The organism is Xanthomonas citri pv. mangiferaeindicae (genome assembly GCA_002240395.1).
Classification (GTDB): Bacteria; Pseudomonadota; Gammaproteobacteria; order Xanthomonadales; family Xanthomonadaceae; genus Luteimonas; species Luteimonas citri_A.
This window is the reverse complement of record CP016836.1, coordinates 2,272,254-2,733,626: the sequence shown is the minus strand read 5'-3', so window position 1 is coordinate 2,733,626 and position 461,373 is coordinate 2,272,254. Positions and strand designations below refer to the sequence as shown.

The window sequence follows — 461,373 nt, the reverse complement described above, 5'->3', positions numbered from 1 at the left end:
CCGCCGACGCACCGCAGACGGCCCAGGCGCCGACGTTCCACCTCGACGAGGCCGCGTTGCCGCCCTACAACCGTTTCCTGATCGACGACCTGGACACCACCAAGAACGCCTGCGCCGACTTCGGCGGCTACGTCAACGGCAAGTGGCTGGCGGCCAACCCGATCCCCGGCGACCGCAGCTCGTGGGGCGCGTTCGAAATGCTCGACGAGCGCTCGACCGCGGTCCAGCACCAGCTCGCGCAGCAGGCGGCCGAACACACCGACGCGACCGGCATCGAGAAGCTGGTCGGCGATTTCTGGGCGACCGGCATGGACGAGGCCGCGATCGAGGCCCAGGGGCTGGCGCCGCTGCACGATGACCTGGCCGCGATCGATGGCCTGACCGACAGCGCATCGATCGCGCAATGGCTGCGCGCCAGCGCGGCCAAGGGTCAGGGGTTCCTGTGGGGCATCGGCGCGATGCCGGACTTCAAGGATTCCTCGGTCAACATCGCCGCGACCGGCCAGGGCGGCCTGGGCCTGCCCGACACCACCTATTACAGCACCGCCGACAAGGCCGGCATCCGCGAGGCCTATGTCGCCCACATCGCCAAGGTGCTCGAACTGTCGGGCGTGCCGGCCGAGCAGGCCCAGGCGCAGGCCAAGGACGTGATGGCGTTCGAGACCCGCATCGCCAGGGTCTCCAAGTCCCGCGAGGCGTTCTCGCGCGATGTCGGGCTGTACTACAACCCGATCACCGTGGCCGAGGCCGACAAGCTCACGCCGAACTTCCCGTGGACGACGTTCTTCGAATCGCAGGGCATCGCGGTGCCGCAGACGCTGTCGCTGTCGGTGCCCGAGTTCCACCAGGAAGTCGACAAGATGCTGGTCGACGTGCCGGTCGAGCAGTGGAAGGCGTACCTGCGTTTCCACCTCGTCGACGGCGCTTCGCCGTACCTGTCGGACGCTTTCGTGCAGCAGCACTTCGCGTTCTATGACCGCACGCTCGGCGGCCAGAAGGAAATCGAGCCGCGCTGGAAGCGCGTGCTCGGCACGGTCGACAACGAGATCGGCCATGCGATGGGCCAGCTGTACGTGCAGGTCGCGTTCCCGCCCGAGTCCAAGGCCAAGATGGAAGCCTTGATCGCCAACCTCAGCGACGCCCTCAAGCAGCGCATCGAGAACCTGGAGTGGATGAGCCCGGAGACCAAGCGCAAGGCGCTGGCCAAGTGGGAGACGTTCGAGCCGCGCGTGGGTTACCCCGACAAGTGGCGCGACTGGAGCGGCCTGACGACCTCGCGCGACAGCTACCTGGGCAACGTGCTGGCGGCGACCGAGTTCAACTACAAGTGGGACCTGGGCAAGATCGGCAAGCCGGTCGACAAGTCCGAGTGGGGCATGCGCCCGCAGACGGTCAACGCCTCCTACAACCCGCTGGCCAACCAGCTGACGTTCCCGGCCGCGATCCTGCAGCCGCCGTTCTTCGATCCCGAAGCCACCGACGAGATGAACTACGGCGGCATCGGCGCGGTGATCGGCCACGAGATGACGCACGGCTACGACGACCAGGGCGCGCGCTTCGGACCCACCGGCAACATGGAGGACTGGTGGACGCCGGAGGACTTCGCCGGCTTCAAGGCGCGGACCGGCAAGCTCGTCCAGCAGTTCAACGACTACCGCCTGTCGGATGGCCGCGCGCTCAACGGCAACCACACGCTCGGCGAGAACATCGCCGACCTGGGCGGCCTGGCGACGGCCTATGACGCAATGAAGAAGGCCACCGCCGGCACGCCCGACCCGATGACCGACGGCATGACCCGCGACCAGCGCTTCTTCCTGAGCTGGGCCACGGTGTGGCGCCGCAACTTCACGCCCGAGCAGCTGACTCAGCGGCTGGCGACCGACGAGCACGCGCTGTCGTCGTTCCGCGCGATCGGCGCGCCGTCCAACCTGCCGGCGTTCGCAGCCGCGTTCCAGTGCAAGCCGGGCGACCCGATGGTGCGCGACGGCGACCGCCAGGTGGTGATCTGGTAACGCCCCGGCCAGCCCTGATCGGCTGACCAGCGAGGCCCGGTGGCGACGCCGGGCCTCGTCTTTTCCGGGCGCTGGCATCTCGGCGATGCGGGCCCACCCACCGGTGCACCGCACCCTGCATGCGTCTGCACGTCGCGCACTTGCGCGCTTGCTAGACTTGCGCGCATCACGCCGAACGGAATCCGCAATGCCGATTCATGCCACCCTCGCCCGCCCGGCGCTGCTTGCCGCGTCGATCGCCCTGCTCGTGGGCCTGAGCACCGATGCCGACGCCCAGCGCCGGCGCGCAGCCGCGCCCAAGGGCCCGCCGCCGGTGACTGCCTGCAGCGACCTGTACGCCGTCGTCAACAAGGACTGGCTGGCCGCCAATGTTCTGGTCGCCGGCCAGGGCACGCGCTCGGCGCTCGGCGAACTGCAGGCGCTGGCGCAACAGCAGCAGTACGACCTGCTCGATGCCGCGATGCAGGCGCCGCAGAACAATGTGCAACAGTTGCTGGGCGACTTCTGGGCCAGCGGCCTGGACGAAGCCGCCGTGGAGGCCGATGGTGCCAAGCCGATCGCACCGCTGATCGCGCGCATCGACGGCATCCGCCGGACCCGCGACATCGCGCCGTCGATCGCCGCGCTGCATTCGGTCGGCATCCCGGTGCTCTTCAACTTCGGTGCCGAGGTCGACGTGGCCGACCTCAACCGCAACATCGCCTACTTCGTCCAGGGCGGCCTGGGTCTGCCCGACCCGGCGTACTACAGCCGCGGCGATGCCCAGACCCAGGAGGTGTTCGCCCAGTACACCCAGTACGTGCGCAACATCCTGGCGCTGACCGGCACCACCGAGGACCGGCTCGAAGCCGACACCGCGCTGGTGCTCGACCTGGAGCGCCGCATCGCCGCCGCCTCCAAGCCCCTGGCCGACATCCGCGACCCGCGCACGCAGTACGCGCTGGTCGACGTCGCCGGCCTGGGCAAGCAGTACCGCCGCCTGCAACTGGAGGATTTCCTCCAGGCGCAGCACGTGACCGCGCAGCAGGTCTCGCTGGCCGATGCCGCGCTGTTCCAGCAGCTCGACACGCTGGTCAATACGCTCAAGCCCGAACAGTGGAAGGCCTATCTGCGCTTCCATATCGGCAATGCGATGGCGCCGTACCTGTCCAAGCGCTTCCGCGATGCCGAATTCGATTTCCACGGCCGTATCCTGCGCGGCGAAGCCGCCCAGCCCGAGCGCCGGCAGCAGGTGCTGGCGGCGATCAACCGCGCCGCCGGCCCGATGGTCTCGCGCGAGTACATCGGCCGTCACCTGCCCGACGCCACCCGTGCGCGCGCCGAGACGATCGCCGGCCAGGTGCGCGACGCGCTGGGCCGCGGCATCGACCGCAGCACCTGGATGAGCGAGCCGACCAAGGCCGAAGCACGCGCCAAGCTGGCGAAGCTGCGGATCGAGATCGGCGCACCGGTCCAGGACATCGACTACACCGTGCAGCCGATGGGCCGCGGCAGCTTCGGCAGCAACATGCTCATCGCCGCGACCTGGCGTCATGGTCAGGAAATGCGCCGCATCGGCCAGACCAATGCCGCCCGGCGCTGGGACGTGTTGCCGCAGACGCCGGCCCTGGCCTACGACCCGGCGCAGAACCGGATCATCGTGTCGGCCGCGGTGCTGCAGGCGCCGGTGCTGGACATGACCCAGGACGGCGCGGCGCACTACGGCACCTTCGGCGCGCTGGTCGGCCACGAAATGAGCCGCGCGGTCGACATCAAGGGCAAGTCCGTCGACAGCAACGATGCCTTGCGCAGCTGGTGGACCCCGGCCGACGACGCGGCGTGGCTGCAGACGACCGACCGCCTGGTCACCCAGTACAACGGCTATCCCTATCCCGGCCTGACCGGAGTCAACGTCAACGGGGCACTGACCCGCGACGAGAACGCCGCCGACCTGGCGGGCGTGGAGCTGGCCTGGGATGCGCTGCAGCAGGCCACGCCCGAGGTCGCCAAGCCGGCGCGCGAGGCGTTCTTCAACGCCTGGGCGCAGCTGTGGCGGCAGCAGTCGGCGGTCGATACCGCGACGCGCAACGCCGCGACCAGCCAGCAGGCCCCCGGCCAGTGGCGCGCCAACGGCCCGGTCGCCAACCTGCCGGCCTTCGCCGAGACCTTCCAGTGCAAGGCCGGCGATGCGCTCAACCGCAAGGCCGAGGATCAGGTCCGGATCTGGCGATAAGCCGGGCCAGGGGATTCGGGCGTCGGGATCCGTCGACGCGGCGCGGGGTCAGAGTGCAATTTCGCAACGCGAAATTGCACTCTGACCCCCGGTTTTGGGGCCGGCTTCGAGAAGAATCAAAAAGAAGGCCGCATCTTGTGCGGCCTTCTTGGTTTCCGAGCGGTGCGCTGTCGGCCGAGGCATCCGCGTCTAACGCATCCTCAATCCCGATGCGCGGAATGCCTCCCCGCTCACAACCTCCGCACGTGGCGGCGGCTGCGGTTGAACGGCGGGCGACCGCGCCAGTGCTGGATCAGCAGCCAGCCGAACAGCATGCCGCCCAGGTGCGCGAAGTGCGCCACGCCCGAGCGCGTGCCGGTGATGCCGAGCACCAGCTCGACCAGGCCGTAGACGATGACCAGCGTGCGCGCCCGCATCGGGATCGGCGGGAACAACAGCATGATCCGCTGGTTCGGAAACAGCATGCCGTAGGCCAGCAGCAGACCGAACACGCCGCCCGACGCGCCGAGCGTGGGATACGGGAATGCTCCCTGCGTCAGCGACCAGGTCACCACCGCGAGCTGGCACAGCCCGGCGCCGACCACGCACACCAGGTAGTAGGTCACAAAGCGCCGTGTGCCCCAGGTGTACTCGAGCTGGGAGCCGAACATCACCAGCGCCAGCATGTTGAAGACCAGATGCGCGAGATTGCGCGGGTCGTGCATGAAGCCGTAGGTCAACAACTGCCACGGCTGGAAGCCCAACCCGCCGGCATCGGCACCGCCCAGCGGCCAGAGCATGAACGGCGCGAGCAGGCCCCCGATCACCAGTTGCAGCAGGAACACCACGACATTGATGGCCAGAATCACTTTGACGGCCTGCGGCAACCTCGGAAACATCGGCACTCCTCGTTATGCGCGCCCATGATACCGGCGTGCCGTGTCGACTGCGTCGCCGTCAGTCGCGCGCGTCCGGCCCCCACAACGCCGCATCGAGCCCGTCCTCGGCCGGCATGCGCACGCGCCCTCGCACGACCGTCACGCCTTCGGCGCGCAGCCGGCGGACCTGTTCCTCGAAGCCGGGCGAGCCGTCGGGAAATGCAATGCGCCCATCGCTACGGACGATGCGATGCCAGGGCAGCGCCGGCCCATCGTGGTCACGCAATACCCGCGCCACCATCCGTGCCCGGCCAGGCAATCCGGCGCGGCGTGCGATATGGCCATAGCCGGCGACCCGTCCGGCGGGTACGGCAAGGATCGCAGCCACGATGCGGGCGTGCGGGCTCTCGCCCGGCGCCGGGGATGGCGATACGGGCCGGTCGGCCCGTGCGGTCTTCGCTTGGCGGGCCGGCGTCACACCCAGCCGAAGTGGTGGAACACCCGGAACAGCCCGTAGGCGATGCCACCCGACATCGGGATCGTCAGGATCCAGGCCCAGATCATCTTGTTGACCACCGACCACTTGATCGCATTCAGCCGCTTGGCGGTGCCCACGCCCATGATCGCCGAGGAGATGTTGTGGGTGGTCGAAACCGGAATGCCCAGCGACGACGCCGCGAGGATCACCGACGCGGCGCTGGTTTCGGCCGCGAAGCCGTGGATCGGGTGCAGCTTGACCAGCTTGTGGCCCAGCGTCTTGATGATCCGCCAGCCGCCGGCGGCGGTGCCTGCGGCCATGACCAGCGCGCAGGAGATCTTGATCCACAGGTCGATGTCGCCCTCATTGAGCGCGGCCTCGGACGGGTGCAGGAACGCCAGCCAGCCCGGCAGATTGTCCAGCGTGCCCACGCTCTGCGCACTGACCAGGGTCAGCGCGACGATGCCCATCGTCTTCTGCGCATCGTTCATGCCGTGCGCGAAGCCCATGCCGGCGGCCGAGACGATCTGGCTCTTGCCGAAGAACGCATTGACCCAGCGCGGCCGCGCGATGCGCGCCAGCACGCCGCCGCTGCGCGCCATCATCGAGATCACGAAGAACAGCACGCCCATCATCAGAAAGCCGGCCGCAAAGCCCAGCACCGGCGAGCTGACCATCGGCACGACCACTTTCCACAGCACGCCGGCACTCTGCCAGAACGGCGTCGCCGGCTCCGACCACACGACCACGTCGAAGTTGTTGGACGCGGCGGCCAGCGCGGCGCCGATCAGGCCGCCGATCAGCGCATGCGAGGACGACGACGGCAGGCCCCACCACCAGGTGATCAGGTTCCAGATGATGCCGCCCAGCAGCGCGCACAGGATCAGCTGCGAGCCGACATCGATGACGCCGGCATCGATCAGGCCCGAGGAGATCGTCTTGGCGACCGCGGTCCCCATCAGCGCGCCGATCAGGTTCATCGACGCCGCCAGCCCGACCGCCTGCATCGGCGAGAGCACCTTGGTGGCGACGACCGTCGCGATCGAGTTGGCGGTGTCGTGGAACCCGTTGATGTATTCGAACACCAGCGCGGTCGCGACCACGATCAGCACGAGGGTCAGCATGGTCGGCGGCCCGTCAGGAGTTCTTGAGCACGATCTCGTAGGCCACGACCCCGGCCTCGCGGCAGCGGTCGATGGCCTTCTCGAGGATCTCGAAGAACTCCTTGAGCAGGAACATCTGCAGCGGATCGAGCTTGCCCGAGTAGATATCGCGGTAGAGCTCGAGCATCAGCCGGTCGGCCTCGTTCTCCAGCGCGCGCAGCTCGTCGTTGAGCGCCTTCATCGGCTCAAGCTTCATGCTGCGCAGGGTCTTGACCATCTTTACCACCACCGCCGAGGCCTGTTCGAGCATCGCCGCGCGCGGCGCGAAGTCGATGTGCTCCAGGTGCTGGGTGGCCAGCGAATAGCGATCGGCGAACTTCTCGATCTGCTTGGGAATCTTGTACAGCGCCGACCCCAGTGCCTCGATGTCCTCACGCTCGATCGGGGTGATGAAGCTGTCGACCAGCGCCTGGCTGATCTTGTCGGAGGCCTCGCGCTCACGCATGCGCGCCAGCTTGAAGGCGTCGAGCGCGGGCTGCCGATCGGCTTCCTTGAGCATCGCGTGCAACGCGATGGCGCTGTCGTGCGCGGCGACCGCCGCCTCCTCGAGCAGGGTGTAGAACTGGTTGCCTTGGCCGAAGATGGTTTGCAGGGAGAACATGCCGACGCCTTTGTCCGCGCACCCGCGGGGCCGGGCGCTTGCGCAAGGGCGAATTATGACGGCTCCATGACGCCTGCGACCACCCCGGACGTGCCCGGGGTCCTCACGCGGGCACCTGCTATAGTCCGGCCCGCGCCCTTCTGCGCTGCCCGCCCCCCATGGACGACGACCCTAGACCGCCCTCCGCCCGCCGATGCCCTCGCCTGCCGGCCTTCACCCCCGGTCTTGGCCTGAACCCGGGCGCCGTCGATGCTTGAGCTGATCCTCATCGTCCTGGCGCTGATCGCCTGCAACGCGTTCTTCGCGCTGTCGGAAATGTCGGTCGTGACGTCCCGCAAGCCGCGTCTGAAGCAAATGGCCGAGCGGCGCGGCGCACGCACGGCCCTGGAGCTGGCCCAGCATCCCGAGCGCTTCCTGTCGACTGTCCAAGTCGGCATCACGCTGATCGGGGTGCTCACCGGCATGCTCGGCGGCGATGCGCTGGGCAGCGCCATCGGCAGTTGGCTGGCGTCCAGGCTGCCGGCGCTGGGCGCCTATGCGACCACCGCCGGCACGGTGCTCGCCGTTGGCCTCATCACCTTCCTGACCATCGTGCTGGGCGAACTGCTGCCCAAGCGGCTGGCGCTGCTGGCGCCCGAGCGCGTCGCCAGCGTGGTCGCGCTGCCGATGCATTGGCTCTCGCGCATCGCGACCCCGGCGGTGTGGCTGCTCAGCGCTTCGGTCCGTGGCCTGCTGCGGCTGCTGCGGCTCAACGACACCGAAGCGGCCCAGGTGACCGAAGAAGAGATTCGCATGCTGGTGAGCGAGAGCCACGAGCAGGGCGTGATCGACGCCGACGAGCGCAACATGGTCAACCGCGTGCTCACGCTGGGCGACCGCGATGCCGAGACGCTGATGACGCCGCGCACCCGCATCGCCTGGCTCGATGTGTCGGCCAGCTTCGAAGAGAACCTGGCGCGGATGCGCGACACGCCCTATTCGCGCTACCCGGTACTGCGCGGCAACGACGCCGACGTGGTCGGAATCATGGAGATCAAGTCGTTGATCGACCGGCTCGATGCCGGGGCCTTCGACCTGTTCAAGTACCTGCGCGAGCCGCTGTTCGTGTCCGAGTCGACGCCGGCGATGAAGCTGCTGGAGATCCTGCGCGAGAACCAGCAGTCGCTGGCGCTGGTGGTCGACGAGTACGGCGACATCACCGGCATGGTCACCGTCAACGATGTCATGGAAGCGGTGATCGGGCGCACCCAGAGCAGCGGTGTGGACGCCTCGCCGCTGGTGGTCACGCGCGACGACGGCTCGCTGCTGGTCGACGGCAGCCTGTCGGTCGAGGCGGTCCGCGAACTGCTCGGCGGGGGCGAGCTGCCGGGCGAGGACGAGCACATCTTCCACACCGCTGCCGGTATGACCATCGCCCAGTTCGGGCGCATCCCCAACGTCGGCGAGCATTTCGACGCCAACGGTTGGCGCGTGGAGATCGTCGATCTGGACGGGCCGCGGGTGGACAAGCTGCTGCTGCAGCGATTGCCCGAGCACGAGGCCGACGATGCGGCCTGAACGGCCGGAGCTGCGTTCGCGCGAGGAAGCCTCGACCCGGGAACTGCTCGCGGCGATGGCGGCGGGCGATCCTGGCGACCAGTTGCGCTTCCGCGACCTGCTGGCCGGCCTGGACAAGCGCGTGTTCGGCATGATGCTGTTCGTCGCCACGCTGCCTGCGTTCATTCCGATTCCCGGCGTCGGCGGTGCGGTCGGCGGCCCGCTGGTGATCTTCGTCGGGCTGCAGTTGTTGGTCGGGCTGCGCAAGCCGTGGCTGCCCGGGTTCATCGCCGAACGCGGCCCGCACCGCAGTGCCGTGAAGCGCTTCGAGACCGTGCTCGAGCCCTGGTTCCGACGCCTGGAGCGGGTCAGTCGCCCACGCCTGCCCGGCGTCCTCGACCACCGTGCAGCGACGATGTTCACCGGCCTGCTGCTGGTGCTGCTGGGGATCTTGCTGGCGCTGCCGATCCCGTTCACCAACTATGTCTTCGCCGTGCTGCTGCTGGCCTATGCACTGGCGCTGCTCGAACGCGACGGCGCCCTGCTGCTGGTCGCCTGGGCCGCCGGCCTGCTGGCGATCGGGGTGTTCGGCGTGCTCAGCGGCGCATTGGCCACCGCGGCGACAGACTGGATCTCGCGGCTCACCTAGCCTGGCAACGGCGCCGGCGGATCAGCGCGCGCGCTGGCCGGCCAACTGCGCCATGCGCTGGGCATCGGCCAGGATGCCACGCAGCAGCCGGACCTCCTTTTCGTCGAGTCCGGTGCGTACGAACAGCCGGCGCAGCTTGCGCATCGCCGAGTCGGGCGCCCGCCCCTTGTGGAAGTCGATCGCCTCGAGCGTGTCGGCCAGCTGGGCGAAAAACCCTTCGAGCTGGGCGTGCGGCACCGCGTCGGTGGAGACCGGCGCGACCGCCGAGGGGGCCGCTGTCTCACCCAGCAGCGCCAGCCGCAGCTCGTAGCTGAGCACCTGCACCGCGGCCGCGAGGTTCAGCGAGCTGTAGTCGGGATTGGCCGGGATGTGCACGGCGGCATGGCACAGCTGCAGCTCCGAGTTCTCGAGGCCAGTGCGCTCGCGCCCGAACACCAGCGCCACCTCGCCGCCGTCCAGTGCCTGCGCATGCGCCGCGGCCGCGGCGTCTCGCGGACGCAGCTCGCGCAACTGCACCCGCCGGCTGCGTGCGGTGCAGCCGAGCACGAACCGGCAATCGGCGACCGCCTCGGCCAGGGTGTCGAAACGCGCGGCCGAGGCCAGCACGTCGTCGGCGCCGGCGGCCATCGCCTCGGCATCGGCATGCGGAAACTTCTGCGGCGCGACCAGCACCAGACGGTGCAGTCCCATCGTCTTGAGCGCGCGTGCGGCCGAGCCGATGTTGCCGGGATGCTGGGTGCCGACGAGCACGATGCGCAGGCGCGCAGCGACCGTGTCGGGCGAAGAGTCAGGATTGAGGGGCGCTTGCATGCCGCGAATGGTAAACTGCTCGACCGGCCAAGCGCCGGCACCGCTCTTTTTCCCCTCGAACCCGCCCGCGCCCGGAGTCGTCCGCGATGCTTCAACCTGCTGTCAACATCATGGTCAAGGCGGCGCGTGCCGGCGGCAACGTCCTGCTGCGCAACATGCACAAGCTCGACGCGCTCAACGTCGTCGAGAAAGCCCGACTGGACTACGCCAGCGAAGTCGACGGCCTGGCCGAAGAGGCGATCGTCAAGGAATTGCGCCGGGCACATCCCGATTACGCCATCCTCGGCGAGGAAGGCGGCGCCAAGCCCGGCCGCGGCGGCGCGAGCCGCTACACCTGGGTCATCGACCCGCTCGACGGCACCAGCAACTACCTGCGCGGCTTCCCCCACTGGTGCGTGTCGATCGCGCTGGTCGAGGGCGGCGAGCCGCTGCACGGCGTGATCTTCGATCCGCTGCGCAACGAACTGTTCACCGCCACGCGCGGCGCCGGCGCCCAGCTCAACGAACGCCGCATCCGCGTCGCCGACCGCAAGGACCTGTCGGGCGCGATGATCGCCACCGGCTTCGCCCCGCGCGAGCGCAAGCGTGCCGGTGCGCAGCTGCGCGCGGTCGACGCCCTGCTCGAGTCCGCCGAAGACGTCCGCCGTGCCGGCTCGGCCGCACTGGACCTGGCCTACGTCGCCGCCGGTCGCTGCGACGCCTACTTCGAGGCCGGCGTGCACCCCTGGGACATCGCGGCCGGCGTGCTGCTGGTCCGTGAGGCCGGTGGTCGCGTCAGCGACTTCAAGGGCCGCGCCACCGGGCCGCTCAATGTCGCCTTTGCCGGCGGCCGCCCGATCCTTGCCGCCAACGTCCGCCTGATCGAGCCCCTGCAGCAGGTGCTGGTGTCGTCGGGATACGCAAAGGAATTCGACTGACCCATCGGGCCAGTCGCAGGATCCGCAGACGCGGATCCCAGCCCCCGGAAACAGAAAAAGCCACGCATTGCGTGGCTTTTTCTTCGTCCCGGCCCGGACAAGAACCGGGGTCAAAAACCGGGGTCAGAGTGCAATTTCGCCAGGCGAATTGCACTCTGACCCCGGTTTTGACCCGGCCGCCGCCTTACGGACGGCGTGCCAGGGCCGCCTCGTCCTTGGCCTTGGGCAACAGGTCCTGCTTGGTGACGCGCAGTACGCCGTAGGTCAGCAGCGGACAGGCGATGAAGATCGACGACAAGGTGCCGACGACCGCGCCCATCATCTGCGTCAGCGCCAGGCCTTCGAGCGAACCGCCGCCATAGAGGAACAGCGCCAGCACCGACAGGAAGAACACCAGCGAGGTGATGATCGTGCGCGAGAGCGTCTGGTTGATCGAGCGGTTGAAGATCTCCAGCGGCTCGGCCCTAACGCCGCGGAAGTTCTCGCGCACGCGGTCGAACACCACGATCGTGTCGTTGATCGAAAAGCCCATGACCGACAGCAGACCTGCGAGCACGGTCAGATCGAACTCGCGGCCGGTCAGTGAAAACAGCGCAGCGACCACCAGCACGTCGAACAGCGTGGTCACGCTGGCCACCACCGCGAACTTCCACTCGAAGCGCACGCTGATGTAGAGCAGGAAGCCCACCAGCACGAAGATCGCCGCGTAGATCGCGTTCTTGCGCAGGTCGCCCGAGACCTGCGACCCGATCGCCTCGGTGCTCAGGATCCGGCCGGGGTTGCCATCGCTCGAGGCCGCCGCAAGCACCTGCTGCGCCAGCTGCGTGTTGCCGTCCACGTTCGCCTGCTCATCGCCGCGCACCCGGATCAACAGATCGTTGCCGCTGCCGAAGGTCTGCACCTGAGCGTTGGCGATGCCGGCGGTCTCGAGCCGCTCGCGCACGTCATCGACACTCACCGGCTGTTCGAAGCGCACGTTCACCGCGGTACCACCGGTGAAGTCGAGCGCGAAGTTGAAGCCCTTCAGGCCGATCACCGCGATCGAGGCCACGAACAGCAGGGCGAACAACGAGACCCAGACATGCCGCAGCCGCATGAAATCGATGCGGGTATCGCTGGGAATGAGGGTCAACGGGAAAATTTTCATAGGGTCTCTCCCGTCAGATCGCCAGGGACTTGAGTTTCTTGCGCGGCGCATAGATCAGCGTGACCAACGCGCGCGAGACGACGATCGCGGTGAACATCGAGGCGACGATGCCGATCACCAGCGTGACCGCAAAGCCCTGCAGCGGGCCGGTGCCGAAGGCATACAGCGCGATGCCCGCGATGATGCCGGTCAGGTTGGAGTCGAAGATCGTGTCCGACGCCTTCTCGTAGCCGGTCACGATCGCCGCCTTGGGCGGCATCCCGGCCCTGAGCTCCTCTCGGATGCGCTCGTTGATCAGCACGTTGGCGTCCACCGACAGGCCGATCGACAACGCCAGACCGGCGAAGCCGGGCAGCGACATCGTGGCGCCGAACAGCGACATCACCGCGACCACGATCAGCAGGTTCAGCATCAGCGCCAGACAGGTGACCACGCCGAACATGCGGTAATAGAGCATGAAGAACAGCAGCGTGAACAGGAACGCGTACAACACGGCGGTGACGCCGCGCTCGACGTTCTCCGCGCCCAGGCTCGGGCCCACGACGCGCTCTTCGACAAAGTCCATCGGTGCGGCCAGCGCGCCGGCCTTGAGTTGGCGAGCGAGGTCGTTGGCCTCGTCGCGGCTCAGACCGGTGGTCTGGAACTCGCGTCCGAACACGCCGCGGATCGTCGAGGAGCTGATCACGCGCTCGACGGTCCTGGCCGAACGCACTTCCTCGCCATTGACCACGCGCACCGTCGGAATGCGCTCGACGTAGACGATGCCCAGGCGCTGGCCGACGTTCTCCAGCGTGTGGTCGAGCATGCGCTTGCCGCCCGCGCTGTTGAGCGTGATCCCGACCGACGGCATGCCGGTCTGCTGGTCGGTCTGCGGATTGGCGTTGATCAGTTGGTCGCCCGAGACGAGGATACGCCGGGAGAGCAACAGCGGACGGTTGTTCTCGTCGTAGTAAACGCGCGAGTCGGCCGGGATGCTGCCCGAGGCCACCGCAGCGGCGGCCTGATTCTCGTCGCCGGTCACCGCGCGGAACTCCAGCGTCGCGGTCGCGCCGATCAGGCGCTTGGCCTCGGCGGTGTCCTGCAGGCCGGGCAGCTGAATGACCAGGCGGTCCTCGCCCTGGCGCTGCAGCACCGGCTCGGCGACGCCGATCGAGTTGATGCGGTTGGAGATCACGGTGCGGTTCTGCTCGACCGCGTCGGTCGCGATACGGGCGATCTCGCTCTGCGACAGGCGCACGGTGATGCGGTTACCGTCGACGGAGATCTGCGGGCCGCTGCCGGCAACGCCCTGCCCCGATGCGCTCGCCAGGCTGGTGGCGATGTGCTGGCGTGCCTGGTCGACGTTGGCGCCCTCGTTGAGGACCACGCCGATGCTGTTGTCGGCACGGCGCTCGACACTCGAGTAGCCGATGCGGTTATCGCGCAGCACAGTGCGGATGCCGTCGGCGTAGCCGTCGACGCGCTTCTGCAGCGCGGCGGCCTGGTCGACCTGCATCACGAAATGCACGCCGCCCTGCAGGTCCAGACCCAGCGACATCGGCCGGGCGCCGAAGCGCGACAGCCAGTCGGGCACGGTCGACGCCAGGTTCAGTGCGACCGAGTAATTCTCACCCAGCGCCGGACGCAGCGTGTCGGCGGCCGCGGTCTGTGCATCGGCATCGTGCAGGCGCACCAGCAGGTGGCTGTCGTCGACCTCGGTGCCGACCGGCGTCACGCCGGCGTCCTTGAGCAGGCCGTCCACCTGCTGACGCAGCGCATCGTCGATGCGCGCCTCGCTGGTGCTCGGGGTGATCTGTATCGACGGATTCTTCTGGTAGGCGTTGGGCAGCGCGTACAGCGCGGCCAGCACCAGCACCAGCAGGATCAGGACGTATTTCCAGCGCGGGAATTCGAGCATTGGCTTGCCTCGGGCGCCGCGCAGGCGGCGCCGGGAGAGTTGCCGGGGCGGGCCCCGGCAGAATCAGGAAATCAGGCCGACTTCAGGGTGCCCTTGGGCAGCACGTTGCCGACCGCGCCCTTCTGGACTCGGATCTCGACGCGCTCGGCGATCTCGACGGTGATGAAGCTCTCGCCGATCGCGCGCACCACGCCGGCGATGCCGCCATTGGTGATCACCTCGTCGCCGACCGACAGCTTGTCGAGCATCGCGCGGTGTTCCTTGGTCCGCTTCATCTGCGGGCGGATCATCAGGAAGTACATGATCGCGATCAGGATGATCGGGAAAGCCAGCGTCGACAGCATGCTCGGCGCGGCGGGCGCCCCGGCGGCGGCGTGGGCGGGGGCGATCAGCAGGTCCAGCAGATTCATCTGGGCATCCATCAGGGTCGAAAAGGCAGCAGGCGATTATGCCACGGCCGGCCGGAGGCGCAGGCCGGGGCGTGGACGGGGGTGAAAATCGGGCGATCCGGGCCGCCAGGCCCGGCTCAGGCGTCCGGATTCCCGGTCCGGGCGCGATAGAAGGACTCCCGAAACGCGGCGAAGGTTCCCGCCTCGATCGCGGCGCGCATGGCCGCCATCAGGCGCTGGTAGTACCAAAGATTGTGCAACGTGCCCAGCATCGGCCCCAGCATCTCCCCACAGCGGTCCAGGTGACGCAGATACGCGCGGGTGTAGCCGCCGGCGCAGGCCTCGCAGCCGCAGCCTTCCTCGATCGGGCGCAGGTCCTTCTCGAACTTCGCGTTGCGGATGCGGATCGTGCCGGTGGAGGTGAAGAAATGCCCATTGCGGGCGTTGCGGGTCGGCATCACGCAGTCGAACATGTCCACCCCGCGGGCGACCGCCTCCACTAGGTCCTCCGGGCGCCCCACCCCCATCAGATAGCGCGGGCGGTCACCCGGCAATTGCGGACAGGTGTGGTCGAGCATCGCGTTGCGCTCGGCCTCGGTCTCGCCGACCGCCAGCCCGCCGATCGCATAGCCGTCGAAGCCGATGGCCTGGAGTCCTTCGGCCGAGCGGGTGCGCAGGTCGTGGTGCACGCCGCCCTGGACGATGCCGAACAGCGCGGCGTCGTTGCCCTCGTGCGCACGCTTGGACCGCGCCGCCCAGCGCAGCGACAGTTCCATCGAGCGCTCGATCACGCGCGGGTCGACCGGCTTGCCGTCGATCTGCACTGGCGGGCACTCGTCGAAGATCATCACGATGTCCGAGTCGAGCGTCTTCTGGATGCGCATGCTCTCCTCGGGCCCCAAGAACACCCGCGACCCGTCGGTCGGCGCCGAGAACGTGACCCCGTCCTCGGTGATCTTGCGCTTGTGCGCCAGCGAGAACACCTGGAAGCCGCCGGAGTCGGTCAGGATCGGCCCGTCCCAGCGCGCGAAGCCATGCAGGCCACCGTGCGCCTCGATGACCTCCAGGCCCGGGCGCAGATACAGATGGAAGGTGTTGCCCAGGATGATCTGCGCGCCCAGCGCACGGATCTGATGCGGCAGCACGCCCTTGACCGTGCCATAGGTGCCCACCGGCATGAACGCGGGCGTTTCGATGGTGCCGCGGGGGAAGGCGATGCGGCCACGCCGGGCCGCGCCGTCGCTGCCGAGCAGCTGGAAAGACATTCTGGACATCCCGCTAGTATGACCGGTCCGTCCGTTCCCGGCCCTGACGCCATGACGCGCTGCAATCTGCTCCTGCCGCTTCTGCTCGCCGCGCCGCTGGCCCTGCAGGCCGCCGGCCGCACCGATCCCGATGCGCTGTGCGCGCCGTGGCAGGCCGTGCCGGTGCCAGCGGCTGACGCGGGCGCAGCGGCGCCGGCCTGCGACACGATGGCGTTGTACTACGGGGCCGACGGCACCGGTGGCGACCCGATCGCCGCACGGCACTGCGCGTATCAGGAGCGCGACCGCGATCCCACGGTCCCGTTCGGTGGCAGCGGTGTGCTGATGATGCTCTATGCCAACGGCGAGGGCGTCGCACGCGACCTGCCGCTGGCACGCCGTTTCGCCTGCGAGTACGGCGGCGCGCCGGCCGAAGTGCGGTTTCGCCTCGACCACCTGGCGCGTATCGAGGCGAACCCGCAGGCCGCGCGCATCGACCTCTGCAACGACATCACCAGTGGCCACATGAGCGGCCTGTGCGCGGGCCGCGACGCGCACTTCGCCGCGAACGGGCGTGCGAAGGCCTGGCAGACGCTGCAGGCCGACTGGACGCCCGACCAGCGCGCCGCCTGGCGACGGCTCCGCGACGCGGCCGATACCTACTTCGAAAAGACCAGCGCCTACGAGATCGACCTCAGCGGCACCGCGCGCAACGTATTCCTGGTCGGCGCGCGCGAACGCCAGGAAACCCAGCTCCTCGAGGATGTCCAGCAGTTCGAGCGCGGCGCACGGCCCGAGCAGAGCAGCGCGTCGCTGGCGCCGCTCGACGCCACGCTCAATGCGGTCTATCGCGACGTCCGCGCGCGCCTGCAGACCGGCGCCTCGCCACATGAAACCGCCTTGCTGGGCACGATCGATGCCGACGGCGTACGCGATACCCAGCGTGCGTGGCTGCGCTACCGCGACGCCTTTGTCGCGTTCGCCGTCACGCGGTGGCCGGATGTCGAAGGCGATGCCTGGCGCGCCTGGCTGACCGACCGGCGCACCGGCGATCTGGAGGCGATCCTCGACAGCCCCTGAGCCGTCGCGCGTGTCCTGCCGGTATGCGATCGTCCGCGCCCGGCCCGTCCGCTCAGCCAGCCACTGCCTGCGCAGGTGCCTCCGCGCTCCACAGCAGCATCGCATCGCCGTAGGAGAAGAACCGGTAGCGCGCCGCGACCGCATGCGCATAGGCGGCGAGGATGCGCTCGCGACCGGCGAAGGCCGAGACCAGCATCAACAGCGTCGACTCAGGCAAGTGGAAGTTGGTCACCATCGCATCGACGCTGCGGATGCGGTAGCCGGGGAAGATGAAGATCCGCGTCTCGCCGGCGAACGGATGCAACTCGCCGTCCACGCTCGCGCTCTCGAGCGCACGCACGACCGTTGTGCCGACCGCAATCACGCGGCCACCGGCCTCACGGGTGCGCCGGATCTGCGCGACCAGCTCGGCGCCGACATTGAGCCATTCGCTGTGCATGCGATGCTCGCGGATGTCGTCCACGCGCATCGGCTGGAATGTACCGGCGCCCACATGCAGGGTCACGTGGCCAAAGTCCACGCCCCGCGCGCGCAGCCGTTCGAGCAGTGCGTCGTCGAAATGCAGACCGGCGGTCGGCGCCGCGACCGCCCCGACCTCGCGCGCGAACACGGTCTGGTAGCGCTCGGCGTCGTCCTGCCCCGGTTCGCGCCGGATATAGGGCGGCAGCGGCATGCGCCCGACCTTGAGCAGCCAGGACTCGAGCACGTCGCCGACCTCGAAGCGCAGGTGGTAGAAGCCCTCGTCGCGCGACAGCACCTCGGCGCTGCCACCGCCGTCGAGCATGATCCGCCCGCCCGCCTTGGGCGCCTTGCTGGCCCCGATCTGCGCGCGCGCCTCATTGCCGGGCAGCAGCCGCTCGATCAGGATTTCCACGCGTCCGCCGCTGTCCTTGTGCCCGAACAGCCGCGCCGGGATCACCCGGGTGTCGTTGAACACCAGCAGATCGCCCGGCTGCAGCAACTCGGGCAGATCGCGCACGTGACGATCGTCGAACGCGCCGTCGGCAGGCGGCACGACCAGCAGCCGGCTGGCCGAACGTTCGGCCAGCGGCGCCTGCGCGATCAGCGCGTCCGGCAGGTCGAAATGGAAATCGGACTTCTTCAAGAGGCGCCGGCCATCGGAAGGGGCGGCCATTGTAGGTCGCGGCGAGGCCAGGTCAGCGCCCTGCCATCAGCTCACCGCCCGATAGGCCGACTGGGAGCACGGGCTGACACGAGATGCCCCCCATTCCAACCTTTCACCCGTGAAGGGCGCAATGCCCCGCCTTGCGGGAAATAAGCCAAGCGCAGCGCGCGAACTGTTACCTCCCCCGCCCGCGGGGAGGTCGGCGCCAACAGGCGCCGGGTGGGGGCACGGGCCGTCCCAGCCATCTTCCGACCGAATGCGCATCGCCCGGTCACGCCCCCCTGCCCACCATCGGCGCGGCCGATGCCCCCGCCCCCGTCGACGGGAGCGGGACGGATGCGCCCTCCGCCCAGGGGCGGACCACGCTTTACCTTTCGAACTTGGTCGACAGAATGATCGACGAGGTCGTGCGCTCGACGCCTTCCAGGCAGCCGATCCGGTCGGTCAGCACGTCCATGTCGGCGACGGTCGGCACCACGCCGAGCGCAATCAGATCGTAGGGGCCGCTGACCGAATGCAACGTGCGCACCGCATCGATCGCGCGCAGCGCAGTCACCACCGGGGTCATCTGCCGGGGCCGGACGCTGATCATGATCTGCGCACGGATGTGTCCCTGCTCGAAGTCATCGCGGACGCGCACCGTGTAACCACTGATGACGCCGTCGCGCTCGAGCCGCTCGATCCGGCTCTGCACCGTGGTACGTGACAGGCCGAGCCTGCGCGCGATCTCCGCAGTCGAGAGCCGTGCGTTCTCGCGCAACAGCATCAGCAGGCGGACGTCGGCAGGCTCACTGGACATTTTCACGGATAGATTCGGCGATTCGCCGAAATCCTAGCAGCGATTCGGCGATCCGTCGCTACCGGGCGACACAATCGTCCAGATAATAGAAGAGACGTACCGGCTGGGGAGCCGGTCTCGCCCATCGCCGCGAGTCCATGCCCGCCACCGGCCCGCCTGCCGACTTGGGAGTCCACCGTATGTCCGTGACACGTATTCTCGCCCCGCTCCGTGCCCATGCCGGCGCCCGCCGCACGACCGGCCTGTCCGACGAGGTCGTCGAGACCTACGCCGCGCGCCACCCCGCACTCGGCGAGGCGCTGCAGGCCGCCGCCGACGAATACGCCCGGATCCGCGACGAATTCGCCGACCTGCTCGACCTCGACGAGGATGCCCAGGCCCGCACGGTGCAGGCCGGCTACGTGAACTTCTACCCCGGCGACGCGGTGAACCCCTACGTCGCGCTCGCCGCGCGCGGCCCGTGGATCGTCACCCTCAAGGGCGCGGTGCTGCACGACTCGGGCGGCTACGGCATGCTCGGCTTCGGCCACACGCCGACGCCGGTGATCGAGGCGATGGCGCGGCCGGTGCCGATGGCCAACATCATGACCCCGCACCTGTCGCAGTTGCGGCTCGATCGCGCGCTGCGCCGCGAGATCGGTCACACCCGCGACGGCGGCTGCCCGTACAGCCATTTCCTGTGCCTGAACTCCGGTTCCGAATCGGTCGGCCTGGCCGCGCGTATTGCCGACATCAACACCCGCGTCCAGACCGATCCGGGCGGCCGTCACGCGGGACGCACGATCAAGCGCATCGTGGTCAAGGGCAGCTTCCACGGCCGCACCGAGCGCCCAGCGCTGTACTCCGACTCATCGCGCGCGACCTACAAGAAGTACCTGGCCAGCTTCCGCGACGAGAACTCGCTGATCACCATCCCGCCTTACGACGCCGACGCACTGCGCCGGGCGTTCGCCGATGCGGACGCGAACGGATGGTTCGTCGAGGCCGTGTTCCTGGAGCCGGTCATGGGCGAAGGCGATCCCGGTCGTGCACTGCCGCCCGCGTTCTACGCCGCCGCGCGCGAGCTCACCCGCGCCCACGGCAGCCTGCTGCTGGTCGACTCGATCCAGGCCGGTCTGCGCGCGCACGGCGTGCTGTCGGTCATCGACTATCCCGGGTTCGAAGGCCTCGACGCGCCGGACATGGAAACCTATTCCAAGGCGCTCAACGCCGGCCAGTATCCGCTGTCGGTGCTGGCAGTCTCGCAAGACGCCGCGCAGTTGTATCGCAGCGGCGTCTACGGCAACACGATGACCGCCAATCCCCGTGCGCTCGACGTGGCCTGCGCGGTGCTCGAACAGCTGACGCCCGAGATCCGCGCCAACATCCGCAAGGCCGGGCGTCGTGCCATCGAGCGGCTGGAAGCGCTGCGCGCCGAAGCGGGCGGCGCGATCACCCAGGTCCAGGGCACCGGCCTGCTGTTCTCGTGCGAGCTCGATCCCCGGTACAAGTGCTACGGCGCCGGCTCGACCGAGGAATGGCTGCGCGAGCGCGGCATCGGCGTGATCCACGGCGGCGCGAACTCGCTGCGTTTCACCCCGCACTTCGCGATCGGCGACGACGAACTTGCGTTGCTGGTGGACATGGTCGGTAAGGCGCTGCGCGAAGGTCCACGCCAGACGGACGCTGCCGCGGCCTGATAAGGTCGGCGCCCCGCGCGGCCGGCACCGGTCTGCGTCCGCCCGGGCGCAGACGCGGCCACCGAGCTGTCCGATGCGCCTGGAAGACGTCGCCCGTCGCCACCGATCCGCGCGCTTCTTTCCGACAGCGTGGTGACCATGATTCGACGTTTCGTCCTGCTCGCTCTGCCGTGTGCGGCGCTTCTTTTCTCGGCCTGCGGCCACGACAGCGCCGCGCCTGCCGTGGAACCGCCGGCAGATGCCGTCCTGCTCGGCCGCCTGTTCGACGCGCGCGCCGGCACGGTGCTCGAAGAGGGTGTCGTGGTGATCGCCGGTGCGCGCGTGCGCTGCGCCGGTGCGCGCCAGGCCTGCGAATGGGACGACGCGACCGCACAGCACGATTACGGCAACGCCCTGCTGCTGCCCGGACTGATCGACCTGCACGTGCATGCACGGCCGCATTTCATCGGCGCCTTCGTGCCGTCGGGCGTCACCACGATCCGCGATGCAGGCAACACCCTCGACATGCTCGCCGACCTGCGCGCGACGCCGGGTGCGCCGCGCCTGTTCGCGACCGGCCCGCTGCTCGACGGCGCGGTCAGCGTCCTGACCCCCGACGGCCCTGCGCCGTTCGATGCGGCGGCCCTGGGCACCCAGCCCGCGATCACACTGACCTCGCCGGACGACGCCGACACCGTCGTCGACGCCTTGGCCGCGGCCGGCGTCGACTGGATCAAGCTCTATGAGCAACTACCGCCCGCAGTCTTCGACGCCGCGACACAGGCCGCCGCGCGTCACGGCCTGCCGGTCATGGCCGACCTCGGCACGGTCCTGACGCGCGGGCTGTCGGGCGCCCATGTCGATGCGCTGCAGGCCGCCACCGCAGGCGTCGGCACGCTGGAACATCTCGGCGGCGCCGCGCTGGCGTACCAGCGACTGGGCGGCGATCCGGCCGCGGACGCGCTGGATCCGGCCCTGCTCGACCGGATCGTCGCCGACCTCGCGCAGTCCGGCGTCGCCCTGGTGCCGACGACGGCCAACGGCATCCAGTTCGCCACGCCCGACAGCCTGACGCGCGACGATCTGCCCGGCGCAGACCGCCTGGCCGTCGACGTCGCCGGGCATTGGTCGGCACTGTCGGGCATCCTCGCCGAGCCTCGAGTGCAGGCCCGTGCGCGTGCCGACCAGACCCTGATGGCCGCCCTGTTGCCGCGTCTGTTGGCAGCCGGCGTCCGCGTCGGGGCCGGCTCCGACCTGCCCGCTGCGCCCTACATGCTGCCCGGTCCGGCGCTGCACCAAGAGCTCGAGGCGCTGGTGCGCATGGGCCTGACCCCGGTGCAGGCGCTGCAGGCGGCAACCCATGTGGCCGCCGACATTCTGGGCCAGTCCGATCTCGGCCGGCTCGAAGCCGGTGCACGCGCCGACGTGCTCGTCGTCAGCGGCGACCCACTGGCCGACATCCGCGCCACCCGCGCCGTCCAGGCGGTCTGGACCGACGGCGCAGCGGTCGACCTGCCCCAGGCATGGGCATCGGTCGACGCCGCGCTGCGCATCGCGCGCGAGGCCCACGCCGCGGACGCCGAGGGCTGAGCCGGTAGACCACGCTGGCCGGCAACGCGTCCCGATTTGCAGCGGGGCCATCAACGGCCCCGCCCGTTCTCTGCCGCGCCACGCGGCCCCGGCCCTCGATTGCGCCTCAGCGCCCCGCAGCCTCGATCGCGTCATCGATCAGCGCGCGCGCGGCGGCTGCGTCGCCCCAGCCGTGCAGGGTCACCGCACTACTGCCCTCGGGCAGGTCCTTGTAGACACGGAAGAACGCCTCGATGCGCGCGCGTTCGGCGGACGGCAGATCGGCAAGATCGCGCACCCCGGCATAGGTCGGGTCGACGTCGTCGACCGGCACGCCGACGATCTTCTCGTCGGCCTGTCCGGCATCGCGCATGCGCAGCACGCCCAGCGGCCGGAACCGGAGCAGCGCGCCAGGATGGACCGGTACGCGTGTGAGCACCAGCGCATCAAGCGGATCGCCGTCGCCGGCGCGCGTGCCCGGCATCGCGCCGTAGTTCGCCGGATACGCGACCGGCATCGACACGAAGCGATCGACGTGCAGCAGGCCGTCCTCGGCGCCGATCTCGTACTTGACGCTGCCACCGGCGGGGATTTCCACCACCAGCAGTGCGTCATGCGTCGACGGGTCGGGCTGGCGCGCCTGGAAGGGATGACCCGCGGGGCCGGTCGCCCAGGTCGCTGACCCCGCCAGGGTCAGCCCTGCCCCGAGCATCAGCGTGGCCACCGCCGTACCCAAGCGCGTGCCGTGCATCGCGCTCATTCCCAGCACCGGTCGGCGCGACCCTTCAGCGAGCCCTCGCGCGTGCAGCGCCGCGTGTCGATCCTGCCATCCTCCCGTTCGACCAGCCGCTTGCGGCCATCGTGGTCATGCAGCTCGAACGCGTCATACAGCCGGCCGGTCGCCGTACGCGCCTCATAGCGCAACACCGCGCCGTCGACGCGCAACACCTGGAACAGCTGGGTGTCCTCGGCAATCGGCGCCATCGTCGCCAGCGCCTGCGGGCCGATACGGTATTGCTTGGCGCCGACCACGCTGACCAGGAGCTGCGGTGTATCGCCATCCGCATGCAGCGCGCGGCGGCCGTAGCCGTGGTCATGCCCCTGAAGCACCAGGTCCACGTGGTGCTTGCGCAGCACCGGTGCCAGGTGCGCGCGCAGCGACGCGTAGTCGCGGTCGGCACGCAGCGCGTACAACGGTTGGTGGATCTGCACCACGCTCCAGCGGTGCGGGTTGTCGGCCAGCACGCGGTCCAGCCACTGCGCCTGCGCCGGGCCGGTCCCCAGATCCAGGATCGAAGTACCGTCGAGCACGACGAAGCGCACGCCCTGGTAGTCGAACCAGTACGTCGTCGCCTCCACGCCGGGCGCGCCGTTGCGCGGCAGTGCGAACGTCACCGGCCAGTGTGGCGACAGCACCCGGCGTGCCTGCGGCGTGTCCTCGTGCTCTTCGTGGAACTCGTGGTTGCCTGCCGCCGGCGCGGTTGCGATGTCTTCGGGCAGACCGCTGGCGGCCTCGAACCATTCGGCCCATTCGTCGTCATCGGCGCCCTGCCCGGCCCCACCGCCCGACACCAGGTCGCCGGCGAACAGCGCCAGCTTCGCGTCCGGCGCCCAGCGCCGCGACTCACGGATCACCCGGGTCACCAGGGCGGTGTTCTGGTTCTGGGTGTCGCCGAAGTACAGCAGCGTCAGCGGTGCGGCCTCTGCGGCCGCGGTGCGGAAGTGGAACCAAGGGCTCCAAGTGCCGTGACCCTGCACGCGCCAGGCATACAGCGTATCGGGCGTCAGGCCGTCGACATCGGCGCGGTGCTGGTGCGCGGTGCCGTTGCGCGTCTGCAGCGACTGGGTGGTGGCGACGATCGTGCGTGCGCGCCCGCCGGTGATGTCCGGCGTGTCGTCGGCCGGCGCGATCTGCAACTGCGGCGCGCGCACGTGTGCATCGGTGCGCCAGGCCACCGCGAACCCGGTCGCCGCATCCTGCGCGGGCGAGGCCGCGATGCGGTCCGGATATGCGGTTGCGGCGTGTCCCCGATCACCCTCGGGCACGCGGGTGTTGGGCTCGGGCTGCCGCGGCGCCTCGGCCTGCGCGGCGGGTGCGAGCAACACCAGCGCGAGCAGCGCCGCACGCAGGCAACCGGTCATGTCGATGCGGGTCCGCATGCTCACAGCCTCCCGCACGCGGGCAGCGACAGCGCCTGCGCAATCGCACGCCAGTCGAACGCGACCAGTCCCTGGTCGTCATGCACCGCATAGAGCACGCCGTCGGGGAATGCCGCCGACGGCGCGTCGTGCAGCCAGATGCCATCGGTGTTGGCGACGGTCTTGCCGGCCACCGCGCCGACGTGCGCCAGCGAGCGGCGGTCGAACAGATGGAACGCGGTCCGACCCTTGCCCTGCTCGGTCGTGATCCACCAACCGCTGCCATCGGCGCAAGTCTTGAGCATGATGCCCTCGGCCTGCGCCTGGAACACGTCGCGGCCGAGCGTGCGCCCGGTGTAACGGCCCGCCAGGTCGTAGACCTTCAGCTCGTTGGCGTAGGTCTCGTCTTCCTCGGCGATCAGCAGCCGGTCGTGCGCCGGGTCGCCCCAGATCGACTCGACCACGCGCAGCGCGCCGTCCGGCGTGGTGTCGCCGAACGCACCCAACGCTTCAACCGCGAACGTTCCGTCATTCGGACGCAGCGCATAGCGGTGCACGCGCCGGTCGAGCCTGTCGAGCGGCGGCAGCACATCGTGGCCCTGCGCATCCTCGCCGTCGTGATAGGAGTCGGTGACGTAGAGCGTGTAGCCATCGCCGGCCCGGTCGATCCACAGACCGTAAGGTTTGACCAGGTCCTGCGCGGCGAACGCGAGCACCGGCGCGAAGTCCGGCAGTCGCAGCACCTGCACACGGTGATTGTCGCGCTCGACGACGAACGCCAGATCATCGATCACCGCGATGCCATTGGGGCGCCGGAACTGGCCCGCCCCGCTGCCCGAAGTGCCGAATGTGCGCAGCGTCTCGCCGGTCACCCCGTCATAGACGACCAGACGGTCGGTGGACTTGGCCGTCGCGATCACCAGCACCTGGCCATCGGGCGCGGTCCACGCCGCCGGCGAGTCGATGTTGTCCTCGGGCGTCAACGCACTGACGAAGGCTTCCCCGACGATCGGCAGATCACGCCCGGCGGTCTCCGGCGCGCCCTGGGCGGCCACGGCAGATGGGTCGGTGGCATCGGGCGCGGACGCCGAACAGGCTGCGATACACAGCGCAAGCGACGCAATCGCCCACGTTCGGGAAGGGACGGGAGAAGGCCGTGTCATGGATCACCAGGAGTCGTGTCATCGGGGAAGCGCGCAACGGTCACGCGATGGTCATGCCGGACTGCAGCGACCGCGCATTGTGTGGACCAACGATGACATCGCCATGTCACCGCGATGGCGCACTTGCAGCGTCGCCATCATGAATCCGCAACACAACCGACCCAGACTTTTCGAAACGTTCGCGAGGCACTCGTGAACACCGGTCTGCGCCAAGCCAAGGGGGCGCGCAGGCCGACGCGCCCCTGCCACTTTCCGGAGTTCCGATGACATCGACCCAGACCGCGATCGCCGTGGCGATCGCCGCCGCGCTGTTCGCAGCCACCCCGTCCGCCGCCCACGCACAGACCGCCGCTGACGGCGTCGCCGCGATGGCCGGCACGATCGTCGGCCAGGTCCGTGAAGCATCGCGTGGTATCGCCCTCGAAGGCGCGCGCGTCACCGTCGGCGGCCGACAGGCCAGCACCGACGGCGAAGGTCTGTTCCGTGTCGTCGGCCTGCCCGCGGGCCGTCACACGCTACGTGTGGATTATCTGGGCTACGGCGCCTACGAGACCGAGGTCATGATCGGCGACAGCCGCGGCACGCGCCTCGATGTCGCGCTGACCAGCACCGCCGGCGCGACCGACTTCGGCGTCGTCGAGGTCCGCGCCAGCCGCGACGCCCAGGCGCGCGCGCTCAACCAGCAGCGCACGTCCACCCATTACGTCAATGTCGTGTCGGCCGACCTGCTGGGCCAGTTCCCCGACAACAATATCGCCGAATCCACCCAGCGCATTTCCGGCGTGTCGATCGAGCGCGACCAGGGCGAGGGCCGCTACGTCACCGTGCGCGGCGCGCCCAAGGAGTACACCACCGTCTCGATCGACGGCGTGCAACTGGCCAATCCCGATGCCGGCAGCCGCGGCGTGGAACTGGACACCATTCCGTCGGATGTGATCTCCGCGCTCGAGGTCACCAAGGCGCTGACGCCGGACATGGACGGCGACGCGATCGCCGGCAACATCAACATCCGCACCCAGAGTGCGCTCGACCGCGACGGCCTGACGCTGCGCGCCTCGGTCGCCGGCGGCGCGTACCAGTTGGGCGACGGCGAGAACGAGCGTTACAACGCGACAATCGGCAACCGCTTCGGCGCCGATCGCAACATCGGCGTGCTGATCTCCGGCTCGCTCAGCAAGCAGGGGCGATTCACCGACAATGTCGAGAGCCTGTACGAGCGCGTCGACGCGGGCTTCGCGCCCACCGAGATCCAGATCAAGGACTACGAGGGCACGCGCACCCGCAAGGGTCTGACCGGCCGCTTCGACTTCCGCATCGATCCCGATAACCTGGTGTACCTGGTGGCCTCCGATGCCAACTTCGTCGATCACGAGTTCCGCGACAATCTGACGATCACACTCGACCGGCACACCGCGGGCTCGGACGAAACCGCCGGCACCGCGCGCGCGACCTTCGACAAGGAACTGCGCGAACGCACCTACGACAAGACGATCCGGACCTACACCCTGGGCGGCGAGCATTATCTGGGCGAGACCTGGAAGCTCGACTGGCAGGCCTCGCGCAGCGAGGCGACCAAGGTCACCGATCCACGCCAGCAGTACATCTTCCGCGCCACCGTGCGCCCGCAGCTCGACTACGACTACGCCAACCCCGACTTCCCGGTCTGGACGATCCGCGGCCGGGACGATGCGCCGGCCACTGGCGTGAACCTGCCCGAGGACTGGTATGCGTTCCGCCGCCTCAACGACCGCTTCGAGTACAGCGAAGAGGCGGAAACCGGCCTGCGGCTGGACCTGGCGCGTCCCCAGTCCTTCATCGGCGAGACCGGCGACCTGCGCGTCGGCGTGCGCGCGCGGCTGCGCGACAAGCAGTTCGACGACGAACGCTACCGCAATGGCGAGCGCGACGACTTCGATGCACTGGGCATCGCCTACTCGGACATGCTCTGCGACAGCCTGTCCAACAACTTCGGTTACTTCCTGACCGGCCGGCGCTTCTGCCGCGACATCTTCGACCGCTACGCCGGGCCGCTGAAGGACAGCGACGCCTACGAGCGTCTGATTCCCGATTCGCTGACCGGCGACTACCGCGCCGAAGAGGATGTGTACGCAGGTTACGCGCGCCTGGACGCGACCTGGAACGCGCTGACCATGGTCGCCGGCGTGCGCTACGAGCGCACCGAGACCACAGGCATGGCGACCGCGTTCGACGAGGACACCGGCGTCGCGACCCCGGTCTCGGCCGGCCGCCGTTACGGCAACGTGCTGCCCAGCGTGCACCTGCGCTACGAGCTCACGCCCGACAGCATCGTGCGCGCCTCGTACTCGACCGCGCTCAACCGCCCGGACTTCATGCACACCGCGCCCTACCGCATCCTCGGCGAGGCTGACGACCGCAACGTCATCGCGATCGACGAGGGCAACCCGCAGGTGCGCGAAGCCTATGCACACAACCTCGATCTGTCGTTCGAACGCTATCTGCGCCCGCTGGGGCTGGTGTCGGGCGCGCTGTTCTACAAGCGCATCGAGGACCCGCTGTTCCTCGCCTCGCACGACGAAGCCGCCGGCGGTGGTCAGACACTGCGCATCACCCGCGCCGAGAACGGCGACCACGGCCGGATCTACGGCGCGGAACTGACCTGGCAGCAGACCTTCGACCGGTTGCCCGGCGCGCTCGCGGGTCTGGGCATCTACACCAACTACACCTATGCCAAATCCGAGGCGCAGTTGCCGTTCGGCCTGGGCGAAACCGAGCTGCCGGGCACTTCGCGCAACAACTACAACATCGCGCTGACCTACGCGCGCCCGGGCCTGGATGCGCGTCTGGCCTACAACTATCGCTCGCGCTTCATCCAGGCATTCGACATCAGCAATCCCGAACTGAACATCTACTGGGACGATCGCGCGAGCCTGGACTTCTCGGCGAGCGTGGCGCTCGGCGCGGGCTGGCGCGTGTTCGGCGAGATCAACAACCTGCAAGACACGCGCCAGGTCCGCTTCCAGGGCCAGCGCAACCGAGTACTAGAGATGGAAGGCTTCGGCCGGTCGTGGCTGGCGGGCGTGCGCTACCAGTTCTGACCGCCCGGCGCGCGGCTGCACGACACCGGCACCGGACCTTGCGTCCGGTGCCGAGCGGACCCAGAGACCCGCGTGCCCTATCCTGTCGGCATCGCCCGTTCCGTTCCCGATGCCCATGAAGATCGTCGAAGTCCGCCACCCACTGGTCCAGCACAAGCTCGGACTGATGCGCCGCGCCGACAACAGCACCAAGACCTTCCGCGAACTGTCCGCCGAGGTCGCCACGCTGCTGACCTACGAGGCCACCTCGGACCTCGAGACCGAGGACGCGTCGGTCGATGGCTGGGCCGGTCCGGTGCAGGTGCGACGCATCAAGGGCCGCAAGATCACCCTGGTGCCGATCCTGCGCGCCGGCATCGGCATGCTGCCCGGCGTGCTCGAGCTCATCCCGGCAGCCAAGGTCAGTGTCGTCGGCATCAAGCGCGACGAGACCTCGCTGCAGGCAGTGCCCTACTACGAGAACCTCGTCGGCGACATGGCCGACCGCACCGCGCTGATCCTCGACCCGATGCTCGCCACCGGCGGCACGCTGATCGCCACGGTCGCGATGCTCAAGGCCGCGGGCGCCAGCCGGATCAAAGGCCTGTTCCTGGTCGCCGCGCCCGAGGGGCTGCGCGCGCTCGAGGCCGCCCATCCCGATGTCGAGGTCTACACCGCCTCGATCGACCAGCGCCTCGACGAACGCGGTTACATCCTGCCCGGCCTGGGCGACGCCGGCGACAAGATCTTCGGCACCCGGGTCGACTGAGCGACGCGGCGCGCGCTCGCGACCTCAGGTCCTATCCGGCCAGCGCCGGAGGAGCTGCGGCGATCTCCCGACGCGCCGACACGCGCGCGGCGCGATGCCGTCGGGCAGCGCCATGCGGAACAGCGGCGCCAGGCCGCGCAACACACGTGCGCAGGCGCGGTTGCGGATCCGCTGCAGCGGTGTGATCTGCAGCAGCGCCTCGGCCCAGGGCGGCAGCAGTGCGGCACCGGCGCCGATGAACAGCCCGCGCAACAGCGCCCCGCCCGGCACCGGCAGGCGGGTCGTGCGCAGCACCGCCAGCACTTCGCGCGAGCGTTCATCGAAGTGCAGTTCCGGGCGCACCCGGGCGAAGTAGTCGATCATCGCCGCACCGCTCGTCGGCACCTCGCGGGCGCCCAGGGCTTCGGCGACCCGGCGCGACTCGTCGTAGTAGCGGTCGTCGACCCAATCGGGCGTGGGCAGCCCGGCATAAGCCCGAAAGCCCTGCAGGAACGCATAGGCCTCGGTCGCATGCACCCAGGTCAACAGCGCGGGATCGTCGGCTGCGTAGGGCACGCCGTCGGCGGTGGTGCCGCGCACCTGGCCGTGGATGGCGGCGACCCGCGCGACCAGCTGGTGCGCCTGTGTGGTGCCGGCATAGGTGGTACCCGCAACGAAGGCCGTGGTGCGGCGCAGCCGCCCGATCAGGTCGGTGCGGAAATCGGAGTGGTCCCACACGCCCGCCAGCGCGCGCGGATGCAGCGCCTGCAGCACCAACGCGCACAGACCGCCGGCGAGCATGCCCGGGAAATCGCCGTGGATCCGCCAGGTCACCGCCTCCGGGCCGAACATGCCCGGATCGCCCAGCGGCGCGTCGTAGTCGATCCCGCTCTGCCCACGTGGGAACACGCCCAACACCCAGCGGCGGAGCGCGGCGGTGAGCGGAGCGGCAAGGCCGGGGCGAGGTGCGTCCATGCCCGCCAGGCTAGCCGGCCAGCATCGACGATGGCGTCGATGCTGGCCACGTCGCATGCGACAATCCGCACTCGCCGCCGACGCTTCACCTCCGTCCGCGCCGCTTCCGTCAGCCAGGGGCCCCGGCCCTCAGCCAGCCGCGCCGCCTCCCCCCTGCTGACAGGACTGCTTCGCCATGCCCGCGCTTCCGTTTTCCGACCCGGCCGCGTCGTTGCGCACGCGCCGTGCCCCGCTCGCGCTCGCCCTGCTCGCCTGCATCGCGGCGACACCCGCGCTTGCCCAGGACCTCGCGCCCGACGCGCAGACCCGCACGCTCGACACGGTGCTGGTGACCGCCGACGGCTCGCAGGTCGAACTGCCACCCGCCTATGCCGGCGGCCAGGTCGCCACCGGCGGGCGCGTCGGCCTGTTCGGCAACCTCGACCTGATGGACACGCCGTTCAACAGCCTCAACTTCACCGCCGACCTGATGCGCGACCAGCAGGCGCGCAGCGTCGCCGACGTCGTGCAGAACGACCCCGCGGTGCGGGTCGCGCGCGGCTTCGGCAATTTCCAGGAGCTGTACGTCGTGCGCGGCCTGCCCGTGTACTCCGACGACATGAGCTACAACGGCCTCTACGGGCTGCTGCCACGGCAGTATGTCGCCGCCGAGTTCCTGGAGCGCGTGGAGGTGTTCCGCGGCGCCAACAGCTTCATCAATGGCGCAGCGCCCGGCGGCAGTGGCATCGGCGGCGCGTTCAATCTGGTGCCCAAGCGCGCCGGTGACGACGACCTGACCCGGCTGACGCTGGGCTACGAGAGCGACGGCCAGGGCTACGCCGCGGCCGACGTCTCGCGCCGCTTCGGTGCCGAGCGCGCCTGGGGTGTGCGCGCCAACGCCGTGCGCCGCGACGGCGATACCGTGCTCGACGAAGCCCGCGAGCTCGGCGTGCTGGCGCTCGGCATCGACTATCGCGGCGAACGCGCGCGCTTCTCGGCCGACCTGGGCTGGCAGGACCACCGCATCGATGCGCCGCGACCCAGCGTCACGCCCACTGGCTTGATCCCGAAGGCGCCCGCAGCCGACGTGAACTTCGCCCAGCCGTGGACCTTCACTGACGAGGAGGATCTGTTCGGCGTGGTCCGCGGCGAGTACGACATCAGCGACACCGCGACGGCGTGGGCGGCGGTCGGCATCCGCGACAGCCGCGAACACAACGTGCTGGCCAACCCGCGGGTCGACACCGCCGGCAATCTGACCGCGTCGCGTTTCGACAACGTGCGCGAGGACCTGCTGCGCACCGGCGAGGTCGGGCTGCGCACCGAGTTCCGCACCGGCGCGGGCGGTCACCGCGTCAGCGTGACCGGCGCATTCTTCGATCTCGACTCGCAGAACGCTTATGCGACCGGCACCCGCCGCCCGGCAGGCACGCTGTACGCGCCGGTCGCAACCGCGTTGCCGCCGACGAGCCCTGCGGTCGGCGACATGGCCGACCCGCTGACCACCAGCCGCACCCAGACCGCGAGCGTCGCGATCGCCGACACCCTGCGGCTGGCCGATGAGCGCGTGCTGCTGACGCTCGGCGCACGTCGGCAGACCTTGCGCCAGTCGAGCTACGACTACACCACCGGCGCCGCGCTCGACCGCTATGACGACAACGCGGTCACGCCGGTGGCGGCGGTCGTGTTCAAGCTCGGCCGGCAGGTCTCGCTGTACGCCAATTACGCCGAAGCGTTGCTGCCCGGCCAGACCGTCGCGCAGACCAGCGCAGACGGCACCCCGATCGTCAACGCCGGCGAGATCCTCGACCCGTTCCGCTCCAAGCAGTACGAGGTCGGTGCCAAGTACGACGCCGGCGGCTGGGGCGCGAGCGCCGCGCTGTTCCGCATCGCCAAGCCGAATGCGATCGAGCAGGACTACCGGGTCAGTGCCGACGGCGAGCAGCGCAACCAGGGCTTGGAACTGAGTGTCTACGGCCAGCCGGCCGATGGCCTGCGCGTGCTCGGCGGCCTGACCTGGCTCGACGCCACGCTGCGCCGCACCCAAGGCGGCATCAACCAGGGCAACGACGTGATCGGCGTGCCCGACGTCCAGGCCAACGCCGGGATCGACTGGGACGTGCCCGGCGTGGCCGGGCTCACGCTCGATGCGCGTGCAGTGCACACCGGCCGCCAGGCGGCGCGCGCGGACAACGCGCTGGAACTGCCGTCCTGGACGCGGTTCGACCTGGGCACGCGCTACGCGTTCGAGGCCGGCGGCCGCGACTGGACGCTGCGCGCGCGCGTGGACAACGTCTTCGATCGTGCCTACTGGGCCTCGACCGGCGGCACCGCCGGTGCCAACTATCTGGTGCTGGCGGCGCCGCGCACGGTCACGTTGTCGGTCTCGCTCGCGCTGTGATGCGGCCCGCCCCGCCTTGCATCGGTGTGCGCTCGCGCGCAATGGGATCGTTTGCCCGATCCCATTGCGTCGGAGGGTGCCGCTGAACAACACCGCACGCTTTGCCATCTGTGCCGATCTCGCCTCCGACCGGTACGGCGCGCGCGCGCGATACGAGCGGAACGATAATCGCCAGTCCAGGCTGATCCACCCAAGCCGAACGCATCGAGGATCGACGCATGCTGATCGTCTTCAGCGGCCTGCCCGGCACCGGAAAGACCACCATCGCCAAGCCGCTGGCCGCCAGACTCCAGGCCGTCTATCTGCGCATCGACAGCATCGAGCAAGTGCTACGTGGCAGCGCTGCGTTCGAGCAGGACATCGGCAGCAGCGGCTACCAGGTGGCCAATACCGTGGCGCTGGACAACCTCAACGCTGGACACCACGTCATCGCCGATTGCGTCAACCCGGTATCGGAAAGCCGCCAAGCTTGGGCCGACACTGCCGCACAGGCGCGATGCCGCCTGCTGAACGTGCAGATCGTCTGCTCGGACAAGGCGCAGCATCGCCAGCGCGTGGAGGCGAGAGTCAGCGACGTGCCTGGACTGATCGTCCCGAACTGGCCATCGGTCGTGGCCCACGAGTACGAGCCTTGGCCGCAAGCGCCATTGACCCTCGATACCGCCTGGGTATCGGCCGAGGCGGCGCAGACGCTGATCGCCGACCATGTCTGCGCGTGCTTGCGAGCGGACGCCTGAACGCGCCTACGGGGACGAGGTCGTCATCTACTGGCGCGTCCGGCTCCAGGCCTACTCGAGGGGAATGCGGACCACGCTTTCCAGTGCGCTGGCGGTGTAGTCCTTGTTGAAGGGCGCCTTGACCGTCACGTACAGCGCCTTGCCGTCGGGCGCGAGCTCGAGGCTGTTGGGATTGGGCGGCAGCGTCCAGGTGCGGCGCACGGCGTAGCTGTCGGCGTCGAGCTCGCTGACCGTGCCCTGGTCGCGATGGGTCACGTAGAGCGCCTTGCGCTCGGGGTGGAGCACGATGCCCATCGAGTCGCCGACCGGCAGGCTGCGCTCGACCTTGCCGGTGCGCGTGTCGAACACCAGCACGGTCGCGCCCTTCGAGTGGTCGGTCACGAACAGGCGGTGCGTGGCCGGATCGTGGGCGAGGTTGAGCAGCAGGTACTCCTTGCCATCGCCGGGCGTCCAGCGGTGCTGAATCGCATGGGTCGCGGTGTCGATCACCAGCACCTCGCCGTCGCCGTTGGCCGCGTACAGCCGGCTGGCTGCCGGATCGAGCAGCAGGCCGGTCACCCACTTGCCGGCATCGCCGATCGTCGCGCGCAGCGTCAGCGTGGCCGCATCCACCACCCAGATCAGCCCCGGCGCGCCGACGCCGCCGACATACAGCGTGCCGCTGGCCTCGTCGAGAATCACCTGCCGCGGACCGTAGAAGGTGCCGTCCGAGGCCTTGTCCTCGAAGCGCAGCCGGCCTCTGACCTCGCCGCTGACCGCGTCGACTGCGGTGAGCCCACGCTCGACGCTGTTGGTCACGTACAGCGTCTCGCCCTTGGCGTCGGTCGCGATGGCGAAGTTGCGCAAGTCGGTGTGGGTCTGGCCGCGGGTCTCCAGCGTAAGCGGATCGAGCCGGTAGATCACCCCGCCCTTGGTGTCGGGTGCGGCCTCCGACGACGCGACGAACAGCGCGCTCGCGGCTTGGCTGTAGCGCGCTTCGTAGACCCCGCGCGCGAGGTCGCGGCGCAGCACGCCATCGGGCAACGCGTTCGCGGTGGCCGCAGGCGTTGCGATTGCCGGTGCCTGCTGGGCATGCACAGGCGACGACAGGCCGAGCGCGAGTGCGGTCGCAGCAGCCAGCAAGGTCAGGGCGCGGGAGGACGGGATCATGGGCATGGACTCGGCTGGGCGGACGATGGGAGGAGTGCCCGCATCGGAGCCTGGCGACATGGCCGCCGCAGGCACGGGCCGGCGCTGGGCCGAACCGCAGGTGCCGTCGAGCCCGCTGGCTCGCGACCCTTCATTATCGGGAACGATTCTCATTTTCCTGATGAAGGGAAGGCTTGTCCATGGCCGCCCACTCTCACGGCAGCCGCAGTGGTCCCACCGCATCGAGAACGCGGGCGTCGTGCCGGCCATCCCCGCCCCGAACGCCGATCCGCTCGCCTGCGGCTGCAGGGGGCGGAACCCGTCGTCGTAGTCCCAGGTCACCGCATGCACGCGGGCGCCGGCGAGCGACGTCGGATCGCCCAGCGTTGAGGCCGGCAACGTGAAGCGGATCGTCGCCGCGTCCGAATCGACGTCGATTCGCGCGGGCTGCGCCTGCGGCGTGCCCTCGGTGTCGGCATCTGCGCCTTCCGCCGAGAACAGCGCGTTCGACCAACCGTGGGCGCGGATGCGGTAGTGCCAGCGCATCCCGTCCGGCAGGCGCGCGTTCTGCTGCGGCATCACCTCGCTGCCGCCTTCGCGTTCCGGCAACTCGATGAACACCACCGGCGCGACATGATCGAAGCCATTGGGCGGATTCCAACCCTGGGTGACGCTGGCCATGCGCAAACTGACGCGAAGCGCGCCGCCGCTGGTCTCGACGTCCAGCCCGCGCAAGTCGCCCTGCCGCTGCGTCCGCCACTGGCCGCCGGTGGGATAGACCACGCGCCCGTCCAGGCCGTGATCGTCGCCGGCCGGATCGTCCACGCGCGCCACCGCTTGCCACTGGCGTTCGACCTGGAACGGCTGCGCTGTCGACGCAGTCCGGTCGGCCTCGCGCCACAGCACCAGGCGATGCCTGCGCGCCGGATCGATCCAACTGTCGGTGCGCAGCGTCGCCGTCCAGCGACCGTCGGCACCGGCCACGACGCGCGGGGCGCGCTGCAGATCGCCATCGATCACGACCTGCAACACGTCGCCGGGCGTCGCACGTCCGTGCAGCACCACGTCGTCGCGCCACGGGGCTGGCGGCAGCGCATCGAGCGTCGGCGCCGCGGACTGCGGTGCCTCCGGCGGCGCCTCACCGCCGCGCTGCCGCCAGACCAGCCCTGCACGCGGCGGCAGCACCAGCGTCAGCCGGCCATCGGCGGCGACGGTCAGCGGCGCAGGATCGCCATCGAGTCCGAACACGCCCTCCAGCCGCGTGCCGCCCGGCAGCCCTGTCTCCAGCGCATCGACCAGCACCGGCGCATCGGCGGTGTTGAACGCAACCAGCGCAAGCGCCGCCTCGTGGCGCGTGGCCCACACCAGCGCGCCGGGCCCGCCCCCACTGTCGCGCAACACCTCGGGCACACCCCGCGAAAACAACCGGTCGTCGAGCCGCAATGCCGACATCGCCGCGATCTCGCGATACAGCGGTGCGGCGGTGTCGAACGCGTCGCCTTGTGCGCCAACACCGCCGGCGAACATCGCCGTGCGGCGCCCCGAAAAGCCCTGCTCGGTGCCGTAGTACAGCGTGGGAATGCCCGGCAGGGTCATCATCGCCAGCAGTGCCTGACGCAAGGCGCGCGTATCGGCGCCGGCCAGGAACCGGTCGACGTCGTGGTTGTCGACGAAGCTCGGCATCCAGTGCAGGCGCGGATGCAGCGCGACCATGCTGGCGATGCGATGGCCGAGCACCGCAGTCGGCTCGCCGCGCGCGAACACGTCGCCGAGACTGCCGTAGAGCGGGAAGTTGATCATGCCGGGCAAGCGATCGCCGCCGGCCTCGGTGCGCATATAGGCTTCGAGCCGGCGCGCCTGGCTGTCCTCGAACGGCTTGTCGATCGCAAAGCCCTCGCCGAAGACGTGGAAGTCCTCGCGGCCGGTCGCGCGTGCGGCCGCAGCGATGCCCGGCGCATCAGGATCGTCGGCGTGCAGGAAATCGTCGAAGAAATCCGCCGGCACATGCAGCGCGGTGTCGACACGGAACGCATCGACGCCGATGTCGTGGATCCAATCGCCATAGCTGCGCCGCAGCGCGCGCCGGACTTCGGGATGCTCGGTATTGAGATCGTCGAGGCCCGCGAGCTGGTAGGTCAGCTCCTGCGTGCGGTCGGTGAAATCGACGATGTCGGGCGTCCAGTGGTAGATCGCATCGCGGCGCTGGGTCGGATCGCGCGCATCGTTGCGGTCGAACGGCGGCTGCACCGGCGCCTGGCGGCCGCGCGCGTCAGCAAAGCGCACGAATCCGGCTGCCGGATCGTCCGCGCGCCAGCCGTCGGGATAGCCGAAATAGTTCGCGGTGTGGTTCACCACGATGTCCTGAATCAAGTACATACCGCGGCCGTGCAGACCGCGCGACAGGGCGCGGTAGTCGTCACGCGTGCCGAAATGCGGGTCGATGGCCGAGAAGTCGTCCGCCCAATAGCCGTGATAGCCACCGTAACGCGTCGCCTCGTTCCACCACTGGTGCGCCACCGGTGGGGTGATCCACACCGCCGTCGCGCCCAGTCCCTGCACGTAGTCGAGCCGGCGCGTCACACCCGCAAGGTCGCCGCCGCTGTAGCGCGCCGGATCGTTCGGATCGTACTCGCCGGTGCCCTGGTCGTTGTTGGACGAGTCGCCATCGTCGAAGCGGTCGATCATCAGGAAGTAGACGATCTGATCGCGCCAGTCGGGGGACGGCACGTGCAGATCGCCCGCGCTCGCCGCACCGGCAATCAAGGACAGGCACGCGAGTGCGATGCCCCGCACGCACACGCGTGTGCACCGCTGCATGTAATCGTTTTCCATCGCCGCCTCCCAGCGCCATCGATGCCCCATCGTCGACGAGCGCCACCGCATTGCGCCATGAATACGTATGCAGTGCGCCGCCGGGCCCGAACCCCGGGACTACCATGGCCGCCAATCGCGGGGCCGGTCCGATCCATCGCGTTCCGATGCCGACGGCTCGCCCCGAACACTGCCTGCTGGACACCCTTGGGAGGGGAGATGTCGAAGCTCGATCGCAACCTGCTCAGCGTTGCGCTGTCGTCTGCGCTGCTGATGCTCGCAACCGGCGCACACGCGCAGACCACCACGTCGACGTCCACGAACAACATCGAAACCGCCTCGACGCAGACGCCGGCCTCCGGCGGCGACGCCGTGCAGCTCGACAGCGTGCGTGTCACCGGCATCCGCCGCGGCATCGAACTGTCGATGGATACCAAGCAAGCCGAGGACACCATCGTCGAGGCGATCTCGGCCGAGGACATCGGCAAGCTGCCCGACACCAGCATCGCCGACTCGCTGTCGCGCCTGCCCGGCATCTCTGCGCAGCGTTTCGGCGGCCGCCCGCAGGAGCTCAACATCCGCGGTTTCGCCGGCGATTTCTCCACCGCGTTGCTCAACGGCCGCGAGCAGGTGAGCTTCGGCAACAACCGCGGCGTGGAGTTCGACCAGTACCCGTCCGAACTGATCAGCCAGGTCGTGGTGCACAAGACCACCAATGCGCAGCTGGTCGGCCAGGGCCTGTCGGGCACGGTCAACATGAAAACCGTCCGCCCGTTGTCGTTCGGCGAGCGCGCGATCGCGGTGAACGTGCGCGGCGATATGAACAAGCTCGGCGACGATAAGGAATACGGCAGCCGCGCCAGCATCTCGTACATCGATCAGTTCGCCGACAACACCGTCGGCATCGCCGTCGGTTACGCGCGCCTCGACAGCCCGAACCTCGGCCACCAGTTCGAGTCGTGGAACTTCAACAAGGAGTACCCAGGCTACGCGGGCAACGCCGTGCTCGGCGGCACCGCGGCCTATGCGATCGAAGGCAGCAATCGGCGCGACGGCTACATGGCGGTGCTCGAGTTCCAGCCCAACGAGCGCCTGCACTCCACCATCGACCTGTTCTACTCGCAGTTCGATCGGCAAGAGAACAAGTACGGTCTGCAGACCGGCCTGGCCTATGGCCGGGCAACCCTCGACGACGCCACGCTGAGCCCCAACGGCACCACGATCGATTCGACCTGGTCGCAGATCGCACCGATCGTGCTGCGCAACGACAGCAACACGATGGACGACCGCCTGCTGTCGTTCGGCTGGAACACCGAGCTGGAGGTCAACGCGAACTGGACGCTGACCACCGACGTCAGCCACTCGCGCGCGCGCCGCGCCGAGCAACTGTTCGAGGTCTACGCCACGCCGCCAGCCGGCGTCACCAGCTCGGGCCGCTACGTGTTCAATCCCGAGGGCTGGTACGACATCGACCTGGACTACGACCTCGGCGCACCGGGCGGCTTCGTCCTGCGCGATCCCGACCGCTGGGGCGGCGAGCGCGACCAGGCCGGCTACCTGAAGAACTTCGAGGTCCGCGACCAGATCAGTGCGTTCCGGATCGACCTCGAGCGTCGCTTCGATGCCGGCTTCGTGTCCGCCCTGCGCTTCGGCGGCAACATCACCGACCGCCGCAAGAGCCGCGCCTCGACCGAGTACACCCTGTGCGTCACCGACGCCTGCACCGGCGATCTCAGCGTCGCGATCCCGGGACAGTACGTGCGCAACAGCGCCTTCGGCTTCGCCGGCATTCCGTCGATTCTCGACCTCGACGAGCGCGCGATGCTTGCCGCCGGCGTCTATCGCCCGTGGCGCAAGGACGATGCGGCGATCAACGACAAGAACTGGGAGATCCACGAAGAGATCGCCACGCTCTATGTCCAAGCCGACATCGACACCGATCTCGGCCCGGTGCCGCTCAAGGGCAACGTCGGCGTGCAGGTGGTCAACGCCAGCCAGCGCTCGACCGGCGTGGCGACGTTCGAAGGCGCGGCGCTGGAAGCGCCCAGCGAGCGCGGCGCCGACCACGTGCACTACCTGCCGAGCATGAACCTGTCCTTCGGCCTGCCGGCCGAGCAGTTCGTGCGCGTCGGCGCCTCACGCCAGATGGCGCGCCCGCGCATGGACGAACTCACCGCCGGCGGGAGCTACAGCATCGACCGCAGCCGCGACCGCTGGACCGGCAGCGGCGGCAACCCCGAGCTCGATCCGTGGCTGGCCAATGCCTACGACCTCTCGTACGAGAAGTACTTCGGCAACGAATCGATCGGGCGCGGCTACGTCAGTGCGGCGTACTTCTACAAGGATCTCAAGACCTACATCTACCGTCAGACGACCGCGTTCGACTTCAGCCAGCTGCCGTTGCCTCCCGAACTGCCGGGCAACCTGCCGCCGTCGTGGATCGGCGAGTACAGCCAGCCGGTCAACGGCGAGGGCGGCACGATCAAGGGCTGGGAGTTCGCCGTATCGCTCCCGCTGGGCCTGCTGTGGGCGCCGCTGGAAGGCTTCGGCTTCATGGGCAACTACTCCGACACCGAGAGCGACATCGCGCCCAACGGCCCCGACAGCTCCGAGCCCCTGCCCGGCCTGTCGAAGTACGTCTCCAACGTCGCGCTGTACTACGAGCGCTACGGCTTCTCGGCCCGTGTGTCGCAGCGCAGCCGCTCGGACTTCCTCGGCGAGGTCCAGGGCGCCGGCGGCGATCGCACCAAGGTGATGTTCACCGGCGAGACCGTGACCGACCTGCAGCTGGGCTACGCGTTCGAAAGCGGACGCCTGGAGGGCCTGTCGCTGCTGCTGCAGGTCAACAACCTGGAGAACGAGCCCTTCCGCTCGACCTTCGACGGCCTGCAGGAGCGCCCGAACCAGTTCTACGACTACGGCCGCACCTATCTGATGGGCGTCAACTACCGCTTTTGACCCATACCGGCCGCGCGGCGTCCTGCGCGCGGCCGGCGGCCCACGTCAGGCGCAAGGCATCTGAACCTGGAGACGCTTGTGCACCTCCGATGACTGGGCTAGAATGCGCGACCTCGCCGAAGCGGCGGGCAGCAACATCGGGCGGTTAGCTCAGCGGTAGAGCACTACCTTGACATGGTAGGGGTCACAGGTTCGAACCCTGTACCGCCCACCACGTAAATGCCTTGTTTCTAAGGCTTTTCGTGACAAACAAGAAGCGTGGCGTCGAGGCACTGACCCCATACTGACCCCAAAGATGCCGGCCCAAGAGCCGGCATTTTTGTGCCCGCAGGATGGTCTCGCTGAAGACGCCGGCCGGAGCGCGGTCTATCGCCCTACAGCGCCCGTGTACCGGGCGCAATTCAACCGCCCTTGATAACGCGCTCTGCCAAGGCGCGGGCTTGGATCGCCTAAACGCACTGGGCGATCCGACCGTGGCGGCAAGCCGTTACCGATCGGGTGCGACCGGCGCCGAACGCGCTGCGCCTACGCTCATCGGCGCCGGCTCGGGCGCAATCGGACCGCCACCGCCACCGCCTCCACCACCTCCACCGCCGCCTGGACGATAGATCTCGCACAGGTAGATCGGCTCATCGCTGTCGGGATCCAGGCCCCTTGCGTCTCGAGACAGAACGCATTGCATTGCTGCACATCAGAGAACAACGGGCCCGGCGCGACGCGACACATCCAGGTCTGCGCGGCCATGGCGGGCGTGGTGATCGCGCCTAGCGTCAGCGCAGCGGTTACGAACAGTGCACGGTTCATCTTGGACTCCTTCCAGGGTGAACCTCGCTTCTAACATGGCGCCCGCAGTGGCGCCAGGCCAAAACCGACGGTGACGCATGCAGGCGCGACACGCTCCGCGCTCACGGGGCAGGCTGCCCCTCCCCCCCGCACTGCAGACCTCGCGCCGACCAAGACGCAACATGCAGGCGACGCTCGCTTGCTTCGCTTAGCCCAGCGCAGCCGCCTTGATCTTCTGGATCTGGTCGCGCAGGCGCCCGGCCTCTTCGAACTCGAGATCGCGTGCGTGCTGGTACATCTGCTGCTCGAGCGTCTTGAGCTTGGCGGCGAGCTTGTCGGGCGACAGCGCCGCGTAGTCCTCGGCCGGCTCGGCAACCTTGCGGCCCTTGCCGCGGCCTTTCTTCTCAAGCTCGGGCTCGGCGCGCGCGCCTTCCATGATGTCAACGATCGCGCGTGCGACAGACTTGGGCGTGATGCCGTGCTCGGCGTTGTACTCGACCTGCTTCTGGCGCCGGCGGTCGGTCTCGTCGAGCGCGGTCTGCATCGAATTGGTGATGCGATCGGCATACAGGATGGCCTTGCCGCGCAGGTTGCGAGCGGCGCGTCCGATCGTCTGAATCAGCGACCCACCCGAACGCAGGAAGCCTTCCTTGTCGGCATCGAGGATCGCGACCAGCGACACCTCGGGCATGTCCAGGCCCTCGCGCAGCAGGTTGATGCCCACCAGTACGTCGAACTTGCCCAACCGCAGGTCACGGATGATCTCCACCCGCTCGACAGTATCGATGTCCGAGTGCAGATAACGCACCTTGACGTCGTGTTCGCTCAGGTACTCGGTCAGGTTCTCGGCCATGCGCTTGGTCAGCGTCGTGATCAGCACCCGGTCGCCCATCGCCACGCGCTCGCGGATCTCGCCGAGCACGTCGTCCACCTGGGTCGCGACCGGCCGGATCTCGACCACCGGGTCGATCAGGCCGGTCGGACGCACGACCAGCTCCACCACCTGACCCTGTGACTTCTCCATCTCGTAGCTGCCGGGCGTGGCCGAAACGAAGATCGCCCGCGGCGAGCGCCCTTCCCACTCCTCGAACTTCAGCGGCCGGTTGTCCAGCGCCGACGGCAACCGGAAACCGAAGTTGACCAGCGTCTCCTTGCGCGAGCGGTCGCCCTTGTACATCGCCCCGATCTGCGGAACGGTGACATGCGACTCGTCGATGACCAGCAGCGCATCGGGCGGCAGGTAGTCGAACAGGCACGGCGGCGCCTCGCCCGGCATCCGCCCGGTCAGGTGGCGCGAGTAGTTCTCCACGCCATTGCAGTAGCCGACCTCGGCCATCATCTCCAGATCGAACTGGGTGCGCTGCTGCAGCCGCTGCGCCTCCACCAGCTTGTTCTCCGCGTAGAACTGCTCCAACCGCGGCGGCAACTCGGCCTTGATCGCCTCGATCGCATCGAGCGTCGTGCGCCGCGTGGTCACGTAGTGCGACTTGGGGTAGATCGTGTAACGCTGCAGCGTGCGCCGGGTCTCGCCGGTCAGCGGGTCGAACTGGGTGATGCGCTCGATCTCGCCGTCGAACAGCTCGATGCGCAGCGCCTCGGCGTCCGACTCGGCCGGGTGCACGTCGATCGTCTCGCCGCGCACGCGGTAGGTACCGCGACGCAGTTCATGGTCGTTGCGACTGTACTGCATCTCGGTCAGACGGCGGATCAGCTCGCGCTGATCGATGCGCTCGCCGCGCACCATGTGCAGCACCATCCGGAAGTACTCATTCGGATCGCCGAGGCCATAGATCGCCGAGACCGTGCACACGATGATCGCGTCGCGACGCTCGAGCAGCGCCTTGGTCGCCGACAACCGCATCTGCTCGATGTGCTCGTTCACCGAGCTGTCCTTCTCGATGTAGGTGTCCGACGACGGCACATACGCCTCGGGCTGGTAGTAGTCGTAGTAGCTGACGAAATACTCCACCGCGTTGTGCGGGAAGAACGATTTGAACTCGCCATAGAGCTGGGCGGCCAGCGTCTTGTTCGGCGCCATCACCAAGGTCGGCTTCTGCACCCGCTGGATCACGTTGGCGATGGTGTAGGTCTTGCCCGAGCCGGTCACGCCGAGCAGTGTCTGGTGCGCTAGGCCGGCCTCGAAGCCCTCGACCAACTGCTCGATCGCCCGCGGCTGATCACCCGCCGGCTGGTAGGGCGAGACGAGCTGGAATCCGGCAGGTTGGATGGCGTCGTTCATGGCGTCTGCGATACGAGGGAGCACTTGAAATGGGGGCGACCGGCGCTGGCAACAACCGCCGGCGCGGGTAACCCCTGACGATAGCAGCCGGAGGTTCCCGACCCGCGGAGGCGGCATACACCGAGGGGCGCCACCACCCGGACTGGCCATGCTGACCGTTCCCGTTCAGGAGGATCGGCCATGCACCGCGAACGCGGCGTCACTTTGCTCGAACTGATGTGCACGGTCGGCGTGCTGTTGGTACTCGCGCTGGTCGCAGTGCCCGCCTTTGCGCAGGCAGTGGCGGCCTACCGCGCGATATCGGCTGCCGAGGGCCTTAGGGCTGATCTAGCCCTGGCCCGCAATGCCGCCGTCACCGGCGGCAAGAGCGTTGTCGTTTGCCCGCGCACCGAGGACAACCGATGCCGCGACGATGGCGCCTGGACGCTGGGCTGGCTGGTGCTGCGGGACCCGGATCGCGATCTCGCCGCCGACGTCGACCACGACCTACTGCGCATCGCCAGCCCGACCGGGCTGGCGAACGGCGACCTTGCCTTCGAGGCCAACCGCCCCTTCGTGCGCTACCGGCCCGATGGCCGCAGCGTCGGGACCAACCTGACCATCGCCATCTGCAGCGCCGGCCGCGTCCAGCGCCGACTTATCGTCAACAATGTCGGGCGTGTGCGGACCGAACGGGCCGGGGACGCCGCGCCGTGCGGCGCCGGCTGAGCCCCACCCCGCCCGCACCCGCCTGCAGGACGAGACGCGCACTCTGGGCGCTTGACCTCCCGCGACGAACCCTTAAACTACGCGTCCCCGCCCGAATAGCTCAGCCGGTTAGAGCACTTGACTGTTAATCAGGGGGTCGTTGGTTCGAGTCCAACTTCGGGCGCCAAATTCAAGAGGTCCGCAGCAATGCGGGCCTTTTTTGTGTCCAATACTATTGCGGCTGTCCAATACGACGGTCATCTGCGACTGGCCGAACTGCCCCGTGAGACGTCACCGGCGTCGCCATCGCACGCACCCCAAACTCGTCTCAGTACGACATGACGCTGGCGTCGTGCAGCGCCATCACCAACAACCGGACGTCGTGGGCGTACGCGCGCCCTTGTGGTCGATGGTCAACGTGCCACACGTCTTGTCCTGATTCTCCTGCCCCCCTTGGGCGCCGCGCTGAGCTTGTAGGTTCTGGCACCAGCGGAGCCCGTCACCTGGCTCACGGTGTAGTACGTCGCCGCGTCGTTGTCGCAGGGGAAGCTGGACGGAGAGCCCGTGTACGTTAGGTTGGTGGTGTAAAAACGCTCCATCTGCTGCACCGCCTGCATCAGACAGGCAGTGCCCGCCGCGCGGCGGGTCTTGACGATGTGCTGCATGTAGCTCGGATAGGCGATCGCGGCCAGGATGCCGATGATCGCAACAACAATCATCAGTTCGATCAGCGAGAAACCCGTCTGCGCGCGACGGCGCGCATGCCAGCGGGCGAAGAACGCGTGCGTCATCGTTAGTCTCCTCGGAGCTCGCGCCACGATACGCGATCCCAGCGCGGAGACGCGGTTTTAAACGAACGTGAAGCGTCGTCGGACCCAGTACTGCTCAACCCGGTACCACCGACCACGAGGAGGCCGCGCATTAACCTCGGCAGCGTCGGCATGCCAACGCCGGGATTGAACGACCCTACTGGCAAGCCCCCTGAAATCGCGTTGTCGTCTGTCTGCCCATTACCGTCCAGGTCGAAGTACGAGCTACCAGCACTGGTACCGGTAAACGCATCGAGTGCGTTAATGAACCCCGAGCCGCCAGCGTCGCAGGCATTGCCCGAAGGCATCATGCTGGCCGTGACCAGGAACGAGGACACGATCTGCGCATCCTGGACGATCCGCTCGCCGCTGCCTGGCAAGTCGATGTACCACCCCTTCGAGTTGGCCGGCAAGGCACTGCGAGTCTCGAATGCACGCGCTTCGAACCCGCTGACGGTTGTGCTCTGGACAGCGATGGTGCGCCGCGTGAGGGTGGCGCGGGTGGACGATGTCGCAGGATCGTCGTCAACCAGGCCATAGAGCGTCTGCACAGCGGTATTCCGGGCATCCGCATCCTCGGCCGTGAGGTAGCGCCCGGTACCGAAAAACACCCAGCGCTTGCGGGTCGTCGGGTTGGTGGCGACAGTTGGCGCACCCGTGATCGGTTGCGCGGTGCCGTTCGCATCCTGGGCCGTGAACAGCAGTTTGGCGCTCCACTGCGTCGCATTGGTGCTGGTCAGGTCGAACTTCCAGACGTTGCCGAGCATATCGCCCGCATAGACGTAGGCGAGCGTCTGCCCGTCGGCACTATAGACCCCGACTGGAGCCGACAACCCATTCGGCGCCTGCGACGAACCTACGCCTGTATCGATCTGTCGGATGATGTTTCCGTTCTCGACGTCAAGCACGATCAACACGGCCTTATCGCGCGAACTGTTAACCCCGTTGCCCAGCACCGCGGCCACCCGGCCACCGGTGACCTTGGAGAGCAGCGGCTTGCTCATCACCAGTCCCATATTGCCGTCGCTGCCGGTGGTGGTGTCCTTCAATTCCCACTTGTAGACACTTGTCGCGGTCGCCGTTCGGGGTGTACTCACGTCGAGTGCAAACACGCCCTTGCCACCGCGGCCAAGCGTTCCGATCAACAGATTCTTCCCCGGTGTCAGGGCTCGAGACGTGACCGATACGGGCCCATCGACGAAGTAGCGATGCGTGTAATCGGGCCGGCTCAGCGTCGACAGCGCGGAGATGTCGATGATGCCCGGCACGTAGGCGAACAGCTCCTGCCCATTGGTCGCATCAAAGGCATGCAACATGCCGTCGTTCGCTCCGACATACAGTGTGTCGGTGTCGCCGACATAGGCAGGAGACGAGCCCACGATATCGCCCAGAACGGCGGCGCGGTTGCGTAGAACCCCGCCACGGTTGTTCTCGAGCGTTCGCTGGCCTCTGAGGTAATTCGCATTGTCGACGCCCGTGACCGGATAGCTCGTCGGGCCGCCCTCGCGCCCCAGTGCAGTGACCTGCGCCGTGCTGGGGAAGTCCGCGCCGGCGCCCCCACTGACAGTGAAGACTTTGCGGTTTGCCCAGTCCTCGGGACGGAAGAGGTCCAACTCAGGTCACTCGCCACGCCCGACGAGGTCACAGCGCGCGCCGTGACTGCTCCGCTCCAGGTCCCTGAGACGTAACTGGCATTGAAGATCTTGCTGCCTGTATCGAGCGATACCGAATTGGAGGCCACGTTGGAGTAGGAACTCGTACGTGCCGAGATCACAGCGAGGGCGCTCTGCAGGCCCGCACTGAATTCCTCGGGATTGGAGGCGGCGACGAACGCACCACGACCATTGACGGCCGCGTGCAGCAGGTCGTCGATGCGGTCAGCATCCTCGCGATCCGTTGGGTCTTCCCAAGTGGCATTTGACGGCACGGCAGCCACGCTCGACCAGGGCTTTTTGCCATTGAGACCGATCGAGATGCCGAAGGTCACCATGTGCTGCCAGAACGCGGGATTGATCGAATTGTTGGGGACGTTGTTGGTGAGATCCGTCCGCAGATCCGCCTTCCAGTAACGCATCGCGACGTCGGCCAGCGTGTCCGAGTAACTGTCCGTGTAGGGCGCACTTGGACTGTAGCGGTAGCTTTGATTGTTGATACCGGTGATCTTCACGCCAGGGTCGCCATCCTGGTTACCGACCTTGACGCTGTAATTGTTACTGGTGTCGTTCCAGTAACCATCGGTGGTGAGGATCGCGAAGTTCTGACGGCACGAGAATTGCCCGGACGTCGCCTGCGGCCCGTAAGGGCCCTGCGCATCCGTGCGGCTGAAATAGCGGCCGGCCGAGTCGAGCGCGCCATGCAGCGGCGTGCCGTTGAAGCCGATGGCGCCCTGCATTCGGCTATACCAGGTCGAGCGCGAGGTCGTGGCGGCCGCGCCTTGGCCACTTGGATTGTCGACGAAGCGACCATCGTTCCCGTCGGCGACGGGGATATCGAAGCTGTTGCGATCCCAGATGGTGCGAAACCCCACCCGGACGTTGCTATCGAGATCGTTGAAAGCCTCCGACGCACCCGCTTTCGCCGCTTTCATGCGCGTGCGATGGTAAGAAAACCAGGTCGCGTAGTTAATTTGCTCGTCTTCAACCGTGCGCCCGGTAGGAGTCACTGATTGACAATTGATCCAGTCGCGTGACCCCGTCCCAGACGAACACCGGTTATTGGTGCTCAAGAAGACATCCAGCGTGACATTGTTAAATGCACTGTCGGCGTAGACGCCGATGTAGTACGTGTCACCAGCCACCGGCGAGTCAAAGGTGCAGCTCTCGTTGTTGCCGTTTCGATAGGGCCTGCAGTTGTAAGCCGATGTGGTGGGCTGTGAATTGAGGCGAACGTACAAATCCGCATCGCCCGTTCCGCCACTCGTCGTGACAGTGAGCTGCGAGATACCCGAAGGCACAGTGACGTTGTAGTACACCCATTGCCGCCGTGACGCTGAGAGCCGCGAGACGGGAAAGCCGGGCGCATTGGACGAGCCTGCGCTCACTTGCCCGTACTCACTGCGAATTACGTCATCACCTGTGATCTGGTAGCGATAATAGTTCTCGCCATTGCCCAGATAGGCCGCTGATGCCTGGGACCTGTCTTTTGGCACATAGAACGTCTGCACGCCGCCGCACACCTGCGTGCCGCCCGACGAGAACTCATCAGTTGTGGCATTGGAGTTGTTGCGGTTGTAGCGCCGGCAGCTTGACCCGCTCGCAAGGTTGATCGTGCCACCGCCCACGAGGTTGAAGCTGCCGTAGACCGCGTTGAAGCTCGTACCGCCCGTCATGCGACTGCCGTCGGCCCGGCGCCAGGTGAGGTAGTTCCGCGCCGGGTCGTAGGCCAGCGAGTTCCGTGTGTACGCGTAGTCAGAGACATCCGGCGTCGATGTGCTCGGCGGGTTGTCGGGCATCGACTCGAACGCCATCGACCCCGAATCGTCGAGGATGAACAGGATGTTCGGCGCGACGCGGCTGGCGGTGGTCAGCGGGTCGTCGGGGATGGTGATCCCCGCGCTGGCAGGCAATGCCAGCAACGTCACCAGGCAAGCTGCCGGCCCGGACCACCAACGGCGCTGCGAAGTGGCCGCGCGACGACGGACAGGAAGGGAGACGGACATGCTTCAGGCTCCCGGCTGCGGAATGCGGCTGACGACATTGGCCTGCAACACGACCTCTGCACGCCCTTCAGCCTGGCTCTTCGCGGTGATGCGGAAAATCGGGCTATGGCAGTCGAGCGGCACGGGCACCACCTCGCAGCTGCCTTGATAACCCGGCCCCGTCCCCAGGTATTCGATCCAGTATTCCGGTTGCGACACCAGACCCTTGTTGTCGAATGCACCACTGGGCACGGGCTTCCAGGCAGGGGCGGCCCCCGTCGGGCACACGCCCAGGTCGGCGCAGTGCGTGGCGGTCGGCACGATGCTGGCCCAGGTCAGGGTGGGCGCCGTGGCATCGGGTGCGACGCCCAGTACGTTCTGCTGCGCATAGCGCAGGGCCGCTTCAGCGGCTTCGAACGCGAGCCCACGGTCGCGGGTATTCGCACTCATGCGCTCCTGCAGCGTGGCGCTGCGCAGGATCGCGATGCCCAGCAGCGCGGTGATGACCAACAGCACCATCACCACGATCAGAGAAATGCCGCGCTCGGAAGCGCGGCCGGACGCAAGGCGGACACCTGGCGGCATCCATCGTCCTGAAACTGTCATAGGGTTCTCCCACGCACGCTGATCACACTCGATGCGCGACGCAGCAGCGGGCTGCCATCGACGGCCGCGCCCTGCAGCACGAGTTCGACCCGAACTGCGATCACGTTCGCGAAATTCGGCGTTGCCGAGTAGAGGCCGGTGCTGCTGTCCAGATACGAGAAGGCGACCGATTGCACGCCTTCGATCACTTCCTCGGCCGCGCCGCCGCCGCGCTTGACGAACAGCGACGGCTTGCCGTTGGCGTTGTTGGCGACAGACCAGGTGACGTCGCGGAACCGCGCCAGTGCCACCGTCGCCAGCGACGCATAGGGGTCGGCCGCAGGATCATATCCGGATGGCAGCGCAGCGAAGCTGATGGTCTGGTCGCCAACCGCGGTCGCGGTGACCACGAAGGTCTTGCGCGCATTGCAAAGCAGCAGCACATCTCCCGCACTGAACACGTTGGAGGCCTTCGAAAGCTGGCCGGGCGCCAACGTCAGGCCCGATGCCGATGCGGCCGCGATCTTGTATGCAGCATCCTCACCCGACGCAACTCGCAACGTGCTGGCATTGCCCGTGATCGGGGTATCGCGGAACAGCAGCGCATTGGTGCCTCCGCTGGCCATCTCCGATGCGCTCGAACAGGCGGAGCCACCGGCAGCCCGGATATCGCGTGCGATCAGGTCCAGCGCGATCCGCGCATTCTCCTGGATCCGGTTCAGATCCTCGTTGGCGGTGTAGCTGCGCTGGTTGGACAGGAAGATCGCGAATGCGGCGCCGACGACCAGCAGGCCCAGCACCATGGCGATCATCAGCTCGACCAAGGCCATGCCGGCGTCACGGTGGCGCGCCTGGAAACCGGGTCGGATCATAGCCGTGTCACCGTTTCGACCTGACGCTGCGCATTGCCACCTGCACGCGTGTCGTCCCATTGCACGACGACTGCGCAGGCATCCGGGCAGCCGCTGATGCTGGCACAGGTGGTCTTGTCCAGCGCCGCGGCCGTCGCGCCGCCGGCGGCGCTGGCCGCACCGGCGCCGACGGTGGTTTTGACTGCGATCATCCAGTCGCGCAGGTCGCGCTGGGCCAATGTGCCAGCCTCGGTCGGAACATCACACGTCATCGCCATGTTGTAGCTGCTGGCCTGCGCAATGTTCGCGCGCATCGCCTCGATGATGGAGTTGGTCTGCACCACCGCCATGCTGCTCGCCAGCGAGCTCTGGCCCGCACGCATCGCGACCGCCTGCAGCGCCGCAGTCCCGAGCAGGCCGATGCCCAGCACGACCACAGCGACCAGCACCTCGATCAGGCTCACACCGCGCTGGCCGCGCGGCGGCACCAAGGCGCGTCTCGGGTATCCGATCAAGCGCATTGTCCCTTCCCGTCCTTGCTGCTGCTGCGCGCGCTCCCGCTGATGTTGATATTGATCACGCGCTGGTTGCTCGAGGGATTGGTAGTGGGCATGCACACGGTCAACGACGATGCCGCCGACAGCAGGCCCGAGGGCCGGAACACGACGCCATTGGCCGGGCCACTGATCTGGAGGCTCTCCGGCGCGACCAGTGCGCGCAACACCTCGGGCTTCGCGCCGCTTTCGTCGATGACGAGCCAGCCGGACCACGCCGCCGCCTTGGTGCAGGTCGCCCCGTCGGCGGTGCCGCACAGCTTGACCCGGACATTGCGGCGGACGGCCTCCGAGCGCGCGAACTGCACGGCGGCCACCAGCTCGCTCGATGTGCTCGACAGCCGGTTGGCATTGATCAGGCCGGTCATCGACGGCACGGCGACGGCCGACAGGATCGCGAGCACCGCGACCGTCACCATCAGCTCGACCAGCGAGAACCCGTCCGTTCCGATGCGCCCCTGCGGGCCGCGTCTACCACTGCGCATAGCACCCCCGATTCGATCGGCCGCACAGTAGAGGGCGTCGGTCCCGGATGCCAGCGGTGGCCGACCAATGGTCGCTGCGGCGCCCCGAACGGTCACGCCAGTGCTGTTTGCGGCACGATGGCGGTCCCGCCCGGTCCTCAGCCCCCCAATGCCCGCGCCCCGGCCTCATCCGCTGCTCGCCCTGTTCACCGCGCCCGTGCTGGTCGCCGTGGTGCTGTCGAGCCAGGCGCTGGCGGCGATGCTCAGCCTCGCCCGGCCGCTGGATGCCGACTGGCCGATCCGGTTCGGGCTCACGTCGCTGGCGGTGCTGTGGATCGTGCTGGTGCTGCTCGGCGCGGTGCGGCTCGCGCGCCCACTGCTACTGCGCCTGCCGCCACAGGCCTGGACATGGGCGATGCTCGTGCTGCTGGTGGCGGTCGCCTCGACCGTCGGCTGGGCGGGCTGGCAGCTCGCCGGCGGGCCGGTGGCCGCCGAGTCGCCGCTGCGGTTTCTGGTGCGGGTCGTGACGTTGGCAGCGATCGCGGGACTGCTGGCGCTGCTGATCTACCAGAACTACTGGCGGGCGCTGCAGTCGTCGGCCCGCGCCGATGCCGCCGAGCTCGAGCTGCTGCGCGCGCGTCTGCATCCGCATTTCCTGTTCAACACGCTCAACACCGGCGCGGCCCTGGTCCACGACCGCCCGGAGGAAGCCGAGCGCCTGCTGCTCGACCTGGCCGACCTGTTCCGTGCCGCGTTTAGCGGGCCGGGCGTGATTCCGCTTTCGGAGGAGCTGGCGCTCGTGCGTCGCTACCTGGAGATCGAGTCGCTGCGCTTCGGCAGCCGGCTGGTGGTGCGCTGGACACTGCCCGAGGACATGGCCGTGGTCGCGGCCACGCCCGTCCCGGCGCTGGCGATCCAGCCGCTGGTCGAGAACGCGATCAAGCATGGCGTCGAGCCGCGCCTGGTAGGCGGCACGGTCCAGATCGAGGTGTCGGCGCAGCCCGGTCAGGTCACGATCCGGATCGGCAACCCGCTCGCGGCGCAGGTGCAGGCCGCATCGAGCGGCCACGGCATCGGGCTGGACGCGGTGCGCGCGCGGCTCACCGCGCTCGCACCGGGAGCTTCGCTGGTCACCCGCCCTGAGACCGACGGCTTCTGTGCGACGGTCACGCTGCCGACCGGCGCCTGAGGCGCCGGACGGCGACCGCCGGGATCAGGCGATGACTTCGTAGCAGGGGCGGTACTCGCCGGAGATCTTCATGCGCCGCTGCTCGACGAACGCGCGCAGCAGCGCGTCGAGCGACTGCATGATGTCGCTGTCGCCGTGGATCTGGAACGGCCCGTACTCTTCGACCCGGCGCAGGCCGTCTTCCTTGACGTTGCCGGCCACGATCCCTGAGAACGCCCGGCGCAGGTCCGCTGCCAGCTCGTGCGGGCGCCGGCCGTGGTGCAGGTCGAGTGCGGCCATCGCCTCGTGGGTCGGCACGAACGGGCGCTGCAGGTCCAGCGGGATCGTCAGCGACCAGTTGAAGTAGAACGAGTCCTTATGCGCGACCCGGTACTCCTTGACCTTGCGGATGCCGGCCGACATGCGCTTGGCGACCTTCTCGGGATCGGCGACGATGATCTCGTAGCGCGACGCGGCCTCTTCGCCCAACGTCAGGCGGATGAACTGGTCGATCTGCTCGAAATATGGCGCCGAGGCCGTCGGCCCGGTCAGGATGAACGGGAACGGGATGTCGCGGTTCTCCTCCTGCAGCAGCAGACCCAGCAGGTAGAGGATTTCCTCGGCGGTGCCTACGCCGCCGGGGAACACGATGATGCCGTGGCCCAGACGCACGAACGACTCGAGGCGCTTCTCGATGTCGGGCATGATCACCAGCTGGTTGACGATTGGATTGGGCGACTCGGCGGCGATGATGCCCGGCTCGGTGATGCCGATGTAGCGCGCCGGGTACTGGCGCTGCTTGGCGTGGGCGACGTTGGCGCCCTTCATCGGGCCCTTCATCGCACCCGGGCCGCAGCCAGTGCAGATGTCCATGCCGCGCAGGCCGAGCTGGTAGCCGACCAGCTTGGTGTAGTCGTACTCGGCGCGGCTGATCGAGTGGCCGCCCCAGCACACCACCATGTTCGGGTCGCCGGGCTGCAGCAGGCGCGCATTGCGCAGCAGGCCGAACACCGCATTGGTGATCCCAGACGACGACTCGAGGTCGGCCGCGTACTCGGGCCCGAGTTCGATCGCGGTGTAGGCAAGGTCACGGACCACCGCGAACAGCAACTCGGCCACGCCGAGGATGATCTGGCCGTCGACGAAGGCCATGCCGGGCGCATTGATCAATTCGATCCGGATGCCGCGGTCCTGCTGCAGGACCTGGATGTCGAAATCGGGGTAGAGCTCCTGCGCCGCGCGCGGGTCGTCGGAGGCGCTGCCGCTGGTCAGCACCGCCAGGGCGCAGCGCCGCAACAGGTCGTGCATGCCGCCACTGGAGGCGTCCTTCAGGCGCGCGACCTCGTCCCGGGACAGCACATCCAGCCCGCCGCGCGGGTACACGTAGGCATTCACCACCGGCAGCCCCGTCGCCGCCACGCTCGTCTCGCTCATCTGCTTCTTCTTCGGCTTGTTTTCACAGGTGCGGCACTGTAGCGCAGCCGCCCGCACAAACGGAAACGGCCGGGTTTCCCCGGCCGTTTCCCTGACGCCTGACGGCGCGTCGGATCAGAACTTGTAGCGGAAGCCCAACTGCAGCGACCACTGCGACACGCCGGTGTTGCCGATGCTGTTGGAGTTGTTGGCGATGGTCGGCGGCTCGACGCGGCTGGGATCGAAGTTGCTGTAGACGTACTTGCCGTCATAGATCCCGGCGGCGGTGAGCACACGACGGTTGGCGAAGAAGCCGTAGTCGTAGATGTGACCCCAATCGGAATTGATCAGGTTGCCGACGTTCATGATGTCCAGCCAGATCTCCGACTTGTGGCCGTTGAAGAAGCCGGGCAGCTCCTGGCTCACACGGATGTCGAAGCTGTTGACCCAGCTGGCGCGACCGCCGTTCTTGTCGACGTGACCGCCGCGGTAGCGCTGCAGGTCCTGGTTCTGCTCCAGCCACTCGAAGAACCGGTTTTCCATCGCCGGATCCGGCGTGAACACGCCCGACGAGCTCAGGCTGCCGAACAGCACGTCGCCCGGTGCGTTGGGGACGTAGAACAGGTCGTTGCCGCTGCGGCCGTCGCCGTTGGCGTCGTTGGTGAAGACGTAGCTGAAGGGACGACCGGTGCGGCCTTCGTAGAACACGCCGACCGAGGTCTTGTAATCACCGAAGAAGTTGTGACGCCAGTTCAACGACGCCGAGAAACGATCGCGGATCTCGTAGCGCGAGGTCGAGGCCACGTCTTCGTTGGCGTTGAAGATGTAGTTGTAGTTCCAGGTCGAGCTCGCGGTCGAGCTGGTCATGTCGCTGACCGAGTTCGAGTTGGTGAACGTGTAGCCCACGTTCCAGGACCAGTGGCCGTCAGGCGACCAGGGCTTTTCCAGCGACAGCGTGAACTGCTGGCTCTCGCCCTTGTCGGTGTTGTCCAAGAAGAACACCTGACCGAAATCGGTGTTGCGACGATAGCGGTTCGAGCCCGAGGTCCAGCTGCGGCCGATGCGCGCCGGGTCGTAGTACATGTCGCGCCCATCGGGGCCCTTGAAGACCGACTCACCGATGTTGATGCTGCGGTAGAACAGCGCGCTCTTGACCTGGGTGGCCAGCAGTTCGGCCGACGCGACCAGCCCGTACCACGGCAGTTCGTGGTCGATGGCGAGGTTGGCCTTCCACACCGAGGGCTGCTCGAAGTCGGGGCCGACGAAGTTGACGTTCATCTCGCCGCCAGCACCCGCGCCGGTCGGACGCGTCTGGTCGAGGCCGTTGGGCTCGAACGGCAGCGTGCGCCAGTCGACATCGTCGCCGAGCTCGAGGTCGTAGCGGACGTAGTTCAGGCCGGTGTTGCTGTAGGCGTTGCCGAACCACACCTGCGGCGAGGTGCCGCGGAACAGGCCGATGCCGCCGCGCAGCTGCGTCGGACGCTCGCTGTCGAAGGTGTAGTTGAAGCCGAAGCGCGGCTGCACCAGCCACTCGTCCTTGCCCAGCGCGTAGCTGTTGTCGTAGCCGAAGGCGTCGAGCGCGGCCTGGTTGAAGCCCGGACGGCCGCCGACGCTGGGCTTGTCGGCGCGCAGGCCGAAGGTCAGGGTCAGGTTGTTGTTGACGAACCAGGTGTCCTGCACGAACAGGCCCAGTTCCTTGTACTTGAACGCCGCGCCGACCGAATCGATGCTCGCGCCCGGCTGGGGGGCATGCAGCTGGTAGGTGCTCCAGCGACCGCTGGCGAAGTTGCCCTCTTCGAGCAGACCGCTCTCGTAGAACTCGTAGGTGCCGTAGGCGTTCTGGACGAACATGTTGTAGACGTCGTTGGTGCTGTAGTCGACGCCGAACTTCAGTTCGTGATCGGCGAACGCGAGCACGCCGGCGCCGTAGCCGGTCCAGGTCTCGGTCGTGAGCAGGTTCAGCGGGGTGCTGACGTCCTGGCCCATCTGGATGAAACGCCCGGTCGGGTTGGCCTCGTCACCCTCGAAGTAGATCTTGATGTTGGCGAGCGTGTTCGGGCTCACGCGCTCGGACGAGTAGTCGCGGTAGGACACCTTGAACTCGGTCGAGAAGTTCTCGCTCCAGTCGCTGAACATCTGCGCGACGTAGTTCTTGATCGACTTTTCCTGCTGGTAGTGCGTCGAGCTGAGGTTGACGATCGTGCCGCTGGTGGACGGGGTCCGCAGCTGGCTCTGGTCAACCTCGCTGTAGCGGAAGCTGGCGCGATGGTTGTCGGTGATGTTCCAGTCGATCTTGACCGCACGCTCTTCCATCGTCGTGCTGCCGTCGGTGTCGCCCAGGCCGCCGGCGTCGAAGCCGTGCACGTCACGGGCGATCCGGACCGCCTCGTCAACCTGCGCCTGCGAGATCGCACCGGTGCCCACGGCACTGTCGGCCAGGCTCGAGCCCGGCGCCTTCCATTCCTGCTTCTCGTAGTTGGCGAAGAAGAACAGGCGATCCTTCAGGATCGGGCCGCCGAACGTCACGCCGTAGGTCTGCTCCTTCTCGAAGCCGTCGAACTCGAAGCCCTCGGGATCCTTGCCGAACCAGTCGCCATCGCGATAGGCGCCGTAGACCGAGCCGCTGAACTCATTGGTACCCGACTTGGTGACCGCATCGATCACCGCGCCGGTCGCGCCGGCAATGGTCACGTCGTAGTTGGAGATGTCGACGTTGATCGCTTCGAGCGCATCCATGGCGACGGGCTGGCGGCGCGTCGGCAGATTGTTGTCTTCCAGGCCGAAGGTGTCGCTGACCGACACGCCGTCGACACGGATGGCGTTGTAGCGGGGATTCTGACCACCCACCGAGATCTGGCCGTCCGCCTTGTTGACCTGGGCGACGCGGGGGTCGAGGCGGATGTAGTCCTGGATATTGCCGCCGACCGAGGGCAGCGCCTCGATGACGTCACGGTTGACGTTGGTGCCGGTGCCCATCTTGGTGGCGCTGAAGACTTCCGAGCCGCCGCCGATCGCCGTGGCGACCACGGTACCGAGCGTCGTCATGTCGTTGTCCAGCGCGGCGTTGACCGTGCTGATCTGGCTCAGCGACAGGTAGACGTTCTCTTCGGTCTTGGTGCCCTCGCCCGCCTTGGTGATCGTGATCGTGTACGGACCGCCGACGCGCAGGCCGCGGGCGTTGTAGCGGCCGCTGGCATCGGTGGTGGCGCGGCTGACCGTGCCCGACTCGGTATGGACGATGGTCACTTCGGCGCCCGTGACGGGCTGGCCGCCAGCGCCCGTGACCTGGCCGCCGACGCCGGCGGAGGTGCTCTGCGCGAAGGCAGGGGCAGCGGCGAGTGCGACGATCAGGCCCAGCGACAATTTGGAAAGTCGGGCGCGATTCGGGTGTTTCATGGGTGGTTAGCCTCGATGCGTGGATAGCGGCGCGCGCCTTGCGGCGCGGCGACGGTCAGGTCGGTAAGCGAGTGGGGTCCCCTGCCACGGCGCGCGCTACCGCGCGAGTGGTTAAGAACAGGTTAACACGGTAGCGGGGCTCAGTGACAGTGCCATGACACCGGGCCGATCCCGCAAACGGCTGAATCCGTTGGCTTTTCTCCACGCACGGTGCGACGCGCCGGACCGCCCGTCGCGATCCGGTCACATCGCCGGGTCCTTAGACCGCCGGTGCGTCGCGCAGGAAGCCGACGATGCCGTCGAGCAGCATCTGCACCGAGATCGCCACCAGCAGCATGCCCATCAGCCGTTCCAGGGCGGTCAGCGCGCGGGCGCCGAGCAGCTTGTAGAGATAGGTGGCCGAGAACAGGATCGCGGCAGTCGCGCCCCAGGCGATCAGCAGCGCCAGGCTCCACTCGCCCAGCCGGTCGGGCTCGTTGCTGCCCATCAACATCACCGCGGCCATGCCCGAGGGGCCGGCAACCAGCGGGATCGCCATCGGCACGATGAAGGGTTCGCCGTCGGGGATCTCGCCCATCAGTCCGCCGGTCGGCGGAAAGATCATGCGGATGCCGATCAGGAACAGCACGATGCCGCCAGCGATCGCGACTGACTCCTGGCGCAGATGCATGATCTCCAGCGCGTACTTGCCGCCCCACAGAAACAGCATCAGCACCAACAGCGCGATCAGCAGTTCGCGCGCGAGCACCACGCGCTGGCGCTGCGGCGTGAGTCGCCGCAGCATGCTCAGGAACACTGGGATGTTGCCCAGCGGATCGAGGATCAAGAACAGCAGCAGGGCGGCCGAGGCGACAGTCATGGCGCGACTCCGTCGGGCGACCAGACTTGGCCGCGATGGGCGACGCCGGCCGCCGACAGCAGGGTGACGCAATGCGGCGCGACGCGCGCCGGATCCTGCGCCAACCGGTCGTCCTCCTCCACATGCGCACGGCTGCGCAAGCCGGTGCGCATCGGCGGCGGAGACAGGCCGCTCACGCGCACCGGCGAGTTGGCGAGCTCGGCATGGAGCATGCGCACCAGCGTCTCCAGGCCAGCCTGGGCGACGCCATAGCCGCCCCAGTAGGCGCCGCCGGTGCGGGCCGGCGGATCGATCGCGAACACCACCGCACTGTCGGCTGCCCTTCGCAGCAACGGCAGGCAAGCCTGGGTCAGCCACCAGCGCGCAGTCAGGTTGACGTGCAGCGCACGCGCGAACGCCGCCGGATCGGTGTGCTCGAGCGGGGTCAGCCCGGAAAACTGGGCCGCTACGTGCAGCACGCCGTCCAGGCGTCCGGTGTCGGCCTCGATGCGCTCGGCCATCTGCGCGTAGTCGTCGGGCCCCGCACCTTCGAGATCGAGCGGATACAGCGCCGGCGCCTGGCCCTGCGCCTGCAGCCGGTCGTGCAGCCGGTTCAGGCGCGGCACCTTGCGGCCAAGCAGCACCAGCGAGGCACCGGCCTGAACACACGCCATCGCCGCGGCCTCGCCCAGGCCGCCATGGGCGCCAACGATCAGGATCGTGCGCCCGGCGAGCGCGGCAGGGCGCACCGGAATATCCAGCACCGGCGCGCTCACGGCTTCAGCACCTCGGCCAGGATGCGGGCCAGCTCGCCCGATTCGTGCAGCTCAAGCGTGATGTCGCAGCCGCCGATCAGCTCGCCGCGGACGAACAACTGTGGGAAGGTCGGCCAGTTCGAGAACCGGGGCAGATTGGCGCGGATCTCCGGCTCCTCGAGCACGTTGACGGTGCGGAAATCGTGCGCCCCGGCCGCGGCCAGAGCGTCGGCCGTGCGCGCGGAATGGCCGCACATCGGGAACTGCGGGGTCCCTTTCATGAACAGCACGACGGCATGGCCGTCGATTTCGGCCTGGATGCGTTCGAGGATCGACACGAGGCGACTCCGAAAGGGGCGCGTCGCCAGCGGTGGCGGCGACGGTCGGGGTTAGAATCCGCTCATTCTATCGCGTCGCACCCGACGCCATCGCCCCACGGAGCTGTCCGCGCCCCATGCCTGTCGAATTCGCCGCCCTGCCCTACGATCGCACCGCGCTCGAACCGCACCTGTCCGGCGAGACGCTGGACCAGCATCACGGCCGGCATCAGCTCGCGCACATCGAGCGCGTCAATGCGTTGGTGGCGGGTACCGATCTGGCCGAGGCCTCCCTGGAAGCGATCGTGCGTAAGGCGCATGGCGAGCTGTTCGACCATGCCGCGCAGGCGTGGAACAACGCCTTCTACTGGCATTCGCTCAAGCCCGCGGCGGCCGGCGGCGGCGCGCCCAAGGGCAAGCTGGCGGAGGCGATCGCGCGCGACTTCGGCGATGTCGCCACGCTGCGCACCCGCTTCGACATACTGGCCCAGCGTCACTTCGGCGCCGGCTGGGCGTGGTTGCTGCAGCGTCGCGATGGCCGGCTGGGCCTGGCGGTCACCGCCAATGCGGCGACACCGCTGACCGGCGACGACACGCCGCTGCTGGCCGCCTCGCTGTGGGAGCATGCCTGGTATCTGGATTACCGCGATAACCGCCAGCGCTATCTCGATGCGTTCTGGCAACTCGTGAGCTGGGACAGTGTCGCGGCACGGCTGCGCAGCTAGTCTCACCACCATGCCTGCGGCGCCATCCGCTCGCGGATTGTGCGCCTCCCCTACCGAGACGCCCGATGACGCCCGCCGCCAAAGCCCAGTGGCAGATCCACCTGTGTGTGTTGCTGTGGGGCTTCACCGCGGTCCTCGGCAAGCTGATCAGCCTGCCCGCACTGCCGCTGGTGTGGTGGCGAATGCTGCTGGTCGCGGGCACCTTGCTGTTGCTGCCCCGCGTCTGGCGCGGGCTGCGCGCATTGCCTGGCCGCCTGCTGCTGGCCTACTCTGGCGTCGGCGCCCTGGTCGCGCTGCATTGGCTGACCTTCTACGGTGCGGTCAAGCTGGCCAATGCCTCGGTCGCGGCGACCTGCATGGCGCTGGCGACAGTATTCGTGGCGCTGATCGAACCGCTGGTCGCGCGCAGCCGCTTCTCCTGGCGCGAACTCGCCCTGGGTCTGGCGGTGTTGCCCGGCGTGGCGCTCGTCGTCGGTGGCGTGCCGGACGGCATGCGGGTGGGCATCGCGGTCGGCGCCCTGTCGGCGCTGTTCGTGGCGTGCTTTGGCGCGATGAACAAGCGCCTGGTCGAACGCGCCGACCCGCTTACAGTCACCGCGCTCGAACTGGGCGCCGGCACGTTGACGCTGACTGTGCTCGCGCCGCTGATGCCGCTGCTGTTCCCGGCGTTCGCCGGCAGCCTGCTGACCCTGCCCGGTGCCCGCGACGGCGCCTGGCTGCTGCTGCTCGCCTTCGCCTGCACCCTGTTGCCGTTCGCGCTGTCGCTGGTCGCGCTGCGCCACATGAGTGCGTTCGCCGCGCAACTGGCGGTCAATCTCGAGCCGGTCTACGCGATCGCGCTCGCCATCGTGCTGCTGGGCGAGCAGCGCGAGCTTGCGCCGGGCTTCTATGTCGGGGTCGCGATCATCCTGGCGGCGGTGCTGGTGTATCCAGTGCTGGCGCGCCCGCGCCGCATCGTGCACGCCGAGAACATCGGCACCGGCGAGGCGAAGTCGATCACCCGCTGAGTGCATCCCCGTCCGCCGACAGCGCACACACCCGGTTACGGCCGCTGCGCTTGGCCTGATACAGCGCCGCATCGGCGCGCGACAGCAGCGCAGCCGCATCGTCGTCGTCGGCCAGATCGGCGACACCGATGCTGACCGTCAGGGCGAAGGGCGACTGCATCGCCGCGACCGAGGCGCGCATCGCGTCACAGACCTCGACCGCCTGCACCAGGGTGCACCCGGGCAACAGACGGACGAACTCCTCGCCGCCGAGCCGAGCGATGCGGCCGCGCGCAACCTCGGTTTCGCGCAACAACGCGCCCAGCAGTTGCAGCACCCGATCCCCCTCGGCATGCCCGTAGGTATCGTTGATCGCCTTGAAATGGTCGATGTCCACGACCGCGATCGACAAGGGCGCGCCCTGGACATGCGCATGCACGATGGTTTGCTCGAGCTTGCAGGAAAAGCCGCGCCGATTGGCCAGCCCGGTGAGCGGGTCGGTGGTCGATTGCTCGGCAAGATCCGCATTCTGCATTTCCAGCGCCTGCTGGTACTGCAGCAACTGCTGCTCGTACCAGGCCCGCTCCTCGAGTTGCAGGTGCAGCGCACCGCTGACCCGGTGCAACTCCATCAAACGCGAGGCCTGCCGCGATAGCGCCTCGAGCGCCTCGCGCTGGGGCACATCGAGCGCCCGCGGATGGGCGTCGACGATGCACAGCGCCCCCAGCGCATGTCCGTCTGCCGAACGCAACGGCGCGCCGGCGTAGAAACGCACTCCAGGCGCCCTGGTGACCATGGGCAGGTGGCGGAACCGCGGATCGCGCGTCGCGTCCTCGACCACTAGGGTCTCGTCGGGCGTCAGGATCGTCTGTGCGCAGAAGGACTCATCGCGCGGCGTCTCGACCGCCTCGATGCCGGTTACCGCCTTGATCCACTGCCGCTCGCGGTCGATCAAGGTGATCGCGGCGATCGGGGCATTGCAGATCGCGGCGGCGATCCGCACCAGATCGTCGTAGGCCGCCTCGCGCGGCGTGTCGAGGATGCGATAGGCATCGAGCGCGGCCTGGCGCTCGGCTTCGTTGGCCGGCCGGTCGGGGCGGATCATGCCGCGACGATCCTGACCACAGTGGCGAGAGAATCGAACATCGAGGACTCCCGAGCATTCCGTTGCTGGCACCCTAGCGCAGCCCGCGCAAGCCGATGTCGACGACCGCGGACGATGGGCGCTCGCGCACAGCAATCGCTGCTCGCATGGCCACCCGCGCATGACGATAATGACCGCCCCTTCCGGAGGATCCCGATGCCCGCACCCGTCGAATTCCAGCTCGAAGGCGAGCATGTCGAACTCAACCAGTTGCTCAAGCTCGAAGGGCTGTGCGAGAGCGGCGGCGCGGGCAAGGCGCTGGTCGCCAGCGGCGCGGTCCGCGTGGATGGCACGGTCGAACTGCGCAAGACCTGCAAGATCCGCGCGGGCCAGACGGTACAAGTCGGCAATCACGCGATTCGCGTGGTCTCAGCCTGAACGCGCGGTACCCAAAGCCCTCGGCACGCGGGCAAGTCCGAAGTAGAAGGGCCGCCTGACGCGCCGCGGCATTGCTTGGACAGTGCCGCAGTATCGGCAGCGACGCGATGCGAACAAGCGCCCACGTGCGGCCGCCTGGACCGGTTGGCCGGGACGCGTCAATCCGCCAAGTAGATCTCCACGCGCTCCTTGTGGGCGCCGATGTTGTTGCGCTTGAGGCGGATGCGTCCGACTTCGGCCGTGCTGCGTAGATGCGTGCCGCCGCACGGGACTTCGGCGAAGCCCGCGATGGACCAGCAACGACGCAGGCGCGCGACATCGGTGAACCGGCTTTCGATCGGCAGGTCGGCGGCGACCAATTGCGCCACGTCCCGCTCGATTTCGGGAAAGTGCTGGCTGATGTTGCCCTCGAAGGCGAAGTCGATCCGTGCCTTGCTCTGGCCGATGTGGGCGCCGACCTTTTCCATGGCCGGGAACATCTTGTAGAACAGTTCGAGCACGATCTCGGCGGCGAAGTGCAGCCGCATCAGTGCGTAGCGGCGTGGCCAATCGATCGCCACAGCAACTCGGTCGCCGACCGTGAAATCCGGATCAGCGGCGAGGCGATAGACGATCCGATCGTCGACAATGCGCGCCTGTTCGACCTCGATGCCACCAATGGTGCCGTGGTCCGACTCCTGGCCGCCGGATTCGGCGAAGAAGATGGTCGGATTGATCACGACCTCGCGCCCGTCGATGGCGAGTACATCCGCATCCAGGTTGGCGAGGTAAGGGGTATTCCAGAACGCACGTTCCATAGCGAGTGGCCTTGACACGGGTCGGGCAAAAAATCTCGGGGCAGAGCGGCGAACGATGCCGAACATATCGGATCACACGCAACGCTGCGCTGCAGATCGATGCGCCCGACGAGAGCACGCGACCTGGGCAGACGGCCTTGACCGGATTGTGGGCGGTGGCCGTTTCTCCACCGCCCGGCCGCCCCCTTGCGGGGCCGCTTAGCGCACGCTGTAGCCCGACACGCGCCAGGTGCGGTCGTCGTCGAAGCGGAACGACACCAGTTCGCGGATCGGCTGGGCGTGGTTGGCGAACTTGGTCGGCGAGGCGACGTTGAGATAGATCCCTTCGGGCACGGCCTCGCCGGCCCCGAACCGCGACCGGCTCACCACCGGACGGTCGCGCGAGGCCGGTGCACCCAACCGACTGCGGTCGGCGGCGACCTGGCGCACGAAGTCCTCGCGCGACACCAGACCCTTCATCGTCGCCGAGGCACCGTCCCAGACCTCGCCGGCGCGGTTGGCATCGATCATCTGCATGATCTGCAGTGCGGCGGCGCTGATCTCGGCATCCTGTCGCGCGATCTGCGCCTGCTGCTCGGCGGTGAGCGCCGGCTGCTGCGCGGGCTGTTGCGCCGCTGCCGGCTGCGCCGCCGGGGCGGGCTGCTGGGCATGGGCGGCGTACACGGCCGCGGCGAGCATGGCGATCGACAGGGACAGGCGCAGCTTGTTCATGGGCGTGACGCTCCAGGCGGCAGACGGGTCGAAGGGCTCGAGTGTACGCCTCGGGCCGGGGCCGGCAAGCGGGCGGAGCGACGCTTGGCGCGGGTATGCTCGGGGTTTGACCGCCCTGCCCACCATGCCCCGCAGCCCCCGCCGACCGAGCGCCGCCGACGACACGATGCCGCCCGCCCCAGCGCATCGGGACGCGGTCTGCTCCGGCGCCCCGACGGCAAGACCTGCGCCACGGCGGGCCATGCCCGCGAGCCGGTCACCCGGGCGCTGGCGGGGCTGGGCGCTGCGATGCCAGCTACTGGCGTGGCTGCTCGCGGTGCCGACGGCCTGGGCGCAGGAGCGCATCCTGGCCGACGACATCGAAGTCCGGGTTCTCGCCGACGGCCGCCTCGACGTCACCGAACGCATCGCGATCCGCGCCGAAGGCCGGATCTTCCGCCATGGCATCGTGCGCGACATTCCGGTCCGCTACCGCGACCCGACGGGCACCCGCGTCGTTGTCGAGCTGGACGTGTACGAGGTGCTGCGCGACGGCCGACCGGCGCCCTGGACGGCCGAGCGCACTGGCAACCGCATGCGCGTGCACGTCGGCGATGCCAGCCACCTTCCGACTCCGTCCACGCCGGTCTATACCTTGCGCTATCGGACCACGCGCCAGCTCGGCTTCTTCGACGATCACGACACGGTGTATCTGCCGGCGCTCGCCCCGCACGGGGCGTGGAGATCGAACGCGGCAGCATCTCGATCGCGCTGCCGGATGCGGTGCCGGTCGAGACGCTGCGCGCCGATGGCGCCACCGGCACTGCGAACGCGCCGGGCCGGGACTTTCACGTGGCACTGTCGGCCGCCGGGAGCGCCCGCTGGACGCTGGCACGGCCGCTGCCGCCGGAAGCGGGCTGGACAGTCTCGCTGGCCTTCCCCAAGGGCCTGATCGCGCCGCCCAGCCGACAGCAGCGCCTGGCCTGGTGGCTGCACGATCACCGCGGCCCGCTGATCGCGCTCGTCGGACTGGCGGCCCTGCTCGTCTTGTACGCCCTGCAAAGACGCCGACACAGCTGCGATCAGGCCAACGACGACACGATACGCCACGATGCCCCGCCGCCGGGCTTCTCGCCGGGCGGGCTGCGCTACCTGCTGCGCATGCGTTACGACGCGCGCTGTCTGTCGTCCGATCTGCTGGCGGCCGCAGTCGACGACCATGTGCACCTGGTGCGCGAACGCGCGCGCGGGGGCATGCACTGGCGCGTGCTGCGCACCCGCAGCGGCGCACACCGCCTGCCCACCCTGGAACAGCGCGCGCTGCTGACCGCACTGCTGCCAGGCCCGCAGGACGCGATCGTGCTCGCGCCGGAGCAGGCCGATGCCGTCGGCGCAACCTGGCGGGCGCACGAGCGCGCGCTGCGTCGCCGCTTCCAGCCGGCGTTGTTCAGCGCCCGCGGCGGCGGCATGCTCACGGCGCTTGCGATCGCGCTGATCTCAGCAGCGGGCGCGCTGTGGCTGTCCCTCGATGCCGACCTTTGGGCGACGACGCTCGCCATCGTCGCGGCGATGGGCCTGGTGCTGATCGCCTTCGCGGTGCGCGCGCGGGCACCCACGGCCGAGGGGCGCCGCCTGCTGGCGCACGTCCAGGGCCTGCGTCGCTATCTGGCCGGCGACGACGGCTCCAAGGGGGCCGTTCCCGAGGTCGCGCCGCTGCAAGATGTCCACCACTACGAACATCTGTTGCCCTATGCGGTCGCGCTCGATGTCGAGGCGGCCTGGACCCGCAGGTTCGCCATGGCGGCCGGGCCTGCGGTCGCGAGCGCATTGGTCGCTGGTCTATCTTGGTACCAGGGCGTGACGGTCACCGACCTGGATCGCTTCTGCCGATCGGTCGGCCAAAGCCTGGCCCGGTGCATCGCGGCGGCACGCACACGGGCCCACAGGCATCGTCGTGGCGCCGAGGACGGCGCGCCGCCGTGATCGCAGCGGCCGTACTTCACCCTCCGAGGCCGACGCAGGGCACCAGGCCCCGTCTCGCGGATCACGGCTCCAGATACGGTGCGCCCGGACCCTGCGTGCCGGCCACATCGCCCGGATTGCGCAAGGGACACACCCGCAGCGACAGACATCCGCAGCCGATGCAGCCATCGAGTTGATCGCGCAATCGCGTGAGCTGGGCGATGCGGGCATCGAGGTCGGACCGCCAGTGGCGCGACAGGCGCGTCCAGTCAGCCTGGGTCGGCGTCCGCCCGTCGGGCAGGGTCGCCAGCGCCTGGCCGATGGCGGCCAGCGGGATGCCCGCCCGCTGCGCGACCCGGATCACCGCGACCCGCCGCAACGCATCGCGCCGATACCGACGCTGATTGCCGGCATTGCGTGTGCTGTGCAGCAGTCCTTGGCGTTCGTAGAAATGCAGCGCAGAGATCGCCACACCGCTGCGTTCGGCCAGTTCGCCGACCGACAACGTGTCGTGGTTCCCAGCCCCAACCTGGCCCATCTCGCATCCTCTTGACCTCAACATTTGTTGAGGTTTTACCCTGCCCGGCATTGCCCCGCAATCCGACAGGAGCCCGTATGACACTCGAAACTCTCGCCTCGCCCTTGATCCAGGCGTCCTGCGCCTGGTCGCATGCCGACGCCGAGCCGGAGACGATGCAGGCGGTCGCCTGCGCACCGGGCGCACCGGGCGCGTGGATCGACGTGGAAACGCCGATTCCGCTGCCCGGCCCCGACCAGGTGCTGATCCGCGTGCTGTCGGCCGGTTTCGGCCACTGGGACATTCTCGAGCGCGACGGCCGCCTGCCCGGCACCGCGTCGCGAACCCCCGGCCCTTGGATCGGCGGCGCGGAAGGCGCCGGGACGGTGGTCGAGGTCGGCGCGGGCGTGCAACGGCTGCGCGAGGGCGATCGGGTCTGCGGCCTGGCGCTGCCGGGCGCCCCACGCCACGGGTTCCACGCGCAATTCGCACTCGTCGATGCCGATCGTGTCTGGCGCATTCCCGCGCGCCTGCCGCTGCCGCATGCCGCCGCCCTACCGGTCGATGGCGGCCTGGCGATGCACGCCGTCGCCCAGGTACTGGGGCTGGGCGCCGGCGATACCTTGGTGCTGCTCGGCGCCAGCGGCGGCATCGGGCACATGGCGCTGCAGTTCGCCCGTCAGCGTGGCGCACGTGTGCTGGCGGTCGTCTCGGGTGCCGATGGCATCGCGCTGGCCGAGCGGCTCGGCGCGGACATGGCGATCGATGGCCGGCGCCACGACCTCGCCGCCACGCTGCGCATCTTCGCCCCCGAACGCCCGACCGCAGCCCTGCTGACCGCGAGCGACGCCGTGCTCGCCCAACGCGTGGTCGATGCCCTGCAACCCGGGGGCCGGATCGCCTGGCCGCATGGTGTGACGCCGCCACCAGCGCGCGCGGACATCGCCGCGACCGGCTTCGGCGCGCATGCCGGCGCGACCTCGGTGCAGGCCGCCTGCCGCGCGATCGAGCGCGGGCCTTTCCACCTGCATATCGGGACCCGCCTGCCGCTATCGCGGATCGCCGATGCCGAGCGCGCGCTCACCGCCCATCACCTGGGCCGTGTCGTGCTCGACATTCCGTAGCGGCGCGCCCGGGCCGCCACGCACGTCGGCTGAACGCAAGCGGGCTCCCACGCCGCGACAGCCGCAGGCGCATCGCCGACAATGCCCCTCTCCCCCGACGACGCCCCGCGCGCGCTCGCGTGCCGCACTGGATCGCCCATGCTCCGCTGGTTCGAAAACCGCATCGCCCCATTCCCGTCCGCCCCGCCCGAACAGCCGCCGCGGACGCTGTTCGCGTTCTGCATGCACTACGTGCGCGGCAGCGGCCGCTGGCTGCTGCTGATGGCGCTGTTCACCGCGGCCATCGCCATCGCCGAGGTCGTGCTCTACGCCTACGTCGGCTCGCTGGTCGATCGCCTGGCGGCGCACACGCCCGCCTCGTTCCTCGACGCCGAGGGCGGTCGCCTCGCGGCGATGGCCGTGCTGGTGCTCATCGGTCTGCCGGTGATGACCTTGTTCAGCTCGTTGATCATCCACCAGACGCTGCTGGGCAACTTCCCGATGCGGATCCGCTGGAACGTGCATCGCTACCTGCTGCGGCAGTCGATGACTTACTTCCAGGAAGAGTTCGCCGGCCGCATCGCGACCAAGCTGATGCAGACCTCGCTGGCGGTGCGCGAGACGGTCATCAAGCTGCTGGACGTCGGCAACTACGTGCTGGTCTACCTGACCGGCGCGCTGGTGGTCGCGGCCTCGGCCGACTGGCGGATGATGCTGCCGTTCCTGGGTTGGGTGCTCTGCTACGCGGCACTGATGCGCGTCTTCGTGCCGCGGCTGAGCAAGATCTCCGAGAAGCAGGCCGACGCCCGCGCGGTGATGACCGGCCGCATCGTCGACAGCTACACCAACATCGCCACGGTCAAGCTGTTCTCGCATTCCTCGCGCGAGCAGTCCTATGCCTATGAGGCGATGGACGGCTTCCTCGACACCGTGCATCGGCAGATGCGCCTGGTAACGATCATCAACGTCTGCAACTACGTGCTCAACATGTTGCTGGTCGCCTCGGTCGGCGGACTCGGCCTGTGGCTGTGGCATGGCGGGGCGATCAGCACCGGCGCGATCGCGGTGGCGATCGCGCTGGCGCTGCGCATGCTGGGCATGTCGCAATGGATCATGTGGGAGCTCTCGGCACTGTTCGAGAACATCGGCACGGTGCGCGACGGCATCAACTCGATCTCGCTGGCGCCCACGGTGGACGATGCCCCCGCCGCACAGGTGCTGCCGCCGGTGCGCGGCGACATCCGCTTCGAGGGTGTCGACTTCCACTACGGTCAGGCCGAGCGCAGCGTCATCGAAGGCCTGGATTTGCACGTGCGACCCGGCGAGAAGATCGGCCTGGTCGGACGCTCGGGCGCGGGCAAGTCGACCCTGGTCAACCTGCTGCTGCGCTTCTACGACCGTGAGGCCGGGACGATCCGCATCGACGGTGTCGACATCGCGACCGTCACCCAGGACTCGTTGCGTGCGCAGATCGGCATGGTGACCCAGGACACCTCGCTGCTGCACCGCTCGGTACGCGAGAACATCCTCTACGGCCGCCCGGACGCGAGCGAAGCGGAGATGATCGAGGCCGCGCGGCGCGCCGAGGCGCACGAGTTCATCCTCGGCCTCAGCGATGCCAAGGGCCGCACCGGTTACGACGCCCAGGTCGGCGAACGCGGCGTCAAGCTGTCGGGCGGCCAGCGTCAGCGCATCGCAATCGCGCGCGTGCTGCTCAAGAATGCCCCGATCCTGGTCCTCGACGAGGCCACCTCGGCGCTCGACTCCGAGGCCGAGGCCGCGATCCAGGAGAACCTGTACCGGCTGATGGAAGGCAAGACGGTGATCGCGATCGCGCACCGGCTGTCGACGATCGCGGCAATGGACCGGCTGATCGTCATGGAGCGCGGCCGGATCGTCGAACAAGGCACGCACGAGGCGCTGATCGCGGCCGACGGCATCTACGCGCAGCTATGGCGGCGGCAATCGGGCGGTTTCCTGCAGGACGACGCGCCCTGACCTCACGACGCGACGGGCCGCGCCCGTCGCTCAACCCGGCGTCGGCGCTGGGCTCTCGGTGCGATCATCGCCGTCGGTCGGCGCGGCCGCCTCGCTGTCGTCGGCCGAGGCCTCGGACGGCCGGGCGGGCGTGTCGCCACCCTGTGCGGTCGGCGTGCGCGCATCGCGCGGCGCCGGCGCGGTGGGGGCCGACTCGGCGGTGCGCCGGGCCGTCCCGGTGGGCACGCCAAGAATGCGCAGCCGGCTGGCGATGCCGGCGGCCGCGGTCATCTCCCCGACGAGGTCGAATTCCGACAGCGGGCTCTCCGACGGGCACTGCGCGTCCGGAAAGCCGAAGCGCCCGCGCAGCTCCAGGCCGCAGGCCGTCATCGCCTCGACGTCGCGGTCGGGCGCATTGCAGGTCGCATCGAATGCGCGGATGTAGGAATCGCGGCGCGCGACGAAGTCCTGGCCGCATTTGCGCATCAGCCGCAGCCGGTCGAGGTCGTCCTGCGCCGGATTCACTCCGTCCAGGCCATAGAGCTTGAGCTCTTCGGGGGTGAGAATGCGCAGGCTGCGGTTGGGCACGGCCATCATCAGATCGGCGACCGCGACGGCAGCGCCGTTGCGCTCCAGGTAATCGCGCACCCGGCCGTAGACCGCCCGCAGTTCGCGATTGAGCTCGGCCCGCGTCGACGCACTCGAGCTCATACGGATGATCCGGTGGATGCCGACCCGCCCGCCGATCAGCCGGGTGTCGCCGCCGGCGAGCAAGAACACACAGGAACTGTGGCAGGCCGCGCCCTCGCGCACCCAGATGGTCCAGCGCGACTCGGCGATCACGTCGCCGGCGCGGATCGCTTCCTCGACCATGCCGCCGCTCGAGTCGAGATCGAGCACCCGCTTGTCGATCTTCAATTCGTCGGCGACCGCGGCCAGGCGCTGCATCAGCCGGGTGAAGTCCTGGGTCACACGGCCCTTGAAGCGCAGCCGGAACACCCCGCGCTCGGCGCACGGCGCCATCGCCTCGCGCAGCGCTGCGCGGTCGAACGCCTTGAGCACATCGCCGTCGCCGGCATTGGCATAGTCCAGCTCGCAGCTCAGTGACGCGGTCGCGCCTTCGAGCGTCATCGGCGACCAGTCAACCTCGGCCGGATTGGCCGTTTCGGCAGGCAGCGGCGCCACCTCGGGCAGATCCTCGGTCGCGAGCGGCGCGGTACTGACCGCCCCGCCCTCCTCCGGACTGGACACCTCGACGGTCTCCACCGCCTGGTCGACGGGCGCAGGCGCGCGCTGGCAGCCGACCACGGCCAGGCACAGGATCAACGGCAGGCACGAACGCCAGGACGACATGGACGCAATGGACTCCGGCTAGGGGGCGCGAAATGATCCGTCCAGTGTAGGGACTTGGCCGACGACCGTCCGAATGCGATGTGAATGCAACCGGAGCGCCGGCGCCCAGGGCACGCTCAGCGGGCCAGCCGCGGCAGCAGCGCCGCGTGGAACTGCTCGGGCGCCTCGACCTGCGGCGAATGCCCCAGCGCCGGAAACTCGACCAGTTCGGCATCGGGGATGACCTGGACCGCGCGCCGACCGAGCGCCGGGTAGTCGCCCAGCCGCGCGGCGATGGGCGGCGGCGCGCGTTGGGCGCCCGGCGCGGTGCGGTCCTTGCCGCCGATCATCAGCAGCGTCGGTACGCGCAGCGTCGCGAACTCATGCACCACCGGCTGCGTGAACAGCATCTCCGAGGTCTGGGCCTGGTTCCAGGCCACGATCTCGCCGTCGGGGCCGGCGTACAGGCCGGCCAGCATCTCGACCCAGCGGTCATAGCGCGGGTCCCAGTGGCCGTCGTAATAGAACTTGCGCTGATAGGCGCGGATGCTCTCGGCGGTGGTCCCCCGCTCGCCTTCCATCAACTGATCGACAGTCGCGTACGGCACACCCTCGGCCTGCCAGTCCTCGAGCCCGATCGGATTGACCAGCACCAGCTGCGCGACTGCATCGGGATATTGCAGCGCGTAGCGGGTCGCCAGCATGCCGCCCATGGAATGGCCGATCAGCACCGGGCGCTCGACGCCCAGTGCCTGCAGCAGCCCGTGGGTGTTGGCGGCAAGCTGGGCGAACGAGAACTGGTAGCCGCGCGGCTTGCTCGATGCGCAGAACCCGATCTGGTCGGGCGCGACGACTCGCCAGCCGTCGGCGACCAGCACCGCGATCGTGTCTTCCCAGGTCGCGGCGCAGAAGTTCTTGCCGTGCAGCAGCACGGCCGTGCGCCCGTTGCCCGAGCTCGCCGGCCGCACGTCCAGGTAGGCCATCGACAGCGCCTGGCCCTGGGAGGTCAGCGCCTGCGCCTGGCGTGGATACGGGGACTCCAAGCCCTGCAACTCGCCGCCGTCGGACGATGCGCAGGCCGACCCGGCCGACAATGCGGCGAGCAACAGGACGAGCGAACACGGGCGCGGCATGGGAAACCTCGTACGGGCGTGCGTCGACGATGATGCCATCGGCTGCCGGCAGTGCGACCGGCTCAATGCTCGGGCACCGTCCACAGGTAGATGCGCGTGCCGTCGACCTCCTGGGTGGCCTCGGGCGTCCACTGGTCGGCCATGTCGAAGGCGTGGCTGACGATCCGCGTGCCGGGCTTGAGCTCGGCGAGCAGCTTGGGGCGCAGTTTCACGTTGAGGCTCTGCAGCAGATACAGCGTAACCACGCTGGCCTCGCTGATGTCCTCCTGGAACAGATCGGCCTCCTTGAACGTGACCAGGTTGGTGACGCCGGCCGCCTCGGCATTGGCGTTCGCCTCGCGCACGCGCACCGGGTTGATGTCGATGCCGACTGCGCGCACGCCGAAGCGTTGCGCCGCCGCGATCGGGATGCGGCCATCGCCCGAGCCCAGGTCGTAGAGCACATCGCCCGGGCCGACCTTGGCCAGGTTGAGCATCGCATCGACCACCGGCTCTGGCGTCGGCACATAGATCACGTCGGGTTCGCGCGACGGAGGCGGCGCACCTTCGGCGAACGGCGAGTCCGGGCCGATCTGCGCGGTGACCGTCGGCACCGCGGTCGGCGCGCTGCCTGCACGCGCCGCTGCGGGGAGGTCGGCATCGGCCGTGGTCTGCGGCGGCTGCGGATCCTGCGCGCAGGCGGTCATCAAGGCGGGCGCCAGCACGCACAGTGCGAGCGCGACACGGGACGGGATCGATCGGATCATGGCGAGGTCTCCTCGGGGCGGATGGACGACGGTCGAAGCCTAAGCAACAGCAGCCCGCCGATGGCGAGCACGACCACGCCGACCAGCGCGCCGCGCCCGGTGTAGGCCAGGCTCGCGTACAGGAGGTAGGCGCTGGTCGCGCAGAACAGCAACGGCAGCGCGGGATACAGCGGCACCCGGAACGGGCGCGGGCGGTCGGGGTCGCGCCGGCGCAACACGAACAGCGCAATGCCCACCAGCAGAAAGAACAGCCAGAACACCGGCGCGGTGTATTCCACCGCGACCTCGAAGCCATCGCGCGCAAAGGCGCCCAGCACCACCAGGGCCAGTGCCAGCACGCCCTGGACCAGGATCGCCGCACGCGGCGCGCCGCTGCGCGCATCCCAGCGGCCGATGACGCCCAGTGCCGGAAAATCGCGCCCGACCGCATACACGCTGCGCGCGCCGGTGATCAGCGTCGCGTTGGCCGAGGTCAGTGCCGCGGCGACCACGATCGCGCTCATCAAGGCCGCACCGCTCGGCCCGAACACCCGGCCCATCACCTCGGCCGCGACGGCGTTGTGCTCGGCCATACCGCCCAGGCCGAGTACGCGCAGATAGGCCAGGTTGACCAGCACGTACAGCGCGGCGATCGCGATCAGGCTGAGCACCAGCACGCGCGGCATCCAGCGGCGCGCGTCGCGGACTTCGGCGGTGATGTAGACCGCCTCGTTCCAGCCCCCATAGGTCAGCAGCACGAACACCAGCACCAGACCGATCGCGCTGTCGCCGCCGCTGCCGGGCACCGGCGCGATACCGGTCGGTGCAAATGCCAGCCCCGCCACGACGATCACCAGCACGCCGGCGATCTCGATGATCGTCAGCCACGTCTGCACCGCCGCGCTCTGCCGCGTACCGACCCAGTTGATCGCCGACAGCGCGATCACCGCCGCCGCCGCAACCAGCGCCGATGCGCCGGCGCCCAGATCGAACAGCTGCGCCAGGTAGTCGCCGACGATGAAGCACAGCAACGCGATCGATCCGGTCTGGATCACCGCCATCCGCGCCCAGGCGAACAGGAAGGCCATGCGCGGCCCAAAGGCGCGGCGCAGGTAGGCGTAGTCGCCGCCCGCCTGTGGGTAGGTCGTGGCCAGTTCGGCGTAGCACAGTGCACCGACGATCGACAGCGCACCGCCGGCGACCCAGGCGAGCAGCAGCATCACTTCGCTGCTGGAGGCGCCGGCCACCAGCGAGGGCGTGCGGAAGATGCCGGCGCCGACGACGATGCCGATCGTGATCGCGAACGCATCGCGCGCACGCAAGGTGGCACGCGGGGGCGCAGGGTCGGCCATCGCGGGCCGGCGTTCGCTTGCGTCCATGAGGGTCCAGAGTGACGGCAGGTCACCGACGGCGAACCGACGGCGCGGAACTGCTGGGCGATTGGATTCAACCACTGCGGCGATGGCAGGCATGTGAACGCGGCCGCAGCACCGCACGCTTCTGCGGACGCGTGCACACCAAGGCGCGACGCGCGATCCCACGCACAAGTGGCCGCCCGCGGTAGCGCCGCCGCGCGCTGTGGCAGCGGCGCGCACTGGGGCGAAGGACTGAGGACCGCCTCCAAGTCGGTGTGCGCGTGTCTCCCTCGCCCGCTTGCGGGGGAGGACCGGGGTGGGGGCGAGCCGCCGACGGCAGGCGTGGCGTCAGCGGTCGCGCATCGCCTCGAGCACGCCGAACAGACTGCGCAGATCCTGCGCGTTATGCAGGCCGACACGGCGCAACTTGTCGGCGCTGCCGCCGCGCAGATAGCTCAGCCATGCCGCCGGCGCCTCGCTGCCCGGCAGATCGTCCTCGCGCAGCACGCCGAGCAGTTCGCGCTCGACGGTCGCCAGCCGGCAGTTGGCCCAGACGCCGCGATAGCGCCGCCGCACCGGGTGCAGCAGGTCGACGTGACGCAGGTCGATCAATGGATCGCGCATCCGCGCCAGGCGGTAGCGCGTGGTCAGCAGCGGACGGTCGTAGCAGCGCCCGTTGTAGCTCACCAGCACGGTCTCACGTCGCAGCCAACTGGCGAAGACCTTCAGCATCTCGCGCTCGGCGCCGAGCGTGGTGATACACAGCTGACGGATGCGCAGCCGGCCGTCGACGAAGTCCGCCGCGCCGATCATGAAGGCACGCGTGCCGGTGCCGCCGGCCAGGCCGGTAGTCTCGGTGTCGAACGCCAGCAGGTCGCCGCGCTGCACGGTGTCATGGCGGATGTCATGCAACGCCAGTTCGGCATCGTCGTGCGGCCAGGCCGCGACCTGCTCGAGATAGCGCAGGCCCGGTGCGATCTCCTCGCCCGGCAGCGTGCGATCGACCGGTGCGGCTGGGCGCGGCGCCATCGCCGGGGTGCGCAGCTTCATCAGCTTGCGCAGTTGCTCGGCCACGAGATCCGGCGAACGCTGCGCATCGGCGCGTGGCCACTGCGCGCGCGGCGGCAGCGCGGGCGCCATCGGCCGGGCCGGCGCGACGCTCGGAAGCACCGTGCCGGCCTGGCTGCGCAGCAATCCCAGCCGCTTGGCCAGCGCGCTCATGGGCGCGCGCTCATGCGGCCACCAGCAGGTCGAGCACACGCGCGGCCAGTTGCCGCGGCGTGCGCTCGGCGTCCTCCTCGGACGCGAGGATCGGCCCGACGCAGGCCGGGCAGCCGGCGCGACAGCCGCAGCCGCCGATCAGCGCCGCGGCCTGCGCCAGCAGCTCGGCGCGGCGCTCGAACAACGGCGAAGACAGGCCGACGCCGCCGGGGTAGTTGTCGTAGAGGTAAAGCGTCGGCGCGAAGCGGCCGATGTGGGCGATGTCGAGCGCCGCGCCCTCGCCGTCGCGCAATTGCCCGCGCCCGCGCTGGTCGGCGGTCGCGAACCACGTGCCGTCGCCGCTGCCCACGGCTTTCTGCAGATCGCGGCTCTCGGCCATCACCGCGACCTGGGCCACCAGATGCAGCGCGTACGAAGCGCCAAGGAAGCCGTCGAGCGCCTCGTGACGCGCGTCGAACGCAGCATCGAGCGCGCGCTGCGGCAACTGCCACCACACCGCGCTGGTGTGCAGTTCCTGGTCGGGCAGGTTGACCGGCCCGTAGCCGATGTTCTCGTGGGTGTGGAAGCGGATCTTCTTGTAGCCCGACACCCGCCGCACCACGTGCACCTCGCCCAGGTGCGCGCTGCCCTGCCCGGCATCGGCCTGTTCGGCGTCGTCGAGCACCTTGAGCTTGGTGTAGTCGATCGCGTCGGTGTAGTAATCGACATGGGTGCGCTGCACATAGGCCTTGCGGCCCTCCCAGTCCAGGCGTTCGACCTGGAACGGCTCGGACTGGATCATGTGGATCGCGCCCTCGTAGAGCGTGAGTGCGGCCGCCGAGTAATCGACCTCGGCGATGATCGTCTGCCGGCCATCGGTGCGGTCGACGACGACGAAGTTGCCGTCGGCGACCGAGCGCAGGTTCACCGCCTGCGCCGGGTAGCTGTCGGCAATCCATTCCCAGCGGTCGCCCTCGTGGTGCAGCACGCCCGACTCGGCCAGCACCTCCAGCCACGGCAGCGGCGCGATGGGGCCGAACATGTCGCCGTCGACGAACGGCAGCTCGAACGCGGCGCAGCGGATGTGATCGAGCAGGATCAGCGGCTGGTCGGGCTCGATGCGCGCGTGCTCGGGATTGGCCTGCGCGAAGAACTCGGGGTGCCGCACCACGTACTGGTCCATCGGCTCGGAACTGGCGACCAGCACGCCGACCGAGGGCTGCTGCCGGCGCCCGGCGCGACCGAAGCGCTGCCAGGTCGCCGAAATGCTGCCCGGATAGCCGTTGAGCACGACCACGTCGAGGCTGCCGATATCGACCCCCAGCTCCAGCGCCGAGGTGCTGACGATGCCGTCGATGCTGCCCGCGCGCATCTCGCGCTCGGCCGCCCGGCGTTCGGTCGGCAGGTAGCCGCCGCGGTAGGCGCGGATACGGCGCGGCTTGCGCGGGTCGTGGTCGAAGACTTCCTTGAGGTATTTGGTCAGCACCTCGACCATCAGCCGGGTCTGGCAGAACACCAGCGTCTTGAGGCCGGAGCGGATCGCCAGCCGCGCGATGCGGTTGGACTGCGAGCGCGCCGACGCACGCAGGCCCAGGTCCGGGTTCACCACCGGCGGGTTCCACAGCAGCACGTGCTTGTCGCCGCGCGGCGCGCCGCCGTCGTCGATCGCCTCGAGCTGCGCGTCGTCGACCTCGACCAGCGCGCGCCCGTGCTCGCGGGCATTGCCGATCGTCGCCGAGCACAGGATGAACTGCGGGGTCACGCCGTAGAACGCGCACACCCGCTTGAGCCGGCGGATCACATTGGCCACGTGCGAACCGAACACGCCGCGGTAGGTATGGATCTCGTCGATCACCACGTAGCGCAGGTTCTCGAAGAACTGCGCCCACTTGGTGTGATGCGGCAGGATCGCCTGGTGCAGCATGTCGGGATTGCTGACCACGATATCGCCATTGATGCGGATCGCCTGACGCGCATCTCCGGGCGTGTCGCCGTCGAAGGTCGCCGCGCGCAGGCCGAGTTCGCCGGCGGCATTGAGTTCCAGCAGGTCGGCGACCTGATCCTGCGCCAGCGCCTTGGTCGGGAACAGATACAGCGCCTTGCTGCGCGCGGTGATCGCCGCCGACAGCACCGGCAGCGTGTAGCACAGCGACTTGCCCGACGCGGTCGGCGTGGCGACGACGACGTGGCGGCCGGCCTGGGTCGCGGCCCAGGCCTGGGCTTGATGGCTGTAGAGCCGGTCGATGCCGCGGCTGCGCAGCGCACGCGCCAGCGCCTCGGGCACGTCGGCGGGCATCGGCGCGTAGCGGCCCGGCTGGCCGGGCAGTAACAGGCTGCCGGTGATACGCCCGGGATACTTGGCCGACAACTTGGTCGCAAGCGCCGTGCCGGGCGCGGTACCGGCCGGGGTCGCGGGCAGCGTGTCGGGTTTGAGAATCGCGTTCAGACAGCACGCTCCGGGCGGCAGGCGGGGCGCGAGCGTGCCCGCGCGTCGTCTCACGACGCGAGACTGCGGCTGCAGGCGCCTGTGTTCACGGGCGCAGGACCGTTCGCGCCCTAGCATCGGCCACTCCTGATCCCCCGTTTGGAGACCCCGATGCAGACCCTGGACGGCAAGACGATCGCCATTCTCGCCACCGACGGCTTCGAACAGTCGGAGCTCGAAAAACCCCTGCAGGCGTTGCGTGAGGCTGGCGCCCGCGTCGATGTCGTGTCGCCCGGCGATGCCAAGTCGATCAAGGGATGGGACCAGAAGGACTGGGGCCGCAGCGTCGATGTCGACGTATCGCTGTCCAAGGCCGATCCCGGCCGCTACGACGCGCTGGTGCTGCCCGGCGGGCAGATCAACCCCGACAACCTGCGCAAGGACGCCGACGCGGTCGCGTTCGTGCGCACCTTCGGCCAGAGCGGCAAGCCGGTCGCCGCGATCTGCCACGGCCCCTGGCTGCTGGTCGAGAGCGGTCTGGCGAAAGGCCACAAGGTCACGTCCTGGGCGTCGATCAAGACCGACCTGGTCAACGCCGGCGCGGACTGGCAGGACGCGGAGGTCGTCGTCGACGGCAACCTGATCACCAGCCGCAAGCCCGACGACATCCCGGCATTCAACGCCGCGATCGTCAAGGCGGTCGCAGGCTGATCCTCGAGACCATGCCTGAATGCCGGGCTCTGAACGCCCGGCTCTGAACACCAAGCTGGAGACCACGCCGATGACGATCGAATTGCAGATGCTGGCCGGGTCGATCGTCCTCGGCCTGGTTCACGTACTGATCGCGGCCGGATTCTCGACTGCGCAACGCGGCCTGGCCTGGAACGCAAGCAACCGCGATGGCGCAGTGCCGCCGCTGACAGGCGCCGCGCAGCGGCTGTCGGCCGCGAGCCGCAACTTTCTCGAGACCTTTCCGTTCTTCGCCGCCGCAGTGCTGGCGGTGGTGCTGGCCGGTCGCGCCGGCGCCACCACCGCACTGGGCGCTCAGCTCTACCTGTGGGCACGTGTGGCCTATCTGCCGGTTTATGGCATCGGCATTCCTTATCTGCGCAGCGCCATCTGGACGGTCGCGATCGTGGGGCTGGTGATGGTGCTCGCGGGGCTGTTCTGAACGCGTCCGCGCTGTCATCGAAATCCAACATTGGATTCACGGAAAACAGACGATCCGCGCCGTAGCCTGCGCGCTCCCCAGTTCCTGGCAACACGCAGATGGCCCGTTCCGAATCCGATCACATGCTCGTGCTTTCGCTGGGTCGCAATGGACGCGCGTCATACCCCGAGCGTCCCTGGGAGGAGATCGAGCCGGTGCTGCGGCGGGTCTGGGAGTTCGATGGCCGCCTGCGTGCCTGGCACGACGTCCGCGCCGAAGTCCAGGCGGCCTGGCATGCGCACGAGACGCGCCCGCGTCGCGAACGCCGTCGTACATCCGCAACCGACCAAGTCAGCCGCGCGGTCTGACGCCTGCGCGGCATCGCCTCGACGACAAGGCGTCGCGGTACGCCATCACGCATGATGCCATGCATGACCGGTCACCACCGACTGGTCACCACGTGGCGCACACACCCTCTTGCCGCGCGCATGACGTGGTCACGTCGATAGTGTCTCCACCGTAGACCGGAGACCATCATGAGCAAGGCCAACCCCACCCGCCCCAATGCGCCCAGCGAAGAATCGTCGCTGCGCGACCGCGAGGATCTGCCGCCCACGCGCGGGCCGGCACTGAAGGATCCGCGCTCGCAGTCGGCGATCGACAACATCGGACTCGACGACCAGGCCGATCTGCTCGACCCGGAACTCGACGACCAGATCGGCGACCGTGACGCGAACGGGCATTCGTTCGCCGACGACGTGCGCAGCGATACCGGTGCGGAGAACGGCGAGCCGAAGTGAATGCATGTGTGCCCGGTGCCGTCCTCGGCCCGGGCACAGCGCATGGCGCGTGGTCAGACCCCAGGACGGCGGTACAAGGCCGCGTTGATGCACGAGAACACGCTGACGATGAACCAGCCGAAGGGCAGCAGCGAGACGGTCAGCAGCCAGGTGATCGCGAATGCGATGCAGCCGGCCAGAAACCACAGCACCGCCGACAGCAGCCGACCCTGAACCAGTTGCCCGAGGCCGGGCACGATGAAACTACAGATGGCGGCGATGACATTGCCGGCCGAACCCTGTCCACTCATGAAGCGATCTCCTGCACTTGGAATGGACGCGATGGTCCACGACGGGTGTGCGGTGCGATGTGAATGCGCCTTGCCGCGTGCGTGAAGGCCGGCTTGCCACGAACGCAGGCGAAACCCGATCGCAACGCGCCACGCCGCGCCTGACAGGCCCCAAGCCGACACCATGACCAAACGCGGAACCCGAAACGACAACGGGCGCATTCGACCAAGAATGCGCCCGTTGCGTGGTGCCTGTCGATCGACGCGTCAGCGGACCCGGAAGCGGTCGTTGTCGTCGCGGCCGCTGCCGGTGTACTCGCCGCTGGTGTAGCGGTCATGCGACACGTAGGCGTCCTCCACCGCGGCCTTGGCGCGGTCCCAATCCAGGCGCGAAGTGCCGCGACGTGTCGCCCAGTCACGCTCCAATTCGCCTGCAAGCGTGTCATCCCAGCCGCGATCGGCATGCCGCGAACGTGCATAAGCGCCATAGCGATACGCCGGCTGGTAATCCTCGTAGCGGTCGTCGGCATTGCGATACGGCGCGTTCTCGAATGCCTTCGCGTAATAGTCGTCGCTGCGCTGGTACAGATCGTAGGTCCGATCCGTCCGCTCCCAGGCATCGCGGACCGCCGGCTGCGCGTCTTCCCACGCTAGCTTCGACTCGGCCTTGGCCGACTCCCAATCTCGGCGCAGCTGTGCCTCCGATTCGTCCCAGCCGCGGGTCCGGTCCGCCTCGCGGGCCTGCAGGCCGAAGCCGTAGGCGGGCGCGTAATCGCGGTCGTAGTCATGCCCCGGCTTGACGTAAGGGCGGTCGCGATGCGCCTCGCGCCAGTATTCCACCTCGCCGGTCGGATCGATCCGCTCGGCAACGCCCTTGCCGATCGCCGCACCGGCGACGACGCCGACCGCCGCACCGATCAAGGTTCCGACCGGCCCGAACACAGTACCGGCCGCAGCGCCGGCCGCCATGCCGCCCGCGGTGCCGCCCACACCGACGCCGATCGGATGGGCGCCGGGCGTCTTGGTGATCGGGTCGCGATTGAGATCGCGTCCGCCATCGCGGATATCGTCGTGCTTGGTCATGGGTTTGGCTCCGTTGCTCGAATGAACAATCACCGTGCGGGTCCGGCGATGAAGCCGCCGTGGCGAAATCGGGAATGCGCGCCCGTTGCGTTCAGCTGTCGCGCCCCGCCATATCGATATTGCGTCGGCCCGCACCAGCACGCGGGCGCTGCAGCCGCGGCAGCGCGCCGACCACCAGCAACGCGACGAGCGTAGTCGCCAACGCCACCATCTCCTGGCCCATGCCAGCCGCCATGCCGATCGCCGCGGTCATCCAGACGCCGGCCGCCGTCGTCAGACCTTCGATCCGCTCGCCCTTGTCCAGCTTGAGGATCGCACCCGCGCCCAGAAAGCCGATGCCCGACACGATGCCCTGCATTACCCGGGTCACCTCAGCGCCGTCGATGTCCGACAGCAATGGCGCAAGCACGAACAACGCTGAGCCGATCGAGACCAGGATGTGCGTCTTCAAGCCCGCGGCGCGGCCCTTGTGTTCGCGCTCCCAGCCGACCATGCCCCCCAGCAGCGCGGCTACCAGCACGCGCACCACGATGGTGGTCAAGGTGTCGGGATCAGGCAGCGCCAGTTCGCGCGCCGCGGCATCGAGCACTTGGTCGGCCACGCTCATTGCGCATGGCCTCCAACGACGACAAGGTCAGCGAGGCGGGTCGCGATCGGCATCGGAGCACTCCGTATTGGGACGTGCGCAGGACGCTAGCGCGCGGCGGGTCTGGCCGTGGTGATGGTGTGTGCTGCACAGGGCGACCAGATCGCCCCTCGCATCGCCGGGGAACTCGCCCGCCCGCCTCGACGGCCCTCACGCGCGGCGATCACCCCGCACCGGCCAAGGCGGCAGCAGCGGCCCGGGCACGCAAGTCGATTGCCTGCCGCCCTCTCCGATCGCGGCGGCCGGAACGTAAAACGGGGACGGCGCCACGCCGTCCCCGCTGGTCAGATCGCGTCGATCCATGCGCGCCGGATCAGTCGACGCAGATCGTCCACGCCACGCCGTCGCGCACCCGCTGCTGGCAGCCGAACGGGTTGGTGTCGACGCTGCACTGGCCCTGCACGCGCGCGCTGTCGACGGTGCCTTCCGGCGCCAGGCACTGGCCCTGGCACTGCTGGCTGTCGGTACAAGCCTTGCCGGCATCCACGGTCTGCAGCAGGCACTGCGGCACCGGCGCCCGCCCCAGCTGCTTCCACTCGCCGCCACGTTGCAGACAGTCGGACTCGTTGGTCACCGATGCCACCGCGGGACCGGCCTTGGGCTGGACGGTGTCGCGCTCGGCCGGCGCGCTGCAGGCAGCCAGCAGGGCGATGAGCAGGACGGGAACGATGCGCTTGAACATGGGTGGGCTCTCGCCAGACGAAGGAAGGCCGAGTCTAGAACCGTCGATGTGAATCCGGCAGCAGAGCGGCCTCAACTCCCTCCCCCGCCTGCGGGGGGGAGGGCTGGGGTGGGGGCACGCCGTCGCCTCAGCGCCCGCCCTGCCCGCGGTCGCGCATCGCGTGCGCGTCGTCGAGCCAGTTCGCGCCCTTGTTCCTGAGGAAGAACACGTAGACCACCAGCGACACGGCGATCACCGTCGTCGCATAGATCACGAACGCGGTGACCTGGTCAGACTTGAGCGCAGCCTGGTAGAGCACCGGGGCGGTTCCGCCAAAGGCCGAGTTGGCCAGTGCGTAACCCAGGCCGACGCCCAGCGCGCGCACGTGGGTGGGGAACAGTTCGGCCTTCACCACCGCGTTGATCGACGTATAGCCGGTCAGGATCACAAAGCCCACGCCCAGGATCAGGAATGCCGACAGTGCACTGGTCTGCTGCGGCAGCGCGGTCACCATGTAGCCGGTGTAGAGCACGCCCCCGATGCCGAAGAACACCAGCAGCGACTTGCGTCCGATGATGTCCGACAGCCAGCCGCCGACCGGCTGCAGCACCATCAAGAAGGCCAGCAATGCCAGATTGATCCAGGTACCGGTGATCGCATCACCACCGGCAAACGCGGTCTGGATCATCTTCGGACCGTTGACCGAATACGTGTAGAACGCGATCGTGCCGCCGGCGGTGATCAAAAAGCACAGCAGCAGCGGACGCCACTGGTTGACGAACAGTTCGCGCAGTGACCCCGAGGCGCGTGCGCCGCCGGTCTTGGCGGCCTCGATCGATTCGGTCTCCAGCGACTCGTCCATCGTGCGCCGCAGCCAGAACACCACGATCGCCGCGACGCCGCCCAGCGCAAAAGCCAGGCGCCAGCCCCACTCGGAAATCTGCGTGGTGTCGAGCGACAGCAGCATCGCCAGCAACGTGGCCTGCGCCAGCACATGGCCGCCGACCAGGGTCACGTAATGGAATGAGGACAGGAAGCCGCGACGGCCGGGAATCGCGGCCTCGGACATGTAGGTCGCGCTGGCGCCGTACTCGCCGCCCGTCGCGAAGCCCTGTACCAGGCGCGCGAGCAGCAGGATGATCGGCGCGGCAATGCCGATCGTGGCGACGGTCGGCGTGATCGCGATGACGAACGAACAGCCGGCCATCATCGACACCGAGACCGTCAGCGCCAGGCGCCGGCCGTAGCGGTCGGCGAAACGGCCGAAGTACCAGGCGCCGATCGGACGCATCAGGAAGGTCATCGCGAAGATGCCCCAGACGTAGAGCGTGGCGTTCTTGTCCTCGGGCGAAAAGAACTGCGACTCGAAGTACGCCGCGAACACCGAGTAGACGTAGACATCGAACCATTCGACGAGGTTGCCGGCCGAGCCCTTCAGCGTATTCGACACCGACCGGCGCAGGCTGGCGGGATGGGTCGCGCTGGGCGCGGCAGAAGACGCGGAATCGCTGGACACACGCATGGGCAAGGCTCGCCGGGTCGGGGGGCGGCGAGTATAGAGGTCCGGGGCGGAAGCACATGTCGGCAAGCGCGACGCGTCCGTGGTCCACGCCATCGCGTGACCTGGCCGCAGCCGCCCTCGCCTACACGTGGGGCGATCAGGCCGGCGCCGCCTCCGCACCGCCGCGTGCCAGTGGGTCGGGCAGCGGCGCGCCGGTCGCGACGAACGACAGCGACACCGAGTTGAGGCAATGCCGCTCATAGGTCGGCGGCGGCCCGTCGGGGAACACGTGCCCCAGGTGGCTGCCGCAGCGCGCGCAGACCTCCTCGACGCGGATCATGCCATGGCTGGTGTCGCGGATGCGGCCGATATGTGCTTCGTCGATCGGCGCGAAGAAGCTCGGCCAGCCGGTGCCCGAGTCGAACTTGGCGCTGGAGCGGAACAGCGGCAGGCCGCACAGCCGGCAGCAATAGGTGCCTTCGCGCTTGTTGTCGAGAAACACGCCGCAGAACGGCGCCTCGGTGCCGTGGTGCAGCAACACGCGGCGCTCGTCGGCGGACAGGCCCGCTTCCAGGGCGGTGCGCTCGGCGGCGCTGGGCGGACGCAGATCAAACGAGGACACGGCACGCTCCGGTGGCGATCGACCTTCCACAAGCTGGCGATGCACGGGCGGCATTGCAAGCCCTGGCAAGTGCGCCGCGTCCCGCCGCTCGGCGGCCCACGCAGGCCCACGCAATGCCTGCGGCAGGCTACTCCGTCCGCAGGTCGAGCCCTGCGTCCACCAGCGGTTTGAGCACCCCGACATCCTCGACCGGCGACTTCGCCAGCCGCAGCGTGCGCAGCCCGTGCATGGCGCGCAGCGGCGACACATCGCGCACCCGCGTTTCCTCCATCGTCAGCCAGCGCAGCCTGGGCAGGCCGGCCAGTACCGAGACATCGTCGACCGGGGTGCGCGACAGGTTCAGCGTCTCGAGCGACCGCAACGGGGCGAGCACGGTCATGTCATCGAACGCGGTATCGGTCAGGTCCAGCGTCTGGAGTGCGGTCAACTGTGCGATGACCGAGAAATCGGTCACTGACGTCCCGCGCAGGCCGAGATCGATGAGGTGGACATGACCGGCGAGCGCAGAGAGATCCCCCACCGGTGCGTTGACCAGCGACAGCCGCTCGAGCTGGCGCAGGCCCGCGACCGGCCCGAGCGAGGCGACCCGGGTGTCGTGCAGATGTAACAGGCGCAGGGCGGGCATCCCGGCGACCACATCGATGCGCTCGACCCGGGTCGAACCCAGCGCCAGTGCTTCGAGCTGCCGCATGCCGGCCAGCGGCGCCAGGTCGGCGATCGTGCTGCCGGCAAGTCCGAGCTCGGTCAGCCCGGTCAACCCGGCCAGCGGCCGATAGTCCACGACCTGGCTGTTGGCCAGCGACAAGGTCTTGAGCGTCGTGAGCTTCGCCAACGGCGCGATGTCGGTGAACGGGTTGTTGTTGAGCAACGCGCTTTCGAGCGCGGGCAGGCCGGTGATCGGCGACAGGTCGTCGATCGCGTTGTCTCCCAGGTCCAGCGTCCTGAGTGCGGGCTTGTCGCGCAGGAAACCGATGTCGCGCACACCCGCACTGGCGAGATTGAGCAGGCGCAGTTCGCCGAGCTTGGCCAGCGGCGAGACGTCCTGGATCTCGGTCTGCGACAGCGTCAGCACGCGCAGATCCGGCAACGTGACGAGCGCGGAGACGTCGCGCACCAGGCTGTCCGTCAGATATAGCGTGCGCAGCGCGGGCAGGCCCGACAGCGCATCCAGGTCGCTGACCCGCGTGCCGTGGAGGTTGAGGGTCTCCAGCGTGCGCAGCGCCGAGAGCGGCGCAATGTCGTGCACCGCGGTCTCGTACAGGCTGAGGGTCTTGAGCGCGCGCAGGCCCGCCAGCGGCGCGACATCGACCACGCCCGACCGGCTGAGGTCGATCGACTCGAGTCCGTCCAAGGCCGCCAGCGCGGACAGATCGTGCAACTGCGGCAGTTGCATCAGATCGAGCGTCTTGCCGTCGAAGCCGGCATTGACCGCGAGGATGTCGGCGGCGGCGATGCCGGGGTTGTCGGCTGCCAGGGCGGCCGCGAGCCGCGCGAGCGCCGCATCGGGCGCCGACGGCAGGTCGCATCGCACCTGCACCGTCTGGTCGTGCACATAGCCGCTGCGCAGGGTGCCGCCGCGCGCGTCCAGCAGGCTCACGCGATGGTAGCCATACCCCTCCGGCGTGGTGATGGTGTCCTCGATGCGCAGGCGCTGCCCGTTGGGCATTCGCGCCGTCGCCGGATACTGGCGCGCGCTCGGCCCGTCGCGCAGGTGGGTATAGGAGCTAGCGGCGTTGCAGACCTGCACGAACGTCCCGCGTTCGGCCGGCGCCGCCAGGGCCACCGGCACCACGCCCACGAGCCACGCCGCGCACGCGGCCAGACACTCGATTCGCTTCATTGCCGCGCTCCCCATTGTCGGATCTTGCTTCTGACCTGGTGTCAGACCCGCCGCACGATACGCCCGGCGCACGCCCCATCCCCTGCGCGGCCAAGGCCCTCGCCGCGCGATTCGCCTCAGCGTGACACAGTCAGGCGAGCATCGGCAGATCGAGGCCCTGCGCCCTCGCGCACTCGGCGGCGATGGCGTAACCGGCATCCGCATGCCGCATCACGCCGGTCGCCGGGTCGTTCCACAGCACGCGCTCGATGCGCCGGTCGGCGGCCTCGCTGCCGTCGCAGACGATCACCACGCCCGAGTGCTGCGAGTAGCCCATGCCGACGCCGCCGCCGTGATGCAGCGATACCCAGGTCGCTCCACCGGCGACATTGAGCATCGCATTGAGCAGCGGCCAGTCGCTGACCGCATCGCTGCCGTCGCGCATCGCCTCGGTCTCGCGGTTCGGGGAGGCGACCGAGCCCGAATCGAGATGATCGCGGCCGATCACGATCGGCGCCTTGAGTTCGCCATTGCGCACCATCTCGTTGAACGCCAGGCCCAGCTTGTGGCGCAGGCCCAGCCCGACCCAGCAGATCCGCGCCGGCAAGCCCTGGAAGGCGATGCGCTCTGCGGCCATGTCGAGCCAGCGATGCAGGTGCGGATCGTCGGGGATCAGCGCCTTGACCTTGGCATCGGTCCTGGCGATGTCCTCGGGGTCGCCGCTCAGCGCGACCCAGCGGAACGGGCCGATCCCGCGGCAGAACAGCGGACGCACGCAGGCGGGTACGAAGCCGGGAAAATCGAAAGCGTTCTCCAGCCCCTCATCCTTGGCCATCTGGCGGATGTTGTTGCCGTAGTCGACGGTCGGGATACCCTGCGCGTGGAAAGCCAGCATTGCCTCGACATGGACGCGCATCGACGCCTTTGCCGCGTCGCGCACCGTGTCGGGATGGGCGGACTGCTCAGCCAGCCAGCGCTCGACCGTCCAGCCGATCGGCAGATAGCCGTGCACCGGGTCGTGCGCGCTGGTCTGGTCGGTCACGCAGTCCGGACGCACGCCGCGCCGCACCAGTTCGGGCAGGACCTCGGCCGCATTGCCCAGCAGCGCGATCGATTTCGCCTCGCCTGCCTGGGTGTAGCGCGCGATGCGCGCCAAGGCGTCGTCCAGGTCGGTGGCCTGCTCGTCGACATAGCGGGTCTTGAGCCGGAAATCGATCCGGCTCTGCTGGCATTCAACCGTCAGCGAACACGCACCGGCCAGGCTCGCGGCCAGCGGCTGCGCGCCCCCCATGCCGCCCAGCCCCGCGGTCAGGATCCACTTTCCGGTCAGGTCGCCGCCGTAGTGCTGACGGCCCATCTCGACGAAGGTCTCGTACGTGCCCTGCACGATGCCCTGACTGCCGATATAGATCCAGCTGCCGGCGGTCATCTGGCCGTACATCGCCAGGCCCTTGCGGTCGAGTTCGTGGAAGTGTTCCCACGTCGCCCAGTGCGGCACCAGATTGGAATTGGCGATCAGCACCCGCGGCGCGTCGGCATGCGTGCGGAACACCCCGACCGGCTTGCCCGACTGCACCAGCAGGGTCTGGTCGTCCTCGAGCGTCTTGAGCGTCTCGAGGATGGCGTCGTAGCAGGCCCAGTCGCGCGCGGCGCGGCCGATGCCGCCGTAGACCACGAGATCCTCCGGGCGTTCGGCGACCTCGGGATCGAGGTTGTTCTGCAGCATGCGGAACGGCGCTTCGGTCAACCACGAGCGGCAGGTCAGAGTGCTGCCGCGGGGCGCGCGGATCATGCGGGACGGGTCGTGGCGCGAGGCGTCGGTCATGGCGGCACTCGATAGGGCGATGGCTCGATTATCGCACCGGTGCGGCGGGCGGCCTGACGCGCTGCGGCGTGAACGCCGCGGCCGGCGGCCGCTATGCTCGCGCGCATGCGTCCCGTCTCGCTCGCCATTGCCGCCATGCTCGCTGCCTCCACCGCCGCCGGTGCGTCGCCCGTGCCTGCCCCCGTGACGTCTGCCGCCGATACGAGCGTCCCGCGCGTGCTGGTGTTCACCCGCACTGCGGGCTATCGCCACGACGCGATCCCCACGACGATCGAGACCCTGCGCGCGCTCGGCGCGCAGGTCGGCGTCGAGATCGAGGCGAGCGAGGACCCCACGCATTTCGACGACGCGACGCTGGCCGGCTACCGCGCGGTCGTGTTCGCGCACACCACGCGCGAGGTGCTCGACATTGAGCAGCAGGCGGCCTTCGAACGCTATGTCGGCCACGGCGGCGGCTACCTGGGCATCCACGCCGCCGCCGACAGCGGCTACACCTGGCCGTGGTACGGCGCGCTGGTCGGCGCCTGGTTCGCACGGCACCCCGAGGGACTGCAGGCGGTGCGCGTGGTGTTCGAACAGGACGCGGCGCCGCTGGGCCGACGCGACTGGCGGGTCGTCGATGAGATCTACGACTACCGCCGCAACCCGCGTGCGGACGTGCGGGTGATCGCGTCGGTCGATCCGCACTCGCATGCCACCGGCGGTATGGGCGACGACCACCCCATCGCGTGGTGCCACACGCGCGCCGGCGGCCGCGCCTGGTACACCGGCCTGGGCCACGACCCGGCGCTGTATGCCGACCCGGTGTTCCGCGCGCACCTGCTGCAAGGACTGCGCTGGACGACCGGCCAGTCCGACGACTGCTGAGCCCGGACACGAGAACGCCCGGACATGCCGGGCGTTTCGCGCACTGCGGTACCGCCGGCCTCGTCAGAACACCGACGGGTCCAGGCGACGCAGCGCGTCCTTGACGTCCACCGAACCGGTGCGCTCGATGTCGCTGCGGGTGTAGACCCGGCCGCCTCCATCGACGCATTCCTGCTCGGCGCGCTTGGAACGTGCGTTGCGGGCCGCGGTCAAGCGCGACCCGGTCTCGCGAATGCAGAAGCGATCTGACGGGCTGGCGCGCTGGCCGCGCTCGCGCATCGCTTCTTCCTCTTCCTCCTGCTGCTGCGCCAGGGCGCCATGCGACACCGCACCAAGCGCCAGACCGGCGCACAGCGCCGCCATCCACCATCTGCTGTTCATCGCGCACTCCCGGTTGCTGATCCTGCTACGCACCATACGCGCCCCGCCCGACCACATGGTCTGCGCCCGCTGAACGTTCAGTTTTCCACCCCCCGAAAACCGGGGTCAAAGTGCAATTCCCAGACAACGGGATCACAGTGCATGACCACTGAAATTGCACTCTGACCCCGGTTTTCGGGCTCTGGCTTTGGGCTGTCATCTGGGCTCGGTATCCTGTGGGGATGATCGATGTCGCGCTTGTGCGCCGGATGGCGCCGTCTGTTGTTGTCTCCTTGGTGCTTTGCAGCGTGCTCGTGCTGGTGGGCTGCGCGACCCGCGCCGCGTCGCCCACTGCCGCAGCTCCGCGGCCCACGCTGCTGCTGATTTCGCTCGACGGCGTGCGCCCCGACTATCTGGGGCGCGGTGAGACGCCGCATCTCGACGCGCTCGCGCGCGGAGGGGTGCAGGGGTGGATGCGGCCGTCGTATCCGTCGCTGACCTTTCCCAACCACTACACGCTGGTCACCGGCCTGCGCCCCGACCGCCACGGCATCGTGCACAACTCGATGCATGACGCTGCACTGGGCGACTTCAGACTGTCCGACCGCGCGGCTGTCGAGAACGCGGCCTGGTGGAACGAGGGCGAGCCGTTGTGGGTGACCGCCGAGAACGCCGGGCTGGCGACGGCCACGCTGTCGTGGCCCGGCAGCGAGGCGCCGGTGCGCGGCGTGCGGCCGACGCGCTGGCTGCCATTCGACAAGGCCCGCCCGCTCGACGCACGCGTGGACACCGTGCTCGGTTGGCTGTCCGAACCCGATGCCACGCGCCCACGGCTGGCGACGCTGTACTTCGAGCATGTGGACTCGGCCGGTCACCACGATGGCCCCAACGCCCCGCAGACGCATGCGGCGTTGCGCCAGGTCGATGCTGCAATCGGCCGGCTCGTCACCGGCCTGCGCGCGCACGGCGTGTTCGATCGCACGAACATCGTCGTCGTCTCCGACCACGGCATGGCCGAAGTCGCGCCCGGGCACGTCATCGCGGTCGAAGACATGGTGTCGCCCGAAGAAGCGCGCGTGGTCTCGGTCGGTCAGGTCGTGGGCATCGCGCCCAATCCCGGTCACGAGGCCGCAGTCGCCGCGCGCCTGCTCGGCGCGCACCCGCGCTACGACTGCTGGCGCAAGGAGGCATTGCCGGAACGCTGGGCCTACGGCCGCCATCCGCGCGTGCCACCCATCGTCTGCCAGATGCACGAGGGCTGGGACGCGCTGCCGCGCGAGACCGTCGCCACGCGCGATGCTGGGCCGCGTGGCTCGCATGGCTTCGATCCGGCGCTGCCGTCGATGCGCGCGGTGTTTATCGCGCACGGCCCGGCATTCCGCGACGGCGTCGTCCTGAACGGCTTCGACAACGTCGATGTCTACCCATTGTTGGCACGGCTGATCGGCGTGACGCCAGCCGAGCACGACGGCAAGGCAGCGACACTGCTGCCTGCGCTGCGATCCGAAGAGCGCCGTTAATCGCAACGGTCGCCCCCGCTGCCGGACGCGCCGCATTCGTGTCCGAAAACGGCCAGTCCCGCGCCGGGCGCGGTGCTAGCCTGCGGGCATGTCATCGCCTCCCGCCCTGCCCGATCCCGCCGTCTGCGAGCAGGCGCGCCTGAGCCGCGACGCGCGCTTCGACGGGGTGTTCTTCACCGCGGTGCGCACCACCGGCATCTACTGCCGCCCCGTGTGTCCGGCGCCGCCGCCACGGGCCGAGAACGTGACCTACTACGCCAATGCGGCCGCGGCCCAGGCCGACGGCTTCCGGCCCTGTCTGCGCTGCCGCCCGGAACTGGCTCCGGGCGACGGACACTGGCACCGCGGTGACGATGTCGTGGCGCGTGCCCTGGCGCTGATCGATCGCGGGGCGCTCGACGATGCGCCACTGGCATCGCTGGCGGCGCAACTGCACCTGGGCGAACGCCAGTTGCGGCGGTTGTTCGTCGAGCGCCTGGGCGCGCCGCCGATTGGCGTGCGCGGGACGCGCCGTCTGCTGTTTGCCAAGCAACTGCTGACCGAGACCGCACTGCCGATCACCGAGGTCGCGCTGGCGGCCGGCTTCGCCAGCCTGCGCCGGTTCAACACCGCATTCCGCGAGGCCTATCGCATGGCGCCGCGCGATCTGCGTCGGCAGCCCGCGGCCCCCGTGGCCGGCGACGGGCTGGTGCTCCGGCTCGGCTACCGCCCGCCGTACGACTTCGCCACGATGCTGGACTTCCTGCGCAGCCGCGCGCTGCCGGGCATCGAACGCATCGAGGAAGCCGGCTACACCCGGGTCGTCGGCGACGCGTCTGCCGCGGGTTGGCTGCGCGTCTCGCAGTGGCCGGCCACGACGGCCGGACCGGCGCATGCGTTGCGGCTCGAACTGCACGGCATCGCGCCGACGCGGCTGCAGGACACCGTGCGGCGCGTGCGGCGGATGTTCGATCTCGACGCCGAGCCGAACGCGATCGCCGCGCACCTGGCGCAGGATCCCCGACTGGCGCCGCTGCTGCGCGCGCGGCCGGGCCTGCGCCTGCCCAGCGGCTGGGACGGGTTCGAGATCGCGGTCCGCGCGGTGATTGGCCAGCAGGTCAGCGTGGCCGCCGCGCGTACGCTGACCGCACGGCTGTCGCAGCGCTTCGGTCATCCGTTACCCGAGATGCTGGCCGCCCAGGGATTCGCCCATCTTTTCCCGACGCCCGAGGCACTGGTCGATGGCGACTTCGACGGCCTCGGCCTGATCGGCAGCCGCATCGCGACGATCCGCGCGATCGCCGCGGCGCTGCTCGATGGCCGCGTGGATTTCGACCCGGCGCGCACGCTCGACGAGACCGTCGCCCGCTGGACTGCGCTACCCGGCATCGGCCCTTGGACGGCGCAGTACATCGCGCTGCGCGCGCTGGGCCATCCCGACGCGTTTCCCGCGCAGGACCTGGTGCTGCAGAAGGCCGTGCCCACCGATGGCAGCCGGCTCGACGCGCGCGCACTGCAGGCACGCGCACAGGCCTGGCGGCCCTGGCGCGGCTACGCGGTCTTCCACCTGTGGCGCGATGCCACGCTGTCGGCCGCACCCGCCGCCTCTCGTTCCCGGAGCTCCCGATGACCATCCCGCCTGTCTTCACTGCCGTGCTCGACACCCCGATCGGTCCGTTGCAGCTCGCCGCCTCCGATGCCGGCCTGCACGCGATCGACTTCCCGCAAGCGCGGCCGCCGCTGCGCGGGCGCGCGCACTGGCAGGCCGGCGACCACGCGCTGCTGCGCGAGACGGCGGCACAGCTGCGCGCCTACTTCGCCAGGCGGCTGCGGCGCTTTGATCTGCCGCTGGCCGCCGACGGCACCGCGTTCCAGCGCGAGGTCTGGCAGGCGCTCGCGCGCATCCCCTACGGCACCACGACCAGCTACGTGGGACTGGCACGCGAGCTCGGCCGGCCGACCGCCAGTCGTGCGGTCGGCGCCGCAAACGGGCGCAATCCGATCCCGATCGTCGTGCCCTGCCACCGGGTGATCGGCGCCAGCGGTGCGCTGACCGGCTTCGCCGGCGGCGTGCCGACGAAACAGTTCCTGCTCGAGCTCGAAGGCGCGCTGCCGGCCGCCGACGGCCTGTTCGCCGCGCAAGCGGCAGCGCCGGCCGGGTAACCGGCCTGCCTGGATCGACCAGCGCTGCGCGCGACGATCGCAGGCCTGCGGCCGCGTGCGTCTCAGCGCAGCGCCGGCCGTTCCTGGGTGAGGTGCGCGGCAATCAGACGCCGGAACGGGGTGAGCTGCTGCGCGATGCGCAGCGTGGCGCTGCGGACCAGGCGCGCTGGTGCGCGGTCATCGGTGTAGAGGCTGGCGACGATGCCGGTCGCGGCGAACAGTGGCCAGGTCGCCACCCGGTGCTGGCGCTGGAAGCGTGCGAGCACCGCGCGTCCGGCGATGTCGCGCCCGGCGTCCTGCGCCCGGCGGATCCCGTCGGCCAGGCGCTCGGCGCCCTGCAGGCCGAGGTTGAACCCGTGGGCGGTGACCGGATGCATGCCGACGGCGGCATCGCCGATCAACGCCGCGCGCTCGGCGACGAAGCGATCGGCATAGACGCCGACCAGCGGATAGACATGGCGCGTGCCGACCGTGGTCATCGTGCCCAACCGGTCGAGGAACCGGCGCTGGATGTCGGCCGCGAACGCGGCATCGTCCATCGCCTCGACCTGCGCCATCGCCTCCGGCGGCAAGGTCAGCACCACTGACGCCTTGCCCGGGTCGAGCGGCAGCAGCGCCATCGTCTGGCCATGCCCGAACCATTCCCAGGCGACGTGGTCGTGCGGGCGCTCGTGGGCGACGCGGCACACCAGCATGCGCTTGCCGAAGTCGCGCATGCGCGCGCCGATGCCGAGCATGCGGCGCACGTCGGAGAACCGGCTGTCGGCGGCGACCAGCAGGCGCGCCGCCACGGTCTTACCGCCATCGAGCGCGAGCTCGACGCCGTCGCTGCGGTGGGTGACGCCACGCACCGCGGTGTCGCAGACCAATTCGACATCCGCCAGGCCATCGACCGCATTGAAAGCCGCTTGCCTGATCTGGTGATTGGGCACCAGCCAGCCGAGCTGGCGGCCGTTACCGTCGCCGGCGGTGATCGTCAGACCGGTGTCGGCATCGCCGTTGAGGATGCGGGCATCACGCAGGTCGAAGATCTGCGCCGGATCGATCCGAGCCCACAGCCCCAGGGTCTCCATGATTCGGCGTGAGCCATGGGTCAACGCGATCTCGCGGCCGTCGAACGCGGGCTTGGCGATCGCCTCGCGCGACTGGCGCTCGATCAGCGCGATCTTCAGCCCCGTACCGGCCAGCGCGCGGGCGAAGCACAACCCGGCCGGCCCGGCTCCGACGATGGCGATATCGACCTGCATGCGCACCACTCCAGCAACGAACGATGCGGGCAGGATACCGACGCCGGCCAGCGCCTCGCGTTGACCTGAATCAAGCTGCGAGGCGGCACCCGGCTGTCACTGCGCCAGCAGCCGGCGCATCGCTTCGGCGTAGCCCTGCGCCGCTTGCGCGTGCAGTCGGTGACGTCCGTCGACGACCAGCCGCTGGCCGGCGACCTCGACCTCACGCACCAGCGGCCGGTTGCCGGCGAACAGCCAGCGGTCGGCGACGTCGGCCGGCGTCGCGCCGGCGAGCAGCGGGGTATCGGCATCGAGCACGACCGCATCGTCGCGCTGCGCGAATCCGGTCGCGGACGAGGCGCTGGCCGCCACGCCAGCGAGCAGGGTCGCACCGACGCTTGGCGAAGCCGACCCGACCGCGATGTTGCGCCGGCGCCCGACCAGACGCTGGCCGTACTCCAGCCAGCGCAGCTCTTCGACCGGCGAGACCGAGATGTGCGAGTCGGAGCCGATGCCCCAGGCCCCGCCTGCATCGAGATAGGCGCGCAGCGGGAACAGGCCGTCGCCGAGATTGGCCTCGGTCGTCGGGCACAGCGCGACGGTCGCGCCGCTGCGCGCGATGCCGGCGATCTCGTCCGCATCCAGATGGGTCGCGTGGACCAGCGTCCAGCGCGCATCGACCGGCGCGTGATCGAGCAGCCAGGCCACCGGGCGCGCCCCGCGTACCGCGACGCAGTCTTCGACCTCGGCGGTCTGTTCGGCGATGTGAATGTGCACGCGCGCCTGCTGCGGCAGCGCGCCCAGCACCGCGTCCATCGCCTCGGCCGGAACCGCGCGCAGGCTGTGCAGCGCGCAGCCCACGCGCAGGCCCGCGCCCTGGCGCGCATGCAGATCGGTGAACAACCGCAGATAGCCTTCGACGTCGTGGCCGAAGCGCTGCTGACGCGGGCCCAGTGGCCGCCCGTCGAAACCGCCCGTCATGTACAGCACCGGCAACAGTGTCAGCCGGATGCCGGTCGCCTCGGCGGCCTCGATCAGTGCATCGGCCATCGCCGACGCAGGCGCGTACGCGCGGCCGTCGGGCGCGTGGTGCACATAGTGGAACTCGCAGACCGCGGTGTAGCCGGACTCGAGCATCTCGACGTAGAGCTGGGTGGCGACCGCGCGCAGTGTGTCCGGATCGAAGCGCGCGGCCATCCGGTACATCGTCTCGCGCCAGGTCCAGAACGAATCGGCCGGATCGGTCTGTACCTCGGCCAGCCCCGCCATCGCGCGCTGGAACGCATGCGAGTGCAGATTGGCGATGCCCGGCAGGCGCCAGCCTGCGGACGTGCGCTGGATCGGGACCGGTGGAAGGTCTGACATCGGGGCGACTCCGGAAGCGAGTGCGCTAGGCTAGCCTGTCTGCCGGAGTGGGACATTGCATGCACGATTCCTGGATCGGCCAATTGGCTTCTTTCCTCACCGTGGGCCTTGCCGGTATCGCGTTGCTGGCCGGGCTGTGCGTCTGGCTGCACAGCCACCTGGCGCGTAGGCGCCCCCCTCGGCTGACAGCGGAACGGGAACCGAGGGCGCGGTCCTGCCCGGCCACGCCGGAAGCGACGTCTGCGTGGGAAGCGGCGGCGACTGCGGAGGCGGCGATGGCGGCGACTGAACGCTGGGATGGGCTGATCGTCGGGCCGACGCTGGTCACGCTGGCCGACGACACCGGCTATGGGCTGATCGAGGACGGCGCGCTGGGTTGGCGAGACGGCACGATCGTGCACGTCGGCCCGCGCGCCGCGCTGCCCGCGCCGGCGGCGCAGTTGGCCGAGCGGGTGATCGAGGCCGAGGGCCTGCTGACCCCGGGTCTCGTCGACTGCCACACCCACTTGGTGTTCGGCGGCGACCGCGCTGCGGAGTTCGAGCAACGCCTGCAGGGCGTGAGTTACGAAACCATCGCGCGCAGCGGCGGGGGCATCGTCTCCACCGTGCGTGCAACCCGCGCCGCCGACGAGGATGCGCTGCTCGTGCAGTCGTTGCCGCGTGCGCGTGCGCTGCTCGCCGACGGCGCCACGACGCTGGAGATCAAGTCCGGCTACGGCCTGGACTTCGCCCATGAGCGCAAGATGCTGCGCGTCGCCCGACGCATCGGCCAGGCGCTGGGCATCAGCGTACGCACGACGTTCCTCGGCGCGCATGCCCTGCCGCCCGAGTACGCCGGGCGCAGCGACGCCTATATCGACGCAGTCTGCGAGTGGTTGCCGCGCCTGTACCACGAAGGCCTGGTGGATGCGGTCGACGCGTTCGCCGAGCGCATCGCCTTCGATGCGGCGCAGACGCGCCGGGTGTTCGAGGTCGCGCGCGCACTCGGCGTGCCGGTCAAACTGCACGCCGATCAGCTCAGCGACGGCGATGGCGCCGCGCTGGTGGCCGCGTTCGGCGGCCTGTCGGCCGACCATGTCGAGCACACCTCCCAGGCCGGCGTCGACGCGATGGCGGCGGCCGGCACGGTCGCAGTGCTGTTGCCCGGCGCGTTCCACGTGCTGCGCGAGACCCGGCTGCCGCCGCTCGACGCCTTCCGCGCCGCCGGTGTGCCGATGGCCGTGGCGACCGACTGCAATCCCGGCACTTCGCCGCTACTGTCGCTGCGCCAGGCCATGCAGCTGGCGGTCACCCATTTCCGACTCACGCCCGAAGAAGCTCTGCGCGGGGCGACTGTGCACGCGGCGCGTGCGCTGGGGTTGTCCGATCGCGGACGCCTGGTGCCGGGCCAACGCGCCGACTTCGCCTGCTGGCGCCTCGCGCAGCCAGCCGAACTCGTCTATTGGCTCGGCGGCCCGATGCTCGAGATGGCCTTCGCCGCCGGCCACCGTCTGCCCTGACCCTCAAGGACCCACCCGTATGCGCCTGCTTCCACTCGCCCTCGCTCTTGCCCCGCTGCTGACCGTGGCCGCTGCCCAGGCGCATGCCCAGACCGATGAGGCCGCACGCCGGCTCGCCCAGGACGCGATCATCGTCGACACTCACATCGACGCGCCCGGCGTGCTGCTTGAGCGCTGGGCCGACCTCGGCGAAGCCGCGCCCGACCGCGAATTCGACTATCCGCGTGCGCGCGCCGGCGGTCTGGATGTGGCCTTCATGTCGATCTATACCTCGGCCGGGCAGGACGCTGCCGGCACCGCACGCGAGATCGCACACCGGCAGATCGACGCGGTCGAGGCGCTGACCGCGCGCCATCCCGATCGCTTCGCGGTGCTGCGCTCGCCACGCGATGTCGAGCGCCTGCGCACCGCAGCGGACGGCAGCCAACGCGTGCTGTTGCCGCTGGGCATGGAGAACGCCGCGCCGATCGGCGACGACCTGGCGCAGCTCACGGCCTTCTTCGACCGCGGCGTGCGCTACATCACGCTCGCGCACAGCGCGGCCAACCGGGTCGCCGACTCGTCCTACGGCAAAGCGCGCCGCTGGAACGGGCTGAGTCCGTTCGGGCGCGAAGTCGTCGCCGAGATGAACCGGCTCGGGATCATGGTCGATGTCTCGCATATCTCCGACGCGGCGGCCGAGCAGGCGATCGCGCTGAGCACGGTCCCGGTGATCGCCAGTCACTCGGCATTCCGGCACTTCACCCCGGGCTTTGAGCGCAACATCAGCGATGCGCTCGCCCGCGCCATCGCCGCCAAGGGCGGCGTGGTGCAGATCCCGTTCGGCACCGCGTTCGTCGATGCGCAGACCGCCGCCGACACCCAGGCCTGGTTCGACGCGGTCGCGGCCTTCGATGCCGACAACGCCGAGCGCGTCGCCGCCGGGCAGCCGGCGCTCGATGCCGCCCAGTTCCAGCGCGACTGGGCCGCCGCTCACCCCGCACGCCAGACGCCGCTCGAATCGGTGCTGCAGCAGATCGACCATGGCGTCCGCCTGCTCGGCGTCGACCACGTGGGCCTGGGCTCGGACTTCGACGGCGTCGACGGTGCGCTGGCGCAGGGCCTGCGCGACGTGTCCGACTTCCCCAACCTCGTGGCCGGCCTACAGGCGCGCGGCTATACCGAGGCCGACATCCGCAAGATCCTCGGCGGCAATCTGCTGCGGGTCTGGACCGAGGTCGAGGCCGGCGCCGGCCGCTGAAGCGGCAGGCCGGCCCGTGACACGCGAAAGCCCCGCCTGGGCGGGGCTTTCGGCATGACCGGCGTCGCCGCCGGTCGCGTCCTGCAGTCGGCCCGGTCCGGGCGCCAAGCGCCGGACCTGGGGCCCGACGTCAGGAGGCCTTCTTGGCGACGGCCTTCTTGGCCGGGGCCTTGGCCACGGTCTTGGTGCCGGTCTTCTTCGCGACCGGTGCGGTCGCGGTGCCTGCGGCCTTGACGACGCCCTTCGAACGGGAATTGCCGTAGCTCGCGTTGTAGCGCTTGCCCTTGAGGGTTCTGCGATCGCCCTTGCCCATGAATCTGCTCCTGATGTCCTGCGAGTATTGAATGCGGTAGACGCGAATGTGCGCCCGACGGGCGCACAAGACCGCGGATTCTAGCATGCAGCAAACGCTGCGGCGACGCGTCAGCGCGCGCCGTGAAGATGGGTCAGCCGCAGGTTCAGCAGGTGCGCGCCGGCCAGCAGCAGCCCACCGATCGTCATCACCACCGCATGGGTGAGTGTGTGGTCATGCAGATGGGTGAACGCACCCGCCCACACCAGCGCCAGACCCGGCAACAGCAGGAACCAGGCGCGGAACACGCGATGACGGCGATACCCCAGTGTCAGCGTGGTCAGCCCCAACAGCGTGGCGAACACCACGAACGCCTGGTCGATGTCCACCCAGCCGCCCAGGTTCAAGCCCAGCGCAGGCAGCAACGCAAGCGCCAGCGGCAACAAGGCGCAATGGATTGCGCAGAGGAATGAAGCGGCGAAACCGACGCGGTCGGCCCGTCGCAGGGCGGAATCGTGTGCAGGCATGTCTTTTGGGGGATACGAAGGACGATGTAACATTATAACATCCGTGTCTTGGCCACCAGTGTACCCCATCCGCATGAACGACCTCCCCACCTCCCCCGCCTGCCCCGCCGCGCCCGTCTGACCGTCGCGATCGCCCTGCTGCTGCCCGCCACCGCGGCGTTCGCGCAGAACCAGACCCATGCCCACCCGACCACGCTCGACCGTGTCCAGGTCACCGCGACCCCGCTCGGCGGTGATGCCGAGGATCTCGCGCACCCCATTGAAGTGTTGTATGGCGACGCGCTGGACGACCGCAAGGCCGGCAACCTGGGCGACACCGTGTCCGCACTGCCCGGCGTGCAGAGTGGCTTCTTCGGCACGGGCGTCGGCCGCCCGATCATCCGCGGCCAGGAAGGCCCGCGCGTGCAGATCCTTTCCGGCGGCATCGGCAGCATGGATGCCTCGACCGTCAGCGCCGACCATGCGGTCAGCATCGAGCCCTTCCTCGCCGACCAGATCGAGGTGCTCAAGGGGCCGGCCAACCTGCTCTACGGCAGCGGTGCGGTCGGCGGCGCGGTCAATGTCGTCGACGGCCGCATCGCCCGCGCGGTGCCCGACCGTCCGATCAGCGGCCGGGCGGAACTGCGCGCGGCCAGCGGCAATGGCGAACGCAGCGGCATGTTCCGGCTCGACGGCGTCAACGGCGACAACCTGGTGCTGCATGTCGATGGTCTGGTCCGCAACACCGGCGACTTCGACATCCCGGGCTACGCCCAGGTGCCGGGCGACCACGATCACGATCACGGCGACCACGACCAGGATCATGACCACGAGGCCGAGAACGCCTACGGGCGCCTGCCCAACAGCTCGATCCGCACGCGCGCTGGCGCCGTTGGCGCGACCTGGTTCGGCACGCGCGGCCATCTGGGGCTCGCAGTCAGCACCTATCGCAGCAACTACGGGCTGCCCGACGGCGCACACGTGCATGCCGAGGACGACCATGGGCATGGGCACGACGACGATGGCCACGATCACGATCACGACCATGGCCACGACGACCACGATCACGACCACGGCGAAGAAGGCCACGACCACGGCTCGGTGCGCATCGACATGGTGCAGAACCGTCTCGACCTGAAGGGCGGCATCTACGATCCGCTGCCGTTCCTGAGCGCAGTGAACCTGCGCGCGGCCTACAACGATTACGAACACGTCGAGCTCGAGGGCGGCCTGGCGGCCACGCGCTTCACCAACAAGGGCACCGAGGCCCGGCTGGAAGCGGTGCAGAACGAGATCGCCGGCTGGCGCGGTGCATTCGGGCTCCAGGTCGGCCACGTCGATTTCAGTGCCGTCGGCGAAGAGGCGTTCGTGCCGCCGAGCGTCACCGACACGCTCGGGCTGTTCGTCGTGCAGGAGAAGGAGTTCGGGCCGGTGAAGCTCGAGTTCGGCGGCCGCCACGAACGGGTCGAGATCGATCCTGTGGCAGGGACATCGCGCAAGTTCGACGCCAGCAGCCTGTCGGGCGCGGCGATCTGGCACCTGTCCGAGGTCTTCGACCTGCGCCTGGGCGCCGACATGTCCGAACGCGCGCCCACGAACGAGGAGCTGTTCGCCGCCGGCCCGCATATCGCCACCCGCTCCATCGAGATTGGCGATGCGGAGCTTGGCACCGAACGCGGGCAGCGTCTGGAGGTCGGCCTGCATGCGCATACCGACCGCGTCGAGTTCAAGGCCGCCGTCTATCAGACGCGGTTCGATCGCTACACCTATCTGGCCGACACCGGCGTCGCCGAGCAGGGCTTCCCGGTGCGCTTGTGGACCCAGGGCGATGCGACATTCCGCGGCGCCGAGGCCGAGGCGAAGTTCCACCTGGTCGAATCGGACGCGGGCGATTTCGACCTGCGCGTGTTCGGCGACCTCGTGCGCGCCGAGCTCGACGGCAGCGGCACCCGGCACGTGCACTTCGACGTGCCGCACGGCGACCATGCCCACCACTACCACGCCGACATTCCGCTCGGCGGCAACCTGCCACGCATCGCACCGGCGCGCATCGGCGCCGACCTCAACTGGAGTCTCGGCGGCTGGCGCGCGAACATCGGCGCGGTGCGCTACCAGAAGCAGGACCGCGTGGCCGCGCTCGAGGATCCGAGCCCAGGCTACACCCTGGTCAACGCCGGCGTCGCCTGGCGTGTCGGCGAGGCCGACGGCACGCAGTGGGAACTGTTCCTCGATGGTCGCAACCTGACCGACCAGGAGGCGCGTGCGCACACCTCGTTGCTGCGCGACTACGCGCCGCTCCCCGGCCGCACGATCGCCGGCGGCATCCGCGTGTACTTCTGACGCAGTTTTGACTCACCCGGCACCTTGTGCCCAGGTCCCGCCCCGGTTGATTGGGGCGGGACATCGCGCCCCCCGTTGCGACACACGCCAGCCAGCATCGGCCCGCACCTGCATCGCAGGCAGACCGGCAGCCCTATCGGCTGTCGCGGCTCAGTGCGCGCCAATGTCGACGCACCGGGCGCACAGGCCGTGCACTTCCAGCGTCTGCGCCTGCGGCATGAAGCCCAGCGTGCGGGCACGCGCATCGAGCGAGGCGACCACCGCTTCGTCCTCCAGCTCCACCGCGCTGTGGCACTGGTCGCAGATCAGAAACGGCACCGAATGCTGCGCAGTGCTCGGATGGTGGCAGGCGACGAAGGCGTTGACCGACTGCAGCTTGTGGATGAAGCCGTTGGCCAGCAGGAAGTCGAGCGCGCGGTAGACGGTCGGCGGCGCCGCGGCGCCTGGCCCGCCACCATCACGCACCTGGTCGAGCAGATCGTAGGCCTTCAGGGGCTTGCCAGCCTTGGCGATCAGGCCCAGCACGTGGCCCCGGATCGGCGTCAGCCGCAGTCCGCGCTCATTGCAGGCGCGTTCGACCGCACGGACGAAACCGGCGGCGTCGTCAACGTGATGATGCGGATCCGTGCAGGCGTTGATCTGTCCCATCGGTAGATGATGGAGGCGCCGCGACGCGGACTCAAGTCGGACGCACGGGGACCGACGGCGCGGCCCCCGTCGCGCATTGGCACGCGATTCGCCTTGCGTGCAGCTTCGTGATGAGTGCCTCGACGCCCTCAGGCGTCGGGGATCATCGCAATCGCGGCCTCGATCCGGCGCACGGCCTCATCGCGGCCGGCCAGATACACCGTGTGTCCGATGTCGGGGCTGACCTGGGTGCCGGTGATCGCCACCCGCATCGGCTGGGCGACCTTGCCCATGCCCAAGCCGAGCGCCTCGGCGGTCTCATGCAACGCCGCGCCGATCGCCTCGGCTGTCCAGTCCGGCAGCGCCACCAAGCGCGCACTCGCGTCGGCCAGCGGCGCCCGCGCTTCGGCCTTGAGGTGCTTGGCCACGGCCTTGTCGTCGTACTCGGTCAACGGGCGGTACCAGACCGCCGCGCGCTCGGACATTTCCTTGAGCGTCTGCACCCGGTCGCGCAGCGCGACCACCACATCGGCCGGCGCGGGGCCCATCGACAGGTCGTAGCCATCGCGGCGCAGGTGCCACTCCAGATGCGCGGCGACGGCGGCCGGATCGTCGGACTTCAGGTACTGCTGGTTGAGCCAGCCGAGCTTGGCCGGGTCCAGGCGCGAGGCCTTGGCGTTGACGTCCTTGAGGTCGAACAGCGCGCGCATCTCGTCGATCGAGAAGATCTCCTGATCGCCATGCGACCAGCCCAGCCGCACCAAGTAGTTGAGCAGCGCATGCGGCAGGTAGCCGGCATCGCGGTACTGCATGACATCCGCCGCGCCGGTGCGCTTGGAGAGCTTGGCGCCCTGTTCGTCGAGGATCATCGGAAGGTGCGAGAACGCTGGCGGCTCGGCACCGAGCGCGCGATAGATGTTGATCTGCCGTGGAGTGTTGTTGACATGGTCGTCGCCGCGTACGACATCGGTGATGCCCATATCGAGGTCATCGACCACGACGGCGAAGTTGTAGGTCGCATAGCCATCCGGGCGGAACAGCACCAGATCGTCGAGCTCGCTGTTGGCGATCTCGATTCGACCTTTGACCTTGTCCTCCCAGACAACCGTGCCTTCGAGCGGATTCTTCAGGCGGATCACCCGGTTCGGGTCCTCGCGGCGCGGTTCGCCGCGCTCGCGATAGGCGCCGTCGTAGCGCGGCTTGTCGCCACGGGCCATCGCCGCCTCGCGCATGGCATCGAGCTCGTCCTTCGACTCGTAGGCGTAATAGGCCTTGCCGTCGGCGACGAGTTGCTCGGCGACCTCGCGATAGCGGTCAAGGCGATGGGTCTGGTAGATCGGGCCTTCGTCGTAGTCCAGGCCTAGCCAGTCCATTGCTTCCAGGATCGCGTCGATCGCGGCCTGCGTGCTGCGTTCGCGGTCGGTGTCCTCGATGCGCAACACGAACTGCCCGCCGCGGCGGCGCGCTTCCAGCCAGCAGTACAGAGCGGTGCGAGCGCCGCCGATGTGCAGATAACCGGTAGGACTGGGCGCGAAGCGGGTACGGCAGCTCATGCGGAACGCTCGAAACGGGAAACCGCGCATTCTACCCGTGCCGCCCCCGCCGCCGGGACGCGCCGTGGGGCGGGCGGGCTTCTACAATGGCGCGATGACGACCTACTTCCTGTCCGACCTCCACCTCGACCCGGCGCGTCCGGCGATCACCGAGCTGTTTGCCGCGTTCCTCGACGGCGAGGCGCGACAGGCGCAGGCGCTGTACGTGCTCGGTGATCTGTTCGAGTCGTGGGTCGGCGACGACGATCCGTCCGAAGCCGGCGCGCTGGTCGCCGACCGCCTGCGCGCGCTGTCGGACGCGGGCGTGCCGGTGGCCTTCATGCACGGCAACCGCGACTTCCTCGTCGGCGACACCTGGGCGCAGCGCGCGGGCCTGCGGATCCTGCCCGACCCGGCAGTGATCCTGCTGTACGGCCGCCCGGTGCTGCTGACCCACGGCGACCTGCTGTGCACCGACGATGTCGAGTACCAGGCGATCCGCGCCCAGACCCGCGACCCGCGCTGGCAGGCACAGATGCTCGCCCAGCCGCTGGCCGCGCGGCTGGCGTTCGCACAGCAGGCGCGCAATGCCAGCCAGACCCGCGCCGCCGCGCTGCGCGAGGCTGGCACGATGGAGACCGTGACCGATGTCGCGCCGGCCACGGTCAGCGAGTGGTTCGTCCGCTACGGCATCGACACGATGATCCACGGCCACACCCACCGCCCCGCGATCCACGAACTGCAGATCGCCGACCGCGCCTGCCGCCGCATCGTGCTCGGCGACTGGTTCGAACAGGGCTCGGTACTGCGCGCGAGCGCCGACGGCCGCTTCGAGCTTTCGGCGCTGTAGACAGCCGGCGCCGCAGGCGTTGCCCACCGCAGTGGCGTGGGAGGCATAACGCCACCCCCGGTGCACCAGCCTAGCTCGGCGTGGCCTCCGCCTCCGCTGCCGTGTCCGCGCGATCAGACTCCGGACGCGGTGCCGACATCGGTGTGTCGAGCCCGCACTCCAGCAGCAGGGGCGAAGGCAATCGGCAGTCGGGATGCAAGCGGTTGAGAAAGTGGAGCGATCCCGACACGCCGCTCATCAGCCCCGGTGTATAGGTATCGCGCGCCAGCCCGCCGACTGCGCCGCTGCATTCCTCCATCGCCGAGACGATACGCGCGCCGGCCGGCAATCCGTCATCGCGCCGTAAGCCCGGATCCAGCACTGCTGCGCGCTCGAGCAGCTCCCACAGGCTCAGATCGCCATGGCATAGCGTATGACTGATCCCCCAGCCGCGTCGCTCGGCCGCGCGAACCGCCCGCCGCAAGGTGTCGAGATAACGCGCTCCGCCGGTGCGAGCATAGAGGTCGCAGGCCGCCAGCCCGATGCCGACGCTGCCGTGGCACCACGTATCGGGAAAATCCTTGGATTCCGGCTTGCGGACGTCGATCCAATCGCCTGCTGCATGATCGTAGAGTCCGTCTTCGAACACGAAGGCCTGCTCGGCCAACGCCGCCCACCGATCGCGCTCCTGCTGCGTCCCCGCGCGACTCAATGCGAGCCTTGCGAGCGCCCATCCGCTGCCCGTCGCACCGTGCGCGAAACCGCCCAGCGGCTGATGGAAAATAGCACTCGACCATCGCGCCCCCTGGGCATCGACGATCGCGGTGGCCTCCAGTTGGCGCCCAGCCTCGGCGGCCGCTTCCAGCCACGCATCGTTTCGGTCCAACTCGGCCAGCTGCAGCAACGGCACGATCGCACCGCTGACACCCTCGAGCAGATCGAGATTGTCGTCCGGACGGAACCCTCGCCGCGCCAGCGTCGTCGCGCTGCGGCGCGCGCGTTCGAGCATCGCCGGATCGCCGTCCAGGCGGTACAGCGTCGTCCAGGTCAGCACCTGCGATCCCAACCCGATGAACCCACCGACCGCATCGATCGGCTCTTGCAGCTCGAGTGTCTCAACGACTCGGGTAGCACCTGCGATCGCCCTATCCAGACCATCCACAGCGTCGGCCCGCCCCCGCCTGACTTCGTGACGATAACCAGCCAATGTGATGGCGATCCCTCCTAACCCGATGTAGAGATCAGAATGGAGCGTGCGCATCGTCCAGCCCTCTGCGCCAAGCACAGGACTGATCCAGGTGATCGTGTCATCGTCGCCAGCCACCGACAGTTGCAACAGCTTCTCAAGCGTTTCTGTGGCCAGCCTGCGACGCCTTCGGTCGAGGTCACCCGCATGCGGTCTGCGGGCAACGACGTCGCGCGGCACGCTTTGCCGGTCAGCGAGCTTGCCATTGAGATAGGCGGTTACCAGGGCGCCCCGAATTGTCAGCTCTTCCATCTCAAGGCGCATGACGCGCCAGTTGTCCAACGCGGCATCGATGTCGACGGCCGACAGCCTCCCCGAAAAGACGGGAATGTCCCCATAGCGCATGTCTTCGACCTCGCTGGCGATCGTATCCAGATCGCCGGGGGCAACCGGCAAGACGTCTGCATTACGTTTCAGGATGTCCCGGGCGCGTTCGAGCGCAGGGCGTTCATCGTGCAGCGATGCAGGATGCCAGAGCATGCGCATCACCTCGGCGTACGCCTGTGTCGGCCGCCGGATCTGCCTGGCTTCGCACCCGACGAAAGGCGCCAGCAAGGGGCGTAGGAGCCCGTCTTGATCGAGACGCTGGAAACGTACTGTCAACTCCGAGAAGCCACCGATGACGTGGTTCCAGTGCTGGGAAATGTCAGGTCTTGCGCAGGGATGATTGCGTGCAGGTGGCAGCTCGACATCCGCCACCTGCATGCGGGCCGAGGCCGTGCCGCCATCGACGATCAATGGCACCCGAATTTTTGGCTGCTCATCCGGGAGGGCGCCCGCCCCGAGATGTCGACCCCGTACAGGCCGAGCATCGGTGCGCGAAACGGCACGAGTCCGGTCCGCAGCACCGAGGTCGTGATCAATGCAGTCGCCACATCCACCGCCGCACCCAATCCCGTCGATGGGACAGCGACCTCGGGCGCAAACAGGCTCTCGACGTCCACTGCCACAGGGACGGGACCAACGGCGATGATATTCTCGTGGTGCAGATCGGTTCCACCCAAGAGGCGCATCGCGGCCAACCAATGGCCGATGTTGCGATAAAAGGTGCTCAGCTCCTCGTCATCACTGCAGTAGCGGTGCACCTCGAATGCAGACCATCCGTAACCTGCCTGCATCAGCGAGCCCGGCACACGGATGCGCAAGGGATCGCTCCCCAGCACGTGCTCTAGAAAGCCCTCCAGCGCCAGATCGATCGCCACCGAACGCGGCTTGTACATCACACTGCCGCCCTCGAACTCCAGGCGCGCGACCGCCTGTCCACCATTGTGCACATCGCCTTGCCCAAGATGGAGGGCGCACAGAAGGCCGGGCGATTCACCAATGAGGGTGTGCAACTGCGCGCGATCGGCGACCAACCGTTGCACCATCAAGGCCAGCGCCGATGCCTGTTGCCGCAGTGCACGGTCCAGCCGGGGCTGCAGCGCAGGGTAGCGATTCGAGAGATGCCCCACGAATTCGCGGGTGCTAGCGCGCTCGACAAATTCCCTGAAACGCTCGCGTTCGTCGCTTTGACGCAACTGGCCGGACAACTGTGCAGCATGCAGTTCCAGCAGCAGTACCCGATTGAGTTTGCGCCGCGCGTTGGCCAATAGTGCATGTTGCGCCGCAACGACCACAACACTGCGTTCCTCAGCTGCGAGCCCCTGTGCGGCGGACGCCATCTGAACGTCCAAGTTCTCGCACGCATTCGAAACAATCACGTCGATGACTCGGTCAAACTCCGTGCCGCTCGCTGCATCGTCCATGCTGAACTCCAACTCCTGTTCCTGGGCACCACTGAATCTGCCTTCGCTGGGTTGGCTCCGGCAATTTCACCACTACTGCGACTAGCAAAACGACAACAACAGACCACGCGAAGCGGACCCGCATCGCGGGTCCGCTTCGTGGCACGGTCTCAGCAACAGTGCGCAGGGAGGGACGCGGTGCAGGAACTGCATCGCGTCATCAGACAAAGACTTTTGTCCGTCATCGCTGCCTCTGTCGCCGCGACGCCTTCAACATACAACGATCCAGCGGGGTTCTCATGCCCATCCACGCTGTCCGCGCCGCTGAGCCAACCACCTACGATGTCTTCGTACTGCATATTCGAATCTCCTTATTGAATGCGTATCCGACCACTGCTTTCGACACAAAGAGGCCCTTACTGGGCCACATGCTCAGCAACAGATCGTCGGTGCAGAGGCGGTACAGGAACTGCACTGCGTCAACAGAAAGAAATTCCTGTCGGTCATCGCCGCTTCGGTCGCGGCAATGCCCTCCACGTACAACGCCCCAGCCGGGTTTTCGTAGCCATCTACGGTGTCGGCCCCGCTCAGCCAGCCGCCAACGATTTCGTCGTGCTGCATGTCGTCTCTCCTTGTCGATTGCATCAACTGCGAATGCCGCTTGCACGTCCGCCAGAACACATGCTCGACATGCCCGTCGAATGCACGCACGGCACCTGGACGGGGCCTTGGCGTTGTAGCACTCCGGCCTACGGACGTCTTGCCCCGGGGGATACTGGCCCGGTGCGACCAGACTGTCTTTGATGAACGTCACAGTCCGCCCCCGCGTGCTACGGCGACAGATGCGGCGCATGGTGGCTCGTGATTGCAATGCAGTCGGCGTCCTTGCCGCCAAGGTGAGCCCCCAACTGGGCGTAGAACCTGCTGCCCTAGCCTTGGGCGACCGCCTGCAAGGCCGCGAGTTCTTCGGCGCTGAAGCCGGCGGCGGCGCGGGCGTCCAGATTGAACGGACCGTGCAGCACCGTGCGCGCGTAATCGGCCAGCAGTTCGCGGAATCTGGGTTCGGGATCAATGCCGTCGCGCGCGCAGTACCAGCGAAACCACCGGCTACCGGCTGCGACATGCGGGATTTCCTCGCGCAGGATGATCTCGAGGATGTCGGCGGTCGCCTCTTCGCCAAGCGCGCGCAACTTGACGATCATGCCGGGGGTCACGTCGAGGCCGCGGGCTTCGAGCACGCGCGGCACCAACGCCATGCGCGCCAGGCCGTCGTGCGCGGTCTTCTCGCACATCTCCCATAGCCCGTTGTGCGCGTCGAAATCGCCATAATCGCGGCCGAACGCCCGCAAGCGGTCGCGCAGCAGCACGAAATGCCGGGCCTCGTCGTCGGCGATCGCCACCCAGTCTGCGTAGAACGCATCGGGCAGGCCGCGGAAGCGGTAGACCGCATCCCAGGCCAGGTCGATCGCGTTGAGCTCGATGTGCGCGATCGCATGGAGAAACGCCGCGCGCCCCTCGTCGCTGCCCAGTCCACGCCGCGGCAGGTCGCGCGGATGCACCAGCCGCGGACGCGGCGGGCGGCCGGGCATGCGGATCGGGTCGGGCGGCGGTGGCGAGATGGGCAGCGACAACCGCCCGGCGCGGTGCTGCGCGGCATATCGGCGGGTCAGCGCGACCTTCGTATCGGGATCACGGGCGTCCAGGCATTGACGCGCCGCGGCCAGCAGGTCGAGCGCGTCGGCCACCACCGCGCTCACGCGCGGCGCTTGTTCTTGGCTTCGTCGGAGCGCAGCTGGCGCAGTCGCTCGAAATAGCCCGGCTCAATGCCGGTGACGTACTCGCCGCTGAAGCACGAGCTGTCGAAGCGCAGGTCGGGGAACTTGGGCCCGGCGACGGCCGCCTCGAGATCGGCCAGGTCCTGGTAGATCAACCAGTCGCAGCCCAGGAACGCCTCGATCTCGGCCTCGGTGCGGTTGTGCGCGACCAGTTCGTCCACCGACGGCATGTCGATGCCGTAGATGTTGGGGTAACGGACCGGCGGCGCCGCGGACGCCAGATAGACTTTCTTGGCGCCGGCATCGCGCGCCATCTGCACGATCTGCTTGGACGTGGTGCCGCGCACGATCGAATCGTCGACCAGCAGCACGACGCGGTTGCGGAATTCGAGCGGGATCGGATTGAGCTTGCGCTTGACCGACTTCGCACGTTCGCCCTGCCCCGGCATGATGAAGGTGCGGCCGACGTAACGGTTCTTGATGAAGCCCTCGCGGTACTTCACGCCCAGCACGTTGGCGATCTCCAGCGCAGAGTCGCGCGAGGTGTCGGGGATTGGGATCACGGTGTCGATGTCGTGATCCGGGCGCAGCCGCAGGATCTTCTCGCCCAGGGTCACGCCCATGCGCATGCGCGCCTTGTGCACCGAGATGTTCTCGATCATCGAGTCGGGGCGCGCGAAGTACACGTACTCGAAGATGCAAGGCGCGTGCGCCTGCTGCGGCGCACACGGGCGATGGTGCAGCTCGCCGCGCGCGGTGACGACGATGCCCTCGCCGGGCTCGACGTCGCGCAGCCGTTCGAAGCCGAGGATGTCGAGCGCGACCGATTCGGACGCCACCGCGTACTCGGTGCCCTCCTCGCTCTGTCGGCGGCCGAGCACCAGCGGACGGATGCCGTGCGGATCGCGGAACGCGACCAGGCCCAGGCCCAGCACGGTCGCCACGACCGCGTAGCCGCCACGCGCACGTCGATTGACGCCCTCGATCGCGCGGAATGCGGCCTCGGGGGTCAATGCCTTCTCGCGGTCGAGCTCGTGCGCGAACACGTTGAGCAGCACTTCCGAGTCGGACTCGGTATTGACGTTGCGCCGATCGGTCTCGAACACCTGCTGGCGCAACTGGTCGGTGTTGACCAGGTTGCCGTTGTGCGCGAGCGCGATGCCGAACGGCGAATTGACGTAGAACGGCTGCGCCTCGTCGCTGCCCTCACTGCCCGCGGTCGGATAGCGGCAATGGGCGATGCCGACGCGGCCGCGCAACAGCGCCATCGTCTTGGCGTCGAACACGTCGCGCACCAGGCCGTTGCCCTTCTGCACACGCAGCGCGGTGCCATTGGCGGTGGCGATGCCTGCCGCATCCTGCCCGCGGTGCTGCAGGACGGTCAGACCGTCATACAGCGCACCCGCGACTTCGGAGGTTCCGACGATCCCGACGATCCCGCACATGGCGATTCCAGTCCTGCTGGGCGCGCGGTGCGCGCCGTTGAAAAGAGAAAAAGAGGAGAGCCCGTTTCGGCTCTGGCCTCAGGGGTGCGACCGCACCAGGCCGTCGATGCCCACCTTGGCGCGCACCTGCGCCTTGAGCTGATCGGCCTCGCCGCGGCTGGTGACCGGACCGGCCTTGACCCGGGTCAGGCGCCCCTTGTCGGTGGTGACGCTGTCGGTGAAGGCGGTGATGCCGGCGCTGCGCAGACGATCGCGCAGCCGCTCGGCCTCGGCGGCCTGGCTGAAGGCGCCGAGCTGCACCACGAAGCCCACATCGGCCGTGCGCGCCGGGGCCGGTGCAGGCGTTGCGGCAGGCGCCGGCTTGGTCGGCGGAGGCGGCGTCTGCGCGGTGCGCGTGGGCTCGGCCGGCGGCGTCGCAGGCTGGGGCCGGGCCGGCGGCGGTGTCGGCGCCGATGCAGGCGGCTGCGTCTGCGCAGGCGCCGTAGCGGTGGCGTCGAGCGCGACCACGCGCGGGTTGACGTCGTCGCGCACCTGGGCCGCGCGCAACCGCACGATCTCGGCCTCGGCACGGCTCGCGTAGGGCCCCAGCCGCACGCGCTGCGCCGGCCGACCGTTGAGCGTGAACGCTTCGCGATAGCCGGTCAGCGACGACTGGCGGAGCTGACGCAGGATCGCCTCGGCATCGGCCTCGCTGGCGAACGCACCGTAATGCACGGCGTAGCCGCCACCGGCGGTGGTCGGCGGCAGCGGTTCGTTCTGCGCGCCGGTCTCCACCGTCGGCAGCGCGTCGCCTGCGCTCGGCGCAGCGACCGTTGCCGGCGCGGCGGGCGTGCGCGGGGCGCCTTCGGCGAGCACACCGCCTGCCGGGGCCGGCGACGGCGCGACCAGCGGCAAGTCGACGGTCTTGTACTGCCCGTCCGGCGCGTCCGGCAGCTCGAGCGGCATGTCGGGCAGGCCGCTCGCGGGCGCCGGGCCTTTGACCAGCATCGGCAGGAAGATCACCGCCAGCGCGATCAACACGGCGGCACCGATCAGGCGCTGTTTGAGTCCAGGCGTCATGCAGAGGGCGCAGGCGGAGGGAACGCGGCGATTATACGCACCGGCGCCGTCGGGGCCTTAACCCGGGCCCTGCAACCGCGCGAGCGCAGCGGCGGCGGTGTGGAAAGAGCCGAACACCAGGACCCGGTCGCCCGGGCGCGCTTGCGCCAGCGCCGCCGCCAGCGCGCCGCCCACGTCGGCCGCCACCGGGGCCTGCTCGGCAGCGGTGCCTGCCAGCCGCGCGCGCAGCGCCTCAGCCGATTGGCTACGCGCACCGGCGTCGGCTAGCCCTGCCAGCCACCAGCCGTCGACCGCAGCCGCCAGCGCCGCGACGACGCCCGTCGCATCCTTGTCGGCCAATGCGGCATAGACCGCCCACGTCCGGCCTTGCGCGGGCGCGGCCCCCAACCACTGCGCCAGCGCCTGGGCGGCCTGTGGGTTGTGCGCCACGTCGACGACGAGCTCGACCCCACCCTGCTCGAACCGTTGCAAGCGCGCGGCGACGTGCGCGCCGGCAATCCCCGCCGCGAGCGCGGTATCGGGCACATCAACGTTGAGCGCACGCAGGGCCGCCACCGCGACGGCGGCGTTGCGCAGCTGCACAGGCGCGGCCAGGGCGGGCAGCGGCAGTTCGACTTCATAGCCGACCTCGCGCCAGATCCAGCGCCCTTCGCCCGCAGGTGCGAACAGGAAATCGCTGCCGGCGCGGATTGCGACCGCGCCGATCCGGTAGGCATGCCGCAGCACGCTTGCCGGCGGATCGTCGTCGCCGAGTATCAGCGGCCGCCACGGGCGCGCGATGCCGGCTTTTTCCAGACCGATCGCCTCGCGGTCGTTGCCCAGCCAATCCTGGTGATCGAGATCCACCGTGGTGACCACCGCGACATCGGCATCGACCAGGTTGACCGCATCCAAGCGACCGCCGAGCCCGACTTCGAGAATCGCCAGGTCCAGCCCCGCGCGCGCGAACAGCCACAGCGCGGCCAGCGTGCCGGTCTCGAAATAGGTCAACGGCGTGTCGCCGCGCACGGCCTCGATCGCCTCGAACGCCGCCACCAGCGCGGCATCGTCGGCATCGGCGCCGTCGATGCGCACGCGCTCGTTGTAGGCCAGCAGATGCGGCGAGGTGTAGGCGCCCACGCGCCAGCCGGCCGCACGCGCCGAGGCCTCGATCAAGGCGACCGTCGAGCCCTTGCCGTTGGTTCCGGCCACGGTGATGACACGGGCGGCCGGCGGGCCACAGTCGAGTCGCGCATGGACCGCAGCAACGCGCTCCAGCCCCAGGTCCACCTCGACCGGATGCCGCGCTTCGAGGCGCGCCAGCCAGTCGGCGAGCGATGCGGATGCGGTCATAGCGCGCGGTGGACCGCCTCGCCGAAGAACGCGGTGTGGTGCGCGCAGTCGTTCAGACGGACGACGTCGAGACGATCGACATCGGGGCCCTCGAGCAGATTGAGCGTGGTCGGCGCCTGACGGAAGGTCCACAGACGCGCGAGCGGCAGGCCGAGCACGCGGCACAGGATCACCCGGTTGACTGCGTCATGCGCGACGATCAGCGCCGTGTCGTCCGGGCCCAGGCCCGCGAGCGCGCGTGCGAACGCCGGCCACGCACGATCAAGCACTTGCTGCAGCGATTCGCCGCCCGGCATCTGCACCGTGTCGGGGGCGTCGCGCCACGCTGCCAGACGCTCGGGGTCGCGCTCGCCGATCTCAGCCGCAAGCAGGCCTTCCCAGGTGCCATGCGCGATCTCGGCCAGGCCGGGATCGGTGGTCAGCAGGGAGGCGCGATCCACGCCCAGGGCCAGACGTGCGGTGTGGTTCGCACGCGCCAACGGCGAACTGACCGCCCGGTCGATGCGCACGTCCGCCAGCCGCGCACCGAGCAAGGTCGCCTGGCGCTCGCCGACCGGCGAGAGCGGGATATCTTCCTGCCCCTGGTAGCGGCCTTCGGCGTTCCACGGCGTTTCGCCATGGCGGGCAAGCAGGATTCTCATGCGCGGTCCTCGACAATGCGGCGCGCCTGCACGGCTGGGCGCGGCGCGACAGTCTACCTGCCGAGGCGGGCGCCACGCGCACGCCCGACACTTGGAATGCGCAGGCGATCGTGCCGCAACCCGCGGCGACGCGCAGTGCTCAGCCCCGTCTTCCGAGCATCATGACCAAGCCGAACAGACCGCCCAGGCCGCCGATGAAGGCGAGTGCGACGCTCGGTTCGCGCAACCGCAACGCCATCACCACGCAGGTGATCCCGAGCGCCAGGATCAGCAGCCCCACCAGCCGGCCCCGCGCGCCGCCGTAGAAATGGGTGAGCACGGCGCGGCGTTCGGCCACGGGTCGACGCGCCTGCCAGGCCCGAACGCGGCCTGGAACTCCCCGAGCAGACGATCCCGCCCTGGCCCGTCGAGCGCGCTCACCAGGACGGTGGGCGCGCCGCGTCGGACCAGCTTCAAGTAATCGTCGGTGCCCCACTGGACAATCTCAGCGAAGCGCACGGCTTCGCGTCGCGCGAAGACGAGGCCGTCCGGCTCGATCCGCACGTCGTCGCGGGTGGGAAAGCCCTGAAAGGCGATCAACGGGGGGCCCACGAGCGCGACGATCGCCACCCCGATCGCCAACAGCGGCTGGTTCAACCCGAACACGATGCCGATGAAGCCCGTCGATGCCAGCACGATGCCCAGCGGCGTCGACCACTGGTGCCAGCGGGTGAAGGCTTTGACGGGGATGGTCGAAGACGGTCGCATCGTTGGTTCCCGTGGAGCGCGTACAGGTGCGTCACCGGTCGCGTGCTGACACACGCGCCCGCATCCGAGGAAAGACGCCAGCGCAGGCGGTCAGCGTCGCCGGTTCGGTCCACCGCGCAGGAGGCCAGCGGACCACCCGACGTCGTGAGGCCCGCGCTCAGCGCGCCGCGCCCATTTCCCGGAGCAACCGCGGCGCCGGATCGACCTCCTGCATCACCCAGCGGATGTAGCGCTGGTCGACCGAGATCGTCCGCGTCATCGTCGGGTCGAACACCCAGTTCGATACCACCGCGTCCCACGTCATGTCGAACAGCAGTCCGGTCAGGCGGCCGTCGGCATCGAGAACCGGTGAGCCGGAATTGCCGCCGGTCACATCGAGGTCGGCCAGGAAATTCACCGGTACCGAACGCAGGCGCCGGTCGGCCAGGCCCCCTTGGCGGCCGGCGGCGATCGCGTCGAGCTGCGCCTTGGGCGCATCGAACGGCTCGGTCCCCGTCGCCTTGGCGGGAATCTCCTCGAGCCGGGTAAACGGTGTCTGCGTCCGACCCGCACGGTCGGTGTAACCGACGACGTTACCGAAGGTGATGCGCAGTGAGGAATTGGCATCCGGATAGACCGCCTCGCCGCGACTGGCGCGATAGTCGGCGACCGCCTGCAGCACGGTTGGCTGCAGCACCAGCAGGTCGCCGGCGCGCGCCTTGGCCTCCTGTTCGATCCGCACGAGCTCCGGCACCACCCCGGCCGCGTACTGCAGCGCCGGATCGTTGCTGCGCAGGAAGGCATGGCGGTCGGCGGCGAACCACTTCAGGCGCTCCTCGCTGTCGCCCAGGCGGCTGCGCGCGAGCCGGTCGAGCGCGCGCTCGATCGCCGCCGCGTCGCGGCCGCCCAGGAACTGGTCGATCGCCGCGACTCGCTGGCCTGCCGGCAACTGCACGTATTGCTGCAAGGCGTAGCGGGTCAGCGCGCGGTCCATCGCCGGCACATAGCGCCGGTCCATCTGTCGCAGGCTGCCCTCGATCACCGGCAGATCGCGCTGCTGGTAACCCTGCTCGCGCATTGCGTCGGGCCGTTCCTTCTCGATCGCCAGCCGGTACAGGCGCACCGCGGTGGACAGCACGCCGCTGTTGTCGAGCAGCGACAGCACCAGGTCGCGCTCGCGGGTGGCCTGCGCCTGGGCCTCGAGCGCAGCGATGCGCGCCTGCGCCTCGAGCGCCGGCTGCCCTGCTTCCCCTTGGCCCTGCAACCAGGCCTGCACTGCGGCGGCCTCCTGCTGCTTGCGGGCGAGCGCACCGATGCGCTCGAAGCCCTGCAGCTGCCCCTCGTAGTTCTTCAGCGTGTTCTGCCAACCGCGCACCGCGCTGGCATAGCGCACTTCGATCTCGGGGTCCTGCTTGCCCTGCGCTTCGACCAGATCGATCAGCGCACGGTAATGGCGACTGACCTGCGGATAGCGCCAGGCGACGGTCTCGGCGAACTCGCCGGCCGATGCATATCGGCTGGTGCGCCCCGGATAGCCGGCCACCATCACGAAATCGCCCTCGCGCAGCGACTTGTCGGCCAGGCGCAGGAAACGCCGCGGGGTGTAGGGCACGTTGTCGGGCGCGTACTCGGCCGGGCGCCCGTCGCGACCGACGTAGGCGCGGTAGAACGCGAAGTCGCCGGTATGGCGCGGCCACATCCAGTTGTCGACATCACCGCCGAAGCTGCCGATGCCGCCGGCCGGCGCGTAGACCAGCCGCACGTCGCGGATTTCCAGATTGCGGAACAACCGGTAGCTGTTGCCGCCCAGAAAGCTGTAGAGCCGGCAGCGGTAGCCGGGCTCGGCCTCGCAGCGCGCAACCAGCGACTTCTCGATCGCATCCAACGCCGTGGTCCGGCCCAGCCCGTCGGCGGCTGCATCGATCGCCGCCCGCACCTCGGCGGTGACGTCCTGGATGCTGTCGAGCGCGTAGATGCGGGCGTTGGGGCCGGCCGAGATCTCGTCGCCCAGCGCTGCGGCGTTGAAGCCGTCGCGCATCAGGTTCTTCTCGGGCGTGGAATTGAGCTGGATCGCGCCATAGGCGCAGTGGTGATTGGTGATCGCCAGCCCCTGCGGCGAAACGAAACTGGCCGTGCAGCCGCCCAGCGACACCACCGCTCCCAGCGGGTCGCCGGTCAGGTCCGCCAGTCGGTTGGCATCGAGCCGCAGGCCCGCCTTGCGCAGCGCCGGCGAGATCTCGGGCAGTTGTTGCGGGACCCACATCCCCTCTCCGGCGACGGACGAATGACTGCAGCTGAGGAAGACGCCCAGCAGCGTCGCGGCCAGAAGCGGATGGCGCATGGTGGTCCTGTCGGTCGTTTCGGGGCGCCAAGTCTAGAACGTGGCACCGCCGCGGGGCCAACCCCAGGCCCCGGCCGCCGGCTCCGATGCCGACCCCGGCGACGATGCGCTGCAGCAGGGGCGGTCATCGTCCGGCCCGTATAATCGCGGCTCTTTTCTGCCAGCAGGCACGACGACGATGACCCGGACGATGAAGGCGCTGGTCAAGCGCGAAGCCACCAAAGGCATCTGGATGGAAGAGGTGCCGGTGCCGACCCCGGGCCCGAACGACGTGCTCATCAAGCTCGAGAAGACCGCAATCTGCGGCACCGACCTGCACATCTACCTGTGGGACGAGTGGAGCCAGCGCACCATCAAGCCCGGCCTGGTCATCGGCCACGAGTTCGTGGGCCGCATCGTCGAACTGGGGTCGGCGGTGACCGGCTACACGGTGGGCCAGCGCGTGTCAGCCGAGGGCCACCTGGTCTGCGGCCACTGCCGCAACTGCCGCGCCGGCAAGCCGCACCTGTGCCCGAACACCGTCGGCATCGGCGTGACCCGCGATGGCGCGTTCGCCGAGTACATCGCGATGCCGGCCACCAACCTGTGGCCGATCCCCGACCAGATCCCGTCCGAGCTGGCGGCATTCTTCGACCCCTACGGCAACGCCGCGCACTGCGCACTGGAGTTCGACGTCGTGGGCGAGGACGTGCTGATCACCGGCGCCGGCCCGATCGGGGTGATGGCCGCGGGCATCTGCAAGCACATCGGCGCGCGCAACGTCGTGGTGACCGACGTCAACGACTACCGCCTCAAGCTGGCCGCCGACATGGGCGCCACGCGCGTGGTGAACGTCAGCAACACCTCGCTCAAGGATGTCATGGCCGACCTGCACATGGAGGGCTTCGACGTCGGCCTGGAGATGAGCGGCAACCCGCGCGCGTTCAACGACATGCTCGATTGCATGTACCACGGCGGCAAGGTCGCCCTGCTCGGCCTGCTGCCCAAGGGCGCGGGCATCGATTGGGACCGGATCATCTTCAAGGGCCTGACCGTCCAGGGGATCTACGGCCGGAAGATGTACGAGACCTGGTACAAGATGACCCAACTGGTGCTGTCGGGCTTCCCGCTGGGCAAGGTGCTCAGCCACCAGTTGCCGGTCGACGAGTTCCAGAAGGGCTTCGACCTGATGGAATCGGGCAAGTCGGGCAAGGTCGTCCTCAACTGGACTTGATCGGCGCCTGAGGCGCGCGCCCGGCAAGTCCGGGCGCACAGCGGCCGGATGACGTCCGGCACGTTCGGCGATCGTCGACCCGTTGCAGGCTCGCTGGAATCGACAACCCACAGGAGCTGGTACATGCGGCATGGACACACGTGCGCCCGGCTTTTCGCGGCATCGGCGCTCGCACTCATTGCCCCCGCCACCTTCGCCGCCGACATGCCGATCTGCCCTGAGGTTGTCGCACCGCCCGCACCGGTGTGCCTGGCCACCGCGCATGGACTTGCCTACGCCGACACCCAGGCTGACGCGCAGATGGCGGCGGAGGCGATCGAAGGCGCTGTCACGCAATTCATCGCCGCATTCGGACGTGCGCTGCCGCCCGGCATGCTGGTGCTCAGCAGCACGTTCGAAGGTGACCAGGCCAAACGCTTCGCCCGTGATCACAGCCTTGGATTCTGGCAGGTCTGGCTGTCCCCGGCCGACAAGCGGGCCCAGGTCGAGGCGGTGATGCGCCGCACCGATCCGAATCCCGATGCAAACCGCGTTGCCAAGGTCCTGGGCCATCTACAAGCGCAGCATTTGAATACCCTGCGCCACGAGCTCGGTCACGCGCAGTACCGCGCCGCCTACTGGCCCGATGCCGAGTCCGTCGACGGCCAGTACGGCACGCCCGCACCGGACTGGCTCGATGAAGCGGCCGCTGTGCGCATGGAAGGAGAGGCAGCCCGTGCGCAGTACGAGCACAGCTTCTTCGCCGCTCTGCGGACAGCGTCACCGGCCATCCTGCCACTCGCGCAGTTTCTGGCACAGCCCCACCCGGTCGTTGCGCAACGGCAAGCGTTGATGCAATCGAGCGGCGTCCAGACCCAGTCCGGCATTCAGGTGATGACGATGTCCGGCGACGGCGCGCTCGCCGCCGGCCTGTTCTACGCACAGTCGATGCTGTTTGCCGATTTCCTCGAGCAGACCAGCCGCCAGCCTCACATCCTCGGCACCATCAGCGAGGCGATCGCGGCGGGCGCGGATTTCGAATCCTGGCTTGCCGACACCGGCGCGGCCCATGGGCTGCCGAGCGATATCGCTGCCTTGCAGACGGCCTGGGACGCGTGGTGCACGGCGCACCCAGGCGGCGCGCACGCGCCTGCCGGGTAAACTGCGCGCATCGTCTCTTCCGGATCGCCCGATGTCCCTGACCGACCGCTACGCCGCCACCCTCGACGAGATCCGCGACGCCGGCCTGTTCAAATCCGAGCGCGTGATCACCGGCCCGCAGTCCGCGCAGATCACGCTGGCCGACGGGCGCACGGTGCTGAACTTCTGCGCCAACAACTACCTGGGCCTGGCCGATCACCCGGATATCATCGCCGCCGCCAAGGACGCGCTCGACACCCATGGCTTCGGCATGGCCTCGGTGCGCTTCATCTGCGGCACGCAGGACCTGCACAAACAGCTCGAGACGACGATCGCCGACTTCTTCGGCAAGCAGGACACGATTCTCTACGCCGCCTGTTTCGACGCCAATGGCGGGCTCTTCGAGCCGCTGCTCGGCGAGGACGACGCGATCATCAGTGACGCGCTCAACCACGCGTCGATCATCGACGGCGTGCGGCTGTGCAAGGCCAAGCGCTATCGCTACGCCAACTGCGACATGGCTGACCTCGAAGCGCAACTCAAGCAGGCGCGCGCCGACGGCGCGAAGACGATCCTGATCACCACCGACGGCGTGTTCTCGATGGACGGCTTCATCGCGCCGCTCGACGAGATCACCGCCCTGGCGCACAAGTACGACGCGCTGGTGCACATCGACGAGTGTCATGCGACCGGCTTCCTCGGCGCCACCGGTCGCGGCTCGGCCGAGGTCAAGGGCGTGCTGGAGAAGATCGACATCATCACCGGCACGCTCGGCAAGGCGATGGGGGGCGCGCTGGGCGGCTTCACGACCGCCAAGGCCGAAGTCATCGAACTGCTGCGCCAGCGCTCGCGTCCCTACCTGTTCTCCAACTCGCTGCCGCCGCACGTGGTTGCCGCCGGCGTCAAGGCCTTCGAGATGCTGGATGCGGCCGGTGAATTGCGCGAACGGCTGGTCGAGAACACCCGCTACTTCCGCGAGCGAATGACTGCGGCCGGCTTCGACGTGCGCCCCGGCACCCACCCGATCAGCCCGGTCATGCTTTACGACGCCAAGCTGGCGCAGCGCTTCGCCGAGCGCCTGCTCGAGGAAGGGATCTACGCGATCGGATTCTTCTTCCCGGTGGTCCCCAAGGACCAGGCCCGGATCCGCACCCAGATCAGCGCCGCACACACGCGTGAGCATCTGGACCAGGCGATCGACGCGTTCACCCGCATCGGCCGCGAACTGGGCGTGTTGCCAGCCTGAGCCGTCGCGCGTGGCGCCCCCTCGGCGCTAGGCCGGCTTGACGGCCGGCGTCGGGCGCGGCGCCAGACGTTCGATTTCGTGGGGCGCGAGTTCGCGCCACGCGCCCTTGGCCAGTTCGCCCAGACCCACGCGCCCGATCGCAACACGCACCAGCCGCAGCACGCCGACCTCGTGCGCGGCCAGCAGCCGGCGGATCTGCCGGTTGCGGCCTTCGTCGAGCACGATCTCCAGCCACGCATTGCGCCCCCCCTCGCGCAGTACCCGGGCGGAGGCGGCACGCAGATGCTGGCCGGCGTCCTCGATGCCGGCATGCAGGCCGGCGAGCAGCGCGGCGTCGGGCCGTGTATCGATCTGCACGTGATAGGTCTTGCTGGGGCCGCGCTCGGGGTCGGCGATCGCCGCCGCCCAGGCGGGGTCGCTGGTGAACAGCAGCAAGCCCTCGCTGGCCTTGTCGAGCCGCCCAACCGGCGCGATCCATCCCAACTGCGCACCGTCGAAGCACCGGTAGACGGTGTCGCGCCCGCGCTCGTCGTGGGCAGTCGTCACCAGGCCCCGCGGCTTGTTGAGCATCAGATAGCGGTGCACAGCACCGGACATGGTCACGCCATCGATGACGATGCGCGCCTCGTCGAGTGCGACCGGATACTCGGGATCTCGGACCACACGCCCGCCAATGCGGACCCGCCCGTCGCGTACCCAGCGCTCGGCCTCACTGCGCGAGCACAGGCCGCGCTTGGACAGGATGCGCGCAATCCCGTAACGAGGCGGAGCGGGGCCGCGCGATGGTCTGCTGCTCATCGCCCTGCGACCACATGGACGAACGGCCCGCTCACGCGGGCCGTCGTCATCGACGCGTCGGGGAGAACGACACTCACTCGGTCGGCGTCGGGGTTGCCGGGGCGGCCGCCGCTTCGACCGGTGCGTTGGGGTCCACGCGACGCCCGACGCTGTAGCCATTGGCCTTGAGCCAGGCGTCGAAGTCATCGGCGGTCATGCGCTTGCCGCCTTGGGTCATGTTGAACCGATACGGCGTGTTGTCGAACTCGGTCTGCTTGACGTAGGCCGCCGGATCGCCAGGCTGCACCACGCCCGCCGCTGCGGCGGCCATCGCGACGTTCTGGCAGCGCTCGATCTCCATGCGCAGCAGCACCTGATCGACGGACTGCGCATCGTCATAAGCGCGGGACAGCACGGCGGTGGTCCCGAGCCGATAGCTGGGCGCCGCCAGTTCCGGTGACAGCGGCATCAGTGCGGTGGCCTGCAGCGGGCGCGCAGCGCGCGTATCGGCGCAGTCTGCCGCCTGGCCGGCAAGCGGAAGGGCCAGCAGGGTCGTCAACACGATAGCGCGCATGGCAAAGAGTCCCGGAGTCGAATTGGCCTGAAGTGTATGCGCCAAGTTACCGGCCGACAAGGGAAATTCTGCTCTCTCGCATTCACTTCGGTGAGTGTCGGCTCCCGGCTGCGGCGATCGCGCCGCGAGGTCGGGACGTCTGTGCACTCGATCGAAACGCTCGGCGCATGGATGCGAGCCGCACCGGTCGTCCATTTCGCCTTCGAGGACTGGGTCGGCGGCCCGCAATACACGAGATCGCGCAACAGTGGCGCGCGATCGGCTTGCCATTCCTCGGTCGTAAAGAAGACAAAAAAAAGAAGCCCGGCATCAGCCGGGCTTCTTCGTGTTGCTTCGCTGGCGCCAGAATTAGTTCTGGACGTTCAGCTCGGTGCGACGGTTGCGTGCGCGACCTTCCGGATTGTCCGAACCATCCGGGTTGGTGTTCGGCGCAATCGGACGGCTCTCGCCGTAGCCGACCGGACCGACCAGGCGATCGGCAGTGATGCCGTTGCTGGTCAGGAAGTCGTACACGGCCTTCGCACGGCGCTCCGACAGGCGCTGGTTGTAGGCGTCCGTACCCTTAGAGTCGGTGTGGCCTGCAACCTCGACGCGCAGTTCGGGGTAGCGACGCAGGATCTCGACGGCCTCGTTCAGGATCGCCACCGCGTCAGGACGCAGCGTCGAACGATCGAAGTCGAAGTTCACACCGTTCAGATCGATGGTGATCGGAGCCGGCGGCGGCGGAGCCGGGGCGGGAGCCGGCGGCGGCGGCGGCGGAGCCGGGGGAGCCGGAGGCGCCGGCGGCGGGCCGAGCGGCACCACGACACCGACCGAGGCCAGCACGTCGCCGAAGTAGCTCTCGTTGGCGTTGTGCGGGTAGCCGGCCCAGTCACGCGAACCGTTGGCGGCGATGCTGCTGTCGTCGAAATCAGCGCGGTAGGCGATTTCGGCGCGCACGGCGACGCGCTTGTCGAAGGTGGTCTGCAGACCGGCACCGACCTTGGCAGCGAAGTTGCCGTCCTTACGCTCGCCAGGCGAGTTCGGGCTCGGGAACGCGTTGAACTCTTCTTCCGAACGCTGGTAGCCGACACCTGCGAGCAGGTAGGGGTTCCAGCCACGGCCTTCGGAGATGAAGTGGTAGCGGAAATCGATCGAGGCGCCGTACTGGCTCCAGTTCAGGTCGGGGTTCGCACCCTCGACGCTGCTGTCGAAACCGGGGTTCTGATAGTTCAGCTCACCGTCGATCGACCAGTTCGGGCTGATGAAACGACCGAAACCGATGGTGCCGAACGGGGTGTCGTCGGTGCGGCGATCTTCGGCCTGGAAGTTGTAGCCGACGGAGCCGGTCAGATACCAGCGGTCGTCGAACTCCTGGGCATTGGCGGCCTGCACCAAGCCGAGGCCGCCGAGCAGCGCGGCGCAGAGGAGTTTCTTATTCATGTTGTATCAGCTCCTGTTCTAGGGGGAATGCGTCATGGCATCGGTTTGAGGCGTCAAACGCACACGCCTTGGACATAGCCTAAAGTCAGCTGTGTGAAGGCGTCGTTAACACTAAGCTAACGGTTGAAAGATTCCAACAGAACGACGCCTTACCGTTCATCCAGCCTTGGGCTATGGCGGGAACTCCCAACGGCGCGCATTGTCTGGATTCGACGTCGTCGTGGCGTCAAGACGCGCTTAACGCTTACTGCTATCCAGCGCCGCGGCGTATTCCGCGGCAGCCGCCCAGGGCGGCGAGCGGCCCAGGGCCTCGACCAGGAAATCCACGAAGGCGCGGGTGCGCGGCGGCACCAGCCGACGCTCGGGCATGACCGCATGGATGCCGGTCGTCGGCGGGGCGTATTCCGGCAGCACGCGGACCAGACGCCCCGCACGCAGATCGTCGGCGACATGCCACACCGAATGCATCGCGATGCCCTCGCCTGCGAGCGCGGCGTCGCGCAGGATCTCGCCCAGCGTGCTTTCCATGCGCCCCGACACCGCGACCTCGGTGCGGACGCCATTGCGGTCGAGCAATGGCCAGTGGTCCTGGCGCCCGCGGCTGCCGACCAGCAGCAGGCACGCGTGATCGGCCAGGTCGGCCGGCACGCGCGGGTGACCGCGCCGATGCAGATAGTGCGGCGAGGCGACGAGCACGCGCTCGTTGGCGGCAATCGGACGTGCGACCAGGCGCGAGTCGTCCAGTTCGCCGATCCGGATCGCCAGGTCGAAGCCCTCCCGGACCAGATCGACCAATTGGTCGCTCATGTGCACGCTCAGCCGCAGCGCGGGATGCCGGGCCAAGAACCGCGGCAGCAGCGGCGAGACGTGCTGGCGCCCGAACGAGGCCGACATCGTCACCCGCAACGTGCCCGCAATCCCGCGCCCGCCGCTCTCGCGCAGACCCGCGGCGAGGCTGTCGAGATCGTCGACCAGCGCGCGCCCACCCAAGGCCAGCGCGCGGCCCTCGGCAGTGGGATGCAGCCGGCGCGTGGTCCGATGCAGCAGCCGCACGCCCAGCGCGCTCTCCAGGCGCTTCAGGCGTTGGCTGGCCACGGCCGGCGACAGGTCCAGAGCGCGCGCGGCAGCACTGATCGAGCCCAGATCGAGCACGCGCAGGAACAGGGCGATGTCATCGAGCCGCGTCATCGATCTTCAATATCCGGTTGAAAGTATTTGTCGATCCTAAACCTGTTCCTCCGGATCGCCGCTTTCGAGAATGGCCGCCCTCCCGCACCGATCGCGACCATGCCCCGCTCCTCCGCTCCCTCCTCCCGCACGCCAGCGGCCCTGTATGCACTGACCGCAGGCGCATTCGGCATCGGCACCACCGAGTTCGTGATCATGGGCCTGCTGCGCCAGGTCGCGGCCGATCTGCAGGTGAGCCTGCCCGCGGCTGGACTGCTGATCTCCGGTTATGCGCTGGGGGTGTTCGTCGGCGCACCGCTGCTCACGCTCGCGACTGACCGGCTGCCGCGCAAGGCGGTGCTGGTCGGCCTGATGGCGGTGTTCACGCTCGGCAACCTGGCCTGCGCGCTGGCGCCCGACTACGGCTGGCTGATGGCCGCGCGCGTGATCACCTCGCTCGCCCATGGCACCTTCTTCGGCGTCGGCGCGGTGGTCGCCGCAGGTCTGGTACCTGCCGAGCGGCGCGCCCGCGCGATCTCGGTGATGTTCACCGGTCTGACCGTCGCCACCCTGCTCGGTGTGCCGGCCGGCGCGTGGCTGGGCTTGCACGCGGGATGGCGCGCCACGTTCTGGGCGGTGGCCGCGATCGGGGCGCTGGCGACCCTCGTGATCGCGGCGCTGGTGCCGACCGACCGCGCGACCGGCGCGGCCGGCAGCGTCCGTCGTGCGCTCGCAGCGGTATCACGGCCGCCGGTCGTGCTCGGCCTGCTGACGACGACGCTGGGGTATGCCGGCGTATTCACGGTCTACACCTTCATCCAGCCGGTGCTGGTGCAGGTGAGCGGCTTGCCCGATCGTGCGGTCTCGCCGGTGCTGCTGGTATTCGGGGTCGGCATGATCGCCGGCAACCTGCTCGGCGGCCGGTTCGCCGATCGCGCACCGATGGCCGCAATTCCGGCGACGCTGCTCGCGCTCGCCGCCGTGCTCGCACTGCTCGGCGCGGCAATGCACCAGGCGCCGGCGATGGTGATCGCCACCGGCCTGCTCGGCGTCGCCGCATTCGCGACCGTCGCGCCGCTGCAGGCCTGGGTGCTGCAGCGCGCCGGCGACGACGGCCGCAACCTGGCCTCGAGCCTCAACATCGGCGCGTTCAACCTCGGCAATGCGGCAGGCGCCTGGCTCGGGGCCTCGTCGTCGGCCATGGCGGCGGCCTGGAGCGGTTGGGCACGGCCGGGGCGCTGATCACGCTGGCCGGTGTCGCCGTGTCGGCGCTCGCGCTCCGCCGCGCACGCCCGGCCGCCATCCAGCCCTGCTGATGCTTTGCGGCATCGCCCTTCCTCATCTCTGCCACGGACATTCCCATGGACACCCGCTTTCTCGGCCGCTCCGGCCTGCGCGTTCCCGTGCTCGGCTTCGGCGTCGGCACCTTCGGCGGGCGCGGCCCGCTGTTCGGCGCCTGGGGCGACACCGATGCGGTACAGGCGCGTCGCCTTGTCGACCTGTGCCTCGACGCCGGCGCTGGTTTCTTCGATACCGCCGATGCCTATTCCGATGGCGCATCGGAGACGATCCTCGGCGCGGCGATCCGCGGCCGCCGCGACCGGGTGCTGCTGTCGACCAAGGTCGGCCTGCGAGTGGGCGCGGATGCCAACGCGGTCGGCGCCTCGCGCACGCACCTGCTCGACGCCGTCGACACTGCCCTGCGCCGACTCGATACCGACTACATCGACCTGCTGCAGTTGCACGCCTTCGATGCGATGACGCCGCTGGAGGAAACGCTGTCGACGCTCGACGGCCTGGTCCGCGCCGGCAAGGTGCGCTACCTCGGCGCGTCCAACCACGCGGGCTGGCAGCTGATGAAGGCGCTGGCGATCGCCGACCGCGACGGACTGACACGCTATGTCGCGCACCAGGCGTACTACTCGCTGGCCGGTCGCGACTACGAATGGGAGCTGATGCCGCTCGGCCTCGACCAGGGCGTCGGCGCAGTGGTGTGGAGTCCGCTGGCGTGGGGTCGGCTGACCGGCCGGATCCGTCGCGGCCAGCCGCTACCGACGACCAGTCGGCTGCACGCGACTGCCGCCTTCGCCCCGCCGATCGACGACGCGCGGCTGTACCGGATCGTCGACGCGCTCGACGAGGTCGCCGCCGACACCGGCCACAGCGTGCCGCAAATCGCGCTGAACTGGCTGCTGCAGCGTCCCGGGGTCTCGACGGTGCTGCTGGGCGCGCGCAACGAGGCGCAGTTGCGCGAGAACCTCGGCGCGGCCGGCTGGACGCTGGACCCGGTGCACATGGCGCAGCTGGATGCCGCGAGCGCGGTGCCGACGCCCTATCCCTACTACCCTTACTGGAACGGGCAGTTCGCCGAGCGCAGCCCGGCGCCAGTCCCCACCCCCGATCAGGAGAGTCCCGCATGAAAGCCATCGCCACCACCCGCCCGCTGCCGATCGATGATCCGCACGCGCTGGTCGAACTCGAGCTCGACATTCCAGCGCCCGGCCCGCACGACCTGCGCGTGCGCATCGAGGCGGTCGGGGTCAATCCGGTCGACACCAAGCTGCGTCGCGCGCCGTTGCCCGAGGGCGCACCGCATCGCGTGCTCGGCTACGACGCTGCCGGCGTGGTCGACGCGGTCGGTGATCAGGTGAGCGGGTTTTCGATCGGCGACGCGGTCTACTACGCCGGCGATGTCACCCGACCCGGCAGCAATGCGCAGTTCCAACTGGTCGATGCGCGGCTGGTCGCGCGCAAGCCCGACACGCTGGACTTCGCCCAGGCGGCCGCCCTGCCGCTGACCGCAATCACCGCCTGGGAACTGCTGTTCGAACGCATGCCCTACGCCTTCGAGGACGGCGGCGCCGGCAGGACGCTGCTGGTGATCGCCGGCGCCGGCGGCGTGGGATCGATCGCGATCCAGTTGGCCAAGCTGGCCGGTTTCACCGTGATCGCCACTGCCTCGCGCGAAGACAGCATCGCGTGGTGCCGGGACCTCGGCGCCGACCATGTCATCGATCACCGCCAGCCGCTGGCGCCGCAGTTGCAGACGCTCGGCTACACGCAGGTCGACGCGGCGCTCAATCTCGCCGACACCGATCGCTACTGGGACGCGTTGGGCGAGGTGCTCGCGCCGCAGGGGCATGTCGGCCTGATCGTCGAACCGGCCGGCGCGCTGAAGATCGGCGATCCCTATAAGGCCAAGTGCATCGGCATCCATTGGGAATTCATGTTCGCGCGGCCGCGCTTCCGCACTGCCGACATGGATGCGCACGGGCGCATCCTGGCGCGCGTCGCCGCGCTCGTCGACGCCGGGCAACTGCGCGGCACGCTCGGTCGCACGCTCTCGCCGATCGGTGCCGACACCCTGCGCGAAGCGCACCGGCTGCTCGAGTCCGGCGCGACCATCGGCAAGGTCGCCGTCGCCGGCTGGCGCTGATCGCGATCGTCGACGCCCAGCCCCGGGCGCTGGGGACCGGCCAGCCTCGCCCGGCCTGCACCTGAGAAACCGCGGCGCTTGCGCCGCGGCGCCGGTCACGGCACCCTGCGGCATCCATACGCCAGCGTATCCAGGTCATGTCGCCAGTCATGGGCCAGCCCGTCGACCCCACGCCCTATCCGCACCTGCTCGCCCCGCTCGACCTCGGCTTCACGACGCTGCGCAACCGGGTGCTGATGGGCTCGATGCACACCGGGCTGGAGGATCGCGCCGCCGACTTCCCGAAGTTGGCGCGTTACTTCGCCGAGCGTGCGGAAGGCGGTGTGGCGCTGATCGTCACCGGTGGCTTTTCGCCCGACATCGCCGGCTGGCTCAAGCCGTTCGGCGGCAAGCTGTCGTGGCGATGGGAGACGCGGCGCCATCGCCCGGTCACCGACGCGGTGCACGCCCATGACGCGAAGATCTGCCTGCAGTTGCTGCATGCCGGCCGCTATGCCTATCACCCGCTGCAGGTCGCGCCGAGCCGTCTGAAAGCCCCGATCAATCCGTTCACACCCCGGGCGCTCGGCGCACGCGGGGTCGAACGCACGATCGACGCCTACGCCCACGCCGCCAAGCTCGCGCGCGAGGCCGGCTACGACGGCGTCGAGATCATGGGCAGCGAGGGTTACCTGATCAATCAGTTCCTCAGTGCGCGCACCAATCGTCGCCAGGACCGCTGGGGCGGCGATGTGCTGCAACGCATGCGCTTTGCGACCGAGATCGTGCGCCGCGTGCGCGAGGCCGCCGGGCACGACTTCATCCTGATCTACCGCCTGTCGATGCTTGAGCTGGTGCCAGGCGGCTCGGGCTGGGACGAGATCGTGCAGCAGGCCCGCGCGATCGAGGCTGCCGGGGCAACGCTGCTCAACACCGGGATCGGTTGGCACGAGGCACGGGTGCCGACGATCGCCACTTCGGTCCCGCGCGCGGCCTTCGCCGGGGTGACCGCCAAGTTGCGCCCGCATGTGAAGCTGCCGTTGGTCGCGACCAACCGCATCAACATGCCCGACGTCGCCGAGCGCGTGCTCGCGGCCGGTGGCGCGGACATGGTGTCGATGGCGCGGCCGCTGCTGGCCGATCCGCACTGGGTCGCCAAGGCGCGCGCCGGCACGCCCGCACGCATCAATACCTGCATCGCCTGCAACCAAGCATGTCTCGACCACGTGTTCGCGAACCGCACCGCGAGCTGCTTGGTCAATCCGCGGGCGTGCGCGGAGACCGAGCTCAATTACTTCCCGGCGGCCGCGCCGCTGCGCATCGCGGTGGTCGGCGCCGGCCCGGCCGGGCTGGCGTGTGCCACGGTCGCCGCCCAGCGCGGCCATCGCGTGGTGCTGTTCGACGCGGCCGACGCGATCGGCGGCCAGTTCAACCTGGCGCGGCGCATTCCCGGCAAGGAGGAATTCAACGAGACGCTGCGCTACTTCGGCCAGCGCATCGCCGAGACCGGGGTCGAGGTGCGGCTCTCGACCCCGGTGACGGCGGACGACCTCGCCGGCTTCGATGTCGTCGTGCTCGCGACCGGCGTACGTCCGCGCGCGATCGACATCCCCGGACACGACCATCCCAAGGTGGTCGGCTATGTCGATGTGCTCGAGGGTCGGGTCGTGCCGGGCGCGCGGGTGGCGATCATCGGCGCCGGCGGCATCGGCTTCGATGTTGGCGAATTCCTGGCCGAGGGCGACGGCCCGTCACCCAGTCTCGATCCGGCGGCGTGGATGCGCGAATGGGGCGTGGACCCGAGTTTCGAAAGTCCGGGCGGCCTGGTCCCGGCCACACCGTCGCCGCCGGCGCGCGAGGTCTGGCTGCTGCAGCGCAGTCCCGGACGCCCGGGCGCTCGGCTCGGCAAGACCACCGGCTGGATCCACCGCAGCATGCTGAAGGCCAAGGGCGTCCAGATGCTGGGCGGGGTCGCGTACTTGGGCGTCGACGACGCGGGCCTGCGCATCCGGGTGGACGACAGCGAACAGCTGCTGCCGGTCGATCACGTGGTGGTGTGCGCGGGCCAGGAGCCGCGACGGGACCTGCTGGACGCATTGCAGGCGGCCGGCCGTGTCGTGCATCTGGTCGGCGGCGCGGACGTGGCCGCCGAACTCGACGCCAAGCGCGCGATCGCCCAGGCCAGCGCGCTGGCGGCGCGCCTATAACGCACCTGCGCGATGGCGCCGCATGCCCCTCGGCACCGCCTCTTGGCGGACGCTGGCAGTTGCACCGCAGGTCGTTGCGGAAAATAGGTGTGCCCATGTGCCGGACTGAATGTGGGCCCTCCCTGCACCGCGCCATCGCAATAAAAATGAACGGATATTCATAAAGCGAAGGGCTACGCGATCCCGCTGGCGATCCCGCCTCGGACTGAATACGAGCCCATTTTGGCCGTTTCCAGCCACAGATCGACCGTCGGCACCAGTGCCGCGCATTCACGTTCGATTCGAAAAACCACCGATACCGTGCCGCCACATCGTTCCGCCCGCCTTTGGCGGAACACCGGCCCAGCTGCGATCCCGCGGCTCGGAGCCCGGGCGAAAGCGCCATAGAGTCGCCGCCCTCCCCAAGACGCCATGCCGACGTCGTCGCCGCGCCTGCCTGACCCGGCATCGCGCAGCGCGACACGGCGCAACGGAGCAAGGAGTCAACGATGAAACTGGAATGGGTGATGTGGCTGGCCTCCGTGCTGCCACCGCCGGCCGCCGATTCGCTCTGTCTGAGCACGACGGTCTATCTCGAAGCCCGCGACCAGTCGGTCCGCGGACAGGAAGCCGTCGCTGAAGTCGCATTGCGCCGGCAGGAAAGCGGGCTGTGGGGCGACTCGATGTGCGAGGTGGTCACCGCGCGCAAGCAGTTCGCACCGACCATCCTGTCGCCCCAGACCCGGCTGGCGAACACCAATGCGTGGACCCGGGCGGTCAACGTGGCCCTGGCCTCGGAGCGCAACTGGTCGCTGCCGCGCGCCGAGCGCCGCGAGATCGTGCCCGGCGCAAGTCACTTCATGGCCCACGGCATCGCCGCCCCCGCCTGGCGCCATGCGCCGCCGGTCGCGACGATCGGCGACCACACGTTCCTGCGCGTGCAGCCGTTGCGTCCCCAGCCCGCGGCCCCCACGGCGACGACCGCCCGCGGCTGAGATTTGACGCCGATCGCGCCGGGCGCATGATGGCCGCCCGTCCCGAGTCCGGAGGCTGCATGCTCACGCTCTACACCAAACCCGGCGCCTGTTCGCTGGCCGACCATATTGCGCTGCGCTGGATCGGCACCCCGTTCGACGTGCGCGTCGTCGACGCGACTTTGATGAAGGCGCCACCTTTCCTGGCGCTCAATCCCGCCGGCGCGGTCCCGGTGCTGGTCGATGGCGACTGGGTACTGACCCAGAACGCGGCAATCCTGAACTACCTGGCCGATCGCTTTCCGCAAGCCAAGCTGGGCGGGGACGGGACGCCCGAGGGCCGGGCCGAAGTCAATCGCTGGCTCGGGCTGCTCAATGCCGACCTGCATCCTGCCTTCCATCCGCTGTTTGGCAGCACCAAGTACCTCGAAGATCCCGACGCCATCGATCGCACGCGCAAGCAGGCCATGCAGAAGATCCGCGGTCTCTATGAACGCCTCGACGCGCAGCTCGACGGCCGCGACTTCCTCGCTGGCGAGCGCTCGATCGCCGACCCCTATCTGTTCGTGACCCTGCAATGGGCCAAGCGCCTGAAGCTGGACCTGGGCGGCCTGGACCATCTGCACGCTTTTGATGCGCGGATGCTGGCCGATCCGGGCGTGCGCGCGGCCATGGCGGCCGAGGGCATTCTCTAAGCCCCCGGCCATGGCGCTGCCCGGTGTCAGCCGGGCAGCGCGTCGGCAGGCACGCGGACCGCACCGTCCATCAACACCCGCGCCGAGCGCGACATGATCGCCCGGGCTACGGTCCAGCGGCCGTCGACCTGCACCGCTTCGGCGCCGACCCGCAGGGTGCCCGACGGGTGCCCGAAGCGCACCGAGGTGCGCGCGCCACCGCCGGCCGCGTCGCTGACCAGCGTGCCGGGAATCGCGGCGGCCGTGGCGATCGCGACGGCCGCCGTGCCCATCATCGCGTGATGCAGCTTGCCCATCGACAGCGCGCGCACCAGTAGGTCGATGTCGCCCGCAGCGATCGCCTTCCCGCTCGACACCACGTGATCGTGCGGCGGCGCCACGAACGCGACCTTGGGCGTGTGCTGGCGCTTGGACGCCTCGGCGAGATCGCCAATGAGTCCCATGCGCAGCGCACCGTGCGCGCGGATCGTTTCGAACATCGCCAGCGCTTTCGCGTCGCCGTTGATCGCATCCTGCAACTCGCTGCCGGTGTAGCCGATCGCGGCGGCGTCGATGAAGATCGTCGGGATGCCGGCATTGATCATCGTCGCGCGCAGCGTGCCAATGCCCGGGACCTCGAGATCGTCGACGAGGTGGCCGGTCGGGAACATCGCCCCGCCCTCCCCTTCGCCCTCGTCGGCGGGATCGACGAACTCCAGCACGATCTCGGCCGCCGGGAAGGTCACCCCGTCGAGTTCGAAATCGCCGGTCTCCTGCACCTGGCCGCCGGCGATCGGCACGTGGACCACGATCGTCTTGCCGATGTTGGCCTGCCACACACGCACCGCGACGGTGCCGTCTTCGGGGATGCGCGCAGGATCGACGAAGCCGTTGGCGATCGCGAACGGGCCGACCGCCGTACTCAGGTTGCCGCAGTTGCCGCTCCAGTCGACGAACGCGCTGTCGATCGCCACCTGGCCATAGAGGTAGTCGACGTCGTGATCGGGCTGCGTGGACTTTGAAATGATCACGCACTTGCTGGTCGACGACGTTGCGCCGCCCATGCCGTCGGTGTGCTTGGCATAGGGGTCGGGCGACCCGATCACCCGCATCAGCAGCGCATCGCGCGCCGCGCCCGGCACCTGCGCCACGGCCGGCAGATCCTCGAGCCGGAAGAACACGCCTTTGGACGTGCCGCCACGCATGTAGGTGGCGGGGATACGGAGTTGCAGGGCATAGGTCATGGTGTTCACTCGCTCTGTATTGTTCCGGCTCTCCTCATCGGACGAGCTGGCGTCTGCTTGTCTCCCCGCTCCCCTTGCGGGAGAGGGGTGGGGGGAGAGGGGGGCTTCCCGCAACGCATTCCAAATCGCTTCGAGCACCGCATCCGTGCGCTGCAGGATGTCGTCATTCCAGAAACGCAGCACGCGGAAGCCTGCTGCTTCAGCCAAGCATCGCGTGCAACGTCGCGTGATGAATCAAGATGCTGACCTCCATCCGCCTCGACGATCACACGCGCACCGAAATGCACGAAGTCGACGATATAGGGGCCGATGGGCTGCTGCCGTCGGAACTTCTCTCCTTCAAAGCGGTGGGCGCTAAGGTGATACCAGAGCAGTTGCTCGGCGTCGGTCATGTTGCGGCGGAGCTGTCTGGCGAATGCGCGTTGATTCATCCCCTCTCCCCAACCCCTCTCCCGCGAGGGGAGAGGGGCTCGTGATACTGCGATCTTCAGCATTTCCTGGAGATCGCTCAGCCGGCCTTGTCCGACCTTTTCGCAGGAGGCCTCCACGCACATGCGCTTCGGCGAGACCCCCGTTTGTCTCCCCTCTCCCCTGCAGGAGAGGGGCTGGGGGAAAGGCGCGCTTTCATGCCGCCTTGTTGGACGCCAGGAAATCCTGCGCGAAGCGCTGCAGCACGCCGCCGGCCTCGTAGATCGAGACTTCTTCGGCGGTGTCGAGACGGCAGGTCACCGGGACCGCGAGTTGCGTGCCGTCCTTGCGATGGATCGCCAGGGTCAGCATCGCGCGCGGGGTGCGCTCGCCGATCACGTCGAAGGTCTCGGTGCCGTCGATGCCCAGCGTCAGCCGCGTGGTCCCGGGCTGGAACTCCAACGGCAGCACGCCCATGCCGATCAGGTTGGTGCGGTGGATGCGCTCGAAGCCTTCGGCCACGATCGCCTCCACACCGGCCAGGCGGACGCCCTTGGCGGCCCAGTCGCGCGAGCTGCCCTGGCCGTAGTCCGCGCCGGCGACGATGATCAGCGGCTGGCGCCGCGCCATGTAGGTCTCGATCGCCTCCCACATGCGCACGACCTGGCCCTCGGGTTCGATCCGCGCCAGCGAGCCCTGCTTGACCTGGCCATCGACGACGGCCATCTCGTTGATCAGCTTCGGATTGGCGAAGGTCGCCCGCTGCGCGGTCAGGTGGTCGCCGCGGTGGGTGGCGTAGGAATTGAAGTCCTCCTCCGGCACGCCCATCTTCGCCAGGTACTCGCCGGCCGCACTGCTGGCGAGAATCGCATTCGACGGCGACAGGTGGTCGGTGGTGATGTTGTCGCCCAGCACTGCGAGCGGGCGCATGCCGCGCAGGGTACGTTCGCCGGCCAATGCGCCTTCCCAGTACGGCGGGCGCCGGATGTAGGTGCTCATCGGCCGCCAGTCGTACAGCGGCGCGACGCGCTCGCCGGTATCGACGTGCAGCTTGAACATCGGGCCGTAGACACTGCGGAACTGCTCGGGCTTGACGCTGGCCTTGACCACCGCGTCGATCTCCTCGTCGCTGGGCCAGATGTCCTTGAGCGTGACCGCGTTGCCGTCGGCATCGATCCCCAACACGTCCTGTTCGATGTCGAAGCGCACCGTGCCGGCGATCGCGTAGGCGATCACCAGCGGCGGTGAGGCCAGGAAGGCCTGCTTGGCGTAGGGATGGATGCGGCCGTCGAAGTTGCGGTTGCCGCTGAGCACTGCCGTGGCGTAGAGATCGCGGTCGATGATCTCCTGCTGGATCGCCGGGTCCAGCGCACCGCTCATGCCGTTGCAGGTGGAGCAGGCGAACGCGACGATGCCAAAGCCCAGTTGCTCGAGTTCGGGCAGCAGGCCACTCTCGCGCAGATACAGCTCGACCGCCTTCGACCCGGGCGCCAGCGACGTCTTGACCCACGGCTTGCGCAGCAGGCCGCGCGCGTTCGCGTTGCGCGCCAGCAGGCCGGCGGCGATCACGTTGCGCGGGTTGGAGGTGTTGGTGCAGCTGGTGATCGCGGCGATGATCACCGCGCCATCGGGCATCGTGCCCTCAAGCGGCATCTCCCACGCACCGGCGATGCCGCTGGCGGCGAGGTCGCGGGTCGCGACCCGCTTGTGCGGGTTCGAAGGGCCGGCCATGTTGCGCACCACGCTCGACAGATCGAAGTGCAGCGTGCGCTCGTACTGCGCGCCATCGAGGGCATCGGCCCACAGGCCGGCGGCCTTGGCATAGGTCTCCACCAACTGCACCTGGGCATCGTCGCGACCGGTCAGACGCAGATAGTCGAGCGTGTTGTCGTCGATGAAGAACATCGCTGCGGTCGCACCGTATTCGGGCGCCATATTGGAGATCGTCGCGCGATCGCCGATGGTCAGCGCCGCTGCGCCGGGGCCGCGGAACTCCAGATACGCGCCGACCACCTTCGACTTGCGCAGGAACTCGGTCAGCGCCAGCACCACATCGGTCGCGGTGATGCCCGGACCCGGACGACCCGCGAGCTCCACACCGACGATCTCGGGGGTGCGCATCCACGACGCGCGCCCGAGCATGACGTTCTCCGCCTCCAGGCCGCCGACACCGATCGCAATCACTCCCAGCGCATCGACATGCGGGGTGTGGCTGTCGGTGCCGACACAGGTGTCGGGAAACGCGACGCCGCGTCCCTGGGCGGCCTGCTGGGTGTAGATCACCGGCGACATCTTCTCCAGGTTGATCTGGTGCATGATCCCGTTGCCCGGCGGAATCACCTCGACGTTGCGGAACGCCCGCTTGGTCCAGTCGATGAAGTCGAAGCGGTCGGCATTGCGCCGGTCCTCGATCGCCCGGTTCTTGGTGAACGCATCGGGATCGAAGCCGCCGCACTCCACCGCCAGCGAATGGTCGACGATCAGTTGCACCGGCACCACCGGATTGACCTTGGCCGGGTCACCGCCCTGCTCGGCAATCGCATCGCGCAGGCCCGCCAAGTCCACTAGCGCCGTCTGGCCGAGGATGTCGTGACAGACCACGCGCGCCGGATACCACGGGAAGTCGAGGTCGCGGCGCAGCTCGATCAACTGCCGCAACGCATCGTCGAGCAGCGCCGGATCGCAGCGTCGCACGAGGTTCTCGGCATGCACACGGGCGGTGTAGGACATGCGGGCGTAGGCGCCGGGCGACAGCGCCTCGACCGCCTCACGTGCGTCGAACCAATCGAGGTCGGTACCGGGAAGGGGCTTGCGGTGCTGGCTGTTCATGGCTGGCTACTTCGAAGAAGGGCGTTTGATGCCGAAGGCGGATGGGGCGCTTACTTGCGCTCGGCCAGCGGCACGAACGGCTGGTCCTCGGGACCGGTGTAGTTGGCGCTGGGGCGGATGATCTTGCCGTCGATGCGCTGCTCAATGACGTGCGCGCTCCAGCCCGCGGTGCGGGCGATGACGAACAGCGGGGTGAACATCGCCGTCGGCACGCCCATCATGTGGTAGCTCACCGCGCTGAACCAGTCGAGGTTGGGGAACATCTTCTTGATGTCCCACATCACCGTTTCCAGGCGCTCGGCGATGTCGTACATCTTGCGGCTGCCGACCTCGTCGGACAGTTCCCGCGCGACGTCCTTGATGACCACGTTGCGTGGATCGCTGACGGTGTACACCGGGTGGCCGAAGCCGATGATCACTTCCTTCTTCTCCACGCGCGCGCGGATGTCGGCCTCGGCCTCGTCCGGCGTGTCATAGCGCTTCTGCACTTCGAAGGCGACTTCGTTGGCACCGCCATGCTTGGGCCCGCGCAGCGCGCCGATGCCGCCGGCGATGCACGAATACAGGTCGCTGCCGGTGCCTGCGATCACGCGGCTGGCGAACGTCGAGGCATTGAATTCGTGCTCGGCGTAGAGGATCAGCGAGGTGTGCATCGCCCGGACCCACGACTCGCGCGGCGGGACGCCGTGCAGCAGATGCAGGAAGTGCCCGCCGATCGAGTCGTCGTCCGTCTCCACGTCGATGACACGGCCGTTGTGGCTCCAGTGGTACCAGTACAGCAGCATCGAACCGAGGCTGGCCATCAACTTGTCGGCGATGTCGCGCGCGCCCGGATGGTTGTGGTCGTCTTTCTCGGGCAGCACGCATCCGAGCACCGACACGCCGGTGCGCATGACGTCCATCGGATGCGCCGACGGCGGCAGCTCTTCCAGCGCCGCCTTGACCGCCGCCGGCAGGCCGCGCAGCGACTTGAGCTTGGCCTTGTAGCCACGCAGCTCGGCTTCGTTGGGCAGCTTGCCGTGGACCAGCAGATAGGCGATCTCCTCGAACTCGCTGGTGCGCGCGAGATCGAGAATGTCGTAGCCGCGGTAGTGCAGGTCGTTGCCGCTGCGGCCGACCGTGCACAGCGCGGTGTTGCCGGCGGCCGTGCCGCTCAGCGCGACGGACTTCTTCGGCTTGAAGCCGGGGGCGGTGGTGGCGGTGTCGCTCATCTGGGATCTCCGGTGAATGCCTGGATGGATCGCTTACTGCTTGTTGGATGCGAACAGCGCGTCCAGCCGCTGCTCGAAGGCGTGATAGCCGATGCGCTCGTACAGTTCCTCGCGCGTCTGCATCGCATCGACGACGTTCTGCTGGTGGCCGTCGCGGCGCACGGTGGCGTAGACGTTCTCGGCCGCCTTGTTCGCGGCGCGGAACGCCGACAGCGGGAACAACTGGATCGCCACCCCCGCCGAGGCCAACTCGTCGCGGGTGAACAGCGGCGTCTTGCCGAACTCGGTGATATTGGCCAGCACCGGCACCTTCACCGCATCGACGAACCGGCGGTAGGTCTCGAGGTCGTAGGCCGCCTCGGCGAAGATGCCATCGGCGCCGGCCTCGACGCAGGCGATCGCGCGTTCGATCGCGGCATCCACGCCGTCGACCTGGATCGCATCGGTGCGCGCGATCAGAAAGAAATCGGGATCGGTCTTGGCATCGGCCGCCGCCTTGACCCGGTCGACCATCTCGCCCTGCGACACGATCTCCTTGCCCGGCCGATGGCCGCAGCGCTTGGCGCCGACCTGGTCCTCGATATGGCAGGCCGCAGCGCCGGCCTTGATCAGCGATTTGACCGTGCGCTCGATGTTGAAAGCGCTCGGCCCGAACCCGGTATCGATGTCGACCAGCAACGGCAGATCGCAGACGTCGGTAATCCGGCGCACGTCGATCAGCACATCCTCGAGCGTGTTGATGCCCAGATCCGGCAGGCCGAGCGAGCCAGCAGCGACGCCGCCGCCCGACAGATAGATCGCCTGGAACCCGGCGCGTTTGGCGAGCAGCGCGTGGTTGGCGTTGATCGCACCGATCACCTGCAACGGCGACTCGGCGGCGAGGGCGGCGCGGAACCGGGCGCCAGCGGACAGGGTGCTCATCGATGCGACTCCGGGACTGCGGTGTACCGCGATGACGCGCAATGTGTCACTGTACGAATGGTTGATCAATCTTGATCGAATCAATCAATACATCGGAATTCACAGTGAATGCGAACGATGGCGATCTGATGTCCGCCGCCGAGGCCTGCGCGGCACTCGGCATCAGCACCGCGACCCTGTACGCCTACGTGAGCCGCGGCCTGCTGGAATCGCGCCCGGGGCCGGACCATCGCAGTCGCGTCTATCTGCGCCAGGACGTGGAGCGCCTGCGCCAACGCAAGCGCGCCGGGCGCGGCGCGGCCCGCGGCGCGGCGCAGAGCCTCGACCGCGGCCTGCCGGTCATGGAGACGCGGATCTCGCTGATCCGGCCCGACAGCCCCTACTACCGGGGGCGCTCGGCGGTGGCGATGGTCGAAGCCGGGGCGACGCTCGAGGACGCGGCTCGACTGCTGTGGGACTGCGGCGACAGCGACCCGTTCGATGCCGCCGTCGACCCGTGGCCGGCGCGGGTCGCGACGATCGCCGGCGATGCCACGCTGCCGCCGATCGAGCGCGCGATGGCGGTCCTGCCGCTGCTCGCGCCCGATCTGCGCCACTCCCTGAGCGCGGCGCCGGCCGCCAAGCGCGGCATCGCAGCGACGCTGCTGCGGCAGAACGCGGCGCTGCTGGTCGCCGGCCAGCCCGATGCACGGCCCGTCCACGTGGTGCTCGCCGAGGCCTGGTGTCCGGGCGATGCGGTCTTCGCGGACCTGGTCCGGGCCGCCCTGGTGCTGTGCGCCGATCATGAGCTCAACGTCTCGGCCTTCGCCGCGCGCGTGGTCGCGTCCACCGGCGCGCACCTGCACGCGACCGTCTGCGCGGGTCTGGCCGCCCTGTCGGGACCGCGCCATGGTGGCGCGACGGCACGTGCGCATGCGCTGATCCGCGAAGCCTGCGACACGCCCTCGCCGGCCGGCTACATCGCCGAGCGCTGGCAGCGCGGCGACGACCTGCCCGGCTTCCACCATGTGCTGTATCCAGACGGCGACCCGCGCGCGGCGCATGTGCTGGCGCGGCTGCGCGCCACGCGCGGAGACACGCCGCGGATGCGCCAGGTCGAGACGGTCATTGCCGCGGCCGCCGAGACCAGCGGCCGACCGCCCAACATCGACGGCATGCTGGCGGCGATCTGCTTCGTCCATGACCTTCCGGCGACGCCTGCGCTGGCGATATTCGCGGCCGGGCGATTGTCGGGCTGGCTGGCGCACGCGCTGGAACAGCAGGCGCTGGGCCGGCTGATCCGGCCCCGCGCGCGCTACACCGGTATCGAGCCGGAGTGAACGCACGGCAGCCGGGGCTGGCCCCGGCCGCACACCTGGGGTCGCTTCGACGTCAACGGAAGGACGCGGCCACGCTCATCCGGCATCGGCGCCGCGCGCGAGCACCCGGCGCACCTCCTCCAGCGCGTTCGGGTCGTCCAGCGTCGACAGGTCGCCGGGGTCGCGCGATTCGGCCAGGGCCTGCAACGAGCGCCGCAGCAGCTTGCCCGAACGCGTCTTCGGCAGCGCACTGACCACGTACACCCGCGCGGGCCGCGCGACGGCGCCGAGCTGGTCGGCCACCGTGCGCATCATCTCCCCGGCAGTGGCGTGCTGGGCCTGGGGATCGGACGCGGCCTGCTTGAGCGTCGCGAACACGATCGGCACCTGCCCCTTGATCTCGTCGGCCACGCCGATCACCGCGGCCTCGGCGACGGCCGGATGGCTGGCCACCGACTCCTCGATCTCACGCGTCCCCAGGCGGTGGCCGGCGACGTTGATGACGTCGTCGGTGCGCCCGAGGATGAAGGTGTAGCCGTCCTCGTCCTGGATCGCCCAGTCCAGCGAGCTGTAGACCAGCGCCTTGAAATGCGAGAAGTAGCTCGACACAAAGCGTGCATCGTCATTCCACACCGTGGTCATACAGCCCGGCGGCAACGGCGGCTGGATCACCAGCACGCCCTTGGTGCCCGGCGGCACCCGCTCGCCGGTCGCCTCGTCGATCACGCGCAGGTCGTATCCAGGCGTCGGCAGCCCGGGCGAGCCGAACTTCACCGGCTTCATTTCGACGCCGGGCATCAGCGCCAGCACCGGCCAGCCGGTCTCGGTCTGCCAGTAGTTGTCGATGATCGTCGTGTCGCCCAGGCCTGCGTTGATCCAGCTCGCGGTCGGCTCGTCGAGCGGCTCGCCGGCCAGAAACAGATACCGCAGTGCCGACAGGTCGTACTGGCGCAGGAACTTCGGGTCCTGCTTCTTCAGCACGCGGATCGCAGTCGGCGAGGAAAACATCGTGCGCACGCCATAGTCGGCGCAGATCTTCCACCAGATGCCCGCGTCGGGCGCCGTCGGCAAGCCTTCGTAGAGGATCGCGGTGGCGCCGGCGATCAGCGGGCCATAAACGTTGTAGGAGTGGCCGACCGCCCAGCCGACGTCGGACGTCGAGAACATCGCCTGGCCCGGACGCACGTCGTAGATCGCCCACATCGACAGCGCCATCGCAACCGCGTAGCCGCCGACGTCGCGCTGCACGCCCTTGGGCTTGCCGGTCGTGCCCGAGGTGTAGAGCAGGTAACTGGGTTCGTTGGATTCCAGCCATTCGACCGGCACATCGCTGCCGGCGTGCGCGGCGCGCAGCGTGGCGTAGTCGACGTCGCGCCCCTCGACCCGCGACCCGCCGGGCGCAAGCCCGCGGTCAACGATCAGCACGCGCGGCGGCGGCGAGGTCGCTTGCGCCAGCGCCGCATCCACCAGCGGCTTGTAGGGAATGACCTTGCCACCGCGGCTGCCGGCATCGGCCGCGATCAGCAGCGCAGGCTTGGCGTCGTCGATGCGCAATGCCAGGTTGTGCGCGGCGAAGCCACCGAAGACCACCGAATGCACCGCACCGATGCGCGCGCAGGCGAGCATCGCGAACACCGTCTCGGCCATGTTGGGCATGTAGATGACCACGCGATCGCCGCGCCCGACGCCGAGCGCGACCAGGACTGCGGCGAAGTCGACGACCTCGCGATGCAGTTGGCGATAGCTGAGCTCGCGCGTTTGCCCCGTCTCGCTCGAGATCGCGACCAGCGCGAGCCGATCGCCGCCGGTCTCGAGATGGCGGTCGACCGCGTTGTAGCAGAGATTGGTCAGGCCGCCGACGAACCACTTGCGAAACGGCGGCTTCGAATCATCAAGGATTCGCTCGGGCGCCTTGTGCCAGTGGATCGCCTGCGCCTGCTCGCCCCAGAAACCCTCGGGGTCCTCGATGGAGCGGCGATGGAAGTCGTCGTAACGCATGGCCCTGCCTACGGATGGGAGGATCCCGAAGGCTAGACCGTGGAGCGCGCCGGCCGCGCTACGACGTTGGTCTAGTACGCGCGCATCCATGGCCTGCGACGGCCAGGATCGCGTCATGGCGGCGCGTGCGCGGCATCGCCACTGCCGGGCGGACGTCGCCTGCACCGGATACGACAAGGCCGGCCCAAGGGCCGGCCTTGCGAGGCAAACGCGGTGCCGGTCAACCCAGCAGGTGCGCGACGCCCGAACGCTCTTCCTCGAGCTCGGCCAGGGTCTTGTCGATGGCCTTCTGGCTGAAGTCGTCGATCGGCAGGTCGCGGACGATCGTGTACTCACCGTTCTCGGTGGTCACCGGGAAGCCGAAGATCACGCCTTCGGGGATGCCGTAGGACCCATCGGAGGGAATGCCCATCGTGGTCCACTTGCCGTTCGAGCCGAGCACCCAGTCGCGCACGTGATCGATGGCAGCGTTGGCGGCCGAGGCGGCCGACGACAGACCACGGGCCTCGATGATCGCCGCGCCACGCTTGCCGACCTGCGGGATGAAGGTTTCGGCGTTCCAGGCGTCGTCGCCGATCTTGTCCTTCAGCGATGCGCCGCCGACGGTCGCAAAGCGGTAGTCGGGGTACATGGTCGGGCTGTGGTTGCCCCAGACGATCAGCTTCTCGATCTCGCCCACGGCCACGCCGGCCTTGGTCGACAGTTGGCTCAGTGCGCGGTTGTGGTCCAGGCGCAGCATTGCGGTGAAGTTCTTGGCCGGCAGGTCGGGCGCGGACTTCATCGCGATGTAGGCATTGGTGTTGGCGGGGTTGCCGACGACCAGCACCTTGACGTCGCGCGAGGCGACCTTGTTCAGTGCGGCGCCCTGGGCGGTGAAGATCTTCGCGTTTTCCAGCAGCAGATCCTTGCGCTCCATGCCCGGGCCGCGGGGACGCGCACCGACCAGCAGCGCGATGTCGGCGTCCTTGAACGCGACTTCAGGATCGTCGGTCCCGACGGTACCGGCCAGCAGCGGGAACGCGCAGTCCTCCAGCTCCATGATCACGCCCTTGAGCGCGGCCTGCGCCTTGTCGATCGGCAGTTCGAGCAGCTGCAGGATCACCGGCTGGTCCTTGCCCAGCATCTCGCCGGAGGCGATCCGGAACAGCAGCGCATAGCCGATCTGGCCGGCGGCGCCGGTCACGGCAACACGGACGGGCTTCTTCATCGTCAATCCTCTCGTATCAAATCGAACGGTTACGTGGGTGGGGGCGAACCAGGCGGCGGCGCCGTCGGCTCAGGTCAATTCCGCGAAGAACTCGCGGATGCGGGTCAGCCCGGGCACCAGTTGCGCCTCCGGGCAGGTGTAGCTGATACGCAACGCCCGCGGCTCGCCGAAGGCCGAGCCGGGCACGCAGGCCACGCCCTTGGCCTCGAGCAGCGCATTGCACAGGTCGACATCGTTCTCGATACGCAGGCCGCCATGCGACTTGCCGAACGCGACGCTGATGTCGGGAAACACGTAGAAGGCGCCGGCAGGTTTGGGGCATACGACGCCCGGAATCTCCGCCAGCGCGGCCATCACCACGTCGCGACGCGCCTGGAACTCGGCGCACTTGGCCCTGGGCACGTCCTGGGGACCGGACAGGGCGGCGACCGCGGCCGCGGTCACGACCTCCGGCACGTTGGTGATGTGGTTGGAATTCATCGTCACAAAGGCGGTCGCCACGCGCTCGGGGCCGGCCAGCAGGCCGACGCGCCACCCCGGCATGCCGTAGGTCTTGGACAACGAGTCGACGAAGATCGTGCGCTCGCGCAGTTCGGGGCGGGCCTGCGTGACGTGGTGGTAGCCGATACCGTCGAACACCATCGCGTTGTAGATGTCGTCGGTGACGATCCAGGTGTCGGGATGGCGCGCCATCACATCCGCCAGCGCGGCGATCTCGGCCTGGGTGTAGACCATGCCGGTCGGGTTGGACGGGTTGTTGAACAGGAAGACCTTGGGCCGTTGCGCCAGCGCGGCGTCGAGCTGGGCCGGGGTCAGCTTGTAGTCCTGTTCCGGCGGGCACGGCAGCAGCCGGATGTCGGCGCCGACGATCTGCGCGATGTCGAGATAGGTCGTCCAGTACGGCGTGGCGAACGCGAACCCGTCGCCTTCGTCCAGCAGCACTTCGGCCAGCGTGTAGAGGATGTGCTTGGCGCCGATGCCGCTCGCGCAATGGGCGCGCGTATAGCCCGGCAGGCCGATGCGATCGAGATGGCCGATGAAGGCGTCGAGCAGCGCATCGCCGCCACGGTTGCTGCCGTACTGGCCGCTGTCGCGGTCGAGCGCATCGCGCGCGGCGGCATAGACGTGCGGGCCGGGCAGAAAGTTCGGCACGCCGATCGAGAAACTGATGATGTCCCGCCCCTCGGCCTTCAGACGCTTGGCCTTCTCGGCGACCTGCATGATGGCGCTGGGCTTGGCGCGACCGGTGCGCGCAGCGAGCTGGAGCATCGCACAACCTCGTTTGGGGAGGGCTGGCCGGCAGCTGGAGAGAGCGGTTTTTCCGGCGCGAAATGGTATCACGGCACTTCGGTGCGACCGCGCCAAGGGGCCGCCCTACCCGCTGCACGGCGGTGCGCGGGCGTCAGGCCGGGGCATTGGCGCCTACAGATAGTCCAGCACGTCGCCCAGGTCGTAGTTCTCGTCGAAGTAGGCCTGCCACTTTGCGTAGACCTCGCGCAGGCAGGCCGGCGTGGTACAGGCGTCGAGTTGCTGGACCACCACCGCCGCGGTGCGGTCGCCGTCGGGGTAGCGCGCCGACAGCTCGACCAGTTGCGCGTGCAGGTTGCGGTCGAGCGCGGCGAAGTCGTCGCGGTTGCAGACCAGCGTCGCCCGCAGGCTGCCCTGGGCGGCGTCGGTATCGCAGGCCACTGCCGGGACCTGGTCGGCCTGCGAGACGGCGAGCGTGATCTCCTGGCGATCGCGCGGGGTGAGGCGGCGCACGAAGCCCAGTTCCTCGGTCTGCCCCTGCGCCCAGGTCAGGCGCAGCGTGAAGCCGTCGCCGGCGGCCGGATCGCGCACCTTGCGCAGTGTGGCGGTCTCGTCAGGCCCGTCTTGACGGTCGATGCGGAAGGCCAGGGTCTGGTTGTCGAGGTCCACGTCCTCGACAGCGCCGTCGAGCCAGGCACCGTCGCGCAGAATCCGCAGGCCCGCGCCGGCCTGGTATTCGATGGCGTAGACCGTCTGCGCATCGTCGCCCTGCGCGCCGCCGGTGCTCCAGATGCCCTCCAGGCTCTGTTCGAACGCCGGATCCTGGGGCTGCGATGCCGCCGGCGACGGTGTGGACGGGGCCAGCTGTGCGTCCTCGGATGGGCGATCGCATGCGCCCAGGCCCAGCAGCAGGGCCGGCAGCAGCGCGAGGGATCGCAGGCGGGCAGGCGATGTCATGGCGTCCCTCACAGCAGGCAGGCCGGCAATGCGCCGGCCTGCCGATTGCATCACGCCGCGAGGGTCTTGTTCCACTCCGCGACGCGATCGGCCTTGGCGGCCAGCACGGCCTCGGCGTCGCCTTCGATCTTCACCGACTTGATGACGTCGCCCTGCTTGATCGCATCCACCACGTCCAGGCCCTGCGTGACCTTGCCGAACACGGTGTGCTTGCCGTCCAGCCAGTCGGTCTTGATGTGGGTGATGAAGAACTGGCTGCCGTTGGTGTTGGGACCGGCGTTGGCCATCGACAGCACACCGCGTTCATGCTTGACGCCGTTGTTCGTTTCATCTTCGAAACGATAGCCCGGGCCGCCGCGGCCCGAGCCCTCGGGGCAGCCGCCCTGGACCATGAAGTCGGCGATGACGCGGTGGAAGTTCAGCCCGTCGTAGAAGCCGCGCTTGGCCAGGTTGACGAAGTTGGCGACGGTCAGCGGGGCCTTGTCGGCGAACAGTTCGACCTGGATCTGGCCACGGTCGGTATCGAATACGGCGTGCAGGGACATCGGGAATCCTGGGTTGGGGTGGTCCGACAGGCTGGATGCGGCCCCAATGGCCGATTTCAAGCCGCCTGTCGCGCGCGGCGCGCGACAAGGTATGATAGCCGGCTTCCTCCACTGCCCTAGCGCGCCAGGTCAAAGCCAGGTGCGGCCTTGCCCATGTCTCTCGAACGCCTGCGCAACATCGCCATCGTCGCCCACGTCGACCACGGCAAGACCACCCTCGTCGACCAGTTGCTCAAGCAGTCGGGCACCCTGTCCGAACGCACCGTGCTCGCCGAGCGCGTGATGGACAGCAACGACCAGGAAAAGGAACGTGGCATCACGATCCTGGCCAAGAACACCGCCATCAACTGGCAAGGCAACCGCATCAACATCGTCGACACCCCCGGCCACGCCGACTTCGGCGGCGAGGTCGAGCGCGTGCTGTCGATGGTCGACTCGGTGCTGATCCTGGTCGACGCGATGGACGGGCCGATGCCGCAGACCCGCTTCGTGACCCAGAAGGCGTTCGCGATGGGCTTCAAGCCGATCGTCGTCGTCAACAAGATCGACCGCCCCGGCGCGCGCCCCGACTGGGTCATCGACCAGGTGTTCGACCTGTTCGACAAGCTCGGCGCGACCAACGAGCAGCTCGACTTTCCGATCGTCTACGCCTCGGCGCTGCACGGCTATGCGAGCCTGGACGACAGCGTCCGCTCGGGCGACATGACCCCGCTCTACGAAGCGATCATGCAGCACGTGCCGGCCCCGAAGTCGACATCGACGGCGCGTTCCAGATGCGCATCAGCCAGCTCGACTACAACAACTTCGTCGGCCTGATCGGCATCGGCCGCATCCAGCGTGGCAAGCTGAAGAAGAACATGCCGGTGAGCGTCGTCGACCGCGAAGGCAAGAAGCGCCAGGGCAAGGTCGTGCAGGTGCTGGGCTTCCTGGGCCTGGAGCGCGTGGAAGTCGAGGAGGCGCAGGCCGGCGACATCGTCGCGATCGCCGGCGTGCAGGACCTGTCGATCTCCGACACCGTCTGCGCGCTCGACACCCCCGAAGCACTGCCGGCGCTGACCGTCGACGAGCCGACGATCTCGATGACCTTCCAGGTCAACAACTCGCCGTTCGCCGGCAGCAAGGAGCACAGCGGCGGCAAGTTCATCACCAGCCGCCAGATCCGCGAGCGCCTGGAGCGCGAGACGCTGCACAACGTTGCGCTGAAGGTCGAGGAGACCGCCGACGCCGACAAGTTCCTGGTCTCGGGCCGTGGCGAGCTGCACCTGTCGGTGCTGATCGAGAACATGCGCCGCGAAGGCTACGAGTTGGCCGTGTCGCGCCCGGAAGTGATCATCAAGGAGATCGACGGCCAGCTGATGGAACCGGTCGAGCAGCTCGTGGTGGACATCGAAGAGCAGCACCAGGGCGGCGTGATGGAGAAGCTCGGCACCCGCAAGGCCCAGCTCAAGAACATGGAGCCCGACGGCAAGGGCCGCGTGCGTCTGGACTACATGATCCCGGCGCGCGGTCTGATCGGCTTCCAGAACGAGTTCAAGACCCTGACCCAGGGCTCGGGTCTGCTGTTCCACGTCTTCGACCACTACGGTCCCAAGGAGACCGGCCCGATCGCCAAGCGCAACAACGGCGTGATGATCGCCAATGCGCCGGGCATGACGCCGGCCTACTCGCTCGGCCCGCTGGAAGAGCGCGGCCGGCTGTTCGCGGCCGAAGGCGACAACGTCTACGAGGGCCAGTTGGTCGGCATCCACTCCAAGGACAACGACCTGACAGTCAACGTCATCAAGGGCAAGCCGCTGACCAACGTCCGCGCCTCGGGCAAGGACGACGCGATCAAGCTGACCCCGGCGCTGAAGTACTCGCTGGAACAGGCCCTGGATTTCATCGAGGACGACGAGCTGGTCGAAGTCACCCCGAAGGAAATCCGGCTGCGCAAGAAGCTGCTGACCGAAAGCGACCGCAAGCGCGCCTCCCGCGCCGCGTGAGCCAGGCGCTGTTCCCGGGGTGGCGGCCCGACGCTGCCGGTCGGGCGGCGCTCGCGACGCTGTCGCAACGCCTGCAGGAGGCGCGTCCATCGGACGCGCCTTCTTTGCAACTGCGACGCGCCGATCAGTGGCATGCCACGCTCTGCTTCATCGGCCACGACGTGGGCCATCTCGCAACGCCCGCACTGCTCGATGCGTTCGCGGCTGTCGGGGCCCGGATCCCGCCGCACACGTGCACCCTCGAACGGCTCGTCTACTGGCGCCAGTCGGGAGCGGTCGTCGCGTTGCCGCACAACTGTGTGGCCCTGCAGGCGCTGTGCGATGCGACGCGTGATGCGATCCGCCGCTGCGGCATCACGCCGGCGCAGGTGACGACCCAACCGCACGTGACCCTGGCCTATCTGCCGAAGGGACTCGACGCGCAGTCCTGGCTCGACACCGTCGACTGCGACATCGGCCCGCTGACGGTCGATACCTTCGAACTGCTGTTCAATCCCGGCGGTCGCTACGACGTGCTCGGCAGCTGGCCGCTGACTGGCGCTCCGCTGCCCCCGCCGCCGCGCCAGGATGCGTTGTTCTGATGGCCGACGACCTCACCCCTGCACACAACGGCCTGCGCGCAATCGCGCTGTTCGAGGCGAGCAAGGGCGCCGTCGCCCTGCTCGTCGCCGGCGGCCTTGCAGCAATCGGGCCCGATGCGCTGCAGCACCAGGTCGAGCGCGTGCTCATGCGGTTTGGCGCGGATGCCGATCGCTTCGGCACGGATCTGCTCGACGCGATCACGCCGCAGACGCTGCATATCGCGATTGCCGTCGCGTTGATCTATGCGGCCATGCGCCTGCTCGAAGCCTGGGGTCTGTGGTGGCACCGCGCCTGGGCCTCGTGGCTCGGCGTCATCGGCGCCGCCGCGTATCTGCCGTTCGAGATCTACGCGCTCTGGCACCACCCCGACTGGATGACCTGGGGTGTGTTCCTGCTCAATCTGCTGATCGTGCTGGTGCTGGCCCGCGATCTGTACCGGCGACGCGCGGGCGGCTGAAGCAACCCTAGAAACGGTCAGATCTCAGACGCGAGCACCACTGAGCCTTTATTTCGGCGAAAGCTGGATTCTGACGACTTCGTTCTCTCACACCGAAAGACTCAGGCCCTGAAGCACGCCGACTTCGGATGGGCATCGGCCTGCCGGCCGGAAGCAGCTCTCCCCTCGGTCAAGGCATCCTGCCTTGACTCGGGCGCACGCCATCCATGGCGTGCTAGACGCAGCCACCGGCCGTCAGTCCGCCGCCTCGAACTTCCAGCCGCAGTGCGTTGTGCCGGCTGGGGGTTGCGCAGAGCGGGCCATGGATGGCCCGCGGCGGCGAGTCAGCCATGGATGGCTGCCGAGCCGAGGAGCAACCCCCGGTCGGCGCAACGCTGTCTCCGAAGCCAGGCACTGGTGCGGCAACGAGCTGCACTAGAGCCTTATAGGCAGCTGGCCTCTCTCAGCTACGCCAACGCAGCTCACCCCACCGCGCGGCCGACCTGTGCGCGCTTGCGCACGATCAGCATCGCCGTCTCCAGCGCCTGCTCGTAGTTGAGCCGCGGATCGACCTGGCTCTTGTAGGCGCGCTCCAGATCGACCTCGGTCAGCGCCCGTGCGCCGCCCATGCACTCGGTGACGTCCTCGCCGGTCAGCTCCAGGTGCACGCCCCCCAGGCGGGTACCGGCCGCGGCATGCAGATCGAACGCCTGCTCGATCTCGCTGCGGATGTTGTCGAAGCGCCGGGTCTTGAAGCCGTTGCGGGTCGACTCGGTATTGCCGTGCATCGGGTCGCAGATCCACAGCACGCGGCGGCCGGAGCGCTTGACCGCATCGAGCAGTGCCGGCAGGCGCTCGGCGATCTTCGTCGCGCCCATCCGGTGGATCAGGCTCAGTCGCCCCGGCTCGTCGTCGGGATTGAGCAGCTCGATCAGACGCAGCAGCTCGTCCGGCGTCGAGGTCGGCCCGACCTTGACCCCGATCGGATTTCGCAGGCCGCGGAAGTACTCCACATGCGCGCCGTCGAGCGCTGCGGTGCGCACGCCGATCCAAGGGAAATGCGTGCTGAGGTTGAACCAGCCCCACTGGCGCGGCACCTGGCGCGTCTGCGCCTCCTCGTAGGGCAGCAGCAGCGCTTCGTGAGAGGTGTAGAAATCGACACGCTTGAGCGTGTGCACCTGGGTGCCGGCCAGCGTCTCCATGAAACGCACCGCATCGCCGAGCCCCGAGACCATGCGCTGGTACTCCTCGGCCAGCGGCGAATGCCCCACCCAATCCAGCCCCCAATACTCGGGGTGATGCAGATCGGCAAAACCACCGTCGATCAACGAGCGGACGAAGTTCATCGTCATCGCCGAGCGCGCGTGCGCCTTGATCATGCGGCGCGGATCCGGGGTCCGCGCCTGCGCGGTGAACCCCGGCGCATTGACCACATCGCCGCGATAACTCGGCAAGGCGACGCCGTCGCGCACTTCGGTCTCGGCCGAGCGCGGCTTGGCGTACTGGCCTGCGAACCGGCCAACCCGCACGACCGGCAGGCGCATGCCATGCACGAGCACCAGGCTCATCTGCAGCAGCACCTTCAGGCGGTTGGAGATGATCTCGGAGGTGCAGTCGCCGAAATGCTCGGCGCAGTCGCCGCCCTGCAACACGAAGCGCTGGCCGTCCTGGGCTTCGGCCAACTGCTGCTTCAGGCTCAGGATCTCCCAGGAGGTCACCAACGGCGGCAATGCCCGGAGCTCGGCCTGCACTTCGCTCAGTGCCTCGGTATCGGGATACACCGGCAGCTGCGCAGCGGGACGGCTGCGCCAGCTCTCGGGGGCCCAGTCTTCAGGCAGGGTCACAGGGCGCAGACTGCGTTCGGCGGAAGCGGGCATCGGAACATCCTCGTGCGAGCGCACATCATCGCAGCTTGCTGCGCTGCGTCAATTTCGGCTGCCAGAAGGCGCGCTGCGCTGCGGGCGCCACGCGGCATACACCGCGACCGCACCCAGCAACAAGAACCACAGCAGGCTCCAGGCGGGCATCGACAGGCCCAGAAAGGTCCAGTCGATCGTGCCGCAGTCGCCGCTGCCGGTCAGGACCTTCTGGATCAGCGTGGGCGTGTCCATGGTCTGGCGCATGAAGGCGAACGGCGCGCCGCAGGTCACGAAGCCCGGCGGATGCATCTGCAGCCAGACATGCCGCCCGGCGATGCCGATGCCGACCGCGGCGGCGGCCAGACCCAGCACGCCGTAGACGCGCCGCCCGCCCTGCCTCTTGGGCGCATGCACTCCGGCGATCAGCAGCACCAGGCCCAGCGCCGCGAACGCGATGCGCTGGAAGATGCACAGCGGGCATGGCTGCAATCCCCACTGCAGCTGCGAGTAGATCGCAAAGCCGATCAGCGCAAAGCAGGCGACACCACCGACGAGCATCAGGGTGCAGAACGACCAGCGCAGTGGATTCATGGAAATGGGCCAGAAAGGGAGACGGCGATTATCCCGCCGCAGCGGCGAAAGCCAAAGACCTGCTGCGCAACGCGCCGGATCTGGACTCGCAACGATGCCCCCAGACGCAGAAAACCCCGGCATGGGCCGGGGTCTCTGGGAGACACGGATCGGGCGATGCCCGACCGGTCGGAATCACTCGGCGGCGTCGGCCTGCGGGCGATCGACCAGTTCGACGTAGGCCATCGGCGCGTTGTCGCCGGCGCGGAAGCCCGCCTTCAGGATGCGCAGGTAACCGCCCGGACGCGACTGATAGCGCGGGCCCAGCGTCGTGAACAGGGTGCCGACCGCTTCCTTGTCGCGCAGACGCGCGAATGCGAGGCGGCGGTTGGCGACGCCATCGACCTTGGCCAGGGTGATCAGCGGCTCGGCCACGCGGCGCAGTTCCTTGGCCTTGGGCAGGGTGGTCTTGATCAGCTCGTTCTTGATCAACGAGGCGGCCATGTTGCGGAACATCGCTTCGCGATGGGCGCTGGTGCGGTTGAACTTGCGACCGGCTTTCTGGTGGCGCATGGGTTGGATCCTTCAGTGGAATGGTGGGTCGTTGGACATCGTTGTCGCCTTCCTGGCGTTGTGACTTGGACTGCGGATGGTCCGAAAAACCGGTGATCCATCACCGGCGATCGCCGCGGGCCTCGAAGCCCGTCTGGCGATGCGCGAAAGGCGCGTCCTGATAGGACGCGCCTTCCACGTGTTGCATCAGCCAAGCATGCCGTGGCTGGAGACACCGGCCGGCGGCCAGTTCTCGAGCTTCATGCCCAGGGCCAGGCCGCGCTGCGCGAGCACTTCCTTGATCTCGGTGAGCGACTTCTTGCCCAGGTTCGGCGTCTTGAGCAGCTCGACCTCGGTCTTCTGGATCAGGTCGCCGATGTAGTAGATGCTCTCGGCCTTGAGGCAGTTGGCCGAACGCACCGTCAGCTCCAGATCGTCGATCGGGCGCAGCAGAATCGGATCGACGCCCGGGGTCTGCGGCTTGGCGGCGCCGCGGTCGCGGTGCGTGAAGTCGCCGAACACCGACAGCTGCTCGGTGAGGATGTCGGCGGCGGTGCGCACGGCTTCCTCGGCATCGATCGTGCCGTTGGTCTCGATATCGATGACCAGCTTGTCGAGGTCGGTGCGCTGCTCGACGCGAGCGGCCTCGACCTCATAGGCGACGCGGCGGACGGGCGAGAACGACGCATCGAGCATCAGACGACCGATCGCACGGGTCTCCTCGTCGGGACGACGACGGGCGGCGGCCGGCTGGTAGCCGAAACCGCGCTCGATCTTCAGGCGCATGTTGATCGACGCATCCTTGGTCAGATGGCAGATCACGTGCTCGCCGTTGAGGATCTCGACGTTGTGGTCGGTCTTGATGTCGGCGGCAGTCACCACGCCCGGGCCCGACTTCGACAGCGACAGCGTCGCGCTTTCGCCGGTGCCCATGCGGATCGCGACGTCCTTGAGGTTCAGCAGGACTTCGAGCACGTCCTCCTGCAGGCCCTCGATGGTGCTGTACTCGTGCAGCACGCCGTCGATCTCGACTTCGGTGATCGCGAAGCCCGGAATCGACGACAGCAGCACGCGACGCAGGGCGTTGCCCAGCGTGTGCCCGTAACCGCGCTCCAGCGGCTCGATCACGACCTTTGCACGGTTGCCGGCAAGGCGTTCGATCTGCGGGCCACGGGGACGCAGTACCTGGTTGGCGGTAGCCGTCATGTTTGTGTGTCTCCTGGAGACCGTCCGCGCCGGGGGCGCGGAGGCCTGAATGAATTACTTCGAGTACAGCTCGACGATCAGCGCTTCGTTGATGTCCGCCGGCAGGTCGCCACGATCGGGCACGGCCTTGAACACACCACTGAACTTCTTCGAGTCGACCTCGACCCACGACGGCGACAGGTCCATCGACGAGGAGACGGTCAGAGCCTCCTGGACGCGGAGCTGCTTCTGGGCCTTCTCCGACAGCGCGATCGCGTCGCCGGCCTTGACCTGGTACGACGGCAGGTTGACCGGCTGGCCGTTGACCGTGACGCCGCGGTGCGACACCAGCTGGCGCGCGGCCGGGCGGGTGACGGCGAAGCCCATGCGGTAGACGACATTGTCGAGGCGGGTCTCGAGGAGCTGCAGCAGGTTTTCACCCGTGTTGCCCTTCTTGGTCGAGGCCTTCTTGTAGTAGTTGCGGAACTGACGCTCCAGCAGACCGTAGATACGCTTGACCTTCTGCTTCTCGCGCAGCTGGGTGGCGTAGTCGGACAGCTTGCCGCGACGGGTGTTGCCGGCGCCGTGCTGGCCGGGCTTCTGCTCGAGCTTGCACTTGGAATCCAACGCGCGCGTCGGGCTCTTGAGCGACAGGTCGGCGCCTTCGCGGCGCGCGAGCTTACAGGTAGGACCGATATAACGAGCCATTTCTTGATCGCTCCTTTAGACGCGACGCTTCTTCGGCGGACGGCACCCGTTGTGCGGGATTGGCGTCACGTCGATGATGTTGATGATCTTGTAGCCCACGTTGTTGAGCGAACGCACGGCCGACTCACGACCCGGACCCGGGCCCTTGATGCGAACTTCCAGCGACTTGACGCCGTAGTCGAGCGCGGCCTTGCCGGCCTTCTCGGCAGCCACCTGGGCTGCGAACGGGGTCGACTTGCGCGAACCGCGGAAGCCGGCACCGCCGGAGGTCGCCCACGAGAGCGCATTGCCCTGGCGGTCGGTGATCGTGACGATCGTGTTGTTGAACGAAGCGTGGACATGCGCGATGCCGTCAGTGACGACGCGCTTGATCTTCTTCTTGGTCTTGGTTGCGGACGGCTTGGCCATGAATAGGATTCCTTACTTCTTGATGGCCTTGCGCGGACCCTTGCGGGTACGAGCATTGGTCCGGGTGCGCTGGCCGCGCAGCGGCAGGCCGCGACGATGGCGCAGGCCGCGGTAGCACGACAGGTCCATCAGACGCTTGATCGCGATACCGACCTCACGACGCAGGTCGCCCTCGACCACGAACTTGCCGACTTCGGCGCGCAGGCGCTCGACTTCCGGCTCCGACAGGTCGCGGATCTTGGTGGTGGCCTCGACGCCCGCGGATTCGCAGACCTTCTTCGACCGGGTACGGCCGATGCCGTAGATGCTCTGAAGCCCGACCCAGACATGCTTCTGGGCAGGCAGGTTCACGCCTGCAATACGCGCCATGCGCGGATCTCCAACTGTTGGGGCTGCCGGGGGTTCAATCCCGACAAAAGGGAACATGAAATGATAGCAAGGCCTCGGAACTGCGTGCAGTCGCGCCCTGAACAAGCGGCTCGACCCGGCATGGGGAGTGTGCCCATGCTCCGGCGACGGTACCGGGGCGGCAACCGGGGACGACTCCCCAAAAGCCCCGCGCGCTACTCTGGCGTGCGGATCACCCTGCACCACCCGCGCCCGAGACCGCCGCGCGAGTCGCCCATCCTGGGGTCCGGCGCGTGTGTCCGGCCCCCGTGCCCCACCCTGCCGGGCGAGACGTGCGATGCCGGGGAGAGTCCCGGACCGCGAAGAATTCTGTGCCGGCGCACGAGGCAACCGGCGGCAGCAGAACAGCATACCACCAAGTGACGCCCGCCGCACGCCATCGGCGCAGGGCGGCACCACGCACCGCCCCGGACTGCGAGGCGGCGCCGAACGACGAACCGTCAGCGGGGGCGCGAGCCGCCCTTGAGGTTGGCCTTCTTGAGCAGGCTCTCGTACTGGTGCGACATCAGATGCGACTGCACCTGGGCAATGAAATCCATCACCACCACCACCACGATCAGCAGCGACGTGCCACCGAAGTGGAACGAACTGCCGAACTCGGCGCGCATGAACTCCGGCAACAGACAGACCAGCACCAGGTAGCCAGCACCCACCGCAGTCAGCCGGGTCAGCACGCCGTCGATGTAGTCGGCGGTGGCCTTGCCCGGACGGATGCCCGGGATCAGCGCACCGGACTTCTTCAGGTTGTCGGCGGTTTCCTGCGAGTTGAACACCAGTGCGGTGTAGAAGAACGCGAAACCGGCGATCAGACCACCGAACAGCAGCACGTACAGCGGCTCACCGGGCGACATCGCCTGTGCCAAGCGCTGCAGCCAGGTCGCCGATCCGGCCTCACCGAACCAGGTCGAGACCGTCGCCGGGAACATGATGATCGACGAAGCGAAGATCGCCGGGATCACGCCCGCCATGTTGAGCTTGAGCGGCAGGAACGAAGTCTGGTTCATGTACGCGTTGCGACCGCCCTGGCGGCGCGCGTAGTTGACAGTGATCCGACGCTGGCCACGCTCGACGAACACCACGAAGAACGTCGCCGCCAGCACCACCGCCACCAGCAGAATCGCCGCGATCGGGCTCATGTCGCCATTGCGCAGCGACTCGATCGTGCCGAACACCGCACCCGGCAGGCCGGCGACGATGCCCGCGAAGATGATCAGCGACACACCGTTGCCGATACCGCGCTCGGTGACCTGCTCGCCCAGCCAGACCAGGAACATGGTGCCGGCGGTGAGCGCGACGATCGCGGTCAGCACGAAGCCCATGCCCGGCGAATAGACGACCGGGATGCCGTTGTTGGCGCCCGAGCTCTGCAGCGCCACCGCGATACCCGCCGACTGGAAGATCGCCAGCGGGATCGCACCGATGCGCGACCACTGGGTGATGCGGCGCCGGCCCGACTCGCCTTCCTTCTGGATGGCCTTCAGGCTCGGCACCACCTGCACCAGCAGCTGCATGACGATGGACGCGGAGATGTACGGGATCACGTTCAGCGCAAACAGGCTGAAGCGCGACAGCGCACCACCGGAGAACATGTTGAACATGTCCACGATCGTGCCTTCCTGCTGCTCCATCAGCTGCAGCATGGCCTCGGGATTGACGCCCGGGACCGGGATGAAGCACCCGATGCGATAGACGATCAGGGCCCGAGCACGAACAGCAGGCGCTGGCGGAGCTCGGTGAACTTACCGAGCCCGGCGCCAACCCCACCCATTGCGCTGCCGCTCCGCGACATCGGCGATTACTCCTCGACCTTGCCGCCGGCCGCTTCGATCGCCGCACGGGCGCCAGCGGTGGCCAGCAGGCCCTTGAAGGTCAGCGCCTTGCCGATCTCGCCGTTCTTGACGATCTTGGCGCGCTTGGCGGTCGCCGGCACCAGCTTGGCGGCGCGCAGCGCGGCGAAATCGACCGTGCCTTCGAGCTTCTCGAGCTGGTACAGGAAGACTTCGGCGGTGTCGTTCTTCAGGCGCGAACGGAAGCCGACCTTCGGCAAACGCTTGCGCAGCGGCATCTGGCCGCCTTCGAAGCCGGCCTTGATCTTGCCCTTGCCCGAACGTGCAAACGAACCCTTGTGGCCGCGGCCGGCGGTCTTGCCGAGGCCCGAGCCGATACCGCGACCGACGCGGGTGCGCTCGGTGCGGGCGCCCGGTGCGGGCTTGAGAGTGTTGAGCTTCATATCGATTACTCCTCGACCCGGACCAGATAGTGGACCTTGTTGATCAGGCCACGGACCTGCGGGCTGTCCTTCAGTTCGCGCACGTCGTTGAGCTTGTTGAGGCCCAGCGCCTTGACCGACAGACGGTGCTTGGCCTGCGAACCGCGCAGACCCTTCACCAGGCGCACCTTGACGGTGCCGCCAGCGGCTTCGTTCTTAGCCATGGGTGATGTCCTCCAGCTTCTTGCCGCGCTTGGCCGCGATCTGTGCCGGCGAATGCATCTCCGACAGGCCGCGGATCGTCGCGCGCACCAGGTTGATCGGGTTGCGCGAACCCACAGCCTTGGCCAGCACGTCCTTCACGCCAACGGCCTCGAGCACGGCGCGCATCGCGCCACCGGCGATCACGCCGGTACCCTCGGAGGCGGGCTGCATGAACACGTTCGCCGCACCGTGGCGCGACTTGACCGTGTGCCACAGGGTGCTGCCGTTGAGATCGACGGCCTTCTGGTTCTTGCGGGCCTGCTCCATCGACTTCTGGATCGCGACCGGCACTTCGCGCGCCTTACCGTAACCGAAGCCGACCTTGCCGTTGCCGTCGCCGACGACCGTCAGCGCGGTGAACGTGAACTGGCGACCGCCCTTGACGGTCTTGCTGACGCGGTTGACCGTGATCAGCTTCTCGATCATGCCGTCGTCGAGTTCTTCGCGGTCGCGATTACGGTCGCGCCCGCGGTTTTCCCTTTCGTTTGCCATCTTGGATGCCTGTATTGGAGAAATGATGTACGGCTTAGGCCGCTTGGCGTTGTGATCTGGTGCGGTGGAACGCGGACGCGGCGCAGAAGGCCGCGGGCGTCCGGCACATCGCGTGCCGGCGCGTCAGGCGACGCCGCGCACAGGGCGCGGCGCCGACAGCATGAATCAGAACTGCAGGCCGCCTTCGCGCGCAGCGTCAGCCAGCGCCTTGATGCGACCGTGGTAGCGGTAGCCCGAACGGTCGAACGCAACGCGCTCGATGCCCGCAGCCTTGGCCTTCTCGGCGATGGCGCGGCCAACCTTGGCTGCGGCGTCGGCGTTCTTGCCGTTCTTCAGACCTTCGCGGACATCGCTCTGGGTCGTGCTGGCCGAAGCCAGGACCTTCGAGCCGTCCGAATTGAACAGTTGGGCGTAGATGTGCTGACCGGTGCGCAGCACCGACAGGCGCGGCACGCCCAGTTCGCGGATGCGCGCGCGGGTCGATTTGGCACGACGCAGGCGGGCGGTGTTCTTGATGCTCATGATGGTGACCTCGTGGAAGCGGATCGGCCTGGACACAGAAGTCGGGGGTGAGGACTGGGAAACCGCGGCGGTGCAGGCGCGCACCTGACGGTGGCTCGCATGCATCCGGATTTCCCCATCCCGATTCCCGGCCTTTACGCCTTCTTGGCTTCCTTACGGATGATGGTTTCGTCGGAGTACTTCACGCCCTTGCCCTTGTAGGGCTCCGGCGGACGGAATCCGCGGATCTTCGCGGCGACCTGGCCGACCATCTGCTTGTCCGCGCCCTGGACCAGGATCTCGGTCTGGGTGGGAGTGCTGAGGGTGATGCCTTCGGGCGCCTGGAACACGACCGGGTGCGAGAACCCGAGCGAGAGGTTCAGGTCCTTGCCCTGCACTGCGGCACGGTAACCGACGCCGACGAGCTCGAGCTTGCGCTCGAAGCCTTCGGACACGCCGTGGACCATGTTGGCGACGATCGCGCGCAGGGTGCCGGTCAGGGCGATCTGCGACGGGTCAGCGGCCGACAGCAGCGCAGTGCCGTCCTCGACCTTGACCTCGATGGACGCCGGCTTGGCGAGCGACAGGGTGCCCTTCGGGCCCTTGACGCTGACCAGCTCGGGCTGGATGTTGAGTTCGACGCCCTTGGGCAGGGCGATGGGCTTCTTGGCGACGCGGGACATTGTGCGCTTACTCCCTTAGGCCACGAAGCACAGGACTTCACCGCCGACGCCCTGCTGGCGCGCCTGCGCATCGGTCATGATGCCCTTCGACGTGGAGATGATGGCGATGCCGAGCCCATTGAGGACCTTGGGCAGCGCATCCTTGCCGCGGTACTGGCGCAGGCCCGAACGCGAGAAGCGCTGCAGGCGCTCGATCACCGGGCGGCCTTCGTAGTACTTGAGGACGATCTCGAGCTCGGCCTTGGCGCCGTTCTCGGTCACGCGGAAATCGCCGATGTACCCCTCGTCCTTGAGGACGGTGGCAATGGCGACCTTGATCTTGGAGGACGGCATCTTCACCGTCTGCTTGCCAACCGCTGCCGCATTCTTGATGCGGACCAGCATGTCGGCGATGGGATCAGTCATGCTCATGATGATTACCTTCTGAGTGCACCGATATCCGCTTTCGCGAATTCTAGTTTTGAACCGACCGGTGGCCCGGCCGGGGTACAGCGTGAGGGGCGGTATTGTACAGGCCCGGCGCCGGAACGCCAGACCCGTACCCCGCCCGCTCGATTACCAGCTGGCCTTGCGCAGGCCCGGCACGTCACCGCGCATCGTGGCTTCGCGCAGCTTGTTGCGGCCCAGGCCGAACTTGCTGTACACGCCACGCGGACGGCCCGTGAGGGCGCAACGGTTGACCTGACGCGAGGGCGACGAATCGCGCGGCAGCTTCTGCAGCTTGGTCGCGGCCTCGATCTTGTCCTCGTAGCTCGCGGTCTGGCTGCTGATGATCTTCTTCAGCGCCGCACGCTTCTCGGCGTGCTGCTTGGCCAGCTTGGTCCGCTTGACCTCGCGGTTGACCATGGACGTCTTTGCCATGTGCTTTCCTCAGTTGCGGAACGGGAAGCGGAAGGCTTCGAGCAGTGCCTTGGCTTCTTCGTTGGTGCGTGCGGTGGTGGTGATGGCGATATCCATGCCGCGGATCGCGTCGACCTGGTCGAAGTCGATTTCCGGGAAGATGATCTGTTCCTTCACGCCCATGTTGTAGTTGCCGCGGCCGTCGAACGAACGACCCGACACGCCACGGAAGTCGCGCACGCGCGGCAGCGAGACGTTCACCAGACGGTCGAGGAACTCGTACATCCGGTTGCGGCGCAGCGTGACCTTGCAGCCGATCGGCCAGCCGTCGCGGATCTTGAACGAGGCGACCGACACGCGCGACTTGGTCACCAGCGGCTTCTGGCCGCTGATCTTGGCCATGTCGGCGGTGGCGTTCTCGAGGATCTTCTTGTTCGCGGCCGCCTCGCCCACGCCCATGTTGAGCGTGATCTTGGTCAGGCGCGGGACCTGCATGATGTTGTCGTAACCGAACTGCTCCATGAGCTTCGGTACCACTTCATCCTTGTAGAACTGTTCCAGACGGGTCGTCATTTTGAGCATCCTCAGGCGTCGAGCGCCTCACCGCTCGAGCGGAACACGCGCAGCGTGCGTCCATCCTCGAGCTTCTTGGTTCCGATGCGCTCGCCCTTGCCGGTGGCAGGGTTGAACGGCATCACGTTCGAAGCGTGGATCGGAGCTTCGCGCTCGATCACGCCACCGGCCTGGCCGGCTTGCGGATTGGGCTTGGTGTGGCGCTTGACGAGGTTGACGTTGGAGACGACGACCTTGTCGCCGACCACGCGCACCACATCACCGCGCTTGCCCTTGTCCTTGCCGGCGATCACGATGACGTGGTCGCCCTTCTTGATTCGATTGGCCATGTTCGTTCTCTCCGCTCAGAGCACTTCGGGAGCGAGCGACACGATCTTCATGAACTTCTCGGAACGAAGCTCACGGGTCACGGGCCCGAAGATGCGGGTGCCGATCGGCTCCTGCTTGTTATTGAGCAACACCGCGGCGTTGCCATCGAAGCGGATCAGCGAACCGTCGGGACGGCGCACACCCTTGCGGGTACGCACCACGACGGCGTCGTAGACCTCGCCCTTCTTGACCTTGCCGCGCGGAATCGCTTCCTTCACGGACACCTTGATGATGTCGCCGATCGCGGCGTAGCGGCGCTTGGAGCCGCCGAGCACCTTGATGCACATCACTTCCTTGGCACCGCTGTTGTCGGCCACGTCGAGGTGGCTCTGCATCTGGATCATTTCGAGCTCCTCGTTATTCGGCCGCGCGCGCGACGATTTCCGTCACACGCCAGTTCTTGGTCTTGGACATCGGCGCGATCTCGACGACCTTCACCAGATCGCCTTCCTGGCAGGCGTTCTCGGCGTCGTGGGCGTGGAGCTTGGTCGAACGCTTGATGTACTTGCCGTACAGGGCGTGCTTGACCTGACGCTCGACCAGCACCGTGACGGTCTTGTCCATCTTGTTGCTGACCACGCGGCCCTGGACCGTGCGCTGCTTCTTCTCGGTATTCATGGTCGGGTCCTTACTTCTTCTGGCCGATCAGGGTGTTGACGCGCGCAATCTCGCGGCGCACCCGACGGGCTTCGTGCGTCTTGGTCAGCTGACCGGTCGCCTTCTGCATGCGAAGCGAGAAACGCTCCTTGTGCAGCTCGAGCAGATGCGACTGCAGTTCTTCTGCCGACTTCTCGCGGAGTTCCTTGGTCGTAGCCATCAGCGCACCGTCCGGGTCACGAATTGGGTGGTGACCGAAAGCTTGGCGGCAGCCAGGCGGAACGCTTCGCGTGCCACCGTCTCCTCGACGCCCTCGATCTCGTAGATCATGCGGCCGGGCTGGATCTGGGCGACCCAGTACTCCACACCGCCCTTGCCCGAGCCCATTCGGACTTCGATCGGCTTCTTGGTGATCGGCTTGTCCGGGAACACGCGGATCCACATCTTGCCGCCGCGCTTGACGTGACGGCTGATGGTCCGGCGGCCGGCTTCGATCTGACGCGCGGTCAGCTGGCCGGTCGCGGTCGCCCGCAGGCCGTACTCGCCGAAGCTGACGGCGTTGCCGCTCCACGACAGGCCTTCGTTACGGCCCTTGTGCATCTTGCGGTATTTGGTTCGCTTGGGTTGCAGCATGATTAGTCCCTCGCCTCGCGTTCACGACGCGGACCACGGCGCTCGCGGTCTCCGCGGTCACCACGCTCGCCGCGCGGCGTGTCGTCCTGCTTCTCCTGGCCGACCTGGGAGAAATCGAAGATCTCGCCCTTGTAGATCCAGGTCTTGATACCGATGATCCCGTAGGTCGTCTTGGCCTCGGCGAAGCCGTAGTCGACGTCGGCGCGCAGCGTGTGCAGCGGCACGCGACCTTCGCGGTACCACTCCGAACGTGCGATCTCGGCGCCGTTGAGGCGACCGGCGACGTTGACCTTGATGCCCAGTGCGCCCAGGCGCATCGCATTGCCGACCGCACGCTTCATCGCACGGCGGAACATGATGCGGCGCTCGAGCTGCTGCGCGATCGACTCGGCGACCAGCTGCGCGTCGAGCTCCGGCTTGCGGACCTCGGTCACGTTGATGTGCGCCGGAACGCCCATCATCTGGCTCACGTCCTTACGCAGCTTCTCGATGTCCTCGCCGCGCTTGCCGATCACCACGCCCGGGCGGGCGGTGTGGATCGTCACACGCGCGGTCTTGGCCGGACGCTCGATCAGGATCTTGCTGATGCCGGCCTGCGCCAGGCGCTTGCGCAGCATCTCGCGGACCTTGAGGTCAGCGGCCAGGTACTCGGCGTATTCCTTCTTGCCGGCGTACCACTTGGAGTTCCAGTCCTTGGCGATGCCCAGACGGATACCGGTGGGATGAACTTTATGACCCATTTACTTGCCCTCTCCCACGACGACGGTGATGTGGCTGGTGCGCTTGAGGATGCGGGTACCGCGTCCCTTGGCGCGCGCCATGAAGCGCTTCAGCGTCGGACCTTCGTCGACCGTGATGGTGGCGATCTTCAGCTCGTCGACATCGGCGCCGGCGTTGTTCTCGGCGTTGGCGATGGCCGATTCGACGACCTTCTTGATCAGGTGCGCGGCCTTCTTGTCCGAGAACTTCAGCAGACCGACGGCGCGCTCGACCGGCAGACCGCGGACCTGGTCGGCGACCAGGCGGGCCTTCTGGGGCGAGATGCGCGCGGTCCGCAGGATCGCGGTGCGCTTGTTGACCTCGGTGCGAGCGCGCTTCTGCTCTTCGAGGCGGGCTTTCGTTGCCTTGTCCATTGTGCGCTCCTTACCTGCCCGACTTCTTGTCGCCGCCGTGACCCTTGAACGTCCGGGTCAGGGCGAACTCGCCGAGCTTGTGGCCAACCATGTTCTCGTTGACGAGCACCGGAATGTGGTTCTTGCCGTTGTGGATGGCGATCGTGAAGCCGACCATTTCCGGCAGGACCATCGAGCGGCGCGACCAGGTCTTGATCGGCTTCTTGGTGTTGGTGCCGGCGGCCTCGACCTTCTTGATGAGGTGGTGGTCGACGAACGGACCCTTCTTGAGTGAACGTGCCATGGTCTATCAGCTCCTACGGTCGCGCACGATGAACTGCTGCGTCCGCTTGTTATGGCGGGTCTTGTAACCCTTGGTCGGCACGCCCCACGGGGTGACCGGGTGCGGGTTGCCTTGTCCGGCGCGGGCCTCACCACCGCCGTGCGGATGGTCGACCGGGTTCATCGCCGCACCGCGGACGGTGGGCTTGACGCCGCGCCAGCGCTTGGCGCCGGCCTTGCCGAGCTTCTCGAGGCTGTGCTCGTCGTTGCTGACCTCGCCGATCGTGGCGCGGCACTCCGACGGCACGCGACGCACTTCGCCCGAACGCAGACGCACGGTGGCGTAGACGCCTTCGCGCGCGATCAGCTGGACGGCGGCGCCGGCGGCACGCGCGATCTGCGCGCCCTTGCCCGGCTTCATCTCGATGCAGTGGATCGTCGAACCGACCGGGATGTTGCGCAGCGGCAGCGTGTTGCCGGTCTTGATCGGCGCATCGGAACCCGCGATCACCTGGTCGCCGGCCTTCAGGCCCTTGGGGGCGATGATGTAGCGGCGCTCACCGTCGACATACACCAGCAGCGCGATGTGCGCGGTGCGGTTGGGGTCGTACTCGATACGCTCCACGCGCGCCGGAATGCCTTCCTTGTCGCGCTTGAAGTCGACGATGCGGTAGTGCTGCTTGTGACCGCCGCCGATGTGGCGCGTGGTGATCCGGCCGTGGTGGTTGCGACCACCCGACTTGCTCTTCTTCTCGACCAGCGCGGCATGCGGCGCACCCTTGTGCAGCTCGGGGTGCACGACGCGGACCGCGGAGCGGCGACCGGCGGACGTGGGCTTGAATTTCATCAATGGCATCGGGGCTTCCTCAGACCTTCGCGTTCATGACGTCGATCGACTGGCCGTCGGCCAGCTTCACGTAGGCCTTGCGCCAGTCGCCGCGGCTGCCCTGACGCTGACGGAAGGACTTGTTCTTGCCCTTCACGTTGACGACGTTGACCGCCTCGACCTTGACGTCGAACAGCTTCTCGACCGCGGCCTTGATGTCGGCCTTGGTGGCGACCGTCGACACTTCGAACGCGTACTGGTTGGACAGTTCCTGCAGGCGCGCGGTCTTCTCGGACACGCGCGGCGCACGGATCACTTCATAGAGCTTGGCGTCGTTCATGCCAGCCACTCCTCGATCTTCTTCACCGCATCGGTGGTGATCAGCACGGAATCGGCGCCGACCAGCGCGACCGGATCCAGGCCCTGCACGTCGCGGATCTCGACGTACGGCAGGTTGCGTGCCGACAGGTACAGGTGCTCGGACGCGTCTTCGGTCACGATCAGCGGACGCTTGCCCAGATCGAATTCCTTGAGCTTGGCGACCATGCCGCTGGTCTTGGTCTCGGTCAGGTCGAACGCCTCGACGATCGTCAGACGGCCCTGGCGGTTGAGTTCGGACAGGATCGCCGACATCGCCGCGCGGTACATCTTGCGGTTGACCTTCTGCTCGAAGCTGCGCGGCTTGGCCGCGAAGGTCACGCCACCGCCGACGAAGATCGGAGCGGTCAGGGCGCCGTGACGTGCACCGCCACCCTTCTGCTTCTTCGACTTCTTGGTCGTGCCGTTGACTTCCGAACGGGTCTTCTGGGCCTTGGTACCGGCGCGGCCGGCGTTGCGATAGGCGACGACGACCTGGTGGACCAGATCCTCGCTGAAATCGCGGCCGAACACGGCGTCGGAGACCGACAGCTTGCTGCTGCTGTTGTTGATTGCGAGTTCCATCGTGCTACTCCTTATGCCTTGCTCGACGGACGCACGATCACGTCGCCGCCCGGCGCGCCCGGCACGGCGCCCTTGACCGCGATCAGGCCGCGCTCGGCGTCGACCTTGACGATCTGCAGGCGCTGCGTGGTCTGCTGATCGGCGCCCATGTGGCCGGACATCTTCTTGCCCGGGAACACGCGGCCCGGCGTCTGGCGCTGACCCAGCGAACCGGGCTGGCGGTGCGACAGCGAGTTACCGTGCGTCGCGTCGCCCATCTTGAAGTTCCAGCGCTTGATCGTGCCCTGGAAGCCCTTGCCCTTGGTGACGCCCTGGACGTCGACGAGCTGGCCCACTTCGAAGATGTCGGCGCGGATTTCGCCGCCAACGCTGAAGTCGGCGATCTTGTCGTCGGCCACGCGCAGTTCCCACAGGCCACGACCGGCTTCGACCTTCGCCTTGGCGAGGTGACCGGTTTCGGGCTTGTTGACCAGCACGGCACGCTTGCTGCCGGCGGTGACCTGCACGGCGCTGTAGCCGTCGGTCTCGGGGGTCTTCACCTGGGTGATACGGTTGGGGGTGGCTTCGATCAGCGTCACCGGCACGGACTTGCCGTCTTCGGTGAACACGCGGCTCATGCCGGCCTTGCGGCCGACGATGCCCAACGAATGAATCTTCGCGGTCATGGTGGCGGCCCTCAGGTCAGCTTGATCTGGACGTCGACGCCAGCCGCGAGCTCGAGCTTCATCAGCGCGTCCACGGTCTTGTCGTTGGGGTCGACGATGTCGAGCACGCGCTTGTGCGTGCGGGTCTCGTACTGGTCACGCGCATCCTTGTCGACGTGCGGCGACGTCAGGATGGTGTAACGCTCGATCTTGGTCGGCAGCGGGATGGGGCCGCGCACTTGGGCGCCCGTCCGCTTGGCGGTTTCGACGATCTCGCTGGCCGAACGGTCGATCAGACGATGATCGAACGCCTTGAGGCGGATCCGGATCTTTTGGTCCGTCATGACGGAAATATCCTTCGTTAAAAGAGCGACGGGCCCGCGGCTGGGTGCGCGGAACCCCTGTGAAATCGTGGCTGGCCGGAGCATTCACCCGCGCCCCGGGGCCTTTCCCTGGAAAAACGAAAGGCAGACCGGTTGCCCGATCCGCCCAGACCTGGAATTGCAGACGCAATGACCCGCTCCATCCCATCGTGCTCCGAAGACCTTCGGAACGGGTGGAGCGCAGCCTCGCGACATTTCCGTGTCTGGCGAAGACGAGGGCATCCTGCACCTCATTTCGCGATTTCGCGGGCAGCCTTGAATCGACCAACCCGCGAGGGTCTTGCATTCTAGCGGGTCCCGCTGGGCCAGCGCAAGCCCTGCCCTGCGGAAAAGCGAGCGGACCGGCAGGACCGGTCCGCTCGCTGGTACCACCGCCCCGACACGCGAAAGCGCGCGAGCCGTGGGATTACTTGATGATCTTGGCCACCACGCCGGCGCCGACGGTCCGGCCGCCTTCGCGGATCGCGAAGCGCAGGCCTTCGTCCATCGCCACCGGGTTGATCAGCGTGACCACCATCTTCACGTTGTCGCCCGGCATCACCATCTCGGTGCCTTCCGGCAGCTCGACCGCACCGGTGATGTCGGTGGTGCGGAAGTAGAACTGCGGACGATAGCCCTTGAAGAACGGCGTGTGACGACCACCCTCATCCTTCGACAGCACGTAGACCTCGGCCTCGAAGTCGGTGTGCGGCTTGATCGAACCCGGCTTGGCCAGCACCTGGCCACGCTCGACGTCGTCACGCTTGGTGCCGCGCAGCAGCAGACCGGCGTTGTCGCCCGCCTGACCCTGATCGAGCAGCTTGCGGAACATTTCCACGCCCGTGACGGTCGTCTTCTGCACCGGACGGATACCGACGATTTCGATTTCGTCGCCGACCTTGATGATGCCGCGCTCGATACGCCCCGTGACCACCGTGCCGCGACCCGAGATCGAGAACACGTCCTCGACCGGCATCAGGAACGCCTTGTCGATGTCGCGCTCCGGCTCCGGAATCCAGGTGTCCAGCGCGTCGACCAGCTTCAGGATCGCAGGCACGCCGATCTCCGACTGGTCGCCTTCCAGCGCCAGGCGCGCCGAACCCGAGATGATCGGGGTGTCGTCGCCCGGGAACTCGTACTTGCTCAGCAGCTCGCGCACTTCCATCTCGACCAGCTCGAGCAGCTCGGCGTCGTCCACCATGTCGGCCTTGTTCAGGAACACGACGATGTACGGCACGCCGACCTGACGCGACAGCAGGATGTGCTCGCGCGTCTGCGGCATCGGGCCGTCAGCGGCCGAGCACACCAGGATCGCGCCGTCCATCTGCGCCGCGCCGGTGATCATGTTCTTGACGTAGTCCGCGTGGCCCGGGCAGTCGACGTGCGCGTAGTGGCGCGTCGGGCTCTCGTATTCCACGTGCGCGGTCGAGATCGTGATGCCGCGCGCCTTCTCTTCCGGCGCCGCGTCGATCGCGTCGTAGGCCTTGAACTCGCCGCCGAAACGCTCGGCGCCGATCTTCGTCAGCGCCGCCGTCAGCGTCGTCTTGCCATGGTCGACGTGACCGATCGTGCCGACATTGACGTGCGGCTTGGTGCGCTCGAACTTACCCTTTGCCATCGTAATAACTCCGTAATTCGTGATTGGTGATTGGTGATCGGTGAAAAGCGGGACCCGTGTTCTTTCAAATCACGGATCCCGCGTCACGAATCACGCTTACTTCTTGGTGACGGTCTCGGCGATGTTCGCCGGCGCTTCCGCGTAGTGGTCGAACTCCATCGTGAAGGTCGCGCGACCCTGCGACATCGAACGCAGCTGCGTGGCATAACCGAACATCTCGCCCAGCGGGATCATCGCGTTGATGATCTTGCCCGACGGGCTGTCGTCCTGGCCCTGCAGGATGCCGCGACGGCGGCTGACGTCGCCCATCACGTCGCCCAGGTAGTCCTCGGGGCTGACGACCTCGACCTTCATGATCGGCTCGAGCAGCACCGGGCTGGCCTTGTTGAAGCCTTCCTTGAAGCCCATCGAGCCGGCGATCTTGAACGCCATTTCCGACGAGTCGACTTCATGGTAGGAGCCGTCGACCAGACGGACCTTGACGTCCACGATCGGGTAGCCGGCCATGATGCCGTTGGCCAGCACTTCCTGGATGCCCTTGTCGACCGCCGGGATGTACTCCTTGGGCACGACGCCGCCGACGATGGCGTTCTCGAACTCGTAGCCGGTGCCCGGCTCCTGCGGCGAGATCTCCAGCCACACGTGACCGAACTGGCCCTTACCGCCCGACTGGCGCACGAACTTGCCTTCGGACTTCACCGACTTGCGGATCGTCTCGCGGTAGGCCACCTGCGGCTTGCCGACGTTGGCCTCCACGTTGAACTCGCGCTTCATGCGGTCGACGATGATGTCCAGATGCAGCTCGCCCATGCCCGAGATGATCGTCTGGCCCGATTCTTCGTCGGTGCGCACGCGGAAGGACGGATCCTCCTGCGCCAGGCGACCGAGCGCCAGACCCATCTTCTCCTGGTCGGACTTGGTCTTGGGCTCGACCGCCATCGAGATCACCGGCTCGGGGAAGCTCATGCGCTCGAGCACGATCGGCGCGTCCTGCGCGCACAGCGTGTCGCCGGTGGTGACGTCCTTCAGACCCACCGCCGCAGCGATGTCGCCGGCCAGCACTTCCTTGATCTCTTCGCGGTTATTGGAGTGCATCTGCAGCAGACGGCCGATGCGCTCCTTCTTGCCCTTGACCGAGTTGTAGACCTGGTCACCGGCGTTGAGCGTGCCCGAGTAGACGCGGAAGAACGTCAGCGAACCCACGAACGGGTCGGTCATGATCTTGAACGCCAGCGCCGAGAACGGGGCCTTGTCGCTCGACTCGCGCGACAGCTCCTTGGTCTCGTCGTCGACATCCACGCCCTTGACCGCCGGCACGTCGACCGGCGACGGCAGCAGCTTGATGACGCCGTCGAGCATCGCCTGGACGCCCTTGTTCTTGAACGCCGTACCGCAGAACATCGGCACGATCTCGGTCTTGAGCGTACGCTCGCGCAGGCCGTTGACGATCTCGTCCTCGGACAGCTCACCGCTCTCCAGGTACTTGTCCATCAGCTCTTCGCTGGCCTCGGCGGCCGACTCGACCATGAAGGCACGCGCCTCTTCGGCCTGCGCCTGCAGCTCGGCCGGGATGTCGCGGTACTCGAAGTTGAGCCCCTGGGACGCGGTGTCCCAGTGGATCGCCTTCATCTTCAGCAGGTCGACCACGCCCTCGAAGCCATCCTCGGCACCGATCGGCACCTGCATCGGCACCGGCACCGCACCCAGGCGCGCCTTCAGCTGGTCGCGAACCTTGAGGAAGTTCGCGCCCGTGCGGTCCATCTTGTTGACGAACGCGATGCGCGGCACGTGGTACTTGTTGGCCTGGCGCCACACCGTCTCCGACTGCGGCTGCACGCCACCGACCGCACACAGCACGAACACCGCGCCGTCGAGCACGCGCAGGCTGCGCTCGACCTCGATCGTGAAGTCGACGTGTCCGGGGGTGTCGATGATGTTGAAGCGGTGCTCGGGGAAGGACTTGTCCATCCCCTTCCAGAACGCGGTGGTGGCTGCGGACTGGATCGTGATGCCACGCTCCTGCTCCTGCTCCATCCAGTCCATGGTCGCGGCGCCGTCGTGCACCTCGCCGATCTTGTGGCTCTTGCCCGTATAGAACAGGATGCGCTCGGAAGTGGTCGTCTTGCCGGCATCGATGTGAGCCATGATGCCGAAGTTGCGGTAGCGTTCGATGGGAGTCGTGCGAGCCACGTCAGTATTCTCGTTTGGATGGAAGGACCCGACAGAGCCTGGGCGCCTTCGCGATGAAATCGCTTGAATGGACGAATGCCGCCTTGCGGCGGCTTGTCGGTCCTGCGTGCGGTCGATGACCGCCTGGAGGCACCTGAAATGGTGCCAGCGGGCCCCGGGTTCAACCGGAGCCCGCGGGTCCGCTTACCAGCGGTAGTGCGCGAACGCCTTGTTGGCGTCGGCCATGCGGTGGGTCTCTTCACGCTTCTTGATCGCGCCGCCCCGGTTCTCGGAGGCGTCGATCAGCTCGGCGGCGAGCTTGCGCGGCATGCTGTTCTCGCCGCGCTTGCGCGCCGACTCGATCAGCCAGCGCATCGCCAGCGCCATACGGCGCGAGGCGCGCACTTCGACCGGCACCTGGTAGGTCGCGCCGCCGACGCGGCGGGACTTGACCTCGACGGCCGGCGAAACGTTGCCCAGCGCCTTCTCGACCAGCTCGAGCGCTTCGGGGTTCTTCTCGCCGATGACGTCCATCGCTCCGTAGACGATCTTTTCGGCGACCGACTTCTTGCCGCTCTTCATGACCATGTTGATGAAGCGGGCGATCGTCTCGCTGCCGTGCTTCGGGTCGGGCAGCACCGAGCGCTGCGGGGTGTTTCCTTTACGCGACATTCTCTAATCCTCAGCCCTTCGGACGCTTTGCGCCGTACTTCGAACGTGCCTGCTTGCGCTTCGCGACGCCGGCAGCGTCGAGCGAACCGCGAACGGTGTGGTAACGCACACCCGGCAGATCCTTGACGCGACCGCCGCGGATCAGCACCACCGAGTGCTCCTGCAGGTTGTGGCCTTCGCCGCCGATGTACGAGATGACCTCGTAGCCATTGGTCAGGCGGACCTTGGCGACCTTGCGCAGCGCCGAGTTCGGCTTCTTCGGGGTCGTGGTGTAGACGCGGGTGCAGACGCCACGGCGCTGCGGGCAGTTCGCCAGCGCGGGCGAAGTGCTCTTGTAGGTTTCGGGGCTGCGCGACTTCCGCACCAGCTGGTTGATCGTTGCCATCAGTCTCTGGTCTGTGGATCGGGCCTGGGCCCGGTGAAAACGAAGGCAGACGGAACGTGCCGTCTGCCAGACGAAAAAGTATAGCCCGCGCTGACGCAACGCGTCAACGCAAGCTCTACTGCCGCCGGCCGCCCACAGGGTCGACCCGGCCTACAACGCGTCCCGTCCGTCCTGGACCGAATACGAGCCGCGTCCTGCGCCTCATTTCGGAGTCTGGGCGGCCCCGAAGGGCCGCCAAAGGTGGGCTATCTTAGCCTGCGTTCTCGTCGCTGTCAGCCACCTGGGACACCGGAGCGTCCTCAAGCATCACCTGATCGGGCGACAGCGCCACCGGCGCCGCCGTCTCGACCACGTCCTCGGCCACCGAACCGCCCGACAGCGTGTCCATCTCGGACTCGGTCAGACCCGACGCCGCCCGGCGGCGCTGGGTGTGGTAGGCCAGGCCGGTACCGGCCGGGATCAGGCGACCGACGATCACGTTCTCCTTGAGACCGCGCAGGCTGTCGCGCGTGCCGCGCACGGCCGCCTCGGTCAGCACACGGGTGGTCTCCTGGAACGAGGCCGCCGAGATGAACGACTCGGTCGCCAGCGAGGCCTTGGTGATGCCCAGCAGGACCGGATCGAACTTGGCCGGCAGCTCGTTGCGTGCGATCAGCTTGGCGTTGTCCTCGATGACGCGCTGGCGCTCGGCCTGCTCACCATGGAGGAAGCGGCTGTCACCGGGATCGGTGATCTCGACCTTGCGCAGCATCTGGCGAACGATCACCTCGATGTGCTTGTCGTTGATCTTCACGCCCTGCAGCCGGTAGACGTCCTGGATTTCCTTGGTCAGGTACGACGCCAGCTCCTCGACGCCCTTCAGGCGCAGGATGTCCTGCGGACTCGGCTCGCCGTCCACCACGGTCTCGCCCTTCTCGACGTGCTCGCCCTCGAACACGATGATCTGGCGGTACTTGGGGATCAGCTCCTCGTGGTCCTCGCCGTCGGCACCCTTGATGATCAGGCGCTGCTTGCCCTTGGTGTCCTTGCCGAAGCTGACGATGCCCGACTTCTCGGCCAGGATCGCCGGGTCCTTCGGCTTGCGGGCCTCGAACAGGTCGGCCACGCGCGGCAGACCACCGGTGATGTCGCGGGTCTTGGACGCTTCCTGCGGCACCTTGGTCACCACGTCGCCCACGCCGACGGCATCGCCGTCCTGCAGGTTGACGATCGAGCGCGGCGGCAGCAGGTACTGCGCCGGCAGGTCGGTGCCCGGGATGTTGAGGTCGTTGCCGGCCTTGTCGACGATCCGCACGATCGGACGCAGGTCCTTGCCCTGCGAGCCGCGGCGCTTGGGATCGGTGATCTCGCGCGACGCCAGACCAGTCAGTTCGTCGGTCTTCTCGATGACGGTGACGCCCTCGACGAAGTCCACGAAGCGGATGAAGCCCGCCACTTCCGACACGATTGGGTGGTTGTGCGGATCCCAGTTGGCGACGGTCTGACCGGCCTTGATCGCATCGCCATCACGGACCGTGATCATCGCGCCGTAAGGCAGCTTGTAGCGCTCGCGCTCGCGGCCGTGGCCGTCGAGCACCGACAGCTCGCCCGAACGCGAGACCGCGACCAGGTTGCCGCTCTCGTGGGTCACGAACTTGAGGTTGTTGAACTTGATCGAGCCGGTGGTCTTGACCGTCACGTTGTCGATGGCGGCCGCACGCGACGCCGCACCACCGATGTGGAACGTGCGCATCGTCAGCTGGGTACCGGGCTCGCCGATCGACTGCGCGGCGACCACGCCCACGGCCTCGCCCTGGTTGACCAGGTGGCCACGGCCCAGGTCGCGGCCATAGCAGCTCGAGCACACGCCGAACGCGCTTTCGCAGGTGATCGTGGAGCGGACCTTGATCGACTGCACACCGGCCTCTTCCAGACGCACGACCCACTGCTCGTCGAGCAGCGTGTTGCGCGTGACGATCGGATCCTCGTCGTTGCCCGGCAGGAACACGTCCTCGGCCACGACACGACCCAGCACGCGGTCGCGCAGCGGCTCGACCACGTCGCCGCCTTCGACGATCGGGGTCATGGTCAGGCCGTCGAGCGTGCCGCAGTCGACTTCGGTGATCACCACGTCCTGGGCCACGTCGACCAGGCGACGGGTCAGGTAACCGGAGTTCGCGGTCTTGAGCGCGGTGTCGGCCAGACCCTTACGGGCACCGTGCGTGGAGTTGAAGTACTCCTGCACGTTCAGGCCTTCGCGGAAGTTCGCGATGATCGGCGTCTCGATGATCGAGCCGTCCGGCTTGGCCATCAGGCCGCGCATACCGGCCAGCTGACGGATCTGCGCCTGGCTACCACGCGCGCCGGAGTCGGCCATGATGTAGAGCGAGTTCATCGACTTCTGCGCGACCGTCTCGCCCTTGGCGTTGGTCACATGGTCGGTGCCGATCGCGTCCATCATCGCCTTGGCGATGCGCTCGTTGGTGCGCGACCAGATGTCGACGACCTTGTTGTAGCGCTCGCCGGCGGTGACCAGACCCGACTGGTACTGCTGCTGGATCTCCAGCACCTCGGTCTCGGCCTCGGCCAGGATGCCCTTCTTCTCGTTGGGGATCGTCATGTCGTTGATGCCGATCGACACGCCGGCACGGGTCGCGTTGCCGAAGCCGGTGTACATCAGCTTGTCGGCGAACACGACCGTGTCCTTGAGCCCCAGACGACGGTAGCAGGCGTTGATCAGCCGGCTGATGTTCTTCTTGTTGAGCTCGACGTTGGCCAGCTCGAACGGCAGGCCGTCGGGCATGATCTCCAGCAGCAGCGCACGACCCACGGTCGTTTCGACGATCGAGGTCACCTTCTCGCGCGAGCCGTCCTCGCCGATCACGGTCTGGTTGATGCGGACACGGATCTTGGCGTGCAGGCCGGCGGCCTTGTTGTCGAACGCGCGACGCACCTCGGCGATGTTGGCGAACACCATGCCCTCGCCCGGGATGTTCTCCAGCGCACGGGTCATGTAGTACAGGCCGAGCACGACGTCCTGCGACGGCACGATGATCGGCTCACCGTTGGCCGGCGAGAGGATGTTGTTGGACGCCATCATCAGCGCACGCGCTTCGAGCTGGGCCTCGAGGCTCAGCGGGACGTGCACGGCCATCTGGTCGCCGTCGAAGTCGGCGTTGAACGCAGTACACACCAGCGGGTGCAGCTGGATCGCCTTGCCTTCGATCAACACCGGCTCGAACGCCTGGATGCCCAGGCGGTGCAGCGTCGGCGCACGGTTGAGCATGACCGGGTGCTCGCGGATGACTTCCTCGAGGATGTCCCAGACTTCCGCCTCTTCGCGCTCGACCAGCTTCTTGGCCGCCTTGATCGTCGTGGCCAGGCCACGGCGCTGCAGCTTGGCGAAGATGAAGGGCTTGAACAGCTCGAGCGCCATCTTCTTCGGCAGGCCGCATTCGTGCAGGCGCAGCGTCGGGCCGACCACGATGACCGAACGGCCCGAGTAGTCGACGCGCTTGCCCAGCAGGTTCTGGCGGAACCGGCCCTGCTTGCCCTTGATCATGTCGGCCAGCGACTTGAGCGGACGCTTGTTGGTGCCGGTGATGGCACGGCCGCGACGGCCGTTGTCCATCAGCGCATCGACCGATTCCTGCAGCATGCGCTTTTCGTTGCGCACGATGATGTCGGGTGCATTGAGTTCGAGCAGGCGACGCAGGCGGTTGTTGCGGTTGATGACGCGGCGGTACAGATCGTTGAGATCCGAGGTCGCGAAGCGGCCGCCGTCCAGCGGCACCAGCGGGCGCAGATCCGGCGGCAGCACCGGCAGCACGGTCATGATCATCCACTCGGGACGGTTGCCCGAATCGATGAACGCCTCGACCAGCTTGATGCGCTTGGTCAAACGCTTGAGCTTGGTCTCCGAGCCGGTCGCGGCGATCTCTTCCTTCAGGCGGGCCATCTCGGCCTGCAGGTCGATCGTGCGCAGCAGGTCGAACACCGCCTCGGCGCCCATCGCGGCGTCGAAGTCGTCGCCGTGCTCCTGGCGCATCTGCAGGAACTGCTCTTCGTTGAGCAGCTGACCGCGCTCGAGCGGGGTCAGGCCCGGCTCGGTGACGACGAACGCCTCGAAGTACAGGATGCGCTCGATGTCGCGCAGGGTCATGTCCAGCATCAGGCCGATGCGCGAGGGCAGCGACTTGAGGAACCAGATATGGGCGACCGGCGAGGCCAGGTCAATGTGGCCCATGCGCTCGCGGCGCACCTTGGCCAGCGTGACCTCGGTGCCGCACTTCTCGCACACCACGCCGCGGTGCTTCATGCGCTTGTACTTGCCGCACAGGCACTCGTAGTCCTTGATCGGACCGAAAATCGCCGCGCAGAACAGGCCGTCGCGCTCGGGCTTGAACGTACGGTAGTTGATCGTCTCGGGCTTCTTCACTTCGCCGAACGACCACGAACGGATCAGGTCGGGCGAGGCCAGCGCGATCTTGATCGCGTCGAAGTCCGGGATCTGGCGCTGCTGGTTGAAGAGGTTGAGCAGGTCTTTCATGTCTTTACTCCGGGAATGGGGAACCTGGGGCGGGATGGATCGTTGTCGCGCGCGGCGCGCTCACATGCGCCGCGCGACGAGACGCCCTGCCTCAGTGCTCCTCCAGCTCCATGTTGATCGCCAGCGAGCGGATTTCCTTGACCAGCACGTTGAACGACTCGGGCATGCCGGCGACCATCTCGTGCTCGCCGTCGACGATGTTCTTGTACATCTGGTTGCGGCCCTGCACGTCGTCGGACTTCACCGTCAGCATTTCCTGCAGGGTGTAGGCCGCGCCGTAGGCTTCCAGCGCCCAGACTTCCATCTCGCCGAACCGCTGACCGCCGAACTGCGCCTTGCCGCCCAGCGGCTGCTGGGTGACGAGCGAGTACGGACCGGTCGAGCGCGCGTGCATCTTGTCGTCGACCAGGTGGTTGAGCTTGAGCATGTGCATGTAGCCCACGGTCACCTCGCGCTCGAACGCTTCACCGGTGCGGCCGTCGAACAGGCGGGTCTGGCCGCTGGTCGGCAGGTCCGCCAGTTCCAGCATCGCCTTGATCTCCGACTCGGCGGCGCCGTCGAACACCGGGGTCGCCATCGGCACGCCGTCGGTCAGGTTGCCGGCCAGCGTCAGCAGCTCCTCATCGCTGAACTGCGACAGGTCGACGCGCTGTGCGGCCACCGACTTGTCGTGGTTGTAGATCTGGTCGAGGAACGCACGCAGCTCGTTGACCTTGGCCTGCGCGTCGAGCATCCGCTGGATCTTCTCGCCCAGGCCCTTGGCCGCCAGGCCCAGGTGCACTTCGAGGATCTGGCCGATGTTCATACGCGACGGCACGCCCAGCGGGTTCAACACGATGTCGACGGTGTTGCCGTTGGCCATGTAGGGCATGTCCTGCACCGGCACGATGGTCGACACGACACCCTTGTTGCCGTGACGGCCGGCCATCTTGTCGCCCGGCTGGATGCGACGCTTCACGGCCAGATAGACCTTGACCATCTTCAGCACGCCCGGTGCCAGATCGTCGCCCTGGGTGATCTTGCCGCGCTTGTCAGCGAACCGGCGCTCGAATTCCTTCTGGTGCGCGTCGATCTGCTTCTGCGCGCGCTCGATCGCGTCGGCCGCGTCCTCGTCCTTCATGCGGATCTGGAACCAGTCGGACTTCTTCAGGCCGTCGAGCACCAGCGAGGAGACCGTGTCGCCCTTCTTCAGGCCCGGACCGCCATTGGCGACCTTGCCCTGGATCTGCGAGCGCAGACGCGCGTAGATCGCCGACTCGAGGATGCGGAACTGGTCGTCGAAGTCCTTCTTGACGCGCTTGATCTCGGACTCTTCGATCTGCTTGGCGCGCTTGTCCTTCTCGATGCCGTCGCGGGTGAAGACCTGCACATCGATGACAGTGCCGTCCATGCCCGGGGGCACGCGCAGCGAGCTGTCCTTCACGTCGGAGGCCTTCTCACCGAAGATCGCGCGCAGCAGCTTCTCTTCCGGCGTCAGCTGGCTCTCGCCCTTCGGCGTGACCTTGCCGACCAGGATGTCGCCGGCGCGCACTTCGGCACCGATGTACACCACGCCGGACTCGTCGAGACGGTTGAGCGCGTTCTCCGACACGTTCGGGATGTCGGCGGAGATTTCCTCCGGCCCCAGCTTCGTGTCGCGAGCGACCGCGGTCAGCTCTTCGATGTGGATCGTCGTGTAGCGGTCTTCCTTGACGACGCGTTCCGACAGCAGGATCGAGTCTTCGAAGTTGTAGCCGTTCCAGGGCATGAACGCGACCAGCATGTTCTGGCCCAGGGCCAGCTCGCCGATGTCGGTCGAGGGACCGTCGGCCAGCACGTCGCCACGCGCGACCACGTCGCCCACGTTCACCAGCGGACGCTGGTTGATGCAGGTGTTCTGGTTGGAGCGCGTGTACTTGATCAGGTTGTAGATGTCGACGCCGGCATCGTGCTCGCCGGAGATCTCGTCCTCGTTGACCTTGACCACGACGCGACCGGCGTCGATCTGCTCGATCACGCCGCCGCGACGGGCGTTCACGGTCACGCCCGAGTCGCGCGCCACGGCGCGCTCGATGCCGGTCCCGACCAGCGGCTTCTGCGCACGCAGCGTCGGCACGGCCTGGCGCTGCATGTTGGCGCCCATCAGTGCGCGGTTGGCGTCGTCGTGCTCGAGGAACGGCACCAGCGCCGCTGCGACCGACACCGTCTGCATCGGCGAGACGTCCATGTAATGGATCTCGGCCGGCGGCTTGAGCAGCGACTCGCCCTGGAAGCGGCAGTCGACGAACTGCTGCGTCATCACGCCCTTCTCGTCCTGGACGGCGTTGGCCTGCGCGATGACGTAGTCGTTCTCTTCGATCGCCGACAGGTACTCGATCTCGTCGGTGACGCGGCTGTCGACGACCTTGCGGTACGGGGTCTCGAGGAAGCCGTACTTGTTGGTACGCGCGAACGTCGCCAGCGAGTTGATCAGGCCGATGTTCGGGCCTTCCGGCGTTTCGATGGTGCACACGCGGCCGTAATGGGTCGGATGCACGTCGCGCACTTCGAAGCCGGCGCGCTCGCGGGTCAGACCGCCCGGGCCCAGAGCCGAGACGCGACGCTTGTGCGTGACTTCCGACAGCGGGTTGTTCTGGTCCATGAACTGCGACAGCTGCGAGGAGCCGAAGAACTCCTTGACCGCGGCCGCGACCGGCTTGGCGTTGATCAGCTCCTGCGGGGTCAGGCCATCGGCCTCGGCCATCGTCAGGCGCTCGCGCACGGCGCGCTCGACGCGGACCAGGCCCACGCGGAACACGTTCTCGGCCATTTCACCGACCGAGCGCACACGGCGGTTGCCCAGGTGGTCGATGTCGTCGACCACGCCGCGACCGTTACGGATCTCGGTCAGCACGCGGATCACGTCGAGGATGTCGGACGTCTGGCCGTACTGCTCGCGCAGCTTGACCGAGTCCTCGTCCTTGCGCTCGGCGAAGTAGCGCGCGTCGTAGAGCACCGGCGCACCGGTGACTTCCTTGCGGCCCAGACGGCGGTTGAACTTCATCCGGCCCACGCCCGACAGGTCGTAGCGCTCGAAGGTGAAGAACAGGTTGTGGAACAGGTTCTGCGCGGCGTCCTTGGTCGGCGGCTCGCCGGGACGCATCATGCGGTAGATCTCGACCAGCGCGTCGAGCTGGGTCTTGGTCGAGTCGATGCGCAGGGTGTTGGACAGGTACGGACCGCGATCGAGGTCGTTGACCCAGATCGTGCCGATGGTCTCGATGCCGGCCTTGCGCAGCGCCTCGAGGGTCTCGAGCGAGATCTCGTCGTTGGCGGTGGCGACCAGCTCGCCGGTCGACGGATCAATGACGTCGTGCGACAGGATCTGCCCGACCAGGTAGTCGTCCGGCACTGCCAGCGCGGTGATGCCCGAGGCCTGGAGCTGCTTGACGTGGCGCGCGGTGATGCGCTTGCCGGCCTCGACGATGACCTTCTCGCCGTCGAGCAGGTCGAAGTTCAACGTCTCGCCGCGCAGACGCTCGGAGACCAGCTCCAGCTGCACACCCTCGCCTTCGGGCAGGATGTGGTAGCTGTTGATCTCGAAGAACTCGTTGAGCATTTCTTCGTTGTTGTAGCCGAGCGCGCGCAGCAGCACCGACACCGGCAGCTTGCGGCGGCGGTCGATACGGGTGAACAGCGCGTCCTTCGGGTCGAACTCGAAGTCCAGCCACGAGCCGCGGTAGGGAATGATGCGGGCCGAGTACAGCAGCTTGCCCGAGCTGTGGGTCTTGCCGCGGTCGTGGTCGAAGAACACGCCCGGCGAGCGGTGCAGCTGCGAGACGATGACGCGCTCGGTGCCGTTGATGATGAAGGTGCCGTTGTCGGTCATGAGCGGAATCTCGCCCATGTAGACCTCCTGCTCCTTCACGTACTTGATGGCCTTGCTCGACGACTCGCGGTCGTAGATCACCAGGCGCACGGTCACGCGCAGCGGGGCGCCGTAGCTCAGGCCACGGTTGCGACATTCACGCTCGTCGAACCCCGGTTCCCCGAGCTTGTAGCCGACGTACTCCAGCGCGGCATAGCCGTTGTAGCTGACGATCGGGAACACGGATTTGAGTGCGGCATGCAGGCCGCGGTCCTCGCGCTTGGCGGGGTCGCGGTCGGCCTGCAGGAACTCGCGATAGGAGTCGACCTGGATGGCCAGCAGGAACGGCACCTCGAGAATCTGCCGGCGCTTGCCGAAGTTCTTGCGGATGCGCTTCTTCTCGGTGAACGAGTAGTTCGCCTGGTGCGGGGTCGACTGGAGCTGGGACGTCGTCATGGGGAGTACGCCTCGATGGATCGGTGGACCGACTGGCGATCCGGGAACATGAGTTGCCACTGGGTAGTCGCTGGTATTGCCGGCACCAGCACGCCTTCTCCCGCTACTACCCACTGACAACTGCGTCGTTGTCTGTTCAGGCCGTCCGGTTTCCGGAACGACCAAGGGCCGGGAGCTTTCGCCCCCGGCCCCGGCGCATCGTCAGCATGTGCTGCGATGCCATGGTGCCGCTTACTTGATCTCGACGGTCGCGCCAGCGGCTTCGAGATCCTTCTTGATCTTCTCGGCTTCTTCCTTGGTCGCGCCTTCCTTGATCTCCTTCGGCGCGCCTTCGACCAGATCCTTGGCTTCCTTCAGGCCCAGGCCGGTGATGGCGCGGACGACCTTGATCGACTCGACCTTCTTGTCGCCGGCAGCCTTCAGGATGACGGTGAACTCGGTCTGCTCTTCGGCAGCGGCGGCCGGGCCGGCAGCGGCGGCAGCGGCGGCGACCGGGGCGGCAGCGGAGACGCCGAACTTCTCTTCGATGGCCTTGACCAGCTCCATCACTTCCATCAGGGACTTCTCGGCGATGGCGTCGACGATCTGCTCAGTGGTAAGGGACATTGTGATTACCTTTGAAAAGTTTTCTGGGATTGGGTTCGTTGGACCAGCAGATCGGGCTTACGCCGTCGCTTCGGTCGCGCTTTCAGCAGCAGCTTCGGCCGGCGCGTCCTCGCCACCGCCTTGCTTGTCGCCGACGGCCTTGACGGCGCGGGCGAACATCGCGGCGGGCTCGGAGAGCACGCGGGCCAGCATGGACAGCGCCTGCTCGAGCGTCGGCAGCGACGCCAGCACGTCGACATGGCTGGCCGGATACAGCTGGCCTTCCACGACGACCAGCTTGGGCAGCAGCTTGTCGTTGGTCTTGGCGAATTCCTTGATCAGGCGACCGGCAGCGCCGGGCTCCTCGGTCGAGAACGCGTACAGCAGCGGGCCGGACAGCGAGTCCTTGGCGCACTCGTACTCGGTACCTTCCACGGCACGCGCGGCCAGGGTGTTCTTGACAACACGCAAGTACACACCGGTCTCACGAGCCTTCTTGCGCATCGCGGTCAGCTGACTGACCGAGGTGCCCAGGTACTCGACGGCGATCAGGGAGTGGGCGTTCGCGGCGACCTGTGCCAGCTCGGCGACAACTTCCTGCTTCTGGGACAGATTGAGAGCCATTCATCACTCCTCGTTGTGAACTCCGCTCACGGCTCCTGCCGCTTGCGGTCCTGAGCGGCCCCCGTCCCTGGGAGACCGGGGATGCGCGAAGCATCCCGGTGGTGGCCTTTCCCGCCTGGCTGGACGCATGTCGAACCAGAAAACTCCAGAAAGGGCATCACCATCTGCGCAGGCCCTTCGGTGCGGACACCTCGGGATTAAGCGCTCTCGATCCTCGGTGGCGGCGATTCCCTGCCAGTTGGACGCATCCGATGCCCGTCGCCACGTCGATCCAGACCGCGCCTGCGGTCTTTGACGGCGCCGCGCTGGACCAAAGGTCCGTCGCGATGCCCCAAAAGTGGCGTCGCCCCGCGGACGGGGCGACGCGCGATATCACCACTCGATCAGCGCGCGATGCTCAGCGTGGACTGGTCGACGATCACGCCCGGGCCCATCGTCGAGCTGAGCGAGATCTTCTGCAGGTACTGGCCCTTGGCGGTGGCCGGCTTGGCCTTGACCAGGTCGGCCAGCAGCGCCTGCAGGTTTTCCTTGAGCTTGTCGGCGTCGAAGTCGGCCTTGCCGATCGTGCAATGGATGATGCCGGCCTTGTCGGTGCGGTAGCGGACCTGGCCGCCCTTGGCGTTCTTGACCGCCTCACCCGGGTTCGGCGAGACCGTGCCGACCTTCGGGTTGGGCATCAGGCCGCGCGGGCCGAGCAGCGTGCCGAGCTTGCCGACGACGCGCATCGCATCCGGGGTGGCGATCACGACGTCGTAGTTGATGTCGCCGGCCTGCATCTTCTCGGCCAGGTCGTCCATGCCGACGGCGTCGGCACCGGCAGCCAGCGCCTCGTCGGCCTTGGCACCGGCCGGGGCGAACACCGCGACGCGGACGCTCTTGCCGGTGCCGGCAGGCAGCACGGTCGAGCCGCGGACCTGCTGGTCGGACTTGCGCGCATCGACGCCCAGGCGGACGGCGACGTCCACAGCCTCGGCGAACTTGGCGTTGCTGTTGTCCTTGACGATCTTCAGCGCGTCATCGATGCCGTAGCTCTTGCCCGGCTGCACCGCGGCCTGCAGCCGCTTCTGTCGCTTGGTCTGTGCCATGGTCTCAGCCCTCCACCGTCAGGCCCATCGAACGGGCCGAGCCCGCGATGGTGCGCACTGCTGCATCCAGATCCGCTGCGGTCAGATCCGGCTCCTTCGCCTTGGCGATGTCCTCGAGCTGGGCGCGCGTGACCTTGCCGACCTTCTCGGTATTGGGACGCTTGGAGCCCGAGCTCACGCCCGCCGCCTTCTTCAGCAGCACCGTGGCCGGCGTGCTCTTGGTGATGAAGGTGAACGTACGATCGGAGTACGCAGTGATGATGACCGGGGTCGGCAGACCCGGCTCGAGCTTGGAGGTCGCTGCGTTGAACGCCTTGCAGAACTCCATGATGTTCAGGCCACGCTGACCCAGCGCGGGACCGACCGGCGGCGAGGGGTTGGCCTGACCGGCCTTCACCTGCAGCTTGATGTAACCGACGACTTTCTTTGCCATTGTGTGCTCTCCGGGTGCGAACGCCTGGTGCTCAGGCTCCCCATCGGGCCGGGAAAATCACGTGTCCCGGCTTCACGTTGTCCATCCGCGACAAAGGCCGCCCATTCGGCGGCCTGTGCGCTTGCCCGGCTCGACCGGACAGTGAGCCGTGCACTATAGCAGGGTTTTGCGCGCTCGTCACATCCGGGCGCGACGGGGGTCAGGCCTTCTCGACCTGCCCGAATTCCAGCTCGACCGGGGTCGAACGGCCGAAGATCAACACGGCGACGCGCAGCCGGCTCTTCTCGTAATTGACTTCCTCGACGACGCCGTTGAAGTCGTTGAACGGGCCGTCGATGACGCGGACCATCTGGCCAGCTTCGAACAGCACCTTCGGACGCGGCTTCTCGACGCCTTCCTGAACGCGATCGAGGATCGCGGCAGCTTCTTCGTCGCGGATCGGCAGCGGGCGGTCGGCGGTGCCGCCGATGAAGCCCATCACCTTCGGGGTCTCCTTGACCAGGTGCCAGCTCTCGTTGTCCATGCGCGGGATGCCGCCCTCGTCTGAGGTCAGGATCTGCACCAGGACGTAGCCGGGGAAGAACTTGCGCTCGGAACGGCGTTTCTGGCCGGAGCGCATTTCGATCACTTCCTCGGTCGGCACCAGGACATCGCCGAAACGGTCTTGCATGCCGGTCCGCGCGATGCGATCGCGCAGCGCCTGCGCCACCGACTTCTCGAAGCCGGAATAGGCATGCACGACGTACCAGCGCTTGACGCCTTCGGTTTCCATCAGGTTCGTTACTCCGTCACTGCCGCAGGATGAGCTGAATGAGCCACTGGATGACCCGGTCGAAACCGGCCAGGATCAGGCTGATGAGGATCACCGCGACGATGACGATCCAGGTCAGGCGCATCGCCTCCTGGCGCGTCGGCCAGACCACCTTGCGCATCTCGAAACGGGTTTCCGAGAAGAATTCGCGGGTCTGATGGCCCTTGCCGGTGGTCAGGAAGATCGCCGCAGCGCCGACGACGCACAGACCGACGATGATGCTGCGCACCGGCGTGGCCATCTGCGCCTGGAACCAGTAGAAGGCGAACACGCCGGCCACGACCAGCAGCGCGGCGGCGGCGTACTTGGCGAAATCCGCGGAGGATGCGCCTTTCGAATGTTCCACTCTGCTGTTCAAGTCCCGGCGACTCATCGGTTGCGACTGCTCGTTTGGCAGGCCAGGCCGCGCTGCGCCAGGGCCCGTGCGGAAAAGTCTCCGCAAAAATGGCACGCCAGGAGGGACTCGAACCCCCAACCTGCGGTTTTGGAGACCGCTGCTCTGCCAATTGAGCTACTGGCGTGTGGCTGTTGAAACACGCCGCCCAGGATACTCCTTAGACGACGAAGGCGGACCGGGTTGCCGGCCCGCCTTTGAATCGTCACCCCCGCGAGGCGAAGAGTGATCCGGCTCCGCGCGCGAAAGCGCGCGGGCCGTGGGATTACTTGATGATCTTGGCCACCACGCCGGCGCCGACGGTCCGGCCGCCTTCGCGGATCGCGAAGCGCAGGCCCTCGTCCATCGCCACCGGGTTGATCAGCGTGACCACCATCTTCACGTTGTCGCCCGGCATCACCATCTCGGTGCCTTCCGGCAGCTCGACCGCACCGGTGATGTCGGTGGTGCGGAAGTAGAACTGCGGACGGTAGCCCTTGAAGAACGGCGTGTGACGGCCACCCTCATCCTTCGACAGCACGTAGACCTCGGCCTCGAAGTCGGTGTGCGGCTTGATCGAACCCGGCTTGGCCAGCACCTGGCCACGCTCGACGTCGTCACGCTTGGTGCCGCGCAGCAGCAGACCGGCGTTGTCGCCCGCCTGACCCTGGTCGAGCAGCTTGCGGAACATTTCCACGCCCGTGACGGTCGTCTTCTGCACCGGACGGATACCGACGATTTCGATTTCGTCGCCGACCTTGATGATGCCGCGCTCGATACGGCCCGTGACCACCGTGCCGCGACCCGAGATCGAGAACACGTCCTCGACCGGCATCAGGAACGCCTTGTCGATGTCGCGCTCCGGCTCCGGAATCCAGGTGTCCAGCGCGTCGACCAGCTTCAGGATCGCAGGCACGCCGATCTCCGACTGGTCGCCTTCCAGCGCCAGGCGCGCCGAACCCGAGATGATCGGGGTGTCGTCGCCCGGGAACTCGTACTTGCTCAGCAGCTCGCGCACTTCCATCTCGACCAGCTCGAGCAGCTCGGCGTCGTCCACCATGTCGGCCTTGTTCAGGAACACGACGATGTACGGCACGCCGACCTGACGCGACAGCAGGATGTGCTCGCGCGTCTGCGGCATCGGGCCGTCAGCGGCCGAGCACACCAGGATCGCGCCGTCCATCTGCGCCGCACCGGTGATCATGTTCTTGACGTAGTCCGCGTGGCCGGGGCAGTCGACGTGCGCGTAGTGGCGCGTCGGGCTCTCGTATTCCACGTGCGCGGTCGAGATCGTGATGCCGCGCGCCTTTTCTTCCGGCGCCGCGTCGATCGCGTCGTAGGCCTTGAACTCGCCGCCGAAACGCTCGGCGCCGATCTTCGTCAGCGCCGCTGTCAGCGTCGTCTTGCCATGGTCGACGTGACCGATCGTGCCGACATTGACGTGCGGCTTGGTGCGCTCGAACTTACCCTTTGCCATGGCTGCCTTGTCTCGCTGAACGTTTGTGAATTGACTGCCTTTATGAAGAGTCCGGCCATGGATGGCCGGGCTCTTCGCGGAAGGATCCGCATAGATGTGGTGCTCACGAAAGGAATCGAACCTTCGACCTCCTCCTTACCAAGGAGGTGCTCTACCGACTGAGCTACGTGAGCAACGATTTCAACCTCTGGATGCGGCCGGAGCCGTCAATGGAGCGGGAGACGGGGATCGAACCCGCACCATCAGCTTGGAAGGCTGAGGTTCTACCATTGAACTACTCCCGCACCGGGATCCAGCCTGCCGCACAACCTGTCGCACTGCTTGTTCGTTCCACCGGACCGCAAAATGGTGGAGGGAGGTGGATTCGAACCACCGAAGGCGTAAGCCAGCAGATTTACAGTCTGCCCCCGTTGGCCGCTTGGGTATCCCTCCGGCGATTCCGCGTTGCCGGTGAAAACAGCCCGCGATTTTGGGGCCAGTTTTCCTTCCTGTCAACGCCGCGATGCGGTGGAGCCAGGCTGCCCCGCCCCGGTACTTGCAGTACGCGATGGCGGGGCGCGCATAGTACCGGTCAACGCGCCGGCGCGCCATCCTCCTGGGCGACATCGTCGCGCCCGATCGCGACATGCGGCACACCATCGGCGCCGATCCAGCCCCGGTACATGCCCTCGGTGTTGAACGGCATGGCGATGTTGCCGTCGGCATCAAGCGCGATCGCGCCGCCATTGCCGCCCATCGCCGGGATGTCCCGGTCAATCACCGCAGCCGCCGCCTCCTCGATGCCCTCGCCCAGCAGCCCGACGCGGCTGCAGATCGCGTGCGCGGCGGCGCTGCGGATGTAGAACTCGCCCCAGCCGGTACCCGAGACCGCACATCGCGCATCGGCCCAGGTGCCGGCACCGATGATCGGCGCATCACCCACACGCCCCCAGCGCTTGTCGGTCATGCCACCGGTCGAGGTCGCCGCGGCCAGCGCACCACGCGTGTCGAGCGCGACCGCACCGACGGTCCCGAAATAACGCAGCGGGTCGTCGGCGACGACCGTCGCCGCGCCCTCGGCTGCCGCGCCCTCGGCGCGGGCTTTCTGCAGCTGCTGCCAACGCTTCTCGGTCCGGAACCAGGCCGGATCGATCAGTTCGACGCCCTGCGACTGGGCGAACGCTTCGGCGCCCTCGCCGATCAGCATCACGTGCGGGGAGTCCTCCATGACCCGGCGCGCGAGCTGGATCGGGTTGCGGATCCGGCGCACGCCCGCGACCGCACCGGCGGCGCGCGTGGCGCCGTCCATCAACGCAGCGTCGAGCTCGTTGTGACCCTCATGGGTGAACACTGCACCGCGACCGGCATTGAACGCCGGATCGTCCTCGAGCACCGTGACCGCTGCGACCACCGCATCGAGCGCCGGCCGCCCCTCGCGCAGCAGAGCGTGGCCGGTGCGCAGCGCCAGCGTCAGCGCCGCGCGCGCCGAGGCCTCTTCCTCGGGTGTGAGGTTGCCGCGCACGACCCCGGCGCCGCCGTGGATCGCCAGCACCGGGCCGGGGGCGACCTGATCGGCCGCCGCACGCGACGCGACGGCCGGAGATGAGGCGATGGCTGCGCTCGACAGCAGAACGCAGGCGGACAGGGCGAGTACGCGCATGGAAACTCCGGTGACGTGACGAAGCCTGGAGTGTAGGCGCTCCGCCCCACCGGGCCGCAGCACATTCGACCGGCGATGCGTCGCCCCCTCGCCCCCCGACACACGGCGTCGCGCCCCTGGTGCCAGAAACACGAAAGGCGCCCCGAAGGGCGCCTTTGGCGGAACGAAACCTCCAGTGGACTCAGATGGTGCCACGCACCCGCCAAGGCCCACCGGGTGCCGATCAGACGTTGAAGCGGAAGTGCATCACGTCGCCGTCCTTGACGATGTACTCCTTGCCTTCCAAGCGCCACTTGCCGGCCTCCTTGGCGCCCGATTCGCCGCCGTAGCGGATGAAGTCGTCATAGCCGACCACCTCGGCGCGGATGAAGCCCTTCTCGAAATCGGTATGAATGACCGCCGCGGCCTGCGGCGCAGTCGCGCCGATCTTCACCGTCCACGCGCGCACTTCCTTGACGCCAGCGGTGAAGTAGGTCTGCAGCGCCAGCAAGCCATAGGCGGCGCGGATCACCCGGTTCAGACCCGGCTCGTCGAGCCCAAGATCGGCCAGGAATGCGTCACGGTCGGCGTCGTCGAGCTGCGACAGCTCCTCTTCGATCGCCGCAGACACCGGCACGACCTCGGCCCCCTCGCCTGCAGCACGCGCGCGCACTGCGTCGAGGTGCGGATTGTGCTCGAAGCCGTCCTCGAGCACGTTGGCGATGTAGAGCACCGGCTTGGCGGTGAGCAGGAACAGGTCGCGGATCGCCGCACGGTCGTCGTCCGACAGCGCGAGCGAGCGCACCGGCCGGCCATCGGCCAGCCCCTTGTGCACGCGGCCGAGCACCTCGGCACGGACCTTCGCGTCCTTGTCGCCGGTCTTGGCCGACCGCTCAGCGCGCTGCAGCGCGCGCTCGACCGAATCGAGATCGGCCAGCGCCAGCTCGGTATCGATCGTCTCGATGTCGGCAATCGGATCGACCTTGTTGTTGACGTGGATGACGTCCGGGTTCTCGAAGCAGCGCACGACATGCGTGATCGCATCGACCTCGCGGATGTGCGACAGGAACTTATTGCCCAGGCCCTCGCCGCTGGCCGCGCCGGCAACCAGCCCGGCGATATCGACGAACTCGACCGCCGTCGGCAGGACCTTCTGCGGCTTGACGATCGTCGCCAGCGCGTTCAGGCGCAGGTCCGGCACCGGCACGATGCCGACGTTCGGCTCGATCGTGCAGAACGGGAAGTTGGCCGCAGCGATACCCGCCTTGGTCAGCGCATTGAAGAGAGTCGACTTGCCGACGTTCGGCAGGCCGACGATGCCGCATTTGATGCCCATGGCGCGTCCGTGATTCGTGATTCGTAATTCGTGATTGGGGATTCGAACACGCCGGCGCATGCCGCAACGAATCGCCAATCACCAATTACGGCTTCGCCGTATGCAGCCGCGTCATCGCGTCCATGAAATTGCCCGCCAGTGCGAGCGGCAGTGCATCGATCGCGTCGTCCACGGCGCGGCCGATCAGGATGTCGTCGTCGGCGCTCGGCCGGCCCAGCACCCAGGGCGTGACCTTGTCGCGGTGGCCGGGATGGCCGATACCGATACGCAGGCGATGGAATCGACCGTGACCCAACAGCCGCATCGTGTCGCGCAGGCCGTTCTGGCCGCCATGGCCGCCGTCGAACTTGAACCGGGCCACGCCAGGCGGCAGGTCCAGCTCGTCGTGGGCGATCAGCGTGCGCTCGGGGTCGATCTTCCAGAACCGCTGCGCGGCCAGCACCGACTTGCCACTGAGGTTCATGAAGGTCGCCGGCTTGAGCAGGCGCACGTCGTGCCCATCGATGCGCACCCGCGCGGTCTCGCCGAACAGCTTGGCATCGATGGCGAACGCCTCGCCAGCACGTGCGGCAAGCGCGTCGACGACGCGGAACCCGGCGTTGTGCCGGGTCCGCGCGTACTCGGGGCCGGGATTGCCCAGCCCCACGATCAATTGCAGACCGGTCGTCATCGCAATGCCGCCGGGACGCGCGCGCCAACAGGCGCGCACGCCCGCGACGGGATTACTCGTCCTTCGCGGCCTTGGTCGCCGGCACATCGGCCGACGCGCCCTCGCCCTCTTCAGGCTCGGCTTCGACGCGACCGTGCTTGGCGACGACGACGGCAACGTCGTGGTCGGGACCGAGCGCCAGTTCGGGAATCTCCACACCCTTGGGCAGCTTCAGCGCCGAGAGGTGGATGATGTCGCCGACCGCCAGATTGGCCAGGTCGACCTCGATCGAGGACGGCAGGTCCTTGGGCAGACAGGTCACGGTGACTTCGGTGAGCTCGTGCATCACGATCACGTCGGCCGCCTTGCCGGCCGGCGAGGTGTCCTCGTTGAGGAAGTGCAGCTGCACCGCCGTCTTGATCACCTCGTTGTCGTTCACGCGCTGGAAGTCCAGGTGCAGGATCTGCTGCTTGAACGGGTGACGCTGCATATCGCGCAGCAGCACCTTCTGGACGTCGCCGTTGAGGCTCAGGTCCAGGATCGATGCATAGAACCACTCGTGCTGGCTGGCGAGCCAGACATCGTTGTGGCTGAGCTTGATGCTCACCGGTGCGAGGTCGCCGCCGTAGACGACAGCAGGCACTTCACCGGCGTGACGGAGGCGGCGGCTCGCACCCTTCCCCTCGTCCTCGCGGCGCTGCACCTTGATTTCATGCGAAATGGCCATTGGATTCACTCTTGATGTTGCGATGATTCCGCCTCGCGGCGGTTGGATTGACTCTTCCGCGACCAGAAGAGCCGGTTGGGTTGGGATCAATCGACGTACAGCGAGCTGACCGACTCGCCGAACGCGATCCGGCGGATCGTCTCGGCGAGCAGTTCGGCGACGCTGAGCTGGCGGATGCGCGCGCAGTTGCGTGCAGCCTCCGACAGCGGAATGGTGTCGGTGACGACCATCTCGTCGAGTTGGGACTTGTTGATGTTGTCGATCGCAGCCCCCGACAGCACCGCGTGCGTGCAATAGGCAACCACCTTGATGGCCCCCTGGGCCTTGAGCGCGGCAGCGGCGGCGCACAGCGTGCCGGCGGTATCGACGATGTCGTCGACCAGCACGCAGGTCTTGCCTTGCACGTCGCCGATGATGTTCATCACCGTGGCGACGTTCGCGCGCGGACGGCGCTTGTCGATGATCGCCAGATCCGCATCGTCGAGCCGCTTGGCGATCGCGCGCGCGCGCACCACGCCACCGACGTCCGGGGACACGACGATCAGGTTGTCGGTGCCGTGCGCGCGCCAGATATCGGCCAGCAGCAACGGCGAGGCATAGACGTTGTCGACCGGGATGTCGAAGAAGCCCTGGATCTGGTCGGCGTGCAGATCCACCGTCAGCACGCGATCGGCGCCAGCGGCGGTGATGATGCGCGCGGCGACCTTGGCGGTGATCGGCACACGGCTCGAGCGCAGCCGGCGGTCCTGACGCGAATAGCCGAAGTACGGGATCACCGCAGTGACGCTCGACACCGATGCGCGCTTGAGCGCGTCGATCAGCACCAAGAGCTCCATCAGGTTCTCGGCAGACGGCGCGCAGGTGGGCTGCAGGACGAACACGTCCTGGCGACGCACGGTCTCCTCGATCTCGACCTGTACCTCGCCGTCGGAGAACGTGGACACCAGTGCCCGCCCCTGGCGCACACCCAGCTCGCGGCAGACGGACTTGGCGAGCGGGCGATTGGCGTTGCCCGAGAAGATCAGGAGATTGCGTTCTTCTTTCATGTCGGAGATTCCGCGTCGCTCTGACCGAGCGGATGGAAGGACCGTGCACGCACGCGCGCACGGGCATGGCAGGGGCGGCAGGATTCGAACCTGCGAATGCCGGGATCAAAACCCGGTGCCTTAACCACTTGGCGACGCCCCTATGGCGAACAGCATTGGATTTGAGAGCGGGGATTCGGCAAGCGCCGGACCACGCATCTTCAACCCTAATCCCGAATTCCTATTTCAAGTGCCTCGAGCAGCGGCGAGCGGGCGGCGCCGGCGACCACACGGGTCTGGACCCGCGATGCGACCTGCGCCTGGGCGGCCTCGGCGGATTCGCGGGTCGCGAATTCGACGAAGCAGCCGCTGCCCGTCCCGGTCAGGCGTGGCGTGCCGACCGCTGCGAGCGCAGCAAACACCACCTCGACGGCAGGTTCGCGGCGCCGCAGGACCGGCTCGAACGCGTTGCCGAGCGAAGCACCTGAAACGAAGTCGACCATTGTCGCGGGCTGGGCATTTCGCGTCAATTCAGGGGCCTGGAACAGGCCAGCGGTGTTCACGTGCACGCCGGGGTCGGCGAGCAGATACCAGGCCGGTTCGAGCGCCACCGGGCTGAGCGTTTCGCCCACGCCCTCGGCCCAGGCGTTGCGGCCGCGGACGAACACCGGCACATCGGCCCCTAGCGAAAGGCCCAGTGCGGCCAGCCGGTCCTCCCCCAGATCCGTGCCCCACAGGCGGTCGAGTACCCGCAGCACAGTAGCCGCATCCGACGACCCACCGCCGAGCCCGGCCCCGGTTGGAATCCGCTTTTCGACGGCGATCTCGGCACCTTGTCTACAATTGGCTGCCTTTTGAAGCAGGCGCGCCGCACGCACGACAAGATCATCGTCCTCCGCCAATCCGGGAACCGAGGGGCCAACCCGGCGGATCAGACCGTCGTCACGAAGCCGCAGGCGTACCGTATCGCCCCAGTCGAGCATCCGGAACACCGTCTGCAAGGCGTGGTAACCGTCCGCACGCCGGGCGGTGATCCTGAGGAACAGATTGAGCTTGGCCGGGGCCGGCCAACCGGACCAGCCGGCATCGTCCAGCGGCGTCACGGCGCGACAGGCGCTGCGGACGCAACGCCGGGAAGCGTCCAGGCATCGACCACCAGCCGCACCCGCGCCGTGCCGCGCGCGGCATTCACGCGAGTGGGCAGCGCCAGCGCGCCGTCGGTCTCGGGTTGCCACTCGAGATAATCGATCGTCCAGCCGTCCTGGCGCAGCCGCGCCAGGCGTCCCGCGGCGTCGTAGTCGACCTCGGCCTCGCCCGACAGTGCAGCGTCGGCGCGCGCGCCGGCCGCCCAGGCAGCCATCGCCGCGACCGGAATCTCGAACCCGGTGGTCTCCCACAGCAATTGCCCGACATCGGCGCTTTCGTGCGGGCCGCCGTCCAGGCCGTCGATCCGCGCGCCGTCCGGCCCGCCCTGCAGTTGCCAGCTCTGGCGCGTGACCGGCGCACTGAGCACGACCCGATAGCGCGCGCCCTGCTGCTGCCACTCGATGCGGCCGCTGCCGCCATCGCGACCGTTGGACATCGCGACGCGCCCGGTGAAGCCGAACTCGGACAGGGCGCGCACCGCCGCCTCACGCGCGGCGAGCCGGGCGTCGGCCGCCGCCCGCGCGTCGGCGTCGAGCCGCGCGACCTCCGCAGGCGGCCGGACCGGAACGCTGGTGCAGGCCGACAGCGCGACCATCGCCGCGAACATCACCATCCCACGCCAGCACCTCATGCGCCGGTGACCTCCAGCGCACGCAGCAGCGACCGGTTCTCCGGATCGATGGCGCGCGCCTCGTCGAAGTACTTGCGCGCCTCATCGCGGCGCCCCATCGCCCAGAGCACCTGGGCGATGTGCGCGGCGACTTCCGCGTCCTTCATCATCGAATAGGCCCGGCGCAACTCCACCAGCGCCTCGGCATTGCGGCCCAGGCGGTGCAGCACCCAGCCATAGCTGTCGACGATCGCGGCGTTGTCGGGCTCGGCCACGCGCGCGCGGTCGATCAGTTCCAGCGCCTCGGTATAGCGGGTGGTGCGATCGGCCAGCGTGTAACCCAGCGCATTGAGAGCAGCGACGTTTTCCGGCTCGGCGACCAGCAACCGGCGCAGGTCGGCCTCGGCGCGCGGAATGTCGTCGCGGCGCTCCCACATCAGCGCGCGTGCGTAGAGCAGCGCCGGGTCGTCGGGCATCGCCGACAGCCCGCGGTTGTAGGCGTCGAGCTCGGCCGGATCGTCGGCCGACTGGCGCAGCTCGGCCTCCAGCAGATAGGCGCTGCGGCGGAACTCGTCATCGGCGGTGCCGTCGGCCTGCAGCGCGCGCAAGCGCGCCCAGGCCTCGTCGTGGCGCCCCAGCTCGTGCAGCACCCGGGCGCCGCGCAGCCTGGCCTGGAAGCGCTCCTCGCCGCCCGGCACCGCGTCGTACCAGTCCAGCGCCTCGTCGTATTGCTCCAGGTACTCGGCCATCTGCCCCAGCAGCAGCCGCTGGGCAGGATTGGGCGCCAGCGCCACCGCCTTGACCTCCTCGTACAGCGCCGCCAGCCGCGCCTTGTCCTGGGCGCGGGCGAGCAGCGAGGCCCGCAGCACATAAGTGCGGCCATCCTGCGGACCTGCCGCCAACGTGGCTTCGGCGGCGTCGAGATCACCCATCGCCTCGTACTCGCCCGCGATCGCCAGACGCAGATCGGGCGCGGCCAGCGCCGCCTCGGCCATCGCCGCCAACGCCGCGCGGGCTTCGTCGGTGCGACCTGATTCGCGCAATTGACTGGCGCGCAGCAGCGCGACCCGCGGCTCGCCCGGGAAGCGCGCGACGATGTTGTCGAGCACGCGCTCGGTCAGGTCGGGACGATCGAGGCGCTGGGCCAGGCCACCGAAGGCCATCCACGCCTGCAACTCGTCGGGAATCGCGCCGTCGGCGACGATCCGCTCAAGCAGCCGCGCCGCCTGGCGCGGGTCCCGTCCGCCGCCCGACAGCACCGTGAAGGCATGCCGCCAGCCGGTCGGATCATCACTGCGCAACAGCGCTTCGAGCTGCCGCCGCGCGGCGCGATCGCGCCCGTTGCGCAACGACAGCGTCGCCTCCGCGGCCCGCATCGGCAGCGACTCGGGCGCGTTGCGACGCCACAGGTCCAGCGCCTGGCCCGCGCGACGGTCGTCGCCGGCAAGCAGCGCGATGCGGGTCGCCCGCTCGGCCAGCCCGGCATCGCCGTCCGAATGGCGGGCCGCGTCCAGATACCAGTTGGCGGCCTCGTCCAGACGCCCGGCCTGCACCGCGAATTCGCCGGCCAATGTGGCGCCGAGTACGTCGCGCCTGAGCGGGTCGGCAGCCTCGACCGCAGGCTGCGCCTGCGCCGCGCAGACGACGCCGAGCAACGGCACCAGCAGGGCCGCGCGCAATCGGGCGACCGGAATGGAATCGAAAACGGGCATCTGGGGCAACCGGGCCGTAAAATGGGCGCTTCACCGGAAGCTTATCGCAAGCGCCTGAACGGGATGAGCCATCCCGGGAGAGCCCGCCAGCCCATGAGTCTGTACGCCCTCGGCATCAATCATCAGACCGCGCCGGTCGCCCTGCGCGAGCGCGTCGCGTTCTCCGGGGATACGCTGCAGACGGCGCTGGCCGAACTCAAGTCGCTGCCCCAAGTGCGCGAAGTCGCGCTGCTGTCGACCTGCAACCGCACCGAGCTCTACGCGGTCGCCGACGACGACGGCAGCGCACTGGCGCACTGGCTGGCTGCCCATCCCGACCAGGACGGCGGCACGGGCGGCGGCTCGCTCGACGCCTATCTCTACCGCCATCGCGACGACGATGCGGTGCGCCACCTGTTCCGGGTGGCGACCGGGCTGGACTCGCTGGTCCTCGGCGAGCCGCAGATCCTGGGCCAGGTCAAGCAGGCCTGGGCCACCGCACGCAGCGCCGGCACGCTGGGCGGCGAGCTCGACCGCGTGTTCCAGCATGCCTTCGTGACCGCCAAGCGGGCGCGCAGCGAGACCCGGATCGGCAACAGCCCGGTGTCGGTCGCCTCGCTCGCCGTGCGGCTGGCGCAGGAATCGTTCGCACGCCCCTCCGATTCGGCGGTGCTGCTGGTCGGCGCCGGCGAGACCATCGAGCTGGCAGCCCGGCACCTGGCGCAGGCCAAGGTCAAGCGGCTGCTGGTCGCCAATCGCACCTATGCCCACGCCCAGGAACTGGCGGCACGGCACGGCGGCATCGCGTTGCCGCTCGACGAGATCGACCGTCACCTGTTCCTGGCTGACATCGTGTTCTCGGCCACCGCCAGCCGCGAGCCAGTGCTGACCCGGCCCCAGGTCGCCGCCGCGCTGGCCGCACGCAAGCACCGCCCGATGCTGCTGATGGACCTCGCGGTCCCGCGCGACATCGCGCCCGATGTCGCCGAACTGCGCGACGTGTTCCTGTACACGGTCGACGACCTCGAGCGCACGCTCGACGACAACCGCCGCAGCCGGCGCGAGGCTGCGAGCGATGCCGAGGCGATCATCGACCTGCAGGTCAGCCGCTACGGCGAGACCCGTGCGGCGAGCGCGCGTCTGGCTCCGGTCAAGCGGTTGCGTGCGCACGGCGACGCGATCCGCAGCGAATCGCTGGCACGCGCGCGCCAGCAACTCGCGGCCGGCCAACCCCCCGAGGCGGTGCTCGAACTGCTCGCCCACACCCTGACCAATCGGCTACTGCACCTGCCCACCGCTGCGCTGCGCGAGGCCGCGCTGCGCGGCGACGACGCGCTGGCCGACAGCCTCGACCGGCTGCTGCCACCCGCTCCCGCCCGGACCGATGCCGATGCTGCCGACCCTGCGCGTTAAGCTCGAGGCCCTGGCCGAGCGTCGCGACGAGGTCGAACGCCTGCTCTCCGATCCGACCACGGTCGCCGACCAGGGCCGCTACCGTGCGCTGTCGCGCGAGTTCGCCCAGCTCGAACCGCTGTCGGCGGCGCTGACGCAGGAACGCGCGGCGCATGCCGACCTCGCCGCCGCGCGCGCGATGCTCGACGACGCCGATCTGCGCGAACTCGCCGAGGAAGAAATCGCTGCGGCGACCGCGCGCATCGAGTCGCTCGAAGCCGAACTGCTGGCGCTGCTGGTCCCGCGCGATGCGCGCGACGAGGGTGGCCTGTACCTGGAAATCCGCGCCGGTACCGGCGGCGACGAGGCCGCGATCTTCGCCGGCGACCTGTTCCGGATGTACCAGCGCTTCGCCGAGCGCAACGGCTGGCGGGTCGAGGTCGAATCGGCCAACCCGGGCGAGCACGGCGGCTTTCGCGAGATCGTCGCCAGCGTGGAAGGCGCCGGCGCCTACGCGCGGTTGAAGTTCGAGTCAGGCACCCACCGCGTGCAGCGCGTGCCCGAGACCGAATCGCAGGGCCGCATCCACACCTCGGCGGCGACCGTGGCGATCATCCCGATCGAGGACGAGGCCGCCGACATCGTGCTCAACCCGGCCGATCTGAAAGTCGACACTTTCCGCTCCTCGGGCGCGGGTGGCCAGCACGTCAACAAGACCGACTCGGCGATCCGCATCACCCACGTGCCCACCGGCACCGTGGTCGAGTCGCAGACCGAGCGCAGCCAGCACGCCAACCGCGACAAGGCGATGAAGCGGCTGCGCGCGATGCTGGCCGAGGCCGAAGCCGAACGCCGCGCGGCCGCGACGGCGCAGATCCGCCGACTGCAGGTCGGCAGTGGCGACCGTAGCCAGCGCATCCGCACTTACAACTACCCGCAGGGCCGGATCACAGACCACCGGGTCGACGGCCTGACCCTCTACGACCTGCCCAACGTGCTCGAGGGCCAACTCGAGCCGCTCGTCGACCGCTTGTCGCAGGAACACCAGGCCGACGCACTGGCGCAACTGACCGCGCAATAAGCCCCCCCACCCGACGCCTCTGGCGTCGACCTCCCCCGCGCGCGGGGGAGGTGCGATGCTGGCGTCCTGACGTCCTGGCGTCCTGGCGAATCAGTTCGGCGCCCGACCTCCCCGCGCGCGGGAGGTGCCACTGAAGCGTCGGCGTCGCGACCATGCGTCACACCCGGCGGCCGGCGGGTGCGTGTGTGCCGGTGGTAATCTGACCGCATGAGCGCATTGAACGAACGTATTCCGCTGTCCATCTGCGTGTTGACGGTCTCCGACACCCGCACGGCCGCCAACGACACCTCGGGCGACTACCTCGCCGAGGCGTTGCGCGCCGACGGCCACCGCGTCGCCGAGCGCGCCCTGTTGCCCGACGACCGCTACGCGATGCGCGCGCTGGTCTCGCGCTGGATCGCCGATCCCGATGTCGACGGCATCCTGGTCACCGGCGGCACCGGCTTCACCGGTCGCGATTCGACGCCAGAAGCGCTGCTGCCCTTGCTCGACAAGGAGATGCCGGGCTTCGGCGAACTGTTCCGCGCAGTGTCGTTCGAGGAGATCGGCACCTCGTCGCTGCAGTCGCGCGCATTCGCCGGCCTGGCGAACGCGACCTTCGTCTTCGCCCTGCCCGGCTCGACCTCGGCCTGCACGACGGCGTGGGAGCGGATCATCCGCCACCAGCTCGATTCGACCACCCGGCCCTGCAACCTGGCGACGATCCGTCCGCGCCTGAAGGAGTGACGGCGCGCGTGCGCGCCGACTGCGGCTACGAGGCCTCGGCCAGCACCTGACGCACGAACGGGACGGTGAGCCGGCGCTGCGAGGCCAGCGAGGCGCGATCGAGCCGGTCGAGCAGTGCGGTCAGCGCCGGCAGGTCGCGATCGACCCGGCGCAACAACCAATCGATCGTCGCCGCGTCGACCTGCAGGCCGCGGCGTTCGGCCCGCAGGCGCAGCAGCGTATGCCGGCCCGTGTCGTCGAGCGGCGCCAGGGCCACGCGCACACTCTGCGCAAGCCGCGAGCGCAGGTCGGGCAAGCGCAGCGCCAACCCCTCGGGCGGCTGGTCGGCGGTGTAGAACACGCTGCGGCCGGCATCGTGCAGCCGGTTGTGCAGGTCGAACAGCGCGACCTCGTCATCGCGATCCCCGGCGATCGCCTCCAAGCCATCGACCGCGACCAGATCATGCCCCTGCAAGGCCTCGGCGGCCGCGCGCACGCGCCCGGCCAGGCTGCGCAAGGGCAGGTAGACCGCGCTGCGGCCAAGTTGCTCGGCCTGCGCGCACAGCGCGATCGCCAGGTGGGTCTTCCCGGTACCGGCCGGGCCGGCGACGTACAGCGCCCGGCGTGCACCAGCCAGCGCGAAGTCACGCAACTGCGGCATCAGCGCCGGGTCGTCGGCGACGAACGTGTCCAGCCGCTGGTCCGGCGGATAGCGCAGCGCCAGCGGCAATTGCGGCGATGGCGCGCTCATCGCGTCGGATCGACCGGGTCGTCGGTCCGGCTGTCGTGCGGCACTGCGATGCTGCTGCCTGCCAATGCAATCGTCGGCTTGTCGCCCGCGTAGAGCTTGCTCTGGGTGTAGCGCTCGTGTGCGTAGCGCAACAGCACATTGGCCACCGCGGCCATCGGCAACGCCAGCAGCATGCCCAGGAAGCCGAACAACTGGCCGCCGGCCAGCACTGCAAAGATCACCGCGGCCGGATGCAGGCCGATCCGGTCGCCGACCAGGCGCGGGGTCAGCACGTAGCTTTCGACGAGCTGGCCAATCGTGAACACCACGCCGATCAGGATCAGCAGCGTCCAGTCGAAGCCCTGGACTTGCACGATTGCCGCGATCAACGCCATCAAAATGCCGACGGTCGCGCCCAGGTACGGAATGAAGCTGATCAGCCCGGCGATCATGCCGATCAGCAGACCCAGGCGCAGACCGACCAGCGACATGCCCACCGCATAGATCGCGCCCTGTCCCAGCATCACCAGGAACTGGCCGCGCAGGAAACCGCCAAGCGATTCGCTGGTCTCGCGCGCCAGCCGATTCGCGGTGCCGATGTGGTCGCGCGGCACCAGCGAGGCGCAGCGCTCGACCAACAGGTCCCAGTCGCGCATGAAATAGAACGTCAGGATCGGCACCAGCACCAGGTTGATCACCACCGCGAGCAGCGCGAAGCCCGAGCGCGACAGGTAGCCCAGCACCGCCGCGGCGACGCCGCCGGCCTGCTGCCAGTGTTCACGGATCAGCTCGATCAACCGGTCGGTATCGAGCCAGGCGACGACCTCGTAGCCGGTGCGCTGCTCGATCCAAGGCAGCGCGGTGCCGATGATCCAGTCGCGGTAAGCCGGCAGGCTGTCGACGAGGGTCACGATCTGCCGTTCGATCATCGGCACCAGGATGATCAGCACCAGCGCCAGCAGCAGCGTCATCAGCGCGAAGACCAGCGAGACCGCCAGCGTGCGCGAGTGACCGCGGCGCTCGATGCGATCGACCAGCGGGTCGCCCAGCCAGCCCAGCAGCGCGGCCAGCACGAACGGCGTGAGCACCGGGCCCAGTTGCCCGATCACCCAGGCGACCGCGACCAACGCCAATCCCCATTGCAGGCGCCGGAGGAAACGCGCGATGTCGGCGTTCGCGGGATCGTGCTCGGTCATGGTCGTCCTGGCGCGATCAGCGCAGGTGGAAAGTGGGGGTCACGCCCTCGGGGGCGCCGTCGGCCTCGACCAGCACGTTCTCGTCGGCCATGCGGCGGAAACCGCTCAGCCCGGTCAGCAGGTCGAGCTGCACCTCCAGCCCGCGCGGCGTCGCGCGCAGCGGACGGATCGCACGGACCACCGACATCCGCTGCAACTGCGCCGACAGGCGGATGAAGTCGGCGCTGCTGTTGATGCCGGTGAACAGGATCGCTTCGGTCGAAGGCGTGCCGGCCGGGCTGGCCTTGGCGTAGCGGCGGGTCAGCGCGTCGGCCGCGCCGTCGGCGCCGGTCGGCAGGATCCGCCGGGCGTCGTCGCCGGTTTCGCTCCAGCGCGCCAGCACCCGGCCGCCATCGACGAAGATCCAGTCGGCCTTCCAGCCGCTGCCGTCGCGGTAGAGCTTGCCGACCAGTTGCATCGGTGGGTTGTAGCGCGCCGAGATGCGGGCGATCGCGGCGGTGTCGCCCCGCCAGATCGCGCCGACGGCGGCCTGCTCGGCGGCGCTGCCGCCCGGCAGCCCGAGCCGGTAACCGCGCTCGATCGCGCGCTGAAGCACCGGCCGGGCGACGTTGTTCTGCTGCAGGCCGACCAGCCGCGGCCCGGAGCCGTCGTCGATGGCTAGCCACAGCACCGGCTTGGGCCGCGGATCGGGCCATACCGGCAGGCCGAGCGCGGCCGCCACGCCGTCGACATCCTCGGGACGGAAGCGCACCACCAGGGTCGTGGTGAAGGTCGGCGAGCCGCGCGAGGACACGCCCTCGTCCTGGCGGTAGTCGTAGCCCTCTACATATTGTTCTGCGCGCCGCAGTTCCTGCGACACGCCCGGCCGCTGGGCGACCCCGCGGTCGCCCGACAGCTTGCCCAGCACCTGGGCCAGCGCGCGCGAGAAACCCGCGGTACGTTCGTTCTCGTTCTGGCTGCGCACCGGGATCTCGGCCGCGTACAGGCCGGTGCCTTCAGCGCGGTCGCCCTCCATGCGCTGCGCGGCCGCCTGGCCGGCGGACAGCAGCAGGGCGGCCAATAGCCACGCCATCATTCCCAACGAGCGCTTCGGGCGGTGCATCCGGTTGATCCTGAGTCGGGGGGACATCGACGCGGGATGGTGCCACAAACCGCGCGAGCGGTTCGTGGCGATACGCCGACGCGCCGACCGCGGCAGGCCGGCCGCGGCTGCTAGAATCCCCGGTCCTTTCCGCTTCGCGACGGCCGCCGTGACCGCCCCCACTCCCCTGACCTACCGCGATGCCGGCGTCGACATCGACGCGGGCAATGCACTCGTCGAACGCATCAAGCCGCTGGTCAAGCGCAGTTTCCGGCCCGAGGTCATGGGTGGCCTGGGCGGATTCGGCGCGCTGTTCGACCTGTCGGGCAAGTACCGCGAGCCGGTGCTGGTCTCGGGCACCGATGGCGTGGGCACCAAGCTCAAGCTCGCCCAGCAGCTGGGCCGTCACGACACCATCGGCATCGACCTGGTCGCGATGTGCGTCAACGACGTGCTGGTCCAGGGCGCCGAACCGCTGTTCTTCCTCGACTACTTCGCCACCGGCAAGCTCGACATCGACACCACGGCCGCGGTCATCGGCGGCATCGCCCGCGGCTGCGAACTGTCGGGCTGCGCGCTAATCGGCGGCGAGACCGCCGAAATGCCGGACATGTATGGCATCGGCGAGTACGACCTGGCCGGCTTCACCGTCGGCGCGGTCGAGAAGTCGGAACTGCGCGACGGCGGCAAGGTCCAGGCCGGTGACGTGCTGGTTGGCATCGCGTCCAGCGGTCCGCATTCGAACGGCTATTCGCTGATCCGCCGCATCTTTGATCGGGCCGGCAGCCCGGCCGAGGTCGAAGTCGGCGGCGTGAAGCTGGTCGATGCGCTGATGGCGCCGACCACGCTGTACGTCAAGCCGGTGCTCGAGCTGCTGCGCGGGCCGCTCGGACCGCAGTTGCATGCGATGGCGCACATCACTGGTGGCGGCCTGACCGAGAACATCATCCGAGTGGTTCCAGACGGCCTCGGCCTGACGATCGACGCGTCGTCGTGGCCGCTGCCACCGGTATTTGAATGGCTGCAGGGCGAAGGCGCGGTCGCCGACCACGAAATGTGGCGCACCTTCAATTGCGGCATCGGTTTCGTGCTGGTGGTGCCGGCCGACAGCGTCGGGGCGTTCGGCACCGCGCTCGATGGCCTGGGCCTGGCCCACTGGTCGATCGGCGAGGTCGTCGCGCACAGCGACGGCGAGCGCGTACGTATCGGCTGAGCCGGCCGCATGCACGCCGAACCCGACCACGTGCCCTACGCGCCCCCCGGGTCCCGAGCCCGGCCGCGCCCGCATTGTCGCCGGCGCAGATCGATGGGCAACTGCGCACGCTCTCGGTCCTGCACCATGTCCTGGGTGCGCTGTCGCTGGCCGGGAGCCTGCCGCTGCTGGTGCTGCTGGTGTTCGGCGTCGTCAATGAAGCTGCGGACGACTTCGCTGATCCGGGCGGGGTCAGCACGATCGCGGTGGTCGGCGCGCTGGTCCTGGCCGCGCTGGCCGGCGGCGCCCTGTGCATCCGCGCCGGCTTCGATCTCGCACGCCGTCGACGCCACGGCTTGTGTGTGGCGGTCGCCGCGCTCGTGTGCCTGAACTTTCCGCTGGGCACGGCACTTGGTGTCTACGCGCTGGTCGTGCTGTCGCGCCCCGACGTGCACGCCGCATTCTCTGCCACCGGCCCCACTCGATGACGCTGCGCATCGCGGTGCTCGCCTCGGGTCGGGGCAGCAACCTGCAGGCGATCCTCGACGCGATCGCCGCCGGCACGCTCGACGCGACCGTGGCCGGCGTCTGGTCGGATCGCGGCGATGCCGGCGCGCTGGAACGCGCGCGCGCTGCCGGGATCCCGGCGCAGGCCGTGCGCCCACGCGACCACGCCGACCGCCACGCGCACGACGCCGCACTGTTCGCAGCGATCGACGCCGCCGCGCCCGAGCTGATCGTCTGCGCCGGTTATATGCGCCTGATCGGCGCCGCGGCTGTCGAAGGGCGCGCCGGCCGGATGATCAACATCCATCCCTCGCTGCTGCCGGCCTTCAAGGGCCTGCACACCCATCGCCAGGCACTGGCGGCCGGGGTCGACGAACATGGGGCCAGCGTGCATTTCGTGACCGCCGACCTCGACGGAGGGCCGGTGATCGCCCAGGCGCGCGTCCCGGTGCACCCCGGCGACGACGAGACCGCGCTCGCCCAGCGGGTCCTGACGCGCGAACATCCGCTGCTGCTGGAAACCCTGCGCTGGATCGCCGCCGGGCGGGTCCAGCTGAACGCGGCCGGCGCGGTGCAGATCGACGGCCGGATCGCAGTGGCGCCGCTTCAGCTGGCAGCCAACCAGCGCTTCCCATGATGGCCGCCGAATGCGCCCTCTCCTCGCCCTCGTTGCCGGCCTGCTGATCGCCTGGATGCCCGCCGGCCGGGCGGCGCCGCTGCAGCCGTTCGTCGCAACCTACGAGGCCTGGTACCAGGGCCGCCAGGCGGGCACCGCAACCATGCGGCTGCAGCCCGACGGGCCGAATTGGCAGATCGACTTAAGCATCCGCGGCAATCGCGGGTTCGCCGGCATTCTCGGGCTGAACGTCGAGCAGGGCACCCGCTTCGACGTCGTCGGCGAGACCTTCCGCCCGCTGACTCAGCACACGCTGCGCAAGGCGGCGGTGCTGTTCAACCGCCGCACCGAGGGCATCTACGACTGGGCACGGGGCCTTGCGACCTGGACCGGCGACATCAGCAAGCGCCGCCGCGCCCCGGTGCCACTGCAGCCCGGCGACATGAGCGCGCTGCTGATCAACCTGGCGATCGTCCGCGACGCCGCCCCGGGCGCGGCGCTGCAGTACCGCTTCGTCGACGGCGGCCGCGCACGCGACTATGCCTACCTCACCGCGCCCGAGCCGGAGATCGTCCAGGTCGCCGACGTCAGTTATTCGGCGTTGCGGGTTTCACGGACCAACGGCGGCAATGACGAGATGATCGTCTGGATCGCCGATGGCGTTCCCACCCCCATCCGCATCCTGCAACGCGAAGACGGCGAAGACGCGATCGACCTGCGCCTCGTCGAATACCAAGGAGTTCCCTAAATGCCCCAGACGACCCGCCGCCCCCGCCTGCTCGCCGCCTGCGGCGCCGCCCTGCTGTCGCTCGCCGCTCTGCCGGCGCTGGCGCTCGAGCCCTTCACCGCGAGCTACCAGACGACCTTCATGGGTCTGCGTGGGCAGGCCGACATGAAGCTCGCCCGCGAAGGCAGCGAACGCTGGAAGTACAGCCTCAATGTCACGGGTGCCGGCGCCCGGCTCGAACAAAGCACGGTGTTCGAAGCCAACGGCGACCAGTGGCGGCCGATCAGCAGCACCGACTCCCAGCGCGGCGAATCGGGTCTGGCGGCGATGCTGGTCAAGCGCCGCAGTGTCAACGCGACCTACGACTGGAACGCCGGCGAAGCGCGCTGGAGCGGGGACGTCAAAGATGACCAGGGCGGCCCGGTGAAGCTGCAGCCCGGCGACCTGGACGGCATGCTGATGAATCTGGTGCTGGTGCGCGACGTGCAGGCCGGCCGTTCGCCGCTGCGCTATCGCCTTGTCGAGGACGGCCGCAGCAAGCGCCAGGTGTTCGAGCGCCAGGGCACCGAGGCGGTGACGGTCGGCGGTCGGACGCTGCAGGCGACCAAGGTGGTGCGCACCGACGGACGGCGCGAGATCGTGGCCTGGATCGTCGACGATCTGCCGGTCCCGGCCCGGCTGCTGCAGCGTCGCGACGGCAGCGACCATATCGACATGCGCCTGCAGTCGGTGAACTGAGCGCAACTGGCGACAGAACGAACAAGGCCCCGCATTGCGGGGCCTTGTTTTTGGCGTGATGACGGCAGACCGCCTAGGTCAAAACCGGGGTCAGAGTGCAATTTCGCGAGGCGAAATCGACTCTGACCCCTGGCTACGGCGCGGCGGGCGTGGTCCGGCACTCGACGCGGATCGACTCGCCCGAGCCGCGTCGGCGGTAGTCGACGCAACTGCGGGCGCCGTCGGTCGTGCGCACGGCGACGATCGTGAAGAAGCCCTGCAACACTTCGCTGCGGGTCAACTCACCGTCCTCGTTCCAATCCATGTCCTTGAACGCGATGCCGCTCAAGGCCGCCGCGCCGGTGTAGCGCATCCAGCCCAGCGCCAGCAACACCACGGCGAGCGTCGCGAACAACGCCACCCGCCGGCTCGACATGCGACCGCGGAACGCCATCGTCAGCGTACCCGCCGGATGTTCGCGCCGAGGCCGCCGAGCTTGCGCTCGATGTGCTCGTAGCCGCGGTCGAGGTGGTAGATGCGGTCGATCGTGGTGTCGCCCTCGGCGACCAGACCGGCGAGGATCAACGATGCCGAAGCGCGCAGATCGGTCGCCATCACCGGCGCACCGCTCAGGCGCTCCACCCCGGTGACCGAAGCCCGCGGCCCGTCGATGTCGATCTCCGCGCCCAGGCGCATCAGTTCGTTGACGTGCATGAAGCGGTTTTCGAAGATCGTCTCGTCGATCGTGCCACGCCCCTCGGCGATGCAGTTGAGCGCCATGAACTGGGCCTGCATGTCGGTCGGGAACCCGGGATGCGGGGCGGTGACGATGTCGACCGCGCGCGGGCGGCGGCCGTGCATGTCGAGCGTGATCCGATCACCGTCGATCGTGATCTCGGCACCGGCCTGGCGCAGCTTGTCGAGCACCGCGCCGAGCGTATCGGGACGCGTGGACGTGGCGGTCACCCGTCCGCCGGTCATCGCCGCGGCGACCAGGAACGTGCCCGTTTCGATGCGGTCGGCGACGACCGCATGCTGCGCGCCGTGCAGCGTCTCCACGCCGCGGACCTCGATGCGCGAGGTGCCGGCGCCGCGGATGTCGGCGCCCATCGCGACCAGGCACTGCGCCAGGTCGACGATCTCCGGTTCGCGCGCAGCGTTGTCGATCACCGTGTCGCCCTCGGCCAGCGTCGCGGCCATCAGCACGTTCTCGGTCGCGCCGACGCTGATCGTCTCGAACGCCACGTGCCCACCGCGCAGGCGCTGCGCGCGGGCGCGGATGAAACCGTGCTCGACGGTGATCGTCGCGCCCAGCGCCTCGAGCGCCTTGATGTGCAGGTCCACCGGCCGGGCGCCGATCGCGCAGCCGCCGGGCAGCGCCACTTCGGCCGCGCCAAAGCGCGCCAGCAGCGGCCCAAGCACCAGCACCGAGGCGCGCATCGTACGCACCAGTTCGTACGGCGCGACGTGGCTGTGCACCCCGCGCGGATCGACGATCACCCGCGCGCCGTCGACGTCGTGCTCGACGCCGGCACCGAGGCCGGCCAGCAGCTTGGCCGTGGTCAGCACGTCGTGCAGATGCGGGACATTGCCGATCTCGACCGGCGCGTCGGCCAGCAGCGTCGCGCACAGGATCGGCAGCACCGCATTCTTGGCGCCGGAGATGCGGACCTCGCCCTGCAGCGTGGCGCCGCCGGAGACGATGATGCTGTCCATCAGCCCTGCCCCGTCTGCCGCGCGTGTTCGTCGGGGGTCAGCGTGCGCAGCGCCAGCGCGTGGATCTCACCGCCCATACGCGCACCGAGCGTGGCGTACACCATGCGATGGCGGGCCAGCGGCAGCTTGCCGGCGAAGGCGGGCGAGACGACCAGCGCTTCGAAATGGACGCCGTCGGCGCCCTCCACATGCACATGGGCGTCGGGCATGCCCTGCTGGATGAGTGCGGTGATGGTGCGGGTATCCAAGTCTTCGATCCTGTGGGCGCCGCAGGACGGGGCCGGGCGCCGCCTCGCGTGAAGCGGGGATGAGCCGTCTTCGACGCCGCCGACGGTCGCGGGCATTCACGCCGGGAAGCGCATAAAATGAACGGCTTAGCCTAACGGAAAAGACCCTTGCCGGATACGTTCGACGACGCGGCCCAGGCCGTCTCCGCCCGCCCCGCCACGCGTAGGGTGGCGTTCGCCGACAGCGGGCGTCAGGTGTTCGAGGTCGAGGTCCAGGGCCTGCACGCCGTGGCCGCCCGACTCGACGGCGCCTTCACCGCCGCCTGCACGCGCATCCTCGAGTGCCGCGGCCGGGTCGTGTGCACCGGCATGGGCAAGTCCGGCCATATCGCGCGCAAGATCGCCGCGACCCTGGCCTCGACCGGCACCCCGGCGTTCTACGTGCATCCGGGCGAGGCCGGGCACGGGGATCTGGGCATGATCACCGACGCCGACGTGGTGTTGGCGCTGTCGTACTCGGGCGAATCGGACGAGATCCTGATGCTGCTGCCGGTGCTCAAACGCCAGGGCAATGGCCTGATTGCGATGACCGGCCGCCCGGCGTCGACACTGGCCACGGCCGCCGACATCCATCTCGACATCAGCGTGCCGGCCGAGGCCTGCCCGCTGGCGCTGGCGCCGACCAGCAGCACGACCGCCTCGCTGGTGATGGGCGATGCACTGGCGGTGGCGCTGCTGGACGCGCGCGGCTTCACCGCCGACGACTTCGCCCGCTCCCACCCGGCCGGCGCGCTCGGCCGCCGATTGCTGCTGCACATCCGCGACGTCATGCATGGCGGCGACGAGGTGCCGGCGGTGCGTGCGGACGCCTCGCTGGCCGATGCGCTGATGGAGATGAGCCGCAAGCGGCTGGGCATGACCGTCGTCGTCGACGAGGCGCAGCGGCTGATCGGCCTGTACACCGACGGCGACCTGCGGCGCACGCTCACCGACCCGAACATCGATGTGCGCGATGCCCGCATCGCCGACGTCATGACCCGCGACCCGATTGCGATCGACGCCGACGCGCTGGCGGTGGAAGCCGCACGCCTGATGGAGACGCGCAAGATCACGATGCTGCCGGTGCTCGACGCCGAGCGCCGGGTCGTGGGCGCCCTCAATATTCAGGACCTGTTGCGCGCCCGCGTGGTGTAACCCCACTCTCCATTCATGGACAGAACGACACCGATGCCCGCCTCCCTTTTCGACCACGTGCCGCCCGATGTGCTCGCGCGCGCGGCGCGCGTGCGCCTGGCGTGCTTCGACGTCGACGGCACGCTGACCGACGGCGGGCTCGGCTTCGACAGCGAGGGACGGGAGATCAAGACCTTCCACGTCCACGATGGCCAGGGCCTGGTGCTGCTGCGCAAGGCCGGCATCACGGTGGCGATGGTCACGGCGCGTCCCGGCGGCATCGTGGAGCGCCGCGCCGCCGACCTGGGCGTGCAGGCGCACGTGCATGTCGCCGACAAGCGGGCCCGGGTCGTCGCGCTGTGCGCCGAGCTCGGCCTGGATGACGACCAGGTCGCGTTCATGGGCGACGACCTGGCCGACGTCGGTGCGATGCGCGAGGCCGGCCTCGCCGTGGCCCCGGCCGACGCCAACGCCTGCGCCGTTTCGGCGGCGCACTGGCGCACGCGCGCACCCGGCGGGCGCGGCGCGGGCCGCGAGCTGTGCGACCTGATCCTGCATGCGCAGGGGCGTCTGGCGACGATCCACGCCGACGGGCGGATCTCGTGAACTGGCGTCTGGGACTGACGCTGTTGCTGCTCGCCGGCGCGCTGGTGTCGGGCTGGTCGGCCTGGCGCCAGAAGGACCGGTTGGCCGTCGACGGCCCCGCCGATACCCGCACTGACTATCTGCTGCGCGATTTCGATCTCGTCGCGCTCGACAGCGACGGTCGCGAGGCATTCGCAGTGCAGGCGCCGCAACTGCAGCAGACCCCGGGCGCGCGCACGCTGGAACTGGTCACTCCGGTGTTCAACATTCCTGCCGAATCCGGCGGCCACTGGCAGGTCCGGTCCAAGACCGGCTGGGTGTCGGAGGACAACGAACTGGTGCGCTTGCGCGGCGAGGTCACCGCGACCAGCCCCGACGGCGCGCCGCGCCCCACGACGATGCGCACCGAGGCGCTCGACGTGTTCCCGCAACGCAACCAGGCCGCCTCCGACGCGCTCGTGGACGTGGTCCAGCCCGGCTCTACAATGCAGGGCACGGGCATGCGCGCCGATCTCGAGTCGGGGCGGATCGAACTCCTTTCCCAGGTCAAATTCCGCAATGAACCCAATTCCCGCCGCTAGCCTGCTCCTCGTCCTGGCCCTTGCGCCCGGCGCCGTCCTGGCCAAGGCAGCCGACCGCAACCAGACGCTGTCGGTCGACGCCGGCGGCAGCGACTGTTCGGTCAGCAACGAGCAGTTGCCCTGCCTGTTCACCAACGGCGTGACCATCAGCCAGGGCACGCTCGAGATCCAGGCCAGCCGCGCCGACGTGCGCCGCCACGGCGGTGAGTTCCAACGGGTGATCCTGACCGGCGGCCCGGTCAAGATGAAGCAGCAGATGGACGACGGCGGCTGGGTCGACGCCACCGCCGCCCAGGCCGACTACAACATGCCCAACGACACGGTCGTGCTGACCGGCAACGCGATCGTCAACCAGCCTGGTCGCGGCCGCATGGAGGGCGAGCGGATCGTCTACAACATGTCCACCGGCCAGGTGCAGGGCGGCGGCGAGGGCCAGGGCCGCGTGCGCATGCAGTTCGAGCCGCGTAACCGCCAGCCGGCGCAGCCGTCCGCCACGCCCGCCACGCCCGCCACGCAGCCTGCGGCCCAGCCGGGAACCGGAGGCGGCCGCTGATGCTCGTCGCCGAGGGGTTGCGCAAGCGCTACAAACAGCGCGAGGTCGTCAAGGAATTCGGGCTGACGCTCGAGGCGGGCGAGGTCGTCGGCCTGCTCGGTCCCAACGGCGCCGGCAAGACCACCTGTTTCTACATGATCGTCGGCCTGGTCCCGGCCGATGCCGGACGCATCGTGCTCGACGGTCACGACATCACCGCCGAGCCGATGTACACCCGGGCCAAGCGCGGCGTCGGCTACCTGCCGCAGGAACCCTCGGTGTTCCGCAAGCTCAGCGTGGCCGACAACATCATGCTGGTACTCGAACTGCGCGAGGACCTCGATAAGCCGGGCCGCGACAAGGCGCTGGCCGATCTGATGGACGAATTGCAGATCAGCCACGTCGCCGACCAGGCTGGCGCCAGCCTGTCGGGCGGTGAACGCCGCCGGGTGGAGATCGCGCGCGCGCTCGCCGCCAACCCGCGGATGATCCTGCTCGACGAACCCTTCGCCGGTGTCGACCCGATCTCCGTCGGCGAGATCCAGCGCATCGTCACCCATCTCAAGGAACGCGGCATCGGCGTGCTGATCACCGACCACAACGTCCGCGAGACCTTGGGAATCTGCGACCGCGCGTATATCCTCAGCGATGGCGGCGTGCTCGCGCAGGGAGCGCCCGAGGCGCTGTTGGCCGATCCGGACGTGCGCCGCGTTTACCTTGGGGATTCCTTCCGTCTGTAACGTGCTCGCGTATCCGGCCATGGAGATCCGGGGACGATGAAGCCACGGTTGCAGACATCGCAGGGCAGCACTTGGTCCTGACGCCGCAGTTGCGTCAGGCGCTGCATCTGCTGCAGCTCTCGGCGGTGGAACTGGAGACCGAGATCGCGGCTGCGGTCGAGAGCAATCCGTTGCTCGACTGGGACGATGCCCCGATGCCGGCCCCATCGAGCGCGGGCGAGCGCAGCGATGGCCAGGCCGCTGGCGACGACACGCCCGACGCGCCGGACCGGGCACACGACGACGAGGCCGCCGCTCCCGCCTGGGACGGCGACGATGGCTGGCAGGCCGCCGGCGGACAGCGCAGCGACGCCGACAGCGAAGGCGACGGCGATCCGGCCGATCGCATCATCCAGTCCGAAGACCTGCGCGACCACCTGTCCTGGCAGTGGCATCTGAGCACGGTCTCGCCGCGGGATCGCAATATCGGCATCGCACTGATCGATGCGATCGATGACGATGGCTATCTGCGCGAAACGCTCGCGGGCATCGCCGAGGCGCTGTTGCCCGAGACCCGCGCCACCGAGGCGGAGATCGCCGCGGTGCTGTACCGGATCCAGCGCTTCGACCCGCCGGGGGTTGGCGCGCGCGACCTGGGCGAGTGTCTGCGGCTGCAACTCGAGGCGCTGCCTGCCGACACCCCCGGGCGCGCCATCGCGCTGCAGGCGGCGACCACGCATATCGAGCGATTGCCCAGGCTCGGCCCGCAGGGCCTGGCCGATGCACTGGGCCAGACGCTGGAGCAGGCACAGACCGCGCTGCAGTTGCTGCGCAGCCTCGACCCGCGGCCCGGCGCACGCATCGGCGGCGTGCCGCAAGACAACTACGTCACCCCCGACTGCGTGATCAGCCGCCACAACGGCGTCTGGCGCGTCACGCTGGCCGGCCGCCAGCATCCACGGCTGACGATCCATCGCGGCTACGAACGCATGATCGAGCACGCCTGCAGCAGCGACGCGGGCTACCTGCGCGGGCGGCTGCAGGAGGCGCGCTGGCTGCTGCGCAACCTCGAGGCGCGCGGCGACACCCTGCTCAAGGTCGTGCGCTGCCTGGTGCGCCAGCAGTCGGGATTCCTGGAGTTCGGCGAACGCGCATTGCGGCCGCTGACCTTGCGAGAGGTCGCCGAGGAGATCGGCATGCACGAATCGACCGTCTCGCGCGCGGTCGCGCGCAAGTACGTGCATACCCCGCGCGGCACCCTGCCGCTGAAGGCGTTCTTCGCATCGGGCATCGGCACCGAAGGCGGCGGTGAGGCCTCGAGCACCGCGATCCAGCAGATGATCCGCGGCCTGATCGACGCCGAGGATCCGCGCAAACCGCTGTCGGATGCGCGCCTGGCCGACCTGCTCAAAGCCGCCGGGGTGCCGGTCGCACGCCGCACCGTGGCCAAGTACCGCGAGGCGATGCAGATCGCCTCATCCCACGAACGCGTTCGCATCGCCTGAACTTCCCGCCCCGCACGATGGTCCCTAGGGGTGCGACCGGTGGCCGCTTGTCAGCCACGCCGGCCGCGCTACTCTGAACCCGACCGCCGGCACATCGACCGACGGTCCGTTTCCTACCTTGAAGGAGGTTGCCGATGCACGTCGAGACCCATGGCCATCAGATCGAAGTGACGCCCGCCCTGCGCGAGTACGTGGAGACCAAGCTGCAGAAGCTCTCCCGGCATTTCGACGGCCCGCTGGAGGTCCGCGTCCAGCTCAGCCTGGAGAAGCCCGACCACAAGGCCGAGGCAACGCTGACGATCGCCGGCAAGACCCAGCACGTCGATGCCAGCGCAGTCGACATGTACGCCGCGATCGACCTGCTGACCGACAAGCTCGACCGGATCGTCGTCAAGCATCGCAAGAAGATCGTCGACCATCATCGCGGTGAGAACCCCGCCCGCGACGGTACGTTCGGCTGATCGTTCCCTGGCCGGCCGCGGCGACGCGGCCGGCCGACACCGACGGGCCGGAGACATCGCCCGTATTCCCTTCCCCAGGCCGCAGGCGACGTGCCCGCCGCGACCCGGACCGCGCGCTGCGACGACCCCGCGTCGAATCGGGCTAGACTGCTGGCCCCACGCCCCGTCCTCGAGCCCGCTCGGCATGCCTCTTTCCGATCTGCTCTCGGCCGACCGCATCGTGATGCTGGTCGCGCCTGGTTCCCGCGACGCTGTGCTGGATTCGGCCGCGCGCCTTTTGTCCGGCAATTCGCCCACCATGACCCCGCTGCTCGGCCGCGCCCTGCGCGAACGCGAGCAGTTGGGCAGCACCGGCATCGGACGCGGCGTCGCGATTCCCCATGCACGCAGCGGCGCGTTCCACGAGCCGCGCGCGGCGTTCCTGCGGCTGTCGTCGCCGGTCGACTTCGGCGCCGCGGACGGCGAGTCGGTCGACCTGGTCTTTGCGATGTGCGTGCCCGAACACCTGGTCGAGCAGCACCTGCAGTTCCTGTCGGGCCTGGTGGAGCGCTTCTCCGATGGCGCCTTCCGCGACGCGCTGCGCGGTGCGCACGACCGTCACGCGCTGCAGGCGCTGCTGCTCGACGATGTCGGACAATCGACTGCGGCCAACGCATGAACGCGACCATCGAAGCGCAGGAACTGTTCGCGCAGTTGCACGATCGACTGGGGCTGCGCTGGCTGGCCGGCCAGCATGGCGCGCAACGCTCGCTCGAGGCGGTGGAGACGATCGCCCGCCGCCCGTCGCTCGCCGGCTACCTCAACATCATCTATCCCAACAAGGTGCAGATCCTGGGCACCGAGGAGCTGGCCTGGCTCGACGGATTGGATTCGCGGCTGCGCTGGGAGACCATCGAGCGCATCGTCCAGTACCGTCCGCTGGCGCTGGTCATCAGCAAGGACCAGCCCTGCCCCGAAGATCTGCGCGAGGCGGCCGAGGAATCGCAGACCCCGCTGTGGAGCTCGCCCAACCGCGGCCACGAATTGCTGAACCTGTTGCAGTACCACCTGGCGCGCGTGCTCGCACCCCGGATCACGCTGCACGGGGTCTTTATGGAGATCTATTCGATCGGCGTGCTGATCACCGGCGAATCGGGATCGGGCAAGAGCGAACTGGCGCTGGAGCTGATCACCCGCGGCCACCGCCTGGTCGCCGATGACGCGCCCGAGTTCACCCAGATCGCACCGGACGTGCTCGACGGCACCTGCCCCGAGCTGCTGCAGGACCTGCTGGAACTGCGCGGCCTGGGTGTGCTCAACATCCGCGAGATGTTCGGCGACACCGCGGTCAAGCGGAACAAGTATCTGCGGCTGATCGTGCACCTGAGCCGGCCCAACGCCGATCCCCTGGCCGGCGACAGCGACGGCATGGTGCGCTTGACCGGCGACCTGGGCATCCGCCGCGTGCTCGACCTGGACGTGCCGCTGATCACGCTGCCGGTCATGCCCGGCCGCAACCTCGCGGTGCTCGCCGAGGCCGCGACCCGCACGCATGTGCTGCGCACCAAGGGCCTGGACCCGGCGGCAGCGTTCCTGGCCCGGCATTCGCAGTTCCTCGAGCGGGGCGCGCCATGACCGATGCCCCGCTGCTGTACGTGGTCAGCGGCCTGTCGGGCGCCGGCAAGTCGGTCGCGCTGCGCACGCTCGAGGACCTGGACTTCTACTGCGTCGACAACCTGCCGGCCGGCATGCTGGCCGAGTTCGTCGGCAACGTGACCCGCGCCGACGAGCCGCCGCGGCGGCTCGCGGTCGGCATCGACGTGCGCAACCGGCATACCGACCTGTCGCGGATCCCGACCTGGCTGGCAGAGGTCGGCCGCATGGGGCTGGATCCGCGCCTGGTGTTCTTCGAAACCGGCGACGAAATCCTGCTGCGCCGCTACGCCGACACCCGCCGCCGCCATCCGCTCAGCCGCGTCGGCGTGTCGCTGGCCGATGCGATCGCGTTGGAGCGCACCTTGCTGCGACCGTTGCGCGCGCTGGCCGACACGGTGATCGACACCAGCGACCTCAACGTCCACCAGCTGCGCCGGCGCGTAGTCACCGAACTGCAACTCGCCGACGACGACGCGCTGTCGCTGCTGTTCGAATCCTTCGCCTACCGGCGCGGCGTGCCGCCCGATGCCGACTTCGTGTTCGACGCCCGTGCGCTGCCCAATCCGCATTGGGATCCACGCCTGCGGCCGCTGTCGGGGCGCGATGTGGATGTGCGGACCTGGTTCGAGGCCCATGCCGAGGTCGGCGAGTTCGTGGCCCAGGTCACGCAGTTCCTCGACACCTGGCTGCCGCGCATGCGCAGTGCCACGCGCAGCTATGTCACCGTCGCGTTCGGATGCAGCGGCGGCCGGCATCGCTCGGTCTACCTGGCCGAGGCGCTCGCGCGCCATGCCCGCGAGACCGGTTGGCCGGACGTGGCGACCTGGCACCGCGAGCTCGACTGAGCGCCCCGCAGCGCGTGGCGGCGCACGGCTGCGCGGCAGGCGCGGACGCTGTATCGCGGCCGCGACGCTTCCGGGCGGTCCCCTCGCTCTGGTAACGTCCACGCATGGCCGTCGGCGTACTCCTCTTGACCCACGAAGGCATCGGCACTGCGATGCACGCGGTGGCCGTGCGCCTGTTGACGCAGCTGCCGCTGCGCACCGCGGTGTTCGAGGTGCCCTTCGACGAGGCGCTCGAGGTCTCATTGCCCAAGGCCAGCGCAGCGATGCGCACGGTGGACGATGGCGATGGTGTACTGATCCTCACCGATCTCTACGGCGCCAGCCCCAGCAATGTCGCAGCTCAGCTCGCGCGTCTCGGCACACCTGCCCGGCGCATCTCCGCACTCAGTCTGCCAATGCTGCTGCGGGTGATGAATTATCCTGAGCAGGCGCTCGACGCGTTGCCGGCCACAGCCGCGGCGGGCGCCCGCAACGGCGTCGTGCTCGACGACGCCTGATGCGCCGCCATCTTTTCGCTTCCAGGACAGGCCCCGCCCCCGATGATCGAACGTGAACTGCTCGTCGCCAACAAGCTCGGCCTGCATGCGCGCGCCACCGCCAAGCTGGTGCAGGTGCTGTCGGGCTTCCGCTGCAATGCGACGCTGGTCGCCAAGGGCCGCGAGGTCAACGCCAAGAGCATCATGGGGGTGATGCTGCTGGCAGCCGGCCACGGCACGCGGGTGGTGCTGCGGCTCGATGGCGACGACGAAGCCGCCGCGATGGAAGCGGCCGCCGCGCTGTTCGAACGCCGGTTCGACGAGGAGGGGTGATGAACGCCTCGCCGCCCGCCCGCGCAACCTGCCGTCCGGCGGCGGGCGAGCACGCCTGATGCGGCAGTCGCTGCACGGGCACGGCGCCTCGCGCGGGAACGCGCTGGGGCGCGCGCGCGTCCGCGAACCGCACGCGCTCGAAGTCGCCGAAGAGCGCATCGGCCCGGACCAGGCGCCGGCCGAGCTGGCGCGACTGCACGCCGCGATCGCCCAGGTGCGCGGCGAGATCCGCACGATGCGCGACCAGCTGCACGGCGCGCTGGCCCACGAGGTCGGCGAGTTCCTCGACCTGCACACGCTGCTGCTCGACGATCCGGAACTGCTGCAGGGCCTGGACGAGCTCGTCGGCACCGGACTGTACGGCGCCGACTACGCGCTGCGGCTGCAGCGCGACCGCCTGGCGGCGGTGTTCGAAGGCATGGACGATGCCTACTTCCGCAGCCGCATCGAGGACATCGACCACGTCATCGGCCGGGTGCACGCGGCGCTGCATGCGCACGAGGCCGAGTTGCAAGGCGTGGCCGGCGAGATCCTGGTGACCGATGCGATCGCGCCATCGGAGATCGGTCGGCTGCAGGCCCAGGGCGTGTTGGCCATCGTCACCTCGACCGGCAGCACGCTGTCGCATTCGGCGATCCTCGCCCGCAGCCTGCAGTTGCCGCTGATCGTCAACGCGCCGCAGGCGCTGGCCCAGATCAACGACGGTGCAGTGCTGGTCGTCGATGGCGGCACCGGCGAGATCGTCGTCGAGCCCAATGCCGAGGACCTGCGCGCCTATCGGGCGCGGTTGCGCGAGGAGAAGCGCGAGCGCAAGCAGTTGCGCCGGCTGCGGCGCGAGCCGAGCAAGACGCTCGATGGCGTCGACATGAAGCTGTGGGCCAATGCCGAATCGCGCGAGGACGTCGCCGAGGCGCACGCGCTGGGCGTGGCCGGCGTCGGCCTCTACCGCACCGAATTCCTGTTCCTGCAGAGCCGCGAAATCCCCGACGAGCACGCGCAGTTCCGCGCCTATCGCGACCTGGTGCTGGGCATGACCGGTCGCACGGTGACGATCCGCACGCTCGACATCGGCGCCGACAAGGCCGACGACACCGGGCTGGCCCTGCGCCACGAGCCCAATCCCGCGCTGGGCCTGCGCGGGGTGCGGCTGTCGATGGCGCGCAACGGCTTGCTGGAGACCCAGTTGCGGGCGATCGCGCGGGCTTCGGGTTACGGCCCGGTGCGGGTGCTGGTGCCGATGGTCAGCGGGCGCGAGGAGATCGTCGCGGTGCGCCGGTTGCTGGACCGGGTCCAGCGCGACCTGCGCGCCGAGGGGCACGAGACCGCCGAGCGGATCGCGTTGGGGGCGATGATCGAGGTGCCCTCGGCGGCGATCGCGCTGCCCACGTTCGTGCGCGAGCTCGACTTCCTGTCGATCGGCACCAACGACCTGGTGCAGTACCTGCTGGCGGCCGATCGCAACAACGACGCGCTCGGCGACCTGTACTCGCCGTTGCACCCGGCGGTGATCCGCCTGCTGCACGGCATCGTGCGCGTGGCGCGCGCGCGCGGCATCCCGGCCTCGGTCTGCGGGGAGATTGCCGGCGATGCGCGCTTCACACCGCTGCTGCTGGCGCTGGGCATCGAGGAACTGAGCCTGCACCCGTCGCCGCTGCTGGAAGTGCGCCGCGCGATCCGCGGGATCGACCTGCGCGCGCTGCGATCGCGGACGCCGGCGTTGCTGCGCGCACGCGACCGCGCGTCGATCGAACGCTGGCTCGACGCCGCGCAGCCGGCACGCGCGGCCGGCTGAGCCGATGCCGGCCGCGCCGGCACCCAACGCGCGCGAACCGATACGCTTGACCGGGGTGTGCAGATCGGCGGGCAGCGCGGATAATGCAGCGATGCATATCTGACCCAGTCGCGCCGCGTGCGTCGCGACGCGCAACGGAGCCGTTCATGGCCGAAGCCGTCCGCCACGACAAGACCGCGCGCCAGCTGCGCCTGCTCTCCGATGCCCTCGACAGCGGGCGGCTGGGGCCGGTACGGCGCATGGTCAACACGCTGGCGCCGGCCGAGATCGGCAACCTGCTCGAGTCCTTGCCCCACGACAAGCGCATCGTGGTCTGGGGGCTGGTCGATGCCGACGACGACGGCGAGGTGCTGGTCCACGTCGGCGACGAGGTCCGCGAGAGCCTGATCGCGGACATGGATCCCGACGAGCTGGTCGCAGCAGTCGAAGATCTCGATATCGACGACCTCGCCGACCTGGTCGAGGACCTGCCCGATGCGGTCATCGACACGCTGCTGCGCTCGATGGACCGGGAGAACCGCGAGCGCCTGGAACAGGTGCTCTCCTATCCCGAGGACACCGCCGGCCGATTGATGAACCCCGACGTGGTGACGGTGCGCGCCGACACCACGGTCGACGTGGTGCTGCGCTTCCTGCGCCTGCGCGGCGAACTGCCCGATCACACCGACCATCTGTATGTGGTCAACCGCCGCCACCAGCTGATCGGCTGGGTCGCGCTGCAGGATCTGGTGACCCGCGATCCCGGCACCCCGATCAACCGGCTGATCGACGACGAGCTCGACTCGATCCACGTCGACGAATCGGCCGATCAGGTCGCGCGCCAGTTCTCCGACAACGACTGGGTCTCCGCGCCGGTGGTCGACGACGGCAACGTGCTGCTGGGCCGGATCACCGTCGACGACGTGGTTGACATCATCCGTGAGCAGGCCGAGCACCAGGCCCTGGGCGCGGCGGGTCTGGACGAGGACGAGGACCTGTTCTCGCCGATCCGGCGTGCGGTGCGCGGCCGCGTGGTGTGGCTGGGCATCAATCTGCTGACCGCGTTCATGGCCGCTTTCGTGATCGGTCGCTTCGAGGCGACGATCGAAAAAGTCGTGGCGCTGGCGGTGTTGATGCCGATCGTCGCCGGCATCGGCGGCAATGCCGCGGTGCAGGTGCTCACGCTGATGGTGCGCGGCCTGGCGCTGGGCCAGGTGGGCGCCAGCAACGCCCGCATCCTGATGTGGAAGGAACTGCGCGTGGCGCTGATCAACGGCATGTTGATCGGCACCCTGGTCGCGCTGGTCGCGCTGGTCTGGTTCCACGACTGGGTGTTGTCGCTGGTGATCTTCACCGCGCTGGTGATCAACTTCTGCTCGGCCGCGACCGCTGGCGTGCTGCTGCCGTTGCTGCTCAAGCGGATGCGCGTCGATCCGGCGGTCGCCGGTACGGTCGTCGTCACCGCGGTGACCGACATCATGGGCTTCTTCAGCTTTCTCGGCCTGGCCACTGCGATCATGCTGCGCTGAGGACCGCACAAATGCCGCCGACCTCGCAACCGGGAAAGATCGCCAGTTGGGACGACGGTCGCGGCTACGGCTTTGTCGAGCCGCTCGATCCTGCCGACGGGCCGCGCGCGTTTTTCCACATCCGCGACTACGACCAGGGCGGCCGCCGGCCGGAAGTCGGCGAGATCGTGCGCTACACGCCCGAACGCCAGGCCGATGGCCGTTGGCGCGCCCATCGGGTGGTGCGGGTGTCGCTGGCCGCCACACGCGAACGCCGATTGCGCCAGGCACCGCCGGCCCCAAGGCCGCGCGCGCGCGGCCCGGTCGGCGCGCTGGCGATGCTGCTGACGATCGCGCTGTGGGCCGCGGCGCTGGCCTGGGGCATCGACGCCGGCTGCCTGCCCGCCATGCTCGTGCCAGGGCTGGGGGTCCTCAACTTGGTCACGTTCGGGATGTATGCGGTCGATAAGCGCGCCGCGCAGGCCGGACGCCGACGCACGCCCGAAGCCCAGTTGCACTTGTTCGAACTGCTCGGCGGCTGGCCGGCTGCCTGGCTCGCGCAACGCCTGCTGCGGCACAAGAGCGTCAAGCGCGCCTACCGTCATGTCTTCGTGGCGATGATCGCGCTGCATGCGATCGCCCTCGCCCTCGTCCTGCGGCCCGCCCTCTGAGCGCGCCCCCGTCCTGGAGCCACCGATGTCCCTGCCCCCCGATTCCACGTCCCGCCGCCGCGTGCTGCGCGGTCTCGCACTCGCTGGCGCCGGTGGCGCAGCCTGGCTCGCCGGCTGTCGCTCGTCGCCGTCCGCGCAGGCACCGGGCCGCTTCGTGCGCCGTACGGTCGAGGTCGGCGGACACCGCTACGCCTACCAGGTTTTCGTGCCGACGGCGGCCGTGCCCCGGCCACTGCCGGTGGTGTTGTTCCTGCACGGTTCGGGCGAACGCGGCAGCGACGGCGACAAGCAGACCCACGCCGGCCTGGGGCCGTACGTGCGCGCGCACGCGGCCGATTTCCCGGCCCTGGTGGTATTTCCGCAATCGCCCGAAGGCACGTCATGGGAAGGCGACGTGGCGACGATGGCGCTGGCCGCGCTCGATGCCGCCACCGTCGAGTTCGACGGCGACCGGCGCCGCACCTCGCTGACCGGCATGTCCCGCGGCGGCTACGGCACTTGGTCGCTGGCCCTGCGTGCGCCCGAGCGCTTCGCGGCCCTGGTGCCGGTGTGCGGCGGCATCACCCCGCCCGGCACGCGCCCCGATCTCGACAGCCTGCAAGTCGAATCGACTCGCGAGGCGCCCGACCCGTTCGATGCCGCCGCGCAACGGCTGCGCGACATTCCCAGTTGGCTGTTCCACGGCGCCCGCGACGATGTCGTGCCCCCCGAGCAGTCGCGCCGGATGTACGCCGCGCTGCAGCGCGTCGGCGCCGACGTGCGCTACACCGAGTTCCCCGACGCCAACCACAACAGCTGGGACGCAGCCTACGCCACGCAGGCGCTGTGGGATTGGCTGTTCGCGCAGCGGCGCTGAGCGACACGTCGCCCGGGCCGAGCGCGGGCCGGGGCGTCGTCGACCGCGCGCGACACGCGACTAAGGCGCGGGGCGCGCGCCCGTCCGCAGCCGTCGCGCCAGCGCGCCGAGCGCGGCGATCACTGCGACCAGCAGCACCATCGACAGGAACTGCGCGCGGGTGTCCGGGGAGACGATCAACAGCACGAAGATCAGCCCCAGGATCGCCAGCGCGGCCAGGGTCGGCACCGGGAACCCGCGCATCCGGTACGGCAGCGCAGTGCCTGCCCGATCGGCGCGGCGGCGCAGGATCAGCTGCGAGACCAGCGCGATCGTCCAGACCAGCAGGCAGGTCGCGCCGACGATGTTGAGCAGCACCGGCAGCACCCGCTGCGGGAACAACAGCTCCAGGCCCGCCGCGAGGAAACCGAAGGCGACACTGGCCAGCACCGCGGCGACCGGCACCTGACGGCGGTCGCTGCGACCAAGCACCGCCGGCGCCTCGCCGCGCCGGGCCAGCGACCAGATCATCCGCGACGCGCCGTAGAGGTTGGCGTTGAGCGCCGACAACAGCGCGATTACCGCAACCAGGGTGATCGCGGCGGCCGCGCCGGGAATGCGCGCCACCTGCAACACCGCCGCGAACGGCGAGGCCAGCGCCGGGCTGTTCCAGGGCACGACGGCCACGATCACCGCGATCGAGCCCAGATAGAACAACAGGATGCGCCAGGCGACGGTGCGGATTGCGCGTGCGAGGCTGCGCGCCGGATCGTCGGTCTCGGCAGCGGCGATGGCGACAATCTCGGTGCCGCCGAACGCGAACACCACGACCAGCAGCGCCGCGCCGACGCCCATCAGCCCGTTCGGCGCGAAGCCGCCATTGGCATGGAAATGCGCCAGCCCCGGCGATGCGACGTCGGGCAGCCAGCCCAGCAGCAGCACGATGCCGACCGCGATGAAGGCCAGGATCGCAACCACTTTCAGGATCGCGAACCAGAACTCGAACTCGCCGAAATTGCGCACGCCCAGCAGATTGATCGCGGTGAATACCGCCATGAACGTGAGCGCCAGCCCGGGCACCGAGAGGCTAGGCCACAAGGTCGCCAGCAGGCCAGCCGCGCCGACCGCCTCGGCGGCGATCACGATCACCACCTGCAGCCACCACAACCAGCCGACCGTCGCGCCGGCAGTCGCGCCCATCGCGTCCTCGGCATAGACCGAGAACGCACCGCTGGCGGGCTTGGCCGCGGCCATCTCGCCGAGTGCATGCATCACCACGATCACCAGCGCGCCGGCGATCAGATAGGACAGCAGCACGGCGGGACCTGCGACCTGAATGCCGACGCCCGAGCCCAGGAACAGACCGGCGCCGATCGCGCTGCCCAGGCCCATCATCACCAGTTGCCGCGGCTTGAGCGCGTGCGCGGGCGCCGCGACCGGCCGTGTGGTCTTTGGACTGGACGTAGAGGTGGGCTGCATCGGGGCCGGCCTGGTCGAAAGCCAGGCAAGATACCGGATTCGCGTCGCCGTAACCGGCCCGCGCCCGGGCTCAGGCCAGCAACGCCTCCAGCGCGGCCATGCGCACCGCGACCCCGTTGTGGACCTGACGCAGCACCTGCGACTGCGGGCCGTCGGCGACGTCGTCGGCGATCTCCACGCCGCGGTTCATCGGCCCGGGATGCAGCACCACCGCATCGGGCGCCGCCAGCCGCAGCCGGCGTGCGTCGAGCCCGTAGTCGCAGTGGTAGTCCTCAAGCGAGCCGACCAGCCCTTCTTCCATGCGCTCGCGTTGCAGCCGCAGCATCATCACCGCGTCGACGCCTTCCAGTGCCGCGTCGAGATCGTGCGAGACGGTGCAGCCGGCGAGCGTCGCCTCATCGGGCAACAGCGCCGCCGGTCCACAGACGCGGATCTCGCCGGCACCGAGCGTGCGCAGCGCCTGCAGGTCGCTGCGCGCGACCCGCGAGTGCTTCACATCGCCGACGATCGCCACGCGCAGGCCCGAGAAATCCGTGCCCTTGGCCTGGCGCAAAGTCAGCATGTCGAGCAGGCCCTGCGTGGGATGCGCGCTGCGCCCGTCGCCGGCATTGAGCAGTGCGGTGTCGGGCGCGGCGGCCTGCGCCAGCGCGGCGACCGCGCCGTCGGCGCTGTGGCGCACGACGAAACCGCGCACGCCCATCGCCTCGATGTTGCGGAAGGTATCGAGCGCGGTCTCGCCCTTGGTCGTCGACGAAGTCGAGGCGTCGAAGCCGAGCACGTCGGCGCCGAGTCGCTGGGTCGCGCGCTGGAAGCTCAGACGGGTCCGCGTCGAGGGTTCAAAGAACAGCGTGCAGACCGCGACGCCGGCCAGACGCGCATTGCGTTCGTCCCCATCGAGAATCGCCTGGGCGCGGTCGAGCAGCGTCTCCAGCGTCGCACGCGGCAAGCCGTCGAGGGTCAACAGGTGGCGCAGGCGGCCGTTGGCGTCGAGTTGCGCGGAAGATGCGGTCTGGGACATCGCAGTGAGCGGGCAGCGGCGGGATCTCGATTGTCCCGCACCCGGTACCCGCGCGGATAGCGCGCGTCGGTCAGCGCGTCACCGGCGTGGCGGTGTCCGGCGCGGCGAGCCAGCGCTCGACGATGACCGCCGCGGCGACCGCGTCGAGTGTCGCGGCATCGCGGCGGCGGCGGCGTCCCTCGGCCCGGTCGACGGCGAAGCGGCGGGCCGCCTCGATCGAGCTTGCGCGCTCGTCGATCAAGACGACCGGCAGGCCGAAGCGGGCGACGAGTTCGCGCGCGAACGCATGCGCCCGGACCCGCGCCGGCTGGTCGCCGCCGTCCAGGGTCAGCGGGTCGCCGACGATCATGCCGTCCGGCCGCCACTCTTTGTGCAACCGCGCGACTGCCGGCCAGTCGATCTGGCCGCCGTGCACGTCGACGACAGCCAACGCACGCGCGCCGTTGCCGAACGCGCTGCCCACGGCCACGCCGATGCGTCGCGCACCCACGTCGAAACCGAGCACGGTGCCGTCGCGGCGGATCGCCGGAGCGGCGGGCGCAGCCTCGCTCACGCCCGCCCGCCGTGGCTGACGACGAGGGTCATGTCGACGCCGATCCGGCCGGCCGCGGCCTGCCAGCGCGCATCGAGCGGGGTATCGAACAGCAGTGGCGCATCGGCAGGCACGGTCAGCCAGCTGTGCTGGGTCAGTTCCTGTTCGAGCTGGCCGGCGCCCCAGCCGGCACAACCCAGCGCGACGATCGCGTTGTCCGGACCTTCGCCGGCCGCCATCGCCTCGAGCACGTCGCGCGATGTGGTGACATTCAGGTCCTCGGCAATCGCCAGGCTCGAATCCCAGCGCGCCTGGCCGTCGTGCAGCACGAAACCGCGCTCGGGATGCACCGGGCCGCCGGCGAGCACTCGGTGGTCGCGCAGGCGTTGGTCGATGAGCACGATGCCCATCTGCTCGAACACTTCGCCCAGGGTGTACTCCGAAGGCCGGTTGACGACCACGCCCATCGCGCCCTCGGCATCGTGTTGGCAGATCAACGCGACCGAACGCGCGAAGTCGGGATCCTGCAGCGCCGGCAGCGCGACCAGCAGGTGATTGGCAAAGAACGACATGGCGGCATTCTAGCCGGCCGCGCTGCACGCCACCTGTGCATGACCTGCAGGCCGGCGCCGTAGGCAACGCAATCCGCTTCACGCAGCCTCCGCCGCCGGTCGCCAAGCTCGTTTCCCATGGCGGTCCGCATCGGCATCTCCGGCTGGCGTTATGCCCCCTGGCGCGGGGTCTTCTATCCCCAGGACCTGGTCCAGCGCGAGGAACTGGCCTTCGCCTCGCGCATGTTCCGGACCATCGAGATCAACGGGTCGTTCTACTCGCTGCAATCGCCCAAAAGCTGGCGCAGCTGGCGCGATGCGACCCCGCCAGGCTTCGTGTTCGCGGTCAAGGGGCCGCGTCTGGTCACGCACATGAAGCGGCTGCGCGACGTGGAGATGCCGCTGGCGAACTTCTTCGCATCCGGCGTGCTGACACTCGATGACCGCCTCGGCCCATTGCTGTGGCAATTGCCGCCGAACCTGGCGTTCGAGCCGGCGCGCATCGACGCCTTTCTGCGCGCCTTGCCGCACGATACCGCTGCAGCGCTGGCACTGGCCCGGCGGCGCGAGCGTGACCGGATGGCCGGCCGCACCGCCTTGCCGCGCCTGCGCGAACGGCCGATCCGGCATGCGCTGGAAGTGCGGCATGCGAGCTTCTGCGACCCTGCGTTCATCGCCCTGCTGCGCGCGCACGGCGTTGGTCTGGTGGTTTCCGACAGCGCAGGGCGGCACCCGGTGCTCGAGGACGTCACCGCCGATTTCGTCTACATCCGCCTGCACGGCGATACCGAGCTCTACACCAGCGGCTACGGCGAGCCCGCCCTCGATCGCTGGGCGCGCCGGATCGCCCGCTGGGCGGCCGGCGGCGAGCCGCGCGATGCCGCGCGCAGCGCCCCGCGGGCGCCGCCGGCGGCCTCCGGTCGCGACGTCTACTGCTACTTCGACAACGACGCCAAAGTCCGTGCGCCGTTCGACGCCCAGGCCCTGGCGACGCGTCTGGACGGCCGCACCCAGCCGGGCTGAGCCGGCGACCGGCTCACAGCCCGAACTGGATTTCCTGCGGCGTCGCCACCCGCACGCCGACGACCTCGACCTCGGCGCGCAGCGTGCGCCCGGCCAGCGGGTTGTTGCCGTCCACGGTGATGCTGTCGGCATCGAGCGCGGTGACCGTGACGTCCAACGGACCCTTCTCGGTCTGCGCGCGCAGCTTCTCGCCGACCGCCGGCACGGTGTTGCCGGTGAACACGCTGCGCGGCAGGCGCTGCACCAACCCATCGTGGCGCGGCCCGAAACCGGCTTCGGGCGGGATCTCGACGGTGAACGTGTCCCCGGCGCTGCGCCCCTCGAGTGCCTCCTCCAACCCGCGGATGATCGAGCCGCTGCCGTGCATGTAGACCAGCGGATCGTGGCCACGGGTCGTGGCGATCTGCGCGCCGGAGGTGTCCGACAGCGTGAAGTGGACCGTGGCGACACGACGGTGTGCGATTTCCATCGACGGTTCCTGCTGGGCGATGGCGCATGGTCGCGCGGCCGCCGTGAAGGGCGCAAGCCGGCACCTGGCGCCAGGCCGCGGCCCTGCCTATGCTGCGCGCATGAGCGGCTACTGCGACATCGCCCCCGGCCATCCGCTGCACGGGCCCTACCACGACACCGAATACGGCTTTCCGCAGCGCGAGGAGGCGGTGCTGTTCGAGCGCCTGTTGCTGGAGATCAACCAGGCCGGGCTGAGCTGGGAGACGGTGCTGCGCAAGCGCGCGGGCTTCCGCGCGGCCTACGACGGCTTCGACGTCGATGCGGTCGCCGGCTACGGTGAGGCGGACCGCGCGCGCCTGCTGGCCGACCCGGCGATTATCCGCAACCGGCTCAAGATCGACGCGGCGATCCACAACGCCCAGGTCGTGCAGGGCCTGCGAACGAGTCATGGCGGCTTCGCCGCGTGGCTGGACGCGCACGCCAACGAAGACGGCAGGCCGCGCGACAAAGCCTCGTGGGTGAAGCTGTTCAAGCGCACATTCCGGTTCACCGGCGGCGAGATCACCGGCGAGTTCCTGATGAGCCTGGGCTACCTGCCCGGCGCGCATCGCCCCGACTGCCCGGTTGCGGTCGAACTGCGACGGCGCGCCACGCCATGACATCCGGTGGCCTGCGCGGGCTGCTGGTCGCAGCTCTCGCGCTTGCGCCCGTCCTGGCGGCGCAGGCCGAGCGACCCGTCGACACACTGCGCCAAGCGATTCTGGACGCCGCCACCGCAGGCGCTGTCGACCCGCTGGCGGCGGCCCTCTCCCCGCTCCAGGCCGTGAGCACCACGGAGCTCGACATTGCACTGGCCGATGCGACAGACGAGCCGCTGGCCGACTGCCTGGCGCACATCGGCCGGCCCCCAGGCGTGCCGCTGGCCGACTGGCAGGCCCTGGCGCGCTGGCCGGGCACCTGCGATCGCGGCGATGGCGAAGGACGCGGCGCCCACCTGCAACTGGTCGATCTCGATGGCGATGGACGTCTCGACCTCGTACGCGAGACCTATGTCGGCGGTACCGGCCTGTTTTCGCAGATCGAGCTGATCCGCCAGCGCCCGGACGGCTTCGCGTGGCCGCTTGCGGATGTCGGCGACGCCGACGCGCGCGACGCCATGACCTTTTCGATCAACGGCCGGGGCGGCGACCAGGCCTTCGACCTCATCGCGATCGACGGCCGCATCTGGACCGTCTACCGCGACAGCGTCTATGCGCAGGACACGCTCACCCTCACCCGTCCGTTCAACCCTGAGCCCGCGCAGGACGGACTGCGCGTGCGCTATGCGATGCGCCACCGGGTCGCGCCGCAGCAGGGCAGCCACCCGTCAGCGCCATCGCTGCTGGCCGCGGTCGATCGGGGCCTCGGCGCACTTGCCGAGCGCACCGACCCGCCCCCCGCGTGCCCTGAACGCAGCGACGATGCCCCCCGGCCCTGGCATGGCGCCGGGCATTACACCTTCGAGTTCGCGGCGACGTTTGCGCTGCACCATGACGGTGACTGCAGCGAGGTCACCGTGATCAACCTGCTCAACAGCTATCACGCAGCCGGCAGCCAGAGCTGCTGCATGGCCTGGGTGTACGACCGGCAGGCCACGCAGATCGCCGAGATCGCGCTCACGACCGAGCGCCGTGTGCTCGCGGTCGACATCGTTCCGGCGTCCGATATCGCGACGCCTTGAACGCAAACGCCCGCCGGTACGACCGGCGGGCGCTGCGGGGACCGCAGTGGCTGTGGGCTCAGCCCTTGACCGCGGCCTGATAGCGGCGCTCGACCTCGTTCCAGTCGACGACGTTGTAGAACGCGGCGATGTAGTCGGGACGACGGTTCTGGTACTTGAGGTAGTAGGCGTGTTCCCAGACGTCCAGGCCCAGGATCGGGGTGTTGCCCGAGCCGATGCCCTGCATCAGCGGATTGTCCTGGTTGGCGCTGCTCTCGACCTTCAGCGTGCCGGCCTTGTCGACCGACAGCCAGGCCCAGCCGCTGCCGAAACGGCTGATCGCGGCCTTGGTGAAGGCCTCCTTGAATGCATCGAAACCGCCCAGGTCGCTGTCGATGTGCTTGGCGACATCGCCGACCGGCGCGCCGCCGCCCTTGGGCGACATCACCGTCCAGAACAGCGAGTGGTTGGCATGGCCGCCCGCGTTGTTGCGCAGCGGACCGCGCTTGTCCTCGGGCAACTTGTCGAGATTGGCCACCAGTTCCTCGACCGGGCGATCCGCCCACTCGGTGCCTTCGAGCGCAGCGTTGGCGTTGTTGATGTAGGTCTGGTGGTGCTTGGTGTGATGGATCTCCATCGTCTTGGCGTCGATATGCGGCTCGAGCGCGTCATAGGCGTAGCCAAGTTCGGGAAGGGTGTAGGCCATCAGCGAGACTCCTCTTAGATGAATGCGCCATTGTCCTCCGACGGAGGTCAAACTGGCGACAAGGCCCGGCCACGATACGCGCAGCACGGGTCGGATCGGAACAACGCAGCGTTTCGCGGCGCGCGCAGCGCGCAAGACCCGCGAGCGCGTGCCCGACGCGCTTAGCGCAGTTGCGCCTGGATGCGCTGCGCGCGGCGCGCCGGATCGGGGTGGCTGGACAGCATGCCGGCCTTGGGGCCGCCGTCGTCGAGCTTCTGCAATGCGGTCACGGCCGCCTGCGGGTTGAAGCCGCCGCGCTGCAGCAGCCCCAGGCCGTAGCCGTCGGACTCGAGTTCGTTGGACTGTGAATGCTGCGCCTTGACCACCTCTTCGACGACGCCGCCCAGCTCGGACGCCGCCAGGCGGCCGGCTGCGTTATTGGTGCTCGCCACACCCTTGCGCGCGGCCTGGGCGAGATAGGCGGTGCGGAACCGGGCCTTGCTGTGTCCGTGCTTGACGTGGCCGATCTCGTGGCCGATGACGAAGCGCAGTTCGTCGTCGTCCATCGCGTCCATCAGGCCACTGAACACCCGCACCGAGCCGTCGGGCAAGGCGAACGCGTTGATCTCGGGCGTGCGATAGACCTTGAAGTTGAGATTCAGGCCGGCATCGTTCTCCCAGCCCGCGACCAGGCGCGCCAGCCGCTGCGCGTAGGGATCGCTGGCAGGCGCGACCAGATTCTCGGCATCGTAGGCGACTGCGGCCTCGGCGCCGAGCGTGGCGATGTCGGCATCGCTGAGCGTCAGCCCCTTGACGACATCGCTGCCGACATCCAGCGCAGTCTGGGCGCGGCCGCCGCCCAGCCCCTTGAGGCGATCGAGAGCGCTCTGCGCGTGCGCGGCGGAGACCGCCGCGGCCAGCAGCGAGACGGCCAGGACGCAGCGGGGAACGAAGTGATGCATGGTGCTTCCTTGTGATGGGATGGGCTGGCGACGCGCACCGGGCCCGTCGCCGCGCGCGGATTTTCGGCCGCACGCACCTCGCCGATCAAGCGTCCGGCTGCATGCCCTCAGCGGACCTCGGCGACTTCCACCCCATCCAGGCCCTGGGCCAGCGTGCGCGCATCGCCGCCCTGCGCCAGCTTGATGCGCAAGCGCACCTCGTTGGCCGAATCGGCGTAGCGCAGGGCGTCCTCGTAGGAGATCTCGCCGGCCTGATAGAGCTCGAACAACGACTGGTCGAACGTCTTCATGCCCAGGTTGGTCGACTCCTTCATGATCTCCTTGAGCTTGGGGATCTCGCCTTCGCGGATGTAATCCTGCACCAGCGGGGTCCCGAGCAGGATCTCCATCGCTGCGCGCCGGCCCTTGCCGTCGGGCGTGGGGATCAACTGCTGGGCGATGACGCCCTTGAGATTGAGCGACAGGTCCATCAGCAACTGGCTGCGCCGATCCTCGGGGAAGAAGTTGATGACCCGGTCCATCGCCTGGTTGGCGTTGTTGGCGTGCAGGGTGCACAGCACCAGATGCCCGGTCTCGGCGAAGGCGATCGCGTGGTTCATGCCCTCGCGGGTGCGCACCTCGCCGATCATGATCACGTCGGGGGCCTGGCGCAGGGTGTTCTTGAGCGCGGCCTCCCAACTGTCGGTGTCGATGCCGACTTCGCGCTGGGTGATGATGCAGCCGGCGTGCCGGTGCACGAACTCGATCGGATCCTCGATCGTGATGATGTGCCCACTCGAGTTCTGGTTGCGGTAGCCGATCATCGCCGCCAGCGACGTGGATTTGCCGGCACCGGTGCCGCCGACCATGATCACGATGCCGCGCTTGGTCATCGCCAGCGTCTTGACCACTGCCGGCAGGTTCAGTTCCTCGATCGTCGGGATGTGCGTCTCGATGCGTCGCAGCACCATGCCGACCTGATTGCGCTGGTAGAAGCACGAGATGCGGAACCGGCCCACACCGGAGACGCCGATCGCGAAGTTGCATTCGTGCGTGCGCTCGAACTCCTCGCGCTGCGGCGGGGTCATCACGTTGAGCACCATGTCGCGCGCCTGCTGCGGCGTGAGCGGCGTCTGGGTGATCGGCGAGATCTTGCCGTGTACCTTCATCGACGGCGGCAGGCCGGCGGTGATGAACAGGTCCGAGGCCCGCTGGTGGGCCATCAGCTTGAGGAACGAAGTGAAGTCGAGGCTGCTCATCTGTGCTCCTGCGGAGCCCTGATTGGTCAAGGGTGATTCGGGAGTCGGACGAGCAGCCGCGCTTGACCTTGACGAATCACTGTTCACGAATCCTGACATCAAGACTCATTCGAAAAGTCGCTTGTCTTTCGCATGTTCCTTGGCCTGGGCGCGCGCGACGACGCCGCGCCGGACCAGGTCCTGGAGATGCTGGTCGAGGGTCATCATGCCCGACTGCTGTCCGGTCTGGATCGCCGAGTACATCTGCGCGACCTTGTCCTCGCGGATCAGGTTCCGGATCGCCGGGATGCCGACCATGATCTCCCAGGCCGCCGTGCGGCCGCCGCCGACCTTCTTGAGCAGGGCCTGGGAGATCACCGCGCGCAAGCTTTCGGACAGCATCGAGCGCACCATCGCCTTCTCGCCGGCCGGGAAGACATCGATGATGCGATCGATGGTCTTGGCCGCCGAGCTGGTGTGCAGGGTGCCGAACACCAGGTGGCCGGTCTCGGCGGCGGTCAGCGCCAGACGGATGGTCTCCAGATCGCGCAATTCGCCGACCAGGATGTAATCGGGGTCCTCGCGCAGCGCCGAGCGCAGCGCCTCGTTGAAGCCATGGGTGTCGCGGTGGACTTCGCGCTGGTTGACCAGGCACTTTTGCGAGGTGTGCACGAACTCGATCGGATCTTCGACCGACAGGATGTGCGCGTACTCGTTCTTGTTGATGTGGTCGAGCATCGCCGCCAGCGTGGTCGACTTGCCCGAGCCGGTCGGCCCGGTCACCAGGATCAGGCCCTGCGGCTGGTCGATCAGCTGGCGGAAGATCGGCGGACAGTTGAGGTCGTCGAGGGTCAGCACCTCGGACGGAATCGTGCGGAACACCGCACCGGCGCCGCGGTTCTGATTGAACGCGTTGACGCGGAACCGCGCCAGGCCCGGGATCTCGAATGAGAAGTCGACCTCGAGGAACTCCTCGTAATCGCGCCGCTGCTTGTCCGACATGATGTCGTAGATCAGCGCATGCACCTGCTTGTGGTCGAGTGCGGGAATGTTGATGCGCCGCACGTCGCCGTCGACGCGGATCATCGGCGGCAGGCCGGCCGACAGGTGCAGGTCGGAGGCCTTGTTCTTGACCGAGAACGCCAACAGTTCGGCGATGTCCATGGTGTCCCTCGTTGGTGGTCCGGCGGCGGCGCGGGCCGGCGGCGACTGGCGCCTCCCGGTGTCCGGCGGCAGTATAGACCCCGCCGTCGCAGCCCCGATGCGGCCGCGTCGCCGGACTGCGCGGCGCGGCATTGGCGGCGGCTCCCTTCCTGCCGTTCCGGACTCCTCATGCCCCAAGCCTCCGTCTTCGATCCCGACGCCACGACCGCTTTTGTGGGCGGCGGCAACATGGCACGCAGCCTGATCGGCGGGCTGCTCGCGCGCGACGCCGACCCGCGCACGATCCGCGTCGCCGATCCCAATGCCGGCACCCGCGACGCGCTCGCCCGCGACTTCGGCATCCTGACGTTCGAGACCGCCGCCGAGGCCGTCGCCGGCGCCAGTACCTGGGTACTGGCAACCAAACCGCAGGTGCTGCGCGAGGTCTGCGAAGCGCTCGCGCCGCTGGCCGCCGAAACGCGTCCGCTGGTGCTGTCGATCGCGGCCGGCATCACCGCCGCACAGCTCGAGCGCTGGCTCGGCGGCGGGGTCGCGGTCGTGCGCACGATGCCCAACACCCCTGCCCTGCTCGGCGCCGGCGTGACCGGCCTGTTCGCCAACGCACAGGTCGACCCTGCCGGGCGCCAGCGCGCCGATGCCTTGCTGCGCAGCGCCGGGCCCACGGTCTGGATCGAGGACGAAGCACGCATGGACGCGGTCACTGCGGTCTCGGGCAGCGGCCCGGCCTATGTCTTCCTGCTCGCCGAGGCCATGGAGGCGGCGGCCATCGCCCAGGGCCTGCCGGCTGCCGACGCGCGCACGCTGGTGCTGCAGACCGTGCTCGGTGCGGCGCGCATGCTCACCGAGAGCGACGAAGCGCCCGCCGCACTGCGCCAGCGCGTGACCTCGCCAGGCGGCACCACCCAGGCGGCGATCGAGACCTTCGAGGCCGGCGGGCTGCGCGCCCTGGTCGCCGAAGCGATCGCGAGCGCGGCGCGCCGCGGCGCCGAACTGTCGGCCGCCAATGACTGAGCGCCGGCTGCCGCTCGCGGCCATGCTGGCGCTGGCGTTCGCCGCCTGCGGCACCGAACCGTCCCCCCCGGTCGTCAGCGGCGGCGGCAACACCCTCGCGATGCCCGAACGCGCCATGCTCGGCACCGCCGAAGTCGAGGCCAGCGTCGTGCCGACCGCGCGCATCTCGGAGGCCGCCGCGCGCCAGTACGGCATCGACCGCGGCGACGAGCGTGTGCTCGTACTGGTGAGCGTCCGCGACGGCGACGCCACGCCGCCAGTGACCGTGACCGGTCATGCGCGCGACCTGCGCGGTGTGCGTCAGCCGCTGGCATTCGCAGCGGTCACCGTCGACGGACAGGTCGAGCATGTCGCCATTGCACATGCGTCCGGCCCCGACACCCTGCGGCTGGAGATCGCGGTCGCGGGCGCCGACGGCATCCGCACCGTGCTGCGTTTCAGCCGCGAGATCCCGCGCTGACGACACGCCAAGGTCCACGGGCGCCGCGGCAGGGCCGCGACCCCGTGCACGCGGCCTCAGTAGCCGACGCTGATGCGCTGACGCGGGTGTGCGGGACGTTCGATCTCGTCGGCGAAGGCGATGGCGTAATCCTCCATTGAGATCGCACTACGGCCCTGGGCGTCGACCGGCAGGCTGTCGCCGCCGACCCGGAACACGCCGGTGCGCTCGCCGGGCTCGAACACGGCCGCCGGCGAGACGAAGGTCCAGTCGAGGTCGGCGACGTCACGCAAGGCCTGCAGAAACGCACGGCCGGCAGCGGCCTCGGCGCGATAGGCCTCGGGAAACTCCGGGGTGTCGATCAAGGCGACGCCCGGCGCGACCTCCAGGCTGCCCGCGCCGCCGACGACCAGCAGCCTCGGCACACCGGCCGCGCGGACCGCGTCGACGACGACCTGCGCACTCGGCCCCCCGTCGAAGCGGGCGGCGCTGACCACGACGTCGTGCCCGGCCAGCACCGGCGCAAGCGACTCGCTGCGCGAGGCATCGGCGGACTGCAGGCGCAACCCCGCCTGCGGCGGGACATCGGCGGTGTTGCGGGCGATGCCGGTGACGCGGTGGCCACGCGCGAGCAGTTCGCGCGCAAGGCGCGAGCCGACCCGACCGGTCACGCCGACAATGGCGATGCGTTGCATGGGGGCACTCTCGAAGCTGGGGGCCTGCATGCTAGTGCGCGGGCTGCCACGGGGGATGACGCCCGTGCAAAGCAGCGTTCCGCCCCGTGACCGGGCGCCGCCGGTGCCGGTCTACGGATACAGCATCCGCTTGCGGCAGTTGCCGGCGGCATCGCATTCGTAGAGCCAGCGCTCGTGCAGGCGATAGTCGGCGCCGTACCAAAACTCCATGCGGTCGGGACGGACGCGCAGGCCCGACCAGCGTGGCGGGCGTGGCACGTCGCGCCCTTCGAACTCGCGGGCGACATCGTCGAGCCGCTGCTCGAAGGTCGCGCGGTCGTCGAGCTCCTCCGACTGCCGCGACGCCCAGGCGCCGAGCTGGCTGCCACGCGGACGCGACGCGAAGTACGCGTCGGCCTCCTCGTCGCCGACGATCACCACCGGCCCCTCGATGCGGACCTGCACGCCGTGGCGCACGCGTGGCCAATGGAACAGCAATGCCGCCTGCGGGTTGTCTTGCAGCTCGCGGCCCTTGCGGCCATCGAGATGGGTGTAGAACACGAAACCGCGCTCGTCCCAGGCCTTGAGCAGCACGACCCGCGCCGAGGGGCGCCCGTCAAGGGCGGCGGTAGCGACGGTCATCGCGGTGCGGTCGGGCTCGCCGGCCGCGGCGGCCTCGTCGAACAGCACGGAGAACGTGGACAGGGCTTCGGTCAGCAGGGCGGCGCAGGGCGTGGTCATATGCCGATCATCGCGCCGCCGCGCCGCGATGTCGAACGTCGGCGCACCATTCGTCACTGGCGGCGTCGACGCTCGGGTATCGTGCCGCGATGGCCGCCCCGCCCTCACCTGCGCAATGGTCCGACGCGCTCGTCGCGCGCGTGCTCGACGACGCCTTGCGGCAAGGGGCGCGCGTGCTCGGCATCAGTGGCCTGCAGGGCACAGGCAAGTCGACGCTGGCCACCCAGCTCGCCGCCGCCGGTCGGGCGCGCGGCCTGGCGATCGCGGTGCTCTCGCTCGACGACCTCTATCTCGACCACCGTGCCCGGCAGCGCCTGGCCCGCACCGTGCACCCGCTGCTCGCCACCCGCGGCCCGCCGGGCACGCATGAGGTCGCGTTCGGCTGCGCGCTGCTCGATACGCTGCGAGCGGGCGGCAGCACCCGGTTGCCGCGCTTCGACAAGGGACGCGACGACCGGCGGCCGGCCGCGGACTGGGCGAGTGCCGGCCCGGTCGCGCTGACCGTGTTCGAGGGCTGGTGCCTGGGCGCGACACCTGAGCCTGCGGAGGCGCTGGCCGCGCCGATCAACGCCTTGGAGCGCGACGAAGATCCCGACGGCACCTGGCGCCACTGGTGCAACACCGCGCTCGCCCGCGACTACCCCGCACTGTGGCGGCGCGTGGACCGGCTGCTGTTCCTGCAGCCGCCAGGTTTCGAGGTGGTGCCGACCTGGCGCTGGCAGCAGGAGCAGGCGCTGCGCAGTGCGGCGCCCGATCGGGCGGGCATGGACCGCGCCCAGGTCGAACGCTTCGTGCAGCACTACGAGCGCGTCAGCCGACGACTGCTGCGTACCTTGCCGGATACCGCCGATGTCGTGATCGCGCTGGACGCGCAGCGGCGCGTACGCCTGCCCGGCTGATCGGCCGCGCAGGCAATGATGTGCGGCCGGCATCGATGCGGTGCGGCCCGCTGCTAGGATTCGGCCATGCACTGTGCTCCCAACCTCGTGCTCGTCGGTCCGATGGGCGCCGGCAAGTCGTCGATCGGCCGCCGCCTGGCTGCCCGCTTCGGGCTGGCGTTCGTCGATGTCGACCACGAAATCGAGGTCCGCACCGGCGCGACGATCGCCACGATCTTCGACTGCGAAGGCGAGGCGGGCTTCCGCGCGCGCGAGCAGGCGGCGCTGGCCGCGGTGCTCGAGGGCACCCGCCAGATCATCGCGACCGGCGGCGGCGCGGTCCTCGACGCCGAGAACCGGCAGCGCATGCGCGCGCGCGGCTTCGTGGTCCATATGCATGCCGATGTCGACACCCAGCTTGCACGCCTGGCCCGCGACCGGGCACGGCCGTTGATCGCTGGCGACGATCGCAGCGAGGTGCTGCATCGGTTGGCCCAGGTGCGCGCGCCGCTGTATGCGCAGGCCGCCCATCTGCGCTTCGACACTGGCGCCTACGGTTGCGCGGAAGCCGCTGCCGCGCTCGGCCACCTGGTCGAGACCCATTGGCGACCCGCCACGTCCCCGACACCGGACCCGCCGGCCGCATGAGCGCCGCCTTTCCATCCCACGCCTCCCGCCTGACCTGCCACGTCGATGCCACGGGCCAGGCCCCACGCGCAACCGAGCCATCCCCCATGTCCTTACCGCTTCGTGAAGTCGCCGTCGCCGGCGAACGCCCCTACACCATCCACATCGGCCCGGCGCTGCTCGACGATGGCGCGCTGCTTGCCCGACACGTGCGCGGTGGCGAGGCGATGCTGGTCAGCGATCGCCACGTCGCCCCGCTCTACGCCGACCGGGTCGCCGCCGCGCTGCAGGCCGCCCGGCCGGACCTGCGCGTGCATCGCCATGTGTTGCCGGCCGGCGAGTCGGCCAAGACCCTGGCCCATTTCACCCAGGTCGTCGATGCGATGGCGCAGGCGCGGCTGCGCCGCGATGCGACCCTGTTCGCCCTGGGCGGCGGCGTGATTGGCGACCTGGCCGGCTTCGCCGCCGCGTGCTGGATGCGCGGCATCGACTGCGTGCAACTGCCGACCACGCTGCTGGCCATGGTCGATTCGTCGGTCGGCGGCAAGACCGCGGTCGACCTGCCGCAAGGCAAGAACCTGGTCGGCGCCTTCCATCCGCCGCGCGCGGTGATTGCCGATACCGCGGCGCTGCGCACTCTGCCGGCGCGCGAACTGCGCGCAGGGCTCGCCGAAGTGGTCAAGTACGGCGCGATCGCCGATGCGCCGTTCCTCGACTGGCTCGATGCACAGGCACCGGCGCTGCTGGCCATGGACGAGGCCGCGCTGGCCGAAGCGGTCGCGCGCAGTTGCGCGCACAAGGCTGCGATCGTCGCGCGCGATCCGTTCGAGCACGGCGAGCGCGCCCTGCTCAACTTCGGCCACACCTTCGGCCACGCGATCGAGACCGAGCAGGGCTACGGCGGACTCAACCACGGCGAGGCGGTCGCGGTCGGCATGGTGCTCGCCGCGCGTCTGTCGGAGGCGCTGGGCCTGTCGCCGGCCGACGACACCGCACGCCTGATCGCGCTGCTGTCCCGCCTGCAGTTGCCGGTCGCGCTGCCGGCAGGCCTCGACTCCGAGCGCCTGCTGGCGCATATGCGGCTCGACAAGAAGGCCCAGGCCGGCGGCCTGCGCTTCATCGTCTGGTCCGGCGCCGGCCGCGCCCAGGTGCTGGCCGACGTGCCCGAAAGCGCGGTCATCGGCGTGTTGCGCGCCGGCTGACGCCGCTGCGCCAACGCGTTGTTCGGGCAAGCAGGCCCGCGCTTGGCCTGCGCCCCGTACAATGCCGCCCCATGCGACTGCTGCTGCAACAACCGGCCCAGGGCCACGAGGCCGCGCGTTTCGTCCAGCTGATGCTGCAGCCCGACCTGCTCGGCGGCTGGACGCTCGTGCGCGAGTCGGGGCAGATCGGCGGCCGCAGCCAGTTGCGCAGCCAGCAGTACGCCGACGAGCCCAGTGCGCTGGGCGCGCTCGAACGCGCGCGCGACACCCAGCTGCGTCGCGGTTTCCACCTGGTCGGCACGCACGCAGCAACGATGCCGTCCGCTCCTGATGCCCGCACGGCCCACGCCGACGCCACCGAGTAAGGAAGACCCCCTTGTCCGCACCTCTGAAGAACGACCGCTTCCTGCGCGCCCTGCGCCGCGAGCCCGTGGACCGCACGCCGGTCTGGCTGATGCGCCAGGCCGGGCGCTACCTGCCCGAGTACCGCGAGACCCGTCGCCAGGCCGGCAGCTTCCTGGGCATGGCCAAGCAACCGGACATCGCCTGCGAAGTCACGCTGCAGCCGTTGCGCCGCTTCCCGCTCGATGCGGCGATCCTGTTCTCCGACATCTTGACCATCCCCGACGCGATGGGCCTGGAGCTGTACTTCGTCGAAGGCGAAGGTCCCAAGTTCCGCCACCCGGTGCGCGACGCCGCGGCGATCGCCCGGCTCGGCGTGCCGGACATGGAGACCGAACTGCGCTACGTGATGGACGCAGTGCGGCTGATCCGTCGTGAGCTCGACGGCGCGGTGCCGCTGATCGGCTTCTCGGGCAGCCCGTGGACGCTGGCCTGTTACATGGTCGAGGGCGGTGGCAGCAAAGACTTCGCGCGCATCAAGGCGATGGCGCTCAACGACCCGCAGGCGCTGCACGCGCTGTTGTCGGTCAACACCGACGCGGTGATCGCCTATCTGGCCGCACAACGCGCCGCGGGCGCGCAGGCGCTGCAGGTGTTCGACACCTGGGGCGGCGTGCTGAGCCCGGCGATGTACCGCGAGTTCTCACTGCCGTACCTGGCGCGCATCGCCAAGGAACTCGAGCGCGGCGACGGCGCCGACCGCGCACCGCTGATCCTGTTCGGCAAGGGCACCGCCGCCTATCTCGAGGACCTCGCACAGACCGGCGCCGACGGTGTCGGCGTGGACTGGCTGATCGAGCTCGGCGATGCCGCGCGCCGGACCGGCGGCCGCGTCGCCCTGCAGGGCAACCTCGACCCGGCGACGCTGTACGGCGCGCCCGATGCGATCCGCAGCGAAGTGCGGCGAGCGCTCGACAGCTACGCCGCCGGCAACCAGGGCTCGCGCGACGGCCACGTGTTCAACCTCGGCCACGGCATGTCGCCGGACATGAATCCCGATCACGTCGCGGTGCTCGTCGACGAGGTGCACGACTACAGCGCGCGCTGAGACCGGACGCGCGCGCCGTCCTTCAACGGACGGCGCTGCACCGGTCCGACGCTGGATTGCCCACGCCGACGGCCGACGGCGGCGTCGAGCGCGCGATGGGCGCGCCCGCCCTGCTTGCCCGCTCGCAAAACCAGGATCCAGAAAACCGGGGATGCGAATGGCACCTCAGACCTCCAACGCGGGTTTGGCCAGCTGCTTCTGGACGTCCTCGCGCAGCCGCGCCAGTTCGCCCTCTGCCTGCCGGCGCTGCTCGATGCCTTCGCGGTGGACCTGACGGACTTCCTCGACCGTGTGGATCAGCTGGTCGTGGACGTGGCGCAGGGTCGCGATGTCGATCACCGCACGCTGGTTCGCACGCGCCGTTCCCACCGATGTCTCGCGCAGCAGATCGGCGTTTCGGCGCATCAACTCGTTGGTGGCGTCGTCGATCGCATTCGACAGCGCGACTGCGTTCTTCTGCTCGCCCAGCGACAGCTGGATCGCGAACTGCCGCTTCCACGACGGGATCGTGACGTTGCGCACGGTGTTGAACTTCTCGATGAGCTGAATCGCGTTGGCCTGGATCAAGCGGATCATCGGCAGCGACTGCTCAGCGGCGTGCTGCATCACCGCCAGGTCGCCGACGCGCTTGTCGAGCAACCGGACCGCGTTGTCGATCTCCGCGCGCCGGGTACGCGACTGCGGGTCGTCGAGCCCATCGAGCGCGCGCAGGTCCTCGGCCAGTTCGGCCAAGCGCTGCCGGCCCGCCGCGACGTGGACGCCCAGCGCACGGCGCTCCTCGACGACGATGTCGAACATCCGGTCGAACTCGGACACGCGCCGGTGCTGGCCGTCCTGCTGGCGGCCGATGTCCTGCATCAGTCGCTCGATCTGCTGGTTGGTGGTACTGAACTTCTGCACCAGTTCGTCACGCGAGCCACGCAGCCGGTCGATCAGTGGGCCGATCACCGGCAGCTTCGATCGCCCGGCGACACTGCCCAGGTCGAGGCCGCGCGCGATGCGTACCACCTCGCCGAGCTTGTCGCCGGAGGCGTCGAGGTCGCTGTTGCGCACCTGATCGAGCAACTGGCTGGAGAAGGCGGCCGTCTTGCTCGCCGCCTCGCGGCCGAACACGTGCAGATTGCCGGGCGAGATGTCCTGAAGCGCCTTGCCGGCCGCGGCGATCTCGCCGCGGTCGTCTGCGGTCAGGCCCAGGGCCTGCAGCGCGGCATCATCGAGCACACCGGCGGCGGGCAAGAGGGCGTGGTCGGGGGTGTCCTGGCTCATGCGACGGTCTCCTGATCGGCGGCCCGGTCGGACGGCCGTGGGTCGAGTGTAGCGGCCATGCCGGCGAGTTCGGCAGCGATCTCGGCCTCGATCGCCGCGGCCGCCTCGGTTTGCGCGGCGCCGTCGATGGCGCCCGTCCCGAGGGCGCGCTGACGCCAGACCGGCACCAGCACCTCACGGATGTTGCGGTAGCGGTCCAGTAGCGACAGGCCCTGCGCGTGCAGCAGTGCGAGCTGGCGCGCGCTCAGCGCATGCGCCGCCTCCACGTCGCGCAGATGCTGCCGGCGCCGGTCGAGCGCCAGGCGCGCTGCATCGTCTGCAGCGCCGAGCGCCGGACCGGTGTCCGCAGCAGCGGCGCGCAGCGCCGCCAGCGCTGCGTCGAGCCGGTCGAGGCAGGCGCGCTGGCCGTCGAGATGCGCGGTCAGCCCGTCGGCGGCGCGATCGGCATCGCGCAGCAGTACGCCCAGGCGTGCGGCCAGCGCGCTGGCCTCTGCCTGCAGCTTGACGTCTCGCCCGAACAGGCGTCCGAGCAACCCGGCACTACGACGCAGGGCGCGCGGTGCGTCCGCGCGCATCGCCAGGTGCACCGCGCGCAGGCGTTCGACCAGCCCGGCGGCGGCAGCGGCATCCAGCGCCGCCTCGAGCTCGATCGCATCGAGCGCGTCGAGTGCCCCTGCGCCGTGCGCCATCGCGGCGCCGACCCGATCCGCCGACGTGTTTGTCTTCGCTGCGTCGTGCGGCGCCTGGCGGCTCATTCCGGCGGTGTCTCCCTGCGCCCGTCCAGTAGCCCCAACTGGTCGAGCGCCTCGTCAAGCCGGCGCTCGGCAGGCGTGCGCTCGCGTCGCGCCCGGGCCGTCGCAGGCGCGGCGTCGTTCGCCGCCACACGCAGTTGCAACAACTCGATCAGTTGCGCGAGGGCAGCATTGAGGCCGGCCTGCCCGGCCAGCGACTCGCCGAATCGCTCGAGCAGCGGCGCGATCGTGGCCTGCATCGCGGCCGGCGCGGCCTCGATAGGTTCGCTTCGCACGGCCGGTACGTCCGCCTCGCGCGCGGCGATGCGCTGCAGGGCGTCCAGGATGTCCTGCCACGGCACCTGCGGCGGTGCCGGCGGTGGCTCGCCGCCGCCCATCGCCTGCAGGCCCTGGGCGATGTCGGCCAGTTGCGCCACCACGCGCGCGCCGGTGTCGGCGTCCTCGCCGCCCATCGCCTTGTCGCGCAGGAAGTCGCGCTTGATCTGCGCCCAGCGTGCGGCCTGGGCCTCGGTCATCGTGCCACGCAGCTCGGCCAGCTTCAGCAGGTTCTCCTCGGCGCCGGTGGTCAACAGCTGGGCCTCGCCCAGGTAATGGTCGGCGATGAGCTGCTGCAACTCGGCAGTGTTCATCACTGGCGAGATTTTCTCGGCCAGCTTGTTCATATTGCGATAGCTGCCTTGCAAGCGGAACGCCGGCTCGGTGCGGTAGCGGTCGGCCTGTGCGGCGCTGGCGATGTACTGCTGATTGACCCGGTAGACCACGTCGCGCACCTGCATCAGCCGCTGCAGGGTGGCGACGATCTCGTTGACCTCCGCGCCGCTGTAGGCATGCGACAGGTCGTTGGTGGAGACCTCCTTGCCCGCAGCGCGGTCGGCCAGCAGATACAGATCGCGCATGTCGCGCGTGGCCAACGGTGCCAGCACCGGGTTGGAAGTCAGGCTGTTCTCGATATAGCTGAGCTTGAACGCATCCTCCATGCCGCCGAGCACATCGCCCAGGTTGTAGATGTCGGCGCGGTTGGCGAGCATGTCCGGAATCTTGAACACCTCGCCCGATTCGGTATACGGGTTACCGGCCATGACCACACAGAACTTCCGCCCGCGCATGTCGTAGGTCTTGGTGCGGCCTTGCCACACGCCTTCGATGCGGCGTGTGCCGTCGCACAACGAGATGAACTTCTGCAGGAACTCGGGATGGGTGTGCTGGATATCATCGACGTACAGCATCGTGTTGCTGCCCATCTCCAGCGCCAGGTTGAGCTTGTGCAGCTCCTGGCGCGAGGTCGCATCGGGCGCCTGGTCGGGATCGAGCGAGCGCACCTCGTGGCCGAGCGCCGGGCCGTTGATCTTCATGAAGACCAGGCCAAGCCGGCTGGCCACGTACTCCATCAACGTGGTCTTTCCGTATCCGGGTGGCGAGATCATCATCAGCAGGCCCATCAGGTCGCTGCGCTTGTCCTCGCCGACGGTACCCATCTGCTTGGCGAGGTTGTCGCCGATCAGCGGCAGATAGACCTCGTCGATCAGCCGATTACGCACGAACGAGGTCAATGGCCGCGCCTTGAACTCCGATAGCCGAAGCGCCTCGCGTTCGCGCGTGGCGATGCGCTGACGCACCGCCTGGTAGCGGTGGAACGCAGGCACGAAGGTCTCGCGGTGCGCGCGCAGCCGCGACAGGAAATCGTCAACCGCCAACCGCAGGCGGCCCTCCTCGATCCGCGGGTGCTCGCCGAGCAACCCCGCGACCTCGGCGATCAGCGCAGCCTCGCGCACCCGATGGCGCAGCGTGCGGCCGGCCAGCAACAACACGATCGCCTCGGGCACGTAGCCGGCCAGCGGCGCGTGCTTGGGATCGCCGCACAGGCCGTACAGCCACTGCGCCGCCAACGCCCATTGCGCCGACGGCCGCTCGACCAGACGCTGCATCGAGGCGTCGAAGGTGGCGGCCAGGTCGGCCGCATCGAGTGCTTCGCGCAGGGCGTCGACCAGGCGTCGGGCGTAGTGGCTGATGCCGAAGGTCGGATCGCCCTCGCGCAGTTCGTCGATCAGGTACGTCGCCGCATCCACGGCCAATGCCGGATCAATCGGCAGCGCGTGTCGCACAAGGAATCCCGACAGCGCTTCGGCGATCTCCGCGCGCAGCGCGTCCACGCCGTCGATGGAGCCGAACAAGCGTTCGATCGCCAGTGCGCCGGCGGTACGCGCCGGCCACTGCGCAGCGTCACCGTCGTCGCCAGCGTGCGCCCAGAACAACATCGCCAGCGCGCGTGCAGCCGGCGGGTGGACCAGCGGACCTGCGGCGGCGTAGAGCGGCAACAGCGCGCGCAGGATCAACGCCGCGTCGTGGTCGTGGATCCCCTTCTCATAACCCTCTCGGTAGCGCGGCGCGGCGAAGGTCCGCACTGTGCGCTCGAGCGCATCCGGGTCGCCGACCTGCGCAACCATTTCTTCCAGACGCAGATCGTCGCGCCCGGCGATCGCCGCCTCCAGCACACGTCCGGCCAGATACTCGCCGCGCGCGATCGACGGCGATTCGGAATCCAGCGTCACCTGCCAGTAGTCGCGCAGTGCGTCGAGCTCGGCGTCGTGAATCGCCTCGTAGAAGTCAGTCCCGGTCAGGTGCACCGCCAGGCCGTCGCCGCGCGGCAGGATGGTCAGGTCCAGCGGCTGGACGTTAACGCTGAAACGGTGCCTTCGCCCGAGCCGGATCACCTGGCCACCGCCCTCGAACAGGTCGCTGCGATCACGCAGGCTGCGCACCGCCTCGTCGCGCACCCCCTTCAGGCGCGCCTCGACATCGTCGGCCTTGACGTTGTCGCGGTACCCGCGCAGCCGGCCGGCGAGTTCGCGCAACTTCAGGATCAGCGCATCGCCGGCGAAGAACGCGTTCAGCTCGTCGGCGCTAGTGAACCGCTCGGTCCGCCGCGGCAGGCCGTCGAGGATGCGCGCCGCGGCGTCGAACACTGCCTGGGCCTTGCGCTGGCGATCGTCGAGCAGCGCCTGCCGGTGCGCCTCGAACGTCTCCACCAGCTCCTCGCGCTTGGCAAGAATGTCGGCCAGAAACTGCTCGTGCTCACCGAACTGGCTCTCCAGTTCCTCCAACTGCACGGTCAACCGCGACAGCTGTTCGTCGGCACGCTCGGGGTCGGTCGCCAGCGCCAGCGCGCCGGCGATCGCCTGTCCGAACAGCGCGAACTGGGCGCCGAACTGGGCGACAGCCTCGGCCGAGCCCAGGCTGCGCCGTCGCTGGTCGGCACGCGCGCGCGACTGGTTGAGCCGGGCGTACAGTCCAGAGATCGCCTCGACCACATGCGTGCGCTCTGTCGCATCCTCGACCTTCAGCGTGGCCATCAGCTCCGAGAGCATGTCCAGATCGCCCGCCAACGCCTGCATCGCGTCGATACGCTCGGTCAGCGTCCGCGCGGTCTGGGCAGCTTGCGCCTCGCCGTCGAGTGCGTGCAGCCGCTCGGCCAGCGGCTGCAACGCGGTCTCGCCCGCCAGGAACACGCCCGTCGCGGCGCCCACGCGGTCCTGGGCTGCCTGCAGTGCCTCGCCCATGCGGTCGATGGCCGCAGTGTCGATGTAGCGCAGGTCGCGGATCGTCAGCAGGTGACCGCGCAGTCGCCCGATCGCACCGAGCGCCTCGACGAAGTCCTCGATCCGATCCCAGTCGTCGGTCTGCAGCCGGCCCAGCAAAGTGCGGTGCTCGGCTTCGGCCTCGCGCATCGCGAGATCGGACTGCTGCCGGATTCCCTCGACTTTCTCGTACTCATCGAGCACCGACTCGCCGGTCGCGGCGATCTCGTGCAGCAGCGGCCCGGCCCCTTCGCTCGCCTCGTCCTCGAGCCAGTGGTGGGCGTCGAACAGGCGCCGGGCGTTGTGCACCAGCAGCTGGTAGCGCTGGACCGACACCTCACGGCCGTCGATCTCGCGCGCGAGATCGAACAGGTTGGAGATGCCGCGCACCAGTTCGGGATTGCCGATGCGCCCCATGAAATTGTTGCCGGTCGGCACGCGAGCGGCGTACTCGTCGCTGGTGAACGGCGTTTGCCAGACCTGCATCGGGTGGATCCGGGTCGGCGCATCGCCCTCGGCATGGAACAGCACCATGCGTCCGTCGGCCAGGATCGCATAGCCGTGCCCGAACACCGGATTCTGCAGTGCGCGCTGGATCGTGTTGTAGACGAACAGCGCCGAGCGCCCAGCCTCGCGATCATAGAAGACGTACATGACGTCCTCGCCGTTGGGCGAGCGGATCGCGCGCTTGAACTGCATACCGTCCATCTGCGCGTCGAAGGCCTTGTGCTCGCCGCTTTGCAGGTAGTAACCGCCCGGGAAGATGATCCCGTGGTCTTCGGGCAGTTGCACGCAAGCCTGGACGATGGCGTCGTTGCGCACGATCGTGCCGGTCAAGGTGTTGTAGATCAGTCCGCGCCAGGCCTGTTCGCGGTAGGGCAGCACCTTAAGCAGGATCAGCGACCCGACCTTGGCGAAGTCGAAGATCGCATCGTCGATCGACTGCGTGCGGTCCTCGACCGCCTCGGCATAGATCCCCTGCCCGGTCTGCGTGTTGTTCTCGATCTTGACGGTCAGGTCGCCGCCGGTCGTCTCCACGAAGATCGTGTCGAGGATGTTGAGATGCGGGTGGCGCCCATCGACCGCCAGCTCACGGGTCGCGCGAGTCCACTCGAAGTCGAACGGCGGCGGCAGGGCGATGTCGCGCTCACCGCGCGAGTCCAGGTAGCGCAGCTCCCCGGAGTTGGCGATCTGCCAACGGAACACGCGCACGTCGGTACTGCGTTCGCCGATCTGGAACGCGGCCAGCAACCGGCCCTCGCGCACGATCAACTGCAGCAAGCGGGCGTGCTTGTAGTAGGCGTAGAGTTCGCCGAAGTCGCGGACGAAGCCGGCATCGCCGAGGAAGCTGCCGGTGGGGTCGACCGGTACCACGTCGTAGCCGTCCGCCTCCTCGGTCAGGCGGTAGAGCGCGAAAACATCCTCGACGCGCGTCTGGGTCCGAAGGCCGATGTAGACGTTGTAGCCAAACAGCAGGTGGTCGCCGAGCACCTGGACGATGTCGCGACCGACGCAATTGTTCTCGGTGCGGATGCGGAAGCGTCCGGCGACCTCCATGCGGCTGTCGCCAAACTCCTGCAAGCGGCGTGTGTTGAGCGACTCGGCCAAGCTGCGCAGGCGTGCGCCCTGCTCGGCCAGGCGCCGTCGCAGCACCTCGTAAGCACCGCCCTGGGCGACCGCCTCGTCAACATGGCTGGCCGTCGTGGGCGCCTGCTGCCCGGCGTCGGGCGTGGGTTCTGACATCACGACTCATCCTGCGCTGTGACGGGCATGCACTGTGCGCATGCCCGGTGGATCTCGGCGCGTCACCGGCGGCCGGCGACCGCCTCTGCGACGTTGCGGAGCGAGTGCGGCCTCAGGCCGCGCCGTCCTCGACGAGCGCGCGGCGCTCGGTGTCGGCACTGGAGGCAGCGACGCCAAGGTAGCGCTGCATCAGGTCCTGCACGATCGGGCTCTTGCCGGCCAGGCCCTCGATCGACCGCCCCAGCGAGACCGCCTTGACCAGGTTCTCGAACATGCCGCCATCACCGCCGACCAGATCGATGTCGGCGTTGCGCAATGCGCTGGCGATGACCTCGGCATTCTCGCGCGAGATGTCCTTGCCTGCCTCGATCGACGCCAGCGCCTGCCGGAGCCCTGTGTCGAGCGCCATGCGGAACTCCTCGTGCCCGCGTGCGGTATCGCTGAGCGCATCGATCGCCTGGAACTTGCGGGTCAGCCCCTCGGCCTCGGCCGAGAGCTTCTTCTCGACCACGGTGGCCTCTGCGCTGCCGATCGACTCGACCGCTTCGGCCTTCGCACGGCCCATCTGCGACTCGCCCTGGGCCTGCGCCGACAAGGTCTCGGCCAGCACCCGCGCCTCCGCCGTCCCCTGCTTGAGATTGGCATCCGCCTTCGCCTCGATGACGCGCGCCTCGGCAACGCCGACCTTCTCGATCGCGACCGCACCGGCCTCTTGCACCTGCGCCTCGGCCAGACCCGGCGCGGCACGCTCGGCACGGACGCCTTCGGCGAGCAGCTTCTTGGCTTCGGCCTGCTTGCCGGCTGCCTCGAAATCGGCCTGTGCGAGCGTGGTGACCTCGACCGCACGGTGCCGGGCGGCGGTCTCGCGCGCCTCGGCTTCCTTGACCTGACGCACCAACGCCTCCTGCGCCTTGGCCTCGGCGTCGAGGATCGTGACTTGCTTGAGACGGTCCGCTTCCGACACCTCGCGCACTTCCTTGATCCGTTCCTCCTCCTGGGCCACGGTCTTGTCGATGGCGATGCGTTCGCGGGTAATGTTGGCCACGTCCATCCGGCCCTGCTCGACGACCTTGTCGCGCTCCACGCCCTGCAGTTGCACTTCACGGTCGGTGGTGACCTGCTCAAGCTGGCGGGCGCGCTCGACGCGCTCGGCTTCGATCGCGACCGCGCGCTGGCGATTCTGCGCTGCGACCTCGACCTCGCGCAGGCGGTTCTCCTCACGGATGTCGATCAGCTGCTGGGCTTCGATGCGGGCGTTCTCGGCGACCTGCCGCTGTTCCTCCTGCACCTTTGCGGTCTCGGCTTCCTCACGCGCGCGGATCGTCTCGATCTCGCGCTGCTGGCGCGCCTCGGCCTCGGCCTGCTGACGTTCGAGCGACAGGGTCGCCTCGCGCGTCTCGACATTCTTCTTGGTGATCGCCAACCGCTCGTTCTGCTCGAGCTCGTTGGTGACCACGTTCTGCGAGGCGGTCAGCTCCGTGATCTTGCGGATGCCCTCGGCGTCGAGGATGTTGTGCGGATCGAGCACGCTCTTGGGCGTCTGCTCGAGGTAATCGATCGCCACGTCCTCGAGCACATAGCCGTTGAGGTCGTTGCCGATGACGGCGATGATCTCGTCGCGGAACTCCTGGCGCTTTTCGAACAGGTCGGTGAAGTCGAACTTCTTGCCGACGGTCTTGAGCGCCTCGGAGAACTTGGCGTTGAACAGCTCGTCGACTGCATGCTTGTCCGAGGCGCGATCGGCGCCCAGGGCCTTGGCCACCCGCAGCACGTCGGCCTGGGTCTCGTTGACGCGCAAGTAGAACGCCACCGCGATGTCGGCGCGCATGTTGTCGCGGCAGATCAGCCCCTCCTTGCCCCGGCGATCGATCTGCAGCGTGATCAGGCTGATCTTCATCAGCTCGGCGCGGTAGAGGACCGGGATGATGAGCGCACCGGTGAAGCGCACCTTGGGCTGCGTGCTCATGTCGTTGACGATCAGCGCGGTGCCCTGGTCGACCTTCTTGTAGAAGGCCTTGAACAGGCCGGCCGCGCCGAGCAGCACGACCATGACGATGCCCAGGCCGATCAGGAACGGGGCGAGCGTGGCGACACTCATCGGGTGTTTCTCCTTCGCTTGGGGTCCGCATTCCGCGGACCGTACGGATCAGATGTGACGGTAATCGGCTTCGGGCACGACCCGATAGCAATGCCCCACAGGATCGAACTCGACCAGCACCACCCGCTCGCCGCGTTGGTGGACATGGGCCCCTTCGGCGCGCACCTGCAGGACGAGGCCGGCACCGCCGTCGTCGACATCGGCCATTCCGGCGGACGCCGACACCGTCGGCGTCCGCACGACGGCCACCCGTCCCAGCAGCGAGGGTTCGGCGACCGGTTGCAACTTCGACAGCCAGCGCCGCAACGGTCGCAGCGCCGCGGTGGTCAGCAGTGCGCCCGGCAGCAGTGCGAGCAGCGCAGTGAGCGTGCCCAGCGTCCAGCGCAGCCAGCCCCACAGCGGCGCGAGCAGGAACAGATGGATGAAGTAGGTGCAGAACCAGCCGAAGAACACCACCAGTGTGAGCACCAGCATGATCGGCAACCGATCGAGCCCCAGCCGTGCGAGCACGCCGGCCAGTCCATGCGCGTCCGCGCCATCGGGCAGGTCGAGGTCGAGATCGAGGCCACCGATGTCCACCAGCCCCAGCGCCGCGATCAGCCAGTAGAGCGCGCACACCCCCAGCAGCACGCTGTAGACGAGCGTGGGGTATCCGAGCGCGGTGGCGACGAATTCGGGCATGTCGGCGAAGCACTCCTGTGTCCTGGCCAGCCCACACTCCCCGCGCAGGCCGCTCCCGCCGAACATCCGGTCGATGGGCCCGCCATCATGCCAGCCCGGCTACGGTCGCCGTCAAGCCAGCGGATGGATGCGAGCGACGGATGCGCTCAGAGCGTCGCCGGCAGCGCCACCACGGCCCCCGGCGCGCAGGGGTACAGCCGCATGCCGGGCGACGGTGCGATCGGCAGGCCGCCAGCGAACGCGGTGAACGCCGGCAGCAAGCCGGCATCCTGCGCGAACACGAAAGCCGGCAAGCGCGGCAGGCCCGGCAGGCGCACCACCGGATGCAGATGCCCGCCAAGCCGGTAGCCCGCGACATCGGCCGCAACCGCGTCGTCGACGTCATGCACGAACACGAAGGGGGGCTCGTGCAACAGCGCGCCGTGCAGGCGCAGGCCGAGCGTGCATGCCAGCTCGGGCGCAGCGCGCAGGGCGCGATCGTGATTGCCGCCGACCAGGTCGACCGACAGCGCGGGACGGTCCGCCCGCCAGGCCCGCCAGGCCGTGCGCCACGGCGCGTCGCGCGCACCGGCGTGCAGCAGGTCGCCGAGCACCAGCAATCGCGTCGCGCCGCTGGCTTCGATCAGCCCGTCGAGCCGTTCGAGATCGTGCTCGGTGCCGCCACGCGGCAGCGCGATGCCGGCCTCGCGAAAGTGCTGCGCCTTGCCCAGATGCACGTCGGCCACGACCAGCGTGCGCTGCCGCGGCCACAGCAGCGCACGCTCGGCGAACAATCGCAGCGCCTCGCCGGCAATCTCGATCTCCAACGCGCCGTCAGCCACGATTGCGCCGCTCCAGTTGCGCCGCCGCGCGCTGCACGCGTGTGCGCCAGTCCTCGGTGCTGAGCTGGCCACGCATCGACTCGGCCCACAGCGGGAACGACAGCGGGGTGAACGTGCGCAGCGGATGCAGGTCGAGCCTGCGGGCACTGCAATCCTCCAGCGTGGTGCGCAGTTGCACCACGTCCAGTTGCGCGGCGAACACCTCACGCTCGGCCAGCGCCAGCAGCATGTGGTCGGGATCGTGCCGGCGCAGCACGTCGAACAGCAGGCCGCTGGAGGCCTGCAACTGGCGCATCGAACGTGGCGCGCGTCCGGGCAGCGACGGCGGCAGCAGACCGGCGACGCGGGCGATGTCGCGAAATTGGCGGCGGGCGAGCTCGGCCAGGTTCAGGCTCTCGCGCAGGTCATCGATCAAGGCCTCGGGCGAGAGCATCGCTTCGACATCGAGCGCATCGAGCTCCACTTCCTGCGCGGGCGAGAGCACGAAGCCGTAATCGTTGGCGGCGAACGAGAAGCTGTTGGCGCGCAGGCGGCCCCAGCGCAGCGCCAGCAGCGCGGCCAGGCCCTCGTGCACCTGACGCCCGGCGAACGGAAACACGAACAGGTGGCGCGCGCCGCGCGCGCGGATCCATTCCACCAGCAGGCGGCCCGGCGCCGGTAGTGCAGACAGCCGCTGCTGCAGATCGAGCAGCCGACCGATCGCACGCAGCTCCGGTGCATCGCGCGGGCCGGCGAACAGGCGCTCGACCTCGTGCGCCAACGTGCCCGACAGCGACATCCGGCCGCCCTGCCATTTGGGCACCGTGCCGCTGCCGGCCTTGGCGACGCGCACGTACGCGGTCATGTCTTCCAGCCGCACCAACTCCAGCGTGCGGCCGGCGAACTGGAACCGGTCGCGCGGCCGCAAGCGACCGACGAAACTCTCCTCGACCGAGCCCAGGCCCCCGCCGCGCAGCAGCTTCACGCGCACCGCGCCATCGCTGGCGATCGTGCCGATCGACAGGCGATGACGCAGCGCGATGCGTCGGTCCTCGACCCGATAGACCCCGTCCTCGCCGCGCACCACGCGGCGGAAGTCGGGGTAATGCGCCAGCGCCGCGCCGCCCTGGACGATGAAATCGAGCACCGCGCGCCAGGCCAGTGGGTCGAGCGCGCGGAACGCATGGGTCCCGCGGACTTCGTCGTAAAGCGCATCGGCCTCGAAGCCGCCGCCCAGCGCCAGCGTCACACAGTGCTGGGCCAGCACATCGAGGCTGAGCACAGGCGGCGGGCGCGATTCGATCGTACCCGCGGCAACCGCGGCGCGAGCCGCGGCGTACTCGACCAGTTCCAGCGCGTGCGTCGGCACGCAGACCACGTGCCCCGCTTCGCCCGGGCGGTGGCGTGCGCGCCCGGCACGTTGCAGCAAGCGCGAGACGCCTTTCGGGCTGCCAATCTGCAGTACTTGGTCGACGGCGGGAAAGTCGACACCGAGATCGAGGCTGGAGGTCGCAACCACGCAGCGCACGCTGCCGGCGCGCAGGCCCTGCTCAGCGGCCGCGCGCAGCTTCGGATCGAGCGAACCGTGATGCAGTGCCAGCGTTTCGGGCGCCTCCGGCCAGACCGCCGACAGCGCGCGATGCCACAGTTCGGCCTGCGAGCGGGTGTTGGCGAACAGCAGGCTGGTGCGTTCGGCCATCAGCCGCTCCAGCACACGCGGCAACTGCGCCAGGCCCAGATGGCCGGCCCACGGAAAGCGCTCGTCCTCGCCGGGCAGCAGCGTGTCGAGCGTGAAACGCTTGGGCGCCACCCCGGCGACCACCTGCGCCTGCGGACAATGCGGCAGCAGCGCATCGCGCGCCTGCGCCAGGTTGCCGAGCGTCGCCGAGACGCCCCAGATGCGCAGCGCCGGTGCGAGCCGGCGCAGCCGCGCAAGCGCCAGCTGCAGCAGCACGCCGCGCTTGTTGCCGAGCAGTTCGTGCCATTCGTCGACGACCACGCAGCGCACCGAGGCCAGCAGCGGCGCGGTGTCGGCATAGGAGAGCAGCAATGACAGCGATTCGGGCGTGGTCACCAGCACCTCGGCCTGGCCGCTGCGCGCCAGCCGCCGGTCGCGTGCGCTGGCATCGCCAGTGCGCATGGCGACCGTCCAATCCAGACCGAGCGCCTCGATCGGCGCGCGCAATGCGCGCACCGTGTCGACCGCGAGCGCGCGCAGCGGGGTGATCCACAGCACCTGCAGCCTGCGCCCGGCGTCTTTGCCGGCACGCGCGGCTGACTTCGCCGGGGTCGTGCGTGGACCGGCCTTCGCACGCGGGCGCGCGGCCAGCGCTTCGAGCAGGGGCCCGCCGAAGGCGGCCAGTGTTTTGCCGCTGCCGGTCGGGGTATGCAACAGGCCCGACTCCCCGGCCAGATACCGGCGCCAGACCTCGCGCTGGAACGGTGCCGGACGCCAGCCCTGCGCCGCAAACCAGGCGCGCAGCGGCGCATCGGGGCCGCGAAGACGAGTCATCGCCACCGGCCGGGCCACGTCCCTGCGCACCGCGGACGGCCGCGCTCGCCGGACGCCGCCGTCACCGTGCGAGCGCCCGCAAGGTCTCGAGCCGATCGGCCTCGGCGATCGGCTTGTCGCGGCGCCAGCGCAGGATGCGCGGAAAGCGCACGGCGATGCCGGACTTGTGCCGGCTCGAGCGGTTGACCGCCTCGAAGCCGAGCTCGAAGACATGGTGCGCGGTGACCGAACGCACCGGCCCGAAGCGCTCGAGGGTGTGCGCGCGGATCCACTTGTCGAGCGCGAGGATTTCGCGGTCGTCGAGCCCCGAATAGGCTTTGGCGACCGGCACCAGGGTGTCGCCATCCCACAGTGCGAAGGTGTAGTCGGTGTAGAGCGTGCTGCGCCGGCCGTGGCCGGCCTGCGCATAGATCAGCACCGCGTCGATGGTCAGCGGATCGATCTTCCACTTCCACCAGTCGCCGCGACGCCGGCCGGCCTGGTAGCGGGCATCGGCGCGCTTGAGCATCAAGCCCTCGACGCCGCGCGCGCGGGCATCGGCGCGCAGCGCGGCGGCCTGCGCCCAGTCAGCGGCGTCCACACGCGGCGAGATCACGATGCGCGGATCGTCGTACTGGGCGACCAATGTCTCGAGCATCGCCCGGCGCTCGGCCTGCGGCCGGTCGCGCCAGTCCTCGCCGTCGAGCTCGAGCAGGTCGTAGACCTGCACGCGCACCGGCGTGTCGGCGAGTGTCTTCGGTCCGGGCTTGCGGCGCTGGATGCGGGTCTGCAGCGCGGTGAACGGCATCGGCGCGGGTTCGCCCGGCCGCCAGGCCAGCAGCTCGCCGTCGAACACACAGTCGCGGGGCAGCGTCAGCGCCGCGGCTTCGATCTCGGGAAAGCGTCCGTCGAGGCGTTCTTCGCCGCGCGACCACAGCGCGATGTCCGCGCCGCGGCGGATCAGTTGCAGGCGGATGCCGTCCCACTTCCATTCCAGCAGCCAGTCTTCGATCGGGCCGAGCGCACGCGCGACCGCGTCGGGATCGTTGGCCAGCACCGGCGCCGCCACGTCCATATCCGGCTCCGCATCGGCGGCCGCCTCGACATCCGTGCCCTCGCTCACCGTGTCGGGACGCAGCGCCTGCTCCAAGGGCGAAGCAAGGAAGAACGGATACGGCTGACGCCGGTCGCTGGGCAGTTCGTCGGGCGAGAGCAGGTCGCGCAGGAACTGCGCGCTCGGCGTCCAACTGCCGAGCATGCGTTGGGCGATACGCGCGATGTCCAGCCCGCTCATCTCCGCCAGCGCCTGCTGCACCAGTCGCTGCGAAACGCCCACGCGCAGCGCGCCGGTCAGCAACTTGTTGAACACCAGCCGCTCGTCGAAACACAGCGAAGCCCAGGCCTCGACCACCAGCGCGCGCCGGACCGCCGGGTCGCGATTGGCGACCGGGATCAGCCGCCGCTCGATCCATTCGGCCAGCGAGACGTCGTCGGCCGGCGCGACGGGATCGTCGAGCAGCAGCGCGAGCGTCTCGGCCAAGTCGCCGACCTGGTCGTAGCTGTCGTCGACCAGCCAGTCGGGCAAGCCCGCGGCCTCACCAATCCATTCGCGCAGTTCGCGGGTATTGGCGATGCGTCGCCCGGCCCCGGCGACCTTGCCGCCGGCCAGCAGGAACAGCGCCCAGGCGGCATCGTGCGGCGGCGCGTCGCGGAAGTAGGCAACCAGTGCCGCGCGCTTGTCGAGCGTGGCGGTGCTGCGATCGAGCTCGCGGTACAGCCGGGCGAAGCGCCTCATGCGCAGGCCCTCGAGCGCCGGGCGCTCATTCCTCGTCCCCGAAATCGGTGCGGAAGGCTTCGGCCGCGATGCCATCCTCGCGTAGCGCACGGATGATCGCATCGGTGTTGCCATGGGTCGCGATCACCCGCGTGGCACCGGTCTCGCGCACGGTCCGCATCAGATCGGGCCAGTCGGCGTGGTCGGACACCACGAAGCCGCGATCGTAGTTGCGACGGCGTCGATTGCCACGAATGCGCATCCAGCCCGATGCGAAGCCCTGCTGCGCGCGGCGGAACCGGCGCATCCACGCGCTGCCGGCCGCCGATGGCGGCGCGATGACCAACCGGCCGGCAAAATCGCCGCCGCGATCGGTCTCGGCGACCGGCAGGGTGTCGAGCATCGCGATGCCGGCCCGCCGGTAGACCTCGACGCCGGCGGCGACCGCCCCGTGCAGCAGCGCCGGCTGGTCGGTATGCGCCGCCAGTTCGGCCAGCACGCGCTGGGCCTTGCCCAGCGCGTAACAGAACAGCACCGCCACCTCCCCGCGCGTCTCGCAGTGCGCGCGCCAGGCCTCGATCTCGGCGGCGACCAGTGCGGTGTCGGGCCATCGGTAGACCGGCAGGCCGAACGTGGCCTCGGTGATGAAGGTGTCGCAGCGCACGACCTCGAACGGTGCGCAGGTCGGATCGTGCTGGCGCTTGTAGTCGCCCGAGGCGACCCAGACCTCGCCGTCGACCTCCACCCGCACCTGGGCCGAGCCCAGCACGTGGCCGGCCGGATGCAGCGACACCGTCGCCGCGCCCATCTGGAATGGCGCGCCGTAATCGTGTGCGACATAGATCTGCTCGCCCAGGCGCCACTCCAGGATCGGCAGCCCCGCACGCGTGGTGTGGTAGGCGCCCATGCCAGTGCGCGCATGGTCGCCGTGGCCGTGAGTGATCACCGCACGCGGCACCGGACGCCAAGGATCGATATGGAAATCGCCGGCCGGGCAGTACAGGCCCTCGGGGCGCAACTGGATGAGGTCGTCGCGCCGCCCTTTCGGCATGCGGGCGGTGGAGGACGGACGGGAGGCGGCCATGGCGGCAGTCTGGCGACGCCGCCGTGCAGGCGGTGCCAAGCCGCCGTTAGTCCTCGCGGTCGTCCAGACCGCCGCCTTCGTGGACCGGCCGCCAGCTTTGGGCCAGCACGTCGGCCAGCATCTCGCCGGTCAGCGGCTTGCGCAGGAAGCCGTCGAAACCGGCCGCGCGCGCCGCCGGCTCGGCCTCGGCATCGGCGCGCGCGGTGACCGCAACCAGCGGACGGTCGAAGCCTTGGGCGCGCAGCATGCCGGCCAGGGTCAGACCGTCGATGCCCGGCAGGTCCAGATCGAGCAGGGCGATGTCGAACGTCTGGGTCCGCACTTCGGTCAGCGCAGCGAGCCCATGCATCGCGTGAGCGACCTGGTGGCCCTGCGCCTCGAGCAGGCCCCGGATCACGTCGGCCACGGTCTGGTCGTCCTCGACCAGCAGCACCACCAGTCCGACCGCCGCGGTGATGCGCTCGTGGCCCTCGAAGCGCGTGCGCCGCGGCGGGGTGGCGACCTCGGCCAATGGCAGCACGACCGTGAACCGGGTGCCCGCGCCAAGGGTGCTCTCGACGTCGATCCGGCCGCCCATCGCCAGCGACAGTTCCTGGCTGATCGCCAGCCCCAGGCCGCTGCCGCCGTAGCGCGCGGCGGTGCGTGCGCCGTCGGCCTGCTCGAAACGCCGGAACAGCCGCTGGCATTGCTCGGCGCTGAGCCCGGGGCCGGTGTCGCTGATCTGGAAACACAGGCCTTCGGGCGGACGCGCGATCCGCAATCCGACCCGCCCGTCGTCGGTGAACTTGATTGCATTGCCGATCAGGTTCAACAGGATCTGCCGCACCCGCACCGCGTCGCCATGCACCCAGGCCGGCACGCCCTCGTCGAAGGCGACATCGAAGCCCAGCGCCTTGTGCCGGGCCATCGGCGCGGACAGCGAGACGATGTCCTCGATCAATGCGCGCAGCTCGAACGGCTGCGGATCGAGCTCGAGCTTGCCGGCCTCGATCCGCGCCAGATCCAGTGCATCGTTGACCAGACGCATCAGGTGGTCGCCGGCGCGGCGGATGGATTCGGTGTAGCTGCGCTGCCGCGCGTCGAGCGGGGTGTCGAGCAGCAGCTCGCTCATGCCCAGCACGCCAGTCATCGGTGTGCGGACCTCATGGCCGAGCGTGGCCAGGAAGCGGCTCTTGGCCAGCGACGCCTGCTCGGCAAGTTCGCGCTGGCGCCCGGCCAACTGCAGTTCCGCGCGCCGCCGCACGCGCCGGCGGTAGATCGACGCGCCCCACAGCGCGACCAGTCCCATGGCGCAGATCAGCAGCGTGAGTGCCCACCAGGTCTGCCACCACGGCGGCAACACCCGGAATCGCAGTTCCTGCATCGGCGCGGCATTGCCGTAGGCGTCGCTGGCGCGGATGCGCAGCACATAGTTGCCGGGCCGCAGGCCCGAGAACACCCGGTCGCCATTGGCGCCCTGGTCGACCCAGCCGGTGTCCAGGCCCTGGAGCCAGGTCCAGTAATGGTTCGATCCCGGATCGTCATAGGCCAGCAGCCGGGCCGAGACGCGCAGCTCGCGGTCGTCGGGGAACAGTTCGGGATGAGCGCCCTCGAGCGGTTGCCACAGCCCGTCGCGGCGCACGTCCAGGCCGAGAACGCGCAGCTTCGGTTCCTCGACCCGACCGGTCTCCTCCGACGCGGTGTTGATGATGGCCACCGAGTCGACCGCGGTGCCGGCAGCGAGCAGGCCGCTGCTGCTCACCGCGATCGAGCGGAACAGCATTTCCTGCGACGACAGGCCGTGCTCGCTGCCATAGCGGCGCATGCGCCGGGCCTGCGGATCCCAGCGGTAGAGACCACGCCGGGTGGAGACCCAGACCCGTCCGCGCACGTCGACCGCCAGCCCCATCGGCATCACCGACGGCAGCCCCTCGCGCGTGCCGATCCGCTCCTGCCGCGCCCAGGTGTCGTCCTCGAGGCGCCAGCGCTCCAGGCCGTCGCGCCCGGCCGCCCAGACCGTGTCTTCGCCCTGCACGGCGACCGCGTAATAGGGCTGCTCGCCGCTGACGATCACGAACCGACCAGCCTGCGGGTCGAAGTAGCCCAGCCCCGGCACCGAAGCCGCCCAGGCGGTGTTGTCGGGTGCGACGTCGAAGCCGTAGACGCCCTCATGGACCAAGGGATCATCGCCGGCTTGCCACAGCATGCGGCCGGTGTCGCCATCGCGGTGCTCGACCCCATAGCCGCCCATGCTGCCGGTCCACAGCGTGCCGTCAGGCGCAGCGCGCACGATGTTGTAGCCCACGCCGTGCGCGACCGAGGTGCCCGGCTCGCCTTCCCACTCGCTCAGCGTACCGTCGCGTCCGTGCCGGAACAGGCCGCCGACATGGCCGATCCACAGCACGCCGCTGCGCGTCTCGGCCATGCCCAGGATGCGCTGGTTGGCCAGGCGCGCGCGCGCCTCCCCGTCGAGCCGGGAGACCTGCAGCGCCTGGTCCACATGCTCGACGACGCCGGTTTCCGATCCCAGCCACAGACCGCCGTCGTTGGCCGGTGCGATCGTCGCGTAGCCGTGGCCCTGCAGCCCGCGTTCGCCGCGCACCAGCTCGGCGACATGGCGCCAGTCCGAGCGCAGGAAGCCGACGCCCTCGCCCGGCGCCGATGCCCACAGCGCGCCGTCGGGCTGCAGGAACATCGCTCGGGCCGGGAACGGCCGCGACGCGTCCCGGCCGACCGGCACCGGGGTCGGGATGCCGTCCTCAGACAATCGCCACAGGCCGCGCCGGGTGCCCAGCCAGTAGCCGCCACGCGGATCGGCAAGCATCGACAGCACGCTATTGGGCCGGGCGAACATGCCCGACCACGGGCGCCAGTGCCACTGGCCGTCGCGCATGCGCACGAACAGCCCGCGCGCGCTCGAGGCCCAGACTTCGTCGCCCATCGCCTGCACGTCGGTGACCGTCAGCGGCATATCGCCGCCGGGCAACGGCTCGCGCCAGACACGGCGGCCGTCGTAGCGGGCCAGGCCCGCCATCGTCGCGATCCACAGCATGCCGTCGTTGTCGAACGACAGGCTGACCACGTTGTCACTGGGCAGCGTGCGCGGGTCGTTGGGATCGTGGCGCAGATGCACAAAGCTGCCGTCGGCGCGCAGGCCGTAGACCCCGTCGGTGCCCAGGCCCATCCAGATCTCGCCCGGCCGGCTGGCGAAATCCCAGACATCACCGAGCCGCGCTTCTGGATGCGCGTCGATCCGATAAGGCCGGAAACCTGCCGAGCGATCACGGTCCATCACCGCGACACCGCCTTCCTGGGCCGCGACCCAGACGCGGTCCTCGTGGTCGACATGCAGCGCCTGCAGATTGTTGCCGGGGAAGGCATCCGCCGCTTCTGGATCGTGCTGCCAGACCATGAATCCGGCGCCGTCGTAGCGGGCCAGACCGTCGGCGGTCGCGATCCAGACGAAGCCGTCGCTGTCCTGGGCGATGCCGGTGACATCGGACGTGGGCAGGCCATCGGCGACGCCGAGCACCCGCAACCGCGGCATCTCCGGCGTCGCGGCCAGGACACCGCAGGCGAACGTCCAGATCAGCGCCAGAGCGGCAACACGCTTCCACATGGGCCCGACATCCCTTTCCCCGCGGCCTTGCCCGCAACGCGCGATGCTCGCAACGCATCGTCCCGGATGCAAGCGCCACCGCGGCTGCGCGACCATGCGATTCGTGCCTAGAATCCCCGCATGCCGCCCGCGGCGACCGGAACTCAAGACGATGCGACTGCCGCGGCGCCTGTTCGTCCCCTGCCTGCTGCTGGCATTGGCCTGCGCGCCGGTGGCCGCGCGACCGGCGCAGTACGCGCTCGATCCGGTGCACACCCGGGTGATGCTCGAGATCGAACACGCCGGCCTGTCGAAGGCGATCGGCACGGTGTCGGGCAGCCAGGGCACGCTGGTCTTCGATCCCGCGGACTGGTCGAGCGCGCGGGTCGAGGTCTCGGTGCCGCTCGAGCGCATCGACTTCGGCGACGACCGTTGGAACCGCGCGGTCCGCGCGCGCAATCTGCTCGATACCGAGCGCCATCCCTCCGCAACCTTCGTCTCCAACCGTATCGAGCCTCGCGATGCCACGCATGCGATCGTCCACGGCACGCTGACGCTGCACGGCGTGTCGCGCGAGGTCGCGCTCGATGCGACGTTCAACGCCGCACGCCGCCACCCGATGCCGCCGTTCAGGCGCATGGTCGGATTCTCGGCCACCGCGCAGCTGTCGCGGGCGGACTTCGGCATCGACGCCTGGCCGTCGATGATCGGCGACACGGTCGGCCTGCGCATCGAACTCGAAGCGGTGCGCGAGCGCGGCACGGGCCGCGACGATGCGGGCGATGCCGACGACACAGCGGTCGGCACCGACACACCCGGAGACGAGACACCATGACGCTGAAGAATGTCGAGCGCTGGGGCGCGGTGAGCCAACTGCTGCATTGGACCGTCGTGGTGCTGATCCTGGCGGTCGGCATCATCGGCCTGACGATGGGCGACATGCGACCCAGCCCGACCAAGGTCCAGGTCTACGCCCTGCACAAGTCGCTGGGCCTGACGATTCTTGCGCTCGCGGCGCTGCGGCTGGCCTGGCGGCTGTTCGCCGGCGCGCCGCGCCCGGTGCCCGGCACCCCGCGCTGGCAGGACCGCATCGCCACGCTCACGCACTGGCTGCTGTATGCACTGCTGCTGGCGATCCCGCTCAGCGGCTGGACCTTCAATTCGGCCGCCGGCTACCCGCTGCAGTGGTTTGGCCTGTTCAATCTGCCGGCGCTGGTCGCGCGCGACCCGGATCTGCGCGGCCTGGCCGGCCAGGCGCACGAATGGCTGTTCTGGACGCTGGTGGCGTTGGCGCTGCTGCATGCGGCCGCGGCGCTATACCACCACCTGTTCCTGCGCGATGCCACGCTGGCACGGATGCTGCCACGCGGCTGGTTGCGCCCTGCCCCCCACCCTCACTCCAGGACTGACCGATGCCCCACGCCCCCCGCTTCCTGTTCGCGGCCGCGCTCGCCGTCGCGATGCCGCTCACCGCCTCCGCTGCCGATTACGTGCAGGCCGCCGGCTCGTCGCTGGCCTTCGCCGGCAAGTACCAGGGCGAGGTGTTCACCGGCACGTTTCCCGACTTCCGCACCACGCTCGCATTCGACCCGACCGACCTGAGCGGCGCCAGGCTGGAAGTGGCAATCCCGATCGCGACCGCGACCACCCGCAACGACGACTATGACGGCGAGATGCGCGGCGCGGCGTTCTTCGACGCCGCCCGCTTCGCCCAGGCCACCTATACCGCGACCCGGTTCCGCGACCTCGGCGACGGACGCTACGCGGCCGACGGCGAGCTCGCGCTGCGCGGCGTGCGCAAGCCGGTCACGTTGACCTTCACCTGGATCCCAGGCCCACGTCCGCTGCTGTCGGGCAGGGCGACAGTGCGTCGCCTGGATTTCGGCGTCGGCGGCGGCGAATGGGCCGACACCGGCACGATCCCCGACGAGATCGCGGTCGCCACGCGGGTGTATCTCAAGCCTGCGAACTGACGTCGCTGTCGGCGGGTCAGGCCAGCAGCCGCCGCACCGCGTCGGCGTCGAACGGCCACTCCAGTTCGACGTCGCGCCCGGCATCGCGGAGCACCGGCACACGGCAGCCGTAGCGCACCTCGAGCGCGGCGTCGTCATCGATGAAGACACTGTCGAACGCAGGCGCGCGCGCCTGCGCCAGCACCTCGAGCGCGAGGTCGCACAGATGGCAGTCGTCGCGCTGGTACAGGATCAGGGCCGGGGGCGTCATGCGGCGTCGCGTCAGGCATGGAACAGGGGGCGGGCCGTAGAATAGCGCGATGGCAGTCAGCACCTTCGACCTCTACAAGATCGGCATCGGGCCGAGTTCCTCGCATACCGTCGGGCCGATGCGCGCCGGTGCCCGCTTCGTCGCGCGCTGGCTCACCGAGCCCGGGCGCCTGCACGAGGTCGTGCGCGTCCGCGCGGAGGTCTTTGGTTCGCTGGCGCTGACCGGCCGCGGCCACGGCACCGACAAGGCGCTGATGATGGGTCTGGAAGGGCACATGCCCAACCGCATCGACCCGGACATCATTCCCGATGCGCTGGCGCGTATCCGCGGCGAGCGCCGGCTGCGGCTGGGCGGCACCCACGAGATCGGCTTCGACGAAAAGCGCGACCTGGTGATGAACAAGCGGCAGAAGCTGCCGTTCCACACCAACGGCATGCGCTTCACCGCCTATGGCGCCGACGATGCGGTGATCGCCACACGCGACTATTACTCGGTCGGTGGCGGCTTCGTCGTCAACCAGGACGAGGCGGCCGAGGACCGCATCGTCGCCGACACCACCCAGGTGCCCTATCCGTTCGCCAGCGGCGACGAGTTGATCCGCCAGGCGCAGGACAGCGGACTGGGCATCGCTGGGCTGATGCTGGAGAACGAAAAGGTCTGGCGCAGCGAGGCCGAGATCCTCGACGGGCTGCGCGAGTTGTGGGCGGCGATGCAGTCGTGCGTTGCGCGCGGCATCCGCGAGGGCGGCACGCTGCCCGGCGGCCTGCACGTCACCCGCCGCGCCCCGGCGCTGCATGCCGAGCTCGCCGCCAAGCCCGAAGCGGCGATGCGCGATCCGCTGACCGTGCTCGACTGGGTCAACCTCTACGCACTCGCGGTCAACGAGGAAAACGCCGCGGGTGGGCGCGTGGTCACCGCGCCGACCAACGGTGCGGCCGGCATCCTGCCGGCGGTGCTGCACTACTACGACCGCTTCATCCCCAATGCCAACGAGCAGGGCGTGTTCGACTTCCTGCTGACCGCAGCGGCCGTGGGCATCCTCTACAAAGAGAACGCCTCGATCTCCGGCGCCGAGGTCGGCTGCCAGGGCGAGGTCGGCGTGGCCTGCTCGATGGCGGCCGCCGGCCTGACCGCCGCACTGGGCGGCACGCCGAGCCAGATCGAGAACGCCGCCGAGATCGGCATGGAGCACAACCTGGGCCTGACCTGCGATCCGATCGGCGGCCTGGTGCAGATCCCGTGCATCGAGCGCAACGCGATGGGCGCGGTCAAGGCGATCAACGCCTCGCGCATGGCCTTCCGCGGCGACGGCAAGCACAAGGTCAGCCTCGACAAGGTCATCCGCACGATGCGCGAAACCGGCCGCGACATGCGCGACAAGTACAAGGAAACCTCGCGCGGCGGCCTGGCGGTGAACGTCATCGAGTGCTGAGTTGACCCAGACCTGATTTCGGACCAGAATTCAGACTAGATCGGGCGTGGAGAGCTTTCATGAAGACTTGGCAAGTTCAGGAAGCAAAGGCGCGCTTCAGCGAGCTTCTGCGCGCCAGCGTGGAGGACGGCCCGCAGATCGTCAGCCATCATGGCAAACCGACCGCAGTCGTCGTTCCGATGGAGCAGTGGCAACGGTTGCAGCAGCGGCCACGCAGCCTGAAGGCGCTGCTGCAGGCGCCCGATGGCCCGGATGGCCTGCCCCTGCCGCCGCGAGGCCGTCTGCGGCGGCACGATCCCGAGGCGCTCGACTGACCGCATGTTCCTGCTGGATACGAATGTCGTTTCGGAGTTGCGCAAGAACAAGCCGCACGGCGGCGTACAGGCCTGGATTGGACAGGCGCCCGAAAGCGGTCTTTACCTGTCGGCAGTGACGATTGGTGAAATCCAGGCCGGCATCGAGATCACCCGCGGCCTCGACCCGGCCAAGGCGTCGGACATCCAGGTCTGGCTCGACGAGCTCGCCGACTCATACGCCGTGTTGTCTGCCGATGCTGCCGTCTTCCGGCAATGGGCGCGGCTCATGCACGGCCGTCCAGACCATCACCTTGAGGATGGGCTAATCGCTGCGACGGCCCTCGTCCATGGGCTGACCGTGGTCACACGGAACCTCAAGGATTTCCGCCCCTTCGGCGTGCCGTTGTTCGACCCCTTCGGGTATCGAGGCTGAAGCCGCGCATGGCGACGGCGAGCAACGCCGCGCACCCAGGTGATCCAAAGAAAAACGGCGCGCCGTGGTCGCGGCACGCCGTTTTTGGGGACATGCGCCAATCAGGCGCTGATCGTCAGCGTCAGGCTGAACTGCCACGGCACCGGCTGGGCGGTCGGCTCGGGGTCGCGGTTGGGATTGTCACTGCCCAGCGACAGCCCGCCGTTGAAGCCGATCGACATCAGGCCGGTGAAGAACGAGAAGATCTCGGCGAAGTGGGCCAGGAAGTCCGGGCCGCCGTTCTTCAGTTCGTCGGTGGCATTGATGAAGGCCTGGTCGACATTCTGGATGTTGCCGTTCTGGTCGACGGCGATGAAGCCGCTGCCGTTCTCGTTCTCCAGCAGCACGTTGCCGTCGCGCACGGCGGCATCGAGCAGACGGCCGCCGCCGGCGAACTCCTGGAACGCCAGGTCGCCATAGGTGTTGCTGTCGACACCGGAGATCTGCACGCCGTAGTCGCCGTCGGTGATCGTCACGACCGAGGCCACCGTCGCACCATTGCCGCCCTGCTCCCACGGCGTGGTCTCGATGGTGACCTTGGTCCCGTCGTCGAGCAGGAAGGTGGTCTGGCCCCAGAAGTCGAAGGCGTGCTTGCCGTCGATCTCGACGTGGGGATCGCCCCAGATGCGGTAGTTCTCGCCGGTGTTCTTGTTGAACACCACCACCTCGTCGTTGTCGCCGGCGGTGATGCGGTAGTTATCGTTCTCGAACTGCACCCGCCCGTCGGATGTGCGCTGGGTGCTGGCCGAGCTCTGCACCGACGGCAACTGGCCGCTGACGCTCAGCGAGACGGACATGCTCAAGGAAGATGTGTTGGACATGATGGAGACCCCCGTGATCGACATGGAAACTGAATGACGCCATTTCAGCGCGCCGTTCAGCTTCCTGCCATCGGGGTGCACCCGATCTAGGGTTTGCCCCAGGCTCGGGCGGGTCAGGGTCGCGCGCAGGCCAGGACGTCGTCGAGCAATGCTGCTGCTGTCACTTCCGCACCGGCCCCGGGGCCCTGGATCACGAGCGGCTGTTCGCGATAGCGATCGCTGTGGATCGCAACCCGGTTGTCGGTTCCGCCGCCGGCGCACAGCGGGTGATGCGCCGGCAATGCACGCAGACCGACGCTGGCACCGCCGAGCGCATCGAAACGTCCCACCACGCACAACCGCAATCCTTCCGCGGACGCTGCGGCCCAGCGCGCGGCGAGCGCGGTGTCGAGCTCGGCGAACCCGCCCTCGAGCGCCCCAACCTCGCGTGCGGCCAATGCCGGCGGCACCAGCGATTCGACTGCGACCTGATGCGCCGACAGCGGCAGCCCCGCCGCCCGCGCCAGGATCAACAGCTTGCGGCGCACGTCCTCGCCTGACAGATCGATGCGCGGATCGGGCTCGGTGAAGCCGGCAGCGCGGGCCTCCTGCACGAGAGTCGAAAACGGCTGGCTGCCGTCGAACCGGGCGAACAACCAGGCCAGCGACCCCGACAACACCCCTTCGACCGCGTGGATGCGGTCGCCGCCGGCGACCAGCGCGCGCAGGCTGCGCAGCAACGGCAATCCCGCACCGACCGTGGCGCTGTCGCCATAGCGGCCGCCACCTTCGCTGCCGACCGCCTCGGCGATCGCTTGCGCCCGGCCGAGTTCGCCGCCGGTACCGAGCTTGTTGGCGGTGACCACGTGGACTCCGCGCGCGAGCCACTCGGGATGCCAGTCGGCGACTGTCTCGCTGGCGGTCGCATCGACCACGATATCGCCCGGCCGCGGACTCTCGCCCTCGGCCCAGGGCGGAAAGCCGTTGCGTCGGGTCGCCGCGACACGCGCCTGTTCGAGCACCGCCACCGGATCGTCGCCGCAGGCGATCTGCGTGCGCGAATTGCAGATCCGCGCCAAGGCCGGCAGCGCCAGGCCCCGCGCGGCCAGCCCCTGGTAGCGCGCGACGAAGGCACTGCCGACAGTACCGGTGCCCAGCAACGCGAGCCGAGCGGGCTGCGGTTGCGTCCGGCGCGCACGGCGCAAGGCGACGACCGTGCTCATGCGTCGGCTCCGGCGCGGATTGCCGGCGCCTGGTCGGCGACGGTGGCCGCTCGCGCCAGCGCTGCCTGCAGGTCGGTAAGCAGGTCGTCGAGCGCCTCGATGCCGACCGACAGCCGCAGCAGACCCTCGGAAATGCCGGCCGCCTCGCGCGCCTGCGCGCTCATCGCGGCATGGGTCATCGTCGCTGGATGCGCGACCAGGCTCTCGACGCCGCCCAGCGACTCGGCCAGCGTGAAGTACTGCAGGCCCTCGACGAACGCACGCACGGCCGCGCGCGGGTCGCGCCCGGCCAGTTCGAACGACAGCATCGCGCCGAAGCCCGATTGCTGGCGCGCGGCGACCGCATGCCCGGGGTGCGAGGTCAGGCCCGGGTAGTGCACCCGCGCCACCGCGGGATGCGAATCCAGCAGCGCGACGATGCCGGCGGTGTTCTCCTGATGCACGCGCAACCGCGCATCGAGCGTGCGCAATCCGCGCAGGGTCAGGAAACTGTCGAACGGCGAGCCGGTGATGCCCAGCGCATTCGCCCACCATGCCAGTTGCGCATGCACCTCGGCATCGCGCGCGACCACCGCGCCGCCGACGACATCGCTGTGGCCGTTGATGTACTTGGTCGTCGAGTGCAGCACCACGTCGGCGCCGAACGCGATCGGCCGCTGCAGCGCTGGCGACAAGAAGGTGTTGTCGACCACCGTCAGCGCACCGGCGCGCTGCGCGGCCTCGATGACGAAACGCAGGTCGGTGATGCGCAGCAAGGGATTGGAGGGGGTCTCGATCAGCACCAGCTTCGGGCCGCAGGCCAGCGCATCGGCCAGCGCACGCGGGTCGGTGAGATCGGCGGTGACCAGCTCGAAATGCCCCTTGCGTGCCAGCGCATCGAACAGCCGCCAACTGCCGCCGTAGGCGTCATGCGGCACCACCAGCCGGTCGCCGGGCTGCAGCAGCGCGTTGAGCACCAGCGTGATCGCGGCCATGCCGGTCGACGTGACCACCGCGCCGGCACCGCCTTCGAGCGCGGCCAGCGCCTCGCCGAGCAGGTCGCGGGTGGGATTGCCGCTGCGCGTGTAGTCGTACTCGCGCTTGCGCTCGAAGCCCTCGAAGCTGAAGTTGCTCGACAGCACGATCGGAGGGGTCACCGCGCCGTAGGCCGGATCGCGGTCGATGCCGGCGCGCACCGCACGCGTGCTGGGGCGGCACGCGGCCGGATCGAAGGACGGGCTCTGGATGCTCATGCGGTATCTCCGTGGTCGGTGTCGCGCAGTGCGACGGCCAGGATGGCGTCGATGCGATCGGTTTCCTTGAGGAAGGCGTCGTGGCCGTAGGGCGAGCGCAGCACGCGCAGCCGGCCGTTCGGTCCGAGGCCCTCGAGCAGCGTCACCGCGTCGGCCAGCGGCACCAACCGGTCGCCCTCGACGGCGACGACGGTGGTCGGCACCCGGACCTGGGTCGGCTCGATCCGGTGCAGGTCGATCGATTCGGACAGCCGCAGCCACGCGGCAACCGGCGTGCGCGCGACATAGCGCGCGCCCGCGGCGTCGAGATAGTCCTCGGCGGCGACACGCACACGGCCGTTGACGACTTCGGGTGCGGCGTCGAAGCGCTCTGCGAATTCTTCAGGGGTGCGATAGCTGAGCATCGCGAATTGCCGGGCCAGCGACAGGCCTTGCGCATCGGCGCACTGCAGCTGGCCCAGTGCGACGGTCTGGCGCTGCAGCGCACGCCACGCCGCGGCGTAGGGATGCGCGCGATGCGCGCCGCTGACCGCGACCAGCCGCCGCAGCCGGCCGCCGTGGCGCACCGCGAACTGCAGCCCGACCAGCGCACCGTAGGAGTAGCCGACGAAGGCGTGCAGCACCGGGATGTCGAGCGCGTCGAGCAGCGCGGCGACCGCATCGGCCTGGTCGGTGGTGTCGATCGGGGCATCGAGTGCGCCGTCGGCGCCGATGAAATCGAAGGCCAGCACCTGCACGCAGGCAGGGTCCAGCGCACGGCCCGCACCAAGCAGCGCCTCGGACCAGCCCGGCTCGGGATACGAGGCACTCGAGGCGACATGACGGTGCGCGGAGATCCCGCCGGCTACGAACACCACCGGCGCACCTGGCGTGCCGCGCAGTTCATAGCGCAGACCGACGTGGCGCAAACCGGCGTGGCGCATCGGCAGCGCGACATCGATGCGGCCGCGCAGAGCGCGGTCTCCGGTCGCGGCGTTCGATGGCGACGTGGGCACGAACGCCGGATCGGGGCCGGCGTCGGAATGGCGGGGCGCGGTGTCGACAAGACTCATGGCGATGTCCAGATGGGAACGGACCATCGCGTCTTGCGGGGGGATGCCGGAAGCCGCCGACTCGGCGGATGCATCGCCTCGATGCCGAAGCGACGCATGACCATCTTCCGGTGGACGCACAGGTCCCCGCAGGACTTGGCACCGCGACGGGGCCCACGCGACGCGCGGATCCCATCAGGTTGCCCCGGCATCAAAGGGCCTGTCCCTCCGCCGGTCTCGATGGATGTCACGCAGGTTGCCAGCCCCTGCACGCCATGTCAATCGCTTCATCCGGATGCAGCGATGAACTATCGTGCAAGCGCCCCGGCGGATCGTCGCTGTATCACCAGCGGGCCGATACCACGGCGCATCGGGCCAATGGAGGGCCGGCATAATCGCGGGCATGCGCTGCCGCCCCCATCCCCGTCATGCCCGGCACGCCAGCCAGCGCGGCTCGGCGATGGCTGCCGCGCTGATCGGCGGCTTCGCGGGTCTGATGCTTGTGCTGTCGCCGGGCACCGCGGCCCAGACGCCTTCCATTGGCGCATGGCCGGCGTCGCCGCCCGCGCCCGCGCAGTGGTCGCCGGCAACAGCCTCGCCTCCAGCGGTCCGGCTGCTTCGGCAGCCTGCCGCCGGGCGTGTGGGCATCGTCGCGGAGAACACCCTGGCCGGTCCGGTGGAAGTGCTGCTGACCGCCGATGGCGCGACACCGGGCAGCGACCCGCCATTGCCAGCCCGCGCGACCGTTCCGGCCCATGGCCGCACGCTCGTTGCCTGGCTGCCCGATGCCGCCGACGGCGCGGTCGACCTCGCGCTGCGGGCCGTGCCCGGCCATCCCAGCGCTCGCCCGCGCGATGTCGAGTACACCTATCCGCTGCGCGGCGCCCCGCTGCGGATCGCCCAGGGCTTCGGCGGCGGCTTCAGCCATCGCGATCCCGAGCACGCCTACGCCGTGGACTTCGCGGTCGACGCAGGCACGCCGGTGCTGGCCGCACGCGACGGCACGGTCATGCAGGTCGAGGCCGGGATTTCGGGCAGCACGCGCCTCGGCACAGCGCACGACGACCCGGCCCGCGCGAACTTCGTGCGGGTGCTGCACGACGACGGCACGATGGCGCTGTACGCGCACCTACAACGCGGCGGCGTGATCGTCGCGCCGGGCGAACGCGTGCGCCGCGGCCAGATCCTCGGCTTTTCCGGCGACACCGGCGCCAGCACCGGGCCGCACCTGCATTTCGCGGTCCAGGCCAACCGCGGCCTGCGCCTGGAATCGCTGCCGTTCCGCATGTTCGGCCCCGGCGGGGTTCTGCGCTTCGCCCGCCCCCCGCCGGACTGAGCCGACCCGCCGCGTATAATCGCCGGCTTCCCGAAGCCTCGAGACCGCACGCGTGCGCGTGCGCCGCCAGCATGCCCGACGTCGCCACCGAAGCCGCCCGCCGCCGTACCTTCGCGATCATCTCGCACCCGGACGCCGGCAAGACCACCCTCACCGAGAAGCTGCTGCTGTTCGGCGGCGCGATCCAGATGGCCGGCTCGGTCAAAGGGCGCAAGGCCGCCCGTCACGCGACGTCCGACTGGATGGCGCTGGAGAAGGAGCGCGGCATCTCGGTCACCAGCTCGGTGATGCAGTTCCCCTACGAGGGCCGCATCGTCAACCTGCTCGACACGCCCGGCCACGCCGACTTCGGCGAGGACACCTATCGCGTGCTGACCGCGGTCGACTCGGCGCTGATGGTCATCGACGTCGCCAAGGGCGTCGAGGAGCGCACGATCAAGCTGATGGAGGTGTGCCGCATGCGCGACACGCCGATCATGACCTTCGTCAACAAGCTCGACCGCGAGGGCAAGGACCCGGTCGACCTGCTCGACGAAGTCGAGCGCGTGCTGGGCATCCAGTGCGCCCCGGTGACCTGGCCGATCGGCATGGGCCAGCGCCTGAAGGGTGTCGTGCACCTGCTCACCGGCGAAGTGCATCTCTACGAACAAGGCCGCAACTTCACCCGCCAGGACTCGACGATCTTCCCCTCGCTGGATGCGCCCGGCCTGGCCGAGCGAATCGGTCAGGCGATGCTGGCCGACCTGCGCGATGAGTTGGAGCTGGTGCAGGGCGCCAGCCATCCGTTCGACCTTGCGGCCTATCGCGCCGGCCGGCAGACGCCGGTGTTCTTCGGCTCGGGCGTCAACAACTTCGGCGTCCAGCCGCTGCTCGACTTCTTCGTCGAACACGCACCGCCGCCGCAACCGCGCGCCACGACCACGCGCACCGTGGCGCCGCAGGAGGACAAGCTGACCGGCTTCGTGTTCAAGATCCAGGCCAACATGGATCCGCAGCATCGCGACCGGGTCGCGTTCATGCGTGTGTGCTCGGGCCGGTTCGCCGCCGGCATGAAGGCCTTCCACCCGCGTAGCGGCAAGGAGCTCAAGCTCGCCAACGCGCTGACCTTCATGGCCAGCGACCGCGAGATCGCCGCCGAGGCCTATCCGGGCGATGTGATCGGCATCCACAACCACGGCACGATCTCGATCGGCGACACCTTCACCGAAGGCGAGCCGATCGCCTTCACCGGCATTCCCAACTTCGCGCCCGAGCTGTTCCGCCGCGCACGTCTGCGCGACCCGCTCAAGCTCAAGCAGTTGCAGAAGGGGCTGGCGCAGCTCAGCGAGGAAGGCGCGACTCAGTTCTTCAAGCCGCTGATGAGCAACGACCTGATCCTTGGCGCGGTCGGCGTGCTGCAGTTCGACGTGGTCGCCTACCGGCTCAAGGACGAGTACGGCGTGGACGCGATCTTCGAACCGGTGCAGGTCTCGACCGCGCGCTGGATCCGCTGCGCGGACGCCAAGAAGCTTGAGGACTTCCGCGACAAACACGCAGGCAATCTCGCGATCGACGCGGCCGACCAGTTGGTCTATCTCGCACCGACCCGGGTGAACCTGCAACTGGCCGAGGAGCGCGCGCCGGGTGTCGAATTCCTGGCCACGCGGGAGCATGCGCACGCGATGCCGGCCGCCTGACCGCCGGCTCGACCGGTGCGGTCTGACAGGACCGCGCCGCGGGGGTCATAATCCGACCAGTCCCTCCCCCGTCGGACGCACCAACATGGCCTCCCCTGTCCCGTCCCTGCGCGAGAAGCGCGAGGAATTCGCGAGTGCGCTGACCCACGGCCTCGGCGCGACCGCGGCGCTCGCCGCCGGCGCGGTATTGATCACGCTCGCCGCGCTGTACGGCAACGGCTGGCAACTCGGCGCCTCGATCGTCTTCGGCATCACGCTGCTGCTGCTCTACCTGGCTTCGACGCTCTATCACGCCGTCCACCACCCGGTCCTCAAGGGCCGGCTGAAAGTGTTCGACCACTGCGCGATCTATCTGTTGATCGCCGGCACCTATACACCGTTCACGCTGATCGGGCTGCGCGGCACATTGGGCTGGTGGCTGTTTGGCACCATCTGGACCCTGGCGCTGGCCGGCGTGGTCTTCAAGCTGTTCTACACCGGGCGCTTCCGTGGCCTGTCGACCGCGATCTACGTGGCGATGGGCTGGCTGGTGGTGATCGCGATCGGCCCGGTCGCCGCCGCGCTCGACACCTGGACCTTGAGCTGGATCATCGCCGGCGGCGTGTTCTACACCCTGGGCACGTTCTTCTACATGCGCGAGTCGATCCCTTACGCGCATGCGATCTGGCACCTGTTCTGCATCGCCGGCAGCGTCTGTCACTACGTTGCGGTGCTCGCCCAGGTCGTGCCGGCGCGCTGATGCCAACGCGCGCGGTGGCGTCGAATCCGCGGACTGAACGCGCCACAACGGATTCACCCGGGCTTGATCGAGCGGGCGGGATGGTGCCTCGCAAACAGGACGCGAGCCGCGATGACCGATCCCACGCCCACTGCCGTACCGCCCCCGCGCTCGCACGCCACGCGCGTGCGCGGCGCATTCTTCGGACATCCGGGGCGCGTCGTGCTGGCGGTGATCGCGGTCCTGGTGCTGCTGCTGATCCTCTTCTGGGACTGGAACTGGTTCAAACGCCCGGTCGAGCGCATCGTCCACGCGCAGACGGGGCGCGTGCTGCAGATCGGCGGCGACCTCGATGTCGACCTGGGCCGGGTGACCACCGTGCGTGCGGATCGCCTGCGCTTCGCCAATGCCGACTGGGCCAAGGACAGGACGATGGCGGCGGCGGACCGGCTGGAACTGCAGGTCGAGGTCTTCCCGCTGCTCCGCGGCCGCATCCGCCTGCCCGAAATCCGCCTGGCACGCCCGGTGCTGCTGCTTGAAACCAACCCGGACGGGAGCGGCGGCAACTGGACGTTCGACATGGGCGATGGCGACGGAGAGCCGATGCAGATCCGCCGCCTCTGGGTCGACGATGGGCGCCTGCGTTTCGTCGACGCACCGAGCAAGACCCGCGTGGACGTGCGCCTGGCCAGCCGGCCCTCGCGCGCGGGGGCCGACGCGGCGCCTGCGATCGCGATCGAGGGCGATGGCCAGTGGAGCGGCAACGGCTTCACGCTTGAAGGCGTGGCCGAGTCTCCGCTCGCGCTGCAGGACGAAGACAAGCCCTACCACCTCGACCTGCGCGCGTCTGCGGGCACGACCCACGCACACGCGCGCGGCAGCCTCACCGCGCCGTTCGAACTGCGCGACTTCGACCTGCAGTTCGCACTGTCGGGGCGCAATCTGGAACATCTGTATCCGCTGGTCGGGGTCGCCCTGCCCGACACCCCGCCTTACGCCCTCGACGGGCGCCTGACCCGCGACGGCCAGACCTGGCATTACGATGGCTTCACCGGCAAGGTCGGCCAGAGCGACCTCGGCGGCTCGGCCGCTTTCACCGTGGGCGGCGAGCGGCCCTTCCTGAAGGCCGACCTGGTGTCCAGGCGTCTGGATTTCGATGATCTGGCCGGCTTCATCGGCGGCACGCCCGATAGCGAAGGCGATGCGCCGCTCGATCCCGAGCTCGTCCGGCGCGAACAGGCCCTCGCCGCCCGGGGCAAGGTGATCCCCGATACCCCCTACGAGCTGGGCAAGTTGCGCTCGATGGACGCCGACGTGCGCCTGCGCGCACAACGCATCAACGCACCGAAGCTGCCGATCGACGACATGGACGCCCATCTCAAGCTCGAGGCAGGGTTGCTGCGGCTCGATCCACTGAACTTCGGCGTCGCGGGCGGCAATATCCGCTCGACCATCCGCATGGATGCGCGCAACGACACCATCGACACCCGGCTCCAGGCCAGCGTGCGCCGCGTCGACCTGGGCGGCCTGTTCCCCGATACCGCGCTCGCCAGCCAGGCAGTGGGCAAGATCGGCGGCGACTTCAATCTCGCCGGCACCGGCAACTCGGTCGCCGCAATGCTGGGCAGCGCCAACGGCGATATCGCCGTCGGAATGGGCAGAGGCCGGGTCAGCAATATGCTCGTCGAGCTGGCCGGGATCGACATCTACGAGACGCTCAAGTATCTGATCGGCAAGGACAAGCAGATCCCGGTCCGCTGCGCATTCGCCGATTTCGGCGTGCAGAAGGGCGTCATGCAAAGCCGTGCACTCGCATTCGACACCACCGACACCCTGATCGTCGGCGACGGGCGTATCGACCTCGGCCAGGAGACCCTGGATCTGGAGCTGCGCCCGCGGCCCAAGGACCGCAGCATTCTCGCGCTGCGCTCGCCGCTGGTGATCGGCGGCACCTTCGCCGACCCCAGCTTCCGCCCCGACATGGCCCGTCTGGGCCTGCGCGGCGCGGTCGCACTCGCGCTCGGCTCGATCGCGCCGCCCGCCGCGCTGCTGGCGACCCTGGAACTGGGCGGCGGCGAGGACAGCAGCTGCGGCGGCGCCTACGCCAAGTGAGCCTCAGCGGCTGTGGTGGTGGCCGATTGGATTCTCGAGCGCAGGCGTGGCAGTGCCCGCCGGATGCCAATCGCGCACGAAGTAGAGCGGCCGCTGCTTGGACTCCTCGTACAACCGGCCCAGGTACTCGCCGATCACGCCCAGCGCCACCAGTTGCACGCCGCCCAGGAACAGGATCACCGCCATCATCGTCGGCCAGCCGGCCACACGATCGCCGAACAGCATCGCCTTGGCGATGACCCACAGGGCGAACGCGAACGCGCCGAACGCGGTGAACACACCGACGTAGGTCGCCAGCCGCAACGGCGCGGTCGAGAAGCTGGTCACGCCCTCGAGTGCGAAGTTCCACAGCCGCCAGAAGCCGAACTTCGTGCGCCCCGCCAAACGCGCATGCCGCTCGTAGGGCAGCGCGACACGATTGAACCCGATCCAGCCGAACAGGCCCTTCATGAATCGATGCCGCTCGCGCAACTGGCGCAACGCGGCCAGTGCGCGCGGCGACAGCAGCCGGTAGTCGCCGGTATCGGCCGGCACTGGCGTCTTGGCCAGCCGCTGCATCACCCGATAGAACACGTGCGCGGTGAGCTTCTTGAACCACCGCTCCCCTTCTCGGCTGAGCCGGGTGCCGTGGACGTCGTCGTAGCCCTGGCGCCAGAGCGCGACGAAGCTTGGGATCAGCTCCGGCGGATCCTGGCCATCGGCATCGAGGATCATCGCCGCCCCCTCGGTCACCAGATCCAGGCCCGCAGTCAACGCGATCTCCTTGCCGAAGTTGCGCGACAGCCGCAGCAGCGACACCCGCCGATCCGATACCGCCAGTGCCTGCAGCACCTCCCAGGTCCCATCGGTACTGCCGTCGTCGACGTACAACACGCCCGCGTCGATGCCATCGTCGGCAAGCGTCTCCATGACCGCGGCGATGCGGGGGTGCAGCAGCGGTAACGACCGTGCTTCGTCGAAGGCGGCGATGACGATCGTCAGGCGCTCGGCCGGCGCGCCGGCGCTCATCGCAGCGTGTCCAGATAGGCCTCGCCGCCGATCTGGCGCGCATTGCGTTCGATCCACTGCGCCCGGCGCTGGACATAAGGCCCGGGATGGGCGGCGTTGTAGCGCCGTGGGCTCGGCAGCACCGCTGCCAACCTCGCACTCTGCGCACGCGACAGTTGGGCGGCGTCCTTGCCGAAATGCGCACGTGCAGCAGCCTGCGCGCCATAGATCCCGTCGCCGAACTCCGCGACGTTCAGATACACCTCCAGGATCCGGGTCTTGGGCCAGAGCAGTTCGATCAGCACCGTGTACCAGGCCTCCAGGCCCTTGCGCACCCAACTGCGCCCGCTCCACAGGAACAGATTCTTCGCCGTCTGCTGACTGATCGTGCTTGCGCCCCGGGTCGAGCGGCCACGGGCGTTGTGCGCGCGGGCGCGCTCGATCGCCTCGAGATCGAAGCCGCGATGCCGCGCGAAGTTCTGGTCCTCGGCGGCAATGACCGAGACCGCAAGCGAGGGCGCGATCTGGTCCAGATCGCGCCACTGGTGGTAGAGCACGAAGTCATCCTCTCCGCCGGTCCAGGCCTCGATCTGGCGGAGTGCCATGACCGTCGAGAACGGCGGATCGATCACGCGCAGCACCAGGACCTGCAACACGGTGAACCCGATCGCCAGCACCGGCAGCCACAGCAGCCTGCGCAGCCATCGGCGCCGACGCGGCGCCACGCGGCGATGTGCGACGCCTGCTTGCGCAGCGCCGCCCTCGCCCCCATCTTCTCGAACCGACTGCATCATGGCGGCCACTGTATCGGGCACGCCCGATGCCGCCAATCGCCGCCGCCTCACGACGACCTCATGACCGAAACCTCCGCTCCCGACAGCGACCGGCTGTCCCGCTTCCTGCTCCAGCGCGCCGGCGTGCGCGGCGTCCGCGTGCACCTGACCGAGACTTGGCGCCGGGTCCTGGCGAACGCACGCTACCCCGCCTCGGTCGAAGTCCTGCTGGGCGAGGCCTGTGCTGCCGCCGCGCTGTTCACCGGCCATGCCAAGGTCGACGGCCGGCTGTCGGTGCAACTGCGCGCATCCGGGCCGCTGCGGGCGCTGTTTGCCGAGTGCACCGCGGCCGGCACCATCCGCGGCATTGCGCGGATCGCCGAGGCGGGTGCGGAGACCATCTCACGCGACCTGCGCACGCTGGGCGATGACGCGATCCTGGCGCTGACGATCGAAAACCCCGCACAGGGCCGTGACCCGATGCGGTACCAGGGCTTGGTCGGCCTGCAGTCCGAATCGCTGTCGGGCGCGTTCGAGGACTACTTCCGCCAGTCCGAACAGTTGCCGACCCGCGTGCTGCTTGCAGTCGAGGGCGACCACGCCGCCGGACTGATGCTGCAGAAGCTGCCGGGCGACGAAGGCGACGAGGACGGCTGGAACCGGGCGAGCATCCTGTTTGACACGCTCTCGACCAGCGAATTGCTTCGATGGCCCGTGGAGACGCTGCTGACACGGTTGTTTCCCGACGACGATCCACAGGTGCTCGGAGAACGTCCGTTGGCCTTCGCCTGCTCGTGCTCACGCGAGCGCGTGGAGGCGATGCTGGTCTCGCTGGGCGAAACGGAGGCCCGCGCGGCCGCCGTTGACGGCGAGGCCTCGGTCACCTGCGAGTTCTGCGGTCGTGTCTACCGGTTCTCCGAGGACGAGATCGAGCACTTGCTGGCGGCCCCGGTGGCCAGCGGCGAGGCGTCGGACCGGTTGCAGTAGGGGCCCTGCCGGGACAGTGGCAGGATTGTTAAATAAACATAAACCCTCTAGAGTAGGGTCGGTGAATCTGGGGAACTTCCCGGCAACGACCGGGTCACATCGGCCATGCGACTGTCTTTGACGCCACTGCTGCTCGCCTCGTCCCTCGCGCTCTGCGTGGCGGCGGGTGCGCATGCGCAGGAAAAGCGCAACCAGACCGTACTGCCGGTCCTCGATACTTCCGGCAAGGTCGAAGCCTTCCTCGTCCTGGAACCGGCCACGCCGCACCAGGCGGGCGGCCGCTGGCGCATGGGCGAGAACCGATTCGACGCCGCCTTCGGCCTCGAACCCGGCAGCTCGCTCGCCTTGTTGTGCAGCCCCGGCAGCAGCTTCAACGGTGCCGTCAGCAGCCTGGCGCGCAATTGCCAGCTCGCCTCGCTCGACGATCCGGCCCCCGGTAACCGTCGGGCCACCGCGACCGCCTCTTTCAGCCGACCCGGCGGTGGTGCCGGCGTGACCTTCGGCGAAGGCCGCGACACGCTGCCGGGCTGGCTGACGCCTGCACGTGGCGGCTCGGCCGGCCGGGTCGACGTCCACGACCTGACCGTGTTCGCCAGAAAGAACATTGGCGACGACGCGTACGTCTCGCTGGCCGGAACGCTCGCCAAGGCGACCCTGATCCCGTCGGCAACCGCACCGCCCGACCTCAGCGACCAGTGGACGAGCAGTAGTGTCAGCGTCGGCGGCGGCATCGGGCGCTTCAGCGCCAATATCGTCGGCCAGGTCGTCGACACCCCCGGGCTCCCCAAGTGGGAAGGCCTGGGCGTGGGCGTGAGCTGGCGCACGCCCTGGAGCGGCCAGCTCACCGTCGGCGCCGAGAACGTGGTCACCCGCGGAAAGAATCCGTTCTCTCGCATGGCCGACCTGCCCGACGACGACGGCGCCGTGCCGTACATCCGGTACCAGCAGGATCTGTGAAGGGCGCCATTGGCGCCCTTTTTTTGTCTTGATCCAAGCGCGGCGCACGGGCCAAGCCTGAACCCCTATTCAGCTTGAAAGGCTTGGTGTCGCCGCCCGGAATGAATTCACGTCACGTAGGCGCGCCGTTAACGGACCTTTAATTTTTCTCTCGCCCTCGCTAGTATCGGCTGCAACCTTGCCGGATTTGGCGTTTCGATTGACGCCTGCAGCAGGTTCCTTTCTTGGGGGCAACCCCAAGACTCACCTTGGAGAGAGAGATGTCTTTGAAGACCAGTAAGCTCCGTGACGCGGTAACTCTTGCGCTCATCGCAGGAACAGGTGCCATGGCCAGTGCGGGCTCGGCCGTTGCACAGGAAGGCGATGCCACTACGCTCGATCGCATCCAGGTGACGGGATCGCGTATCCGCTCGGTCGATATCGAGACCCAGCAGCCTGTGCTCGTCTTGTCGCGTGAAGCGATCGAGCAGACTGGCCGTACCAGCATCGCCGACGTGCTGCAGCAGATCGCGGTCAACGGCGCAGCGATCAATACGCAGTTCAATAACGGCGGTGACGGCTCGGCCGGTGTCGACCTTCGCAACCTGGGTTCGGCACGCACGCTGGTGCTCGTCAATGGTCGCCGCTGGGTGTCCGCACTCGACGGCACCGTGGATCTCAATACCATCCCCGCTGCAATGATCGAGCGCGTGGAGGTGCTGAAGGACGGCGCTTCGTCCATCTACGGCTCCGATGCAATCGCGGGCGTGGTCAATATCATCACGCGCGACAACTTCGAGGGCGTCGAGGCCCATACCTACTACGGGCAGTTCAGCCAGGGTGACGGCGAACGCGAATCCCACGACATCACTATCGGTGTCGGCAACGACCGCGGAAACACCGTGTTTGGTGCGTCCTACACCAAGGAAAGTGCCGTGATGGCCGGCAGCCGCGCGATCTCGCGCGACCCCGTGTTCGGACTCGGCTCGTCCCAGTACAGCGCCACGAGCAAATTCGGGCGGCTTTGGGACCTCACGGTCAACGGCACCCCAACCGACGATATCGATGCGTGGTCGCGCGAAGCGGCCATCGATGGGCAAACCGGTCGCACGCCCGTCGCCGGCATCGACCAGTGGGTCATCAACGAGGGTGCCGACGGCCGCGACCTCGGTAACTATCATCGATTCACAAATGCCGACCGCTATAACTTCGCACTGGATAACTACCTGCGCACACCGCAGGAACGGCGTTCTGTCTTTCTGCAGAGCCGTTACGACCTGTCTGACACCATTGCCATTCGCACGGACGCGCTCTTCAATCAGCGCGTGTCGGCCCAGCAGCTGGCCGGATTCCCGCTGGGCGAAGGCAACTACCTGAGCGGCGACCAGGGCTTGCTGGCCAGCAGCTATTACAACCCCACGAAGGGCACCGCGAATGCGCGCGAGCTCAACTGGAGTCGTCGCCTGGTCGAGCAGGACCGCTTCTATGAGCAGGACGTCAAGACCTTCCACTGGTACGGCGGACTTGAGGGCTCGTTCGAAGTCGGCAAGAGGTTCTTCACCTGGGACGTGGGCTTCAACTACAACAGCACTGACCAGATCGACACCCAGGTTGGCGACATCAACATGGGCAACCTCCGCCTCGCCACCGGGGCGTCGTTCCTCGATACCGATGGCGTCGTGAAGTGCGGCGCACCTGGTGCGGTGATCGACGGCTGCGTGCCGTTCAATCCCTTCTCAAGCCCGGGTGAACTGTCTCAGGCACAGATCGACTACATCCTGTTCACTGCGAAGGACAAGTACCACAACAAGAGCCGCAGCGTGACTGCGAACATCTCTGGCGATGTGGTCGAGCTGCCTGCCGGCATGATGGGGTTCGCAGCGGGCATCGAGCGTCGTAAGGAGTCTGGTTATGACAATCCCGACGCGTTTGTTTCGGCAGGCCTCAGCTCGGGCAATGCCCGCCAGCCGACTTCCGGTGGCTACGATCTCAACGACGCCTACTTGGAGCTGCTGATCCCGCTCTTCAAAGATCTCCCGGGCATGGACCTGCTGGAGCTCAACCTGGCGACGCGCTATTCCGATTACAGCAACTTCGGCGATACGCTCAACAGCAAGGCAGGCTTCAAGTGGAAGCCGTTTGCTGACCTGATGGTGCGCGGCAACTGGGCGCAAGGCTTCCGCGCACCTTCCATCAGCAACTTGTTCGGCGGTGCCGGTGCTTCGTACGACACCTATGGTGATCCCTGCTCGATCGATAGTCCGTATTACAACAATGCAGGCGTTGCCCAGCGCTGCGCCGCGGCCGGCGTCCCCATGTACACCCAGCGCGACGGTTATGGGTCGCAGACTGCATATCCGCTGGACTGGGTGTCCAATGTCGACCTGCAGCCGGAAACGGCAATCAGCAAGACGCTGGGTTTTGTCTACAGCCCTGCTTACGTCCGCAACTTCGACGTCTCGTTGGATTGGTGGAAGATCAACATCGCCGATGCGATTTCCCGCCCGACCATCACGTACATGCTGGATCAGTGCTTCGTGGAGAACGACGCGGGTTGGTGCTCGATCGTGAACAACAGTCAGATCACCCGCAACGCATTGGGTGAAATCACCTACTTTGCTCGCGGCCTGCAGAACCTTGGCGAAGTGGAAGTTGAGGGCTACGACTTTACGGTTCGCTACGGCCTCCCGGAGACGAACTTCGGTGCGTTCAACTTCGTGTGGGATAGCTCCTACATGTCCTCGTACCGCAGCAAGTCCACGCCCGAATCCGACTGGGGGACTCCGAAGTCGGCCTGTACAGCGACCGCTCGCCGATCTGGCGCGTGCGATCCAACTTGAACGCCAACTGGACGCTGGGTGACTTCGGCATGAGTTGGAGCACCCGCTACTACTCGGGCATGTACGAGAGCTGCAAGTTCCCCTCCGTGGCGGCCCTGTGCAGCGATCCGAACCGTGTTATCGAAAGTGGTGCCTCACCGCGCCACCGCCTGGGTTCGGTCACCTATCATGACGTGCAAGGCCGTTACAAGCTGCCTTGGAATGGTCAGGTTGCGCTCGGCGTGAACAATCTGTTCGAGAAGGAACCGCCGGTCTCGACGCGCGCGGCGTACAACTCCTACGACCCGCAGTACGAAACCCCCGGCCGTTACTACTACATGGAGTACCGCCAGAACTTCTGATTCTGGCGAATGCGTCAAAACTACGGCCCCTTACGGGGCCGTAGTTTTTTCCGTGGTCGTCCTTTTCGAAGAACGCCATCGACGATCGGTCACTGCCAGCATCACTACTGGGTCAGCAATTACGCACGACGAGGGCGCGCGGGCCTATCGGGCAGTTGAGCGCGTTCAAAGCACATCAAAGCATCCGACGGTCTGAACGAAGACTTCCGCCATCGGCAGACTACTTCCTACCTCGGCACCAGCGTCTGCGCCAAGTGCTCGACATAGGCATCGAATTCTTCCTGCTGCATGCGGGCCTGATGCAGTTGCAAATTCAGCTGCAAGAAGCCGACATAGGCAGCGTAGGTGAGGCGGGCGCGGTGCTGGGCGTCTTCGCGGCCGAGGCCGGCCTGGCGGAAGGACGCGGTCAGGTAGTCGAGGCGACGCTTGGATACGCGCTCGATGACCGGCTGCACCGTGGCGTGGTCCTGCGCTTTGAGCAGGGCGCTGTAGATGACGTGCGACTTGTACTCGCGCGCGACCATGTGGAACAGCGCGCGCAGGCGTTCGCGGGCATCGGGCATCGACTCGAGCGCGCCGAACAGGGCCTCCTGCTCGACGTTCTCCCAGCGCTCGAGTGCGGCCTGCAGCAAGGCGTCGCGGGACGGGAAGTGCCAGTAGAAGCTGCCCTTGGTCACGCCGAGACGGCGGGCCAGGGGCTCGACGGCGACGGCCTGCACGCCGGCTTCGGCAATCAGGTCCAGCGCCGCCTGGGCCCAGTCGTCGGCGCTCAGTCGTCCCTGGCGTTCGGTCGCAGCGGTGCCGGTCCGGGCGGTGCCCGCGGCGGGCGATGAAGCGGATCTGCTCATCGCGACAGTCTATCCATACGCCTGCGTCGACAACAGTATCGACGTGGCGAAGACGCGCCGCGGCGCAGCATTGACTTCGGTCGTTCGCGTTACCATACTCGACCGTACGGTCAAGATCGGCCCATCGCGCGACGTCCTCCGTCGCCTTCCTGCCTGCCACGCCGATTGTCGGAGTCCATGATGAGCGTTGCGATCCCCTTCCTCGCCTTCCTCCTAGCCGGCGCGTTCGCCGCCTACCACCGGCTGCGGCTCGCCTACTGGGCCGCGATCACCATCACGTTGTTGCTGGCCTGCTGGCTGCTCGGCGCCAATGCCACCGCTACCGTCGTCGCGGCCGCCATCGTCGCGCTGATCGCGGTGCCGCTGCTGATCGCACCGGTGCGCAAGGCGCTGATCACCACGCCGCTGCTGACGTTCTTCCGCAAGGTGCTGCCGCCGCTGTCGAAGACCGAGCGCATCGCGCTGGAAACCGGCTCGGTCGGTTTCGAGGGCGAGCTGTTCACCGGCGATCCGGACTGGAACATCCTGCTGAACTACCCCAAGCCGCAGCTGACCGCCGAGGAGCAGGCCTTCCTCGATGGACCGGTCGAGACGCTGTGCGCGATGGTCGACGACTGGGAGCTGACCCATGTCCATGCCGACCTGCCGCCTGAACTGTGGGCCTACATCAAGGAGAACCGCTTCTTCGGGATGATCATCCCCAAGGCCTACGGCGGTCTGGGCTTCTCGGCGCTCGCACACCACAAGGTCATCCAGAAGCTGGCGTCGGTCTCAAGCGTGGTCAGCTCCACGGTCGGCGTGCCGAACTCGCTCGGTCCTGGCGAACTGCTCAATCACTACGGCACCCAGGAGCAGAAGGACTACTACCTGCCGCGCCTGGCGGTCGGCCAGGAAGTGCCCTGCTTCGGGCTGACCGGTCCGTTCGCGGGCTCGGATGCGACCTCGATCCCCGACTACGGCATCGTCTGCAAGGGTGAGTGGAACGGCGCCAACGTGCTCGGTGTGCGGCTGACCTTCGACAAGCGCTACATCACACTGGCCCCGGTCGCCACCTTGATCGGCCTGGCCTTCCGCATGTACGACCCCGAGGGTCTGATCGGCGATACCCAGGACATCGGCATCACGCTGGCGCTGCTGCCGCGCGATACGCCCGGGGTCGAGATCGGCCGCCGCCATTTCCCGCTCAACTCGCCGTTCCAGAACGGCCCCATCCGCGGCAAGGACGTGTTCATCCCGTTGAGCCAGTTGATCGGCGGCGCCGAGATGGCCGGCAAGGGTTGGAACATGCTCAACGAGTGCCTGGCGGTCGGGCGCTCGATCACGTTGCCGTCGACGGCCAGCGGCGGTGCGAAGGCCGGTGCGGTGATCACCGGCGCCTATGCGCGCATCCGCAAGCAGTTCGGGCTGTCGGTCGGGCGCTTCGAAGGCGTCGAGGAAGCGCTGGCGCGCATCGGCGCCAAGGCCTACGCGATCAGCGCGCTGTCGCAGGCCACGGCGGCCGCGGTGGACCGTGGCGATGTGCCGTCGGTACCGTCGGCGATCGCCAAGTATCACTGCACGACGATGAGTCGCGAAGTCATCAGCGATGTCATGGACGTGATCGGCGGCAAGGGCATCATCCTGGGCCCGCGCAACTTCGCCGGCCGCAACTGGCAGGCCGCGCCGATCGCGATCACCGTCGAGGGCGCGAACATCATGACGCGCAGCCTGCTGATCTTCGGACAGGGCGCGATCCTGTGCCATCCGTGGGTCATGAAGGAGATGAAGGCTGCACAGGACCCCGATACCGCGGCGGGCCTGGAAGCGTTCGATCGCAGCCTGTTCGGGCACATCGGTTTCGCGATCTCCAATGCGGTGCGCTCGTTCTGGTTCGGCCTGACCGGTGCGCGCATTGGTGCCGCGCCTGGCGATGCCTACACCCGACGCTACTTCCGCAAGCTCGACCGCTACTCGGCCAATCTTGCGCTGATGGCCGACGTGTCGATGCTGATGCTCGGCGGCAAGCTGAAGTTCAAGGAGTCGCTGTCGGGCCGGCTGGGCGACGTACTCAGCCACATCTACATAACCAGCGCGATCCTCAAGCGTTATCACGACGAGGGTGCGCCCGAAGCCGACAAGCCACTGCTGGCCTGGGCATTCCACGACAGCGTGCACAAGATCGAGACCGCGCTGTCGGCGGCGCTGCGCAATTTCCCGATCCGTCCGGTCGGCTGGTTGATGTGGGCACTGATCTTCCCGCTCGGCCGCCGTGCCGAGGCGCCCGGCGACCGCCTGGGGCACCGTGTGGCGGCGTTGCTGATGAGCCTCAACGATGCGCGCGAGCGACTGGCCGACGGTGTGTTCCTGCAGCCGACCGAGCACAATCCCGGTGGCCGCATCGCCAGCTACCTCGCCAAGGCGGTCGCGGCCGAGCCGGTGGAGCGCAAGTTCCTCAAAGCGCTCAAGAGCAAGGGCATCGAGGCGCTGGACTACGACGCCCAGTTGGACGAGGCGGTGCGCGAGGGCCACATCAGCGCCGAGGAACGTACGCTGCTCGAGGAACTGCGCACGCTGACGCTCGACACGATCACCGTCGACGATTTCGACCCGGAGGAGCTGCGCTCGGCCGGCTACCGCGACCTGGTCGCACGACGTCGGGAAGACGGGTCCCGCGAAGCGGCCTGAGGCCGCGATCCGCGTCCCGAACGGGCACGGTCCTCCTGCAGGCCGTGCCCGTTTTCGTATCTGGAGTCGCGTATGCCATCGAGCAGCCTGTCCGCTGTCGACGCCGCCCTGCTGATCGCGTGCGGCGTGCACAGCCTGGCCTTTGCAGTCTTCCACCTTGCGTTCTGGCGCTTGTTCGGCTGGCCGCGCACGCTGCAGACGACGACGGTCGCCAACCGCGCGATCTTGCAGATCGCCAATGCGCAACTGGTGCTGGTATTCGCCGGCGTCGCGTGGCTGTGTCTGGCGATGCCGGACGCCCTCGCCGGCACGCCGCTGGGGCATGCCGTGCTCGTCGGCATGGCGGCGTTCTGGTGGCTGCGGCTGACGCTGCAGTTCGTCTGGCTCCGCGTGCACAATCGACTGGTGCATGTACTGAGCGCACTGTTCCTGCTCGGCGCGCTGATGTTCACCACACTGGCGGTGGGTGGGCTCGCATCCGGCTGAGGCCGGTCAAGCGCCCCTTACACCGGCGCGTCTAAACGATGGGGCCCTGCCCGCGATCGGGCAGCCGCCGCTCGGCGCGGACGACACGCCAGGCCCCCGCGAGCATGCCTGCGGCGATGCCCACGCCGGCCAGGAACACCACCTGCGAACCCAGTGCGGCCAAGGCCTTGTGCACCCACACGAAAGTGACATCGCCGCCGCGATAGACCGCGGTGTCGATGACCGCCTTGGCCTTGTAGCGCGACTCGCGGTCCACCCGGGTATAGAGCGTCTCGCGCGCGGGCTTCGACAGCGAGAACTCGCTGGCCCGGGTCGCCACCTGGACCACCGCCACCAGCAGCGGATAGGGCGAGGCCGCGAGGAGCGAGAAGCCGACCAGGATCGCGCAGGCAGGCAGCAGCAGCAACGGCGCCACACCGTAGCGGCGCAGCAGCCAACGGGTGAGCAGCAACTGGACGACGATCGTCAGCCCGTTCACGGCCCAGTCGATCGTCGAGTAATAGCGCGTGGCCGCCTCGGCGGTCGCGTACGACGCGCGCACGATCGCCGCCTGTTCGTTGTAGAGCAGCGTGCCCACGCCGACGCCGAAGAACATCAGCAGCGCCAGCCCACGCAGTAGCGGATCGCGGACGATCAACTTCAGCCCGGCCCAGACCGAGCCACCGATCGCACGCTCGTCATGCGCGGCGCGGCGCGCCTCGTTGCGGCGTGCCCAGGCCCGCAGCTTGAGGATGCACAGCAGGCACACGGCGAGGAAGCCTGCGCTGATCAACGGCAGGGTCTGCACCCCGAGACGCCCGACCAGCAACGTCGTGATCAAGGGTCCAAGGAACGCGCCAATCGTGCCGCCCGCGCCGATATAGCCGTAATAGCGCTTGGCGTGCGCATCGTCGAACACGTCAGCCATGAAGCTCCAGAACACGCTGACCGCAAACAGGTTGAACACCGCGATCCAGATGAAGAACAACGCGCCGCGCCCAGGCAAGGCGCTGTCGAAGGCCCACCGAAACGCCATGAGACACGCGATGAAGATCAGGTAGACCACCGGCAGGAACACCCGCCTGGGAAAGCGCGAGACCAGCGCGCCATAGAGCGGCTGCAACACCAGCATCACGAAGAAGGTGCCGGTGAACAGCACCTGGAGCGTGAACTCGCCCAGTGCGATCCCGCGCGCGGCGGCCCAGTCGAGCATGAAGCCCGGGAAGATGGCGACCGCGTCGGTCGAGGCGCCCATCGCATCACGCACCGGGCGCAGCACGTAGTAGCCGCACAGCAGGCAGAAGAAGTACAGCAGCGCCCACCACAGCGGCGGCGACTCGCGCAGCGCACGCCGGAACTGGCCGCGCCCGTGGGGAGCATCGGCGTCAACGTCGGTCATCGGGACACGTGCGGGAGGCGGCTGTCGACGCGCACGTTAGCCGATGCCCCGAGCCACCGCCAGCGCTGGACACCGCGCCCGCCTATCCTTGTCGCCCCGCCCTGCCCACGCATCCGATGCCCCCAACGCCTCCGCCCGTCTACGACTACATCATCGTCGGCGCCGGTTCCGCCGGCTGCGTGCTCGCCCACAGGCTCAGCGCCGACCCGCAGGTCAGAGTGTTGCTGCTCGAGGCCGGCCCAAACGACACCCACCCGTTCCTGCACATGCCCGCGGCGGCGGCCAAGCTCCCCGGCCGCGGCATGACCTGGGACGACACCACCGCGCCGCAGCCGCAGCTCGCCGGGCGCACCCTGCGGTGGCCGCATGGGAAGGTGCTGGGCGGCTCGAGCGCGATCGACGCGATGTGCTACACCCGCGGCGCCCCGGCCGACTACGACGACTGGGCCGCCCACGGCGCCGAGGGCTGGGCCTGGCGCGATGTGCTGCCGTGGTTCCGGCATGCGGAAGGCAATGTGCGCGGCGGCGACATGTTGCATGGCGGCGAGGGGCCGTTGACGGTCTCCGAGCTGCGCCATGTTGACCCGCACACGCGGCGATTCATCGAGGCAGCGCAGCAGGCCGGGCTGCCGGCCAACGCCGACTTCAACGGCCCCCACCCGCTCGGCGTGGGCCTGTACCAGGTGACCCAGCGCGACGGCGCACGCTGCTCGGCGGCGACCGCGTACCTGGACCGTGCGACCCGGGCACGACCCAACCTCACGATCGTGACCGGCGCGCGGGTCAACCGGGTGACATTCGAGCACGACCGTGCGACCGGCGTGGTCTACGCGAGCGCGCGCGGCGCGTTCCATCAGCCTGCGACGCGCGAGGTGCTGTTGTGCGGTGGCGCGGTCAACTCACCGCAACTGCTGATGCTCTCGGGCATCGGCCCGGCGCTGGCGCTGCGCCGGCATGGGCTGCCAGTGGTGCACGACGCGCCGGAGGTCGGGCGCAACCTGCGCGATGCGCTCGGCATCCGCATCGCGCTCCCGAGCGACAGTCCCCCGCGCCGCCGCATGCGTGAGGCGGCGATCGCCTGGGACTACTTCGTCCGCGGCCGGCGCGGTGCGGGGACCAGCAATGGGTTCGAGGCGGGCGGCTTCTTCCGCTCACCGCTCGCCGGCGACGACCGCGCCGACATCCAGCTCCACTTCGCACCGGCACGGCTCGATGGCCACGACCCGCGGTCGTTCGATGCGGGCTGCAGCCTGCGCGCCTGCGTCCTGCGACCGCGCAGTCGCGGCGACGTGCGACTGACCGGCAACCGGATCTCCGACCGGCTGCTCATCGATCCCGGCTACCTCACCGATCCGGCAGGCTTCGACCTGCGGATGCTGGTCGAGTGCGCGCGCATCGCGCGCACGATCCTGGCGCAAGCCGCCTTCGATGGCATCCGCAACGCGCCGCTGCCACCGGGCGACGCAGCCTCGGACGCCGACCTCGCCGCGTTCGTGCGCGACCAGGCCGAGTCGGTCCATCGCGCGGCCGGCACCTGCCGCATGGGCACCGACGCCCAGGCCGTCGTCGATCCGCAACTGCGGGTCCGTGGGGTCGCCGGCCTGCGTGTCGTCGATGCCTCGGTCATGCCGACGCTGCCCGGCGGCGACCTCAATGCGCCGGTGGTCATGCTCGCCGAACGCGCCACCGCCTTGATCCAGCAGGCCTGATCCAACAGGCCTGATCCAGCAGGCCTGGTCCAGCAGGCCTGGTCCGGCAGATCTGCTCAGGCAGAATTGATCAGGCAGCACCGAACAGCCGATCCGGCGCCGGCTCGAGCGCGGCGGGCAGCGGACAGTGCAGCACGCCGCAGATCGTGCGCAGCAGTTCGGATTCGGCGACGCCGATGCGGCCATCGTGGCTGGCGGCCGCGGTGATGGCCTCGACCATCACCTGCTTGGCCAACGGGTCGAGCGCGTCGAGCGGCGCCCAGACCGTATCGAGTGCCTGCACGCCGGCGACCGGCGGCGCGTACGGCAAGTGGTCGCCCGGTAACACCCGCAGCATGCCCGCGAGATAAGCGCGCCGGGCCGCCGCTGGATCATCGGGATGGCCGGCCTGCGCGACCACCGCGAGCAAGGTCGCGAACTCTTGCTTGACGTCGCCAGGCTTGCGACGCCCGAAGCGGACATGGCGCGCCGGCGCGAGCGCCTCGCGGACCTGCGCGTTCAGCAGCCGCCCCAGGCAGTACTCGAACAGCGAGACGTGGTCGTCGGCGTGCACCACCGCGTGGATCGTGTCCAGGAACGCGGCGAGTGCTGGCCTCGCCTGGCGTCGCAGCACCGGGAAGGCGAGTGCGGCCAACGGCAGGCGCAACATCGGGTGGAGCGTGCGCAGATGGGCCTGGCGCAGGTGATCGGCCTCGATCGCGGCGGCCTGACCGAGCCGGCTCGCGATCGCCTCGTGCTGCAGACCGCGCACGCCCGCATCGTCGTCGAGCAACAGTCCTAGCAGCAGCGGCATCACCGAGTCCCGATGCAGGGCCACCGCACGCAGGTCGTCACCGATCGCCGACACCAGCGCATGCGCCCGCGCGTAATCGTCCTGGTGCGGCTGGGCGACCTGCGCCGACACCCCGCGCGGGTCCAGGGCCATCGAGCCGCCGGCCTGCGGCAAGGCCTGCGCCGCGGGCAGCAGGCCCAGCGCGGCGTCCTCTCCCAGTCCGTCAGGCGGCGACTGCCACCACTGCAGCTGCAGCCGCGTCAGCTGCTCGGCATCGAACCCCGGTTCGAGCGCCTGGATGCGCTGCAGCAGCGGCGGGTGCGTGGCGAACAACCCGCGCAGGCCCAGCCCATCGCCGAACAGCATGTGGCTGGCTTCTTCGGCCGCGTCGCGGCGCTCGAAGCGCGAGCCGCCTGTCGTGCCCGCGATCTTCTTCAAGGCGCCGGCGATGCCGGCGGTCTGGCGCGTGAACTGCACGGCCGAGGCATCGGCCAATTCCTCGCGGCTGCGGCTTATGCCCGCCTTGATCATGCGTGCGAAGAACGTACCGACGCTGCCAACGACGATCGCCACGAACGCCAGCCCCATCCATGCAGTGACCAGGCTGTAACGCGCATGGCGGCCGTGCACCAGTACCTTGCGACCGGCGACGCCGATCATCAGCACGCCGAACAGCACGCCCATCAGCCGCACGTTCAAGCGCATGTCGCCGTTGAGGATGTGGCTGAACTCGTGCGCGACCACGCCCTGCAGTTCGTCGCGGTTGAGCCGGTCGAGCGCACCGCGGGTCACCGCGACTGCGGCGTCGGAGGCCGCGTAGCCGGCGGCGAAGGCATTGATGCCGGGCTCGCCCTCGAGCACGTAGATCTTCGGCACTGGGATGCCCGATGCGATCGCCATCTCCTCGACGACGTTGCGCAGCCGGCGCAGTTGCACGTCCTGAGTGTCCTCAACGACCGGCGTGCCGCCGAGTTGGCGCGCGACCCGGTCGCCACCGCCGCGCAATGTCGCGATGCGGTACAGCGAACCGATCACGATCGTGCCGGCCGTCAGCGCCGTCGCCCAGGCCAGCGTCGCGACGTGCGGCCCGACCAGCCACCACACCGCAACGTCGACGAGCGCGACAATCCCGAGCACGGCCAGCGACAGCAGCACCACCAGCCGTGTCGACTGTCGTCTGGCCTGGGCCTGGCGTTCGAAGAAGTTCATGGCAGCCCGGGATCAGGGCAACGGGACCGCAGACAGGCGGCGCGCCTCGTCCCGTCCCCGATGCGCAAACCCCGCTCCCCGTGGCTCAGAAGCGCACCTTGGGCGCGTCGCGGACCTCGGCGCGATCGGCGGGGATATCGAGCAGCGCCGCCGGCCGGAAGCGGAAATTGTTGGCGACCAGGCTCGACGGGAACACCTCGCGCCGATTGTTGTAGGCCATGACCGCATCGTTGTAGGCCTGGCGCGCGAAGGCGACCTTGTTCTCGGTGCTGGTCAGTTCCTCGGTCAGCTGCTGCATGGTCTGGCTGGCCTTGAGATCGGGGTAGGCTTCCGACACCGCCAGCAACCGGCCCAACGCGCCGTCGAGCGCGCTCTGCGACTGCGCGAGTCTGCCCATCGCGGCCGGGTCGCCGGGGGCTGCCTTGGCCGCTGCGAGTCCGGCCTGGGCCGCGCTGCGTGCGGAAATCACCGCCTCGAGCGTCTGCCTCTCGTGCTGCAGATACCCCTTGGCGGTCTCCACGAGGTTGGGAATCAGGTCGAAGCGCCGCTGGAGTTGCACGTCGATCTGCGCGAACGCGTTGCGGTAGGCGTTGCGGGCGGTGATCAGCCCGTTGTAGATCCCCACACCCCACAAGACCAGTGCGAAGAGCACACCGATAAAAGCCAGCAGGATCAGCAGGCTACCCATCAAACTTCCCCTTGTTCATGCAAACCGGATTTGACGCGCTATATCATCCCCGCTATCGCCGGAGCATACGCAGGGGGAAGGCCCGATGAAAAGCCGACATCCAGCTCGTCGCCCGCTCGCCCGGATCGGCCTGATCGGTCTGCTGTTGCCCGCCGCGCTCGGCTCGGCGGCGCAGAGCCCGCCTGCGGAGAGCGAAGCCGCCGACGACATTGCCGAGGTCGCCTCGGTGGTGCCATTGAACGAACGCCCGTTGGCCCGCAGCCGCGAGGACGCAGTCAAGCCCAAGCCGTTGATGCCGGTGCGCCAGCCCAAGCCCCTGGCCGGTGGCTTCGATGTTGCGCTGTTCGAGGCGATGGCGCAGGACCTGGTCGCCAATCAGCGCGTGCCCGGCCTGGCGATGGCGATCGTCCACAACGGCCAGGTGCTGAGCGCGCGCGGCTATGGCATCACCGACGTTAAGTCGGCCGAGCCGGTCGATGCGCACACCGTGTTCCGGCTCGCCTCGCTGTCGAAGTCCTTCGCCGGCACCATCACCGGCCTGCTGGTATCCGAAGGCGCACTGCGCTGGGACAGCCACGTGGTCGACTACATGCCGTCGCTGCGCTTCTCCGATCCCTCGGCCGCGCAGCAGCTCACCGTCGCCGACGTCCTGAGCCATCGCGTCGGCCTGGGCCGCAACACCTACGACCGCGACATCGAGCGCAACGCCGACTATCACGATCTGGTGCAGCGGCTCTCGGCCGCGCCGATGACCTGCCAGCCCGGTAACTGCTACGCCTACCAGAACGTCGCTTTCAGCCTGATCGGCGACGTCGTGTTCGCGACTTCCGGCCAGTTCTTCAGCGAGGCGGTGTCGCGGCGGATCTTCAAGCCGCTGGGCATGAACGACGCCAGCTATGGCCTGGAGGGCATCCAGGCCAGTCCGCGCTGGGCCAAGCCGCACGTGCGCGCGGGCGGCGGCTGGACCTCGCTGATGCCCAAGCCGACCTACTACCGGCTCGCCCCGGCTGCGGGCGTCAACGCCAGCATCGCCGACATGGCCCAGTGGATGCTCGGCCAGACCGGGCACCGCCCCGACGTGTTGCCTGCACCGCTGCTGGCGACGCTGCAGGCCCCGATCGTCGGCACCCCACCCGAGATGCGCAACTCGTCCTGGCGTCGCGACCGGCTCGAGGCGGCCGGCTACGGGCTGGGCTGGCGCGTGTTCGATTACTCGGGCGAGCGCGTGGTCTTCCACGGCGGCGCCGTGCAGGGCTACCGCGGCCTGATGGCGATGATGCCCGAGCGCGACCTGGGCATCGTCGTGCTGTGGAACAGCGAGAGCAGCCTGCCGTCCGGCCTGATGCCGACGATCCTCGACCGCGCCATCGGCCTGCCGCCGCAGCGCTGGCTCGACGTCGACCCGAACATCGAGCTGCTGCACGCCCAGCGCAGTCCCGCACCGACGCATGCACCCAGCGGCGGCAGCACCACGCACCGCGCCGCCGCCACGCCCGAATGATCCCGACGCCCCGGCACGTGCCGGGGCGCGTCGCGCAGCTCAGCCGACTGCGGGCCCGCCCGCCTGCGCGATCAGTTCCTCGAGTCTCGCAGCAGTGACCGGCCCGAGGATCTTCTCGACCACCCGACCGTCGGGCCCGATGAGATAGGTCATCGGCAGGCCCTTGGGCGTCTCGAAATCGGCCGGCGGCTCGAAGGTGTCGACGATCGCGATCGGATAGACCACCGGGCGTGCCTCAAGGAACGTGCGCAGATCCTCGGCGGTGGTGTCCTCGTAGGCCAGTCCCACGACCTGCACATGCTCGCGCATCGCGTCGAGTGCCGACAGCTCGGGCATCTCCTTCAGGCACGGCGCGCACCAGGTGGCCCAGAAATTGACGACGACCCATTGCCCGCGGTGCTCGGCCAGATCGAACGTACCGCCGTCGATCGTCTCGACCCGTAGCGCCGGCTGCTCGCGCGACGATGCCGGCGCGGTATCGCCAGCAGGCGTGGCCGCGGCGCGATCGTCGACCGGGGCGGCAGCCTCATCGCCGCGCTGGCAGGCGACGAGGGCAGCGGCGAGGGCGAGGCAGGGAACGAGGCGGCGGATCATGCGGAAGTCTCCGGTGGGGCGTAGACGCTGGCAACCCGGCGCTTGAGCAGGTCGCGCAAGGGAATGCGCAGGTCGTCGAGGGCGGCCGACGCGGCGACGCCCAGAGGGTCGTCGCGGCACGGCAGGAGCGCTTCCTCGATCGGGATGCGCAGATGGCAGGCTTCGTAGAGCTCGGCCAGGCTCAGGCCGTCGAGGTCGCGGGCCAGCAGCCATTCGCCGGTCTCGGCGCGACGCAGCAGCTGGATCTCCTCCAGTTGGGCGAGCATCTGCTGGACCAGGGCGTCGGTCAGCATCGGCTCCAGCGCCTGGATCTCGTCGCTGTGCAGGCCGCGCCCGGACGGGCGCGCCTCGGCGAAGCGGCCGAGCATGCGCAGCAGGCCATAGAGTTCGTAGCCGCGCGGCAGGCGCAGGTGCGCCGGTTGATAGCGGAAGGCCGAGATCGACGACGCGAACGAGGCGCCGAGCAGGATCGCGACCCAGCCCAGATACACCCACAGCAGGAAGATCGGCAGGAACGCGATCTGACCGTAGATCTTTTCGTAGGCACTGAAGCTGCCCAGATACAGGCCGATGCCCCACTTCACCAGTTCCGACAGCAGCACCGACAGCGCGGCGCCTGCGAACGCATGCCGCCACTGCACGGTGCGGTGCGGGACGACCCGGAAGATCGTCGCGAATGCCGTCAGTTCGATCAGCATCGGCGCCGCCCACAGCATCGCGCCGCGCAACCAGCGCCCCGACTCGGTACTGAAGATCTCCAGCGCGAAGAACCGCGCCGACACCGCCAGGCTCGCGGTCGCGATCAGCGCGCCAAGCGTGAGCACGGTCCAGTACACCAGGAAGCGGCCGACCGTCGGCCGCGCCGACTTCACCCGCCAGATCCGATTGAAGGTGCCCTCGATGCTGAGCAGCGTGACCAACACCGAGATCACCAGCGCCACCACGCCGATCGTCGTCAGTTGCCCGGTATTGGCCGACAGTTGCAGCAGCACCGCTTCCACCGCGCGCGCGCTGCTGGGCACGAAGTTGGAGAAGATGTAATCGCTGAGCTGGTCGCGCCACTGGCCGAATGCGGGGAACGCGGTCAGCACGCCGAACACCACCATCGACAGCGGTACCAGCGCAAACACAGTCGTGAAGGCCAGCGCACCGGCCGCCTCGAACAAGCGGTCGTCGAGAAAGCGCCGCCACAAAAAACGCGCGAACGACAGCGCCCGTGCGCGGTCGGTGATGCGCTCGCTCCAGCGGCTCAGGGTGTCGAGCGGTTCCATCGGCGCAGCGTAGCAAAGCGATGACGCGGGCAGCGCGGAGGGTCCCGGTGCCCGCGGCCGGACACCGCCGCCTGGGCCTGTCACACTGAACGTCCTGCACCGCAGATCGTATCGATGCCCGAAATCCTCGTTCTTTACTACAGCCGCAACGGCTCGGTTGCCCGCCTCGCCCGCCAGATCGCGCGGGGCATCGGCGAAGTCGACGGCATGCAGGCCCGGCTGCGCACCGTGCCACCGGTCGCCGCCATCACCCAGGCCGCCGCGCCGCCGGTGCCCGAGGACGGCGCACCTTACGTCGAACGCGCCGACCTGGCCGAGTGCGCCGGCCTGCTGCTTGGCAGCCCGACCCGGTTCGGCAACATGGCCGCCCCGCTCAAGCACTTCCTCGACGGCCTGGGCGCCGAATGGGCGAGCGGCACGCTGGTCGGCAAGCCGGCCGGGGTATTCACCTCGACCGCGACCCAGCATGGCGGCCAGGAGGCGACGCTGCTGACGATGCTCGTGCCGCTGCTGCATCACGGCTGCGTGATCGCCGGCATTCCCTACACCGAGCCCGCGCTGACCAGCACGCGCGGCGGCGGCACGCCGTACGGCGCCAGCCACGTCGCCGGTCAGCAGGACGACCCACAGCCGAGCGACGACGAGGCCGTGCTCGCCCGCGCGCTGGGCCGGCGGATCGCGATGCTGGCCGGCAAGCTCGCGGCATGAGGGCCGGAGGTTCGCGCCCCGTGCTCGCCGGCGCGCTCGCCGCGATCGCGCTGCTGTACCTGGCCTGGCACTGGGGCGATGCGCATTTCGGCGCGGCCTTGCTGGTATTCGTGCTGCCGCCGCTGCTGCTGCTCGCCGGCGTGCTGCGCGGCGCGCCCAGCGCGCCGTTGTGGTCGGGCATTGCAGCGCTGTTCTGGTTCTCGCACGGGGTGATGTACGCCTGGTCGCAGCCCGAGCAGGGGCACTTTGCCTGGGCCGGCATCGCGCTGTCGCTGATCGTCGTGTTCTCGGCCAGCCTGCCGGGCATGCGCGCGCGCTTCTCGCGCAAGCGCAGCGACGCATGAGCGGCGACGGCGCAAGGCCGGGCACCGCGTGCCGAGCATTGGATCGCTGATCGCGCAGTCACGATCGGCCCCGCTATCATTCCCCCCACTCCACACAGATGTCATGGCAATGGACGAGCTGCTGATCGTCACCACCGGTGGCACGATCGACAAGATCTACTTCGACGACAAATCGGACTACCAGGTCGGCGAACCGCAGATCGGACGCATGCTCGAGGAGTTGGGCGTCGCGTTCCGGTTCCGGGTCATTCCGATCATCCGCAAGGATTCGCTGCACATCACCGACGACGACCGCGAGCTGATCCGCGCGACGATCGCCGCGCAGCCTGCACGCCACGTGCTACTGACCCATGGCACCGACTCGATGGTCGAGACCGCGAAGGTGCTGGCCTCGATCACCGACAAGACCATCGTGCTGACCGGGGCACTGAGCCCGGCGCGCTTCCGCGGCTCGGACGCCGAATTCAATATCGGCACCGCAGTGGGGGCCGTCCAGTCCAAGCCACCGGGGGTCTACGTGGCGATGAACGGCCGGATCTGGGACCCGCTCAAGGTCCGCAAGAATGTCGAGGCCAACCGCTTCGAGCCGGTGGCCTGAGGAAGCGCCCCGCCCTTCAGCGCTGGATGGTCATGACGCCGTCGGGTTCGGCGTAGTCGACATCGGCATCGGCTTGCAACGCCTCGAGCAGGCGGCGTGTGCCGGCCGCGTCGAGCGCGGGGTCGACCGAGAACACATCCGCCCCGACGGCCAGTCGGCGCAGCCACGACAGCTTCGGCGCCGAAGCCGCCTTGCCAGTCTGCGGCAGGGCCTCGGCCACCTGGTCCAGGTGCGTCTGCACGGCGTGCGGGTCGCGCGCCGGCTCGGTGCCGGCCCGATACTTGACGATGAAACGCTGCTGCATGGCGGGCTCATTGTGCGGCGCGGGCGCGTCGGGGCCACGCGAGGCCATCAGCGCCGCGACCGGTGCGCACAGCACCGCCACGGCCAGAATGGCGTAGCCCATCGAAATCGGACGCATGACCCTGCCCTGTCGAAACCGCGGACTGCGGCGTGGTCGAGCATGCCTTCATGCTGGCGATGCCGGGATGAAGGCCGCAAGACGATTGCGCGACATGCTGCACTGTCCCGCCAGACAGCCGCCGGCGCCGCATCGCACGCTCGATCCACGGCGGCTACAGGCATCCCTGCCTGCAACCGCCGCCGATCAGGCATTCACGATCAGTATTCGGCCGTCAAGGTGACGCCCGAAATCGCCGAGTAGGCGTGCACCATCACATGCCATGTGCCGGGCTGCGGATTGACGAATGAGCAGCTTTCCTCGTTGCCGAAGCGATAGGGTCGGCAGTCGTAGGCACTGGTCGTGGGCTGCTCGCCGTAGCGCACGTACAGGTCGCCGTCGCCGGTGCCGCCGCTCATCGTCACATCCAGGCTCATGGTGCCGGCTGGCACCTGCACCGTCCAATACTGCGCGCTGCCCGCTTCGCCTGAGATGCCGGTCACCGGCACGCCGTTGCGCAGCGATCCCTGGCCGCCGCCGTCGCTGGGCTCGGCATGGCGCGCCTGGAGCCTGACGTTGGCGAAGGCCGCGGTGCCCACCAGCTTGATGTAGTAGGTGCCGGCTTCCGGGTCGACGATCCGGATCGACTCGTTGTTGCCGGGCCGCTGGGAGCGGAAATCGGCCGCGTCCGGGCCAGGCTCGGCGTCGCGGCTGACGTACAGCGAGACGTTGCCGGTGCCGCCCGAGGTCGTGATCAGCAGCGGGCCGCTGACGCCTTCGGGCACGACCAGGCTGTAAAGCTGCTCGCTGCCCGCCGCGCCACTCAGGCCCGGAACGGCCACGCCGTTCTCGATCGCGATTGCGTCCGGACCGGTGTCCCCAACCTCCAGGGACTCGCTATGGCTGTGGCTGCGGCCCTCGGTGTCGGTCACCGTCAGCGTGACCGTATAGGTCCCGGCTTCGGCATAGGTGTGCACCGGGCTGGCCTGGGTCGAACTGGCGCCATCGCCGAACGTCCACGACCGGCTGTCGATCGCGTCCTCGCCTGCAGTGGAGGCGTCGGTGAAGGTCACGGTCAGCGTGTCGGGATCGATCGCATAGGTGAAGTCTGCGGTCGGCGCACCCGGTTCCACGCCGCCGTCGGCGGTCAGGGTATCGACGAACTGCGCACCGGTGCCGCCCGCATCGAGCCAACTCGCCAGCGAGGTCGCTGCGGTGCCGCCGCCGGTCCAGGAGGTGAACAGCCGGCCGTACCAGTCGACGTGGTCGGCGCCGGTCGTCGTGCAGGAGGCGTAGCCGCCATGCAACTGGCCGATCACACGGCCCTCGGGGCTGTAGAGCGGCGAGCCCGAGGATCCGCCTTCGGTGGTGCCACGCGGGTTCCACTGCACCCACAGATGGCTGTTGCCACTGGCGCCCAGGTAGCCCTCGACGCGCAACGGATTGTCGGAATGGGTGATGCGCTTCTCGGCCACCCGCGGATGGTGGATGCCGGTGGCGCCGCTCGGTGCGAGATCGCGGCGGTCCCAGCCCGACCAGCTCAGTGCGAACGCCGGGTCGGCCGGGGTGTCGAGCTCGAGCAGGGTGAAGTCAGAGCCGGCATGGGTCGCGCGCACGACCGCGCCAGTCTGGTTCTGCGCCAGGCTGCCATCGCCGTTGGCCCCACTGGCGGAGCTGCCCGGCGTGCGGCAGGTCGAATTCTCGTAGTTCCAGTACACGACGATGCTGGCCGCCGCGTCCGCGGTGCCCATGCTGCAATGGTGCGCGGTCAGGAAGTACATCTTGCGATCGCCGGCGGTGTTGTTGAGCAACGAGCCGCTGCAGTAGAACGTACCGAAGCGCGAGTACGCGCCGACGGAAGGGATCTCCTCACGGAAGTCGTCGCCGTCGGGGCAGACCACATCGACGTTGCAACTGCCCGACACGCCCTTGGTCTGTGCCAGCGCGCCTTCGCGCGCGAGCCGACCGAAGCCGACGTAGTCGTGGTTGACGCTGGTCAGCCGCAGCTTGAGTTCGGGCAGCTTGGCCTTCGGCACCACGACTTCCAGCACCGCACTGTCGCCCGGCACGATCGGCGTCCACAGCGCGCCGTGCGGCTTGTTGTCGGCGGCGTCGAAGGCGCGGATCGCCTCGGGGTCGGCGTTGCGGTCCAGCCCCGCCGGATAGATCAGCAGGCGCCCGCCCTCGGGCATGTGGTACTCGGAGAAACCGAAGTTCAGCGACAGCGCATCCTTCGATTCCACACGCAGCCGCCAGACGAGGTTGCCGCCGGCGATCTCGTCCCAGTCGCCGGCATCGGCCGGCGTCAGGTCCACGGCCAGCGGCGCGGCGAACCGCACCGGGCGCAGGCCCTGGGTGCGCGATTGCCGGGCGTCCTCGGCGCGCAGCCGGGCGACGTCCACACCCGGCATGCGCTTGAGCTCGACAGTGTGTTCGGCCGGCAACCGATTGGCGAACGCCGCGGGTCGCGCGTCGCGCGGCGCCGCCGTCGCGATGCCGAGCGATAACGCGCCGGCGGTGAGGCTTGCGATCAGAGTCTTCATCCCTTTCTACCCCTGGTTGGATTGCACCGAAAAAACGGAGCACGCCGAAGACCGGTGTGCTCCGCCGGCGACACGCGCGACGATCACGGCGTGCCGCCTGCCCTCTATCCCCGAGCCCTGCATCCCCGCCGCGCTAGTTGTGATCGGCGCGCAACGTGACCCCCGAGAACGATGAATAACCGCGCACCAGGACGTGGTACGTCCCGGCTTGCGGCGCGGCGAACGCGCAGCTTTCGTTGTTGCCCGACCGGTAGGGACGGCAGTCCCAGGTCGAGGTCGTCGGCTGCGCGCCGCGCCGGACGTACAGGTCGGCATCGCCGCTGCCCCCAGACAGTGCGATGACGAGGTTGGTCGCCCCCGACGGCACGTTGACCGTCCAGAACTGGCTGCTGCCGGTGCCGCCCGACAGCCCGGTGATCGGCGTGCCCACGACCAGACTGCCGTCGCCCGGATCGGGTCCCGGGCCGGTACCGCCGCCCGACGCGGCATCCACCGCGGCCTTCGCATCGACGATGCCCGCGCCGATCGGCTGGGACGGGGTCGATGGGAACGCGCGCGCCGTGCTGATCAGCAGGGCCTTGATCTGGGCCGGCGTCTTGGCCGGATTGGACACCGACTGCACCAGCGCGACCACACCGGCGACATGCGGTGCGGCCATCGAGGTGCCGTCGTAGGAGGCGTAGCTCTCGCTGCCCGGCGTGGTCTGGCCGCTGTTGAGCGTGGAGACGATGCCCGAGCCGGGCGCCGAGAGCGTGATGCCGGTGCCGTAGTTGGAGAAGCTCGACCGCGCACCGGTGCTGGTATTGGAAGCGACCGCGATGACATCGGCGCAGTTGGCCGGCGAGAAGCCCGAGACGTTGGCGTTGCTGTTGCCAGCGGCGATCACAAGCGTGGTACCGCGGCCGATCGCACCATTGATCGCACTTTGCATCGTGTTGCCGCAGGTGCCGCGTCCGCCCAGGCTCAGGTTGATGACCTCGGCCGGATTCTGGTTGGCGGGCACCCCGGAGACCGTACCGCCCGAGGCCCAGATCACCGCGTCGGCGATGTCGGAGTCGTAACCGCCGCCCCGGCCAAGGACGCGGACGGGCACCACCTTGGCCAGCGGCGCGGTGCCGGCCACGCCGACGCCGTTGTTGGTGACCGCCGCGACCGTGCCCGCGACGTGCGTGCCATGCCAGCTCGAGGCATAGATGCCGTCGAAATCGCCCGGATCGCTGGGATCAGCATCGCGGCCATTGCCATCGCCTGCGATCGTCGGATCACTGATGAAGTCGTAGCCGGGCAGGATGTTGGCATTCAGGTCGCTGTGCGAGGTGATGCCGGTATCGAGCACCGCGACGACGGTGCCAGCACCGCGGGTCACGTCCCAGGCGGTGGTCGCGCGGATGCCTCCGGCTCCGGTGCCGAACCCGTACTGCTGGCTGAAGCGCGGATCGTTGGGCGTCCACAGCACGTGGTTGCGCTTGTCGACCTCGACGTACTCGACATCGGGATCGGCGGCGAGTTGGCGCATCACCGATTCGGCATCGGCCCGATCCAGCTTGCGGCTGGTGCGCACGACATCGGCGCCGACCGCGGTGCGTCGCAGGTGCTCGAGCCGCAGCTGCTTGCCGCCGCCGACGGCCAGGCGACCGGCCACGGTCCCCAGCGCCGCATTGATCGAGGCCGGCTGCGCCTGCGCGGCGCTGCCGTCCCGATATTTGACGATGAAGCGATCGTGCTGCTCGGCCGATTGCAGCCCGGCGAGATCGAGCCGCTCGACCGCCTGCGCCGCGGCCAGCGGCGCTGCGAGCGCCAGCAGCGTTGCCGCCACAAGGGCGCGGCGCTGAAGGCGACGGGAGGGAATGGACATCTTCGACATGGGAAACCCCGAAACGGTGGGCGCGCCGACGCTGCGGCGCGGGGCCGGAGTCGGACACATCGCGATGGGCGATGGCCGACCCGCAACGTATGCGGCATGACGAAACTGACCGCAAACTGACGCTACGCGACAGTCATGTTCGCGTGCAATGGCCGTTCCCGTTAATTTTTAGATAATAAATGCGGCGAGCATCACACTTTCGCATGATGCTCTGCGTTCAGCCATGTGAGCGGCGCTGCATATGCCGCACAACGGGGACGTGGGCGCGGGCAAGTCACGCGCAAAAAACAGCACGCGATCACGGCAGAACGCATTGAAGCGGATGCCCGGCATGCCAGCAGCGCCGTGCGGTCGGCGTCGAACAGCGCGTCCACCGGCACGCAATCGCACGCCCTGCGCGCCTGCGCCGTGGATCTGAGGATGGACGGCGCGGCGGCGCCGTCAGAGCATGCCGGTCTCGAGTTGCGCGGCTTCGGACATCATCGACCGGTTCCACGGCGGATCGAACACCAGTTCGACATCGGCCTCGTCGACCGTCGGGATGAGTTCGAGCTTGCTGCGCACGTCGTCGACCAGGATCTCGCCCATGCCGCAGCCCGGCGCGGTCAGCGTCATCCGCACCTCGACCTTGCGGTGCCCGTTGTCGACCGGAATCACCACGGCCTCGTAGACCAGACCCAGATCGACGACGTTGATCGGAATCTCGGGGTCGAAGCAGGTCCGCAACTGGTGCCAGACCATGCGCTCGACCGCGGCATCGTCGGCGTCGTCGGGCAGTTCCAGCGGCACCGGCGGCTCCTTGCCGATCGCATCGGCGTCGCGGCCGGCAATCCGGAACAGATTGCCCTCGACGAATACGGTGTAGCTGCCGCCCAGTGCCTGAGTGATGTAGCCGGCGCTGCCGGCCGGCAGCGTCACCTCCTCGCCCTGGGGGACGAGGACGGCTTCGCAATCGCGTTCGAAACGGACGGGTTCGCTGCTGCGGGAGTACATGGCCCAGGACATGAGGGCCGGAAGCGGCCGCGACAAGGCTGTCATTGTATCGCTGCCCGCCGGTATGCTGACCCACCATTCCCGCGATGCTGTCTTCCATGTCCGAACCCGCCCGCGCCCGGCGCTGGCCGCTGGCGATCGGTCTGCTGCTGCTCGGCAGCGCCGGCATTGCCGCCGCCTGGATCCTGCTGGCCGATGCGCTGGGCGCGCAAGGCGCCTGGATGGCCGTGGTCGCCGCGCTCGACGCAGCACTGCTGGTCCGCCTGGCCCGGCTCCGCCCCGGCCTGGTGCGCGCGCTCGCGGGCACAGCCGCGACGCTGCTGGCGATCGTCATCGCCAACTGGGGCATCGTCGCCACCCAACTCGCCCGCCCGATGGGGCTGATGCCCTGGGAGTCGGCACTCAAACTCGGCCCGCACCACGCCTGGACCCTCGCCGGCCTGGCCAACACACCGGCCGATCTGGCCTGGCTCGGCGCCGGGCTGGTGATCGCGGCGGTCCTCGCCCGCTAGACCTGTGATGCGGTGTCGGACACGCAAGCAGACCGGCCTGCGTAGCGTGAGAGCATCAGCGTCCGGCCCTTCGTTTCAGCAACCAGGGCAGCGCGACACCGGCCCCGAACGCCGCATACACGGCGAACAGGTCACGGTCGCGCAAGCGTTGGTCGAATCCGGGCGACAGGCGCGCCGGCACGACCTTGTAGTCCACCACATACGCCGCCACTGCCATTGCCGCCGCCAGTGCGGCGACCCGCCCCGGCGTGCGGCGGCCGCGCCGGGCGTACTCGAAGCCCGAGGCCCAGAACAGGGAACACGCATGATGAATGCCGTAGCCCATCCCGGTGTACGTCCATGACGGCCGGTCCTGGCGATGCGCCGCCTGTCCCCAGACCCATTGGCTGGTGGCGTTGGTTCCCGCAGCCGGTGCGCGGGTGCGCCGGTGACTGAGCCAGGACACGACCACAGTGGAGAGCAGGCTGGCCGCAGTCCCGGAACGCAGCGCACGCACGAAGGCAAGACGCCAGCGCAGCCGCTGACCGTGCTGGTGGTGGGCGCCAATGGGCTGATCGGCAGTGCGATCGCGGAACGGCTCGAGCGGGCAGGCCATGCGGTAGTCCTCGCCATGCGGCATGTGACGGAGGATGCCGGCCCCGGGCGACGCGTCGCGCTCGACCTCGCCCGACCGTGCCAGGATCAGTGGATGGACGTGTTGCGGACGGTCGATGTCGTGGTGAATGCCGCGGGCATCTTCCGGGAAACGGACGGGGCCAGTTTCGAGCAGGTGCACGTGAGCGGGCCGTGCACGCTGTTCGCGCTGGCGGCAGCGGCCGGCGTGACACGGATCGTGCAGATCTCGGCGCTGGGCGCCCACGCGCAGGCCGCGACGGCCTACTGGCGCAGCAAGGCGGCGGGCGATGCCTGCGTGGCGGCCTTTCCCGGCCGCAGTGTCGTCGTTCGCCCGTCGCTGGTCTTCGCCGAGTCCGGCACAAGCACGCGCCTGTTCCTGGCGCTGGCTGCGCAACCACTCATCGCCCTGCCAGACGGAGGCCGGCAGCGCGTCCAGCCGATTCACCTCGACGACCTGCTCGATGGCGTGACCGCTCTGGTCGAGCACCCCGACCCGCCACCGGTGATCGAGGCGGTCGGGCCCGCACCACTGTCGTTCGCCGACTATCTGCGGACCCTGGCGACGCAGATGGGCCAACGGCTGCGCGTGCTGTCCGCGCCGGCCTGGGCAGTGCGCATGGCGGTGCGGTGGCCGATCCCGGGGCTCGCCCAGGTCCTAGACGCCGATGCGCTGCGCATGCTCGAGGCAGGCAATCATGGCGACGCAGCCCCCTGGCAGGCGTTGCTCGCCCGGCCGCTGCGCCCGGCGACCCGCTTCCTCGCGCCCGGCGCGCGCGCCGACGTGCGCCGCGCTGCCCACCTGCGCGTGCTGCTCCCGATCCTGCGAACAGGCAACTCACTGATGTGGCTGGTCACCGCCTGGGTGTCGGCCTTCGTCTATCCGGTGCAGGCCAGCCTGGAGCTGCTGCAGCGCGCGCATGTGCCCGATGCGCTCGCCCTGCCCTCGCTCTACGGCGCAGCGACGCTGGATGCGCTGCTCGGGTTGGCGGTCTGGCGGCCCCGCTGGCGGCGCGCCGCTTACTGCGCGCAACTGGGGCTGATCGCGTTCTATACGTTGATCATCAGCCTCTGGCTGCCCGAGTACTGGGCGCATCCCTATGGACCGGTGCTCAAGAACCTGCCGGTGCTCGCGTTGATCTATGCCCTACTGAAACTGGACGCCCCCGATGGACATCGCCCTCGTTAAGTTCCTGCACATCCTGTCATCGACGTTCCTGTTCGGCACCGGGGTGGGCACGGCGTTCTACCTGCTGTTCGCAAGCCGCCAGCGCGATCCGGTGGTGGTCGCCGCGGTGGCCCGGCTGGTGGTCATCGCCGACTGGCTGTTCACGGCGACCACGATCGTCGTGCAGCCGTTGACCGGCCTCTATCTGGCGCACCGGCTGCACATTCCACTGTCGACGCCGTGGCTGTACTGGTCGATCGTGCTGTTCGTGATCGCCGGGCTGTGCTGGCTGCCGGTCGTCGGCATCCAGATCCGGCTGCGCGACATCGCGCAGCGGGCCGTCGCCAGCGGCCAGCCGCTGCCGCCGGCTTACGACCGGCACCTGGGGACCTGGGCAGCGATGGGCGTGCCGGCGCTGTTCTCGTTCCTGGCGATCTTCTACCTGATGACCGCCAAGCCGGCGCTCTGATCGGCACGGACGCCGCGGCGGTCACCCGTCGATGTCGGGCAGCGGACCGGCCCCCAGGTGGACGAGCAGGTCGCGCATCGGCGGCGCCAGGCCTCGCCAGTCGCGAACACAGACGCACAGCCGGCGACATGCCCAAGCCTCGCGCAGCGTGATCGCGCGATGGGGATGGCGGCGACGGTAACGCTGCGCGGCGCCAGCGGGCACGATGCCAACGCCGACGCCGCGCGCGACCAGCAGGCACAGGTCCTCGAAGGTCCGGACACGGATGCGGAACGCGAACGCGCGTCCGGCGTCCGCCGCGTGCGCGTCGAGGTGATCCTGCAATGCACTGCCCGGCGCCAGGCCGATGAACGGCAATGCGAGCGCATCGGCGAATGCCGCCTCGCGTACAGCGGCGAGCGGATGGTCGACCGGCACGATCAGCACCAGTCGGTCGTCCGCCACCGGCGCCAGATGCAGATCTCCGGCATCGACACTGTCGGCGACCACACCGGCCTCGATACGGCCCGAAGCGACCGCACGCACGATCTCTGCGCTGGTACGTTCTTTCAACTCGATGCGGACTGCCGGACGCGCCGCCAGCCACGGCGCCAGCGCCTCCGGCAGAAAACCGGTCGCCGCTGCGGTATTGGCGTACAGCCGCAAGGTTCCGCGCGCGCCCGCCGCGAAGGCCTGCAGTTCGTCGCGCAGCATGCCGTGCCGTCGCAGCATGCGCCGCGCATGGTGCGCGAGCGCCTCGCCGGCCTCGGTCGCGCGGACACCGCGGGCGTGCCGCTCGAGCAAGGCGATGCCGGCATCGGCCTCGATCCGCCGCAGCCGCTCGCTGGCCGAGGCCAGTGCCAGGTGCGCACGCGCCGCCCCCTGGCTGATGCTGCCGGCATCGACAATGTGCAGGAACAGGCGCAGGTCGGACAGGTCGATTCGCACGAGACCTCCAGGACACGACCTTCGGTCCATCCGAAGGGGCGCGCGGTCAAAACCGCATTGTGCCCGGCCCCGCCCCGGCGCCCAATGGCGCCATGGACACGGCGATCGCTTTCCCCCTCGCAGCACTGGTCGGCATCTTCCTGCTCGCAGGCGCGGTGAAGGGCCTGACTGGGATGGGCCTGCCCACGATCGCCATGGGACTGCTCGGGCTGGGCATGCCGCCCGCAGCGGCGGCGGCGATGCTGGTGGTGCCCTCGATGGTGACCAATGTCTGGCAACTGGCTGCCGGCCCCGACCTGGGACCGCTGACACGCCGGCTCTGGCCGATGCTGCTGGCGATCGTGGTCGGCACAATCGCCGGTGCCGGCGCACTGGCCACGACCGATCCGACCTGGTCGGGGTGCGCGTTGGGGCTGGCGCTCATCGCCTACGCCGGCCATGCCCTGCTCGCTCCGCCGCTGACCGTGCCTGCACGCCATGAGCGCTGGTGGTCGCCGACGGCCGGTCTCGCGACCGGACTGGTCACCGGCGCCACCGGCGTGTTCGTGATTCCAGCCGTACCGTACCTGCAGGCGCTGGGGCTGCAGCGCGATACGCTGGTGCAGGCACTGGGACTCTCGTTCACGGTCTCGACGCTGGCGCTGGCGATCGGGTTGGGCGCCCATGGCGCGTTCCGATTCGAACAGGCCGGTCTGTCGACGCTGGCGGTCGTGCCCGCGCTGGCCGGCATGTGGCTCGGCGGACGGCTGCGCCAGCGCATCCCGCCAGCGCGCTTTCGCGTCTGGTTCCTGGTCTGCCTGCTGCTGCTCGGCCTGGAACTCGCCTCGCGCCCTTGGCGCTGACCGATCCCATTGCCGCCATCCATCGCGCACCCGCTGACCTGCAGCAGCATTCAGGCTAGGATCGACACCGGCAACAGCGTGTCCGGTTCGGACGGCATCGTCCGGTGTCCTTGACCCACGGGGAGTGGTGATGGCGGTCGTCGTGCTTGCGATAAAGGAAACCGCACCTGGCGAACGCCGGGTGGCGCTGACGCCGGAGACGGTCCGGAAACTGACCGCCGCCGGGGCCACCGTGCTCGCCCAGCGCGGCCTGGGCGAAGGCGCGCATTTCGCCGATGCCGCCTATGCCGAGGCCGGCGCGCATCTGGTCGGCGACGAGGCGCTGCCGCAGGCCGACCTGGTGCTATGCGTGCAGGCCCCATCCAGCGACGCGATCACTCGGCTCAAGCCCGGCGCCGCCCTGATCGGCACCTTGCAACCCGATGCCGAGCCGGCACGCGCCGAGGCGCTGCGCACACGCGGCATCCTCGCCTTTCCGCTCGAACGGCTGCCGCGCACCACGCGCGCGCAGGCGATGGACGTGCTCAGCTCGCAGGCCGGCATGGCCGGCTACAAGGCGGTGCTGATCGGCGCGCAACTGGCGCCGCGGTTCTTCCCGATGCTGACCACCGCCGCCGGCACGATCCGGCCCTCGAAGGTGCTGGTGGTCGGTGCCGGTGTCGCCGGACTGCAGGCGATCGCGACCGCGCGGCGCCTGGGCGCGCAGGTCGAGGGCTTCGACGTGCGGCCCGAAACGCGCGAGCAGATCGAATCGCTGGGCGCACGCTTTCTTGACCTCGGCGTGAGCGCCGCCGGCGAGGGCGGCTATGCCCGCGCCCTGACCGATGAAGAGCGTGCCGAGCAGCAACGCCGCCTGGCCGCGCATCTGGCCGGCATCGATGTCGTGGTGTGCACTGCCGCCGTGCCTGGCCGGCGGGCGCCGACGATCATCGACGCCGACATGGTCGCCGGCATGCGGCCGGGCAGCGTGATCGTGGATCTGGCCGCCGAAACCGGCGGCAACTGCGCGGTCACCGTGCCCGGTCAGACCGTCGAGGTCGCAGGCGTCACGGTCACAGGCCCGTTGGATCTGGCGAGCCTGGGCGCGACCCACGCCAGCGAGATGTACGCACGCAACGTCCAGCACTTCGTATCGCTGCTGCTCGTCGATGGCGCTCTCGCGTTCGACTGGACCGACGAACTGCTGGCCCGGACGGTGTGGCCGCAGGTGCCGGCCACCGCCCCCACTTCCGGAGCTCCCGCATGATCGATGGATTCGTGGCGCTGTACATCGTGATGCTGGCCGCGATCGCCGGCCACGTGATCATTTCGCGCGTGCCGGTGATCCTGCACACGCCGCTGATGTCGGGGTCGAACTTCATCCACGGCATCGTGCTGATCGGTGCGATGGTCGTGCTCGGCCATGCCGACACGACGCTCGAGAAGGCGATCGGCTTCCTCGCGGTGCTGATGGGCGCGGGCAACGCCGCCGGCGGCTATGTCGTCACCGAGCGGATGCTGGAGATGTTCAAGCCCACCGCCAAGCGGAGCGACGCGCCGTGACCGACCTGCCCGTCTTTCCACCGTCGCGGCGCCTGCCCTCGGCCCGTAGCGTGTTCCAGTGGCTGAGCTACCTCCAGTACCCGGCATTACTGGTGGCGCTGTACTACGCCGTGCGCGCCGGCCTCGCCGCCGGCGCCTCGGGACGGGCCGGCTGGGGGCCGGTCTACGAGGCGGCGAACATGGTGTTGCTGCATGCCGGCATCGGCATCGGCCTGTCGTCGCTGCAGGACCCGACCAAGACTCAGAACGCATTCTCGCGTCGGGTCTGGGAAGACCCGCGCAAGGGGCGCTGGATGCTGGGACTGCTGGCCGTCTATGCGCTCGGCGCGATGGCGCTGGGCCTGATCGGCGCCTATGTGGCCGGCGACCCGGTGGTCGGCCAATTGTCGCTAGGCCTGCTCGCGTTCGGCTTAGGGATGATCGGCCTGCTCAAGACCGCGATGGAAATGCGTGAGCACCATCGACTCGACCGCATCCCGTCTCCGATGACGGGCGCCACGATGGTGACGACACGATGAGCGGCCTCGATCTGCGCGCAGGACTGATCGCGGCAAGTTACTTCATCGCCGCAACGCTGTTCCTGCTCGGTTTGCAGCGCATGGCCTCGCCGAAGACCGCGCGCTCGGGCATCCAGTGGGCCGGCGTGGGCATGCTGCTGGCGACCGCGGCGACGTTCTTCGTGCCGGGCCTGCACAACCTCGGCCTGATGGCGACGGCGATCGCGCTGGGCACCGTGCTGGCCTGGGTGTCGGGCAAGAAAGTCGCGATCACCGACATGCCGCAGATGGTCGCGCTCTACAACGGTCTGGGCGGCGGCTCGGCGGCAGCGATCGGCGCGGTCGAGCTGCTGCGCTGGTCGCAGCATGCCGGCGCACCCGCCTCGGTGCCGCTGGTGCTGGCGACGCTGGGCGCACTGATCGGCGCGATCGCACTGTCGGGCTCGGTGATCGCCTGGGCCAAGCTCGACGGGCGCATGGACAAGCGCTACGCCTTTCCCGGGCAGCAACTGTTCAACCTGGCGGTGTTCGTCGCCGCGCTCATCATAGGCGGGCTGGTCGTGCATGCGCTTGAGCTGCCGGCGATCGTCGCGTTCTTCGTCTTGGCGCTCGCGTTGGGCGTGCTGATGACGCTGCCGATCGGCGGCGCCGACATGCCGGTGGTGATCTCGCTGTACAACGCGCTGACCGGCCTGGCGGTGGCCTTCGAAGGCTACGTGCTGGGCAATGAGGCGCTGATGATCGCCGGCACGATGGTCGGCGCGGCCGGCATGCTGTTGACCCGGCTGATGGCCAAGGCGATGAACCGCTCGATCCGCAGCGTGCTGTTTTCCAACTTCGGCCCCGGCGCGCAGGCGCAGGCGATCGAGGGCACGCAGAAGCCGATCGAGGCCGGCGACGTGGCGGCGATGATGGCCTATGCCGAGCGGGTGGTGATCGTGCCCGGCTACGGCATGGCCGTGGCCCAGGCGCAGCACAAGATCCGCGAACTGAGCCAGCGCCTGATCGAGCGTGGGGTCAAGGTCAAGTTTGCGATCCACCCGGTCGCCGGGCGCATGCCCGGGCACATGAACGTGCTGCTGGCCGAAGCCGGGGTGCCCTACGACCTGATCGTCGACATGGACGACATCAACCCCGAGTTCGCCAACACCGACGTGACCCTGGTCATCGGCGCCAACGACGTCGTCAATCCGGTCGCCAAGACCGACCCGGCGAGCCCGATCTACGGCATGCCGATCCTGGACGTGATCGATTCGAAGCATGTCGTGGTCATCAAGCGTGGCAAGGGCACGGGCTTTGCCGGCATCGAGAACGCGCTGTTCTACGCCGACAATACCCGCATGCTCTACGGCGACGGCGCCGAGGTGGCCGGCGCCCTGGTCACCGAGCTCAAGGCGCTCGACGGCGGGCATTAGCCCCGCCGTTGGCGTGCGGCCGTTCGTTTCTGCCCCGACCGTCACACCTGACCAGAGGTCGTGATGGCCGCATGCCGAGCCGCCCGGCGTAATCGGCGATGAACCGTGGCGCCTCGCCCAACGATCTGCCGGGTCCGCGTCAACCGTCGACGCCATGAGGCGTTGTTCAGGACGACCCCGCCCGTGGCGCAACGACCCGACGATGGATGGCAGCCGCCCGTTCGACCCGCAGACGCATGCCGTGCACGGTAGGCTGGCGCCGGTGAGCGCTCCCCTGCCCGCGGCGACGGCCGCCCCCGACCCCGGGCCGCCGGCCACAATCGAAGCGTTCCTGGCGAGCGTGGAGCGTCGGGCGTTCCGTTTCGCCGAACTCGGCCTGCGCCATCGCGACGACGCGCTCGACGTGGTGCAGGACGCGATGATCCGGATGCTGGGCTATCGCGACCGGCCGGCGTCGGAATGGACGCCGCTGTTCTGGACCGTGCTGCGCAGTCGGATCGTCGACACCCAGCGCCGGCGCACCTTCCGGCTGAGCTGGCTCACCGACGCACGCACACCTGATGGCGAGGAGATCGACTGGGCCGATGCCGGCCCCGACCCGTCGCGTTCACACGACGGCCGAGAGGCCTGGCAGCGGCTGGCCGAGGCGCTGCGCCAGCTGCCGCGCCGCCAGCGCGAGGCGTTCACGCTGCGAGTGCTGGAGGAATTCGACGTCGGGACCACCGCCCGCATCATGGGATGCGGCGAGGGCTCGGTGAAAACCCATCTGTTCCGTGCCCGCGAGGCGCTGCAGACGCAATTGGAGGAGTTTCGATGATCCGCCCGAATCAACCGCACACCGCCGCAGACGGGGACGCCGCACTGCGTGCGCTCTACGGCCATGCGCAGGCGCAGATCTCGGCCGGCACCACCGCGCGCCTGCATCGCGCGCGTCATGCCGCCACAACCGCCACGTCGGCGCGACGTCGCTGGGCCTGGCCGGCCGCCGCCGGCTTCGCCGCGCTGTTCGCGCTGGCGATCGGCATGCAGTCGCTTGCCCCGCCGCCGCACAGCGCCGCGCCCACACCGGTCCTGGCCGAGGCCGAAGGCGCTGCCGCGCTCGACGACGGCATGGCCGATGCCCTGGCGACGTACGAGGAATCGCCGGATTTCTACCTGTGGCTCGCCGCCAACGAGTCCACCTTGCTTGCGATGGAGTGACCCATGCACCTGCCTTCCCGCTTCCTGCGCACGGTCCTGCTGCTGGGCAGCCTGTCGGTGACCGGCCTTGCGGCCGCCCAGCCCGGCCCGGCCCTGCCCGACTGGGACCGGCTCACGCCCGAACAACGCGAGCAGCTCGTGGCGCCGATCCGGGACCGCTGGAACCACGCCGACGCTGACGAGCGTCATCGGATGATCGAGCACGCCCGGCGCTGGCAGGCGATGACGCCGACCGAGCGCACGAACGCCCGCCACGGCATGCACAGCTGGAAGCGCCTGCCGCCGGAACAGCGCGAGGAAGCCCGCGCGTTGTACACCAGGCTGCGCACGCTGCCCGAGGCCGAGCGCGCCGCGCTGCGCGAACGCTGGCAACAGATGACGCCCGAACAGCGCCGCCGCTGGGCGCAGGCCAATCCGGCACCCGAGCCGCGCGAGGGGGCAAGGCCCCCGCACTGACACCGACTCCGGCCTGCGTGTCGCTGCCGGACGCGGCGATCAGCCCACAGCCATGCTGTCGCCGTCGTCGTTGGCCGCACTCAGGTGCTGCCAGAGATGCTTCATGGCCTCGTCGAACGGGGCATCGATCGAACGCACGAGCGCACGCCCGGCCCCGACCAAGGCGGCCAGTTCCTCGGGCGAGACGACCATCCGACGCACACCGCGCCGGTTGACGATCAGCAGCCGCGAGGTCAGCGGACTGATCCATGCCACCCGGGCCACCGATTGGCGTCCGTGCTCGTCGATCAGCCGCAGGCCCTGGCCGGGGCGCAACTGGCGCATCCGTGCCGCGATGGTCGGATCGAATGCCGGCGTCGCAGTGCCGTCCACCAGGCGCAGCAGCGGATCGGACGGCTCGTCCAGCGCCTCGTCCTCCGGCAACGGTGTGTGCATGCGCCGGGGCGCATCGCAACGCGCGAGTGCGGCGACGATGCGCGTGACCTCCTCGCGCGCGGCGGCCGCATCGAGGCCACCGCTGGCGTAGCAATCGGCCAGCGGCCCCTGCAGCGCGCGCAGGGACGCGGCCACCGCGGCGCCATCGGCCGCGGCGGCATCGAGGTCGATGCCGATCATCGCGTCGCCGATCGCGACCGCGGCGCGGTGACGCGGCGAATCGGGGCCGTCGCGCAGCCAGGTCTGGGTCAAGTGGTGGCGCCAGTGCTGGTCGAGAAAGCGAGCGACGGCTTCGGTCAGCGGTTGCGCGCTCATGCGCTCGGCCACGAGGTCGGCCACGCCGCGGCGTGCCTGTTGCAGGCGTTCGCGACCATGGATCGCTTCGGCGGCGCGTCGCTCGGCGACCTCCGTACGACGGCGTTGCTGGTCCAGCCGCTCGCGCAATTCCTCGGCCGCGAGCGCAAACACCGCCTGGTCGGTTTCGTATTCCTCCACAACCCGGTCGACGAGCCGCCCAGCATGCTCGAGCAGGTCGCGGTCGAGCGCGGTATCGCCGGTATTGCCGTCGCAGGCCTCGGTGACCGCATCGAGCAGCCGGCGCGCCGGATGGCCGCGCTGGCTGAACATCGATTCGTCGGTCAAGGCCACCTTGAGGCAGGGCATGACCAGTCGGCCGTAGAGATCGCGCGCCTGCTGCATCAAGTCATTGGCCTCGAACAGCGCCTGGAACAGCAGGCCGACCAGGTCGATCGCGTCCTCGTCGTCATCGCTCAGTGGTGCGCGGTCGGGATCGACGCCGACACCGCGCAGACCGCGCGCGAGCTCGAGCCGGATCACTTCGCCCAGCCGTCGGCGGTCGTCCCCGGCCAGCACGCGGGCATACGGCGAGGGGTCGTCGCCCTGCAGCAGCCGCGCAACGCTGAGCAGCTTCGCTGCCTCGACGGCCGGTATCGCGAGGGGTGGCACATCGCGCGCGGGCGCTTCCTCCGAGTGGGGCGCCGGCATGCGCGCGAGCTGCGCCCGCCAGCGATGCAACTGCGCCCGCACCAGCGCAAGCTCAGCGCCCTGCGGATCGGGATCGGTCGTGTCAGGACCACCGGCAGCCAACAGCCGTGCCAGATCCGCAGACAATGGCCCCTGCGCCGGCTGGGCGGTCGCGCGCGCGACGTCGGCCGCATCGACCCGCGCCTCGGCCAGCCCGCCCTCGGGTTGCCACGCGGGTGCGCGATCACCACGGTCGGCAGCCGGTGTCATCGGCACCGGCCCGAACGCGGCGTCGAGCAGGGCATCGGCGCGAGCGTAGAGACCGGCCAGAACCGCCGGCAGCCGTGCACCGAGTTGCTGGAACAGCTGGGCGCGCAGATCGCGTGGCAGCACATCGGGATCGAGCAGACCGGCGAACGCCTGGACCGGCACGGCCGGACGCAGCGGATGCGCCGCGCCGTCGGCGAGCCCGAGGCGCGATGCCAGCATTGCCATCCGGCCGTCGAGTACGGTCAGCGGGCCCAGCCACTGGTGTTCGAGCAGGTCGACCTGCTGCTGGACCGCCAGATGCAGCTCCAGTTGCCCCTCGGACATCAGCGCCATCGCATCGTGCGCCGGCCGCGACGGCGCCGCGCCGCGCCAACGCTCGAACGCCGCCTCGATCGCGGCACGGAAGCTCGCCGCCAGCACCGGCGCCCGCATGCGCAGTGCGCGCGCAGCCAATCGTGCGTCCTGTGCGGCCATGTAGTCGGCGGCGGCGCCAAGCGCATCGCGTTCGACTTGCGTCTCGACCTCGTCCCACAGCGTTGACAGCACCTCGCCCAGCGCCGTCACCGCGTCGCGTCGCAGTGCGTCGAACACCGCCTCGGGCTCGCCCGGCGTAGGTCGGCGCGAAGGCGGCGCCGGACCGATGTCGTGGGGATGCGTCATCTTGGGGGAGAATCGGGGGATGGGGCACAGCGCCCCCGCACTTAGCTTTCCGAAACCAGAGGCACAAGTCCGTGACGATACTCCCAAATGCTGAACGCCTTCTCGACGCGCTCGATGCGCGGCGCTCGGTGCCGGCGCGCCAGCTCAATGCGCCAGGACCCGACGACGCGACCCTGCAGCGCATGCTGCGCTCGGCGGTGCGGGTCCCCGACCACGGCAAGCGGGTGCCGTTCCGGTTCCTGCGCATCGCCGGCGATGCGCGCCACACACTCGGTGAACGGTTGGTGGCCCGCGCCCGTGCGCGCGATCCGGAGATCGGCGCCGCCGCGCTCGACAAGGACCGCCACCGGTTCTCGCACGCGCCGCTGGTGATCGCGGTCGTCGCGATCCTGGACCCGCACGACACCGCGATCCCCGACATCGAGCGCCTGCTGACCGCCGGCAGCGTGTGCTTTGCGCTGCTGCAGGCCGCGCAGGCCTGTGGCTTCGGCGCCTCCTGGCTGACCGGCTGGCCGGCTTACGACGGCGAGATCCTCGCCGCGCTTGGCCTGGGCGAGCACGAGCGCATCGCCGGCTTCATCCACATCGGCAGCCCGCGGTTGGATCCGCCCGAACGCGAACGCCCGGACCCGGCCGCGCTGCTGCAGGACTGGGTCGCACCGTGAGCCTGACGCCCCCCGCCGTCCAGTCGCCCGCCACGCCGCCGACCGCCCCGCTGTACCTGGTCGACGCCAGCCTCTACGTGTTTCGCGCCTGGCACTCGATGCCCGACGAGTTTCACGACGCCGAGGGCTGGCCGACCAATGCCGTGCAGGGCTTCGCACGGTTTCTCGCCGAACTGATCGAGCGCGAGCGCCCGCGCCACATCGCGGTCGCCTTCGACGAAGCGCTCGACAGCTGTTTCCGCAATCGCCTGTACCCGGCCTACAAGGCCAATCGCCCGCCCGCGCCCGACGCGCTGCGCCGGCAGTTCGCGCACTGCAAGGCGCTGTGCCGCGCGCTCGGCCTGGTCGTGCTCGCCGACACCGAGTACGAGGCCGATGATCTGATCGGCAGCGCGCTGCAGGCCGGTCGTAACCGCGCGCACCACGGCGTCATCGTCTCGGCCGACAAGGACCTGTCGCAATTGCTCCAGGGCGCCGACGAGCAGTGGGACTACGCTCGCGGCCAACGCTGGACGGCGGCCGGCGTACGTGCGCGCCATGGCGTGGAGGCGCACCAGATCGCCGACTACCTCGCGCTGTGCGGCGACGCGATCGACAACATCCCCGGCGTGCCGGGCATCGGCTGCAAGACCGCGGCCAGCCTGCTGCACCACTTCGGCACGCTTGACGCGCTGCTGGCGCGCAGCGACGAGATCGCGTTCCTGCGTTTCCGTGGTGCCGCCCAGGCGGGGGCGAAGTTGCGCCAGCATGCCGAAGCCGCGCAGTTGTATCGACAGCTGACGACGATCGCCTGCGATGCGCCACTGGGCGAGGGCGCGGACGGCTTCGCGCGGCGCGACGGCGATGCGCAGGCGTTGTCGGCGCTGTGCACCGCGCTGCGTTTCGGCCCGCTGACCCGGCGGCGCCTGTACGCCGCGGCCGGGCTGACGTGGGCGCCGGTGGCCGAAGCCTGACCGGCGCGCCGCAGCGTGCTACCGGCACTGCGGCCGGGCGACTACCATCGACGCATGACGAATCCGGATGCAGGACCCGCCGACGCGGCGGAAGTGCTTTACCAGGGCGACTGGCTGCGGCTGGTGCGCCGGGGCACGTGGGAATCGTGCGAACGCACCCACGGCGGCAACGGCATGGCGGTGCTGATCATTGCGGTCACGCCGGACGACGAGGTGCTGTTCGTCGAGCAGTACCGGGTGCCGCTGGGTGCGCGCACGATCGAGATGCCGGCCGGCCTGGTCGGCGACCACGGCAGCTCCGATTCGCTCGAGGACGCAGCCCGGCGCGAGCTGATTGAGGAGACCGGCTGGTCGGCCGGGCGTGTCGATGTGCTGCTGACCGGCCCGACGACGGCAGGCATGAGCAACGAGCGCGTGGCCTTCGTCCGCGCCCGCGAGCTGACCCGGGTCGGCGCCGGCGGCGGCATCGACGATGAGGCCATCATCGTCCACACCGTGCCGCGCGCCACCGCGCCGGCCTGGCTGATGCGCAAGCATGCCGAAGGCTACGAGCTCGACCTCAAACTCTGGGCGGGGCTGTGGATGATCGACCACCAGCCCGACGGCATGCCGGTCGACTGACGGTCACGGTGCCGGGCTACGCCGGGCACCGTCTGCACTCAGGCTTTCTTGAGGAACTCGGTGCGCAGCACCAGGCCCTTGACCTTCTCGGCGTTGCACTCGATCAGGTCGGCGTCGTCGGTGAGACGGATGTTCTTGACCAGCGTCCCGCGCTTGAGCGTGACGCTGGTGCCCTTGACCTTGAGGTCCTTGATCAGCGTGACCGAGTCGCCGTCGGCGAGCGTGGTGCCGTTGCTGTCCTTGACGACGAGGGTGTCTTCTTCCGACATGGTGCGATGTCCCGTGGTGCGCGCCGGCGTCCGGCGCATCGATGGAGGCACGCCACACGCGGATGCGTGGGCGCGGGTACTCGCGCCCGCGTGCGCGGGCGCAGTGGATCAGGCGAAGCGGTCGGTCGCGCGGACCAGCGCGTCGATGTTCTCGGCCTCGAACGCCGAGTGGCCCGAGGCCGGCGTGATCACCAGTTCCGCCTTCGGCCAGACCTGGTGCAGGTCCCAGGCGTTCTGCACCGGGCAGACGACATCGTAGCGGCCATGCACGATGACGCCCGGGATGTCGACGATGCGGTAGGCGTCGCGCAGCAGCTGGTCGTCGACTTCGAAGAAGCCCCCGTTGACGAAGTAGTGGTTCTCGATGCGCGCGAACGCGAGCGCGAACCGGGCATCGGCATGGCTGTCGGCGAAGTCCTCGTCGATATGCAGGAAGCTCGTGGCGCCTTCCCAGACGCTCCACGCGCGGGCGGCGTCCAGGCGCACGCCCTCGTCGTCGCTGGTCAGGCGCTTGTGGAACGCAGCGATCAGGTCGCCACGCTCATTGTGCGGAATCGCCGCGATGTACTGCTGCCAGGCTTCCGGGAACAGACGCGACGCACCCTCCTGGTAGAACCATTCCAGTTCCCAGCGACGCAGCATGAAAATGCCGCGCAACACCAGTTCGGTAACCCGGCGCGCGTGGCTCTGGGCATAGGCCAGCGCCAGCGTCGACCCCCACGAGCCGCCGAAGACCTGCCACTGCTCGATGCCCAGGTGCTCACGCAGACGCTCGATGTCGGCGACCAGATCCCAGGTGGTGTTGGCGACCAGATCGGCATGCGGCGTCGAGCGTCCGGCACCCCGCTGATCGAACAGTACGATGCGGTACTTCGCCGGATCGTGGAAGCAGCGCATCTTCGGGCTGCAACCGCCGCCCGGACCGCCATGCAGCAGCACGACCGGCTTGCCCTTCGGGTTGCCGCACTGTTCGTAGTACAGGACGTGTCGATCGTCGACGGCCAGCGAACCGGTGTCGTAGGGTTCGATGGCGGGATAGAGCTGTCGCATGCACGGGCATCCGAAAGGAACCGGCCGCCATTCTAACAGCCGCGGTCAGGCGCCCCCGGCGCGTCCGAAGGTCACGCGGTCGCGCTGCTCCAGATCGCACGCGGTCTCCACATCGCCAAGGCCTGCCGCTTCGAACAGCGCGCGCACCGCCGCGCCTTGCGCCAGCCCGTGTTCGACCAACAGCCAACCACCGGGCCGCAGGTGCGCGCAGGCCCCGCCGGCCAGCACGCGGATCGCGTCGAGGCCGTCGTCGCCCGAGGCCAGTGCGGTCGGCGGCTCGAAGCGCAGATCGCCCCGCGCCAGGTGTGGATCGTCCGCCTCGATGTACGGCGGGTTGCTGACCAGCACATCGAAGCGGCGGCCTGCGAGCGGCGCGTACCAATCGCCGGCCAGGAACGTCACGCGCGCGAGCCCCAGCTCGGCGGCATTGGCGCGCGCAACGGCGAGCGCGGCCTCGCTCAGGTCGGTGGCGACCACGTCGACGTCCGGGCGCTCGACCGCAAGCGCGAGCGCGACCGCACCGCTGCCGGTGCCCAGGTCGGCAACCGCGGCACCGGGGCCGGCCGGCAGCCGCGCCAGCGCCAGTTCGACCAGCCGCTCGGTCTCGGGCCTGGGAATCAGCGTGGCCGGCGATACCGCCAGGTCGAACCGCCAGAAGCCGCGACGCCCGATCAGGTAGGCGACCGGCTCGCCGGCAGCGCGACGCGCCACCAGTGCTTCGAAACGCGCAGCCTGCGCCGGCTCGATCGGGTCGTCGCCATGCGCGAACAGCCAGCTGTGCGGACGCCCGAGGGCGTGGGCGAGCAGCCAGCGCGCATCGGTGGCGTCGATGCGCGACGCGGCGGCGCGCAGCGCTGCATCGAGTCGGGGGGAAGGCGTATCCATGGCTTCACATCGTAGCGGTGCGGGCGTCGTGCATGGTGGTCGCCTTTTCCGCTCGAACGACTGTCGATGCTTTCCACCTTGCGCATCTGCGTTGCGGCGCTGTTCGCGCTCTCGCTGTCCGCCTGTCAGAGCGCGTTCTTCGCAGTCGTCAACCGGCACAGCGACCGACCTGCGATCAGCGTGGTCTACGACGCCGACCGCGCATTGTCGCTCGACGTCTATCGGCCGGCTGCACCGGTCAGCGGCGCCCCGGTCGTGGTGTTCTTCTACGGCGGTTCGTGGCGGCGTGGCAGCCGCGCGCAGTATCGCTTCGTCGGCAGCCGGTTGGCGCAGCACGGCGTCGTCGCGATCGTCGCCGACTACCGCACGTATCCGGCGGCCGGCTTTCCCGATTTCGTCGGCGATGCGGCGCAGGCGGTGCGTTGGACGCGCGACCATGCACAGGTCTACGGCGGCGATCCGCGCCGTCTGTTTGTCGCCGGGCACTCGGCCGGGGCGCAGATCGCAGCATTGCTAGGCACCGATGCGCGCCATCTTGCGGCAGTCGGCATGGTGCCGCGCGATCTGGCCGGGGTGATCGGTCTGGCCGGTCCCTACGATTTTTCGATCGGACCGCGCCTGGCGCCGGTGTTCGGGCCGCGCACGCAATGGCCCGACGCGATGGCGCTGCGGTTCGTCGATGGCGACGAGCCGCCATTCCTGTTGGTGCACGGCGATGCCGACCGCACGGTCGACGTGGACAACAGCCGGCGCCTGGACGCCGCGCTACGCGGTCACGGCGAGGCCTCGACGCTGCGGGTCTTGCCCGGCGCGCATCATTTCGCGCCCGCAGCGGCGTTCTACAACCCGGCGCGATCGCCAACGGTGCTGCCTGCGGTGCTGGACTTCGTGTCCACGACGGGGCCCACATCAGCGTCCGGACCAGATGCAGCCCGCAACGCGGCGCGCGCGCTGACCGACTGAGGGTCTTCTTTTGGGGTAGAGGGAAGACTGATTCTCCAGTTCGGACAGGCTGCTGCCCGCCGACAGAAGCCGCCTTCTCCTCTTTCACGGCCGTTACGCGGTCCGGCCACGCGACGCACGCCTCGCGTTCGCATGCCTTGACTCGACCGCGCGCACCTCACAACACCGGGGTCAGAGTGCAATTTTCGTCCCGCGAAATTGCACTCTGACCCCGGTTTTATGCTGACTGATCGAGCCGGGTCGTGTTCGGCGGCCACTACGACACACTGAGGCCGACGGCCAGCGACTCGTCCAGCGGGCGACTACGACGTCCATCCGAAGTCGGGTTGCAAGCGTTCATGGCAGCGGACTGGTGACCGGTGACCGCGTCAAGCGCGCCATGGATGGTGCGCGCCCGAGTCAAGGCAGGGAAAGCATGGATGGTGTGCGCGGCATTGCCGCGCATCCATGCGAGCGCCACGCGCGCTTTGCGTGGCCGGACCGTGCAGCGGCCTTGCAGAGGGGAGAGCGGTTTCCGGCCAGCAGGCGGCTGCCCATCAGCCCGTCCTCGCACTGCAGATAGACAAAATGAAGGCGGCCGAAGCCGCCTTCAAAGATTCCGTGACACGTGTGGGAGGGAGGTACGGACACGGAACGGGGTGTGCGGCCTGGACCGCCTGGGCTGGGCGGCGATAGCACGTCGACCAGCCCCTTGCGCCTGATATTGCTGCAGTGCAGCAGTCATTGCAAGCGTTTTCATTGTCGTACTCGCCGCACCCACAATCGATAGCCTGAACCTATCGATAGGATTCGACTTATCGATTTTACATATCGATAGAGCGCGCCTAACCTATGCGCAGCCGGTCTCTCCGGCCGCCGGCCGTCCACGGCCGCACCCTCTTCACCCAAGGAGTTTTCATGTCCCTCATCAACACCGAGATCAAGCCGTTCAAGGCCACCGCGTTCCAGAACGGCGAGTTCGTCGAAGTCAGCAACGAGAGCCTGAAGGGCAAGTGGTCGGTGCTGATCTTCATGCCGGCCGCCTTCACGTTCAATTGCCCGACCGAGGTCGAGGACGCGGCCGAGCATTACGCCGAGTTCCAGAAGGCCGGCGCCGAGGTCTACATCGTCACCACCGACACGCACTTCTCGCACAAGGTGTGGCACGAGACTTCGCCTGCCGTCGGCAAGGCGCAGTTCCCGCTGGTCGGCGACCCCACCCACCAGCTGACGCGCGCGTTCGGCGTGCACATCGAGGAAGAAGGCCTCGCACTGCGCGGCACATTCATCATCAACCCCGACGGCGTGATCAAGACGCTGGAAATCCACGACAACGCGATCGCCCGCGACGTGACCGAGACCCTGCGCAAGCTCAAGGCCGCCCAGTACGTTGCCGCCCATCCCAACGAGGTCTGCCCGGCCAAGTGGAAGGAAGGCGAGAAGACCCTCGCACCGTCGCTGGATCTGGTCGGCAAGATCTGATCCGCGTGCCGGCCGCGGCGCCTGCCGCGGCCGCCTCCGTCCCCGTTTCGGGGATGGAGGCGAACCGGAGCCCGTGTGCGCTCGCGCGGTCTCCGGTTCGCCTCCCTCCCGCCGTCCGATGTGCCATCACGGCACGTCGCGTACCGCCCCACCCTGCCTCCAGGAGCCGACCATGTTGGAAGCCGACCTCAAAGCCCAGCTCAAGGGCTACCTGGCCCGCGCCGTGCGCCCGATCCACATCGTGGCCTCGCTCGACGACGGCCCCAAGTCCGCCGAGCTGCGCAGCCTGCTCGACGACCTCGCCGAAGCCAGCGATCGCATCACGATCGACCTGGACGGCGACGACGCGCGGCGTCCGTCGTTCGCGCTGACCTCGCCCGGTCACGACATTTCGCTGCGCTTCGCCGGCCTGCCGATGGGGCATGAGTTCACCTCGCTGGTGCTGGCGCTGCTGCAGGTCGGCGGCCATCCGTCGAAGGCCGCGCAGGAGACGCTCGAACAGGTCGCCGCGCTCGAGGGCGACTACCTGTTCGAAACCTATTACTCGTTGTCGTGCCAGAACTGCCCGGACGTGGTGCAGGCGCTGAATCTGGCGGCGGTACTCAATCCACGCATCCGCCACGTGGCCATCGACGGCGCCCTGTTCCAGGACGAAGTCGAGGCGCGCGAGATCATGTCGGTGCCCACCGTGTTCCTCAACGGCGAAAAGTTCGATCAGGGCCGGATGACGCTCGAGCAGATCGTCGCCAAGCTCGACACCGGTGCGGCGAAACGCGAGGCCGCAAAGATCGCCGACAAGGCGCCGTTCGAGGTGCTGGTCGTGGGCGGCGGTCCGGCTGGCGCGGCCGCGGCGATCTACGCCGCGCGCAAGGGCATCCGTACCGGTATCGCCGCAGAGCGTTTCGGCGGCCAGGTGCTCGACACGATGGCGATCGAGAATTTCATCTCGGTCAAGGAGACCGAGGGCCCGAAGCTCGCCACTGCACTCGAGCAACACGTGCGTGAGTACGAGGTCGACATCATGAACCTGCAGCGCGGCACGCGGCTGGTGCCGGCCGGCGACGACGGGCTGATCGAGGTGCAACTGGAGAACGGCGCGTCGCTGCGCTCGCGTACCGTCGTGCTGGCCACTGGCGCGCGCTGGCGGCAGATGAACGTGCCGGGTGAGGACCAGTACCGCAACAAGGGCGTAGCCTACTGCCCGCATTGCGACGGACCGCTGTTCAAGGGCAAGCGCGTGGCGGTGATCGGCGGCGGCAACTCCGGCGTCGAGGCTGCGATCGACCTGGCCGGCATCGTCGCCCACGTCACGCTGATCGAGTTCGACGCGCAGCTGCGCGCCGACGAGGTGCTGCAGCGCAAGCTGCGCAGCCTGGCGAATGTGCGCATCGTCACCAGCGCGCAGACCACCGAGGTGCTCGGCGACGGCAGCCGGGTCAATGGTCTGGTGTACCGCGACCGCGTTGGCGGCAGCGACCATCGTGTCGAGCTCGAAGGCGTGTTCGTGCAGATCGGCCTGCTGCCCAATACCGAATGGTTGAAGGGCGTGGTCGAGCTGAGCCCGCGCGGCGAGATCGTCGTCGATGCCCGCGGCCAGACCAGCGTGCCGGGCGTGTTCGCCGCCGGCGATGCGACCACAGTGCCTTACAAGCAGATCGTCATCGCGATGGGTGAAGGGTCGAAGGCGGCGCTGAGCGCGTTCGACCATCTGATCCGGCACTCCGCGCCGGCCGCTCAGGCCGCGGCCGCCTGAGCATGGGCGCGCCCGCAGACCATGCGGCCTGCCCGGTCGTCGCTTCGCGGCGACCGGGCAGCGCGTCGGCGCGGGGCACGCAGCGATGAATCTGCGGGATCTGCGCTACTTCGTCGCATTGGCCGAACATCGGCATTTCGGCCGCGCCGCGGCCAGCTGCTTCGTCAGCCAGCCGACGCTGTCGACGCAGATCCGCAAGTTGGAGGAGGAACTGGGCGTGGCGCTGGTCGAACGGGCGCCGCGCAAGGTCATGCTGACCCCGACCGGCCAGCAGATCGCCGAGCGCGCGCGGCGGATCGTCGCCGACATCGAGCAGATGAAGGACGTCGCGCGACGTAGCGCCGATCCTGAGGCCGGCTCGATCCGACTCGGCGTGTTTCCCACGCTCGGCCCCTACCTGCTGCCGCACGCCGTGCCGCTGGTGCGTGCACGGTTCCCCGAGCTCGAGCTGCTGCTGATCGAGGAGAAGAGCGACGTGCTGCTGTCGCGCCTGCACGACGGCCGGCTCGACGCGGCGATTCTTGCGTTGCCGCTCGACGACGAGCAACTGCACACGCAGTTCCTGTTCGAGGAGCCGTTCGTGCTCGCCGTGTCCGACCGGCATCCGCTGGCCGCGCAGGACCGGCTGGACCTGCCGGCGCTGTCGCAGCAGAAGCTGCTGCTGCTCGAGGACGGCCACTGCATGCGCGAGCAGGCATTGGACGTGTGCCGATTGTCCGGCGCCGCCGAGCATGCCGAATTCCGCGCCACGAGTCTGGAGACGCTGCGCCAGATGGTCGCCGCGAACGTCGGCGTGACCCTGCTGCCGGTGCTCGCGACCAAGCCGCCGGTGGCGCCGTCACCGCATCTGCACCTGCTCGACTTCAGCGACACCCGCCCGACACGGCGGATCGCGATGGTATGGCGGCGCAGCTCGGCGATGCACGATTTCCTGCTGCGGCTGGCCGAAGCGCTGCGTGCGCTGCCGGCAGGCTTGCTCGACCCGGCGGCGCCACGCGCCGCCTGAGCCAGCCGCGCATCGGCGACGCTACAGCGCCACACCCACCGGGCAGGCGACGCCGGTACCACCCAGCCCGCAATAGCCGCCAGGGTGCTTGTGCAGGTACTGCTGATGCTCGTCCTCGGCGTAGTAGAACGTCGGCGCGGGCGGTCCCGCCAGCTCAGTGGTGATCGCCGGGAAGCCCGCGGCCTGCAACTGCGCCTGGTAGGCATCGCGGCTGCGCACCGCCAGCGCGTGCTGGTCGGCAGTGGTGCAGTAGATCGCCGAGCGGTACTGGGTGCCGACGTCGTTGCCCTGGCGCATGCCCTGGGTGGGATCGTGGCCTTCCCAGAACAGCTGCAGCAGATGCTCGAAGGCGACCTGCGCCGGGTCGTAGACCACCAGCACAACCTCGGCATGGCCGGTCTGGCCCGAGCACACCTCGCGATAGGTGGGATTCGGGCTCAGCCCGCCGGCGTAGCCGACCGCCGTCGTCACCACGCCCGGCAGCGACCAGAATTTGCGCTCCGCGCCCCAGAAGCAGCCCATGCCGAACTGCACCTGCTCAATACCGTCGAAGGCATCGCGCAGCGGTCGCCCGTGCACGGCATGCACGTTGTGCAGCGGCAGCGGCGTGTCGCGGCCGGGCAGCGCGTCCTGCGCCCGCGGCAGGCGCTGCTTCCACGCTCCGATTCCCAGCATCATCGAACCCTCCTGCGGATGCGGCCGGTCGCCGCCTCTCATGGATGCGGCATGCCGACCCGGGGTTCAAGGGCGCTGCGGCTCAGATGCCCGCGCGCGATCGCTGCCCTTCAGCCCGGCGAGGAAGATGCCCGCCAGCGTGCAGGCCAGCCCCAGCCATTCGCGCGGCACCGTCGGCCGCTGCAACACCACCAGATCGAGCACGAACGCGCACACCGGCTGGGCAAGCAGCAACAGGCCCACCAGTGCGACCGGCAACTGCTGCATCGCCCGCGAGATCAGCATCCAGCTCAGGCAATGCCCGAGCCCGGCCAGCAACAGCAACCAGGCCAGGGCACGCCAGCTCGGGATCGCGAACGACACGCCCTCGGCCAGACCCGCCAGCCCCAGCAGCACCGCGCACAGCAGCGACACCAGCGCCAGCACCTGCGCGATCGGCGCGGCGCGCAGCGGCGCCAGCCGCTGTCCGGCGCGCTGCACCTGGCGCAGACCGACGTTGTAGACCGCGTAGCACAGTCCGGTTCCCAGCCCCAGCCACACGCCCCAGCGGTAGTCGGCCGGCAGCGCGGCCCAGTCGGCACCCAGCAGCAGCCACAGCCCCGCGAAGGCGAGCACGATGCCGCCCAGAAAGCGCGGTCCCAGGCGTTCGCCGAACAGCACCATCCCGGCAAGCGCCATGAAGAACACCTGCGCATTGGCCAGCAGCGTTGCCAGGCCGGGGCCGATCAGCAGGATGCTGCGATGCCACAGCCACAGGTCGGCCGCGAACGCGGCGGCGGGCAACAGCGCCAGCCACCATAGCCGTGCCGGAATCGGCCGCCAATCGCGACGCAGCGCGACCCAGAGCGTGAGCAGGGCGCCGGCGAACAGCATGCGGTAGAACGCCGAGATCGTCGGCGGCGTGCCGGCCAAGCGCACCATCAGGCCGTTGCTGCCGATCAACACGGCGCCGGCCAACATGCTCGCGAGTGCAGCGCGGCCGGCGGGAACGTCCTGCATGGCACCGATCCAGCGATGGGGGAGCGGCAGCGTAGCAGCGCCCTGCCCCCGGCCGGCACCTCAGGCGAAGACGGCCGGCGCCATCCGGACGCGATTCCTGCCCTCGTGCTTGGCGGCGTAGAGCGCCTTGTCGGCGCGCGCCAGCGTCTCGGCGGCGGTGCGTTCGCCGCGACGTCGGGTCGCGATGCCGATGCTGACCGACAGCCCGACGCGCGTGCCCTCGTGGCGGACATCGACCTCCTCGACCGCCATGCGCATGCGCTCGCCGATGACCCGCGCCCGCGCGCCCTCCAGGCCCGGCAGCACGACCATGAACTCCTCGCCGCCGTAACGGCCGAACACCGCGCCGTCGCTCAATGCGCCTTGCAGCGCGGCCGCGACCCGGCGCAAGCAGTCGTCGCCGCAGGCGTGGCCGTAGCGATCGTTGACCGACTTGAAGTGGTCCAGGTCGACGAACAGCACCGAGACCGGCCGTTCGTCGCGTTCCGCATCGGCGAAGATCCGCGCCACCCACTGGTCAAGCATGCGGCGGTTCATGGTGCCAGTCAGTGCGTCCATCTCGGCCGAGCGGCGCAGCTTGAGCGCGGCCGCCGCCTGGTCGACGTGCTGCTGCACCAGCCGCAGCAGTTCGGCGATCAGCGCCATGTCCTCAGGCAGAAACCCGGCGTCGCCGGCACGGCGCATCACCAGCACGCCCCAGACCGGCGTGCGCATCTGCAGCGGCACCCACGCCTCGACCGCCGGCCCGCGCCCCTCGTCCGGCGCAGGTTGCTGGGTCGCCACGCCGGCAACCGCCAGCCGGCGCAAGGCCTGCTCGCGCGAGGCCAGGCTGCGTTCGACGCGCCCGGCCACGCCGGCCGGCTCGACGAAGACCTGGTCCACACCGAGATAGCCGCGCAACAGCACCGCACACGACTCGGCGGGCACCAGCGGCATCAGGTGCTCGACCAGCAAGCGAAAGCCGCAGGCCGGCAGCTCCCCCGCATCCAGCCCGTCGAGCTGGGCCTGCAGGGCCGCCGACAGATTCGCGCGGGCCGCCTCGCGGCGCATGCGGCGCTCGGTCTCCATCCGCGCGATCCGGTCGCGATCGCGCTGGTCGCGGTAGTCGCCGATCCGCTGCACCAGGGCCAGCCCCAGCACCAGGACGAACGCGACCGCGCCGCCCTGATACCCCAGGTGGACGAGCGGCACGTCGGCGGCGAGCCCGTGCCGGACCAGGGCGGCCCAGGCAGCGGCGATGACTGGCACGAATGCGGTCACCAGCAACCAACCGGCCAAGACGACGCCGCGGCGTGCACCATCGACCAGCATCGCCAGCCCCGCGATGCCCGCCAGCAGCCAGCCGTAGGCAGTGATGCGCTCGATGACGCCATCGAGCGCCGGCAAGCGCAGGGCGCAGACCGCAGCCAGCGCCGCCAATACCATCGCCAGTACGCGGACGATACGCACCAGACGGTCGTCACGTCCGGGCATCGCGTAGGCACGCACAAGTGACAGCCAGACCGCGGCATAGAGCAGCGCCAGTGCCGAAACGCCCTGCTCGCGCCACGCCCCCAGCAGCGATGCGCCGGGCAGCCCGTACAGATGCCCGTTGCGGGCCTGCAGCAGCAGCACCAGCACGACCACATAGCCGAAGAACCCCACGAACAGGCGGTCGCGCGAGGCGTGCGCCAGCGCCAGCGCCATCGCCGCCAACGCCAGCAACCCACCATAGACGGCGCCAGCCAGCGCGACGCCCGAGCGCTCGATCCGCCGCACGTCGACGGCGCGGGCCAGCACCGGCCGCATCGTCGCCGGAAGCGGCCGGTCGGCATGCAGCGTCAGTTCCACCGGGCCCTGCCACTCCGGCAGCACGAAGCCATAGCCAGTCGGCAACATGCCCTCGTCGTCGCCGACCTGGAAAAAGCCACGCGGCTCGCTGCGCCAGCCATCGGCGGCTTGCAACTGCAGCCCCTCGACCATCTCACGGGGAAACCACAGTGCCCAGCGCCCACCGGCGGCATCGCCGCTCGGCAGCGTGAAGCGCAGGCGTGCCTCTGCCCCGGGGGACGCGTCGGGCGCCGGTGGCAGGACCTCGACCGCGCGGCGCTCGCCCGGCCGCAACTGGGTGGAGGCGACCAGCGCGACGAACAGGCCCAGCAATACCAGCAGGCAGCCGGCCAGCACCCAACCGTGGCCGGGAATCGCACGCGCACGTTCGCTGCTCGTCATCGGCGGGCCCTCTCGCACACGTCGGCGCGCGGCCGACACATCGTCGCCCACGCGCCGCCCGCGCGCCTTGTCGCTGTCGCGCTGCATCCTGCTCCTTCCCGTCGGAAATCCGTACTCCGTCACAACATTATGTCATCGGCGGTCACACAAGCGCCGCGCCCCGGGCAGGCTCGGCCACCGCCGGCCCTGCCGACCGGTCCGCTACACTGCGCAGTTCATTCCGCCTTTCCCGAGCCGTCCGCCCCATGTCCGCAGGTCCGATCGAATCCGCCGCCCCGCCCACCGACGCCGCCGCTCCGGTGCGCCAGGACTTCATCCGGCAGATCGTCCGCGAGGACCTCGCCAGCGGCCGGCACACGACGGTCCGGACCCGGTTCCCGCCTGAGCCCAATGGGTATCTGCACATCGGCCACGCCAAGGCGATCTGCCTGGACTTCGGCATCGCCGACGAGTTCGGCGGGCGGTGCAACCTGCGCTTCGACGACACCAACCCGGAAAAGGAAGACCTGGCGTTCGTGCGTGCGATCGAGGACGACGTGCGCTGGCTGGGCTTCGACTGGGCCGAACTGCGCCACGCCTCGGACTACTTCGAGGTCTATTACCTGGCCGCCGAGAAGCTCATCGCGCAGGGCGATGCCTTCGTCTGTGACCTGACCGCCGAGCAGGTCCGCGAGTACCGCGGCACGCTGACCGAGCCGGGCCGCAATTCGCCGTTCCGCGACCGCAGCGTGGACGAGAACCTGGACCTGTTCCGGCGCATGCGCGCCGGCGAGTTCGCCGACGGCACGCGCACGCTGCGCGCGAAGATCGACATGGCCAGCGGCAACATGAATCTGCGCGACCCGGCGCTTTACCGGATCAAGCATCTTGCCCACCAGAATACCGGCGATGCGTGGCCGATCTATCCGATGTACGACTATGCCCACGCGCTGGGCGACGCGGTCGAAGGCATCACCCACTCGCTGTGCACGCTGGAGTTCGAAGACCATCGCCCGCTCTACGACTGGGTCGTCGACCGAGTCGACCTGGCCGGACATCCCGAACTGCTCGCATCGTTGACTGCGCGTGGCCTGCCGGTCGTCGCGGCCAAGCCGCGTCAGATCGAGTTCTCGCGCCTGAACATCAACTACACGGTGATGAGCAAGCGCAAGCTCACCCAACTGGTCGCCGACGGCCTGGTCGACGGCTGGGACGACCCGCGCATGTACACGCTGCAGGGGCTGCGTCGCCGCGGCTATACGCCTGCGAGCCTGCGGTTGCTGGTCGATCGGGTGGGCATCAGCAAGCAGAACTCGGTGATCGACTTCTCGGTGCTCGAAGGTGCGCTGCGCGACGACCTCGATGCACGCGCGCCGCGGCGCATGGCGGTGATCGACCCGCTCAAGCTGCTGCTGACCAACCTGCCCGAGGGGCATGCCGAAACGCTGACCTTCCCCAACCATCCCAAGGACGAGGCGCAGGGCACGCGCGAGGTGCCGTTCTCGCGGCAGCTGTGGATCGAGCGCGAGGATTTCGCCGAAGTGCCGCCCAAGGGATGGAAGCGCCTGGTGCCCGGCGGCGAAGTGCGCCTGCGCGGCGCCGGCATCGTGCGCGTCGATGAGGTGATCAAGGACGCCGACGGTGCGATCGTCGAGTTGCGCGGCACGCTCGATCCCGAGTCGCGGCCCGGCATGGAAGGCGCCAACCGCAAGGTCAAGGGCACGATCCACTGGGTCAGTGCGGCGCATGCGGTCCAGGCCGAGGTGCGGCTCTACGACCGCCTGTTCGTCGTCGAAAAGCCTGATGACGAGTCCACCGGCAAGACCTACCACGACCATCTCAATCCCGAGTCCAAGCGCAGCACCACCGGCTACGTGGAGCCGGCCGCCGCGCAGGCCGCACCCGAGCAGGCGTTCCAGTTCGAGCGCCTGGGCTACTTCGTCGCCGACCGCTACGACCACGCCACAGACAAGCCGGTGTTCAACCGCAGCGTCACCTTGCGCGACGTCTGGACCTCGGCCAAGCCCGGCGGCTGATGGCCGACACGCCCACGTCGGCGCCGGACATGCACATGGGTCCGTCGTGGATGACGCACCCGCTCGTTCGCCTGGGGGCGATCGCAGTGGTCCTGTCGCTGGCCTACGTCCAGTGGCTGCCGTTTCCCTGGCGGATGCCGATCGTCGGGGCGCTCGGCGTGACCTGGGTGTTGGTCGAGACACGCCGGTGGCGGGCCGCCGGCTTCGGGCGACAGAGCCTGTGGGCAACACTCGGCTGGACGGCTGCGCTGGTCATCCTGGTCGCAGGTATCATCGGCCCGGTGCTCGAGCCGCTGGTCGACCGGCTGACCGGAACGCCGGTGGACTACAGCGGTTACGGCGCGCTGCGCGGCAACGTTCCGATGGCGCGCGATCTGGTGCTGGGGGCCTGGCTCAGTGCCGCGCTGGGCGAGGAGCTCGTCTTCCGTGCGTTTCTGGTCCATCAGCTGGCGGCATTGTTCCGCGCCACGCCTGTGCGCGGCGCCCTTGCGACGCTGGTCGGCGGCGTCGTGTTCGGCCTGATGCATGCAGATCAAGGACTGGCGGGGATCGTGTTGACTGGCCTGGTCGGCGCGCTGTTCTGTGCAGCCTATCTGCGCTCGGGACGCAACCTCTGGGCGCTGGTGCTCGCCCACGGCCTCATCGATACCTGGGGCGTGTTCACTTTGTACCAGGGCTGGGTCTGACACCGGCGCCTCCCTCCCCCAACCTGCGCGTGCCGACATGCGCCCGCAGCGCGCGTTCGACACGGCCGACGCGCCAGGGCGGTACCATCGCGCCGATGAATCGTTTGCGCCCCTTCCTGTTCGGCCTCTGCGCCCTCGTGTCGGTCCTCATGCTCGCGGCCTGCGCCGCGCCGCACACACCGAGCACACCGCCGGCGGGCGTGCCGGCCGGCGCGCCCCCGGCCCTGTCGGTCGGCACCGGCAATCCGCTTGCCCCGGACACCGGCTGCGAGGTCGACGCCGACTGCGTGGTCAAGAATGTCGGCAACTGCTGCGGCGTCTATCCGGCCTGCGTCCATCGCGACGCCGCGGTCGATCCGCAGGCCGTCGCGGCCGACTGCGCCGCGCGCGGGCTGGCCTCGGTCTGCGGTTTCCGGCAGATCGAGGCCTGCCGCTGCGTCTCCAACCGCTGCGAAGCGGCGCCGATGGGCGTGCACACGCGCTGACCGCGGCTTCGCCGCCTGGCTTCTTCCAAGGTATCTGCAATGCTGTACGCACAAGTCCACCTCACCCTGCCCGCCTGGGTCCACGAGCATGTCGACACGGCGCGCACCTATCCCGGCGACGAGGCCAAGGTCGCGCTCGCGATCGCGCTGTCGCGGCGCAATGTCGAGGCCGCCAGTGGCGGCCCGTTCGGCGCGGCGGTCTTCGACGGCCAGGACCGCATCGTGGCGGTCGGCGTGAACCGGGTGATGCCGCACACCTGCTCGGTCGCCCACGCCGAGACGATGGCCTACATGCTGGCGCAGCAACGGCTGCAGACGCCGCGGCTCAACGAGCGCATCGGCCCGGTAACGCTGGCGACCTCGTCGCAGCCCTGCTGCATGTGCTACGGCGCCACCGTGTGGGCCGGCATCGACCGGCTGCTGATCGGCGCGCGCGCCGAGGACGTCGAGGCGCTGACGCCCTTCGACGAAGGCCCGTTGCCCGAAGACTGGGTCGGCGCCCTGACCGGCCGCGGCATTGCGGTCGTGCGCGACCTGTTGCGCGACGAGGCCTGCACGGTGCTGCGCACCTACGGCGAATCCGAAGGAGCGAAGTACTGACATGCACGACATCGACCCGGTCCAGTCGGACCTCGGCACGGCCGCGCCGGTCAGCGGCCTGCTGTGCTATTGCCGCCCTGGCTTCGAATCCGATCTCGCCGCAGAGCTGACCGAACGTGCCGCCGGCGTGCGCGTCGCCGGCTATGCGCAGGCCAGGCGCGGCGATGGCTACGTGCTGTTCCATTCCGACAATGGCCCGGCCCTGACCCACGAACTACCGTTCCGCGAACTGATCTTCGCGCGCCAGAAGCTGATGTTGCTGGCCGAGTTGCGCGATCTGGACCCGACCGACCGGATCACGCCGATCTTCGAGGCGCTGGCCGGCCGCGGACGTCATGGCGAGCTGATCGTCGAGCATCCCGATTCCGACGACGGCAAACAGCTCGCCGGCCTGGCACGCAGCTTCGGCAACGCGCTGCGTCCGGCGCTGCGCAAGCGCGGTTTCCTGAGCCAGAAGGACGAAGCGCGTTTCCCGCGCCTGCACGTCTTCTTCGTCAGTGGCACCCACGCCTTCATCGCGCAATCGATCGTCGGCGACAGCGCCCCTTGGGCGATGGGCATCCCGCGCCTGCGCACGCACACCGAGGCGCCGTCGCGCTCGGCGCTGAAGCTCGAAGAGGCCTTCATGACCCTGCTGACCGAGCGCGAGCGCAATGCCCGCATCAAGCCGGGCATGCGCGCGGTCGACCTTGGCGCGGCCCCCGGTGGCTGGACCTGGGTGCTGACGCGCGAGCACATGCGCGTGGTCGCAGTCGACAACGGGCCGATGCAGGCCGACCTGCTCGACACCGGCCTGGTCGATCACCACCGCGTGGACGGCTTCCGCTACCAGCCCGTCGGCCCGGTCGACTGGCTGGTGTGCGACATGGTCGAACAGCCGCGCCGCGTGGCCGAACGCATGGCCACCTGGTTCCGCGAGGGCTGGTGCCGGCACGCGATCTTCAATCTCAAGCTGCCGATGAAGAAGCGCTGGCAGGAAACGCTGCTGGCGCTGGACCTGTTCGCCAACAACGCCGGCGAGCATGCGACGCTGACGCTGCGTGCCCGCCAGCTCTACCACGACCGCGAAGAGATCACGGTCTACGCCAGCGTCGAGTAGACGCGCACCGGAGGACATGCCATGGCCGCAGGCTGGATCACCGCCGTCGCCCCCTACCTGCCCGAGATCGTCCGGCTGGCACGGCCGATCTTCACCCGCACGCCGCCCCAGATTGACCTCGGCCAGCAGCGGCGACTCGACGTGATCGACGCGCAGATCGGCGAACTGCAGGATGCGGCGAGCCAGAACGCCGACTCGATCACCAAGCTCGCCGTCGACATGCAGAAGACCATCGAGGTGCTGCAACTGGGTGCCGAGCGCCTGGAGCGGCGGCTGGTGCTGTCCAACCGGCTGGCCGTGGCCGCCGCAACCGCCGCGGCGCTGGCCTTCGCGCTCGCCGCCTACGCACTGGCCCGGTGATGTTCCGGGGCGCGTGATTGCGCGCTCACCGCGCTGACGGATACTGCGCGCCGACCTCTCCTTTTTCGGCGCCCTTGCGATGGCCTTCAGCCTGCTGACCCTGCTCGACGACATCGCGACCGTGCTCGACGATGTCGCGTTGATGACCAAGGTCGCCGCGCGCAAGACCGCAGGCGTGCTCGGCGACGATCTGGCACTCAACGCGCAGCAGGTCACCGGCGTCCAGGCCGACCGCGAGCTGCCGGTGGTCTGGGCGGTCGCCAAGGGCTCGGCGCGCAACAAGCTGATCCTGGTGCCCGGCGCCTTGGCGATCAGCGCCTGGCTGCCGTGGCTGGTCACCCCGCTGTTGCTGGTTGGCGGCCTGTTCCTGTGCTACGAGGGCTTCGAGAAGGTCCTGCACAAGCTCGTGCACCGCGCGCGAGACGATGCCGACAAACCCGCGCGCACCGCGGCGCTGGCCGCGGCCGATGTCGACCCGGTGGCATTCGAGCGCGACAAGATCCGCGGTGCGGTGCGCACCGACCTGATCCTGTCGGCCGAGATCATCGCGATCGCCCTGGGCACCGTCGCCGGTCAGCCCTTTGCGACCCAGTTGGGCGTGCTCGTCGGCATCTCGGCGCTGGTGACCGTCGGGGTCTACGGCTTGGTCGCGGGCATCGTCAAACTCGACGACGCCGGCCTGGCGCTGACCCGTCGCGCCTCGGCGGCGGCGCAGGCGGCAGGCCGCGCGATCCTGCGCGCCGCGCCCTGGTTGATGAAAGGCCTGGCGATCGTCGGCACCGCGGCGATGTTCCTGGTCGGCGGCGGCATCATCACCCACGCCATCCACGACCTGGCGACCTGGATCGACGAGACAGCAACCGGCCTGGGCGCATTGCCAACGGTCGGCACCGTGCTCGGCGCGCTGCTGCCGACGCTGATCAATGCGGTCGTGGGCGTGGTCGCCGGCGGTCTGGCGGTCGCGGTGGTGTCGGGCATCCGTCGGCTGCGGACGGGCAAGGCGCAGCCCCCGGCGGGCTGACGCGACAGCGGGCCCAGCGCGGTCAGCAGCGCATGACCGCCCAGGCGCCCCAGACCCAGAGACCCGCGACCCAGATCGCCAGCATCGCGATGATCGCCAGCAGCAGCCCGAGGACGACCGCGACGGCCGGCTGCCCGCGGAGCCTGCGGAACGTGATCCAGGGCAACGCGCCGCCGACGACGACCGCCAGCACCAGACAGGCGACGCCGAGGAACGCGAACAGGCCCGCATCGTCGCTGACCGCAGGACACTGCCGCAGCGCGAACGCGGGCGCCGCGCCCAGCCAAGCGGCCACGCAGGTCGCCGCCCGCAGGCAGGCGACGCCGCGCCGGCTCAGCGACCGGCGGCGCGCGCCCACAGCAGGTTGCGCAGCGGCGGCAGCGCCTGCGCGATGCCCAGCGCATGGCTGCGCAGCAGCGTCGGTGCCAGCGCGTCGGTCGAATAGACGCGATTGATGGTCTCGAACGCGTAGGCCGCGACGGTGTTATCGCTGCGCCGGGTACGCGCCCAGCGCGCCAGCCGGTGCGGCGCATCCCAGACCGCGCCGCGGCGGCGGGCCTGCGCCACCGTCTCCACCAGGCCGGCGACATCGCGCAAGCCCAGATTCACGCCCTGTCCGGCCAGCGGGTGAACCACATGTGCAGCATCGCCGACCACCAGCACACGCCCGGCGTGCTGGCTGTCGACCAGTTGGCGGCGCAGCGGAAAGGCCGCCCGCGTCGAGACCGGCGTCAGCCGCCCGAAGCGTCCTTCCGCGGCGCGCGTCAATGCGTCGGAAAAGGCGGCATCGTCCAGGCTGCGCATGCGCGCGGCCTCGTCGGCCGGCAAGGTCCAGACAATCGAACAACTGCCGTCACCGCAGGGCAGCAGCGCCAGCGGGCCGGTCGGCAGAAAGCGCTGCCAGGCCGTGTCCTCGTGCGGCTGCTCGCCGCGCACATACCCCACCACACCGCTCTGGCCGTAGTCGTGGGCCTGCGCACCGATCCCAGCCAAGCGGCGAAGCGCCGAGCCGGCACCGTCGGCGGCGATCGCCAATCGCGCCTCGATCCGGGGCCCGTCAGCCAGCCGCAGCGCGACCGAGTCTGCGGCAGTCTCGAGCGCCTCGACCGTCGCCGGGCTGCGCACCTCGACCCCGGCCGCAGCCAACCGTGCCCAGAGCCGATCCACCAGCAGGCCATGCTCAACGATCCAGCCCAGCTCACGCATGCCCAGCGCATCGGCGTCGAAGTCCAGTTCGCTGCCACCGCCGGCATCCCAGACCCGCATGCGTCGGTAGGGATGCGCGCGTGCGGCGCGCACCGCGTCCCAGACGCCGACCTGCGCCAGCAACCGCGCGTTGTCGTGCGCGAATGCGTAGACGCGCAGGTCCGGCTCGGCCGCCGTCCAGCCGGCCGGCGGCCTGGCCTCGACCAGCACCACGTCCAGGTCCTGGCCAGCGAGCGCCAACGCACAGGCCGCACCGACCACGCCACCGCCGACGACCATGACATCGCGCACGCCGCGCCGGCTCATGCCGTGGCTCCGCGACACAGCGCCGGCACGTCGCCGCGGTAGCCCATCGCGCCGCCGGCGAGCATCGCCTGCAGGCCGCGGTCGGCGTCGAGCGCCAGCAACCCGGCGCTGCGCAACGGGCGCAGCAGCGGCGAGGGGTTGGCGGTCAGCCGCGCCAGGCCATCGGAGAACGCCAGCGTGCGCGTACGGTCCTCATGCCGGCGCGCCGCCCAGGCCGCCAGCAATGCTGGCGCGCCGGGATCGCCACCGTCGGCGACCAGTTCGGCCAGCGTCAGCGCATCGCGCAAGCCGAGGTTGAAGCCCTGCGCGCCGATCGGATGCAGGGTCTGCGCCGCATTGCCGACCAGCACCACGCGCGCAGCGGTGGTGCGTTCGGCGACGACGCGGCGCAGCGGGTAGCGGCTGCGCGGGCCGACGGCCTCGAACCGTCCCGCACGCCAGCCGAACGCCGTTTGCACGCGGGTCAGGAACGCGGCCTCGTCGAGTGCGGCGACCGCGTCGGCGGCGTCGCGATCGACGCCGTGCACCAGACCGTAGTGGCGATCTCCACGTGGCAGCAGCGCGGTCGGGCCGCTGTCGGTCAGGCGTTCGAACGCGCCGCCGTCCGGCGCCCGCGCCGTGCGCAGCCGCGCGACGAACAGATCCTGGCGATAGTCGTGTTCCAGAGTGTCGATGCCCAATGCCGCACGGACGGCAGACGCCGTGCCGTCGGCGGCGACGACCAGGGCCGCGCCGATCCGCTGCTCGCCCACGCTGCCCGCGATGCGCACGATGCGCCGGCCGTCGGCCTCCGGCTCCAGCCCGACGAAGCGCGCGGGCCGATAGCGGGTCAAATGCGACAGTTCGCCCAGCCGCGACTCCAGCGCCTGACCGAAGTCGCGGGCGACCACGACCTGCCCGAACTGCTCGCGGCCGTAGTCGGCGGCGTCCAGCCGCAGGCGGCCGAAGTCGCCCTGGCGGCTGACATGGATGCGGCGGATCGGGCCCGGCGGCATCTGCAGTTTCTGCAGCACACCCAGCGCGGTCAGCGCGTTGACCGTGGCCTCGGCGAAGCTGAGATTCCGCTCGTCGAACACCGCCGGCATCGACTCGGGCGGCGTCGCCTCGACCAGCCCGGTGTCGACGCCGGCGCGATCGAGTGCGATCGCCAGACTGGCACCGACCAGCCCGCCACCGACGATCAGGACCTGATGTGCATGGTTCATGGCGCGATGATAAGCGTTCGGCATGGGCCGCCGTGCCACGCCGCCTGACCGACGCTCCGATAGAATGACCGTCTCATCCGTCTCCGCCGGGAGTCGCAGCATGTCCGCCACCGCCCGTCGCGCCACGATCCTCGCCTCGCTGGCCCTGCTGATGGCTGCCACCCGCGTGCACCATTTTGCAGCGGTCCCCGATGCCTCCTGGGCGGTGTTCTTCCTCGGCGGCCTCTACTTGCGGCCTTGGACGCGTCTGGCATTTCCGGCACTGATGGTCCTGGCGGTGGCGATCGATGCCCTCGTCATCCAGGCCCAGGGCCTGTCGTTCTGGCAGCACTACTGCGTATCGCCGGCCTACTGGTGCCTGATCCCGGCGCATTTTTCGCTGTGGATGGGTGGGGCCTGGCTACGCCGATACCGCGGTGGACGTGCGGCTGTGGCGCTGGCCAGGCTCGCAGCCGCGCTGATCGTGTCGGTCGCGCTCTGCCACCTGGTAGCGCAGGGCAGCTTCTACTGGATCAGCGACAGCATCATGGCGCCGACCTTGGCCGGCTGGTGGAAGAACTACACCGACTGGTTGCCGGCCTACCTGTGGACGACAGCCCTCTATGTCGGTGCCGCGGTCATGGCCCACCTGGTGCTGGCGCGCGTCGCGCCGCGGTTCGCGACGGCCCGCGCGCTGGGCGCCGACTGAGTACGCGATGGGCCATCGCCTCTCCAGGATCTACACCCGCACCGGCGACGACGGCTCGACCGGCCTGGGTGACGGCAGCCGGACCGGCAAGGACGCGCTGCGGGTGGCGGCCTACGGCACTGTCGACGAGGCGAACTCGGCCCTCGGCCTGCTGCTCGCCACGCCGCTGCCCGAGGACGTGCGCACGCTGCTGACCGCGCTCCAGCACCGGCTGTTCGACCTGGGCGGCGAGTTGTGCATCCCCGGCCACGCTGCGATCGAGGATGCGGACGTGGCGGACCTAGAGGCGCAGTTGGACCAGCACAACGCCGCGTTGCCGCCGCTGCGCGACTTCATCCTGCCCGGCGGCGGCGAGGCCGCGGCGCGCTGCCATCTCGTCCGCACCATCGTGCGCCGCGCCGAGCGCGAGGCTGTCGCGCTGTCGCGCGTGGAGACGGTCCGGCCGCAGGCACTGCGCTATCTCAACCGCCTGTCTGACCTGCTGTTCGTGCTGGCCCGGGTGATCGCCCGGGGCGACGGCCACGGCGAGGTGCTGTGGCAACCCCGGCGGCGCGCCTGACATGCACCACCCGATCGGCTTCGGCGGCGACGACCGGCAGGTGCCGGTGTTCTCACATGCCGCGTGCCTGGACCACGACACTGGCCCCGACCACGCCGAGCGGCCGCAGCGGCTGGTCGCGGTGATCGAAGCACTGCGGGCCGCGTTCCCCGACCTCGATCTGCGCCAGGCCCCGGCCGCCACCCGCGGACAATTGCTGCGGGTGCACGACGAAACCCTGCTGCAGACCGTGCTCGAATCGCAGCCGACCGGACGCATTCCGCTCGACGCCGACACCGTGCTCTCGCCCGGCTCGGCCCAGGCCGCGCTGTATGCCGCGGGCGCCGGTGTCGCCGCGGTCGATCTGGTCTGCAACGGCGAGTTGCGCCGGGCCTTCTGCGCCGTACGCCCGCCCGGTCATCACGCCACCACCGACATCGCGATGGGCTTTTGCCTGTTCAACAACATCGCCGTCGCCGCGGCCCATGCGCTGGAGCGCTACGGGCTGATGCGGGTGTCGATCGTTGATTTCGACGTGCACCATGGCAACGGCACCCAGGCGATCTTCGAGCAGGAGCCGCGGGTGCAGTACCTGAGCTCACACCAGTTGCCGCTGTTTCCCGACACCGGCCTGCGCCGCGAGCGCGGGGTCGGTAATATCGTCAATATCCCGCTGGCGCCGGGCACTGGCAGCGCCCGCTTCTGCGAGGCCTGGCGGGAGCGGATCCTGCCCGAGATCGACGCGTTCGCCCCGCAGCTGGTGCTGGTGTCGGCCGGCTTCGATGCCCATCGCCTCGACCCGCTGGCCCAACTCGAGCTTGAGGCCGAGGACTTCGCCTGGCTGACCCGCGAGCTGGTCGTGCTGGCCGACCGCCACGCCGAAGGGCGCCTGGTGTCGATGCTCGAGGGCGGCTACGACCTGCAGGCGCTGCGCGAATGCGCCGTCGCTCACCTTCAGGCACTGGCCAGCTGAGCGCCGGGCCGCGCCTGCGGACGTGAACGGAAGGCCGAGGGGCTGCATTGCCGCTGCACAAGGGATGCGGCATGCTGGCGCCCGTTTTGGCCGAACGGATCGACCGTGCGCCCCGCCCTCCGCCTGCTGCCCCTTCCGTTCTGCATCGCGCTGTCGCTCACGGCCCAGGCCGACGACCTGCCACGCCCCAACTACTGGGCGCTGTGCCCGGTCGAGGATGCCGTCCCGGCCTTCGCCGACGCCCAGGCACCGGTGGGCTCGGTCGAGGATCGCGAAAGTCAGCCGACCGATATCGACGGCGACGCCTTCGAAGGGGTCACCGGCGAGAGCAGCAGCTTCTCGGGCAATGTGACGCTGCGGCGTGGCGACCAGTTCCTGGGGACAGACGACCTCGACTATTCCGAGGAAGATGGCACGTTCGTGGCCGATGGCAACGTGCGCTACCAGGACGCCGGCATGCGGGTGGTCGCCGACAAGCTGCAGGGCGACACCATTGCCGAGGCCTATCGCATGGACAACGTGCGCTACCAGCTCACGGCCCGGCGCGGCAACGGCGGCGCCGACCACATCCGCATGGAGGGTGCCCAGGGCGCATTGTTGGGCTCGACCTACTCGACCTGCCCGCCGAGCGACCGCTGGTGGGAACTCAAGGCCCGGCAGATCGACGTCGACACCGACCTGGGCATGGGCACAGCCCGCAGCGCGACCCTGCGCGTGGGCAAGGTGCCGGTGCTGTACGTGCCCTGGTTCCGCTTCCCGATCGATGAGCGCCGTATCTCCGGCCTGCTCTATCCACGGATCTCGCAGTCCAGCCGTAACGGCTTCGACTACTCGCAGCCGATCTACCTCAACCTGGCGCCGAACTACGACATGACGCTCGAGCCGCGCTGGATGAGCAAGCGCGGCCTGCAGTTGGGCACCGAATTCCGGTTCATGACCGACGCCACCCGCGGCGTGCTCGACGTGGCCTATCTGCCGTCCGACAAGCTCGCCAGCCGCGAGCGCGAACTCGAGCAGATCCAGGTGCCGATCGCCGAGAACCGCCGCAAGAACGACCGCGGCTTCCTGGCCTTCAGCGGCTCGGCCGATCTCAATCCGACCTGGCAGGCGCGCGCGAACCTGACCTGGATGAGCGACCCGCGGTATCTGGAGGACTCCAGCAACAACGTCGACGGCATCTCGTCGATCAGCGGCGTCAGCCAGCTCGGCGTCTTCGGCCAGGGCAGATCAGGCCCGCAGGGCTACTGGAATGCTGGCGTGCTGGCCGACTACCAGTTGCTGACCGACTACACGCTGCCCGAGTCGATCCTGCCCTACAACCGGCTGCCGCACGCCTACTTCACCTGGGAACGGCCGTACGGGCGCTGGTTCACCGCGGGCGTCAACGCCACCGCGACCCGGTTCTCGCACGTCGACGATGTCGCCAAGCCCGGCGGCAGCCGGGTCGACCTCAAGCCCTACATCTCGATGCCGCTCGAGGGCCCGAGCTGGTTCCTGCGCCCCACTCTCGCCTGGCGGCATACCGCCTACGGGCTGGACCGGGAGCTGGCCGACTCGATCGCCGACCAGCGCGCGCGCGGGGCGCTAGGCCTCAACGCCAACGAACCGATTCCCGCCGAGTTGCAAGGCCCATACCAGGCGGCCTTCGGCCAACTGCGCGACACCGCGCCCAGCCGCAGCCAGCCGATCACCTCGCTCGATGCCGGGCTGTTCTTCGACCGCAACACCCGGTTCCGCGGCGAGGACTACCTGCACACGCTCGAGCCGCGGATCTACTACCTGCACTCGCCCTATCGCGACCAGTCGGCGCTGCCGCTGTTCGACACCAGCCCGCTGACCTTCGGCTGGGGCCAGCTGTTCCGCGACAACCGCTACTCGGGTGCCGACCGCCAGGCCGACGCCAACCAGGTGACGCTGGCAGTGAGCACGCGCCTGATCCGCGAGTCCGACGGCCGCGAGAAGCTCAGCGCGAGCCTGGGCCAGATCGTCTACCTGGACGATTCGCGGGTGACAGTCGGCAACGAAACCCAGATCGAGCGCGGACGCTCGGCCTGGGTCGCCGACTCGACGTACGCGATCAACGACCGCTGGACGATCAGCGCCGGCTACCAGTGGGACCCGAAGTTCCGCCGAGAGGACCTGGCCAGTGTCCGCACCCGGTATCTGATCGGCGACGACGGCATCGTCAACTTCGCCTACCGCCGCCGCAGCAACCTCATCGAGCAGGCCGACCTGTCATTCCTGTATCCGATCAACCCGACCTGGAGCCTGGTCGGGCGCTACTACTACTCGCTCGCCGACAACCAGTTGCTCGAAGCGGTGGCTGGCGTGCAGTGGGACAGTTGCTGCCTGGCCGCTCGCGTGGTCGGCCGGCGCTACCTGCGCAACCGCCAGGGTGATCTGAACAACGCCATCATGTTCGAGATCGAACTCAAGGGCCTGGGGTCGGCCGGCCCCGACACGGAGGGCCGTCTGCGCCGTGCTATTCTCGGCTACTACCGTGACGACCTCTATCTCGTGCCGCCGTCGGAGCTGCGCAACAGCGACGACGATGAATCCATCACTCCCGGCCTGAGCCAATGAAGACACTGATCCGTTCCCTCGCGGCCGCCATCGTGCTGTGCGCCGCCGCCGCGCATGCCCAGACCCTGCAACCGCTCGACCGCATCGCTGCGGTCGTGGACGAGGACGTGATCCTCGCCAGCGAACTCGAGCGTGCGGTGAACAACATCCGTACCCAGTACGCGACCCGCCAGGACCAGTTGCCGCCGCAGGATATCCTCGAGCGCCAAGTGCTCGAGCGGCTGATCACGCTGCGCCTGCAGACCGCGCGTGCCCAGCAGACGGGCGTTCGCGTGAGCGACGAAGAAGTCGACCAGGCGATCGCGGCGATCGCGCAGCAGAACAACTTCTCGATGGACCAGTTGCGTCGTCAGCTGGCTGGCGACGGCATGTCGTTCGACGACTTCCGTGCCTCGCTGCGCGACGAACTGCTGATCCAGCGCATGCGCCAGCGCTTCGCACAGACCCGCATCTCGGTCAGCGATGCCGAGGTCGATGCCGCCCTGTCGGCGCAGGCCACCGGCGCTCAGTACCGCCTGGCGCACATCCTCGTCGCGCTGCCCGAGGGCGCCACGCCCGAGCAGATCCAGACCGGTCAGCAGAAGATCGATGGCATCAAGGGCCTGATCGACCGTGGCGAGATGGAATTCTCGGCCGCGGCGGTGCGCTACTCCGACAGCCCGAACGCACTGGAAGGCGGCGACCTGGGCTGGCGCCGGACCGACGAGATCCCGGCCGCGTTCGCGACCTCGGTCACCTCGCTGCAGCCGGGCCAGGTCATCGGCCCGATCCGCGGCCCCAGCGGCTTCCAGCTGCTGCAGTTGGTGGACGTGCGCGACGCGAGCCAGAACGGCGGCGCCGGCACGGTCACCGAGTACCAGGCCCGTCACATCCTGATCCGTGCCCAGGGCGACGACGACAGCGCCGCCAAGGCGCGTGCCGATTCGCTGCGCGCACGCATCGTGGGTGGCGCCGACTTCGCGCAGATCGCCCGCGACAGTTCCGAGGACAATGCCACCAAGGCCAACGGCGGCGACCTGGGCTGGTTCACGCAGGACGAGTTCGGCCCGGACTTCGGCGGCCAGGTTGCCGCGCTCGGCAACGGCGATGTCTCCCAGCCGTTCCGCACGCAGGCCGGCTGGCACATCGTCCAGCGCATGGCCAGCCGCCAGTCGGCCGGCAACGACAACAACAGGCGTGCGCAGGCGCGCGAGGCCATCGGCCAGCGCAAGCTCGAGGACGAGTGGGATCGCTACGTGCGTGAGATGCGCGGCGAGGCCTATGTCAGCGTCCGCATCGGCCCCAACCCCGATCCTGAGATCGGCGGCGGCGGCTGAGCGATGACCCGGCCCAGGCTGGCGCTGGTGCCGGGCGAGCCGGCCGGCGTCGGCCCGGAGCTGTGCGTGCGCGCCGCCTGGCGCGCCTGTGAGGCCGACCTGGTCGCGATCGGCGATCGTGAGGCCTTGCGTCGGGCCGCCGACGCGATCGCGCTGCCGATCGCCTTCGCCGATGCCCAAGCACCGCAGGTGCCCCCCGGTACGCTGCGCCTGATCGAGCTCCCGCATGCGCATGTCCCCGCGTTCGGCACGCCCGACCCGCGCAACGCGCGCAGCATTCTCGATGCGCTCCTGCACGCTGCCGCCGGTTGCCGCGAAGGCCGCTTCGACGGCCTGGTGACCGGCCCTGTGCACAAGGCCGCGATCAATGCCGGCGGCGTGCCCTATACCGGCACAACCGAACTGCTGGCCGACGACGCCGGCTGCGATGTCGTGATGATGCTCGCCAACCCGCAACTGCGCGTGGCGCTCGCGACCACCCATCTGCCGCTGCGCGCCGTCCCCGATGCCATCACCGCGCCCGTGCTCGAGCGCGTGTTGCACATCCTCGACACCGCATTGCGTCGCGACTTCGGGCTGCAGGCGCCGCGGATCGTGGTGCTGGGCCTCAATCCCCATGCCGGTGAAGACGGCCATCTGGGCTTCGAGGAGCGCGACATCATCGCCCCGGTGCTGGCGCGGCTGCGTGCCGAGGGGCTCGCCCTCGATGGCCCGCTGCCGGCCGATACTGCGTTTCTGCCGACGCGTCTGGCCGATGTCGATGCGGTGCTGGCGATGTACCACGACCAGGGCCTGCCGGTGCTCAAGCACAGCGGTTTCGAATCGGCGGTCAACCTGACCCTGGGCCTGCCGTATCCCCGCGTCGCGGTGGACCACGGCACCGCGCTCGCGCTCGCCGGCAGCGGCCGCGCCGACCCGTCGAGCCTGTTCTGTGCGATCGACCAATGCGCCGCGCTCGCTCGCCATCGCCGGGCCGTGGCATGAGCGCCGGCGCGCCGATCGGCTGGGACGATTTCCTGCGCATCGACCTGCGCGTGGGCCGCGTGGTGTCCGCCGAGGCGTTTCCCAAGGCGCGGCGCCCGGCCTATGTGCTGCAGGTCGACTTCGGTCCCGAGATCGGCGTGCGCAAGTCCAGCGCGCAGATCACCGACCACTACGCACCCGAGGCCCTGGTCGGCCGGCTGGTCGTGGGTGTGGTGAACTTCCCCCCAAAACAGATCGGCCCGCTGATGTCGGAGTGCCTGATTACCGGCTTCCACGACACCGAGGGCAAGGTCCGGCTGTGCGTGCCCGACGGCGACATCGCGCCCGGCACCCGGCTGCTGTGACCTCTCTTCTTTTTCTGCGACCCGCCCCATGATCCGATCCTCCGCCGCCTCTGGCAGCTTCACCGAACCGCCGAAGAAATCGCTCGGCCAGAACTTCCTGCACGAGCGCGGTGTCGTCGACAAGATCGTGCTGGCGATCGACCCCAAGCCCGGCGACCGCCTGGTCGAGATCGGGCCCGGCCAGGGCGCGATGACGTTCCCGTTGCTCGACCGCCACGGCAGCCTGACGGCGATCGAGTTCGACCGCGACCTGTTGACGCCACTGACCGCGCAGGCGGCCGCGCACGGTGCGTTGACTCTGGTGCATGCCAATGTGCTCGATGTCGATCTGACCGCGCTCGCAGACGGCACGCCGATCCGGCTGGTCGGCAACCTGCCCTACAACCTGTCCTCGCCGATCCTGTTCCACGCGCTGGCGCATGCGGCCGCGATCGTGGACATGCACTTCATGCTGCAGAAGGAAGTCGTCGAGCGCATGGCCGCAGGCCCTGGCAGCAAGGTCTACGGACGGTTGAGCGTGATGCTGCAGGCCTACTGCGACGTCACTGCGCTGTTCGTCGTTGGACCAGGCGCGTTCCGCCCGCCGCCGAAGGTCGACTCGGCGGTCGTGCGGCTGGTGCCGCGTGCGCCCGAGCGCATCGGCATCATCGACCCCAAGCGCTTCGCCGATATTGTCCGCGCCGCATTCGGCCAGCGCCGCAAAACCCTGCGCAACGCACTGGGCGGCACGATGGACGCCGAAGCGATCACGGCAGCCGGCATCGATCCCCAGCAACGCGCCGAGCAGCTGTCGGTGGCCGATTTCGTGCGTCTGGCCAACCATACGGCCACGCCATAGTCGAAGCATTCATTGCCGCCCGCTACACTGAGCGCGCCATGGACGAGACTGCCGACTACACCCTCGAAATCCAGATCGCGACGCGCTTCCTCGACGAGGAATCGACGCCCGACGACGATCGCTACGTGTTCGCCTACACCATTCGTATCCGCAATGTCGGCCGGTTGCCGGCCCAGCTCGTCTCGCGCCACTGGATCATCACCGACGCCAATGGCCGCGTCGAGGAAGTGCATGGCGACGGCGTCGTCGGCGAACAGCCGCGGCTCGAGCCCGGCGAGGCCTTCACTTACACCTCCGGCGCGGTGCTGTCGACGGCGGTCGGGACGATGGAGGGCAGCTACGACATGGTCGGCGACGACGGCGCGCACTTCGACGCCCCGATTCCGCCGTTCACGCTGTCGGTTCCGCGTACCCTGCACTGATGGCGATCTGGGCGATCGGCGACCTGCAGGGTTGCTACGGTGCGACCGCGCGATTGCTCGAGGCGATCCGCTTCGATCCGGCCGTCGACCGGCTGTGGTTCTGCGGCGACCTGGTCAATCGCGGCGGCGAGTCGGTCGAGACGCTGCGGCTGGTGCATTCGCTGCGCGAGAACGTCGTCAGTGTGCTGGGCAACCACGATCTGTCGCTGCTGGCGATCGCCGAGCGTCGCGAAGAAGACCAGCGCAAGGTCAATCCGGATCTGCGCGGCGTGCTGTTTGCGCACGACCGCGATGTGCTGCTCGACTGGCTGCGCGCCTGTCCGCTGTTGCACGTGGACCGCACGCTGGGCTGGATGATGCTGCACGCCGGTCTTGCGCCGCGCTGGACTACCCAGTTGGCCGAGAAGCACGCCGCCGAGATCGAACGCAAGCTGCGCAGCCCTGGCTATCGCAAGCTGCTGCGTAACATGTACGGCGATCGCCCCGCATGGTCGCCGAACCTGACCGGGCCCGACCGCGATCGCGCGATCATCAATATCTTCACCCGCATGCGCTATTGCGCGCCCAAGGGCCGCATCGCGTTCGAGGAGAAGGGCGCCCCCGGCACCCAGCAACCGGGGCTCTATCCCTGGTACGAGGTCCCGGGCCGTGCCGAGCGCGACCTGAAGATCGTCTGCGGCCACTGGTCGACGCTGGGCCTGTTCATCGGCCACGGCATCCACGCGCTCGACACTGGCGCGGTCTGGGGCGGCAAGCTGACCGCGCTGCAGCTCGACGCCGAGACCCTGCGCATCGTGCAGGTGCCCGGACGCGACGTACCGCCGCCGGCCAGATGAACCGGCGTCCGCGCCTGCAGCCCCGGCTGGCAGCGCTCGTGCTGATCGGCCTGGTACTGTCGGCGAGCGCGATCGCGCATCCGCTGGCAGACGCCGCCCGGCGTCAGGTCGGCGTCACCGTCCGCTACGATCCGGCCTACGTCCGCCTGGACTATCCCGGCGGCGACGTGCCGGCCGATCGCGGCGTCTGTACCGATGTCGTGGTGCGCGCACTGCGCACGCAGGGGATCGACCTGCAACAGCGCATCCACCAGGACAAACGCGCCCATCCGCAGGCTTACCCTCGCCAGTGGCGGCTTCTGGCCGCCGACCCGCACATCGACCATCGACGCGTGCCCAACCAGACGACCTGGTTCACGCGCCAGGGCTGGTCGCGTCCCGTCGTGCAAGCCCGCGGCGATTACCGAGCGGGCGACATCGTCGCCTGGCGCCTGGACAACGGCCTGCTGCACATCGGCATCGTGTCCGACCGCAAGGCCGACGACCGTACGCCGCTGGTGCTGCACAACATCGCCCGCGGCACGCGCGAGGAGAACGTCTTGTTGCGCTGGCGCATCATCGGCCATTACCGACCGGCGCTCGTGCCGGAGTCGGCCGCTCAGGCGCGGCGGTAATCGACGAACACGAACGCGTGCGCGTGGCGCGCGTCGGCAGCGTGCGCCTGCCGCGCGGTCTCGATCCAGTCGCCGGCGTCGAAGGCCGGAAACCAGGCGTCGGCACCGTCAGCCTCGGTATCGACGCAGGTCAGCGCCAGGTGTGTAGCGCGTGCCAGCGTCAGCGCGTAGACCTCGCCGCCGCCGATCACGCACAGCGCCTGGGCGCCATCGCCCGCGGCCAGCGCGAGCGCCGCATCGAGCGACGCGACCGCTTCCATCCCGTCGAATGGCACGCGGCCCGAGCGCGTCAGCACCAGATTGCGGCGACCGGGCAGCGCGCGGCCGATCGACTCGGCGGTGCGTCGCCCCATCAGCACCGGCTGGCCCAGCGTCAGTGCCTTGAAGCGCTTCAGATCGTCGGGCAGATGCCACAGCAGCGCATTGCCGCCGCCGATCGCGCGATTGCGATCGAGCGCTGCGATCAACACGATCCGCGGCGCACCGCGTTCGCCGACACGGTCCCCCGCGGCCGACTGCCGCGCCGTCATACCGCGACCGGCGCCTTGATCGCCGGCCACGGGTCGTAACCGTCGAAGGCAATGTCGTCGTAGCCGAATGCGAACAGGTCGGTCACGTCCGGATTCAAGCGCAGCCGCGGCAGCGAGCGCGGCGTGCGCGTGAGTTGCTCGCGGGCCTGCTCGAAGTGATTGGCGTACAGGTGCGCGTCGCCGAGCGTGTGCACGAAATCGCCGACGCCCAGGCCGGTGGCCTGCGCGACCATGTGCGTGAGCAACGCGTAGCTGGCGATGTTGAACGGCACGCCGAGGAAAATGTCGCCGCTGCGCTGGTAGAGCTGGCAGCTCAGGCGGCCGTCGACCACGTAGAACTGGAACATCGTGTGGCAGGGCATCAGCGCCATCTGCGGCAGATCGGCGACATTCCAGGCGCTGACGATCAGCCGGCGCGAATCGGGGTTGCGCACGATCTCGTCGACGACCCAGCGGATCTGATCGATCTCGCGACCGTCGCTGCCGGTCCAGCGTCGCCACTGCTTACCGTAGACCGGCCCCAGTTCGCCGTCGGCATCGGCCCACTCGTCCCAGATGCCGACCTTGTGGGCCTTGAGATACCCGATGTTGGTCTCGCCCTTCAGGAACCACAGCAGCTCATGGACGATCGAGCGCAGATGCAGCTTCTTGGTCGTGACCAGCGGAAAGCCGTCGGCCAGATCGAAGCGCATCTGCCAGCCGAACACGCTGCGCGTGCCGGTGCCGGTGCGGTCGGCCTTGTCGCTGCCGTGCTCGAGCACATGGCGCAGCAGATCCAGGTACTGGCGCATGCTCAGCCCGCCTGCACGGGCGTGGCCGGCTGCAGCACCGGCGCGCTGCGCGAACGCCACAGCAGGAACAGGCCCAGCGCGACCAGCGGCAGCGACAGCAATTGGCCCTGGGTGACCCAGCCGAACGCCAGATAGCCGATGTTGGCATCGGGCACGCGCACGAACTCGACCAGGATCCGGAACACGCCGTAGAGCAGCGCGAACATCCCCGAGACCGCGTAGCGCGCACGCGGCTTGCGTGAGAACAGCCACAGGATGACGAACATCGCCAGTCCCTCCAGGCACGCCTGGTAGAGCTGCGATGGGTGGCGTGCGAACTGATCCAGCGCGCCGGTCGCGAACTCGGCCTGCAGGCGCTCGGCCGACCAGCCGGCGAACGCCGGATCGGTCGGAAACACCACGCCCCAGCCAGCCTGGGTGTACTTGCCCCACAGTTCGGCACCAATGTAGTTGCCCAGCCGGCCGAAGCCCAGGCCCGGCGGCACCAGCGGGGCCACGAAATCCATCACGTCGAAGAAGTGCAGGCGCTGGCGCCGCGCCCACCACCAAGCCGCCACCAGCACCCCGAGCAGGCCGCCGTGGAAGCTCATGCCGCCGTCCCAGACCTTGAACAGCATCAACGGGTCGGCCATCAGCTCGCCCGGCGTGTAGAACAGCACGTAGCCGATGCGGCCACCGAGGATCACGCCGAGGATGCCGTTGAACAGCAGATCGCCGAAGCGCTCGACATCGACGCCGGGCAGGCGGCCGGCACGGATGCGCAGCCGCCCCAGCCACCAGGCCATGCCGAAGCCCAGCAGGTACATGACGCCGTACCAGTGGACCGACGGATGGAACGGGCCGATCTGCGGCAGTTGCAGCGCGATCGGATCGATCTGGTGAAGGATGATCATCGAATCAGCGCGGCAGCGGATGCGTGGGCTCGTCGACCGGCGGCGTCACTTCGCCGCGATTGCGCATCGCATTGCGCTTGGCCCACAGGTTGAGCATCTCGACGAACGCCGAGAACCCCATCGAGCCGTAGATGTAGCCCTTGGGAATGTGCAGGCCGAACCCGTCGAGCAGTAGATAGACACCGATCAATACGATGAAGGCCAGCGCCAGCATCTTGACCGTCGGGTTGGCGTCGATGAATTTGCCCAGCGGCTGCGCGGCCAGCAGCATGACGGTCACCGCCAGCAGGATCGCGCAGACCATCACCGGCACGTACTCGCCGGCCATGCCGACTGCGGCGATCACCGAGTCGAGCGAGAACACGATGTCGATGACCGCGATCTGCGCGATCACCGCACCGAACGACGCCGTCGCCTTGCCGACGCTGCCATGGGCTTCGGGATCCTCGCCCTTGAGCTGCTCGCGGATCTCCATCGCGCCCTTCACGATCAGGAACAGGCCGCCGAGGATCAGGATCAGGTCGCGCACCGAGATGCCGCGGCCGAACAGCTCGAACAACGGATCGGTCAACCGCGCCAGCCAGGCCAGCGTCAGCAGCAGGCCGATGCGCGTGATGCAGGCCACGGCGATACCGAACTTGCGCGCGAACTCGCGCTTCTCGACAGGCAGCTTGCCGACCGCGATCGAGATGAAGACCAGGTTGTCGATGCCGAGCACGATCTCGATCGCACTGAGCGTGATCAGCAGGATCCAGACCTGGGGGTCGGTCAGCAGTTCCATCATGGGGAGGGCTTCCTCGTTTGGGGTCCAGCCACCGCGGGGCTCGCGGCGGCGTCTACAGCCAGCGCGGCAGCAGGATCAGCGTCCATACCGCCACCACATTGATCATCGTCACGAACACTGCGGCCGATCCCATATCCTTGGCCCGCCCGGCGAGCTCGTGATGCTCGGCGCCGTAACGCTCGATCACCGCCTCGATCGCCGAATTCAACAACTCCACCGCCAGCACCAGCAGGCAGCTGCCCAGCAGCAGCGCCCGCTCCACGCCCGTCGCGCCCAGCCACAAGGCCAGCGGCGCGAGCACCACCAGCAGGCAGACCTCGAGCCGGAACGACGACTCGTGCAACCAGGCGGCGCGCAGGCCCTGGCAGGACCACACCGTGGCCTTGAGCATCCGTACCGGCCCGCGCGGCCAATGTCCGGTCTCGTCGGCCATCGCTCACGCCCGCGCCCGATGGGTCATCGCCGAACGCCAGATGCGCACCGGCGGGACTCGGCGCACGGGCCGCGGAGGGGTCGAAAGCATTGGCAGACCGGATCGGAAGGACTGTCGCGACCGGGCGATTCTGCCACATCCCGGGCCTCGGGCCGGCCGTGGTTTGCATCGCGCGACAGGGGCTGTTTGACTGGCGGCTCGTTCGAACCTGGTCCTGTCCCTGATGCATGCCCCGCTTTTCGCCCGTTTCCGCGCCGCTGCCGTCCTCTCGCTCGCTGCCCTGCTGCTGGCTGCCTGTGCCAGCAGTCCGCGCAATTTCACCGCCGGCCTCGACCCGGTGTCGTCGCCCGAATGGGCGGCCGACATGGCCCGGTTCGCCGCCCAGGACGCCGCGACGCCGCCGCCGGAGCGGCCGGTCGTGTTCACCGGCAGCTCGTCGGTGCGCTTCTGGGACACGCTGGCGACCGACTTCCCCGACGTGCCGGTGCTCAACCGCGGATTCGGCGGCTCGCAGGTGCGCGATTCGGTGTGGTACGCCGACGAGATCGCATTGCGCTACCGCCCGCGCCAGATCGTGCTCTACGCCGGCGACAACGACACCGCCGACGGCCGATCCGCGCAACAGGTGCTGGCCGACACGCAGGTGTTCGTCCGGCGCATCCATGCCGAACTGCCCGGCACCCAGATCGCGCTGCTCGGCATCAAGCCCAGCCCGTTACGCGCAAACCTGCTGGGCGTCCAGCGCGAGGCCAACGAGGCGCTGCGCGCCTGGGCCGCGACCCAGCGCAATGTCGCCTACATCGACGTCTTCACCCCGATGCTGGATGCGAACGGCGTGCCGCGCGAGGAGTTGTTCATCGAAGATCGCCTGCACATGAACGCCGCCGGCTACGCGCTGTGGCGCGAGATCATCGGCCCCTACCTGGTCCGCTGACGCCGGGCTTTCACCCGGCCCGAATGCGTGCCCGGCGAGACTGCGCCGGGTATCGATCCGGAGCACGGCCATGCGCCTCCGCCTCGCCGCCGGCCTGCTGGCCGCGCTGACCCTGGGAGTTCCCATGTCGCATGCGTTCGCACAATCGACCGTCGCGCCGCAACACCCCGGCGCACCTGGCTACGACGCGCTGCTCGACGCCGCCACCGCGCCGCTGCGCAGCGCACTCGGCGACCGCGTGGCTGTCGACGTCGAACGTCTGGATCGGCTGGGCGATTGGGCGTTCCTGCAAGGCACGCTACGCGCCCCCGGGGGCGGTCGCCCGGACTACGCCGGCACGCCGTATGCGGAGCGTGCCGCGGCCGGCGGCATGTCCGATGTCTATGTGGCGCTGCTGCGCGTCGAGCCCGCGCAGACCCATGCCGCCGACGCAGCGTCGGAAGCCCCGCCCCACGACGGGACGCCAACGGCCGCGAAGCCCGCCGCGACGCAATGGACGGTGCTCGACCATGCGATCGGGCCATCCGATGTGGCGTGGCTGACCTGGCCGCAGACGTACGCGGCGCCCCGCCAGTTGTTCGGGTTCTAGCGTCGGCGCCATCCTTGCGCCGCAAGGCGCGCGGCGCTCGCACGATGTCCGCACACATCAAAGAGGCCGGCGAATGCCGGCCTTGATGCATCCGCGACCAGGCCTCAGCGCGGCGGCGTGATGATCTCGTAATTGCCCGAGGCACCGCCCCAGCTGATGCGCTGCGAGCCATCGGCATTGACGTTGTTGGAGCCGATGAACTGCGGTTTGCCGCCTTCGAAGCCGGCGAACAGCACCACGTGCGACTGGCCGTTCTTCTGCATCAGCACCACATCGCCAGGTCGGGCATCGGCCAGCGACACCGTCTGCCAACCGTCGCCCTTGAGGTTGTTGGCCAACTGGTCGACCGATGCGCTGGCCTGGCTGGCGTCAATGACGCCCGCCTTCTGCAGCACCGCCGAGACGAAGTTCGCGCAATTGACGTTGTTGGGCACCCACGACTGCATCGGGAGTTCGTCGCTGTACTTGAGTTCGCCCGCATTGCGGCCGATGAACTGCTCGGCGATCGCAGCTGGGTTGCGTGCATCGACCGCCCCGGTATCGCCGACCGCGCCGGTGCCGCCGACGCCGCCGGCCCCCTGGTTGCCGGTCGCGCCGCCTGCGCCACCCGGGATGAGGAGCGTGTCGCCAGCGTAGATCTTGTTGGGGTCGCGGATCTGGCTGTTGGCCGACATCAGCGCATCGACCGACGTGCCGTAGCGCACGGCCAGTGCGCTGAGGGTATCGCCCCAGGCGATGTGGTGGGACGAGGTGCTGCCGATCGCGGTCATCGCTGTGCCTCCGGAAGGACGTCTGGCAGGCCCCGGTGACCGGGGCGACGTATGCACTGTCGCCGCCCTGGCCTGCCCGCTCAATCTGGGATCGACCCTAGCCGGGACGCAGGTCCTATTCATCGCCCGCTCCGGCCACGTCCGTGGTCACGTCGCCGGCGACGTGACGCCCACGTGATGCGACGGGCGATCGGCCTGCGCGCACAAGCGCAGGCCGTCTGTCCGCGGTTCGACCGATCAACGTCGCCTGGCGGCCCCCTTTGGCTGATGCAGGCTCAACACGATGCCGTCGGGATCGAGGAAATCGAGGGTGAGTCCGCCGTCGGGCGCCTCGCTGACCGGGGTCACGATGTCCACGCCCTGGGCGACGAGCGCATCGGCGCAATCGTCGATGCCGCCATCGAGCGAGAACACCGGGATCGGCGTGTCGCCCACCCGGACAGCGCGCTCGAGCAACACGAGCGTCACGCTGCCGGCCTGGGCGATGGCCATCGGGCCCTCGTGGCTGTCCTCGAGCGTGAGCGGCAGGCCGAGCACGTCGCGGTAGAAAGCCGCACTGCGCGGCAGGTCGGTGACGAAGAACACGAGTGTTTCGAGTCGGGCGTTTGCGAGCATGGCGATTCCTGAAGGTGGGTTACGCCGATACGTTGCCGCCGGGGGCCCGACCGTGAGCACCGCGTCGGATCAACAACAGGTGCCCACTGGGATCCTGCGTCCCGAACGCATCGCCCAACCCCGCACTCCGCAGCACGCGGCGGGCCGGCCCCATCAGTCGCGGCATCGGCGCGCGGTGCGGCACCGGCGCCGCGGCGAACGCCCGCAGCGCCGTCCGGACCTCTGCGGGCGCCGCGGCGACGGACTTGCGGATCGAGGCCAACCGCTGCCGGAACGCCTGCGGCGAGATGCCGAGCAGCCAACGGATCTCGACGGCATCGAGGCCGTGCAGGACGAGCCGGGCCACGCGCCGGGCCGCGGGCGGCATCGGCGGCAGTCGCGGCAAGGCGGTCACGTCGCAGGCCTCGCGCGTATGCAGACAGTCGCCGGCCTCGTCCTCGCGGCGCCGCCGTCGCGCCGCACTGCGCGCAGCCAGGGCGGCCTGCCGTCGCAGGGTGCCCGCCAGCCATGCCGCATCGGTGCGGCCGGCCAGGATCGCGGCGAGCAGGACCTCCTGCACGAGATCGTCGACATCGGCCGCGCGCCGACTCAGGCGCGCCGCCTGCGCGCGCAGACGACGCAGCAGGGCGGCGTCGATCGCCGGCGTTCCGGGCAGGGCGCCGCTCGTGGGATCGGGACGAGATGCAAGCATGCCTCGGAGCATAGCCGCGCCCCGCGCAGGACGCCTGCCCCTGGCTCACTGCTGGCGCAGCGCCTCGATCGGGTCGAGTTCGGAGGCCTTGCGGGCCGGGTAGTAGCCGAAGAACAGGCCGGTCGCGACCGAGAACCCGGCTGCCAGCGCCACCACGTTGCCGTTGAGCTGGATCGGCAACTCGGTGTTGTAGTGCCCGACCAGCAACGCGCCGATCACGCCCAACGCGATGCCCAGCACGCCGCCGCCCAGCGACAGCAGCATCGCCTCGGCGAGGAACTGGCGGCGGATGTCCGAGGGCCCCGCGCCGACAGCCATGCGCAGGCCAATCTCACGGATCCGCTCGGTCACCGAGACCAGCATGATGTTCATGATGCCGATGCCGCCGACGATCAGCGAGATCGTCGCGACCGCGCCGAGCAGCCACGACATCTGGCGCGTGGTCTGGTTGCGGGTGGCGACCAGTTGGGAGACGTTGCGCACCTGGAAGTCGTCCGGCTCGCCCGGGCCGATCCGGTGGCGCTGGCGCAGCAGCGATTCCACCTCGTTCTGCACATAGCCCAGGTCGCCGGCATCGGCGACCGTCAGCGATACATCCATGACTGCGCCGGCCGGCAGGCCCATCGCCCCCATCAGGCGCCGTCGCGCGGTGTCCAGCGGCACGATCAGAATCTCGTCCTGGTCGCTGCCGAAGCCGCTCAACCCCTTGCTGTCGAGCGTGCCGAGCACGGTGAAGATCGTCCGGCCGATGCGCACCTGTTCGCCGACGCCGCTGGCCTCGCCGAACAGCTCCCGGCGTACCGTTTCGCCCAGCAGCACCACGCGCTCGGCGCCAGTGAAGTGCTGGGCCTCGAAGCCGCTGCCATTGGCGATCGTCCAGCCGTTGATCTCCAGAAAATCGGGCTGGACGCCGCGCCAACCGCTGTTCCAGTTGCGCTCGGCGTAGACCACCTGGCTGCTGCCGCGCAACGAACCGGAGATGTATTGCACCTCCGGGATTTCCTGGCGGATCGCATCGATGTCGCCCTCATTGAGGGTGAAGAAGCTCGAGGCGCTCATGCGTGCGCCGCCAGGCGAGCGGCCAGCGCTGGGGCCGATGTCGAGCTTCTGCGCGCCCAGACCCGACAGCTGACGATCGATCTCTGCCTGGGTGCCCTGCCCCACCGACACCATGACGATGACCGCGGCGATGCCGATGATCACGCCCAGCGACGTCAGCGCGCTGCGCATCCAGTTGCCACGCAGCGCGAAGATCGCCGTGCGCAGCACGTCGAGAAAGCTCATGGGCGCCCTCCCGTCTGCTGGGTGGCGGCATCGGCATGGAGGGCCGGACGCCCGCTTCCCGGCTCTTCATGCAGCTCGCCGTCGCGCATCACGTAGGTGCGGTCGGCATGCGCAGCGACCTCGGGGTCATGGGTGATCAGCACCACGGTATGGCCGTCGTCGCGCAGTTGCTTGAACAACGCGAGGATCTCCTCACCGGTGCGGGTGTCGAGCGCACCGGTGGGTTCGTCGGCGAGCAGCACTGGCGGCCGGTTGATCAACGCCCGCGCGATCGCGACGCGCTGCTGCTGGCCGCCGGACAACTCGCTGGGCCGATGCGCGGTCCGTGCCCCCAGCCCGACCGCCTCGAGCGCGGCCTGTGCCCGTGCCCGCCGGTCGGCCGGCGGCACGCGCGCATACCCCAGCGGCATCGCCACGTTGTCGAGCGCGCTCATCCGCGGCAGCAGGTTGAAGCCCTGGAAGACGAAGCCGATCGTGTCGCGGCGCAGGGCCGCCAGCGCCTCGCGGTCGAGCGTCGCGACGTCGACGCCGTCGCACAGATAGACGCCGTCGCTGGGCGTGTCGAGGCAGCCAATCAGATTCATCAGCGTGGACTTGCCCGACCCCGACGGGCCCATGATCGCGACGAACTCGCCGCGCCGGATGAGCAGATCGACGCCGCGCAAGGCCACGACCTCCGCCTCGCTGCCTTCGGCGTAGACCTTCTTGAGCGCGCGGGTCTCGATGACGGGCGCCGCGGGCGCCGGAATGGATGTACTCATCGCGGCGCGCGTTCGCCGATGACGATCGCATCGCCCTCGGCGACCGGCCCCGAGATCTCGACACTACTGCCGTCGCTGGCCCCGATGCGCACCGGCACCGCCTCGCGCCGCCCATCGACCAGGCGGTAGAGCGTGGTTCGCGTCGCGCCCACCAGCGAGGCCAGTGTGCGCTGCCATTGCGCGCGCTGGGTGTCGTCGAGCTGCGCGGAAAAGTCGGCGAAATCCTGCTGGACGCGCTCGGTCACGCGCTGCCGGATCTGCGCCTGGAGACGGGGATCGAGCGCGCGCGCGCCACCGCCCGGTCCGCCACCGGCGCCACCCGCTGCCGGGCCGCGCGCGCCCTCGGGGGCCCGCTGGCCCCGGCCTGCGGGCGGTCTTGCTGGCGCGTGCGCATCGCGGCCAGCGCCGCATCGAACGCGGCCCGCTGCGATGCATTCAATTCCAGATCCGCGGCTGCGGCCTCCAGGTCAGCGACCAGGCCACCGGCGGGCGCGCCCGAGGGCGCCGCCATCGCGATCTGCGCAGCGTCTGCCGGCTTGTAACGCGTCGCCGCGCTGGCCACCTTGAGCACGTTGCGGCGGTTGCTGACTTCGATCTCGGCATTGACTGTGAGCCCCGGCAGCAGCGTGCCGTCGCTGTTGTCGACGGTCACCACCACCGGATAGGTGACCACATTGTTGGTGGTCGTCGCCGACAGCCGGACCTGCTCGACGACGCCGCGGAACTGGCGATCGGGGAAGGCGTCGGCGGTGAAGTTGACGGTCTGGCCCGTGCGCACCTGGCCGATGTCTGATTCGTCGACCGACAGTTCGATGCGCATCTTCGCCAGGTCCTCGGCGATCTGGAACAGTTCGGGCGCGGTCATGCTCGCGGCCACCGTCTGTCCAGGCTCGATCGAGCGCAGCAACACCACCCCGTCCACCGGAGAGCGGATCACCGTGCGGTCCAGGTTGACCCGCGTGGTCTGCGTCGCGGCGGTCTGCTGGCGGATCTGCGCCTGCATCGAGGCGACCTGGGCGCGCGCCTGGTCGAGCGCAGCCTTGGCCAGGTCGATGTCGCTCTGCGCGACCAGCCGCTGGGTGCCCAGATCAGCCTTGCGACGATAGTCGAGCTCGGCGTTCTGCAATGTCGCCTGCGCCTGCGCCAACGACGCCCGCGCCGAGGCGATCTGCGCACTGCCCTGCTCGATCTGCGCCTGGTAGCTGCTCGGATCGATGCGCGCGATGATCTGGTCCTTGACGACCTTGTCGTTGAAGTCGACCAGCACGTCGGTGATCTGTCCCGAGATCTGGCTGCCGACGGTCACCGTCGAGGTCGCGCTGAGGGTGCCCGTCGCCGAGATCGCGACGCGAATGTCGCCGCGCTCGACCAGCGTGGTGCGGTAGGCAGAGTCGGCGCCCTCGCTGCTGCGGCCGGTCCACCACCACAACCCTGCGGCGATGACCGCGACCCCCACAACGATGGGCACGATGCGCACCGGACCACGGCGACGGGAAGCAGACTTGGGCTTGGCACGGCTCGACATGCAGGCATCTTCGATGGGCGGTATGACGGGGTAACGCACCAGGCCGGCTGCAGTTGACCGGGGTGCGCACCGAATATCATGCCGCGTGCAGGACCGTCCGGCGCAGGTTCAGGCGGCCGGGCGCGTCAACTTGATCGTCACCGTCGTGCCCTCGCCAGGCGTGCTGTCCAGGCTCACCGGCCAGCCGAAGCGAGTGCCCAGCCGGCGCACGATGGACAGGCCGATGCCCTTGCCGGCCTGACCGAACGGATCGACCCGGTAGAACGGCTCGTAGACCCGCTGCAGCACCTCGTGCGTCATGCCGATGCCGGTATCGCGCACGACGATGCGATCCTCGGCGACCACCACCACCACTTCGCCCTTCTCGGTGAACGCCCAGGCATTGCGCAGCAGATGGCCGAGCATCACGCCGAGCACGCGCGGCGGGGCCTCCAGCCGCGGACTGGCCTGCAGGTCGACCCGCAATCCCAGATGCTTGGCGTCGAACATCGGCCGGACCTTCTCGACCTCTTCGTCGACGACCGTAGCGACCTCGAACACTTCGCTTTGCGGCATCACCCCACGTTCGCGCGCGAGCACCAGCAAGGCGTCGATGACCGCTTCCATGTCCTGGCTGGCGCGGCGGATGCGCAGCAGCGGGCGCTGCTGATGGGGCGGCGTCGACGGATCGGCTGCGATCATGTCGCTGGCGACGCGGATCACCGTCAGCGGAGTACGCAGCTCGTGGCTGGCATCGCGGGTGAATTCGCGCTCGCGGCGGACGAACGAGGCGATGCGCTCGCCCAGCCCGTGCAGTGCGCTTGACAGTGCCTGCGCCTCGCGGCCGCCGCCCTCGCGCGACTCCAGTGGCGGCGGCATCCCGTCCTCGTCGCCAGCGGGATTCCAGCGACCAACCTCGACGGCGAGTTGGTGGATCGGCAGCACCATCCGCTTGGAGGTGCGGTAGGTCAGCCACGACACGATGAAGATCGTGCCGACGGTCAGCACGATCAGACCGCCTGCAGCCAGGGCCAGCATGCGGTCGAACAGCCCCATCGACACGGCCAGATACAGCGTGCCGGCCTCGCGCCGGTCCACCAGCAGCACGCCACTGGTGTCGCGGCGTTGCGAAAAGCCCTCGGGTGCATCCTTGAACCAGAGCAGGCTGGCGACCGCCCGGTCGCCGCTGACGATGCTGTCCCAGGCACCGCCGCCGCTGGGGACGAAGTAGCCCTGCATATTTGCGCCGAACGGCGGCGGATAGGCCGCGTCGGTCGTGCGTGCGCGCCAATAGGCCTCGGCCTCGGCGCGCAGCCAATGGCGCGCCGCGACCTCACGGCCCACCAGCGCCGCGGCCAGGATGCACACGATCAGCGTCATGCCAGCGATGACGGCCTGGAACGTGAACGCATCGCGGATGCGATTTGGAAGCCCCTGGGGCATTGGATCGAGCGCCTGGCGTGCCGGCTTTAGGCCGGCGATTGTTCGATGTCGGCGATCCGGTAGCCGGCGCTCTGCACGGTGTGCAGCAGCTGTTTGTCGTAGGGCTTGTCGATGATCTTGCGCAGGTTGTACAGGTGGCTGCGCAGCGTGTCGGAGTCGGGCAGGCTGTTGCCCCAGATCTCGCGCTCGATCTCCTGGCGGTTGACCACCCGCGGCGATTCGCGCATCAGGATCGTCAACAGCTTCATGCCGATCGGCGAGAGCTGGAGCTCGGTGCCGCCGCGGGTGGCGCGCATGCTGGCCGGGTCGAGCACCAGGTCGGCCACTTTCAGCACCTCAGAGCCCACCTGGCGACGCTCGCGGCGGATCAGCGCGCGCAGCCGGGCCTCGAGCTCCTGGATCGCGAAGGGCTTGGTCAGGTAGTCGTCGGCGCCCGAGCTCAACCCGGTCAGCTTCTCGTCCAGCGTGTCGCGCGCGGTGAGCATCAGCACCGGCGTCGACTTGCGTGCATCCTCGCGCAGGCGCTTGCAGACCTCGATGCCGTCCAGCCGGGGCAGCATCAGGTCGAGCACGATCACGTCGTAGCTGTTCTCGGTCGCCAGGCGGTACCCGTCCAGGCCGTCGGCCGCGTAGTCGACCTCGAAACCGCGCCCTTCCAGATATTCGCCGACCATCTCTGAAATGTTGCGATTGTCCTCGACAATGAGAACGAGTCCCCCTGGTTCCTGACCTGCACGCATTGCTTGGCTCCCGTGGCTGGTGCGGTGATTAATCTTTGTGAAAATCTCACGGGCCGGGTGCACAGTTCGTGAAGATTGCGCCACATCACCCGACCGGCAGGCCCTGCGCTACGCTTCGCGCTCCCTCGCCCGAGCCCTCGACATGCCCGGCTTTGAACGCTTCCTCCCCGTGCTCCTGCTGCTGGGGTCCAACATCTTCATGACCTTCGCCTGGTACGGCCATCTCAAGTACCGCAGCGCACCGCTGCTGACGGTGATCGTGGTCAGCTGGGGCATCGCGTTCTTCGAGTACACCCTGATGGTGCCGGCCAATCGCATCGGCGCGGCGGTCTACTCGGCGCCGCAACTCAAGGGCATGCAGGAGGTCATCACCTTGCTGGTGTTCGCGGGGTTCTCGACGTGGTACCTGGGGCAGCCGTTGAAGTGGAACCATTGGGCCGGCTTCGCGATGATTGTCGTGGCGGCCTGGCTGATCTTCCTGGAGTGAGCCAAAACACAGTGCCGCTGGCGCCTTGAGTGGTCCCGGCCGCGCGCGCGGCGTCATTGTCATGACCACGCGGAACGCGATCGAGGGCGGGGCCGGCTTCGCGATGATTGTCGTGGCGGCCTGGCTGATCTTCCTGGAGTGAGCCAAAACACAGTGCCGCTGGCGCCTTGAGTGGTTCCGGCCGCGCGCGCGGCGTCATTGTCATGACCACGCGGAACGCAATCGAGAGCGGGGCCGGCTTCGCGTTGTCGTGGCGGCCTGGCTGATCTTCCTGGAGTGAGCGCAAACGCAGTGCCGCTGGCGCCCCTGTGTTCCCAGCCGCGGGCGCTCAGGCCGGCCGCGGCGAGAGCATGATCACCGCCATGCCAGTCAGGCACAGTGCCGCGCCGAGCAGGTCCCAGCGCGTCGGCACGACTGCATCCACCCGCCACAGCCAGACCAGGGCCACCGCGACATAAACGCCGCCATAGGCCGCGTAGACGCGTCCGGAGGCGGTCGGATGCAGGCTCAGCAGCCAGACGAACAGGGCCAGCGACAGCGCGGCTGGCACCAGCAGCCAAGCGCTGCCCGCCTTGCGCAGCCATACATAAGGCAGGTAGCAGCCCACGATCTCGGCCACGGCGGTGAGCAGGAACAGCAGCAGCGTCTTCATGAGCCGGAAGGGAATTGGGGACAGGAACGGGTCGTTACGATGACAGAGGGGAACGACGGGAGCCGACACTGTGCCGGGGTGGCGATGCGTCAGCCCAAATCCTCGGCGTCCGACCGGGCCTCGCTGCACTTGACGCGCATCCAGTAAGCCTCCTGGGCGGCAAGCGGCAGTTCGGCGAACGCGGTGCCGTCGGCCTCGGCCAGCGTCTCCATCGCACGGAACCGTCGTTCGAACTTGTGGTTGGCGCGGCGCAGCGCGCTGCCGACATCGACCTTCGCATGGCGTGCCAGATTGGCGGCGACGAACAGTAGATCGCCCAACTCGTCCTCCAGCCGATCGCGCGCGGCGGTATCGTCGGGATCGGCGGCGAGCGCATTGAACTCGGCGCGCACCTCGTCGAGCTCCTCCTGCAGCTTGGCAAGCACAGGCTGCGGCCCGGGCCAATCGAACCCCACCCGCGCCGCGCGGTTCTGCAGCTTTGTCGCGCGCTGCCATTCCGGCAAGCCGCGGGCGATGCCAGCCAAGGCCGAACGGTCGGTCTCGCCGGCGTCGGCGCGCTCGGCCCGCTTGATCGCCTCCCAGTTGTTCGCAACCGCGCCCGCGTCCGGGGCCGAGGTCTGCGCGAACACGTGCGGGTGCCGCCGGACCAGCTTGCCAACGATCGCCGCGACCACGTCGTCGAACGAGAACGCCCCCTGCTCCTGCGCCATGCGCGCATGGAAGACCACCTGCAGCAACAGGTCGCCCAATTCGTCGCACAGGCCCGGCAAGTCGCCGCGGTCGATCGCATCGGCAACTTCGTAGGCCTCCTCGATCGTGTAGGGCGCAATCGTGGAGAAATCCTGCTGCAGGTCCCAAGGACACCCGGTCTGCGGATCGCGCAACCGCGCCATCACCGCCAGCAACCGCGCCATCCCGTCGTCGTTCTCAGCCATCACACACATCCTTCAACCAAAACCGGAGTCAGAGCCATGTGCGCCAGGGGAGGTTCGGGTCGCCGAGGGCAATGAAGTCCCCGTTGAGCAGGGTCTGGCGCTGGTTGTAACGGAAGGGCCGGCCGTCGGGCGCGAGCACGGCGCCGTCGGCGGCCTCCAGGATCGCCTGCCCGGCGGCGGTGTCCCACTCGCAGGTCGGTCCGAAGCGCGGGTAGACATCGAGGGCGCCTTCGGCGAGCCGGCAGAACTTCAGCGACGAGCCGAGCGGCAGCGGCTCGATGTCGCCGATCCGTGCCAGTACCGCCGCGGTTCGCGGATCGCGATGCGAGCGGCTGGCGGCGACGCGCAGCGGGCCGGCCATGCCTGCGGTCCGACGCGCACGAATCGCGGTCTCGCCGCCGCCATCGCGGCGGAAGGCACCAACGCCCGGCATGCCGTACCACAGCGCGCCGGTGACCGGAGCCTGGATCACCCCGAGGATCGCGACGCCGTCGTCGATCAGCGCCAGGTTGACGCTGAACTCGCCATTGCGCTTGACGAAATCGCGGGTGCCATCGAGCGGGTCGACCAGCCACATCCGCCGCCACGCGCGGCGCTCGGCCGCCGGCACCGCATCGGCGGCTTCCTCCGACACGACCGGGATATCAGGCGTGAGCCGGTGCAGGCCGTCGACGATGACGTGATGCGCGGCGAGATCGGCCGCGGTCACCGGGCTGGCATCGGCCTTGGCGACGACGTCGAAGGCGTGTGCGTAGACCGCGAGGATCGCCTCGGCGGCGCTGTGCGCGATTGCGATCGCGCCTTCGACGATCGCAGCCTCGACCGACGCCCGGCCGTCAGCCACCGTAATGGCGCAGCCAGTCGCGGACGATGAACAACGCGGCGATCGAGCGCCCTTCCGAGAAGTCCTCGCGCAGGATCAATTCGTGCAGCGCATCGAGCTTCCACGGCACCACGTCCAGTTCCTCGGGCTCATCGCCGGGCAGCCGCTCGGGATACAGGTCGCGCGCGAGCACCAGGGTGGCCTGGTGGCTCATGTAGGTCGGCGCCAGGCTCAGGCTGCGCAAGGCATCGAGGCGTCGGGCGCCGTAGCCGGCCTCTTCCTTGAGCTCGCGGTCGGCGGCCTGGATCGGGGTCTCGCCGGCGTCGATCCGGCCCTTGACCAGGCCCAGTTCGTAGCGATGCATGCCGGCGGCGTACTCGCGCACCAGCAACACGGTCTCCGCGTCGATCAACGGGACGACGATCACCGCGCCATGGCCACGCCCGTGCAGGCGCTCGTAGCGTCGGCGCTCGCCGTTGGAGAACTCCAGATCGAGCTGCTCCATCCGGTAGGGGCCGGCGTCGTGCTCGGTGATCCCGTGGATCGTCGGCAACCGTCGGCTCACGCGCGCACGCTCCGGCCTGCACGGCGCCGGCGCTGCGGGGCGATAATGGTGGGATGACAGGACAGATCCACGATCCGGCCATTCTAGCCGACGGCAACGACTGGCGGACCCGCGACCTCGCCGCGGTCTGGCACCCGTGCACGCAGATGCGCGAGCACCCCGACACCCAACCCCTGCTGCCGATCGTGCGCGGCGAGGGCGCCTGGCTGGTCGAGGCCGGCGGCCGGCGCATCCTCGACTCGGGCAGCAGTTGGTGGACCAACCTGCACGGGCATGCCGAGCCGCGCATCGCCGAGGCGATCGCGCGCCAGGCGCGCACGCTCGAACAGGTGATCCTGGCCGGCTGTACCCACCCGTCGGCGATCGAACTGGCCGAGCGGCTGCTGGCGCTTGCCCCCCGCGAGCCCGGGCGGGCACCGTTGTCGAAGGTGTTCTACGCCGACAACGGCTCGGCTGGCGTCGAGGTCGCGCTGAAGATGGCATTCCAATGGTTCGCCAACCGTGGCGACGCGCCGCGGCGGACCAAGTTCGTCGCGCTGCGCAACGGCTACCACGGCGAGACCCTCGGCGCGCTCGCGGTCGGCGACATTCCCTTGTACCGCCGGGTCTATGCCCCGTTGCTGTGCGAGTCGCTGTTCGCGCCCTCGCCCGACGCCTTCGAGGCGCGCGCGGGTCAGAGCGCCGCCGGGCACGCCGAGGACGCGGCCGACGCGCTGGCGCGGCTGCTCGATGCGCATGCCGGCGAGGTCTGCGCGATGATCCTGGAGCCGTTGATCCAGTGCGCCGGCGGGATGCGCATGCACGACCCGGTGTACCTGCGACGCGTGCGCGAGCTGTGTGATGTGCACGGCATCTTCCTGATCGCCGACGAGATCGCGGTCGGCTTCGGGCGCACCGGCACCTTGTTCGCTTGCGAGCAGGCGCCGGGCAACGCCGGCACGCCCGCCGGGATCCAGCCCGATCTGCTGTGCCTGTCGAAGGGCCTGACCGGCGGTTTTCTGCCACTGTCGACGGTGCTCACGACCCAGGCGCTGTACGACGGCTTCCTGGACGTCTCGCGCGAGCGCGCGTTCCTGCACTCGCACAGCTACACCGGCAATCCGCTGGCCTGCGCCGCGGCCCTGGCCTCGCTCGACATCTTCGCCGCCGACGACACGCTCGCGCGCAACCGAGACACGGCCGCGCGCATGGCCACGCTGGCCGCACAGGTCGGCGCGCACCGGCACGTCGCCCACACCCGCCAGACCGGCATGGTCGTCGCGTTCGAACTCACGCGCGACGGCGACCGCGCGACGCCGTTCGATCCCGCGCTGCGCATCGGCCTGCGCGCCTACCGCCATGCGGTCGAGCGCGGCGTACTGCTGCGCCCGCTGGGTGACATCCTGTACTGGATGCCGCCCTACTGCATCGACGAAGACCAACTGCAACTGCTCGCGCAGGTCACCGCCGAGGCCATCGAGGTGGCAACCTCGTGCGCGTGATCCGGGCCTTCGTCGACCTGCCGCTGCGCGAGGGCGAGACGATCACGCTGCCCGACGACGCCGCCGCGCACCTGGTCCGCGTCCTGCGCCTGCGCGAAGGCGAGCGCTGCGTGCTGTTCAACGGCGACGGCCACGACCACGAGGCGGAGCTGACCCGGGCCGACAAGCGCGGCGCGGCCGCACGCATCGGCGCCGGCCGCCCGGTCGCGCTCGAATCGCCGCTGCGCATCGTGTTGCTGCAGGGCATCGCCCGCGGCGAGAAGATGGACTGGATCCTGCAGAAAGCCACCGAACTGGGCGTGGACGCGATCGTGCCGGTCTCCAGCGAGCGCAGCGAGGTCCGGCTCGACCCCGAGCGCGCAGGCAAGCGGCACGCGCATTGGCGCAGCGTCGTGATCTCGGCCTGCGAGCAGAGCTGGCGCGCGCACGTGCCCGAGGTCGCCGCGCCGCAATCGCTGGCGGCGGCACTGGCCACGCTGTCGCCTGGCACCGGCCGCTGGCTGCTCGACCCCGAAGCGACCGCGGGCCTGGCGACGATGCCGGCACCGGCCGGCGACCTGGTGCTCGCGATCGGCCCGGAGGGCGGCTGGTCGGCCAACGACCGCGCTGCGCTCGTCGCCGCTGGCTTCGGCGGGCTGCGCCTGGGCCCCCGGATCCTGCGCACCGAGACCGCCGGCATCGCCGCGATCGCCGCGCTGCAGGCGCGTTTCGGCGACCTGGGGTGAGGCCGAGTCCGGCCTGCGCCAGAATCGGTCCGACTTAGTCCACGACCTCGCGCACCGCGCCCTCGAGCGCATCCAGATCCGGGATCTGCGCGCTCTCCTCGCCCAACTGCACACGGGCGCGGACTGCGAACGGTAACGGCGCGGCGTGCGCGTCATCGGCGTCGCGCAATTGCGCGACCGAGACCGTCACCAGGCGTGGGAAGCCCTGGGTCGACAGCGCGAAATACGGCAGCCGCGGATCGCCGCCGAGTGCCTTGAGCACGACCACCTTGTTGCCGGGGCCGGCCGCGTCGTCGCCCTGCCCCGACAGCGCCGCGAAGTCGACCAGCGGCAACCGCCAGCCGCGCCAACGCAAGCGCCCGGGCAGCCACGCCGGCGCACCGGCGATGGGGTCGGGCAACGAGTACGACAGCACCTCGGAGATCGTCGCGTTGGGCAGCAGCAATTGGGTCGCCCCGGCCCGGATCAGCACGCAACGGATGTCGGCCGCCGCGCTCACAGCGACCAGCCCTCATGCTGAGGCGCGCCGGCGCCGGGCATCCAGCGTTCGATCACCCAAGCGGCGAGCGTCGGCGGTGGCCCGGTCCGATGGCCGCGTGCGTTCAACGCCTGGCCGGGGGTGGGGTCGTAGCACCCGGCTCCGTCCTGTCCGATGACCAGCGCGCCCTGCCAGGTGGGCGCCGTGGCCAGCGGCACGAGCGCGGGATCGGCGCCGCTCAGCAGCAGCCAGGCACTGTCGGCGGCCGGCATCGCCTGCGTGATCGCAGCGGGGTCGCCACCGGCGGCGAAGCGCAACTGCGCGCCCGTGCGCAGCGGCTGCAGGTCCGGCGGCAGCACGTACACCGCACCGGGCATGATCGCCATGCCCGGCTCGGCCAGATGGACCGGCATCGCCGCCACACGCGCCATCTGCCGGACCAGTTGGTCGTAGCGACCGCTCTCCAGACGCAGCCGCACCAGCACCGGCCGCGGGAACGCTTCGGGCAGCGCAGCGAGCAGTTGCCGGACCGCATCCGGACTGCCGAGCCCGCCGTCCATCAGGACCAGTCCGCGCTCCGGGCCATGGCCGTAGCTGTCGGCGTCGGCCAGCGCCAGACCGGCGATCCGCTGCTCGAGATCGGCCAAGTCGTGGCCAGGCGGGAGCTGCGGCGGCGGGTCGGACACGTCGGCGAGCCCACGGAACGACGGCAGCAGGTCGATGTCTGCCGGGGCACCGCAGCCGCGGCAGCATGGTCGCGCTCGGCTGTGTCGACGGATCCGGCGGCCGGCACGCTGTCCGCAACGGCAGCAGGCACTGGCAGAGCTGCGACATCATCGGCCGCGAAATCGACATCGAAATCGAGCGCGAAGGGGGCGTGCGGCATGGCGGGCGCGTCGTCGTACTCGGCCGCGACCGGATCGAACGCATAGGCCGCATGGGCGGACGACACACCCGACGCCTCGTCGGTCTGCGTCGCCTCAGGGCCTGACTGCGGGGCCTCGCGCAGCCGTAGCTTGGCGCCCAGTCGCCGCACCCAGTGCGAGGCATCGTCGCCGCCGCGCTCGAGCACGCGATCGGCTTCCTCGAAGACCACCGTGCGTCCGGAATGTGCGAGCACGGGCGCCAGCGCATCGAGCGCCTCGGCGATTGACGGTTCCAGCGCGACAACGATCGCGGCCGGCGCGAGCGCATCGAGCTGCATCGCGTCCGCCATCAGCGGATCGACCTCCACGGCCGCGGCCGCGCCGGCCTCCACCACGGCGGCCGCTAGCCGGTCGCAAACCGGGCCGGGCCGGGCCAGCACCACCACAGGCAGGGCAGGGTCACGCATTGTCGGGCTCCAGTGCCAGCAAGGCCTGGACATGCCGCAGGAGTTCCGACTCCTGGTACGGCTTGCCGAGGTAGCGGTCGACGCCGATTTCCAGCGCGCGCTCGCGATGTTTGTCGCCGCTGCGCGAGGTGATCATCATGATCGGCAGCGCGCGCAGCCGAGGATCGGCCTTCATCCGCATCGCCAGTTCGTAGCCATCCATCCGCGGCATCTCGATATCCAGCAGCACCAGGTCGGGAATCCGTTCGTCCATGCGCTCGAGCGCGTCGATGCCATCCTTGGCGGTCGCGACCGCCAGGCCCTGTCGCTCGAGCGCGCGGCAGGTCACCTTGCGCATCGTGATCGAATCGTCGACGACCAGCACCAGCGGGACGCGACGGGCCTGCACGGGCAAGGCTGCGGCGATGGCCGCGTCGGGCTGCGCCGCCTGCCGGCGCGCCAGCGGCGCGATGTCCAGGATCACCACCACGCGGCCGTCGCCCATGATGGTCGCGCCGAAGATGCCCGGGATCGATGTGAGCTGAGGGCCGACCGGCTTCACCACGATTTCGCGATTGCCCAGGATCTCGTCCACCGCGACCGCCACGCGCAGTTCGCCGGCACGGATCAGCAATAAGGGCATCTGCAGGTGGCCCTCGGCGCGCGCGGGCGCCTGCCCGACCAGCCGGCCCAGGTCGTGGAGCGCGTAGTCCTCATCGCCGTAGCGGTAGTGTCCGCCCGCGCGCAGCGCGTCGCGCGCGATGCGGCCGACGCCGCGCACCGAGGCGATCGGCACCGCGAAGGTCGTCTCGCCGATGCGAACGAACGCCGCCTGAGTGACGGCGAGCGTCTGCGGCAATCGCAACACGAACGTGCTGCCCGCGCCATCCCACGACTGGATGTCGACGCTGCCGCCGAGTTGGCGGACCTCGCTGGCGACCACGTCCAGGCCGACGCCGCGCCCGGCCACGTGGCTGAGCGCGCTGGCGGTCGTGAAGCCGGGCTGCAGGATCAACGTATCCAGATCGCGTTCGGCAATCTGTGCCCCGGGCGCCAGCAGGCCGCGCTCGTGTGCGCGGCGACGGATCGCTGCCCGGTCGAGCCCGGCACCGTCGTCGGCGACCTCCAGCACGATCTCCGCGCCCTCGCGGCGGAGCGCGATGCGGATCGCCCCCACCTCGGGCTTGCCTGCCTGTCGGCGCGCCTGCGGCGTTTCCAGTCCATGCGCGACGGCGTTGCGCAGCAGGTGCTCGAGCGGTGGGCCCATGCGTTCGAGCACATTGCGGTCGATCTCGCCGTGGGCGCCGGTCAGGTGCAGCTCCACCTGCTTGCCGGTGTCCTGCGCGGCCTGCCGGACGACGCGTCGCAGGCGCGGCACGATGCCGTCGAAGGGCACCATGCGCGTCCGCATCAGGCCCTCTTGCAAGTCCGAGCTCACGCGCGACTGCTGCTGCAGCAGCGATTCGTAATGCCGGGTCTGCTCGTCGAGGGTGTGCTGCAGGCTGTCGAGATCGGCGGACGTTTCGCCCAGTGCACGCGAGAGCTGCTGCAGGGTCGAGAAGCGGTCGAGTTCGAGGGGGTCGAAGGCGACGTCGCCGCTGTCGCCCTCGCGCCGATAGCGGGCGACGATCTGCGCCTCGGTCTCGATATCGAGCCGTCGCAGCTGGTCGCGCAGGCGGTCGTTGGTCTGCGCGAGTTCGAGCATCGCGCCGCGGAAGGTCCCCAACTGCTGCTCGAGTCGTGCGCGGTAGATCGCGACCTCGCCGGCGTAGGTGACCAGGCGGTCGAGCAGCCCGGCCCGGATGCGCACCTGTTCCTGCGTGCCGCGCACGGCGTCGTCGTCGCCGTCGGCCGAGCGCGCCGGCGCGGGCAGTGGTGCCGACAAGGGCGTCAGCGCGGCGTCGCCCGGCGTCTCGTCGACCGGCCTTGCCGCATCCGCGGCGCTGCCCGCGATCGCGGCGAACGCGTCGACCAGCGCCGGCGATGGCCCGATGGCCCGCCGTTCCCCGGCGCGCACGAGCATGGCGTGCAACCGGTCGAAGCCTTGTTCCAGCAGCGCGAGTTCGTCGCGACGCATCGGCCGGCGTCGCGCTGCAAGCGTCTCGAGCAGCGTCTCCATCGCATGCCCGAGGTCGCCGATGGGCATCAGCCCGGCCATGCGCGCGCCGCCCTTGAGCGTGTGCAGGTCGCGTTGCAGGCCGGCGATCGCGGGCGAGGCGCCCGGATCGTCGCGCAGCAGCGCCAGCAGGCCATCGGCATCGTCGAGCAGGTCGATGCCTTCCTCGACGAAGGTGTCGATCAGGTCGAGATCCAGGCCGGCCAGGTCGAGCGGGCCTTCGGGATCGGGATCGGAAGAAAGATCGGAAGCGACCTCGACCTCGACCTCGACCTCGGTGTCGGTGTCGGTGTCGGTGTCGGGAGCAGCCTCCGCCCACGAGATCGCCGGGGCCAGTGCATCATCGGCGGACAGTGCTGGCGAGGACAGGCCGTCATCCACGATAGACGGCGCCTCGGGCGGGAGGGCGAGGTCATCGTGATCGCCTGCATCCGGCGCCGTGACAGGCGCCATGTCGTCGACCTGTGGAGCCGCGACATCGACCGGCCGATGCGCGGCAGCCGCCTCTCGCAGTGCCCTCGCGGCGTATCGTTGGCGCTCGTCGGCAAGGACCGCCGCGTCGATCGCGGCCTGGCGCTGCAGCGCCGACCGCTGTTCGGTCCCGCGGCGATCGAGGTCGAGGTGCTCGATCGCCGACCGATCCGTGTCGTCCTGCTCGACGCCGACGTTGGCGTCGGCTTCGGTGTTGGTGTTGGCTTCGGTGTCGGTGTGTGCGGGCGCCCACTCTTCGGCGGTGACGTCATCGACGTCAGACAGAGGCGCGACGATGCGCGCGTCATCGTCGTGCCGCGCCGGCTCGACGCTGGCCTGCTCGAGCTCGGCCTGTTCGAAACGCAGGCCATCGCGCAGCGCACCCGCCGCATCGTCCCCATCGTCCAGCACCGGTGCGTCCACGATCGGCGCATCGAAGTCGGCGATGTCGTAGCCCGGCACCGGTGACGCATCGAGCCGGTCGCGGACGACGCCCAGGCGTGCCGCCAGGGCGGGCAACACCGCAATCCGCGGATCGTCGTCGTGCAGCCGCGTCAGCGCCTCGCGCAGCGCACGACACAACGCGTCGATCGCATCGACCGCTTCGGGATCGGGCACCGCCGGCGTGGCCACCAGCCGCCGGGCGTAGTCTTCGGCCGGCGCCAGCAACGCACCGACCGCCGGGACCTCGGCCATCGCGAACGCGCCGTGCATCGTATGCAGCGCGCGCAGCAGCCGTTCGACGTCGAACGCGTCCCCGGCGCGCGCCGCGTCGATCCAGGCATCGACGGTCAACAGATGTTCGTTGGCCTCGGCATCGAGGATCTCGAGCAACAGCGCGTCGATCTGTGCCGGCACCGTCTCGCCGGGCTCCACGGGGCGCGGTGCTTCATCGGTGGACGCGGCCTGCGCCGTGGCCTTCGATGCAGGCGACGAGACGTCCGAACCATCGGCCGCAATGTCGGCGACCCTGGCGGCGACCGCGTCCACATCGAGCAATAACGGCGTCTGGCCGCGCAGTGCCGCGTCCAGGGCGGGCAATGCCTGCGCGGCCACGTCGACCGCCGCCACGATGGCGGGGCCAACTGGATGCAGGCCGTCGATCACGCGATTGAGCAACGATTCGACGCGCCAGGCGAATTCGCCCAGCTCGACCGCGCCAACCAGCCGTCCATTGCCCTTGAGCGTGTGGAAGACGCGGCGCACCTGCCGCAGCCGCTCCGGATCCCCGGGCTGGCGCCGCCACTCGGGCAACAAGGTGCCCAGATGGGCGATCTCGTCGGCAAGTTCTTCCAGGAAAATCTCCCGGATCTCGTCGTCGATGTCGTTGCCAACGGCAGCGAAGCCGCCCCGCGGCGGCACCTGCGCCTCGCGTGCGAACGCCGACGCCTCATCGACCACCTCGGTGTCGTCGGTCGACGGGCGGTCGCCGTCGCCATGCGCGTCGAGACGTCCATCCGCATCCCGTAGATGCGGCGCTGTGCCGGGCAGCGGCCAGTATCCCAGCGCCTGCAGGCGGCTGCGGGCGACGTCGAGGAACCGGTCGCGGTCGGGTCGTTGCTCGCCCATCCCTTGGAGGAACGATTCCAGGCTCGCAACCGCGTCGGCGAAGGCGTCCAAACGCCCCGCCTCCGGTACCTGCGACCCGGCCAGGAGTTCGCGATCAACGTACAGGCGCACGCCATCCAGGCAGGCGGCCGCCTGCAACTGTTCGAGGATCGCCAGTGCCCCGGCGACCTCGATCAGCAGGCCCGGCACCGCCAACAGCGCGGTGCGATCCCATTGCCGATCGACGAACACGACCAGCGCTTCGCGCGCCTCGGCGAACGCCGCGATCGCCTCGCCGATCGCCGCCGCCCGAGAGCGCTGCGCCTCGGCCGCGAGCGCACCGTCGGCCGCGGCCGCATCGCCCAGTTGCGCGGCCTGGGCATCGAGCGTGTCGTCGATGTAGAGCAGGGCGCCGGCGATGTCGAGCAACGCCGCTTCGTCGGCCGGCACTGCGCCATCGGCGATCGCCTCCAGCGCCTCGCACTGCTGCGCGACCACCGCGCGCGCGTCATCGAGGCCGATCATGCCCAGGGTGTCGGCCACCGTGGCGAGCCGGGCCGACTGCGGCCGCAGCGCGGCCGGATCGCGCACGCCGGTACGTAGATGCAGATCGAGCGCATCCTTGACCTGCAGCAGTTCGTCTTTGATCGCCCCCGTCACGGTGCCGAGCAGGGCGCGATTGCGCCCGGCCAGGCTGCCGCGCGCATGGTCGAGTTCAGCGTCGCTGGGGCGCGTGTCGCTCGGACCGAAGGCCTGGCGCAGCGCATCGAGCGTGTCGGCCGGCACATCGGCCGGGACGGCGGCCTCCCCCTCGTCCTGGACGCCGATGCGCGGCGTGTCCGCCGTTCCGGCGTCGAAGAACAGACGCTCGTCCAGCGCCGAGACGCTACGCGCGGCGCGCAGGTCGTTGAGCAGCGGCAGCAGCACGATCGGGATGTCGCGATGACCGCCCTGCAACCGTTCGAGATAGTCGGGCAGCAACAGCAGGCCGCGCAGCAAGGCCGAGGCCGCCACGTCACGATCGCCCACCTCGTCCCGCTGCAAGGCCTCGACCAGCCGTTCCATCTCCTCGGCCACGAGTGCCGGCGCCTGCAGTTCGACCATGCGCAGCGTGCCGGTCGCCTGGCGCAACCCGGCAGCGCAGTGACGCAGACGCGTGCCATCGTCGGGCGCTTCGACGAAGCGCTCCAGTTCCATCCGCGCCTGGCGCAGCACCTCATCGAGCTCGGGCTTGATCCAGCCCAGCATCGTGTGGTCGATGGCGTCGCGCAGCCCGCTCATGCGTCCGTCCGGCTCAGGTCGGCAGCTTGAAGTCGGCGACCGAACGGCGCAGGTCAGCGGCGAGCTGGGCGAGATTGCCGATCGACTCGGCGGTCTGGCTGGCGCCGCGCGATGTCTGCGCAGTGATCGACTGGATCGTGTGCATGGCCTCGGTGATGTTGGTCGCAGCCGAGGACTGCTGCTGCGCAGCCGAGGAGATGCCCTCGATGAGATCGGCCAGGCTCGTCGACACGCTCTCGATCTCGCCCAGCGCGGTGCCGGCGTCCTCCGCCAACCGCGCCCCTGCGACGACCTCGGAGGTCGTCTGCTCCATCGAGGTGACCGCCTCGTTGGTGTCGGACTGGATGGTCTGCACCAGGGTCTCGATCCGGCGTGTGGCGCCGGTCGCACGCTCGGCCAGGCGCTGCACTTCGTCGGCGACCACCGCAAAGCCGCGCCCCGCCTCGCCGGCCGAGGCAGCCTGGATCGCGGCGTTGAGTGCCAGGATGTTGGTCTGCTCGGAAATGTCGGTGATCAGTTCGACGATCGAGCCGATTTCCTGCGAGCTCTCACCCAGGCGCTTGATGCGCTTGGAGGTTTCCTGGATCTGGTCGCGGATCGAATCCATGCCCGCAATCGTCTCGCGCACCACGCCGGCACCCTTGGTCGCGATGCGCACCGAGCGCTGGGCGACGTCGGCCGACTCCGATGAATTGCGCGAGACCTGGTCGATGCTGACGGCGATCTCATTGATGCGGTCGGACGCCGAATTGATCTCATGCGCCTGATGTTCGGCCGCCTCAGCCAGGTGCATCGCGGTTGCGCGGGTTTCCTGCGCGCTCGAGGCGACCTGCACCGAGGTGTCGTTGATGGTCTGCACCAAACTGCGCAACTGCTCGATCGCGTTGTTGATCGAGTCGGCGATCGCGCCGGTGATGTCCTCGGTGACCGAGGCCTTGACGGTCAGGTCGCCCTCGGCGAGCGCGCCCATCTCGTCGAGCAGGCGCATGATCGCTTCCTGGTTGCGGTTGTTGAGCTCGAGCGAGGTCTCGTAACGCCGGCGCTGAGCGCGATTGAGCTCGGTCACCAGGCCGGCGATCGCGGCCAGCGCCAACAGGCCGGCGACGATGCTGACCCACACGTTGCCCAGCAGGCTGCGGTCCTGCAGCGAGCCGAAGGCGGTGAAGGCGTTGAACAGCGCCTCGCTGTCACTGAGCAAACGATCGGAGCCAGTCACCAGCTCGCCGGCCGCCGCCTGGGCCTGGAACAGCGGCTCGCTACTGGCCAGGATCGCTTCCAGGTCGGTGCGCATCTGTGCCCAGGCCTCGTCGGCCCGTGCCAGCGCCGCGAGCGCATTGCCGTTGGTCAACGCCTGCAGCTCGCGCGTCGCGTCGCCCTCGCGCAGGCCGGTCATCACCTGCTGGAAATCCTCGACGTTCCGGCGCAGCCCCTGGCCGGCGACCGTGGCGACCGCGCCGCCGGCCTGCACTTCGGTCACCCGACGCGCCATGTCGCCGGCGATCACCACCTGGCGCAGCGCCATGTACACCTGCGAGGACGGCGAACCGCTGCTCGACATCGCCCGCACCAGTTCATCGAGCAGCGCCTGCAACTGCGGCACCCGCTGACTGAAACGCTCGGCATGGCCGGCGAACGCGGTGACCGCCGCTTCGCCTTCGGCCAGCCGCGCCGCACTCTCCCCCAACGGTTCCCAGGTCGCGGCGACCTTGCGGATCGGGCCGGACACGCCCGCGGTGCTGCCGTAGCGCTCCTCGAGCTGGCGGATGTCGCGCTCGATCTGCGCCCGGGTGGCGTTGAACGCCGCGAAGGCGACCGCGTTGCCACGTGCCGCTTCCGAGCCTTGATTGGCCAACCGCTGGCTGTCCACGCGCAGATTCGAGGCCGAGAGGCTGGCACTGCCGAGCTGGGCGGCGCGCCAGGTGCCGTAGCCGGTGTTGAGGACGAGGATCGTGCCGGCGACGATCATCATCGCGACCCAGAAGTTCGTGCCGAGAATGCGTCGCTTGCCTGCGCGGGGATCGACCACTGTGCTCATGCCTTGCGTTTCCTGATCGTGGTGCGCGCCGCGGCGTCAGGCCGCGGCATGTCTGAACTCGGGCGTGCGAACCAAGCGGTCGAGGCTGAAGACGCCCCAGACCGCGCCGGCCTGCGCGTAGGCGCGATCGACGAAGTGCGCATAGCGCCCCGTGGCGATCGGGTCGGCCGGCACCTGGTCCTGTTCCAGGAAGCTGCGCTGACCGAACAGCGCGTCGATCGTCACCGCGACGTCGCCGCCGGGCTGGCGGACCAGCAACATCCGCTGGCCGTCCTGCGGCGCACTGCGTTCGCCTTCCAGGAACTGGCGCAGATCGACGATCGGCAGCAAGGCGCCGCGCACATTGCCCACCCCGAGCATCCAGGGCTGGGCGCCGGGGACGGGCGTGATCGAAGGCATCGTCAGGATCTCGACGACCTCGTCGAAGGCCGACGCCAGCAACCGACGGCCGATGCGATAGCCCACGCCGCGCCACAGGCCGGGGGCGTCCAACTGCTCGGGCAGCCCGACGACGTGCGCCAGGCTGCGTCGCTCAAAGTCGGCCAGCAGCGCGAACGCCTCTGGCACCGGTGCCGCAAGATCGGGCGCCGCGGCGTTCACCCGCCCAGGACCTGGCGGATCTGCGCGATCAATGCCACTTCGGTCGGCGGCTTGACCAGATAGCCCTTCGCGCCCTGGCGCAGCCCCCACATGCGGTCGGTCTCCATGCCCTTGGTGCTGACGATCACCACCGGGATGGCCGCCGTCTGCGGATCGCGCACCAATGCGCGGGTGGCCTGGAAGCCGCTCATGCCCGGCAGCACGACGTCCATCAGCACCAGGTCGGGCCGCTCGCTGCGGCACAACGCGATGCCGTCCTCGGCATTGGCGGCCGCGAGCACTTCGTAACCGTGCCGTTCCAGCCACTGGGTCAGCACCGCGGTGTCGGTGGGCGAGTCCTCGATCAACAGGATGCGAGCCATGCCTTTCCCCTCAGGCGTCGACGTGGTGACGGATCGCATCGAGCAACTCCTCGCGCGTGAACGGCTTGGTGACGTACTCGTCGGCACCGACGATCCGACCACGCGCCTTGTCGAACAACCCGTCCTTGGATGAGAGCATGATCACCGGTGTCGTGCCGAAGCGGCGGTTGTTCTTGATCAGCGCGCAGGTCTGGTAGCCGTCGAGTCGGGGCATCATCACATCGACGAAGATGACCTGCGGTGCGTGCTCGACGATCTTGGCCAGGGCCTCGAAGCCGTCGACCGCGGTCACCACGTCGGCGCCTTCCCGGCGCAGCAGCGTTTCGGCGGTCCGTCGAATGGTCTTCGAATCGTCGATCACCATCACCCGCAAGCCGTCGAGGCATCCGGTGGATGATCTGTCGTCACTGCTCATGCGGTTGCTGTCCCCTGCCCGACGCGCCGTTCGGCGCCGCAGCATCGCGGAGTTATATCCCAGCCGGTCGCTGGGCTGTCAAGCGTACACGCCCCGATGCCCGGTGCGCCGAAAACAGCCCTGCTAACATGCCGACTTTCCCTCTGTCTGGATGCCGGCATGTCGCTCAACGTCGTCGTGGTGATGGACCCGATCGGGTCGATCCGGATCGCCAAGGACACGACGTTCGCGATGCTGCTCGAGGCGCAGCGGCGCGGCCACCGCCTGCAGTACGTGCTGCCCGGCGCCCTGGGCATGGACGGCGGCCAGGCCGTGGCCACGCTGGCGCCGTTGACCGTGCGCGACGATCCCGCCGACTGGTTCAGCCTTGGCACGCCGTCGATGCATCGCTTCGGCGAGGGCGACGTGGTGCTGATGCGCAAGGATCCGCCGGTCGATCCGGAATTCATCAACGACACCCAGATCCTCAGCGTTGCCCAGCGCCAGGGCGCGCAGATCGTCAACGATCCACAGGGCCTGCGCGACATGAACGAGAAGCTTGGCGCGCTCGCGTTCCCGCAGTGTTGCCCGCCGACGCGGGTCGCCCGCGACGCGGCCGCCCTCAAGGCCTTCGTCGCCGAGCACGGCCAGGCGGTGCTCAAGCCGCTCGACGGCATGGGTGGACGCTCGATCTTCCGCGCCGCGGCCGGCGACCCGAACCTCAACGTGATTCTCGAGACCCTGACCGATGGCGGCCGCCGGCTGGCGATGGCGCAGCGCTACCTGCCGGAGATCGTCGACGGCGACAAGCGCATCCTGCTGATCGACGGCATGCCGGTGGACTACTGTCTGGCACGGATCCCGCAGGGCGACGAGTTCCGCGGCAACCTGGCCGCCGGGGGTCGCGGCGAGGGCCGGCCGCTGAGCGAGCGCGACCGCTGGATCGCCGCCCAGGTCGGCCCGACGCTCGCCGCGCGCGGCATGCGCTTCGTCGGCCTGGACGTGATCGGCGACTGGCTGACCGAGGTCAACGTCACCAGTCCGACCTGCGTGCGCGAGCTCGATGCGCAGTTCGGTCTGAACATCGCCGGGCAGCTGTTCGACGCGATCGAGCGCGGATGACACCGGACCGGTCCCGGATCGCCCCGGATGCGCATCGCTAGCGCCGGCGACGCCAGGCCGTGACCGCCGCGTCGCCGCCGCGGATCGGCGACGACGCGCGCCTGGGCGCGACGCTGGCGTTGTCGCTGCTGGTGCACGGGTTGCTGGTGCTGGGCATTGGCTTTTCGACCGAAGACGCCGCGCCGGTGGTGCCGACGCTGGACGTGATCCTGACCGAGACCACGAGCCCGCTGACCCAGGCCCAGGCCGATTTCCTCGCCCAGGCCAGCCACCAGGGCGGCGGCGAGGACACGCGCAGCCTGCGGCCGCGCGAGCCGCGGCCGGGCTTGCTGCCGCAACCCGAGGCCGGCCTCGCGCCACGCCCGCTGCACGCGCAATCGCCCGACACCCGACCGACGCCGCGCGAACGCGTCGTCGCCAGCGCACGCGGTCAGACCCACGTGGAAAGTCCCGATCCCACGCCCCAGGCCGAGCGCCGCACGCTGCCGCCCGGCCCCGAACGGGTCGAACGCGACCTGGAGATGGCGCGCCTGGCCGCGGAGATCCATCTGCGCTCGGAGCGCTACGCGCGCAGGCCCAAGCGCAAGTTCGTGTCCGCCAGCACCCAGGAGTACGTCTATGCCACGTACCTGCGGCAATGGGTGGACCGGGTGGAGCGCGTGGGCAATCTGAACTACCCCGACGAGGCCCGCCGACGGGGCCTGGCCGGGCGCCTGGTCATCAGCGTGGCGATCCGCCGCGACGGTTCGGTGGAGCGTGCCGACGTCATCCGCAGCAGCGGCGTGCCCCTGCTCGACGACGCCGCGCTGCGGATCGCTCGACTCGCCGAGCCCTGCCCGCCGTTGCCGCCGACCGACGAGCAGATCGACATTCTGCACGTCACCCGCAGCTGGAATTTCCTGCCCGGCGGCGCCCTGGTGGACGACTGAGCCCATACCGCGCATTGCCGAGTCCAGGTCTGCCGACGCGCATCGCGAGGCCGCCCGACACCGCAGGATGCGGCTGGGCGCAGTCACCCGCAGCGGTCACGCCCCGGCAGGCACCCGGCCGGCAACGGCGTGGGCCCGCGCGCCGAGCGTGATCGTGCCGTTCGCGGGATCGAGCGGAAGTTCAGCGCGAACCTCGGCGGCGAACTGTGCGGCCTCGTCCGGCCGCAACCGGGCCAGTTGCGGGCCGACGCTAGGGGCCCCCAGCACGGTCTGCCAGTAATCGTCGAAGTCGGCGAAGGTACGCCGCACCTCGATCGAATGGGTCCGCACCTCGCACAGGCCGGCGCCGGCCCACAATGCCTGCAGCACGTCCAGGCGCGAGGCCTCCGGTGACGGCGGCGCGGGCACCGCGACGCCCTGGGCGCGAAGCCGCGCCTGCAGCGCGTGATAAGGAAAGCCGCCGCCGGGCATGTCCCAGGCATAGGCCGAGACCAGCGCACCGGGACGTCCGACCCGCGCCATCTCGGCCACGCCGCGCGCCGGCTCGGGCACGAAGAAGATCACCAGCGGCATGACCAGCGCGTCGACGCTGGCCGCCGGAAAGGGCAACGCCATCGCGTCGCCGACCAGCAGATGCGCGGCATCGACGTCCAGCCGCGTCCGCGCGTGCGCCAGCTGCGCGGCGGACGGGTCGATCCCATACACCCGCGCCGGGGCGCAGCGTGCGATCAGCGCTTGGGTGAACGCGCCGTTGCCGCAGCCCACATCGAGCCAGTCCAGGCCCGGCGGAGGAGCCAGCCAATCGAGGAACCGGTCGCCGGCAAGCCGACTCCAGATGCCCATGTAGCGTTCGTAGCGCGCGCCATCGTCGAAGCGGATCTGTCCGCGGCTGGTCGTCGTCACAGCGGGCTCCAGCCCGGGCCTTCGCCCCGACGCCAGAACACGCCGCGGGCCTGACCGTAGATCGCGTCGCTGGGCACCACGCCGAACCAACGGCCGTCGAGGCTCGCGCCGCGATGGTCACCGAGCACCAGCACATGCCCTGCCGGCACCCGCAGCCCATGGATGTCCGGCCCCCGCCGTCCGCCAGATCGAGCACGGCCTGGCGCGTGCCGAAATCCTCGGGCGCACCGGCCACCGGCGCGAGCGCGACCCCGTTGATCGACAGATGGCCATCGATGAGATCGACCCGGTCGCCACCGGTGGCGACGACCCGTTTGATGAGCCGGATGCCATCGGCCGGCGAGCGGAACACGACCACGTCCCCGCGCGCTGGGTGGTCGCCCGGCCACAGGATCCATTCGGTGAAGGGCACCCGCAGGCCATAGGCGCGCATGTCGACGACGACGCGGTCGCCCGGCTGTAGCGTCGGCGTCATCGAGCCGCTGGGCACGTGATAGTGATTGGCCAGCGACGAGCGCGCGATCAACAACAGACCGAGCAGGACAATCAGCGGCAGTCCCTCGCGACGCAGCCAGCCGCGCACGCGCCGGTCAGGGCGCATCGTGGCTGATGGGCGAGCACCTGCAGGAGACGGCGAAGACATGGTCGGCTTCCGCATAGGGGGTGGGCTCAGGATAGGACAGTCACAGACGTCCTTGGGTTCCGCTCAGCGCGCCGCGCGGCGCGCCTGCTGCTCGGCCAGCGTCAGTGCGACATCGTTGCGCAGGTAGGCCGGTTCGACCCGCTCCGGTGCGACCGCCTCGCCGCGGGCGAACGCAGCCGCCGCCAGGGCGGCAAGATCGGCGGCCTGCGGCAACGCGGTCGCGTCGATCCGCGCTGGCGAGGCCCCCAGACGCGCCGCCAGCACGCCGTCGGCGACACCGAAGCCAGTGCCGACGCCAGACCAGGCCGCGCCCGTCCCCGGCAGTTCGACCGTGTCGGGGGCACCGACACGCTCGTCGGACATCGCCTCCGGTCCGTCGGCCCGCATTGCGAATGCGGCGCGGTACACCTCGCCCATGCGCGCATCGATCGCCGCAAGCACATGTGCGCCCTCGCCCACGCCGGCACGCATTGCGAGCACGGCCAGCGTCGAGACGGCGACGACCGGGCGATCGAGCGCCAGCGCCACGCCCTGCACCAGCGCGATACCCAGGCGCACGCCGGTGAACGCGCCCGGCCCCCGACTGACCGCGACCGCGTCGAGCTGTCTGCGCGCGATCCCGGCCTCCGCCAGCAAGGCCTCGGCCCACGGCAGCGCCAGCTCGGCATGACGCCGCGGCGCGATCTCGCTGCGGTGGAGCACGCGGCCGTCGTCCCAGAGCGCGACGGAGCAGGCCTCGGTGGCGGTTTCGAACGCGAGCAGTTTCATGACGGCTGGGACTCGGGATGCGGGAGGGCGGCGTCGGTTTCGCCGGCGAGGATTGTCGCAGCTGGCGCGGCGAAGAACGCCTCCACATCGGCGATCTCGCGCGTGCGCGGCAGCGGCGGCAGCGAGTCCAGGAACAGCGCGCCGTAACCGCGTCCGAGCAAACGCGGATCGCACAGCACCAGCACGCCGCGATCGGCCTCGGTGCGGATCAGCCGGCCCACGCCCTGCTTGAGGGCAATGACGGCCTGCGGCAATTGCTCATCGCGGAACGGATTGCCGCCGGCCCGGCGGATCGCATCGAGCCGCGCCTCGAACACCGGATCGTCGGGCGCGGCGAACGGCAGCTTGTCGATGACCACCACGCTCAATGCATCGCCGGCGACATCGACGCCTTCACGGAAACTCGCCGCGCCCAGCAGCACGCCGTTGCCGGACTCACGAAAGCGCTGCAGCAGCACGTGCCGTGGCGCCTCGCCCTGCACGAACAGCGGCCAGGGACAGCGCGTGGATGCACGCAACAGCACCGCGGTCTCGCGCAGCGCGCGGTGCGAGGCGAACAGCACGAACGCGCGCCCGCCCGAGGCATGCAGCACGGGCAGCAGCGCGTCGACCACCGCGGCGGTGTAGCCGGGCGCGGCCGGTGTGGGCAACCGCGGCGGCAGATAGCACAGCGCCTGGTGCGCCCAGTCGAACGGACTCGGCGCAAGCAGCGTCTGCGGTGCGTCGAGCCCCAGCCGCTTGGCGATGTGTTCGAAGCTGCCGTCGACCGCCAGCGTCGCCGACGTGAACACCCAGGCCGCCTGCGACACCTCGCGATGCGCACGCAGCGGGGCCGACACGTCCAGCGGCGTGCGCTGCAGGCGAAAGCCGCGCGGCGTCAGCTCGTACCACAGCACGCTGTCGTCGCCGGGGTGCTCGGCGGGGCTCGCTTCGGCTTCGGACTCGTCAGTGGCCTGGGCATCGTCGAACATCGCAGCCGACGCGGCGCCGTCGTTCCAGCGCCGCAGCCGGGTCAGGCACAGCGCGGCGCGGGCATGGCAGGCGTCGAGCCCGGGCGAGGCCTCGCGCAGGGGTGCCAGCACATCGCGCAGGTGCACCAGGGCCTCGTCGAGCGCATGCAATGCATCCTCGACCGCCGGCTGGTACAGCGCCCGGTAGCGGGTGCCGCGGGCCGGCAGGCCGTCCATCGCCATCCGCAGTCCCCGCGCCGCGCCGTCGAGCGCCTGCGCAGGCAACTGCAGCACCGGCAGCGCGCCCGGCACGTCGCGGCACTCGGCCACGGCGTCGCGGGCCAGTTCGACCAGCGGCCGCGCACTCAGGCCTTCGCCGAAGAACTGCGCGGCCAACTCAGGCAACTGGTGCGCCTCATCAACGATGAAGGCCCGGGCACCGGGCAGGATTTCGCCGAATCCCTCCTGCTTGAGCGCCAGATCGGCGAGCAGCAGGTGGTGGTTGACGACGACCACGTCCGCGGCCTGCGCGCGCTGGCGCGCCTGGACCACGAAGCACTCGCTCCAGAACGGGCAGTCGTTGCCCAGGCAGTTGTCGACGGTGGAGGTGACCATCGGCAGCAGCGGCGTGTCCTCGGGCAGGCCGTCGAGTTCGGCGACATCGCCCAGCCGCGTCCGCCCGGCCCAGGCGACGATGCGCTGAAATTGATGGATCTGATCGCGCGTCGCCAGCCGCGGCGCGCCACGCGCCTGCTCCAGCCGATACAGGCACAGGTAATTCGCGCGCCCCTTGAGCAGCGCACTGCGCAGGCCACTGCCGAGCGCGTCGCGCACGCGCGGCAGGTCGCGATGATAAAGCTGGTCCTGCAGCGCGCGCGTTCCGGTCGAGACGATCGTCTTGAGCCCCGAAAGCAGTGCCGGCACCAGGTAAGCAAAGGTCTTGCCGGTGCCGGTGCCGGCTTCGGCCAGCAGCGTGGCGCGTTGCTCGATGGCGTCACCGACCGCCATCGCCAACGCTTGCTGCGCCGCGCGCGGGCGGAAAGCCGGAATGTGCGCGGCCAGCGGCCCGCCTTCGACCAGCGCCTCGCGGCTGCGTGCAGCCAGGCCGTTGGCGTCCGCTGCCGACACCCCGACGTCGCAGTCCCGAATCAGTAGCGCTGCGGGCCGGCGACGCGGCAGCCGTCGGCCTGCGTGCGGGCCGCGGTCGCGCCAGTGGCATCGCCCGAGGCGAGCCGGACCTGCTCGAGCGTGATCCAGTGCCGGCGACACAGCGGGCCGACCTGGCTGCCGATCGCATGCGCACGCTCGGCCAGTTCGGCCGCCCGCGGGAACTCGCCTTGCAGGATCGCAAGCTCCGCGCGCTCCTGCAGCAGTGCGGGGTCGTCGTGCACGATCTCCAGCGCCTGATCGAGCGCGGCCGCAGCGCCGGCCACATCGCCCTGGCCTTCAAGTGCGACCGCGCGCTCACGCAGATCCTCGACCATCGGATCGCGCAAGGGCTGCACCGCCAGCTCACCGTCCCCGTCGCCGCTGGCGGCGCGGATCGCCGCAACCATCGCCTGCGGCGCGACGGTGGTCGGCGGCGCTGCGGCCGGGGCGGATGCGGGCGGCGTGGTGCACGCGGCCAGTGCGAGCGCGGCGGCGCAGCAGGCGCCACGCAACAGGAAGGCGGTCATCGGGGCAATTCCTCGGCGGGCGGCGGAGCCGCGGGTTGCGGCGGTGATTGCGGTTGCGGCGGTGCAGGCGGTGCCTCATCACGATCGCGGCGGCCGAAGCCGAACCACTCGCGCCAGCCGCGCCGTTCGGTCTCGATCGGCGTGCCATTGGCGTCGACCGGGTTGCCGTCCTGGTCGATGTAGGTCGGCTGGCCGTCCTGGTCGTAGCCGCGGCAGGACTGGTACGGCGGCGCGTAGCCGGCGACGAACGCGAACCGGCGTGCGCCGGGACAGTCGGCATCGGTCGCGGTGGATTGCGCCACCCACTGCCACTCCAGGCCCTCGCTGCCCACGTCGAGCGGCGCGCTGGGCAGCCGCGAGAACAGTCCCGACCACACCCGCATCGCGCCGGTCGCGCCGACCAGCCCGGTCTGCGCGTTCTGGTCGTTGCCGACCCACACCACACCCAGATGATCGCCGGTCCAGCCGGCGAACCAGCTGTCGCGCCCGTCGTTGCTGGTGCCGGTCTTGCCGGCAGCGTTGAGCCGCCCCAGGCCGTCGTTGACCAGCCGTCGCGCGGTGCCCGAGGTCACCGCGTGCTGCAATGCGATCGTGACCACGCGCGCCGACAGCGCATCGCTCTGCTGCGCGGGGCTGGGCTGGGTGTCGTAGCGGTTGACCACACGCCCCTGCTCGTCGATGACACCGCGCACGGTGCGCAGCGTCTGCACTTCGCCGCCCGATGCCAGGAACTGGTAGAGCTGGGCCATCGCATAGGGGCTCTGGTCCATCGCGCCGAGGATCAACGCCGGATTGGCCTCGGCGCGGATGCCGGTCAGCATGTGCACCACGTCGGCCAGCGCGCGCGGGCCGACATCCATGCCCACGCGCACCGTGGACTGGTTGTACGAGTTGGCCAATGCGTCGATCAACCGCACCGTGCCGTGGCTGCGGCCGTCGGCGTTGCCAGGCGACCAGCGCTTGCCGTTTTCGAGCGTGACCGTCACCGGCGAGTCGTCGACCCAACTGGCCAGCGAATAGCGGGTCGGGTTGCTGAGCGCGATCAGATAGACGAACGGCTTGAGCAGCGATCCGACCGGGCGGTGGGCTTCGAACGCACGATTGAAGCCGTGCTCACTCGGCACCCGGCTGCCGACCGCAGCGATGACCTCGCCGGTATGCACGTCGGTGACGACCAGGCCAGCTTGCAACTCCGGACGCCCGCGCGTGCCCAGATCCTTGAGCGTGCGCACGGTCGCGCCTTCGGCGTAGGCCTGGGCGGAGGGCACCATCGCGCTCATGACCGACAGCCCGGCCCCCTGCAATGCGCCGGCCGGATAGTCGTTGGCCAACTGGCGCCGGATCAGGTCGACATAGGCGGGAAAGCGATTGGCAGCGATGTTGCCCGGCGTGTCGGTCACGCCCAGCGGGCGGGTCAGCGCCCGATCGTAGGTGGCCTGGTCGATGAGCCCGCTCTCGCGCATCTTGCCCAGCACGAAGTCGCGACGCACCTGCGCACGTTCGGGCTGACGGCGCGGATCATAGTAGGACGGGCCGCGGATGATGCCGACCAACAACGCGACCTGTTCGGGCTCGAGATCGTCGATCCTGCGCCCGAACCAGAACTCGGCGCCGGCGGCGACGCCGTGGATCGCCTGCGCGCCGCGCTGGCCGAGGTAGACCTGGTTGAGATAGGCCTCCAGGATCGCGCCCTTGTCGTAGCGCGCCTCGATCAGCAGTGCATAGAGGATCTCGTTGAACTTGCGGGTGTAGGTCTGCTCACGGCCGATGCCCAGCAAGCCGCTGCGCGCGAGCTGCTGGGTCAAGGTGCTCGCGCCCTGCCGCGCTTCGCCGGCGCGCAGGTTCACCAGCGCCGCGCGCGCCATGCCGCTCAGATCGATGCCGTGGTGGTGCGCGAAGTCCTTGTCCTCGACCGCCTGCAGCGTGTCGGTCAGCAACTGCGGTACCTCCTGCACGCGGACCAGGCGGCGCTCCTCCTGCTGCTGTCCGTACAGGGTGGCGATGCGCGCCGGGTCCAGCCGCGCGGCCTCGATCGCACCGCCCTCGCCATCGCGCAACCGCGAGATGCGGCCGCCCGACAACGACACCTGCACGCGCGCAGGCGCGACGACGCCGTCGACATCGCGATAGCCACGGCTTGCGATCGTCCAGCGTGCCCCCTCGGTGGCGTAGGTCCCGGGCTTGACGCCGTCACCTTCGCGGTAGCCGGCCGCGGCCAGCTCGGTCTTCAGCGTGGCGGCATTCATCGCCACGCCCTGCGCCAGATGCAGCGGCCGGGCATAGACGCGCGTGGGCATCTGCCAACGCAAGGCGCCGAACCGCTCGCCGACCTGATGATTGAGGTACAGCGTGTAGGGAATCAGGAAACCGAGTCCCAGGCCGATCAGCGCCAGCATCCAGCTCAGAAGGCGGCGGTGCCAGGTCGACGGCGCTGCGCCGTCATCGTCGAGATCGTCGTCGTCTTCGTAATCGATCCGGGCCATGGATGTCCTGCACCCGCGGCAGCGGGTCGATGTGGGTGACACAATAGCGCCCGGCAGTCTATCCCAGCGCCTTCGGGCGGGATCGGGCGGCCTCCCGACCAGTCAGCTGGAGTTCCGACGCATGTCGTTTTCCCTGGCCGATGCGCGCTTCCGGCTCGTCCGGGCGCTCGGCCTGTTCCGCCGCGGATTCGCAAGCCTGCGCATGCGCGGGCTGCGCGCGACGTGGCAGCGGGTCGGCGCGCAGTTCGGCGTGTTCGCACCCCGCGCGCGGCAGGCCTTGCTCGCCGCCGACCTGAGCGCGTTCGCACCGTTCGACGTTCCGTGCTACGACGCCCCCGCGGTGTCGATCGTGGTCCCGGTCTACGGCCACCTGCCGCAGACCCTGGCCTGCCTGCGCGCGATCGCCGCGCACCCGCCGCGGGCCTCGATCGAGATCATCGTCGTCGACGATGCCAGCCCCGACGACAGCGCGGCGACCCTGGCCCGCATCGGCGGCCTGCGCCTGCACACCATGCCGGCGAACGCAGGGTTCATCGGCGCCTGCAACGCGGGCGCAGCGCTGGCGCGCGGGGCCTATCTTCTGTTTCTCAACAACGACACCGTGCCCCAGCCCGGTTGGCTCGATGCGATGCTCGCGACCTTCGCGCGCGCCCCCGATGTCGGGATCGTCGGCGCGCAGCTGGTCTATCCCGACGGCCGCCTGCAAGAAGCGGGCACGATGCTCGTGCGCGACGGCCGCGGAGAAAACCGCGGCCGGTTCGCCGACCCGCTGCATCCGCAGTTGCGCTACTGCGCCGACGTCGACTACGTGTCGGGAGCAGCGCTGATGCTGCCGCGCGCGCTGTTCGAGCGCCTGGGCGGCTTCGACAGCCGCTATGCGCCGGCCTATTACGAGGATGCGGATCTCGCACTACGGGTGCGCGACGCCGGGCTGCGGGTGCTCGTACAGCCCGAGGCCTGCGTGGTGCACCTGGAGGGCGTGAGCGCAGGCACCGACCTGTCGCAAGGCATGAAGGCGGCGCAGGCGCGCAACCAGCCGGTGTTCGCCGCACGCTGGGCACACGTGCTGGCGCAGCGGCCCGCCGACCCGGTGGTGGCCGGCCAACTGCCACGCGCCGGTGTGCCCCAGGTGTTGATCATCGACAGCGTGACCCCGATGCCCGACCGCGACTCGGCCTCGCTGCGGCTGGTCAACCTGATGCGGCTGCTCAGCGAGGCGGGCATGCACGTGGTGTTCCTGCCGGCCGACCGCCGTCACCTGGGCGCGGCTACGCGGGCACTGCAGGCGATCGGTGTCGAAGTCTGGTATGCGCCCTATGCCAAGAGCGCGGCGCAGTGGATGCGCACGCACGGCGGCCGGTTCTCGCGGGTGATGCTGTGTCGCCACTACATCGCGCACGAGTTCCTGCCGCTGGTGCGCCGGCATGCGCCGCAGGCGCAGGTGATCTTCGACACCATCGACCTGCATTACCTGCGCGAACTGCGCGGCGCCGAGGTCTCGGGCGATCCCGCGTTACGCCGCGCCGCCGAACGCACGCGGGCGCAGGAACTGGACGTCGTCCGCCGCTGCGACACGACCCTGGTCGTGAGTCCGAGCGAGGTCGCCCTGCTGGCCCGCGACGCCCCCCAGGCCCGGGTGGCGCTGTTGTCGAACCTGCACGAGGTCGCCGGGCCCGGGCGGCCGTTCGCGCAGCGGCACGATCTGGTCTTCGTTGGCGGCTTCCGCCATCCGCCGAACGTCGATGCGGTGAAGTGGTTCGTCGGCGCGATCTTCCCGGCGATCCGTGCACGCCTGCCGCAGGTCCGCTTCCACTGCATCGGCGACCACGTCGACGACGCGATCGCTGCCCTGGCCCGGGTGGACGGCGTGGTCATCCACGGCCACGTGCCGGACATCACGCCCTACATGGACGGCTGCCGCATCGCGGTCGCGCCGTTGCGCTTCGGGGCCGGCGTCAAGGGCAAGGTCAACCTGAGCATGGCCCATGGCCAGCCGGTGGTCGCGACGACCTGCGCGGCCGAAGGCATGCAACTGCACGACGGTCATGATGTGCTGCTGGCCGACCAGGCCGACGCGTTCGCCGATGCGGTCGTGCGCCTGTACGAGGACGAAACGCTGTGGGGCCGGCTCGCGGATCACGGCCTGGACAATGTCCGACGGCATTTCTCTCTCGATGCGGCGCGCCGGACCGTCCAGGCGGTGTTCGTCGAGAGCGCCCTTGATCGCGTGCAGCCCTGATCAGCCGCTGTTGAGCGACGCGGTGCGCAGCCGCTGCGCGAACTCGGCATGCCCCGGCACCCCCGGGTCGATCCTGCGCGCCGCCGACAACGCGGCTTGCGCACCGGCGAGATTGCCTGCCCCCAGACGTTCGTCGCCGATCGCCAGCCAGCGCTGGGCCAGCCGCCGCCGCGCATCGCGCGCCGCGGGCTCGCCTTCGCCCAGCGCGACCCGGGCATCGAGGCAGGCATGCGCGCGCGCAAGGTTGTTGGCGCGCAGGCCGGCGTCGAAACACTGGCGGGCGCCGGGCAGCAATCGCGCCGAGGCGCGCGTGACCGCCGGATCGTCGGGCGCGAGCAACCGAGCGGCGCGGACGTGGTCGTAGGCGCTGTCGCCTGGAGGCGACATCAGATCGCCGCGTGCCTGCGCGGCGGCCGCCTGCTGCAGCAGCGCCGCGACCCGGCGTCGGCGCTCCTGGGGCGGCAATTGCGTGCCGCGGTCGGCATGCACCGCGCGCGAGCGCTCGATCCGTAGCGCGGCCGCGCGCACCGCCTCGCTGTCGGGCGCCAGCGCCTGCGCCTCGCGCAGCTGCGCATCGGCATCGGCGAAGTTGAAGTCGCGGGCATAGCGCTCGGCGCGCTGCGCATACGCGGCGCCTGCATCGAGCAGCCCGCGCTGCGCACTGGCATCCTCGGCATCGAAGGCGAGCAGAATCCGCCATTCGGCGACGGCGCGTTCGATGCGCCCGTCGGCCAGATGCGTCGCCGCACGCCGGCGCAGTGCATCGAGTTCCTCGGTCAGGCGTGCCTGGGTGTCGGGCAGGTCGACGTGGCCGGGATCGTAATCGCGCACCGTGGCGACCAGCGCGGCCGCGCCGCTCAGATCACCGTCGCGCAGGCGCGCGCGTGCCCGCTCGAGCAGCGCCGCCAGCGACTCGTCGCGCCCACGCAACGCATCGCCGTTGCCTGGCTCGATCGCGAGCACCCGCGCGTACAGCGGCAGCGCCGCATCGGGACCGGCATCGAGCCGCCCCTGGGCCTGCGCTGCCTGGGCCTGGCGCAACAGCACCTCGGGCGCCGTGCCGCCGGCCTCGAGCGCGCGCAGCCGGGCGTCCAGGGCCTCGATCGCATCGCGCGGCGCGGACAACTCCTGCGCCAGCTTGAGCGCGCTCCGGGCGGCATCGAAACGCCGCGCCTCGACCGCGGCGCGGGCCTGGACGAGCGCGGCATCGGCGACCTGCGACAACCCCGCGCGCGGCCGCACGTCGTCGGGGTCGAGCGCCTGCGCGGCCTCGAACAACTGCCGCGCGCCACTGCCGTCGCCGGCATCCAGGCGCCCCTCCGCGACCGCCTGGGCGGCATCGTCGAGCAGCGCCTGCACCCGCGTCTCGGGCCACAGCCGGTCGACGACGAAGACACGCACGCCGAACACCAGCAGCGCCAGGCCGATGCACGCCGCCAACGAGACCCCCGGCCAGCGGCGCCACCAGGGCGCGTCGGCCGCGAGCGACCGCCGCGGGCGGGCAGCCAGGCGCTGGGCGGGCGCAGGTCCGTTGGAGAGATCGTCGCCGTTCACGCCGCGCAGTATGCGAGATCGAGCTGAACACCGATGTCGCGATCGTTCACGCCCGCCGCGCCAGCTCCACCCCCGGCACGCTGTCGAGCTTGCCCAGCAGTCGCGCCAACTGGCCGTAATCGGCAACCCGCAAGCGCAGCCGCAACTGCACGCGCGAGAGCCGGTGGTGTTCGCTCTGGATCGCCAGCACGTGCACATCCTCCTGGGCGATCAGGTTGCTCAGATCCTTGAGCAGGTGCCGGCGATCGACGGCCTCGACGACGACATCCGACTCGTGGCCGCCGCCCTGCTCGCCCCACTCGACCGGCAGCACCCGCTGCGGCTGGCCCGCCGACAACCGCAGGAACGACGGGCAGTCGCGACGATGCACGCTCACGCCGCGCGCACGGGTGAGATAGCCGGCGATCGGCTCGCCCGGAACCGGACGACAGCAGCGGGCGACCTGCACCAGCAGGTTGTCCACCCCGACCACGCGGAAGCTCGAATCGGCCGCCTTGGGAGCCCGGCGCGGCCGGCGCAGCGGCAACGTCGGCGCATCGTCTTGCGCGGGCGCGTGACGTTCGCGCTCGATCTCCAGCAGCGCCCGGCCGATCTGATTCGGCCCCACATCGCCGAGCGCGACCGACACGTAGAGATCGTCCACGCTGCTCGCGTTGAAGCGCGGCAGCACCGGCGCCAGATCGGCCTGCAGCAGACCCAAGCGGCGCAGATCACGCTCCAGCAGTTCGCGGCCAGCCTGGACATTGCGCTCGCGATCGAGCTTGTGAAACCAGTTGCGCACCTTCTCGCGCGAGCGCGGGCTGGCGAGAAAGCCATTGGCCGCGACCAGCCAGTCGCGCCGCGGCGACGGCAGCTTGGCGGTCAGGATTTCGACGCGCTCACCGGTCCGCAGCACGGTGTCGAGCGGCACGATGCGGCCGTCGACCTTCGCGCCACGGCAGCGGTGCCCGACCATCGTATGCACGTGATAGGCGAAATCGAGCGGCGTCGCGCCTTGCGGCAGGTCGATGATCTCGCCCTTGGGCGTCAGCACGAAGACCCGGTCCTCGACCAGTTCGGTATCAAACGCATCGGCCAAGCCCTCGGCCCGTCCGCCGTCGGTATGCGACTCAAGCAGCCGCCGCATCCACTCGATCCGGCGTTCGAGCGCGGCGCTGCCGGCCGGCGCACGCTGCGAGCCGCCGGTTTCCTTGTAGCGCCAGTGCGCGGCCACGCCCAGCTCGGACGCCTCGTGCATCTCACGCGTGCGGATCTGCACCTCCAGCGTCTTGCCTTCCGGCCCGACGACTGCGGTGTGCAGCGAACGGTAATCGTTGTTCTTGGGCCGGGCGATGTAGTCGTCGAACTCGCTGGGGATCGGCGTCCACAGCGCGTGCACCACCCCCAGCGCCGCATAGCAGGCCGGCACGTCGTCGACCAGCACGCGCACCGCGCGCAGGTCATAGAGTTCGCCGATCGGCACCTGCTTTTTCTGCATCTTCCGCCAGATGCTGTAGATGTGCTTGGGCCGTCCGGCAACGTCGGCGCGCACGTCCTGCGCAGCGAGCGCTTCGCCCAGTTGTGTGCGCACCTGCTCGATGTAGCGTTCGCGGCCGGCGCGTTTGTCGTCGAGCAGGCCGGCGATGCGGCGGTAGGTCTCGGGCTGCAGATAGCGGAACGCCAGGTCCTCGAGCTCCCACTTCAGCTGCCAGATGCCCAAGCGGTTGGCGAGCGGCGCATGGATGTCGCGCGTGAGCAGCGCCAGCGCACGCCGGGTCGGCTCGTCGGCGCGCACCGCCGCACGCATCTGTGCCAGTTGCCGGGCCAGCAGCACCAGCACCACGCGCAGATCGCGCACCAGCGCCAGCAGCAACCGGCGCAGGCCCTCCGGGTTGCCGCTGCCGACATGCTCGGCATGCAGCGACCAAACCTGATGCGCGGCGCGCAGACCGTCGAGCAGCGGCACCAGCGCGGGCACGCGCGCGCGCATCGGCGCGCGCCAGACCGGCACCGCATCGGCGATCGCCGCGGCGACCACATCGCCATCGGCGCCCAGCAGCGCCAGCGACGCCAGCGTGTCCTGCAGCACGCTCTCATCGAGCTCGGCCACGCCGTCGGCCGCGGCGGCCGCCTCCTGCAAGGCCGCGCGCAGGGCAGGCCCGAGCGCTGCCGTGGAAGGCAGTGCCAGCAGGCGATCCGGCAGTGGGCCGGCAGGCTCGGACATGAGGTGTTCGGGACGGTCGCAGGACCGTCTACACTAGCCCGCGACCCCGTCCGAGGAACAGAGCATGCGTGCATTCCACTGCGTCCTGATCGCCACCGCGCTGGCGGCCACTCTGCCCGCATTCGCGCAGCAGCCCCGGATCGAGGACCGGATGAGCGCCGCGGAATTCCGTGCCGCCGGGCTGGGCAAGCTCGACGACGCCGAGCTCGATCGGCTCAATGCGTGGCTGGCCCGCCAAGCCGGTGCCCCGGCCGCCGCGGCTGCTGCGGTGGGCAGCGGCACCGATGTCGAGGCGCGGATCGCGCAGGCACGCGAGGAAGGTCGCCGCGAGGCCGCCTCCGCCGCCACCGGGCTGCCCGCACCTGCGCCGGCACGTGAGCCCATCGAGAGCACGATCGTGGGCGCGTTCCAGGGCTTTGCCAGCGGCCGGCAGTACACGCTCGCCAATGGCCAGGTCTGGCGCCAGATCGATGGAGCGACGCTCTCGGGTGCCCGCGGCACCGATGTCGGCGTGCGCATCCGGCCGGGCATGCTCGGCGCCTGGTGGCTGAAGGTGGACGGCTACAACACCCAGGCCAAGGTCGAACGCGTCCGCTGAGCACGCCGCGCCCGGCGGCGCCGTGCGCAGCGCGCGGCGCTTGACCGGACCCGCGAGCGCACACGGCCGTCTGCGACGCCACTGCGAGCTCGAGCGCGGCACAGCCAGTGCTCCGCGTTCGCCTGCGTGCAGTGACCGGGAAGTTCCCGCCCTCGCCACGCGGCATTTTCCTAAGCGCTGCGCGGGGGATGCCCGATTCGCGTGCCACGGCGTGCGAGGCACGCTGTCGGCATGCCCAGTCCTCGCCCCCAACCGCTTCCGCGCTCCACACAAGGCACGCACTACGTGGTCACCGCGGTCACCTACGGCCGCGTGCCCTGGCTGCGCGATCCGCTCTACGCACGGATCGCGCGCCATGAGATCGAGACCTGCGAGCGGCAGGGGTGGCTACGTTCCGAAGCCTGGGTCTTGATGCCCGACCGGGTGCACTGGCTGTTCGAACTGCGCGTCCCGATGCTCGGACAGGTCGTGCAGACGTTCAAGTCGCAGACCGCCCGTGCGATCCGCGGGCATGCGCGAGGCGCGGGGTCGATCTGGCAGGCCGGCTACATGGATCGACGGCTGCGCCCGGACGCCGACCTGCGCAACCACGTGCGCGACCTCATCGCCCAACCACTCCGCGACGGCCTGGACGGACGCTTGCGCGCTCATCGCGACTGGTGGATGCGCGACACGCACGCCATCGCGACCCTGTAGCCCTCGTCAGCAGGCATGCGCTGCACGGCCGAAGTCCGGAGCAACGCGTCCCACGAAGGCGTGTAAGACGCCAGCTACTGCGCGCGCGAAACGGCCGCTCCATCGCGTGGAGCGACCGTCTCCATCGTCAAAGGTAGGTGCACTGCCCGCTCTGGTTGCAGACAGCGATTCTCCACCATCTGCCATCGACGCATTCGTAGATTGCGCCACCGTTGCGATTGGGCACGTACTCGGTGGCACCATCGTTCTCAGCCGTGCAACGGGTGGCCGGCGCCGCGATGGCAGTTCCCATCGCCCCCAAACACATCACGGCACAGACGGTCGAAATCCAGCGAACTGATGTCTTCATCGTGATCCTCCTTGAAAGTGACTACAGCGCATTGCCGCACTTCCTTCGATCCGGCACGGCTCGTCCGGAGGCGGCAAGTCCGCCGAGGCCGCGACCGCAGTCTAACAATGGGACACGTCGCGGCAAGGTCCTGCCCTGCCGCGACACACAAGCGACCCAGGACGTGAGCCGCCGTCGGGCATTCGATGGAAGTGATATCAGGCCGCGCGCAATACCGCGACCCGGCTTGCCAGCTTCTTCGCCGACACCCCACCCTTGGCGCCGAGCTCCTGCGCGAACAGCGAGACGCGCAGTTCCTCGATCTCCCAGCGCAATGCTTGCCATTGCGCGTCGTCGGCCAGACCGCGGGCACCGGCGTCGAGCAGTGCGTCGACGAACGGTTTGACGTCGAGCATGCGCTGCTGATCGCGCTGGGGGTCGCGCAAGGCCCGTTCTGCGCGCAACGACAGGGCGCGCAGCCAGCGCGGATACTCGGCCAATGCGGCCGCCGGCACGTCGCGCAGGAAACCGGGCGGCACCAGCGCCGCGAGCTGCGCCTGCATATCGTCGAGATTCGCCCGCGCCCAGCCCATCAGCTTCGAATCCAATCGCCCGCGGATCTCGGCTACGAGATCGAGGATCATCTCGGCGCGCTGCAGCCGTGCCATCGCCTCGCCGAACAGGGCCTTGCCGATGGTGTCGCGATGCGCAGCGAACGCGTCGGCATCGCGAATCGTCTCCAGGCCGTCGTCGAGCAACGCGGCGAGCGCGCCCTCGACCAGGTCCTCGCGCAGCCGGTCGCCTGGCCGGTCGGCCGCACGCGGCGCCACCGACTCGATGGCCGCATACAACAGCGCGGTCTTCGGAGCCACCGGCAATTGCTTGGCCGCCTGGCGCACGCGTTCGGCGAGTGCAATTCGCAACAGGCGGCGCACGCCCTGCGGGTGCAGTCGCCGCGCGTGCGCCGGATCGGCATGTACAGCCAGCGACACGCTCTCGCCATCGTCCTGCAGCGCCGGATACGCCGGCAACCCGCCGGCCCCGGCGATCGACACCGGCACCGGCGTGTCCGGAAATGCCGTCAGGCCGCGCTGCTGCAGCCCATCGGCGGCATGGGCGGCGAATGCGCGCGCGGCCCGTTCGCCGAAACTCGCGCGCAGCGCGTCGAGGTCGCGCGATTCGGCCAGTACGGTGTGCGCCTTGCGATCGCGGCCGACGTCGACCAAGCGCAGGTTCGCTCGCAGGTGGGGCTCGAGCGCGGTCTCGTCAAAGTCCGTGGCCGCGATCTCCACGCCGCCGAGCTTCTTCAAGAAGCGCGCCAGCGTGCCGGCGAAGGTATCCGCATCGCCGTCGCGCCAGGCCTGGGCGAACGCGCGTGCGAAATCGGGCGCCGGCACGAAGTTGCGGCGCAGCGCCTTGGGCAGGCTGCGGATCAGCGCCGCCGCCTTGTCCTCGACGAATCCCGGCGCCAGCCACGACAGCCGCGCCGGGTCGATCGCATTGAGCAGGTGCAGCGGCACCGATACCGTCATGCCGTCGTCGGGCGCACCCGGTTCGAACCGGTACGACACCGCGAGCCGCGCATCTCCGAGTGCGATGAACGCCGGGAACAGGTCGGCATCGACGCCGTCCGCGACCAACAGGTCGTCTCGGCGCCACTCCAGCGCGCGTTTGGCCGCCTCCGGCGCCTTGCGATACCAGGCGTCCAGCGCCTGGGCGGAGAGCACGTCGGAGGGAATGCGCTGCGAATACCACTGCGCCATCCAGTCCTCGTCGACGACCAGCCCACTGCGCCGCAGCTTGGCTTCCTCCTCACGCGCGCGGGCCAGCGTGCGCAGGTTGCGTTCGAGGAATCCCGCGCGGACCTCGATCTCGCCGGTCGCCAGGCCGTCGCGCAGGAACAGCGCGCGCGCCTGATCGGGATACAGCCGGCCGTAATCCACCGGTTTCTTGGGCGCGAGCACCAGACCGAACAAGGAAATTTGCTCGCTGCCGATCACCCGCCCCTGCGCGCGCGACCAGCGCGGGTCGTGATGACGTCGCGAGAGCAGGTGATCGAGTTCGGCGATCACCCAATCCGGTTCGATGCCGGCATTGGTCAGCGCCCAGACCTTCTCGGTGTCGAGCAGCGTCGCCGACAGCACCCACGGTGGCGGCTTCTTCGCCAGCGGCGAGCCGGGAAACAACTGGAACCGACGTCCGCGCGGCCCTTCGTACTGTCCCGAATGGCGCCCCCCGCCGGCCGGATCGGCGCGATGGCCGATCTGCGTGGGCAGTCCGGCGAGCAGTGCGCGATGCAAGGCCACGTGCGCGCGCATGGCGGCCTGCCCGCGCACCCGCGCGTTCTCGGTCTCCTCCCCCGCCAACACCTGCGAGACGGCGGAAGCATCCACCGCCCAGCCCAAATCCTCGCACTGCAACTTGAGCTGCCGATGCAGTTCACGCCACTCGCGCATCCGCAAAAAGCCAAGGAAATGCCGCTCGCACCATTTGCGCAGTTGCGACTGGGTCAGGTCCTCATGCGCCTGCCGGTACGCGTCCCAAAGCCGGACGATGCCGACGAACTCCGAGCGCGGGTCGGCGAAGGTCGCATGCGCGGCGTCGGCCGCGGCACGCTGGTCGGCCGGTCGCTCGCGCGGGTCCTGGATGCCCAGAAACGATGTAATCGCGAGCATTTCGTGCAGGCAGCCGTGCTGGTTCGCTGCGACCAGCATGCGCGCGAGCTTCGCGTCGATCGGCAGCCGCGCCATCGTGCGGCCGTGCGCGGTCAATCGGCGGCCGTCGTCGATCGCACCCAGTTCGGTCAGCTGCTGCCAGCCGTCGGCGACCGCGCGCGGATCGGGCGGCTCGACGAACGGAAAATCGGCGATCGGATCCGCAGCCGGTTGCGGCGCATCGCCGCCCCGCCGGCCGCGCCGCGCGCGCGGCTCGCCGTCCCCGCCCAGGCCCAGCGACAGCATGCGCAGGATCACACCGGCCAGCGCCGCGCGTCGGATCTCCGGATCAGTAAAGCGCGGCCGCGATTCGAAATCCGCCTCTGAGAACAGGCGGTAGCACACGCCCGGCGCGATGCGACCGCAGCGGCCCTTGCGTTGATCAGCGCTGGCCTGGCTGATCGGCTCGATGTGCAGGCGGTCGAGCTTCTGCCGCGGGCTGTAGCGCTTGACGCGCGCCAGCCCCGGATCGACCACGTAGTGGATCCGCGGCACCGTCAGCGAGGTCTCGGCCACGTTGGTCGCCAGCACGATGCGACGCAGCGGTCCGGGATTGAATACCCGATCCTGGTCGCGCGCCGACAACCGCGCATACAGCGGCAGGATCTCGGTGTGCCGATACTTGCGCCGTTCGAGCGCCTGGTGCGCGTCGCGGATCTCGCGCTCCCCCGGCAAGAAGATCAGTGTGTCGCCGGTCCCGCGCTCGCCCATGATCTCGTCGCAGGCCGCAAGAATGCCGTCGAGCACCGAGACACCGGGGTCAGCATCGATCTTCCCCTGCCCACGCGGCGCCCCGTTTGCAGCTGCTGCGATATTCGGCTCTGACCCCGATTCCTCGCCGAGCGGGCGGTAGCGGACTTCGACGGGGTAGCCACGGCCTTCGACGTCGACGACCGGTGCGTCGCGGAAATGCGCGGAGAAGCGCGCGGTGTCGATGGTCGCCGAGGTGACGATCAACTTCAGGTCCGGCCGCCGAGTCAGCAGTTGCTTGAGGTAGCCGAGCAGGAAGTCGATGTTGAGGCTGCGTTCGTGCGCCTCGTCAACGATCAGGGTGTCGTAGGCCGACAACCAGCGGTCCGACGCGATCTCCGCCAGCAGAATGCCGTCGGTCATGAACTTGACGGCGGTGTCCGGGCCGATGTTGTCGTTGAAGCGGACCTGGTAGCCCACCGCGCCGCCGATCGGCACCTGCAACTCCTCGGCCACGCGCCGAGCGACGGTGCGCGCGGCGATGCGCCGGGGCTGCGTGCAGCCGATCATGCCCGCCGCCCCGCGCCCGGCCGCCAAGCACAGCTTGGGCAGCTGGGTGGTCTTGCCCGAGCCGGTCTCGCCGGCGACCACGACAACCTGGTGCGCCTGGATCAGTGCGACGATCTCCTCGGCCTTGCCGGCGATCGGCAGGACCGGATCGACCGTCGCCTGCGGCAGCCGCTGCGCGCGCGCCTCGCGCCGCGCGACCGAGGCCTGCAGTCGGCTGCTGAACGCATCGCGCGCGGCCGGGTCGTCGGGCGTGCGCCGCCAGCGCGACCACAGGCCCAGCAGCGGGCCGCGATCGCGCGAGCAGGCGGCATCGACCGACGCGCGCGCCCGGCTCAACGCCGCATTCACCTCGTTGTCGCTGGAATACTCCATCACGCTTGCGAATCCGCTCCCAGGTCTCATATTCGATCGCGAAGGCCGCGTATTGTGGCCGCAATCCCATCCCACAGGAGTCGTCGACCATGGCCAAGGCCAAATCCCAACCTGCCTCCAAGTCCAGCACCAAGCGCTCGTCGGTGGCGCCCGCCGTCGCCTCGCCCGATGCGCGTTCGACCGCGCCGGCCATCGATATCGGGATCAGCGACGCGGATCGCAAGCAGGTCGCCCAGCACCTGTCGGTGTTCCTGGCCGACGCCTATACGCTGTACCTGAAGACCCACAACTTCCATTGGAACGTCACCGGCCCGATGTTCAACGCGCTGCACGTGATGTTCGAGGGCCAGTACACCGAGCAGTGGAACGCGCTGGACGAGATCGCCGAGCGCATCCGCGCGCTGGGCTACAACGCACCGGGGTCCTATGCCGAGTTCATCGAGCTCAGCTCGATCAAGGAAGAACCGGGCCTGGAGAAGTCGCCCGACTGGCGCGAGATGGTGCGCCAGCTGGTACTGGGCAACGAAGCGGTCTGCCGGAGTGCGCGCAAGGCACTCGAAGTCGCCGACGATGCCGACGACGATCCGACCGAGGACCTGCTGACCCAGCGCCTGCAGACCCACGAGAAGAACGCCTGGATGCTGCGCTCGCTGCTGCAGTAAGCGCATCTCCCTAAGGGTCCTGCGAGAACGCCCGGCAGCAACGGGCGTTTTCTTGTGTGATTGAGACGAGAGCGCAGCTTCCGAAGGGCATCGGCCTGGCGGCCGGAAACCGCTTCCCCTCGGTCAAGGCCGCTGCGCGGACTGACCGAGCCGAGGAGTACCCCCGGACGGCTCTACGCTGCTTCCCGAGCCAGAGTAATCGCCGACTCGATCAAACGGGCAAGGCGTTGGGGCCTACCTCAAACGCGATCGGGCGGCTCCGGGCCATCGACTTCGCCGCGCGACACCAGCGCCGCGATGCCCAGATCGCCGGTCACGTTGACCGTCGTACGACACATGTCCAGGAAGTGGTTGACGCCCAGCACCAGGCCGATGCCCTCGGCCGGCACACCGACCATCGTGCAGATCAGCGCCACCACCGGCAGCGAGCCCGACGGGACGCCGGCGGTGCCGATCCCGCCCAGGATGCAGACGAGCATCACCAGCACCTGCTGCCCGATCGACAGGTCGACCCCGAAGAACTGCGCCAGGAAGATCACCGTCACGCCCTCGAACAGCGCCGTGCCGTTCTGGTTGGCGGTCGCGCCGATCGTCAGCACGAAGCGCGACACCTTGCGCGGCAGCTTGAGATTCTCGTCAGCCACGCGCAGCGCCGTGGGCAGCGTGGCGTTGCTCGATGCGGTCGAGAACGACATCAGCATCGCTTCCTGCGCCCCCCGGAAAAACGCCAGCGGCGACCAACCGCCGAACAAGCGCAACGCCAGCGAATAGGTCACCAGCATGTGCAGCGCCAGCGCACCGGCCACCACCGCGACATAGGCGCCCAGGCGGACCAGCAGGTCCCAGCCGAACAGCACCGCCAGGTTGAACATGAAGCAGAACACCGCGATCGGCGCCAGACGGATCACCAGTCCGATCAGCGTCATCGAGACCTCGAACAACCCCTCGATGCCGCGCTTGAGCGCGGCCGCGGCCTCGGACTTCGTCAGCACCAGGCCGATGCCGAACATCAGCGCGAAGAACATCAGCGCGAGGATATTGGCGTTGTCCGATGCGGCGCCGACCACGTTCTGCGGCACGATCGATAGCAGCATCTCCATGCCCTTGGCACCGCTGCGGCTGTCGCTGACGATCGCCTCGGTGCGCTGTGCGCTTTCGGCCAGCAGCTGCTGCGCCAGCGCCGGATCCACACCCGCGCCGGGGCGGAACAGGTTGACCATCACCAGCCCCAGCAGCACCGCCAGGCCCGACAGCACGATCGTCCAGGCCAGCGTGCGCCAGCCGATCCGGCCGAGCGAGGCGACATCGCCCATCTCCGACACGCCGACCACCAGTGCAGAGAACAGCAGCGGCACGATCAGCATGAAGATCAGGCTCAGGAACAAGGTGCCGAGCGGCTCGGTGACCCAGGCCACGAACGTCGCGACCAGCGGCCGGCACTGCCAGCCCGGCTCGGCGACGGCGCAGGCAGCCGACGCCGGATCGGTCGGGGCCCACGCCGACAGGCCGGTGTAGTGAGCGAGCATGCCGAGCAGCAAGCCGGCCGCGAAACCGATCGCGATCTTCCAGTGCAGCGGCAGGCGGGCGCGGGCGGATGCGAGCGGACGGGACATGGCGTGATCGCTGCAGGAAAGCAGCGGAGGCTATCAGGAAGCAGGCCTCAGCGCCGCGGGTAGAGCGGCGGCAGCACGGCCTCGTCCTCGGGGGGCGCCGGGCCGGCAACGCGCGCGCCAGCGCGGAAAGCCTGGCGCAGCGCGGCGCGCGCTGCCACCAGGTCGCCGCCGCCCCAGCGTGCCCGCTGCCACTGCACGAGCGCGTCGCGCTGGCCGGCATCGCCGAGCGCACGCCGCAAGGCCTCGAGGTCTGCCGCCGGCGGATCGAGCAGCGCGCGCAGCGCCGCGTCGACCTCGGCCGGATCTCCCGTCTGCAGCGCGGTCGCCAGTGACGGCCCGCCGCTCCGCGACCTCGGCACAGGCGCGGCGCCCGGCACCGCAGCGACCAGCCCCCGCGCGCCGGCGCGCGCTCGGCGCAGCCCATGCCAGGCCACGACACTGGTCGCCAGCCACAGCAGCGCGAACAGCGCCGCCAGCCACGGCCAGACACGACTGACCTCCCCATCCGCTCCACGGGCGGCCGGCAAACCCGGCGCCGTCGCCACCGCCTGCGTGTCGGCGTCGCCATCGGTGGCATCGCCATCGCCCGGATCGACCGCCAGATGCAGATCCGGCGCTGCACTGGTCCGGGCGGCGCCTGCGCGGACATCCCACCATCCCACGCGGGGGCCGGCCACATGCAAGGAACCGGCAGCCCGCGGCACGATCGAGAAACGGCGGGTCATGCGCACCCGTGGGCGGCCCTCGTCGAAGCGCTCGTCGTACTGCGGCGGCTCGGCGAACACCTGCGCGCCGTCGGGCGCCGGCAAGCTGATCTCGGGCAACTGTGTGCCCACCGCGCCGTCGAAGGTCGCCTCCAGCGTGAGCGTGGTCGTAGCCCCGGCCCGGCCGCGCTCGGGCTGGTCGAGCCAGCGCAGGTCCAGATTCCGCAGCGGCAACCAGGGCTGCGGCGCGGTGCCTGGCATCGCGCGCACCGACAGCGCGGTCGCCGGGCCGTTGGCCGAGAGTTGGCGCGGTCCGCGATCGAACAGATCATCGAAGAAGCCGCCGCCGGCGCCGCGCCCCTCGAAGCGTGCACCGGGAATCGTCAGCGGTCCGCTGCGCTCGGGTACGAGCAGAAAGCGCCGTTCCACCACGTTGTAGCGACGGCCCTCGAACTCGCGGCTGTAGGTGATGTCGTTGCCGATCCGCTGCAACGATGCCCCTCGGGCTCGGGCTGCTCGAGCTGGCCCGACACCAGCGGCACGGCGTAGTGCAGCCGTAGGGTGTAGCCGACTGCCTGCTGCACGTAGGGCATGTCGGTCTCGAGTTCGGCCTCGACGAACGCGGCCGCGCCGTCGCGGGCCGATCGCACCGGCGCCGGGCCGACGGTCAGCAACAAGGCGTCGGTGCGCGCACCCCCGACCTGCAACGGCGGGACCGTCAGCCGGCCCTCGCGCCGCGGACGCAGCGCCACGCCGAACAGCGCGCGCTCGATCTGGCGCCCGTTGCGGATCTCGACCTGACGTCGGCTGGTGTGCCCGCTGAGCTCGAAATCGCGGGTCAGGCCGCTCCAGTCGGGCACGGCGACCGCTTCGTCGGTTTCGACATTGAGCGTGGTGGTCTCGCCCAGCGCGATCTGGTCCCGGTCCAGCCAGGCGCGCGTCTGCGCCTGCAGGCTCCCCGCCAGGCAGGCGAGCAGCACCGCCAGGACCACCGCCGCGCGCCAAGTCCGAACTCCGGTCGTCATCGCAATGCCTCCGCGCCGTGGCGCCGCTCGTGTTCGATCCGGAACTGCGCCCGCAACAGGCCACCCGGATCGTCGGGCACCCGCCGCAGCCAGGCCTGGTTGGCCTGCTCGCGCTCGCGCCGGGTGTCGGCGTCTTGCCGGTCGGCTGGCGCGGCGTCGCCAGGCGTCTGGCTGCCCTCGCCGGCGTCGTCGAGTGCCTGCTGCATGCGCTCGCGCATGGCCTGGTCGGCGCGCTGCTGCGCGGCCTCGTCGGTGGGCGGGGCGGTATCGGGGGCGCCGACGGCGTATCGGGGCGCGGCGCGCCGTCCGACGAGGGCGCAGGCTGTGGCGCACCGCGGTCGCCTGTCCGGCCTTCTCCCGGATCCGGGCGTCCGGACTGGCGCTGCTGGTCACGCGGCGGCGAGCGCGGATCGTCGCGGGGACCTGGCGGCGGCTGACGGCGACGCGCGGCATCCACCGCGGCGCGATTGGCCTGCGCATCGGCCATGTCCGGCTGCAACCGCAGCGCCTCGTCGTAGGCGGCGATCGCCTCGTCGAACCGCCCCAGGCGCGCCAGCGCGTTGCCGCGGTTGTAAGCAGCGTCGGCGCCCGGCAGTCCGGTCCACGCGCGCAATGCGTCCTCGTGTCGCCCGCCGCGATAGGCCGCCGCACCTTGCTCGAGTTGGGCGTGGGCAATCTGATCGGCGCGCCGCCAGGGCGTGCCGACCGGCGGCTGCGCAGCCTGCGCTGGCAGGATCGGCCAGACCAGCGCCACCGCCAACACCGCGACCGCGGCCCCGCGCCGGAACGTCAGCAAGACAAGCGCCAGCAATGGAAGCAACAGCCAGTAGCCCTGGTCGGCGATGCGCCGGGCCTGCGCGTCGCCGTCGGCCGCGGCGCCGGCCCCGCCCGCACGGGCCTCGCGCAGGCCCAGTGCGTCGAGATCGCCGTCGTCGGCGCTCAGGTGGTGCCAGCGTCCGCCTCCGGCGGTCGCCAAGGCCTGCAGCGCGGCGGCATCCAGGCGTGCATGGCGCAGCGCTCCGTCACGATCGCGATAGGCGGCGCCGTCCGCGCTGCCCAAGCCCAGCACCGAGACCCGATAGCCCATCCGCGCCGCGGCGGCTGCCTCGCGCATCGCGGCCCGATCGGCGCCGTCGGTCAGCAGCACGATCTCGCCGCGCAGCGCATCGCCCTGGCGCAGCAGCCGCGTCGCCTGTTCGATCGCGCGATCCGCGCGCTGGCCGTCGACCGGCATGATGTCGGGCGCGAGCGCGTCGAGATACAGCGCCACGTTCGCCGCGTCGTCGGTCAGCGGCGCCACCGTGTAGGCGTCGTCCGCATAGGCCAGCAAAGCCACCGGCCCCTGGCGCAGCGCGAGCAGGCGCGCGAGCTTGGCCCGCGCCTGCAACAGCCGCGACGGCGGCAGGTCGGTCGCCGTCGTTGCCGACGACAGGTCCAGTGCGACGACAAGCGGGGTCGCGTCGACAGACGCCAACGGCACGTCGACCTGGCGCCAGCCTGGGCCTGCCAGTGCCAGCACCGCGAGCAGGCCCGCGCACAGCCACGCGGCCAGCGCCAGCAGCCCACGTCCACCGGGGCGGCGCTCGAGCAGGTGCGGCAGCAAATGCGGATCGACCGCCTGTCGCCAGGCATCCTCGCTCCGCCGGCGCGCCCACCAGATGCCGGCCAGCAGCGGCAGCACCAGCAAGGCCCACAGCCAGGCCGGCCGAGCGAAGACCACGTCGGGCCAGCCACCGCTCATCGCGCGCCCCGCATCGGCAGACGCCACGAGCGCGGCACCAGCGCCAGCAGCAGGAGCACGCAACCGGCGGCCAGCGGCCACGGATAGCGTTCCACTCGAGCGCGCAGCGCCGGCCCAGGCGTCTCTACCGGTTCGAGCCGGTCGATCTCGGCATAGATCCCGGCCAGCGATTCGGTATCGCGGGCCCGGAACGCACGGCCACCGGTGGTATCGGCGATCGCCTGCAGCGCCGCCTCGTCGATCGCCGGCTCGCCGCCGTCGGGCAGACGGAAGCCCAGCATCTGCAAGCCGTCCTCATCGCTGCCGAAGGCGATCGTGTGCACGCGCAATCCGGCGTCACGCGCCAGTTCGGCCGCCTTCTGCGGACGCAGCGCGCCGGCGTTGCTGACGCCGTCGGTCAGCAGCACCAGCACGCGTTCGCCTTCGCCGTCCTGCAATCGGCGCACCGCCAGCGCGATCGCATCGCCGATCGCAGTCTCGCGCCCGGCCAGACCGACCACGGTCCGGTCCAACTGCTGGCGCACGCTGTCGCGATCGAATGTCATCGGCGTGACCGCATAGGCGCGCTGCCCGAACACGATCAGCCCGATCCGGTCGCCTGCCCGGCGCTCGAGGAAGTCGGCGATCACCGCCTTGGCCGCCGTGAGCCGGTCGACCGCGCGCCGCCCGATCACCATGTCCTCCTCGCTCATGCTGCCCGACAGGTCGACCGCCAGCATCAGGTCGCGCGCCGTGCGCGGCGGGTGCTCGGGCGGGCCGACGCCCTGCGGACGTGCCGCCGCGATGCACAGCAGCACCCAGGCCGCCCACAGCAGCCACGACGCCCGTGCGCCGCCGCGGCCGGCGGCCGGCGTGGCAATCGACTCGAGGCCGGCATACGGCACTCGCAGCGCATCGCCTTCGCTGCGCACCGGCGGCCACCAGCGCCGCAGCGCCCAGGGCAATGGCAAGGCCAGCAGCATCCACGGCCAGGCGAATGCCGACAGCAGTCCCTCCATTGCCGCAGGCGTGCTCATCGGCCGGCCGCCATCAACGCCAAGAAGCGCGTGCGCGCGGCGTTGTGCAGCGCATCGAGCGCGTCGCCCTCGACCGTCCGTCGGAAGCCGCCGTCATGCAGTAGGCGGCCCACGCCGTCGACGAACACCGCCTGGCCACCGCCTTCGTCCAGGAACGCCAGCCAGGCATCGCCCTGCAGCCGATCGGCATCCGAGCGCACGCGCCGCGCCGCGCGGCGCAGCAGCGCCGACATCGCGGCGATCCGCGCAGGCGCATCGATCGCCGCCTCGACCTGGGCATCGAACAACCGCACCCAGGCGCGACGCCGGCGGGCACGCCGCCAACGCAGGCCGGCCACCACGACGAGCACGGCCACGACCGCCGCGGCAAGCCACCACCAGCCAGGCGCCGGTGGCCACCAGCCCGGGGCAGCGGTCACGTGAATATCGCGCAGGACCAGATCCGGCATCGCCATATCAGGTCGCCTTCGGTCGGCCGAATGCCGGCAACCACACGTCGCTCGGCATCTCGCTCGACAGCAGCACGCAGCGGACGCGCGCCGCGCGCAACGTCGCCTGGGCCCGGGCGATCGGTTCGGCGAACGCCGCCTGCCAGCGGGCGTGCTGGGTCTCGTCGCGCAGGTCGAGCTCCACCTGCCCCGAGGACGCGGCAAAGCGCAGCCGAGCCCGGGGCGGCGCCTGTTCCAATGGATCGGTCAACACCAGCACCAAGACTTGATTGTGCGCGGCCAGCGCCGGCCACCGCTGCGCCGGCACCGTCGCAATGCTGGCGGCATCGGCCAGCACCAGCAGTCGCGCGCCAGGCCGCAGCAGCCGCCCGGCGTGATCGAGGGCGACCGCCAGCCCGGCATCGCCCGCAGGCGGCGCGGCATACCAGCGCGCGAGCGCATGCAGCACGCGCAACGCGCCGCGACTGCCGGACGCCGGCGGCACCGGCGCCTCGTCATGCGTGCCGCGCAGCGCTGCGATGCGATCGCCGTCGGCGACGGCGGCCCAGGCGGCGACCGCCGCCGCACGCGCGGCCTGGACCGACTTGAATCGCACCCGGCTGCCCACGTACAACGCGGGCGCGGTGTCGGCCACGAGCAGGGTCAGCCGCTCGCGCTCGGTCTGGAAGGCCTTGGTATGCGGCCGACCGGTGCGCGCGGTCACGCGCCAATCGATGTGGCGCGCATCGTCGCCGGCCACGTACTCGCGCGACTCGGCGTATTCCATGCCCTGCCCGCGCTGCGGCGATGGCGCCTGCTGGCGCAGGCCCACATGCGCGCGCCGGGCCGCGCCCTGCCGCGTGGCGCTCGCGCGCAGGGCGATGAGCTCGACCAGCGCCGGGCGCACGCCCGCCTCCGTGTCCACGGCCCCGTCCGCGTCCCGCATTGCCGAATGCCCGATCACGACCGTCCGATCCCCGGCCCGTCAGGGCAACGGGACGCGGTCGAGCAGGGCCTGGACCAGACGCTCGCCGTCCCAGCCTTCGGCGGTCGCCTCGTAGCTGGGCAGGATGCGATGCCGCAGCACGTCCGGGGCCACGGCGCGGACGTCGTCGGGCGTGACAAAGTCGCGGCCGGCGAGCCAGGCCACGGCCCGCGCGCAGCGCTCGAGTGCGATCGAACCGCGGGGACTGGCGCCCCAGGCGATGCGCGCAGCGAGGGCGGCGTCGTAGCGCGCGGCATCGCGCGAGGCCAGGACCAGTTCGACCAGATAGCGCTCCACCGGCGGCGCCACGTGCAGCGCGAGCACCGCCCGACGCGCCGCGAACAGCGCCGCGAGCGGCATCCGCTCGACCGCCTCGGGTCGCGCATCGAGTTGGGCCAGCGCCCGCTCACGCGCCAGTTGCAGGATGCGCGCCTCGGCCCCGGCATCGGGATAGCCGACACGCACATGCATCAGGAACCGGTCGAGTTGCGCCTCGGGCAACGGGAACGTGCCCTCCTGCTCGATCGGATTCTGCGTGGCCATGACCAGGAACGGATCGGGCAACGGATAGGTCCGGCCACCGACGGTCACCTGGCGCTCGCCCATCGCTTCGAGCAGCGCGGACTGGACTTTCGCCGGCGCGCGGTTGATCTCGTCGGCGAGCAGCAGCGGATGGAAGATCGGACCGGCCTGGAACTCGAACCGGCCATCCTGCGGGCGCCAGATCTCGGTCCCGGTCAGGTCGGCGGGCAACAGGTCGGGCGTGAACTGCAGCCGCGCGAACTCGGCATCGAGCCGCGCCGCGAGTGCCCGGATCGCACTGGTCTTGGCCAGGCCTGGCGCGCCCTCCACCAGCAGATGGCCATCGGCAAGCAATGCCACCAGTAACCGGTCGACCAGCGCGGGCTGGCCGACGATCTCCTCGCTCAGGGCCTCGCGCAGCGCGACGAACCGCGCCTGCAGTTGCCCCGGTTGTTCGACCGCATGCTCCATCGGGTTCCCTGTGTCCGGCGCCCGTTGCGCCGCCAGACAGTGTGACCCCAACCGGGGGGCCGGGTTCAACCCGCGTGCCCGCGAGCGTCAGCCGGCGGACATGAAAACGGGGCCCTTACGGGCCCCGTTATGAAGTGCACGGCGTCCGCGCTCAGCCGATCGGGCGCTGCGCGACGCGCATGACCTTCGGGGTCACGAAGATCAGCAGTTCCGCCTTCTCCTTCGTGCGCCCGCGGCTCTTGAACAGGTTGCCCAGGATCGGCAGGTCGCCCAAGAACGGCACCTTCGACAAGGACGCGCGGTCGTTGAACTCGTAGACGCCGCCGATCGCGACCGTCTGGCCGTCGTCGATCAGCACCGCGGTGGTGACGTTGCGCTTGCTGATCAGCGGTACCTGGCCGACGTCGGGGTACTCGACGTAATCGATGATTTCATCCTTCTTGATATCCATCGCCAGGAACACCCGGCCGTCATTGGTGATCGTCGGCGTGACTTTCAGTTCCAGCAGCACGTCCTTGAACTGCACGGTCGGCACATTGTTGCTCTGACCGCCGGTCACGGTGATGTAGCCGACTTCCTGGCCCTGGCTGATCGTCGCCTCGCGCTGGTTACTGGTGACGACGCGCGGATTGGAGATCACCTCACCGCGCTGCTCGGCCTGCAGCGCCTGCAGTTCGACCGCCCAGTTGATCGTATTGCCCAGGATCGTGAATGCCAGCGACGGCGCGCTGCCGGTCACCGGCAGGTTGACGTTCAAGCCCCCCGGGGCACCGATCGCGCCGTTGGGGCCGGAGGCGAGCGTGCCACCGAGATCGACGCGGCCGTCGATAGGATTAGCCGACGAGACGCCGAAGCGTGCGCCGAGGTTGCGCGCAAACGACTCGTTCGCGATCACGATGCGCGCCTCGATCACCACCTGGTCGACCGGCTTGTCCAGCAGATTCACCAGGCGACGGATCTCGTTGACGCGCGCCGGGATGTCGATCACCAGCAGCGTGTTGGTACGGCGGTCGAAGCTCAGGCTGCCGCGCGCCGACAGGAAGCCGCGCTGCTGCGTGGTACCAGCCCCGGTGTTGTTGGTGTTGGCCCCCATGCCGTTCTTGCTTTCCTCGGTCAGCAGCTTGGCGATGTCCTCGGCGTTGCCGTAGCTGATCGGGATGTACTCGGTGGTCATCTCCGCGCGCTCTTCGATCGCCAGGCGCGCGTCTTCCTTGGCCTGCTCGAAGGCGGCGATCTCGGTCTGCGGGGCGACCCAGACCACGTTGCCGCTGCGGCGTTTGTCGAGCGACTTGGCCTGCAGCACGATGTCCAGGGCCTGGTCCCACGGCACGTTCTGCAGGCGCAGGGTCACGTTGCCGGCCACGCTGTCGCTGGCGACGATGTTGAGGTCGGATTCATCGGCGATCAGCTGCAGCACCGTACGCACCGGCACGTCCTGAAAGTTGAACGTCACCGGCCGGCCGCTATAGGCACGCGCATCGGACACGGTTGTCGCCGCTTGTCCCATCGCCGCCGCAGCGGTGGCCGCACCGACCGCGCGATCGCTCGAGGCCGCACGCGGCACGATCTCGACGATGTAGTCGCGACCGCTCTGGTAGGCCATCGGCTCGAAGTCGCCGCGGGCGCTGAGCACAACCTGCGCGCCGTTGCCGCCCTGACGCGCATCGATGCGCTGCACCGGGGTGGCGAAGTCGACGACGTTGAGCGGGCGCTGCAATTGCGCCGGCAACGTGGCGCTGCCCAAGTTGATGACGACATTGCCGTCCTGCGTGCGCAAGTCGGGGGCCGCGCCCTCGCCGTCGAAACGCAGGATCAGCTTGCCCGAGCCGCCGTCCCCACGCTTGAAATCGAGATCGGTCACCGACACGCCGGCATGCGCCGCGCCCGTCGAGGCCTGCAGCGCAGGCAACAGCGATCCCGGTGCGGCCGGCTGCGCGGCCTGCACACCGCCGAACGTCGCCAACATGCCAATGGCCAGGCCGAACGCGCCGGCGTGGAGTGCCGACGTCCTTGCGGCCCGCGGGCTTCCCGCTTTGCTCACGGTCATCTTGCTTTCCTCGTTATTTTTCATTCAGCGCGAGCGACGCCGGGCGTTCGAGCCAGCCGCCGGCCCCGTCGGGCACCAGCTCGACGAGCTCGATACGATTCTCGGTGACTGATGTGACACGGCCATCGTTCTGCCCCAGATAGTTCCCCGGCGCGATGCGGTAGGTCACCTTGTCGGGCGCCAGCACCAAACCCAGCATGCGGGCGCCGGTATTCATGGTGCCGACCATCGACATGCTGTCGAGCGGGAACTGTTCGGTGATCTCTTTGCGCCGGTTCGAGTCCGGCCGCAGCCCGGTGCCGCTGTCGACGTCGGTGAACGCGTTGCTGAAGGGGTCGCGGATGCCCTGGGCGGAGTATTCGAAGGTCTCGAACTGCTGCATCACCGGCAGCGGCTCGAGCGGCGGCGCGGGCCGCTGTTTGACCTCATCGACCCAGACCTCGAGATTGGGCGCGCCGCCGGGCTCGCTGGTGATGTCGCGCCCGCAGCCGACCGCGAGCACGGCCAGCACGGTCGTCAGCGCGCATCGGGACATCGATTTGGCGAACGCGGCCATCAGGGCGTCTCCCCGGTCGCGGCGGCGGCCGCCTGCTCCTGGGCCGCGGTCTCCTCTTCGTCGAGGTAGCGGTAGGTCTTCACCGTGCCCGAGAGCTCGAGCACCGAGTTGGGGCCGATCGCACCCAGTCCGCCGCTGTCGTCGCCACGGGGTTTGAGCGAGATGTCGTGCATCGTCATGATGACCACGCGCGGCAGCGACGCAACGCCGCTGACGAACGCGCCGAACTGGTGATAGGTGCCGACCATGCGCAGCGCGATCGGCTGCTCGGCATAGAACTCGCGCGGCATCTCGGTACCGGGCCGGAACAGGTCGTTCTGGATGCCGGTGGCGATCGCGGTTTGCGAAATGTCGGTGATCAGGTCCGGCATCTCGGTCTTGCTCGGCAACTGGCGCAGCATCTGTTGCAGTTGCTGCTCCATCTGCGCGAGCTGCTGCTTGAGCGGTTCGAGGTTGGCAGCCTTGCCCTGCTTGGTCTCGAAGTCGTTGCGCAGTGTGGCTTCCTGCTCTTCCAGCGTGCGCAGGTCGTTGCCCTTGTCGCGCGTGATCCCCCACCACAGCAGCGCGAAGATCAGCAGACCCACGACCACGCAGGTCCCGATGCGGTACTCGCGCGGCCAGGCGCCGACATTGTTGAGGTCGAGCTCGCGCAGCGACACCTTCTTGCGGCTCACGGGGCGACCTCCTGGGCGGGTGCAGTGGGCGCAGGCGTCGTCGCGCCGGCTTCCTTGGCCGCCGGCGTCGAGAGCTGGACATTGAGCGTGAACGCGTACGGCAGACCCGGTACGCCGTCGCGAGCCTCGATGACCGCCAACTGCGGGTTGGTCATCCAGCCCGAGCCTTCAAGTGCACGCATATAGGTGCTCACGCGCGCGTTCGACTGCGAGCGCCCCTCGAGCGTCAGCATCTGCCCTTCCTGCTTGAGCGAGGTCAGCAGCACGCCGTCGGGAATGGTCCGCACCAGTTGGTCGAACAGGTGCACCATCTGCGAGCGGTTGCCCTGCAGCTCCTCGATCACCGCCTTGCGTGCAAGCAGGCGGGCCCGCTGCCGGTCGAGGCTGTCGATCTCGACAATCTCGCGATCGAGCTCGGCGATCTGCTGCTGCAGGAAGGCGTTGCGCGCATGCTGCCCGTCGAGCTGCGCGTTGTAGTACATGTTCACAAGCAGCCACAGCACGATGCCGGCCACGGCCGCGAGCGCGGCCATGATCCCGAATTCCTTCTGTCGCTGCCGGCGTCGCTCGGCGCGCCAGGGCAGCAGGTTGATCCGCGCCATCAGTCGAAACTCCGCAGGGCCAGGCCGCAGGCGATCATCAGCGCCGGTGCATCCTGGGCCAGCGCCTGCGCCTGCACGCGCGGGCCGAGTGTCATCTGCGCCAGCGGGTTGGCCAGTACGCTTGGCACACCGAGCTGTTCCTCGACCATCGCCGCCGCGCCCGGGATCGATGCGCAGCCGCCGGCCAGCACGATCCGGTCGACCCGGTTGAAGTCGCTACCGGCGTAGAAGAACTGCAGCAGGCGGCTGATCTGTTGGACCATCGCCTCCTTGAAGGGCTCGAGCACCTCGACCTCGTAGCTTTCCGGCAACCCGCCCTGGCGCTTGGCCAGGCCCGCCTCTTCGTAGCTCAACCCGTAGCGGCGCATGACCTCGTCGGTGAGCTGCTTGCCGCCGAACACCTGCTCGCGCGAGTACAGGCTGCGGCCGTTGCGCAGCACGTTGAGGGTGGTCATCGTCGCGCCGACATCGACCAGCGCCACCACACCGTCCTCGGCGACGCCGAGCGTGTCGGCGACCAGCGCGAACGCACTTTCGATCGCGAAGGCCTCGACATCGATCACCCGGGCGACGAGCCCGCCGAGCTCCAGCGCCGAGGCGCGCAGCTCGACATTCTCCGAGCGCGAGGCGGCCAGCAGCACCTGCACGCTGTCCGGGTTGCCCGGCGAGGGTCCGAGCACCGCGAAATCGAGGTTCACTTCCTCGATCGGGTAGGGAATGTAGTTGACCGCCTCGAGCTCGATCTGCGACTCGAGCTCGTCCTCGTCGAGATCGGCGGGCATCGGGATGGTCTTGGTGATCACCGCCGAGCCAGCGACGGCAGCGGCCGCGTGCTTGGCACGGGTGCCCGAGCGGGCCACGGCCCGCCGGATCGCATCGCCGACGGCTTCAGCCTCGACAATGGCTTTTTCGACCACGGCGTTGGGCGGCAACGGCTCGACCGCATAGTGCTCGACGCGATACCGGTTGCCCTGCCTGGACAGCTGGAGCAACTTGACCGCAGTCGAACTGATGTCGATGCCGACCAGCGGCACGTGGCTTTTTGCGATAAGCCCCACAGAGTGCTCCCCTTCGCCACGGGCGCATCCGCACGCCGCGTGTCCCGGCGCATTAGATAACGGACTTTCCCCGTGATGGCAACAGCGCAGCGCTGTCCGGCGCCTCGCGCAGGGCCTTGCCGAGGGGCCGTGCGAGGCCGTCGCGGCCGCTCAGAGACCGGCCGGCGATGGCGCCCTATACTGCGCGGATGAGACCCGATCCCGCGTCGCCCCCCGCCCCCGTGCCTCCCGTTTCCGCCGCCTGTTGCGCTGGGTCCTGATCCTGGGCCTGGTGCTGGCGGTGCTGGCCACCGTGGCCGCCGGCATCCTCTACACCGCCGTGGCCTCCAAGCTGCCGGACGTGGAGACCCTGCGCGATATCGAGATGCAGGAGCCGATGTATGTCTATTCCCGGGACGGCAAGCTGATCGCGCTGTTCGGCGAGACGCGGCGCTACCCGGTCAAGATCGATCAGGTGCCCGAGCGCCTGAAACAGGCGTTCCTGGCCACCGAGGACGCGCGCTTCTACCAGCACGGCGGCATCGATTACCGCGGCGTGGCTCGCGCGCTGTGGCTGCTGGCGACCACCGACGACCGCCGCGTCCCTGGCGGCTCGACGATCACCCAGCAGGTCGCGCGGCAGTTCTTCCTGAGCTCGGAGTACAGCTTCACCCGCAAGTTCGCCGAGATGCTGCTGGCGCGCAAGATGGAGCAGAACCTCACCAAGGACGAGATCTTCGAGTTGTACCTGAACAAGAGCTTCTTCGGCAATCGCGCCTATGGCGTCGCCGCGGCGGCCGAGTTCTATTACGGCAAGTCGCTGGCCGAGCTCGATCTGGACGAGATGGCCTCGCTGGCGGCAATCCCGAAGTTTCCGTCCAGCGGCAATCCGATCAGCAATCCCGAGCGCGCACGCGAGCGGCGCGACGTCTACGTGCTGGCGCGCATGCAGGAGCTGGGCTACATCACGCCGGCCGAGTCGGCGGCGGCACGCGCGGTCGAGATGCACGCCAGCCCCCACGAGCGGCCGATCGAGGCGTACGCGCCCTATGTCGCCGAAATGGTGCGCCTGGAGATGGTCGCCCGCTACGGCGGCGACGTGCTCACCCGCGGCTATCACGTGACCACGACGATCGACCCGACGATGCAGGCCGCCGCCGAACTGGCGGTGCGCAACGGGCTGATGACCTACGACCACCGCCACGGCTGGGTGAAGCCGGCGGAGACCTTCGAACTGGCGGCCGACGAGGACGCGGCGACTGCCGCCCGCCGGCTGCGCGGCATCGCCCCCCAGGGTGGCCTGCTGCCGGCCCTGGTGCTGCGCAGCGGCGACGGCACCGCCGACGTGGTCCTTGCCGACGGCAGCACCGTCACGCTGGACGCGGCCAGCAGCCGCTGGACCGGACGCGCGCCGTCCACCCTGCTCGCGCGCGGCGACCTCACCCGGGTGCGCCGGATCGAGACCCCGGCCAAGGTGCCCGCCAATGCCGATCCCGAAGCGCCGGTGCCGCCGCCCACGGTGAGCTGGCAGCTCGACCAGTTGCCACGCGCCCAGGCCACCCTGGTGTCGCTGGAGCCCGACAACGGTGCGATCCGCGCGTTGATCGGCGGCTTCAGCTTCGCGGGCAGCAACTTCAACCGCACGACCCAATCGCGTCGCCAGCCTGGCTCGAGCTTCAAGCCGTTCATCTTCGCCGCGGCGTTCGAGAAGGGCTTCAACCCGGCCTCGATCGTGCCCGATGCGCCGGTGTTGTTCAGGATGCGCCGCGGGCAGGACTGGCGTCCGCAGAACTCCGACGGCCAGTTCCGCGGTCCGATGCGCCTGCGCGAAGCGCTGGTGCAGTCGCGCAACCTGGTCGCCGTGCGCCTGCTCGACATGATCGGCGTGGATTACGCCCGCCGCTACATCAGCCACTTCGGTTTCGACGAGTCGCAACTGCCGCCCAACCTGTCGATCGCGCTCGGCACACCGTCGCTGACCCCGCTCGATGTGACCCGCGGCTATGCGGTGTTCGCCAATGGTGGCTTCCGGATCAACCCGTGGTTCATCGACGAGGTCCGCGACCGCGAGGGCACGTTGGTGTTCAAGGAGAACCCGGCACGCGCCTGCCGTGGCTGCGGCAACGACGGCCGCCCTGGCCAGTCGGCTGCGCCGTCGCATGTCGTCGACGGCTTCAACCTGGGGCCCGCATCGGCGCAGCGCACCGTCACCGAGGCACCGGAACAGGACGCCGCGCCCGAGCCCGAGGCGCGCGCCGATGGCCAGGCGCCGGTCATGGCCGAGCGCGCGATCGACGAGCGCGTGGCCTACCAGATGATCTCGATGATGCGCGATGTCGTGCGCCGCGGCACCGGGACCGCCGCGCGCGTGCTCGAACGCGAGGACGTCGGTGGCAAGACCGGCTCGACCAACGAGCATCGCGACGCCTGGTTCTCCGGCTTCGGCGGCAACCTGGTGACCTCGGTCTGGGTCGGCCGCGACGACAACCGCTCGCTGGGCTACCGCGAGTACGGCGGGCGCGCTGCGCTGCCGATCTGGATCGACTTCATGCGGGTCGCCCTGGACGGCGTGCCCGAGGCCAGCAACGAGCCGCCCGAAGGCATGGTGCGTGTCTCGGTGACCGCCAGCGGGCGGTTGATGCCGGTGGGCGCCGAGGGCGGCGGCATCGTCGAGTACGTGAAGGCCGAGGATCTGGAGCGGATGGAGTCCGAGGTCGACCTGAGGATCGACGACGTGCCGGCCGAGGAAGCGTTCGACATCTTCTGATCACAGGCCCGCGAATGCCTGAACCCATCGCGTCGCCCCGCGGCGCGATGGCTTGACCGTCAAGGGCGGAGGCGTAGAGTCGAAACGTCGCTCGACACGGGGGAATATGCATGCATCGCGCACGCCAGCATGCCGGGGCCCGCGCCCGCGAACGTCGCCACCGACTGGCGCACGAGGCCGCTCGGCTCATGGCCGAGGGGGCATCCATGACATCCACCAGGCCCGGTTGAAGGCGGCCGGTCGACTGGGCATCCACGACGACGCCTCGCTGCCGCAGGACCAGGAGATCGAGCAGGCGCTGGGCGAGTACCGCCGTCTGTTCTCGCCCGCCGCGCATGCCGACGCGCTCCAGCGCAGCCGCGAGGCCGCGCTGGAGGCGCTCACGTTCTTCGCGCCGTTCCAGCCCCGCCTGCACGGTGGCGTGCTCGATGGCACCGCCGATGCCCAGGCGCCGGTGCAACTGCACCTGCACAGCGACGATGCCGATGCGGTGCAGCGCTTTTTGGTCGACCAGCGCATACCGGCCGAGGTGCGCAGTCGTCGCATCCGCCTCGACCGCACCCGCCGGGAGGATTGCCCGATCTGGGCCTTCCACGCCGGCGAGGTGGCCTTCGAACTGACCGTGCTACCGGCCAATGCGCTGCGCCAAGCGCCCCTGCGCGCCGACGACGACCGGCCGATACGCCGGGTGTCCGGGGCGCAGTTGCGCCAGCTGCTCGCCATCGGGTCGGCCGGGCACAACGACGACGTCTAGCGCGCCGCGTTACAGCGCCCGATTGCAGCGAATGCGCCCGACCTCGCCCTTTCGGGCAAACGCGCAGAAAAGAAGAACCGGGGTCAGAGTGCAATTTCACCTCACGAAATTGCACTCTGACCCCGGTTTTGTGAGCGGGCACGCGGACTTGGCGTGGCCGAACCGCGAAGTGGTCTTGACCGGGCAAGAGCAGCTTCCGGTTGGCAGTCCGCTGCTCATCCGAAGTCGAGCTGGGAGAGGCGCCAAAAAGAAGCCGCGAAAGACCGCGGCTTCTTTGAACGCAGGTGCGGCGGTGCGTCAGCCCTTGCGGTAGTCGCGCACGTCGTAGCCGGTGTAGATCTGGCGCGGACGCCCGATCTTGGCCTCCGGATCGACCTGCTGCTCGAGCCAGTGCGCCACCCAACCGGCGGTGCGACCGATGGCGAACATCACCGTGAACATCTCGGTCGGGATCTTCAGCGCCTTGTAGATGATGCCGCTGTAGAAATCGACGTTCGGATAGAGCTTGCGCTCGACGAAGTATTCGTCCTTGAGCGCCGCCTCTTCCAGCTTCATCGCCACTTCCAGCAACGGATCGTCGATCCCCAGCTCACCGAGCACCTTGTGGGTCATCTCGCGGATGATCTTCGCGCGCGGATCGAAGTTCTTGTAGACGCGGTGACCGAAGCCCATCAGGCGGAACGGGTCGTTCTTGTCCTTGGCGCGCAGCACCGCCTTCTCGACGTTCTTCGCATCGCCGATCTCGGCCAACTGCTTGAGCACCGCCTCATTGGCGCCGCCGTGCGCCGGGCCCCAGAGCGCGGTGATGCCGGCCGCGACCGAGGCGTACGGGTTGGCGCCCGTGGAACCGACCAGACGCACGGTCGAGGTCGACGCGTTCTGCTCGTGGTCGGCGTGCAGGATGAACAGCAGGTCCATCGCCTTGGCAACGACCGGGTTGAGCTCGAGCGGCTCGCTCGGCACCTCGAACATCATGTGCAGGAAGCGGTCGACGTACCCCAGACTGTTGCGCGGATAGCGGATCGGCCAGCCGATCGAATAGCGGTAGGCAGCAGCGGCCAGCGTCGGCATCTTGGCCAGCAGGCGGATCGCGGCGAGGCGGCGCTGCTCGGGATCCTGCAGGTCCAGCGTGTCGTGGTAGAACGCCGACATCGACGCCACCGACGCGGCCAGCATCGCCATCGGGTGCGCATCGTGGCGGAAGCCCTGCAGGAAGCACTTGAGCGACTCGTGCATCATCGTGTGATGCGTGACCTCGTGCTCGAAACGCCCGAACTCGTCCTTGGACGGCAGCTCGCCGTTCATCAGCAGATAGGCCACTTCCAGGAAGCTGGAGTGCTCGGCGAGCTGTTCGATCGGATAGCCGCGGTACAGCAGCACGCCCTGGTCGCCGTCGATGTAGGTGATCGCGGACTTGCAGCTGGCGGTGGCGGTGAAACCGGAATCGTAGGTGAAGCAGCCCGTTTCCTTCGGCAGCTTCGAGATGTCGATGCAGGGGTTGCCGAGCGTGCCATGCAGGACGGGCAGCGTCACCGACTTGCCGGCGGCGTCGAGCGTGACCTGTTCGAGCTTGGAATTGGTATCGGACACTGAAGAAGACTCCTCGTTTCCCGGAGCGGCGGGTGCTCCGGTGGGGCGGGCGCGGCGCGTGCCGCAACGCGTCAATTATCGCATAGCCCCCGCGACACGCGGTCACTGGGTAGCAGGAACGTCGAACACGACAACGCCCACCGCACCGGGAAGATGCGATGGGCGTCGCGCACAAACGGCGACGGCCGCCAGCTGGCGGCCGCCTGCGCACACCGGGCGCGTCGCGCGGGCGACGCGCGGTCCGGTTACTGCTTCGCGTAGCGCTTGCGGAACTTGTCGACCCGACCGCTGGTGTCGATGATCTTGTTCTGGCCGGTGTAGAACGGATGCGTGGCCGAGGACACGTCGATCTTGACCAGCGGGTACTCGTTGCCGTCGTCCCACTGAATCGATTCCTTCGCGGTGGCCGCGAGGGTCGAGCGGGTTAGGAACTTGAAATCCGAAGTCACGTCCTGAAACACGACTTCACGGTAATCCGGATGGATGTCGGCCTTCATGGCGGCACCAGTTTGCGCAGGGAAAGAGCGGCATTATAGCCGGCACCGCCCCCGCCCGGCAAGGGCACCTACCGGCGGGCGCCCAGGACGAGTCAAACCGCCTGCAGCGCCTCGCGGACCAGGGCGTGGAAGCGCACACGGTCGTAGCGCATCAGGATCGTGGCATTGTCCGGCCGTCCGAGCTGGCGCTGCCAGTCGACGATCGTCGCCCCGCGGGCCGGCCCATGGTCGAGCACCACGTCCACCGGTCGGGTGACGGTCTCCAGCACCCCGTCGGGCGCGAGCACCCAGGCCATCGCCAGCGCATCCGCGCTGTGCCACTCGTCGCCGCGACGGTCCGCCGACCACTCGCGCGTCTTGCGCGAGATCGCCTCGTAGAAGTCCGCGCGCGTGCCGCCCGCTTGCATCCACGCCAGCACCTCGTCGTGCGGCAGGCCGTGGGCCACCGTGGCCTCCCAGTCCGAGAGCTCGAACGCCGGGAACGCGTCGAACACGAGCTTCGCCGCTTCGGGGTCGAAGTAGACGTTGAACTCCGCGCTCGGCGTGATGTTGCCGTGCCCGGTAACCGCACCGGCCATCGTCACGAAGCGCGCCACCCGCGAGGGCAGCGTCGGATCGAGCTTGAGCGCAAGTGCGATGTTGGTCAGCGGCCCCAGCGCCACCAGTACCAGGCTGCCAGCGTGCACGTGCGAGAGGCGCAGGATCGCCAGCGCGGCATGTTCGTCCTGCAGGCCGTGCGATGCAGGCGCGTAGCCGACGTCGCCGAACCCGTCGTTGCCGTGCACGTAGGCCGCATCCGGCGCGGGGTGCAGCAAAGGCGAGGCGCTGCCGGCGTAGACCGGCACGTCGGAGCGCCCGACCAGCTCGCACAGCTTCAACGCATTGGCCGTGGTGTGATGCAGGCCGACATTGCCGGCCGCGATCGTCAATCCGACCACCTCGTGCGCGCGATCGTTGAACGCGAGCAGCAGGGCCAGGGCATCGTCGACCCCGGGGTCGGTGTCGATCAGCAGGGGAATACGGGCGTCCATGCCGCATTATCCCCATCACGGCCGCGCACGGCCAGCCGCGACGAAACGACGCCGCTCAGGGAACGGCAGCCGTCACCCGGCGCTGCATCATGATCTCGACGCGGCGATTGGGCGCCAGGCACGCGATCTCGTCCACGCCGTGCAGTCCCTCGCAGGCGACCAGCGGTTCGCGACTTCCGCGGCCTTCGACCGAGATCCGCGTCGCCGGTCCACCGCGCTGCGCGAGATAGTCACGCACGGCTTCTGCGCGCCGACGCGAGAGTGCATCGTTGGCGGCGGGGCGGCCGATCCGGTCGGCGTGACCGACCACCTCGATCGCCTCGATGCCATCCAGCGCACCGGCGCGCTCGACCAACGCATCGAGCGTGCGCCGTCCCAACGGCGTCAGCTCCGCGCGGGCGAAGACGAACGTGGTATCGGCCGACAGCAGCGCAAGCTGCTCACTTGCGGTCGACGCGCCCCCGCCGATGTGCGCATTGTGCGGCCGGGCCCGTTCCGCGCAGGCGGCCGGCATCCAGTGCATGTCGCGCACCATGCCCGTCTCGTCGAAGCGCAGTTTGAGCTGGCAACGCGCCACCTGGCCGTCTGCCTCGCGGAAGTTCAGCACGTAGTCCCATTCGCGCACGCCGAATACGCCTTCGGAGAAATGCGGGGGCCCGAGCAATCCATAGAGCTGGTCCTTACTCAGCCCGGGCCCCAGCGGCTGCAGTGCACCGGCCGTGGGATAGGTGCCGCCATGCGGCTTGGCCGAAGCGGGATCGGGGAATCGTGGCGCCTCATCCGCGCTGCCGGTCGAAGCACAGGCGGCGAGCCCCGCGACGAGGACCAAGGCGCAAGTGCGGATGGAAAAGCTCGGGATCGAATGCATGCGGGTCTCCTTCAGTCGCGTTCGAGGCAAGCGGCCCCGTCCGAAGACGGGGCCGCTGCAGTCACCATTGCAGGCCGGCGCCCATCGTGAAGCCGACATCGTTGACGGTGTTGGTCGTGCCGCTGAACTTGTAGACCCAGCGCCCGTTCTCCGAGACCGTCGTGATGCCGACCGCAAGCCCGGCCTCGCGCTCGTAGCCGCTCACCGCCGCCGAGACCATGCTCTTGCCGGGCATGTAGGCCTGCGGCAGCCCCGCGACCGCCATGGCCGCCGCGACGCCGGCGCGGTACCCGCGGTCGATCTCCCAGATGTCGGACTGCATCTGCCCAACCCGCATGTCGGTGTAGGCATTCGCCTCTCCGATCGCGCGCCCGATCCCGGCGTTGAGCTGGTTGACGTTGACCGCGTCGGTCCCCGCGGCACCGGCCCGCACGTTGCGCACCATCACCTCGCCGCCGCCTTGGTTGAGCGTGATCTGGGTCGGATTGGCGCTGCCGTCGGGGTTGGTGTCGTAGCGCACCGTGCCTTGCTCGGACGCACGCAGCTGCGCCACGTTGACCGCGTCGGTGTCCTGGGTGCCGGCCGCGACATTGACCACCTGCCGCTCACCACCGGCGCTGCCGACCGATACCGTGCCGGCGCGATCGGCCACCGAGCCCTGACCCAGCGCGACAGCGCCCTGTGCCGTGTCGGTCACGGTCGCCCCCTGGCCGATCGCAGTGCCCCACTTGCTGCGACCGTGGAGCCCTCGCCCACCGCGACCGCCTCACTCGCCGTGGCCTGCACCGTGGCATTGGCACCGACCGCCGTGCTGTTGTCGGCATAGACTTTGGCATTGCCGCCGATGGCCGTGTCGTTGCCGCCCGCCGCATAGCTGTCGCCGCCGATGGCGACACCGTAATCGCCGCCGGCCGACGCATTGCTGCCGATCGCGACCCCGCGTTGGCCATCGACGGTGGCGTCATCGCTCCCATCACGGACGCCGTCCACGACCACCAGCGGGTCGCCGCCACCGGTACCGGACGGTAGGTTGTCGATGCGGGTGTTGACCTGGGTCAGGCCGGTGTCGAGCGCGGCCAGCGCAGCGCCCACCGAATTGTAGAACGTGCCCTGGATCATGTAGTCCGGTGGGACCAGGCCGCCGAACGGATCGACCGCGGCACCGCCACCGAAGATCGCGGCCATGCTCGACATGCTCGCAAACATCTGCCCGCCGTTGATGGCTTGCAGGCTGCCGGCTGCGATCTGCCCGGCTGCGAGGTTGTCGATCACGGTGCCGCCGCTTCCGCCCAGCGTGATGCGCGCCATGTCCTGCGCGTCGTAGCGCACCGCGAACGCATCCAGGTCACTGATCTGACCCTCCACCGCACGCAACTGGCGGACATTCGCCGCATCGGTGTCGTCGACGCCGTCATCCACGCCGCTGAGCCGCCGCGCATCACCATCGACGTTCGCAAAGCTCACTTCGTCGCCGCCGGTCTGCGCGCCGACCGTCATCACCAGCGTGCCCGGATCCTGACGCACCAGACCTGCCGTGCCGTCGAGCAGGTTGTTGATCGTCGTAGTGTTGCTCGCGGTGCGGCCGTCGAGATTGTCGAGCGCGGAGCCGACATCGCCGAAGTCGGCGGTCGTGCCGGTATCGCTGCCATCGTCGAGCGTGTACACCGGACCCGTCACCGCACCGGTGGTCGGGTCGATCGCCGCGCCGCCGCCCAAGGCAGCGACCACTGGTGCCAGCTGGCCGACATTAACCGCGTCATCCACTGCCACGCCCGCCGCGACGTTGCCGATCGCGGTGCCGCCGGCGCCGGCCAGCGTGACCCGGCCGTAATCCGGATTGCCGTCGGCATCGGTGTCGTAGCGCACCGCGGTCGCGCCCAGGTCACCGACATCGATGACCAGATCATCGAACGCGCCATCCACCGCGTCGAACGCATCGCCCACATTGGTGTAGTTGCCGCCGCGAATCACGTAGGTCGGCGCAGAGATCGTGCCGTCGGTGTTGACACCCGCGCCGCCGCCCAGGTGGTCGGCCACTGAACCGGCGACGCCGAACAGTTGCGCGCCATTGATCGCCTCGCTGCTGGTCGCGCTGACCTCGCCCGCCGCGACATTGCCGATCGCCGTGCCGCCGGCGCCCGCCAGTGTGATGCGACTGTAGTCCGGGTTGCCGTCAGCGTCGGTGTCGTAGCGCACAGCAACCGCCCCCAGGTCGTCGATGTCGCCGACGACGTCGCCCAACTGGCCCACGTTCACCGCATCCGTCGCCTCGACGCCAGCGGCGACGCCGCTGAGCCGCCGCGCATCGCCATCGACGTTCGCAAAGCTCACTTCGTCGCCACCGGTCTGCGCGCCGACCGTCATCACCAGCGTCCCGGGATTCTGCCGGACCAGACCTTCGGTGCCGTCGAGCAGGTTGTTGATCGTCGTAGTGTTGCTTGCGGTGCGGCCGTCGAGATTGTCGAGCGCCGAGCCCACATCGCCGAAGTCGGCGGTCGTGCCGGTATCGCTGCCATCGTCGAGCGTGTACACCGGCCCCGTCACCGCACCGGTGGTCGGGTCGATCGCCGCGCCGCCGCCCAAGGCCGCAACCACTGGCGTCAGCTGACCGACATTGACCGCGTCATCCAATGCCACGCCCGCCGCGATGTTGCCGATCGCGGTACCGCCCGTGCCGGCCAGCGTGACCCGGCTGTAATCCGGATTGCCGTCGGCATCGGTGTCGTAGCGCACAGCGGTCGCGCCCAGGTCACCGACGTCGTCGATCAGATCATCGAACGCGCCATCCACCGCGTCGAACGCATCGCCCACATTGGTGTAGTTGCCGCCGCGGATCACGTAGGTCGGCGCAGAGATCGTGCCGTCGGCGTTGACACCCGCGCCGCCGCCCAGGTGGTCAGCCACCGAACCGGCGACGCCGAACAGTTGCGCGCCGTTGATCGCTTCGCTGCTGGTCGCGCTGACCTCGCCCGCTGCGACATTGCCGATCGCGGTGCCACCAGTCCCGGCCAGCGTCACCCGGCTGTAGTCCGGACCGCCATCGACAGCGGTGTCGTACTGCACCGCCAACGCGCCGAGGTCGTCGACGGCATCGGCCACGTCAGTCAATTGGGTGACATTCACCGCGTCCGTCGCCTCGACACCGGCGGCCACGCCGCTCAGCCGCCGCGCATCGCCACCGGCGTTCGCAAAGCTCACCTCATCGCCGCCGGTCTGGCCGCCGACCGTCATCACCAGCGTGCCCGGATCCTGCCGCACCAGACCTTCGGTGCCATCGAGCAGGTTGTTGATCGTCGTGGTGTTGCTTGCGGTGCGGCCGTCGAGATTGGCGAGCGCGGAGCCGACATCGCCGAAGTCGACCGTCGTGCCGGTGTCATTGCCATCGTCGAGCGTATACACCGGGCCTGTCACCGCGCCGGTTGTCGGGTCGATTCCGGCGCTGCCGCCCAAGGCCGCGACCACCGGCGACAACTGGCCGACGTTGACTGCCTCGTCATCCGCCACGCCCGCCGCGACGTTGCCGATCACGGTGCCACCTGCACCGTCCAGCGTGATCCTTCCGAAATCCGGCACACCGGTGCCGTTGTCGTCATAGCGGACCGCGAACTCGCCGACGCCATCGACTTCCGCCAGCGCCCCTTGCAACTGCGCGACGTTGACCGCATCGGTTGCAGCGCTGCCCGCCGCGACGTTGGTCAACTGCCGGGCGGCAGTGGCCGTGCCGATCGACACTTCGCCCGCCGAGGTCTGTGCAATTGCCAGGCCGGGCGCGGTATAGCCCGTCTGCGCGCCGCGCACCGTCACCGAATCGGCGCCCAGCGCGACGCTGTTGGCGTGTACCGAACTGGCGTTTGCGCCCAGGATCGTCTGTCGGTCTGCCGTACCCGACGCGTTATGACCAATGACCACCGCATTGCCAAGCCGCGCGGCGTAGTTGCCGTCAGGCCCACCGGTCCAGCCGAGGTCGGTCGCGGAAATGGCCGGCAACACGTGGCTGGCATTGGTGCCCATGACCACCGTGTTCGAGCCGTTGGCCGCCGCACCATCGCCGACGATGATCTGGTAGTCCTGCGCGGGCAAGGTGTCCCAGGTATAGGTGCCCAGCACGCCTGGCACGCAGACACCGATGCCGGCGACCAGTTCGCAGTCCGGATCGTTGTTCTGGCCGGCGTAGTTGCCGATCGGCACATTGATGTAACTGCCCGAGCTGGCACGGCCGATGATTGTGGTGTGGTCGGCCTGGCGGTTGCCGTTGAGGTCAAGCACATCGGGGATTGTCAGCAGATCTGTGCCGAGCAGCGATACCGACTGGAACGCGTAGCTGAAGTTCTCGCGCGCGATGGACAGGCATTCGTCAGGCAGCAACGTGCCGTTGCCGAGCAATCCGCAGGCACGGTACTCGTTGGAGATCGGCAGCAGGAAGTTGGTCAGATGCTGCACCAGCCCGGGCAGCGTACCGCCGGTCAGGCCACCTGGATCGATTACGCCCATCGGCGCAACGCCGCCTGCGACCGCGCGCGACTGGCCCATCATCGCGGTGTTCGACCAGACGGGCAGCGCGCCACCGGCCAGCACCCGCTCATTCTCGTTGAGGTGCCGCTCGACGAGTTCGGCGATTTTTTCCGGGTCCGCCGCCGACGACCCGATCGTCCGCTCCTGGGCGGCCGCGCTTGCGATCGCCGGCAAACAGACGATCGCCAGCACCGCAGCACGCACGCGACGCCCGTCGCGGACGCGCCGGTCGGCCAGTTCGGATGCGACGACGTAGGCCCCGAGCGCACGGTTCCAGATCCTGCAGAAGACCTTGTTCATCCCGCTTCCCTCGCTGTTCATGAGGGCTCAAGGGAACCGCGCCGCGCCACGGGTGTGAATCAGACGATTCTCAAAAATCGCGACTGTCGTCACAGACGACAGGGCTGCAGGCGCACGCGTCACCTGCACGTCGATTGATCGACGCGAGGGGATTGATCCATTCATTGAAACGGCCGCGCCTTCACTGAGCCGGTTGCGTGCAGCGGGCCCGCCCGACGACGCGCCCGCAACGGCCTGCGTCAGGCTCGCTCAGCGCGCCAACCCGCCGGACAACGCATAGGCATAGAGCTGGCTGTGGTTCTCGAGCCCGAGCTTGCGCATCGCGTCGCTCTTCTGCCTGCTGACGGTCTTGACGCTGCGCGAGAACGACGATGCGATCTCGCTGACCGTCTTGCCGCTGGCGAACAAGCGCACGACCTCCGCCTCCTGGCGCGACAGCGGTGCGCCGCGGCCGCATCCGGTCGCAGCATCGAGCAAGCGCTGAATGCTCCGGCTCAGGTAGCGCCGGCCGCTTGCCGCCCATCGGATCGCGACAGGGAGCTCATCGAGCGTACCGGACTTGTCCACGATCGCGTGCACGCCCAGTTCGAACATCGCGCGCAACAGCGGCGGATTGCGGACTTCAGTGAAGACCACGACGCCGATCGCAGGAAACCGCGTCCGCAGCTGGCCCAGCAACCGCAGGCCATCTCCAGCGCGGGGATCGGCACCCTTCATCGAAAAATCAGTGACCACAACATTGCAGTCGAACCGCGTCTGCAGCATCTGCAGCAGCGCCTGCCCACTGGCGGCCTCCCCGGTGAGATGCATGCCCGAATCGGGCGCATGCAGCACCGCGCGCATGCCAGCCAGCACGATCGGCCGCTCATCGGCCGCATAGACCCGGATCGTTTCCACTGAAAGCGCCATTCCCTAGCCCCCCATCACAACGCATATCCCCGCGTATCAGGTACCGTACCTCGCAGCGAAGTGGTGACTGCATGAAGATCGCCAGTTCATGCAGATGAACGAGGCAACCGGGGCGGGTTGTCGATCAACATGCACTGTTAGGCCGCCGCGTAGCGCGCCGCGCCCCCGATCCAGCGTGCGACCAGCCGGTCCGCGCACTGAGGATCGGTCCGCAGCAAGGCCTCGCCGAGCCGATGGACGACCGGCAGCAGGTCGGCATCGCGCGCAAGATCAGCAAGCCGGAACTCGGCCAGGCCGGTCTGCCGCGTGCCCAGCAGTTCGCCCGGCCCGCGCAATGCCAAGTCCTTCTCGGCGATCACGAAGCCATCGCCGGTCGTGCGCATCGTGTCGAGCCGTTCGCGTGCGGTGCGCGAGAGTGGCGGCTGATACAGCAGTACGCAGCTCGACGCGGCGCTGCCGCGCCCCACGCGCCCGCGCAACTGATGCAGTTGCGCCAGCCCCAGGCGCTCGGCGTTCTCGATCACCATCAATGACGCATTGGGCACGTCCACGCCGACCTCGATCACGGTGGTGGCGACCAGCAGGTCACTGTGGCCGTCCTTGAATGCGCGCATCGCAGCCTGCTTCTCCGCGGCGCGCAGGCGTCCGTGCACGAAGCCGATCCGCAGGTCCGGCAACGCCGCGGACAGTTGCTCGAACGTCGTCTGCGCGGCCTGCGCCACGACCTCGTCGGACTCGTCGATCAGCGTGCAGACCCAGTACGCCTGCCGGCCCTGCGCGCACGCGGCACGCACGCGCTCGATCAGCTCGGCGCGCCGGCCGGCGCCAAGCACCACGGTCTGCACCGGCGTGCGCCCGGGCGGGAGCTCGTCGATCGCCGAAACGTCGAGATCGGCGTAGGCCGCCATCGCCAGCGTGCGCGGAATCGGTGTGGCGGTCATCACCAGTTGGTGCGGCACGCTGCCCGCCTGCGCGCCCTTGTCGCGCAGCGCCAGGCGCTGGTGCACGCCAAAGCGGTGCTGCTCGTCGACGATCGCCAGTGCCAGGTCGTGGAACTCGACCGCCTGCTGCATCAACGCATGGGTGCCGACCACCAGTTGCGCGACGCCCGCGGCGATGTCCGCAGCCGTGGCCGCGCGCACACGTCCGGTGACTTTGCCCGCAAGCCACGCGACACGGACGCCCAACGGCCCGAGCCAGGCCGACAGATTGCGGAAATGCTGTTCGGCCAGCAGTTCGGTGGGCGCCATCAGCGCCGCCTGGCGGCCCGAGTCGATCGCCGCCAGCGCGGCCAGCGCGGCGACGACCGTCTTGCCGCTGCCCACGTCGCCCTGGACCAGGCGCAGCATCGGGCGCGGCTGCGCGAGATCGCGCACGATCTCGGCATGTACACGGCGCTGCGCGCCGGTCAGCGCGAACGGCAGGCCGGCCTCCATCGCGGCCGCGAGCGGTCCGGGCCGCAGCACTGGCGCGCGATGGGCCTGCAGCGCAATCCGCTGCCGCCGCAGACTCAAGTGATGGGCCAGCAGCTCCTCCAAGGCCAGCCGCCGCTGCGCCGGATGACGTCCGGACAACAACGCGCCCAGGTCCACATCCGGCGGCGGGCGATGCACCGTCAGCAGCGCCTCACGCAACCTCGGCAATGCGAGTCCGGCGAGCAGGTCGGCCGGCACCAGCTCCAAGGCGTCACCGTCGGGCAAGCGGTCGAGCGCATGCCCGATCATGCGGCGCAGCGTCGCCGGCCCGATGCCTTCGATAGCCGGATAGACCGGGTCGAGCGCGTCCTCGACCACCGGATCGGCGGCATCGCCGATCACCCGGTAGCTGGGATGGACGATTTCCAGGCCGTGCTGCCCCGGCCGCGGCGTGCCGTAGACGCACAGCGGCGTGCCGACTGCGAACTGCGCCAACTGGGCGGCACGGAAATGGAAGAACCGCAACACCAGGGTCGCCCCCGATCCGTCGCCGATCGCGACGCGTAGCATCGGACGCCGACGAAACGCACGATCCACCGCCTCGACCCGGCCCTGCACCTGCGCCGGTACACCGCCACGCAGTGCGCGGATCGGCACGACCCGGGTCCGGTCCTCGTACTGGCGCGGCAGGTGCAGCCACAGATCGCCGACCGTGGCCAGCCCGCGCGCGGTCAGCTTGTCGGCGACCTTCGGGCCGACGCCGGGCAGCGTCGACACCGAGGCGGCGCCGGCGGCGGCAAGCGCCGGCCTGCTCATCTGCGCGGCACGCCTGGGATCAGGCGAGCACCATCACCGCGTCGACCTCGAAGCGCGCGCCCTTGGGCAGCGCCGGCACTTCGATCGTCGAGCGCGCGGGATACGGCGCGTCGAAGTAATCGGCCATCACCGCATTGACCTGTGCGAACTCGCCCAGATCGGTGACGTACAGGCCCACACGCACGATGTCGGCCATGCTGCCGCCGGCCGCTTCGGCTACCGCCTTGAGGTTGTCGAAGGCGCGGCGCGCCTGCGCCGAGATGTCGCCCTCGACGATCTCGCCGGTCGCCGGATCGAGCGGGATCTGCCCGGAGAAGTACACGGTGTCGCCGGCGCGGACGGCCTGGGAATACGGGCCGATCGCGGCGGGCGCGTCCTGGGTGTTGATAGGCGTGCGGGGCATGGCGGAACTCCGGTGGAAGATCCCGCCATTGTAGGGTGATGCCCGCGCGCGGTCGCCCGGGCGGCCGCGGGCTACATCCGCTGCACGCCGTGAACGACCGGCAGCCGCCGGGTGCGACGGATGACGTCGGCCAAGTGCTTGCGGTGCTTGACCTCGATCGAAAACCGGATCGCGGCGACTGTGCTGTCGCGTTCGAGGTACTCGACACCATCGATGTTGGAATGCGCGCGCGCGATCGCCGCGGCCACCTGCGCCAAGACGCCGGGATGGTTCTCGACCTCGATGCGCAGCGCGACGTTGTAGTCGCCGACAACCTCGCGGTCCCAGTCGATCGCGACCCAGCGCTCGGGCGACTTGCGGAATTCGGCGACGTTGGGACAATCCAGCCGATGCACGACGATGCCGCGCCCGGTGGTGTGGTAGCCCATGATGTCGTCGCCCGGAATCGGCATGCAGCAATTGGCGAATGCGATGACCCCGCGCTCGTCGCCGCGGATGCGGATCGTCTCGCCGGCTCGCGCCGCCGGTCGATCGCCTTCGGCGTCGGCATCGTGCTGCGCCAGCGCCGACGCCACCTGTGCGGGCATCCAGTTGCCCAGCGCGATGTCGGCCATCAACTCCTCGAGACGCGGGTAGCGCGCCTCGGCCAAATAGGTGTCGAGCCGCTCCTGCGGCAGCCGATCGAGCGAGGTCCCCAGCCCTTCCAGCGCGCGGTCGAGCATGCGGTGGCCCAGTTGCACGGCGTCCTCGTGCTGCAGTTGCTTGAGCTGCGCACGGATTGCGGTCCGCGCCTTGCCCGTGGCCACGAACTCCAGCCACTGCGGCCGCGGCATCGAGGACTTGGCGGTGACGATCTCCACGCGCTGGCCGCTCGCGAGCTGCGTGCGCAGCGGCACCAGCTTGCCGTCCACGCGCGCGGCGACCGCCTGGTTACCGATGTCGGTGTGCACCGAGTAGGCGAAGTCGAGCGCGGTCGAATTGCGCGGCAGCGACATGATGTCGCCTTTGGGCGTGAACAGGTAGACCTCGTCGGGGAACAGGTCGACCTTGACGTTCTCCAGGAATTCCAGCGACGAGCCGGTCGTGCGCTGGGATTCCAGCAGGCCGGCGATCCACGAATGCGCGCGCGACTGGGCGCTGTTGGGCCCCTCGCCGCCGTGTTTGTAGGCCCAGTGCGCGGCGATGCCGCGCTCGGCGATCAGGTCCATCTCCTCGGTGCGGATCTGCACCTCGATCGGCGCGCCATACGGTCCGAACAGCACGGTGTGCAACGACTGGTAGCCGTTCGCCTTCGGGATCGCGATGAAGTCGCGGAAGCGCCCGTCCAGCGGCTTGAACACGGCGTGGGCGATGCCCAGCGCGTGGTAACAGTCGGCGGCGTTGCCGACGATGATCCGGTAGCCGAACACATCCATGACCTGGGTGAAGGTTTTCCCCTCGCCCTGCATCTTGTTGTAGATGCTCCAGGGCGACTTCACCCGTCCCACGAGACGGTACTGCAGCCCGGCGCTGGTCAGGCGCTGTGCCAGTTGCGCCTCGATGCTCGCCAGCGCCTCGCGCCGCACCAGCGGCTGATTGCGGATGCGCTTCTCGAGCACCATGTGGCGGATCGGATGCAGCGCATGGAACCCCAGATCCTGCAGCTCGGCCTTGATCCGGTTCATGCCCAGACGCTGGGCGATCGGCGCATAGACCTCCAGGGTTTCGCGCGCGATGCGCTCGCGCGACGGCCCCGGCTGCGCGCCGAGCGTGCGCATGTTGTGCAGACGGTCGGCAAGCTTGATCAGGATCACGCGCAGATCGCGCGCCATCGCCAGCATCATCTTGCGGAAGCTTTCGGCGTCGGCTTCCTGCCGGCTGCTGAAGTTGAGCTTGTCGAGCTTGGTCACGCCATCGACGAGTTCGGCCACCGGTTCGCCGAACTGTTCGGCCAGTTGCTCGCGCGTGAGCGGCGTGTCCTCGATGGTGTCGTGCAGGATCGCCGCGACTAGGGTCTCGACGTCGACCTTCTGCTCGGCCAACACCCGGGCGACCGCGACTGGATGGGTGATGTAGGGCTCGCCGGACTTGCGCATCTGCCCCGCGTGCGCCGCCGCGCCCACTTCCCACGCACGTCGCAACAGCGCACGCTGCTCATCAGGCAGATAAAGCGCGGCGCGTTCGAGGTCGCGGACGTAATCGGGCAGCGCGTCGTCGCCGGGAACGTCCGGCATGACGAGACTGGCGGGAGGGGCGGGCGTCATCCCCGAAGCCTACGGGCAAGGTCGGCGTTTGTGAACCGGGCTTCGCCGCGGGCAGGCCCCGCTACCGGAAACCGGTAATGGGACTGCCAAAACGCAACGGCCCCGCTCGAAAGCGGGGCCGTCGATCAACCTGTGCGCGACGCGGGGCGTCAGCGCGGCACGATGCGATCAGAGATCGTCGCCCTTGGCCATGTCTTCGTCGGCAACGACTTCGGCCGCCGCCCACTCCAGCGCCTCACGCTCCTTGCGCTCGCGCTCGGACTTGTCGACCGCGTCGATGAACGGCTGGTCGATCCGGCGCGCGGCGATCTCGCGCAGCGCCAGGACGGTCGGCTTGTCGTCGTTTTCGCTGTTGTCGAGCTGAGCCTCGACGCCATTGGCGAGCTGACGCGCACGCTTGGCGGCCATCATGACCAGCTCGAAGCGGTTGTCGACGACTTCCAGGCAATCTTCTACGGTGATGCGGGCCATGCGGGCTCCCGGCGACCGGCACAGGTCGCGCGAATTCGGGGAAAAGGGCCGAGCATGATACGGCCGGACGGTCCGCCGCGCAAGGCGCGCCTCAACGAATCAATCACTTGCGCCACGCAGCGCAGGCCAACGGCCCGCTCAATGCCCCGACAGCAGCCTTGCGATCAGCTCGGCGTGGCGCTCGGCCTGGCGCTCGCGGCGCAGGCGGCTGGCGCGGAAGATCGCGCACATCTCGGCGACCGCACGATCGAAGTCCTCGTTGACCACCAGGTAGTCGAACTCGTCGTAATGCGACATCTCTTCCTGCGCCGCCGCCAGGCGCTGGGCCATCACCGCCTCGCTGTCCTGGCCGCGCTTGCGCATGCGCTGGTCGAGCGCCTCGCGCGAGGGCGGCAGGATGAACACGCTGACCGCCTCGGGCACCAAGGCCCGGACCTGCCGCGCGCCCTGCCAGTCGATCTCCAGCAGCACATCCTTGCCGGCGGCCAGTTGCGGCTCCACCGACTGGCGGGCGGTGCCCTTCCAGTCGCCGTGCACCAGGGCGTATTCGAAGAACTCGCCCGCCGCGATCATCTGCTGGAAGGTGTCCTTGCCGACGAAGTGGTAATGCTCGGCATGACGCTCGCCCGGCCGGGGCGCACGCGAGGTGAACGAGATCGACAGCGCAATGTCCGGATCGCGCGACAGGCAGGCGTTGACGATGCTCGACTTGCCGGCGCCCGACGGCGCCGCGACGATGAACAGCGTGCCGCGCATGGGCGCGACGGCGATCTGGGGTGCGGGTTCGCGATGGGTCACGCCTGGCTCCGGCGCCCGGAAAGCCGCGCATCGTACCGCTTTACGCGCAGGCCCGTCGCGATGCGCCGGCCCCCGGGCACCCATCGCCCGCCGGTCCGCCATTCGACCCGGAGTCGAACGAGCGGGCAGGTTCCTCCAATCGATTTTGCCCGGCGCTTGGGATAGCGTCGGAGACGAACCGCGCGGGGAGCGCGGACCGGCGGCGCGATGGACACTGCATTGGAGACCTGGTTCCAGCGCGAGATCCTGCCTCACGAGGCCGCGCTCGTCCGCTTCCTGGCCCGCAAATGGGTGCATCCCAACGAAGTGCAGGACATCCGGCACGACATCTACATCCGCGTGCTGCTGGCTGCCGAGCGCCAGCGCCCACACTCGCCCAAGGCGTTTCTGTTCGACGTGGCGCGCAAGCTGCTGGTGGACCGCGTGCGCCGCGAACGCATCGTGGCCTTCGACCTGCTGGCCGACGTGGACAGCCTGAACGTACTGATCGACGAACTGTCGCCGGAGCGGCGCGCCGCCGGTCGCGAACAGATGCACCGCCTATCGACGCTGTTCCGGCGTCTGCCGCCGCGCTGTCGCCAGGTGGTGTGGATGCGCCGGATCGAGGATCTTCCGCAAAAAGAGATCGCCCGCCGTCTAGGCATCGCCGAAGCAACCGTCGAGAAACATCTCATGCGCGGCATCGCCCTGCTGGCCGACGCGCTGTACGGCAAGTCGGGCGAACATCGTGACACCGAGGACACGTGGACAAGGATGGCAACGCGTCATGGGCAATAGGGAACGCGACGAACAGGCTGCCGCGGCCTGGCTGCTGCGGCAAGAGAACGGCCCCTGGAGCGAGCACGACGCCGCCGAGCTGGAGGCCTGGCTTGCGCAGTCGGTCGGCCATCGGGCGGCTTACTACCGCTTCAAGGGCGCCTGGCAGGAGGTGGGCCGGCTGCAGGCGCTGCTGGGGCCAGCAGGCGCCGCGCCAGAACCGGTGCGCGCCGCGCCGCCGCCGGATATCCCGGTACGCGCGCGGCGCTGGCGCCTGCCCGGTCTGGCGGTCGCGGCCAGCCTGGTCTGCGCTGTCGGCCTGGCCGCGCTGGTGCAGTTGTCCTGGTCGCGCGACGACGTCTACGCCACCCGCGTCGGCGCGCTGGAGGCGGTGGCGCTGCCGGACGGCTCGCGGCTGACGCTCAACACCGACAGCCGCCTGCGCGTCGACATGGCCGGCGACGACCGGCGCGTGCGCCTGCGCCAGGGCGAAGCCTTCTTCGAAGTCGCCAAGGATCCGGCCCGGCCGTTTGTTGTCGAAGCGGGCGACAAGCGGGTCATTGCCGTCGGCACCGCGTTCTCCGTGCGGCGCGATGGCGACGATGTGCAGGTGGTGGTCACCGAAGGCCGGGTGCGGATCGAGACCGCAGGTGGCCGCGACGAAGTACTGCAGGCGCCGCTGCTGGAGGCAGGCATGGCGGCGCGCACGCAGGGCGACGCGGTGCTGGTGCGGGCGCGCTCGCCGGTGGAGCTTGCCCAGGATCTGAGCTGGCGCACCGGCCAGTTGGTCTTCCGTGACACGCCGATGGCCGAGGCGATCGCCGAGTTCAACCGCTACAACACCCGCAAGCTGGTCGTCGAGGATCCGGCGGTCGGCGCACTGCGCGTGGGCGGCATCTTCCGCGCCACCGAACTGGATGCGTTCGTCAGCCTGATCCAGCAGGGCTTCCCGGTCCAGGCCCAGGCCGAAGACGACCGCATCGTGCTGACCGCGCGCCAGTAACGCGCAACCTCGGCGCTGTGCTGCCCCCCTTACCGGAATGCCAGCGATCGTTCGACCTCTTAAGCTGGCGGCCCCATTCCGGGCCCGAGACCGAGACTCCCATGCCGAGATTCGAACCAGGCCGCAGCGCGCACGCGGCCATGCGGACATCCGACGCCGAAGGTTGCCGCACCGCCCTGCCCGCCCGCGCGACGTTGCGCGCGCTGGCGCTGCGTGCATCGATCGGCGCCAGCATCGCGATGGCTTGTGTGCTGCCACTGCAGGCACGCGATGGCGTTCCGTCCCCGGCGCAGGTCGTCGACCTCAAGGAGGTTGGCGACCCGCAGATCAGTCCTGACGGGGCCACCATCGCCTACACGGTAGAGACGCCGCGCCCGGCGGGCGCAACGAACCTGCGGCGCATCTGGCGCGTGGCCAGCGACGGCCGCAGCGCGCCGGTGGAACTCGCCGCGCCGGAGACCGCCGCCGACCGGATGCCGCGCTGGTCGCCCGATGGCACGCGCCTGGGGTTTTTGTCCACGCGCGCCGCGCCAGGCGAGGACACCGCGACACCGCGGGCAGCGAGCCAGGTCTGGGTCACGACCGCGGACGGCGCGACACCGCGCCCGCTGACCACCTCGGCCGGCGACGTCACCGCGTTCTCGTGGTCGGCCGACGGCACGCGCGTGGCCTACCTGGCGATCGACCCGCCCTCGCCCGAGCGTGCTGCCCGGATCGCGCGCAAGGATGACGCGGTCGAGGTCGGGCGCGATGCGCAGTTCACGCGGCTGTGGATCAGCGATGCGAACGGCCGCGATGCCCGGGCCCTGACCCCGCCGGACCTCCAGGTCCAGGACTTGGCCTGGTCGCCGGACGGCCGCAGCTTCGCGCTGCGGGTCTCCGACGAGGTCGGCCTCGGCGCGATGTGGTACCGCTCGCGGGTCGTACTGGTATCGGCCGAGGACGGCGGCATGCTGGGCACGGTCACCACGCGTGCCTCCGGTGGGCCGCTGGCGTGGTCGCCCGACGGCACCCGGCTGCTGTACGGACAGCTCGGCCCGCATGGGCACACCGCCACGCGCATGGTCTATGCCCCCACCACCGACACCCACGTCGCGCTCGCAACGGCATGGCCCGGCACGCTGCGCACATTGCAGTGGCGCGACGACGGCACGCTGGTTGGGGTCGGGCTGCGCGGCGTGCGCCCGCATCTGCTGGCGATCGACCCGAGCGACGGCGAGGTCGTGGAACTGGCCGAACTGCAAGGGCCTGTTCGCGGCCTGAGCCTGGCGCGCAACGGCCGGGTCGCGCTGGCCCATGGCCGAGCCGAGCAGCCACCCGAGGTCGGCACGTTGTCGGAAGCCGAGGTCCTGGGCGGCGGCGGCGTGACCTGGCTCACCGACACCAATCCGCAGGTGCGCGCCTGGCCGCTGGGCCAGGTCCGCGACCGCGTCTGGACAAGCTCGCGCGATGGCCGGCCGATCCATGGCGTGCTCGTACTGCCGCCCGACTGGCGCCCCGGCACGCGGCTGCCGACCTTGGTGCAAGCCCACGGCGGGCCCGCCGATGCCTGGCTGTCGGGCTGGCTGGGGTCCTGGCACGACTGGGCGCAATCGCTGGCCATGCGTGGCTACGCAGTGCTGCTGCCCAATCCACGCGGCTCCTACGGGCAAGGCGACGACTTCACCTCGCTGGCGCGCGGTGACTGGGGCGAGGGCCCATTCCAGGACGTGCTCGACGGGCTGGACGCGCTCGAGGCCGAGGGCATCGCCGATCCGGAACGCGTGGCCATCGGCGGGTGGAGCTATGGCGGCTACCTGTCGGCCTGGGCGGTCGGTCACAGTGACCGCTTCCGCACTGCGATCGTCGGCGCGGCCGTCATCGATACCGCCGTGATGGCCCTGACCACCGATGTGCCCTACGAGTACCTGCCCGGCTATTTCGGCAACGTGCTCGAGCAGCGCGAGCTCTACGACCGCAACTCGCCGATCCGCAGCGCGCACAACGTGGCGGTGCCGGTACTGGTGCTGCACGGCGAGGAGGACCGGCGCGTGCCGATCTCGCAGGGCGAGCAGTTCCATCGCGCGCTGCTGGTCAACGGCACGCCAGTGGAGATGGTGCGCTATCCGCGCGGCCCGCACTGGTTCGAGGCACGCGAGCAGGAACGCGACGTGCTCGAACGCGTAGTGGGCTGGCTCGAGCGCCATCTGTAACGCGACCACCGCGGCGATGCATCGCCGCGCAGATCGATAGCCGGAACTCGCATCCTCGTTCGACTCCACAGGCAGCGGCCCCTTTCGGGCCGGGCAAGGGGACGCACATGATCCAGGGGCGGCTTGCATGCCAGTGACACGGCGCACGGCATTGAAGATGGGGGCCGCCGCAGTGGCGGCGTATGCGGCGGGCGGCGTCGGCACCGTGTTCGCACGACCGCGCGAGGACGTGCTGGACCTGTCCGCCGTGGATCTCGCGGCGGCGATCCGCAAGCGCAGCGTCTCCGCACGCGAGACGATGACCGCCTACCTCGCACGGCTGTCGACGCTCAATCCGCGCTTCAACGCCATCGTCTCGTCGGTCGATCCCGAGCTGTTGATGCGCCAAGCCGCGGCGCAGGACGAAGACGCTGCGAAGGGCCGCTTCCACGGCCCGTTGCACGGGTTCCCGCATGCAGTGAAGGACACCGCACCGGTGCGCGGCATGCGCAGCACGCAAGGCTCGCCGCTGCTGCGCGACAACGTGCCTGCGTCCGATTCGCTGGTGGTGTCGCGGATGCGCAACGCCGGTGCGATCTTCACCGGCAAGACCAACGTGCCGGAATTCGCGCTCGGCTCGCACAGCTACAACCCGATATTCGGCGTGACCCGCAACGCCTACGACCCGCGCAAATCCGCCGGCGGCAGTTCCGGTGGCAGTGCCGTGGCACTCGCGCTGCGGATGACGCCGCTGGGCGACGGTAGCGATTTCGGCGGCTCGCTGCGCAATCCGGCGGGCTGGAACAACGTGTTCGGCTTCCGGCCGTCGTTCGGGCGTGTGCCCTCCGCGCCATCCAGTGATGTCTTCAGTCAGACCTACGCCACCTCCGGACCGATGGCGCGCACCGTGGCCGACCTCGCGCTGATGCTCTCGGTCCAGGCCGGCGCCGATCCCCGTGCACCGTTTTCGCTCAAGGACGATCCGGCGATCTTCGCCCAGCCGCTGGCGCGCGACTGGACCGGCCGGCGGATCGGTTGGCTGGGCGATCTGGGCGGCGCACTGCCGATGGAAGCCGGTCTGCTCGAGGCCTGCGAGCGCGCGCTCTCGGCGTTCCGGACCCTCGGCATGCGCGTGGACGCGGCCACGCTCCGGGAGCCGGCCGAGGCGATGTGGCGCACCGCCGTGACCCTGCGCCACCTGTCGGTAGGCGACGACCTGCGTGCCTACGCCGCCGATCCGGCCAAGCGCGCCTTGATGAAACCCGAGGCGCTATGGGAGGTCGAGGGCTTCCAGCAGCTGACGCCCGAGCGCATCGCCGATGCGCAAGCCGGACGTACGCGGATCTACGAAGCCTTCAGCAAGGCGTTCGAGCAATTCGACTTCCTGGTGCTGCCCACCGCGCAGGTGTTCCCGTTCGATGTCGAGCAGCACTGGCCGCGCGCGATTGCCGGCACGCCCATGGACAGCTATCACCGCTGGATGGAGGTGACGCTGCCGGCGACGATGGCGGGCCTGCCGGCCCTGGCCGTACCGGCCGGTTTCGGCGGACCCGACGACCTGCCGCTCGGCCTGCAGATCATCGGGCCCACGCATGCCGACCTGGCCGTGCTGCAGGTCGCGCATGCCTACGAGCAAGCCTCGCCGTGGATCGCGGCGCGTCGCCCGCCCGCACTGAACACGGACGCCTGACCAATTGCCGGGCCCGGGATTCCCGGGCCCGCACGCGCGCGTTGCCGGAAACCGCGCGCTCGTTCGACATTCCAATCAGCGGCTCGCGCTCGAGCCGAACCCGAGGAAGGCCATGCCACGTTCGAACCGCCTGCGATCCAGCCTCATCCATGCTGCCATCCTCGCCGCGCTGTCGGCCTTGTCGGCCCCGATCGCCATCGCGGCCGAACCCCGTCAGGTGGAGGTCGCCGCCGGCGACCTGGCCGATGCGCTGGACGCGCTGGCCAGACAGTTCGACGTCAATGCGATCTATCCGGCGCGCCAGGTCCGGGGCCTGCGCACCGACGGCGTCAGCGGGCTACTCGAGCCGCGCGCTGCATTCGAGGCCTTGCTCGACGGCACCTCACTGGACGTCACCGAAGAGAACGGATCGATCCTGATCCGATTGCCCGACGATGGCACCGCGACGCCCGGCGCGGCCATCGGCGCCACGTCCGGCAATGCCGCAACCAATCTCGACACGGTCCAGGTCCGGGCCTCGTCCTCACGGCTCGACCGCCCGGGTTTCGACGCGCCCACGCCGACCACGAGCCTCAGCGCACAGGACCTGGCCGTCGGTGGGCGGCCCAATATCGCCGCGGCGTTGAACGACCTGCCGCAGTTTCGCGCCGGCGTCTCGCCGCAGACCACCGGCACCAATACCGATGCCGGTTCGGCGCCGGTCGACCTGCGCGCGCTCGGCGTCAATCGCACCCTGGTGCTGATCGACGGCCGCCGCTTCTCCAGCACCAACGACCTCAACACCATTCCTTCGGTCATGGTGCAGGGCGCGGACATCGTCACTGGCGGCGCGTCGGCCGCATGGGGCTCGGGCGCGGTCAGCGGCGTGGTCAACATCGCCATCGACCGGACCTTCGTCGGCACCAAGCTCGGCACGCAGTTCGGCGTCTCCGATCGCGGCGACGCCAACGAACGGCGTTTCGAAGCGGCCTTCGGTCGCGAGTTGTTCGGTGGCCGCGGCCACCTGGTGCTGGGCGCCGAATTCCTCGACAACGATGGCCTGGTGCCCAGATCGCGCCGGCCGGACGTTGCCGGCTGGGCGACGTTGCCCGACGGCAACGGCCGCTTCGTGCTCACCCACGGCGTGTCGATTGCCGACGCTGCCTACGGCGGCCTGATCCTGTCGGGCGCGCTCGCCGGCCAGGCCTTCGAGCCGGACGGATCCTTGCGTCCGTTCAAGTACGGGCGCGTGGTCGGCGGCACACAGATGGTCGGCGGCAACGGCCCGAGCGCGGACCACTTCAGCCCGCTGGTCACCCCGCAGCGTCGCTACGCAACGATGGGCACCGCCTACTTCGACCTGACCGATGACACCCGGCTCACCCTCGATGTCCGGCATTCGCGGATGTACAACGATTACCCGTGGTTCGGCGACCACAACCGCGGCAGCACCCGCCTGCGGATCTCGGCCGACAACGCGTTCCTGCCCACACCGGTACGCGATGCGCTGGCCGCGGCCGGCGAGTCGTCGTTCCAGATGGGACGATTCAATTCCGACTTCGCGTACGCGACGATCGATTTCCAGCGCAAGACCACCGAAGCCACGCTGGCGATCGACGGCGCACTCGGTGCTGGCTGGACCTGGCGCTCGTACTACACGCATGGCGAGTACCGTCAGGACATGCGCAATCCCGGCTTCTTGCTGCGCGACAACTACGCACGCGCAGTCGATTCGGTGCTCAGTCCCACGACCGGCCAGCCGATCTGTCGCGTGGCCCTGACCGATCCGACCACCGACTGCGTGCCGATCAACCTGTTCGGCAGCGGGTCGCCGTCCGCCGAGGCCATCGCCTACGTCACCGGCGCGCCCACGCAGGAGACCCTGATCAAGCTCGATGCCGGCGGCCTGAGCCTGCAGGGCGACCCGTGGACCCTGCCTGCTGGCGATGTCTCGGTCGCGCTCGGCGTGGAGGCGCGTCGAGAATGGCAGCAGAGCACCGCGGGCGCGCTCGACACGGCAGGCGCGTTCCGCTCGTTCAGCCATGCCTCGATGTTCGGCGCATTCCGCGTCAAGGAAGCCTTCGGCGAGATCCTGGTGCCGCTGGTGCGCGACGTACCCGGTTTCAACAAGCTCGAATTCAATGCCGCGGCGCGGATCAGCGACTACGACACCACCGGTTCGATCTGGTCCTGGAAGGCCGGCGCGACCAACGAGTTCCTGCCGGGGCTGCGTGCACGCGCCACGCGCTCGCGCGACATCCGCTCGGCCAACCTCACCGAGCTGTTCACCACTGCGCTGACCGGCTGGAACAACGTTGCCGACCCCATCACCGGACAGACCGTACAGGCCCAGGTCATCAGCGGCGGCAATCCCGGCCTGACCCCGGAAGAGGCCGACACCACGACCTTCGGCATCGCCTGGACGCCGCAGTTCACCGAAGGTCTCGACATCTCGATCGATTACTTCGACATCACCATCAACGACGTGATCATGTCGCTGGGCGTGCAGGAAGTGGTCAACCGCTGCGCCCGCGGCAACCAGGTGCTGTGCGGCCGCATCACCCGCGATGCGAATGGCAGCATCGAGCTGATCCGCTCCACGCCGGTCAATCTCGCTCAGTACAAGACCGATGGCATCGACGCCGAGATCCTCTACACGTTTCCGGCCGCGCGGCTCGTGCCCTCGGCCGGCGGGCGGGTGCAGTGGCGCGCGCTGGCGACCTGGATCAATGCGCTGACGACCGACGATGGCGAGGTCAAGCTGAGCTACGTCGGCTCCCAGGGCTCGGCGTTCTCGGGCCCCGGCATCCCGCGGCTGCGCGTGACCAACACCCTCGCCTATCGCGGTGACACCTTCGGCGCCAACCTGCGGGCCCGCTACATCTCAGCGGGCAACTACAACTCGGCCGTCGACATCGTCAACAACCACATCGGCAGCGTCACCTACTTCGACTTGGGCATGAGCATGCGGACCGCGGCCTTCGCCGACTCGGACCTGGAGCTCTACGCCAACATCAACAACCTGCTCGACAAGGGCCCGCCCGCCTCATCGGCGTTCTCGGCCTACTACGACGTGCTGGGGCGCTACTACTCGGTCGGCGCGCGTCTGCGGTTCTGAGGCGGGCCGGCACGGGCGCCTTCGCTCGAGCATCTGGGACAGACACGCAAATCCAGGACATCTCGTCTTGGATTTGCGTTTTTTGGGAACAGGCGTCAGCGCGAGCGTCCGCCCCCTCCCCAGCCCTCCCCCGCAGGCGGGGAGGGAGAGAGCGCGGACGGCGGCAACACGGGGAGCTGCATGCGCCCACTCCGGCCGACAGCGGTGAACTGCAATCACTCCCTCACCCGTGCGCGGGGAAGGGTCGTCTTCGGGATATGTCTGGGCATGGGAGGCTCCCTCCCCGCGCGCGGGGAGGGTTGCGATTTGGGCGCTGCGCCAGGTGGCGCCTTACGCTCCCTCCCCCGCACGCGGGGGAGGGTTGGGGTGGGGGCGCTTTCGGTTGCATGAAAACCCAGGACATCGCGCCTGGATTTTTCACTTTGGGAACAAGCGTTCGCGCGAGCGTTCGCCCCTCCCCGGCCCTCCCCGCAAGCGGGGAGGGAGAGGAGCGCGGGCTGCGGCACGGCGCGCACCTGCGATCCAGTCCGATAAACAGTACGCAGCGATTGATTCTGCGGTGCGCGAAAGGCATGCGCCTTTCGGCGCGCTACTCGATGTTCTGCACCTGCTCGCGGATCTGGTCGATCAGCACTTTCAACTCGATCGCGGCCTGCGAACTGCGCTTGTCGACCGACTTGGAGCCAAGCGTGTTGGCTTCGCGGTTGAATTCCTGCAGCAGGAAATCCAGCCGCCGCCCCACCGGCTCGCGCTGCGCGAACACGCGGCGGATCTCGTCGACATGGCTGTCGAGCCGGTCGAGTTCCTCGTCGACGTCGAGCTTCTGCAGCCACAGCACCAGTTCCTGCTCCATCCGCCCCGGATCGACCGGCTGGGCCAGGTCGTCGAGCCGCGCCTGCAGCTTGGCGCGCTGGCCTTCGCGGATGGCCGGCATCAGCGTGCGGACCTGGGCGGCGATCGCGGCGATGCCGTCGACCCGTTCCAGTGTCGCGGCAACGAGCTTGGCGCCCTCGCGCTCGCGCGCGGCGATGAAGCCGTCGAGCACCTCGTCGAGCAGCGCCAGAACCTCGACCTGCAGCGCCGCCGGGTCCACGCCGCGCGACTGCAACACGCCCGGGAACTGAAGCAGTTCGGTCAGGCTGGCGCGCAGTTCGGGAAAGCCGGTACGCAGGTCCTGCGCCAGTTGGCCGAGTTGATCGAGCAGCGCGCGGTTGAGCTGCAGCTCGCCGCCGCCCTCGACCAGACGCAGGCGCAGGCCCAGATCCAGCTTGCCGCGCGACACGCGGGCGGCGATGCGCTCGCGTAGCACCGGTTCCAGCGCCCGCAGCTCTTCGGGCATCCGCGTGCCCAGTTCCAGGAACCGGTGGTTGACCGCGCGCAACTCGCAGCTCAGCGTGCCCCAGGGCGTGGTGCGTTCGCCCGAGGCGAAGGCGGTCATGCTGCGGATCATGGCGGTCCCGAAATCAAGCGCGATGGAGCGCGGCAGTATGCCTGAAGGCCGCTGGCGCCGAGCCGATACGACCAGCCACCCACCGGCCGGCTGCTAGAATCGCCCCCCGTTTTCCTGCAGCGACCCGACATGTCCGATTCTTCCCGCCCGAGCGGCCGCGCGCCCGACCAACTGCGCGAGGTGCGCTTCGAGCGCGGCTTCACCCGCCATGCCGAGGGGTCGGTGCTGGTGAGCTTCGGCGACACGCGTGTGCTGTGCACCGCCAGCGTCGAGAACCGGGTGCCCGCGTTCCTGCGCGGCAAGGGCGAGGGCTGGGTCACCGCCGAGTACGGCATGCTCCCGCGCGCCACCAACACCCGCAACGACCGCGAGGCTGCGCGCGGTAAGCAGGGCGGGCGGACGCTGGAGATCCAGCGCCTGATCGGCCGCAGCCTGCGCGCCTGCGTCGACCGCCGCGCGCTGGGCGAACGCACGATCACCCTCGACTGCGACGTACTGCAGGCCGACGGCGGCACCCGCACCGCCGCGATCACCGGCGCCTATGTCGCGCTGGTCGATGCGATCCGCGTGCTGCAGGCGCGTCGCGAGCTCGGTCGCGATCCGGTCCACGGCGCGATCGCCGCGGTCTCGGTCGGCGTCTACCGCGGTGTGCCGGTGCTCGACCTCGACTACGCCGAGGACAGCGACTGCGACACCGACATGAATGTGGTGATGAACGACGGCGGCGGCTTCATCGAGATCCAGGGCACGGCCGAGGGCCACGCGTTCCGCCGCGCCGAAATGGACGCGATGCTGGGCCTGGCCGAGGCCGGTGTGGCCGAGCTGGTCGCGCTGCAGCGCGCGGCGTTGGCGCGCTGACGTGGACACGTCCACGCGCACGCGCCTGGTGCTGGCCAGCGGCAATGCCGGCAAGCTGACCGAGCTGCAGGCGATGCTCGCCGACCTGCCACTGGAGATCGTGGCCCAGCGCGCACTGGGTGTGGACGACGTGCCCGAGACCGGCACCACCTTCGTCGAGAACGCGCTGATCAAGGCTCGCCACGCCAGTGCCACCACCGGACTGCCCGCGCTGGCCGACGACTCGGGTCTGATCGTCGATGCGCTCGGCGGAGCGCCCGGCCTCTATAGTGCGCGCTATGCCGGCACGCCAACCGATGACGCCGCCAACAACGCCAAGCTGCTCGAGGCGCTACGCGACGTGCCCGAGGACCGGCGCACGGCGCGCTTCTACGCGGTGATCGTGGTGCTGCGCCATGCCGACGATCCGCAGCCGCTGATCGCCGAGGGCGCCTGGGAGGGCCGCATCCTCGAAAGCCCGTGCGGCCAGCACGGATTCGGCTACAACCCGGTGTTCCTCGACCCCGAGCACGGCCTGACCGCCGCGGAGATGGCGCCCGAACTGAAGAACCGCCTCAGCCACCGGGCCCGCGCGCTCCAGGCACTGCGTCAGCGCCTGACCGGCCTGGCATCCTGATCCCTCCTGGCGGGCCCGCCCGCCCCTGGTGTCGGGCCACCCGGCCCCTCCACTCTTCCGGCCGATGCTGATTCCCCCGCCCCTGTCGCTGTACGTGCACCTGCCCTGGTGCGTGCGCAAATGCCCGTACTGCGACTTCAACTCGCACGAGCAACGCGGTGCGCTGCCGTTCGATGCCTATGTCGACGCGCTGCTGGCCGACCTCGACCAGGACTTGCCGTTGGTGTGGGGCCGCACGGTGCACAGCGTGTTCTTCGGCGGCGGCACGCCGAGCCTGTTCCCGGCCGACGCGATCGACCGGCTGCTGCAAGGCGCCTCCTCGCGGCTGCGCTTCGCCCCGGGCGCGGAGATCACCCTGGAAACCAACCCCGGCACCGCCGAGCACGGCCGCTTCGAGGACTACCGCCGCGCCGGCGTGAACCGGATCAGCTTCGGCATCCAGAGCTTCGACGATGGCTGCCTGCAGCGCCTGGGCCGGATCCACGACAGCGCGCAGGCGCTGGCGGCGGTCGCGCTGGCGCGCGAAGCGGGGTTCGACAACGTCAACCTCGATCTGATGTATGCGCTGCCGGGCCAGACACTGGCGATGGCCGAGGACGACATCGCGCGCGCGATCGCGCTGGCGCCGGCGCACATCTCGCACTACCAGCTCACGCTCGAACCCAACACCGTCTACGCCGCGCGCCCGCCGCAGGACCTGCCCGACGAGGACCTGGCCTGGGACATGCAGGAACGCTGCCAGGCGCGGCTCGCCGACGCGGGCTACGCGCAGTACGAGATCTCGGCCTACGCGCGGCCCGGCCGGCAATGCGCCCACAACCTCAATTACTGGCGCTTCGGCGACTACCTGGGCATCGGCGCCGGGGCCCACGGCAAGCTTACGCTGGGCAGCGAGCAGACGATCGCGCGCCGCTGGAAGCACAAGCACCCCACGGCCTGGCTGGCGACCGCCGGCACGCCGGACTCGATCGGTGGCGACGAGCGCATCGCCGAGGCGCGCCGGCCGTTCGAGTACATGCTCAACGCGCTGCGCCTGGTCGAGGGCTTCACGCTGCACGATTTCGAGGCCTGCACCGGCCTGCCGGCATCGGCGATCGCCGCCCCGCTGCAGGCCGCGTTCGACGCCGGCTGGCTGCACGACGACGGCGTCCGCATCGTGCCGACCGCGCTCGGCCATCGCTTCGCCAACGACGTGGTGTCGCTGTTCCTGGAAGACTGAGCCGCCCGCCCCCAGGCTTGGGGGTGCTTGCGGCAGAATAGGCGTTCACGCTTTTCCCGCAGGATCGAGATGTCCACCACTTCCGTGCCGTCCGCTGCCGACCTCTACGCCGACCACCTCGCGACGCTGTCCCAGCGCACGCACACCGCGCTCGAGCGCGCAGGCCTCGACCACCTGGTGATCCCCAGCGGCACGCTGCACTACCAGGTCTTCGACGACCGCGACTACCCTTACGCGGTCAACCCGCAGTTCAAGGCCTGGGTGCCGCTGACCCGCAACCCAGGCAGCTGGCTGGTGGTGACGCCCGGCGCGAAGCCGAAGCTGATCTACCTGCAGCCGCGCGACTACTGGCACGTCGTGCCCGAGGCGCCCTCCGGTTACTGGGTGGCGCACTTCGATATCGTCGTCATCCGCAAGCCGGAAGACGCCCAGCAGCACCTGCCCAAGAATGCCGCGCGCTGCGCGATCCTCGGTGAGCCGCAGAGCGCGCTCGGCCAGTACGGCGCCTACCGCCCGAACAATCCGCAGGCAGTGATCGACCATCTCGACTACCACCGCGCGTTCAAGACGCCCTACGAGATCGCGATGTTGCGCGAGGCCACGCGCATCGCGGTCGGCGCCCACCAGGCCGCCGAGCGTGCATTCCGCGCCGGCGCCAGCGAGTTCGGCATCCACCTGGCCTACTGCCAGGCCGCCGGCCAGGACGCCAACGAACTGCCGTACCACAACATCGTCGCGCTCAACGAACACGCCGCGGTGCTGCACTACACCGAACTCGGCCGTCTGGCACCCGACCCGGTGCACAGCTTCCTGATCGACGCAGGCGCCAGCCATGCCGGCTACGCGGCCGACATCACCCGCAGCTACGCGCGCGACACCGACAGCGAGTTCCAGGCGATGATCGGCGCCGTCGACCGTGCGCAGCGGGCGATGTGCGCGCAGGTGCGCAGCGGCTTCGACTACAAGCAGTTGCATCTGGACGCGCACTTGGCGCTGTCGGGCGTGCTGCGCGACTTCGGCGTGCTGCGCGTCTCGCCCGAGGAAGCACTGGAGACCGGCGTCAGCGCCGCCTTTTTCCCGCACGGCATCGGCCACGGCATCGGCCTGCAGGTGCACGACGTCGCAGGCTTCGCGGCCTCGGAGACCGGTGGCACCATCGCCAAGCCCGACGGCCATCCCTACCTGCGGCTGACTCGCACGCTGGCGCCGGGCATGGTGGTCACGATCGAGCCGGGCGTGTACTTCGTCGACATGCTGCTCGAGGACCTCAAGGCCGCGGGCAAGGGCGATGCGGTCGACTGGGACCGGGTCGAGACGTTCCGCCCCTACGGCGGCATCCGGATCGAGGACAACGTGGTGTGCACCGACGACGCCCCGATCAACCTCACGCGCGAGGCGTGGGAGGCATCGGCCGAGTAAGCCGCCCCACCCCACCCGTCCGGCCCGGCGCAACGCACCGGGCGTTCGGTCGGCCCGCGCGGCAGTGCCGCGCAAGCGGATCGCCCTCCCGTGCGGGGAGGGCTTTGTACTGCGGACTGAAGCATTGCCGTCATCGGCATGCGCGCGCGCTGGCCCGAAGCGACTTGGCCGTCAGCGCGCCTGCGCCATGAAGGCTTCGATCTCGTCGACCGTGCGGGCGAGGCCCGCAGTAAGTACTTCGTGGCCAGCGCGGGTGATCAGCACGTCGTCTTCGGTGCGGATGCCGATGCCGCGCCACTTCGCATCGACCGACGTGTCGTCGGCCGGCACGTAGAGCCCGGGCTCGATCGTGTAGACCATGCCCGGCTCGAGCAGGCGCGACTCGCCCTCGATGCGGTAATCGCCGACATCGTGCACGTCCAGGCCCAACCAGTGCCCGGTCTTGTGCGGGTAATAACGCTTGTAGCGGCCCTCGGCGATGCACGTCTCCAGACGGCCCTTGAGCAGACCCAGCCGCAGCAGGCCTTCGGTCAGCGCCTCGACCGCCGCGTGGTGCCCGGCCTCATAGGGCCTGCCAGGCTGTGCCTTGCTCAGTGCCGCCTGCTGCGCCGCTTCCACGACCTCATGCAGCGCGCGCTGCGCCGCGGTGAAACGGCCGTTGACTGGGAACGTCCGGGTGATGTCGGCGGCATAACCGCGGTACTCCGCCCCCGCGTCGATCAACACCAGGTCGCCGTCGCGCGCCTGCGCGGCATTGGCCCGGTAGTGCAGCACGCAGGCATTGGCGCCCGCACCGACGATGCTCTCGTAGGCCGGCACCGCATCGTGGCGGCGGAACACGTACTCCAGCTCCGCCTGCAGTTCGTACTCGCGCACACCCGGCCGCGCCGCGCGCATCGCCGCAGCGTGCGCCTCGACGCTGATCTTCGCCGCCCGGCGCATCAGCTTCAGCTCGTCGGCGGTCTTGATCAGCCGCATCTCGTCGAGCAGGTGGCCAAGCTCGAGGAACTCGTGCGGCGGCTGCGCGCCCAGCCGTACCTGCGCGCGCACACGGTTGAGCCAGCCGATGAGCTGCAGATCGAATTCGGTGTCGCGCCCGAAGTGGTAGTACACCCGGGTCCTGCCCTCGAGCAGCCCGGGCAGGATCTCGTCGAGATCGTCGATCGGATACGCATCGTCCACGCCCAACGCATCCACCGCGCCGTCGGGACCGACCCGCGGCCCGTCCCAGGCTTCGCGCTCGGCATCGCGCTCACGGCAGAACAGCAGTGCCTCGCCATGCGCACGGCCCGGCACCAGCACCAGCACCGCATCGGGTTCGGCGAATCCGGTCAGGTACCACAGGTCGGAATCCTGACGATACGGAAAGTGGGTATCGCGACTGCGGATGCGCTCGGGCGCCGAGGGCACCACCACGATCGCGTCGTTACCGGCCATCCGCATCAACTGGCGCCGCCGCTTCTGGCAGGCGGCCACGGACATCGCGTCGGCCACGTCAGTTCAACCGGTTGCGATGACGCCGGCCCAGCGCCGCATCGCCGTGCAGCAACAGCACCGCGACGCGCACGAATTCCTCGATCTCGGCGAACGCGTCTTCTTCGGCATCGTCGTCCTCGGCATCGGCCTGCGCGTCGGCCGCCGCGAGCCGCGCGAGATCGGCCAAGGCCTCGGTGCCTTCCTCCGACAGGCCCGGGGCCGCGCCCGCAGCCAGGCCGAAGCCCCAAGAAACCCGCGACACCAATCGAACAGCGCCGCGCTGCGCGCCGACAGCGTCGCGTCCTCGTCGGGCAGCACCAGCGCAAACCCGAAACTGCGATCCTCCAGCTGCGCCGCGCTGACCTCGCGCAGCCGGTCGAGCGCGCTGCCGGCCACCGGAGCAGGCAGGGCGTCATCCGCGAGCACCGGGGCCAGCCAGTCGGGCCGTGACGCCCCGCCACCGGCCAGCCAGCCGCAGAGGCTTCCATGCAATTCGCTGGCCCCGATGGCCAACTGCAGACGGCCGGTCTCGGCGTCGATCTCGGCGGGACTGGGCAGGTGTTCGGACACAGGACTCACGAGGGCGGCGAGGGACGGCGCAGTGTAGCAACCGCACCGTCGTCCCCTCATCGCCGCGCTTGTTGTCCCGGCCACGCGATGCCTAAACTCGACGCCGCCCCTCCGGCGCGGAGTCCGCGTGATCGTCCCCAGTTCGTTGCACGTTCCGGTCACTGCATTGCTGACCGCATTGCTGGTGCTGTGCGCGGTGCTGGTGCTCGGACGGCAGCGCCGGCGGGCCCGCCCCCACCCCCGGGACGAGCGGGCGGCGCGGTTGAACTTGGCGCTGTGGGCCACCGGCGAGCGCGACTGGGACTACGACATGGGGTCCGGCGAGGTCCGGCACACCGTGTGCGAGACCGACCCGCACGGCGAGGCCGCGGTCGAACACGTGGTGCCGATCGATGCGCTGCTGCACCCCGAGGACCGCCCGCGCGCCCGCGAGGCGCTGGCGCGCTATATCGCGGGCGATGGCGGCGGCCAGTTGCAACTGCAGGTGCGCGTCGCAATCGACGGCGGCGACTGGCGCTGGGTCCGCGTGCGCGGCCGCGCGGTCGCCCGTGACCGCGACGGCGCAATCTCGCGCATCGCCGGTACCGCGCTCGATATCACAGGCACGCGCGCGGCCGAGCGCGAACACCGAATCGCCGCCGAGGTGCTGCGTAGCATGCGCGAGGCGGTCGCGGTCATCGATGCCGGCTTCCGCTACGTCGCGGTCAACCCCGCCTTCCTGCGCATGACCGGCTACACCGAGAACGAGGTGCTGGGCCAGGACGCCCGTCTGCTCGACGACAACCCCGACGACGAGGACGTCTCGCGCCACCTGCGCGAAGAGGCCGCGCGCCACGGCCACTGGAGTGGCGAGTTGCGGCAGCGGCGCAAGGACGGCGAGCAGTTCCTCGCCGCCGTCGAGTGCCGCACCGTCTACGACGCCGACATGGGCCAGCCCCTGCACGTGTTCGTGCTCAACGACATCACCCATCAGAAGCGCGCCGAACAGGAGCTGCGCTACCTGGCCAACTTCGACACGCTCACCAGCCTGCCCAACCGCTCGCTGCTGTCGGAGCGCCTGTCGCGCGCGATCACGCGCGCCCGCGACAACGGCCACCGCATCGCGGTGCTGTTCCTCGACCTGGACCGCTTCAAGGACATCAACGATTCGCTGGGCCATGCCGCCGGCGACCGCATCCTGTGCGCCGCCGCCACCCGGGTGCAGCAAACGGTCGGCATGCACCACACCGTGGCGCGCCTGGGCGGCGACGAGTTCACCATCGTCATCGAGAACCTCGACGACGTGCAGGCCGCCGATCGCATGGCGCGCGAGATCATTCATGCCTTCGAGGCGCCGCTGCGCATCGACGACCGGCGGCAGATCACGATCTCGCCGTCGCTGGGCATCAGCGTGTATCCCGACCATGCGCGCGGGGCGATCGAACTGCTCAAGCAGGCCGACATCGCGATGTACCAGGCCAAGGCCGCCGGACGTCGGACCTTCAAGCGCTACGACGATGCGATGGACATCGCCGCCCGCCGACGTACCACGCTGACCGGCGCACTGCGCGAAGTGCTCGACCGCGGCGAACTGCGCCTGGTCATGCAACCGCGTCACGCCCGGGCCCAGGGCGGCATCGCCTGCGTCGAGGCCCTGTTGCGCTGGAACAGCCCGACGCTGGGCGAGATCCCGCCCAGCGAGTTCATCCCGATCGCCGAAGAGAGCGGCCTGATCCACGAGATCGGCGAGTGGGTGCTGCGCGAAGCCTGCCGCACCGTGCTGGACTGGCGCCGCCAGGGGCTGGCCGACATCTCGGTCTCGGTCAATGTCTCGCTGCTGCAACTGCTGCGCGGCGATTTCCCCGGCGTCGTGCGCCGTGTGCTGGAGGACGTCGGATTCCCGCCCCAAGGGCTGGAGCTGGAACTGACCGAAAGCGTGCTGATGGCCGACGCCGAACACGCGGCCGCGCGCCTGCAGGCCCTGCGCACGATGGGCGTGTCGCTGGCGATCGACGATTTCGGCACCGGCTACTCGTCGCTCGCCTATCTCAAGCGACTGCCGATTACCACGATCAAGATCGACAAGGCCTTCGTCGCCGGGCTGCCGGATGACCGGGAAGACGCCGCGATCACCGCCACGGTCATCTCGCTGGCACACGCGCTGGGCCTGCGGGTTGTCGCAGAGGGTGTGGAGACGGAGGCCCAACTGCGCTTCCTGGCCGACCGCCACTGCGACGAACTGCAGGGCTACTGGATCTCGCGGCCCTTGCCACCGGCCCAGTGCCTGGCCTTCGTCCGTGCCCATCCCGCCGGCGCCGCCCCGGCCGCGGACAGCCACCGCTAAGGCGCCGCCTTGACCGGCACCGGGGCGCTGCCTATCGTGCCGACATGGACACGCCCGACGTCATCACCCAGCTCGCCCGCCTGACCGCGCGCGTGGAGACGTTGATCGAGCGCGCCCGTCTGCTCCGCGACGAGAACCGCAGCCTGCGCCAGCAACAGGAAAGCATCGTCGTCGAACGTGCCCAGTTGGTGTCGAAGAACGAACAGGCGCGCTCGCGCGTCGAAGCGATGATCGCGCGCCTCAAATCCCTGGAGCAACACACGTGAGCAGTGCCAGCGAGGCGGTCAGTGTCCGCGTGCTGGACCGCGAGTACACCGTGGGCGTGGCGCCGGGCGAGCGCGACGGCCTGACGGCAGCCGCGCGCCTGGTCGACACCCAGATGCGCGAGATCCGCGGCGCCAACCGCATGGCGGCCGTCGACCGCATCGCCGTGCTCGCGGCGTTGAATTTCGCCCACGAACTGCTGCAACTGCGCCAGACCGGCGGCAGCGACGGCCGCGCGATCGCCGAGGCCATCGCGTCGCTGCATCGCCGGCTCGACGCGTTCGAAGCCGAGCTCTGATCGCGGGCCACCAGGCGCTGGAACGATGGCGGCGCGTTCCTAACCGCGCCTTCTTCGCACCACCGCCACGCGGCTGAACTTGTTCCATCGCCGAACGCACTCGCCGACGAACGGCTGCGCGTATCGGCGTTGCGGCGCTATACTGCGCCTGCGTTCTCTGCCGTGTCCGACAGCGTGCAAAACATTCGCCTTGTCCCTTAAGAACGACACCGGGGATGCAGGAAAACCGGGAGTGCATATCCGCCCTCGAGCGGAAAGCCCAAAGGAATTCCGGCGTTCCCACTTGAACCCCGGGTTCAAGGTCGTTTCGCGTGCATCGACATGTGCGGAGAACGTATTTCTTTTCGCCTGCCGCGTCGCCGGCGCTTTTTCGACGACGAGTCCGGCCGCATGACCGACCGCCCCGCCCTTCGCCGCCGCCTGCGCGACCAGCGCCGCGCGCTGCCAGCCGCGACGCGGATCGCTGCCGCCGAAGGCCTGGCCGCGCAATTGCTCGCCCTGCCCACACTGCCCGCCACCGGCTACGTCGCCGGCTATTGGGCCAGCGACGGCGAGATCGGCCTGCATGTATTCCAACTCCGTCTTCCACCCGGCCTGGTCTATTGCCTGCCGCTGCTGCACGGCGACACGCTGCGCTTCGCGCCCTGGCGCGCCGGTGATGCGCTGGTGACCAACCGCTACGGCATTCCCGAACCGGACGTCGAGCCGGCCTCGGCGCTCGATGCGCGCGAGATGGCGCTGGTGGTCGCACCGCTGGTCGGCTTCGACGCGCAGGGCCATCGCCTGGGCATGGGCGGCGGCTGGTACGACCGCAGCTTCGCGTTCCGCCGGGCGCAGGGCGCGCCGCCCATGCTGGTCGGCGCCGCCTTCGCCTCGCAGCAGGTCGACGCACTTGATGCCGCCGACTGGGATGTGCCGCTCGACGCGGTCTGCACCGAATCGGCGACCCTGTTTCCGCCCCTGCCGCCTGACGAGACGCGATGAGCACCCGCAAGCGCTATTGGCTGATGAAGTCCGAACCGGAAGACTTCTCGATCGACGACCTCGCCCGCGTCGGCACCGAACCCTGGACCGGCGTTCGCAACTACCAGGCGCGCAACTTCATGCGCGACGGCATGCGGATCGGCGATGCGGTGTTCTTCTACCACTCCAACGCGGCCGTGCCCGGTATCTACGGCATCGCCGAGGTCGCCAGCACCGCCTACCCCGACCCGACGCAGTTCGACGCGTCGTCGAAGTACTACGACGAGAAGGCGAGCCAGGAAGCGCCGCGCTGGTTCCTCGTCGATGTGCGCTACGTGCGCACACTTGCCCACCCCATCACGCTGAGCGAGATCCGCGAGCACGCGGATGCGCTGGGCGAGGAGTTCGCGCTGATCCGCAAGGGCGCGCGCCTGTCCGTGCTGCCGGTCACGGCCGCGCAGTGGAAGCTGTTGTCGTCCCTGGAGAAAAAGCGATGAGCGAAGGCAAGCGTCTGGCCGGCGAGAAGGCGATCGAATACGTCGAGGACGGCATGATCGTCGGCGTCGGCACCGGCTCGACGGTGGCGTTCTTCATCGACGCGCTGGCGAAGATCAAGCACCGCATCGACGGCGCGGTCTCGAGCTCGGATCAGAGCACCGAGCGCCTGCGCCGGCACGGTATCGAGGTGCTGGACCTCAACGCCACCGGCCCGTTGTCGCTGTACGTCGACGGCGCCGACGAGTGCGATCCGGGCAAGCACCTGATCAAGGGCGGTGGCGCGGCGCTGACGCGCGAGAAGATCATCGCCGAGGCCAGCGAGCGCTTCGTCTGCATCATCGACCCGGCCAAGCAGGTGCCAGTGCTGGGCACGTTCCCGCTGCCGATCGAGGTCATCCCGATGGCCCGCAGCCTCGTCGCCCGCGAGATCCTGGCGACCACCGGCGGTCAGCCGGTCTGGCGCGAGGGGGTGCGTACCGACAACGGCAACTGGGTGCTCGACATCCACGGTCTGGCGATCACCGATCCGGTGGCCCTGGAAGCGCAGCTCAACCAGATCCCGGGCGTGGTCAGCGTCGGCCTGTTCGCACGTCGCAAGGCCGATGTCGTCATCGTCGGCACCGCGACGCCGACGGTGCTCTGAGCAAAGGCCGCCGAGTTCCGCGGTCCTCAGCCGGCAAGCACGAAGGTACGCGGCCAGAAGGCACGCACCAGTCCGTCCATCAAAATCAGCATCACGCTCACCACCAGGCCCAGACCAAACGCCAGCCACCAAGGACGCCGTCGCTGACCGGCCGCACGGCGCCGCGCCAGTTCTCCGCCCTGCATTGCCCGCATCGTCGCCAGCATGGTCAGGCACCATGTCAGCGCCACACCGAGACGCAAAGCCCCGTCGGGCATCCCCGAGACCAGTGGCGCCATGAACCGCATTGCCCAGACGGCCACGATCGGGAGACAGATCGCCGCCAACATCTCCCCATGGCGACGCATGGCGCGGAAGTTCAGCGCGAGGATCAGCCCTCCACCAAGCAAGGATCCGAAGATCGTCGCCAGCAGCAAGCCGACGTAACCGAACATCGGAGGCAGCACCGCATCCGGCGACTCCAGTGGCGCACGCGGCGCGGTGTAAGGGTCATGCGGCGTCATCCCCATAGGGTGTCGCGAGACTGCCTCGAGGTCCAGGGCGCCGCCCTCATTGCGATCACGAAAAAGCCCGCCTTTCGGCGGGCTTTTCGCATATCAACAGCGCCAGATCACTCGACGTCGAGGAAGCTCCGCAGCTGCTCGCTGCGCGAGGGGTGACGCAGCTTGCGCAGCGCCTTGGCCTCGATCTGACGGATCCGCTCGCGGGTCACGTCGAACTGCTTGCCGACTTCCTCGAGGGTGTGGTCGGTGTTCATGTCGATGCCGAAGCGCATCCGCAGCACCTTCGCCTCGCGCGGCGTCAGGCCGGCGAGCACGTCGCGGACCGTCTCCATCAGGTTGGTGTTGGTGGTCGCGTCGATCGGGGACTCCACGTTGGTGTCCTCGATGAAGTCGCCCAGATGCGAGTCCTCGTCGTCGCCGATCGGGGTCTCCATCGAGATCGGCTCCTTGGCGATCTTCATCACCTTGCGGATCTTGTCCTCGGGCATGTCCATTTCCTTGGCCAGCTCCTCCGGCGTGGCCTCGCGGCCGTACTGCTGGAGCATCTGACGGGAAATGCGGTTCAACTTGTTGATCGTCTCGATCATGTGCACCGGAATCCGGATGGTGCGCGCCTGATCGGCGATCGAACGGGTGATGGCCTGACGGATCCACCACGTGGCGTAGGTCGAGAACTTGAAGCCGCGGCGGTGCTCGAACTTGTCGACCGCCTTCATCAGGCCGATGTTGCCCTCCTGGATCAGATCCAGGAACTGCAGGCCGCGGTTGGTGTACTTCTTGGCGATCGAGATCACCAGGCGCAGGTTGGCCTCAACCATCTCCTTCTTGGCCTTGCGGGCCTTGGCCTCGCCATAGGCCATCGCCCGATTGATTTCCTTCAGGTCAGCCAGGGTCACGCCCATGGCCTTCTCGATCGCCAACGTGGCTTCTTGCTCGGCGACGATCTGGTCGCGCACGTCCTTCAGGCCGGACGACCACTTCTGCTTGCGCTTGATCATCTCGTCCGCCCAGCCAGTATTGGTCTGGTTGCCGTCCCAGGCGCGGATGAAGTCCTTGCGGGGCATCTTGGCGACGCGGGTCGACAGGTCGAGGATGCGGCGCTCGTGGTCCTTGAGTTCGCCGACGACGTCGCGCAGCTTGCGCACCAGCAGGTCGCTCAACGGCAGCGGCAGCTTGAAGGTCATGAACTGGTCGGCCATTTCGCCGCGCAGCTTGACCACCGGCTTGGCCGACGCGCCGTTCTTGGCATAGGCCTTCTGGAACTTGTTGAACAGGTCGGCCAACACCTCCATGCGGCGCGCGACCTCGGCCGGGTCCGGACCGCTGGGGCCGCTGCTCTCTTCCTCGTCGCCGCTGTCGTCGTCGGCATCGTCGTCGTCGCTGTCGTCATCGTCCGCATCGGCGGCGACCGGCGCAGGCGCATTGCCGGCGGCGGCCTCTTCCTCGGCGGCGAGTTCTTCGAGCAGCTGGTCGTTGAAGCCGACCACGACCTCGGCCAGACGCTTCTTGCCGGCCTTGTGCAGCTCGTACTCCTCGAGCAGCAGCTGGACCGACCAGGGGAAGCTGGCCACCGAGGCCATCATCTGGTTCAGGCCTTCCTCGATGCGCTTGGCGATGGCGATCTCGCCCTCGCGGGTCAGCAGCTCGACCGTGCCCATCTCGCGCATGTACATGCGCACCGGGTCGGTGGTGCGACCGCCTTCGGTATCGAGCGAGGTCAACGCCGCGGCGGCTTCCTCGGCCGCGGTCTCGTCGACCTCGCGGTTGCCGCTCGACTCACCCGCCAGCAGCAGCGTCTCAGCGTCGGGTGCGACCTCATGGACATCGATGCCCATGCCGTTGATCATGCCGATGATGTCTTCGATCTGCTCCGGATCGACCATGTCGTCGGGCAGGTGGTCGTTGACCTCGGCGTAGGTCAGATAACCCTGCTCCAAGCCCTTGCTGATCAGGAGCTTGATATCGGACTGCTGGGCGGGACGTTCATTCGCCATGTGGCGCACCGTTGTCAAAGTGAACCCGTAATTATACCACCTGCAGGGCCGGGGTCATGCCCGCAGCAGGAAGGTGACCGGGCCGTCGTTGACCAGGCTGACCACCATATGGGCCCCGAACTGCCCCGTTTCCACCCCCCATGCCGGGCACGGCAGGCTGCGACCAAGTGACCGAAGGTCCGTTCAGCCTCCTCGGGCGGTGCGGCAGTACTGAAACCGGGCCGATTGCCCGAGCGGGTATCCGCGGCCAATGTGAATTGGCTGACCAACAACAATCCGCCGCCGGTCTGCGCCAGCGACCGGTTCATGCGCCCGGCCTCGTCGGCGAACACCCGGTAGGCCAGCAGCCGATCGGCCATCCGCGCAGTCTGTGCCTCGTCGTCCCCGGGCTCGATCCCGACCAACGCCAGCAGCCCCGGCCCGATCCGGCCCACGACTTCGCCGTCGACCCGCACCGACGCCTCGCTGACCCGCTGGATCAAGGCGAGCATGACACCACCGCCGCGGCCAGCCGCTCGGACCAGCCCCTCGCGCGCCTAGCCGCTACGCCCCATCCCAGCCTTCCCCCGCAAGCGAGGGAAGGGGCACTGCGCCGCTCCTTGCAAACATGCCTGTCGCGCGCCGCCCGACGCCTTCCCTCGCAGGCGGTGGAAGGAGCGAAGCGCGGCCCGCATCACGGCGTTTCCCTGCGTGGGGGGGAGGGCGCGAAGCGTTGGCCCCGCACCGGCCTTCCTCCAGCGTGGAGTGGAGCGGAGTGCAACCCATCAGCCCGAGTACCGGTTACTGATCGGATAGCGGCGCTCGCGGCCAAAGGCGCGGCGCGAGATCTTCGGGCCTGGGGCGGCCTGGTGGCGCTTCCACTCGCTGGTGCGCACCAGCCGCAGCATCCGGTCGACGGTGGGCGCGTCGAAGCCGGCGGCGACGATCTCGTCGCGCGACTCCTCCTGATCGACGAAGCGGCGCAGGATCGCGTCCAGCACGTCGTAGGGCGGCAACGAGTCCTGGTCGAGTTGGTCGGCGCGCAGTTCGGCCGACGGCGGCCGGTCGATGACCGCCGGCGGGATCACCGGGCTGCCGGCGACCGTGTTGCGCCATTTCGCCAGCCCGAAGACCTCGGTCTTGTAGAGATCCTTCAGCGGCGCGTAACCGCCGCACATATCGCCGTAGATCGTCGCGTAGCCGACCGCGTACTCGCTCTTGTTGCCGGTAGTCAGCAGCAGCCCACCATGCTTGTTGGACAGCGCCATCAGGATCGCGCCGCGCGTGCGCGACTGCAGGTTCTCCTCGGTCACATCGGGCGCCGCGTCGCCGAAGGCCTCAGCCAGCGTGTCAAGAAACCCCTGGAACGGCGGCTCGATCGGAATCGTGAGCATGCGCACGCCCAGGTGCTCGCACTGCTCGGCCGCCAGGTCGTTGCTCAAGCCGGCGGTGTAGCGCGACGGCAATCGCACCGCGGTGACGTTATCTGCCCCGAGGGCATCGACCGCCATCGCCAGCACGACCGACGAATCGATGCCGCCCGACAGCCCCAGCCACACCTTCGAAAAACCGTTCTTGCCGCAGTAGTCGCGCAGCCCGCGCACCACCGCGCGCCAGGCCAGCGCGTCGATGCTCTCATCGCCATCGTCGACCCAGAGCACCGGCGTAAAGCCGCGGCGCTGCCGGTCGTAATCGACCACCAGCCATTGGTCGTCGAACGCGACCGCCGCCGGGTGCACGGTGCCATCGGCATCGGCGACAACTGAGGCGCCATCGAACACCAGCGCATCCTGGCCGCCGACCACGTTCACGTAAGCCAAGGCCACACCGGCATCGCGCGTGCGCTCGGCCAGCAAGGCGTCGCGCTGGCGATGCTTGCCACGCTCGTAGGGCGAGGCGTTGGGCACGACGACCAGTTCGGCGCCGGCGCGCACGGTGTCGTCGAGCGGCTCGGGGAACCACAGGTCCTCGCACACCAACACACCGACCGGCACGCCGCGCACGTCGATCACGCACGAGCCACCATCGGGGTCGACGTGGAAATAGCGCCGCTCGTCGAAGACGTTGTAGTTGGGCAACTCGCGCTTGCGATACGTCCGCTCGACCTTGCCGTCGCGCAACACACTGGCGGCGTTGTAGAGCACGCTGCCGGCCGATTCGGGCCAGCCGACGATCGCGACAATGCCATGTACGTCCTTGGCGACCTGCATCAGCGCGGCTTCGCAATCGATCAGGAAGCCCGGCCGCATCAGCAGGTCTTCGGGCGGGTAACCGCTGATCGCAAGTTCGGGGAAAACGACGATGTCGGCACCGAACTCGGTCTTCGCCTCCTCGATCATCGCGGCGATGCGTTCGGCATTGCGCCCCACGTCGCCGACTGGAAAGTCGAACTGGGCCAGGGCGATGCGCAGGGAGCGGGCGGGGTCAGAGGCCATACGTCAGGAAATCCAGGGCTTCGATGATGCGCAGTCGCTCGCCCGACAGGTCCGCGACCTGTCGACCGAGCATCTGCATGGGTACGCTGGTGATCTGCGCAGTGTCCATCACCATCGTGTGTCCGGCGACCGGCAGCGCCGGCATCAGGCGGGTAAGCAGCGGGCCGGCCTGCTCGGGTGGAATCAGCGGCACGACGACACGCGACTCCACGGTGTCGATCAAATCGCTCTGCACGTTCAGCCAACAGGGCACCGCGCGACGCGAAGCCGGATCGGCATTGGCATAGACACAGAACTGACTCATACCCCCGTCGGGTCCTTCAGCGATGCCTTGAATGCGCGAACGTGGTCGCTGGCGAGCCCGTCGCGGGCGATGCGCGCGTTGTACGCGGCCATCGCCTCGCGGTTCTCCTCCCGCCACTGCGCGCGCCTGCGGGCGCGCACCTCGGCTTCCAACGCCTTTTCCAGCGTCGCCGACAGGTTGATGTCGAGCGCACGCGCCTGTTCGAGCAATCCCTGGTTGATGCTGACATTGGTCGCGCGCTTGCCGTAGCCGGCATAGTCTTCGCGAATGCGCATAAGGCGGCCCTCTTCGATGCGCATCGAGCATGCGCATCGACCGACGCCATGTCAACCGCCTGGTCGGACTGGCGGCCGACCGGTGCAGATACACGTCTGCCGACTGCGCGAGCGTGACCGCTCCGCAGCCCGCAGACGCGCAGAGCGGGCTTGCCCATGACACTCGACGCCACCACCGGCGGCCAATCCGCCGCTGTGAGCGTTCAGACACAGAGTCGCCCGCGCAGGACGTCTGGCACCATCGGCCTCAGTTCGCAGGGATGCCAAGGGCGGCGCAACCACGAAAAAGGCCGCCCGGAGGCGGCCTTTTCGAGAAGCACCGGGTTCCCGGATCGCTTACTTGACCAGTTCGGCGATCGCCGCGCCCAGGTCGCCCGGCGAACGGACGGTCTTCACACCGGCCGCTTCCATCGCCTTGAACTTGCCTTCAGCCGTGCCCGAGCCGCCCGACGCGATCGCGCCGGCGTGGCCCATGCGCTTGCCCGGAGGGGCCGAGGCGCCGGCGATGAAGCCCACGACCGGCTTCTTGACGTGCGCCTTGATGTACTCGGCGCCCGCTTCCTCGGCGTCGCCGCCGATCTCGCCGACCATGATGATGCCCTCGGTCTGCGGGTCTTCGTTGAACAGCTTCAGACAGTCGACGAAGTTCAGACCGTTGATCGGGTCGCCGCCGATGCCGATGACCGTCGACTGGCCCAGGCCCGCCGCCGTGGTCTGCTTGACGGCTTCATAGGTCAACGTGCCGGAGCGCGAGACGATACCGATCTTGCCCGGCTGGTGGATGTGGCCCGGCATGATGCCGATCTTGCACTCGCCCGGGGTGATCACGCCGGGACAGTTCGGACCGACCAGGGTGACATCGGGGTGCGACTTGAGCACGTTCTTCACGCGCAGCATGTCGAGCACCGGAATGCCCTCGGTGATGCAGACGATGACCTTGATGCCAGCTGCTGCGGCCTCGAGGATCGCGTCGGCCGCGAACGGCGGCGGCACGTAGATCACCGACGCATCGGCGCCGGTGGCTTCAACCGCCTCGCGCACGGTGTTGAACACCGGCAGGTTGATGTGGGTGGTGCCGCCCTTGCCGGGGGTCACGCCGCCGACGACCTGGGTGCCGTACTCGACCATCTGGGTCGCGTGGAAGGTGCCCTGCTGGCCGGTGAAGCCCTGCACGATGACCTTCGTATTCTTGTTGATCAGAACAGACATTGAATGATTTTCCTGGTCGCGTGGGGTCAGGCGGCAACGGCCGCGACGGCCTTCTTGGCGCCGTCGTTGATGTCGTCGGCCGGGGTGATGGCCAGGCCGGATTCGGCCAGCAGCTTCTTGCCCGCTTCCACGTTGGTGCCTTCCAGACGGACCACGACCGGCACCTTGACGTCCACTTCCTTGACCGCGGCGATGATGCCCTCGGCGATCATGTCGCAGCGCACGATGCCGCCGAAGATGTTGACGAAGATCGCCTTGACCTTGTCCGAGGACAGGATGAGCTTGAACGCCTCGGTGACGCGCTCCTTGGTCGCGCCGCCGCCGACGTCGAGGAAGTTGGCCGGCGAACCGCCGTTGAGCGCGATCACGTCCATCGTCGCCATCGCAAGGCCCGCGCCGTTGACCATGCAGCCGATGTTGCCGTCCATCGTCACGTAGTTGAGGTCGTACTCGCTGGCACGCACCTCGGCCTCGTCTTCCTGGGTCGTGTCGCGCATCGCGGCCAGATCCTTGTGACGGAAGGTCGCGTTGTCATCGCTGTTGACCTTGCCGTCGAGCGCGTACAGGTCGCCGCTGTCGAGGATCGCCAGCGGGTTGAGCTCGACCAGCGCCAGATCCTTCTCGTTGAACAGCCGATACAGGCCGCCCATGATCTTGGCCAGCTGATTGGCCTGCTTGGCGTTGAGGCCGATCTTGAAGCCGATGTCGCGGCCCTGGTAGGCCTGGAAGCCTTCGACGAAGCCGACGTTGAGGGTCTCGATCTTCTCGGGGGTCTCGGCAGCGACCTGCTCGATGTCCACGCCGCCCTCGCTGGAGACGATGTAGGTGATCGACTGCGTGCCGCGGTCGACCAGCACCGACAGGTACAGTTCCTTGGCGATTTCGCCGGCCTCGGTCACCAGCACCAGGTTCACCGGCAGGGCGACGCCCGCCGACTGGTAGGTCGCCATGTTGGTGCCAAGCATCTTCTCGGCGGCGGCCTTCACGTCATCGTGGGTCTTGCAGAACTTCACGCCACCGGCCTTGCCGCGGCCACCGGCGTGGATCTGGGCCTTGACCATCCAAGGGCCATCGCCCAGGGACTTGGCTGCTTCGACTGCTTCGTCGGCGGTGGACGCAACGCGCCCGGCCGGCACGGGGATGCCGTAATCGGCAAACAACTGCTTCGCCTGGTATTCGTGGAAGTTCATGTGGGGTCCGTACGGGAAGGAAATGTCGCCGACCGCCGGCGGGCGCACAGGGCGCGGCGGGCCGACGGGGTCCGCCATTCTCGCGCATGCGCGCCCGCCGGGCAAAACCGGGGGGCGACCGGGACTGTCGGCGCCTGCCTATACTGGCGCCGGACCGTCCCCCTGGAGCCCCCGTGCCGCTGGCCGCCCCCGCGATGTCCCGGTCGCTGATGCAGCGCGAACTGGCCCTGTTCTCGCTCTACCGGGTCCTGGAGGCCGCACTGCTGGCGCTGGTCGTCTTCAGCCCCTGGGGCGAGGCGTTGGGCGGCGTGGAGATCGCCGCGATCGCGGTGCCGGTGAGCCTGGGCTACCTGGTCGCCTCGGTCGGCCTGTTGATCCACGCCCGTGCGCCCAACCCGGACTACGCCGCCCACGCGACGGTCGGCATCGGCGTGGACATCCTGGTCGCAGCGCTGACCAGCCATGCTGCGCCCGATGTCGCGCCCGGTGTGGCGATGCTGCTGCTGTTCAATGTCGCGGCAGCCTCGCTGTTCGTGAACCTGCGCGTCAGCCTGCTGATCTGCGTGGCGGCGGCCGCGTCGCTGCTGATCGGCCCGCTCGTGGGGCTGACCAGCGCTCGCGCGCCGACGCGCCCGGTCGCCGAGCCGCTGATGTTCGCGCTCGGCCTGTTCGCCGCCGCCTCGCTGACCCGGCTGCTGGGCAAGCAGATCCGCGAAAGCCAGGCGCTGGCCGACCACCACGAGGCCGAGGCCGAAAGCCTGGCCGAGATCAACGAGCTGATCATCCGCCGCATGCAGACCGGCGTACTGCTCGTCGACGGTGCCGGCCATGTGCGCCGGGCCAACGAGGCGGCACTTGCGCTGCTCGATGCCGACGGCGACCCGCATGGCCGCCCGCTATCGCGCCTGTCGCCGCCGCTGGCGCTGCGCCTGGCCAGTTGGCTGCGCAGCGGCAGCAGCGACGACGCGCCACTCGCCTTGCGCGAACATGTCGATGTCATGCCGCGCTTCGTGCGCCTGCTCGCCGATGGCGACAACACCCTGGTGTTCCTCGACGACACCTCGCTGGTCACCCGCCGTGCCGAATCGCTGACCCTCGCCACGATGGGCCGGTTCTCCGCCAGCCTCGCCCACGAGATCCGCAACCCGCTGGCGGCCATCAGCTACGCGACGCAGTTGCTCGAAGAATCGGACGCCATCCAGGATGGCGATCGCCGCCTGTTGCAGATCGTCCACCAGCAATGCGTGCGCACCAACGGCATCGTCGAAAGCGTGCTCGGCCTGGCGCGCCGCGAACGCGCCCGGCCCGAACCCGTCGAGCTGGTCGCGGCTGCGCATGCGTTCGTGCAGGACTACCGGCTGATCGTCACCGACGATAACGCCAGCCTGGACGTGGACTGCGACACCGCCTGCGTACGCGCGGTAGTCGACCCCCGCCACCTGCACCAGGTGCTCACCGCACTGGTCAACAACGCCGTGCGCTATGGACGCCAGCCCGGCGAGCCGGCGCGCATCACCTTGCGCATCGAAGACGGCGAGCGCCCCTGCATCAGCGTGTGCGATCGCGGGCCCGGCATCGAGGACACCGCCCTGGCGCAGCTGTTCCGACCGTTTTTCACCACCTCAGAAAGCGGCACGGGCCTGGGGCTCTACATCGCCCACGAACTGTGCCGCGCCAACGAAGCACGGCTCGACTATGTCCCGGCACCGGGCGGCGGCGCGTGCTTCCGGATCGCGCTCTCAGTACGGCGCGGTACGCTGCGCGGCTGAACCGCAGCCTGCCTCTCGCGCAGGCCCGGACGACGAGGAAAACGCACGAACCCTCACGAAAACAGGCTCCCGGCCGCGTTCGGTGTGACCGGCGTCACCAGTGTGACCCTCGTCACTATTGGCAAAAGCTGTCACTATGGGTCACCCCGCAAAAGCCAAGCGTCCAGCCAGATTTCGATGAGCGAGCACCGCAGCGCCCTGATCGTCGACGACGAACACGACATCCGCGAACTGCTGGTCCTCACATTGGGCCGCATGGGCCTGCGTACCGAGACCGCGCCGAATCTCGCGGCTGCTCGCGAACTGCTGGCCAACGGTCACTACGACCTGTGCCTGACCGACATGCGCCTACCCGATGGCTCGGGCCTGGACCTGGTCGGCGAGATCAACACGCGCTTTCCCGGCACCCCGGTCGCGGTGATCACCGCCTACGGCAACGTCGAGGCCGCAGTCGATGCGTTGAAGGCCGGCGCGTTCGATTTCGTCAGCAAGCCCGTCGACATCAACGTGCTGCGCGGCCTGGTGCGCCAGGCGCTGGAACTGGGCGAGCGTGGTCGCCACAGCGACGACGCGGCCGGCGGCCGCCTGCTCGGCAAGTCCGAGGCCATGGTCACGCTGCGCAATACACTGGCCAAGGTGGCACGCAGCCAGGCGCCGGTCTGCATCAACGGCGAATCGGGCACCGGCAAGGAACTCGTCGCGCGCATGCTGCATGCGCAGAGCGCACGCGCCGGCGGACCGTTCGTGCCGGTCAACTGCGGCGCGATTCCCACCGAGCTCATGGAGAGCGAGTTCTTCGGGCACCGCAAGGGCAGCTTCACCGGCGCGCACAGCGACAAGCCGGGCCTGTTCCAGGCGGCCGAAGGCGGCACGCTGTTCCTCGACGAAGTGGCCGAACTGCCGCTGCCGATGCAGGTCAAGCTGCTGCGCGCGATCCAGGAAAAATCGGTGCGCCCCGTCGGCGCCTCGGCCGAAGTGCAGGTTGACGTGCGCATCCTGTCGGCCACGCACAAAGACCTGGCGACGCTCGTCGACGAAGGCCGCTTCCGCCACGACCTCTATTACCGCATCAACGTCATCGGCCTGACCGTGCCGCCGCTGCGCGAACGCGCCGGCGACCTGCCGCTGCTGTCGGACGCCATCCTGCGCCGGCTCGCCCAGGCCATGCGTCGCCCGGCGCCCATGCTCGCGCCGGACGCGATCGCTGCCCTCGAGGCGCACGCCTTCCCCGGCAATATCCGCGAACTGGAAAACATCCTCGAACGCGCCCTGGCGATGGCCGATGGCGACCGCATCACCGCCGCCGACCTGCACCTGCCGATCGCCCAGCCCGGCATGGCCAACAGCCCCGCCGCCGCGGCCCAGGCCGGTGCCCGCCTGCCGCCCGACCCGCGCACGCTCAGCCCCTACGAGACCGCCGGCACGGCGCTGCCCTCGTACATCGAAGACATCGAGCGCGCCGCGATCCAGCAGGCACTGCAGGAAAATCGCTACAACAAGACCAAGACCGCAGCCGTTCTCGGCATTACCTTCCGCGCCCTGCGCTACAAGCTCAAAAAGCTCGGCATCGACTGAAACCAAGTCGGAGCGAAATCGGGGTCAGAGTGCAATTTCTTTGAAATTGCACTCTGACCCCGGTTTTGGTTCTAGATCCTGGCTTCTTGGATCATGGCCGCTTGGCCGTCTCCTGTCGCACCGGACCACCGCCCCCTCTCGTGCCCCCTGTCGCCTTGGGCCGTACCTGCGACCAATCCATCGGCCGGTTACCGCCAATCTCGATCCAGCCCTGCTGCAGGGCATGCTGCGGATTGTCCAAGACGCTGTAGACATCCACGCCGTTACCGGCCTCCAGGCCCCAGACACCCGCCCAGGCGTTGCGGCCGGCGCGCTTGGCCACGTATAGCGCCCGGTCTGCAACACGGATCGCGTCCTGCCAGCGCGGCGTATCGCCCGGGAACACCGGCAACGACGACACCCCGGTCGAGACCGTCAGCGGCAGCGTGCCGCCTCGGCCATCGTCCACGCGCAACCGCTCGATCTGCCGACGCAGATGCTCGGCCAGCGCGAACGCGGCCATGCGCGAGGTGTCGCCGCGCGCGACCAAAAACTCCTCGCCGCCCCAGCGCGCCACCACATCGTCCGCGTCGCAGGCCTCACGCAGGCAGCGAGCGACCTCGACCAGCGCGGCGTCGCCGATGTCGTGACCGAAGCGATCGTTGATCGACTTGAACGCATCTACGTCCAAGAGCAGCAATGCCGCAGGCCGGCCGTCGGCGGTCAGTGCCTGCAGCGCGCCATCGGCGGCGCGGCGGTTCGCCAGCCCGGTCAAGGGATCGATCGTGCTCAACTCCGCCAGGCGATGCTTTTGCCGGCGCGTGCGGATCAACAACGCCAGGGAGACCAGCGCGATGATCGCCAGCGTAGCCAGCCCGAGGTCGCGAAGCATGCGATTGCGCGCCGCGGCCTGGCGCGCGACGACTTGCTCGGGCTGCAGATCGCGTTCCGCTTCAGCCTGTAGTCGCGCCAGCTGCCGAGCCGTCTGATCACGGCTGTTCGCCCGGTCGAGTTCACGCGCGCGACTCGCATACTCGGCCGCCGCGTTCGTGTCGCCCAGCGCAGTGGCGACATCGGCCATCAGGTACAGCGAACTGCGATGACCCGACGGCATCCGCGCGTCTTCAGCGAGCGCCAACGCACGTTCGGCGTAGGGCTTGGCAGCCTCGGCTTGCCCCTTGGCCAGCAGCACCCGGGCCAAGCCATCAGTGGCGCCTGCCTCAGCGCTGGCATCCCCCATCTCGCGCGCTCGTTCAATCACCGAGCGAAACAGTGCCTCAGCCCGCTGCAGATCCCCCTCATTACGAGCTGTTTCCGCGCGGTGGATCCCGACCCTGTTGCGAATACCCTGCATGTCAGGGAACTTGGCCGCTGCTGCGTCGACCTCGTCGAACAGAACCGAAGCCTTCTCGAGCTTGCCGATCTGCGCCAACGTCACTGCCAGATCGTGACGCAGCGTGATGTTTTGCGGCGTGTCCGGCATACCCAATTTGCGATCAAGCGCCAACGCCTGTTCGAAGAACGGCAACGCACCTTCAGGATCGTCGAAATCGTTCCCTCGCAGATGGGCAATCGTGATCAATGCGTTGAGCTGCTCGGGCGCGTTCTTGGTGCGCATCGCCTCAGACAGCGATGCCTGCACCAGCTCGAGCGCCAGATCCGGTCGCCCAGTTCGGGCGACCAGTGGCGCGATCCGGGTGTGCCCGGTTGTCCGCACCTCAGCGGGCACTCGGGGATCGTCCAACAGCGCAAGCGCTTGCTTCGCAGTCTCCCCCGCCGCCTCGCCTTGCCCCGACGACAATTGCGCCACGCCTAGACAAATGGTCGCCATCGCCCGGGCCTCGGCAGGCAACCCGCCGTCGGCCAACAGCGCCTGTGCCGCGACAAGGCCTTGTGCAGGCTCGATCACCGCCAAATGGTGACAATGCCGAATCCGTTCCACATGGGGTGGGGCGGCGGGCGCGCCCTGGGCCAGCACAGACATGCATGGCAGCACGGACGCGAGCAACAGCACCGCACGGGCGAGACGAACGGAACAATGGGGCATCAGGAACCTCGGCGGACGGCAGCGCCATGGCGCTGGAGAGGAGAGGCGGGCCGCCACCCAATATACTCGCTGCCAGGGGGAACACATGATGTCAGGCAAGCCGAGCTTCAAACGAACAGGGACCGTACCGCCAACATCCGATGCCGCACGACCGTCGCGCGGCCATGGATCACCGCCCGATCCGGTCGTCCACCGCAATGCGGCCATGCTGCAGGGGATGCTCGCCGTTTACGGCGTCTACCACCCCGTGGCAACCGCGCTAGGCTGGGAACGTCTCGGCGGCCCTACGGATCCGGTCATCCTCGGACTGGCGTTCGTCAACATCGCGCTGATCTGGGGTAGCTTCGTTGCCACACGTCTCGGTTTCTGGCGCCAGGCTGCTCATGCGTTTGTATTCGGTAGCCTCGTCGTGCTGTCGATC

General features: G+C 69.1%; 408 protein-coding genes, 7 tRNA genes, 1 other RNA gene, 14 pseudogenes and 1 other annotated feature (2 of these 431 running past the window's edge). Of the genes and pseudogenes, 170 read left to right on the top strand and 260 right to left on the bottom strand.

Annotation, left to right across the window (positions count from 1 at the left end):
• Positions 1-2,012 carry the 3' portion of a peptidase gene (locus BEN78_11855; protein ASR43962.1) on the top strand. It extends 94 nt beyond the left edge of the window, so 2,012 of the gene's 2,106 nt are visible here — the last part of the coding sequence; its start codon lies off the left edge, out of view; it ends in the stop codon at positions 2,010-2,012.
• Between the two features lie 187 nt (positions 2,013-2,199).
• Positions 2,200-4,224, top strand: a complete 2,025-nt coding sequence (locus BEN78_11850) for a peptidase M13 (protein ASR43961.1) — start codon at positions 2,200-2,202, stop codon at positions 4,222-4,224.
• Positions 4,225-4,454: 230 nt separating this feature from the next.
• Here the strand turns inward: BEN78_11850 and BEN78_11845 are convergent, their stop codons facing one another.
• The 4 genes from BEN78_11845 to BEN78_11830 all read right to left on the bottom strand — a co-directional run bounded on the left by BEN78_11845 (position 4,455) and on the right by BEN78_11830 (position 7,323).
• Positions 4,455-5,102 carry a rhomboid family intramembrane serine protease gene (locus BEN78_11845; GenBank protein ASR43960.1) on the bottom strand — a complete coding sequence of 216 codons (648 nt, stop codon included), beginning with the start codon at positions 5,100-5,102 and terminating at the stop codon, positions 4,455-4,457.
• Between the two features lie 58 nt (positions 5,103-5,160).
• The gene (locus BEN78_11840; GenBank protein ASR45107.1) at positions 5,161-5,469 is read right to left on the bottom strand and encodes a cysteine methyltransferase; all 309 of its coding nucleotides are present in this window, start codon (positions 5,467-5,469) and stop codon (positions 5,161-5,163) included.
• A gap of 86 nt (positions 5,470-5,555) precedes the next feature.
• Entirely contained in the window at positions 5,556-6,683 is a 1,128-nt protein-coding gene (locus BEN78_11835) for an inorganic phosphate transporter (protein ASR43959.1), read from the bottom strand.
• A 13-nt stretch (positions 6,684-6,696) separates the two neighbouring features.
• Positions 6,697-7,323 carry a pit accessory protein gene (locus BEN78_11830; protein ID ASR43958.1) on the bottom strand — a complete coding sequence of 209 codons (627 nt, stop codon included), beginning with the start codon at positions 7,321-7,323 and terminating at the stop codon, positions 6,697-6,699.
• Positions 7,324-7,572: 249 nt separating this feature from the next.
• Between BEN78_11830 and BEN78_11825 the strand changes: the two genes are divergently transcribed.
• Both BEN78_11825 and BEN78_11820 read left to right on the top strand, forming a co-directional pair.
• Positions 7,573-8,880 carry a hemolysin gene (locus BEN78_11825; GenBank protein ASR43957.1) on the top strand — a complete coding sequence of 436 codons (1,308 nt, stop codon included), beginning with the start codon at positions 7,573-7,575 and terminating at the stop codon, positions 8,878-8,880.
• Entirely contained in the window at positions 8,870-9,508 is a 639-nt protein-coding gene (locus BEN78_11820; protein ID ASR43956.1) for a hypothetical protein, read from the top strand. Before BEN78_11825 ends, BEN78_11820 begins: the two co-directional genes overlap by 11 nt.
• 21 nt (positions 9,509-9,529) lie before the next feature.
• Here the strand turns inward: BEN78_11820 and BEN78_11815 are convergent, their stop codons facing one another.
• Positions 9,530-10,318, bottom strand: coding sequence for an RNA methyltransferase (locus BEN78_11815; GenBank protein ID ASR43955.1), 789 nt, complete (start codon positions 10,316-10,318; stop codon positions 9,530-9,532).
• 86 nt (positions 10,319-10,404) lie between these two features.
• On the opposite strand from BEN78_11815, the gene BEN78_11810 reads away from it, so the two are divergent.
• Positions 10,405-11,235, top strand: coding sequence for an inositol monophosphatase (locus tag BEN78_11810; protein ID ASR43954.1), 831 nt, complete (start codon positions 10,405-10,407; stop codon positions 11,233-11,235).
• A 184-nt stretch (positions 11,236-11,419) separates the two neighbouring features.
• Here BEN78_11810 and BEN78_11805 read toward each other — a convergent pair whose 3' ends face one another.
• From BEN78_11805 to BEN78_11790, 4 genes are all read right to left on the bottom strand, one after another.
• Positions 11,420-12,382: a protein-export membrane protein SecF gene (locus tag BEN78_11805; GenBank protein ID ASR43953.1), complete on the bottom strand. Its 963-nt coding sequence runs from the start codon at positions 12,380-12,382 to the stop codon at positions 11,420-11,422.
• Positions 12,383-12,395: 13 nt separating this feature from the next.
• Positions 12,396-14,279: a protein-export membrane protein SecD gene (locus tag BEN78_11800; GenBank protein ASR43952.1), complete on the bottom strand. Its 1,884-nt coding sequence runs from the start codon at positions 14,277-14,279 to the stop codon at positions 12,396-12,398.
• Between the two features lie 71 nt (positions 14,280-14,350).
• Positions 14,351-14,689 carry a preprotein translocase subunit YajC gene (locus tag BEN78_11795; GenBank protein ID ASR45106.1) on the bottom strand — a complete coding sequence of 113 codons (339 nt, stop codon included), beginning with the start codon at positions 14,687-14,689 and terminating at the stop codon, positions 14,351-14,353.
• A gap of 116 nt (positions 14,690-14,805) precedes the next feature.
• A complete protein-coding gene (locus BEN78_11790; protein ASR43951.1) occupies positions 14,806-15,942 on the bottom strand; it encodes a tRNA guanosine(34) transglycosylase Tgt in 1,137 nt (378 codons plus the stop codon).
• A 42-nt stretch (positions 15,943-15,984) separates the two neighbouring features.
• Between BEN78_11790 and BEN78_11785 the strand changes: the two genes are divergently transcribed.
• Positions 15,985-16,992, top strand: coding sequence for a hypothetical protein (locus BEN78_11785; GenBank protein ID ASR43950.1), 1,008 nt, complete (start codon positions 15,985-15,987; stop codon positions 16,990-16,992).
• A 52-nt stretch (positions 16,993-17,044) separates the two neighbouring features.
• Here BEN78_11785 and BEN78_11780 read toward each other — a convergent pair whose 3' ends face one another.
• Positions 17,045-18,097 (bottom strand): tRNA preQ1(34) S-adenosylmethionine ribosyltransferase-isomerase QueA, encoded by a 1,053-nt coding sequence (locus BEN78_11780; GenBank protein ASR43949.1) that lies wholly within the window; start codon positions 18,095-18,097, stop codon positions 17,045-17,047.
• A gap of 388 nt (positions 18,098-18,485) precedes the next feature.
• Complete coding sequence (locus BEN78_11775; protein ID ASR43948.1) at positions 18,486-18,917, bottom strand: AsnC family transcriptional regulator; 432 nt, start codon at positions 18,915-18,917, stop codon at positions 18,486-18,488.
• A gap of 179 nt (positions 18,918-19,096) precedes the next feature.
• On the opposite strand from BEN78_11775, the gene BEN78_11770 reads away from it, so the two are divergent.
• Both BEN78_11770 and BEN78_11765 read left to right on the top strand, forming a co-directional pair.
• Positions 19,097-20,596 carry a lysine 6-aminotransferase gene (locus tag BEN78_11770; GenBank protein ID ASR43947.1) on the top strand — a complete coding sequence of 500 codons (1,500 nt, stop codon included), beginning with the start codon at positions 19,097-19,099 and terminating at the stop codon, positions 20,594-20,596.
• 138 nt (positions 20,597-20,734) lie between these two features.
• Positions 20,735-22,165 carry a hypothetical protein gene (locus tag BEN78_11765; GenBank protein ASR43946.1) on the top strand — a complete coding sequence of 477 codons (1,431 nt, stop codon included), beginning with the start codon at positions 20,735-20,737 and terminating at the stop codon, positions 22,163-22,165.
• 106 nt (positions 22,166-22,271) lie between these two features.
• On the opposite strand, the gene BEN78_11760 is transcribed toward BEN78_11765, so the two are convergent.
• Genes BEN78_11760 through BEN78_11750 form a run of 3 tightly spaced genes read right to left on the bottom strand, consistent with a single transcriptional unit; the run spans position 22,272 to position 25,446 of the window.
• Entirely contained in the window at positions 22,272-22,904 is a 633-nt protein-coding gene (locus BEN78_11760; protein ID ASR43945.1) for a pyrophosphatase, read from the bottom strand.
• Positions 22,901-24,286 (bottom strand): phosphoesterase, encoded by a 1,386-nt coding sequence (locus BEN78_11755; GenBank protein ASR45105.1) that lies wholly within the window; start codon positions 24,284-24,286, stop codon positions 22,901-22,903. The genes BEN78_11760 and BEN78_11755 overlap by 4 nt, the downstream gene beginning before the upstream one ends.
• Positions 24,287-24,306: 20 nt before the next feature.
• The gene (locus BEN78_11750; GenBank protein ID ASR43944.1) at positions 24,307-25,446 is read right to left on the bottom strand and encodes a phytase; all 1,140 of its coding nucleotides are present in this window, start codon (positions 25,444-25,446) and stop codon (positions 24,307-24,309) included.
• Positions 25,447-25,709: 263 nt separating this feature from the next.
• Between BEN78_11750 and BEN78_11745 the strand changes: the two genes are divergently transcribed.
• Together BEN78_11745 and BEN78_11740 are read left to right on the top strand one after the other, a co-directional pair.
• The gene (locus BEN78_11745) at positions 25,710-28,523 is read left to right on the top strand and encodes a hypothetical protein (GenBank protein ASR43943.1); all 2,814 of its coding nucleotides are present in this window, start codon (positions 25,710-25,712) and stop codon (positions 28,521-28,523) included.
• A gap of 115 nt (positions 28,524-28,638) precedes the next feature.
• Positions 28,639-29,271 carry a uracil phosphoribosyltransferase gene (locus BEN78_11740; protein ASR43942.1) on the top strand — a complete coding sequence of 211 codons (633 nt, stop codon included), beginning with the start codon at positions 28,639-28,641 and terminating at the stop codon, positions 29,269-29,271.
• A gap of 24 nt (positions 29,272-29,295) precedes the next feature.
• Here BEN78_11740 and BEN78_11735 read toward each other — a convergent pair whose 3' ends face one another.
• The gene (locus BEN78_11735) at positions 29,296-30,225 is read right to left on the bottom strand and encodes a hypothetical protein (protein ID ASR43941.1); all 930 of its coding nucleotides are present in this window, start codon (positions 30,223-30,225) and stop codon (positions 29,296-29,298) included.
• Positions 30,226-30,436: 211 nt separating this feature from the next.
• Between BEN78_11735 and BEN78_11730 the strand changes: the two genes are divergently transcribed.
• Both BEN78_11730 and BEN78_11725 read left to right on the top strand, forming a co-directional pair.
• Positions 30,437-32,605: a TonB-dependent receptor gene (locus BEN78_11730; protein ASR45104.1), complete on the top strand. Its 2,169-nt coding sequence runs from the start codon at positions 30,437-30,439 to the stop codon at positions 32,603-32,605.
• A gap of 218 nt (positions 32,606-32,823) precedes the next feature.
• Positions 32,824-33,342 carry a kinase gene (locus tag BEN78_11725; GenBank protein ASR43940.1) on the top strand — a complete coding sequence of 173 codons (519 nt, stop codon included), beginning with the start codon at positions 32,824-32,826 and terminating at the stop codon, positions 33,340-33,342.
• A 51-nt stretch (positions 33,343-33,393) separates the two neighbouring features.
• Here BEN78_11725 and BEN78_11720 read toward each other — a convergent pair whose 3' ends face one another.
• Entirely contained in the window at positions 33,394-37,302 is a 3,909-nt protein-coding gene (locus BEN78_11720) for a hypothetical protein (GenBank protein ASR43939.1), read from the bottom strand.
• Between the two features lie 198 nt (positions 37,303-37,500).
• Here BEN78_11720 and BEN78_11715 point away from each other — a divergent pair, with 198 nt between their 5' ends.
• Together BEN78_11715 and BEN78_11710 are read left to right on the top strand one after the other, a co-directional pair.
• Positions 37,501-40,239, top strand: coding sequence for a hypothetical protein (locus BEN78_11715; GenBank protein ASR43938.1), 2,739 nt, complete (start codon positions 37,501-37,503; stop codon positions 40,237-40,239).
• Positions 40,240-40,378: 139 nt separating this feature from the next.
• A tRNA-Val gene (locus BEN78_11710) sits at positions 40,379-40,453 on the top strand.
• Positions 40,454-40,770: 317 nt separating this feature from the next.
• On the opposite strand, the gene BEN78_11705 is transcribed toward BEN78_11710, so the two are convergent.
• Both BEN78_11705 and BEN78_11700 read right to left on the bottom strand, forming a co-directional pair.
• Complete coding sequence (locus tag BEN78_11705; protein ID ASR43937.1) at positions 40,771-41,043, bottom strand: hypothetical protein; 273 nt, start codon at positions 41,041-41,043, stop codon at positions 40,771-40,773.
• Positions 41,044-41,230: 187 nt separating this feature from the next.
• Positions 41,231-43,261 (bottom strand): excinuclease ABC subunit B, encoded by a 2,031-nt coding sequence (locus tag BEN78_11700; protein ID ASR43936.1) that lies wholly within the window; start codon positions 43,259-43,261, stop codon positions 41,231-41,233.
• Between the two features lie 216 nt (positions 43,262-43,477).
• On the opposite strand from BEN78_11700, the gene BEN78_11695 reads away from it, so the two are divergent.
• Both BEN78_11695 and BEN78_11690 read left to right on the top strand, forming a co-directional pair.
• Positions 43,478-43,969, top strand: a complete 492-nt coding sequence (locus tag BEN78_11695; GenBank protein ASR45103.1) for a hypothetical protein — start codon at positions 43,478-43,480, stop codon at positions 43,967-43,969.
• 89 nt (positions 43,970-44,058) lie between these two features.
• Positions 44,059-44,135 (top strand) — tRNA-Asn (locus tag BEN78_11690).
• Positions 44,136-44,311: 176 nt separating this feature from the next.
• On the opposite strand, the pseudogene BEN78_11685 reads toward BEN78_11690, so the two are convergent.
• From BEN78_11685 to BEN78_11660, 6 genes and pseudogenes are all read right to left on the bottom strand, one after another.
• Positions 44,312-44,739: pseudogene (locus BEN78_11685) on the bottom strand (hypothetical protein).
• A gap of 2 nt (positions 44,740-44,741) precedes the next feature.
• Positions 44,742-46,831 (bottom strand): annotated as a pseudogene (locus BEN78_11680) (hypothetical protein).
• Positions 46,832-48,418: 1,587 nt separating this feature from the next.
• Entirely contained in the window at positions 48,419-48,979 is a 561-nt protein-coding gene (locus tag BEN78_11675; protein ASR43935.1) for a hypothetical protein, read from the bottom strand.
• A 17-nt stretch (positions 48,980-48,996) separates the two neighbouring features.
• A complete protein-coding gene (locus BEN78_11670) occupies positions 48,997-49,851 on the bottom strand; it encodes a hypothetical protein (protein ID ASR43934.1) in 855 nt (284 codons plus the stop codon).
• Entirely contained in the window at positions 49,848-50,351 is a 504-nt protein-coding gene (locus BEN78_11665) for a type IV pilus modification protein PilV (protein ASR43933.1), read from the bottom strand. Before BEN78_11665 ends, BEN78_11670 begins: the two co-directional genes overlap by 4 nt.
• Positions 50,342-50,869, bottom strand: a complete 528-nt coding sequence (locus BEN78_11660; protein ID ASR43932.1) for a hypothetical protein — start codon at positions 50,867-50,869, stop codon at positions 50,342-50,344. Before BEN78_11660 ends, BEN78_11665 begins: the two co-directional genes overlap by 10 nt.
• 148 nt (positions 50,870-51,017) lie before the next feature.
• On the opposite strand from BEN78_11660, the gene BEN78_11655 reads away from it, so the two are divergent.
• Positions 51,018-52,037: a hypothetical protein gene (locus tag BEN78_11655; protein ID ASR43931.1), complete on the top strand. Its 1,020-nt coding sequence runs from the start codon at positions 51,018-51,020 to the stop codon at positions 52,035-52,037.
• Positions 52,038-52,061: 24 nt separating this feature from the next.
• Here the strand turns inward: BEN78_11655 and BEN78_11650 are convergent, their stop codons facing one another.
• The 5 genes from BEN78_11650 to BEN78_11630 form a co-directional block, all read right to left on the bottom strand.
• Positions 52,062-53,450: an LOG family protein gene (locus BEN78_11650; GenBank protein ASR43930.1), complete on the bottom strand. Its 1,389-nt coding sequence runs from the start codon at positions 53,448-53,450 to the stop codon at positions 52,062-52,064.
• 114 nt (positions 53,451-53,564) lie between these two features.
• Positions 53,565-56,825, bottom strand: coding sequence for an Oar protein (locus tag BEN78_11645; GenBank protein ID ASR43929.1), 3,261 nt, complete (start codon positions 56,823-56,825; stop codon positions 53,565-53,567).
• A 259-nt stretch (positions 56,826-57,084) separates the two neighbouring features.
• A complete protein-coding gene (locus BEN78_11640) occupies positions 57,085-57,684 on the bottom strand; it encodes a hypothetical protein (protein ID ASR43928.1) in 600 nt (199 codons plus the stop codon).
• Positions 57,681-58,427, bottom strand: a complete 747-nt coding sequence (locus tag BEN78_11635) for a short-chain dehydrogenase (GenBank protein ID ASR45102.1) — start codon at positions 58,425-58,427, stop codon at positions 57,681-57,683. The genes BEN78_11640 and BEN78_11635 overlap by 4 nt, the downstream gene beginning before the upstream one ends.
• Positions 58,428-58,435: 8 nt before the next feature.
• Positions 58,436-58,756, bottom strand: coding sequence for a monothiol glutaredoxin, Grx4 family (locus BEN78_11630; protein ID ASR43927.1), 321 nt, complete (start codon positions 58,754-58,756; stop codon positions 58,436-58,438).
• Positions 58,757-58,872: 116 nt separating this feature from the next.
• On the opposite strand from BEN78_11630, the gene BEN78_11625 reads away from it, so the two are divergent.
• Positions 58,873-59,460 carry a superoxide dismutase gene (locus tag BEN78_11625; GenBank protein ID ASR43926.1) on the top strand — a complete coding sequence of 196 codons (588 nt, stop codon included), beginning with the start codon at positions 58,873-58,875 and terminating at the stop codon, positions 59,458-59,460.
• 65 nt (positions 59,461-59,525) lie between these two features.
• A complete protein-coding gene (locus BEN78_11620; protein ID ASR43925.1) occupies positions 59,526-60,467 on the top strand; it encodes a hypothetical protein in 942 nt (313 codons plus the stop codon).
• Here BEN78_11620 and BEN78_11615 read toward each other — a convergent pair.
• Positions 60,457-61,551: a diguanylate cyclase gene (locus BEN78_11615; protein ID ASR43924.1), complete on the bottom strand. Its 1,095-nt coding sequence runs from the start codon at positions 61,549-61,551 to the stop codon at positions 60,457-60,459. The genes BEN78_11620 and BEN78_11615 overlap by 11 nt on opposite strands.
• 195 nt (positions 61,552-61,746) lie before the next feature.
• On the opposite strand from BEN78_11615, the gene BEN78_11610 reads away from it, so the two are divergent.
• Entirely contained in the window at positions 61,747-61,968 is a 222-nt protein-coding gene (locus tag BEN78_11610) for an RNA-binding protein (protein ASR43923.1), read from the top strand.
• Between the two features lie 158 nt (positions 61,969-62,126).
• Here BEN78_11610 and BEN78_11605 read toward each other — a convergent pair whose 3' ends face one another.
• From BEN78_11605 to BEN78_11595, 3 genes are all read right to left on the bottom strand, one after another.
• Positions 62,127-62,765 carry an alanyl-tRNA editing protein gene (locus tag BEN78_11605; GenBank protein ID ASR43922.1) on the bottom strand — a complete coding sequence of 213 codons (639 nt, stop codon included), beginning with the start codon at positions 62,763-62,765 and terminating at the stop codon, positions 62,127-62,129.
• Between the two features lie 198 nt (positions 62,766-62,963).
• Entirely contained in the window at positions 62,964-63,476 is a 513-nt protein-coding gene (locus BEN78_11600; GenBank protein ID ASR43921.1) for a hypothetical protein, read from the bottom strand.
• 295 nt (positions 63,477-63,771) lie between these two features.
• Positions 63,772-64,080, bottom strand: coding sequence for a hypothetical protein (locus tag BEN78_11595; protein ID ASR43920.1), 309 nt, complete (start codon positions 64,078-64,080; stop codon positions 63,772-63,774).
• 113 nt (positions 64,081-64,193) lie between these two features.
• On the opposite strand from BEN78_11595, the gene BEN78_11590 reads away from it, so the two are divergent.
• Positions 64,194-65,438 (top strand): hypothetical protein, encoded by a 1,245-nt coding sequence (locus tag BEN78_11590; protein ASR43919.1) that lies wholly within the window; start codon positions 64,194-64,196, stop codon positions 65,436-65,438.
• Between the two features lie 61 nt (positions 65,439-65,499).
• Here BEN78_11590 and BEN78_11585 read toward each other — a convergent pair whose 3' ends face one another.
• Complete coding sequence (locus tag BEN78_11585) at positions 65,500-65,955, bottom strand: redox-sensitive transcriptional activator SoxR (GenBank protein ASR43918.1); 456 nt, start codon at positions 65,953-65,955, stop codon at positions 65,500-65,502.
• 155 nt (positions 65,956-66,110) lie between these two features.
• Between BEN78_11585 and BEN78_11580 the strand changes: the two genes are divergently transcribed.
• A complete protein-coding gene (locus BEN78_11580) occupies positions 66,111-67,058 on the top strand; it encodes a hypothetical protein (protein ASR45101.1) in 948 nt (315 codons plus the stop codon).
• Positions 67,059-67,196: 138 nt separating this feature from the next.
• Positions 67,197-69,035 carry a multidrug ABC transporter ATP-binding protein gene (locus BEN78_11575; GenBank protein ID ASR43917.1) on the top strand — a complete coding sequence of 613 codons (1,839 nt, stop codon included), beginning with the start codon at positions 67,197-67,199 and terminating at the stop codon, positions 69,033-69,035.
• Positions 69,036-69,065: 30 nt separating this feature from the next.
• Here the strand turns inward: BEN78_11575 and BEN78_11570 are convergent, their stop codons facing one another.
• The 6 genes from BEN78_11570 to BEN78_11545 all read right to left on the bottom strand — a co-directional run bounded on the left by BEN78_11570 (position 69,066) and on the right by BEN78_11545 (position 77,178).
• Positions 69,066-70,367: a hypothetical protein gene (locus tag BEN78_11570; GenBank protein ASR43916.1), complete on the bottom strand. Its 1,302-nt coding sequence runs from the start codon at positions 70,365-70,367 to the stop codon at positions 69,066-69,068.
• 116 nt (positions 70,368-70,483) lie between these two features.
• Positions 70,484-71,479 (bottom strand): alpha/beta hydrolase, encoded by a 996-nt coding sequence (locus BEN78_11565; GenBank protein ASR43915.1) that lies wholly within the window; start codon positions 71,477-71,479, stop codon positions 70,484-70,486.
• A gap of 62 nt (positions 71,480-71,541) precedes the next feature.
• A complete protein-coding gene (locus BEN78_11560) occupies positions 71,542-72,072 on the bottom strand; it encodes an RNA methyltransferase (GenBank protein ASR45100.1) in 531 nt (176 codons plus the stop codon).
• A 149-nt stretch (positions 72,073-72,221) separates the two neighbouring features.
• On the bottom strand, positions 72,222-73,583 hold the full coding sequence (locus BEN78_11555; protein ID ASR43914.1) for an amino acid permease: 1,362 nt from the start codon (positions 73,581-73,583) through the stop codon (positions 72,222-72,224).
• A 324-nt stretch (positions 73,584-73,907) separates the two neighbouring features.
• Complete coding sequence (locus tag BEN78_11550) at positions 73,908-74,780, bottom strand: exonuclease (GenBank protein ASR43913.1); 873 nt, start codon at positions 74,778-74,780, stop codon at positions 73,908-73,910.
• Positions 74,781-74,790: 10 nt separating this feature from the next.
• Complete coding sequence (locus BEN78_11545) at positions 74,791-77,178, bottom strand: helicase (GenBank protein ID ASR45099.1); 2,388 nt, start codon at positions 77,176-77,178, stop codon at positions 74,791-74,793.
• Positions 77,179-77,355: 177 nt separating this feature from the next.
• Between BEN78_11545 and BEN78_11540 the strand changes: the two genes are divergently transcribed.
• The 4 genes from BEN78_11540 to BEN78_11525 all read left to right on the top strand — a co-directional run bounded on the left by BEN78_11540 (position 77,356) and on the right by BEN78_11525 (position 79,134).
• Positions 77,356-77,895 carry a protease gene (locus BEN78_11540; protein ASR43912.1) on the top strand — a complete coding sequence of 180 codons (540 nt, stop codon included), beginning with the start codon at positions 77,356-77,358 and terminating at the stop codon, positions 77,893-77,895.
• 70 nt (positions 77,896-77,965) lie between these two features.
• A complete protein-coding gene (locus tag BEN78_11535) occupies positions 77,966-78,355 on the top strand; it encodes a hypothetical protein (GenBank protein ID ASR45098.1) in 390 nt (129 codons plus the stop codon).
• Between the two features lie 98 nt (positions 78,356-78,453).
• Positions 78,454-78,702: a hypothetical protein gene (locus BEN78_11530; GenBank protein ASR43911.1), complete on the top strand. Its 249-nt coding sequence runs from the start codon at positions 78,454-78,456 to the stop codon at positions 78,700-78,702.
• 168 nt (positions 78,703-78,870) lie between these two features.
• Positions 78,871-79,134: a hypothetical protein gene (locus tag BEN78_11525; GenBank protein ASR43910.1), complete on the top strand. Its 264-nt coding sequence runs from the start codon at positions 78,871-78,873 to the stop codon at positions 79,132-79,134.
• A gap of 53 nt (positions 79,135-79,187) precedes the next feature.
• Here the strand turns inward: BEN78_11525 and BEN78_11520 are convergent, their stop codons facing one another.
• The 8 genes from BEN78_11520 to BEN78_11485 all read right to left on the bottom strand — a co-directional run bounded on the left by BEN78_11520 (position 79,188) and on the right by BEN78_11485 (position 87,560).
• Positions 79,188-79,424, bottom strand: coding sequence for a hypothetical protein (locus BEN78_11520; GenBank protein ID ASR43909.1), 237 nt, complete (start codon positions 79,422-79,424; stop codon positions 79,188-79,190).
• 246 nt (positions 79,425-79,670) lie between these two features.
• Entirely contained in the window at positions 79,671-80,486 is an 816-nt protein-coding gene (locus BEN78_11515; GenBank protein ASR43908.1) for a hypothetical protein, read from the bottom strand.
• A gap of 91 nt (positions 80,487-80,577) precedes the next feature.
• Positions 80,578-81,087 carry a methyltransferase gene (locus BEN78_11510; protein ID ASR45097.1) on the bottom strand — a complete coding sequence of 170 codons (510 nt, stop codon included), beginning with the start codon at positions 81,085-81,087 and terminating at the stop codon, positions 80,578-80,580.
• Between the two features lie 358 nt (positions 81,088-81,445).
• Positions 81,446-81,814, bottom strand: a complete 369-nt coding sequence (locus BEN78_11505; GenBank protein ASR43907.1) for a hypothetical protein — start codon at positions 81,812-81,814, stop codon at positions 81,446-81,448.
• 127 nt (positions 81,815-81,941) lie between these two features.
• A complete protein-coding gene (locus tag BEN78_11500; protein ID ASR43906.1) occupies positions 81,942-83,315 on the bottom strand; it encodes an alpha-ketoglutarate transporter in 1,374 nt (457 codons plus the stop codon).
• Between the two features lie 136 nt (positions 83,316-83,451).
• Positions 83,452-83,916: a peptide-methionine (R)-S-oxide reductase gene (locus tag BEN78_11495; GenBank protein ASR43905.1), complete on the bottom strand. Its 465-nt coding sequence runs from the start codon at positions 83,914-83,916 to the stop codon at positions 83,452-83,454.
• Between the two features lie 127 nt (positions 83,917-84,043).
• Positions 84,044-85,756, bottom strand: coding sequence for a hypothetical protein (locus BEN78_11490; GenBank protein ASR43904.1), 1,713 nt, complete (start codon positions 85,754-85,756; stop codon positions 84,044-84,046).
• Between the two features lie 130 nt (positions 85,757-85,886).
• Entirely contained in the window at positions 85,887-87,560 is a 1,674-nt protein-coding gene (locus BEN78_11485) for a urocanate hydratase (GenBank protein ID ASR43903.1), read from the bottom strand.
• Between the two features lie 105 nt (positions 87,561-87,665).
• Between BEN78_11485 and BEN78_11480 the strand changes: the two genes are divergently transcribed.
• A complete protein-coding gene (locus tag BEN78_11480; protein ASR45096.1) occupies positions 87,666-88,427 on the top strand; it encodes a Crp/Fnr family transcriptional regulator in 762 nt (253 codons plus the stop codon).
• Positions 88,428-88,490: 63 nt separating this feature from the next.
• Here BEN78_11480 and BEN78_11475 read toward each other — a convergent pair whose 3' ends face one another.
• Complete coding sequence (locus BEN78_11475; protein ID ASR43902.1) at positions 88,491-88,790, bottom strand: hypothetical protein; 300 nt, start codon at positions 88,788-88,790, stop codon at positions 88,491-88,493.
• Positions 88,791-89,029: 239 nt separating this feature from the next.
• Here BEN78_11475 and BEN78_11470 point away from each other — a divergent pair, with 239 nt between their 5' ends.
• The 3 genes from BEN78_11470 to BEN78_11460 all read left to right on the top strand — a co-directional run bounded on the left by BEN78_11470 (position 89,030) and on the right by BEN78_11460 (position 92,449).
• Positions 89,030-90,307 (top strand): phosphodiesterase, encoded by a 1,278-nt coding sequence (locus BEN78_11470; GenBank protein ID ASR43901.1) that lies wholly within the window; start codon positions 89,030-89,032, stop codon positions 90,305-90,307.
• 88 nt (positions 90,308-90,395) lie between these two features.
• Positions 90,396-91,916, top strand: a complete 1,521-nt coding sequence (locus BEN78_11465; GenBank protein ASR43900.1) for a DNA methylase — start codon at positions 90,396-90,398, stop codon at positions 91,914-91,916.
• Positions 91,913-92,449, top strand: a complete 537-nt coding sequence (locus tag BEN78_11460) for a cysteine methyltransferase (protein ASR43899.1) — start codon at positions 91,913-91,915, stop codon at positions 92,447-92,449. Before BEN78_11465 ends, BEN78_11460 begins: the two co-directional genes overlap by 4 nt.
• Positions 92,450-92,511: 62 nt before the next feature.
• Here BEN78_11460 and BEN78_11455 read toward each other — a convergent pair whose 3' ends face one another.
• Complete coding sequence (locus tag BEN78_11455; GenBank protein ID ASR43898.1) at positions 92,512-93,696, bottom strand: hypothetical protein; 1,185 nt, start codon at positions 93,694-93,696, stop codon at positions 92,512-92,514.
• Positions 93,697-93,792: 96 nt separating this feature from the next.
• Positions 93,793-95,040 carry a formimidoylglutamate deiminase gene (locus BEN78_11450; GenBank protein ID ASR43897.1) on the bottom strand — a complete coding sequence of 416 codons (1,248 nt, stop codon included), beginning with the start codon at positions 95,038-95,040 and terminating at the stop codon, positions 93,793-93,795.
• A 275-nt stretch (positions 95,041-95,315) separates the two neighbouring features.
• On the opposite strand from BEN78_11450, the gene BEN78_11445 reads away from it, so the two are divergent.
• Both BEN78_11445 and BEN78_11440 read left to right on the top strand, forming a co-directional pair.
• Complete coding sequence (locus BEN78_11445) at positions 95,316-96,539, top strand: imidazolonepropionase (protein ID ASR43896.1); 1,224 nt, start codon at positions 95,316-95,318, stop codon at positions 96,537-96,539.
• A 19-nt stretch (positions 96,540-96,558) separates the two neighbouring features.
• Positions 96,559-97,779 (top strand): hypothetical protein, encoded by a 1,221-nt coding sequence (locus BEN78_11440; GenBank protein ASR43895.1) that lies wholly within the window; start codon positions 96,559-96,561, stop codon positions 97,777-97,779.
• 130 nt (positions 97,780-97,909) lie between these two features.
• Here BEN78_11440 and BEN78_11435 read toward each other — a convergent pair whose 3' ends face one another.
• Together BEN78_11435 and BEN78_11430 are read right to left on the bottom strand one after the other, a co-directional pair.
• Positions 97,910-98,092, bottom strand: coding sequence for a ribosomal small subunit protein bTHX (locus tag BEN78_11435; GenBank protein ID ASR43894.1), 183 nt, complete (start codon positions 98,090-98,092; stop codon positions 97,910-97,912).
• Positions 98,093-98,202: 110 nt separating this feature from the next.
• The gene (locus tag BEN78_11430; GenBank protein ASR43893.1) at positions 98,203-98,598 is read right to left on the bottom strand and encodes a hypothetical protein; all 396 of its coding nucleotides are present in this window, start codon (positions 98,596-98,598) and stop codon (positions 98,203-98,205) included.
• 48 nt (positions 98,599-98,646) lie between these two features.
• Between BEN78_11430 and BEN78_11425 the strand changes: the two genes are divergently transcribed.
• Positions 98,647-100,917 (top strand): hypothetical protein, encoded by a 2,271-nt coding sequence (locus BEN78_11425; GenBank protein ASR43892.1) that lies wholly within the window; start codon positions 98,647-98,649, stop codon positions 100,915-100,917.
• A 150-nt stretch (positions 100,918-101,067) separates the two neighbouring features.
• On the opposite strand, the gene BEN78_11420 is transcribed toward BEN78_11425, so the two are convergent.
• Entirely contained in the window at positions 101,068-101,565 is a 498-nt protein-coding gene (locus BEN78_11420; protein ID ASR43891.1) for a Fur family transcriptional regulator, read from the bottom strand.
• 128 nt (positions 101,566-101,693) lie between these two features.
• The gene (locus BEN78_11415) at positions 101,694-103,097 is read right to left on the bottom strand and encodes a glutamate--tRNA ligase (protein ID ASR43890.1); all 1,404 of its coding nucleotides are present in this window, start codon (positions 103,095-103,097) and stop codon (positions 101,694-101,696) included.
• A gap of 94 nt (positions 103,098-103,191) precedes the next feature.
• Here BEN78_11415 and BEN78_11410 point away from each other — a divergent pair, with 94 nt between their 5' ends.
• The gene (locus BEN78_11410) at positions 103,192-103,926 is read left to right on the top strand and encodes a UDP-2,3-diacylglucosamine diphosphatase (protein ID ASR45095.1); all 735 of its coding nucleotides are present in this window, start codon (positions 103,192-103,194) and stop codon (positions 103,924-103,926) included.
• 70 nt (positions 103,927-103,996) lie between these two features.
• On the opposite strand, the gene BEN78_11405 is transcribed toward BEN78_11410, so the two are convergent.
• From BEN78_11405 to BEN78_11360, 10 genes and pseudogenes are all read right to left on the bottom strand, one after another.
• Positions 103,997-105,706 (bottom strand): hypothetical protein, encoded by a 1,710-nt coding sequence (locus BEN78_11405; GenBank protein ASR43889.1) that lies wholly within the window; start codon positions 105,704-105,706, stop codon positions 103,997-103,999.
• Positions 105,707-105,885: 179 nt separating this feature from the next.
• The gene (locus BEN78_11400; protein ASR43888.1) at positions 105,886-106,911 is read right to left on the bottom strand and encodes a hypothetical protein; all 1,026 of its coding nucleotides are present in this window, start codon (positions 106,909-106,911) and stop codon (positions 105,886-105,888) included.
• A 399-nt stretch (positions 106,912-107,310) separates the two neighbouring features.
• Positions 107,311-107,499, bottom strand: a complete 189-nt coding sequence (locus BEN78_11395; protein ASR43887.1) for a hypothetical protein — start codon at positions 107,497-107,499, stop codon at positions 107,311-107,313.
• A gap of 308 nt (positions 107,500-107,807) precedes the next feature.
• Entirely contained in the window at positions 107,808-108,635 is an 828-nt protein-coding gene (locus tag BEN78_11390) for a hypothetical protein (protein ID ASR43886.1), read from the bottom strand.
• Positions 108,632-110,098 (bottom strand): amidophosphoribosyltransferase, encoded by a 1,467-nt coding sequence (locus BEN78_11385; protein ASR43885.1) that lies wholly within the window; start codon positions 110,096-110,098, stop codon positions 108,632-108,634. Before BEN78_11385 ends, BEN78_11390 begins: the two co-directional genes overlap by 4 nt.
• Before the next feature lie 78 nt (positions 110,099-110,176).
• Complete coding sequence (locus BEN78_11380; protein ASR43884.1) at positions 110,177-111,157, bottom strand: hypothetical protein; 981 nt, start codon at positions 111,155-111,157, stop codon at positions 110,177-110,179.
• Positions 111,158-111,214: 57 nt separating this feature from the next.
• A complete protein-coding gene (locus tag BEN78_11375; GenBank protein ASR43883.1) occupies positions 111,215-112,489 on the bottom strand; it encodes a bifunctional folylpolyglutamate synthase/dihydrofolate synthase in 1,275 nt (424 codons plus the stop codon).
• Entirely contained in the window at positions 112,486-113,130 is a 645-nt protein-coding gene (locus BEN78_11370; GenBank protein ID ASR43882.1) for a phosphoglycerate mutase, read from the bottom strand. The genes BEN78_11375 and BEN78_11370 overlap by 4 nt, the downstream gene beginning before the upstream one ends.
• 139 nt (positions 113,131-113,269) lie before the next feature.
• Positions 113,270-113,877: pseudogene (locus BEN78_11365) on the bottom strand (hypothetical protein).
• Between the two features lie 157 nt (positions 113,878-114,034).
• Positions 114,035-116,197, bottom strand: coding sequence for a dipeptidyl-peptidase 7 (locus BEN78_11360; GenBank protein ASR43881.1), 2,163 nt, complete (start codon positions 116,195-116,197; stop codon positions 114,035-114,037).
• A 190-nt stretch (positions 116,198-116,387) separates the two neighbouring features.
• On the opposite strand from BEN78_11360, the gene BEN78_11355 reads away from it, so the two are divergent.
• The 3 genes from BEN78_11355 to BEN78_11345 all read left to right on the top strand — a co-directional run bounded on the left by BEN78_11355 (position 116,388) and on the right by BEN78_11345 (position 119,775).
• On the top strand, positions 116,388-117,410 hold the full coding sequence (locus BEN78_11355) for an L-threonine 3-dehydrogenase (GenBank protein ID ASR45094.1): 1,023 nt from the start codon (positions 116,388-116,390) through the stop codon (positions 117,408-117,410).
• Between the two features lie 123 nt (positions 117,411-117,533).
• The gene (locus tag BEN78_11350) at positions 117,534-118,550 is read left to right on the top strand and encodes a hypothetical protein (protein ASR43880.1); all 1,017 of its coding nucleotides are present in this window, start codon (positions 117,534-117,536) and stop codon (positions 118,548-118,550) included.
• A 31-nt stretch (positions 118,551-118,581) separates the two neighbouring features.
• Positions 118,582-119,775, top strand: coding sequence for a glycine C-acetyltransferase (locus BEN78_11345; GenBank protein ASR43879.1), 1,194 nt, complete (start codon positions 118,582-118,584; stop codon positions 119,773-119,775).
• A 27-nt stretch (positions 119,776-119,802) separates the two neighbouring features.
• Here the strand turns inward: BEN78_11345 and BEN78_11340 are convergent, their stop codons facing one another.
• The 4 genes from BEN78_11340 to BEN78_11325 all read right to left on the bottom strand — a co-directional run bounded on the left by BEN78_11340 (position 119,803) and on the right by BEN78_11325 (position 123,736).
• Positions 119,803-120,573 carry a pseudouridine synthase gene (locus BEN78_11340; GenBank protein ASR43878.1) on the bottom strand — a complete coding sequence of 257 codons (771 nt, stop codon included), beginning with the start codon at positions 120,571-120,573 and terminating at the stop codon, positions 119,803-119,805.
• A 73-nt stretch (positions 120,574-120,646) separates the two neighbouring features.
• Complete coding sequence (locus BEN78_11335; GenBank protein ASR43877.1) at positions 120,647-121,126, bottom strand: hypothetical protein; 480 nt, start codon at positions 121,124-121,126, stop codon at positions 120,647-120,649.
• Between the two features lie 348 nt (positions 121,127-121,474).
• Positions 121,475-122,548, bottom strand: coding sequence for a hypothetical protein (locus tag BEN78_11330; protein ASR43876.1), 1,074 nt, complete (start codon positions 122,546-122,548; stop codon positions 121,475-121,477).
• Positions 122,549-122,785: 237 nt separating this feature from the next.
• Positions 122,786-123,736, bottom strand: a complete 951-nt coding sequence (locus BEN78_11325) for a LysR family transcriptional regulator (protein ASR43875.1) — start codon at positions 123,734-123,736, stop codon at positions 122,786-122,788.
• A gap of 99 nt (positions 123,737-123,835) precedes the next feature.
• Here BEN78_11325 and BEN78_11320 point away from each other — a divergent pair.
• From BEN78_11320 to BEN78_11295, 6 genes and pseudogenes are all read left to right on the top strand, one after another.
• Positions 123,836-125,031, top strand: a pseudogene (locus tag BEN78_11320) (arabinose transporter permease).
• 45 nt (positions 125,032-125,076) lie between these two features.
• A complete protein-coding gene (locus BEN78_11315; protein ID ASR43874.1) occupies positions 125,077-126,135 on the top strand; it encodes an aldo/keto reductase in 1,059 nt (352 codons plus the stop codon).
• Positions 126,132-127,151: an NADPH:quinone reductase gene (locus BEN78_11310; GenBank protein ASR43873.1), complete on the top strand. Its 1,020-nt coding sequence runs from the start codon at positions 126,132-126,134 to the stop codon at positions 127,149-127,151. The genes BEN78_11315 and BEN78_11310 overlap by 4 nt, the downstream gene beginning before the upstream one ends.
• A 137-nt stretch (positions 127,152-127,288) precedes the next feature.
• A complete protein-coding gene (locus BEN78_11305) occupies positions 127,289-129,337 on the top strand; it encodes an NADPH-dependent 2,4-dienoyl-CoA reductase (protein ID ASR43872.1) in 2,049 nt (682 codons plus the stop codon).
• A gap of 488 nt (positions 129,338-129,825) precedes the next feature.
• Entirely contained in the window at positions 129,826-130,311 is a 486-nt protein-coding gene (locus tag BEN78_11300) for a cell wall hydrolase (GenBank protein ID ASR43871.1), read from the top strand.
• Positions 130,312-130,370: 59 nt separating this feature from the next.
• Positions 130,371-130,985, top strand: a complete 615-nt coding sequence (locus BEN78_11295; protein ID ASR45093.1) for a glutathione S-transferase — start codon at positions 130,371-130,373, stop codon at positions 130,983-130,985.
• A gap of 26 nt (positions 130,986-131,011) precedes the next feature.
• Here the strand turns inward: BEN78_11295 and BEN78_11290 are convergent, their stop codons facing one another.
• Positions 131,012-132,208 (bottom strand): putative methylaconitate Delta-isomerase PrpF, encoded by a 1,197-nt coding sequence (locus BEN78_11290; GenBank protein ID ASR45092.1) that lies wholly within the window; start codon positions 132,206-132,208, stop codon positions 131,012-131,014.
• A 239-nt stretch (positions 132,209-132,447) separates the two neighbouring features.
• Between BEN78_11290 and BEN78_11285 the strand changes: the two genes are divergently transcribed.
• Complete coding sequence (locus BEN78_11285) at positions 132,448-132,684, top strand: hypothetical protein (protein ASR43870.1); 237 nt, start codon at positions 132,448-132,450, stop codon at positions 132,682-132,684.
• A 148-nt stretch (positions 132,685-132,832) separates the two neighbouring features.
• Here the strand turns inward: BEN78_11285 and BEN78_11280 are convergent, their stop codons facing one another.
• From BEN78_11280 to BEN78_11270, 3 genes are read right to left on the bottom strand one after another with little or no spacing between them, the layout of a single operon-like run.
• Positions 132,833-135,445, bottom strand: a complete 2,613-nt coding sequence (locus BEN78_11280) for a Fe/S-dependent 2-methylisocitrate dehydratase AcnD (protein ID ASR43869.1) — start codon at positions 135,443-135,445, stop codon at positions 132,833-132,835.
• A gap of 50 nt (positions 135,446-135,495) precedes the next feature.
• A complete protein-coding gene (locus tag BEN78_11275) occupies positions 135,496-136,656 on the bottom strand; it encodes a 2-methylcitrate synthase (protein ASR43868.1) in 1,161 nt (386 codons plus the stop codon).
• A 33-nt stretch (positions 136,657-136,689) separates the two neighbouring features.
• Positions 136,690-137,577 carry a methylisocitrate lyase gene (locus BEN78_11270; GenBank protein ASR43867.1) on the bottom strand — a complete coding sequence of 296 codons (888 nt, stop codon included), beginning with the start codon at positions 137,575-137,577 and terminating at the stop codon, positions 136,690-136,692.
• Between the two features lie 128 nt (positions 137,578-137,705).
• Between BEN78_11270 and BEN78_11265 the strand changes: the two genes are divergently transcribed.
• Positions 137,706-138,896 (top strand): citrate synthase, encoded by a 1,191-nt coding sequence (locus BEN78_11265; GenBank protein ASR45091.1) that lies wholly within the window; start codon positions 137,706-137,708, stop codon positions 138,894-138,896.
• A gap of 75 nt (positions 138,897-138,971) precedes the next feature.
• On the opposite strand, the gene BEN78_11260 is transcribed toward BEN78_11265, so the two are convergent.
• From BEN78_11260 to BEN78_11240, 5 genes are all read right to left on the bottom strand, one after another.
• On the bottom strand, positions 138,972-140,873 hold the full coding sequence (locus BEN78_11260) for a propionate--CoA ligase (GenBank protein ID ASR43866.1): 1,902 nt from the start codon (positions 140,871-140,873) through the stop codon (positions 138,972-138,974).
• 220 nt (positions 140,874-141,093) lie between these two features.
• A complete protein-coding gene (locus BEN78_11255) occupies positions 141,094-142,080 on the bottom strand; it encodes a malate dehydrogenase (GenBank protein ID ASR43865.1) in 987 nt (328 codons plus the stop codon).
• A gap of 69 nt (positions 142,081-142,149) precedes the next feature.
• Entirely contained in the window at positions 142,150-143,349 is a 1,200-nt protein-coding gene (locus tag BEN78_11250; GenBank protein ID ASR43864.1) for an aminotransferase, read from the bottom strand.
• 153 nt (positions 143,350-143,502) lie between these two features.
• Positions 143,503-144,285 (bottom strand): hypothetical protein, encoded by a 783-nt coding sequence (locus tag BEN78_11245; GenBank protein ASR43863.1) that lies wholly within the window; start codon positions 144,283-144,285, stop codon positions 143,503-143,505.
• 50 nt (positions 144,286-144,335) lie between these two features.
• On the bottom strand, positions 144,336-144,830 hold the full coding sequence (locus BEN78_11240) for a peptidylprolyl isomerase (GenBank protein ASR43862.1): 495 nt from the start codon (positions 144,828-144,830) through the stop codon (positions 144,336-144,338).
• 153 nt (positions 144,831-144,983) lie between these two features.
• Here BEN78_11240 and BEN78_11235 point away from each other — a divergent pair.
• The 3 genes and pseudogenes from BEN78_11235 (at position 144,984) to BEN78_11225 (ending at position 147,851) form a co-directional block, all read left to right on the top strand.
• Positions 144,984-146,812, top strand: a pseudogene (locus tag BEN78_11235) (GTP-binding protein TypA).
• On the top strand, positions 146,809-147,393 hold the full coding sequence (locus BEN78_11230; protein ASR43861.1) for a hypothetical protein: 585 nt from the start codon (positions 146,809-146,811) through the stop codon (positions 147,391-147,393). The pseudogene BEN78_11235 and the gene BEN78_11230 overlap by 4 nt, the downstream one beginning before the upstream one ends.
• Positions 147,393-147,851, top strand: a complete 459-nt coding sequence (locus tag BEN78_11225) for a hypothetical protein (protein ASR43860.1) — start codon at positions 147,393-147,395, stop codon at positions 147,849-147,851. The genes BEN78_11230 and BEN78_11225 overlap by 1 nt, the downstream gene beginning before the upstream one ends.
• Before the next feature lie 461 nt (positions 147,852-148,312).
• On the opposite strand, the gene BEN78_11220 is transcribed toward BEN78_11225, so the two are convergent.
• The 55 genes and pseudogenes from BEN78_11220 to BEN78_10950 form a co-directional block, all read right to left on the bottom strand.
• Positions 148,313-149,707: a 3-deoxy-7-phosphoheptulonate synthase gene (locus BEN78_11220; protein ID ASR43859.1), complete on the bottom strand. Its 1,395-nt coding sequence runs from the start codon at positions 149,705-149,707 to the stop codon at positions 148,313-148,315.
• A gap of 48 nt (positions 149,708-149,755) precedes the next feature.
• On the bottom strand, positions 149,756-150,280 hold the full coding sequence (locus BEN78_11215; GenBank protein ID ASR43858.1) for a disulfide bond formation protein B: 525 nt from the start codon (positions 150,278-150,280) through the stop codon (positions 149,756-149,758).
• Positions 150,281-150,454: 174 nt separating this feature from the next.
• Positions 150,455-150,832: a 50S ribosomal protein L17 gene (locus BEN78_11210; GenBank protein ID ASR43857.1), complete on the bottom strand. Its 378-nt coding sequence runs from the start codon at positions 150,830-150,832 to the stop codon at positions 150,455-150,457.
• A 186-nt stretch (positions 150,833-151,018) separates the two neighbouring features.
• Positions 151,019-152,017 carry a DNA-directed RNA polymerase subunit alpha gene (locus BEN78_11205; protein ID ASR43856.1) on the bottom strand — a complete coding sequence of 333 codons (999 nt, stop codon included), beginning with the start codon at positions 152,015-152,017 and terminating at the stop codon, positions 151,019-151,021.
• A gap of 54 nt (positions 152,018-152,071) precedes the next feature.
• Entirely contained in the window at positions 152,072-152,704 is a 633-nt protein-coding gene (locus tag BEN78_11200) for a 30S ribosomal protein S4 (GenBank protein ASR43855.1), read from the bottom strand.
• A gap of 15 nt (positions 152,705-152,719) precedes the next feature.
• On the bottom strand, positions 152,720-153,112 hold the full coding sequence (locus BEN78_11195; protein ASR43854.1) for a 30S ribosomal protein S11: 393 nt from the start codon (positions 153,110-153,112) through the stop codon (positions 152,720-152,722).
• Positions 153,113-153,124: 12 nt separating this feature from the next.
• Positions 153,125-153,481 carry a 30S ribosomal protein S13 gene (locus BEN78_11190; GenBank protein ASR43853.1) on the bottom strand — a complete coding sequence of 119 codons (357 nt, stop codon included), beginning with the start codon at positions 153,479-153,481 and terminating at the stop codon, positions 153,125-153,127.
• A 479-nt stretch (positions 153,482-153,960) separates the two neighbouring features.
• A pseudogene (locus BEN78_11185) lies at positions 153,961-155,309 on the bottom strand (preprotein translocase subunit SecY).
• Positions 155,310-155,315: 6 nt separating this feature from the next.
• Positions 155,316-155,750, bottom strand: coding sequence for a 50S ribosomal protein L15 (locus tag BEN78_11180; protein ASR43852.1), 435 nt, complete (start codon positions 155,748-155,750; stop codon positions 155,316-155,318).
• 5 nt (positions 155,751-155,755) lie between these two features.
• Positions 155,756-155,953: a 50S ribosomal protein L30 gene (locus tag BEN78_11175; GenBank protein ID ASR43851.1), complete on the bottom strand. Its 198-nt coding sequence runs from the start codon at positions 155,951-155,953 to the stop codon at positions 155,756-155,758.
• The gene (locus BEN78_11170; protein ASR43850.1) at positions 155,946-156,485 is read right to left on the bottom strand and encodes a 30S ribosomal protein S5; all 540 of its coding nucleotides are present in this window, start codon (positions 156,483-156,485) and stop codon (positions 155,946-155,948) included. Before BEN78_11170 ends, BEN78_11175 begins: the two co-directional genes overlap by 8 nt.
• A 165-nt stretch (positions 156,486-156,650) precedes the next feature.
• Positions 156,651-157,007 carry a 50S ribosomal protein L18 gene (locus BEN78_11165; GenBank protein ID ASR43849.1) on the bottom strand — a complete coding sequence of 119 codons (357 nt, stop codon included), beginning with the start codon at positions 157,005-157,007 and terminating at the stop codon, positions 156,651-156,653.
• A 134-nt stretch (positions 157,008-157,141) separates the two neighbouring features.
• Positions 157,142-157,669 carry a 50S ribosomal protein L6 gene (locus BEN78_11160; protein ASR43848.1) on the bottom strand — a complete coding sequence of 176 codons (528 nt, stop codon included), beginning with the start codon at positions 157,667-157,669 and terminating at the stop codon, positions 157,142-157,144.
• A 15-nt stretch (positions 157,670-157,684) separates the two neighbouring features.
• Positions 157,685-158,080 (bottom strand): 30S ribosomal protein S8, encoded by a 396-nt coding sequence (locus tag BEN78_11155; protein ASR43847.1) that lies wholly within the window; start codon positions 158,078-158,080, stop codon positions 157,685-157,687.
• Positions 158,081-158,224: 144 nt separating this feature from the next.
• Entirely contained in the window at positions 158,225-158,530 is a 306-nt protein-coding gene (locus BEN78_11150; GenBank protein ID ASR43846.1) for a 30S ribosomal protein S14, read from the bottom strand.
• Positions 158,531-158,539: 9 nt separating this feature from the next.
• Positions 158,540-159,082, bottom strand: a complete 543-nt coding sequence (locus BEN78_11145; protein ID ASR45090.1) for a 50S ribosomal protein L5 — start codon at positions 159,080-159,082, stop codon at positions 158,540-158,542.
• 11 nt (positions 159,083-159,093) lie between these two features.
• Entirely contained in the window at positions 159,094-159,411 is a 318-nt protein-coding gene (locus BEN78_11140; protein ASR43845.1) for a 50S ribosomal protein L24, read from the bottom strand.
• 15 nt (positions 159,412-159,426) lie between these two features.
• Complete coding sequence (locus tag BEN78_11135; protein ID ASR43844.1) at positions 159,427-159,795, bottom strand: 50S ribosomal protein L14; 369 nt, start codon at positions 159,793-159,795, stop codon at positions 159,427-159,429.
• A 13-nt stretch (positions 159,796-159,808) separates the two neighbouring features.
• Positions 159,809-160,069, bottom strand: coding sequence for a 30S ribosomal protein S17 (locus tag BEN78_11130; protein ASR43843.1), 261 nt, complete (start codon positions 160,067-160,069; stop codon positions 159,809-159,811).
• 10 nt (positions 160,070-160,079) lie between these two features.
• The gene (locus tag BEN78_11125) at positions 160,080-160,268 is read right to left on the bottom strand and encodes a 50S ribosomal protein L29 (protein ASR43842.1); all 189 of its coding nucleotides are present in this window, start codon (positions 160,266-160,268) and stop codon (positions 160,080-160,082) included.
• The gene (locus BEN78_11120) at positions 160,268-160,681 is read right to left on the bottom strand and encodes a 50S ribosomal protein L16 (protein ID ASR43841.1); all 414 of its coding nucleotides are present in this window, start codon (positions 160,679-160,681) and stop codon (positions 160,268-160,270) included. The genes BEN78_11125 and BEN78_11120 overlap by 1 nt, the downstream gene beginning before the upstream one ends.
• 2 nt (positions 160,682-160,683) lie before the next feature.
• Positions 160,684-161,421, bottom strand: a complete 738-nt coding sequence (locus BEN78_11115; protein ID ASR43840.1) for a 30S ribosomal protein S3 — start codon at positions 161,419-161,421, stop codon at positions 160,684-160,686.
• Positions 161,422-161,814 (bottom strand): 50S ribosomal protein L22, encoded by a 393-nt coding sequence (locus BEN78_11110; protein ID ASR43839.1) that lies wholly within the window; start codon positions 161,812-161,814, stop codon positions 161,422-161,424. It abuts the gene before it with no gap.
• A 10-nt stretch (positions 161,815-161,824) separates the two neighbouring features.
• Positions 161,825-162,097, bottom strand: a complete 273-nt coding sequence (locus BEN78_11105) for a 30S ribosomal protein S19 (GenBank protein ID ASR43838.1) — start codon at positions 162,095-162,097, stop codon at positions 161,825-161,827.
• 6 nt (positions 162,098-162,103) lie between these two features.
• Positions 162,104-162,931 carry a 50S ribosomal protein L2 gene (locus BEN78_11100; GenBank protein ID ASR43837.1) on the bottom strand — a complete coding sequence of 276 codons (828 nt, stop codon included), beginning with the start codon at positions 162,929-162,931 and terminating at the stop codon, positions 162,104-162,106.
• A 10-nt stretch (positions 162,932-162,941) separates the two neighbouring features.
• Positions 162,942-163,241: a 50S ribosomal protein L23 gene (locus tag BEN78_11095; GenBank protein ID ASR43836.1), complete on the bottom strand. Its 300-nt coding sequence runs from the start codon at positions 163,239-163,241 to the stop codon at positions 162,942-162,944.
• The gene (locus BEN78_11090) at positions 163,238-163,843 is read right to left on the bottom strand and encodes a 50S ribosomal protein L4 (GenBank protein ASR43835.1); all 606 of its coding nucleotides are present in this window, start codon (positions 163,841-163,843) and stop codon (positions 163,238-163,240) included. Before BEN78_11090 ends, BEN78_11095 begins: the two co-directional genes overlap by 4 nt.
• An 11-nt stretch (positions 163,844-163,854) precedes the next feature.
• On the bottom strand, positions 163,855-164,508 hold the full coding sequence (locus BEN78_11085; GenBank protein ID ASR43834.1) for a 50S ribosomal protein L3: 654 nt from the start codon (positions 164,506-164,508) through the stop codon (positions 163,855-163,857).
• Between the two features lie 11 nt (positions 164,509-164,519).
• Positions 164,520-164,831: a 30S ribosomal protein S10 gene (locus BEN78_11080; protein ASR43833.1), complete on the bottom strand. Its 312-nt coding sequence runs from the start codon at positions 164,829-164,831 to the stop codon at positions 164,520-164,522.
• A gap of 445 nt (positions 164,832-165,276) precedes the next feature.
• Positions 165,277-166,467, bottom strand: coding sequence for a translation elongation factor Tu (locus tag BEN78_11075; GenBank protein ID ASR43832.1), 1,191 nt, complete (start codon positions 166,465-166,467; stop codon positions 165,277-165,279).
• A 96-nt stretch (positions 166,468-166,563) separates the two neighbouring features.
• The gene (locus BEN78_11070) at positions 166,564-168,657 is read right to left on the bottom strand and encodes a translation elongation factor G (GenBank protein ID ASR43831.1); all 2,094 of its coding nucleotides are present in this window, start codon (positions 168,655-168,657) and stop codon (positions 166,564-166,566) included.
• 183 nt (positions 168,658-168,840) lie between these two features.
• Positions 168,841-169,308 (bottom strand): 30S ribosomal protein S7, encoded by a 468-nt coding sequence (locus BEN78_11065; GenBank protein ID ASR43830.1) that lies wholly within the window; start codon positions 169,306-169,308, stop codon positions 168,841-168,843.
• 10 nt (positions 169,309-169,318) lie between these two features.
• Complete coding sequence (locus BEN78_11060) at positions 169,319-169,693, bottom strand: 30S ribosomal protein S12 (protein ASR43829.1); 375 nt, start codon at positions 169,691-169,693, stop codon at positions 169,319-169,321.
• Between the two features lie 250 nt (positions 169,694-169,943).
• Positions 169,944-174,221 (bottom strand): DNA-directed RNA polymerase subunit beta', encoded by a 4,278-nt coding sequence (locus BEN78_11055; GenBank protein ASR43828.1) that lies wholly within the window; start codon positions 174,219-174,221, stop codon positions 169,944-169,946.
• Positions 174,222-174,312: 91 nt separating this feature from the next.
• Positions 174,313-178,503, bottom strand: a complete 4,191-nt coding sequence (locus BEN78_11050) for a DNA-directed RNA polymerase subunit beta (protein ASR43827.1) — start codon at positions 178,501-178,503, stop codon at positions 174,313-174,315.
• A 231-nt stretch (positions 178,504-178,734) separates the two neighbouring features.
• The gene (locus BEN78_11045) at positions 178,735-179,109 is read right to left on the bottom strand and encodes a 50S ribosomal protein L7/L12 (GenBank protein ASR43826.1); all 375 of its coding nucleotides are present in this window, start codon (positions 179,107-179,109) and stop codon (positions 178,735-178,737) included.
• A gap of 57 nt (positions 179,110-179,166) precedes the next feature.
• Complete coding sequence (locus tag BEN78_11040) at positions 179,167-179,712, bottom strand: 50S ribosomal protein L10 (protein ID ASR43825.1); 546 nt, start codon at positions 179,710-179,712, stop codon at positions 179,167-179,169.
• A 383-nt stretch (positions 179,713-180,095) separates the two neighbouring features.
• Positions 180,096-180,797 (bottom strand): 50S ribosomal protein L1, encoded by a 702-nt coding sequence (locus tag BEN78_11035; GenBank protein ID ASR43824.1) that lies wholly within the window; start codon positions 180,795-180,797, stop codon positions 180,096-180,098.
• A 4-nt stretch (positions 180,798-180,801) separates the two neighbouring features.
• A complete protein-coding gene (locus BEN78_11030; GenBank protein ID ASR43823.1) occupies positions 180,802-181,230 on the bottom strand; it encodes a 50S ribosomal protein L11 in 429 nt (142 codons plus the stop codon).
• Between the two features lie 199 nt (positions 181,231-181,429).
• The gene (nusG, locus tag BEN78_11025) at positions 181,430-182,002 is read right to left on the bottom strand and encodes a transcription termination/antitermination protein NusG (protein ID ASR43822.1); all 573 of its coding nucleotides are present in this window, start codon (positions 182,000-182,002) and stop codon (positions 181,430-181,432) included.
• A 16-nt stretch (positions 182,003-182,018) separates the two neighbouring features.
• On the bottom strand, positions 182,019-182,399 hold the full coding sequence (locus BEN78_11020) for a preprotein translocase subunit SecE (GenBank protein ASR43821.1): 381 nt from the start codon (positions 182,397-182,399) through the stop codon (positions 182,019-182,021).
• 87 nt (positions 182,400-182,486) lie between these two features.
• Positions 182,487-182,562, bottom strand: a tRNA-Trp gene (locus tag BEN78_11015).
• 138 nt (positions 182,563-182,700) lie between these two features.
• Complete coding sequence (locus tag BEN78_11010; protein ASR43820.1) at positions 182,701-183,891, bottom strand: translation elongation factor Tu; 1,191 nt, start codon at positions 183,889-183,891, stop codon at positions 182,701-182,703.
• A gap of 97 nt (positions 183,892-183,988) precedes the next feature.
• Positions 183,989-184,064: transfer RNA gene (locus tag BEN78_11005), tRNA-Thr, on the bottom strand.
• 37 nt (positions 184,065-184,101) lie between these two features.
• A tRNA-Gly gene (locus tag BEN78_11000) sits at positions 184,102-184,175 on the bottom strand.
• A 62-nt stretch (positions 184,176-184,237) separates the two neighbouring features.
• Positions 184,238-184,323: transfer RNA gene (locus tag BEN78_10995), tRNA-Tyr, on the bottom strand.
• Between the two features lie 139 nt (positions 184,324-184,462).
• A complete protein-coding gene (locus tag BEN78_10990; GenBank protein ASR43819.1) occupies positions 184,463-185,530 on the bottom strand; it encodes an asparaginase in 1,068 nt (355 codons plus the stop codon).
• A 223-nt stretch (positions 185,531-185,753) separates the two neighbouring features.
• Positions 185,754-186,845, bottom strand: a complete 1,092-nt coding sequence (locus BEN78_10985; protein ID ASR43818.1) for a redox-regulated ATPase YchF — start codon at positions 186,843-186,845, stop codon at positions 185,754-185,756.
• Between the two features lie 85 nt (positions 186,846-186,930).
• Positions 186,931-187,515, bottom strand: coding sequence for an aminoacyl-tRNA hydrolase (locus BEN78_10980; GenBank protein ID ASR45089.1), 585 nt, complete (start codon positions 187,513-187,515; stop codon positions 186,931-186,933).
• A 52-nt stretch (positions 187,516-187,567) separates the two neighbouring features.
• The gene (locus tag BEN78_10975) at positions 187,568-188,221 is read right to left on the bottom strand and encodes a 50S ribosomal protein L25/general stress protein Ctc (protein ASR43817.1); all 654 of its coding nucleotides are present in this window, start codon (positions 188,219-188,221) and stop codon (positions 187,568-187,570) included.
• Between the two features lie 86 nt (positions 188,222-188,307).
• Positions 188,308-189,267, bottom strand: coding sequence for a ribose-phosphate pyrophosphokinase (locus BEN78_10970; protein ASR43816.1), 960 nt, complete (start codon positions 189,265-189,267; stop codon positions 188,308-188,310).
• 66 nt (positions 189,268-189,333) lie between these two features.
• Positions 189,334-189,409 (bottom strand) — tRNA-Gln (locus BEN78_10965).
• Between the two features lie 64 nt (positions 189,410-189,473).
• The gene (locus BEN78_10960) at positions 189,474-190,349 is read right to left on the bottom strand and encodes a 4-(cytidine 5'-diphospho)-2-C-methyl-D-erythritol kinase (GenBank protein ASR43815.1); all 876 of its coding nucleotides are present in this window, start codon (positions 190,347-190,349) and stop codon (positions 189,474-189,476) included.
• Complete coding sequence (locus BEN78_10955) at positions 190,346-191,023, bottom strand: outer membrane lipoprotein LolB (protein ASR43814.1); 678 nt, start codon at positions 191,021-191,023, stop codon at positions 190,346-190,348. The genes BEN78_10960 and BEN78_10955 overlap by 4 nt, the downstream gene beginning before the upstream one ends.
• Positions 191,020-192,696: a hypothetical protein gene (locus tag BEN78_10950; protein ID ASR45088.1), complete on the bottom strand. Its 1,677-nt coding sequence runs from the start codon at positions 192,694-192,696 to the stop codon at positions 191,020-191,022. Before BEN78_10950 ends, BEN78_10955 begins: the two co-directional genes overlap by 4 nt.
• A gap of 111 nt (positions 192,697-192,807) precedes the next feature.
• Here BEN78_10950 and BEN78_10945 point away from each other — a divergent pair, with 111 nt between their 5' ends.
• The 3 genes from BEN78_10945 to BEN78_10935 all read left to right on the top strand — a co-directional run bounded on the left by BEN78_10945 (position 192,808) and on the right by BEN78_10935 (position 195,892).
• Positions 192,808-194,106, top strand: coding sequence for a glutamyl-tRNA reductase (locus BEN78_10945; protein ID ASR43813.1), 1,299 nt, complete (start codon positions 192,808-192,810; stop codon positions 194,104-194,106).
• Positions 194,084-195,166 (top strand): peptide chain release factor 1, encoded by a 1,083-nt coding sequence (locus BEN78_10940; GenBank protein ASR45087.1) that lies wholly within the window; start codon positions 194,084-194,086, stop codon positions 195,164-195,166. Before BEN78_10945 ends, BEN78_10940 begins: the two co-directional genes overlap by 23 nt.
• A gap of 207 nt (positions 195,167-195,373) precedes the next feature.
• Positions 195,374-195,892, top strand: a complete 519-nt coding sequence (locus BEN78_10935) for a molybdenum cofactor biosynthesis protein B (GenBank protein ID ASR43812.1) — start codon at positions 195,374-195,376, stop codon at positions 195,890-195,892.
• A 25-nt stretch (positions 195,893-195,917) separates the two neighbouring features.
• On the opposite strand, the gene BEN78_10930 is transcribed toward BEN78_10935, so the two are convergent.
• The 3 genes from BEN78_10930 to BEN78_10920 are packed head-to-tail and all read right to left on the bottom strand — an operon-like array spanning position 195,918 to position 198,872.
• The gene (locus tag BEN78_10930) at positions 195,918-196,622 is read right to left on the bottom strand and encodes a DnaA regulatory inactivator Hda (protein ASR43811.1); all 705 of its coding nucleotides are present in this window, start codon (positions 196,620-196,622) and stop codon (positions 195,918-195,920) included.
• Entirely contained in the window at positions 196,619-197,797 is a 1,179-nt protein-coding gene (locus tag BEN78_10925) for an AI-2E family transporter (protein ID ASR43810.1), read from the bottom strand. Before BEN78_10925 ends, BEN78_10930 begins: the two co-directional genes overlap by 4 nt.
• Before the next feature lie 16 nt (positions 197,798-197,813).
• Complete coding sequence (locus BEN78_10920; GenBank protein ID ASR43809.1) at positions 197,814-198,872, bottom strand: hypothetical protein; 1,059 nt, start codon at positions 198,870-198,872, stop codon at positions 197,814-197,816.
• 142 nt (positions 198,873-199,014) lie between these two features.
• Here BEN78_10920 and BEN78_10915 point away from each other — a divergent pair, with 142 nt between their 5' ends.
• The 5 genes from BEN78_10915 to BEN78_10895 are packed head-to-tail and all read left to right on the top strand — an operon-like array spanning position 199,015 to position 202,658.
• Positions 199,015-200,091: a phosphoribosylformylglycinamidine cyclo-ligase gene (locus tag BEN78_10915; GenBank protein ASR45086.1), complete on the top strand. Its 1,077-nt coding sequence runs from the start codon at positions 199,015-199,017 to the stop codon at positions 200,089-200,091.
• Complete coding sequence (locus tag BEN78_10910) at positions 200,088-200,558, top strand: hypothetical protein (GenBank protein ASR45085.1); 471 nt, start codon at positions 200,088-200,090, stop codon at positions 200,556-200,558. The genes BEN78_10915 and BEN78_10910 overlap by 4 nt, the downstream gene beginning before the upstream one ends.
• The gene (locus BEN78_10905) at positions 200,555-201,214 is read left to right on the top strand and encodes a phosphoribosylglycinamide formyltransferase (GenBank protein ID ASR43808.1); all 660 of its coding nucleotides are present in this window, start codon (positions 200,555-200,557) and stop codon (positions 201,212-201,214) included. Before BEN78_10910 ends, BEN78_10905 begins: the two co-directional genes overlap by 4 nt.
• Before the next feature lie 10 nt (positions 201,215-201,224).
• Entirely contained in the window at positions 201,225-201,941 is a 717-nt protein-coding gene (locus BEN78_10900; GenBank protein ASR43807.1) for a hypothetical protein, read from the top strand.
• Complete coding sequence (locus BEN78_10895; GenBank protein ASR43806.1) at positions 201,942-202,658, top strand: hypothetical protein; 717 nt, start codon at positions 201,942-201,944, stop codon at positions 202,656-202,658.
• Positions 202,659-202,791: 133 nt separating this feature from the next.
• On the opposite strand, the gene BEN78_10890 is transcribed toward BEN78_10895, so the two are convergent.
• Genes BEN78_10890 through BEN78_10880 form a run of 3 tightly spaced genes read right to left on the bottom strand, consistent with a single transcriptional unit; the run spans position 202,792 to position 204,601 of the window.
• Complete coding sequence (locus BEN78_10890; GenBank protein ID ASR43805.1) at positions 202,792-203,091, bottom strand: hypothetical protein; 300 nt, start codon at positions 203,089-203,091, stop codon at positions 202,792-202,794.
• Positions 203,092-203,093: 2 nt separating this feature from the next.
• Positions 203,094-204,353, bottom strand: a complete 1,260-nt coding sequence (locus BEN78_10885) for a UDP-N-acetylglucosamine 1-carboxyvinyltransferase (protein ID ASR43804.1) — start codon at positions 204,351-204,353, stop codon at positions 203,094-203,096.
• Positions 204,353-204,601: a BolA family transcriptional regulator gene (locus BEN78_10880; protein ASR43803.1), complete on the bottom strand. Its 249-nt coding sequence runs from the start codon at positions 204,599-204,601 to the stop codon at positions 204,353-204,355. Before BEN78_10880 ends, BEN78_10885 begins: the two co-directional genes overlap by 1 nt.
• Positions 204,602-204,808: 207 nt before the next feature.
• Between BEN78_10880 and BEN78_10875 the strand changes: the two genes are divergently transcribed.
• From BEN78_10875 to BEN78_10800, 16 genes and pseudogenes are all read left to right on the top strand, one after another.
• Positions 204,809-205,774, top strand: a complete 966-nt coding sequence (locus BEN78_10875) for a D-arabinose 5-phosphate isomerase (GenBank protein ID ASR43802.1) — start codon at positions 204,809-204,811, stop codon at positions 205,772-205,774.
• 33 nt (positions 205,775-205,807) lie between these two features.
• Positions 205,808-206,359, top strand: a complete 552-nt coding sequence (locus BEN78_10870) for a phenylphosphate carboxylase subunit delta (GenBank protein ASR43801.1) — start codon at positions 205,808-205,810, stop codon at positions 206,357-206,359.
• Positions 206,356-206,919 carry an LPS export ABC transporter periplasmic protein LptC gene (locus tag BEN78_10865; protein ID ASR43800.1) on the top strand — a complete coding sequence of 188 codons (564 nt, stop codon included), beginning with the start codon at positions 206,356-206,358 and terminating at the stop codon, positions 206,917-206,919. The genes BEN78_10870 and BEN78_10865 overlap by 4 nt, the downstream gene beginning before the upstream one ends.
• Positions 206,897-207,472, top strand: a complete 576-nt coding sequence (locus BEN78_10860; protein ID ASR43799.1) for a lipopolysaccharide transport periplasmic protein LptA — start codon at positions 206,897-206,899, stop codon at positions 207,470-207,472. Before BEN78_10865 ends, BEN78_10860 begins: the two co-directional genes overlap by 23 nt.
• The gene (locus tag BEN78_10855; GenBank protein ID ASR43798.1) at positions 207,472-208,191 is read left to right on the top strand and encodes an LPS export ABC transporter ATP-binding protein; all 720 of its coding nucleotides are present in this window, start codon (positions 207,472-207,474) and stop codon (positions 208,189-208,191) included. The genes BEN78_10860 and BEN78_10855 overlap by 1 nt, the downstream gene beginning before the upstream one ends.
• 36 nt (positions 208,192-208,227) lie before the next feature.
• Positions 208,228-209,675: pseudogene (locus BEN78_10850) on the top strand (RNA polymerase factor sigma-54).
• Between the two features lie 134 nt (positions 209,676-209,809).
• Positions 209,810-210,136 carry a ribosomal subunit interface protein gene (locus tag BEN78_10845; protein ASR43797.1) on the top strand — a complete coding sequence of 109 codons (327 nt, stop codon included), beginning with the start codon at positions 209,810-209,812 and terminating at the stop codon, positions 210,134-210,136.
• A gap of 184 nt (positions 210,137-210,320) precedes the next feature.
• Complete coding sequence (locus tag BEN78_10840) at positions 210,321-210,794, top strand: hypothetical protein (GenBank protein ASR43796.1); 474 nt, start codon at positions 210,321-210,323, stop codon at positions 210,792-210,794.
• Positions 210,791-211,750 (top strand): HPr(Ser) kinase/phosphatase, encoded by a 960-nt coding sequence (locus BEN78_10835; GenBank protein ASR43795.1) that lies wholly within the window; start codon positions 210,791-210,793, stop codon positions 211,748-211,750. Before BEN78_10840 ends, BEN78_10835 begins: the two co-directional genes overlap by 4 nt.
• A complete protein-coding gene (locus BEN78_10830) occupies positions 211,747-212,616 on the top strand; it encodes an RNase adaptor protein RapZ (protein ASR43794.1) in 870 nt (289 codons plus the stop codon). Before BEN78_10835 ends, BEN78_10830 begins: the two co-directional genes overlap by 4 nt.
• 104 nt (positions 212,617-212,720) lie before the next feature.
• Positions 212,721-213,113 carry a PTS fructose IIA subunit family protein gene (locus tag BEN78_10825; GenBank protein ID ASR43793.1) on the top strand — a complete coding sequence of 131 codons (393 nt, stop codon included), beginning with the start codon at positions 212,721-212,723 and terminating at the stop codon, positions 213,111-213,113.
• Between the two features lie 42 nt (positions 213,114-213,155).
• The gene (locus tag BEN78_10820; GenBank protein ID ASR43792.1) at positions 213,156-213,425 is read left to right on the top strand and encodes a phosphocarrier protein HPr; all 270 of its coding nucleotides are present in this window, start codon (positions 213,156-213,158) and stop codon (positions 213,423-213,425) included.
• Positions 213,426-213,483: 58 nt separating this feature from the next.
• Positions 213,484-215,217: a phosphoenolpyruvate--protein phosphotransferase gene (locus tag BEN78_10815; GenBank protein ASR43791.1), complete on the top strand. Its 1,734-nt coding sequence runs from the start codon at positions 213,484-213,486 to the stop codon at positions 215,215-215,217.
• Between the two features lie 146 nt (positions 215,218-215,363).
• Positions 215,364-216,725 carry a magnesium transporter gene (locus tag BEN78_10810; GenBank protein ASR43790.1) on the top strand — a complete coding sequence of 454 codons (1,362 nt, stop codon included), beginning with the start codon at positions 215,364-215,366 and terminating at the stop codon, positions 216,723-216,725.
• An 11-nt stretch (positions 216,726-216,736) separates the two neighbouring features.
• Entirely contained in the window at positions 216,737-217,375 is a 639-nt protein-coding gene (locus BEN78_10805; GenBank protein ASR43789.1) for a hypothetical protein, read from the top strand.
• A 64-nt stretch (positions 217,376-217,439) separates the two neighbouring features.
• Positions 217,440-218,231 carry a phospholipase gene (locus BEN78_10800; protein ASR45084.1) on the top strand — a complete coding sequence of 264 codons (792 nt, stop codon included), beginning with the start codon at positions 217,440-217,442 and terminating at the stop codon, positions 218,229-218,231.
• Between the two features lie 60 nt (positions 218,232-218,291).
• Here the strand turns inward: BEN78_10800 and BEN78_10795 are convergent, their stop codons facing one another.
• The 4 genes from BEN78_10795 to BEN78_10780 form a co-directional block, all read right to left on the bottom strand.
• Positions 218,292-219,689, bottom strand: coding sequence for an amino acid transporter (locus BEN78_10795; GenBank protein ID ASR43788.1), 1,398 nt, complete (start codon positions 219,687-219,689; stop codon positions 218,292-218,294).
• 70 nt (positions 219,690-219,759) lie between these two features.
• A complete protein-coding gene (locus tag BEN78_10790; protein ASR43787.1) occupies positions 219,760-220,707 on the bottom strand; it encodes an aspartate carbamoyltransferase in 948 nt (315 codons plus the stop codon).
• A gap of 70 nt (positions 220,708-220,777) precedes the next feature.
• A complete protein-coding gene (locus BEN78_10785; protein ID ASR43786.1) occupies positions 220,778-221,260 on the bottom strand; it encodes a Holliday junction DNA helicase RuvA in 483 nt (160 codons plus the stop codon).
• Positions 221,257-221,811: a hypothetical protein gene (locus BEN78_10780; GenBank protein ID ASR43785.1), complete on the bottom strand. Its 555-nt coding sequence runs from the start codon at positions 221,809-221,811 to the stop codon at positions 221,257-221,259. The genes BEN78_10785 and BEN78_10780 overlap by 4 nt, the downstream gene beginning before the upstream one ends.
• A 117-nt stretch (positions 221,812-221,928) precedes the next feature.
• Here BEN78_10780 and BEN78_10775 point away from each other — a divergent pair, with 117 nt between their 5' ends.
• Entirely contained in the window at positions 221,929-222,813 is an 885-nt protein-coding gene (locus tag BEN78_10775) for a hypothetical protein (protein ID ASR43784.1), read from the top strand.
• Positions 222,814-222,826: 13 nt separating this feature from the next.
• Here the strand turns inward: BEN78_10775 and BEN78_10770 are convergent, their stop codons facing one another.
• Positions 222,827-223,282, bottom strand: coding sequence for a hypothetical protein (locus tag BEN78_10770; protein ASR43783.1), 456 nt, complete (start codon positions 223,280-223,282; stop codon positions 222,827-222,829).
• Between the two features lie 100 nt (positions 223,283-223,382).
• Here BEN78_10770 and BEN78_10765 point away from each other — a divergent pair, with 100 nt between their 5' ends.
• Both BEN78_10765 and BEN78_10760 read left to right on the top strand, forming a co-directional pair.
• Complete coding sequence (locus BEN78_10765; protein ID ASR45083.1) at positions 223,383-223,922, top strand: DNA-3-methyladenine glycosylase; 540 nt, start codon at positions 223,383-223,385, stop codon at positions 223,920-223,922.
• Positions 223,919-224,983, top strand: a complete 1,065-nt coding sequence (locus tag BEN78_10760; protein ID ASR43782.1) for a hypothetical protein — start codon at positions 223,919-223,921, stop codon at positions 224,981-224,983. Before BEN78_10765 ends, BEN78_10760 begins: the two co-directional genes overlap by 4 nt.
• Positions 224,984-225,041: 58 nt before the next feature.
• Here the strand turns inward: BEN78_10760 and BEN78_10755 are convergent, their stop codons facing one another.
• From BEN78_10755 to BEN78_10740, 4 genes are all read right to left on the bottom strand, one after another.
• Positions 225,042-225,668 (bottom strand): superoxide dismutase, encoded by a 627-nt coding sequence (locus BEN78_10755; GenBank protein ID ASR43781.1) that lies wholly within the window; start codon positions 225,666-225,668, stop codon positions 225,042-225,044.
• Between the two features lie 161 nt (positions 225,669-225,829).
• Positions 225,830-226,609 carry a hypothetical protein gene (locus BEN78_10750; protein ASR43780.1) on the bottom strand — a complete coding sequence of 260 codons (780 nt, stop codon included), beginning with the start codon at positions 226,607-226,609 and terminating at the stop codon, positions 225,830-225,832.
• Between the two features lie 107 nt (positions 226,610-226,716).
• Positions 226,717-227,847: a type IV pili twitching motility protein PilT gene (locus tag BEN78_10745; GenBank protein ASR43779.1), complete on the bottom strand. Its 1,131-nt coding sequence runs from the start codon at positions 227,845-227,847 to the stop codon at positions 226,717-226,719.
• 105 nt (positions 227,848-227,952) lie between these two features.
• Entirely contained in the window at positions 227,953-228,990 is a 1,038-nt protein-coding gene (locus tag BEN78_10740) for a twitching motility protein PilT (protein ASR43778.1), read from the bottom strand.
• A gap of 168 nt (positions 228,991-229,158) precedes the next feature.
• On the opposite strand from BEN78_10740, the gene BEN78_10735 reads away from it, so the two are divergent.
• Together BEN78_10735 and BEN78_10730 are read left to right on the top strand one after the other, a co-directional pair.
• On the top strand, positions 229,159-230,001 hold the full coding sequence (locus BEN78_10735; GenBank protein ID ASR43777.1) for a pyrroline-5-carboxylate reductase: 843 nt from the start codon (positions 229,159-229,161) through the stop codon (positions 229,999-230,001).
• Entirely contained in the window at positions 229,994-230,461 is a 468-nt protein-coding gene (locus BEN78_10730; protein ASR43776.1) for a hypothetical protein, read from the top strand. Before BEN78_10735 ends, BEN78_10730 begins: the two co-directional genes overlap by 8 nt.
• A gap of 56 nt (positions 230,462-230,517) precedes the next feature.
• Here BEN78_10730 and BEN78_10725 read toward each other — a convergent pair whose 3' ends face one another.
• Both BEN78_10725 and BEN78_10720 read right to left on the bottom strand, forming a co-directional pair.
• Complete coding sequence (locus tag BEN78_10725; protein ID ASR43775.1) at positions 230,518-231,135, bottom strand: 3-beta hydroxysteroid dehydrogenase; 618 nt, start codon at positions 231,133-231,135, stop codon at positions 230,518-230,520.
• Positions 231,136-231,246: 111 nt separating this feature from the next.
• Positions 231,247-231,855: a pyridoxamine 5'-phosphate oxidase gene (locus tag BEN78_10720; GenBank protein ASR45082.1), complete on the bottom strand. Its 609-nt coding sequence runs from the start codon at positions 231,853-231,855 to the stop codon at positions 231,247-231,249.
• An 89-nt stretch (positions 231,856-231,944) separates the two neighbouring features.
• On the opposite strand from BEN78_10720, the gene BEN78_10715 reads away from it, so the two are divergent.
• The 5 genes from BEN78_10715 (at position 231,945) to BEN78_10695 (ending at position 236,012) form a co-directional block, all read left to right on the top strand.
• Positions 231,945-232,754: a kinase gene (locus tag BEN78_10715; protein ASR43774.1), complete on the top strand. Its 810-nt coding sequence runs from the start codon at positions 231,945-231,947 to the stop codon at positions 232,752-232,754.
• A gap of 66 nt (positions 232,755-232,820) precedes the next feature.
• Complete coding sequence (gene aroK / locus BEN78_10710; GenBank protein ID ASR43773.1) at positions 232,821-233,381, top strand: shikimate kinase; 561 nt, start codon at positions 232,821-232,823, stop codon at positions 233,379-233,381.
• Between the two features lie 86 nt (positions 233,382-233,467).
• Positions 233,468-234,562: a 3-dehydroquinate synthase gene (locus BEN78_10705; protein ASR43772.1), complete on the top strand. Its 1,095-nt coding sequence runs from the start codon at positions 233,468-233,470 to the stop codon at positions 234,560-234,562.
• A 71-nt stretch (positions 234,563-234,633) separates the two neighbouring features.
• Positions 234,634-234,927: a hypothetical protein gene (locus tag BEN78_10700; GenBank protein ASR43771.1), complete on the top strand. Its 294-nt coding sequence runs from the start codon at positions 234,634-234,636 to the stop codon at positions 234,925-234,927.
• Positions 234,928-234,938: 11 nt separating this feature from the next.
• The gene (locus tag BEN78_10695; protein ASR43770.1) at positions 234,939-236,012 is read left to right on the top strand and encodes a uroporphyrinogen decarboxylase; all 1,074 of its coding nucleotides are present in this window, start codon (positions 234,939-234,941) and stop codon (positions 236,010-236,012) included.
• 165 nt (positions 236,013-236,177) lie between these two features.
• Here BEN78_10695 and BEN78_10690 read toward each other — a convergent pair whose 3' ends face one another.
• The 10 genes from BEN78_10690 to BEN78_10645 all read right to left on the bottom strand — a co-directional run bounded on the left by BEN78_10690 (position 236,178) and on the right by BEN78_10645 (position 255,874).
• On the bottom strand, positions 236,178-237,278 hold the full coding sequence (locus BEN78_10690; protein ASR43769.1) for a toxic anion resistance protein: 1,101 nt from the start codon (positions 237,276-237,278) through the stop codon (positions 236,178-236,180).
• Positions 237,275-238,033 (bottom strand): hypothetical protein, encoded by a 759-nt coding sequence (locus BEN78_10685; protein ID ASR43768.1) that lies wholly within the window; start codon positions 238,031-238,033, stop codon positions 237,275-237,277. Before BEN78_10685 ends, BEN78_10690 begins: the two co-directional genes overlap by 4 nt.
• Positions 238,030-243,348: a DNA repair protein gene (locus BEN78_10680; protein ASR43767.1), complete on the bottom strand. Its 5,319-nt coding sequence runs from the start codon at positions 243,346-243,348 to the stop codon at positions 238,030-238,032. Before BEN78_10680 ends, BEN78_10685 begins: the two co-directional genes overlap by 4 nt.
• 112 nt (positions 243,349-243,460) lie before the next feature.
• On the bottom strand, positions 243,461-245,446 hold the full coding sequence (locus BEN78_10675) for a hypothetical protein (GenBank protein ASR43766.1): 1,986 nt from the start codon (positions 245,444-245,446) through the stop codon (positions 243,461-243,463).
• Between the two features lie 48 nt (positions 245,447-245,494).
• The gene (locus BEN78_10670) at positions 245,495-246,127 is read right to left on the bottom strand and encodes a hypothetical protein (protein ID ASR43765.1); all 633 of its coding nucleotides are present in this window, start codon (positions 246,125-246,127) and stop codon (positions 245,495-245,497) included.
• A gap of 146 nt (positions 246,128-246,273) precedes the next feature.
• Positions 246,274-246,948, bottom strand: a complete 675-nt coding sequence (locus tag BEN78_10665) for a hypothetical protein (GenBank protein ASR43764.1) — start codon at positions 246,946-246,948, stop codon at positions 246,274-246,276.
• The gene (locus BEN78_10660) at positions 246,941-249,439 is read right to left on the bottom strand and encodes a DNA ligase-associated DEXH box helicase (protein ID ASR43763.1); all 2,499 of its coding nucleotides are present in this window, start codon (positions 249,437-249,439) and stop codon (positions 246,941-246,943) included. Before BEN78_10660 ends, BEN78_10665 begins: the two co-directional genes overlap by 8 nt.
• Before the next feature lie 61 nt (positions 249,440-249,500).
• Positions 249,501-251,213 (bottom strand): ATP-dependent DNA ligase, encoded by a 1,713-nt coding sequence (locus BEN78_10655; protein ASR43762.1) that lies wholly within the window; start codon positions 251,211-251,213, stop codon positions 249,501-249,503.
• A gap of 25 nt (positions 251,214-251,238) precedes the next feature.
• Positions 251,239-252,243: a DNA ligase-associated DEXH box helicase gene (locus tag BEN78_10650; protein ASR43761.1), complete on the bottom strand. Its 1,005-nt coding sequence runs from the start codon at positions 252,241-252,243 to the stop codon at positions 251,239-251,241.
• Between the two features lie 79 nt (positions 252,244-252,322).
• A complete protein-coding gene (locus BEN78_10645; GenBank protein ASR43760.1) occupies positions 252,323-255,874 on the bottom strand; it encodes a hypothetical protein in 3,552 nt (1,183 codons plus the stop codon).
• A gap of 151 nt (positions 255,875-256,025) precedes the next feature.
• Between BEN78_10645 and BEN78_10640 the strand changes: the two genes are divergently transcribed.
• Both BEN78_10640 and BEN78_10635 read left to right on the top strand, forming a co-directional pair.
• On the top strand, positions 256,026-256,688 hold the full coding sequence (locus tag BEN78_10640; protein ASR43759.1) for a hypothetical protein: 663 nt from the start codon (positions 256,026-256,028) through the stop codon (positions 256,686-256,688).
• A gap of 577 nt (positions 256,689-257,265) precedes the next feature.
• Positions 257,266-257,826 (top strand): hypothetical protein, encoded by a 561-nt coding sequence (locus BEN78_10635; protein ID ASR43758.1) that lies wholly within the window; start codon positions 257,266-257,268, stop codon positions 257,824-257,826.
• A 16-nt stretch (positions 257,827-257,842) separates the two neighbouring features.
• Here the strand turns inward: BEN78_10635 and BEN78_10630 are convergent, their stop codons facing one another.
• Complete coding sequence (locus BEN78_10630; GenBank protein ID ASR43757.1) at positions 257,843-258,076, bottom strand: NrdH-redoxin; 234 nt, start codon at positions 258,074-258,076, stop codon at positions 257,843-257,845.
• A gap of 49 nt (positions 258,077-258,125) precedes the next feature.
• On the opposite strand from BEN78_10630, the gene BEN78_10625 reads away from it, so the two are divergent.
• The 3 genes from BEN78_10625 to BEN78_10615 are packed head-to-tail and all read left to right on the top strand — an operon-like array spanning position 258,126 to position 260,237.
• A complete protein-coding gene (locus BEN78_10625) occupies positions 258,126-259,508 on the top strand; it encodes an L-serine ammonia-lyase (GenBank protein ID ASR43756.1) in 1,383 nt (460 codons plus the stop codon).
• A gap of 59 nt (positions 259,509-259,567) precedes the next feature.
• Positions 259,568-259,822 (top strand): hypothetical protein, encoded by a 255-nt coding sequence (locus BEN78_10620; protein ID ASR43755.1) that lies wholly within the window; start codon positions 259,568-259,570, stop codon positions 259,820-259,822.
• Positions 259,823-259,826: 4 nt separating this feature from the next.
• On the top strand, positions 259,827-260,237 hold the full coding sequence (locus BEN78_10615; GenBank protein ASR43754.1) for a twitching motility protein PilT: 411 nt from the start codon (positions 259,827-259,829) through the stop codon (positions 260,235-260,237).
• Between the two features lie 101 nt (positions 260,238-260,338).
• Here BEN78_10615 and BEN78_10610 read toward each other — a convergent pair whose 3' ends face one another.
• The 4 genes from BEN78_10610 to BEN78_10595 all read right to left on the bottom strand — a co-directional run bounded on the left by BEN78_10610 (position 260,339) and on the right by BEN78_10595 (position 264,583).
• Entirely contained in the window at positions 260,339-260,992 is a 654-nt protein-coding gene (locus BEN78_10610; GenBank protein ASR43753.1) for a hypothetical protein, read from the bottom strand.
• A 218-nt stretch (positions 260,993-261,210) separates the two neighbouring features.
• Positions 261,211-262,299 (bottom strand): homoserine dehydrogenase, encoded by a 1,089-nt coding sequence (locus tag BEN78_10605; protein ID ASR43752.1) that lies wholly within the window; start codon positions 262,297-262,299, stop codon positions 261,211-261,213.
• Positions 262,296-263,531, bottom strand: coding sequence for an O-succinylhomoserine (thiol)-lyase (locus tag BEN78_10600; protein ASR43751.1), 1,236 nt, complete (start codon positions 263,529-263,531; stop codon positions 262,296-262,298). The genes BEN78_10605 and BEN78_10600 overlap by 4 nt, the downstream gene beginning before the upstream one ends.
• Positions 263,528-264,583, bottom strand: a complete 1,056-nt coding sequence (locus BEN78_10595) for a homoserine acetyltransferase (protein ID ASR45081.1) — start codon at positions 264,581-264,583, stop codon at positions 263,528-263,530. The genes BEN78_10600 and BEN78_10595 overlap by 4 nt, the downstream gene beginning before the upstream one ends.
• A gap of 97 nt (positions 264,584-264,680) precedes the next feature.
• Positions 264,681-264,809, bottom strand: a binding site (SAM riboswitch class I).
• 213 nt (positions 264,810-265,022) lie between these two features.
• Between BEN78_10595 and BEN78_10590 the strand changes: the two genes are divergently transcribed.
• The 4 genes from BEN78_10590 to BEN78_10575 all read left to right on the top strand — a co-directional run bounded on the left by BEN78_10590 (position 265,023) and on the right by BEN78_10575 (position 270,404).
• On the top strand, positions 265,023-265,898 hold the full coding sequence (locus BEN78_10590; protein ASR43750.1) for a hypothetical protein: 876 nt from the start codon (positions 265,023-265,025) through the stop codon (positions 265,896-265,898).
• Between the two features lie 71 nt (positions 265,899-265,969).
• Positions 265,970-267,574, top strand: coding sequence for a peptide chain release factor 3 (locus BEN78_10585; protein ID ASR43749.1), 1,605 nt, complete (start codon positions 265,970-265,972; stop codon positions 267,572-267,574).
• 85 nt (positions 267,575-267,659) lie between these two features.
• Positions 267,660-268,313, top strand: coding sequence for a hemolysin III (locus BEN78_10580; GenBank protein ID ASR43748.1), 654 nt, complete (start codon positions 267,660-267,662; stop codon positions 268,311-268,313).
• A gap of 111 nt (positions 268,314-268,424) precedes the next feature.
• A complete protein-coding gene (locus BEN78_10575) occupies positions 268,425-270,404 on the top strand; it encodes a hypothetical protein (protein ASR43747.1) in 1,980 nt (659 codons plus the stop codon).
• 3 nt (positions 270,405-270,407) lie between these two features.
• Here the strand turns inward: BEN78_10575 and BEN78_10570 are convergent, their stop codons facing one another.
• Together BEN78_10570 and BEN78_10565 are read right to left on the bottom strand one after the other, a co-directional pair.
• Positions 270,408-271,412 carry a glycosyl transferase family 2 gene (locus BEN78_10570; GenBank protein ASR43746.1) on the bottom strand — a complete coding sequence of 335 codons (1,005 nt, stop codon included), beginning with the start codon at positions 271,410-271,412 and terminating at the stop codon, positions 270,408-270,410.
• A complete protein-coding gene (locus BEN78_10565; protein ASR45080.1) occupies positions 271,409-272,116 on the bottom strand; it encodes a monofunctional biosynthetic peptidoglycan transglycosylase in 708 nt (235 codons plus the stop codon). Before BEN78_10565 ends, BEN78_10570 begins: the two co-directional genes overlap by 4 nt.
• Positions 272,117-272,245: 129 nt before the next feature.
• Here BEN78_10565 and BEN78_10560 point away from each other — a divergent pair, with 129 nt between their 5' ends.
• The 3 genes and pseudogenes from BEN78_10560 (at position 272,246) to BEN78_10550 (ending at position 277,268) form a co-directional block, all read left to right on the top strand.
• Positions 272,246-273,151: a heat-shock protein Hsp33 gene (locus BEN78_10560; GenBank protein ASR43745.1), complete on the top strand. Its 906-nt coding sequence runs from the start codon at positions 272,246-272,248 to the stop codon at positions 273,149-273,151.
• Between the two features lie 105 nt (positions 273,152-273,256).
• Positions 273,257-274,108, top strand: a complete 852-nt coding sequence (locus BEN78_10555) for a hypothetical protein (protein ASR43744.1) — start codon at positions 273,257-273,259, stop codon at positions 274,106-274,108.
• Between the two features lie 260 nt (positions 274,109-274,368).
• Positions 274,369-277,268, top strand: a pseudogene (locus BEN78_10550) (hypothetical protein).
• A 227-nt stretch (positions 277,269-277,495) separates the two neighbouring features.
• Here the strand turns inward: BEN78_10550 and BEN78_10545 are convergent.
• Positions 277,496-278,116, bottom strand: a complete 621-nt coding sequence (locus tag BEN78_10545; protein ASR43743.1) for a TetR family transcriptional regulator — start codon at positions 278,114-278,116, stop codon at positions 277,496-277,498.
• A 180-nt stretch (positions 278,117-278,296) separates the two neighbouring features.
• Here BEN78_10545 and fadE point away from each other — a divergent pair, with 180 nt between their 5' ends.
• Together fadE and BEN78_10535 are read left to right on the top strand one after the other, a co-directional pair.
• A complete protein-coding gene (gene fadE / locus BEN78_10540; GenBank protein ID ASR45079.1) occupies positions 278,297-280,780 on the top strand; it encodes an acyl-CoA dehydrogenase in 2,484 nt (827 codons plus the stop codon).
• Between the two features lie 72 nt (positions 280,781-280,852).
• The gene (locus tag BEN78_10535) at positions 280,853-281,266 is read left to right on the top strand and encodes a hypothetical protein (protein ID ASR43742.1); all 414 of its coding nucleotides are present in this window, start codon (positions 280,853-280,855) and stop codon (positions 281,264-281,266) included.
• 31 nt (positions 281,267-281,297) lie between these two features.
• Here the strand turns inward: BEN78_10535 and BEN78_10530 are convergent, their stop codons facing one another.
• Positions 281,298-282,644: a hypothetical protein gene (locus BEN78_10530; protein ID ASR43741.1), complete on the bottom strand. Its 1,347-nt coding sequence runs from the start codon at positions 282,642-282,644 to the stop codon at positions 281,298-281,300.
• 116 nt (positions 282,645-282,760) lie between these two features.
• Here BEN78_10530 and BEN78_10525 point away from each other — a divergent pair, with 116 nt between their 5' ends.
• Positions 282,761-284,353, top strand: a complete 1,593-nt coding sequence (locus tag BEN78_10525; GenBank protein ASR43740.1) for a GMC family oxidoreductase — start codon at positions 282,761-282,763, stop codon at positions 284,351-284,353.
• 70 nt (positions 284,354-284,423) lie between these two features.
• On the opposite strand, the gene BEN78_10520 is transcribed toward BEN78_10525, so the two are convergent.
• Both BEN78_10520 and BEN78_10515 read right to left on the bottom strand, forming a co-directional pair.
• Complete coding sequence (locus BEN78_10520) at positions 284,424-286,334, bottom strand: peptidase M48 Ste24p (GenBank protein ID ASR43739.1); 1,911 nt, start codon at positions 286,332-286,334, stop codon at positions 284,424-284,426.
• An 85-nt stretch (positions 286,335-286,419) separates the two neighbouring features.
• Entirely contained in the window at positions 286,420-287,022 is a 603-nt protein-coding gene (locus BEN78_10515; GenBank protein ID ASR43738.1) for a hypothetical protein, read from the bottom strand.
• Positions 287,023-287,107: 85 nt separating this feature from the next.
• Here BEN78_10515 and BEN78_10510 point away from each other — a divergent pair, with 85 nt between their 5' ends.
• Positions 287,108-288,523, top strand: a complete 1,416-nt coding sequence (locus BEN78_10510) for a serine hydrolase (protein ASR43737.1) — start codon at positions 287,108-287,110, stop codon at positions 288,521-288,523.
• A 39-nt stretch (positions 288,524-288,562) separates the two neighbouring features.
• On the opposite strand, the gene BEN78_10505 is transcribed toward BEN78_10510, so the two are convergent.
• Both BEN78_10505 and BEN78_10500 read right to left on the bottom strand, forming a co-directional pair.
• Positions 288,563-289,117: a thioredoxin gene (locus BEN78_10505; GenBank protein ASR43736.1), complete on the bottom strand. Its 555-nt coding sequence runs from the start codon at positions 289,115-289,117 to the stop codon at positions 288,563-288,565.
• Positions 289,114-290,388, bottom strand: a complete 1,275-nt coding sequence (locus tag BEN78_10500) for a hypothetical protein (GenBank protein ASR43735.1) — start codon at positions 290,386-290,388, stop codon at positions 289,114-289,116. Before BEN78_10500 ends, BEN78_10505 begins: the two co-directional genes overlap by 4 nt.
• A gap of 114 nt (positions 290,389-290,502) precedes the next feature.
• On the opposite strand from BEN78_10500, the gene BEN78_10495 reads away from it, so the two are divergent.
• From BEN78_10495 to BEN78_10485, 3 genes are all read left to right on the top strand, one after another.
• Positions 290,503-291,096: an NAD(P)H:quinone oxidoreductase, type IV gene (locus tag BEN78_10495; GenBank protein ID ASR43734.1), complete on the top strand. Its 594-nt coding sequence runs from the start codon at positions 290,503-290,505 to the stop codon at positions 291,094-291,096.
• Entirely contained in the window at positions 291,093-291,440 is a 348-nt protein-coding gene (locus BEN78_10490; protein ID ASR43733.1) for a hypothetical protein, read from the top strand. The genes BEN78_10495 and BEN78_10490 overlap by 4 nt, the downstream gene beginning before the upstream one ends.
• A 109-nt stretch (positions 291,441-291,549) precedes the next feature.
• Positions 291,550-292,038 (top strand): asparaginase, encoded by a 489-nt coding sequence (locus tag BEN78_10485; protein ASR43732.1) that lies wholly within the window; start codon positions 291,550-291,552, stop codon positions 292,036-292,038.
• Between the two features lie 16 nt (positions 292,039-292,054).
• On the opposite strand, the gene BEN78_10480 is transcribed toward BEN78_10485, so the two are convergent.
• From BEN78_10480 to BEN78_10465, 4 genes are all read right to left on the bottom strand, one after another.
• The gene (locus BEN78_10480) at positions 292,055-292,459 is read right to left on the bottom strand and encodes a hypothetical protein (protein ASR43731.1); all 405 of its coding nucleotides are present in this window, start codon (positions 292,457-292,459) and stop codon (positions 292,055-292,057) included.
• A gap of 200 nt (positions 292,460-292,659) precedes the next feature.
• Entirely contained in the window at positions 292,660-294,981 is a 2,322-nt protein-coding gene (locus tag BEN78_10475; protein ASR43730.1) for a hypothetical protein, read from the bottom strand.
• A 133-nt stretch (positions 294,982-295,114) separates the two neighbouring features.
• Positions 295,115-296,845, bottom strand: a complete 1,731-nt coding sequence (locus BEN78_10470) for a peptidase S8 (GenBank protein ID ASR43729.1) — start codon at positions 296,843-296,845, stop codon at positions 295,115-295,117.
• A 441-nt stretch (positions 296,846-297,286) separates the two neighbouring features.
• On the bottom strand, positions 297,287-297,838 hold the full coding sequence (locus BEN78_10465; GenBank protein ASR43728.1) for a putative Fe-S cluster assembly protein SufT: 552 nt from the start codon (positions 297,836-297,838) through the stop codon (positions 297,287-297,289).
• Between the two features lie 86 nt (positions 297,839-297,924).
• Here BEN78_10465 and BEN78_10460 point away from each other — a divergent pair, with 86 nt between their 5' ends.
• Positions 297,925-298,350: a hypothetical protein gene (locus BEN78_10460; GenBank protein ASR43727.1), complete on the top strand. Its 426-nt coding sequence runs from the start codon at positions 297,925-297,927 to the stop codon at positions 298,348-298,350.
• Between the two features lie 55 nt (positions 298,351-298,405).
• Here the strand turns inward: BEN78_10460 and BEN78_10455 are convergent, their stop codons facing one another.
• Positions 298,406-298,867 carry a hypothetical protein gene (locus BEN78_10455; protein ID ASR45078.1) on the bottom strand — a complete coding sequence of 154 codons (462 nt, stop codon included), beginning with the start codon at positions 298,865-298,867 and terminating at the stop codon, positions 298,406-298,408.
• 3 nt (positions 298,868-298,870) lie between these two features.
• On the opposite strand from BEN78_10455, the gene BEN78_10450 reads away from it, so the two are divergent.
• Complete coding sequence (locus tag BEN78_10450; GenBank protein ASR45077.1) at positions 298,871-300,151, top strand: hypothetical protein; 1,281 nt, start codon at positions 298,871-298,873, stop codon at positions 300,149-300,151.
• Positions 300,132-300,599, top strand: coding sequence for a hypothetical protein (locus BEN78_10445; protein ASR43726.1), 468 nt, complete (start codon positions 300,132-300,134; stop codon positions 300,597-300,599). Before BEN78_10450 ends, BEN78_10445 begins: the two co-directional genes overlap by 20 nt.
• Before the next feature lie 21 nt (positions 300,600-300,620).
• On the opposite strand, the gene BEN78_10440 is transcribed toward BEN78_10445, so the two are convergent.
• Positions 300,621-301,526, bottom strand: a complete 906-nt coding sequence (locus BEN78_10440; protein ASR43725.1) for a LysR family transcriptional regulator — start codon at positions 301,524-301,526, stop codon at positions 300,621-300,623.
• Positions 301,527-301,618: 92 nt separating this feature from the next.
• Between BEN78_10440 and BEN78_10435 the strand changes: the two genes are divergently transcribed.
• The 8 genes from BEN78_10435 to BEN78_10400 all read left to right on the top strand — a co-directional run bounded on the left by BEN78_10435 (position 301,619) and on the right by BEN78_10400 (position 307,478).
• Positions 301,619-302,368, top strand: a complete 750-nt coding sequence (locus BEN78_10435; protein ASR43724.1) for a hypothetical protein — start codon at positions 301,619-301,621, stop codon at positions 302,366-302,368.
• 130 nt (positions 302,369-302,498) lie between these two features.
• Positions 302,499-303,614 (top strand): NAD(P) transhydrogenase subunit alpha, encoded by a 1,116-nt coding sequence (locus BEN78_10430; protein ID ASR43723.1) that lies wholly within the window; start codon positions 302,499-302,501, stop codon positions 303,612-303,614.
• The gene (locus tag BEN78_10425; protein ASR43722.1) at positions 303,611-303,910 is read left to right on the top strand and encodes an NAD(P)(+) transhydrogenase; all 300 of its coding nucleotides are present in this window, start codon (positions 303,611-303,613) and stop codon (positions 303,908-303,910) included. Before BEN78_10430 ends, BEN78_10425 begins: the two co-directional genes overlap by 4 nt.
• A gap of 32 nt (positions 303,911-303,942) precedes the next feature.
• Complete coding sequence (locus BEN78_10420) at positions 303,943-304,428, top strand: hypothetical protein (GenBank protein ASR45076.1); 486 nt, start codon at positions 303,943-303,945, stop codon at positions 304,426-304,428.
• Positions 304,425-305,822, top strand: a complete 1,398-nt coding sequence (locus tag BEN78_10415; protein ID ASR43721.1) for an NAD(P) transhydrogenase subunit beta — start codon at positions 304,425-304,427, stop codon at positions 305,820-305,822. Before BEN78_10420 ends, BEN78_10415 begins: the two co-directional genes overlap by 4 nt.
• A gap of 262 nt (positions 305,823-306,084) precedes the next feature.
• Positions 306,085-306,639 (top strand): RNA polymerase sigma factor, encoded by a 555-nt coding sequence (locus tag BEN78_10410; GenBank protein ASR45075.1) that lies wholly within the window; start codon positions 306,085-306,087, stop codon positions 306,637-306,639.
• Positions 306,636-307,022: a hypothetical protein gene (locus tag BEN78_10405; GenBank protein ASR43720.1), complete on the top strand. Its 387-nt coding sequence runs from the start codon at positions 306,636-306,638 to the stop codon at positions 307,020-307,022. The genes BEN78_10410 and BEN78_10405 overlap by 4 nt, the downstream gene beginning before the upstream one ends.
• Positions 307,023-307,025: 3 nt before the next feature.
• Positions 307,026-307,478, top strand: coding sequence for a hypothetical protein (locus BEN78_10400; protein ASR43719.1), 453 nt, complete (start codon positions 307,026-307,028; stop codon positions 307,476-307,478).
• Positions 307,479-307,517: 39 nt separating this feature from the next.
• Here BEN78_10400 and BEN78_10395 read toward each other — a convergent pair whose 3' ends face one another.
• A complete protein-coding gene (locus BEN78_10395) occupies positions 307,518-309,827 on the bottom strand; it encodes a hypothetical protein (protein ASR43718.1) in 2,310 nt (769 codons plus the stop codon).
• 77 nt (positions 309,828-309,904) lie between these two features.
• Here BEN78_10395 and BEN78_10390 point away from each other — a divergent pair, with 77 nt between their 5' ends.
• From BEN78_10390 to BEN78_10380, 3 genes are read left to right on the top strand one after another with little or no spacing between them, the layout of a single operon-like run.
• Positions 309,905-310,492, top strand: coding sequence for a nitroreductase (locus BEN78_10390; protein ID ASR45074.1), 588 nt, complete (start codon positions 309,905-309,907; stop codon positions 310,490-310,492).
• Positions 310,489-311,445, top strand: coding sequence for an exodeoxyribonuclease IX (locus tag BEN78_10385; protein ASR43717.1), 957 nt, complete (start codon positions 310,489-310,491; stop codon positions 311,443-311,445). The genes BEN78_10390 and BEN78_10385 overlap by 4 nt, the downstream gene beginning before the upstream one ends.
• Before the next feature lie 54 nt (positions 311,446-311,499).
• Positions 311,500-312,066: a DNA mismatch repair protein MutT gene (locus tag BEN78_10380; protein ASR43716.1), complete on the top strand. Its 567-nt coding sequence runs from the start codon at positions 311,500-311,502 to the stop codon at positions 312,064-312,066.
• A gap of 38 nt (positions 312,067-312,104) precedes the next feature.
• On the opposite strand, the gene BEN78_10375 is transcribed toward BEN78_10380, so the two are convergent.
• The 3 genes from BEN78_10375 to BEN78_10365 form a co-directional block, all read right to left on the bottom strand.
• Positions 312,105-312,335 carry a PhnA protein gene (locus BEN78_10375; protein ID ASR45073.1) on the bottom strand — a complete coding sequence of 77 codons (231 nt, stop codon included), beginning with the start codon at positions 312,333-312,335 and terminating at the stop codon, positions 312,105-312,107.
• Between the two features lie 108 nt (positions 312,336-312,443).
• The gene (locus tag BEN78_10370; protein ID ASR43715.1) at positions 312,444-313,385 is read right to left on the bottom strand and encodes a prolyl aminopeptidase; all 942 of its coding nucleotides are present in this window, start codon (positions 313,383-313,385) and stop codon (positions 312,444-312,446) included.
• 45 nt (positions 313,386-313,430) lie between these two features.
• Positions 313,431-314,270, bottom strand: a complete 840-nt coding sequence (locus BEN78_10365; protein ASR43714.1) for a protein-(glutamine-N5) methyltransferase, release factor-specific — start codon at positions 314,268-314,270, stop codon at positions 313,431-313,433.
• A 66-nt stretch (positions 314,271-314,336) separates the two neighbouring features.
• Here BEN78_10365 and BEN78_10360 point away from each other — a divergent pair, with 66 nt between their 5' ends.
• From BEN78_10360 to BEN78_10345, 4 genes are all read left to right on the top strand, one after another.
• Positions 314,337-315,233 (top strand): hypothetical protein, encoded by an 897-nt coding sequence (locus tag BEN78_10360; protein ASR43713.1) that lies wholly within the window; start codon positions 314,337-314,339, stop codon positions 315,231-315,233.
• An 897-nt stretch (positions 315,234-316,130) separates the two neighbouring features.
• Entirely contained in the window at positions 316,131-316,694 is a 564-nt protein-coding gene (locus tag BEN78_10355; GenBank protein ASR43712.1) for a peroxiredoxin, read from the top strand.
• A gap of 172 nt (positions 316,695-316,866) precedes the next feature.
• A complete protein-coding gene (locus BEN78_10350) occupies positions 316,867-318,447 on the top strand; it encodes an alkyl hydroperoxide reductase subunit F (protein ASR43711.1) in 1,581 nt (526 codons plus the stop codon).
• Between the two features lie 85 nt (positions 318,448-318,532).
• Complete coding sequence (locus BEN78_10345) at positions 318,533-319,453, top strand: DNA-binding transcriptional regulator OxyR (protein ID ASR43710.1); 921 nt, start codon at positions 318,533-318,535, stop codon at positions 319,451-319,453.
• A 21-nt stretch (positions 319,454-319,474) separates the two neighbouring features.
• On the opposite strand, the gene BEN78_10340 is transcribed toward BEN78_10345, so the two are convergent.
• The 3 genes from BEN78_10340 to BEN78_10330 all read right to left on the bottom strand — a co-directional run bounded on the left by BEN78_10340 (position 319,475) and on the right by BEN78_10330 (position 323,425).
• A complete protein-coding gene (locus BEN78_10340; protein ID ASR45072.1) occupies positions 319,475-320,128 on the bottom strand; it encodes a peptide-methionine (S)-S-oxide reductase in 654 nt (217 codons plus the stop codon).
• A 66-nt stretch (positions 320,129-320,194) separates the two neighbouring features.
• Positions 320,195-321,127, bottom strand: coding sequence for a hypothetical protein (locus BEN78_10335; GenBank protein ID ASR43709.1), 933 nt, complete (start codon positions 321,125-321,127; stop codon positions 320,195-320,197).
• A 60-nt stretch (positions 321,128-321,187) separates the two neighbouring features.
• Positions 321,188-323,425, bottom strand: coding sequence for a hypothetical protein (locus BEN78_10330; protein ID ASR43708.1), 2,238 nt, complete (start codon positions 323,423-323,425; stop codon positions 321,188-321,190).
• Between the two features lie 158 nt (positions 323,426-323,583).
• Here BEN78_10330 and BEN78_10325 point away from each other — a divergent pair, with 158 nt between their 5' ends.
• The 7 genes from BEN78_10325 (at position 323,584) to BEN78_10295 (ending at position 329,604) form a co-directional block, all read left to right on the top strand.
• Entirely contained in the window at positions 323,584-325,353 is a 1,770-nt protein-coding gene (locus BEN78_10325) for a glutamine--tRNA ligase (protein ASR43707.1), read from the top strand.
• A gap of 134 nt (positions 325,354-325,487) precedes the next feature.
• Positions 325,488-326,039, top strand: a complete 552-nt coding sequence (locus BEN78_10320; protein ASR45071.1) for a CAAX protease — start codon at positions 325,488-325,490, stop codon at positions 326,037-326,039.
• 95 nt (positions 326,040-326,134) lie between these two features.
• Complete coding sequence (locus BEN78_10315) at positions 326,135-326,524, top strand: hypothetical protein (GenBank protein ID ASR43706.1); 390 nt, start codon at positions 326,135-326,137, stop codon at positions 326,522-326,524.
• A gap of 39 nt (positions 326,525-326,563) precedes the next feature.
• Positions 326,564-327,124, top strand: a complete 561-nt coding sequence (locus BEN78_10310; protein ID ASR43705.1) for a tRNA-specific adenosine deaminase — start codon at positions 326,564-326,566, stop codon at positions 327,122-327,124.
• 1 nt (position 327,125) lies between these two features.
• Positions 327,126-328,223, top strand: coding sequence for a 23S rRNA (cytidine(2498)-2'-O)-methyltransferase RlmM (locus tag BEN78_10305; GenBank protein ID ASR43704.1), 1,098 nt, complete (start codon positions 327,126-327,128; stop codon positions 328,221-328,223).
• A gap of 21 nt (positions 328,224-328,244) precedes the next feature.
• A complete protein-coding gene (locus BEN78_10300; GenBank protein ASR43703.1) occupies positions 328,245-328,583 on the top strand; it encodes a hypothetical protein in 339 nt (112 codons plus the stop codon).
• 79 nt (positions 328,584-328,662) lie between these two features.
• The gene (locus tag BEN78_10295; GenBank protein ASR43702.1) at positions 328,663-329,604 is read left to right on the top strand and encodes a hypothetical protein; all 942 of its coding nucleotides are present in this window, start codon (positions 328,663-328,665) and stop codon (positions 329,602-329,604) included.
• A gap of 22 nt (positions 329,605-329,626) precedes the next feature.
• On the opposite strand, the gene BEN78_10290 is transcribed toward BEN78_10295, so the two are convergent.
• From BEN78_10290 to BEN78_10280, 3 genes are read right to left on the bottom strand one after another with little or no spacing between them, the layout of a single operon-like run.
• Positions 329,627-329,962, bottom strand: coding sequence for a hypothetical protein (locus BEN78_10290; GenBank protein ASR43701.1), 336 nt, complete (start codon positions 329,960-329,962; stop codon positions 329,627-329,629).
• Positions 329,938-331,116: a 2-octaprenyl-3-methyl-6-methoxy-1,4-benzoquinol hydroxylase gene (locus BEN78_10285; protein ASR43700.1), complete on the bottom strand. Its 1,179-nt coding sequence runs from the start codon at positions 331,114-331,116 to the stop codon at positions 329,938-329,940. The genes BEN78_10290 and BEN78_10285 overlap by 25 nt, the downstream gene beginning before the upstream one ends.
• On the bottom strand, positions 331,113-332,321 hold the full coding sequence (locus BEN78_10280) for a 2-octaprenyl-6-methoxyphenyl hydroxylase (protein ASR45070.1): 1,209 nt from the start codon (positions 332,319-332,321) through the stop codon (positions 331,113-331,115). Before BEN78_10280 ends, BEN78_10285 begins: the two co-directional genes overlap by 4 nt.
• Before the next feature lie 100 nt (positions 332,322-332,421).
• On the opposite strand from BEN78_10280, the gene BEN78_10275 reads away from it, so the two are divergent.
• From BEN78_10275 to BEN78_10225, 11 genes and pseudogenes are all read left to right on the top strand, one after another.
• On the top strand, positions 332,422-333,009 hold the full coding sequence (locus BEN78_10275) for a hypothetical protein (GenBank protein ASR43699.1): 588 nt from the start codon (positions 332,422-332,424) through the stop codon (positions 333,007-333,009).
• Positions 333,010-333,016: 7 nt separating this feature from the next.
• Entirely contained in the window at positions 333,017-333,568 is a 552-nt protein-coding gene (locus BEN78_10270; GenBank protein ASR43698.1) for an ATP:cob(I)alamin adenosyltransferase, read from the top strand.
• A 40-nt stretch (positions 333,569-333,608) separates the two neighbouring features.
• Positions 333,609-334,520 (top strand): acetoin utilization protein, encoded by a 912-nt coding sequence (locus BEN78_10265; GenBank protein ID ASR45068.1) that lies wholly within the window; start codon positions 333,609-333,611, stop codon positions 334,518-334,520.
• A gap of 150 nt (positions 334,521-334,670) precedes the next feature.
• Positions 334,671-337,103, top strand: a complete 2,433-nt coding sequence (locus BEN78_10260) for an organic solvent tolerance protein (protein ASR45069.1) — start codon at positions 334,671-334,673, stop codon at positions 337,101-337,103.
• A complete protein-coding gene (locus BEN78_10255; protein ASR43697.1) occupies positions 337,100-338,419 on the top strand; it encodes a molecular chaperone SurA in 1,320 nt (439 codons plus the stop codon). Before BEN78_10260 ends, BEN78_10255 begins: the two co-directional genes overlap by 4 nt.
• Positions 338,420-338,422: 3 nt before the next feature.
• The gene (locus BEN78_10250; protein ID ASR43696.1) at positions 338,423-339,403 is read left to right on the top strand and encodes a 4-hydroxythreonine-4-phosphate dehydrogenase PdxA; all 981 of its coding nucleotides are present in this window, start codon (positions 338,423-338,425) and stop codon (positions 339,401-339,403) included.
• Positions 339,400-339,747 carry a tRNA-binding protein gene (locus BEN78_10245; protein ID ASR43695.1) on the top strand — a complete coding sequence of 116 codons (348 nt, stop codon included), beginning with the start codon at positions 339,400-339,402 and terminating at the stop codon, positions 339,745-339,747. Before BEN78_10250 ends, BEN78_10245 begins: the two co-directional genes overlap by 4 nt.
• Positions 339,748-339,775: 28 nt before the next feature.
• Entirely contained in the window at positions 339,776-340,585 is an 810-nt protein-coding gene (locus BEN78_10240; GenBank protein ID ASR43694.1) for a 16S rRNA (adenine(1518)-N(6)/adenine(1519)-N(6))-dimethyltransferase, read from the top strand.
• A 38-nt stretch (positions 340,586-340,623) separates the two neighbouring features.
• Entirely contained in the window at positions 340,624-341,007 is a 384-nt protein-coding gene (locus tag BEN78_10235; protein ASR43693.1) for a Co2+/Mg2+ efflux protein ApaG, read from the top strand.
• Positions 341,007-341,840 (top strand): annotated as a pseudogene (locus BEN78_10230) (bis(5'-nucleosyl)-tetraphosphatase (symmetrical)). The gene BEN78_10235 and the pseudogene BEN78_10230 overlap by 1 nt, the downstream one beginning before the upstream one ends.
• Complete coding sequence (locus BEN78_10225; GenBank protein ASR43692.1) at positions 341,840-342,457, top strand: DUF1287 domain-containing protein; 618 nt, start codon at positions 341,840-341,842, stop codon at positions 342,455-342,457. The pseudogene BEN78_10230 and the gene BEN78_10225 overlap by 1 nt, the downstream one beginning before the upstream one ends.
• On the opposite strand, the gene BEN78_10220 is transcribed toward BEN78_10225, so the two are convergent.
• Genes BEN78_10220 through BEN78_10200 form a run of 5 tightly spaced genes read right to left on the bottom strand, consistent with a single transcriptional unit; the run spans position 342,442 to position 345,888 of the window.
• Positions 342,442-342,987 carry a diacylglycerol kinase gene (locus BEN78_10220; protein ID ASR45067.1) on the bottom strand — a complete coding sequence of 182 codons (546 nt, stop codon included), beginning with the start codon at positions 342,985-342,987 and terminating at the stop codon, positions 342,442-342,444. The two genes, BEN78_10225 and BEN78_10220, sit on opposite strands and share 16 nt — an antisense overlap.
• On the bottom strand, positions 342,984-343,778 hold the full coding sequence (locus BEN78_10215) for a thymidylate synthase (protein ID ASR45066.1): 795 nt from the start codon (positions 343,776-343,778) through the stop codon (positions 342,984-342,986). The genes BEN78_10220 and BEN78_10215 overlap by 4 nt, the downstream gene beginning before the upstream one ends.
• A 2-nt stretch (positions 343,779-343,780) precedes the next feature.
• Positions 343,781-344,671, bottom strand: coding sequence for a prolipoprotein diacylglyceryl transferase (locus BEN78_10210; protein ASR43691.1), 891 nt, complete (start codon positions 344,669-344,671; stop codon positions 343,781-343,783).
• A 4-nt stretch (positions 344,672-344,675) separates the two neighbouring features.
• Positions 344,676-345,455 (bottom strand): hypothetical protein, encoded by a 780-nt coding sequence (locus tag BEN78_10205; GenBank protein ID ASR43690.1) that lies wholly within the window; start codon positions 345,453-345,455, stop codon positions 344,676-344,678.
• A gap of 52 nt (positions 345,456-345,507) precedes the next feature.
• On the bottom strand, positions 345,508-345,888 hold the full coding sequence (locus BEN78_10200; protein ASR43689.1) for a diacylglycerol kinase: 381 nt from the start codon (positions 345,886-345,888) through the stop codon (positions 345,508-345,510).
• A 223-nt stretch (positions 345,889-346,111) separates the two neighbouring features.
• Between BEN78_10200 and BEN78_10195 the strand changes: the two genes are divergently transcribed.
• Together BEN78_10195 and BEN78_10190 are read left to right on the top strand one after the other, a co-directional pair.
• Complete coding sequence (locus BEN78_10195) at positions 346,112-346,822, top strand: hypothetical protein (protein ID ASR43688.1); 711 nt, start codon at positions 346,112-346,114, stop codon at positions 346,820-346,822.
• Positions 346,823-346,946: 124 nt separating this feature from the next.
• Entirely contained in the window at positions 346,947-347,411 is a 465-nt protein-coding gene (locus BEN78_10190; protein ID ASR45065.1) for a hypothetical protein, read from the top strand.
• A 104-nt stretch (positions 347,412-347,515) separates the two neighbouring features.
• Here the strand turns inward: BEN78_10190 and BEN78_10185 are convergent, their stop codons facing one another.
• The 9 genes from BEN78_10185 to BEN78_10145 form a co-directional block, all read right to left on the bottom strand.
• The gene (locus BEN78_10185) at positions 347,516-348,181 is read right to left on the bottom strand and encodes a hypothetical protein (protein ASR43687.1); all 666 of its coding nucleotides are present in this window, start codon (positions 348,179-348,181) and stop codon (positions 347,516-347,518) included.
• Between the two features lie 237 nt (positions 348,182-348,418).
• Entirely contained in the window at positions 348,419-348,796 is a 378-nt protein-coding gene (locus BEN78_10180; protein ID ASR43686.1) for a hypothetical protein, read from the bottom strand.
• 19 nt (positions 348,797-348,815) lie between these two features.
• Positions 348,816-349,487, bottom strand: a complete 672-nt coding sequence (locus BEN78_10175) for a hypothetical protein (GenBank protein ID ASR43685.1) — start codon at positions 349,485-349,487, stop codon at positions 348,816-348,818.
• Between the two features lie 45 nt (positions 349,488-349,532).
• Positions 349,533-350,771: a hypothetical protein gene (locus BEN78_10170; protein ID ASR43684.1), complete on the bottom strand. Its 1,239-nt coding sequence runs from the start codon at positions 350,769-350,771 to the stop codon at positions 349,533-349,535.
• Positions 350,768-351,532 (bottom strand): macrolide ABC transporter ATP-binding protein, encoded by a 765-nt coding sequence (locus BEN78_10165; protein ASR43683.1) that lies wholly within the window; start codon positions 351,530-351,532, stop codon positions 350,768-350,770. Before BEN78_10165 ends, BEN78_10170 begins: the two co-directional genes overlap by 4 nt.
• Positions 351,529-351,777: a hypothetical protein gene (locus tag BEN78_10160; protein ASR43682.1), complete on the bottom strand. Its 249-nt coding sequence runs from the start codon at positions 351,775-351,777 to the stop codon at positions 351,529-351,531. The genes BEN78_10165 and BEN78_10160 overlap by 4 nt, the downstream gene beginning before the upstream one ends.
• Complete coding sequence (locus BEN78_10155) at positions 351,774-353,009, bottom strand: efflux transporter periplasmic adaptor subunit (GenBank protein ASR43681.1); 1,236 nt, start codon at positions 353,007-353,009, stop codon at positions 351,774-351,776. The genes BEN78_10160 and BEN78_10155 overlap by 4 nt, the downstream gene beginning before the upstream one ends.
• A gap of 156 nt (positions 353,010-353,165) precedes the next feature.
• The gene (locus tag BEN78_10150) at positions 353,166-354,479 is read right to left on the bottom strand and encodes a hypothetical protein (GenBank protein ID ASR43680.1); all 1,314 of its coding nucleotides are present in this window, start codon (positions 354,477-354,479) and stop codon (positions 353,166-353,168) included.
• A gap of 26 nt (positions 354,480-354,505) precedes the next feature.
• Entirely contained in the window at positions 354,506-355,219 is a 714-nt protein-coding gene (locus BEN78_10145) for a DNA-binding response regulator (GenBank protein ASR43679.1), read from the bottom strand.
• Positions 355,220-355,361: 142 nt separating this feature from the next.
• On the opposite strand from BEN78_10145, the gene BEN78_10140 reads away from it, so the two are divergent.
• Positions 355,362-355,706, top strand: a complete 345-nt coding sequence (locus BEN78_10140) for a hypothetical protein (protein ASR43678.1) — start codon at positions 355,362-355,364, stop codon at positions 355,704-355,706.
• A gap of 328 nt (positions 355,707-356,034) precedes the next feature.
• Here the strand turns inward: BEN78_10140 and BEN78_10135 are convergent, their stop codons facing one another.
• From BEN78_10135 to BEN78_10120, 4 genes are all read right to left on the bottom strand, one after another.
• Complete coding sequence (locus tag BEN78_10135) at positions 356,035-356,358, bottom strand: hypothetical protein (GenBank protein ASR43677.1); 324 nt, start codon at positions 356,356-356,358, stop codon at positions 356,035-356,037.
• A gap of 89 nt (positions 356,359-356,447) precedes the next feature.
• Positions 356,448-357,293, bottom strand: a complete 846-nt coding sequence (locus BEN78_10130; protein ID ASR43676.1) for a nucleoside triphosphate pyrophosphohydrolase — start codon at positions 357,291-357,293, stop codon at positions 356,448-356,450.
• Positions 357,294-357,321: 28 nt separating this feature from the next.
• The gene (locus BEN78_10125) at positions 357,322-358,137 is read right to left on the bottom strand and encodes a 3'(2'),5'-bisphosphate nucleotidase (protein ASR43675.1); all 816 of its coding nucleotides are present in this window, start codon (positions 358,135-358,137) and stop codon (positions 357,322-357,324) included.
• The gene (locus tag BEN78_10120; GenBank protein ID ASR43674.1) at positions 358,130-358,681 is read right to left on the bottom strand and encodes an ADP compounds hydrolase NudE; all 552 of its coding nucleotides are present in this window, start codon (positions 358,679-358,681) and stop codon (positions 358,130-358,132) included. The genes BEN78_10125 and BEN78_10120 overlap by 8 nt, the downstream gene beginning before the upstream one ends.
• A 53-nt stretch (positions 358,682-358,734) precedes the next feature.
• On the opposite strand from BEN78_10120, the gene BEN78_10115 reads away from it, so the two are divergent.
• Positions 358,735-360,162, top strand: a complete 1,428-nt coding sequence (locus BEN78_10115; protein ASR43673.1) for an adenosylmethionine--8-amino-7-oxononanoate transaminase — start codon at positions 358,735-358,737, stop codon at positions 360,160-360,162.
• Positions 360,153-360,887 (top strand): 16S rRNA (uracil(1498)-N(3))-methyltransferase, encoded by a 735-nt coding sequence (locus tag BEN78_10110; GenBank protein ID ASR43672.1) that lies wholly within the window; start codon positions 360,153-360,155, stop codon positions 360,885-360,887. The genes BEN78_10115 and BEN78_10110 overlap by 10 nt, the downstream gene beginning before the upstream one ends.
• Before the next feature lie 34 nt (positions 360,888-360,921).
• On the opposite strand, the gene BEN78_10105 is transcribed toward BEN78_10110, so the two are convergent.
• From BEN78_10105 to BEN78_10070, 8 genes are all read right to left on the bottom strand, one after another.
• Positions 360,922-361,395, bottom strand: a complete 474-nt coding sequence (locus BEN78_10105) for a hypothetical protein (protein ASR43671.1) — start codon at positions 361,393-361,395, stop codon at positions 360,922-360,924.
• Entirely contained in the window at positions 361,383-362,012 is a 630-nt protein-coding gene (locus tag BEN78_10100) for a hypothetical protein (GenBank protein ASR43670.1), read from the bottom strand. The genes BEN78_10105 and BEN78_10100 overlap by 13 nt, the downstream gene beginning before the upstream one ends.
• A complete protein-coding gene (locus tag BEN78_10095) occupies positions 361,925-362,626 on the bottom strand; it encodes a hypothetical protein (protein ASR43669.1) in 702 nt (233 codons plus the stop codon). The genes BEN78_10100 and BEN78_10095 overlap by 88 nt, the downstream gene beginning before the upstream one ends.
• 64 nt (positions 362,627-362,690) lie before the next feature.
• Positions 362,691-368,093, bottom strand: a complete 5,403-nt coding sequence (locus tag BEN78_10090) for a hypothetical protein (GenBank protein ID ASR43668.1) — start codon at positions 368,091-368,093, stop codon at positions 362,691-362,693.
• A 13-nt stretch (positions 368,094-368,106) separates the two neighbouring features.
• Positions 368,107-370,128: a chemotaxis protein gene (locus BEN78_10085; GenBank protein ID ASR43667.1), complete on the bottom strand. Its 2,022-nt coding sequence runs from the start codon at positions 370,126-370,128 to the stop codon at positions 368,107-368,109.
• Between the two features lie 36 nt (positions 370,129-370,164).
• A complete protein-coding gene (locus BEN78_10080) occupies positions 370,165-370,695 on the bottom strand; it encodes a chemotaxis protein CheW (GenBank protein ID ASR45064.1) in 531 nt (176 codons plus the stop codon).
• Positions 370,696-370,724: 29 nt separating this feature from the next.
• Entirely contained in the window at positions 370,725-371,090 is a 366-nt protein-coding gene (locus tag BEN78_10075) for a two-component system response regulator (protein ASR43666.1), read from the bottom strand.
• Between the two features lie 10 nt (positions 371,091-371,100).
• Positions 371,101-371,454 (bottom strand): pilus assembly protein PilG, encoded by a 354-nt coding sequence (locus BEN78_10070; protein ID ASR43665.1) that lies wholly within the window; start codon positions 371,452-371,454, stop codon positions 371,101-371,103.
• 210 nt (positions 371,455-371,664) lie between these two features.
• On the opposite strand from BEN78_10070, the gene BEN78_10065 reads away from it, so the two are divergent.
• Entirely contained in the window at positions 371,665-372,606 is a 942-nt protein-coding gene (locus BEN78_10065; GenBank protein ASR43664.1) for a glutathione synthase, read from the top strand.
• Positions 372,607-372,665: 59 nt separating this feature from the next.
• The gene (locus BEN78_10060) at positions 372,666-373,535 is read left to right on the top strand and encodes an energy transducer TonB (GenBank protein ASR43663.1); all 870 of its coding nucleotides are present in this window, start codon (positions 372,666-372,668) and stop codon (positions 373,533-373,535) included.
• Between the two features lie 96 nt (positions 373,536-373,631).
• Here BEN78_10060 and BEN78_10055 read toward each other — a convergent pair whose 3' ends face one another.
• The 6 genes and pseudogenes from BEN78_10055 to BEN78_10030 form a co-directional block, all read right to left on the bottom strand.
• Positions 373,632-374,378 carry a methyltransferase type 11 gene (locus tag BEN78_10055; GenBank protein ID ASR45063.1) on the bottom strand — a complete coding sequence of 249 codons (747 nt, stop codon included), beginning with the start codon at positions 374,376-374,378 and terminating at the stop codon, positions 373,632-373,634.
• A 56-nt stretch (positions 374,379-374,434) separates the two neighbouring features.
• Positions 374,435-375,039, bottom strand: a pseudogene (locus BEN78_10050) (signal peptidase I).
• Positions 375,040-375,144: 105 nt separating this feature from the next.
• Positions 375,145-375,849, bottom strand: a complete 705-nt coding sequence (locus tag BEN78_10045) for a tRNA N6-adenosine(37)-N6-threonylcarbamoyltransferase complex dimerization subunit TsaB (protein ID ASR43662.1) — start codon at positions 375,847-375,849, stop codon at positions 375,145-375,147.
• Entirely contained in the window at positions 375,846-377,927 is a 2,082-nt protein-coding gene (locus tag BEN78_10040; protein ID ASR43661.1) for a helicase, read from the bottom strand. Before BEN78_10040 ends, BEN78_10045 begins: the two co-directional genes overlap by 4 nt.
• Before the next feature lie 20 nt (positions 377,928-377,947).
• Positions 377,948-378,475 (bottom strand): hypothetical protein, encoded by a 528-nt coding sequence (locus BEN78_10035; protein ASR43660.1) that lies wholly within the window; start codon positions 378,473-378,475, stop codon positions 377,948-377,950.
• Positions 378,472-380,958, bottom strand: a complete 2,487-nt coding sequence (locus BEN78_10030) for a penicillin-binding protein 1B (protein ASR43659.1) — start codon at positions 380,956-380,958, stop codon at positions 378,472-378,474. Before BEN78_10030 ends, BEN78_10035 begins: the two co-directional genes overlap by 4 nt.
• A gap of 121 nt (positions 380,959-381,079) precedes the next feature.
• On the opposite strand from BEN78_10030, the gene BEN78_10025 reads away from it, so the two are divergent.
• Positions 381,080-383,197: a glycosyl transferase gene (locus BEN78_10025; protein ID ASR43658.1), complete on the top strand. Its 2,118-nt coding sequence runs from the start codon at positions 381,080-381,082 to the stop codon at positions 383,195-383,197.
• On the opposite strand, the gene BEN78_10020 is transcribed toward BEN78_10025, so the two are convergent.
• Positions 383,198-384,637, bottom strand: a complete 1,440-nt coding sequence (locus tag BEN78_10020; GenBank protein ASR45062.1) for a hypothetical protein — start codon at positions 384,635-384,637, stop codon at positions 383,198-383,200.
• 160 nt (positions 384,638-384,797) lie between these two features.
• The gene (relA, locus tag BEN78_10015) at positions 384,798-386,954 is read right to left on the bottom strand and encodes a GTP diphosphokinase (protein ID ASR43657.1); all 2,157 of its coding nucleotides are present in this window, start codon (positions 386,952-386,954) and stop codon (positions 384,798-384,800) included.
• Positions 386,955-387,018: 64 nt separating this feature from the next.
• On the opposite strand from relA, the gene BEN78_10010 reads away from it, so the two are divergent.
• Together BEN78_10010 and BEN78_10005 are read left to right on the top strand one after the other, a co-directional pair.
• Entirely contained in the window at positions 387,019-387,552 is a 534-nt protein-coding gene (locus BEN78_10010; GenBank protein ID ASR43656.1) for a hypothetical protein, read from the top strand.
• Positions 387,553-387,783: 231 nt separating this feature from the next.
• A complete protein-coding gene (locus BEN78_10005) occupies positions 387,784-388,248 on the top strand; it encodes a hypothetical protein (protein ID ASR43655.1) in 465 nt (154 codons plus the stop codon).
• A gap of 546 nt (positions 388,249-388,794) precedes the next feature.
• Here BEN78_10005 and BEN78_10000 read toward each other — a convergent pair.
• On the bottom strand, positions 388,795-392,922 hold the full coding sequence (locus BEN78_10000) for an ATP-dependent RNA helicase HrpA (GenBank protein ASR43654.1): 4,128 nt from the start codon (positions 392,920-392,922) through the stop codon (positions 388,795-388,797).
• 89 nt (positions 392,923-393,011) lie between these two features.
• Between BEN78_10000 and BEN78_09995 the strand changes: the two genes are divergently transcribed.
• Positions 393,012-393,584: a DNA starvation/stationary phase protection protein gene (locus BEN78_09995; protein ASR43653.1), complete on the top strand. Its 573-nt coding sequence runs from the start codon at positions 393,012-393,014 to the stop codon at positions 393,582-393,584.
• Positions 393,585-393,823: 239 nt separating this feature from the next.
• Here the strand turns inward: BEN78_09995 and BEN78_09990 are convergent, their stop codons facing one another.
• From BEN78_09990 to BEN78_09935, 12 genes and pseudogenes are all read right to left on the bottom strand, one after another.
• Positions 393,824-395,197, bottom strand: coding sequence for a sodium:dicarboxylate symporter (locus tag BEN78_09990; GenBank protein ASR43652.1), 1,374 nt, complete (start codon positions 395,195-395,197; stop codon positions 393,824-393,826).
• 47 nt (positions 395,198-395,244) lie between these two features.
• Positions 395,245-396,926, bottom strand: a pseudogene (locus BEN78_09985) (hypothetical protein).
• Positions 396,923-398,667: pseudogene (locus tag BEN78_09980) on the bottom strand (hypothetical protein). Before BEN78_09980 ends, BEN78_09985 begins: the two co-directional pseudogenes overlap by 4 nt.
• Complete coding sequence (locus tag BEN78_09975; GenBank protein ID ASR43651.1) at positions 398,664-399,683, bottom strand: hypothetical protein; 1,020 nt, start codon at positions 399,681-399,683, stop codon at positions 398,664-398,666. Before BEN78_09975 ends, BEN78_09980 begins: the two are co-directional and overlap by 4 nt.
• Positions 399,680-400,138: a hypothetical protein gene (locus BEN78_09970; GenBank protein ID ASR43650.1), complete on the bottom strand. Its 459-nt coding sequence runs from the start codon at positions 400,136-400,138 to the stop codon at positions 399,680-399,682. The genes BEN78_09975 and BEN78_09970 overlap by 4 nt, the downstream gene beginning before the upstream one ends.
• 1 nt (position 400,139) lies before the next feature.
• Complete coding sequence (locus BEN78_09965) at positions 400,140-401,057, bottom strand: ATPase (GenBank protein ASR43649.1); 918 nt, start codon at positions 401,055-401,057, stop codon at positions 400,140-400,142.
• Between the two features lie 39 nt (positions 401,058-401,096).
• The gene (locus BEN78_09960) at positions 401,097-402,089 is read right to left on the bottom strand and encodes an AAA family ATPase (protein ID ASR43648.1); all 993 of its coding nucleotides are present in this window, start codon (positions 402,087-402,089) and stop codon (positions 401,097-401,099) included.
• A gap of 151 nt (positions 402,090-402,240) precedes the next feature.
• Positions 402,241-404,136: a fimbrial protein gene (locus tag BEN78_09955; GenBank protein ID ASR43647.1), complete on the bottom strand. Its 1,896-nt coding sequence runs from the start codon at positions 404,134-404,136 to the stop codon at positions 402,241-402,243.
• Positions 404,137-404,149: 13 nt separating this feature from the next.
• Positions 404,150-404,671: a fimbrial protein gene (locus BEN78_09950; GenBank protein ID ASR45061.1), complete on the bottom strand. Its 522-nt coding sequence runs from the start codon at positions 404,669-404,671 to the stop codon at positions 404,150-404,152.
• Positions 404,672-404,691: 20 nt separating this feature from the next.
• Positions 404,692-405,366, bottom strand: coding sequence for a fimbrial protein (locus BEN78_09945; GenBank protein ASR43646.1), 675 nt, complete (start codon positions 405,364-405,366; stop codon positions 404,692-404,694).
• Positions 405,363-405,968 carry a fimbrial protein gene (locus BEN78_09940; GenBank protein ID ASR43645.1) on the bottom strand — a complete coding sequence of 202 codons (606 nt, stop codon included), beginning with the start codon at positions 405,966-405,968 and terminating at the stop codon, positions 405,363-405,365. Before BEN78_09940 ends, BEN78_09945 begins: the two co-directional genes overlap by 4 nt.
• The gene (locus BEN78_09935; GenBank protein ID ASR43644.1) at positions 405,968-407,026 is read right to left on the bottom strand and encodes a pilus assembly protein PilM; all 1,059 of its coding nucleotides are present in this window, start codon (positions 407,024-407,026) and stop codon (positions 405,968-405,970) included. Before BEN78_09935 ends, BEN78_09940 begins: the two co-directional genes overlap by 1 nt.
• Positions 407,027-407,267: 241 nt before the next feature.
• On the opposite strand from BEN78_09935, the gene BEN78_09930 reads away from it, so the two are divergent.
• A complete protein-coding gene (locus tag BEN78_09930; GenBank protein ASR43643.1) occupies positions 407,268-409,772 on the top strand; it encodes a peptidase in 2,505 nt (834 codons plus the stop codon).
• 202 nt (positions 409,773-409,974) lie between these two features.
• Entirely contained in the window at positions 409,975-410,526 is a 552-nt protein-coding gene (locus BEN78_09925) for a hypothetical protein (GenBank protein ASR45060.1), read from the top strand.
• Positions 410,527-410,823: 297 nt separating this feature from the next.
• Here BEN78_09925 and BEN78_09920 read toward each other — a convergent pair whose 3' ends face one another.
• The 12 genes from BEN78_09920 to BEN78_09865 form a co-directional block, all read right to left on the bottom strand.
• Entirely contained in the window at positions 410,824-412,116 is a 1,293-nt protein-coding gene (locus BEN78_09920; protein ASR43642.1) for a citrate (Si)-synthase, read from the bottom strand.
• A gap of 245 nt (positions 412,117-412,361) precedes the next feature.
• Entirely contained in the window at positions 412,362-412,613 is a 252-nt protein-coding gene (locus tag BEN78_09915; protein ID ASR43641.1) for a 50S ribosomal protein L31, read from the bottom strand.
• Between the two features lie 92 nt (positions 412,614-412,705).
• Positions 412,706-413,644 carry a nucleoside hydrolase gene (locus BEN78_09910; protein ID ASR43640.1) on the bottom strand — a complete coding sequence of 313 codons (939 nt, stop codon included), beginning with the start codon at positions 413,642-413,644 and terminating at the stop codon, positions 412,706-412,708.
• 55 nt (positions 413,645-413,699) lie between these two features.
• The gene (locus BEN78_09905; GenBank protein ASR43639.1) at positions 413,700-414,512 is read right to left on the bottom strand and encodes a hypothetical protein; all 813 of its coding nucleotides are present in this window, start codon (positions 414,510-414,512) and stop codon (positions 413,700-413,702) included.
• A 61-nt stretch (positions 414,513-414,573) separates the two neighbouring features.
• Positions 414,574-415,209, bottom strand: coding sequence for a hypothetical protein (locus tag BEN78_09900; protein ID ASR43638.1), 636 nt, complete (start codon positions 415,207-415,209; stop codon positions 414,574-414,576).
• Complete coding sequence (locus tag BEN78_09895) at positions 415,206-419,324, bottom strand: hypothetical protein (GenBank protein ASR43637.1); 4,119 nt, start codon at positions 419,322-419,324, stop codon at positions 415,206-415,208. Before BEN78_09895 ends, BEN78_09900 begins: the two co-directional genes overlap by 4 nt.
• A 249-nt stretch (positions 419,325-419,573) precedes the next feature.
• A complete protein-coding gene (locus BEN78_09890) occupies positions 419,574-420,233 on the bottom strand; it encodes a hypothetical protein (GenBank protein ASR43636.1) in 660 nt (219 codons plus the stop codon).
• 137 nt (positions 420,234-420,370) lie between these two features.
• Positions 420,371-422,464 (bottom strand): ATP-dependent DNA helicase RecG, encoded by a 2,094-nt coding sequence (locus BEN78_09885; protein ID ASR43635.1) that lies wholly within the window; start codon positions 422,462-422,464, stop codon positions 420,371-420,373.
• 19 nt (positions 422,465-422,483) lie between these two features.
• Complete coding sequence (locus tag BEN78_09880) at positions 422,484-422,867, bottom strand: reactive intermediate/imine deaminase (protein ID ASR43634.1); 384 nt, start codon at positions 422,865-422,867, stop codon at positions 422,484-422,486.
• Positions 422,868-422,938: 71 nt separating this feature from the next.
• Entirely contained in the window at positions 422,939-425,110 is a 2,172-nt protein-coding gene (locus BEN78_09875) for a bifunctional GTP diphosphokinase/guanosine-3',5'-bis(diphosphate) 3'-diphosphatase (GenBank protein ASR43633.1), read from the bottom strand.
• A 168-nt stretch (positions 425,111-425,278) separates the two neighbouring features.
• Positions 425,279-425,581 (bottom strand): DNA-directed RNA polymerase subunit omega, encoded by a 303-nt coding sequence (locus BEN78_09870; protein ID ASR43632.1) that lies wholly within the window; start codon positions 425,579-425,581, stop codon positions 425,279-425,281.
• Positions 425,582-425,719: 138 nt separating this feature from the next.
• Positions 425,720-426,337, bottom strand: a complete 618-nt coding sequence (locus tag BEN78_09865; protein ID ASR45059.1) for a guanylate kinase — start codon at positions 426,335-426,337, stop codon at positions 425,720-425,722.
• 249 nt (positions 426,338-426,586) lie between these two features.
• Here BEN78_09865 and BEN78_09860 point away from each other — a divergent pair, with 249 nt between their 5' ends.
• The 5 genes from BEN78_09860 to BEN78_09840 all read left to right on the top strand — a co-directional run bounded on the left by BEN78_09860 (position 426,587) and on the right by BEN78_09840 (position 435,096).
• The gene (locus tag BEN78_09860) at positions 426,587-427,156 is read left to right on the top strand and encodes a transcriptional regulator (GenBank protein ASR43631.1); all 570 of its coding nucleotides are present in this window, start codon (positions 426,587-426,589) and stop codon (positions 427,154-427,156) included.
• Positions 427,146-428,138, top strand: a complete 993-nt coding sequence (locus tag BEN78_09855) for a hypothetical protein (GenBank protein ASR43630.1) — start codon at positions 427,146-427,148, stop codon at positions 428,136-428,138. Before BEN78_09860 ends, BEN78_09855 begins: the two co-directional genes overlap by 11 nt.
• A 140-nt stretch (positions 428,139-428,278) precedes the next feature.
• Positions 428,279-430,330: a hypothetical protein gene (locus BEN78_09850; protein ID ASR43629.1), complete on the top strand. Its 2,052-nt coding sequence runs from the start codon at positions 428,279-428,281 to the stop codon at positions 430,328-430,330.
• A gap of 205 nt (positions 430,331-430,535) precedes the next feature.
• Positions 430,536-431,999, top strand: coding sequence for an amidase (locus tag BEN78_09845; GenBank protein ASR45058.1), 1,464 nt, complete (start codon positions 430,536-430,538; stop codon positions 431,997-431,999).
• 112 nt (positions 432,000-432,111) lie between these two features.
• Positions 432,112-435,096 carry an outer membrane receptor protein gene (locus BEN78_09840; protein ASR43628.1) on the top strand — a complete coding sequence of 995 codons (2,985 nt, stop codon included), beginning with the start codon at positions 432,112-432,114 and terminating at the stop codon, positions 435,094-435,096.
• Between the two features lie 589 nt (positions 435,097-435,685).
• On the opposite strand, the gene BEN78_09835 is transcribed toward BEN78_09840, so the two are convergent.
• A complete protein-coding gene (locus tag BEN78_09835) occupies positions 435,686-436,546 on the bottom strand; it encodes a YicC family protein (GenBank protein ID ASR43627.1) in 861 nt (286 codons plus the stop codon).
• 129 nt (positions 436,547-436,675) lie between these two features.
• Here BEN78_09835 and BEN78_09830 point away from each other — a divergent pair, with 129 nt between their 5' ends.
• The 4 genes from BEN78_09830 to BEN78_09815 all read left to right on the top strand — a co-directional run bounded on the left by BEN78_09830 (position 436,676) and on the right by BEN78_09815 (position 440,658).
• Complete coding sequence (locus BEN78_09830) at positions 436,676-437,404, top strand: ribonuclease PH (GenBank protein ASR43626.1); 729 nt, start codon at positions 436,676-436,678, stop codon at positions 437,402-437,404.
• Positions 437,405-437,477: 73 nt separating this feature from the next.
• Positions 437,478-438,020 carry a non-canonical purine NTP pyrophosphatase, RdgB/HAM1 family gene (locus BEN78_09825; protein ID ASR45057.1) on the top strand — a complete coding sequence of 181 codons (543 nt, stop codon included), beginning with the start codon at positions 437,478-437,480 and terminating at the stop codon, positions 438,018-438,020.
• A gap of 64 nt (positions 438,021-438,084) precedes the next feature.
• Entirely contained in the window at positions 438,085-439,239 is a 1,155-nt protein-coding gene (locus BEN78_09820; protein ID ASR43625.1) for a YggW family oxidoreductase, read from the top strand.
• A gap of 69 nt (positions 439,240-439,308) precedes the next feature.
• Positions 439,309-440,658 carry a Xaa-Pro dipeptidase gene (locus BEN78_09815; protein ID ASR43624.1) on the top strand — a complete coding sequence of 450 codons (1,350 nt, stop codon included), beginning with the start codon at positions 439,309-439,311 and terminating at the stop codon, positions 440,656-440,658.
• Positions 440,659-440,829: 171 nt separating this feature from the next.
• Here the strand turns inward: BEN78_09815 and BEN78_09810 are convergent, their stop codons facing one another.
• Together BEN78_09810 and BEN78_09805 are read right to left on the bottom strand one after the other, a co-directional pair.
• Positions 440,830-442,140 (bottom strand): Xaa-Pro aminopeptidase, encoded by a 1,311-nt coding sequence (locus BEN78_09810; protein ID ASR45056.1) that lies wholly within the window; start codon positions 442,138-442,140, stop codon positions 440,830-440,832.
• A gap of 13 nt (positions 442,141-442,153) precedes the next feature.
• Positions 442,154-442,692 (bottom strand): annotated as a pseudogene (locus tag BEN78_09805) (hypothetical protein).
• 178 nt (positions 442,693-442,870) lie between these two features.
• Here BEN78_09805 and BEN78_09800 point away from each other — a divergent pair.
• The 7 genes from BEN78_09800 to BEN78_09770 all read left to right on the top strand — a co-directional run bounded on the left by BEN78_09800 (position 442,871) and on the right by BEN78_09770 (position 447,693).
• Positions 442,871-445,027, top strand: coding sequence for a hypothetical protein (locus BEN78_09800; GenBank protein ID ASR43623.1), 2,157 nt, complete (start codon positions 442,871-442,873; stop codon positions 445,025-445,027).
• A gap of 44 nt (positions 445,028-445,071) precedes the next feature.
• Positions 445,072-445,293: a TIGR02449 family protein gene (locus BEN78_09795; GenBank protein ASR43622.1), complete on the top strand. Its 222-nt coding sequence runs from the start codon at positions 445,072-445,074 to the stop codon at positions 445,291-445,293.
• Positions 445,290-445,589 carry a cell division ZapA family protein gene (locus BEN78_09790; protein ID ASR43621.1) on the top strand — a complete coding sequence of 100 codons (300 nt, stop codon included), beginning with the start codon at positions 445,290-445,292 and terminating at the stop codon, positions 445,587-445,589. Before BEN78_09795 ends, BEN78_09790 begins: the two co-directional genes overlap by 4 nt.
• A gap of 151 nt (positions 445,590-445,740) precedes the next feature.
• Positions 445,741-445,925, top strand: a non-coding RNA gene (gene ssrS / locus BEN78_09785) — 6S RNA.
• 54 nt (positions 445,926-445,979) lie between these two features.
• Positions 445,980-446,573, top strand: a complete 594-nt coding sequence (locus BEN78_09780; protein ID ASR43620.1) for a 5-formyltetrahydrofolate cyclo-ligase — start codon at positions 445,980-445,982, stop codon at positions 446,571-446,573.
• Positions 446,570-447,049 carry an EVE domain-containing protein gene (locus tag BEN78_09775; GenBank protein ASR43619.1) on the top strand — a complete coding sequence of 160 codons (480 nt, stop codon included), beginning with the start codon at positions 446,570-446,572 and terminating at the stop codon, positions 447,047-447,049. The genes BEN78_09780 and BEN78_09775 overlap by 4 nt, the downstream gene beginning before the upstream one ends.
• On the top strand, positions 447,046-447,693 hold the full coding sequence (locus tag BEN78_09770) for a ribose 5-phosphate isomerase A (protein ASR43618.1): 648 nt from the start codon (positions 447,046-447,048) through the stop codon (positions 447,691-447,693). The genes BEN78_09775 and BEN78_09770 overlap by 4 nt, the downstream gene beginning before the upstream one ends.
• A gap of 26 nt (positions 447,694-447,719) precedes the next feature.
• On the opposite strand, the gene BEN78_09765 is transcribed toward BEN78_09770, so the two are convergent.
• The 8 genes and pseudogenes from BEN78_09765 to BEN78_09730 all read right to left on the bottom strand — a co-directional run bounded on the left by BEN78_09765 (position 447,720) and on the right by BEN78_09730 (position 455,582).
• Positions 447,720-448,196 carry a hypothetical protein gene (locus BEN78_09765; GenBank protein ID ASR43617.1) on the bottom strand — a complete coding sequence of 159 codons (477 nt, stop codon included), beginning with the start codon at positions 448,194-448,196 and terminating at the stop codon, positions 447,720-447,722.
• Between the two features lie 107 nt (positions 448,197-448,303).
• Positions 448,304-450,190 (bottom strand): RNA polymerase sigma factor RpoD, encoded by a 1,887-nt coding sequence (locus BEN78_09760; GenBank protein ID ASR43616.1) that lies wholly within the window; start codon positions 450,188-450,190, stop codon positions 448,304-448,306.
• 54 nt (positions 450,191-450,244) lie between these two features.
• Positions 450,245-450,681, bottom strand: a pseudogene (locus tag BEN78_09755) (D-tyrosyl-tRNA(Tyr) deacylase).
• A gap of 273 nt (positions 450,682-450,954) precedes the next feature.
• Complete coding sequence (locus BEN78_09750) at positions 450,955-452,604, bottom strand: NAD+ synthase (protein ID ASR43615.1); 1,650 nt, start codon at positions 452,602-452,604, stop codon at positions 450,955-450,957.
• Positions 452,594-452,908, bottom strand: coding sequence for a hypothetical protein (locus tag BEN78_09745; protein ASR43614.1), 315 nt, complete (start codon positions 452,906-452,908; stop codon positions 452,594-452,596). Before BEN78_09745 ends, BEN78_09750 begins: the two co-directional genes overlap by 11 nt.
• Positions 452,905-453,183: a hypothetical protein gene (locus BEN78_09740; GenBank protein ID ASR43613.1), complete on the bottom strand. Its 279-nt coding sequence runs from the start codon at positions 453,181-453,183 to the stop codon at positions 452,905-452,907. Before BEN78_09740 ends, BEN78_09745 begins: the two co-directional genes overlap by 4 nt.
• A gap of 336 nt (positions 453,184-453,519) precedes the next feature.
• Complete coding sequence (locus tag BEN78_09735) at positions 453,520-454,392, bottom strand: succinate--CoA ligase subunit alpha (GenBank protein ASR43612.1); 873 nt, start codon at positions 454,390-454,392, stop codon at positions 453,520-453,522.
• A 26-nt stretch (positions 454,393-454,418) separates the two neighbouring features.
• Positions 454,419-455,582 carry a succinate--CoA ligase subunit beta gene (locus BEN78_09730; protein ID ASR43611.1) on the bottom strand — a complete coding sequence of 388 codons (1,164 nt, stop codon included), beginning with the start codon at positions 455,580-455,582 and terminating at the stop codon, positions 454,419-454,421.
• Positions 455,583-455,776: 194 nt separating this feature from the next.
• Between BEN78_09730 and BEN78_09725 the strand changes: the two genes are divergently transcribed.
• Both BEN78_09725 and BEN78_09720 read left to right on the top strand, forming a co-directional pair.
• Positions 455,777-457,351 carry a hypothetical protein gene (locus tag BEN78_09725; protein ASR45055.1) on the top strand — a complete coding sequence of 525 codons (1,575 nt, stop codon included), beginning with the start codon at positions 455,777-455,779 and terminating at the stop codon, positions 457,349-457,351.
• Between the two features lie 177 nt (positions 457,352-457,528).
• Complete coding sequence (locus BEN78_09720; protein ASR43610.1) at positions 457,529-458,926, top strand: sigma-54-dependent Fis family transcriptional regulator; 1,398 nt, start codon at positions 457,529-457,531, stop codon at positions 458,924-458,926.
• A 91-nt stretch (positions 458,927-459,017) separates the two neighbouring features.
• Here BEN78_09720 and BEN78_09715 read toward each other — a convergent pair whose 3' ends face one another.
• Complete coding sequence (locus tag BEN78_09715; protein ASR43609.1) at positions 459,018-460,820, bottom strand: hypothetical protein; 1,803 nt, start codon at positions 460,818-460,820, stop codon at positions 459,018-459,020.
• A 337-nt stretch (positions 460,821-461,157) separates the two neighbouring features.
• Between BEN78_09715 and BEN78_09710 the strand changes: the two genes are divergently transcribed.
• Positions 461,158-461,373: the start of a hypothetical protein gene (locus BEN78_09710; protein ASR43608.1), read on the top strand. It continues 1,179 nt past the right edge of the window; 216 of the gene's 1,395 nt are visible here — the first part of the coding sequence; it begins with the start codon at positions 461,158-461,160; the stop codon falls past the right edge of the window.

Excerpts from the sequence above, each read along its gene's own strand:
- BEN78_10275 (ASR43699.1), top strand. The coding sequence starts at position 332,422 with ATGTCCGCCACCGCCCGTCGCGCCACGATCCTCGCCTCGCTGGCCCTG.
- BEN78_11460 (ASR43899.1), top strand. The coding sequence starts at position 91,913 with ATGACCATCCCGCCTGTCTTCACTGCCGTGCTCGACACCCCGATCGGT.
- BEN78_10370 (ASR43715.1), bottom strand. The coding sequence starts at position 313,385 with ATGCGACAGCTCTATCCCGCCATCGAACCCTACGACACCGGTTCGCTG.
- BEN78_11570 (ASR43916.1), bottom strand. The coding sequence starts at position 70,367 with ATGTCGTCCTGGCGTTCGTGCCTGCCGTTGATCCTGTGCCTGGCCGTG.
- BEN78_11210 (ASR43857.1), bottom strand. The coding sequence starts at position 150,832 with ATGCGCCACCAGAAAGCCGGTCGCAAGTTCAACCGCACCAGCGCCCAT.
- BEN78_09850 (ASR43629.1), top strand. The coding sequence starts at position 428,279 with ATGCGGACATCCGACGCCGAAGGTTGCCGCACCGCCCTGCCCGCCCGC.
- BEN78_09890 (ASR43636.1), bottom strand. The coding sequence starts at position 420,233 with ATGGCGCTTTCAGTGGAAACGATCCGGGTCTATGCGGCCGATGAGCGG.
- BEN78_11625 (ASR43926.1), top strand. The coding sequence starts at position 58,873 with ATGCCTGTCGAATTCGCCGCCCTGCCCTACGATCGCACCGCGCTCGAA.
- BEN78_10480 (ASR43731.1), bottom strand. The coding sequence starts at position 292,459 with ATGCGTCCGATTTCGATGGGCTACGCCATTCTGGCCGTGGCGGTGCTG.
- BEN78_10970 (ASR43816.1), bottom strand. The coding sequence starts at position 189,267 with ATGAAAGAAGAACGCAATCTCCTGATCTTCTCGGGCAACGCCAATCGC.
- BEN78_09835 (ASR43627.1), bottom strand. The coding sequence starts at position 436,546 with ATGATCCGCAGCATGACCGCCTTCGCCTCGGGCGAACGCACCACGCCC.
- BEN78_10555 (ASR43744.1), top strand. The coding sequence starts at position 273,257 with ATGCGACTGTCTTTGACGCCACTGCTGCTCGCCTCGTCCCTCGCGCTC.
- BEN78_09795 (ASR43622.1), top strand. The coding sequence starts at position 445,072 with ATGGACACGCCCGACGTCATCACCCAGCTCGCCCGCCTGACCGCGCGC.
- BEN78_11465 (ASR43900.1), top strand. The coding sequence starts at position 90,396 with ATGTCATCGCCTCCCGCCCTGCCCGATCCCGCCGTCTGCGAGCAGGCG.
- BEN78_10775 (ASR43784.1), top strand. The coding sequence starts at position 221,929 with ATGGCGGTCCGCATCGGCATCTCCGGCTGGCGTTATGCCCCCTGGCGC.
- BEN78_11280 (ASR43869.1), bottom strand. The coding sequence starts at position 135,445 with ATGAACAGCCAGCACCGCAAGCCCCTTCCCGGTACCGACCTCGATTGG.
- BEN78_10655 (ASR43762.1), bottom strand. The coding sequence starts at position 251,213 with ATGAGGCGCTTCGCCCGGCTGTACCGCGAGCTCGATCGCAGCACCGCC.
- BEN78_10000 (ASR43654.1), bottom strand. The coding sequence starts at position 392,922 with ATGGAGTATTCCAGCGACAACGAGGTGAATGCGGCGTTGAGCCGGGCG.
- BEN78_10830 (ASR43794.1), top strand. The coding sequence starts at position 211,747 with ATGACCGATGCCCCGCTGCTGTACGTGGTCAGCGGCCTGTCGGGCGCC.
- BEN78_09865 (ASR45059.1), bottom strand. The coding sequence starts at position 426,337 with ATGCGCGGCACGCTGTTCATCGTCGCGGCGCCGTCGGGCGCCGGCAAG.
- BEN78_10690 (ASR43769.1), bottom strand. The coding sequence starts at position 237,278 with ATGAGCCAGGACACCCCCGACCACGCCCTCTTGCCCGCCGCCGGTGTG.
- BEN78_11435 (ASR43894.1), bottom strand. The coding sequence starts at position 98,092 with ATGGGCAAGGGCGATCGCAGAACCCTCAAGGGCAAGCGCTACAACGCG.
- BEN78_11085 (ASR43834.1), bottom strand. The coding sequence starts at position 164,508 with ATGACCGCGAAGATTCATTCGTTGGGCATCGTCGGCCGCAAGGCCGGC.
- BEN78_10235 (ASR43693.1), top strand. The coding sequence starts at position 340,624 with ATGGACGAGACTGCCGACTACACCCTCGAAATCCAGATCGCGACGCGC.
- BEN78_11135 (ASR43844.1), bottom strand. The coding sequence starts at position 159,795 with ATGATCCAGATGCAGAGCCACCTCGACGTGGCCGACAACAGCGGTGCC.
- BEN78_10790 (ASR43787.1), bottom strand. The coding sequence starts at position 220,707 with ATGTCCCAGACCGCATCTTCCGCGCAACTCGACGCCAACGGCCGCCTG.
- BEN78_10570 (ASR43746.1), bottom strand. The coding sequence starts at position 271,412 with ATGAGCGCCGGCGCGCCGGCCGAGCGCCTGACGATCGTCATCGCCGCC.
- BEN78_11475 (ASR43902.1), bottom strand. The coding sequence starts at position 88,790 with ATGGCGGCGCTGTGCGCCGGTCTGGCGCTTGGTGCGGTGTCGCATGGC.
- BEN78_11270 (ASR43867.1), bottom strand. The coding sequence starts at position 137,577 with ATGAGCACCCTGTCCGCTGGCGCCCGGTTCCGCGCCGCCCTCGCCGCC.
- BEN78_10825 (ASR43793.1), top strand. The coding sequence starts at position 212,721 with ATGGCCGTCGGCGTACTCCTCTTGACCCACGAAGGCATCGGCACTGCG.
- BEN78_11760 (ASR43945.1), bottom strand. The coding sequence starts at position 22,904 with ATGAGCGCGATGCACGGCACGCGCTTGGGTACGGCGGTGGCCACGCTG.
- BEN78_11695 (ASR45103.1), top strand. The coding sequence starts at position 43,478 with ATGTGCACGGTCGGCGTGCTGTTGGTACTCGCGCTGGTCGCAGTGCCC.
- BEN78_10750 (ASR43780.1), bottom strand. The coding sequence starts at position 226,609 with ATGCATCACTTCGTTCCCCGCTGCGTCCTGGCCGTCTCGCTGCTGGCC.
- BEN78_10715 (ASR43774.1), top strand. The coding sequence starts at position 231,945 with ATGGCCGCCCCGCCCTCACCTGCGCAATGGTCCGACGCGCTCGTCGCG.
- BEN78_10600 (ASR43751.1), bottom strand. The coding sequence starts at position 263,531 with ATGAGCATCCAGAGCCCGTCCTTCGATCCGGCCGCGTGCCGCCCCAGC.
- BEN78_09970 (ASR43650.1), bottom strand. The coding sequence starts at position 400,138 with ATGGCGATGCCGGATCTGGTCCTGCGCGATATTCACGTGACCGCTGCC.
- BEN78_10435 (ASR43724.1), top strand. The coding sequence starts at position 301,619 with ATGGACACGGCGATCGCTTTCCCCCTCGCAGCACTGGTCGGCATCTTC.
- BEN78_11215 (ASR43858.1), bottom strand. The coding sequence starts at position 150,280 with ATGAATCCACTGCGCTGGTCGTTCTGCACCCTGATGCTCGTCGGTGGT.
- BEN78_11160 (ASR43848.1), bottom strand. The coding sequence starts at position 157,669 with ATGTCCCGCGTCGCCAAGAAGCCCATCGCCCTGCCCAAGGGCGTCGAA.
- BEN78_10765 (ASR45083.1), top strand. The coding sequence starts at position 223,383 with ATGAGCGGCTACTGCGACATCGCCCCCGGCCATCCGCTGCACGGGCCC.
- BEN78_10515 (ASR43738.1), bottom strand. The coding sequence starts at position 287,022 with ATGGGTAGCCTGCTGATCCTGCTGGCTTTTATCGGTGTGCTCTTCGCA.
- BEN78_10010 (ASR43656.1), top strand. The coding sequence starts at position 387,019 with ATGCGTGCATTCCACTGCGTCCTGATCGCCACCGCGCTGGCGGCCACT.
- BEN78_10870 (ASR43801.1), top strand. The coding sequence starts at position 205,808 with ATGCCCGCCTCCCTTTTCGACCACGTGCCGCCCGATGTGCTCGCGCGC.
- BEN78_10065 (ASR43664.1), top strand. The coding sequence starts at position 371,665 with ATGTCGCTCAACGTCGTCGTGGTGATGGACCCGATCGGGTCGATCCGG.
- BEN78_10210 (ASR43691.1), bottom strand. The coding sequence starts at position 344,671 with ATGATCATCCTTCACCAGATCGATCCGATCGCGCTGCAACTGCCGCAG.
- BEN78_10245 (ASR43695.1), top strand. The coding sequence starts at position 339,400 with ATGAGCGCCGGCGCGCCGATCGGCTGGGACGATTTCCTGCGCATCGAC.
- BEN78_09735 (ASR43612.1), bottom strand. The coding sequence starts at position 454,392 with ATGTCTGTTCTGATCAACAAGAATACGAAGGTCATCGTGCAGGGCTTC.
- BEN78_10165 (ASR43683.1), bottom strand. The coding sequence starts at position 351,532 with ATGAGTACATCCATTCCGGCGCCCGCGGCGCCCGTCATCGAGACCCGC.
- BEN78_10945 (ASR43813.1), top strand. The coding sequence starts at position 192,808 with ATGAGTCTGTACGCCCTCGGCATCAATCATCAGACCGCGCCGGTCGCC.
- nusG (ASR43822.1), bottom strand. The coding sequence starts at position 182,002 with ATGGAAACCGAAGGCGTCAAGCGCTGGTACGTCGTGCATGCCTATTCC.
- BEN78_10660 (ASR43763.1), bottom strand. The coding sequence starts at position 249,439 with ATGACTCGTCTTCGCGGCCCCGATGCGCCGCTGCGCGCCTGGTTTGCG.
- BEN78_10725 (ASR43775.1), bottom strand. The coding sequence starts at position 231,135 with ATGCAACGCATCGCCATTGTCGGCGTGACCGGTCGGGTCGGCTCGCGC.
- BEN78_11060 (ASR43829.1), bottom strand. The coding sequence starts at position 169,693 with ATGGCAACGATCAACCAGCTGGTGCGGAAGTCGCGCAGCCCCGAAACC.
- BEN78_11190 (ASR43853.1), bottom strand. The coding sequence starts at position 153,481 with ATGGCGCGTATTGCAGGCGTGAACCTGCCTGCCCAGAAGCATGTCTGG.
- BEN78_10905 (ASR43808.1), top strand. The coding sequence starts at position 200,555 with ATGACGCTGCGCATCGCGGTGCTCGCCTCGGGTCGGGGCAGCAACCTG.
- BEN78_11225 (ASR43860.1), top strand. The coding sequence starts at position 147,393 with ATGGCCGACGACCTCACCCCTGCACACAACGGCCTGCGCGCAATCGCG.
- BEN78_10520 (ASR43739.1), bottom strand. The coding sequence starts at position 286,334 with ATGAACTTCTTCGAACGCCAGGCCCAGGCCAGACGACAGTCGACACGG.
- BEN78_10720 (ASR45082.1), bottom strand. The coding sequence starts at position 231,855 with ATGACCACGCCCTGCGCCGCCCTGCTGACCGAAGCCCTGTCCACGTTC.
- BEN78_11530 (ASR43911.1), top strand. The coding sequence starts at position 78,454 with ATGGCCCGTTCCGAATCCGATCACATGCTCGTGCTTTCGCTGGGTCGC.
- BEN78_11430 (ASR43893.1), bottom strand. The coding sequence starts at position 98,598 with ATGCCTGCACACGATTCCGCCCTGCGACGGGCCGACCGCGTCGGTTTC.
- BEN78_10325 (ASR43707.1), top strand. The coding sequence starts at position 323,584 with ATGTCCGCAGGTCCGATCGAATCCGCCGCCCCGCCCACCGACGCCGCC.
- BEN78_10755 (ASR43781.1), bottom strand. The coding sequence starts at position 225,668 with ATGGCCTACACCCTTCCCGAACTTGGCTACGCCTATGACGCGCTCGAG.
- BEN78_09770 (ASR43618.1), top strand. The coding sequence starts at position 447,046 with ATGAGCGAAGGCAAGCGTCTGGCCGGCGAGAAGGCGATCGAATACGTC.
- BEN78_10860 (ASR43799.1), top strand. The coding sequence starts at position 206,897 with ATGAACCCAATTCCCGCCGCTAGCCTGCTCCTCGTCCTGGCCCTTGCG.
- BEN78_10130 (ASR43676.1), bottom strand. The coding sequence starts at position 357,293 with ATGGCTGAGAACGACGACGGGATGGCGCGGTTGCTGGCGGTGATGGCG.
- BEN78_11385 (ASR43885.1), bottom strand. The coding sequence starts at position 110,098 with ATGTGCGGGATCGTCGGGATCGTCGGAACCTCCGAAGTCGCGGGTGCG.
- BEN78_09730 (ASR43611.1), bottom strand. The coding sequence starts at position 455,582 with ATGAACTTCCACGAATACCAGGCGAAGCAGTTGTTTGCCGATTACGGC.
- BEN78_10495 (ASR43734.1), top strand. The coding sequence starts at position 290,503 with ATGCCCGAAATCCTCGTTCTTTACTACAGCCGCAACGGCTCGGTTGCC.
- BEN78_09765 (ASR43617.1), bottom strand. The coding sequence starts at position 448,196 with ATGACGCCGCATGACCCTTACACCGCGCCGCGTGCGCCACTGGAGTCG.
- BEN78_11490 (ASR43904.1), bottom strand. The coding sequence starts at position 85,756 with ATGAAGCGAATCGAGTGTCTGGCCGCGTGCGCGGCGTGGCTCGTGGGC.
- BEN78_10855 (ASR43798.1), top strand. The coding sequence starts at position 207,472 with ATGCTCGTCGCCGAGGGGTTGCGCAAGCGCTACAAACAGCGCGAGGTC.
- BEN78_11050 (ASR43827.1), bottom strand. The coding sequence starts at position 178,503 with ATGACGACGTCCCAGCTCCAGTCGACCCCGCACCAGGCGAACTACTCG.
- BEN78_09990 (ASR43652.1), bottom strand. The coding sequence starts at position 395,197 with ATGTCCCGTCCGCTCGCATCCGCCCGCGCCCGCCTGCCGCTGCACTGG.
- BEN78_11325 (ASR43875.1), bottom strand. The coding sequence starts at position 123,736 with ATGACGCGGCTCGATGACATCGCCCTGTTCCTGCGCGTGCTCGATCTG.
- BEN78_11440 (ASR43895.1), top strand. The coding sequence starts at position 96,559 with ATGCGCCTGCTTCCACTCGCCCTCGCTCTTGCCCCGCTGCTGACCGTG.
- BEN78_10140 (ASR43678.1), top strand. The coding sequence starts at position 355,362 with ATGCCCGGCTTTGAACGCTTCCTCCCCGTGCTCCTGCTGCTGGGGTCC.
- BEN78_10580 (ASR43748.1), top strand. The coding sequence starts at position 267,660 with ATGGCCTCCCCTGTCCCGTCCCTGCGCGAGAAGCGCGAGGAATTCGCG.
- BEN78_09775 (ASR43619.1), top strand. The coding sequence starts at position 446,570 with ATGAGCACCCGCAAGCGCTATTGGCTGATGAAGTCCGAACCGGAAGAC.
- BEN78_11755 (ASR45105.1), bottom strand. The coding sequence starts at position 24,286 with ATGACCGGTTGCCTGCGTGCGGCGCTGCTCGCGCTGGTGTTGCTCGCA.
- BEN78_11130 (ASR43843.1), bottom strand. The coding sequence starts at position 160,069 with ATGAATACCGAGAAGAAGCAGCGCACGGTCCAGGGCCGCGTGGTCAGC.
- BEN78_11200 (ASR43855.1), bottom strand. The coding sequence starts at position 152,704 with ATGGCTCGTTATATCGGTCCTACCTGTAAGCTCGCGCGCCGCGAAGGC.
- BEN78_11575 (ASR43917.1), top strand. The coding sequence starts at position 67,197 with ATGCTCCGCTGGTTCGAAAACCGCATCGCCCCATTCCCGTCCGCCCCG.
- BEN78_11105 (ASR43838.1), bottom strand. The coding sequence starts at position 162,097 with ATGGCACGTTCACTCAAGAAGGGTCCGTTCGTCGACCACCACCTCATC.
- BEN78_10175 (ASR43685.1), bottom strand. The coding sequence starts at position 349,487 with ATGCTTGCATCTCGTCCCGATCCCACGAGCGGCGCCCTGCCCGGAACG.
- BEN78_10415 (ASR43721.1), top strand. The coding sequence starts at position 304,425 with ATGAGCGGCCTCGATCTGCGCGCAGGACTGATCGCGGCAAGTTACTTC.
- BEN78_10810 (ASR43790.1), top strand. The coding sequence starts at position 215,364 with ATGGCCGAAGCCGTCCGCCACGACAAGACCGCGCGCCAGCTGCGCCTG.
- BEN78_10700 (ASR43771.1), top strand. The coding sequence starts at position 234,634 with ATGCGACTGCTGCTGCAACAACCGGCCCAGGGCCACGAGGCCGCGCGT.
- BEN78_10315 (ASR43706.1), top strand. The coding sequence starts at position 326,135 with ATGAATCGTTTGCGCCCCTTCCTGTTCGGCCTCTGCGCCCTCGTGTCG.
- BEN78_11795 (ASR45106.1), bottom strand. The coding sequence starts at position 14,689 with ATGAATCTGCTGGACCTGCTGATCGCCCCCGCCCACGCCGCCGCCGGG.
- BEN78_11295 (ASR45093.1), top strand. The coding sequence starts at position 130,371 with ATGCTCACGCTCTACACCAAACCCGGCGCCTGTTCGCTGGCCGACCAT.
- BEN78_10940 (ASR45087.1), top strand. The coding sequence starts at position 194,084 with ATGCTGCCGACCCTGCGCGTTAAGCTCGAGGCCCTGGCCGAGCGTCGC.
- BEN78_11035 (ASR43824.1), bottom strand. The coding sequence starts at position 180,797 with ATGGCACAGACCAAGCGACAGAAGCGGCTGCAGGCCGCGGTGCAGCCG.
- BEN78_10375 (ASR45073.1), bottom strand. The coding sequence starts at position 312,335 with ATGTCGGAAGAAGACACCCTCGTCGTCAAGGACAGCAACGGCACCACG.
- BEN78_10745 (ASR43779.1), bottom strand. The coding sequence starts at position 227,847 with ATGAGCAGCCTCGACTTCACTTCGTTCCTCAAGCTGATGGCCCACCAG.
- BEN78_11170 (ASR43850.1), bottom strand. The coding sequence starts at position 156,485 with ATGGCAAACGAAAGGGAAAACCGCGGGCGCGACCGTAATCGCGACCGC.
- BEN78_10205 (ASR43690.1), bottom strand. The coding sequence starts at position 345,455 with ATGATGGAACTGCTGACCGACCCCCAGGTCTGGATCCTGCTGATCACG.
- BEN78_10590 (ASR43750.1), top strand. The coding sequence starts at position 265,023 with ATGGCTGCCGCGCTGATCGGCGGCTTCGCGGGTCTGATGCTTGTGCTG.
- BEN78_10840 (ASR43796.1), top strand. The coding sequence starts at position 210,321 with ATGCCTCTTTCCGATCTGCTCTCGGCCGACCGCATCGTGATGCTGGTC.
- BEN78_11745 (ASR43943.1), top strand. The coding sequence starts at position 25,710 with ATGACATCGACCCAGACCGCGATCGCCGTGGCGATCGCCGCCGCGCTG.
- BEN78_11450 (ASR43897.1), bottom strand. The coding sequence starts at position 95,040 with ATGTCAGACCTTCCACCGGTCCCGATCCAGCGCACGTCCGCAGGCTGG.
- BEN78_11605 (ASR43922.1), bottom strand. The coding sequence starts at position 62,765 with ATGGAACGTGCGTTCTGGAATACCCCTTACCTCGCCAACCTGGATGCG.
- BEN78_10890 (ASR43805.1), bottom strand. The coding sequence starts at position 203,091 with ATGGCGTTCCGCGGTCGCATGTCGAGCCGGCGGGTGGCGTTGTTCGCG.
- BEN78_09895 (ASR43637.1), bottom strand. The coding sequence starts at position 419,324 with ATGAACAAGGTCTTCTGCAGGATCTGGAACCGTGCGCTCGGGGCCTAC.
- BEN78_11095 (ASR43836.1), bottom strand. The coding sequence starts at position 163,241 with ATGAACGACGCCAAGCTCTATGAAGTGATCCGTGCGCCGCGCGTGTCC.
- BEN78_09965 (ASR43649.1), bottom strand. The coding sequence starts at position 401,057 with ATGCGGGACGCGGACGGGGCCGTGGACACGGAGGCGGGCGTGCGCCCG.
- BEN78_11220 (ASR43859.1), bottom strand. The coding sequence starts at position 149,707 with ATGCCCGCTTCCGCCGAACGCAGTCTGCGCCCTGTGACCCTGCCTGAA.
- BEN78_09955 (ASR43647.1), bottom strand. The coding sequence starts at position 404,136 with ATGACCGTGAGCAAAGCGGGAAGCCCGCGGGCCGCAAGGACGTCGGCA.
- BEN78_11800 (ASR43952.1), bottom strand. The coding sequence starts at position 14,279 with ATGCTCGAATTCCCGCGCTGGAAATACGTCCTGATCCTGCTGGTGCTG.
- BEN78_10615 (ASR43754.1), top strand. The coding sequence starts at position 259,827 with ATGTTCCTGCTGGATACGAATGTCGTTTCGGAGTTGCGCAAGAACAAG.
- BEN78_11740 (ASR43942.1), top strand. The coding sequence starts at position 28,639 with ATGAAGATCGTCGAAGTCCGCCACCCACTGGTCCAGCACAAGCTCGGA.
- BEN78_10055 (ASR45063.1), bottom strand. The coding sequence starts at position 374,378 with ATGGGCATCTGGAGTCGGCTTGCCGGCGACCGGTTCCTCGATTGGCTG.
- BEN78_11650 (ASR43930.1), bottom strand. The coding sequence starts at position 53,450 with ATGAGCGAGACGAGCGTGGCGGCGACGGGGCTGCCGGTGGTGAATGCC.
- BEN78_11340 (ASR43878.1), bottom strand. The coding sequence starts at position 120,573 with ATGAGCAGCAGACCATCGCGCGGCCCCGCTCCGCCTCGTTACGGGATT.
- BEN78_11310 (ASR43873.1), top strand. The coding sequence starts at position 126,132 with ATGAAAGCCATCGCCACCACCCGCCCGCTGCCGATCGATGATCCGCAC.
- BEN78_11610 (ASR43923.1), top strand. The coding sequence starts at position 61,747 with ATGCCCGCACCCGTCGAATTCCAGCTCGAAGGCGAGCATGTCGAACTC.
- BEN78_10405 (ASR43720.1), top strand. The coding sequence starts at position 306,636 with ATGATCCGCCCGAATCAACCGCACACCGCCGCAGACGGGGACGCCGCA.
- BEN78_10320 (ASR45071.1), top strand. The coding sequence starts at position 325,488 with ATGCCGATCGTCGGGGCGCTCGGCGTGACCTGGGTGTTGGTCGAGACA.
- BEN78_10760 (ASR43782.1), top strand. The coding sequence starts at position 223,919 with ATGACATCCGGTGGCCTGCGCGGGCTGCTGGTCGCAGCTCTCGCGCTT.
- BEN78_11765 (ASR43946.1), top strand. The coding sequence starts at position 20,735 with ATGATTCGACGTTTCGTCCTGCTCGCTCTGCCGTGTGCGGCGCTTCTT.
- BEN78_11535 (ASR45098.1), top strand. The coding sequence starts at position 77,966 with ATGACGATCGAATTGCAGATGCTGGCCGGGTCGATCGTCCTCGGCCTG.
- BEN78_09885 (ASR43635.1), bottom strand. The coding sequence starts at position 422,464 with ATGAGCAGGCCGGCGCTTGCCGCCGCCGGCGCCGCCTCGGTGTCGACG.
- BEN78_09830 (ASR43626.1), top strand. The coding sequence starts at position 436,676 with ATGTCCGATTCTTCCCGCCCGAGCGGCCGCGCGCCCGACCAACTGCGC.
- BEN78_10085 (ASR43667.1), bottom strand. The coding sequence starts at position 370,128 with ATGAGCACAGTGGTCGATCCCCGCGCAGGCAAGCGACGCATTCTCGGC.
- BEN78_10345 (ASR43710.1), top strand. The coding sequence starts at position 318,533 with ATGAATCTGCGGGATCTGCGCTACTTCGTCGCATTGGCCGAACATCGG.
- BEN78_11720 (ASR43939.1), bottom strand. The coding sequence starts at position 37,302 with ATGGAAAACGATTACATGCAGCGGTGCACACGCGTGTGCGTGCGGGGC.
- BEN78_11315 (ASR43874.1), top strand. The coding sequence starts at position 125,077 with ATGGACACCCGCTTTCTCGGCCGCTCCGGCCTGCGCGTTCCCGTGCTC.
- BEN78_10485 (ASR43732.1), top strand. The coding sequence starts at position 291,550 with ATGGACGAGCTGCTGATCGTCACCACCGGTGGCACGATCGACAAGATC.
- BEN78_10670 (ASR43765.1), bottom strand. The coding sequence starts at position 246,127 with ATGCCCGAATTCGTCGCCACCGCGCTCGGATACCCCACGCTCGTCTAC.
- BEN78_11565 (ASR43915.1), bottom strand. The coding sequence starts at position 71,479 with ATGCCGCGCCCGTGTTCGCTCGTCCTGTTGCTCGCCGCATTGTCGGCC.
- aroK (ASR43773.1), top strand. The coding sequence starts at position 232,821 with ATGCACTGTGCTCCCAACCTCGTGCTCGTCGGTCCGATGGGCGCCGGC.
- BEN78_10780 (ASR43785.1), bottom strand. The coding sequence starts at position 221,811 with ATGTCGTTCTTTGCCAATCACCTGCTGGTCGCGCTGCCGGCGCTGCAG.
- BEN78_11140 (ASR43845.1), bottom strand. The coding sequence starts at position 159,411 with ATGGCCAATCGAATCAAGAAGGGCGACCACGTCATCGTGATCGCCGGC.
- BEN78_10350 (ASR43711.1), top strand. The coding sequence starts at position 316,867 with ATGTTGGAAGCCGACCTCAAAGCCCAGCTCAAGGGCTACCTGGCCCGC.
- BEN78_09825 (ASR45057.1), top strand. The coding sequence starts at position 437,478 with ATGCTCGCCGACCTGCCACTGGAGATCGTGGCCCAGCGCGCACTGGGT.
- BEN78_10835 (ASR43795.1), top strand. The coding sequence starts at position 210,791 with ATGAACGCGACCATCGAAGCGCAGGAACTGTTCGCGCAGTTGCACGAT.
- BEN78_11600 (ASR43921.1), bottom strand. The coding sequence starts at position 63,476 with ATGAACAAGCTGCGCCTGTCCCTGTCGATCGCCATGCTCGCCGCGGCC.
- BEN78_11395 (ASR43887.1), bottom strand. The coding sequence starts at position 107,499 with ATGCAGCACGACGAAATCGTTGGCGGCTGGCTGAGCGGGGCCGACACC.
- BEN78_10460 (ASR43727.1), top strand. The coding sequence starts at position 297,925 with ATGCTGTCTTCCATGTCCGAACCCGCCCGCGCCCGGCGCTGGCCGCTG.
- BEN78_10400 (ASR43719.1), top strand. The coding sequence starts at position 307,026 with ATGCACCTGCCTTCCCGCTTCCTGCGCACGGTCCTGCTGCTGGGCAGC.
- BEN78_11585 (ASR43918.1), bottom strand. The coding sequence starts at position 65,955 with ATGGGCCAGGTTGGGGCTGGGAACCACGACACGTTGTCGGTCGGCGAA.
- BEN78_11415 (ASR43890.1), bottom strand. The coding sequence starts at position 103,097 with ATGAGCTGCCGTACCCGCTTCGCGCCCAGTCCTACCGGTTATCTGCAC.
- BEN78_10005 (ASR43655.1), top strand. The coding sequence starts at position 387,784 with ATGCCCAGTCCTCGCCCCCAACCGCTTCCGCGCTCCACACAAGGCACG.
- BEN78_10525 (ASR43740.1), top strand. The coding sequence starts at position 282,761 with ATGCCCCCAACGCCTCCGCCCGTCTACGACTACATCATCGTCGGCGCC.
- BEN78_10305 (ASR43704.1), top strand. The coding sequence starts at position 327,126 with ATGCACGACATCGACCCGGTCCAGTCGGACCTCGGCACGGCCGCGCCG.
- BEN78_10225 (ASR43692.1), top strand. The coding sequence starts at position 341,840 with ATGAACCGGCGTCCGCGCCTGCAGCCCCGGCTGGCAGCGCTCGTGCTG.
- BEN78_11195 (ASR43854.1), bottom strand. The coding sequence starts at position 153,112 with ATGGCCAAGCCGTCCGCAACCAAGACCAAGAAGAAGATCAAGCGCGTC.
- BEN78_11445 (ASR43896.1), top strand. The coding sequence starts at position 95,316 with ATGGCGGCGACTGAACGCTGGGATGGGCTGATCGTCGGGCCGACGCTG.
- BEN78_10030 (ASR43659.1), bottom strand. The coding sequence starts at position 380,958 with ATGGCCCGGATCGATTACGAAGACGACGACGATCTCGACGATGACGGC.
- BEN78_11090 (ASR43835.1), bottom strand. The coding sequence starts at position 163,843 with ATGGAACTCGCAATCAACAACAGCAGCAGCAAGCTGTCGGTCTCCGAC.
- BEN78_10340 (ASR45072.1), bottom strand. The coding sequence starts at position 320,128 with ATGCTGGGAATCGGAGCGTGGAAGCAGCGCCTGCCGCGGGCGCAGGAC.
- BEN78_11120 (ASR43841.1), bottom strand. The coding sequence starts at position 160,681 with ATGCTGCAACCCAAGCGAACCAAATACCGCAAGATGCACAAGGGCCGT.
- BEN78_11335 (ASR43877.1), bottom strand. The coding sequence starts at position 121,126 with ATGCGCGCTATCGTGTTGACGACCCTGCTGGCCCTTCCGCTTGCCGGC.
- BEN78_11330 (ASR43876.1), bottom strand. The coding sequence starts at position 122,548 with ATGAATAAGAAACTCCTCTGCGCCGCGCTGCTCGGCGGCCTCGGCTTG.
- BEN78_11640 (ASR43928.1), bottom strand. The coding sequence starts at position 57,684 with ATGACTGTCGCCTCGGCCGCCCTGCTGCTGTTCTTGATCCTCGATCCG.
- BEN78_11830 (ASR43958.1), bottom strand. The coding sequence starts at position 7,323 with ATGTTCTCCCTGCAAACCATCTTCGGCCAAGGCAACCAGTTCTACACC.
- BEN78_10685 (ASR43768.1), bottom strand. The coding sequence starts at position 238,033 with ATGAGCCGCCAGGCGCCGCACGACGCAGCGAAGACAAACACGTCGGCG.
- BEN78_11665 (ASR43933.1), bottom strand. The coding sequence starts at position 50,351 with ATGCGCTTGATCGGATACCCGAGACGCGCCTTGGTGCCGCCGCGCGGC.
- BEN78_10380 (ASR43716.1), top strand. The coding sequence starts at position 311,500 with ATGACGAATCCGGATGCAGGACCCGCCGACGCGGCGGAAGTGCTTTAC.
- BEN78_09855 (ASR43630.1), top strand. The coding sequence starts at position 427,146 with ATGGGCAATAGGGAACGCGACGAACAGGCTGCCGCGGCCTGGCTGCTG.
- BEN78_11485 (ASR43903.1), bottom strand. The coding sequence starts at position 87,560 with ATGACCGACGCCTCGCGCCACGACCCGTCCCGCATGATCCGCGCGCCC.
- BEN78_11055 (ASR43828.1), bottom strand. The coding sequence starts at position 174,221 with ATGAAAGACCTGCTCAACCTCTTCAACCAGCAGCGCCAGATCCCGGAC.
- BEN78_10990 (ASR43819.1), bottom strand. The coding sequence starts at position 185,530 with ATGCGCGTACTCGCCCTGTCCGCCTGCGTTCTGCTGTCGAGCGCAGCC.
- BEN78_09745 (ASR43614.1), bottom strand. The coding sequence starts at position 452,908 with ATGAGTCAGTTCTGTGTCTATGCCAATGCCGATCCGGCTTCGCGTCGC.
- BEN78_11075 (ASR43832.1), bottom strand. The coding sequence starts at position 166,467 with ATGGCAAAGGGTAAGTTCGAGCGCACCAAGCCGCACGTCAATGTCGGC.
- BEN78_10425 (ASR43722.1), top strand. The coding sequence starts at position 303,611 with ATGATCGATGGATTCGTGGCGCTGTACATCGTGATGCTGGCCGCGATC.
- BEN78_11010 (ASR43820.1), bottom strand. The coding sequence starts at position 183,891 with ATGGCAAAGGGTAAGTTCGAGCGCACCAAGCCGCACGTCAATGTCGGC.
- BEN78_11725 (ASR43940.1), top strand. The coding sequence starts at position 32,824 with ATGCTGATCGTCTTCAGCGGCCTGCCCGGCACCGGAAAGACCACCATC.
- BEN78_09740 (ASR43613.1), bottom strand. The coding sequence starts at position 453,183 with ATGCGCATTCGCGAAGACTATGCCGGCTACGGCAAGCGCGCGACCAAT.
- BEN78_09950 (ASR45061.1), bottom strand. The coding sequence starts at position 404,671 with ATGTCCCGATGCGCGCTGACGACCGTGCTGGCCGTGCTCGCGGTCGGC.
- BEN78_11850 (ASR43961.1), top strand. The coding sequence starts at position 2,200 with ATGCCGATTCATGCCACCCTCGCCCGCCCGGCGCTGCTTGCCGCGTCG.
- BEN78_10770 (ASR43783.1), bottom strand. The coding sequence starts at position 223,282 with ATGGAAATCGCACACCGTCGTGTCGCCACGGTCCACTTCACGCTGTCG.
- BEN78_10025 (ASR43658.1), top strand. The coding sequence starts at position 381,080 with ATGTCGTTTTCCCTGGCCGATGCGCGCTTCCGGCTCGTCCGGGCGCTC.
- BEN78_10935 (ASR43812.1), top strand. The coding sequence starts at position 195,374 with ATGAGCGCATTGAACGAACGTATTCCGCTGTCCATCTGCGTGTTGACG.
- BEN78_10680 (ASR43767.1), bottom strand. The coding sequence starts at position 243,348 with ATGTCAGAACCCACGCCCGACGCCGGGCAGCAGGCGCCCACGACGGCC.
- BEN78_10730 (ASR43776.1), top strand. The coding sequence starts at position 229,994 with ATGACTGAGCGCCGGCTGCCGCTCGCGGCCATGCTGGCGCTGGCGTTC.
- BEN78_10635 (ASR43758.1), top strand. The coding sequence starts at position 257,266 with ATGCCCCACGCCCCCCGCTTCCTGTTCGCGGCCGCGCTCGCCGTCGCG.
- BEN78_11180 (ASR43852.1), bottom strand. The coding sequence starts at position 155,750 with ATGAAGCTCAACACTCTCAAGCCCGCACCGGGCGCCCGCACCGAGCGC.
- BEN78_10300 (ASR43703.1), top strand. The coding sequence starts at position 328,245 with ATGGCCGCAGGCTGGATCACCGCCGTCGCCCCCTACCTGCCCGAGATC.
- relA (ASR43657.1), bottom strand. The coding sequence starts at position 386,954 with ATGTCCGAGCCTGCCGGCCCACTGCCGGATCGCCTGCTGGCACTGCCT.
- BEN78_10820 (ASR43792.1), top strand. The coding sequence starts at position 213,156 with ATGATCGAACGTGAACTGCTCGTCGCCAACAAGCTCGGCCTGCATGCG.
- BEN78_11815 (ASR43955.1), bottom strand. The coding sequence starts at position 10,318 with ATGCAAGCGCCCCTCAATCCTGACTCTTCGCCCGACACGGTCGCTGCG.
- BEN78_11555 (ASR43914.1), bottom strand. The coding sequence starts at position 73,583 with ATGGACGCAAGCGAACGCCGGCCCGCGATGGCCGACCCTGCGCCCCCG.
- BEN78_10920 (ASR43809.1), bottom strand. The coding sequence starts at position 198,872 with ATGATGGCGTGGCTATTGGCCGCCCTGCTGCTGTCCGCCGGCCAGGCG.
- BEN78_09995 (ASR43653.1), top strand. The coding sequence starts at position 393,012 with ATGGCCAAGGCCAAATCCCAACCTGCCTCCAAGTCCAGCACCAAGCGC.
- BEN78_09840 (ASR43628.1), top strand. The coding sequence starts at position 432,112 with ATGCCACGTTCGAACCGCCTGCGATCCAGCCTCATCCATGCTGCCATC.
- BEN78_11835 (ASR43959.1), bottom strand. The coding sequence starts at position 6,683 with ATGCTGACCCTCGTGCTGATCGTGGTCGCGACCGCGCTGGTGTTCGAA.
- BEN78_10955 (ASR43814.1), bottom strand. The coding sequence starts at position 191,023 with ATGAGGTGCTGGCGTGGGATGGTGATGTTCGCGGCGATGGTCGCGCTG.
- BEN78_11155 (ASR43847.1), bottom strand. The coding sequence starts at position 158,080 with ATGAGCATGACTGATCCCATCGCCGACATGCTGGTCCGCATCAAGAAT.
- BEN78_10585 (ASR43749.1), top strand. The coding sequence starts at position 265,970 with ATGCCCGACGTCGCCACCGAAGCCGCCCGCCGCCGTACCTTCGCGATC.
- BEN78_09940 (ASR43645.1), bottom strand. The coding sequence starts at position 405,968 with ATGGCGCGGATCAACCTGCTGCCCTGGCGCGCCGAGCGACGCCGGCAG.
- BEN78_11245 (ASR43863.1), bottom strand. The coding sequence starts at position 144,285 with ATGACATCGCCTGCCCGCCTGCGATCCCTCGCGCTGCTGCCGGCCCTG.
- BEN78_09780 (ASR43620.1), top strand. The coding sequence starts at position 445,980 with ATGACCGACCGCCCCGCCCTTCGCCGCCGCCTGCGCGACCAGCGCCGC.
- BEN78_11145 (ASR45090.1), bottom strand. The coding sequence starts at position 159,082 with ATGACGACCCGTCTGGAACAGTTCTACAAGGATGAAGTGGTACCGAAG.
- BEN78_11620 (ASR43925.1), top strand. The coding sequence starts at position 59,526 with ATGACGCCCGCCGCCAAAGCCCAGTGGCAGATCCACCTGTGTGTGTTG.
- BEN78_10280 (ASR45070.1), bottom strand. The coding sequence starts at position 332,321 with ATGAACCATGCACATCAGGTCCTGATCGTCGGTGGCGGGCTGGTCGGT.
- BEN78_10045 (ASR43662.1), bottom strand. The coding sequence starts at position 375,849 with ATGAAACTGCTCGCGTTCGAAACCGCCACCGAGGCCTGCTCCGTCGCG.
- BEN78_10360 (ASR43713.1), top strand. The coding sequence starts at position 314,337 with ATGCTTTCCACCTTGCGCATCTGCGTTGCGGCGCTGTTCGCGCTCTCG.
- BEN78_10740 (ASR43778.1), bottom strand. The coding sequence starts at position 228,990 with ATGGACATCGCCGAACTGTTGGCGTTCTCGGTCAAGAACAAGGCCTCC.
- BEN78_10250 (ASR43696.1), top strand. The coding sequence starts at position 338,423 with ATGACCCGGCCCAGGCTGGCGCTGGTGCCGGGCGAGCCGGCCGGCGTC.
- BEN78_11660 (ASR43932.1), bottom strand. The coding sequence starts at position 50,869 with ATGCGCAGTGGTAGACGCGGCCCGCAGGGGCGCATCGGAACGGACGGG.
- BEN78_11420 (ASR43891.1), bottom strand. The coding sequence starts at position 101,565 with ATGGGACAGATCAACGCCTGCACGGATCCGCATCATCACGTTGACGAC.
- BEN78_10070 (ASR43665.1), bottom strand. The coding sequence starts at position 371,454 with ATGGTGATCGACGATTCGAAGACCATTCGACGGACCGCCGAAACGCTG.
- BEN78_10605 (ASR43752.1), bottom strand. The coding sequence starts at position 262,299 with ATGAGCACGGTCGTCGCCTTGCGCCGTGCGCGCCGGACGCAACCGCAG.
- BEN78_10465 (ASR43728.1), bottom strand. The coding sequence starts at position 297,838 with ATGTACTCCCGCAGCAGCGAACCCGTCCGTTTCGAACGCGATTGCGAA.
- BEN78_10895 (ASR43806.1), top strand. The coding sequence starts at position 201,942 with ATGCCCCAGACGACCCGCCGCCCCCGCCTGCTCGCCGCCTGCGGCGCC.
- BEN78_10545 (ASR43743.1), bottom strand. The coding sequence starts at position 278,116 with ATGAGCAGATCCGCTTCATCGCCCGCCGCGGGCACCGCCCGGACCGGC.
- BEN78_11360 (ASR43881.1), bottom strand. The coding sequence starts at position 116,197 with ATGCGCCATCCGCTTCTGGCCGCGACGCTGCTGGGCGTCTTCCTCAGC.
- BEN78_11275 (ASR43868.1), bottom strand. The coding sequence starts at position 136,656 with ATGAGCGACACCGCCACCACCGCCCCCGGCTTCAAGCCGAAGAAGTCC.
- BEN78_10575 (ASR43747.1), top strand. The coding sequence starts at position 268,425 with ATGACCGATCCCACGCCCACTGCCGTACCGCCCCCGCGCTCGCACGCC.
- BEN78_10530 (ASR43741.1), bottom strand. The coding sequence starts at position 282,644 with ATGACCGACGTTGACGCCGATGCTCCCCACGGGCGCGGCCAGTTCCGG.
- BEN78_11300 (ASR43871.1), top strand. The coding sequence starts at position 129,826 with ATGAAACTGGAATGGGTGATGTGGCTGGCCTCCGTGCTGCCACCGCCG.
- BEN78_10535 (ASR43742.1), top strand. The coding sequence starts at position 280,853 with ATGCCATCGAGCAGCCTGTCCGCTGTCGACGCCGCCCTGCTGATCGCG.
- BEN78_10185 (ASR43687.1), bottom strand. The coding sequence starts at position 348,181 with ATGACCGCGATCGGCAGCACCTCGTCCCACCACATCGCCTGGGGCGAT.
- BEN78_11700 (ASR43936.1), bottom strand. The coding sequence starts at position 43,261 with ATGAACGACGCCATCCAACCTGCCGGATTCCAGCTCGTCTCGCCCTAC.
- BEN78_09975 (ASR43651.1), bottom strand. The coding sequence starts at position 399,683 with ATGAGCACGCCTGCGGCAATGGAGGGACTGCTGTCGGCATTCGCCTGG.
- BEN78_09960 (ASR43648.1), bottom strand. The coding sequence starts at position 402,089 with ATGGAGCATGCGGTCGAACAACCGGGGCAACTGCAGGCGCGGTTCGTC.
- BEN78_10980 (ASR45089.1), bottom strand. The coding sequence starts at position 187,515 with ATGACGACCGGTCTGCAATTGATCGTGGGGCTGGGCAATCCCGGCCCC.
- BEN78_11470 (ASR43901.1), top strand. The coding sequence starts at position 89,030 with ATGATCGATGTCGCGCTTGTGCGCCGGATGGCGCCGTCTGTTGTTGTC.
- BEN78_09910 (ASR43640.1), bottom strand. The coding sequence starts at position 413,644 with ATGGACGCCCGTATTCCCCTGCTGATCGACACCGACCCCGGGGTCGAC.
- BEN78_11350 (ASR43880.1), top strand. The coding sequence starts at position 117,534 with ATGCGGCATGGACACACGTGCGCCCGGCTTTTCGCGGCATCGGCGCTC.
- BEN78_11205 (ASR43856.1), bottom strand. The coding sequence starts at position 152,017 with ATGACGGCTACCGCCAACCAGGTACTGCGTCCCCGTGGCCCGCAGATC.
- BEN78_11255 (ASR43865.1), bottom strand. The coding sequence starts at position 142,080 with ATGAAGAAGCCCGTCCGTGTTGCCGTGACCGGCGCCGCCGGCCAGATC.
- BEN78_10845 (ASR43797.1), top strand. The coding sequence starts at position 209,810 with ATGCACGTCGAGACCCATGGCCATCAGATCGAAGTGACGCCCGCCCTG.
- BEN78_11265 (ASR45091.1), top strand. The coding sequence starts at position 137,706 with ATGTCCGCCGCCGAGGCCTGCGCGGCACTCGGCATCAGCACCGCGACC.
- BEN78_10470 (ASR43729.1), bottom strand. The coding sequence starts at position 296,845 with ATGTCGAAGATGTCCATTCCCTCCCGTCGCCTTCAGCGCCGCGCCCTT.
- BEN78_10270 (ASR43698.1), top strand. The coding sequence starts at position 333,017 with ATGGGCCATCGCCTCTCCAGGATCTACACCCGCACCGGCGACGACGGC.
- BEN78_11675 (ASR43935.1), bottom strand. The coding sequence starts at position 48,979 with ATGCCGCCAGGTGTCCGCCTTGCGTCCGGCCGCGCTTCCGAGCGCGGC.
- BEN78_09820 (ASR43625.1), top strand. The coding sequence starts at position 438,085 with ATGCTGATTCCCCCGCCCCTGTCGCTGTACGTGCACCTGCCCTGGTGC.
- BEN78_10285 (ASR43700.1), bottom strand. The coding sequence starts at position 331,116 with ATGAGCCGGCGCGGCGTGCGCGATGTCATGGTCGTCGGCGGTGGCGTG.
- BEN78_10500 (ASR43735.1), bottom strand. The coding sequence starts at position 290,388 with ATGGAACCGCTCGACACCCTGAGCCGCTGGAGCGAGCGCATCACCGAC.
- BEN78_10075 (ASR43666.1), bottom strand. The coding sequence starts at position 371,090 with ATGGCTCGCATCCTGTTGATCGAGGACTCGCCCACCGACACCGCGGTG.
- BEN78_11750 (ASR43944.1), bottom strand. The coding sequence starts at position 25,446 with ATGACACGGCCTTCTCCCGTCCCTTCCCGAACGTGGGCGATTGCGTCG.
- BEN78_11770 (ASR43947.1), top strand. The coding sequence starts at position 19,097 with ATGTCCGTGACACGTATTCTCGCCCCGCTCCGTGCCCATGCCGGCGCC.
- BEN78_10295 (ASR43702.1), top strand. The coding sequence starts at position 328,663 with ATGGCCTTCAGCCTGCTGACCCTGCTCGACGACATCGCGACCGTGCTC.
- BEN78_11240 (ASR43862.1), bottom strand. The coding sequence starts at position 144,830 with ATGTCCCTGCACGCCGTATTCGATACCGACCGTGGCCAGATCCAGGTC.
- BEN78_11845 (ASR43960.1), bottom strand. The coding sequence starts at position 5,102 with ATGTTTCCGAGGTTGCCGCAGGCCGTCAAAGTGATTCTGGCCATCAAT.
- BEN78_11305 (ASR43872.1), top strand. The coding sequence starts at position 127,289 with ATGTCGCCAGTCATGGGCCAGCCCGTCGACCCCACGCCCTATCCGCAC.
- BEN78_10930 (ASR43811.1), bottom strand. The coding sequence starts at position 196,622 with ATGAGCGCGCCATCGCCGCAATTGCCGCTGGCGCTGCGCTATCCGCCG.
- BEN78_09870 (ASR43632.1), bottom strand. The coding sequence starts at position 425,581 with ATGGCCCGCATCACCGTAGAAGATTGCCTGGAAGTCGTCGACAACCGC.
- BEN78_10650 (ASR43761.1), bottom strand. The coding sequence starts at position 252,243 with ATGCCGAAAGGGCGGCGCGACGACCTCATCCAGTTGCGCCCCGAGGGC.
- BEN78_11380 (ASR43884.1), bottom strand. The coding sequence starts at position 111,157 with ATGACGCCTGGACTCAAACAGCGCCTGATCGGTGCCGCCGTGTTGATC.
- BEN78_11355 (ASR45094.1), top strand. The coding sequence starts at position 116,388 with ATGAAGGCGCTGGTCAAGCGCGAAGCCACCAAAGGCATCTGGATGGAA.
- BEN78_11030 (ASR43823.1), bottom strand. The coding sequence starts at position 181,230 with ATGGCAAAGAAAGTCGTCGGTTACATCAAGCTGCAGGTGAAGGCCGGT.
- BEN78_10475 (ASR43730.1), bottom strand. The coding sequence starts at position 294,981 with ATGAAGACTCTGATCGCAAGCCTCACCGCCGGCGCGTTATCGCTCGGC.
- BEN78_10900 (ASR43807.1), top strand. The coding sequence starts at position 201,225 with ATGCGCCCTCTCCTCGCCCTCGTTGCCGGCCTGCTGATCGCCTGGATG.
- BEN78_11825 (ASR43957.1), top strand. The coding sequence starts at position 7,573 with ATGCTTGAGCTGATCCTCATCGTCCTGGCGCTGATCGCCTGCAACGCG.
- BEN78_11410 (ASR45095.1), top strand. The coding sequence starts at position 103,192 with ATGACGACCTACTTCCTGTCCGACCTCCACCTCGACCCGGCGCGTCCG.
- BEN78_10195 (ASR43688.1), top strand. The coding sequence starts at position 346,112 with ATGCATGCCCCGCTTTTCGCCCGTTTCCGCGCCGCTGCCGTCCTCTCG.
- BEN78_11655 (ASR43931.1), top strand. The coding sequence starts at position 51,018 with ATGCCCGCGCCCCGGCCTCATCCGCTGCTCGCCCTGTTCACCGCGCCC.
- BEN78_10595 (ASR45081.1), bottom strand. The coding sequence starts at position 264,583 with ATGAGTCTTGTCGACACCGCGCCCCGCCATTCCGACGCCGGCCCCGAT.
- BEN78_11715 (ASR43938.1), top strand. The coding sequence starts at position 37,501 with ATGTCGAAGCTCGATCGCAACCTGCTCAGCGTTGCGCTGTCGTCTGCG.
- BEN78_09860 (ASR43631.1), top strand. The coding sequence starts at position 426,587 with ATGGACACTGCATTGGAGACCTGGTTCCAGCGCGAGATCCTGCCTCAC.
- BEN78_10985 (ASR43818.1), bottom strand. The coding sequence starts at position 186,845 with ATGGGCATCAAATGCGGCATCGTCGGCCTGCCGAACGTCGGCAAGTCG.
- BEN78_10215 (ASR45066.1), bottom strand. The coding sequence starts at position 343,778 with ATGCGCCAGTACCTGGATCTGCTGCGCCATGTGCTCGAGCACGGCAGC.
- BEN78_11580 (ASR45101.1), top strand. The coding sequence starts at position 66,111 with ATGCAGGCGGTCGCCTGCGCACCGGGCGCACCGGGCGCGTGGATCGAC.
- BEN78_10975 (ASR43817.1), bottom strand. The coding sequence starts at position 188,221 with ATGGCCATTTCGCATGAAATCAAGGTGCAGCGCCGCGAGGACGAGGGG.
- BEN78_11115 (ASR43840.1), bottom strand. The coding sequence starts at position 161,421 with ATGGGTCATAAAGTTCATCCCACCGGTATCCGTCTGGGCATCGCCAAG.
- BEN78_10885 (ASR43804.1), bottom strand. The coding sequence starts at position 204,353 with ATGGACAGCATCATCGTCTCCGGCGGCGCCACGCTGCAGGGCGAGGTC.
- BEN78_11455 (ASR43898.1), bottom strand. The coding sequence starts at position 93,696 with ATGCAGGTCGATATCGCCATCGTCGGAGCCGGGCCGGCCGGGTTGTGC.
- BEN78_10625 (ASR43756.1), top strand. The coding sequence starts at position 258,126 with ATGGCAGTCAGCACCTTCGACCTCTACAAGATCGGCATCGGGCCGAGT.
- BEN78_11045 (ASR43826.1), bottom strand. The coding sequence starts at position 179,109 with ATGTCCCTTACCACTGAGCAGATCGTCGACGCCATCGCCGAGAAGTCC.
- BEN78_09750 (ASR43615.1), bottom strand. The coding sequence starts at position 452,604 with ATGGCCTCTGACCCCGCCCGCTCCCTGCGCATCGCCCTGGCCCAGTTC.
- BEN78_11540 (ASR43912.1), top strand. The coding sequence starts at position 77,356 with ATGCAGACCCTGGACGGCAAGACGATCGCCATTCTCGCCACCGACGGC.
- BEN78_11705 (ASR43937.1), bottom strand. The coding sequence starts at position 41,043 with ATGAACCGTGCACTGTTCGTAACCGCTGCGCTGACGCTAGGCGCGATC.
- BEN78_11525 (ASR43910.1), top strand. The coding sequence starts at position 78,871 with ATGAGCAAGGCCAACCCCACCCGCCCCAATGCGCCCAGCGAAGAATCG.
- BEN78_10430 (ASR43723.1), top strand. The coding sequence starts at position 302,499 with ATGGCGGTCGTCGTGCTTGCGATAAAGGAAACCGCACCTGGCGAACGC.
- BEN78_10135 (ASR43677.1), bottom strand. The coding sequence starts at position 356,358 with ATGAAGACGCTGCTGCTGTTCCTGCTCACCGCCGTGGCCGAGATCGTG.
- BEN78_10795 (ASR43788.1), bottom strand. The coding sequence starts at position 219,689 with ATGCAGCCCACCTCTACGTCCAGTCCAAAGACCACACGGCCGGTCGCG.
- BEN78_10145 (ASR43679.1), bottom strand. The coding sequence starts at position 355,219 with ATGCGTGCAGGTCAGGAACCAGGGGGACTCGTTCTCATTGTCGAGGAC.
- BEN78_09720 (ASR43610.1), top strand. The coding sequence starts at position 457,529 with ATGAGCGAGCACCGCAGCGCCCTGATCGTCGACGACGAACACGACATC.
- BEN78_10805 (ASR43789.1), top strand. The coding sequence starts at position 216,737 with ATGCCGCCGACCTCGCAACCGGGAAAGATCGCCAGTTGGGACGACGGT.
- BEN78_11785 (ASR43950.1), top strand. The coding sequence starts at position 15,985 with ATGACGCGCTGCAATCTGCTCCTGCCGCTTCTGCTCGCCGCGCCGCTG.
- BEN78_10395 (ASR43718.1), bottom strand. The coding sequence starts at position 309,827 with ATGACGCATCCCCACGACATCGGTCCGGCGCCGCCTTCGCGCCGACCT.
- BEN78_11615 (ASR43924.1), bottom strand. The coding sequence starts at position 61,551 with ATGATCCGCCCCGACCGGCCGGCCAACGAAGCCGAGCGCCAGGCCGCG.
- BEN78_10640 (ASR43759.1), top strand. The coding sequence starts at position 256,026 with ATGCGACTGCCGCGGCGCCTGTTCGTCCCCTGCCTGCTGCTGGCATTG.
- BEN78_09810 (ASR45056.1), bottom strand. The coding sequence starts at position 442,140 with ATGTCCGTGGCCGCCTGCCAGAAGCGGCGGCGCCAGTTGATGCGGATG.
- BEN78_10490 (ASR43733.1), top strand. The coding sequence starts at position 291,093 with ATGAGGGCCGGAGGTTCGCGCCCCGTGCTCGCCGGCGCGCTCGCCGCG.
- BEN78_10150 (ASR43680.1), bottom strand. The coding sequence starts at position 354,479 with ATGCCCCAGGGGCTTCCAAATCGCATCCGCGATGCGTTCACGTTCCAG.
- BEN78_10630 (ASR43757.1), bottom strand. The coding sequence starts at position 258,076 with ATGACGCCCCCGGCCCTGATCCTGTACCAGCGCGACGACTGCCATCTG.
- BEN78_10220 (ASR45067.1), bottom strand. The coding sequence starts at position 342,987 with ATGACGGCGCGGCAGTCGGCCGCGGGGGACCGTGTCGGCGAACGCGGT.
- BEN78_11520 (ASR43909.1), bottom strand. The coding sequence starts at position 79,424 with ATGAGTGGACAGGGTTCGGCCGGCAATGTCATCGCCGCCATCTGTAGT.
- BEN78_10240 (ASR43694.1), top strand. The coding sequence starts at position 339,776 with ATGATCCGATCCTCCGCCGCCTCTGGCAGCTTCACCGAACCGCCGAAG.
- BEN78_11500 (ASR43906.1), bottom strand. The coding sequence starts at position 83,315 with ATGCGTGTGTCCAGCGATTCCGCGTCTTCTGCCGCGCCCAGCGCGACC.
- BEN78_11550 (ASR43913.1), bottom strand. The coding sequence starts at position 74,780 with ATGAGCGCGCTGGCCAAGCGGCTGGGATTGCTGCGCAGCCAGGCCGGC.
- BEN78_11125 (ASR43842.1), bottom strand. The coding sequence starts at position 160,268 with ATGGCTACGACCAAGGAACTCCGCGAGAAGTCGGCAGAAGAACTGCAG.
- BEN78_09760 (ASR43616.1), bottom strand. The coding sequence starts at position 450,190 with ATGGCGAATGAACGTCCCGCCCAGCAGTCCGATATCAAGCTCCTGATC.
- BEN78_11260 (ASR43866.1), bottom strand. The coding sequence starts at position 140,873 with ATGCGTTACGACGACTTCCATCGCCGCTCCATCGAGGACCCCGAGGGT.
- BEN78_11345 (ASR43879.1), top strand. The coding sequence starts at position 118,582 with ATGTCCCTGACCGACCGCTACGCCGCCACCCTCGACGAGATCCGCGAC.
- BEN78_10200 (ASR43689.1), bottom strand. The coding sequence starts at position 345,888 with ATGGCCGACGAGACCGGACATTGGCCGCGCGGGCCGGTACGGATGCTC.
- BEN78_11775 (ASR43948.1), bottom strand. The coding sequence starts at position 18,917 with ATGTCCAGTGAGCCTGCCGACGTCCGCCTGCTGATGCTGTTGCGCGAG.
- BEN78_09880 (ASR43634.1), bottom strand. The coding sequence starts at position 422,867 with ATGCCCCGCACGCCTATCAACACCCAGGACGCGCCCGCCGCGATCGGC.
- BEN78_10115 (ASR43673.1), top strand. The coding sequence starts at position 358,735 with ATGACAGGACAGATCCACGATCCGGCCATTCTAGCCGACGGCAACGAC.
- BEN78_10090 (ASR43668.1), bottom strand. The coding sequence starts at position 368,093 with ATGAGCGGGCTGCGCGACGCCATCGACCACACGATGCTGGGCTGGATC.
- BEN78_11670 (ASR43934.1), bottom strand. The coding sequence starts at position 49,851 with ATGATCCGACCCGGTTTCCAGGCGCGCCACCGTGACGCCGGCATGGCC.
- BEN78_10510 (ASR43737.1), top strand. The coding sequence starts at position 287,108 with ATGAAAAGCCGACATCCAGCTCGTCGCCCGCTCGCCCGGATCGGCCTG.
- BEN78_11250 (ASR43864.1), bottom strand. The coding sequence starts at position 143,349 with ATGCTCCAGCTCGCTGCGCGCACCGGTCGCGCCAAGCCCAGCGCCATC.
- BEN78_11080 (ASR43833.1), bottom strand. The coding sequence starts at position 164,831 with ATGACGGACCAAAAGATCCGGATCCGCCTCAAGGCGTTCGATCATCGT.
- BEN78_11515 (ASR43908.1), bottom strand. The coding sequence starts at position 80,486 with ATGACCAAGCACGACGATATCCGCGATGGCGGACGCGATCTCAATCGC.
- BEN78_11820 (ASR43956.1), top strand. The coding sequence starts at position 8,870 with ATGCGGCCTGAACGGCCGGAGCTGCGTTCGCGCGAGGAAGCCTCGACC.
- BEN78_11165 (ASR43849.1), bottom strand. The coding sequence starts at position 157,007 with ATGAGCATCAAGAACACCGCCCGCCTGCGTCGTGCCAAATCGACCCGC.
- BEN78_11735 (ASR43941.1), bottom strand. The coding sequence starts at position 30,225 with ATGGACGCACCTCGCCCCGGCCTTGCCGCTCCGCTCACCGCCGCGCTC.
- BEN78_10355 (ASR43712.1), top strand. The coding sequence starts at position 316,131 with ATGTCCCTCATCAACACCGAGATCAAGCCGTTCAAGGCCACCGCGTTC.
- BEN78_11810 (ASR43954.1), top strand. The coding sequence starts at position 10,405 with ATGCTTCAACCTGCTGTCAACATCATGGTCAAGGCGGCGCGTGCCGGC.
- BEN78_10675 (ASR43766.1), bottom strand. The coding sequence starts at position 245,446 with ATGAGTGTCGCCACGCTCGCCCCGTTCCTGATCGGCCTGGGCATCGTC.
- BEN78_11805 (ASR43953.1), bottom strand. The coding sequence starts at position 12,382 with ATGAAAATTTTCCCGTTGACCCTCATTCCCAGCGATACCCGCATCGAT.
- BEN78_09915 (ASR43641.1), bottom strand. The coding sequence starts at position 412,613 with ATGAAGGCCGACATCCATCCGGATTACCGTGAAGTCGTGTTTCAGGAC.
- BEN78_10705 (ASR43772.1), top strand. The coding sequence starts at position 233,468 with ATGTCCTTACCGCTTCGTGAAGTCGCCGTCGCCGGCGAACGCCCCTAC.
- BEN78_11645 (ASR43929.1), bottom strand. The coding sequence starts at position 56,825 with ATGAAACACCCGAATCGCGCCCGACTTTCCAAATTGTCGCTGGGCCTG.
- BEN78_11790 (ASR43951.1), bottom strand. The coding sequence starts at position 15,942 with ATGTCCAGAATGTCTTTCCAGCTGCTCGGCAGCGACGGCGCGGCCCGG.
- BEN78_10190 (ASR45065.1), top strand. The coding sequence starts at position 346,947 with ATGTCGCATGCGTTCGCACAATCGACCGTCGCGCCGCAACACCCCGGC.
- BEN78_10445 (ASR43726.1), top strand. The coding sequence starts at position 300,132 with ATGGACATCGCCCTCGTTAAGTTCCTGCACATCCTGTCATCGACGTTC.
- BEN78_11175 (ASR43851.1), bottom strand. The coding sequence starts at position 155,953 with ATGGCTAAGAACGAAGCCGCTGGCGGCACCGTCAAGGTGCGCCTGGTG.
- BEN78_11065 (ASR43830.1), bottom strand. The coding sequence starts at position 169,308 with ATGTCGCGTAAAGGAAACACCCCGCAGCGCTCGGTGCTGCCCGACCCG.
- BEN78_11480 (ASR45096.1), top strand. The coding sequence starts at position 87,666 with ATGCGTCCCGTCTCGCTCGCCATTGCCGCCATGCTCGCTGCCTCCACC.
- BEN78_10735 (ASR43777.1), top strand. The coding sequence starts at position 229,159 with ATGCCCCAAGCCTCCGTCTTCGATCCCGACGCCACGACCGCTTTTGTG.
- BEN78_09905 (ASR43639.1), bottom strand. The coding sequence starts at position 414,512 with ATGCATTCGATCCCGAGCTTTTCCATCCGCACTTGCGCCTTGGTCCTC.
- BEN78_10255 (ASR43697.1), top strand. The coding sequence starts at position 337,100 with ATGAAGACACTGATCCGTTCCCTCGCGGCCGCCATCGTGCTGTGCGCC.
- BEN78_10335 (ASR43709.1), bottom strand. The coding sequence starts at position 321,127 with ATGCAGGACGTTCCCGCCGGCCGCGCTGCACTCGCGAGCATGTTGGCC.
- fadE (ASR45079.1), top strand. The coding sequence starts at position 278,297 with ATGAGCGTTGCGATCCCCTTCCTCGCCTTCCTCCTAGCCGGCGCGTTC.
- BEN78_11370 (ASR43882.1), bottom strand. The coding sequence starts at position 113,130 with ATGAGAATCCTGCTTGCCCGCCATGGCGAAACGCCGTGGAACGCCGAA.
- BEN78_10815 (ASR43791.1), top strand. The coding sequence starts at position 213,484 with ATGCGGCAGTCGCTGCACGGGCACGGCGCCTCGCGCGGGAACGCGCTG.
- BEN78_11110 (ASR43839.1), bottom strand. The coding sequence starts at position 161,814 with ATGGACAAGGCAACGAAAGCCCGCCTCGAAGAGCAGAAGCGCGCTCGC.
- BEN78_10365 (ASR43714.1), bottom strand. The coding sequence starts at position 314,270 with ATGGATACGCCTTCCCCCCGACTCGATGCAGCGCTGCGCGCCGCCGCG.
- BEN78_09725 (ASR45055.1), top strand. The coding sequence starts at position 455,777 with ATGTCCCGGTCGCTGATGCAGCGCGAACTGGCCCTGTTCTCGCTCTAC.
- BEN78_10620 (ASR43755.1), top strand. The coding sequence starts at position 259,568 with ATGAAGACTTGGCAAGTTCAGGAAGCAAAGGCGCGCTTCAGCGAGCTT.
- BEN78_10330 (ASR43708.1), bottom strand. The coding sequence starts at position 323,425 with ATGCAGCGCGACAGCGACAAGGCGCGCGGGCGGCGCGTGGGCGACGAT.
- BEN78_10645 (ASR43760.1), bottom strand. The coding sequence starts at position 255,874 with ATGTGGAAGCGTGTTGCCGCTCTGGCGCTGATCTGGACGTTCGCCTGC.
- BEN78_11040 (ASR43825.1), bottom strand. The coding sequence starts at position 179,712 with ATGGCTCTCAATCTGTCCCAGAAGCAGGAAGTTGTCGCCGAGCTGGCA.
- BEN78_10310 (ASR43705.1), top strand. The coding sequence starts at position 326,564 with ATGCTGTACGCACAAGTCCACCTCACCCTGCCCGCCTGGGTCCACGAG.
- BEN78_10560 (ASR43745.1), top strand. The coding sequence starts at position 272,246 with ATGACCGAAACCTCCGCTCCCGACAGCGACCGGCTGTCCCGCTTCCTG.
- BEN78_09815 (ASR43624.1), top strand. The coding sequence starts at position 439,309 with ATGTCCACCACTTCCGTGCCGTCCGCTGCCGACCTCTACGCCGACCAC.
- BEN78_11290 (ASR45092.1), bottom strand. The coding sequence starts at position 132,208 with ATGACCTATGCCCTGCAACTCCGTATCCCCGCCACCTACATGCGTGGC.
- BEN78_11150 (ASR43846.1), bottom strand. The coding sequence starts at position 158,530 with ATGGCAAAGACGTCCATGGTCAACCGCGAGGTCAAGCGGACCAAGCTG.
- BEN78_11505 (ASR43907.1), bottom strand. The coding sequence starts at position 81,814 with ATGTTCAAGCGCATCGTTCCCGTCCTGCTCATCGCCCTGCTGGCTGCC.
- BEN78_10170 (ASR43684.1), bottom strand. The coding sequence starts at position 350,771 with ATGAGCTTTCTCGACGTGCTGCGCACGGCGATCTTCGCGCTGCGTGGC.
- BEN78_10925 (ASR43810.1), bottom strand. The coding sequence starts at position 197,797 with ATGACCGAGCACGATCCCGCGAACGCCGACATCGCGCGTTTCCTCCGG.
- BEN78_11285 (ASR43870.1), top strand. The coding sequence starts at position 132,448 with ATGCTGACCTCCATCCGCCTCGACGATCACACGCGCACCGAAATGCAC.
- BEN78_11375 (ASR43883.1), bottom strand. The coding sequence starts at position 112,489 with ATGACCGCATCCGCATCGCTCGCCGACTGGCTGGCGCGCCTCGAAGCG.
- BEN78_09875 (ASR43633.1), bottom strand. The coding sequence starts at position 425,110 with ATGACGCCCGCCCCTCCCGCCAGTCTCGTCATGCCGGACGTTCCCGGC.
- BEN78_10035 (ASR43660.1), bottom strand. The coding sequence starts at position 378,475 with ATGACCGCCTTCCTGTTGCGTGGCGCCTGCTGCGCCGCCGCGCTCGCA.
- BEN78_10505 (ASR43736.1), bottom strand. The coding sequence starts at position 289,117 with ATGATCCGCCGCCTCGTTCCCTGCCTCGCCCTCGCCGCTGCCCTCGTC.
- BEN78_10180 (ASR43686.1), bottom strand. The coding sequence starts at position 348,796 with ATGCTCGCAAACGCCCGACTCGAAACACTCGTGTTCTTCGTCACCGAC.
- BEN78_11100 (ASR43837.1), bottom strand. The coding sequence starts at position 162,931 with ATGCCATTGATGAAATTCAAGCCCACGTCCGCCGGTCGCCGCTCCGCG.